395 protein-coding genes, 2 tRNA genes, 4 pseudogenes and 5 riboswitches (1 of these 406 running past the window's edge) are annotated in these 403,637 nt (G+C 74.7%); of the genes and pseudogenes, 214 read left to right on the top strand and 187 right to left on the bottom strand.

The genetic code is table 11. From position 1 onward, the window contains the following. The first annotated feature begins 508 nt into the window (after positions 1–508). From rpmH to MODMU_RS26485, 8 genes are all read left to right on the top strand, one after another. Positions 509–646: a 50S ribosomal protein L34 gene (gene rpmH / locus MODMU_RS26520; RefSeq protein WP_014743519.1), complete on the top strand. Its 138-nt coding sequence runs from the start codon at positions 509–511 to the stop codon at positions 644–646. A 1-nt stretch (position 647) separates the two neighbouring features. Then, positions 648–1,046, top strand: coding sequence for a ribonuclease P protein component (gene rnpA / locus MODMU_RS26515; protein WP_014743518.1), 399 nt, complete (start codon positions 648–650; stop codon positions 1,044–1,046). After that, the gene (gene yidD / locus MODMU_RS26510) at positions 1,043–1,414 is read left to right on the top strand and encodes a membrane protein insertion efficiency factor YidD (protein WP_014743517.1); all 372 of its coding nucleotides are present in this window, start codon (positions 1,043–1,045) and stop codon (positions 1,412–1,414) included. Before rnpA ends, yidD begins: the two co-directional genes overlap by 4 nt. Next, positions 1,407–2,540 carry a membrane protein insertase YidC gene (yidC, locus tag MODMU_RS26505; protein WP_166503613.1) on the top strand — a complete coding sequence of 378 codons (1,134 nt, stop codon included), beginning with the start codon at positions 1,407–1,409 and terminating at the stop codon, positions 2,538–2,540. Before yidD ends, yidC begins: the two co-directional genes overlap by 8 nt. 68 nt (positions 2,541–2,608) lie before the next feature. Then, positions 2,609–3,271, top strand: a complete 663-nt coding sequence (locus MODMU_RS26500; protein ID WP_014743515.1) for a Jag family protein — start codon at positions 2,609–2,611, stop codon at positions 3,269–3,271. Continuing rightward, complete coding sequence (gene rsmG / locus MODMU_RS26495; RefSeq protein WP_014743514.1) at positions 3,268–3,936, top strand: 16S rRNA (guanine(527)-N(7))-methyltransferase RsmG; 669 nt, start codon at positions 3,268–3,270, stop codon at positions 3,934–3,936. Before MODMU_RS26500 ends, rsmG begins: the two co-directional genes overlap by 4 nt. 72 nt (positions 3,937–4,008) lie before the next feature. Then, positions 4,009–5,070, top strand: a complete 1,062-nt coding sequence (locus MODMU_RS26490; protein ID WP_014743513.1) for a ParA family protein — start codon at positions 4,009–4,011, stop codon at positions 5,068–5,070. 67 nt (positions 5,071–5,137) lie between these two features. Beyond that, a complete protein-coding gene (locus MODMU_RS26485; protein WP_014743512.1) occupies positions 5,138–6,196 on the top strand; it encodes a ParB/RepB/Spo0J family partition protein in 1,059 nt (352 codons plus the stop codon). Between the two features lie 39 nt (positions 6,197–6,235). Here the strand turns inward: MODMU_RS26485 and MODMU_RS26480 are convergent, their stop codons facing one another. From MODMU_RS26480 to MODMU_RS26440, 9 genes are all read right to left on the bottom strand, one after another. Continuing rightward, positions 6,236–7,234 (bottom strand): D-alanine--D-alanine ligase family protein, encoded by a 999-nt coding sequence (locus MODMU_RS26480; protein ID WP_014743511.1) that lies wholly within the window; start codon positions 7,232–7,234, stop codon positions 6,236–6,238. Then, on the bottom strand, positions 7,231–8,637 hold the full coding sequence (locus tag MODMU_RS26475; RefSeq protein WP_014743510.1) for an aminotransferase-like domain-containing protein: 1,407 nt from the start codon (positions 8,635–8,637) through the stop codon (positions 7,231–7,233). Before MODMU_RS26475 ends, MODMU_RS26480 begins: the two co-directional genes overlap by 4 nt. A 57-nt stretch (positions 8,638–8,694) precedes the next feature. After that, positions 8,695–9,825, bottom strand: coding sequence for an N-acetylmuramoyl-L-alanine amidase (locus MODMU_RS26470; protein WP_014743509.1), 1,131 nt, complete (start codon positions 9,823–9,825; stop codon positions 8,695–8,697). A 155-nt stretch (positions 9,826–9,980) separates the two neighbouring features. Next, positions 9,981–10,310, bottom strand: coding sequence for a thioredoxin (gene trxA, locus MODMU_RS26465; protein ID WP_014743508.1), 330 nt, complete (start codon positions 10,308–10,310; stop codon positions 9,981–9,983). Between the two features lie 36 nt (positions 10,311–10,346). Beyond that, on the bottom strand, positions 10,347–11,363 hold the full coding sequence (gene trxB / locus MODMU_RS26460; RefSeq protein WP_014743507.1) for a thioredoxin-disulfide reductase: 1,017 nt from the start codon (positions 11,361–11,363) through the stop codon (positions 10,347–10,349). 35 nt (positions 11,364–11,398) lie between these two features. Beyond that, positions 11,399–13,021 carry a protein kinase family protein gene (locus MODMU_RS26455; protein ID WP_014743506.1) on the bottom strand — a complete coding sequence of 541 codons (1,623 nt, stop codon included), beginning with the start codon at positions 13,019–13,021 and terminating at the stop codon, positions 11,399–11,401. A gap of 70 nt (positions 13,022–13,091) precedes the next feature. Continuing rightward, positions 13,092–15,053, bottom strand: coding sequence for a murein biosynthesis integral membrane protein MurJ (gene murJ, locus MODMU_RS26450; RefSeq protein WP_014743505.1), 1,962 nt, complete (start codon positions 15,051–15,053; stop codon positions 13,092–13,094). Further along, positions 15,050–17,344: a DUF6049 family protein gene (locus MODMU_RS26445; protein WP_014743504.1), complete on the bottom strand. Its 2,295-nt coding sequence runs from the start codon at positions 17,342–17,344 to the stop codon at positions 15,050–15,052. The genes murJ and MODMU_RS26445 overlap by 4 nt, the downstream gene beginning before the upstream one ends. Next, on the bottom strand, positions 17,341–17,817 hold the full coding sequence (locus MODMU_RS26440) for an NUDIX hydrolase (protein WP_014743503.1): 477 nt from the start codon (positions 17,815–17,817) through the stop codon (positions 17,341–17,343). Before MODMU_RS26440 ends, MODMU_RS26445 begins: the two co-directional genes overlap by 4 nt. A 42-nt stretch (positions 17,818–17,859) precedes the next feature. On the opposite strand from MODMU_RS26440, the gene MODMU_RS26435 reads away from it, so the two are divergent. Both MODMU_RS26435 and MODMU_RS26430 read left to right on the top strand, forming a co-directional pair. Then, the gene (locus MODMU_RS26435) at positions 17,860–19,338 is read left to right on the top strand and encodes a CCA tRNA nucleotidyltransferase (protein ID WP_051144090.1); all 1,479 of its coding nucleotides are present in this window, start codon (positions 17,860–17,862) and stop codon (positions 19,336–19,338) included. A 105-nt stretch (positions 19,339–19,443) separates the two neighbouring features. After that, the gene (locus MODMU_RS26430; RefSeq protein ID WP_014743501.1) at positions 19,444–20,364 is read left to right on the top strand and encodes a hypothetical protein; all 921 of its coding nucleotides are present in this window, start codon (positions 19,444–19,446) and stop codon (positions 20,362–20,364) included. Between the two features lie 40 nt (positions 20,365–20,404). Here the strand turns inward: MODMU_RS26430 and MODMU_RS26425 are convergent, their stop codons facing one another. Continuing rightward, positions 20,405–21,721, bottom strand: a complete 1,317-nt coding sequence (locus MODMU_RS26425; RefSeq protein WP_014743500.1) for an MFS transporter — start codon at positions 21,719–21,721, stop codon at positions 20,405–20,407. A gap of 98 nt (positions 21,722–21,819) precedes the next feature. Here MODMU_RS26425 and MODMU_RS26420 point away from each other — a divergent pair, with 98 nt between their 5' ends. Then, positions 21,820–22,488 carry a YqgE/AlgH family protein gene (locus tag MODMU_RS26420; RefSeq protein WP_083869957.1) on the top strand — a complete coding sequence of 223 codons (669 nt, stop codon included), beginning with the start codon at positions 21,820–21,822 and terminating at the stop codon, positions 22,486–22,488. A 109-nt stretch (positions 22,489–22,597) separates the two neighbouring features. On the opposite strand, the gene MODMU_RS26415 is transcribed toward MODMU_RS26420, so the two are convergent. The 3 genes from MODMU_RS26415 to MODMU_RS26405 form a co-directional block, all read right to left on the bottom strand. Further along, positions 22,598–23,377 carry a hypothetical protein gene (locus MODMU_RS26415; RefSeq protein ID WP_014743498.1) on the bottom strand — a complete coding sequence of 260 codons (780 nt, stop codon included), beginning with the start codon at positions 23,375–23,377 and terminating at the stop codon, positions 22,598–22,600. A 68-nt stretch (positions 23,378–23,445) separates the two neighbouring features. After that, positions 23,446–24,525, bottom strand: coding sequence for an inositol-3-phosphate synthase (locus MODMU_RS26410; protein WP_014743497.1), 1,080 nt, complete (start codon positions 24,523–24,525; stop codon positions 23,446–23,448). 70 nt (positions 24,526–24,595) lie between these two features. After that, positions 24,596–25,204: a PadR family transcriptional regulator gene (locus MODMU_RS26405; RefSeq protein ID WP_014743496.1), complete on the bottom strand. Its 609-nt coding sequence runs from the start codon at positions 25,202–25,204 to the stop codon at positions 24,596–24,598. Positions 25,205–25,372: 168 nt separating this feature from the next. Between MODMU_RS26405 and MODMU_RS26400 the strand changes: the two genes are divergently transcribed. The 3 genes from MODMU_RS26400 (at position 25,373) to MODMU_RS26390 (ending at position 29,944) form a co-directional block, all read left to right on the top strand. Next, positions 25,373–25,786, top strand: coding sequence for a DUF5318 family protein (locus tag MODMU_RS26400; RefSeq protein ID WP_197537368.1), 414 nt, complete (start codon positions 25,373–25,375; stop codon positions 25,784–25,786). A gap of 120 nt (positions 25,787–25,906) precedes the next feature. Next, a complete protein-coding gene (locus MODMU_RS26395) occupies positions 25,907–28,375 on the top strand; it encodes a transglycosylase domain-containing protein (protein ID WP_014743494.1) in 2,469 nt (822 codons plus the stop codon). Between the two features lie 24 nt (positions 28,376–28,399). Beyond that, the gene (locus MODMU_RS26390; protein WP_051144089.1) at positions 28,400–29,944 is read left to right on the top strand and encodes a glycosyltransferase family 87 protein; all 1,545 of its coding nucleotides are present in this window, start codon (positions 28,400–28,402) and stop codon (positions 29,942–29,944) included. On the opposite strand, the gene MODMU_RS26385 is transcribed toward MODMU_RS26390, so the two are convergent. Further along, complete coding sequence (locus tag MODMU_RS26385; RefSeq protein WP_014743492.1) at positions 29,899–30,714, bottom strand: deoxyribonuclease IV; 816 nt, start codon at positions 30,712–30,714, stop codon at positions 29,899–29,901. The two genes, MODMU_RS26390 and MODMU_RS26385, sit on opposite strands and share 46 nt — an antisense overlap. A 155-nt stretch (positions 30,715–30,869) precedes the next feature. On the opposite strand from MODMU_RS26385, the gene rpsF reads away from it, so the two are divergent. The 7 genes from rpsF (at position 30,870) to MODMU_RS26350 (ending at position 37,311) form a co-directional block, all read left to right on the top strand. Continuing rightward, positions 30,870–31,157 carry a 30S ribosomal protein S6 gene (gene rpsF, locus MODMU_RS26380; RefSeq protein WP_014743491.1) on the top strand — a complete coding sequence of 96 codons (288 nt, stop codon included), beginning with the start codon at positions 30,870–30,872 and terminating at the stop codon, positions 31,155–31,157. Positions 31,158–31,159: 2 nt separating this feature from the next. Further along, entirely contained in the window at positions 31,160–31,657 is a 498-nt protein-coding gene (locus tag MODMU_RS26375) for a single-stranded DNA-binding protein (protein WP_014743490.1), read from the top strand. Between the two features lie 35 nt (positions 31,658–31,692). Continuing rightward, positions 31,693–31,929 carry a 30S ribosomal protein S18 gene (gene rpsR, locus MODMU_RS26370; protein WP_014743489.1) on the top strand — a complete coding sequence of 79 codons (237 nt, stop codon included), beginning with the start codon at positions 31,693–31,695 and terminating at the stop codon, positions 31,927–31,929. Between the two features lie 2 nt (positions 31,930–31,931). Then, positions 31,932–32,387, top strand: a complete 456-nt coding sequence (gene rplI / locus MODMU_RS26365; protein WP_014743488.1) for a 50S ribosomal protein L9 — start codon at positions 31,932–31,934, stop codon at positions 32,385–32,387. Between the two features lie 549 nt (positions 32,388–32,936). Then, on the top strand, positions 32,937–35,543 hold the full coding sequence (gene dnaB / locus MODMU_RS26360; RefSeq protein ID WP_014743487.1) for a replicative DNA helicase: 2,607 nt from the start codon (positions 32,937–32,939) through the stop codon (positions 35,541–35,543). A gap of 109 nt (positions 35,544–35,652) precedes the next feature. After that, positions 35,653–36,312: a hypothetical protein gene (locus MODMU_RS27420; RefSeq protein ID WP_014743486.1), complete on the top strand. Its 660-nt coding sequence runs from the start codon at positions 35,653–35,655 to the stop codon at positions 36,310–36,312. Positions 36,313–36,420: 108 nt separating this feature from the next. Next, on the top strand, positions 36,421–37,311 hold the full coding sequence (locus tag MODMU_RS26350) for a GmrSD restriction endonuclease domain-containing protein (protein WP_014743485.1): 891 nt from the start codon (positions 36,421–36,423) through the stop codon (positions 37,309–37,311). A 1-nt stretch (position 37,312) separates the two neighbouring features. On the opposite strand, the gene MODMU_RS26345 is transcribed toward MODMU_RS26350, so the two are convergent. Next, a complete protein-coding gene (locus MODMU_RS26345) occupies positions 37,313–37,771 on the bottom strand; it encodes a cupin domain-containing protein (protein WP_014743484.1) in 459 nt (152 codons plus the stop codon). 82 nt (positions 37,772–37,853) lie between these two features. Here MODMU_RS26345 and MODMU_RS26340 point away from each other — a divergent pair, with 82 nt between their 5' ends. Further along, positions 37,854–39,764 carry an Ig-like domain-containing protein gene (locus MODMU_RS26340; RefSeq protein ID WP_014743483.1) on the top strand — a complete coding sequence of 637 codons (1,911 nt, stop codon included), beginning with the start codon at positions 37,854–37,856 and terminating at the stop codon, positions 39,762–39,764. Between the two features lie 3 nt (positions 39,765–39,767). Here MODMU_RS26340 and MODMU_RS26335 read toward each other — a convergent pair whose 3' ends face one another. Next, entirely contained in the window at positions 39,768–40,358 is a 591-nt protein-coding gene (locus MODMU_RS26335) for a class I SAM-dependent methyltransferase (RefSeq protein WP_014743482.1), read from the bottom strand. Positions 40,359–40,389: 31 nt separating this feature from the next. On the opposite strand from MODMU_RS26335, the gene MODMU_RS26330 reads away from it, so the two are divergent. Together MODMU_RS26330 and MODMU_RS26325 are read left to right on the top strand one after the other, a co-directional pair. After that, positions 40,390–41,736 (top strand): DNA polymerase IV, encoded by a 1,347-nt coding sequence (locus tag MODMU_RS26330; RefSeq protein WP_041797767.1) that lies wholly within the window; start codon positions 40,390–40,392, stop codon positions 41,734–41,736. A 60-nt stretch (positions 41,737–41,796) separates the two neighbouring features. Then, entirely contained in the window at positions 41,797–42,735 is a 939-nt protein-coding gene (locus tag MODMU_RS26325; protein ID WP_014743480.1) for a tetratricopeptide repeat protein, read from the top strand. Positions 42,736–42,745: 10 nt separating this feature from the next. Here the strand turns inward: MODMU_RS26325 and thiD are convergent, their stop codons facing one another. The 3 genes from thiD to thiM all read right to left on the bottom strand — a co-directional run bounded on the left by thiD (position 42,746) and on the right by thiM (position 45,023). Continuing rightward, positions 42,746–43,576, bottom strand: a complete 831-nt coding sequence (gene thiD / locus MODMU_RS26320; protein WP_014743479.1) for a bifunctional hydroxymethylpyrimidine kinase/phosphomethylpyrimidine kinase — start codon at positions 43,574–43,576, stop codon at positions 42,746–42,748. Further along, entirely contained in the window at positions 43,573–44,235 is a 663-nt protein-coding gene (gene thiE, locus MODMU_RS26315; protein ID WP_014743478.1) for a thiamine phosphate synthase, read from the bottom strand. Before thiE ends, thiD begins: the two co-directional genes overlap by 4 nt. After that, the gene (gene thiM / locus MODMU_RS26310) at positions 44,235–45,023 is read right to left on the bottom strand and encodes a hydroxyethylthiazole kinase (protein ID WP_014743477.1); all 789 of its coding nucleotides are present in this window, start codon (positions 45,021–45,023) and stop codon (positions 44,235–44,237) included. The genes thiE and thiM overlap by 1 nt, the downstream gene beginning before the upstream one ends. Further along, positions 45,016–45,109, bottom strand: a riboswitch (TPP riboswitch). It overlaps the preceding gene by 8 nt. 114 nt (positions 45,110–45,223) lie before the next feature. Here thiM and MODMU_RS26305 point away from each other — a divergent pair. The 4 genes from MODMU_RS26305 to MODMU_RS26290 all read left to right on the top strand — a co-directional run bounded on the left by MODMU_RS26305 (position 45,224) and on the right by MODMU_RS26290 (position 49,225). Continuing rightward, positions 45,224–45,766, top strand: coding sequence for a hypothetical protein (locus tag MODMU_RS26305; protein ID WP_014743476.1), 543 nt, complete (start codon positions 45,224–45,226; stop codon positions 45,764–45,766). Continuing rightward, the gene (locus MODMU_RS26300; RefSeq protein WP_014743475.1) at positions 45,763–47,301 is read left to right on the top strand and encodes a flotillin family protein; all 1,539 of its coding nucleotides are present in this window, start codon (positions 45,763–45,765) and stop codon (positions 47,299–47,301) included. Before MODMU_RS26305 ends, MODMU_RS26300 begins: the two co-directional genes overlap by 4 nt. A gap of 38 nt (positions 47,302–47,339) precedes the next feature. Further along, a complete protein-coding gene (locus MODMU_RS26295; RefSeq protein ID WP_014743474.1) occupies positions 47,340–48,692 on the top strand; it encodes an HNH endonuclease signature motif containing protein in 1,353 nt (450 codons plus the stop codon). A gap of 86 nt (positions 48,693–48,778) precedes the next feature. Beyond that, positions 48,779–49,225 (top strand): GNAT family N-acetyltransferase, encoded by a 447-nt coding sequence (locus MODMU_RS26290; RefSeq protein ID WP_041795646.1) that lies wholly within the window; start codon positions 48,779–48,781, stop codon positions 49,223–49,225. Positions 49,226–49,294: 69 nt separating this feature from the next. Here the strand turns inward: MODMU_RS26290 and MODMU_RS26285 are convergent, their stop codons facing one another. Continuing rightward, complete coding sequence (locus MODMU_RS26285) at positions 49,295–51,103, bottom strand: DEAD/DEAH box helicase family protein (protein WP_041795644.1); 1,809 nt, start codon at positions 51,101–51,103, stop codon at positions 49,295–49,297. Positions 51,104–51,212: 109 nt separating this feature from the next. Here MODMU_RS26285 and MODMU_RS26280 point away from each other — a divergent pair, with 109 nt between their 5' ends. From MODMU_RS26280 to MODMU_RS26255, 6 genes are read left to right on the top strand one after another with little or no spacing between them, the layout of a single operon-like run. Then, positions 51,213–52,055 carry an alpha/beta fold hydrolase gene (locus tag MODMU_RS26280; RefSeq protein ID WP_041795642.1) on the top strand — a complete coding sequence of 281 codons (843 nt, stop codon included), beginning with the start codon at positions 51,213–51,215 and terminating at the stop codon, positions 52,053–52,055. A 60-nt stretch (positions 52,056–52,115) separates the two neighbouring features. Beyond that, on the top strand, positions 52,116–52,472 hold the full coding sequence (locus tag MODMU_RS26275; protein ID WP_014743470.1) for a DUF4190 domain-containing protein: 357 nt from the start codon (positions 52,116–52,118) through the stop codon (positions 52,470–52,472). Between the two features lie 46 nt (positions 52,473–52,518). Beyond that, positions 52,519–53,829 (top strand): PP2C family protein-serine/threonine phosphatase, encoded by a 1,311-nt coding sequence (locus MODMU_RS27415; protein WP_014743469.1) that lies wholly within the window; start codon positions 52,519–52,521, stop codon positions 53,827–53,829. Positions 53,830–53,833: 4 nt separating this feature from the next. Continuing rightward, positions 53,834–54,697: a helix-turn-helix domain-containing protein gene (locus tag MODMU_RS26265; RefSeq protein ID WP_014743468.1), complete on the top strand. Its 864-nt coding sequence runs from the start codon at positions 53,834–53,836 to the stop codon at positions 54,695–54,697. Next, positions 54,684–55,112 (top strand): VOC family protein, encoded by a 429-nt coding sequence (locus tag MODMU_RS26260; protein ID WP_014743467.1) that lies wholly within the window; start codon positions 54,684–54,686, stop codon positions 55,110–55,112. The genes MODMU_RS26265 and MODMU_RS26260 overlap by 14 nt, the downstream gene beginning before the upstream one ends. Positions 55,113–55,135: 23 nt before the next feature. Next, positions 55,136–55,579, top strand: coding sequence for a PH domain-containing protein (locus MODMU_RS26255; protein WP_014743466.1), 444 nt, complete (start codon positions 55,136–55,138; stop codon positions 55,577–55,579). 6 nt (positions 55,580–55,585) lie between these two features. Here the strand turns inward: MODMU_RS26255 and MODMU_RS26250 are convergent, their stop codons facing one another. After that, positions 55,586–58,852: a DEAD/DEAH box helicase gene (locus MODMU_RS26250; RefSeq protein ID WP_014743465.1), complete on the bottom strand. Its 3,267-nt coding sequence runs from the start codon at positions 58,850–58,852 to the stop codon at positions 55,586–55,588. A 136-nt stretch (positions 58,853–58,988) separates the two neighbouring features. Between MODMU_RS26250 and MODMU_RS27410 the strand changes: the two genes are divergently transcribed. After that, positions 58,989–59,801, top strand: a complete 813-nt coding sequence (locus MODMU_RS27410; RefSeq protein WP_014743464.1) for a DUF4253 domain-containing protein — start codon at positions 58,989–58,991, stop codon at positions 59,799–59,801. A gap of 56 nt (positions 59,802–59,857) precedes the next feature. Next, complete coding sequence (gene pgm, locus MODMU_RS26240; protein WP_014743463.1) at positions 59,858–61,492, top strand: phosphoglucomutase (alpha-D-glucose-1,6-bisphosphate-dependent); 1,635 nt, start codon at positions 59,858–59,860, stop codon at positions 61,490–61,492. A gap of 58 nt (positions 61,493–61,550) precedes the next feature. Here the strand turns inward: pgm and glpK (MODMU_RS26235) are convergent, their stop codons facing one another. The 4 genes from glpK (MODMU_RS26235) to MODMU_RS26220 form a co-directional block, all read right to left on the bottom strand. Then, positions 61,551–63,068, bottom strand: coding sequence for a glycerol kinase GlpK (glpK, locus tag MODMU_RS26235; RefSeq protein WP_014743462.1), 1,518 nt, complete (start codon positions 63,066–63,068; stop codon positions 61,551–61,553). A gap of 26 nt (positions 63,069–63,094) precedes the next feature. Next, the gene (locus tag MODMU_RS26230) at positions 63,095–63,832 is read right to left on the bottom strand and encodes an MIP/aquaporin family protein (RefSeq protein WP_041795640.1); all 738 of its coding nucleotides are present in this window, start codon (positions 63,830–63,832) and stop codon (positions 63,095–63,097) included. A 159-nt stretch (positions 63,833–63,991) separates the two neighbouring features. Further along, positions 63,992–65,494 (bottom strand): glycerol kinase GlpK, encoded by a 1,503-nt coding sequence (glpK, locus tag MODMU_RS26225; protein ID WP_014743460.1) that lies wholly within the window; start codon positions 65,492–65,494, stop codon positions 63,992–63,994. Beyond that, a complete protein-coding gene (locus tag MODMU_RS26220) occupies positions 65,487–66,218 on the bottom strand; it encodes an IclR family transcriptional regulator (protein WP_041797755.1) in 732 nt (243 codons plus the stop codon). The genes glpK (MODMU_RS26225) and MODMU_RS26220 overlap by 8 nt, the downstream gene beginning before the upstream one ends. A 153-nt stretch (positions 66,219–66,371) precedes the next feature. Here MODMU_RS26220 and MODMU_RS26215 point away from each other — a divergent pair, with 153 nt between their 5' ends. From MODMU_RS26215 to MODMU_RS26200, 4 genes are read left to right on the top strand one after another with little or no spacing between them, the layout of a single operon-like run. Beyond that, positions 66,372–68,102, top strand: coding sequence for a glycerol-3-phosphate dehydrogenase/oxidase (locus tag MODMU_RS26215; RefSeq protein WP_014743458.1), 1,731 nt, complete (start codon positions 66,372–66,374; stop codon positions 68,100–68,102). 13 nt (positions 68,103–68,115) lie between these two features. Further along, positions 68,116–69,189: a M20 family metallopeptidase gene (locus tag MODMU_RS26210; protein WP_014743457.1), complete on the top strand. Its 1,074-nt coding sequence runs from the start codon at positions 68,116–68,118 to the stop codon at positions 69,187–69,189. 36 nt (positions 69,190–69,225) lie between these two features. Continuing rightward, on the top strand, positions 69,226–70,170 hold the full coding sequence (locus MODMU_RS26205) for a hydroxymethylglutaryl-CoA lyase (protein ID WP_014743456.1): 945 nt from the start codon (positions 69,226–69,228) through the stop codon (positions 70,168–70,170). Beyond that, positions 70,167–70,688: a flavin reductase family protein gene (locus MODMU_RS26200; protein ID WP_231851731.1), complete on the top strand. Its 522-nt coding sequence runs from the start codon at positions 70,167–70,169 to the stop codon at positions 70,686–70,688. Before MODMU_RS26205 ends, MODMU_RS26200 begins: the two co-directional genes overlap by 4 nt. A gap of 3 nt (positions 70,689–70,691) precedes the next feature. Here MODMU_RS26200 and MODMU_RS26195 read toward each other — a convergent pair whose 3' ends face one another. Further along, positions 70,692–72,944, bottom strand: a complete 2,253-nt coding sequence (locus MODMU_RS26195) for a GAF domain-containing SpoIIE family protein phosphatase (RefSeq protein ID WP_166503612.1) — start codon at positions 72,942–72,944, stop codon at positions 70,692–70,694. 206 nt (positions 72,945–73,150) lie between these two features. Between MODMU_RS26195 and MODMU_RS26190 the strand changes: the two genes are divergently transcribed. Further along, entirely contained in the window at positions 73,151–73,924 is a 774-nt protein-coding gene (locus tag MODMU_RS26190; protein ID WP_014743453.1) for a hypothetical protein, read from the top strand. Position 73,925: 1 nt separating this feature from the next. On the opposite strand, the gene MODMU_RS26185 is transcribed toward MODMU_RS26190, so the two are convergent. From MODMU_RS26185 to MODMU_RS26175, 3 genes are read right to left on the bottom strand one after another with little or no spacing between them, the layout of a single operon-like run. Next, complete coding sequence (locus tag MODMU_RS26185) at positions 73,926–74,345, bottom strand: hypothetical protein (RefSeq protein ID WP_014743452.1); 420 nt, start codon at positions 74,343–74,345, stop codon at positions 73,926–73,928. Then, positions 74,338–74,703, bottom strand: a complete 366-nt coding sequence (locus tag MODMU_RS26180) for a hypothetical protein (protein WP_014743451.1) — start codon at positions 74,701–74,703, stop codon at positions 74,338–74,340. Before MODMU_RS26180 ends, MODMU_RS26185 begins: the two co-directional genes overlap by 8 nt. 22 nt (positions 74,704–74,725) lie before the next feature. Then, positions 74,726–75,718, bottom strand: coding sequence for an aldo/keto reductase (locus tag MODMU_RS26175; RefSeq protein ID WP_014743450.1), 993 nt, complete (start codon positions 75,716–75,718; stop codon positions 74,726–74,728). 132 nt (positions 75,719–75,850) lie between these two features. Here MODMU_RS26175 and MODMU_RS26170 point away from each other — a divergent pair, with 132 nt between their 5' ends. From MODMU_RS26170 to MODMU_RS26100, 15 genes are all read left to right on the top strand, one after another. After that, complete coding sequence (locus tag MODMU_RS26170; protein WP_041795639.1) at positions 75,851–77,242, top strand: alpha,alpha-trehalose-phosphate synthase (UDP-forming); 1,392 nt, start codon at positions 75,851–75,853, stop codon at positions 77,240–77,242. Between the two features lie 2 nt (positions 77,243–77,244). Then, a complete protein-coding gene (otsB, locus tag MODMU_RS26165; protein WP_014743448.1) occupies positions 77,245–78,003 on the top strand; it encodes a trehalose-phosphatase in 759 nt (252 codons plus the stop codon). Positions 78,004–78,297: 294 nt separating this feature from the next. Further along, positions 78,298–80,610, top strand: coding sequence for a chemotaxis protein CheA (locus MODMU_RS26160; RefSeq protein ID WP_014743447.1), 2,313 nt, complete (start codon positions 78,298–78,300; stop codon positions 80,608–80,610). A gap of 1 nt (position 80,611) precedes the next feature. Next, positions 80,612–81,076, top strand: coding sequence for a chemotaxis protein CheW (locus MODMU_RS26155; protein ID WP_014743446.1), 465 nt, complete (start codon positions 80,612–80,614; stop codon positions 81,074–81,076). Between the two features lie 20 nt (positions 81,077–81,096). Next, the gene (locus MODMU_RS26150; protein ID WP_014743445.1) at positions 81,097–82,704 is read left to right on the top strand and encodes a methyl-accepting chemotaxis protein; all 1,608 of its coding nucleotides are present in this window, start codon (positions 81,097–81,099) and stop codon (positions 82,702–82,704) included. Positions 82,705–83,011: 307 nt separating this feature from the next. After that, the gene (locus tag MODMU_RS26145; RefSeq protein WP_014743444.1) at positions 83,012–84,625 is read left to right on the top strand and encodes a methyl-accepting chemotaxis protein; all 1,614 of its coding nucleotides are present in this window, start codon (positions 83,012–83,014) and stop codon (positions 84,623–84,625) included. A gap of 153 nt (positions 84,626–84,778) precedes the next feature. Continuing rightward, positions 84,779–85,693 (top strand): hypothetical protein, encoded by a 915-nt coding sequence (locus MODMU_RS26140; protein WP_014743443.1) that lies wholly within the window; start codon positions 84,779–84,781, stop codon positions 85,691–85,693. Between the two features lie 99 nt (positions 85,694–85,792). Continuing rightward, a complete protein-coding gene (locus MODMU_RS26135) occupies positions 85,793–86,905 on the top strand; it encodes a protein-glutamate methylesterase/protein-glutamine glutaminase (protein WP_014743442.1) in 1,113 nt (370 codons plus the stop codon). Then, the gene (locus MODMU_RS26130; RefSeq protein ID WP_014743441.1) at positions 86,902–87,726 is read left to right on the top strand and encodes a CheR family methyltransferase; all 825 of its coding nucleotides are present in this window, start codon (positions 86,902–86,904) and stop codon (positions 87,724–87,726) included. The genes MODMU_RS26135 and MODMU_RS26130 overlap by 4 nt, the downstream gene beginning before the upstream one ends. Position 87,727: 1 nt before the next feature. Further along, the gene (locus MODMU_RS26125) at positions 87,728–88,111 is read left to right on the top strand and encodes a response regulator (protein WP_014743440.1); all 384 of its coding nucleotides are present in this window, start codon (positions 87,728–87,730) and stop codon (positions 88,109–88,111) included. Beyond that, entirely contained in the window at positions 88,108–88,608 is a 501-nt protein-coding gene (locus MODMU_RS26120; RefSeq protein ID WP_014743439.1) for a chemotaxis protein CheX, read from the top strand. The genes MODMU_RS26125 and MODMU_RS26120 overlap by 4 nt, the downstream gene beginning before the upstream one ends. Next, positions 88,605–88,967, top strand: a complete 363-nt coding sequence (locus MODMU_RS26115) for a response regulator (RefSeq protein WP_014743438.1) — start codon at positions 88,605–88,607, stop codon at positions 88,965–88,967. The genes MODMU_RS26120 and MODMU_RS26115 overlap by 4 nt, the downstream gene beginning before the upstream one ends. Next, entirely contained in the window at positions 88,964–89,449 is a 486-nt protein-coding gene (locus tag MODMU_RS26110; RefSeq protein ID WP_014743437.1) for a hypothetical protein, read from the top strand. Before MODMU_RS26115 ends, MODMU_RS26110 begins: the two co-directional genes overlap by 4 nt. 117 nt (positions 89,450–89,566) lie before the next feature. Continuing rightward, positions 89,567–90,952 carry a C4-dicarboxylate transporter DctA gene (locus tag MODMU_RS26105; protein ID WP_014743436.1) on the top strand — a complete coding sequence of 462 codons (1,386 nt, stop codon included), beginning with the start codon at positions 89,567–89,569 and terminating at the stop codon, positions 90,950–90,952. Between the two features lie 24 nt (positions 90,953–90,976). Beyond that, a complete protein-coding gene (locus MODMU_RS26100) occupies positions 90,977–92,701 on the top strand; it encodes a SpoIIE family protein phosphatase (protein ID WP_014743435.1) in 1,725 nt (574 codons plus the stop codon). Here the strand turns inward: MODMU_RS26100 and MODMU_RS26095 are convergent. The 4 genes from MODMU_RS26095 to MODMU_RS26080 form a co-directional block, all read right to left on the bottom strand. After that, positions 92,694–93,635 (bottom strand): alpha/beta fold hydrolase, encoded by a 942-nt coding sequence (locus tag MODMU_RS26095; RefSeq protein WP_014743434.1) that lies wholly within the window; start codon positions 93,633–93,635, stop codon positions 92,694–92,696. The two genes, MODMU_RS26100 and MODMU_RS26095, sit on opposite strands and share 8 nt — an antisense overlap. Before the next feature lie 15 nt (positions 93,636–93,650). Then, entirely contained in the window at positions 93,651–94,400 is a 750-nt protein-coding gene (locus tag MODMU_RS26090; RefSeq protein ID WP_014743433.1) for a ZIP family metal transporter, read from the bottom strand. 14 nt (positions 94,401–94,414) lie between these two features. After that, positions 94,415–95,605 (bottom strand): ATP-binding protein, encoded by a 1,191-nt coding sequence (locus MODMU_RS26085; protein WP_014743432.1) that lies wholly within the window; start codon positions 95,603–95,605, stop codon positions 94,415–94,417. A 182-nt stretch (positions 95,606–95,787) separates the two neighbouring features. Further along, a complete protein-coding gene (locus MODMU_RS26080; protein ID WP_014743431.1) occupies positions 95,788–96,507 on the bottom strand; it encodes a TVP38/TMEM64 family protein in 720 nt (239 codons plus the stop codon). A gap of 257 nt (positions 96,508–96,764) precedes the next feature. Between MODMU_RS26080 and MODMU_RS26075 the strand changes: the two genes are divergently transcribed. The 3 genes from MODMU_RS26075 to MODMU_RS26065 all read left to right on the top strand — a co-directional run bounded on the left by MODMU_RS26075 (position 96,765) and on the right by MODMU_RS26065 (position 102,667). Continuing rightward, complete coding sequence (locus MODMU_RS26075; protein ID WP_041797747.1) at positions 96,765–97,151, top strand: phage holin family protein; 387 nt, start codon at positions 96,765–96,767, stop codon at positions 97,149–97,151. Positions 97,152–97,227: 76 nt separating this feature from the next. Continuing rightward, positions 97,228–102,147: an NAD-glutamate dehydrogenase gene (locus MODMU_RS26070; RefSeq protein WP_014743429.1), complete on the top strand. Its 4,920-nt coding sequence runs from the start codon at positions 97,228–97,230 to the stop codon at positions 102,145–102,147. Positions 102,148–102,214: 67 nt separating this feature from the next. After that, a complete protein-coding gene (locus tag MODMU_RS26065) occupies positions 102,215–102,667 on the top strand; it encodes a PGPGW domain-containing protein (protein ID WP_014743428.1) in 453 nt (150 codons plus the stop codon). Positions 102,668–102,671: 4 nt separating this feature from the next. Here the strand turns inward: MODMU_RS26065 and MODMU_RS26060 are convergent, their stop codons facing one another. Genes MODMU_RS26060 through yaaA form a run of 3 tightly spaced genes read right to left on the bottom strand, consistent with a single transcriptional unit; the run spans position 102,672 to position 106,575 of the window. Continuing rightward, on the bottom strand, positions 102,672–104,363 hold the full coding sequence (locus tag MODMU_RS26060) for a glycoside hydrolase family 13 protein (protein WP_014743427.1): 1,692 nt from the start codon (positions 104,361–104,363) through the stop codon (positions 102,672–102,674). Between the two features lie 13 nt (positions 104,364–104,376). Then, positions 104,377–105,792 carry an amidase gene (locus MODMU_RS26055; RefSeq protein WP_014743426.1) on the bottom strand — a complete coding sequence of 472 codons (1,416 nt, stop codon included), beginning with the start codon at positions 105,790–105,792 and terminating at the stop codon, positions 104,377–104,379. Between the two features lie 21 nt (positions 105,793–105,813). After that, on the bottom strand, positions 105,814–106,575 hold the full coding sequence (gene yaaA / locus MODMU_RS26050) for a peroxide stress protein YaaA (protein ID WP_041795636.1): 762 nt from the start codon (positions 106,573–106,575) through the stop codon (positions 105,814–105,816). A gap of 139 nt (positions 106,576–106,714) precedes the next feature. Between yaaA and MODMU_RS26045 the strand changes: the two genes are divergently transcribed. Next, on the top strand, positions 106,715–107,563 hold the full coding sequence (locus MODMU_RS26045; protein ID WP_014743424.1) for a PP2C family protein-serine/threonine phosphatase: 849 nt from the start codon (positions 106,715–106,717) through the stop codon (positions 107,561–107,563). A 4-nt stretch (positions 107,564–107,567) separates the two neighbouring features. Here MODMU_RS26045 and MODMU_RS26040 read toward each other — a convergent pair whose 3' ends face one another. The 5 genes from MODMU_RS26040 to MODMU_RS26020 form a co-directional block, all read right to left on the bottom strand. Beyond that, positions 107,568–108,659 (bottom strand): SPL family radical SAM protein, encoded by a 1,092-nt coding sequence (locus MODMU_RS26040; protein WP_014743423.1) that lies wholly within the window; start codon positions 108,657–108,659, stop codon positions 107,568–107,570. A 39-nt stretch (positions 108,660–108,698) separates the two neighbouring features. Continuing rightward, positions 108,699–110,090 carry an HNH endonuclease signature motif containing protein gene (locus MODMU_RS26035; protein WP_014743422.1) on the bottom strand — a complete coding sequence of 464 codons (1,392 nt, stop codon included), beginning with the start codon at positions 110,088–110,090 and terminating at the stop codon, positions 108,699–108,701. A gap of 177 nt (positions 110,091–110,267) precedes the next feature. Then, positions 110,268–110,705, bottom strand: coding sequence for a VOC family protein (locus MODMU_RS26030; RefSeq protein ID WP_014743421.1), 438 nt, complete (start codon positions 110,703–110,705; stop codon positions 110,268–110,270). A 163-nt stretch (positions 110,706–110,868) separates the two neighbouring features. Next, positions 110,869–111,672, bottom strand: coding sequence for an exodeoxyribonuclease III (locus MODMU_RS26025; protein ID WP_014743420.1), 804 nt, complete (start codon positions 111,670–111,672; stop codon positions 110,869–110,871). 26 nt (positions 111,673–111,698) lie between these two features. After that, positions 111,699–112,655 (bottom strand): acyl-ACP desaturase, encoded by a 957-nt coding sequence (locus tag MODMU_RS26020; protein ID WP_014743419.1) that lies wholly within the window; start codon positions 112,653–112,655, stop codon positions 111,699–111,701. A gap of 276 nt (positions 112,656–112,931) precedes the next feature. Here MODMU_RS26020 and MODMU_RS26015 point away from each other — a divergent pair, with 276 nt between their 5' ends. Next, positions 112,932–114,488: an LCP family protein gene (locus MODMU_RS26015; protein ID WP_014743418.1), complete on the top strand. Its 1,557-nt coding sequence runs from the start codon at positions 112,932–112,934 to the stop codon at positions 114,486–114,488. On the opposite strand, the gene MODMU_RS26010 is transcribed toward MODMU_RS26015, so the two are convergent. The 4 genes from MODMU_RS26010 to MODMU_RS25995 are packed head-to-tail and all read right to left on the bottom strand — an operon-like array spanning position 114,464 to position 118,414. Continuing rightward, positions 114,464–115,114 carry a LutC/YkgG family protein gene (locus tag MODMU_RS26010; protein WP_014743417.1) on the bottom strand — a complete coding sequence of 217 codons (651 nt, stop codon included), beginning with the start codon at positions 115,112–115,114 and terminating at the stop codon, positions 114,464–114,466. The genes MODMU_RS26015 and MODMU_RS26010 overlap by 25 nt on opposite strands. Next, positions 115,111–116,592, bottom strand: coding sequence for a LutB/LldF family L-lactate oxidation iron-sulfur protein (locus MODMU_RS26005; protein ID WP_014743416.1), 1,482 nt, complete (start codon positions 116,590–116,592; stop codon positions 115,111–115,113). Before MODMU_RS26005 ends, MODMU_RS26010 begins: the two co-directional genes overlap by 4 nt. Further along, complete coding sequence (locus MODMU_RS26000; protein WP_014743415.1) at positions 116,589–117,386, bottom strand: (Fe-S)-binding protein; 798 nt, start codon at positions 117,384–117,386, stop codon at positions 116,589–116,591. Before MODMU_RS26000 ends, MODMU_RS26005 begins: the two co-directional genes overlap by 4 nt. Then, entirely contained in the window at positions 117,383–118,414 is a 1,032-nt protein-coding gene (locus MODMU_RS25995; RefSeq protein WP_041795634.1) for a LacI family DNA-binding transcriptional regulator, read from the bottom strand. The genes MODMU_RS26000 and MODMU_RS25995 overlap by 4 nt, the downstream gene beginning before the upstream one ends. A gap of 170 nt (positions 118,415–118,584) precedes the next feature. Between MODMU_RS25995 and MODMU_RS25990 the strand changes: the two genes are divergently transcribed. From MODMU_RS25990 to MODMU_RS25975, 4 genes are read left to right on the top strand one after another with little or no spacing between them, the layout of a single operon-like run. Continuing rightward, positions 118,585–118,947, top strand: coding sequence for an L-rhamnose mutarotase (locus MODMU_RS25990; protein WP_014743413.1), 363 nt, complete (start codon positions 118,585–118,587; stop codon positions 118,945–118,947). Continuing rightward, positions 118,944–120,113 (top strand): L-rhamnose isomerase, encoded by a 1,170-nt coding sequence (gene rhaI / locus MODMU_RS25985; RefSeq protein ID WP_014743412.1) that lies wholly within the window; start codon positions 118,944–118,946, stop codon positions 120,111–120,113. Before MODMU_RS25990 ends, rhaI begins: the two co-directional genes overlap by 4 nt. A gap of 1 nt (position 120,114) precedes the next feature. Next, positions 120,115–122,205, top strand: coding sequence for a bifunctional rhamnulose-1-phosphate aldolase/short-chain dehydrogenase (locus MODMU_RS25980; RefSeq protein ID WP_014743411.1), 2,091 nt, complete (start codon positions 120,115–120,117; stop codon positions 122,203–122,205). After that, positions 122,202–123,635: a rhamnulokinase gene (locus tag MODMU_RS25975; protein WP_014743410.1), complete on the top strand. Its 1,434-nt coding sequence runs from the start codon at positions 122,202–122,204 to the stop codon at positions 123,633–123,635. The genes MODMU_RS25980 and MODMU_RS25975 overlap by 4 nt, the downstream gene beginning before the upstream one ends. 13 nt (positions 123,636–123,648) lie before the next feature. On the opposite strand, the gene MODMU_RS25970 is transcribed toward MODMU_RS25975, so the two are convergent. The 15 genes and pseudogenes from MODMU_RS25970 to MODMU_RS29860 all read right to left on the bottom strand — a co-directional run. Beyond that, positions 123,649–124,614, bottom strand: a complete 966-nt coding sequence (locus MODMU_RS25970) for an IS481 family transposase (RefSeq protein WP_051144288.1) — start codon at positions 124,612–124,614, stop codon at positions 123,649–123,651. A gap of 104 nt (positions 124,615–124,718) precedes the next feature. Further along, positions 124,719–125,609, bottom strand: coding sequence for a sugar phosphate isomerase/epimerase family protein (locus MODMU_RS25965; protein ID WP_014743408.1), 891 nt, complete (start codon positions 125,607–125,609; stop codon positions 124,719–124,721). A gap of 19 nt (positions 125,610–125,628) precedes the next feature. Further along, on the bottom strand, positions 125,629–127,065 hold the full coding sequence (locus tag MODMU_RS25960; RefSeq protein WP_014743407.1) for an FGGY-family carbohydrate kinase: 1,437 nt from the start codon (positions 127,063–127,065) through the stop codon (positions 125,629–125,631). Next, positions 127,062–127,769 (bottom strand): HAD family hydrolase, encoded by a 708-nt coding sequence (locus MODMU_RS25955; protein ID WP_014743406.1) that lies wholly within the window; start codon positions 127,767–127,769, stop codon positions 127,062–127,064. Before MODMU_RS25955 ends, MODMU_RS25960 begins: the two co-directional genes overlap by 4 nt. A gap of 10 nt (positions 127,770–127,779) precedes the next feature. After that, positions 127,780–128,559 (bottom strand): class II aldolase/adducin family protein, encoded by a 780-nt coding sequence (locus tag MODMU_RS25950; RefSeq protein ID WP_014743405.1) that lies wholly within the window; start codon positions 128,557–128,559, stop codon positions 127,780–127,782. Beyond that, positions 128,556–129,665 carry an ABC transporter permease gene (locus MODMU_RS25945; protein WP_014743404.1) on the bottom strand — a complete coding sequence of 370 codons (1,110 nt, stop codon included), beginning with the start codon at positions 129,663–129,665 and terminating at the stop codon, positions 128,556–128,558. The genes MODMU_RS25950 and MODMU_RS25945 overlap by 4 nt, the downstream gene beginning before the upstream one ends. Beyond that, positions 129,662–130,699, bottom strand: a complete 1,038-nt coding sequence (locus tag MODMU_RS25940) for an ABC transporter permease (protein WP_014743403.1) — start codon at positions 130,697–130,699, stop codon at positions 129,662–129,664. Before MODMU_RS25940 ends, MODMU_RS25945 begins: the two co-directional genes overlap by 4 nt. Next, positions 130,696–132,267, bottom strand: coding sequence for a sugar ABC transporter ATP-binding protein (locus MODMU_RS25935; protein ID WP_014743402.1), 1,572 nt, complete (start codon positions 132,265–132,267; stop codon positions 130,696–130,698). The genes MODMU_RS25940 and MODMU_RS25935 overlap by 4 nt, the downstream gene beginning before the upstream one ends. Before the next feature lie 64 nt (positions 132,268–132,331). Beyond that, positions 132,332–133,387 carry an autoinducer 2 ABC transporter substrate-binding protein gene (locus MODMU_RS25930; protein WP_014743401.1) on the bottom strand — a complete coding sequence of 352 codons (1,056 nt, stop codon included), beginning with the start codon at positions 133,385–133,387 and terminating at the stop codon, positions 132,332–132,334. Positions 133,388–133,474: 87 nt separating this feature from the next. Beyond that, complete coding sequence (locus MODMU_RS25925) at positions 133,475–134,977, bottom strand: rhamnulokinase (RefSeq protein WP_014743400.1); 1,503 nt, start codon at positions 134,975–134,977, stop codon at positions 133,475–133,477. Next, positions 134,974–135,762, bottom strand: a complete 789-nt coding sequence (locus tag MODMU_RS25920) for a DeoR/GlpR family DNA-binding transcription regulator (protein ID WP_014743399.1) — start codon at positions 135,760–135,762, stop codon at positions 134,974–134,976. Before MODMU_RS25920 ends, MODMU_RS25925 begins: the two co-directional genes overlap by 4 nt. Before the next feature lie 178 nt (positions 135,763–135,940). Further along, positions 135,941–136,324 (bottom strand): VOC family protein, encoded by a 384-nt coding sequence (locus tag MODMU_RS25915; RefSeq protein WP_014743398.1) that lies wholly within the window; start codon positions 136,322–136,324, stop codon positions 135,941–135,943. Continuing rightward, the gene (locus MODMU_RS25910; protein WP_014743397.1) at positions 136,321–136,608 is read right to left on the bottom strand and encodes an ArsR/SmtB family transcription factor; all 288 of its coding nucleotides are present in this window, start codon (positions 136,606–136,608) and stop codon (positions 136,321–136,323) included. The genes MODMU_RS25915 and MODMU_RS25910 overlap by 4 nt, the downstream gene beginning before the upstream one ends. 41 nt (positions 136,609–136,649) lie before the next feature. Next, complete coding sequence (locus MODMU_RS29865) at positions 136,650–137,042, bottom strand: substrate-binding domain-containing protein (RefSeq protein WP_014743396.1); 393 nt, start codon at positions 137,040–137,042, stop codon at positions 136,650–136,652. A gap of 443 nt (positions 137,043–137,485) precedes the next feature. Beyond that, positions 137,486–137,632: pseudogene (locus MODMU_RS29860) on the bottom strand (LacI family DNA-binding transcriptional regulator); the annotation flags it as partial. Positions 137,633–137,720: 88 nt separating this feature from the next. On the opposite strand from MODMU_RS29860, the gene MODMU_RS25900 reads away from it, so the two are divergent. Beyond that, positions 137,721–137,927, top strand: a complete 207-nt coding sequence (locus tag MODMU_RS25900; RefSeq protein WP_014743394.1) for a hypothetical protein — start codon at positions 137,721–137,723, stop codon at positions 137,925–137,927. 70 nt (positions 137,928–137,997) lie between these two features. Continuing rightward, entirely contained in the window at positions 137,998–138,198 is a 201-nt protein-coding gene (locus MODMU_RS25895) for a hypothetical protein (protein ID WP_014743393.1), read from the top strand. 18 nt (positions 138,199–138,216) lie between these two features. On the opposite strand, the gene MODMU_RS25890 is transcribed toward MODMU_RS25895, so the two are convergent. From MODMU_RS25890 to MODMU_RS25880, 3 genes and pseudogenes are all read right to left on the bottom strand, one after another. Continuing rightward, complete coding sequence (locus MODMU_RS25890) at positions 138,217–139,428, bottom strand: acyl-CoA dehydrogenase family protein (protein WP_014743392.1); 1,212 nt, start codon at positions 139,426–139,428, stop codon at positions 138,217–138,219. 99 nt (positions 139,429–139,527) lie between these two features. Then, a pseudogene (locus MODMU_RS27995) lies at positions 139,528–139,811 on the bottom strand (DUF4383 domain-containing protein). Positions 139,812–140,012: 201 nt separating this feature from the next. Then, entirely contained in the window at positions 140,013–141,668 is a 1,656-nt protein-coding gene (locus tag MODMU_RS25880; RefSeq protein WP_014743390.1) for a carbamoyltransferase family protein, read from the bottom strand. A gap of 162 nt (positions 141,669–141,830) precedes the next feature. Here MODMU_RS25880 and MODMU_RS27405 point away from each other — a divergent pair, with 162 nt between their 5' ends. After that, the gene (locus MODMU_RS27405; protein WP_051144086.1) at positions 141,831–142,409 is read left to right on the top strand and encodes an ABC transporter permease; all 579 of its coding nucleotides are present in this window, start codon (positions 141,831–141,833) and stop codon (positions 142,407–142,409) included. Further along, on the top strand, positions 142,406–143,905 hold the full coding sequence (locus MODMU_RS27400) for an ATP-binding cassette domain-containing protein (protein WP_014743388.1): 1,500 nt from the start codon (positions 142,406–142,408) through the stop codon (positions 143,903–143,905). The genes MODMU_RS27405 and MODMU_RS27400 overlap by 4 nt, the downstream gene beginning before the upstream one ends. Positions 143,906–143,909: 4 nt before the next feature. On the opposite strand, the gene MODMU_RS25870 is transcribed toward MODMU_RS27400, so the two are convergent. Continuing rightward, the gene (locus MODMU_RS25870; RefSeq protein WP_014743387.1) at positions 143,910–145,577 is read right to left on the bottom strand and encodes a RecQ family ATP-dependent DNA helicase; all 1,668 of its coding nucleotides are present in this window, start codon (positions 145,575–145,577) and stop codon (positions 143,910–143,912) included. A gap of 157 nt (positions 145,578–145,734) precedes the next feature. Here MODMU_RS25870 and MODMU_RS25865 point away from each other — a divergent pair, with 157 nt between their 5' ends. The 8 genes from MODMU_RS25865 to MODMU_RS25830 all read left to right on the top strand — a co-directional run bounded on the left by MODMU_RS25865 (position 145,735) and on the right by MODMU_RS25830 (position 152,086). Next, entirely contained in the window at positions 145,735–146,127 is a 393-nt protein-coding gene (locus MODMU_RS25865) for a TOBE domain-containing protein (RefSeq protein WP_014743386.1), read from the top strand. Beyond that, on the top strand, positions 146,124–146,555 hold the full coding sequence (locus tag MODMU_RS25860) for an extracellular solute-binding protein (RefSeq protein ID WP_014743385.1): 432 nt from the start codon (positions 146,124–146,126) through the stop codon (positions 146,553–146,555). Before MODMU_RS25865 ends, MODMU_RS25860 begins: the two co-directional genes overlap by 4 nt. 114 nt (positions 146,556–146,669) lie before the next feature. Further along, positions 146,670–147,467: a molybdate ABC transporter substrate-binding protein gene (gene modA, locus MODMU_RS25855; RefSeq protein ID WP_014743384.1), complete on the top strand. Its 798-nt coding sequence runs from the start codon at positions 146,670–146,672 to the stop codon at positions 147,465–147,467. A 23-nt stretch (positions 147,468–147,490) separates the two neighbouring features. Next, entirely contained in the window at positions 147,491–148,270 is a 780-nt protein-coding gene (locus MODMU_RS25850; protein ID WP_014743383.1) for an ABC transporter permease, read from the top strand. After that, positions 148,267–149,313, top strand: a complete 1,047-nt coding sequence (locus tag MODMU_RS25845; protein ID WP_014743382.1) for an ABC transporter ATP-binding protein — start codon at positions 148,267–148,269, stop codon at positions 149,311–149,313. Before MODMU_RS25850 ends, MODMU_RS25845 begins: the two co-directional genes overlap by 4 nt. 52 nt (positions 149,314–149,365) lie before the next feature. Then, a complete protein-coding gene (locus MODMU_RS25840) occupies positions 149,366–149,938 on the top strand; it encodes a nucleotidyltransferase family protein (protein ID WP_014743381.1) in 573 nt (190 codons plus the stop codon). Between the two features lie 19 nt (positions 149,939–149,957). Further along, positions 149,958–150,377: a molybdenum cofactor biosynthesis protein MoaE gene (locus MODMU_RS25835; protein ID WP_014743380.1), complete on the top strand. Its 420-nt coding sequence runs from the start codon at positions 149,958–149,960 to the stop codon at positions 150,375–150,377. Positions 150,378–150,493: 116 nt separating this feature from the next. Then, positions 150,494–152,086 carry a SpoIIE family protein phosphatase gene (locus MODMU_RS25830; RefSeq protein ID WP_014743379.1) on the top strand — a complete coding sequence of 531 codons (1,593 nt, stop codon included), beginning with the start codon at positions 150,494–150,496 and terminating at the stop codon, positions 152,084–152,086. A gap of 24 nt (positions 152,087–152,110) precedes the next feature. Here MODMU_RS25830 and MODMU_RS25825 read toward each other — a convergent pair whose 3' ends face one another. Genes MODMU_RS25825 through moaA form a run of 3 tightly spaced genes read right to left on the bottom strand, consistent with a single transcriptional unit; the run spans position 152,111 to position 153,613 of the window. Then, positions 152,111–152,302, bottom strand: a complete 192-nt coding sequence (locus MODMU_RS25825) for a hypothetical protein (protein WP_014743378.1) — start codon at positions 152,300–152,302, stop codon at positions 152,111–152,113. A gap of 10 nt (positions 152,303–152,312) precedes the next feature. Next, positions 152,313–152,552, bottom strand: coding sequence for a MoaD/ThiS family protein (locus MODMU_RS25820; RefSeq protein WP_014743377.1), 240 nt, complete (start codon positions 152,550–152,552; stop codon positions 152,313–152,315). A gap of 2 nt (positions 152,553–152,554) precedes the next feature. Then, positions 152,555–153,613 carry a GTP 3',8-cyclase MoaA gene (gene moaA / locus MODMU_RS25815; RefSeq protein WP_014743376.1) on the bottom strand — a complete coding sequence of 353 codons (1,059 nt, stop codon included), beginning with the start codon at positions 153,611–153,613 and terminating at the stop codon, positions 152,555–152,557. A gap of 231 nt (positions 153,614–153,844) precedes the next feature. Here moaA and MODMU_RS25810 point away from each other — a divergent pair, with 231 nt between their 5' ends. The 3 genes from MODMU_RS25810 (at position 153,845) to MODMU_RS25800 (ending at position 157,930) form a co-directional block, all read left to right on the top strand. After that, positions 153,845–155,083 (top strand): MFS transporter, encoded by a 1,239-nt coding sequence (locus MODMU_RS25810; RefSeq protein ID WP_014743374.1) that lies wholly within the window; start codon positions 153,845–153,847, stop codon positions 155,081–155,083. After that, positions 155,080–156,264: a GNAT family N-acetyltransferase gene (locus MODMU_RS25805; protein ID WP_014743373.1), complete on the top strand. Its 1,185-nt coding sequence runs from the start codon at positions 155,080–155,082 to the stop codon at positions 156,262–156,264. Before MODMU_RS25810 ends, MODMU_RS25805 begins: the two co-directional genes overlap by 4 nt. 61 nt (positions 156,265–156,325) lie before the next feature. Next, on the top strand, positions 156,326–157,930 hold the full coding sequence (locus MODMU_RS25800; protein ID WP_014743372.1) for a peptide chain release factor 3: 1,605 nt from the start codon (positions 156,326–156,328) through the stop codon (positions 157,928–157,930). On the opposite strand, the gene MODMU_RS25795 is transcribed toward MODMU_RS25800, so the two are convergent. Then, positions 157,896–158,453 (bottom strand): DinB family protein, encoded by a 558-nt coding sequence (locus tag MODMU_RS25795; protein ID WP_014743371.1) that lies wholly within the window; start codon positions 158,451–158,453, stop codon positions 157,896–157,898. The two genes, MODMU_RS25800 and MODMU_RS25795, sit on opposite strands and share 35 nt — an antisense overlap. 27 nt (positions 158,454–158,480) lie before the next feature. On the opposite strand from MODMU_RS25795, the gene MODMU_RS25790 reads away from it, so the two are divergent. Next, positions 158,481–159,404 (top strand): tryptophan 2,3-dioxygenase, encoded by a 924-nt coding sequence (locus MODMU_RS25790; protein WP_014743370.1) that lies wholly within the window; start codon positions 158,481–158,483, stop codon positions 159,402–159,404. 2 nt (positions 159,405–159,406) lie between these two features. Here MODMU_RS25790 and MODMU_RS25785 read toward each other — a convergent pair whose 3' ends face one another. After that, complete coding sequence (locus MODMU_RS25785) at positions 159,407–160,402, bottom strand: LLM class flavin-dependent oxidoreductase (RefSeq protein WP_014743369.1); 996 nt, start codon at positions 160,400–160,402, stop codon at positions 159,407–159,409. After that, entirely contained in the window at positions 160,399–160,797 is a 399-nt protein-coding gene (locus MODMU_RS25780) for a Rid family hydrolase (RefSeq protein ID WP_014743368.1), read from the bottom strand. The genes MODMU_RS25785 and MODMU_RS25780 overlap by 4 nt, the downstream gene beginning before the upstream one ends. Positions 160,798–160,983: 186 nt before the next feature. Here MODMU_RS25780 and MODMU_RS25775 point away from each other — a divergent pair, with 186 nt between their 5' ends. Next, positions 160,984–161,823 (top strand): aldo/keto reductase, encoded by an 840-nt coding sequence (locus MODMU_RS25775; RefSeq protein WP_014743367.1) that lies wholly within the window; start codon positions 160,984–160,986, stop codon positions 161,821–161,823. 46 nt (positions 161,824–161,869) lie between these two features. Here MODMU_RS25775 and MODMU_RS25770 read toward each other — a convergent pair whose 3' ends face one another. Continuing rightward, the gene (locus MODMU_RS25770; RefSeq protein ID WP_014743366.1) at positions 161,870–162,679 is read right to left on the bottom strand and encodes a DUF3097 domain-containing protein; all 810 of its coding nucleotides are present in this window, start codon (positions 162,677–162,679) and stop codon (positions 161,870–161,872) included. A 280-nt stretch (positions 162,680–162,959) separates the two neighbouring features. On the opposite strand from MODMU_RS25770, the gene MODMU_RS25765 reads away from it, so the two are divergent. Next, positions 162,960–163,916, top strand: a complete 957-nt coding sequence (locus MODMU_RS25765) for a DUF2382 domain-containing protein (protein ID WP_014743365.1) — start codon at positions 162,960–162,962, stop codon at positions 163,914–163,916. Between the two features lie 108 nt (positions 163,917–164,024). Then, positions 164,025–165,152 (top strand): NAD(P)/FAD-dependent oxidoreductase, encoded by a 1,128-nt coding sequence (locus MODMU_RS25760; RefSeq protein WP_014743364.1) that lies wholly within the window; start codon positions 164,025–164,027, stop codon positions 165,150–165,152. A 13-nt stretch (positions 165,153–165,165) separates the two neighbouring features. On the opposite strand, the gene ppk2 is transcribed toward MODMU_RS25760, so the two are convergent. After that, entirely contained in the window at positions 165,166–166,149 is a 984-nt protein-coding gene (ppk2, locus tag MODMU_RS25755) for a polyphosphate kinase 2 (RefSeq protein WP_014743363.1), read from the bottom strand. A 176-nt stretch (positions 166,150–166,325) separates the two neighbouring features. Here ppk2 and MODMU_RS25750 point away from each other — a divergent pair, with 176 nt between their 5' ends. Beyond that, on the top strand, positions 166,326–168,266 hold the full coding sequence (locus MODMU_RS25750; RefSeq protein WP_231851730.1) for a non-ribosomal peptide synthetase: 1,941 nt from the start codon (positions 166,326–166,328) through the stop codon (positions 168,264–168,266). Positions 168,267–168,289: 23 nt separating this feature from the next. Here MODMU_RS25750 and MODMU_RS25745 read toward each other — a convergent pair whose 3' ends face one another. The 3 genes from MODMU_RS25745 to MODMU_RS25735 all read right to left on the bottom strand — a co-directional run bounded on the left by MODMU_RS25745 (position 168,290) and on the right by MODMU_RS25735 (position 171,081). Then, a complete protein-coding gene (locus MODMU_RS25745) occupies positions 168,290–169,423 on the bottom strand; it encodes a glycosyltransferase family 4 protein (protein WP_014743361.1) in 1,134 nt (377 codons plus the stop codon). Further along, entirely contained in the window at positions 169,413–170,327 is a 915-nt protein-coding gene (locus MODMU_RS25740) for a lysophospholipid acyltransferase family protein (protein ID WP_014743360.1), read from the bottom strand. The genes MODMU_RS25745 and MODMU_RS25740 overlap by 11 nt, the downstream gene beginning before the upstream one ends. Positions 170,328–170,433: 106 nt before the next feature. Beyond that, on the bottom strand, positions 170,434–171,081 hold the full coding sequence (locus MODMU_RS25735; RefSeq protein WP_014743359.1) for an FMN-dependent NADH-azoreductase: 648 nt from the start codon (positions 171,079–171,081) through the stop codon (positions 170,434–170,436). A gap of 98 nt (positions 171,082–171,179) precedes the next feature. Between MODMU_RS25735 and MODMU_RS25730 the strand changes: the two genes are divergently transcribed. Next, positions 171,180–172,121 carry a serine/threonine dehydratase gene (locus tag MODMU_RS25730; RefSeq protein WP_014743358.1) on the top strand — a complete coding sequence of 314 codons (942 nt, stop codon included), beginning with the start codon at positions 171,180–171,182 and terminating at the stop codon, positions 172,119–172,121. Positions 172,122–172,134: 13 nt separating this feature from the next. On the opposite strand, the gene MODMU_RS25725 is transcribed toward MODMU_RS25730, so the two are convergent. From MODMU_RS25725 to MODMU_RS25710, 4 genes are all read right to left on the bottom strand, one after another. Further along, positions 172,135–172,521: a YchJ family protein gene (locus tag MODMU_RS25725; RefSeq protein ID WP_231851729.1), complete on the bottom strand. Its 387-nt coding sequence runs from the start codon at positions 172,519–172,521 to the stop codon at positions 172,135–172,137. Positions 172,522–172,531: 10 nt separating this feature from the next. After that, a complete protein-coding gene (gene helR, locus MODMU_RS25720) occupies positions 172,532–174,682 on the bottom strand; it encodes an RNA polymerase recycling motor ATPase HelR (RefSeq protein ID WP_014743356.1) in 2,151 nt (716 codons plus the stop codon). Positions 174,683–174,784: 102 nt separating this feature from the next. After that, positions 174,785–175,156: an STAS domain-containing protein gene (locus MODMU_RS25715; RefSeq protein WP_014743355.1), complete on the bottom strand. Its 372-nt coding sequence runs from the start codon at positions 175,154–175,156 to the stop codon at positions 174,785–174,787. 83 nt (positions 175,157–175,239) lie between these two features. After that, the gene (locus tag MODMU_RS25710; RefSeq protein ID WP_014743354.1) at positions 175,240–176,049 is read right to left on the bottom strand and encodes an ArsR/SmtB family transcription factor; all 810 of its coding nucleotides are present in this window, start codon (positions 176,047–176,049) and stop codon (positions 175,240–175,242) included. A gap of 56 nt (positions 176,050–176,105) precedes the next feature. Here MODMU_RS25710 and MODMU_RS25705 point away from each other — a divergent pair, with 56 nt between their 5' ends. Both MODMU_RS25705 and MODMU_RS27395 read left to right on the top strand, forming a co-directional pair. Then, positions 176,106–176,996, top strand: a complete 891-nt coding sequence (locus MODMU_RS25705; protein ID WP_041795629.1) for a patatin-like phospholipase family protein — start codon at positions 176,106–176,108, stop codon at positions 176,994–176,996. 58 nt (positions 176,997–177,054) lie between these two features. Beyond that, positions 177,055–178,134 (top strand): GGDEF domain-containing protein, encoded by a 1,080-nt coding sequence (locus tag MODMU_RS27395; RefSeq protein WP_014743352.1) that lies wholly within the window; start codon positions 177,055–177,057, stop codon positions 178,132–178,134. An 11-nt stretch (positions 178,135–178,145) separates the two neighbouring features. Here the strand turns inward: MODMU_RS27395 and MODMU_RS25695 are convergent, their stop codons facing one another. Both MODMU_RS25695 and MODMU_RS25690 read right to left on the bottom strand, forming a co-directional pair. Further along, the gene (locus MODMU_RS25695) at positions 178,146–178,460 is read right to left on the bottom strand and encodes a DMT family transporter (RefSeq protein WP_041797705.1); all 315 of its coding nucleotides are present in this window, start codon (positions 178,458–178,460) and stop codon (positions 178,146–178,148) included. An 11-nt stretch (positions 178,461–178,471) separates the two neighbouring features. Next, positions 178,472–178,536: riboswitch (guanidine-III (ykkC-III) riboswitch) on the bottom strand. Between the two features lie 57 nt (positions 178,537–178,593). Next, entirely contained in the window at positions 178,594–179,889 is a 1,296-nt protein-coding gene (locus tag MODMU_RS25690; protein WP_014743350.1) for a M18 family aminopeptidase, read from the bottom strand. A 139-nt stretch (positions 179,890–180,028) separates the two neighbouring features. On the opposite strand from MODMU_RS25690, the gene MODMU_RS25685 reads away from it, so the two are divergent. The 5 genes from MODMU_RS25685 (at position 180,029) to MODMU_RS25665 (ending at position 184,643) form a co-directional block, all read left to right on the top strand. Continuing rightward, on the top strand, positions 180,029–181,075 hold the full coding sequence (locus tag MODMU_RS25685; protein ID WP_014743349.1) for an NAD(P)-dependent alcohol dehydrogenase: 1,047 nt from the start codon (positions 180,029–180,031) through the stop codon (positions 181,073–181,075). Positions 181,076–181,117: 42 nt separating this feature from the next. Next, a complete protein-coding gene (locus MODMU_RS25680; RefSeq protein WP_014743348.1) occupies positions 181,118–181,387 on the top strand; it encodes a hypothetical protein in 270 nt (89 codons plus the stop codon). A 27-nt stretch (positions 181,388–181,414) separates the two neighbouring features. Next, positions 181,415–182,317: an AAA family ATPase gene (locus MODMU_RS25675; protein ID WP_014743347.1), complete on the top strand. Its 903-nt coding sequence runs from the start codon at positions 181,415–181,417 to the stop codon at positions 182,315–182,317. Next, positions 182,307–183,449: a vWA domain-containing protein gene (locus tag MODMU_RS25670; RefSeq protein ID WP_014743346.1), complete on the top strand. Its 1,143-nt coding sequence runs from the start codon at positions 182,307–182,309 to the stop codon at positions 183,447–183,449. Before MODMU_RS25675 ends, MODMU_RS25670 begins: the two co-directional genes overlap by 11 nt. Positions 183,450–183,521: 72 nt before the next feature. After that, the gene (locus MODMU_RS25665) at positions 183,522–184,643 is read left to right on the top strand and encodes an XdhC family protein (RefSeq protein WP_014743345.1); all 1,122 of its coding nucleotides are present in this window, start codon (positions 183,522–183,524) and stop codon (positions 184,641–184,643) included. Positions 184,644–184,666: 23 nt separating this feature from the next. Here MODMU_RS25665 and MODMU_RS25660 read toward each other — a convergent pair whose 3' ends face one another. Next, positions 184,667–186,055, bottom strand: a complete 1,389-nt coding sequence (locus MODMU_RS25660; protein ID WP_014743344.1) for a M20 family metallopeptidase — start codon at positions 186,053–186,055, stop codon at positions 184,667–184,669. 56 nt (positions 186,056–186,111) lie between these two features. Here MODMU_RS25660 and MODMU_RS25655 point away from each other — a divergent pair, with 56 nt between their 5' ends. Continuing rightward, positions 186,112–186,672 (top strand): MOSC domain-containing protein, encoded by a 561-nt coding sequence (locus MODMU_RS25655; protein ID WP_014743343.1) that lies wholly within the window; start codon positions 186,112–186,114, stop codon positions 186,670–186,672. A gap of 7 nt (positions 186,673–186,679) precedes the next feature. On the opposite strand, the gene MODMU_RS25650 is transcribed toward MODMU_RS25655, so the two are convergent. The 5 genes from MODMU_RS25650 to MODMU_RS25630 form a co-directional block, all read right to left on the bottom strand. Then, positions 186,680–187,162, bottom strand: coding sequence for a RidA family protein (locus tag MODMU_RS25650; RefSeq protein ID WP_014743342.1), 483 nt, complete (start codon positions 187,160–187,162; stop codon positions 186,680–186,682). 35 nt (positions 187,163–187,197) lie between these two features. Then, the gene (locus tag MODMU_RS25645; RefSeq protein WP_014743341.1) at positions 187,198–187,527 is read right to left on the bottom strand and encodes a hypothetical protein; all 330 of its coding nucleotides are present in this window, start codon (positions 187,525–187,527) and stop codon (positions 187,198–187,200) included. Between the two features lie 11 nt (positions 187,528–187,538). Continuing rightward, on the bottom strand, positions 187,539–188,279 hold the full coding sequence (locus tag MODMU_RS25640) for a vWA domain-containing protein (protein WP_166503610.1): 741 nt from the start codon (positions 188,277–188,279) through the stop codon (positions 187,539–187,541). A 297-nt stretch (positions 188,280–188,576) separates the two neighbouring features. Further along, positions 188,577–189,428 carry an AAA family ATPase gene (locus MODMU_RS25635; RefSeq protein WP_014743338.1) on the bottom strand — a complete coding sequence of 284 codons (852 nt, stop codon included), beginning with the start codon at positions 189,426–189,428 and terminating at the stop codon, positions 188,577–188,579. A gap of 115 nt (positions 189,429–189,543) precedes the next feature. After that, a complete protein-coding gene (locus MODMU_RS25630) occupies positions 189,544–190,674 on the bottom strand; it encodes an NDMA-dependent alcohol dehydrogenase (RefSeq protein WP_083869949.1) in 1,131 nt (376 codons plus the stop codon). A 203-nt stretch (positions 190,675–190,877) separates the two neighbouring features. Here MODMU_RS25630 and MODMU_RS25625 point away from each other — a divergent pair, with 203 nt between their 5' ends. Continuing rightward, positions 190,878–191,240 (top strand): hypothetical protein, encoded by a 363-nt coding sequence (locus MODMU_RS25625; protein WP_014743336.1) that lies wholly within the window; start codon positions 190,878–190,880, stop codon positions 191,238–191,240. A gap of 8 nt (positions 191,241–191,248) precedes the next feature. Here MODMU_RS25625 and MODMU_RS25620 read toward each other — a convergent pair whose 3' ends face one another. Continuing rightward, on the bottom strand, positions 191,249–191,644 hold the full coding sequence (locus MODMU_RS25620) for a DUF3224 domain-containing protein (protein ID WP_014743335.1): 396 nt from the start codon (positions 191,642–191,644) through the stop codon (positions 191,249–191,251). Positions 191,645–191,709: 65 nt separating this feature from the next. Here MODMU_RS25620 and MODMU_RS25615 point away from each other — a divergent pair, with 65 nt between their 5' ends. The 3 genes from MODMU_RS25615 to MODMU_RS25605 all read left to right on the top strand — a co-directional run bounded on the left by MODMU_RS25615 (position 191,710) and on the right by MODMU_RS25605 (position 195,854). Continuing rightward, positions 191,710–193,113, top strand: coding sequence for a bifunctional 3-(3-hydroxy-phenyl)propionate/3-hydroxycinnamic acid hydroxylase (locus MODMU_RS25615; protein ID WP_014743334.1), 1,404 nt, complete (start codon positions 191,710–191,712; stop codon positions 193,111–193,113). 12 nt (positions 193,114–193,125) lie between these two features. Next, complete coding sequence (locus tag MODMU_RS25610; RefSeq protein WP_014743333.1) at positions 193,126–194,328, top strand: cysteine desulfurase-like protein; 1,203 nt, start codon at positions 193,126–193,128, stop codon at positions 194,326–194,328. A gap of 65 nt (positions 194,329–194,393) precedes the next feature. Next, the gene (locus MODMU_RS25605; protein WP_014743332.1) at positions 194,394–195,854 is read left to right on the top strand and encodes an HNH endonuclease signature motif containing protein; all 1,461 of its coding nucleotides are present in this window, start codon (positions 194,394–194,396) and stop codon (positions 195,852–195,854) included. A 57-nt stretch (positions 195,855–195,911) separates the two neighbouring features. Here MODMU_RS25605 and MODMU_RS25600 read toward each other — a convergent pair whose 3' ends face one another. Next, positions 195,912–196,520 carry a TetR/AcrR family transcriptional regulator gene (locus MODMU_RS25600; protein ID WP_014743331.1) on the bottom strand — a complete coding sequence of 203 codons (609 nt, stop codon included), beginning with the start codon at positions 196,518–196,520 and terminating at the stop codon, positions 195,912–195,914. On the opposite strand from MODMU_RS25600, the gene MODMU_RS25595 reads away from it, so the two are divergent. Continuing rightward, the gene (locus MODMU_RS25595) at positions 196,497–197,609 is read left to right on the top strand and encodes an ATP-binding cassette domain-containing protein (protein ID WP_231851727.1); all 1,113 of its coding nucleotides are present in this window, start codon (positions 196,497–196,499) and stop codon (positions 197,607–197,609) included. The two genes, MODMU_RS25600 and MODMU_RS25595, sit on opposite strands and share 24 nt — an antisense overlap. Then, the gene (locus MODMU_RS25590) at positions 197,609–198,424 is read left to right on the top strand and encodes an ABC transporter permease (protein ID WP_014743329.1); all 816 of its coding nucleotides are present in this window, start codon (positions 197,609–197,611) and stop codon (positions 198,422–198,424) included. The genes MODMU_RS25595 and MODMU_RS25590 overlap by 1 nt, the downstream gene beginning before the upstream one ends. Before the next feature lie 37 nt (positions 198,425–198,461). Here MODMU_RS25590 and MODMU_RS25585 read toward each other — a convergent pair whose 3' ends face one another. From MODMU_RS25585 to MODMU_RS25575, 3 genes are read right to left on the bottom strand one after another with little or no spacing between them, the layout of a single operon-like run. After that, positions 198,462–198,941: an SRPBCC family protein gene (locus tag MODMU_RS25585; protein ID WP_231851726.1), complete on the bottom strand. Its 480-nt coding sequence runs from the start codon at positions 198,939–198,941 to the stop codon at positions 198,462–198,464. Next, a complete protein-coding gene (locus tag MODMU_RS25580) occupies positions 198,938–199,654 on the bottom strand; it encodes a mycothiol-dependent nitroreductase Rv2466c family protein (RefSeq protein ID WP_197537365.1) in 717 nt (238 codons plus the stop codon). Before MODMU_RS25580 ends, MODMU_RS25585 begins: the two co-directional genes overlap by 4 nt. A gap of 10 nt (positions 199,655–199,664) precedes the next feature. Continuing rightward, positions 199,665–200,036: a nuclear transport factor 2 family protein gene (locus tag MODMU_RS25575; protein ID WP_014743326.1), complete on the bottom strand. Its 372-nt coding sequence runs from the start codon at positions 200,034–200,036 to the stop codon at positions 199,665–199,667. Between the two features lie 204 nt (positions 200,037–200,240). Here MODMU_RS25575 and MODMU_RS25570 point away from each other — a divergent pair, with 204 nt between their 5' ends. Continuing rightward, positions 200,241–200,795: a hypothetical protein gene (locus MODMU_RS25570; protein WP_014743325.1), complete on the top strand. Its 555-nt coding sequence runs from the start codon at positions 200,241–200,243 to the stop codon at positions 200,793–200,795. Positions 200,796–200,798: 3 nt separating this feature from the next. Here MODMU_RS25570 and mftR read toward each other — a convergent pair whose 3' ends face one another. After that, positions 200,799–201,437, bottom strand: a complete 639-nt coding sequence (gene mftR / locus MODMU_RS25565) for a mycofactocin system transcriptional regulator MftR (protein WP_014743324.1) — start codon at positions 201,435–201,437, stop codon at positions 200,799–200,801. A gap of 350 nt (positions 201,438–201,787) precedes the next feature. On the opposite strand from mftR, the gene mftA reads away from it, so the two are divergent. The 8 genes from mftA to MODMU_RS25535 all read left to right on the top strand — a co-directional run bounded on the left by mftA (position 201,788) and on the right by MODMU_RS25535 (position 207,581). Next, positions 201,788–201,907 carry a mycofactocin precursor MftA gene (gene mftA, locus MODMU_RS27990; protein WP_014743323.1) on the top strand — a complete coding sequence of 40 codons (120 nt, stop codon included), beginning with the start codon at positions 201,788–201,790 and terminating at the stop codon, positions 201,905–201,907. Between the two features lie 11 nt (positions 201,908–201,918). Next, on the top strand, positions 201,919–202,284 hold the full coding sequence (gene mftB / locus MODMU_RS25560) for a mycofactocin biosynthesis chaperone MftB (RefSeq protein ID WP_231851725.1): 366 nt from the start codon (positions 201,919–201,921) through the stop codon (positions 202,282–202,284). After that, positions 202,281–203,507, top strand: a complete 1,227-nt coding sequence (gene mftC / locus MODMU_RS25555) for a mycofactocin radical SAM maturase (RefSeq protein WP_014743321.1) — start codon at positions 202,281–202,283, stop codon at positions 203,505–203,507. Before mftB ends, mftC begins: the two co-directional genes overlap by 4 nt. Positions 203,508–203,557: 50 nt before the next feature. Beyond that, complete coding sequence (locus MODMU_RS28840) at positions 203,558–203,701, top strand: hypothetical protein (protein ID WP_166503609.1); 144 nt, start codon at positions 203,558–203,560, stop codon at positions 203,699–203,701. A 167-nt stretch (positions 203,702–203,868) separates the two neighbouring features. After that, complete coding sequence (locus tag MODMU_RS25550; protein WP_014743320.1) at positions 203,869–204,690, top strand: mycofactocin-coupled SDR family oxidoreductase; 822 nt, start codon at positions 203,869–203,871, stop codon at positions 204,688–204,690. Beyond that, complete coding sequence (locus MODMU_RS25545) at positions 204,687–205,523, top strand: mycofactocin-coupled SDR family oxidoreductase (protein ID WP_014743319.1); 837 nt, start codon at positions 204,687–204,689, stop codon at positions 205,521–205,523. Before MODMU_RS25550 ends, MODMU_RS25545 begins: the two co-directional genes overlap by 4 nt. Before the next feature lie 147 nt (positions 205,524–205,670). Next, positions 205,671–206,588, top strand: a complete 918-nt coding sequence (locus tag MODMU_RS25540; protein WP_014743318.1) for an AAA family ATPase — start codon at positions 205,671–205,673, stop codon at positions 206,586–206,588. Positions 206,589–206,648: 60 nt separating this feature from the next. Next, the gene (locus tag MODMU_RS25535) at positions 206,649–207,581 is read left to right on the top strand and encodes a vWA domain-containing protein (RefSeq protein ID WP_014743317.1); all 933 of its coding nucleotides are present in this window, start codon (positions 206,649–206,651) and stop codon (positions 207,579–207,581) included. 46 nt (positions 207,582–207,627) lie between these two features. Here the strand turns inward: MODMU_RS25535 and mftD are convergent, their stop codons facing one another. Together mftD and MODMU_RS25525 are read right to left on the bottom strand one after the other, a co-directional pair. Then, positions 207,628–208,929 (bottom strand): pre-mycofactocin synthase MftD, encoded by a 1,302-nt coding sequence (gene mftD / locus MODMU_RS25530; protein ID WP_014743316.1) that lies wholly within the window; start codon positions 208,927–208,929, stop codon positions 207,628–207,630. Positions 208,930–208,969: 40 nt separating this feature from the next. Further along, positions 208,970–209,452 carry a pyridoxamine 5'-phosphate oxidase family protein gene (locus MODMU_RS25525; RefSeq protein WP_041797693.1) on the bottom strand — a complete coding sequence of 161 codons (483 nt, stop codon included), beginning with the start codon at positions 209,450–209,452 and terminating at the stop codon, positions 208,970–208,972. Between the two features lie 60 nt (positions 209,453–209,512). On the opposite strand from MODMU_RS25525, the gene mftE reads away from it, so the two are divergent. After that, a complete protein-coding gene (gene mftE, locus MODMU_RS25520; RefSeq protein ID WP_014743314.1) occupies positions 209,513–210,205 on the top strand; it encodes a mycofactocin biosynthesis peptidyl-dipeptidase MftE in 693 nt (230 codons plus the stop codon). Between the two features lie 21 nt (positions 210,206–210,226). On the opposite strand, the gene MODMU_RS25515 is transcribed toward mftE, so the two are convergent. Both MODMU_RS25515 and MODMU_RS25510 read right to left on the bottom strand, forming a co-directional pair. Continuing rightward, positions 210,227–211,225, bottom strand: a complete 999-nt coding sequence (locus MODMU_RS25515; RefSeq protein WP_014743313.1) for an iron-siderophore ABC transporter substrate-binding protein — start codon at positions 211,223–211,225, stop codon at positions 210,227–210,229. A 26-nt stretch (positions 211,226–211,251) separates the two neighbouring features. After that, positions 211,252–212,256: an iron-siderophore ABC transporter substrate-binding protein gene (locus tag MODMU_RS25510; RefSeq protein ID WP_014743312.1), complete on the bottom strand. Its 1,005-nt coding sequence runs from the start codon at positions 212,254–212,256 to the stop codon at positions 211,252–211,254. A gap of 175 nt (positions 212,257–212,431) precedes the next feature. Between MODMU_RS25510 and MODMU_RS25505 the strand changes: the two genes are divergently transcribed. The 5 genes from MODMU_RS25505 to mftF all read left to right on the top strand — a co-directional run bounded on the left by MODMU_RS25505 (position 212,432) and on the right by mftF (position 217,860). Further along, positions 212,432–213,853 (top strand): FAD-dependent oxidoreductase, encoded by a 1,422-nt coding sequence (locus MODMU_RS25505; protein WP_014743310.1) that lies wholly within the window; start codon positions 212,432–212,434, stop codon positions 213,851–213,853. A 129-nt stretch (positions 213,854–213,982) separates the two neighbouring features. Continuing rightward, positions 213,983–214,240, top strand: coding sequence for a type B 50S ribosomal protein L31 (locus MODMU_RS25500; protein WP_014743309.1), 258 nt, complete (start codon positions 213,983–213,985; stop codon positions 214,238–214,240). 124 nt (positions 214,241–214,364) lie between these two features. Then, positions 214,365–215,867: a purine-cytosine permease family protein gene (locus MODMU_RS25495; protein ID WP_231851724.1), complete on the top strand. Its 1,503-nt coding sequence runs from the start codon at positions 214,365–214,367 to the stop codon at positions 215,865–215,867. Further along, positions 215,864–216,400, top strand: a complete 537-nt coding sequence (locus MODMU_RS25490) for a cysteine hydrolase family protein (RefSeq protein ID WP_014743307.1) — start codon at positions 215,864–215,866, stop codon at positions 216,398–216,400. The genes MODMU_RS25495 and MODMU_RS25490 overlap by 4 nt, the downstream gene beginning before the upstream one ends. Continuing rightward, positions 216,397–217,860, top strand: coding sequence for a mycofactocin biosynthesis glycosyltransferase MftF (gene mftF / locus MODMU_RS25485; RefSeq protein WP_014743306.1), 1,464 nt, complete (start codon positions 216,397–216,399; stop codon positions 217,858–217,860). Before MODMU_RS25490 ends, mftF begins: the two co-directional genes overlap by 4 nt. On the opposite strand, the gene MODMU_RS25480 is transcribed toward mftF, so the two are convergent. Continuing rightward, complete coding sequence (locus tag MODMU_RS25480) at positions 217,842–218,447, bottom strand: dihydrofolate reductase family protein (protein WP_014743305.1); 606 nt, start codon at positions 218,445–218,447, stop codon at positions 217,842–217,844. The genes mftF and MODMU_RS25480 overlap by 19 nt on opposite strands. 133 nt (positions 218,448–218,580) lie before the next feature. Here MODMU_RS25480 and MODMU_RS25475 point away from each other — a divergent pair, with 133 nt between their 5' ends. Next, the gene (locus tag MODMU_RS25475; protein WP_014743304.1) at positions 218,581–219,885 is read left to right on the top strand and encodes a multidrug effflux MFS transporter; all 1,305 of its coding nucleotides are present in this window, start codon (positions 218,581–218,583) and stop codon (positions 219,883–219,885) included. Between the two features lie 6 nt (positions 219,886–219,891). On the opposite strand, the gene MODMU_RS25470 is transcribed toward MODMU_RS25475, so the two are convergent. Continuing rightward, entirely contained in the window at positions 219,892–220,812 is a 921-nt protein-coding gene (locus MODMU_RS25470) for an EamA family transporter (protein ID WP_014743303.1), read from the bottom strand. Between the two features lie 71 nt (positions 220,813–220,883). Here MODMU_RS25470 and MODMU_RS25465 point away from each other — a divergent pair, with 71 nt between their 5' ends. After that, on the top strand, positions 220,884–221,777 hold the full coding sequence (locus MODMU_RS25465; protein WP_014743302.1) for a LysR family transcriptional regulator: 894 nt from the start codon (positions 220,884–220,886) through the stop codon (positions 221,775–221,777). 13 nt (positions 221,778–221,790) lie between these two features. Here the strand turns inward: MODMU_RS25465 and MODMU_RS25460 are convergent, their stop codons facing one another. Then, complete coding sequence (locus MODMU_RS25460; RefSeq protein ID WP_014743301.1) at positions 221,791–222,543, bottom strand: hypothetical protein; 753 nt, start codon at positions 222,541–222,543, stop codon at positions 221,791–221,793. A 106-nt stretch (positions 222,544–222,649) separates the two neighbouring features. Between MODMU_RS25460 and MODMU_RS25455 the strand changes: the two genes are divergently transcribed. Continuing rightward, positions 222,650–223,867, top strand: coding sequence for an MFS transporter (locus MODMU_RS25455; protein ID WP_014743300.1), 1,218 nt, complete (start codon positions 222,650–222,652; stop codon positions 223,865–223,867). A gap of 46 nt (positions 223,868–223,913) precedes the next feature. On the opposite strand, the gene MODMU_RS25450 is transcribed toward MODMU_RS25455, so the two are convergent. Then, entirely contained in the window at positions 223,914–224,381 is a 468-nt protein-coding gene (locus MODMU_RS25450) for a pyridoxamine 5'-phosphate oxidase family protein (protein ID WP_014743299.1), read from the bottom strand. A gap of 157 nt (positions 224,382–224,538) precedes the next feature. Here MODMU_RS25450 and MODMU_RS25445 point away from each other — a divergent pair, with 157 nt between their 5' ends. The 5 genes from MODMU_RS25445 (at position 224,539) to MODMU_RS25425 (ending at position 231,368) form a co-directional block, all read left to right on the top strand. Further along, a complete protein-coding gene (locus MODMU_RS25445; RefSeq protein WP_014743298.1) occupies positions 224,539–225,861 on the top strand; it encodes a GAF domain-containing protein in 1,323 nt (440 codons plus the stop codon). 232 nt (positions 225,862–226,093) lie between these two features. Beyond that, positions 226,094–226,645, top strand: a complete 552-nt coding sequence (locus tag MODMU_RS25440) for a (2Fe-2S)-binding protein (RefSeq protein ID WP_014743297.1) — start codon at positions 226,094–226,096, stop codon at positions 226,643–226,645. Positions 226,646–226,718: 73 nt separating this feature from the next. Continuing rightward, positions 226,719–229,217, top strand: coding sequence for a xanthine dehydrogenase family protein molybdopterin-binding subunit (locus MODMU_RS25435; RefSeq protein WP_014743296.1), 2,499 nt, complete (start codon positions 226,719–226,721; stop codon positions 229,215–229,217). Continuing rightward, a complete protein-coding gene (locus MODMU_RS25430) occupies positions 229,214–230,077 on the top strand; it encodes an FAD binding domain-containing protein (RefSeq protein WP_014743295.1) in 864 nt (287 codons plus the stop codon). The genes MODMU_RS25435 and MODMU_RS25430 overlap by 4 nt, the downstream gene beginning before the upstream one ends. A 229-nt stretch (positions 230,078–230,306) precedes the next feature. Then, a complete protein-coding gene (locus MODMU_RS25425) occupies positions 230,307–231,368 on the top strand; it encodes an SRPBCC family protein (RefSeq protein ID WP_014743294.1) in 1,062 nt (353 codons plus the stop codon). Here MODMU_RS25425 and MODMU_RS25420 read toward each other — a convergent pair. Genes MODMU_RS25420 through MODMU_RS25410 form a run of 3 tightly spaced genes read right to left on the bottom strand, consistent with a single transcriptional unit; the run spans position 231,346 to position 233,343 of the window. Beyond that, positions 231,346–231,993: an alpha/beta hydrolase family protein gene (locus MODMU_RS25420; RefSeq protein ID WP_014743293.1), complete on the bottom strand. Its 648-nt coding sequence runs from the start codon at positions 231,991–231,993 to the stop codon at positions 231,346–231,348. The genes MODMU_RS25425 and MODMU_RS25420 overlap by 23 nt on opposite strands. Continuing rightward, positions 231,990–232,661: an HAD-IA family hydrolase gene (locus tag MODMU_RS25415; protein ID WP_014743292.1), complete on the bottom strand. Its 672-nt coding sequence runs from the start codon at positions 232,659–232,661 to the stop codon at positions 231,990–231,992. Before MODMU_RS25415 ends, MODMU_RS25420 begins: the two co-directional genes overlap by 4 nt. A 4-nt stretch (positions 232,662–232,665) precedes the next feature. Further along, positions 232,666–233,343 (bottom strand): DedA family protein, encoded by a 678-nt coding sequence (locus MODMU_RS25410; protein WP_014743291.1) that lies wholly within the window; start codon positions 233,341–233,343, stop codon positions 232,666–232,668. Positions 233,344–233,414: 71 nt separating this feature from the next. On the opposite strand from MODMU_RS25410, the gene MODMU_RS25405 reads away from it, so the two are divergent. Next, entirely contained in the window at positions 233,415–234,710 is a 1,296-nt protein-coding gene (locus tag MODMU_RS25405; RefSeq protein ID WP_014743290.1) for an amidohydrolase family protein, read from the top strand. 42 nt (positions 234,711–234,752) lie between these two features. On the opposite strand, the gene MODMU_RS25400 is transcribed toward MODMU_RS25405, so the two are convergent. Beyond that, positions 234,753–235,556: an MBL fold metallo-hydrolase gene (locus tag MODMU_RS25400; RefSeq protein ID WP_014743289.1), complete on the bottom strand. Its 804-nt coding sequence runs from the start codon at positions 235,554–235,556 to the stop codon at positions 234,753–234,755. 17 nt (positions 235,557–235,573) lie between these two features. Further along, on the bottom strand, positions 235,574–236,107 hold the full coding sequence (locus MODMU_RS25395; RefSeq protein WP_014743288.1) for a MarR family winged helix-turn-helix transcriptional regulator: 534 nt from the start codon (positions 236,105–236,107) through the stop codon (positions 235,574–235,576). Between the two features lie 80 nt (positions 236,108–236,187). Between MODMU_RS25395 and MODMU_RS25390 the strand changes: the two genes are divergently transcribed. The 7 genes from MODMU_RS25390 to MODMU_RS25360 all read left to right on the top strand — a co-directional run bounded on the left by MODMU_RS25390 (position 236,188) and on the right by MODMU_RS25360 (position 243,717). Continuing rightward, positions 236,188–237,153, top strand: coding sequence for an alpha/beta hydrolase (locus tag MODMU_RS25390; protein ID WP_014743287.1), 966 nt, complete (start codon positions 236,188–236,190; stop codon positions 237,151–237,153). Continuing rightward, positions 237,153–237,404 carry a nuclear transport factor 2 family protein gene (locus MODMU_RS25385; RefSeq protein WP_014743286.1) on the top strand — a complete coding sequence of 84 codons (252 nt, stop codon included), beginning with the start codon at positions 237,153–237,155 and terminating at the stop codon, positions 237,402–237,404. The genes MODMU_RS25390 and MODMU_RS25385 overlap by 1 nt, the downstream gene beginning before the upstream one ends. 228 nt (positions 237,405–237,632) lie before the next feature. After that, positions 237,633–238,382 carry an SDR family NAD(P)-dependent oxidoreductase gene (locus MODMU_RS25380; RefSeq protein WP_014743285.1) on the top strand — a complete coding sequence of 250 codons (750 nt, stop codon included), beginning with the start codon at positions 237,633–237,635 and terminating at the stop codon, positions 238,380–238,382. Between the two features lie 68 nt (positions 238,383–238,450). Further along, entirely contained in the window at positions 238,451–238,789 is a 339-nt protein-coding gene (locus MODMU_RS25375) for a UBP-type zinc finger domain-containing protein (RefSeq protein ID WP_014743284.1), read from the top strand. Positions 238,790–238,820: 31 nt separating this feature from the next. After that, on the top strand, positions 238,821–240,689 hold the full coding sequence (locus MODMU_RS25370) for a Na+/H+ antiporter (RefSeq protein WP_014743283.1): 1,869 nt from the start codon (positions 238,821–238,823) through the stop codon (positions 240,687–240,689). A 119-nt stretch (positions 240,690–240,808) separates the two neighbouring features. Next, positions 240,809–242,332 carry a TldD/PmbA family protein gene (locus tag MODMU_RS25365; RefSeq protein ID WP_014743282.1) on the top strand — a complete coding sequence of 508 codons (1,524 nt, stop codon included), beginning with the start codon at positions 240,809–240,811 and terminating at the stop codon, positions 242,330–242,332. Next, positions 242,329–243,717, top strand: a complete 1,389-nt coding sequence (locus tag MODMU_RS25360) for a metallopeptidase TldD-related protein (RefSeq protein ID WP_014743281.1) — start codon at positions 242,329–242,331, stop codon at positions 243,715–243,717. Before MODMU_RS25365 ends, MODMU_RS25360 begins: the two co-directional genes overlap by 4 nt. Positions 243,718–243,812: 95 nt before the next feature. On the opposite strand, the gene MODMU_RS25355 is transcribed toward MODMU_RS25360, so the two are convergent. Further along, positions 243,813–244,100: a hypothetical protein gene (locus MODMU_RS25355; RefSeq protein ID WP_193375754.1), complete on the bottom strand. Its 288-nt coding sequence runs from the start codon at positions 244,098–244,100 to the stop codon at positions 243,813–243,815. A 77-nt stretch (positions 244,101–244,177) separates the two neighbouring features. After that, positions 244,178–244,259, top strand: a riboswitch (ZMP/ZTP riboswitch). A 17-nt stretch (positions 244,260–244,276) separates the two neighbouring features. On the opposite strand from MODMU_RS25355, the gene MODMU_RS25350 reads away from it, so the two are divergent. The 13 genes from MODMU_RS25350 to MODMU_RS25290 all read left to right on the top strand — a co-directional run bounded on the left by MODMU_RS25350 (position 244,277) and on the right by MODMU_RS25290 (position 256,531). Next, positions 244,277–245,710, top strand: a complete 1,434-nt coding sequence (locus MODMU_RS25350; RefSeq protein WP_014743279.1) for a glycine hydroxymethyltransferase — start codon at positions 244,277–244,279, stop codon at positions 245,708–245,710. A 92-nt stretch (positions 245,711–245,802) separates the two neighbouring features. Beyond that, positions 245,803–246,138 (top strand): hypothetical protein, encoded by a 336-nt coding sequence (locus MODMU_RS25345; RefSeq protein WP_014743278.1) that lies wholly within the window; start codon positions 245,803–245,805, stop codon positions 246,136–246,138. 87 nt (positions 246,139–246,225) lie between these two features. Next, positions 246,226–247,065, top strand: a complete 840-nt coding sequence (locus MODMU_RS25340; protein ID WP_014743277.1) for an amidohydrolase family protein — start codon at positions 246,226–246,228, stop codon at positions 247,063–247,065. Positions 247,066–247,090: 25 nt separating this feature from the next. After that, positions 247,091–247,648, top strand: a complete 558-nt coding sequence (locus tag MODMU_RS25335) for an MSMEG_0572/Sll0783 family nitrogen starvation response protein (protein WP_014743276.1) — start codon at positions 247,091–247,093, stop codon at positions 247,646–247,648. A gap of 10 nt (positions 247,649–247,658) precedes the next feature. Next, positions 247,659–248,732 (top strand): MSMEG_0568 family radical SAM protein, encoded by a 1,074-nt coding sequence (locus MODMU_RS25330; RefSeq protein WP_014743275.1) that lies wholly within the window; start codon positions 247,659–247,661, stop codon positions 248,730–248,732. An 8-nt stretch (positions 248,733–248,740) separates the two neighbouring features. Next, complete coding sequence (locus MODMU_RS25325) at positions 248,741–250,168, top strand: MSMEG_0567/sll0787 family protein (RefSeq protein ID WP_231851723.1); 1,428 nt, start codon at positions 248,741–248,743, stop codon at positions 250,166–250,168. Between the two features lie 13 nt (positions 250,169–250,181). Then, positions 250,182–251,042 (top strand): carbon-nitrogen hydrolase family protein, encoded by an 861-nt coding sequence (locus MODMU_RS25320; protein ID WP_014743273.1) that lies wholly within the window; start codon positions 250,182–250,184, stop codon positions 251,040–251,042. Then, positions 251,039–252,373 carry an MSMEG_0569 family flavin-dependent oxidoreductase gene (locus MODMU_RS25315; protein WP_014743272.1) on the top strand — a complete coding sequence of 445 codons (1,335 nt, stop codon included), beginning with the start codon at positions 251,039–251,041 and terminating at the stop codon, positions 252,371–252,373. The genes MODMU_RS25320 and MODMU_RS25315 overlap by 4 nt, the downstream gene beginning before the upstream one ends. 97 nt (positions 252,374–252,470) lie before the next feature. After that, on the top strand, positions 252,471–253,286 hold the full coding sequence (locus tag MODMU_RS25310; RefSeq protein ID WP_014743271.1) for a carbon-nitrogen hydrolase family protein: 816 nt from the start codon (positions 252,471–252,473) through the stop codon (positions 253,284–253,286). After that, positions 253,283–254,428: an MSMEG_0565 family glycosyltransferase gene (locus MODMU_RS25305; protein WP_014743270.1), complete on the top strand. Its 1,146-nt coding sequence runs from the start codon at positions 253,283–253,285 to the stop codon at positions 254,426–254,428. The genes MODMU_RS25310 and MODMU_RS25305 overlap by 4 nt, the downstream gene beginning before the upstream one ends. Positions 254,429–254,520: 92 nt before the next feature. Next, positions 254,521–254,826 carry a hypothetical protein gene (locus MODMU_RS25300; protein ID WP_014743269.1) on the top strand — a complete coding sequence of 102 codons (306 nt, stop codon included), beginning with the start codon at positions 254,521–254,523 and terminating at the stop codon, positions 254,824–254,826. Positions 254,827–254,916: 90 nt separating this feature from the next. Then, positions 254,917–255,396, top strand: a complete 480-nt coding sequence (locus tag MODMU_RS25295) for a hypothetical protein (RefSeq protein ID WP_041795625.1) — start codon at positions 254,917–254,919, stop codon at positions 255,394–255,396. A 133-nt stretch (positions 255,397–255,529) separates the two neighbouring features. Next, positions 255,530–256,531, top strand: coding sequence for a C40 family peptidase (locus tag MODMU_RS25290; protein ID WP_014743267.1), 1,002 nt, complete (start codon positions 255,530–255,532; stop codon positions 256,529–256,531). Between the two features lie 9 nt (positions 256,532–256,540). Here MODMU_RS25290 and MODMU_RS25285 read toward each other — a convergent pair whose 3' ends face one another. Together MODMU_RS25285 and MODMU_RS25280 are read right to left on the bottom strand one after the other, a co-directional pair. Beyond that, on the bottom strand, positions 256,541–257,881 hold the full coding sequence (locus MODMU_RS25285; RefSeq protein WP_014743266.1) for an FAD-binding oxidoreductase: 1,341 nt from the start codon (positions 257,879–257,881) through the stop codon (positions 256,541–256,543). Positions 257,882–257,978: 97 nt separating this feature from the next. Beyond that, complete coding sequence (locus tag MODMU_RS25280; protein WP_014743265.1) at positions 257,979–258,560, bottom strand: YdeI/OmpD-associated family protein; 582 nt, start codon at positions 258,558–258,560, stop codon at positions 257,979–257,981. A gap of 124 nt (positions 258,561–258,684) precedes the next feature. Here MODMU_RS25280 and MODMU_RS25275 point away from each other — a divergent pair, with 124 nt between their 5' ends. From MODMU_RS25275 to MODMU_RS25250, 6 genes are read left to right on the top strand one after another with little or no spacing between them, the layout of a single operon-like run. Then, entirely contained in the window at positions 258,685–259,434 is a 750-nt protein-coding gene (locus tag MODMU_RS25275) for a histidine phosphatase family protein (protein ID WP_014743264.1), read from the top strand. After that, positions 259,415–260,305: an NAD(P)H-hydrate dehydratase gene (locus MODMU_RS25270; protein ID WP_014743263.1), complete on the top strand. Its 891-nt coding sequence runs from the start codon at positions 259,415–259,417 to the stop codon at positions 260,303–260,305. Before MODMU_RS25275 ends, MODMU_RS25270 begins: the two co-directional genes overlap by 20 nt. A gap of 25 nt (positions 260,306–260,330) precedes the next feature. Then, on the top strand, positions 260,331–260,639 hold the full coding sequence (locus MODMU_RS25265; RefSeq protein WP_014743262.1) for a hypothetical protein: 309 nt from the start codon (positions 260,331–260,333) through the stop codon (positions 260,637–260,639). Positions 260,640–260,694: 55 nt separating this feature from the next. Further along, entirely contained in the window at positions 260,695–261,228 is a 534-nt protein-coding gene (locus tag MODMU_RS25260) for a gamma carbonic anhydrase family protein (protein WP_014743261.1), read from the top strand. A gap of 21 nt (positions 261,229–261,249) precedes the next feature. After that, positions 261,250–261,753, top strand: coding sequence for a hypothetical protein (locus tag MODMU_RS25255; protein WP_014743260.1), 504 nt, complete (start codon positions 261,250–261,252; stop codon positions 261,751–261,753). Continuing rightward, positions 261,750–262,409, top strand: a complete 660-nt coding sequence (locus MODMU_RS25250; protein WP_014743259.1) for a sigma factor-like helix-turn-helix DNA-binding protein — start codon at positions 261,750–261,752, stop codon at positions 262,407–262,409. The genes MODMU_RS25255 and MODMU_RS25250 overlap by 4 nt, the downstream gene beginning before the upstream one ends. A 15-nt stretch (positions 262,410–262,424) precedes the next feature. Here MODMU_RS25250 and MODMU_RS25245 read toward each other — a convergent pair whose 3' ends face one another. The 4 genes from MODMU_RS25245 to MODMU_RS25230 form a co-directional block, all read right to left on the bottom strand. Next, positions 262,425–263,531, bottom strand: coding sequence for a fatty acid desaturase family protein (locus tag MODMU_RS25245; protein WP_014743258.1), 1,107 nt, complete (start codon positions 263,529–263,531; stop codon positions 262,425–262,427). Between the two features lie 154 nt (positions 263,532–263,685). Further along, positions 263,686–264,804 carry a homoserine O-acetyltransferase MetX gene (gene metX, locus MODMU_RS25240; RefSeq protein ID WP_051144081.1) on the bottom strand — a complete coding sequence of 373 codons (1,119 nt, stop codon included), beginning with the start codon at positions 264,802–264,804 and terminating at the stop codon, positions 263,686–263,688. Position 264,805: 1 nt separating this feature from the next. Then, positions 264,806–266,098: a bifunctional o-acetylhomoserine/o-acetylserine sulfhydrylase gene (locus MODMU_RS25235; protein WP_014743256.1), complete on the bottom strand. Its 1,293-nt coding sequence runs from the start codon at positions 266,096–266,098 to the stop codon at positions 264,806–264,808. Positions 266,099–266,143: 45 nt separating this feature from the next. After that, positions 266,144–266,259: riboswitch (SAM riboswitch) on the bottom strand. Positions 266,260–266,298: 39 nt separating this feature from the next. After that, the gene (locus MODMU_RS25230; protein WP_014743255.1) at positions 266,299–267,366 is read right to left on the bottom strand and encodes a threonine aldolase family protein; all 1,068 of its coding nucleotides are present in this window, start codon (positions 267,364–267,366) and stop codon (positions 266,299–266,301) included. 51 nt (positions 267,367–267,417) lie between these two features. On the opposite strand from MODMU_RS25230, the gene MODMU_RS25225 reads away from it, so the two are divergent. Next, complete coding sequence (locus tag MODMU_RS25225) at positions 267,418–268,446, top strand: zinc-binding dehydrogenase (RefSeq protein ID WP_014743254.1); 1,029 nt, start codon at positions 267,418–267,420, stop codon at positions 268,444–268,446. A 7-nt stretch (positions 268,447–268,453) separates the two neighbouring features. On the opposite strand, the gene MODMU_RS28835 is transcribed toward MODMU_RS25225, so the two are convergent. Both MODMU_RS28835 and MODMU_RS25215 read right to left on the bottom strand, forming a co-directional pair. Then, the gene (locus MODMU_RS28835) at positions 268,454–269,053 is read right to left on the bottom strand and encodes a RodZ family helix-turn-helix domain-containing protein (RefSeq protein WP_041795622.1); all 600 of its coding nucleotides are present in this window, start codon (positions 269,051–269,053) and stop codon (positions 268,454–268,456) included. Beyond that, positions 269,050–269,949: a mechanosensitive ion channel family protein gene (locus MODMU_RS25215; RefSeq protein WP_014743252.1), complete on the bottom strand. Its 900-nt coding sequence runs from the start codon at positions 269,947–269,949 to the stop codon at positions 269,050–269,052. Before MODMU_RS25215 ends, MODMU_RS28835 begins: the two co-directional genes overlap by 4 nt. 165 nt (positions 269,950–270,114) lie before the next feature. Between MODMU_RS25215 and MODMU_RS25210 the strand changes: the two genes are divergently transcribed. Together MODMU_RS25210 and MODMU_RS25205 are read left to right on the top strand one after the other, a co-directional pair. Beyond that, positions 270,115–271,842, top strand: coding sequence for a methyl-accepting chemotaxis protein (locus MODMU_RS25210; protein WP_014743251.1), 1,728 nt, complete (start codon positions 270,115–270,117; stop codon positions 271,840–271,842). 37 nt (positions 271,843–271,879) lie between these two features. Next, complete coding sequence (locus tag MODMU_RS25205) at positions 271,880–272,866, top strand: acyl-CoA dehydrogenase family protein (protein WP_014743250.1); 987 nt, start codon at positions 271,880–271,882, stop codon at positions 272,864–272,866. 42 nt (positions 272,867–272,908) lie between these two features. Here the strand turns inward: MODMU_RS25205 and MODMU_RS25200 are convergent, their stop codons facing one another. From MODMU_RS25200 to MODMU_RS25185, 4 genes are read right to left on the bottom strand one after another with little or no spacing between them, the layout of a single operon-like run. Then, the gene (locus MODMU_RS25200) at positions 272,909–273,727 is read right to left on the bottom strand and encodes an ABC transporter ATP-binding protein (protein WP_014743249.1); all 819 of its coding nucleotides are present in this window, start codon (positions 273,725–273,727) and stop codon (positions 272,909–272,911) included. Further along, positions 273,724–274,806, bottom strand: coding sequence for a FecCD family ABC transporter permease (locus tag MODMU_RS25195; RefSeq protein ID WP_014743248.1), 1,083 nt, complete (start codon positions 274,804–274,806; stop codon positions 273,724–273,726). Before MODMU_RS25195 ends, MODMU_RS25200 begins: the two co-directional genes overlap by 4 nt. Before the next feature lie 5 nt (positions 274,807–274,811). Continuing rightward, a complete protein-coding gene (locus tag MODMU_RS25190; protein ID WP_014743247.1) occupies positions 274,812–275,876 on the bottom strand; it encodes a FecCD family ABC transporter permease in 1,065 nt (354 codons plus the stop codon). 38 nt (positions 275,877–275,914) lie between these two features. Next, positions 275,915–276,526 carry a TetR/AcrR family transcriptional regulator gene (locus MODMU_RS25185; RefSeq protein ID WP_014743246.1) on the bottom strand — a complete coding sequence of 204 codons (612 nt, stop codon included), beginning with the start codon at positions 276,524–276,526 and terminating at the stop codon, positions 275,915–275,917. A gap of 117 nt (positions 276,527–276,643) precedes the next feature. Here MODMU_RS25185 and MODMU_RS25180 point away from each other — a divergent pair, with 117 nt between their 5' ends. After that, positions 276,644–277,840, top strand: a complete 1,197-nt coding sequence (locus MODMU_RS25180; RefSeq protein WP_014743245.1) for an acyl-CoA dehydrogenase family protein — start codon at positions 276,644–276,646, stop codon at positions 277,838–277,840. Positions 277,841–277,883: 43 nt separating this feature from the next. Next, complete coding sequence (locus tag MODMU_RS25175; RefSeq protein ID WP_014743244.1) at positions 277,884–278,153, top strand: DUF2277 domain-containing protein; 270 nt, start codon at positions 277,884–277,886, stop codon at positions 278,151–278,153. Between the two features lie 73 nt (positions 278,154–278,226). Here the strand turns inward: MODMU_RS25175 and MODMU_RS25170 are convergent, their stop codons facing one another. Beyond that, positions 278,227–280,245 (bottom strand): PTS mannitol transporter subunit IICBA, encoded by a 2,019-nt coding sequence (locus tag MODMU_RS25170; RefSeq protein WP_014743243.1) that lies wholly within the window; start codon positions 280,243–280,245, stop codon positions 278,227–278,229. 284 nt (positions 280,246–280,529) lie between these two features. Between MODMU_RS25170 and MODMU_RS25165 the strand changes: the two genes are divergently transcribed. Further along, entirely contained in the window at positions 280,530–281,588 is a 1,059-nt protein-coding gene (locus MODMU_RS25165) for a zinc-dependent dehydrogenase (RefSeq protein WP_014743242.1), read from the top strand. A 27-nt stretch (positions 281,589–281,615) separates the two neighbouring features. Here the strand turns inward: MODMU_RS25165 and ilvA are convergent, their stop codons facing one another. Next, positions 281,616–282,875: a threonine ammonia-lyase IlvA gene (ilvA, locus tag MODMU_RS25160; RefSeq protein WP_014743241.1), complete on the bottom strand. Its 1,260-nt coding sequence runs from the start codon at positions 282,873–282,875 to the stop codon at positions 281,616–281,618. Positions 282,876–282,915: 40 nt separating this feature from the next. Further along, on the bottom strand, positions 282,916–284,376 hold the full coding sequence (locus MODMU_RS25155; protein WP_014743240.1) for an HNH endonuclease signature motif containing protein: 1,461 nt from the start codon (positions 284,374–284,376) through the stop codon (positions 282,916–282,918). A gap of 333 nt (positions 284,377–284,709) precedes the next feature. On the opposite strand from MODMU_RS25155, the gene MODMU_RS25150 reads away from it, so the two are divergent. Further along, complete coding sequence (locus MODMU_RS25150) at positions 284,710–285,126, top strand: HIRAN domain-containing protein (RefSeq protein ID WP_014743239.1); 417 nt, start codon at positions 284,710–284,712, stop codon at positions 285,124–285,126. Between the two features lie 573 nt (positions 285,127–285,699). Here MODMU_RS25150 and MODMU_RS25145 read toward each other — a convergent pair. Then, the gene (locus MODMU_RS25145) at positions 285,700–285,945 is read right to left on the bottom strand and encodes a hypothetical protein (RefSeq protein WP_014743236.1); all 246 of its coding nucleotides are present in this window, start codon (positions 285,943–285,945) and stop codon (positions 285,700–285,702) included. 529 nt (positions 285,946–286,474) lie between these two features. Here MODMU_RS25145 and MODMU_RS27390 point away from each other — a divergent pair. Both MODMU_RS27390 and MODMU_RS25130 read left to right on the top strand, forming a co-directional pair. Then, on the top strand, positions 286,475–286,717 hold the full coding sequence (locus MODMU_RS27390; RefSeq protein ID WP_051144080.1) for a hypothetical protein: 243 nt from the start codon (positions 286,475–286,477) through the stop codon (positions 286,715–286,717). Positions 286,718–287,332: 615 nt separating this feature from the next. Continuing rightward, positions 287,333–287,914, top strand: a complete 582-nt coding sequence (locus tag MODMU_RS25130) for a hypothetical protein (RefSeq protein ID WP_014743232.1) — start codon at positions 287,333–287,335, stop codon at positions 287,912–287,914. A gap of 399 nt (positions 287,915–288,313) precedes the next feature. Here MODMU_RS25130 and MODMU_RS25125 read toward each other — a convergent pair whose 3' ends face one another. After that, positions 288,314–289,222 (bottom strand): SDR family NAD(P)-dependent oxidoreductase, encoded by a 909-nt coding sequence (locus MODMU_RS25125; RefSeq protein WP_014743231.1) that lies wholly within the window; start codon positions 289,220–289,222, stop codon positions 288,314–288,316. On the opposite strand from MODMU_RS25125, the pseudogene MODMU_RS25120 reads away from it, so the two are divergent. The 3 genes and pseudogenes from MODMU_RS25120 to nhaA form a co-directional block, all read left to right on the top strand. Beyond that, a pseudogene (locus MODMU_RS25120) lies at positions 289,131–292,323 on the top strand (pyruvate carboxylase); the annotation flags it as partial. The gene MODMU_RS25125 and the pseudogene MODMU_RS25120 overlap by 92 nt on opposite strands. A gap of 96 nt (positions 292,324–292,419) precedes the next feature. Next, entirely contained in the window at positions 292,420–292,737 is a 318-nt protein-coding gene (locus MODMU_RS29850) for a biotin/lipoyl-containing protein (protein ID WP_331437116.1), read from the top strand. Between the two features lie 41 nt (positions 292,738–292,778). Beyond that, positions 292,779–295,421, top strand: a complete 2,643-nt coding sequence (nhaA, locus tag MODMU_RS25115; protein WP_014743228.1) for a Na+/H+ antiporter NhaA — start codon at positions 292,779–292,781, stop codon at positions 295,419–295,421. Positions 295,422–295,442: 21 nt separating this feature from the next. Here the strand turns inward: nhaA and MODMU_RS25110 are convergent, their stop codons facing one another. Further along, on the bottom strand, positions 295,443–296,708 hold the full coding sequence (locus MODMU_RS25110) for a glutathionylspermidine synthase family protein (RefSeq protein ID WP_014743227.1): 1,266 nt from the start codon (positions 296,706–296,708) through the stop codon (positions 295,443–295,445). Then, positions 296,705–297,130: a hypothetical protein gene (locus MODMU_RS29845; protein ID WP_014743226.1), complete on the bottom strand. Its 426-nt coding sequence runs from the start codon at positions 297,128–297,130 to the stop codon at positions 296,705–296,707. The genes MODMU_RS25110 and MODMU_RS29845 overlap by 4 nt, the downstream gene beginning before the upstream one ends. 250 nt (positions 297,131–297,380) lie before the next feature. Between MODMU_RS29845 and MODMU_RS25100 the strand changes: the two genes are divergently transcribed. Next, the gene (locus MODMU_RS25100) at positions 297,381–297,782 is read left to right on the top strand and encodes a VOC family protein (protein ID WP_014743225.1); all 402 of its coding nucleotides are present in this window, start codon (positions 297,381–297,383) and stop codon (positions 297,780–297,782) included. Positions 297,783–297,811: 29 nt separating this feature from the next. Here the strand turns inward: MODMU_RS25100 and MODMU_RS25095 are convergent, their stop codons facing one another. The 4 genes from MODMU_RS25095 to MODMU_RS25080 form a co-directional block, all read right to left on the bottom strand. Next, positions 297,812–298,264 carry a nuclear transport factor 2 family protein gene (locus tag MODMU_RS25095; RefSeq protein WP_014743224.1) on the bottom strand — a complete coding sequence of 151 codons (453 nt, stop codon included), beginning with the start codon at positions 298,262–298,264 and terminating at the stop codon, positions 297,812–297,814. Then, on the bottom strand, positions 298,261–298,644 hold the full coding sequence (locus MODMU_RS25090) for a DUF2510 domain-containing protein (RefSeq protein ID WP_014743223.1): 384 nt from the start codon (positions 298,642–298,644) through the stop codon (positions 298,261–298,263). Before MODMU_RS25090 ends, MODMU_RS25095 begins: the two co-directional genes overlap by 4 nt. A 107-nt stretch (positions 298,645–298,751) precedes the next feature. Continuing rightward, positions 298,752–299,246, bottom strand: a complete 495-nt coding sequence (locus MODMU_RS25085) for a glutathione peroxidase (protein WP_014743222.1) — start codon at positions 299,244–299,246, stop codon at positions 298,752–298,754. A gap of 36 nt (positions 299,247–299,282) precedes the next feature. Beyond that, positions 299,283–299,708 (bottom strand): DUF2237 family protein, encoded by a 426-nt coding sequence (locus MODMU_RS25080; protein ID WP_014743221.1) that lies wholly within the window; start codon positions 299,706–299,708, stop codon positions 299,283–299,285. A gap of 43 nt (positions 299,709–299,751) precedes the next feature. On the opposite strand from MODMU_RS25080, the gene MODMU_RS25075 reads away from it, so the two are divergent. From MODMU_RS25075 to MODMU_RS25060, 4 genes are read left to right on the top strand one after another with little or no spacing between them, the layout of a single operon-like run. Then, on the top strand, positions 299,752–300,735 hold the full coding sequence (locus MODMU_RS25075; protein WP_331437095.1) for an NAD(P)H-binding protein: 984 nt from the start codon (positions 299,752–299,754) through the stop codon (positions 300,733–300,735). Next, complete coding sequence (locus tag MODMU_RS25070) at positions 300,732–301,523, top strand: CPBP family intramembrane glutamic endopeptidase (RefSeq protein ID WP_014743219.1); 792 nt, start codon at positions 300,732–300,734, stop codon at positions 301,521–301,523. The genes MODMU_RS25075 and MODMU_RS25070 overlap by 4 nt, the downstream gene beginning before the upstream one ends. Positions 301,524–301,583: 60 nt before the next feature. Next, positions 301,584–303,572, top strand: a complete 1,989-nt coding sequence (locus MODMU_RS25065; protein ID WP_014743218.1) for an acetoacetate--CoA ligase — start codon at positions 301,584–301,586, stop codon at positions 303,570–303,572. Further along, on the top strand, positions 303,569–304,795 hold the full coding sequence (locus MODMU_RS25060) for an amidase (RefSeq protein ID WP_014743217.1): 1,227 nt from the start codon (positions 303,569–303,571) through the stop codon (positions 304,793–304,795). The genes MODMU_RS25065 and MODMU_RS25060 overlap by 4 nt, the downstream gene beginning before the upstream one ends. Positions 304,796–304,803: 8 nt before the next feature. Here the strand turns inward: MODMU_RS25060 and MODMU_RS25055 are convergent, their stop codons facing one another. After that, positions 304,804–305,925, bottom strand: coding sequence for an MFS transporter (locus MODMU_RS25055; RefSeq protein ID WP_041795615.1), 1,122 nt, complete (start codon positions 305,923–305,925; stop codon positions 304,804–304,806). Between the two features lie 124 nt (positions 305,926–306,049). Between MODMU_RS25055 and MODMU_RS25050 the strand changes: the two genes are divergently transcribed. Continuing rightward, on the top strand, positions 306,050–307,096 hold the full coding sequence (locus MODMU_RS25050) for a heparan-alpha-glucosaminide N-acetyltransferase domain-containing protein (protein ID WP_083869943.1): 1,047 nt from the start codon (positions 306,050–306,052) through the stop codon (positions 307,094–307,096). A 6-nt stretch (positions 307,097–307,102) separates the two neighbouring features. Here the strand turns inward: MODMU_RS25050 and MODMU_RS27385 are convergent, their stop codons facing one another. Further along, on the bottom strand, positions 307,103–307,996 hold the full coding sequence (locus tag MODMU_RS27385) for a polysaccharide deacetylase family protein (protein ID WP_014743214.1): 894 nt from the start codon (positions 307,994–307,996) through the stop codon (positions 307,103–307,105). A gap of 24 nt (positions 307,997–308,020) precedes the next feature. Then, complete coding sequence (locus MODMU_RS25040; RefSeq protein ID WP_014743213.1) at positions 308,021–310,735, bottom strand: ATP-binding protein; 2,715 nt, start codon at positions 310,733–310,735, stop codon at positions 308,021–308,023. 208 nt (positions 310,736–310,943) lie between these two features. Here MODMU_RS25040 and MODMU_RS25035 point away from each other — a divergent pair, with 208 nt between their 5' ends. After that, positions 310,944–311,321, top strand: coding sequence for an FKBP-type peptidyl-prolyl cis-trans isomerase (locus MODMU_RS25035; protein WP_014743211.1), 378 nt, complete (start codon positions 310,944–310,946; stop codon positions 311,319–311,321). Positions 311,322–311,361: 40 nt separating this feature from the next. On the opposite strand, the gene MODMU_RS25030 is transcribed toward MODMU_RS25035, so the two are convergent. Further along, positions 311,362–312,066 (bottom strand): SDR family oxidoreductase, encoded by a 705-nt coding sequence (locus MODMU_RS25030; protein WP_014743210.1) that lies wholly within the window; start codon positions 312,064–312,066, stop codon positions 311,362–311,364. Between the two features lie 95 nt (positions 312,067–312,161). On the opposite strand from MODMU_RS25030, the gene MODMU_RS25025 reads away from it, so the two are divergent. The 7 genes and pseudogenes from MODMU_RS25025 (at position 312,162) to MODMU_RS25000 (ending at position 317,175) form a co-directional block, all read left to right on the top strand. Continuing rightward, on the top strand, positions 312,162–312,530 hold the full coding sequence (locus MODMU_RS25025) for a MerR family transcriptional regulator (RefSeq protein ID WP_014743209.1): 369 nt from the start codon (positions 312,162–312,164) through the stop codon (positions 312,528–312,530). A gap of 39 nt (positions 312,531–312,569) precedes the next feature. Further along, a complete protein-coding gene (locus MODMU_RS25020; protein ID WP_014743208.1) occupies positions 312,570–312,863 on the top strand; it encodes a DUF1905 domain-containing protein in 294 nt (97 codons plus the stop codon). 31 nt (positions 312,864–312,894) lie between these two features. Next, positions 312,895–313,059: pseudogene (locus tag MODMU_RS30430) on the top strand (hypothetical protein); the annotation flags it as partial. 133 nt (positions 313,060–313,192) lie between these two features. Beyond that, entirely contained in the window at positions 313,193–313,753 is a 561-nt protein-coding gene (locus tag MODMU_RS25015; RefSeq protein WP_051144078.1) for an ATP-grasp domain-containing protein, read from the top strand. A gap of 408 nt (positions 313,754–314,161) precedes the next feature. Further along, entirely contained in the window at positions 314,162–315,367 is a 1,206-nt protein-coding gene (locus MODMU_RS25010; RefSeq protein WP_014743206.1) for an HNH endonuclease signature motif containing protein, read from the top strand. Positions 315,368–315,427: 60 nt separating this feature from the next. Beyond that, entirely contained in the window at positions 315,428–316,453 is a 1,026-nt protein-coding gene (locus MODMU_RS25005; RefSeq protein ID WP_014743205.1) for a cation diffusion facilitator family transporter, read from the top strand. A 29-nt stretch (positions 316,454–316,482) separates the two neighbouring features. Beyond that, a complete protein-coding gene (locus MODMU_RS25000; RefSeq protein WP_014743204.1) occupies positions 316,483–317,175 on the top strand; it encodes a DsbA family oxidoreductase in 693 nt (230 codons plus the stop codon). Between the two features lie 16 nt (positions 317,176–317,191). On the opposite strand, the gene MODMU_RS24995 is transcribed toward MODMU_RS25000, so the two are convergent. The 3 genes from MODMU_RS24995 to MODMU_RS24985 form a co-directional block, all read right to left on the bottom strand. Continuing rightward, positions 317,192–318,154 carry an NAD(P)H-dependent flavin oxidoreductase gene (locus tag MODMU_RS24995; protein ID WP_014743203.1) on the bottom strand — a complete coding sequence of 321 codons (963 nt, stop codon included), beginning with the start codon at positions 318,152–318,154 and terminating at the stop codon, positions 317,192–317,194. 65 nt (positions 318,155–318,219) lie between these two features. Next, entirely contained in the window at positions 318,220–318,462 is a 243-nt protein-coding gene (locus tag MODMU_RS24990) for a hypothetical protein (protein WP_041795611.1), read from the bottom strand. A 79-nt stretch (positions 318,463–318,541) separates the two neighbouring features. Further along, the gene (locus tag MODMU_RS24985) at positions 318,542–318,778 is read right to left on the bottom strand and encodes a hypothetical protein (RefSeq protein ID WP_014743201.1); all 237 of its coding nucleotides are present in this window, start codon (positions 318,776–318,778) and stop codon (positions 318,542–318,544) included. 84 nt (positions 318,779–318,862) lie between these two features. Between MODMU_RS24985 and MODMU_RS24980 the strand changes: the two genes are divergently transcribed. Both MODMU_RS24980 and MODMU_RS24975 read left to right on the top strand, forming a co-directional pair. Then, the gene (locus tag MODMU_RS24980; RefSeq protein WP_014743200.1) at positions 318,863–319,192 is read left to right on the top strand and encodes an ArsR/SmtB family transcription factor; all 330 of its coding nucleotides are present in this window, start codon (positions 318,863–318,865) and stop codon (positions 319,190–319,192) included. Then, the gene (locus tag MODMU_RS24975; protein WP_014743199.1) at positions 319,189–319,689 is read left to right on the top strand and encodes an SRPBCC family protein; all 501 of its coding nucleotides are present in this window, start codon (positions 319,189–319,191) and stop codon (positions 319,687–319,689) included. The genes MODMU_RS24980 and MODMU_RS24975 overlap by 4 nt, the downstream gene beginning before the upstream one ends. A gap of 64 nt (positions 319,690–319,753) precedes the next feature. On the opposite strand, the gene MODMU_RS24970 is transcribed toward MODMU_RS24975, so the two are convergent. Next, positions 319,754–320,935: an NADH:flavin oxidoreductase/NADH oxidase gene (locus tag MODMU_RS24970; RefSeq protein ID WP_014743198.1), complete on the bottom strand. Its 1,182-nt coding sequence runs from the start codon at positions 320,933–320,935 to the stop codon at positions 319,754–319,756. Between the two features lie 189 nt (positions 320,936–321,124). Here MODMU_RS24970 and MODMU_RS24965 point away from each other — a divergent pair, with 189 nt between their 5' ends. The 4 genes from MODMU_RS24965 to MODMU_RS24950 all read left to right on the top strand — a co-directional run bounded on the left by MODMU_RS24965 (position 321,125) and on the right by MODMU_RS24950 (position 326,263). Further along, positions 321,125–322,939: a phosphoenolpyruvate carboxykinase (GTP) gene (locus tag MODMU_RS24965; protein ID WP_014743197.1), complete on the top strand. Its 1,815-nt coding sequence runs from the start codon at positions 321,125–321,127 to the stop codon at positions 322,937–322,939. Positions 322,940–323,100: 161 nt separating this feature from the next. After that, complete coding sequence (locus tag MODMU_RS24960) at positions 323,101–324,315, top strand: MFS transporter (protein WP_014743196.1); 1,215 nt, start codon at positions 323,101–323,103, stop codon at positions 324,313–324,315. Then, the gene (locus MODMU_RS24955; protein WP_014743195.1) at positions 324,316–325,578 is read left to right on the top strand and encodes an alpha/beta fold hydrolase; all 1,263 of its coding nucleotides are present in this window, start codon (positions 324,316–324,318) and stop codon (positions 325,576–325,578) included. A gap of 19 nt (positions 325,579–325,597) precedes the next feature. Beyond that, on the top strand, positions 325,598–326,263 hold the full coding sequence (locus tag MODMU_RS24950) for an acVLRF1 family peptidyl-tRNA hydrolase (protein WP_041795610.1): 666 nt from the start codon (positions 325,598–325,600) through the stop codon (positions 326,261–326,263). 41 nt (positions 326,264–326,304) lie between these two features. Here the strand turns inward: MODMU_RS24950 and MODMU_RS24945 are convergent, their stop codons facing one another. The 5 genes from MODMU_RS24945 to icmF form a co-directional block, all read right to left on the bottom strand. Next, entirely contained in the window at positions 326,305–328,134 is a 1,830-nt protein-coding gene (locus MODMU_RS24945) for an NAD(P)/FAD-dependent oxidoreductase (RefSeq protein ID WP_014743193.1), read from the bottom strand. Positions 328,135–328,211: 77 nt separating this feature from the next. Beyond that, the gene (locus MODMU_RS24940; protein ID WP_014743192.1) at positions 328,212–329,351 is read right to left on the bottom strand and encodes a thiolase family protein; all 1,140 of its coding nucleotides are present in this window, start codon (positions 329,349–329,351) and stop codon (positions 328,212–328,214) included. 49 nt (positions 329,352–329,400) lie between these two features. After that, a complete protein-coding gene (locus MODMU_RS24935) occupies positions 329,401–330,180 on the bottom strand; it encodes a helical backbone metal receptor (RefSeq protein ID WP_014743191.1) in 780 nt (259 codons plus the stop codon). Between the two features lie 73 nt (positions 330,181–330,253). Beyond that, the gene (locus tag MODMU_RS24930) at positions 330,254–330,766 is read right to left on the bottom strand and encodes a MarR family winged helix-turn-helix transcriptional regulator (protein ID WP_014743190.1); all 513 of its coding nucleotides are present in this window, start codon (positions 330,764–330,766) and stop codon (positions 330,254–330,256) included. Then, on the bottom strand, positions 330,763–333,993 hold the full coding sequence (icmF, locus tag MODMU_RS24925) for a fused isobutyryl-CoA mutase/GTPase IcmF (RefSeq protein ID WP_014743189.1): 3,231 nt from the start codon (positions 333,991–333,993) through the stop codon (positions 330,763–330,765). The genes MODMU_RS24930 and icmF overlap by 4 nt, the downstream gene beginning before the upstream one ends. Before the next feature lie 98 nt (positions 333,994–334,091). Here icmF and MODMU_RS24920 point away from each other — a divergent pair, with 98 nt between their 5' ends. After that, a complete protein-coding gene (locus MODMU_RS24920) occupies positions 334,092–334,763 on the top strand; it encodes an alpha/beta hydrolase (protein WP_193375753.1) in 672 nt (223 codons plus the stop codon). 73 nt (positions 334,764–334,836) lie between these two features. On the opposite strand, the gene MODMU_RS24915 is transcribed toward MODMU_RS24920, so the two are convergent. Next, complete coding sequence (locus tag MODMU_RS24915; protein ID WP_083869940.1) at positions 334,837–335,667, bottom strand: YsnF/AvaK domain-containing protein; 831 nt, start codon at positions 335,665–335,667, stop codon at positions 334,837–334,839. Between the two features lie 145 nt (positions 335,668–335,812). On the opposite strand from MODMU_RS24915, the gene MODMU_RS24910 reads away from it, so the two are divergent. The 3 genes from MODMU_RS24910 to MODMU_RS24900 all read left to right on the top strand — a co-directional run bounded on the left by MODMU_RS24910 (position 335,813) and on the right by MODMU_RS24900 (position 339,251). Then, a complete protein-coding gene (locus MODMU_RS24910) occupies positions 335,813–337,882 on the top strand; it encodes a HelD family protein (RefSeq protein WP_014743186.1) in 2,070 nt (689 codons plus the stop codon). 138 nt (positions 337,883–338,020) lie between these two features. Then, a complete protein-coding gene (locus MODMU_RS24905; protein ID WP_041797642.1) occupies positions 338,021–338,377 on the top strand; it encodes a YrdB family protein in 357 nt (118 codons plus the stop codon). A gap of 22 nt (positions 338,378–338,399) precedes the next feature. Continuing rightward, the gene (locus tag MODMU_RS24900) at positions 338,400–339,251 is read left to right on the top strand and encodes a PPK2 family polyphosphate kinase (RefSeq protein ID WP_014743184.1); all 852 of its coding nucleotides are present in this window, start codon (positions 338,400–338,402) and stop codon (positions 339,249–339,251) included. Here the strand turns inward: MODMU_RS24900 and MODMU_RS24895 are convergent. The 5 genes from MODMU_RS24895 to MODMU_RS24880 all read right to left on the bottom strand — a co-directional run bounded on the left by MODMU_RS24895 (position 339,244) and on the right by MODMU_RS24880 (position 342,871). Continuing rightward, entirely contained in the window at positions 339,244–340,101 is an 858-nt protein-coding gene (locus tag MODMU_RS24895) for a YhjD/YihY/BrkB family envelope integrity protein (protein WP_014743183.1), read from the bottom strand. The genes MODMU_RS24900 and MODMU_RS24895 overlap by 8 nt on opposite strands. A 50-nt stretch (positions 340,102–340,151) precedes the next feature. Next, the gene (locus tag MODMU_RS28830) at positions 340,152–340,295 is read right to left on the bottom strand and encodes a hypothetical protein (RefSeq protein ID WP_014743182.1); all 144 of its coding nucleotides are present in this window, start codon (positions 340,293–340,295) and stop codon (positions 340,152–340,154) included. Positions 340,296–340,365: 70 nt separating this feature from the next. Further along, a complete protein-coding gene (locus MODMU_RS24890; protein WP_014743181.1) occupies positions 340,366–341,919 on the bottom strand; it encodes a phytoene desaturase family protein in 1,554 nt (517 codons plus the stop codon). After that, positions 341,916–342,386, bottom strand: a complete 471-nt coding sequence (locus tag MODMU_RS24885) for a GNAT family N-acetyltransferase (protein WP_014743180.1) — start codon at positions 342,384–342,386, stop codon at positions 341,916–341,918. Before MODMU_RS24885 ends, MODMU_RS24890 begins: the two co-directional genes overlap by 4 nt. Then, positions 342,383–342,871, bottom strand: coding sequence for a hypothetical protein (locus tag MODMU_RS24880; protein WP_083869938.1), 489 nt, complete (start codon positions 342,869–342,871; stop codon positions 342,383–342,385). The genes MODMU_RS24885 and MODMU_RS24880 overlap by 4 nt, the downstream gene beginning before the upstream one ends. Positions 342,872–343,071: 200 nt before the next feature. Further along, positions 343,072–343,245: riboswitch (cyclic di-AMP (ydaO/yuaA leader) on the top strand. 16 nt (positions 343,246–343,261) lie between these two features. On the opposite strand from MODMU_RS24880, the gene MODMU_RS24875 reads away from it, so the two are divergent. The 3 genes from MODMU_RS24875 to MODMU_RS24865 all read left to right on the top strand — a co-directional run bounded on the left by MODMU_RS24875 (position 343,262) and on the right by MODMU_RS24865 (position 346,215). Beyond that, positions 343,262–344,407 carry a C40 family peptidase gene (locus MODMU_RS24875; protein WP_014743177.1) on the top strand — a complete coding sequence of 382 codons (1,146 nt, stop codon included), beginning with the start codon at positions 343,262–343,264 and terminating at the stop codon, positions 344,405–344,407. 131 nt (positions 344,408–344,538) lie between these two features. Next, positions 344,539–344,883, top strand: a complete 345-nt coding sequence (locus MODMU_RS24870; protein ID WP_014743176.1) for a DUF3817 domain-containing protein — start codon at positions 344,539–344,541, stop codon at positions 344,881–344,883. Positions 344,884–344,892: 9 nt separating this feature from the next. Then, on the top strand, positions 344,893–346,215 hold the full coding sequence (locus MODMU_RS24865) for a serine hydrolase domain-containing protein (protein WP_014743175.1): 1,323 nt from the start codon (positions 344,893–344,895) through the stop codon (positions 346,213–346,215). Positions 346,216–346,257: 42 nt separating this feature from the next. Here the strand turns inward: MODMU_RS24865 and MODMU_RS24860 are convergent, their stop codons facing one another. Beyond that, entirely contained in the window at positions 346,258–346,752 is a 495-nt protein-coding gene (locus MODMU_RS24860; protein WP_014743174.1) for a hypothetical protein, read from the bottom strand. Positions 346,753–346,791: 39 nt separating this feature from the next. Then, positions 346,792–347,739, bottom strand: a complete 948-nt coding sequence (locus tag MODMU_RS24855; protein WP_014743173.1) for an aldo/keto reductase — start codon at positions 347,737–347,739, stop codon at positions 346,792–346,794. A gap of 66 nt (positions 347,740–347,805) precedes the next feature. On the opposite strand from MODMU_RS24855, the gene MODMU_RS24850 reads away from it, so the two are divergent. Beyond that, a complete protein-coding gene (locus MODMU_RS24850) occupies positions 347,806–348,057 on the top strand; it encodes a DUF3253 domain-containing protein (RefSeq protein ID WP_014743172.1) in 252 nt (83 codons plus the stop codon). Between the two features lie 3 nt (positions 348,058–348,060). On the opposite strand, the gene MODMU_RS24845 is transcribed toward MODMU_RS24850, so the two are convergent. Beyond that, complete coding sequence (locus MODMU_RS24845; RefSeq protein ID WP_014743171.1) at positions 348,061–348,561, bottom strand: Lrp/AsnC family transcriptional regulator; 501 nt, start codon at positions 348,559–348,561, stop codon at positions 348,061–348,063. A 211-nt stretch (positions 348,562–348,772) separates the two neighbouring features. Here MODMU_RS24845 and pdhA point away from each other — a divergent pair, with 211 nt between their 5' ends. Genes pdhA through MODMU_RS24825 form a run of 4 tightly spaced genes read left to right on the top strand, consistent with a single transcriptional unit; the run spans position 348,773 to position 353,592 of the window. Beyond that, entirely contained in the window at positions 348,773–349,909 is a 1,137-nt protein-coding gene (gene pdhA, locus MODMU_RS24840; protein WP_014743170.1) for a pyruvate dehydrogenase (acetyl-transferring) E1 component subunit alpha, read from the top strand. Then, a complete protein-coding gene (locus tag MODMU_RS24835) occupies positions 349,906–350,883 on the top strand; it encodes an alpha-ketoacid dehydrogenase subunit beta (protein WP_014743169.1) in 978 nt (325 codons plus the stop codon). Before pdhA ends, MODMU_RS24835 begins: the two co-directional genes overlap by 4 nt. After that, a complete protein-coding gene (locus tag MODMU_RS24830; RefSeq protein ID WP_014743168.1) occupies positions 350,883–352,382 on the top strand; it encodes a dihydrolipoamide acetyltransferase family protein in 1,500 nt (499 codons plus the stop codon). Before MODMU_RS24835 ends, MODMU_RS24830 begins: the two co-directional genes overlap by 1 nt. Before the next feature lie 28 nt (positions 352,383–352,410). Continuing rightward, positions 352,411–353,592, top strand: coding sequence for an AGE family epimerase/isomerase (locus tag MODMU_RS24825; RefSeq protein WP_014743167.1), 1,182 nt, complete (start codon positions 352,411–352,413; stop codon positions 353,590–353,592). A 9-nt stretch (positions 353,593–353,601) separates the two neighbouring features. On the opposite strand, the gene MODMU_RS24820 is transcribed toward MODMU_RS24825, so the two are convergent. Then, a complete protein-coding gene (locus MODMU_RS24820; RefSeq protein ID WP_014743166.1) occupies positions 353,602–354,384 on the bottom strand; it encodes an SDR family NAD(P)-dependent oxidoreductase in 783 nt (260 codons plus the stop codon). A gap of 134 nt (positions 354,385–354,518) precedes the next feature. Here MODMU_RS24820 and MODMU_RS24815 point away from each other — a divergent pair, with 134 nt between their 5' ends. After that, positions 354,519–354,980, top strand: a complete 462-nt coding sequence (locus MODMU_RS24815; protein ID WP_014743165.1) for an SRPBCC family protein — start codon at positions 354,519–354,521, stop codon at positions 354,978–354,980. Between the two features lie 141 nt (positions 354,981–355,121). Here MODMU_RS24815 and MODMU_RS24810 read toward each other — a convergent pair whose 3' ends face one another. From MODMU_RS24810 to MODMU_RS24795, 4 genes are read right to left on the bottom strand one after another with little or no spacing between them, the layout of a single operon-like run. Then, a complete protein-coding gene (locus tag MODMU_RS24810; protein ID WP_014743164.1) occupies positions 355,122–355,382 on the bottom strand; it encodes an HPr family phosphocarrier protein in 261 nt (86 codons plus the stop codon). A gap of 44 nt (positions 355,383–355,426) precedes the next feature. Next, positions 355,427–357,541 (bottom strand): PTS fructose transporter subunit IIABC, encoded by a 2,115-nt coding sequence (locus tag MODMU_RS24805; RefSeq protein ID WP_014743163.1) that lies wholly within the window; start codon positions 357,539–357,541, stop codon positions 355,427–355,429. Between the two features lie 20 nt (positions 357,542–357,561). Then, positions 357,562–358,593 (bottom strand): 1-phosphofructokinase family hexose kinase, encoded by a 1,032-nt coding sequence (locus tag MODMU_RS24800; RefSeq protein WP_014743162.1) that lies wholly within the window; start codon positions 358,591–358,593, stop codon positions 357,562–357,564. Continuing rightward, a complete protein-coding gene (locus MODMU_RS24795; RefSeq protein ID WP_014743161.1) occupies positions 358,590–359,357 on the bottom strand; it encodes a DeoR/GlpR family DNA-binding transcription regulator in 768 nt (255 codons plus the stop codon). Before MODMU_RS24795 ends, MODMU_RS24800 begins: the two co-directional genes overlap by 4 nt. 237 nt (positions 359,358–359,594) lie before the next feature. On the opposite strand from MODMU_RS24795, the gene MODMU_RS24790 reads away from it, so the two are divergent. Further along, positions 359,595–361,310 carry a phosphoenolpyruvate--protein phosphotransferase gene (locus MODMU_RS24790; protein WP_014743160.1) on the top strand — a complete coding sequence of 572 codons (1,716 nt, stop codon included), beginning with the start codon at positions 359,595–359,597 and terminating at the stop codon, positions 361,308–361,310. 248 nt (positions 361,311–361,558) lie between these two features. Continuing rightward, on the top strand, positions 361,559–361,714 hold the full coding sequence (locus MODMU_RS28825) for a hypothetical protein (protein WP_166503605.1): 156 nt from the start codon (positions 361,559–361,561) through the stop codon (positions 361,712–361,714). Positions 361,715–361,892: 178 nt separating this feature from the next. On the opposite strand, the gene MODMU_RS24785 is transcribed toward MODMU_RS28825, so the two are convergent. Further along, a complete protein-coding gene (locus MODMU_RS24785) occupies positions 361,893–362,732 on the bottom strand; it encodes a tyrosine-protein phosphatase (protein WP_014743159.1) in 840 nt (279 codons plus the stop codon). 94 nt (positions 362,733–362,826) lie between these two features. Here MODMU_RS24785 and MODMU_RS28820 point away from each other — a divergent pair, with 94 nt between their 5' ends. Next, positions 362,827–362,988, top strand: a complete 162-nt coding sequence (locus MODMU_RS28820; protein ID WP_166503604.1) for a hypothetical protein — start codon at positions 362,827–362,829, stop codon at positions 362,986–362,988. On the opposite strand, the gene MODMU_RS24780 is transcribed toward MODMU_RS28820, so the two are convergent. The 3 genes from MODMU_RS24780 to MODMU_RS24770 are packed head-to-tail and all read right to left on the bottom strand — an operon-like array spanning position 362,981 to position 366,629. Then, the gene (locus tag MODMU_RS24780; protein ID WP_014743158.1) at positions 362,981–363,886 is read right to left on the bottom strand and encodes a hypothetical protein; all 906 of its coding nucleotides are present in this window, start codon (positions 363,884–363,886) and stop codon (positions 362,981–362,983) included. The two genes, MODMU_RS28820 and MODMU_RS24780, sit on opposite strands and share 8 nt — an antisense overlap. A 17-nt stretch (positions 363,887–363,903) precedes the next feature. Continuing rightward, a complete protein-coding gene (locus MODMU_RS24775; protein ID WP_014743157.1) occupies positions 363,904–365,856 on the bottom strand; it encodes a helix-turn-helix domain-containing protein in 1,953 nt (650 codons plus the stop codon). Between the two features lie 17 nt (positions 365,857–365,873). Then, entirely contained in the window at positions 365,874–366,629 is a 756-nt protein-coding gene (locus tag MODMU_RS24770; RefSeq protein WP_014743156.1) for a 3-hydroxybutyrate dehydrogenase, read from the bottom strand. A gap of 475 nt (positions 366,630–367,104) precedes the next feature. On the opposite strand from MODMU_RS24770, the gene MODMU_RS24765 reads away from it, so the two are divergent. From MODMU_RS24765 to MODMU_RS24745, 5 genes are read left to right on the top strand one after another with little or no spacing between them, the layout of a single operon-like run. Next, positions 367,105–367,902 carry an ABC transporter ATP-binding protein gene (locus MODMU_RS24765; protein WP_014743155.1) on the top strand — a complete coding sequence of 266 codons (798 nt, stop codon included), beginning with the start codon at positions 367,105–367,107 and terminating at the stop codon, positions 367,900–367,902. Continuing rightward, the gene (locus tag MODMU_RS24760) at positions 367,890–368,771 is read left to right on the top strand and encodes an ABC transporter ATP-binding protein (RefSeq protein ID WP_231851719.1); all 882 of its coding nucleotides are present in this window, start codon (positions 367,890–367,892) and stop codon (positions 368,769–368,771) included. Before MODMU_RS24765 ends, MODMU_RS24760 begins: the two co-directional genes overlap by 13 nt. Continuing rightward, positions 368,768–369,658 (top strand): branched-chain amino acid ABC transporter permease, encoded by an 891-nt coding sequence (locus tag MODMU_RS24755; RefSeq protein ID WP_014743153.1) that lies wholly within the window; start codon positions 368,768–368,770, stop codon positions 369,656–369,658. The genes MODMU_RS24760 and MODMU_RS24755 overlap by 4 nt, the downstream gene beginning before the upstream one ends. Then, positions 369,651–370,877, top strand: coding sequence for a branched-chain amino acid ABC transporter permease (locus MODMU_RS24750; RefSeq protein ID WP_014743152.1), 1,227 nt, complete (start codon positions 369,651–369,653; stop codon positions 370,875–370,877). The genes MODMU_RS24755 and MODMU_RS24750 overlap by 8 nt, the downstream gene beginning before the upstream one ends. Then, positions 370,874–372,118, top strand: coding sequence for an ABC transporter substrate-binding protein (locus MODMU_RS24745; protein ID WP_014743151.1), 1,245 nt, complete (start codon positions 370,874–370,876; stop codon positions 372,116–372,118). Before MODMU_RS24750 ends, MODMU_RS24745 begins: the two co-directional genes overlap by 4 nt. Before the next feature lie 113 nt (positions 372,119–372,231). On the opposite strand, the gene MODMU_RS24740 is transcribed toward MODMU_RS24745, so the two are convergent. The 6 genes from MODMU_RS24740 to MODMU_RS24720 all read right to left on the bottom strand — a co-directional run bounded on the left by MODMU_RS24740 (position 372,232) and on the right by MODMU_RS24720 (position 375,221). Beyond that, positions 372,232–373,392, bottom strand: a complete 1,161-nt coding sequence (locus MODMU_RS24740; RefSeq protein WP_014743150.1) for an MFS transporter — start codon at positions 373,390–373,392, stop codon at positions 372,232–372,234. Positions 373,393–373,456: 64 nt separating this feature from the next. Continuing rightward, positions 373,457–373,636, bottom strand: a complete 180-nt coding sequence (locus MODMU_RS24735; protein WP_014743149.1) for a hypothetical protein — start codon at positions 373,634–373,636, stop codon at positions 373,457–373,459. 25 nt (positions 373,637–373,661) lie between these two features. After that, a complete protein-coding gene (locus tag MODMU_RS24730) occupies positions 373,662–373,862 on the bottom strand; it encodes a hypothetical protein (RefSeq protein WP_014743148.1) in 201 nt (66 codons plus the stop codon). An 85-nt stretch (positions 373,863–373,947) separates the two neighbouring features. Then, positions 373,948–374,094: a hypothetical protein gene (locus MODMU_RS28815; RefSeq protein ID WP_014743147.1), complete on the bottom strand. Its 147-nt coding sequence runs from the start codon at positions 374,092–374,094 to the stop codon at positions 373,948–373,950. A 37-nt stretch (positions 374,095–374,131) separates the two neighbouring features. Further along, positions 374,132–374,554 (bottom strand): hypothetical protein, encoded by a 423-nt coding sequence (locus MODMU_RS24725; RefSeq protein WP_014743146.1) that lies wholly within the window; start codon positions 374,552–374,554, stop codon positions 374,132–374,134. A gap of 37 nt (positions 374,555–374,591) precedes the next feature. Beyond that, complete coding sequence (locus tag MODMU_RS24720; RefSeq protein WP_166503603.1) at positions 374,592–375,221, bottom strand: TetR/AcrR family transcriptional regulator; 630 nt, start codon at positions 375,219–375,221, stop codon at positions 374,592–374,594. A 502-nt stretch (positions 375,222–375,723) separates the two neighbouring features. Here MODMU_RS24720 and MODMU_RS24715 point away from each other — a divergent pair. Together MODMU_RS24715 and MODMU_RS24710 are read left to right on the top strand one after the other, a co-directional pair. Beyond that, positions 375,724–376,554 (top strand): metal ABC transporter ATP-binding protein, encoded by an 831-nt coding sequence (locus tag MODMU_RS24715; RefSeq protein ID WP_014743143.1) that lies wholly within the window; start codon positions 375,724–375,726, stop codon positions 376,552–376,554. Further along, on the top strand, positions 376,554–377,438 hold the full coding sequence (locus tag MODMU_RS24710; RefSeq protein ID WP_014743142.1) for a metal ABC transporter permease: 885 nt from the start codon (positions 376,554–376,556) through the stop codon (positions 377,436–377,438). Before MODMU_RS24715 ends, MODMU_RS24710 begins: the two co-directional genes overlap by 1 nt. 147 nt (positions 377,439–377,585) lie before the next feature. Here the strand turns inward: MODMU_RS24710 and MODMU_RS28810 are convergent, their stop codons facing one another. The 3 genes from MODMU_RS28810 to MODMU_RS24700 are packed head-to-tail and all read right to left on the bottom strand — an operon-like array spanning position 377,586 to position 379,243. Further along, positions 377,586–377,747 carry a hypothetical protein gene (locus tag MODMU_RS28810; protein WP_014743141.1) on the bottom strand — a complete coding sequence of 54 codons (162 nt, stop codon included), beginning with the start codon at positions 377,745–377,747 and terminating at the stop codon, positions 377,586–377,588. A 36-nt stretch (positions 377,748–377,783) separates the two neighbouring features. Next, positions 377,784–378,707 (bottom strand): ribokinase, encoded by a 924-nt coding sequence (locus MODMU_RS24705; RefSeq protein ID WP_014743140.1) that lies wholly within the window; start codon positions 378,705–378,707, stop codon positions 377,784–377,786. A gap of 47 nt (positions 378,708–378,754) precedes the next feature. Beyond that, positions 378,755–379,243, bottom strand: a complete 489-nt coding sequence (locus MODMU_RS24700) for a DUF6328 family protein (protein ID WP_014743139.1) — start codon at positions 379,241–379,243, stop codon at positions 378,755–378,757. A gap of 48 nt (positions 379,244–379,291) precedes the next feature. Here MODMU_RS24700 and MODMU_RS24695 point away from each other — a divergent pair, with 48 nt between their 5' ends. The 3 genes from MODMU_RS24695 (at position 379,292) to MODMU_RS24685 (ending at position 381,453) form a co-directional block, all read left to right on the top strand. Then, complete coding sequence (locus MODMU_RS24695; protein WP_014743138.1) at positions 379,292–379,636, top strand: DUF3140 domain-containing protein; 345 nt, start codon at positions 379,292–379,294, stop codon at positions 379,634–379,636. Between the two features lie 10 nt (positions 379,637–379,646). Then, a complete protein-coding gene (locus MODMU_RS24690; RefSeq protein WP_014743137.1) occupies positions 379,647–380,339 on the top strand; it encodes a methyltransferase domain-containing protein in 693 nt (230 codons plus the stop codon). A gap of 85 nt (positions 380,340–380,424) precedes the next feature. Further along, positions 380,425–381,453 (top strand): type III polyketide synthase, encoded by a 1,029-nt coding sequence (locus MODMU_RS24685; protein WP_014743136.1) that lies wholly within the window; start codon positions 380,425–380,427, stop codon positions 381,451–381,453. 28 nt (positions 381,454–381,481) lie between these two features. On the opposite strand, the gene dhaM is transcribed toward MODMU_RS24685, so the two are convergent. The 4 genes from dhaM to MODMU_RS24665 are packed head-to-tail and all read right to left on the bottom strand — an operon-like array spanning position 381,482 to position 384,478. Then, on the bottom strand, positions 381,482–381,892 hold the full coding sequence (gene dhaM, locus MODMU_RS24680) for a dihydroxyacetone kinase phosphoryl donor subunit DhaM (protein WP_014743135.1): 411 nt from the start codon (positions 381,890–381,892) through the stop codon (positions 381,482–381,484). A 5-nt stretch (positions 381,893–381,897) separates the two neighbouring features. Further along, positions 381,898–382,542 (bottom strand): dihydroxyacetone kinase subunit DhaL, encoded by a 645-nt coding sequence (gene dhaL / locus MODMU_RS24675; protein WP_014743134.1) that lies wholly within the window; start codon positions 382,540–382,542, stop codon positions 381,898–381,900. Between the two features lie 2 nt (positions 382,543–382,544). Beyond that, positions 382,545–383,546 (bottom strand): dihydroxyacetone kinase subunit DhaK, encoded by a 1,002-nt coding sequence (gene dhaK / locus MODMU_RS24670; protein WP_014743133.1) that lies wholly within the window; start codon positions 383,544–383,546, stop codon positions 382,545–382,547. Between the two features lie 29 nt (positions 383,547–383,575). Next, positions 383,576–384,478 (bottom strand): MIP/aquaporin family protein, encoded by a 903-nt coding sequence (locus tag MODMU_RS24665; protein ID WP_014743132.1) that lies wholly within the window; start codon positions 384,476–384,478, stop codon positions 383,576–383,578. 258 nt (positions 384,479–384,736) lie between these two features. On the opposite strand from MODMU_RS24665, the gene fdhA reads away from it, so the two are divergent. Further along, on the top strand, positions 384,737–385,978 hold the full coding sequence (gene fdhA, locus MODMU_RS24660) for a formaldehyde dehydrogenase, glutathione-independent (protein WP_014743131.1): 1,242 nt from the start codon (positions 384,737–384,739) through the stop codon (positions 385,976–385,978). Here fdhA and MODMU_RS24655 read toward each other — a convergent pair. From MODMU_RS24655 to mobF, 7 genes are all read right to left on the bottom strand, one after another. Then, on the bottom strand, positions 385,944–386,564 hold the full coding sequence (locus MODMU_RS24655; protein ID WP_014743130.1) for a GNAT family N-acetyltransferase: 621 nt from the start codon (positions 386,562–386,564) through the stop codon (positions 385,944–385,946). The genes fdhA and MODMU_RS24655 overlap by 35 nt on opposite strands. A 38-nt stretch (positions 386,565–386,602) precedes the next feature. Continuing rightward, positions 386,603–386,691: transfer RNA gene (locus MODMU_RS28805), tRNA-Gly, on the bottom strand. Positions 386,692–386,780: 89 nt separating this feature from the next. Next, the gene (locus MODMU_RS24650) at positions 386,781–387,716 is read right to left on the bottom strand and encodes an Abi family protein (RefSeq protein WP_051144075.1); all 936 of its coding nucleotides are present in this window, start codon (positions 387,714–387,716) and stop codon (positions 386,781–386,783) included. Between the two features lie 182 nt (positions 387,717–387,898). Beyond that, complete coding sequence (locus MODMU_RS24645; RefSeq protein ID WP_014743127.1) at positions 387,899–389,020, bottom strand: tyrosine-type recombinase/integrase; 1,122 nt, start codon at positions 389,018–389,020, stop codon at positions 387,899–387,901. Between the two features lie 79 nt (positions 389,021–389,099). Then, positions 389,100–389,348, bottom strand: a complete 249-nt coding sequence (locus MODMU_RS24640) for a helix-turn-helix domain-containing protein (protein ID WP_014743126.1) — start codon at positions 389,346–389,348, stop codon at positions 389,100–389,102. 130 nt (positions 389,349–389,478) lie between these two features. Continuing rightward, positions 389,479–389,703, bottom strand: coding sequence for a helix-turn-helix transcriptional regulator (locus MODMU_RS24635; RefSeq protein ID WP_041795605.1), 225 nt, complete (start codon positions 389,701–389,703; stop codon positions 389,479–389,481). A 164-nt stretch (positions 389,704–389,867) separates the two neighbouring features. After that, positions 389,868–393,494: a MobF family relaxase gene (gene mobF / locus MODMU_RS24630; RefSeq protein ID WP_014743124.1), complete on the bottom strand. Its 3,627-nt coding sequence runs from the start codon at positions 393,492–393,494 to the stop codon at positions 389,868–389,870. Positions 393,495–393,869: 375 nt separating this feature from the next. On the opposite strand from mobF, the gene MODMU_RS30235 reads away from it, so the two are divergent. After that, the gene (locus MODMU_RS30235; RefSeq protein WP_331437094.1) at positions 393,870–394,514 is read left to right on the top strand and encodes an ArsR/SmtB family transcription factor; all 645 of its coding nucleotides are present in this window, start codon (positions 393,870–393,872) and stop codon (positions 394,512–394,514) included. Continuing rightward, the gene (locus tag MODMU_RS24620) at positions 394,511–395,695 is read left to right on the top strand and encodes a cation diffusion facilitator family transporter (protein ID WP_014743122.1); all 1,185 of its coding nucleotides are present in this window, start codon (positions 394,511–394,513) and stop codon (positions 395,693–395,695) included. The genes MODMU_RS30235 and MODMU_RS24620 overlap by 4 nt, the downstream gene beginning before the upstream one ends. An 829-nt stretch (positions 395,696–396,524) precedes the next feature. On the opposite strand, the gene MODMU_RS24615 is transcribed toward MODMU_RS24620, so the two are convergent. Further along, a complete protein-coding gene (locus MODMU_RS24615; RefSeq protein WP_014743120.1) occupies positions 396,525–397,505 on the bottom strand; it encodes an arsenic resistance protein in 981 nt (326 codons plus the stop codon). A 100-nt stretch (positions 397,506–397,605) separates the two neighbouring features. Here MODMU_RS24615 and MODMU_RS24610 point away from each other — a divergent pair, with 100 nt between their 5' ends. Then, positions 397,606–398,013 carry a MerR family transcriptional regulator gene (locus MODMU_RS24610; RefSeq protein ID WP_014743119.1) on the top strand — a complete coding sequence of 136 codons (408 nt, stop codon included), beginning with the start codon at positions 397,606–397,608 and terminating at the stop codon, positions 398,011–398,013. Positions 398,014–398,609: 596 nt separating this feature from the next. Here the strand turns inward: MODMU_RS24610 and MODMU_RS24605 are convergent. Then, positions 398,610–398,683 (bottom strand) — tRNA-Gly (locus tag MODMU_RS24605). A 138-nt stretch (positions 398,684–398,821) separates the two neighbouring features. Here MODMU_RS24605 and dcd point away from each other — a divergent pair. Together dcd and MODMU_RS24595 are read left to right on the top strand one after the other, a co-directional pair. Then, positions 398,822–399,430, top strand: coding sequence for a dCTP deaminase (gene dcd, locus MODMU_RS24600; RefSeq protein ID WP_014743118.1), 609 nt, complete (start codon positions 398,822–398,824; stop codon positions 399,428–399,430). Between the two features lie 74 nt (positions 399,431–399,504). Further along, positions 399,505–400,278, top strand: coding sequence for a class I SAM-dependent methyltransferase (locus MODMU_RS24595; protein WP_014743117.1), 774 nt, complete (start codon positions 399,505–399,507; stop codon positions 400,276–400,278). On the opposite strand, the gene MODMU_RS24590 is transcribed toward MODMU_RS24595, so the two are convergent. From MODMU_RS24590 to MODMU_RS24575, 4 genes are all read right to left on the bottom strand, one after another. Further along, positions 400,275–401,573, bottom strand: a complete 1,299-nt coding sequence (locus MODMU_RS24590; RefSeq protein ID WP_041795604.1) for a CynX/NimT family MFS transporter — start codon at positions 401,571–401,573, stop codon at positions 400,275–400,277. The two genes, MODMU_RS24595 and MODMU_RS24590, sit on opposite strands and share 4 nt — an antisense overlap. Positions 401,574–401,616: 43 nt before the next feature. Then, positions 401,617–402,582, bottom strand: a complete 966-nt coding sequence (locus MODMU_RS24585) for a DUF389 domain-containing protein (protein WP_014743115.1) — start codon at positions 402,580–402,582, stop codon at positions 401,617–401,619. Positions 402,583–402,644: 62 nt separating this feature from the next. Then, entirely contained in the window at positions 402,645–403,205 is a 561-nt protein-coding gene (locus MODMU_RS24580) for a hypothetical protein (RefSeq protein WP_014743114.1), read from the bottom strand. Between the two features lie 72 nt (positions 403,206–403,277). Next, positions 403,278–403,637, bottom strand: the 3' portion of a protein-coding gene (locus tag MODMU_RS24575; RefSeq protein WP_014743113.1) for a (Fe-S)-binding protein. The gene runs 1,932 nt beyond the window's last position; 360 of the gene's 2,292 nt are visible here — the last part of the coding sequence; its start codon lies off the right edge, out of view — the gene reads right to left on this strand; the stop codon is at positions 403,278–403,280.

Raw genomic sequence — 403,637 nt, 5'->3', positions numbered from 1 at the left:
CGGCGATACCTGGTCCCCGGACCGGGCCTCCAGGTGCTGGGTTCCGGCGTCGTCGCTGGTCGGCAGCCTGTTCGGACGTCGGGGGAAGAGGTGCGGGACCGGCGGGACGACGGGGTCGGCGTACGAACCGGCCACCATTCGTCCAACGCGGAGCGACCGGGACGCTAACAGCTCCATCCACAGCCCGGCAACGACGTCCCGGCGGCGACCTGGGCGGGTGCGGCGTGTCCGGTGCCGCTGCACCCCGGAGCTGGTCCACCATGAGCGGTCCGGCCAGTGCCGCAGCCCACCGCGGTCCGCGGCGGGTCTCGGCTATGCTGGTCGGAGTCTGTGCACCGGTCCCGTGCTGGTCCCCGTCCCGGGGGCCGTCCGGAGCCTGCGCACGGCAGACCAGCCCCGGGCACGGGGGCCGGTCGACGGCCCTGGGCCGACGACCACCCCGTTCCCGCGCGTGCGGGGCCCACCCGGGTCCGCGCCGCCCCGACGTCGTCAGCAGTGGGAGTCCCTCGTGAGCAAGCGCACGTTCCAGCCGAACAACCGTCGCCGGTCCAAGACCCACGGCTTCCGGCTGCGGATGCGCACCCGGGCCGGCCGCGCCATCCTCGCCGGTCGCCGGTCCAAGGGTCGCGCCAAGCTCTCCGCCTGAGGTGCTGCCTGCGCAGGCACGCCTGCGCCGGCGGCCGGAGTTCACCGCGGTGGTGCGGTCCGGTCGACGTGCCGGGCGCCCGACCCTGGTGCTGCACTACCTCCCCGAACGGCCCGTCGTCCGGTCCGGGGGTCCGCTGGACCCCCCGGCCGGGCCGCGGGCCGGTTTCGTGGTCGGCAAGGCCGTCGGCAACTCGGTCTGCCGGCACCGGGTGACCCGCCAGCTGCGGCACCTGCTCGCCCCCCAGCTGCACCGGCTGCCCCCCACGGCCGACCTGGTCGTCCGGGCCCGCCCGGAGGCGGCCGGAGCCGGCTTCGCGGTGCTCGGGCGCGACCTGGACGCCGGTCTGGACCGGCTGCTGGGCGACCGGCCGGCCTCGTCGCGGGCGCGCCGGCCGTGACCGCCGCCCGCGCGCTGCTGGCGGCCGTCCGCTTCTACCAGCGGGCGATCAGCCCGGCGTTCCCGCCGCGGTGCCGGTTCGAGCCCAGCTGCAGCGCCTACGCCGCCGAGGCGGTCGAGGTCCACGGCGCCGGTCGCGGCACCTGGCTCGCGGTCCGCCGGCTCGCCAAGTGCGCGCCGTGGCACCCCGGCGGGGTCGACCTCGTCCCGCCGCGGGCCGGAACTGCTGAGCCCACCCACTCGTCGTGCACAGCGGCGTCGGACCCGACCACTCCACCGGTGCCCCCGGCCGACGACCCCGCTCGTCGCCCCGGTGACACCCCGCCGGCCCCTGGCCGGTCAGCGCAGCAGGAGGCTGGCGTTGCTTGACTGGATGTACACCGCGATCTCCTGGGTGATGAAGCAGTGGCACGCACTGTTCAGCACCTTCCTGGACCCGGCGGGGGGCATCACCTGGGCCCTGTCGATCGTCTTCCTGGTCATCACCATCCGCGTGCTGCTGTTCCGGCTGTTCGTCAAGCAGGTCAAGAGCCAGCGGGCGATGCAGGAGATCCAGCCGGAGATCCAGAAGCTGCGCAAGCAGTACGGCAGCGACAAGCAGGGCTTCAGCACCGCGATGATGGCGCTGCAGAAGGAGCGCGGGGTCAACCCGCTGGCCGGCTGCCTGCCGCTGCTCCCGCAGATCCCGGTCTTCATCGCGCTGTTCCACGTCCTGCGCCGGCTGACGCCGGACTCGGTCGGCCTGTACAGCTGGTCCACCGAGCTCACCCAGCAGGCCGCGGTGGCCGACCTGTTCGGGGCACCGATCTCCAGCTCCTTCAACATGCAGGAGCCCAAGCAGAGCCAGATCCTGGCCCTGCCCGGTGTCGACTACACCAGCATCCGGGTCGTCTGCGCCGTCCTGATCGTGGTCATGTGCTGCACGACCTTCTTCACCCAGAAGCAGATCCAGAAGCGCTCCGGGCCGGTCGAGGGCCAGGCCGCCATGGTGCAGAAGCTGCTGCTCTACGGGATGCCGATCAGCCTGTTCGTCTCCGGCTTCTTCTTCCCGGTCGGCGTGCTCATCTACTGGTTCACCAACAACCTGTGGACCCTGGGCCAGCAGTTCTACATCCTCAAGGCGCTGCCGCCGCCCGGGTCGCCGGCCGCGCTGGCCAAGGCCGCCGCGGAGAAGCCGCAGATCGACCCCAAGACGCTGGCGCCCAAGCCCGGTGCCAAGCCGGTCCGGCCCAAGGCCGGCCGCCCCGTCACCGCTGCCCCCACCTCGACCGTGAGCGCCGACGGCGTCCCCGTCGACGTGCCGCCGACCGGGGTCGCCCCCGGGGACGACGGCCTCGACGACTCCCCCGACGAGCCGCTGGACGCCGCCCGGGAGGGCGCGACCGGCAGCACGGCGAACGGCCGCCCGGCCGGCGGCGGCAACCGGCCCCGCTCCGGGTCCACCGGCAGCCGCGCCGCCGGTCCGGCCAACCGCGGCAAGCGCAAGCGCCGCTGACCGGCGCGGGCAGCCGCCCCTCGACCACCGGGCTCGCCCGGCCGCCTGCACGACCTTGGAGGACCCCCGTGAGTGCACCCGACAACCAGACCGGAACCGACACCGTGGCCACGGCCGAGGCGACCTCGGACGCGGTGCTCCCCCAGGACGGCGGGACCGGTGACCCGGCCCTGCCCGACGCGGACCCGGCCTCCGTCGACGCGGTCGTCGAGCCCGTCGACGTCGAGGACGACGACGAGGACGAGGACACCGAGGACGACGAGCAGGGCGAGGGCCTGCTGGTGCGCGAGGGGGACGTCGCCGGTGACTACCTCGAGCGGCTGCTGGACATCCTGGACGTCGACGGGGACATCGACCTCGACGTCGAGGGCGACCGGGCCTCGGTCGCGGTCGTCGGCGGCCAGCTCAAGACGCTGATCGGTCCGGACGGCGCCACGCTGGAGGCGCTGCAGGAGCTCACCCGGCTCGCTGTGGCCCAGTCCACCGGCGTCCGCAGCCGGCTGATGCTCGACATCGGCGGGTTCCGCGCCAAGCGCCGGGCCGACCTGACCGGCCTGGCCTCGGCCGCGGCCGAGCGGGTCGCGCAGAGCGGCCAGCCGGAGCGGCTGGCCGCGATGAACCCGTTCGAGCGCAAGGTCGTGCACGACGTCATCGCCGCTGCGGCCGGTGTGCACAGCGAGTCGGAGGGCGAGGAGCCGAACCGTCGCGTCGTGGTCCTGCCCGACCGGTGAGCGACCCGTCCGACGAGATCCGGGACCAGCCGGTTCCGGAACCTCCGCCGTCGGCCTCCCGGGTCTTCGGTGCGGCCGTCGGTGCTGCGGAGCGGTACGTGGCCATGCTCGCCGGTGACGGCGTCGTCCGCGGGCTGATCGGACCCCGCGAGGTGCCGCGGCTGTGGGACCGGCACGTGCTCAACAGCGCCGCGCTGGCCGAGGCGGTGCCCGAGGGCGCTCGGGTGGTCGACGTCGGCAGCGGCGCCGGCCTGCCCGGCATCCCGCTGGGGCTCGCCCGACCGGACCTCTCCCTCACCCTGGTGGAGCCGATGGCCCGGCGGGTGGAGTTCCTGCAGGATGTCGTGACGGCGCTGGGCGCACCCTGGCGGATCGTCCGCGGACGGGCCGAGGAGCGCTCGGTGGTCCGGGCGGTCGGCCCGGTCGACGTGGTGACCGCCCGCGCGGTCGCCCCACTGCCCCGGCTCGTCGGCTGGTGCCGCGGGCTGCTCACCCCCGGCACGCAGCTGATCGCCCTCGTGGGCGCCCGCGCGGCCGCCGAGGTCCCCGGCCTGGTGCCGGAACTGGAGGCGGCCGGGATGCGCGACGTGCGGACACGGGCCGTCGGTGTGGAGCTCGGTGCCGCAGCCACTACCGTGGTCGTGATGACCCGGGCGGCCCGGTGACCCCGTGACCGTTCCACGTGGAACACGCCGACGCCGTTCCACGTGGAACACGGCGGTGAGGAGGATGCACCGATGACGGACCCCGGCGAGCGACTGCGCACCAGTCTCGCCGCCGACGTGGCGGTCACGCCCGAGTTCGACAGCCCCATCGCGATGGAGGCGATGCGGGCCACCCGGGTCCTGCACGCCGCCGACCAGGAGCCCTTCCCCGCTCCCGGGCGCATCCGGGTGGTCACCATCGCCAACCAGAAGGGCGGCGTCGGGAAGACCACCTCCACGGTCAACCTGGGCGTGGCGCTGGCCATGTACGGGCTCCGCACGCTGGTCATCGACCTGGACCCGCAGGGCAACGCCAGCACCGCCCTCGGGGTCGAGCACACGGTCGGGACGCTGTCGATCTACGACGCCCTGATCGGGGACAACACCCTGGCCGAGGTCGTGCACCCCACCACCGCCAGCCCGAACCTGCTGTGCGTGCCGGCGACGATCGACCTGGCCGGCGCCGAGATCGAGCTCGTCTCCGTCGTTGCCCGCGAGCACCGGCTGCGCCGCTCGATCGAGACGTACCTGCACGAGCTCCCCGCCGAGGAGCGGCCGCACTACGTCCTCATCGACTGCCCGCCGTCGCTGGGGCTGCTGACCCTCAACGCGCTCGTGGCGGGGGACGAGGTGCTCATCCCCATCCAGTGCGAGTACTACGCGCTCGAGGGGCTGGGGCAGCTCCTCGCCAACATCGACCTGGTCCGGGCGCACCTCAACCCGGGCATCTCGGTGGGCACCATCCTGCTCACCATGTACGACGGGCGGACCAAGCTCGCCGACCAGGTGGCCGACGAGGTGCGCAACCACTTCGGCGACCTGGTGCTCGGCACCGTCATCCCGCGCAACGTCCGGGTCAGCGAGGCGCCCGGCTACGGCCAGTCGGTGCTCACCTACGACCCGGGCTCCCGGGGCTCCACCAGCTACGTGGAGGCGGCGCGCGAGTTCGCCCAGCGCGGTGTGGCCCTGCCGCCGGCCCCCGCACCGCCGAAGGCCGCGCCGCCGCCCCCGGTCGCCGGTCCCCCGTCGGTCGCCGCGCTGGTGCTCGGCGAGCCGGTGGCCACCCCTTCCCCCCGCGGAGGGCACGCGACGTGACGACCGTGGGCACCCAGCTCACCGCCCGGCCGCTGCTGCGGACCCCGGGCACCTGCGAGGAGGACCAGTGACGAAGCGCGGCGGTCTCGGCCGGGGCCTGGCGGCTCTCATCCCCACCAGCGCGCCGGCACCGACCGCGACCCCGGCAGCCCGTGCGGCCGAGGCAGCAGAGGCGGCTGAGGCCGCCGAGGCGGCCGGGGCTGCTGCGGTCGAGCAGACCGGCGCCGCGCCCCCGGTCGACGACGACGGGCGCACCGCGTCGGTCCACGAGCTGCCGGCCCGGGTGCTGGAGCAGGTGGCCGGCGTTCCCGGGGCCTTCCTGCGCGAGCTGCCGGTCGACGACGTCGTCCCGAACCCCAAGCAGCCGCGGCAGGTCTTCGACGACGAGGCGCTGGAGGAGCTCACCCACTCGGTGCGCGAGTTCGGCCTGCTCCAGCCGATCGTCGTCCGCGAGGCCCGCGACGGCCGGTACGAGCTGATCATGGGCGAGCGCCGGCTGCGCGCCTCCCGGGCCGCCGGCCTGGAGACGGTGCCCGCCATCGTCCGGGACACCACCGACGACGCCATGCTCCGGGACGCGCTGCTGGAGAACATCCACCGCGTGCAGCTCAACCCGCTGGAGGAGGCCGCCGCCTACCAGCAGCTGCTGGAGGAGTTCGGCGCCACGCACGAGGAGCTGGCCAGCAAGATCGGCCGCAGCCGCTCCCAGGTGACCAACACGATCCGGCTGCTCAAGCTGCCGGTGAAGGTGCAGACCCGGGTCGCGGCCGGGGTCATCTCCGCCGGGCACGCCCGCGCGCTGCTGGGGCTGCCGGAGGCCGACGCGCAGGACGCGCTGGCCACCCGGATCGTCGCCGAGGGCATGTCGGTGCGCGCGACCGAGGAGGCGGTGGCGATGGCCGTCGCCGAGAGCCCCACCGCCGCCCGCCGGACCGCCCGCAAGCTCTCCGCCCCCGGTGTCGAGGACCTCGCCGGGCGGCTCTCCGACGTCTTCGAGACCAAGGTGAAGGTGCAGATCGGCCGGGCCAAGGGCCGGATCGTCGTCGAGTTCGGTTCGGTGGACGACCTGCAGCGCATTGTCGGCATGATGGCCCCCGACATCACCGGCAGGACCCAGCCCGACTAGCGCGACCCGATTACGTCACATCGACTATCGGGTAGTCCTTTACGGGCGGATCGGGCCCTCGGCCGCGGCGCGGGCGAGGAGCCGGCCGAGGACGTCGCCGAGCTGGTACCCGGCCGCCTCGACCGCCATCGGGAACATCGACGTCTCGGTCAGCCCGGGTGAGACGTTCACCTCGAGGAAGTGCACCTCGCCGTCCGGGGTGACGATGGCGTCGGTCCGGGACAACCCGGCCAGTCCGAGCTCCTCGTGCACCTGCAGCGCGACCTCGGCCGCGCGCGCCGCGACGGCTTCGGAGACCCGGGCCGGCGAGTGGTACTCCGTCATCCCCGGCGTGTACCGGGAGGTGTAGTCGAAGACGCCGGACTCGGGGGCGATCTCGACCGCCGGCAGCGCCTCGGGCCCCTCCCCCAGGTCGATGACCGACAGCGCCAGCTCGACCCCGTCGACGAAGCGCTCGACCATCACCGTGTCGCCGTAGGCGAAGCAGCTCACCATCGCCGCCGGCAGGTCCTCCACCCGGCTGACCTTCTGCACGCCGAGGGCGGAGCCACCGGAGGCGGGCTTGACCATCAGCGGCAGCCCGAGCCGGGCGACGATCAGGTCGAGCACCGCGCCGGCGCCCAGCTCGCGGAAGGTGCTGTGCGGGAGCGCCACCCAGTCCGGGGTCGAGACCCCGGCCGAGCGGACGACGGACTTGGCGGCCGGCTTGTCCCAGGCCAGCCGGCAGGCGGCGGCGGGCGAGCCCACGTAGGGCACGCCGGCCAGGTCCAGCACCGCGCGGAGCGCGCCGTCCTCGCCGGTGGCGCCGTGCAGCGCGATGAACACCGCGTCCACCGGGGTGCCGGTCAGCCCGGGGAGCAGCTCGGCGTCCGCGTCGTGCAGCTCGGCCTCGACGCCGGCGCGGCTGAGCGCCTCGACCACCTGGCCGCCGGAGTTGATGCTGACCTCCCGCTCGAAGGTCAGCCCGCCGGCGAGCACCAGCGCGCGCAGCGGGTCGGTGCGGGGTGCCTCCACCGGTGCGGCGGCCGGCTCGGTCATGGGTGGCTGTCCTCGTCTGCGTTGGCCGGTCCGATGACCGGCGGGGGCGGGGTGGAGACCGCGCGGAACGTCCCGGTGTCGACCGCGTCGAAGGTGGAGTGCAGGTCCAGCTCGGCCTCGATGACCCGGGCCAGCCGGCGCACGCCCTCGCGGATCCGGTCCGGCTCGGGGTAGCAGTAGGACAGCCGCATGTACTCCTGGCCCTGGCCGTCGGCGTAGAAGCCGATGCCCGGCACGTACGCGACGTGCGCGGCCACGGCGCGGGGCTGCATGAGCTTGGCGTCCAGCCCGTGCGGCAGCTTCAACCACACGTAGAAGCCGCCGTCCGGCCTGGTCCAGGTGGTGCCCGGCGGCATCAGGGCGGTCAGCGACTCCAGGGTCGCGTCCCGGCGCTCCCGGTACAGCTCGGTGAAGACCTTGATCTGCTCGCGCCACGGCTGGGTGTCCAGGTACCGGGCGACGGCGTACTGGGTCAGCGACGGCGGGCAGAGCACCTGCGCCTCGGTGGCCAGCACGAGCTTCTCCCGGACGGCGAGCGGGGCCAGCACCCAGCCGACCCGCAGCCCCGGGGAGAAGGTCTTGGAGAACGAGCCGAGGTAGATGACCCGCTCCTCGTTGCGGGCCCGCAGCGCGCGCATCGGCTCGTGATTGAAGCCCAGCAGCCCGTACGGGTTGTCCTCGATGACCAGCAGGTCGTACTGCTCGGCGATCGCGATGACCCGCTCGCGGCGGGGCTCGGAGAGGGTGATGCCGGCCGGGTTGTGGAAGTTCGGCACGGTGTAGAGGAACTTGACCCGCTCGCCGCGGGCCCGGCACTCCAGCAGCGCCTGCTCCAGCGCCTCCGGGATCAGCCCGTCGTCGTCCATGGCGACGTGCCGGACCTGCGCCTGCGCGGCCTGGAAGACGCCGAGGGCACCCACGTAGGACGGCGCCTCGGCGAGGATGACGTCGCCCGGGTCGACGAACACCCGGGTGACCAGGTCCAGCCCCTGCTGGGAGCCGACGGTGACGACGACCTCGCTGGGCCGCGCGTCGGTGATGCCCTCCAGGGCCATCACGTCGCAGATCCGCTCGCGCAACCGCGGGTCGCCCTGGCCGGAGCCGTACTGCAGCGTCTGCGCGCCCATCCCGGACACCAGCTCGCCGATCATCGAGCCGACCGCGTCCAGCGGCAGCGCGGTGACCGCCGGCATGCCGCCGGCCAGCGAGACGACCTCGGGCCGGCTGACCACGGAGAACAGCGCCCGGATCTCCGAGCTCTTCATCCCGTGGGTGCGTGCTGCGTACCGGTCTGCCAGGGGGTCCAGCCGCGGGTGCCGCGGGGAGACGTGCGGGGACGCACCGCTGGAGTACGCCCCGGCCTGACCGGTTCCGACCGCGGGGTCGGGCACAGGAGGGGTCACCCCCAGGAGTCTAAGCGGCGCAGCCGGACCGGTCCGTCCCCGGCGCGCCCCGGCGCGTCACGCGGTGGGCGAGCTCAACCGCGGCGGCAGCAGGAACGTGCCGGTCGCCGGGTCGGCGTCGGCGGGCAGGAACAGCCGCTGGACGGCGGCGACCACGGCCTGCGCCACCGTGCTCCGGGTGCGGGCGTCGAGCAGCAGCAGCCGGTCGACCGGGTGCGACAGGTAGCCGCAGTCGATCCGGACGGCGGGCATCCGGGTCATCCGCAGGATGTCCCAGGTCTTGGGGTGCGAGCCGCAGTCGAGCATCCCGGTGCGGGCGATGACCTCGCGCCGGACCAGGTTGGCGAACTCCTCGCCCACCGTGGAGCTCGCCCCGGACCCGGTGCCGTAGTAGTAGCTGGCCACGCCCCGGGCGTGCGCCGAGCCGTGCGCCTCCATGTGCAGGGAGAGGAACAGGTCGGCGCGGGTCTCGTTGGCGAACGCCGTCCGGTCGCCGACGACGGGGTCGCCGGTGCGGCCGCGGGTCAGGTAGACGGTGGCGCCCGCGGCGGCCAGTCGGCCCTCGATCCGGGAGGCCAGGTCGAAGACGAGGTCGGCCTCGGTGGTCTCCCCCGCGGTGTAGCCGGTGTCCCCGCCGCCGTGACCGGGGTCGATGACGATGACCCGGCCGATCAGGTGCGAGCCGGACTCCACCATCGAGGCGCTCTGCCGGAGCAGCTGCGGGCGACCGCCGGTGACCCGGCGGCCGAGCTGCTTGAGCGCGCGCAGGGTGGCCGGACCGCAGGTGCCGTCGGCGGTCAGGCCGTAGTCGCGCTGGAAGCTGCGCAGCCCGGACTCGGTCTCGGCGCCCAGGATGCCGTCGGCGCGGCCGGCGTCGTAGCCGAGCTCGAGGAGCAGCTCCTGCAGCCGGCGGACGTCGTCGCCGCGGGCCGGGTGCTCCGGGTCGTAGCGCAGCAGCCGGTCGCCCAGCGACCAGCGCGCCTCGTTCAGCGCCCGGTAGGTCTCGTCGCCCACCCGGCCGTCGACGGACAGCCCGCGGACCTGCTGGAAGTGCCGGACGGCGAGCTCGGTCGCCTGGTCGTACTCGGGGGCCGCGACGGGCTCGCCGTCGAGCAGCGCGAGCGACCGGAGGACCGCCTGCACCTCGGCCACGACGGGACCGGTGCTGCCGGGTCGCAGGACGTCCATGCGGCGGTCGTCGCTCCTGTCCTCTGGGATCGGGCCGGTGGGCTGGTGCTCACCGACGATTGTGGCATCCCCGCCGGGACCGGCGAGGCCCGCCGGTCCGGTCGGACGGGCGGGCCTCGGTGGTCACGCGGTGCCGGCGCGGGGCCGGCGGTGGCTCACAGGTAGTCGGAGAGGTCCGACAGGATGGCGCCCTTGGGCTTGGCACCGATGATGCTCTTGACCGGCTTGCCGCCCTGGAAGACGGTCATCGTCGGGATCGACATCACCTGGTAGTCCCGGGCGATCTGCGGGTTCTCGTCGATGTTCAGCTTGGCGATCGTGAGCTTGTCGGCGTGCTCGGCCGCGATCTCCTCGAGCACCGGGGCGACCATCTTGCACGGCCCGCACCACTCGGCCCAGAAGTCGACGAGGACGGGCTTGTCGCTGCCCAGGACGTCGCTGGCGAAGCTGGCGTCGGTGACGGTCACGGTGTTCTTGCCGGCCATGGGTGGTGCTCCTTCTTCTCGGGGGGAGGGAGTGGTTCAGCGCTCGTCGAAGGTCTCGGCGAGCCAGCGCTCGGCGTCGATCGCGGCGGCGGCACCGGTGCCCGCCGAGGTGATCGCCTGCCGGTAGATGTGGTCCACGACGTCACCGCAGGCGAACACGCCGTCGATGTTGGTCCGGGTCGTGGGGTGGTCCACCACGACGTAGCCCTCGTCGTCCAGCTTCAGCTGGCCGACGAACAGCTCGGTGCGCGGGTCGTGGCCGATCGCGACGAACAACCCCGACACCGGCAGGGACTCGGTGGCGCCGGTGGCGACGTCGGTCAGCTCGACGGCCTCCACGGTGGTGTCGCCGTGCACGTCGGTGACCTGCTTGCCCAGCGCCCAGCGGATCTTCTCGTTGTCCTGGGCGCGCTGCTGCATGATCTTCGAGGCGCGCAGCTCCGGGCGGCGGTGCACCAGGGTCACCGACTTGGCGAACCGGGTGAGGAAGGTGGCCTCCTCCATCGCGGAGTCCCCGCCGCCGACCACCACGATGTCCTGGTCGCGGAAGAAGAACCCGTCGCAGGTGGCACAGGCCGACACCCCGCGGCCCAGCAGCCGCTGCTCGTTGTCCAGCCCCAGGTACCGGTACTTCGAGCCGGTGGCCACGATCACCGCGTGCGCCAGGTGCACCTCGTCGCCGACCTTGACCACCTTGGGGGTCGCGGTGAGGTCGACCTCGGAGACGTCGCGGGCCACCAGCTCGGCGCCGAAACGCTCGGCCTGGGTGCGCATGTCGTCCATCAGCTGCGGGCCCTGGATGCCCTCGGGGAAGCCGGGGAAGTTCTCGACCTCGGTGGTGGTCATCAGCGCGCCACCGAACTGGGAGCCCTCGAACACCAGCGGGTGCAGGTTCGCCCGGGCGGCGTAGACCGCCGCGGTGTACCCCGCCGGACCGGACCCGATGATGATCAGGTCACGGACCCCGTCGTGCTCGGCCGGCGGGATGGCCGGCGCGGCGCTGGTCGGGACCGTCAGGCCGGGGGAGGTGTCATTGCTCGTCACGGGCGGCACAACGGACAGGGTAGGTGCGGCATTCCCCGCCCGCGTCAGCCCGCGGCGGTGACGGCGACCTCGGCCAGGTCGGCCTGGAAGCCGTCCGCGACCTGGGTCAGGCCGGTGACCCACACCAGCACGTAGCGGGCCGTCACCGGGGCGCTGAGGGCGATGTCGTCGGTGCCGGTGAGCGTGGCGGTCGCCGCGACCGGGAACGCCTCGAGGGCGCCGGTGGGGGCGCTGCCGGTGCGCACTTCGACCGTGGAGCCGGGGAGGGTGGTGGTGATCGTGACGCCGGCCAGGGCCTGCTCGCTGCCCAGGTCGTAGACGACGCCGACGCCGGGCTTGAGGTTGCCGAAGGCCGCCGAGCCGCGGTAGGTCACGGTCGACCACACGGTGCCGGGGTCGCCGTCGACGCTGCTCGCGACGTCGTCGTCGTTCTCCGGGTCGCCGTCGCCGAAGGGGTTGTAGATCGCCGCGGCGCTGACCGGGACGGGGGCGCCGGCCACCGGCGCGGCCGCGCTGCTCGGTGCGGGGGCCGACGCCGAGCCGGCGGAGGTGCCGGCGGAGGCGCTCGGGGTGGAGCCCTCCTGGTCGACGCTGCCGGCCACGGAGAGCACGTTGTTGCCGAACCACAGCGCGAAGGCGATCACCAGGGCGAGCGCGAGCAGCGGCAGCCCGACGACGGCCAGCCGGCGGCGCGCGCTGCTCGAGCTGCGGCGGTCGTCGGCGGGGGCGTCGTCGTCGGTGTCGAAGGTCTCGCCCCAGTCGAGGTCGTCCTCCTCGGCGGCGGGGGCGGCGGGGCGGGGCGGCAACGGCCGGCCGGGCGCCGCGCCGGGCACCGGGGGCAGGGAGCCCCGGTCCAGGCGCACCGGTCCGTCGTCGTCGGGGGTGTCCTCCCGGCGCTCGCGGAGCCGGCGCATCCAGCCGCTGTCGGTGTACCCGTCGGGCCGGACGGCCTCCTGCGGGCCGGTGCCGGGCCGCGGGGGCGCGGCGAGCAGCGCGACCATGGTGGCCGCGCTGGACAGCCCGGTGGCCGGGTCGTCGGAGCGCGCCCGGCGGACCAGGGCGGCCAGGTCGGGCGAGGCGATGCCGGCCCGGCCGGCGTCCTGCGGGCGGGAGCCGGTGAGGCAGAGCTCCAGCAGCGCGCCGAGGGCGGCGATGTCGCCCTTCTCGGTGCCGCTGGCCGCGGGCACCGACAGCAGGCCGACCAGCCCGCCGGGCCGGAGCACCACGTGCTCGGGGGTCAGCCCGCCGACCGCCAGGCCCACCCGGTGCGCCTCGGCGACGCCCTCGGCGAGCCGGCGCACCAGCGACCGGGCCTCGCGCTCGGGCAGCGGGCCGTCGGACGCCAGCCGGTCGGAGAGCCGGGTGCCCTCGATCCACTCGTTGACCACGTAGGCCGCGCCGCCGGGCTCGGTGCCCCCGGTGCCCTCCGCGGCGTCGTAGACCATCGCCAGGGCCGGGGTGGCCAGCCCCCCGGCGGTGAGCGCGCGGGTGATCCACTCGCGGGCGGCCGGGCCGCCGGGGGTGTGCACCCGCAGCGCCACGTCGCGGTTGAGCACCCGGTCGCGGGCGCGCCAGGAGCGGATGACCCCGGTGGCGGTCTCCTCGTCGGGGGCGACCTGGTCGAGCGGGCGGTAGCGGTCGGGCAGGCCCGTTGTCGTCGACGTCACGGACGCTGCCGACCCCCTGCTCGCTCGCTGCCGGGGACGGCGTCCCCGGGTCGGGCGCCGGACACCCGCGTCACCGTGAGCGCCCGAGCCGTGCCCGGACGCCGGCCACCGCGTCCCGGAGCTCCGGGACGCCGACCAGCACGGCACCCGCGACCACCGCGCTGCCGATGACCACGGTACCGAGGACCACGGTCGCGAGCGACCCCGGTACCGACTCGCCGAGCGACCGGCCGGCCAGCGACACCGCCGCCCAGCCCAGCACCGCGGCGACCGCCGAGACCAGCGCCATCCGGGCCACCACCTGGCCGGCCTCGCGGGTGACCCGCACGCCCAGCTTGCGCTGCAGCACGACGCTGCCGATCACCCACCCCGCGACGTAGGTGGTGCTCGTGGCGATCATCAGCCCGGCCACCACGTGCTCCGGGCCGACGAGCACCGGCACCAGCAGCAGCAGCGGCACCCGGACGGCGACCATGGCCACCTGGATGAGGGTGGGGGTGCGGGCGTCCTTCATGGCGTAGAAGACCCGCAGCTGCAGCAGGGTGACCGCCATCGGGAGCAGCCCGAACGCCCCGACGGCGAGCGCGACGCCCACACCGCGGGCGTCGGCCACGTCGGCGTTCCCCCGGCCGAAGGCCACGGTGCCCACGGCGGGGCCGAGGACCACCAGCAGCGCGGTCACCGGCAGCAGGCCGGTGGCCGACAGCCGGGTGCCCAGCGAGAGGTCGGCGACCACGCCGTCCATGTCCCCGCGGGCGGCGGCCCGGCTCATCCGGGGCAGCAGCGCGGTGAGCAGCGCGACGCCGATGATCCCGTAGGGCATCTGGAACAGCAGGCTCGCGTTGCTGAACGCCAGCGGCCCCAGCCCCCCCGCGTCGGCGGCCGCGTTGGCCACCACGCTGGCGACCACCACGCCCACCTGGCTGACCAGCACGTAGCCGATGACCCAGAGCCCGAGCGTCCCGGCCTCGCCCAGGCCGGTCCCGCGCAGCCCCCACCTCGGCCGCAGCGGCACGCCGTGCCGCCCCAGCAGCGGCAGCAGGACCAGCGCCTGCACCGCGATGCCGAGGGTGGTGCCCAGCCCGAGCAGCCAGACCTGGCCGCTGGTGATGGTCAGCGGGGTGAGCTCCCCCGGGCCCGCGGCGAGCAGGAAGACGACGCCGGTGGCGATCACCACCACGTTGTTCAGCACCGGGGCCCAGGCCGGCGGCCCGAAGACCTGCCGCGCGTTCAGCACCGCGGTGGCCAGCGCCCCCACGCCGTAGAACACGATCTCCACCAGCAGGATCCGGGCCAGCCAGTTCGCCAGGTCGACCTGGCCGGGGTTCTCCGCGCTCTCCCGGATGCCCATCAGCCAGGTCAGCGCGGGCGCGGCGAGCACCGCCAGCACGGTGAGCGCGGTGAGGCCGGCCAGCGCCAGGGTCATCAGCCGCTGCGTGTACCGGACCCCTCCGTCGGCGTCCTTCTCCTGGGCGTTGACCAGCAGCGGGACGACGACCGAGGTGAGCACGCCGCCGAGCAGGAGCTCGTAGACGATGTTGGGCAGCGTGTTGGCGACCGTGTACGCGTTGCCGATGGCGGCGAAGCCCAGCGCGGCGGTCAGCACGACGGTGCGCAGGAACCCGGTGAGCCGGGAGACCAGGCTGGCCACCGCCATCGTGCCGGCCGCCCGGAGGATGCCGCCGCTCGCGCCGGGGGCGCCCTCGCGGAGCTCGACCTGCTCCTCGTCCTCGTCCGGGACGTGGCGCACCGGGGGGAAGGCGGGGATGAGCTGGGTGTCGTCGGGCCCGGGCACGAACCGGCGCACCCGGGTCGGCGGCGGCACCGGGGGCAGCTCGGTGCGCCGGCGGGGTGCGTCGGCGGCGGGGGGTGCCGGCCGCGCCTGGCGGACCGCCGGGGGCGGGACGGGGGGCAGCGGCCGGGGCCGGGCCGGCCCCGGCGGCGGGGTGAGGTCCTTGTACGGCGGCGGGGGCAGCGGGGCCGCCGGCCGCGGCCGCTCCCCCGCGGGCACGTCGGTCCTCGGCTCGCTCACACCGGGCTCCGGGTGGGCGGCACCGCGGCGTCCAGCGGTGCCTGGTCCTCGGGCTCGCCGCGGCGGCGGGCCAGCACGAAGCGGACCGCCCGGCGCAGGAACAGCAGCGCCAGCAGGGCCGCGGCGCCGAAGGTGATGCCGAGGGTGATCCAGCCGTAGGCGGTGCTCTTCACCTGCATCGTCACGGTCTCCCCCAGCGGGCCCCCGCCGGGCGTGGTCAGCCGGGCGCTGACGGCGAACCCGCCGGACTGCCGCACGTGCGCCGGGACCTGCAGCGGCGTGCGGGAGGAGGGCTGCAGCGTGGTGACCCCGATGTCCTCGGTGGTCAGCCCCACGTTGTCCCGGGTGCGCAGCTCCAGCCGCACGTCGACGGCGAAGGGCAGGTCGTTCTGCACGGTGAGCACCAGCGGGGCGTCGCTGGAGGCCAGGCTGTAGGTGCCGTCGACCGGCGAGAGCAGGGTGACCTGGCCGCGCAGGTCGGCGACGGTGTCCTGCAGGTCCGCCGCGGCGGCGGCGAAGCCCTCGTCGTCCCCGCGCCACTCGGCGGAGGCCGCCCGGGCGATCGCGGCGTCGGTGCCGGCCAGGACGGTGGCCGGGTCGCCGACGACGGCGGCGGCGAAGTCGTCGCGGACCCGCGAGGTCTCGGCGATCTCGGTCATCCCCGCGGCCGGGAGGGCGGCGGTGCTGTCGACCAGGTCGCCGGTGGCCACCTCCGGGCCGGTGGTCAGCGCGTCCACCCCGACGGCGGCCAGCCACGGCTGGGTGGCGGTGTCGGTCATCATCGCGGTGAGCACGGCCGGGTCCGGGTCGACCGCGCGGGGCGGGGTGACCAGCACGGTCTGCTGGGTGCCGGCCTCCCGCGCGGCCAGCTGCCGGGTCAGCGCGCCCAGCTCGGCGAGGTAGCGCTGCTCGGTGAGCCGGCCCTGGCCGGAGTCGGGGGTGGCCTCGGCGACGACCTCGGAGAGCCGGCTGTCGGCGACCAGCGTGGTCACGTCCCCGGCGGCGGCGGGCTGGCTGCTGCGCGCGGCAGCGGGGGCACCGCCGACGCCCACGGCCCGGTCGCCGTCGGCGAGGCCCTGGTCGGACAGCACGACGGTGTCCACGCCCCCGGCCTGCAGCGTGTCCAGGGTGGGGCCGGACAGCGCGCCGCCGGCCGCCCAGGCCAGGTCGGTGCGCGGCGTGACGCCGAGCACCTCGCGGACGATCGCCGCCCCCGCGCCGGTCTCCGCCGCACCGTCGGTGCTGCCCGCGCCCGGGTCGGCGGGGGTCAGCGCACCGCCGTCGTCCGCGGGCTGCTGGGCGGTGCCCTCGGCGGTGCCGGGCAGGCTGCGGGTGACCACGGCCGACTGGCCGGTCGCGACCAGCGCGTCGGCGTCGACGTCGGCGTAGGGCAGCGCGACGACCGGGTGCTCCTCGGCGACGGTGCGCAGCCGGTCGAGCAGGTCGCCGGCGTCGGCGGTCCCGGTGCCCTCGTCGTCCCCGACGGTGTACGGGCCGACCGCCATCAGCGACAGCTCCTCCAGCAGCGCGGGGTCGACCGCGAGGGTCACCGGCACCGCCGGGTCGGTCTCGGCCGGGTCGGCGCCGGGGACGGTCGGCAGGTCCTCCAGCACCCGGACGGCGCGGTCCAGCCGGCCGCCGTCGGCGACCTCGCCGGCCAGGTCGTCGTCGGCGAAGCCGCCGGAGGCGTCGCGGTGCGGGCGGTCGGTGATCGGCCACAGCCAGGCGACCGAGGTGCGGGCCGCGGGCAGCGGCTGGCCGACCACGAGCTGGGTGGAGAGCTGCCCGACCCGCTCGGGGTCGCCGTCCTCGCGGGTGCCGTTGAGGTTCACCAGCAGCGGGTAGACGCCGTCCTCGGTGAGCTGCAGCTCCTCGGCGGTGGTCGCGTAGCTGAACTGCAGCGTGTCGCCGGGCTCCAGGTCGCCGTCGAGCTCGCGGAACGGCGCCGTGGCGGTCGTCGCCTCGTCGGGGTCGGCCAGCTCGTCGACCAGCGCGTCCCGGCTGGTCAGCACGTCACCGCGCTGCACCCGGACGGTCAGGTCCGACCAGGTCTCGGTGCTGTCGTTGACCAGCGTGCCGCTGACCTCGATCGGCGAGCCCGGGACGACGGTGCGCGGCTCGAGCCGGTCCACCGTGATCTGCACCGGTCGGCCGTCCGGTGCGCTCGCCAGCGCCGGGGCGGCCGCGGCGGGCGCGGCCGGCAGCCCGGCCAGCAGCGCGGCTCCGGCGACGAGCAGCAGGGAGGGGGTCGAGTGGCGGCCGTCGGCGCGGCCGGCGGCCCGCCGTCTCACGCGCTGTCGGCCAGCAGGCCCGGCGCGCGCTCCACCAGGGCGCGCTCGTCGGCGTAGGCCAGCCGCCCACCCAGTTCGGTCAGCGGCACCCAGGCGACCTCGGTGACCTCCACGTCGGCGTCGGAGAGCACGCCCCCGACGGCCCGGAGCAGGAAGTGGTGGACCGTCTTGTGCACCCGGCGGCCGTCGGCGACGAACCAGAAGTCGATGATCCCGAGCGGGGCGACCACCTCGCCGAGGATGCCGGTCTCCTCCGCGACCTCGCGGACGGCGGTGTCCTCCGGCGTCTCGCCCTCCTCGATGTGCCCCTTGGGCAGGGACCAGAGCAGGCGACCACGGCGGTCGGTGCGGCCGATCAGGGCCGCGCGGGGGCCGGTGACGTCGTCGTCGGCGACCACCAGACCTCCGGCCGAGGTCTCGTCGACCCGGCGCAGCCGGCGGCCGGGGCGCTGCCGCCCGCCCGTCCCAGCCATGCCAGGAGGGTAGCGCGCGCGGCCGCACTACCCTCGACGGTCGTGCCCGTAGACCCGCCGCGTCGTGCGTCGTCCGTTCCTCCTGCCGTCCAGCAGACGGTGCGCGACCTGGTCGAGGTCTCTCCCGTGCTGGTCGAGCTCGGCCGGCGGTTCACCGCCGCCGGTCACCAGGTCCACCTCGTCGGTGGCTCGGTGCGCGACGCGCTGCTCGCCGCGGAGTCCGCCGGCGCGCCGGTGGCCCCCGGCGACCTCGACCTGACCACCGACGCCCGGCCCGAGCAGACCCTCGCGGTGCTGCGCGGCTTCGCCAGTTCCACGTGGAACACCGGGATCGCGTTCGGCACCGTCGGCGCCGAGGTGCGCGGCGAGCGGGTGGAGATCACCACCTTCCGGGCCGACCGCTACGACCGCGAGTCGCGCAACCCCGAGGTCGCCTGGGGCACCTCCCTGGTCGACGACCTCGCCCGCCGGGACTTCACCGTCAACGCGATGGCCGTCTCGCTCGGCCCCGACCGCACCGTCACCGACCCCTTCGGTGGGCTCGGTGACCTGCTCGCCCGGCGGCTGCGCACCCCGGGCGCGGCGGTGGAGTCCTTCGCCGACGACCCGCTGCGGATGCTGCGCGCGGTCCGCTTCGTCGCCCAGCTCGGGCTCACCCCGGACGACGAGGTGGTCGCCGCGATGACCGAGCTGGCCCCGCAGCTGGGCCGGATCACCGCCGAGCGGGTGCAGCACGAGTTCTCCCGCACGCTGCTCAACCCGGCGCCGCGGGCGGCGCTGGAGCTGTTCGTGGGCACCGGGCTGGCCGACGTCGTGCTGCCCGAGCTGTCCGCGCTGCGGATGGAGATCGACGAGCACCACCAGCACAAGGACGTCTACACCCACTCGCTGACCGTGCTGGACCAGGCGATCGCGCTCGAGGTCGCGGACCCGGACGCCGAGTCGCCGGACCTCGTCCTGCGGCTGGCCGCGCTGCTGCACGACATCGGCAAGCCGGCCACCCGCCGGCACGAGGCCCGCGGCCGGGTGTCCTTCCACCACCACGAGGTGGTCGGCGCGAAGCTGGTGCGCAAGCGGCTGACCGCGTTGAAGTACCCCAAGGACGTCGTCGAGGCGGTCTCCCGGCTGACCTTCCTGCACCTGCGGTTCCACGGCTACGGCGACGGCCAGTGGACCGACTCCGCCGTCCGGCGCTACGTCACCGACGCCGGTGACCTGCTCCCCCGGCTGCACAAGCTGGTCCGTTCGGACTCGACCACCCGCAACCGGAAGCGGGCCGCGGCGCTGTCGGCGACCTACGACTCGCTGGTCGAGCGGATCGCCGAGCTGGCGGCGGCCGAGGACCTCGGCCGGATCCGCCCCGACCTCGACGGCAACCGGATCATGGAGCTGCTCGGCATCTCCCCCGGCCCCGACGTCGGCCAGGCCTGGCGGTTCCTCAAGGAGCTGCGGCTCGAGCGCGGCCCGCTGGACCCCGACGAGGCCGAGGCCGAGCTCCTCACCTGGTGGCGCTCGCGCTGAGTGGAGTGGAGTCCCAGCGCTCGGAAAGTGATGCGCTGGGACTCCATCAGCCGGGCCTGTGGACGACGGGAGCAGGGGCCCGGTCATCCCGGCCACGCTGCGTCGGTGCCCGGAGCCCTGCCCTGCGTCAGCCACCGCACCGCGCTCGCCGAGCGCGGTGTCGACCGGAACCGCATCCGCCGGGCGTTGCGGACCGGTCGATGGCTCGAGCCGGTGCCGGGCGTCGTGGTGCTGCACTCCGGCTCGCTGAGCCGGCGCGAACGTCACCTGGTCGCACTGACCTGGGCGGGTCCGGCCGGGCGGTTGTCGCACACGAGCGCTCTGTGGCTGCACCGCGCACGGGTCGACGAGCCGCGCGCCGCGCCGCGGGTGGCCGGGGTCCGCGGCTCGTACGAGGAGCCCGAGGACGCCGGTCTGGTCGAGGTGTCCGTGCCGCACGGGCGGCACCTGAAGTCCGCCGGGTTCGTGGTGGTCCACCAGAGCCGACGTCCTCTCGGTGACCTCACCATCGCTGGTCTGCCGGTGACCGGAGCGGCTCGTGCCGCCGTCGACGTCGCCGTCTCTGCGCGCCGGCGCCAGGACGTCGAGCACGTCGTCTCCGACGTCCTGCAGAAGGACCTCACCGACCTGTCCGAGCTGGCCGGCGAGACACGGGCACTCGGACGGCGAGCGACACCCTGGCTGCGGCAGACGCTCACCGACGCCCTGCGCGGCATGCGCTCGGTCGGCGAGGCGGACCTGCGGCGGGTGGTCGTGGCGGCGGGGCTCCCCGAGCCCGAGTGGAACGCCACGATCAGCACCGCGCTGGGCGACTTCCACCTGGACGCGTACTGGCGGGAGCAGCGGGTCGGTGCCGAGGCCGACGGCACGCAGTTCCACCTGTCCGCGCAGGACTGGCAGGCCGACCTGCGCCGGCAGAACGCCGTCCAGGGCACGGGTGTCCGGCTGATGCGCTTCCCGGTGCCGCGCCTGAGAACAGACGGTCTCAACTGCGGACGCGAGCTCTGCACGGCGCTGGGGCTCTAGTGGAGTGCCACGGCGCGGACAACGCGCCCGTGGACTCCACTCAGGCGCGGGTGAGGGCGAGCGGGGGGTGGTCGGCGTGCTGCGCCTGGCCGCGGGCCCACCGGGCGAAGACGACCGCGGTGACCAGGTACCCGACGCCGATGCCGACCAGCAGCGGCCAGCTGATCCCGGACGCCGGCAGCAGGAAGGCGCCGGCCAGCAGGGCGACCACGAAGAAGACGTTGAACAGCGTGTCGTAGACGGAGAAGACGCGGCCGCGGAAGTCGTCCTCGACGGCCTCCTGCAGCGTGGTGTCCACGCAGATCTTGATGCCCTGGGCCACGAAGCCCAGGGTCAGGACGGCGGCCACGACGGCCGGCGGCTCGAACAGCCCACCGAGCACCAGCTGGCCGGCCGCGGCGAGCACGAGCATGGCCACCACCCAGGCCGCCTTGCCCCACTTGCGCACCGCCGCGGGGGTGACCGCGGCGGCCAGCAGGGTCCCCGCGGCGCCGGCCGCGAGCACCTCGGCCAGCCCGGCCAGGCCGCCGGGGAACAGGTCCGAGCCCTCGGTGAAGGTGTTCCGGTACAGCAGCAGGGTCATCAGCGTCAGCAACCCGTAGAAGACCCGGTGCACGGCCATCACCGAGAGCACCGCGGTGGCCGGCGGGTGCGCCAGCACGTGCCGGGCGCCGGCGACCATGCCGTGCAGCACGTCCCGCGCGCTCACCGTGGCGGCCAGCGTCAGGTGGTCCGGGCCGAGGTAGGGCCGGCGGAAGCCCGAGACGATGGCCGAGGCGCCCAGGTACGGGACGGCGGAGAACAGCGCGAGCGCGGCGTAGCCCCCGGGGCCGCGGCCGATGAGCTGGGTCGCGGCGATCGCCGCACCACCGCCGAGGACCGAGGAGATCGCTCCCGCTGTCGTGGACAGCGCGTTCGCCGACACCAGCGAGGGCTCGTCGGTGGTGTGCGGCAGCGCGGCGGACAGCGCGGACAGCACGAACCGGTTGACCGAGAACACCAGCAGCCCGGCGACGTAGAACCCGGCGCCCTGGACCGAGGCCAGCACCAGCGCGGCCACCGCGAGCACCAGGACGGCGCGGACCACGTTGGCGACCAGCAGCACCTGGCGGCGGCTCCACCGGTCCAGCCACACGCCCGCGAACGGCCCGACCAGGGAGTAGGGCAGCAGCAGCACGGCGAAACCGGCCGCGACGTCGATCGGGTCGGCGGCCGACTGCGGGTTGAACAGCACCGTGCCGGCCAGCGCCGCCTGGAAGACGCCGTCGCCGAACTGGGAGGACAGCCGGGTCAGCAACAGCCTGCGGAAGTCCCCGCGGCGGAGCAGGTGGCGCACGGTGGTGGGCGCATGCTGCACCCTCGCCACACTACGTCGCCTCCCGGTGACCGCCAGCCGAGCCGGGGGCGTGCGCTGCGCCGCCCCTCCGGCCCGTCGCTGAGGCACACTGGGAGGCGATGAACCCGGTGCCCTCGTCACCCGACCCCGAGCGTCGTCCGGCCGGACAGGCCGCCGGACGCCGTCGGCGTGACGCCGTCCCCGTCCTCTCCGTGGGCTGCCTGGACGACGTCCGGCCCGGGTCGCTGCTGGTCGCGATGCCCGCGCTCACCGACCCGACGTTCGCCGGTGGCGTGGTCTACGTGCTCGACCACTCCGACACCGGCACGATCGGCGTCGTGCTCGGCCGGCCCAGCGAGGTCGGCATCGCCGACGTCCTGCCCGGCTGGTCGGAGCTGGCCGTCGAGCCGGGCGTCTTCCACGTCGGCGGGCCCTGCGAGACCGACACCGCGCTGTGCCTGGCCACCCGCAGCGGGGACGGTCCGCTGGACCCCGACAGCGGCCTGCGCCTGGTCGCCGGCCGGGTGCACCTGGTCGACCTCGACGGCGACCCCGACCTGCTGGACGGCGAGATCGCGGGCCTGCGGGTGTTCGCCGGGTACGCGGGGTGGTCCGCCGGGCAGCTGGCCGCCGAGCTGGCCGAGGGTGCCTGGGCCTGCGTGGACGGCGAGCCGGGCGACGTGCTGGCCGAGGTCTCCGGCCCGGAGCTGTGGCGGGCGGTGCTGCGCCGCCAGTCCGGCCGGCTGGCCGTGCTGTCGACCGCTCCGGCGGACCCCTCCGCGAACTGACCTGGCGGCCCGGCGGCTGCGTGTCGCTGGTCCCGAGCGCCCGGAGCTGGTAGGAAAGAGGCACAGGAGGGGGCGACCTGGGGAAGAGGCCGCCCCCTCCTGCTTCGTCTCAGATCCCCAGCGCCGCGGCGATGTCCGGGTGCTGCGTGGTGTCCACCGTGTCCGTGTCGGCCGGCAGCGTGATGTCCCGCGGCCCGTGGTCGGCGAGGGTGATCGTCACCTGGAAGTCCTGCACCTCGGTCACGTACTGGACCAGCAGCTCGCTGTCCGCGGCCACCGAGATCTCCGCGCCGGTGCCGCTGCGGAACACCGATGCCAGCTCCCCGTTCACCGACTGCGAGCCGGCCCAGGTGTAGGCCTCGAAGGACCGCGGGTCGTCGGCCGCGCGCGCCGACAGCCGGGTCACCATCTGCACCAGCACGTCCAGCAGCGAGGCGGTGCCGGTCGAGCCGCTGGTGACGAGCGGGCGGCGGGCGTAGGTGGCCGCGGGCAGGCCTGCGGCGGTGAGCGCGTCGGCCAGGCCGGGGACGTCGCCCTGCCACAGGTCGGTCTCGCTGAAGAACAGCGTCCGGGTCTCCTCGGGCTGCCCGTTCTCGTAGGTGGTGACCGCCTGCGCCCGGCCGGTGTCCCGGCTGAAGTCGACCTCGCCGGTCAGGGTGAGCACGGCACCCTCCGCGTAGGGCGCGCTGACCTCGAAGTCGGCGCCGCCGGCCTGGCGGTCGGCGTAGAGCACCTGGGCCAGCGTGTCGGCCTCGGCGGAGGTGATCGGGTCACCGGGCGCCCGGTCGGGTGCGTCGTCCTCGCTGCACCCGGCGAGCACCGCGACGAGCGCCGCGACGGCCGCCAGCACGACCAGCCGGACCGGACCGGGACGACGGGGTGAGCGCATGCCGGAGAGCCTAGGAGGAACGGCTGAGGGGCCCGGACCGACCAGGTCCGGGCCCCTCAGCGGGTGACTCAGCGCTCGATGTCGCCGCGGATGAACGCCTCGACGGCGTCACGCGCCTCGCTGTCGTCGTACTGCACCGGCGGGCTCTTCATGAAGTACGAGGACGCCGACAGGATCGGGCCGCCGATGCCGCGGTCCTTGGCGATCTTCGCGGCCCGGACGGCGTCGATGATGATGCCGGCCGAGTTCGGGGAGTCCCAGACCTCGAGCTTGTACTCCAGGCTCAGCGGGACGTCGCCGAACGCGCGGCCCTCGAGGCGGACGTAGGCCCACTTGCGGTCCGACAGCCACGGCACGTGGTCCGACGGGCCGATGTGCACGTTGTCCTTGCCCATGTCCCGGTCGACCTGGCTGGTGACCGACTGGGTCTTGGAGATCTTCTTGGACTCCAGGCGCTCGCGCTCGAGCATGTTCTTGAAGTCCATGTTGCCGCCGACGTTGAGCTGCATGGTGCGGTCCAGCTGCACGCCGCGGTCCTCGAACAGCTTGGCCAGGACGCGGTGGGTGATCGTGGCGCCGACCTGGCTCTTGATGTCGTCGCCGACGATCGGCACGCCGGCGGCGGTGAACTTGTCCGCCCACTCCTTGGTGCCGGCGATGAAGACCGGGAGGGCGTTGACGAAGGCGACCTGCGCGTCGATCGCGGCCTGGGCGTAGAACTCCGCCGCCTGCTGCGAGCCGACCGGGAGGTAGCAGACCAGCACATCGGCGCCGGACTCGCGGAGCGCGGTGACCATGTCGACCGGGGCGTCGTCGGACTCCTCGACGATCTCGCGGTAGTACTTGCCGAGCCCGTCGAGGGTGGTGCCGCGCTGGACGGTCACGCCCAGCGGCGGGACGTCGGAGATCTTGATGGTGTTGTTCTCGCTGGCGAAGATGGCCTCGGACAGGTCGCGGCCGACCTTCTTGGCGTCGACGTCGAACGCGGCGACGAACTCCACGTCGGACACGTGGTAGTCGCCGAACCGGACGTGCATGAGGCCGGGGACCGACGCGGACTCGTCCGCGTCGCGGTAGTACTCGACCCCCTGGACGAGCGAGGCGGCGCAGTTGCCGACGCCGACGATGGCGACCTTGACCGATGCCATGGACTGTCTCCCTCCGGCGGGCCCTCCCGGGCCCGGACTGTGTGTGCTGATCTCGTGCTGGTGGTGCAGCTCAGGTGGTGCGGGGTGGTGCGGTCTCGGGGGGCTGCTCGCGGGCGGCCTCGGCGCGGGCGTCGTCCTTCTCGTGGTCGATCAGCTCGGTGAGCCAGCGGACCTCGCGGTCGACGGAGTCCAGACCGTGGCGCTGCAGCTCGAGGGTGTAGCGGTCGAGCTTCTCCTGGGTGCGCCGCAGCGAGTCCATGAGCCGGTCGCGCTGCCGCTCGACGGTGCGCCGCCGGCCCTCGAGGATGCGCAGCCGGACGTCGGCGGCGGTGTGCCGGAAGAACGCCAGGTGGACGCCGAAGCGGCCCTCGTCGTCGTAGGCCTCCGGGCCGGTCGAGCTGACCAGCTCGGCGAACCGCTCCTTGCCCTCGGCGGTGATCGCGTACACGACCTTGCCGCGGCGCCCGGTCAGCGCCGGGGCGTCGGCCGGCAGCAGCGAGCGCGGGGTCGGGTCGTCGCTGGCGATCAGCCCGGCGGCCTGCATCCGCTTGAGCGCCGGGTAGAGCGACCCGTAGGAGATCGACCGGAGGCCGCCGAGCACGGCGGCGAGCTCCTTGCGCAGCTCGTAGCCGTGCATGGGCGACTGCTGCAGCAGCCCCAGGATGGCGAACTCCAGCACGGCGCCACCTCCTGGTCACTCGGCTGTCGCCGGATCGATGTATCGGTACGATACATCCGGGCGCAGCAGTGCGCACAGCAGGGGCGGGCAGCTCACGCCCGCCCCAGGAGCCCCGTGTCGACATCCGGAGAGGGTCACCAGCAGGGCTCCGTTGCGTACATTGGCGCCGTGCCCGGACGACGGTCGGTGGTGGACTACGCGCTGCAGAGGCGCGCGCTGCTGGCCGAGGTGCACGCCGGGCGGACCGGTCTGTTCGAGGTGTGCGACGCCAGCCCGTACCTCTCCCGGGCGGCGAAGTACCACGGTGAGCCGACCGACTCCCCGTGCCCGATCTGCCGCCGGGAGCGGCTGGCCCTGGTCAGCTACGTCTACGGTGACGGGCTCGGGCCGGTGTCGGGTCAGGCGAAGACCGGGCGCGAGCTGGCCCGGATGGACGCCGCGCAGGACGAGTTCGCCGTGTACACCGTCGAGGTGTGCCGCGGCTGCGGCTGGAACCACCTCGTCACCTCCTACGTCCTGGGCGCCGAACCGGTCCCGGGTCGCGCACCACGCAGGACCCGCCGCCGGGCGGCGACCGAGTAGTCGCTGCCGGCCGTGCGCCGCCGCCTGCCCGCTGCGCACACAGCTGAAGACGTCACCCCGGGGGCTGGCCTGCGACCACGTCGCGGTCCGCCCCCCACGACTGCAGGAAGGGGCCACCGCGTGCCTCCCCACGACCAGACCGCCCGGGTCGGCTCCGCCGGCTCGGGCCGCCGCCCACCGCAGGCCCGCAGCGCCGGGTCCGGGAGCAGCGGGGCCGGCGCCGCACGCCGGCCGGCGGCCGGCGGCCGGGCCCGCGCCTCCTCCCCGGCCCGCCCCGCCGGTGGCGGCGGCGGTGGCCGTCCCCCGGCGAAGCCGCCCACGGGCGGCAACCGGCCCGGTGGCAGCGGCAGCGGCCGCGGCAGGCCGCCGGGTGGCGGGAAGAAGAAGCGCACCGGCAAGCAGCGGCGGCGTCGCTGGCTGAAGGTCCTCGTCGGGTTGTTCGTGAGCTCGCTGGTGCTGCTCGGCGTCTTCGTCGGCGTGGTGTACGCCTCGACCGACGTCCCGACGCCGGAGTCGGTGACCAACCAGCAGACGACGATCGTCTACTACTCCGACGGCGTCACCGAGATGGCCCGGCTGGGCAGCGAGAACCGGATCGAGGTCGGCCTGGACCAGGTCTCGGAGCCCGCGCGGAACGCGATCCTGGCGGCGGAGAACCGGAACTTCTACAACGACCCGGGCATCTCCTTCACCGGCATCGTCCGGGCGGCGTGGAACAACCTGACCGGCGGCTCCACCCAGGGTGGCTCGACGATCACCCAGCAGTACGTGAAGAACGCGTTCCTGAGCTCGGACCAGACGTTCAGCCGCAAGTTCAAGGAGCTCTTCCTCTCCATCAAGCTGGACAACGAGTACTCCAAGGACGAGATCCTGGAGAACTACCTGAACACCATCTACTTCGGCCGCGGCGCGTACGGCATCGAGGCGGCGGCGGAGACCTACTTCGGCGTCAAGGCCGCCGACCTCACCGCCGAGCAGGGCGCCGTCCTGGCCGTGCTGGTGCGCAGCCCGAACTACTACGACCCGGAGTCCAACCCCGAGGAGGCGCAGGACCGCTGGGGCAGGGTCCTGGACGCCATGGTCGAGCAGGGCTGGTTCGACTCCGCCGCGCGGGCGGCCGCGCAGTACCCGGTCGCGCTCCCCGACGACGGTGCCGGCCTGGGCATCCCCTCGGGCCCCGAGGGGCTCATCGTCGACCAGGTGCTCGCCGAGCTCGAGGGCTCGTCCTACGGCTACACCGACGTGGAGACCCAGGGCCTGCGGGTCACGACCACGGTGGACAAGCGCTACCAGGACGCCGCGGTCGCCTCGGTCAACGACGTGATGGAGGGCGAGGACGTCGGGCTGCTGCGCGAAGCGCTCGTCTCGGTCGACCCCCGGACCGGCGGCGTGCTGGCCTACTACGGCAACGCGGCGCGCACCAGCGAGGACCCCAACGCCGACACGACCGACTACGCCCAGGCCTACAAGCAGCCGGGGTCGTCGTTCAAGCCGTACACGCTGGCCACCGCCCTCAGCGAGGGGATCAGCGTCGACGCGCGGCGGGACGGCAGCTCGCCGCAGACGTTCAAGGACCGCACCAAGCCGGTGGTCAACTCCGGCAACGCCCAGTGCGCGGCGTGCACCCTGCGGGAGGCGATCACCCGCTCGCTGAACACCACCTTCTACGGCCTGGCCTACGAGGTCGGACCGGCGAAGGTCGCCGAGACGGCCCGGGCGGCGATGGGCATCGGCGACCAGTGGCCCGACAGCCCGTCGGTGCCCGAGGCGCTGCGCGGCAAGACGTCGCTGGCCAGCCCGGAGAACGGGCAGACCGGCAGCGCGATCGGGATCGGTGAGTACGAGGTGCGGCCGATCGACCAGGCCGTCGGCTTCGCCACCCTCGCCGCCGGTGGCGTCTACCACCAGCGGCACTTCGTCGCCCAGGTCGCCGACGGCGAGGGCACGGTGCTCAAGTCGGTCGACGGCAGCGAGACCGCCCAGCAGGTCATCCCGGCCGACGTCGCCAGCGACACCACCTTCGCGCTCGAGGGGGTCGCCGCGTACTCCAAGCGCCCGCTCGACGGCAACCGGCCCGTGGCCAGCAAGACCGGCACCCAGGGGCTGAACGCCACCGACAACTCCGACGCCTGGATGGTCGGCTACACCCCGTCGATCTCCACCGCGGTGTGGATGGGCAGCCAGGGTCTCGCCCCCATCACCAACGTGCAGGGCAAGATCATCTACGGGTCCGGCCTGCCGGGGCAGATCTGGCAGGAGTTCATGGACACCGTGCTCGACGGCACCCCCGAGGAGCCGCTGCCGACCAAGGCGATCATCAAGGGCGACACCGGCAAGGGCGTCGCCGCGGAGACCACCCAGGCACCGGCGCCCACCACCACCGCCCAGGCGCCCGCGACGACCAGCCAGGCGCCGCGGCAGACGACGACCTCCACGCCGTCCTACAGCCGGCCGACACCGTCGTTCAACCGGCCGACCCCGCCGACGCAGAGCGAGGAGCCCCCGGTGACCGACACCTCGCCGTCACCGGTGGACCCGGTGCCGACCACGCCGGGGGGCGTGCCGATCCCGACGCAGTCCAACCGGTGAGCCGCCGGCAGGCAGACTGATGCAGTGAGCGCGACACCGACGGGCCCGTCCGTCCCGGCCGACCAGCCGGGGGGCGGGCCCGAGGTGTCCTCCCCGCCGCAGGTGGCCGCACCGCCCTGGCCCGACCGCGTCGTCCCGACCTGGACCGACCCGGTCGCCGTCCAGGCCAGCGAGGCGGTGGGCGGCCCGTGGGGCCGGCACGCGGTGACCGGGCGGGCGCTGTTCTGGACGCCGCTGCGGGTCTGCCTGCTGTTCACCGTGCTGGTGCTGAGCGTCGCCTGGGCCAAGCAGGCACCCTGCGCGGACGGCGACTGGAGCGGGTCCAAGCAGTACACGCACCTCTGCTACAACGACGCCGTCCCGCTGTTCGGCATCCACGGCCTGGCCGCCGGCGAGGTGCCCTACCTGGACTCCGCGGTCGAGTACCCGGTGCTCAGCGGCGGGCTGATGCAGCTGGCGGCGGTGGTCGCCCGGGGGTACGACGGGCTGGCCGCCGGCAGCGGGCTGCTGCCGGACTCGGTGCCGGTGCAGACCTACTACGTCGTCACCTGCCTGCTGCTGTCGGTGCTGGCGCTGGTCGTCACCCGCGGCGTGCTCGGGCTGACCGGTCGCCGGCCGTGGGACGCCGCCATGGTCGGCCTCTCCCCCGTGCTGCTCTTCTACGCCTTCACCAACTGGGACCTGCTCGCGGTCGCGCTGACCACGCTGGGCATGTGGGCCTGGGCCCGGCAGCGCCCGGTGGTCGCCGGGGTGCTCCTCGGGCTGGGGATCGCGGCGAAGCTCTACCCGGTGCTGGTCCTCGGCGTGCTGCTCGTGCTGTGCCTGCGGGCCGGCCGGCTCCGGCCGTGGTGGACGACGGCGGTCACCGCGGGGCTGGCCTGGCTGGTGGTCGACCTGCCCATCGCCGTCCTGGCGCCGGAGAACTGGGCCCGCTTCTTCGAGCTGAACGGCACCCGCCCGGCGAACCCGGAGAGCATCTGGGCGATCGCGCTGCACTGGTTCCCCGGCTTCCTCGACGGGCCGCTGGCCGAGGGCGAGAGCCCGACGGTGCTCAACGCGACCGTCGCCGTGCTGCTGGTGCTCTGCGCGGCCGGGGTCGCCTGGCTGGCGCTGGCGGCACCGCTGCGGCCGCGGCTGCCGCAGCTGGCGTTCCTGCTGGTCGCCGCGTTCCTGCTGGTGAACAAGGTGTACAGCCCGCAGTACGCGCTGTGGCTGCTCCCGCTGGCGGTGCTGGCCCGGCCGCGCTGGCGCTCGCTGCTGCTGTGGCAGGCGACCGAGGCGCTGGTCTGGACGATGACGATGCTGTACTACCTCGGCGCGGACAACCGGGGTGTGGACGTCGAGTGGTTCTACCTCGCCGTCGGCCTGCGGGACGCCGCCCTGCTGCTGCTCATGGCGCTGGTCGTGCACGAGATCTGGCACCCCGACACCGACCTGGTGCGCCGCAGCTGGCCCGGCACCGACGACCCCGCCGGTGGCTTCCTCGACGGCGCCCCGGATGTGGTGACGCTGCGCCGCCGGCGTCAGCCGGCCAGCGCCTCCCGCAGCAGCGAGATCTCCTCGGCGTGACCGGCGGCGTCGCCGGGCGTCTCCAGCACGACCGGCGCCCCGGCGGCGCGGGCGACGCCGACCAGCAGCTCCAGCGGGATCTCCCCCGCGCCCAGCGGCGCGTGCCGGTCCCGGCCGGAGCCGGCGGGGTCGCGGCTGTTGTTGAGGTGCACCAGGTCGATCCGCCCGGTGACGGCCCGGACGTCGTCCACCACCCGGGTCAGGTCCCAGCCGGCGGCCCAGGCGTGGCAGGTGTCGAGCACGAAGCCCGCCCCGAACTCGCCCACGGCCTCCCACAGCCGGGCGACGGCCTCGAGCTCGCGGGCCATCGCGTTGTCGCCGCCGGCGGTGTTCTCGATGAGCACCGGGATCCCGAAGCCGCCGTCCTCGGCCTGCCGGGCGAAGGTCTTGCGCCAGTTGTCCACGCCCGCGGCCGGGTCGTCCTTGGCCAGCACGTGGCCGCCGTGCACGACCATGCCGGCCGCCCCGATCGCGGCAGAGGCGGCCGCGTGCTGGCCGAGCAGCTTGCGGCTGGGGATGCGGATCCGGTTGTTCGTCGAGGCGACGTTGACGATGTACGGCGCGTGCACGAAGACGGCGACGTCGGAGCCGAGCAGCGCCTCGGCGTCCGGGCGGGGCAACGGCTTCTTCCAGCCCTGCGGGTCGGCCAGGAACACCTGGACGGCGTCGGCGTCCACCTCCGCCGCGCGGGCCAGCGGGCCGCCGGCGTCGAGCTCGTTGTCCTCGGTCAGGCCCGGTCCGACGTGCACGCCGATCAGCTGGTCAGCCACCCGGGCGACCCTACCGACCGCCGCTGGTAGCCTGATCGGTGCGCGTCCCGTCCGATCCCGCTCCCGCGGGCTCTCGCCGGGGCGTGCGACGCGTGTACGACCCTCCTGCTGCAGATGTACTGCGGCCGCTGAGACCAGAGGAGGTGGGGTTCTCCGTGCGTCACTACGAACTGATGATCATCCTCGATCCCGAGCTCGAGGAGCGGACCATCGCTCCCAGCCTGGACCGATTCCTGACCGTCGTCACCAACTCCGGTGGCACCGTCAAGACCGAGATCTGGGGCCGCCGTCGGCTGTCCTACGAGATCAAGAAGAACGTCGAGGGCATCTACGCCATCGTCGACATCAGCGCCGAGCCCGCCGCGGTCGCCGAGCTGGACCGCCAGCTCAACCTGAACGAGTCGGTCCTGCGCACCAAGCTGATGCGGCCCGAGGCGCACTGACCATGGCCGGCGAGACCGTCATCACCGTCATCGGCAACCTCACGGCCGACCCGGAACTGCGGTTCACGCCGTCCGGCGCAGCCGTCGCCAACTTCACCGTGGCCTCGACGCCCCGCACCTTCGACCGCCAGTCGCAGGAGTGGAAGGACGGCGAGGCGCTGTTCCTCCGCTGCAACGTGTGGCGCCAGGCGGCGGAGAACGTCGCCGAGTCGCTCACCCGCGGCTCGCGGGTCATCGTCTCCGGCCGGCTGAAGCAGCGTTCCTTCGACACGAAGGAAGGCGAGAAGCGCACCGTCATCGAGCTCGAGGTCGACGAGATCGGCCCCTCGCTCCGCTACGCCACGGCCAAGGTCACCCGCGCCGCCCGCAGTGAGGGCGGCGGCGGTGGTGGCGGCTTCGGCGGCGGCGGCAACGGCGGTGGCGGCGGCGGCTTCTCCGGCGGCGGGGCCAGCGACCCCTGGTCGACCCCGCCGGCGTCGTCCGACGAGCCCCCCTTCTGATCCTCTCTCCCTGAACTGATCTCTGGAGAACCCCAGTGCCCAAGCCCCCCATCCGCAAGGTCAAGAAGAAGGTCTGCCAGTTCTGCAAGGACAAGGCGACCTACATCGACTACAAGGACACGACCCTGCTGCGGAAGTTCATCTCCGACCGCGGCAAGATCCGTGCCCGCCGCGTCAGCGGCAACTGCAGCCAGCACCAGCGTGACGTCGCCGTGGCCGTGAAGAACAGCCGCGAGATGGCCCTGCTGCCCTACACCTCGACGGCGCGCTGATCATGAGTGCATCGAAGCTGATCCTGACCCAGGAGGTCACCGGCCTCGGTTCCGCCGGGGACACCGTCGAGGTGAAGGGCGGGTACGCCCGCAACTACCTCCTGCCCCGCGGGCTGGCCATCGTGTCCACCCGGGGTGCCGAGAAGCAGGTCACCAGCCTGCGCCGGGCCCGTGCGGCCCGCGACGTGCGCTCCCTCGAGGAGGCGCAGGCCGTGGCCGCCCGTCTGTCCGGTCTCACCGTGACGCTGCCCGCCCGCTCGGGTGACGGTGGCCGCCTGTTCGGGCGGATCACCACCGCCGACGTCGCCGCTGCGGTCACCGCGGCCGGCGGCCCGGAGCTCGACCGCCGCCGGATCGAGCTGCCCAGCAGCATCAAGAGCGTCGGCACCCACACCGTCACGGTGCGGGTGCACCCGGAGGTCTCCGTCCCGGTCACCCTGGACGTCGTCGCCGGCTGATCCACAGCGCAGTCCCCACGAGGGGCGTCGGACTCCGGTCCGGCGCCCCTCGTGGCGTTCCCGGGGCACGGTGACCGTCCCGCCGTGTCGACTCCGGCAGGCGGACGGCGGGTGAACGGACGTCCCGCCCGGGCGTGGCCGCCCGGCGCCGCCGTGGGCCGGGTGCGGCGCGTCACGTCCGACCCGGCCGACCCGGCGTGACGCGTGTGACCTGCGGGGACTCCGCGACACGCCCGGGCGTACGGATCGTCGACGACGGGCCGACTTTCTCCTGTCCACACCCCGGGAGAGGCCTGATCGCAGGTGACGGGCCGGTGGCGGGGACACGACGGGCGTGCGTCCCCCGCGGTCTCCACACGGTGACCGGCTCTGTCCACCGACTTGTCCACAAGTTGTGCAGATCGGCGTGCACAGCGGTGTTGGACGGACCCCCTCCGCGGTTCCTACCGTCATCCCCAGCCACCGCCGGGCGCGAAGTGTCAGCGCCCGGTGGTAGCTGTTGTGCGAACAGTTGTTCGAACTGGACGCGAAGAGCAAGGGGAACCCAGCGTGGCGGTCGTCGACGACATCAGCAGGCCGAGGGCCGCGGCTCCGGAGTACGACCGGCAGCCCCCTCAGGACGTCGCAGCCGAGCAGTCGGTCCTCGGCGGCATGCTGATGAGCAAGGACGCGATCGCCGACGTCGTGGAGGTCCTGCACGGCGCGGACTTCTACCGGCCGGCGCACCAGGTCGTCTTCGACGTCATCCTCGACCTGTACGGGCGGGGCGAGCCCGCCGACGCCATCACCGTCGCCGCCGAGCTGAACCGCACCGACCAGCTGTCGAAGATGGGCGGCGCGGTCTACCTGCACACGCTCATCGCCTCCACGCCCACCGCGGCGAACGCCGGGTACTACGCCGCGATCGTGTCCGAGCAGGCCGTGCTCCGCCGGCTGGTCGAGGCCGGCACCCGCGTCGTGCAGCTGGGCTACGGCGCTGCCGGCGGCAAGGGCGACGTCGACGACATCGTCGACCGCGCCCAGCAGGAGATCTACGACGTCACCGAGAAGCGGATGAGCGAGGACTACTCGCGCCTCGCCGACGTCCTGCAGCCCACCATGGACGAGCTGGACGCGATCGCCTCCCGCGGCGGCGTGAGCCGCGGCGTCCCGACCGGCATCCGCGACCTCGACGAGCTCACCAACGGCCTGCAGGCCGGCCAGATGATCGTCATCGCGGCGCGACCCGGTGTCGGGAAGGCGCTCGCGCTGGACACCCCGGTGGCCACGCCGCACGGCTGGACGACGATGGGCGAGGTCACGGTCGGCGACGAGGTCATCGGCGCCGACGGCCGGCCCACCACGGTCGTCGCCGCCACCGAGGTGATGACCGGGCGGCCCTGCTACGAGGTCCACTTCTCCGACGGCTCGGTGATCGTCGCCGACGCCCAGCACCAGTGGCTCACCGACACCCGGGCGAGCCGCCGGGCCGCGCAGGAGGCGCGGGTGCGCGGTGGTGCTCCCCGGGTGAGCGCCGCCGTGCGCACCACGGAGGAGCTGGCGCGCACGGTCCGCTGCGAGACCGCCGACGCCCGGCTCAACCACTCGGTCACCAACGCCGCCCCGCTCGAGCTGCCGGAGGCGGCGCTGCCGCTGCCGCCCTACGCGCTGGGTGTCTGGCTCGGCGACGGCACCTCGGCCAGCGCGCACTTCACCAGCGCCGACCCGGAGATCGCCGCCTACATCGAGGGCGACGGCCTGGTCGTCGAGCGCACGTCCGCCGAGCTCCGCTACGTGATGCGGCTGCCGAACCGGGGCGCGGTCGCCGCCCGCCCGTGCCCGATGTGCGGCGAGCTGTTCGTGCCGAGGACGTCGCAGGTGCAGACCTGCGGCAAGACGTGCGGGGGCAAGCTCCGCGCCGCCGGCGGGGTGGGCCTCAGCGCGACCTGCCCGGACTGCGGTGGGCCCTCCTCCGGGCTCGTGCAGTGCGCCTCCTGCCGGGCCGATCACGGCACCGTCACCGGCCTGCTGCGGTCGCTGGGGGTGCTCGATGACAAGCACGTCCCCACCAGCTACCTGCGCGCCTCCGTGGGCCAGCGGCGGGCGCTGCTCGCGGGTCTGCTCGACACCGACGGGACGGTGGCGGCCAGCGGCGTCGTCCAGTTCGCCGTCACCAACCAGCGGCTGGCCGAGGACGTCCGGGAGCTGATCGCCGGCCTCGGCCACCGGGTGCGGATGAGCCGCAAGCGGGTGGCCGGCCGCAGCGAGGCGTCCTCCACCTGCTTCACGCTGACCTTCAGCACCGACGACGAGGTCTTCCGGCTCGAGCGCAAGAAGCTGCTGCACAAGGAGCGCGGTGCCCGCACGTTCACCGCGCGCGGCGTCCGGTTCGTCACGGAGGTCCGGCCCATCGCGAGCGTGCCGGTGCGGTGCATCCAGGTCGACGCCGAGGACCACCTCTTCCTCGCCGGCCGCAGCTTCATCCCGACCCACAACTCGACCCTCGGCCTCGACATCGCCCGGTCGGCCACGGTGAAGCACCACCTGCCCGCGGCGATCTTCTCGCTCGAGATGAGCAAGCACGAGATCACCATGCGTCTGCTGTCGGCCGAGGCGAAGGTGCCGCTGCACCACATGCGCGCCGGTTCGCTGTCCGACGAGGACTGGTCGAAGCTGGCCCGCCGGATGGGCGAGATCGCCGACGCACCGCTCTACATCGACGACTCACCGAACATGACGATGATGGAGATCCGGGCCAAGGCGCGGCGGCTCAAGCAGCGCAACGACCTCAAGCTGATCGTCATCGACTACCTCCAGCTGATGACCTCGGGCAAGAAGGTCGAGAGCCGCCAGCAGGAGGTCTCGGAGTTCTCCCGTGCGCTGAAGCTGCTGGCCAAGGAGCTCGAGCTCCCGGTCATCGCGATGAGCCAGCTGAACCGCGGGTCCGAGCAGCGTCAGGACAAGAAGCCGATGCTGTCCGACCTCCGTGAGTCCGGCTCGATCGAGCAGGACGCCGACATGGTGATGATGATCCACCGCGAGGACATGTACGAGAAGGAGTCCCCGCGGGCCGGCGAGGCCGACATCATGCTGGTCAAGCACCGCAACGGCCCGACCGCGAACGTCACCGTCGCCTTCCAGGGCCACTACAGCCGGTTCGTCGACATGGCGAACTGACTCCTCCGTGGACCGGTCGTTCGCCTGATCGGGTGGACCGGCTCAAGCGCGGGCGGCGGGCCGCCGAGAACCACCGGGACGTTGTTCCCCTCCGAACCAGGAGCCCGCCGTGCCCGCACTGTTCACCACCTTCCCCGCCCTCCTCGCCAAGGTCGTCCCCGCCGGACTCGCCGGGAAGGTCGCTGTCGGCGCCGTCGCCCTGGCAGTCGTGGGTGGTGGCACCGCGGGCATCGCCCAGGCGGTCGAGCCGGCCTCGGACGGCACCACCATCACCAGCCCCGAGACCCCCGAGGTCGAGGCGCCGGTCGAGGAGGCCCCGGTGGACGAGGCGCCGGTGGACGAGACGCCGGTGGACGAGACGCCGGTCGAGGGGGCGCCGATCGATGAGGCCCCGGTGGAGGAGCCCCCGGCGGGCGAGATCCCGGTGGAGGAGCCCCCCGTCGAGGAGGCTCCCGTCGAGGAGGCCCCGGTGGTCGAGACCCCCGAGGCGCCCGAGGTCGAGACCCCCGAGGCGCCCGAGGCGCCCGAGGCGCCGGAGGTCGAGGAGCCCGCGGCCCCGGCCAACCACGGCCAGGCCGTCTCCGAGGTCGCCCACGACAAGTCTGTGGTCGGTCGGGACCACGGCAAGGCCGTCTCCGAGGTCGCCCGCAGCAACGCCGGCAAGGGCGGCGACAGCGCGGAGGACGCCACCGACGAGGACGCCTCGGTCGAGGACAGCGCCGCCGTCCCGGCCGCCGGTGGCAAGGGCAAGGGCCACGGCAAGGGCTGACCCCGCCCCGCACCACCGCCGCGCGAGCGGCGACACGTCCGGTGAGGTCCCCGGGGAAGAGCGGTCCCGCACCTAGCGTCGGGGTTCCGACTTCCCCGGGGGCTCCACGTGAAACACCGCTACGCCGCACTGGCCGTGCTGGCCGTGCTCGGCACCGCGGCCTGCGAGCCCGGGCAGCTGGGCAGCACCTCGCCCGCCGCTGACGCCCCGGCCGATGCCGTCTCCGAGGCCGCGCACCAGGCGCAGGCCAGCGCACCGGCCGACGGCCGGGCAGCAGCCGACGTCCTCGCCACCCTGGCGGTCAAGGGCAGGGCGCCGAAGACCGGCTACGACCGCGACCAGTTCGGCTCAGCATGGGCCGACGTCGACCGCAACGGCTGCGACACCCGCAACGACGTCCTGGCCCGGGACCTGACCGACGAGGCCGTCAAGCCCGGCACCCGGAACTGCGTCGTCGTCAGCGGCACCCTCGCCGACCCGTACACCGGCCGGACGATCGACTTCGTCAAGGGCGACGGCAGCAGCGTCGACATCGACCACGTGGTGGCCCTCGGTGACGCCTGGCAGACCGGGGCCGGCCGCTGGGACGTCGCCCGGCGCACCGCGCTGGCCAACGACCCGCTCAACCTGCTCGCCGTCGACTACTCCGCCAACCGGCAGAAGGGCGACGGCGACGCGGCCACCTGGCTGCCGCCCGAGCGCGGCTACCGCTGCGCCTACGTGGCCCGCCAGGTCGCCGTGAAGGCCGCCTACGGCCTCTGGGTCACCCAGGCCGAGCACGACGCGATCGCCGGCGTCCTGGCCGACTGCCCCGGTGAACCCGTCCCCACCCCCGCCCAGACCCCGGCCCCGGCCCCGGCCGACGTTCCCGCGGGAACGCCGGCGCCCTACGCCGACTGCGCCGCCGCCCGCGCCGCGGGCGCGGCGCCGCTGCACCGCGGCGACCCCGGCTGGTCCGACCGCATGGACGGCGACGGGGACGGCATCGCCTGCGAGTGAGTCAGTCGCGCAGGTTCAACTGGTCGTGCCGCAGCGCGAAGGCGTCGATCTCCGCCGTCGTCGGCGTGCGTCCGCCGGTCGTCAGCTCGTGCAGGCCGGTGAAGTAGTCCTCGCGCGGGATGCCCGGGGTGAACAGGATGAGGAAGCGCGCCCCGACGTCCGGACCGGCCGCGCGGAAGCCGTGCACGCCCGAGCGCGGCACGTACACCAGGTCACCGGCGTGCGCCGTCGTCCACTCCTCCCCCGCCAGCACGGCCAGCGAGCCCTCCAGTACGTGGAAGGACTCGCTGAACGTGCGGTGCAGGTGCGGCCCGGGTCCGCTGCCGCCCGGCGCCATGGTCATCTCGAACAGGCCGAAGTCGCCGCGGGTCTGCGTGCCGGTCGCGACGAACCGGGTGCGCCCGGCCGACGGCTGGCCGTCCCGCCGGGAGAACACGGCGGGGTCCGGGAGGTAGCTCATGCCGCACCCTCCCATCCCTGGGTGTGGGTTGTGAGCCGGGTCACCCGGGGCTAGACAGAGGTCCCCGATCAATGGAGATCCCGTGACGCCACTGTCCTGGCGACGGTCGACCGCTGCCCTCGTGGGCACGCTCGCCCTCACCACCGGCCTCGCCGCCGCCGCACCCGCCGCCCTCGCCCACCCGGGCCCGGGCAAGGCCGTGCCGCTGTCGCTCTTCCCCAGCGACGACCTCACCGTCGCCGACCCCGGCCAGCTGACCGGCCGCCGGGTCGCGCTGCCGACCACCGGCTGCGGGGCCCCGATCAGCTGCGGACTGGTGCAGGAGCTCGACCAGCTCGACGGCTTCGACCTGGACCCGCGCATCGCGGTGCAGTTCAGCCGGCCGGTGGACCCGGCCGAGGCCGCCGCGCGGATCTCGGTCAAGGAGGAGCACGGCGGCTGGCGCACCGGCGTGGACCGCGTCGTGTGGGACCCGGCCACGAACACCCTCTACGCCCACCCGGCCGAGCAGCTCGCCCCCGGCACCACCTACCGGTTGAAGGTGCAGGGCGGCCCGGGCAATGCGGCGGCCCAGGACCGGTTCACCACGATGAGCGCCACCGACGGCCTGCTCGACCTCCGGCGCCAGCTCGACAGCGGCAGCGCCTTCGCCGCCGCCGGCATCACCGCACCGGGGCTGCAGGTGGAGGGCACCTTCCCGGCCGCCGGCACGACCGTGACCTGGACGCAGGACCAGGGCGCCACCGAAGTGACGGCGCCCGTCGTGGTGCCCCAGGCCGCCACCGGCGGCACCCTGGTCTTCGGCTCCTACCTGGCCCCCAGCTGGCTGCAGCCCGACGTGACGATCGACCAGACGCCGACCGCGGACGCCGGCCCGGCGCCGGTGGGCCCGCAGCGGCTGCCCGTCGTCGCGGTGCTGCCCGCCGGCACCCCGCCGCCGGGCGGCTGGCCGGTGGCGGTGTTCGGGCACGGCTTCACGGCCAACGACACCAACGTCCTGCTCGCCGCGGTCGCCAACAGCCAGCAGGGCATCGCGACCATCGGCACCAACGTCGTCGGTCACGGGTACGGCCCCGGCAGCTCCTACACGATCACCAGCGGCGGCACGACGACCACGCTGCCCTCCTACGGCCGCGGGGTCGACCAGGACGGCAACGGCCAGATCACCAGCACCGAGGGTTCCTCGGCCACCGGTGCCGCGACGGCCCAGTCCTCCCGGGACGCCCTGCGGCAGACCGCGGCGGACGTCATGACGCTCATCCGCTCGGTCGGCGGCACGGACGTCGACGCCGACGGGACGCCGGACCTCTCCGGGGACGACGTCACCTACTTCGGCCAGAGCTTCGGCGGCATCTACGGCACCATGCTCACCGGCGCCGACCCGGCCGTCACCCGGTCGGTGCTCAACGTGGCCGGCGGCCCGATCTCCGAGATCTCCCGGTTGTCGCCGTCCTTCCGGCCGCTCCTGACCGCGGTCCTGCAGGCGGCCGGTCTGCTCAACAGCACCGACCCGACCCGCAACCTGTTCCAGGAACAGCTGCCGCTGCGCGGCGAGGGGCCGGTGACGGTCACCGTGCCGGGCGCCGTGGCCGTCCAGGAGTACCTGGCCCGCACGACCTGGCTGTCCCGGTCGGGCAGCCCGGAGACGTTCGCCCCGCTGATCGAGCCGGAGCGGGCGCTGTTCCAGGTCGCCTTCGGCGACCAGACGGTGGCCAACCCGACGGCCTACACGGTGATCGCGGCCGGGGACCTGTGGTCGCGGACCAGCCTCTACCGCAACGACAGGACGGCGAACGCGGCGAACAACCCGCACTCGTTCCTGCTCAACCTGCTGCTCCCGGCGGCGGCCCAGGGCCAGGCGCAGGTCGCGGCGTTCCTGGGCCGGGGCGAGGTCGTCGACCCCGACGGCGCGGGCGAGGTGTGGGAGGTGCCGATCAGCGACCCGGCGGTGCTGCTGCCGCTGAACTTCGCCCAGCCGGCGACCCGGCCCTGACGGTCAGCCCCGGCTGAGGACGGCGACCAGGAAGTCGGCGTCCGGGGTGTACGGGCGGAGGTCCCACGTCGAGAGCAGGACGTCGACCTCCAGCCCGGCGCCCCGGGCGTCGTCCAGGAACTCCTCGAACGGGTAGCCGCGGCCGGCGCCGAAGCCGATGGCCGCCCGGCCACCGGGGGCGAGGTGCCCGCGGAACCTGCGCAGCACCTCGCCCCGGGTGCTCGGGGCCAGGAACGTCATGACGTTGCCCGCGCAGACGACCGCGTCGAACTCCTCGCCGAGGTCGAGCTCGGCGAGGTCGCCGACGAGCCACCGCGGGCCGGGGTGGTCGGCCTCCGCGGCGGCGATCAGCACCGGGTCGCCGTCGACACCGACGACGGTGTGCCCGACGCCGGCCAGCCAGCCGCCGACCCGGCCGGGCCCGCAGCCGGCGTCCAGCACCCGGGAGCCGCGCGGCAGCATCGCGTCGACCAGCCGGGCCTCACCGGCCAGGTCGACGCCCTGCGCCGCGAGCCGGCGGAACCGGTCGACGTAGGCGGCCGAGTGGCCGGGGTCCTCGGTGCTCATCCGCGCCCAGGCGCTCTGCTCCACCACCCGCCCATCATCGCGCGGCATCATCGGGGGCGTGCGTCGGGAGCCCAGCATCATGCACCTCGACCTCGACGCCTTCTTCGCCGCCGTGGAGCAGCGCGACAAGCCCTCGCTGCGGGGCCGGCCGGTCGTCGTCGGCGGCACCGGCGGTCGGGGCGTCGTGGCCACCGCCTCCTACGAGGCCCGGGCGTACGGCGCACGCAGCGCGATGCCCACGGCGGAGGCGCGGCGGATCTGCCCGCCCGGCACCGCGTTCCTCGGCGGCCGGTTCGCCGCCTACCGGCGCACCTCGGACGTCGTCATGGCCCTGCTGCGGGAGCTCTCCCCGCTGGTCGAGCCGGTGTCCATCGACGAGGCCTACGTCGACCTGGCCGCCGGTGACCACGACCTCTCGGTGCCCGGCGTCACCGCGCTGGCCCTCGACCTCAAGGCCCGGATCGCGGTGGCCACCGGCGGCGTCACCGGCTCGGTCGGGATCGGCACGTCGAAGTCGCTGGCGAAGATCGGCTCGGAGCTGAACAAGCCGGACGGGCTGACCGTCGTCCCGGCCGGGAGCGAGCTCGACGTGCTGCACCCGCTGCCGGTGCGCAGCCTCGGCGGGGTGGGCCCGGCCACCGCGGAACGGCTGGCGCAGGTCAAGGTGAAGACGATCGGCGACCTGCACCGGCTCTCGCTGGTCGACCTCACCACCCTGGTCGGCCAGGCGCACGGCACCGGCCTGTACCGGCTGGCCCGGGCCGACGACGACCGCGCGGTCATCACCGACCGGGAGGCGAAGTCGGTGAGCGCGGAGGAGACCTTCGCCCGCGACCTCACCGACCCGTCCCGGCTCAGCGCCGAGCTCGACGCGCTGGCCGGCCGGGTGGGCAGCCGGCTGCAGCGCTCCGGGACGTCGGGCCGGACGGTGACCCTCAAGGTCCGCCGCTACGACTTCACCACCCTCACCCGCTCGCTGACCCTCCCTCAGCCCGTGGACGACGCCCGGCAGATCGCCGAGGTGGCCCGCCGGCTGCTGGGCGCGGTGGACCGCAGCGGCGGGCTGCGGCTGCTCGGCGTCGGCGTCTCCGGGCTCTCCCCCTACGCGCAGGGCGACCTCTTCGCCGAGGCCCTGCAGGAAACGGTCGACGGGCCCACCGAGGTGACCGAGGAGCCCGAGCCGGTGCCGGCCGACCCCGCGCCCGGCCCGGCGGTCGTCGCCTGGCACCCGGGTCAGGACGTCGTCCACGCCGAGCGGGGTGCGGGCTGGGTCTGGGGCAGCGGGTTGAACCGGGTCACGGTCCGGTTCGAGGGCCCGCGGACGGCGCCCGGCCCGGTGCGCACGCTGCGCGCCGACGACCCGGACCTGCAGCCGGCCGACCCGCCGGACTGGACCACCCCCTGACGGGGGGTGACCCCCCTCAGGACGTGGGCGGACGCCGCCGGGCACGGCAGACTCCCCGACGTGCCCGCACCCGACGACGACCTGGACGTCGACGCCCTCATCGACCGTGGGTGCGAGCTCGCCGACCTCGGTGACCACGAGCAGGCGCTCTGGTTCTTCCGCCGCGCCGCCGTGCACGGCGACCCCGTCGCCCTGTTCGACCTGGGCAACAGCCTCGACGCGCTCGGCCGCGAGGACGAGGCCGCCGACGCCTTCCGGCAGGCCGCCGCGGCCGGTGAGGACGACGCCTGGCTGAACCTCGCCTCCGTGCTGGCCCGGCTGGGGCGCTGGGCCGACGCTGAGCGCGCCGCCCGGTCCGCCCTGGACGCCGGGGACACCAAGGCCTGGACGGTGCTGGGCGACGCCCTGGAGGCCCAGGGCCGCTCGGTCGAGGCGCTGCGCACGCTGCGGACGGCCGCCGAGCGGGGCGACGCGCGGGCGGGTCTGGCGCTCGCCCACCGGCTGCTGGACTCCGGCCGCACGCTCGAGGCCTGGCACTGGGCGCAGGTGTCCGCGGACGCCGGCGACGCGGTGGCCGCGGCCACGCTGGCCGCCTGGCGCTGGGACGAGACCCGCGACCTGGCGCTGGAGCCGCAGCTGCGGGCCGGCGCCGAGCTCCACGAGGAGGCCCGGACCGGCCTGGCCGCCCTGCTGCGCGCCACCGGACGGGTCGAGGAGGCCCGCGCGGTGCTCGAGGAGGGCGCGCTGCGCGGCGAGGTGGGCAGCTGGCTGCCGCTGGGCAACCTCTACCGCGACGAGCTCGACGACGACGTCGCCGCGGCGGCCGCCTACCGCGCCGGCATCGAGGGCGGTGACCTGCACTCCCACCACAACCTCGGCGTGCTGCTGCTGGACGCCGGGGACGTCGACGGCGCCATCGAGCACTTCTCCGTCGCGGCGGCCGGGGGCGACGAGCTCGCCGCCCGGGTGCTGCGCGAGGTCCTCGCCGACGAGGACTGAGCGGTACCGGCTACGCCGGCCACCAGCCGGCGAAGTGGTGCACCGGGCCGTGCCCGGCACCGACCCGCAGCGACTCCCCCTCGACCAGCGCGGCCTGCAGGTAGTCGCGGGCGCCCTCGACCAGCGGCGCCCAGTCCACCGGCTCGTCGGGCGCGGCCAGCCGGGTGCGGGCGACCAGCGCCGCGACCGCCGAGGAGAGCGTGCAGCCGGTGCCGTGCGTGGCCGTCGTCGGCACCCGGGGCCGGCGGCTCTCGACCACCCCGGCCGCGGTCACCAGCACGTCGGTGCTCTCCGCGCCGCCGAGGTGCCCGCCCTTGAGCAGGACCGCGCCCGGGCCGAGCGCGAGCAGCGCCGCCGCCTGCGGGGCCAGCTCGTCGACCGTCGTCGCCGGGGCCACGTCGAGCAGCGCGGCCGCCTCCGGCACGTTGGGGGTGAGCAGGTCGGTCACCGGCAGCAGGACGCTGCGCACGGCGTCGACCGCGTCGTCGGAGATCAGCCGGTCACCGCTGGTGGCGACCATCACCGGGTCGCAGACCACCGGTCCCGCGGGCCGGTCGGCGAGCACCGCGGCGACCTCGTGGACCACGTCGGCGGTGCCGAGCATGCCGAGCTTGGTGGCGTGCACGGTCACGTCCGCGAGCAGCGTGCGCAGCTGCTCGCCGACGAACGCCGCCGGGACGGCGTGCACCCCGGTCACCCCGCGGGTGCTCTGCGCGGTCAGCGCGGTGAGCACCGCCGTCCCGTAGACGCCCAGCGCGCTGAAGGTCTTCAGGTCGGCCTGCACCCCCGCCCCGCCGCTGGGGTCGCTGCCGGCCACGGTCAGCGCGACGGCCGCGGTCACGCCGGCACCCGCCCGGCCAGCGCGCCCCGCAGGGTGCGCGCCGCGGCGGCGGGGTCGGCCGCCGCGCAGACGTCGGAGACCACGCAGACGCCGTCGACCCCGGTCGCGGCCACCGCGGCGGCGTTCGCCGCGTGCACCCCGCCGATCGCCACCGACGTCAGCCCGGCGGCGCGCGCCCGGGTGGCGAGCTCCCGGGTGCCCGCCAGCCCCAGCGCCGCCCCGGCGTCGGGCTTGGTCGGCGTCGCCCACACCGGGCTGAGCCCGACCAGGTCGACGGTGCCCGGCGGCAGGGCCAGGACGGCGTCCAGGTCGGCGGCCGACCCGACCGAGACCCCGACCAGCGCGTCCGGGCCGAGCAGGCCGCGCACCTCGTCGGCCGGGAGGTCGTCCTGGCCGACGTGCACCCCGTCGGCGCCGGTGAGCAGGGCGACGTCCACCGCGTCGTTGACGACCAGCCGCACCTGCGGGGTCGGCGCGAGGACCTCCTGCACCGCGCGGGTCAGCGCCAGCAGGTCCCGCCGGCTCGCCGTCTTGTCCCGCACCTGCACGGCGGTCACCCCACCGGCCACCGCGGCGGCGACGACCGCGGGCACCGACCGCGGCGCGCACAGCGCGGTGTCGGTGACCAGGTAGAGCGTTGGGTCGAACGCGCGGCGCATCAGCTCAGCTGGGCCCGCACCAGCGCGTCGCCGTCCACGGCGTCCAGGGCGTCGATCCACCGGACGGCGAACGTGCCCGGCCCGTCGGCGATCCGGGCCGCGGCCTCGGCCGCCAGCGCGACGTGGGCGTGCGCGGCGACCGTGCCGAGCATCACGTCACCGGCCGCGGCCACGTAGGCGGCGGTGACCGCCCCCAGCGCGCAGCCGGCACCGGTCGTGCGGGTCAGCAGCGGGGAGCCGCCACCGACCCGGACGACCCGTTCGCCGTCGGTGACCACGTCGACCGGGCCGCTGACCGCGACCACCCCGCCGGTCCGCCGGGCCAGCTCACCGGCGGCCTCCAGGGCGTCCTCGGGGGTGGCGGTGCTGTCCACGCCGCGGCCGCCCTTGCCGGCCCCGGCCAGCGCCAGCACCTCCGAGGCGTTGCCGCGGACGACGGCCGGCCGCAGCTGCACCAGGTCGGCGGCGAGCTCGGTGCGGAAGGTCAGCCCGCCGACGGCGACCGGGTCCAGCACCCACGGGGTCCCGACCTCGGACGCCGTCCGGGCCGCGATCCGCATCGCCTCGGCGGTGCGCTGCTGGACGGTGCCCACGTTGACCAGCACCGCGGACGCCACGGCGGCGAACTCCCCGGCCTCGGCCGGCTCGTCGACCATCGCGGGCGCCGCGCCGACGGCCAGCAGCGCGTTGGCCGTGATCGTCTGGACGACGGTGTTGGTGAGGCAGTGCACCAGGGGTGCGGAGTCGCGCAGCGCCGTGGTGGCAGCGCGCAGAGAGGTGGCGTCCATCGCCGGACATCCCTTCGCCAGTGTCAGCTGGAGCAGGTTCGACGGGTGTGATCTCAGTCCCGGGCGGGACACCCCGTGTCGTCCCTCGACGCTAGCACCGCCCGCCCGGACGGCCCCCGCCTCACCCGGCCGGGGCAGCCGCTTGATCAACACCGCCCTGACCTGCGACTCTGTGCCTCCGCCCGTCCTGGGGAGGTCATGTGGACCCGATCGCGGTGGCCTTCCTCGCGATCGGCGCGGTCGGCCTCCTGGTGCTCGTGCTCGCCCTCGTCGTGGGCGAGTTCGGCGAGCTCGGCCACGGTGACGCCGACGGGCCGTTCTCGCTGCCGGCGATCGCCGCCTTCGTCGGCGGCATCGGCTTCGGCGGGGCTGCGGTCACCGCCCTGGTGCCCGAGCTGCCGGGCGCGGTCACCGTGCTGCTCGCCGTCCTCGGTGGTCTGCTCGTCGCCCTGCCGCTCGCCGCCGGCGCCGTCCGGCTGTCCGCCGCGCTGCGGGACATGCCCACCGAACCGACGCTCACCAGCAGCCGGCTGATCGGCGCCCAGGGGGTCGTCGTCTCCGGCGTCCCCGCCGGGGGGCTGGGCGAGGTCCGGCTCAGCGTCGCCGGGCAGCAGCTGAAGTACCACGCCCGCAGCGAGGTCGCGCTGCCCGCCGGCACCCCGGTCTACGTGGTCGACACCCCGACCGACACCTCGGTGGAGGTCGTCTCCACCGCTCCCGATCCCGGAGGAACCACCCCGTGACGCTGCTCTACGCGATCGGCGGCATCGCCGTCCTGGTCGTCCTGCTGGTGCTCCTCGTCCTGTCCCGGATCAAGGTGGCCGGCCCCAACCAGGCGTTCCTGGTCACCGGCCGGCAGGGCCGCTCGGTGACCGGCACGGACGGCGCGGTGAGCCGGGACATGTCGGGCCAGAAGGTGGTCATGGGCGCCAGCGTGTTCGTGCTGCCCGTGGTGCAGAAGCTGCACTCGATCGACCTGTCCAGCCGGCGGATCCCGGTGGCCATCCGCGGCGCCGTCTCCAAGCAGGGCGTCAAGTGCGACCTCGAGGGCGTGGCCATCGTCAAGGTCGGCGGCAACGAGCAGTCGATCCGGGCGGCCGCGCAGCGCTTCCTGGCCCAGCAGCAGGGCATCGACACCTTCACCTCGGAGGTGCTGGCCGGCGCGCTCCGCTCGATCGTCGGCCGGCTGACCATCGAGGAGATCATCCGCGACCGGGCCGCGTTCGCCTCGGCTGTGGCGGAGGAGGCCGAGTCCTCGCTCACCGGGCAGGGGCTGGTGCTGGACACGTTCCAGCTGCAGGACATCCAGGCCGAGGGCACCTACCTGGCCGACCTCGGCCGGCCCGAGGCCGCCCGGGTGCTCAAGGAGGCCTCGATCGCCGAGGCGCGTGCCCGGCAGGCCGCGCAGCAGGAGCAGCTGCTGGCCGACGAGGCGATCGCGGTCTCCCAGCGCCAGCTGGCGCTGAAGAAGGCCGAGATCGCGGCCGAGACCGACGCCGCCACCGCCCGCGCCGCGGCGGCCGGGCCGCTGGCCCAGGCGGCGCAGGACCAGGAGGTCCTCGCCGCGCAGGAGAAGGTCGCGGCACGGACGGCGACGCTCACCCAGGCGCAGCTGGACACCAAGGTGCGCCGTCCGGCCGACGCCGAGCGGTACCGCGTCGAGCAGGAGGCGGAGGGTCGGAAGAACTCGGCGATCCTCACCGCGGAGGCCCAGCGCCAGGCGACCATCGCCGCCGCCCAGGCCGCCGCCGAGCAGGCGCGGCTGTCCGGTGAGGGCGAGCGGGCCCGGCGGTCGGCGCTGGCCGAGGCGGAGGCCATCGAGGGCGCCAAGCGCGGTGAGGCCGAGAAGCTCCGCCGGCAGGCGATCGCCGACGCCGTCGAGCGCGAGGGCGCGGCGGAGGGTGCGGCGATCCTCGCCCGCGGGCAGGCCGAGGCCGCCGCGATGGACGCCCGGTCCACCGCCTTCGCCACCTACGGCGAGGCGGCGATCCTGGAGATGCTGGTCAAGGTGCTGCCCGAGGTGGTCGCCGCCGCCTCGGCACCGCTCGCCGGCGTGGACAAGATGACCGTCATCTCCGCCGACGGGGCAGGCTCGCTGGGCCGCTCGGTGGCCGCCAACGTCGCGCAGGGGCTGCAGCTGTCCGGCGACCTCACCGGCCTGGACGTCGGCGCGCTGCTCAAGCGCCTCGGCAGCGGCGCCGCGGGGCTCGGCGACACCCCCGCCCCCGTCACCCGGGTGCCGCTGGACGGCAACGGCGCGGACTCCGCTCGCAGCTGACCTGCGGTTCTGTCGTACCCCTCCCCTAGCGTCGGCGCATGGCGGCGATGACGGTGGTGGCGGGGCAGGCGGAGCGGTCGATCGAGGTGCTGGCCGGGGAGATCCGGTCGGGGGCGGTGCGGTTGGCCGCCGCGACGGCTGCCTGGCTGCGGCTCGTGGCGGAGTTCGACGTCCGGGAGGGCTGGGGTGGGGTCGGGATCCAGTCGTGCGCGCACTGGCTGGCCTGGCAGTGCGGGATGAGCCCCGGTGCGGCGCGGGAGCACGTCCGGGTCGCGCGGGCGCTGGGCAGGCTGCCGCTCACGGCGGCGGCGTTCGAGCAGGGCCGGCTGTCCTACTCCAAGGTCCGGGAGATCACCCGGGTCGCCGACCCCGACACCGAGCCGGCCCTGGTCGAGCTGGCCGGGCACACCACCGCGTCACAGCTGGCCCGGGTGGTGCGCGGCTGGCGCCGCTCCGACGACGTGGACGCCGGCCGGGTCGCGGAGAAGCGGTCCTTCCAGTGGCACTGGGACGTCGACGGGATGCTGGTGCTGCAGGTGCGGATGGACGCCGAGGCCGGCGCGGCTCTGCTGGCGAACGTCGAGTCCCGGGCCGAACGGGACGCCCGCCGGGAACGGGCCGCGGCGAAGAAGGCGGCCACGGGTGAGGCGGGCGCCGCGGACGGGGACCGCTGCCCGGAGGACCCGGCGACGTTCCCGCGGGAACGGATGACCGTGCGGCGCTGCCGGGCGCTGGCCGAGCTCGCCGCCGAGGCGGTCGACGTCGGCCGGCGGGCCGGGGACCCGCCGCGCCGCGAGGTGGTCGTGCACGTCGACGCCGACGTGCTGGCGCAGGACGCGGCGGCGGGGCGGGCCCACCTGGAGGGCGGTCCGGCGCTGTCGCCGAGCCAGGTGCGGCGGATGGCGTGCGAGGCGTCCCTGACAGTGATCGTCGAGCGCGGTGGTCAGCCGCTGGCGCTGGGCCGGCGCCGCCGGCTGGCCACCAAGGCGCAGCGGCGGGCGCTGCTGGCCCGCGACGGCGGCTGCGCCCGGCCGGGGTGCGACGAGACCCGGATCGAGCGGCTGCACGCCCACCACCTCACGCCGTGGTCGCTGGGTGGCCGCACCGACGTGTCGGCGATGGTGCTGCTGTGCGACGTCGACCACGGGCTGGTGCACGACGAGGGGCTGGTGCTGGTCCGCCGCGGGCGGGAGCTGGTGGCCCACGACCGGGCCGGACGGCGGATCTGGGGCCCGGCCGATCCCGCCTTCCGCACCCCACCGCTGCTGACGCTGGTGCCCGACGCCGGCCTGCCCGACGCGTGGCCGGACACCGGTGAGCGGATGGACCTGCAGCACGTCGTCTGGGCGCTGCTCGCCCACCGCGACCACCTCCGCCGCCAGGCCGCCTGACCCGGGCCGCCTGACCCGGGCCGCCTGACCCGGGCCGCCGGAGCCCGGCCGGCGTTCCCGCGGGAACGGCTTGCGACGATCGACCGGTGACCGATGCACCTGTGCTGCGCGAGGCCCGCTTCGCCGAGCTGACCCCTACGGAGCTCTACGGCATCCTCCGGCTCCGCGTCGACGTCTTCGTCGTCGAGCAGACCTGCCCCTACCCCGAGCTCGACGGCCGGGACACCGAGCCGGGCACGGTGCACCTCTGGTACGCCGACGACGCCGGGACGACGCTGGCCACCATCCGGGTCCTGGAGAACGGCGACGACCGCGCCATCGGCCGGGTGGCCACCGCCGTGGGCGCGCGGGGCCGAGGGCTGTCCGCCCGGCTCATCCGCCGCGGCATCGAGCTGTGCGGGGGCCGCACCGTCGACATCGGCGCGCAGGCCTACCTCGAGAGCTGGTACGAGCGCTTCGGCTTCGTGCGCTCCGGCCCGGACTACCTGGAGGACGGCATCCCGCACCTGCCGATGCGGCTGCACAGGGTCTGAGTTCCGGTCTCGTCGGCCCCGTCCGGAGGCTCGCCGCGAGCTTGCGAGGGGTGAGGGGGACGGGGTCCTTCAGCAGTCCCCGGTCAGTGAGGTCGCCGGCAGCCAGTCGGCGTCGAGCAGCTCGGCGATCTCCTGCAGCGCCGCGGTGTCGCCACCGGCCGTCGAGCCGGTGACCGCCAGCCGCTCCACCATGACCCGGGCGACGTCCTCCTCCACGGTGTCCTCGGCGAATGCGACCCGCCACGGGGAGACCTGGTGGTCGCGGTGGGTGCGGCCGGTCACCTGACGGGCGGCGATGCCGGAGAACCGCGGCTGGTGGAACAGCCCCACCCGCGGCGTGGTGGACGCGGTGAGCCCGCCGGGCAGCAGCTCGCCGGCGTGCAGGCTGATCGAGGCGGTCACGGTGAAGACGCACACCGGCGCCGCACCGGTCTGGAACCGCAGCCGCTCGGCCTCCACGTCGAACCGGTCCCGGCCGTAGATCCCGGCGACCGTGATGCCGCCGTCCAGCAGCGCCTCGCGGATCGGGTCGGCGGCGGTCTCCACGAACTCCACCGACACCGCGACCTGGCGGTCCGCCTCGACCTGCGCCTTCACCCAGTCGACCGTCGCCGCCGCCCGGATCAGCCCGGCCTTCTGCCGGAACCGCAGCAGCGCCGCCCGGCCCCGGGCGGTCTCCCGCTTGCGCCGGGCCAGCTGCATCTCCGCGCGGAACTCCGACCACTCGGCCTCGTACTGCGCGCGCTCGGCCGGGGTCAGCGCGACCGGTGTCCCGGTGACGCTGACCGGGCCCCACGGCGCCGGCCGGTGCAGCGTCGCCGGCGGGTCGGTGTCGGCCAGCCAGCCGCGGAGCAGGGCCAGGTCGGCGCGGCGCTCGTCGGCGTCCTCGGTCCAGCTCCAGCCGTAGCGACCACGTTCCACGTGGAACCCGTGGACGGCGAGGCGGTGCGGCAGGTCCGCCCAGTCCTTGAGCGGCTCGCCGTGGACGGCGGCGAAGTGCGGCGCCAGGTAGGGCAGCTCCAGCGGGGTGTGCGCAGGGGTCGCCGTGGCCAGCAGCACGAACGGGACGTCCTTCACCCGCCCCGCGCCGGAGACCGCCTTCCAGTGCTTCCACCGCTGGGTCGTGGTGTGCCGGACCATGTGCGCCTCGTCGGCGACCACCACGTCGAAGCGCACCCCGGTCGCCTTCATCAGCGCGGCGACCTTGCCCAGCCGGTCCCAGGTGGTGACGCACCAGCGCAGGTCCTGCCCCTCGACAGCGGCGCCGCCGAACGCGGCGATCGACCGCGTCCAGTGCGGCACGGTGATCGCCGCCGGCCGGTCGGCCACCACCAGCACGGTGCGGACCGGCTTCGCGGAGCCGGCCCGGTGCGCGGCGATCTGCTGCACGGCCAGGACGGCGGTGCCGGTCTTCCCGACGCCCGGGTCGTCGCCGAGCAGGAACATCCGCCCACCGGCGGCCGCGTGCCGCGCGATCGCGGCCGCGCCGGTGACCTGCTCCGGCCGCGGGGTCATCGCGCGGGCCGGCGGCACCGGCCGCGGCTCGGCGTTCAGCTCGTCCTCGACGAACCGCTCGAAGGAGCACGGCGGCGGGTCGTACGGCGCCAGCGCCACCGGCAGCGAGGAGCCCACGTACACGTGCGCGGACAGTCCGGCGTGCCAGCTCGCGCCCGGCGCCGGGGCCCGGAACGGGACGGCGAGCACCCACACCCGCTCCCCCGGCCGTGCCGTGGGCAGGCCGGCCGGGGCCGCGGACGCCGCGGCGGCCGGGGTCGCGGCGGTCCGGGTCCGCGGGGCCTTCCGGGCAGCCGGCTTCCGGGTGGTCGTCGTGCCGGTCGAGCGGGACGAGCTGGTGGAGCGCCGACGGCGTCCGGGCACGGAGGTCTCCTGCGGGGTCGACGGCCTGACCCGCAGGACGCTAACCGCGACCACCGACCATCCCGGGGAGCGACATCACCGGGTCGCCACCGTCTGGTGGGATGGCGGCATGACCTCTCCCGTCCGGCTGGCGGCCCGCACGCTCGGCGACTCCGGGCCGCGGGTCGTCTTCGTGCACGGCCTGTTCGGCCAGGGCCGCAACTGGACGACGATCGCGCGCGCACTGGCCGAGGACGGGCACCGGGTCACGCTGCTCGACCTGCCCAACCACGGGCACTCGCCGTGGACCGACCGGGTCGACTACCGGGACATGGCCGAGGTCGTCGCCGAGGAGCTGGAGCTGCTGGGCGACCCGGTGACCCTGGTCGGGCACTCGATGGGCGGCAAGGTGGCGATGCAGCTGGCGCTGCGCCGGCCCGAGCTGCTGCGCGCCCTCGTCGTCGTCGACATCGCGCCCGCCGACTACCCGGAGACCGGCGGGCGCACCGACGACCCCGACGAGGAGGCCTCCCCCTTCGCCGCGTTCATCGCCGCCATGCAGGGGATGGACCTGGACCGGCTGGAGACCCGGGAGCAGGCCGACGCGGCGCTGCGCGACGCCGTCCCGAGCACGATGGTCCGGTCGTTCCTGCTGCAGAGCCTGGTCCGCGACGGGGTGGGGGCCGGGAACGGCTGGCGGTGGCGGCTGAACCTGGAGACCCTCGCCCGCGACCTGGGGGAGCTGCGGCTGTTCCCCGACCCCCCGCCCGGCGCCGCGTTCGAGGGCCCGGTGCTGTGGATCGCGGGGGCGAACTCGACCTACGTGCTCGACGAGGACCGGCCGCGGATGGACCAGCTGTTCCCGCACGTGCGCCTGGTGCGGGTCAAGAACGCCGGGCACTGGGTGCACTCGGAGCAGCCGGAGGTCTTCCTGGAGACCGTCCGGCGGTTCCTCGCGCGGGTCGAGCGCTGACTCACCCCTCCGAGGTGTCGCAGCTGGGCGGCGCGGCACCGCGCTCCTACAGTTCGCCGGGTGACGCAGGACGACAGCCACCCGTACCCCGGCCCGCAGGTCCCGCCGCCGTACGGCCAGCCCTACGGCCAGCAGCCGTACCCCCAGCAGCCGTATGCGCCGCAGCCGTACGGCTACGGCTACCCGCCGCCGCGGCGCACCAACGGGCTGGCCATCGCCTCCATGGTGCTCGGCATCGTCTGGCTCTACTGGATCGGCAGCGTCCTGGCGCTGGTGTTCGGCTACATCGCGCGCAAGCAGATCCGCGAGCGCGGTGAGTCCGGCGACGGCATGGCGATCGCCGGCATCGTGCTGGGCTGGGTCGGGGTGGGCATCATCGGCCTCGTCGCCGTGATCGCCATCGCCACCAGCGCGTGACCGAGACCCTGTCCCGGCAGGTCCGCGGCACCTAGCATCACTGGCGATGAGGACGGACCGGTCAGCTGCGTCGCCGGCGGCGGTCTCCCCGGCGCTCCGCCCCCTGCCTGCCAGCACGCCGCTGCTCGCCGTCTCGGACCCCTCCTTCGAGCGCTTCGTCCGGCTGGTCCGCCGCCAGCTCGGCGTCCCGGTCGCTCTGGTGAGCCTGGTGGACGCCGACGAGCAGGTCTTCCCGGGTGCGGCCGGCCTCCCCGAGCCCTGGCAGACCTCCCGCCGCACCCCGCTGACCCACTCGTTCTGCCAGCACGTGGTCCAGGCCGAGCAGCCGCTGGTCATCGAGGACGCCCGCGACCACCCGCTGGTCCGGGACAACCTCGCCGTCCGTGACCTCTCGGTCGTCGGCTACGCCGGCATGCCGCTGCGGGACGCCGACGGGCTGGTCGTGGGCTCGCTGTGCGCCATCACCCCGCGGCCGCGCCGGTGGTCCGACGACGACCTCGCCGTGCTCGCGGACCTGGCCGACGCCTGCTCCTCGGAGCTGCAGCTGCGCGCCGTGCGCGACCGGGCGAACCAGTCCGCCCGGGTCGCCGCCGAGCAGTGGCAGCGCACGCAGGAGCTGCTGGAGGAGCGCCAGGACGTCGCGGCGACCCTGCAGCGCGCGATGCTCACCCGGCTGCCGCAGCAGGCCCACCTGACCGTGGCCGCCCGCTACCTCCCGGCCGACGCCCGGGACCAGGTCGGCGGGGACTGGTACGACACCTTCGTCACGCCGGACGGCGCCACCGTCGTCGCGGTCGGCGACACCTCCGGCCACGACATCGCCGCCGCGGCGGACATGGGGCAGCTGCGCACCCTGCTGCGCGGGTACGCGGTCGACCGCGACGAGCCGCCGTCGCAGACCATGCGCCGACTGGACCGGGCGATGGAGACACTGTCGATCGACACCCTCGCCACCGTCGTCCTGGGCCGGGTCGACCGGGACGACGACGGCGTGCCGACGCTCCGCTGGACCAACGCCGGGCACCCGGCGCCGCTGCTGCTGCACCCGGACGGGCGGGTCGAGGTGCTGGAGACGCGGGCGGAGCTGCTGGTCGGCGTCCACCCCGGGGCGCCGCGGACCGACCACCACGTCGCCCTGCCGCCGGGGAGCACGCTGCTGCTGCACACCGACGGGCTGATCGAGCAGCGCGCGGGCGACCGGGACATCGACGCCGGCACCGCCCGGGTGGTGCAGTCGCTGACCGGGCAGGCCGACCTGCCGCTGGAGGCGCTGGTGGACCGGGTGCTGGAGGTCGCGCACGAGCCCCGTGAGGACGACATCGTCGTGCTCGCCGTCCGGGTGCACCCGCTGGGCTGACCCGGTGCGCAGCGAGTGGGTGGACCACCGCGTGCACCCGGCGCTCCGCCCGTACGTGGCCACCGCGACCGGCTACCGGCAGGAGGGGCTCGCGCCCGGGCTGCACCGCGGCCTGCCCTCGCCGTTCCTGACCTTCGTGGTCACCCTGGACGAGCCGCTGGTGCTGCTCGCCCACCCCGACCCGGCCCAGGCGCCCGGCCGCTACGACGGGCTGGTCGGCGGGCTGCACACCCGGCCGGCGCTGATCGAGCACCCGGGGCGGCAGGCCGGGCTGCAGCTGTCGCTCACCCCCGCCGGCGCCCGCGCGCTGCTCGGCGTCCCCGCCGGCGCGCTCGCGTCGCTCGACGCCGCGGTGGACGACGTGCTGGGGGTGGCCGGCCGCGAGCTCGTCGACCGGGTGCGGTCGGCGCCGGACTGGCCGGCCCGGTTCGCCGCCGTCGAGCGGGTGCTGCTGCGCGCCGGCCGGCACGGCAGCGGGCCCGCGCCCGAGGTGGCCGAGGCGTGGCGGCTGACCACCGCGTCCGGTGGCCCGCTGCGGGTGGCGGAGGTGGCCGCCCGGGTCGGCTGGTCGGACCGGCACCTGGAGAACCGGTTCCGCGCCGAGACCGGGCTCTCCCCCAAGGCGGCCGCCCGGGTGGTCCGCTTCGACCGGGCACGGCGCGTCCTCGCCGCCCGGGCCGGCCGGGGCGGCCCGACGGACCTGGCCGGGCTCGCCGCCGACCTGGGGTTCGCCGACCAGGCCCACCTGACCCGGGAGTGGCGGGCGCTCGCCGGGCTGCCGCCGACCGGCTGGCTCGCCGCCGAGTTCGGATTCGTCCAAGACGGCACGTCCGGGCGGGAGCAGGCTGCTGCCCATGACCTCAGCTGACGCCCCGGCCCCCACCGTCTGGCCGACCCTGCGCGCGCACGACGCCCGCGGCCTCATCCGCTTCCTCGTCGACGCCTTCGGGTTCGAGGAGACCGCCGTCTACGGCGACCAGCCCGACGGAAGCGGGGACGTCGTCGTCCACGCCCAGCTGTCCTGGCCGCTCGGCGGCGGGATCATGCTCGGCTCGGCGCGCGGCGGACCGGACGACCCCTGGGCGCTCACCCCGGGCACGGCGGGCTGCTACGTCGTCACCGACGACCCCGACGCGCTGCACGACCGGGCGGTGGCCGCCGGCGCGGAGGTGCTCCAGCCGCTGCACGACACCGACTACGGCTCCCGCGACTTCGCCGTCCGCGATCCCGAGGGCAACCGCTGGAACTTCGGCACCTACCGCGGCGAGCCCCGGCAGGGCTGATCCGCATCAGCCATGATCACCGCGTGGACGACGTCGCCGCTGAGCGCTCCCCCGCGCCGGACGCCGACCTCCTGGCCGGAGTCCGCAGCCGGCGATCGACCGGGCACCTGTTCCTCGCGGTGTTCTGGACAGCGGGCTGCGTCGTCCAGGTGGTCAGGGACAACACGGGGAACGCGGTGCTGTGGGGACTGGGGGCCGCGTGCTGGGCGTGGCTGTGGTGGTCAGGCTCCGCGCCCAGCCTCCGTGAGGTCGCGGACGACGGACTGCGGGTCCGCCGCGGCCTGCGCACCCGGCTCATCCCCCGCTCAGACGTGCAGGACGTCCAGGCGTCGTACGGCACGGGCTACGGCCTGGTGCTCACCCTGCGCGACGCGGACCCGGTGACGCTGGCCGGGACGGCGCCCCGGCACTCCGTCGCCGCTGCTCAGGCGGCTGCCCTCCGTCGCTGGGCGGGTCTGCCGGAGTGACCCGGCTCAGCCGAACAGACCGCGGACGTCGTCGGCGGTGAGGGAGCCGGAGGCGAGCGCGCCGTCGTCGACGACGCGGGAGAACAGGGCCTGCTTGCGGGCCTTGAGCTCCATCACCTTCTCCTCGATCGTGCCGACCGCGACCAGCCGGTAGACCATCACCGTCTTGTCCTGCCCGATCCGGTGCGCACGGTCGACCGCCTGGGCCTCGCTGGCCGGGTTCCACCACGGGTCGAGCACGAAGACGTAGTCGGCCTCGGTGAGCGTCAGCCCGAAGCCGCCGGCCTTCAGGCTGATCAGGAAGGCCGGCGCGGTGCCGGTGCGGAACTCCTCGATCCGGGCGTCCCGGTCGCGGGTCTGCCCGTCGAGGTACACCCAGCCGATGCCCTCGGCCTCCAGCCGGTCACGGATGCCGCGCAGGAACCGGGTGAACTGGCTGAACACGAGCACCCGGTGGCCCTCGGCGACGACCTCGCGCAGCTGGTCGAGGAACGCGTCGGCCTTGCTGGACCGGACGTCGGCGTAGGCCGGGTCGACCAGCGCCGGGTCCAGGCTCAGCTGCCGGAGCAGGGTCAGCGACCGGAAGATCGTCATCCGGTTCTTCTGCATGTCGTCGACCAGGCCGAGGACCTTGCTCCGCTCCCGCTGCAGGTGGGTCTGGTAGAGCTTCTCGTGCCGGGGGTTGAGCACCACCTCGAGCACCTGCTCCTGCTTCGGCGGCAGGTCGGCGGCGACCATCTCCTTGGTCCGCCGCCGCACGAGCGGGCGGATCCGCCGGCGCAGCACGGCCAGCCGCTCGGCGTCGCCGTCCCGCTCGATCGGCGTCCGGTACTGCTCGGTGAACCGCTGCGGGTCGGGGAAGAGCCCGGGCGCGACGATCGACATCAGCGCCCAGAGGTCCATCACGCTGTTCTCCAGCGGTGTCCCGGTCAGCGCCAGCTTCACCGGCGCCTCCAGCCGGCGCGCGCACTGGTAGGTGCGGGCCCGGTGGTTCTTCACGAACTGGGCCTCGTCGAGCACCAGCCCGCGCCACTGCAGCCCGGTCCAGGCCTCGGCGTCGATCCGGAACAGGGCGTAGGAGGTGACGACGACGTGCGCGCCGGCCACCCGGCGCGCCAGGGCGGTGCCCCGCTTGCGCTCGGTCTCCTCCACCGCCACCACCCGCAGCCCCGGCGCGAACCGGGCCGCCTCCCGGGACCAGGTCGACACGACACTGGTCGGCGCCACCACCAGCACCGGGGCGTCGTCCAGCTCCCCGGCTTCGTGCGCCCGGCACAGCAGGGCGAGGGTCTGCAGCGTCTTGCCCAGCCCCATGTCGTCGGCCAGCACCCCGCCCAGCCCGTGGTCCCAGAGGAACGACAGCCAGCCGTAGCCCTCGTGCTGGTAGGGCCGCAGCTGCGCGGCCAGCCCGGCCGGGGGCGGCGGGGGCTCGGCGTGCTCGGCGTCGATGAGGCCGCGCACCTCGCGGGTCCAGCGCTCGCTCTGCGCGTCGACGACCCCGAGGCCCATCAGCTGCTCCCACAGCCCGGCGGCGAAGCGGCTGACCCGCACCGCGTCGCCGTCGCCGGGCACGTCCTGCAGCGCCCGGGCCTCCTCGATGAGCAGCCGCAGCTGCTCGAACTCCGGCCGCTGCAGGGAGAACCAGGTGCCCGACAGCAGCACCAGCCGGGTGCGGCCGGCGGCGAGCGCGGAGAAGAGGGTGGCGAACGGCACGTGCTGGCCGTCCATGGTCACGGTGACCCCGAGGTCGAACCAGTCGGACTCCCGGCTGTCCCGGGCGGTGAAGCTGATCTGCGGCGCCGAGTGGGTCTGCCGGTAGGCGGTCGGGGTGCCCTCGACCGTGACGTCGACCCCACCGTCGGCACGCAGCGCCGGGAGCACCGCGGTGGTGAACTCCAGCGCCTCCATGCCGGTCAGCTCTGCGGTGTCGGCCAGCCGGCGCTCCGTCGTCCAGAGCTCGGGGAGCCCGCCGACCGGGCCGGGCAGCGCCTCGACCAGCTGCAGCTCGGCGGCCGGGTCGCGGCCCTGCGCCGGGAGCACCGGGGCCTCCACCGGGAAGGACCGGTCGGGTCCGTAGTCGACCGACCAGCCCACGCACACCGTGCCGTCGCCGGGGTAGCGGACGGCCACGGCCAGCCGGGGCGGGACGACGTCGGGCAGCTCCACCGAGCCGTCGCCGGAGATCACCGGCACGGCCTGGGCCAGCCCCGGGTACCAGTCGCGGCGGAACCGGTCGACGTCGTCGTCCGGGATGCCGATCGACCCGCCGCGCGCGACCAGGCCGGCCAGCGCCGGGGGCACCGGGGAGTCGAGGCGGGCGAGCACCAGCGCGGGGCCGGTGTCGGCGGGGCCCTCGACGGTGACCCCGTGCGGTGGCGTGCCGAGGAAGGACAGCCGTGCCGGGTCGACCGTGCGGCCGTCGACCCGGAGCACCGCGGACAGCTCGGTCCGGTCGCCCTCGCGGCGCAGGTCGACCGCCACGTCGGCGTCGGCGGCGGCGAGCACCACCGGCCGCGGTGGGCGGTCGGCCGTCACCAGCGGCACCCCGTCGGCGACCGCCTCGGCGAGCAGCCGCCACAGGCCCGGCCCGAACTCGTGCAGGTACACGTCGACCGGGGCGTAGGAGTAGTACTGGTTGCGGGCGGCCTGGTGGGTGGCGTGCAGCGCGCGCATGGCGGCCAGGTGCGCCGGGTCCCAGCCCGCGCGGGTGCTGTCGTACTGCAGCTGCCGCCAGGAGACCCCGCTGCGCACCCACTGGCCACGCCGGCCGGGGACCACCGGCCGCAGCCGGACCAGCCGCTGCTGCACCCCGGGCGCGCCGGCCGAGCTGCGCCCGCGGCCGGGCTCGGGCTCGACCAGCTCGAACTGCAGCCCGATCGGCACCGTGCTGCGCGGTGCGCGCTCGGCAGCGGCGGCGACCAGCTCCTCGAGCTCCTGCTCCCACCCGCGGACCTGCGGCGGGCCGCCCGGTGCGGACTGGATGGCGGGCCGCAGGGACAGCAGGATGGCCACGGCGTGCTTGCAGTCGTCGCCCACCGGGCAGGTGCACGCCCCCGCCCAGCCCACCCGGCCGCCGTCGGTGCGGACGACGGTGGTCCGGTAGGGGGCCTCGGCACCGCCCTGGACCAGCCCGGTGAGCCGGCGGTCGCCGTCGGCGAGCCGGACGTCGAGGACGCCGCGGGCGACGTAGGGCCGGGCCCGGTCGAGCACGTCGGGCCCGACGGCCGCGGTCAACGCCGTGTCGGTGACCATCTCCCGCCAGTCGCCGAGCACCCGCCCAGGCTACGGCCGCGCACCGACAGGGCCGTCCAGGCGCCGCGACGTTGTGGACAGCACCCCGGGCTGTGGACGGCGGAGCACGAGGTCGGCCGCTGCGCTGGTCTCCTCCGTCCCGGCGGGAGGAGCCGACATGCCCAGGTCCCTGGACGAGCACAGCAACGCAGTTCCTGTTCGAGCAGAGCGCGCAGCTCTGCTGACCGAGCCACCCGAGGTCCCGGGCATGCCCGAGCTGCTCGCCGTGCGGGCCGGGTACCCGGAGGGAGGGGACGAGACGGTCGCCTGGCTGACCAGCGGCCCGGTCGTCGGGGCGCGGGCCGGCTGGCGCGACCTCGCACGGGCCTTCGACGTCACGGGCCTGTGGCCGTTGGTCAGCGCCGGGTGGTGGGAGCGGCCCTTCCGCACCGGTGAGCTCGCCGGTCCCGCCCCGGTGCCCGATGCGTCGGACGTCCTGCGGGCGGGGTGGGCCGGCACGCGTCTCGTGCGGCCGGACGGCACGCTGCTGCCCCAGCGGGCGTGGCCGGGGCTGGCAGCGGCGTCCGGAGCTGCGACCGACCAGGTCGAGCTCGACGACCCGCCCGGGCACGACGGTGCCGGCGACCTGCTCCTGGTGCCGGCGACCCGGCCTGCGGACGCGGTCGCCCAGCTCGGCTGGTTCGGTGCCTGCAACTGGAGCCTCACCGGGGCGGACGTCGCTGCGGTCCTCCGGTCGTGGGAGGACCGGTTCGGCGCCTACCTGGTGCGGATCGGCTTCGCCGAGCTCGACCTCGTCGTCACCCGGCCACCGGTGACCGTGCAGCAGTGCCTGGGTGTGGCTGACGAGCACTACGCCTTCTGCCCGGACAACTTCGCGCCTCAGACCCTGGCCGAGCCGGTGCTCTACAGCAGGGACGAGTACGCGGCACTGATCCGGGGTGCGCGGGTCTGGCACTTCTGGTGGGACTGAGCCGACCGGGAGCACCCAGGTCGCGGGAGGAGGAGTCCACGGGCCAAGATCGGGGCATGAGCTCTGACCGCGCCGGACAGCTCGCCCGGCCCAGCGACCTGGTCGACGTCCCGCACCTGCTCACCGCCTACTACACGGTGCAGCCGGACCCGGCCGACGTCTCGCAGCAGGTCGTCTTCGGCACCTCGGGCCACCGCGGCTCGTCGCTGGACGGGGCCTTCAACGAGGCGCACATCCTCGCCACCACCCAGGCCATCTGCGAGTACCGCGCCGGGCAGGGGTACGACGGGCCGCTGTTCGTCGGCCGCGACACCCACGGGCTGTCCGAGCCGGCCTGGGCGAGCGCGCTGGAGGTGCTGGCGGCCAACGACGTCACGGTGCTGGTCGACTCCGCGGACGGCTACACCCCCACCCCGGCGGTCAGCCACGCCATCCTGAAGGCGAACCGGGGGAAGACCAGCGGGCTGGCCGACGGCATCGTCGTCACGCCCTCGCACAACCCGCCCCGCGACGGCGGCTTCAAGTACAACCCGCCCTCCGGCGGCCCCGCCGACACCGACGCCACCGGGTGGATCGCGCGGCGGGCCAACGAGCTGCTCGCCGCCGACCTGGACGGCGTCCGGCGGATCCCGTTCACCCGGGCCCGTGCCGCGGCGCAGGGCTACGACTTCCTCGGCAGCTACGTCGACGACCTGCCGGCCGTCCTGGACCTCGACGCCGTCCGGGACGCCGGCGTGCGGATCGGTGCCGACCCGCTCGGCGGCGCCAGCGTCGGCTACTGGGGCGAGATCGCCGACCGGCACCGGCTGGACCTCACCGTGGTGAATCCGCTGGTCGACCCGACCTGGCGGTTCATGACGCTGGACTGGGACGGCAAGATCCGGATGGACTGCTCCTCCCCCTCGGCGATGGCCTCGCTGATCGACAAGCGCGACCAGTTCACGATCGCCACCGGCAACGACGCGGACGCCGACCGGCACGGCATCGTCACCCCCGACGGCGGCCTGATGAACCCCAACCACTTCCTCGCCGTGGCGATCTCCTACCTGTTCAGCCACCGGCCGGGGTGGGGCGCGGGCACCGCGGTCGGCAAGACGCTGGTCTCCAGCTCGCTCATCGACCGGGTGGTCGCCGACCTGGGCCGGCAGCTGGTCGAGGTGCCGGTCGGCTTCAAGTGGTTCGTGCCCGGCCTGCTCGACGGGTCCGTCGGCTTCGGCGGCGAGGAGTCGGCCGGGGCGTCGTTCCTCCGCCGCGACGGCAGCGTCTGGACCACGGACAAGGACGGCCTCCTGCTCGCCCTTCTGGCCAGCGAGGTGCAGGCGGTCACCGGGTCCTCGCCGTCCGAGCTGCACCGGGAGATGACCGCCCGGTTCGGCGAGTCCGCCTACGCCCGCATCGACGCCGCAGCGACCCGCGAGGAGAAGGCGGCGCTGGGCAAGCTCTCGCCGGAGGCGGTCACCGCCACCGAGCTGGCCGGGGAGCCGATCACCGCCAAGCTGACCCGCGCGCCGGGCAACGACGCCGCGATCGGCGGGCTGAAGGTCACCACGGAGAACGCCTGGTTCGCCGCGCGGCCCTCCGGCACCGAGGACGTCTACAAGGTCTACGCGGAGTCCTTCCGCGGCCCCGAGCACCTCGCCCAGGTGCAGGAGGAGGCCAAGGCCGTGGTCAGCGCTGCGCTGAAGGGCTGAACGCCCACGGCCCGCTCTCGAGGGGAGAACGGGCCGTGGGGGTTCGATCGTGCTGCGATCAGCTGACGTCCTCGTCCACCCAGTCGAGGCTCTTGGTGACCGCCTTCTGCCAGTTGCGGTAGTACCGCTCCCGGTCCTCGGTGGCCATCTGCGGCTCCCAGCGCTTGTCCTCGGCCCACTTCGCGGTCAGCTCGTCGAGGTCGGACCAGAAGCCGACTGCCAGCCCGGCCGCGTAGGCCGCGCCCAGCGCCGTCGTCTCGGCGATCTTCGGCCGGATCACCGGGACGTCGAGGATGTCGGCCTGGAACTGCATGAGCAGCTCGTTGCCGACCATCCCGCCGTCCACCCGCAGCTCGGTGAGGTCGACGCCGGAGTCGGCGTTCATCGCGTCGAGCACCTCGCGGGTCTGGTAGGCCGTGGCCTCCAGGACGGCGCGGGCCAGGTGACCGCGGTTGACGAACCGGGTCAGCCCCACGACGGCGCCGCGGGCGTCGGACCGCCAGTGCGGCGCGAAAAGCCCGGAGAACGCCGGCACGAAGTAGGAACCGCCGTTGTCGTCGACCTCGCGGGCCAGGTCCTCGATCTCCGGCGCGCTGGAGATCATCTTGAGGTTGTCCCGGACCCACTGCACCAGCGAGCCGGTGACCGCGATCGAGCCCTCCAGCGCGTACACCGGCTTGGCGTCACCGAGCTGGTAGCACAGCGTCGTGAGCAGGCCGTTCTTGGACGGGACGGCCTCCTCGCCGGTGTTGAGCAGCATGAAGTTGCCGGTGCCGTAGGTGTTCTTGGCCATGCCCTTGGTGAAGCAGACCTGGCCGAAGGTGGCCGCCTGCTGGTCGCCCAGCGAGCCGGCGATCGGTACGCCGGCCAGGAAGCCGGACTTGCGGCCGACCCCGTACTCCTCGGAGTTGGACCGGATCTCCGGGAGCATGGACATCGGGATGCCCATCTCCTCGGCGATGGCCGCGTCCCAGGCCAGCGTGCGGTAGTCCATGAGCATCGTGCGGGAGGCGTTGGAGACGTCGGTGAGGTGCAGGCCGCCGTCCGTGCCGCCGGTCATGTTCCAGATCAGCCAGGAGTCGATGGTGCCCATGAGCAGGTCACCGCGCTCGGCGGCTTCGCGGGCGCCGTCGACGTTGTCCAGGATCCAGCGCACCTTGGGGCCGGCGAAGTAGGTCGCCAGCGGCAGGCCCACCTTGTCCTTGTACCGGTCCGCGCCGCCGCCGAGCGCCCCGAGCTGCTCGACGATGGCCGTGGTGCGGGTGTCCTGCCAGACGATCGCGTTGTAGACCGGCCGGCCGGTGGTCCTGTCCCAGACGACGGTGGTCTCGCGCTGGTTGGTGATGCCGACGGCGACGATGTCGGAGTTGCTGGCGTTGCCGCGGGCGAGGGCCTGCCCGACGACCTCCCGGGTGTTGGTCCAGATCTCCATCGGGTCGTGCTCGACCCAGCCGGCCCGCGGGAAGATCTGCTCGTGCTCCTTCTGGCCCACGGAGACGACCGCCCCGTCGTGGTCGAAGAGCATGCACCGGGTGCTCGTGGTGCCCTGGTCGATGGCTGCGACGTACTGCGACATTGCAGGTTCCTCTCGGTTCGGTGCGGTCAGAGCGAGACGTGCGACAGGAGGCCGGCGAGGACGGCCCCGATGATCGGGCCGACGATCGGCACCCAGGCGTAGCCCCAGTTGCTGCCGCCCTTGCCGCGGATCGGCAGGACGGCGTGGGCGATGCGCGGGCTCAGGTCGCGGGCCGGGTTGATGGCGTAGCCGGTGGGGCCACCGAGCGAGGCGCCGATGCCGACGACGAGCAGCGCCACGGCCAGCGGGCCGATCTCGCTGGGGGTGTCCCCGAAGCGCAGGATGATGTAGACCAGCACGAACGTGCCGATGGCCTCGGTGATCACGTTGTCGACGCTGCTCTTGATCGCCGGCCCGGTGGCGAAGGTGCCCAGCTGGGTGCCGGCGGCCTCCGGGTCGTTGTAGTGCTGGCGGTAGGCCAGGTAGGCGACCACCGCGCCGATGAAGGCGCCGACGAACTCGGCGGCGAAGTAGACCAGCGTGCTGCCGAAGGTGACGGCGACGCCGGGGGCGTACTCGTCGGCGCCGCTCACCAGCAGGCCGACGGTGACCGCGGGGTTCAGGTGCGCCCCCGAGGACGCGGCGGCGTAGACGCCGGCGAAGACCGCCAGCCCCCAGCCGAAGATGATGACGATCCAGCCGCCGGCGTTGCCGAAGGTCTTCGGCAACGCGACGTTGGCGACCACGCCGACGCCGAGCAGGATCAGGATCGCGGTACCGAGTACTTCGCTGCCGAAGACGGTCCAGAGACTCGTGGTGTCCACGTGTAGGCGCTCCTCCAGGTTGGTCCGCTGCGGTGCGGACCGGTCAGGGGGCCGCCCGGCCGCTGTGGCGGCGGTCACGAGCAGGCCCTTCGGAGCGGACCGTAGAGATCATCGTGTGACCGGGACAACAGTCCGTGTGCGACATCGTCGGACAGCCGGTCAGGGAGCTCCCCACGCGATGCTCAGCTGGACCGCCCGCTCCCACGTCGGGTACTCGGCGGTGAGCGCCGCGGCCCGCGCCGGCGACGGGCTCCACTGCGCGGCGCGGTGCCAGTTGCGCCGCAGCGCCTCGATGTCCGACCAGACCCCGACCGCGAGCCCGGCGGCGTAGGCGGCGCCCAGCGAGACGGTCTCCCCCACCATCGGCCGCACCACCGGGGTGTCCAGCGCGTCGGCGACGAACTGCATGAGCAGGTTGTTGGTGGTCATCCCGCCGTCGACCCGCAGGGCGGGCAGCGAGAGCCCGGAGTCGGCCGCCATCGCCTGGACGACGTCGCGGGTCTGCCAGCCGGTCGCCTCCAGCACCGCCCGGGCCAGGTGGCCCTTGGTGACGTAGGAGGTCAGCCCGGCGACCAGCCCGCGGGCCTCGCCCCGCCAGTGCGGCGCCAGCAGCCCGGAGAACGCCGGGACGACGTAGCACCCGCCGTTGTCGGACACCGTGCGGGCGAGGGTCTCCACCTCCGGCGCCGACCCGATCAGGCCCAGCCCGTCGCGCAGCCACTGCACCAGCGCCCCGGCGACGGCGACCGAGCCCTCCAGCGCGTAGTGCACCGGCTCCCCGGCCAGCTGGTAGGCGACCGTGCTGATCGACCCCGACCGGGTGTGCACCAGCTCGGTGCCGGTGTTCTGCAGCAGGAAGCTGCCGGTGCCGTAGGTGCACTTGGCCTCACCCGGCGCGAAGCAGGCCTGGCCGAACAGCGCCGCCTGCTGGTCCCCCAGCGCCCCGGCGATCGGCAGCGCGGGCGAGAGCGCCGTCGCGATCCCCAGCACGCCGACCGAGGGCCGGATCTCCGGGAGCATCGCGGCCGGGATGCCGAAGAAGGCCAGCAGCCCGTCGTCCCACCGGCAGGTCCGCACGTCCATCAGCAGGGTGCGGCTGGCGTTGGTGACGTCGGTGACGTGCACCCCGCCGTCGGGCCCGCCGGTGAGGTTCCAGATCAGCCAGGTCTCCATGGTGCCGAACAGCAGCTCGCCGCGTTCGGCGCGCTCCCGGGCGCCGCGCACGTGGTCGAGGAGCCAGCGCAGCCGCGGCCCGGAGAAGTAGCCGGCGATCGCCATGCCGCTGCGCTCGGCGACCAGCCCGGCGTCCGGGCGGGCGGCGAGCTCGGTGACCAGCTCGTCGGTGCGGGTGTCCTGCCAGACCAGCGCCCGGGTGACCGGGCGCCCGGTGGCCCGCTCCCAGACCACCGTCGTCTCCCGCTGGTTGGCGATGCCGATCGCCACCACCTCACCCCGGCCCGCGACGTCGGCCAGCACCTGGGCGCAGGTGCGCTGGGTGTTCGCCCAGATCTCCATCGGGTCGTGCTCGACCCAGCCCGGGCGCGGGAAGTGCTGGCGGTGCTCGCGCTGCCGGACGGCGACCATCCGGCCGCCCCGGTCGAAGACCAGCGCGCGGGTCGACGTGGTGCCCTGGTCGACGGCGAGGACGTAGCGGTCAGCCACTGCCCTGGCCCAGCTCGCGGGAGACGGCGTGCGCGGCCTCCGTGACCATGGTCAGCAGCGGGCCCCGCGGCAGACCGCGGGCGTCGAGGACCGCGCCGCGCGGCCCGGTCACCCCCAGCGCGGCGACGACCAGGCCGCCGGCGCCGCGGACCGGCGCGGCCAGCCCGCCCAGCCCGGCCTCGTACTCGCCCTGCTCGGTCGCCCAGCCGCGGGCACGCACCTCGGCCAGCTCGGCGGCCGGGACCGTGCCCGCGCCCACCGCCGGGCGGTGGCCGGTGTGCGGGTGGCTGTGCGCGCGCAGCACCTTGCCCAGCGCGGTGGTGGGCGGCAGGACGTGGCCGACCTCGAGGACCTGCGCGGAGTCGTCGGGCCGGAAGACGTGGTGCACGACGGTGACCTCCTCGCCGGTGAGGGTGGCCAGCCGCACCGCGTGACCGCTGCGGGCGGCCAGCGCGTCGGCCCAGTTCGACGCCCGGGCGCGCAGCTCGTTGACGTCGAGGTGGGTGCCCAGCCGCAGCAGCCCGGCGCCCAGCGCGTAGCGGCCGGTGGCCGGGTCCTGCTCGACGAAACCGACCAGCAGCAGGGTGCGCAGCAGGCTGTGCGTCGTCGTCTTCGCGAGGCCCACCGCCTCGGAGATGTCGGTGACCCCCAGCGTCCCGCCGGACCCGGCGACCACCTGCAGGATCGCCGCCGCACGCTCGATGGACTGCACGCTGCCCGGCACGCCGCCCGACGCTAGGGCATCGGACGGTCCGGTGGCGGTGTCCGGGCTGTGCGACATCGTCGGACAGCGCACCTCGTCGCCGGTGCGCCCACCGCCCTACCGTGGAGGCAGAGGCCACATCGACGTGCGCCGGCCGGCGCTAGGAGAGTCCGCATGACCGCAGTACGCCCGCTCGGACCCGACCAGCGCGCCCAGGCATGGGCCGACCTCGCGGCCGGTGAGTTCGAGGTCCTCGTCGTCGGCGGCGGGGTGACCGGTGCCGGGGTGGCGCTCGACGCGGCCACCCGCGGCCTGCGCACCGCCATGGTCGAGGCCCGCGACTTCGCCAGCGGCACCTCCTCCCGGTCCTCCAAGCTCTTCCACGGCGGCCTGCGCTACCTGGAGCAGTTCGACTTCGGGCTGGTCCGGGAGGCGCTGCACGAGCGCGACCTGTCGGTGAACCGGATCGCGCCGCACCTGGTCAAGCCGGTCCCCTTCCTCTACCCGCTGACCCACCACATCTGGGAGCGGCCCTACGTCACCGCCGGCCTCGCGCTCTACGACGGGCTGGCCCGGCTGGGTGCGCTGTCCGAGCCGATGCCGGGGCAGAAGCACCTCACCCGGTCGGGGGCCCGGCGGATGTTCCCGGCGCTCAAGCCCGACGCGCTGGTCGGCGCGGTGCGCTACTACGACGCCCAGGCCGACGACGCCCGGCACACCCTCACCGTGGCGCTCACCGCCGCGGCCTACGGCGCGACGGTGCTCAACTCCGCCGAGGTCGTCGCCTTCACCCACGCCGGCGGCCGGGTGGTGGGCGCCCGGGTGCGCAACGTGGAGACCGGCGAGGAGGTCGACGTCCGCAGCGAGGTCGTGGTCAACGCGACCGGCGTGTGGACCGACGACATCCAGAACCTCGTCGGCGGCCGCGGCCGGTTCCACGTGCGGGCCAGCAAGGGCGTGCACATCGTCGTCCCGCGCGACCGGATCAACGGCGAGGTCGGGCTGATCCTGCGCACCGAGAAGTCGGTGCTGTTCGTCATCCCGTGGGGCAGCCACTGGATCGTCGGGACGACCGACACCGACTGGACGCTGGACAAGGCGCACCCGGCGGCGTCGCGGGCCGACATCGACTACATCCTGGAGCACGTCAACCAGGTGCTGGCCACGCCGCTGACGCACGACGACATCACCGGGGTCTACGCCGGCCTGCGGCCGCTGCTGTCCGGGGACAGCGAGATGACCAGCCAGCTCTCCCGCGAGCACGCCGTCGCCCGGCCGATGCCCGGCCTGGTCGCCGTCGCCGGCGGCAAGTACACGACCTACCGGCCGATGGCCGCCGACGCGGTGGACGCCGTCGCCGACGACGTGTCCCGGACCGTGCCGCCGAGCGTCACCGAGAACATCCCGCTGGTCGGCGCCGAGGGCTACGCGGCGATGGTCAACTCCCTCGACGGGCTCTCCCAGCGCTGGGGCATCCCGCACTTCCGCGCCGAGCACCTGCTCAACCGGTTCGGCTCGCTCACCCCCGAGGTGCTCGCCCTGGCCGCGGACGCGCCGGAGCTGCTGCAGCCGGTGCCCGGCGCCGAGGAGTACCTGATGGTCGAGATGGTGTGGGGCGCCGCGCACGAGGGCGCGCTGCACCTCGACGACCTGCTCGCCCGCCGCACCCGCATCTCGATCGAGACCCCGCACCGCGGCGTCGACTCGGCCGAGCCGGTGGCCCGGGCGGTCGCCGGGGTGCTCGGCTGGGACGCCGAGCGGATCGCCAACGAGGTGGACAGCTACCGGGCCCGGGTGGAGGCCGAGCGGCGGTCGCAGGAGGCCGCCGACGACCTGGAGGCCGACGCCGCCCGGGTCGCCGCCCCCGACACCCGCGCCGTCGCCGTGGGCCGCGCCCTGCACTGAGGAAGGACCCGGCATGGACGTCGTCGGGCTGGTCCGGGAGCTGGTCGGGCGGCCGACGGTCTCCGGGGACGCCGCCGCGCAGCGCGGGCTGCTGGGCACGGTCACCGACGTGCTCACCGCGGCGGCGCCGCACCTGCGGGTGCAGGAGGGGGCCGACCGGGAGCAGCCCTGGACCCTGCTGACCTCGGCCACCGACCCGGCGCGGCCGCGGCTGCTGGTGGCCTGCCACGTCGACACGGTGCCCGCCGCCGACCCCGCCGGCTGGCAGCGGGACCCGTTCGGCGCCGAGCTGGACGGCGGCCGGGTCTGGGGCCGCGGCGGCTCGGACATGAAGGCCGGTCTGGTGGCCGCCGCGGCGGCGGTGGCCGGTGCCGACCCCGCCGTCCCGGTCGCGCTGCTGCTGACCAGCGACGAGGAGATCGGGTCCCGGGGCGCGGCGGCGGCCGCCGGGGAGGTGGCCGACCTGGCGGTCGGTGCGGTCGTCGTCCCGGAGGCGACCGGGAACCGGGTCGTGCTGGGCCACCGCGGCGCGCTGTGGCTGGCGGTCCGCACCGCGGGGGTCGCCGCGCACGGCAGCACGCCCGAGCGCGGGCACAACGCGCTGCTGGACCTGGTCGCCGTGCTGGGTCGGGCCGGGGGTGGGCTGCCGCTGGCCACCGAGCCCTTCCTGGGGTCCGAGACCTGGAACCCGGGCGTGCTGCGCAGCGGCACCGTGGCCAACGTCGTCCCGGACCGGGCCGAGGTGGTCGTCGACCAGCGGACCGTCGGGGACGGCAGCGCCCTGCTTGCCTGGTGGCGCGCGCAGCCGGAGGTCGCCGGGGTCGAGGTGCTGGTCGACCTGCCGCCGGTCCGCACCCCGGCCGACGACCCGTGGGTCGCCGGGCTGCCCGCGCCGGTCGAGCCCTCCCCCGCCACCTACTTCACCGACGCGTCGGTGCTCGGGCAGGTCACCGGCGCGGCGCCGGTCGTGGTCTGGGGCCCGGGGACGCCGGCGGTCATGCACGCCACCGACGAGTACGTCGAGGTGGCCGAGGTCGAGCAGGCCGTCACCGCGCTCTCCGCCGTCCTCGGCGCCTGGCCCAGCTGAGCACGTTCCACGTGGAACCGGGGGCATGATGCGGTCATGAACGAGTTCGATCTGGTGCTGCCGACGGCGGTCGACGTCCGCGAGGTGGGCATGCGGGACGGCCTGCAGCTGGAGGACCCGCTGCCGCTGGCCGCCAAGCTGCAGATGCTGGAGGCGCTGGTCGCGACCGGGGTGCGGCGGATCGAGGTGACCTCCTTCGTCTCCCCCAGGGCGGTGCCGGCGCTCGCCGACGCCGACCAGCTGGCCGCCGAGCTGCACCAGTTCGACGGGGTGCACTTCTCAGCGCTGGTCGCCAACCCGCGGGGCGCGGTCCGCGCGGTCGACGCCGGCCTGACCTCGCTGGAGTACGTCGTCTCGGCGTCGGACTCGCACAGCCGGGCCAACGCCGGCCGCCCCACCGCCGCCGCGGTCGCCGCGGTCGGCGAGATCGCCGAGCTGGCCCACGGCGCCGGCGGGTCGCTGGAGGTCATCGTCGCGACCGCCTGGGACTGCCCGTTCGAGGGCCGCACGCCGATCGCCCGCACCGTCGACGTCACCCGGGCCGCGGTCACCGCCGGCGCCGACCATCTCTGCCTCGGCGACACGATCGGCACCACCACCCCGGTGCGCGTCGTCCGGCTGCTGGACGCGGTCCGCCGGGCCTCCCCCGGCACCCCGCTCGGCGTGCACTTCCACGACACCCGCGGGACGGGGCAGGCCAACGCGCTCGCCGCCCTGCAGGCCGGGGTCACCCAGCTCGACGCCTCGGTCGGCGGGCTCGGTGGCTGCCCGTTCGCGCCGGGGGCCAGCGGCAACATCGCCACCGAGGAGCTCGTCTACTGGCTCGCCGACGCCGAGGTGGCCACCGGGATCGACCTGGACGCCCTGCTGGCCGCCGCGTCGGTCACCGAGCGCGCCGTCGGCCACGAGCTGCCCAGCTCGCTGCACCGCGCCGGTGGGCGCAACGCCCCCCGGGGCGTCGTGATGGGATCGGTGGTGTGAGCCCCGCAGCCGACGTGCCCCCTGCCGTGATCGACCCCCAGGTGATGCGGGACGTGCTGGGCCACTTCGTGTCCGGCGTGACCGTGGTGACCGCGATGGGCGCCGACGGCCCGGTCGGCTTCACCTGCCAGTCGTTCAGCTCGCTGTCGCTCGACCCGCCGCTGGTCGCCTTCGCCCCCGCCCGCACCTCGACCACCTGGCCCCGGCTGCGCGACGCCCGCCGGTTCTGCGTCAACGTGCTGGCCGAGGAGCAGCGCGACCTGTCCCGCCAGTTCGCCCGCAGCGGCACCGACAAGTACGCCGGCGTCAGCTGGGCGGAGAGCCCGTACGGCTCCCCCGTGCTGGACGGCGTGGTCGCCTGGATCGACAGCGAGCTGTGGGCCGAGTACGACGGCGGCGACCACACCATCGTCGTCGCCCGGGTGCTCGACCTCGGCGCGGACGCCTCCCGGACGCCGCTGCTGTTCCACCGCGGCGCCTACGGCCTGCAGGCAGCGCTGCTCGACCCCGAGGGCTGAGCCTCAGTCGAAGCGCAGGGCCAGCACCGCGACGTCGTCCCGGCGGTCGGGGTGCGGGCCGACCGCGTGCCGGCACAGGTCGGCCGGGGTGGCGTCGACCGGGGCACCGGCCAGCCGGGCCGCCAGCGAGGCGATGCCCTGGTCGAGGTCCTCGCCGGGGCGCTCGATCAGCCCGTCGGTGTAGGCGACGAGGGTCGCCCCGACCGGCACCTCGAGCAGCAGCGACGCCCGGCGGTGCGTGGCGTCGACCCCGATGAGCAGCCCGGTGACCCCGTCGACCACCTGCACCGACCCGTCGGCCGCGCGCAGGATCACCGGCGGGTGGCCGGCGTTGGCCAGCTCCACCCGCCACGGCTCGCCGTCGGCGGTGGGCCGCTCGGCGCGGGCGTAGACCATCGTGGCCATCGGCGCGACGTGCAGGCCCTGGACCAGCCGGTCGACCCGGCCGAGGACCTCCCCCGGGTCGGTGTCGGGCGCGTCCCAGGCGCAGGCCCGCAGCAGGCCGCGCAGGTGCCCCATCGCCGCGGCCGCGGTGACGTCGTGCCCGACGACGTCACCGACCGCGATGCCCACGGCCCCGTCGGGCAGGTGCAGCAGGTCGTAGAAGTCGCCGCCGACCTCGGCCGCGGTGGAGGCGCTCAGGTAGGCCGCTGCCGCGGTGACGCCGGGGATGGTCGGCAGGTCCGGGAGCAGCGAGCGCTGCAGCGTCTCGGCGACGGTGTGCTCCTGCTGGTAGAGCCGCACGTTGTCCATCGCCATCGCGGCCCGCCGGGACAGGTCGCGGGCCAGGTCGACGTCCTCGCTGCTGAAGGCGCGGTCGTCGGTGGTCGCCACCAGCACCAGCGCGCCGAGCATCCGGCGCCGGGCCACCAGCGGCACGCTCATCACCGACGTCCCGCCGAGCGAGCGGAACAGCGCCGCCGTCTCCGGCAGCGGGAAGACCCGGTCGACCCACTCCGGGGTGACGTGCTCGACCAGCACCGACTCGCTGGTGGTCAGCGACCGGCGGGTGGGCGAGGTCTCCGGCAGGTTGCCCAGGTGCAGGACGGCGAGCTCGGCCAGTGCGGCCTCGTGGCCGTCGCGGTGCCGGTGGGCGGTCTCCCGGACCGTGCCCTGCTCGTCGACCAGGGTGAGGAAGACCCAGTCGGCCAGCAGCGGCACGCAGAGCGAGGCCAGCCGGTCGACCAGGTCCGCCATGTCCAGCGTCGCGCTCAGCGTGCTGGTCGCCTCGGCCATCAGCGCGAGCCGGCTCTGCGCGCGCTCGGCCTCCACCCGGGCGGCGTCGGCGGCGGCGTGCGCCTGCTCGGCGTCCTGGCGGGCGGCCCGCTCGGCGGCGAAGGCGGCCCGGCGGTCGTCCTCCACCCGGACCCGCTCGGTGACGTCGGTCTGCACGCCCACGAAGCTGACCAGCTCGCCGCCGCCGTCGAAGACCGGCGTGATGGAGAGCTGGTTCCAGAAGGCGGTGCCGTCCTTGCGGTAGTTCAGCAGCGTGGTGGTGATCGGCTGCTGCTCCCGGAGTGCCCGGCGCAGGTCGTCGACGGCCGCGTCCTCGGTCGCCGGCCCCTGCAGGAAGCGGCAGTTGCGCCCGACGCTCTCCTCGTAGGAGTACCCGCTGATCCGGGTGAACGACGGGTTGACCCAGACCAGCGGGTCGTCCTCCTGGCGGGGGTCGGTGATGGTGAACGCGATGTCGGTGGCGACGACCGCCCGCTCGCGCAGCGCCTGCAGCACGGCCTCCGGGTCGTCCCGGCCCGCGGGCCCGTCGACCTGGAGGAAGACGACCAGGGACAGCCGCTGCTCGCTGTCGGTCTGGGACAGCGGGAAGCCGGTGACCCACAGCACCTGGTCCGAGCCCGGGTCGGCCGCGGCGGCGCGCAGCTCGTCGGAGCTGCGGCGCGGGGAGAGCCGGACCGCCTCGCCGACGACCGGGCGCCCGGCGGCCACCAGGGACAGCGGGCTCGACGTGCTGGCCAGCGGGGCGGAGTTCAGGTCGGTGAGCCCGGCCGACGCCCCCCAGGTGTCCACCGCCACCGGGAGCCCGACGTTGCCGGCCAGCTCGATCGCGGCCTTGTTGGCGTAGACGACGTCCCCGGCGGCCTGGTCGATGACCAGCACCGCGACCGGGACGTCGGACAGCACGCCGGGCAGCGCGGCCTGCGCCGCCTTCGTCGTGTCGCTGCCGGACACGGCGACCTCGGCGGCGCCGACGATGTTCGCCTGCCGCTGGACCGGCGAGGAGGTGTGGTCGACGGTCACGAGACCTTCGGCGAGCGCGGAGGTGGCCTCAGGCGGTACGGCGCCGGTGGGCGCACCTGGGTGTCGCTGCAACGGCACCCCATGATCTTACCGGCGCTCATCGATTGCGCACCATCGACCGGGGAGACGGGGCTGGGCCGGGCCGGGAGTCGCCGGCGGCGTGGTGGGGTAGGGACCGGACCGCAGACCACGAGAGAGGACGCGTCATGGGACTCCTGAGCCGGCTCTTCGGCCGTGACCGCGGGCAGGCGTCGCCCTACGGCCCGGGGTACACCGACCCCTACGCCGAGCAGGGGTACGGCTACGCCCCCCAGCCGCCCCGGCGCGCCCCGCAGGGGCAGAGCGAGGACGAGCGGGCGATCGAGCGGTACCGCTACCTGCTGCGCACCGCTCCCCCGGACCAGGTGGAGGCCGCGCACGCGGAGGCCTTCGGCAAGCTCACCCCCGAGCAGCGCCGCCAGGTGCTCGAGCAGCTGTCCGCGGCGGTGCCCGCCGGTGAGCGGCCGCGCGGCGACGACCCGCGGAGCCTGGCCCGGGCCGCCACCCGGGCGGAGTTCCGCCAGCCCGGCTTCCTCGAGCGCACCTTCAGCGGCGGCGGCGGTGGCTACGGGCCCGGGGGCTACGGCCGCGGCGGCTACGGCGGCGGCTACGGCGGTGGCATGGGCGGCGGCATGGGGATGGGCAGCATGATCGGCGGCAGCCTGCTCGGCACCGTCGCCGGCGTGGTCGTCGGCTCCGCGGTGGCCGATGCGCTGTTCGACACCGGCCTCGGCGACGGCGGCCTGTTCGGCGGTGGCGACGAGGAGGCCTACGCCGAGGGCTACCAGGACGGCGAGCAGGCCGACGACGGCGGCGGTGGCGGTGACGGGGGCGGCGACTACGACGCCAGCGGCGGCGACTACGACGCGGGCGGCTTCGACGGTGGTGGCTTCGACGGCGGCGGGTTCGACGGCGGCGGGGACTTCGGCGGGGAGTTCTGACTCAGCCCCGCTCGGCGGCCTCCTCGGCCTGGTGCCGCAGCCAGAGCAGGCCGAGGACCGGCAGCACCAGCGGGATGAACCCGTAGCCGCGGCCGTAGCCGGACCACACGGTGTCGTCGGGGAAGGCCGCCGGGTCCAGCAGCGACAGGGTGCCCACGGCCAGCACCCCGATCAGCTCCACCGAGCAGGCGACGACGGCCGTCCGCCGGCCGCCTCGGCCGCCCCGCGCCAGCCCGACCGTGGCGGCCACGTAGACGACCGCGGCCAGCGCGGACAGCAGGTAGGCCAGCGGCGCCTCGTCGAACTGGACGGCCAGCTGCACCGCGGCCCGGGCGCCGGCGGCGAGTGCGAACACCGCGTAGAGGGCGACCAGCACCCGCCCCGGCCCCTGCGCGGTGCCCGGTGCCGCCGGCTCAGCCACGGGTGACCTCCCACAGGTCGAGGAGCCGCCACACCATCACGGCGACGGCGAGCGCGGCCACCCCGAGCACCGTCCCCGCCCAGCGGGTCGGCTCGGTGCGCGCCCACAGCAGGCCCGCGACCGGCAGCAGCACCACGCTGACCAGGTAGGCCAGGAAGGTGGCCAGCTCGGCGGGGCGCTGCCCGCCGACCAGGGCCGCGGTGGCCACGACCGCCTGCACGAGGAGCAGCAGCTCCAACAGCGCGGTCGTGGCCAGGTGCGCCGTGCCGATCCGCCGGCGCAGCGCGGTGCTCAGCCCGCCCAGCGCGGCGAGGGCGACGGCGACGACGCTGATCGCGACGACCAGCGGGGTGCTCACCCTGGCGAGGGTAGTGAGCCGGTCAGCGGTGCACGGTGGACATGTCCGGGTAGCGGTCGCCGACGGCGGCACCGGCGGGCGCCGCCTCGTCCAGCGCGCGCAGGTCGTCGTCGGTCAGCTCGACGTCGGCGGCACCGGCGTTCTCCTCCAGGTAGCCGACCCGCTTGGTCCCCGGGATCGGCACGACCGCGGGGTTGCCCGCCCGGCCGGACCGGGCCATCACCCAGGCCAGCGCCAGCTGCGTGGCGGTGACGCCCTTGCCCTCGGCGAGCTCGCGCACCCGGTCGACCAGCTCGAGGTTCTTGCCGAACGCCTCGCCCTGGAAGCGCGGGTTGTGCCGGCGGAAGTCGTCGGCGGCGAGGTCGTCGACGCTGCGGATCTGGCCGGACAGGAAGCCGCGGCCGATCGGGGAGTAGGCGACGAAGCCGATGCCCAGCTCGGCGCAGGTGGCCAGCACCCCGTCGTCCTCGGGGTCCCGGGTCCACAGCGAGTACTCCGTCTGCACCGCGGTGACCGGCTGGACGGCGTCCGCCCGGCGGATGGTGTCGGGAGCGGCCTCCGAGATCCCGGCGTACCGGATCTTGCCGGCCTCCACCAGCTCCCGCAGGGCGCCCCAGGTGTCCTCGATCGGGACCGAGGTGTCCACCCGGTGCTGGTAGTAGAGGTCGATGACGTCGACGCCCAGCCGCTGCAGCGAGGCGTCGCAGGCGCGGTGCACGTACTCGGGGGTGCCGTTGATGCGCAGGAAGGAACCGTCCTCGCCGCGCTCGTTGCCGAACTTGGTGGCCAGGGTGACCTCGTCGCGGCGGCCGGCGATCGCCTGCCCGACCAGCCGCTCGTTGGTGAACGGGCCGTACATGTCGGCGGTGTCGAGGAACGTGACGCCCAGGTCGAGGGCGCGGCGGATGGTCCGCTCGGCCTCGGCCTGGTCGCCGGTGCCGTAGAACTCGCTCATCCCCATGCAGCCCAGGCCCTGGGCGGAGACGGTCAGGTCGCGGAGCTGTCGGATCTGCATGCCCCTCCCCTGCCCGTTCCTCTCCCGGGGCAACCAGCGGGGAGGCTCCGGCCGCGCGGGTGACCGGCGTCGTCCCCTAGGGTCGGGGCAGGAACGGGCAGCTCGAGGGCACGGAGAGACCGGAGGTCGCAGGTGGGGGCGGACAGCCCGGTGGTCGTGGTCGCCAACCGTCTCCCGGTGGACCAGGTGACCGAGCCCGACGGCACGACCCGGTACCAGCGCAGCCCCGGTGGCCTGGTCACCGCGCTCGAGCCCTTCGTGGCCGGCCGTGGCGGGGCCTGGGTCGGCTGGTCCGGCGCCGCGGGCGACGCCCCCGAGCCCTTCGAGTCCGGCGGGATGCACCTGGTGCCGGTGCCGCTGTCGGAGGAGGAGGTCGACCGCTACTACGAGGGCTTCTCCAACGCCTCGCTGTGGCCGCTCTACCACGACGTGGTGGAGAAGCCGGAGTACCACCGCACCTGGTGGGACACCTACGTGCAGGTCAACAAGCGGTTCGCCGACCGGGCGGCCGAGGTGGCCGCCGAGGGCGCGATCGTCTGGGTGCACGACTACCAGCTGCAGCTGGTGCCGGCGATGCTCCGGCAGCGCCGGCCCGACCTGACCATCGGCTTCTTCCTGCACATCCCGTTCCCGCCCTACGAGCTGTTCACCCAGCTCCCCTGGCGCTCGGCGATCATCGAGGGGCTGCTCGGCGCTGACCTCATCGGCTTCCAGCAGCCCGCCGGCGCGACCAACTTCGTCAACCTGGCGCGGCGGCTGCACGACCTCCCGACCAAGGGCAGCACGGTCAGCTACGACGGCCGCACGGTCACCGCCAAGGCCTTCCCGATCTCCATCGACGTCACCGCCTTCGACGAGCTCGCCAGCTCCCCCGAGGTGCTGGCCCGGGCCGCGGAGATCCGCGAGGAGCTGGGGCAGCCGGAGAAGATCGTGCTCGGCGTCGACCGGCTGGACTACACCAAGGGCATCGCCGTCCGGCTGGAGGCCTTCCAGGAGCTCCTGGAGGACGGCGTGATCGAGGCCCCCGCGACGACCTTCGTGCAGGTGGCCACGCCCAGCCGGGAGCGGGTGGAGCACTACGTCACGATGCGCGAGACGATCGAGCAGCAGGTGGGCCACATCAACGGCCTGTACGGCTCGATCGCCGGCTCAGCGGTGCGCTACTTCAACCAGTCGATGCCCCGCGAGGAGCTCGCCGCCATGTACCGGGCGGCCGACGTCATGCTGGTCACCCCCTACCGCGACGGCATGAACCTGGTCGCCAAGGAGTACGTCGCCGCCCGCGGCGACCTCGGCGGGGTGCTGGTGCTCAGCGAGTTCGCCGGGGCCGCGGCCGAGCTGAAGCAGGCGCTGCTGGTCAACCCGCACGACATCGACGGGGTGAAGAAGCAGCTGGTCCGCGCGCTGCGGATGGACCCGGCCGAGGGCGCCAAGCGGATGCGGGCGATGCGCCGGCACGTGGCCAAGCACGACCTCGACCACTGGGCCAGCTCGTTCTTCGAGTCCCTGCAGGCGCAGGTCTGACCGTGCCGGACGCAGCGCTAGACGCCGGGCTGGGTGCGGCGCTGGACGAGCTGGCCCGGCGGCGCCCGCTGCTGCTGGCCAGCGACTACGACGGCGTGCTGGCCCGGCTCCGCGACGACCCGGCGGCGGCGGTGCTGGAGCCCGGGATCGGCGCGCTGCTCGGCCGGCTGGCCGCGGTCGAGGGCGTCACCGTCGCGCTCGTCAGCGGCCGCGGGGTCGAGGACCTCCGGCGGACCAGCGGGCTGACCGGGCCCTTCCGCTGGGTCGGCAGCCACGGCGCCGAGTTCGACGGGCCGCTGTCGGGCGAGCTGGCCGGCCGCCGGGACGCGCTGGCCGCCGCGCTCGCCCCGCTGGTCGACGCCGTCCCGGGCGCCCGGCTCGAGGTCAAGCCGGCCAGCGCCGCGGTGCACGTGCGCACCGTCGCCGACCGCGCCGCCGCGCAGCGGCTGCTCGCCGACGCCGCCGCCGGCCCCGGCGCCGCCGCGGGGCTGACCGCGAAGCCCGGCAAGGACGTGCTCGAGCTCGCCGTCACCGACGCCGACAAGGGCTCGGCGCTGCTCCGGCTGCGCGACGAGCTGGGTGCGGCCGGGGTGCTCTACCTCGGCGACGACGTGACCGACGAGGACGCGTTCCGCGCACTCGGCGCCGGGGGCGAGAGCATCAAGGTCGGCTCGGGCGACACCGCCGCCGGGCACCGGGTCGAGGACCTGGCCGGGGTGCGCGCGGTGCTCGAGCGGCTCGTCGGCACGCTCTCCGCCTGACCTCCCGCGCATTCCGTAGCTGACGGAACGCCACGGCGCCAGGCGTCCCAGCCGGCGCAGCCGCCCCATCCGCGGTCACGGTCCCCTCCGGCGCTGCCGATGGGGTCGAGAACACCGCTGGGTGCGCGAAGAAGTCGACTTGACCATTCATGACCATTCTTCGCGCCTCATCGATGTATTCGACAAATGTCGGCGCGCGTCGTTCTCCCGGCTGGAATGGTGGGAGAGCGTGCCGAAGAACCAGTTGCTGAGCGGGGTGAGCCCGACAGCGCGCACCAAGGGGATGAGGCAGGCGTGGAAGGTCTGGACGACATCGTCGAGGAGTTCCTCGTGGAGAGCCACGAGAACCTCGACCAGCTGGACCAGGACCTGGTGGCCCTGGAGCAGGACCCCCGTTCCCGGGACCGGCTCTCGAGCATCTTCCGGACGATCCACACCATCAAGGGCACCAGCGGGTTCCTCGCCTTCAACCGGCTCGAGGAGGTCGCCCACGTCGGCGAGAACCTGCTCTCCCGGCTGCGGGACGGCGCGCTCGAGCTGAACCCGCGGCGCACCGACGCCCTGCTGCAGATGGTCGACACCATCCGCGCGCTGCTGGCCGCGATCGAGGCCTCGGGCGGTGAGGGGACCGTGGAGGTCGCCGGCACCGTCCTGCTGATCAGCGCCGCCCTGGAGGACGTGCCCGCCGAGGAGCCCGCCGAGGAGCCCGTCGAGGAGCCCGTGGCGGCGCCCGTCGAGGCACCCGTCGAGGCAGTGGTGGAAGCGGTCGTCGTCCCCTCCCCCGCACCGGTCCCCGCGATCGAGCAGCTCCCCGCACCCGTCGTCGAGGTCCCGGTCGCACCGGTGGCCGCCGCGCCCGAGCCGGTCGCCGAGCACGGTGAGCCGGGTGCCGGTGGTCAGCCGGGCCGCCGCGCCGTCGCCGACAGCACCATCCGGGTCGACGTCGACCTGCTCGACGCGCTCATGCTGCTCGTCGGCGAGCTGGTGCTGACCCGCAACCAGATCGTGCAGTACGTGGGCCGGCAGACCGACCAGGACCTGGTCCGCGCCTCGCAGCGGCTGAACCTGATCGCCAGCGAGCTGCAGGAGGGCGTCATGAAGACGCGCATGCAGCCCATCGACCACATCTGGTCCAAGCTCCCCCGCGTCGTCCGCGACCTCGGGCTGCAGTGCGGCAAGAACGTGCGGCTGGAGATGGTCGGCCGGGAGACCGAGCTGGACAAGACGCTGCTCGAGGCCGTCAAGGACCCGCTGACCCACCTGGTCCGCAACTCCGTGGACCACGGCGTCGAGCCCTCCGCCGCCCGGGTCGCCGCCGGCAAGCCCGCCGAGGGCGTGCTGACCCTGCGCGCCCGGCACGAGAGCGGGCAGGTCGTGGTGGAGGTGGCCGACGACGGCGGCGGCATCGACCCGGCCCGGGTCGGCGCCAAGGCCGTCGAGCGCGGGCTGGTCACCGCCGAGGCGCTGGCCCGGATGACCCCGGCCGACGTGCTGCAGCTGATCTTCCTGCCCGGCTTCTCGACCGCCGCCGCGGTCACCAACGTCTCCGGCCGCGGGGTCGGCATGGACGTGGTGAAGACCAACATCGAGTCGATCGGCGGCACCATCGAGGTCGAGTCGGTGCCCGGTCAGGGCACCTGCACCCGGCTGCGCATCCCGCTGACCCTGGCGATCGTCCCGGCGCTCACCATCGAGTGCGCCGGCGACCGGTACGCGATCCCGCAGATCAGCCTGCAGGAGCTCGTCGCCCTGGACGCCGAGAAGGCCGCGGCCGCGGTCGAGGACGTCGGCGGCGCCTCGGTGTACCGCCTGCGCGGCGAGCTGCTGCCGCTGGTGCACCTGGCCGACGTGCTGGGGCTGGCCTCCGACCGGCACGACGGGCACGTGGTCATCGCCGTGCTCAGCTCCGAGGGGCGCCGGTTCGGCCTCGTCGTCGACCGGGTCATCAACACCGAGGAGATCGTGGTCAAGGCCGTCGGCGGTCAGCTGAAGTCGATCGGCCTGTACTCCGGGGCGACCGTCCTCGGCGACGGCGCGGTCGCGCTCATCCTCGACGTCCAGGCGCTGGCCCGGCGTGCGCTGCGGGCGGAGAGCGCCGAACGCCAGGAGCACCGGCTCGCCGCCGCCGCGGCGACCGCCACCACCTCGGAGCGGCAGCGGATGCTGCTGGCCGCCATCGGGGGCGGGCGCCGGGTCGCCATCCCGCTGGACACGGTCACCCGGCTGGAGCAGGTGCGCAGCGAGACCGTCGAGCGGGTCGGCTCCCGCGAGGTCGTGCAGTACCGCGGCGCGATCCTGCCGATCGTCCGGCTGGACCGGCACCTGGGCGCCTTCGGCGACTCCGAGCGCGAGGTCCTGGAGGTCATCGTCTACGCCGACCACGGCCGCAGCGTCGCGATCGTCGTGGAGGAGATCCTCGACATCGTCGACGGCGAGGCCGCGGTGCAGAGCGACATCGACGACCTGGGCCTGCTCGGCTCGGCGGTCATCGGCGACCGGGTCACCGAGCTGCTCGACGTCCGCGCCGCGATCCTCGCCGCCGACCCGATGTTCTACGCGGCCCCGCCCGCCCTGGGCCTGGACACCGCCCACCTGATGGAGGTCTGACATGAGCACCGACACCGTGGCCCGCCCCACCACCCGTGCCATGCCGGCCACCAGCCAGCTCGCCACCTTCTGGCTCGACGGCGACCTGTTCGGCGTCGAGGTGGAGCACGTGCAGGAGGTGCTCCGCAGCCAGAGCATCACCCGGGTGCCGCTGGCCCCGCCCGCCGTGGCCGGCCTGATCAACCTGCGCGGCCAGGTGGTCACCGCCATCGAGCTGCGCGAGCGGCTGGGCCGCCCGGCCCGCCCGGCCGGCGAGGAGCCGGTCGTCATCGTCGTCCGCCTGCACGGTGAGGCGGTCAGCCTGCTCGTCGACAGCATCGCCGACGTCGTCGACGTCGACCTGCGCGACTTCGAGGCGCCCCCGGACACCATGGACGGCACCGCCCGCGAGCTGATCCGCGGCGCCTACAAGCTCTCCGGTCAGCTCCTGCTCGCGCTCGACGTCAACCGCGCCGTCGGCTCCTGAAGAAAATAGGTCCCCCGCACATGAGCAACGCAGCCCTCCCCACCCGGCGGTCGGGGTGGTTCGCCGACCGGTCGATCGGCGTCAAGATCGGCGCGGTCCTCACCCTGCTCGCCGTCGTCGTCCTCGGGACCAACGTCCTGTCGATCGCCCGCATGCACGACATGCGGGCGGTGCAGGAGGAGATCTACACCGAGAACCTGAAGCCGCTGAACTCGCTGGCGGCGGTGCAGCGGGCGGTCGCCGCCTACCGGTCGCGGGTCCTGCAGTACCCGGTCTACACCGTCGCGGACCGGCCGGAGATCACCAGCCAGGCGCAGGAGAAGCTGGCCGACCTGCAGACGGCGTCGGACGACTACTCCCCCTTCATCGTCGACCAGCAGGCCTGGGACACCTTCGAGTCCACGTTCCAGCAGCTGGTGCAGCTCAACCAGACGCAGATGGTGCCCGCCGCCGACGCCGGCGACCTGGCCACCTTCGGCTTCCTCTACAAGAACACCGCCGCCGAGATCATCAGCACCTTCTCCCAGGCGCTCGAGGACGAGGGCATCGCCCAGGCCGACGTCGCCGCGCAGCGCAACGACGACGCGGAAGCCGCGGTCAGCTCGGCCGTCCGGATCGTGGTGATCACCGCCGTGGTGGGGCTGCTCGTCGCCGCCGGCCTCGCGCTGCTGGTCATCCGCCGGATCCTGAGCACGGTGCGCTCGGTGCAGACCTCGGTCGAGGCCATGGCGGCCGGCGACCTGACCGTGCTCCCGACCGTCCGCGACCGCGACGAGATCGGCCGGATGGCCGCCTCGCTCGCCTCGGCCCAGGAGAACCTGCGCTCGGTGATGTCCGCGGTCGTCGCGTCCTCGGATGCCGTGGCCGCCGCGTCGGAGGAGCTGTCGGCGTCCTCGGCGCAGATCTCGGCCTCGGCGGAGGAGACCTCGGCGCAGTCCGGGGTGGTCTCGGCCGCGGCGGAGGAGGTGTCCCGCAACGTGGCCACGGTCGCCGCGGGTGCCGAGGAGATGGGGGCCTCGATCCGCGAGATCAGCCAGAACGCCAACGAGGCGGCCCGGGTCGCCGCCCAGGCGGTCGCCGAGGCGGAGACCACCAACGCCACCGTGGTCAAGCTCGGTGACTCCTCCCGCGAGATCGGCAACGTGGTCAAGGTGATCACCTCGATCGCGGAGCAGACCAACCTGCTGGCGCTGAACGCGACGATCGAGGCGGCGCGGGCCGGCGAGGCGGGCAAGGGCTTCGCTGTGGTCGCGAACGAGGTCAAGGAGCTGGCGCAGGAGACGGCGCGGGCGACGGAGGACATCGCGCGGCGGGTGGAGGCGATCCAGGGTGACACCTCGGGTGCGGTGTCGGCGATCGGGCGGATCTCGGAGATCATCGGGTCGATCAACGACTACCAGCTGACCATCGCCAGTGCGGTGGAGGAGCAGACGGCGACGACGAACGAGATGTCGCGGTCGGTGCAGGAGGCTGCGGGCGGGTCGACGGAGATCGCCACGAACATCACCGGGGTGTCGACGGCGGCGTCCTCGACCACGCAGGCGCTGGGGCAGACCCGGCAGGCCGTGGACGAGCTCTCCCGGATGGCCTCCGACCTGCGCACCACGGTGGCCCGCTTCACCTACTGAGAGGACCCCTGACGGGGTCCGCACTGACCACCGCGGCCGCTGCTCTGCCCCCTTCCCCGGGCGGAGTGGCGGCCGCGGCGCATTCCGGGACGACTCAGAATGGTTGCAGTGACCATTTCCCGGGGATGTCGACAAAGCGGTGGGAGCGCCCGCTCACCGATGCTTCTCGGTCGTCGGTGAACTTCTGGTGAACCAATCCGGAGAGCTGCCGAGAATGGCCTCGACGACCATTCCGAGACTCACTCGGAACGGTTGTGCGCCGTCCGGCCGCCTCGGTCCACCCCCGCTCCCGACCTGGAGACCACCCATGTCCTCGCCGTCGTCCCCCGCCCCCCGCCGCGCCTGGTGGGGCGACCGCCCCGTGCGGACCAAGGTCCTCACCGCGGTCGCCACCGCCGCCGCCGTCGCGACGACGATCGGTGTCGTGGGCACCGTGGCCCTCGGCTCGGCGTCGGACACCACCCAGGGCCTCTACGACGAGAACATCGCCGGCGTCGTGTCGATCGACGCGATGATCGACGACGTCCAGACCCTGCGGGTGAGCTCGCGCAACGCGGTGCTGGCGGTGGACCCGGCCGCGACGCAGAAGGCCGTCGAGGCGATCGCCACCTCGCTGGAGCAGTACCAGACCCACGAGGACGCCTTCGCCGGCACCAGCCTGACCCCGGACCAGCAGGACGGTGTCGACCAGGCCGCGGCGCTGGTCGACGAGTGGGCGGCCTTCTCCGCCGGCACCCTCGTCCCGCTCGCGACGGCCGACGACGTCAACGGCTGGGTGCAGGCCAACAACTCCAACCTGCTGCTGACCCAGGCCACCGAGGTCCTCGGCCAGGTGCGGGAGGCCGAGACGGCGGCCGCCGGTGCCGCCGCCACCGCGGCGGTCGACTCCGCGACGCGGTCGCGCACGCTGATGCTCACCGTGCTGGTGGTCGGCGTGCTGGCGGCGCTCGGCGTCGGGTACGTCGTGGCCGCGGGGATCGCGCGGGGTGTGGGCCGGGTGAAGGTCGTCACCGACGCGCTGGCCGCCGGTGACCTGACCGCCAGGAGCGGGCTGCGCACCCGGGACGAGCTGGGGGTCATGGGCGCCTCGCTCGACGACGCCGTCACCACGCTCCGCGAGCTCATGGCCACCATCGCCGCCTCCGCGGAGGCCGTGGCCGCCTCCTCGGAGGAGCTGTCGGCCTCCTCCAGCCAGATCGCCGCCTCGGCCGAGGAGACCTCGGTGCAGTCCGGGGTCGTGTCCGCGGCCGCCGAGGAGGTGTCCCGCAGTGTGGGCACCGTCGCCGCGGGTGCGGAGGAGATGGGCGCCTCGATCCGGGAGATCAGCCAGAACGCGAACGAGGCGGCCAGGGTCGCCGCCCAGGCGGTCACCGAGGCGGAGGCCACCACCCGGACCATCACCGCGCTGGGCACCTCCTCCCAGGAGATCGGCGCCGTGGTCAAGGTCATCACCAGCATCGCTGAGCAGACCAACCTGCTCGCGCTGAACGCCACGATCGAGGCCGCCCGGGCCGGCGAGGCGGGCAAGGGCTTCGCGGTCGTGGCCAACGAGGTCAAGGAGCTGGCGCAGGAGACCGCGCGGGCGACGGAGGACATCGCCCGGCGGGTGGAGGCCATCCAGGGCGACACGACCCGCGCGGTCGAGGCGATCACCGGGATCTCGACGGTCATCGGGTCGATCAACGACTACCAGCTGACCATCGCCAGCGCGGTGGAGGAGCAGACGGCCACCACCAACGAGATGTCCCGGTCGGTGCAGGAGGCCGCGGGTGGGTCGACCGAGATCGCGGCCAACATCACCGGGGTCTCCACGGCGGCCGACAGCACCACCCAGGCGCTGAGCCAGAGCCGGCAGGCCGTGGACGAGCTGTCCCGGATGGCCAGCGACCTGCGCGGGAGCGTCGCCCGCTTCACCTTCTGAGTGACGTGTTTCGACGCAGTGTGATCGGGCACTGACGCACCGACAGCGCCACGCGGTCGCCGTCCTCTCGCTGTCCAGCGAGCGGGTGACGGCCGCGTGGCGTTCCGCGCAGGCGCCCCGCACGATCGACCGACCACCCACCCTGGAGGCGACGTGCCCTACTCCCTGGTCAGCGCAGCGACGCTCGGCTTCGACCTGGTCCGCCTGCCCGCGGGGGAGCGGGTGGCCGACGTCCTGCTGACCGGCCTGGGCGCCGACGCCCGCACCCTGCACCGGCTGGCCGGCGGGCACGCCGCGGCCGGGCGGCCCGCCGCCGAGCGCGCCGAGCTGGCCGTCCGCGCCCGCCGGGCCCACGAGCTGGCCGCCACCGGTGTCCCGCAGCTGCGGGACGTGGGCGACCCGGGGAGCGGCGCACCCGACCGGACCGCGCGGCTGGTCACCCTGCTCGAGCAGGGCACCATCGGCAACACCCCGGCCCTGGAGCGGCTGGTCCGGGACGACGTCCTGGGACCCGAGCACGCGGTGGTGGCCGACCTGGACCCGGCGGTGGCCGCGCTCGCCGCCGACGTGCTGGCCGACGCCGCGACCGGCTGGTGGGCCGCTGACGCGCTGCCCGACCCGGTGCGGCAGCAGCTCACCGGCCCGTACGCCACCGTCGCCGCGTGGGAGCCCCTCCCCCGGCCCGAGCTCGGCCCGGCCGCCCCGGCCCTGGCCGACCTGCTGGGCGACCTGCGGGCGCTGGACGACGCCGGCCGGCGCCGCTGGCGGCTCGCCGTCGACGCCACCCGGCTGCAGCGCCGGCCGTGGGCCGCGGCGATGCACGGGGCCTCGTGGGCCGCGCACGTCTCGGGCCGGACCCGGACGCTCGCCGCGGCGCAGCTGGTCGCGGTGTCCGCGTTCCGGGCGGCGGGCTTCACCACCCGGGACGGTGCCGAGGGCGTGTGGAACGCCCTGGCCGGCTGCGTGCAGGGGCTGGCGATGGGCGACCTGCTCGACGAGGAGTCGCTGGCCGTCCTCGGCGCCCCCTGGCAGATGGTGACGGGCAGGTCGCTCCCGCCCGTGGGGTGACGCCCGAGCTCCCGCGCAGTCGGGCTCAAGACCCCGGCGGCCGGTGCCGATAGAGGTGGGGAGCGGCCACCGGCCGGACCATCGGCTGCGGGGGAACGCGTGAACGAGATCAGGGTGATGGTGGTCGACGACTCGGTCGTCGTCCGCAAGATCGTCACCGACGTCCTCTCCGAGGACCCGATGATCACCGTCGTCGGGACGGCGCCGAACGGCCGGCTGGCCGTGGCCAAGCTCGAGCAGCTGAAGCCCGACCTGATCACGATGGACATCGAGATGCCGGAGATGAACGGCATCGAGGCGGTCCGCGCCATCCGCGCGACCCGCAACCGGGTGCCGATCATCATGTTCAGCACGCTGACCGAGCGCGGCGCCTCGGCGACCCTCGACGCCCTGTCGGCCGGCGCGAACGACTACGTCACCAAGCCGGCGAACGTCGGCAGCGTCGCGCAGTCGATGGAGAGCGTGCGCCAGCAGCTCACCCCGAAGATCAAGGCGCTCACCGGCCGACCGCTGACGGGGGGCCCCACGGCCGCCCCGGCGGCGGCGCCGGTCGCCGTCCGGCCGCCGGCGCCGCGCGCCCGCGCGCCCAAGGAGCCCGCCGTCCTGGTGATCGGCTCCTCGACCGGCGGACCCGAGGCGCTGACCAAGGTGCTGCCGCTGCTGCCGGCCTCGCTGCCGGTGCCGGTGCTGCTGGTGCAGCACATGCCCCCCGTCTTCACCCGCCAGTTCGCCCAGCGGCTGGACCGGCTCTGCGCGCTGACCGTGGTGGAGGCCGCCGACGGCACCCCGCTGCTGCCCGGCACCGTGCACATCGCCCCCGGCGACTTCCACCTGACCATCGGCAGCAGCGGTGCGGCCCGCCGGACGGCGCTGAACCAGGCGCCGCCGGAGAACTTCTGCCGGCCCGCCGTCGACGTGCTCTTCCGCTCCGCGGTGGCCGCCTACGACGGCGCCGTGCTGGGCGTCGTCCTCACCGGGATGGGCTCCGACGGCCGGGTCGGCGCGGGCCAGATCCGCGAGGCCGGCGGCAGTGTCATCGCCCAGGACCAGGCCACCTCGGTGGTCTGGGGCATGCCCGGCGCCGTCACCCAGGCCGGCTTCGCCGACGAGGTCGTGCCGCTGGGCCGGGTGGCCGAGGCCGTCCTGCGCCTGCTCCCCACCCCCCGACCCGCGGCCGCCTTCGCGGCCGCCCGAGCCGGAGGACTCCGATGACCCTCACCGCCACGAGCTTCGACTGGGTGCGCCAGCTGGTGCACCGCGAGAGCGCGATCGTCCTGCAACCGGGCAAGGAGTACCTGGTCGAGGCCCGGCTGCTGCCGATGGCCCAGCAGCGCGGCCTGTCCGGGGTCAGCGAGCTGGTCGAGAGCGTCCGCAGCCGCCCCGACGCGGCCACCACCCGGCGGATCGTCGAGGCGCTGACCACCAACGAGACGTCGTGGTTCCGCGACGGCGACCCGTTCACCGCGCTCACCGGCACGGTGCTGCCCCAGCTGGTGGCGGCCCGGCGCCCGGACGAGCGGCTGCAGATCTGGTCGGCGGCCTGCTCCAGCGGGCAGGAGGCCTACACGGTCGCGATGCTGCTGTCCGACGCGCTGCCGAACGCCGCCACCCGGGTGTCGATCACCGCGACCGACCTGTCCCGGCAGATGGTGGAGCGCACCCGTGCCGGCCGGTTCAGCCAGCTCGAGGTCAACCGCGGGCTGCCGGCCTCGATGCTCGTGCGGCACTTCACCCGGGCGGGCAACGAGTGGGAGATCGCCCCCGCCCTGCGCCGGATGATCACCGCCAGCGAGTGCAACCTCGCCGCACCGCTGCCCCGGATGGGCCCGTTCGACGTGGTCTACCTGCGCAACGTGCTCATCTACTTCGACCTGCCCACCAAGCAGGCGATCCTCGGCCGCGTCCGCCAGCTCATGCGCCCCGACGGGTGGCTGTTCCTGGGGGCCGCGGAGACGACGCTCGGCGTCGACGAGAACTGGGAGCGGGTCGTCCTCGGCCGCGGCTCCGCGTACCGCCCACGGAAGGGAGCCTGAGATGAGAGCTCTGGTGATCGACGACTCCCGTGCCATGAGGCGCATCGTCGGCACGATCCTCAAGGACTTCGGATACGAGGTGCGTGAGGCCGGCGACGGCCGTCAGGCCCTCGACGTGCTGGAGGAGGGCTGGACGCCCGACCTCTGCTGCATCGACTGGAACATGCCGGTGATGGACGGGCTGCAGTTCGTCTTCGCCGTCCGGGCCAACCCGGCGCACCGCCAGGTCACGCTGATGATGGTGACCACGGAGAGCGAGACGGGTCAGATCGTCAAGGCGCTGGCCGCCGGCGCCCACGAGTACCTGATCAAGCCCTTCACGGCCGACGCGCTGCGGGACAAGCTCGCGCTGCTCGGCCTGCTCCCCGAGCAGGTGACCGCGTGACCACCGCGCAGACGCAGGCGCAGCCCGTCTCGACCCTGCTGGACCCGGCGACGGTGCAGAGCATCGCCGACGAGGTCTGGCCCTCGCTGGTCGGTGACGGCGAGGCGTTCGTGCCCGTCCCGGTCGCCCCGCCGGCGGAGGTGGTCAGCGCCTGGGTGGACATCGTCGGGCCGTGGACCGGCTCCGTCGTCCTCACCTGCTCCCCCGCCACCGCCCGGGCGCTCACCGAGAACGTCCTGATGTCCCGCCCGCCCGCGGTCGTGGATGACGAGGACGTCGCCGACGCGCTGGGCGAGCTGGCCAACGTGCTCGGCGGCAACATCAAGAGCGTCCTGCCGGGTGAGTCCCGGCTGGGTCTCCCCCGGATCGGCACGGCCCCGCCGCGCGGCCGGCTGGACGACGTCTGTGCCCTCGTCGGTCAGTGGCGAGGGGACTTCCTGACCATCACCGTGCAGGGCACCGCCCCGCACCCGAGCGGAACTGAGGTGCCGCAGTGAAGATCCTGGTGACCGACGACAGCCGTGTCATGCGGCAGATCGTGATCCGCACCCTCCGGCAGGCGGGCTACGACGACCACGACATCATCCAGGCCGAGAACGGCCGGGAGGCGTTCGAGATGGTCGGCGCCGAGTCGCCCGACCTGGTCCTGTCGGACTGGAACATGCCCGAGATGAGCGGCATCGAGTGCCTCGAGGCGCTGCGTGCGTCGGGCTCGCAGGTGCCCTTCGGCTTCGTGACCTCCGAGGGCTCCCCGGAGATGCGGGCCAAGGCGGCCAACGCCGGCGCCATGTTCCTCATCGCCAAGCCGTTCAACGAGGACACCTTCAAGGAAGCCCTGGACGGGGTGATCTCGTGACCGCCGTCCTGCCGGCCGTGCTGCCGACGCCCAAGGACGTCCGCGACCTGCTGGAGAGCCTGTTCGGCAAGGACGTCACGGTCTCCCCGGGTGACCCGGTGTCGCTGAACGCGAAGGCGGCCGTGGCCGTCTACGTCGACCCGACGATGGCGACCACCGCGCTCTGCCTGCTCGACATCCGGCTGGCCGCCTGGCTGGCCGGCGCGCTGGCCCTGCTCCCCAAGGGCGGGCTGGAGGACGCGATCGACGAGGGCGAGCTCTACCCGATGCACCTCGAGGCGGTCTACGAGGTGGTGAACATCGCCGCGTCGATGTTCAACGGCGAGGGCATCAACCACTCGAAGCTGTACAAGCTGTACGCGCCGGGGGAGTCCGTCCCGGGGGACATCGCCGGCCTGGCCGCGGCGTTCAACCGGATCGACCTGAAGGTGGACGTGGCCGGCTACGGCTCCGGCGCCCTGTCGATCGTGATGGCCCACTAGAACCACCCAGCACCCCGGACGGGGGAGCGGGACCGCCTCCGGGCGGCCCTGCTCCCCCGTCCGTCGTCTGTGGGGGTCCTGTGGCCGGGCCGTGGCCGCCGCGCGAGGATCACCCCCATGGCCACCAGCAGCTCACCCCGGGACGACGGCGGGACCGACACCGGCACGCCGAGCCGCCGCCGCGACCGGACGCACCTCCTCTACCTGTCGGTCATCGCCGCCGTCGCGCTCGGGATCGTGGTGGGCCTGGTCTTCCCGGACTTCGCGGTCGGCCTCAAGTGGCTCGGTGACGCGTTCGTCGCGCTGATCAAGATGCTGATCTCGCCGGTCATCTTCTGCACGATCGTGCTGGGCATCGGCTCGATCCGGAAGGCCGCCCAGGTCGGCCGGGTCGGTGGCCTGGCGCTGGGCTACTTCGTCCTGATGTCCACCTTCGCGCTGGCCATCGGGCTGGTCGTCGGCAACCTGCTGCACCCCGGCGACGGGCTGCAGCTCACCGACGAGCTGCGCAGCCGGGGTGCCGACCTCGCCACCGAGGGCGAGGGGGAGGGCGGCACCACCGGGTTCATCCTGGGGCTCATCCCGACCACGCTGGTCTCCGCGCTGACCGAGGGCTCGGTGCTGCAGGCGCTGCTGATCGCCCTGCTGGTCGGGTTCGCGATCCAGTCGATGGGCGCGGCGGGGGAGCCCATCCTGCGCGGCGTCGGCCACTTCCAGCGGCTGGTCTTCCGGATCCTGGCGATGATCATGTGGGTGGCGCCGATCGGTGCGTTCGGTGCCATCGCCGCCGTCGTCGGGGCCACCGGCGTCGACGCGCTGAAGAGCCTCGCCGTCCTGATGCTCGGCTTCTACGCGACCTGCGTCATCTTCGTCTTCGGCGTGCTCGGCACGGTCCTGTGGGTCTTCGCCCGGGTCAACGTGTGGAAGCTGCTGAAGTACCTGGGCCGGGAGTTCCTGCTCATCGTCTCGACGTCGTCGTCGGAGACCGCGCTGCCCCGGCTGATCGCGAAGATGGAGCACGTCGGGGTCTCCAAGCCGGTGGCCGGCATCGTGGTGCCGACCGGCTACTCGTTCAACCTGGACGGGACGGCGATCTACCTGACGATGGCCTCGTTGTTCATCGCCGAGGCGCTCGGCGACCCGCTGTCGCTGGGCGAGCAGATCGGGCTGCTGGTCTTCATGATCATCGCCTCGAAGGGCGCGGCCGGGGTCACCGGGGCCGGGCTGGCCACGCTCGCCGGCGGGCTGTCCTCGCACCGGCCGGAGCTGCTCGACGGCGTCGGCCTGATCGTGGGCATCGACCGGTTCATGTCCGAGGCCCGGGCGGTCACCAACTTCTCCGGCAACGCCATCGCCACCGTGCTGATCGCCCACTGGACCAAGGAGCTCGACCGGGAGCAGCTCGACCAGGTGCTCGCCGGCAACCGCCCGTTCGACGAGGCGACGATGCTCGACGACGAGCACGCCGCGAAGGCCCCTGAGCCCGAGGTCGACCCCCGGTAGCCGGGCATACGGCACAGTGGTGCCGTGACCGGGGTGGGCGGGGCCGTGGCGGCCGACGTCCTGATGTCGGCGGTCGAGGGGATGGCCCGCCCGCTGTTCGTGCTGGACCAGCAGTGGCGGTTCAGCTACATCAACCCCGCCGGCGCGCGCCTGCTCGACCGGACCGTCGCGGAGCTCACCGGCGCGGTCGTGTGGGAGGAGTTCCCCGAGGCCGTCGGCAGCCCCTTCGAGCACCACTACCGGCGGGTCGCCGAGACCGGCCGCGCGGCCGGGTTCGAGGCCTGGTTCGGCCCGCTCGGCATCTGGTTCCAGGTCGACGCCTTCCGCACCGAGGCCGGCCTCGTCGTCACCTACGACGACGTCACGGCGCGGCGCGAGGTCGAGCGGACCCGCGAGGAGGCCGTCACCGCCCGCGAGCTGGCGGCCGGGGAGGCCGAGGCGGCCGCGACCGCCGCCGAGCTCGCCGGCCGCCACCTGATGCTGCTCGGCGACATCAGCCAGGCGATGACCAGCACCTCCGACACCGATGAGGCGGTGCAGCGCTTCGCCGAGCTGGTGGTCCCGCTGCTGGCCGACTGGTGCCTGGTGAGCGTGGTGGAGAACGGCCGGCGGCGGGACCTCGGCCGGGCGCACGCCGACCCGGCGATGGCCGCGGCGATGCACCGCTACGCCGACCTCCGCGCGACGACCAACCGGGCCAGCGCGCCCGTGCCCACCGCGCTGCGCGAGGGCCGGCCGGTGGTCATCCAGGCGCTCACCGACGAGCAGGTGGTCGCGATGACCACCCCGGCGGCCCGCGACGCGCTGGCGCCGCTGCAGCCGACCGCGGTCGCCACCTTCCCGCTCACCGCCCGCGGCGAGCCGTTCGGCGCGTTCACCCTGGTCACCGGGCCCGAGCGGGGCGCGTTCACCGACGCCGAGCTGCGCACCGCCGAGATCGCCTCCCGCCGGGCCGCCCTCGCCCTGGACAACGCCCGGCTGACCACCGCGCAGAGCCGGGTGGCCGAGCGGCTGCAGCGCAGCCTGCTCTCCCCGCCGGTCCAGCCGGACGACCTGCAGCTGGCGGTGCGCTACCGGCCCGCGGTGCAGGACGTGTCGATCGGCGGCGACTGGTACGACGCGTTCCTGCAGCCCGACGGGGCCACCGTGCTGGTCATCGGTGACGTGATGGGCCACGACCTCGAGGCCGCCGCGGTCATGGGCCAGCTCAAGACGCTGGTCCGGGCGATCGCCTACGACCGGCAGGACGCCCCGGCCGACGTCATGAGCCGGGTCGACCTGGCGGTCGTCGGCCTGGGCGTCGACACCCTGGCGACCGCGCTGGTGGCCCGGGTCGAGCAGGACGACGACGACCGGGTGGCCGGTCTGCGCCGGGTGCGGTGGGCCTCGGCCGGGCACCCGCTGCCGCTGCTGCTGCTGGCCGACGGTGAGGTCGTGGACCTGACCGGGCCGGTGGGCCCGCCGCTGGGCATCGGCTGGTCGGGCGCGCGCGCCGACGGGCTCACCGTCGTCCCGCCCGGCAGCACCCTGCTGCTGTTCACCGACGGGCTGTTCGAGCGCCGCACCGGCGACCTGGACCAGGGCCGGGAGCGGCTGCGCGCCGCCGTGCGGGCCCTGGCGGCGGAGCCGCTGGAGGAGCTGTGCGACGGGCTGCTCGCCGTGCTGCTGGCCGACGGCGCGGAGGACGACGTCGCGCTGCTCGCCGTCCGGGCGCACCCGATGGACGGCGGGCGGCCCGCGGTCAGCTGAGCGGGGTGCGGGCCGCTGCCGCCCGCACCGCCGCGGTGACGGCCGCGACGCCCTGCTCGGTCCACAGGATCGACCAGTGGTCGGTGTCCGGCACCTCGCGGGCGGTGACGTGGGCGTCGTGCAGGCCCATCCCGGCCAACCGCACCTCGTCGTAGAGACCGGGCACCTCGCCGGCCATGCCGCGGGTCGCCCAGAGCAGGGTCGCGGGCACCGGCAGGTCGGTCGTCGCCTCCAGCACCGCCTCGTTGCGCAGCATGTCGGCGCCGTCGACCCGGACCGCCTCGTGCACCACCGCGCTGTGCAGGTCGGGCTCGCTGCCGGTGAGGTCGCGCATCAGGAACTCCGCCACCGCCGGGTCGCCGACCCACGGGCCGACCGCCGGGTGCTCGCTCCAGAACGCGCGCACCGCCGGGAGCTCGGGGAAGGAGCGGTCCAGCCGCTCCAGCGACGAGCCGAGGAAGGCGGCGAGCATGTCGTCGGTGTCGGCCGCCGGCGGGACGGCGAAGGGGAGGCCGCCGTCGACGAGCACCAGCCCGTGCACCAGGTCGCGGGCCGAGCCGGCGGTGGCCAGCGCCGCGACGAAGCCGCCCATCGAGTGGCCGACCAGCACCGTGGCGTCGGCCCCGGCCTCGCCGTCGGCCCCGAACCGCTCCAGCAGCGCGGTGAGGTCGGCCGCGTGCGCGGACAGGCCGTAGGGCCCGGGCAGCCCCGCGCTGCGGGCCCGGCCGCGGAGGTCCGGGGCGACGACCTCGCACCCGCCGGCCAGCTCCGCGGCGACCTTGCCCCACACCATGGCGTTGCCGGTGATGCCGTGCACCAGCACGACGAGCGGGGCGCCGGGGGCGTCCGCGGCCCAGTAGAGGGCGGCCAGGTCACCGCCCTGCACCGGGACGCTGATCTCCTCGGGCGTGCGGACGTCGGCTGGGGTGCTCACCAGGACACCTTGCACCTAGGCCCGGTCGATCGCGAAGGCGACCAGGAAGCCGACCGTGGTGATCAGCCCGGTCCACGTCCGGGTGCGCTCGAAGGCCTCGGGGATCATCGTGTCGGCGATCATGGTGAGGATCGCGCCGGCGGCGACCGCGGTGATGACCGCGACGACCTCCGGCGGTGCACCCCCGAGGGAGACGTAGCCCAGCAGCGCCGCCGCGCCGCTGAGCACCGCGATCGTCGTCCACACCCCGAAGACGTAGCCGGCCGACCGGCCGCTGCGCTTCATGCCGGCCGCGCTGGACAGGCCCTCGGGGACGTTGGAGATGAACACCGCAGCCAGCACCGACAGGCTCACCGAGCCGCCGCTGAGCAACCCCACCCCGAGGACGACGGACTCCGGGATGCCGTCGAGCAGCGCCCCGACCGCGATGGCCGTGCCGCTGCCGGCCTGCTCGCTCTCGGAGGGCTGCTGGCCCCCGGAGCGCTTGCGGTGCCGGGCGCCGCGCGCGGCGAGCAGCGCGTTGGCCGCCAGGTAGGCGCTCGCGCCGCCGAGGAAGCCCACCGCGGTGGGCAGCAGCCCGCCGGTGTCGGCGGCCTCCTCCATCAGGTCGAAGGCGACGGCGGAGATGAGCACCCCGGAGCCGAAGGCCATGACCGAGGCCACCACCGCCGGCGGCACCCGCACGAACCAGGCGACCGCGGCCCCGATGACCAGCGCCGCGCCGCCGAGCAGCCCCCACAGCCCCGCCTCCAGCCAGACCGGCATCGCAGCTCCCGTCCTCAGTCGGTGGCGTGGCTGAGCAGGTAGCGGCCGAAGTGCGGCACGGTGAAGGCGATCTGGCCCCGCTCGGCCGAGTAGACCAGGCCCTTCTTGATCAGCGAGTCCCGGGCGGGGGAGAGCGAGGCCGGTTTGCGGCCCAGCGCCACCGCCACGTCGGAGGTGCCGACCGCGGCCCCGGTCGGCCCGCCCAGCTCGGCCATGGCGTGCATGTACTCCCGCTCGGCGGGGGTGGCCCGGTCGTAGCGGGAGCCGAAGAAGCCCACCGCCAGCTCGGCCTCCGCCGCGGGGGCGGCCATCGCGACGTCGGCGGCGGTGATGGGGGAGGAGGCGGCGACGTCCCAGGTCACCTTGCCGTAGGCCTGGACGAAGTAGGGGTAGCCGTCGGCGGCCGCGTAGAGCGCGTCCAGGGCGGCGGTGTCGAACTCGACGTCCTCGCGCTCGGCGGGGGCGAGCAGCGCCCGGTCGGCGGCGGCCCGGTCCAGCCGGTCGATCCGCAGGTAGCGGAAGAGCCGCTCGGAGTAGCTCTTCGAGGCGCTGAGCACGGCCGGCAGGTGGGGGAGGCCCGCCCCGACGACGATCAGCGGGGAGCCCTGCTGGGAGAGCTCGTGGCAGGCGGCGCAGATGGCCGAGACGTCGTCGGGCTGGACGTCCTGCATCTCGTCGATGAACAGCGCGACGCCCTTGCCGACGTCGGCGGCGAGCCCGGCCACGTCGCTGAGCAGCTCGACCAGGTCGATCTCCATGTCGCCGGAGTCCGCCCGGCCGGCGCTGGCCGGGACGTCGATGCCCGGCTGCCAGCGGTCGCGCACCTTGGCGTCGGCCGGGGCCTGGCGCTGGGCGAAGGCCTTGAGCGTGCCGAGCACGGCGTCGGTGGACTCCTGGTCGGGGTGCCGCAGCTCGCGCAGCGCCATGTGCAGCGCGGCCGACAGCGGCCGGCGCAGCGACTGGTCCGGCCGTGCCTCGATCTTCCCGGTGCCCCAGCCCCGGCTGATCGCCGCGGAGCGCAGCTGGTTGAGCAGCACGGTCTTGCCCACCCCGCGCAGCCCGGTGAGCACCAGCGAACGCTCCGGCCGGCCGCGGGCGATGCGCTCGAGGACGACGTCGAAGGCGGAGAGCTCGGTGTCCCGGCCGGCCAGCTCGGGCGGCCGCTGCCCGGCACCGGGGGCGTACGGGTTCCGCACGGGGTCCATGTCGTGCAGGTTATGCGGTCTTCTAGCGCTGGCGATAGACAGGCTTAGACCACGGCATGGAGCGGACGGTCGAGCCTCGTCTGGCCCTCTCTAGCGCGGGCGCTAGAGAGCCGCAGACGACGTCAGACCCCGCTGCGTCCTCGTCGACGAGGCTAGCAGAGTTCTCGAACACGTGTTCGACGTCAGTCGACGGGAACCGGGTCCTGCGCGCGGCGGCGGGCGTGCCACCGGTGCACCAGGAGGAGCGCGACGAGCGCCAGCACCAGCGGGACCAGGCTGAGCAGCAGGACCGGTCCGTCACCGGCCGCGCCGACCGTGGCCCCGATGGTCACGTGCAGCACCGTGCCCGGCACCAGCCCGACCGCCGACCCCAGCAGGTAGGCGCGCAGCGGGATGCCGGAGAGCCCGCCGGCGTAGCTGACCAGGGTGAACGGCGTGATCGGGATGAGCCGGCCCATCAGCACGGCGACCGCACCCCGGTGGGCCAGCAGCTCGTCGGCGCGGGCCAGCCGCGGCCCGGCCAGCCGGGTGACCGTCTCGCGGCCCAGCGAGCGGGCCAGCGCGAACCCGACCAGCGCGCCGAGCACCCCGCTGGTCAGCGCCAGGGCGAGGCCGCCCCAGAACCCGGCGAGCACCCCGCAGAGCACCGAGAGCGCGGTGCGCGGCACCGGGGCGAGGGTGGCCAGTGCGAGCCCGAGCACCAGCGCCACCCAGCCCGCCGTACCGAGGGAGTCCAGCCAGCCGCGGAGCGCGGCCACGCTGGGGACGTCGACCAGCAGCGCCACCACTCCACCGGCGACCAGCAGGACGACGAACAGGGCGGTCCGGGCGAGGGCAGCCCGGGGGAGCCGGCGGAGCCCGCCGCGCAGGCCACGGCGTTCCGCGATCTCCGGGCTGGCCACCCGCCCAGTGTGCACAAGGCGGCGGCCGCACCCGGGCAGCGCAGCGCCCCGCCGGGCTGTGATCCCGACGGGGCGCGCGATGGCCGGTCCGTCAGCCGCCTCTCGGCGAGTGGTCGCTCGCAGCGACGAAGGGGTGGAGCCCGGGGGTCTGTCCGGACCGGCACCGAGTAGAAGCAGCGGGACGGGGGAGTTGTTCCCGTCAGCCGGTCCCGGACGACGTCCAGGTGATCGTGATCAACGGGCGCTACCGTGCCGTCATGGCCGCGATCGGGAAGTTCGTCGTACGCGTCGTCGTGCTGGCCGTGATCATCTACGCGGTCACCCGGCTGGTCGACGGCATCAGCGTCGACACCGCCGGGGGGCGCTACGGCGAGGCGGGCACCTACCTGTGGGTGGCGCTGCTGTTCGCGCTGGTGAACTCGATCATCGGCCCGGTGCTGCGGCTGCTGTCGCTGCCGTTCGTGGTGCTCACCCTCGGCCTGTTCCTGCTGGTGGTCAACGCGGCGCTGCTGGGCATCACCGCCGCGCTCTCCGACCGGTTCAGCGTCGACGGCATCGTCCCGGCGGTCCTCGGCGGCTTCCTCATCGCGGTGTTCAGCTGGATCGCGGAGCTGCTGCTGCCGCTGAGGGTCCGCGCCGGCTGAGCCGTCCCGCGGCGCGGCGCACGCCCGGGCCCGAAGTACGTGCGGGAGGGCCCGCCGGGAACTAGCGTCGGCGGGCATGGTGGGCAGCGACACACTCTCGGACCTCGCACCGGAACGCCCCGCCGACTCCCCCGTCGACATGGCCTCGCTGGAGGCCGCGCAGGACGAGAAGCGCCGGCTGCTGGACACCGCCGCGGGCGCCGCGGCCGGGCTGATCAGCGAGCAGGAGACGCTGCCGGCCGGCGTCGGCACCGAGGACGGCGCCGCGCTGATGCGCCGCTTCTACGCCGGTGAGCCCGCCGCCGAGGTCGTCGGTCACGCGCCGGAGGAGCTCGCCGCGCTCGCGCTGGACCACCTCCGGCTGGCCGGCCGCCGGCTGCCCGGCACCCCGGTCGTCGACGTGCACCGCGGCGAGCGCGGCCGGGCGGTGCTGCGCGTGGTCGTCGACGACATGCCGTTCCTGGTCGACTCGGTCACCGCCGAGGTCGTCCGGCAGGGCATCGTCGCCGAGCACGTCGTCCACCCGATCGTCGTCGTCCGCCGGAACCCGGCGGGGGAGCTGATCGCCTTCTGCGACAGCGCGGACGCCGCCGCCTGCGGCGCCGACGCGCTCGCCGAGTCCTGGATGGCCGTGGTGCTGGCCGGCACGGTCGACGACGAGGCCGCCGAGGACCTGGTCGCCGGGCTGGGCACCGTGCTGGCCGACGTCCGCCGCTCGCACGAGGACGCCGACGCGCTGGCCGCCCGCGCGCACGCCATCGCCGACGCGCTGGACCGGGCCCCGGCCGACGACGACCCGACCGGCAACGCCGCCGACGACCCGGCCGAGGCCGCCGCGCTGCTGCGCTGGCTGACCACGGGCAACTTCCTCTTCCTCGGCGCGCGCACCGTCGAGCTGGTCGGCGACGCCGGCGCCCCGCCGCTGGTGGTGGAGGGCTCCGAGCTCGGGCTGCTCCGCGACGCGCCGGGCCGGACCACCTCGGTCGCGCCGGCCGCGCTCGCCGCGCCGGGCGCCGTGGGCCGCCGCCGGGTGCTGGTCACCAAGGGCGACGCGCGCTCCACCGTGCAGCGCCCGGCCTGGGTGGACCTGGTCGTCGTCGAGATGCCCGGCGAGCTCCCCGGCAGCCGCGGCCGCCAGCACCTGCTGGTCGGGCTCTTCCCGAACGAGGCGTACACCAGCAGCGTCCGCGACGTCCCGCTGGTGCGGCGGGTGGTCGAGGCGGTGCTCGAGCGGTCCGGGGTGCCGGCCGACAGTCACTCGGGCAAGGAGCTGCTCGACGTCCTGGAGACCTACCCGCGCGACGAGCTGCTGCAGGTCGACGTCGACGAGCTGCTGCCGGTGGCGCTGGCCGTGCTGCACCTGCGGGAGCGCCGGCAGACCCGGCTGTTCCTGCGGCGCGACCCGTTCGGCCGGTTCTTCTCCGCGCTGGTCTACCTGCCCCGCGACCGCTACACGACCCAGGTGCGGCTGACCATGCAGCGGTTGCTGCTGGAGCAGCTCGGCGGCACCAACGTCGAGTTCACCGTCCGCTCCAGCGAGTCGGTGCTCTCCCGGCTGCACTTCGTGGTCCGGGTGCCGGTCAGCCGGCGCGGTTCCGCGACGCTCCCGGACGTCGACGTCCCGGCGCTGGAGGCGACACTGGCCGCCGCCGCCCGCAGCTGGACCGACGACCTCGCCGACGCCCTCGCCGCCCGGCACGGCGACGACGCCGCCCGGATGCTGGCCCGGGTCGCGGACGCCTTCCCGGCGGCCTACCAGGAGGACTTCCCGGCCCAGGTGGCCGTCGAGGACCTGGCCCGGCTGGACCAGCTGGCCCCCGGCGGGATGGACCTGCGGCTGTGGGCGACCTCGGCCGGCCCGGAGGGTGAGCGCCGGCTGACCGTCTACCGGGTGGGGGAGCGGCTGCTGCTGTCCGACGTGCTGCCGGTGTTGCAGCACATGGGCGTCGACGTCCTCGACGAGCGGCCCTACGAGATCGACCGGATCGGCGCCCCGATGGCGTGGGTCTACGACTTCGGGCTCGCCTCGCCGACCGGGGAGGTGCCCTTCGCCGGCAGCCTGCCCGAGCGGTTCACCGACACCATCGCGGCGGTCTGGGCCCGCCGGGCCGAGGACGACGCGCTGAACTCGCTGGTCCTGCTCGCCGGGCTGTCCTGGCGGCAGGTCGCGGTGCTGCGCGCCTACGTGCAGTGGCTGCGCCAGGGCGGGCTGCCGTTCGGGCAGGCCTACGTCGAGCAGACGCTCGCCGCCCACCCGGGCATCGTCGCCCGGCTGGTCGCGCTGTTCGAGACCCGGTTCCACCCCGACCGCTCGGCCGGCCGCGAGTCGCGCACCACGGCCCTGGTCGCGTCGCTGCTCGAGGCCATCGGCTCGGTGGAGTCGCTGGACGCCGACCGGGTGCTGACCTCGCTGCTGGCCGCGGTGCAGGCCACGCTGCGGACCACCGCCTACACCGCCGGGGTGTTCACCGGCGCGGCACCGCTGGCGCTCAAGCTGGACCCGCACGGCGTCCCCGACCTGCCCGAGCCCCGCCCGGCGCGCGAGGTGTGGGTGAGCTCGCCGCGGGTGATGGGCGTGCACCTGCGCTTCGGCGCCGTCGCCCGCGGCGGGCTGCGCTGGAGCGACCGGCGGGAGGACCTGCGCACCGAGGTGCTCGGGCTGGTCAAGGCGCAGACGGTGAAGAACACCGTCATCGTGCCCACCGGCGCCAAGGGCGGTTTCGTCGTGCTGGACCCCGCGGACGACGGCAGGGCCTGCTACAAGCTGTTCATCGGCGCGCTGCTCTCGCTCACCGACAACATGGTGGACGGCGCCGTCGTCCCGCCCGAGCGGGTCGTGCGGCACGACGGCGACGACACCTACCTGGTCGTGGCGGCGGACAAGGGGACGGCGACCTTCTCCGACCTGGCCAACTCGGTGGCGATCGAGCGCGGCTTCTGGCTGGGCGACGCGTTCGCCTCCGGCGGCTCGGTGGGCTACGACCACAAGGCGATGGGCATCACCGCCCGCGGCGCCTGGGAGTCGGTGACCCGGCACTTCCGCGAGCTGGGCGTGGACGTGCAGAGCCAGGAGATCACCGTCGTCGGCATCGGCGACATGTCCGGCGACGTCTTCGGCAACGGGATGCTGCTGTCGGAGCACCTGCAGCTGGTGGCGGCCTTCGACCACCGGCACGTCTTCATCGACCCGACGCCGGACGCCGCTGTCTCGTTCGCCGAGCGGCGCCGGCTGTTCGAGCTGCCCCGCTCGTCGTGGGCGGACTACGACCGCGCGCTGATCAGCGCCGGCGGCGGGGTGTGGCCGCGGACGGCGAAGTCGGTGCCGGTCTCCGAGCCGATGCGCACCGCGCTGGGCCTGCAGGACGACCTGGAGGCGCTCAGCCCGGCCGAGCTGGTGCGGGCGGTGCTGCTGGCCCCGGTCGACCTGCTGTTCAACGGCGGGATCGGCACCTACGTGAAGGCCGCGTCGGAGAGCGCCCTCGACGTCGGGGACAAGGCCAACGACGCGGTGCGGGTCGACGGCGAGCAGCTGCGCGTGCGGGTGGTCGGCGAGGGCGGCAACCTGGGCCTGACCCAGCGCGGCCGGGTCGAGTACGCGCTGGCCGGCGGCCGGGTGAACACCGACGCCATCGACAACTCGGCGGGCGTGGACACCTCCGACCACGAGGTCAACATCAAGATCGCGCTGAACCGGGTCGTCGACGAGGGGCGGCTGGACCCCACCGGGCGGGCCCGGCTGCTGGCCGAGATGGCCGACGAGGTCGCCGCCGACGTCCTCACCGACAACTACGCGCAGAACGCCACGCTGGCCACCGAGTCCACGGCCGCGCGCGGGCTGCTCGACGCCCACCAGCGGTACCTGCGCGCGCTGGAGCGGACCGGCCGGCTGGACCGCGCGGTGGAGGCGCTGCCCGACGACCGGGCGCTGGCCGAGCGGCGGCGGGACGGCCAGGCGCTGACCAACCCGGAGCTCGCCGTGCTGCTGGCCTACGCCAAGATCGAGGTCGGCGACGCGGTGCTGCACTCGGGCCTGCCCGACGACCCGGCGCTGGCCGAGCTGCTCTCGGACTACTTCCCCGGCCCGCTGCGCCGCCGGTTCCCCACCGCGCTGACCAGCCACCCGCTGAGCCGGGAGATCGTCGCGACCGCGCTGACCAACCGGACGGTGAACGTCGCCGGGGTGACCGGGGTGTTCCGGCTGGCCGAGGAGACCGGCGCGCCGGTGGCCGCGGTGGTCCGGGCGCACGCGGTGGCCCGCGCGGTGTTCGACGTCGACCGGCTGTGGGACGCCCCGCGGGAGCTGGACAACCGGGTGCCGGCGACCACCCAGGTGCACCTGCGCACCGAGGCGACCCGGCTGGCCGAGCGGGCCACCCGCTGGCTGCTGGGGGTGCCGGAGCTGACCGCGGAGCCCGCCGCCACGCTGGGGGCGGTGGCCGCGCGCTTCGCCGCACCGGTGGCTGCGGTCCGCGCGGGGCTGCCGGGCTGGCTGCTCGGGGCCGACGCCGAGGCCTACGCCGACCGGGCCGCGGCGCTGCGGGCCTCCGGGGTGCCGCCGGAGCTGGCCGCGGAGGTCGCCGCGGCGCCGCTGCTGCCGACCGCGCTGGACCTGGCCGTGGTCGCCGAGCGGACGGCGGCGCCGATCGCGCTGGCCGGGCAGGTCTCGCAGTGCCTGGCCGAGCGGCTGGACCTGGTGCCGCTGCGCGAGCTGGTGATCGGGCTGCCGCGGGACCGCCGGTGGCCGTCGATGGCCCGGGCCACCCTGCGCGACGACCTGGCGACCGAGCAGGCCCGGCTGACCGCCGACGTGCTCGGCCTGCGCGGCTCCGACGACGACCCGGCCGGTGCGCTGGTCGCCCGGTGGGTCGACGCCTGGGACGTGACCCAGCAGCGGTCGGCGGCCCAGCTGGCCGAGCTGGCCGGGGGTGACCGGCACGAGCTGGCCGAGCTGGTGGTCGCCGTCCGCACGCTCCGGGGGCTGCACAGCCGCTCCTGACGGGCGTGTGAGCGACCGGACCGCCCGGTCTCGCATGGTCCGGCGTCCGGCGGGGCACAACTGGTCCATGAAGACCGTCGTGATCGCCGTCCTCGGCGGCCTGCTCACCCTGGCCGGCATCGCAGCGCTGGTGCTGCCCGGGCCGGGTTTCGTGCTCGTCGCAGCGGGGCTCGCCGTGCTGGCCACCCGGTTCAGCTGGGCGAAGAAGCCGCTGGACTACGCCCGGGACAAGGCCGAGCAGGGCATCGAGGAGGTCGGCAAGAGCCCGATCCGGGCCCTCGGTGCCACGCTGGCGGCCCTGGCGCTCGTCGTCGTGGGCGTGCTGGCCCTCGCCGGGGTGGACCTGCCGTTCGTCAACGCGTTGAGCGCCGTCGTGCTGATCCTGTCCGGGCTGTTCCTGATCGGGACCATCGTGTTCGCCCGCAAGCAGGAGAAGACCGTGGCGGAGATCGCGCACCGCCCGGCCGGTGAGCCGCAGGGCGGCGGCGCCTACCGGGCCGCCACCCCGCGCAACGACTGAGCGGTCAGCGCAGCCGCAGCACCCGGGCGTCCCAGCCGGCCAGCGCGACCGGGTCGGGGTCAGCGAGGTTGCCCAGCACCAGCTCGGCGCCGACCGCTTGCGGGAGCAGCTCGTCCAGGCGGTACGGCGTCCCGCTGACGTTGCAGACCACCAGCAGCGTCTCGCCGTCCAGCGCGCGGGTGAAGGCGTACACGTCGTCGTGGTCGGGGAGTAGCATGGTGAAGTCGCCCAGCTGTACGGTCCAGGAGGCGTGCCGCAGCGCGATCAGCGCCCGGTGGTGCGCCAGGACCGACCGCGGGTCGTCCCGCTGCGCGGCGGCGTTCCACTCGACGTGGTCCGGGTTCACCGCGATCCACGGCGTCCCGGTGGTGAAGCCGGCGTGTTCGGTGGCGTCCCACTGCACCGGCGTGCGCGCGTTGTCCCGGCTGACCGGCCGGATCGCCGCCAGCACCGAGTCCGGGTCCGCGCCGGCCGCGACGGCCTGGGCGTGGTGGTTGAGCGACTCCACGTCGCGCAGGTCGGCCAGCGTCGCGAACGGGGCGTTGGCCATGCCCAGCTCCTCGCCCTGGTAGACGTAGGGCGTCCCGCGGTGCAGGTGCAGCAGGGTGGCCAGGCAGGTCGCGGAGTCCCGGCGGTGCGCCGGGCGGTCGTCGCCGAAGCGGGAGACCGCGCGCGGTTGGTCGTGGTTGTCCCAGTACAGGGAGTTCCAGCCGACGTCGGCCAGGCCGGCCTGCCACCGGCCGAAGGACGCCTTCAGGTCCCGCAGCCGCAGCGGCCGGGAGTGCCACTTGTCGCCGTCGAAGTCCAGCCCGACGTGCTCGAACTGGAACACCATGTCCACCTCGGCGCGGGCCGGGTCGGTGAACAGCCGGGCCTGCTCGACGGTGACGCCGGGCATCTCGCCCACGGTGAGCAGCCGGTCGGGGCGGCCGGCGAAGACCTCGCGGTGCATCTCCTGCAGGTACTCGTGGATGCGCGGCCCGCACAGGTAGGACGCCGAGCCGTCGCCGTACGGGCTGCCGGGCAGCGGCGGCCCGTCGGGCAGCCCGACGTCCTTGCTGATCATGTTGATGACGTCCATCCGGAAGCCGTCGACCCCGCGGTCGAGCCACCAGCGCATCATCGCGTGGACCGCCTGCCGGACCTCCGGGTTCTCCCAGTTGAGGTCCGGCTGCTCGCGGGCGAACAGGTGCAGGAAGTACTCGCCGCTGGGCTCGTCGAGCTCCCAGGTCGGGCCGGAGAAGAACGAGTGCCAGTTGGTCGGCTCGGCGCCGGGCTCGCCGGCCGTCATGCCCGCGCGCGGCGGGCGCCACCAGTACCAGTCCCGCTTCGGGTCGGTGGTGCTGGACCGGCTCTCGACGAACCACGGGTGCTGGTCGCTGGTGTGGTTGACCACCAGGTCCATCACCAGCTTGATCCCGCGGTCGTGCAGCTCCGCCAGCAGCGCGTCGAACTCCTCGAGCGTGCCGAACACCGGGTCGATCGCCTGGTAGTCGCTGATGTCGTAGCCGTTGTCGGCCTGCGGCGAGGCGTACACCGGCGAGAGCCAGACGACGTCGACGCCGAGGTCGGTCAGGTGGTCCAGTCGCTGCCGGATGCCGCCGAGGTCACCGACCCCGTCGCCGTCGGAGTCCATGAACGACCGCGGGTACACCTGGTAGACGACGGCGCTGGTCCACCACGGCGGTTCTCCCACGCCGCCGATCCTCTCAGTGCAGCTCGGGACGCCGCTCGCCGAACCGGGTGGCCTGCTCGAAGGCGTGGCCGACCTCCAGCACGGTGCGGTCCGCCCGCGGCGCGGCGACCACCTGCAGGCCGACCGGCAGCCCGTCGGGGGTGAACCCGCCGGGCACCGACAGCGCCGGGCAGCCGGTCGCCGAGACCAGCGTGCAGGAGCGCATCCAGCCCAGGTAGTCGTCGAACTCGACCCCGCCCGCCGACGTGGGGTACTCGACCTCCACCGGGAACGGCAGCACCTGGGTGGTCGGCGCGAGCAGCACGTCGTAGCGCTCGAAGAACGCGACCACCTGCTCGTACAGCCGGGTGTGGGCGGCCTCGGCCCGGCCGACGTCGGCGCCGGTGAGCTCGGCGCCCCGGGCGGCGTTCCACCGGATGGTCTCCTTGACCTGGTCGGGGTGCCGGCGGACCAGGTCGCCGTAGCTCGCCTCGAACAGCCAGGCGCGCAGCACGCCGAACGCCTCGTCGGCGCCGGTGAGGTCCGGGCAGTCCGCCTCCACGGTGGCGCCCAGGTCGGTGAACGCGCCCAGGGACGCCTCCAGGACGGCGGTGACGGCCGGGTCGACCGGCACCCGGCCGCCCAGGTCCGGCGCCCAGGCGACCCGCAGGCCGGTCAGCTCGGTGGGCAGCGGCGCGGCGAGGGACGTGCCGGGGGACTCCAGCGAGATCGGCACCCGCGGGTCGGGGCCGGCGAGGGCGGAGAGCGCGAGCGCCACGTCGCCGACGGTGCGCGCCATCGGGCCCTGCACCGACAGCTGGGACCAGCCGATCGTGGTCGGGTGGCTGGGCACCCGGCCCGGGGTCGGGCGCAGGCCCACGACGTTGCAGAACGCCGCCGGGTTGCGCAGCGAGCCGCCCATGTCGCTGCCCTCGGCGATCGGCACCAGCCCCGCGGCCAGCGCGGCGGCCGCACCGCCCGACGAGCCGCCGGCGGACAGCCCGTGCCGGTAGGGGTTGTGGGTGGCGCCGAACAGGGTGTTGAAGGTGTGCGAGCCGGCGGCGAACTCCGGCACGTTGGTCTTGCCTACCCGGATCGCCCCGGCGGCCCGCAACCGGGCCACGACCAGCTCGTCCTGCTCGGGCACGGTGTCCGCGTGCAGCGGCGAGCCCCACGTCGTCCGCATGCCGCCGGTGGCGTGGGTGTCCTTGTGCGCGACCGGCAGGCCGTGCAGCGGACCGATCGGCTCGCCGGCCGCGAGCCGCGCGTCGGCGGCGTCGGCGGCCGCCCGTGCGCCGTCGGCGTCCAGCGTGACGATCGCGTTGAGCGCCGGGTTGAGCCGCTCGATCCGGTCCAGGTGCGCGTCCACCAGCTCGCGCGCCGAGACCTCCCGGGCGCGCAGCAGCGCGGCCAGCTCGGTGGCCGGACGGGTGCACAGGTCGTCGTCCATGCCCGCACGGTAGCGGTTGTCTTAGCGCTGAGGAACCGCTGCGGCAGGGACGACGAGGGTCAGTTCCGTGCCGCCGGTGTGTTCCACGTGGAACCCGGCGCGGCGGAGCAGGGCCCGCAGCCGGACGACGGAGTCCGGCTCGCCGGTGGTGGTCACCAGCACCCGGGCCAGGCGTCCCTTGTGCGCCTTGTTGAAGTGGCTGACCACGGCCCGCGTCCCGTCCGGCCGCTCGCTGAGCACCTGCACGGTGACCGCGCCGGGCACCGGCGCGAGCTCCGCGTAGGCCCCGGACCGCAGGTCGACGACCAGGTCGTCGATGCCGGCCAGCACGTCGGTGAGCACCGGCTTCCACAGCGACCGCAGCGTCGGCAGCCCGGGCAGCGAGCTGCCCGCCGACAGCCGGTAGGCCGGGACGGCGTCGTCGGCGCGGAGCACGCCGAACAGGGCCGAGCCGACCGCCAGCCGCTGGTCGGCCCGGCGGCGCTGGGCCCGGGTGAGCGACCGCACGTCCAGGGCGTCGTAGAGGACGCCGGTGTAGCGCTCGATCGCCGGCATGGTCGGGCTCTGCCGCAGCGCGGCGTTGCGGGCGATCTCGTCGTCCTGCGCGGGGGAGAGGCCGAGCGCGGCGCGGGCCGCCGGCACGTCCTGGGCCAGCGTCACCACCGCGTCGACCAGCTGCTCCCTGAGCGGGGTCAGCTCCGGCGCGCGGAGGGCGGCCAGGTCGAGCGGGGCGCCGGCGCCGCCGGGGTGCTTGGTCTCCGAGGGGGGCAGCAGGACGAGCACGACAGGCCACGGTACGTGTTCCTCATCCGTCCCACCCGGCACGTCGAGGGACCGTTCGGACACACTGCGCAGCCGCGTCATCTACCGTCCCCTGGATCGGTGCGCACGGCGTCGACGGGCAGGCCGGGAGGTGGGAGCGGTGCTGGTGCTGGATGGGGCAGCCGTCTCCACCCGCGGGCCGCGCCCGGACAACCAGGACTCGGCGGTCACCGGACCGCTGCTGATCGCCATCGCCGACGGGGTCGGCGGCAACGTCGGCGGTGCCGTGGCGTCGTCCCTGGTGGTCAGCTGGATGGCCCCGCTGGCCTCCGGCAGCGCCGGCGAGGGCGCCGACGACCCGGTGCGGGTGGTGGCCAGCGCGAACGAGCGGATCCGGGCGGCCTACACCGAGCGGCCGCGGCTGCGCACGATGGCCACCACGCTCACCGCCATGCACGTCGACGCCGAGGGGATCGTGCTGCTGCACATCGGCGACTCCCGCGGGTTCGTGCTCGCCGGCGACGAGCTGACCCAGGTGAGCACCGACCACACGCTGGTCCAGGCGCTCATCGACGCCGGCTCGCTCACCCCCGCCGAGGCGCGGGTGCACCCGCAGCGCTCCGCGGTCTACGCGGCGATGCACGGTGCCGACGACGACGTGGCCGCCCTCGACGTGATCCGGCTCGACGCCCGCCCCGGCGACCGGCTGATGGTCTGCTCCGACGGGCTGTCCGACGTCGTCCCGCCCAGCACGATCCGCGACCTGCTGGCCTCCGGCAGCCCCGCGCAGGCGGCTGTCGCGCTGCGCGACGCCGCGCTGGCCGGACCGCCCACCGACAACATCACCGTGGTGGTCGCCGACGTCCGCGAACCGGTGGCCGGTGAGCCGGCGGCCCGGCTGCTGACCGTGGGCGCGGCCGGCGAGCTGCGCGAGGAGACGGCGGAGGCGCTGGAGGCCGTCTGGCCCGGGCCGGTGCCGGTCGGCCTGGTCCAGCACCGCCCGCGCTAGGGCCTCAGGTCCAGTACAGCAGCCGGGCCTCGGGCAGCCGCTCGGCGATGGCGGCGGTGAACCAGCCGCGCAGCTCGGACATCGTCTCCTTGGGGTAGACGTGCTTGACCGAGCCGAACTTGCCGCGCTTGGTGGTGCGCACCTCGGGGTCCATCTCCAGCTTGGTGCGCGGGTACCAGTCGGTCAGCGTCTCCTTGCTGCCCGGCGTGAACCGGTGGGTGATGCACTCGACGGTCAGGTCGGTGCCCGCGGGTAGAGCGGCGGCGACGGAGTCGAGCAGCTCGCCGTACTCCTCGCGCCAGCCCTCGCCCGGCATGATCGGGGCGATGGTCAGCCCGACCGGGTAGCCGGCGGCGGCCACCGCGGCCAGGGCGGCGACCCGCTGCGGGACCGGTGAGGTGGCGCCCTCCAACCGGCGGGCGACCGCGGCGGCGTTGACCGAGAAGCGCAGCCGGGTGCGGCCGGCGTGCGGCAGGTCGAGCAGCCCGGCGACGTCGTCGAACTTGGTGGTCGCCCGCAGCTGCACCGGGCCGGGCCACGCGTGCGTGCCGAAGAACTCGATCGCCCGCGCCAGGCCGCCGGTGAGGTGCTCGAGCGCCAGCGGGTCGGTGTAGCAGGAGGCCTCGAACGTCGTCCCCTCGTCGCCGCGGGCGGCGGTGCCGGAGGTGACGGCGCCGTGCCCGACGTAGCCGTCGAGGGCGGTCAGCTGCTCGTCGAGGTCGGCGAACACCCGGGTGATCGGCGGACCGCTGAGCGAGCCGGCCAGGTAGCAGTACTGGCAGTGCGCGGGGCAGCCCTCGGCCAGGTCGAACCGCCAGTCCGCCGACGGCGGGATCGGCTGCAGCCGGCGCTTGGACGCCGGCGGGACGACGACGGCGAGGGTCTGCTTGGCCGCCATGAACGCGGCCCGGTCACCGTTGCCGCGCAGGTTGGGCAGCCGGTCGCCGCCGAGCAGCTCGACGTCGGAGACGCCCGCCGCCTCCAGCCGGGCGAGGATGCGCTGCCCGTGCGGGCGCTCTGCGGCGGAGCGGGTGACGAGGACGCGGGACGGCATCCAGAGGCGGGTCGGAGCGGGGGCGGCGAGCGCGGTGGTCATCGCCTGGTGCAACGGTCCCGGGCGCCGGGTCCTTCCTGCTCAGGCGGCGCGTCGGCGCACCACGTCGCGGTGCGCCATCAGCGCCCAGACGACGTGCTGGAGGTCCATCCGCTCACCGTCGGAGGGCAGGGCCGCCGGCAGCTGGTCGGGGTCGGGCCCGAGGCCGTCGAGCGGGTCGGCGGCGGTTCCGCGGAACCGCTCGGACCCCAGCGTGGCGTCCGCCCACACTCGCCGACCGTTCGGGGCGACGGCGACCAATCGACCGCCGGGACGGCTGAGCCGGAGGTCCTCGTCGTGGACCACCCCGTGGTGGACGTCGCACAGCAGCACCATGTTCGACACGTCGGTGCGGCCGCCGGCCAGCCAGGACCGCAGGTGGTGGGCGTGCAGCCGCTCGACCCGGGTCTCCTCGCAGCCCGGCGCCGCGCAGCCACCGTCGCGCATCAGCAGCGCCCGCCGCTGCGCTCGGGTGGCGAACCGGCGGGCCCGGCCCTGGGCCAGCACCTGCGCCCCGTCGGTGACGATGGCCGTCACCGCGGCGTCGCAGGCCAGCCGCCGGGCCTGGGCCGGGGTCAGCGCCGGCCCGCCCTCCAGTGCGGCGCGGCCGGCGGCCTCGTCGTCGGCGAGCACGCCGGCGTCGACCACGACCACCACCTCCCGCCGGGGCGGGTCGCCGGCCCGGCGGTCGGCCTCGGCAGCCGCCGAGGCCAGCTGGGTCAGCGCCCGGCACCGGCGCTCGGTGCTCACCGGGAGCGGCTCGGCGTCGTCCTGAGCGGCGTCGTCCGCCGTTCCGACCTCGCCGACCGCCCGCTTCCGGGCCGCGCGGTCCCGGCGGGCGTCCCGTTCGGCGAGCGACTCGACGGCGGCGAGGAGCTCGGCACCCGCCTCAGGCTCCATCCGCAGCTGGAGGGAGATCATCCCGTCGTCCTCGGTCCACCAGGTGAACCGGCGCCGGTCGCGGACCCGGCCGGCGTCGACGTCGTCGGCCCGGCGCCAGGCCCGGACGGTGCGCTCGACCTGCGAAGCCGTCGCGTGCCGGGCGAACTCGACGAGCTCGGCCTCCGTGGCCGGTTCGGCGACCCGGGTCAGCGCGCGCACCTTGGAGTAGCTCAGCTCACCGGACGCGAACGCCGCCGCGATCACCGGCAGCTCCCCCAGCGCCCGCGCCACCCGCACGTGCTGCCGGGCCGTGCCCGGCGTCAGGGAGCACTTCCAGGCCAGCCAGTGCGCGCACGAGGTGATGCCGACGCCGTGCCAGCCCCCGCGCTCGTCGAACTCGGCCACCAGCCGCAGCCAGGCCGAGGTGGCCGCGGCCAGCCGGACGGCACCGGCGCAGATCCGGTCGGCGAGCTCGGTCAGCGGCTCGGTGGGCGCTCCCTCGGCGGGGACGGCGACGGGACGGGACAGGACGGACGCCGACGCATCGATCATGTGTTCGAACCTAGCGGGTGACACCGACAGAACCGGCTGGTCAGCGCGTGCTGTGGACGACCGACGGTTCCGCGGAACCGCCGGGCTGCGCAGGACCGTGGACACCGGCGGAGCCGGCGGACCCAAGCAATCCCGAGCCGGCCGGACCGGCAGACGCCCCGTGACGTCGCCGGACGATCAGCCCTCCTTCAGCTCCTGGGCGAGCATCACGATGATGCCGCTGGGTCCGCGGACGTAGGCGAGCCTGTAGACGTCCTGGTAGGTCGCCACACCGCGCAGGGGGTGGCAGCCGTGCCGCGCCGCGATCTCCAGGGAGTCGTCGAGGTCGTCGACCGAGAACGCGACGCGGTGCATCCCGATCTCGTTCGGCAGGGTGGGCTCCGTCTCGATCGCGTCGGGGTGGACGTACTCGAAGAGCTCGAGTCGACCGTTGCCGTCCGGCGTCTGCAGCATGGCGAGCTTGACGTGGTTGCCGTCGAGACCGACAGCGGTGTCGGCCCACTCACCGCTCACCTCGTCACGACCGAGGACGGTCAGCCCGAGGTCGGTGAAGAAGGCGATGGTGGCCTCGAGGTCGCGGACGGCGATGGCGACGTTCTCGAGCTTGATCGGCATGCGCGGCACGCTACCGAGGGAGTGCGCCGGCGTGGGACGGCCGAGCCGCGCGGAGACGGAGCCGGGAGCCGGGAGCCGGCCACCGAGCCGGCAAGGGAGAGCTGCGATGGCGGTAGGCCCGTTCGCCTGGGGCGCGGACCGCCGCAGACCGGGGACCGATCCGCTAGTCGGCCAGCTCGACGATGACCGGAGCGTGGTCGCTGGCGCCCTTGCCCTTGCGCTCCTCGCGGTCGATCCGGGCGTCGGTCACCCGGCGGGCCAGCGCGGGGGAGCAGAGCTGGAAGTCGATCCGCATGCCCTCGCGGCGGGGGAAGCGGAGCTGCGTGTAGTCCCAGTACGTGTAGACGCCCGGGCCGGGCGTGTGCGGCCGGACGACGTCGGTGAACCCGGCCTCGACCACGCCGCGGAAGGCCGCCCGCTCCGGCTCGCTGACGTGCGTGGAGTGCGAGAAGACCGAGATGTCCCAGACGTCGTCGTCCTGGGGGGCGATGTTCCAGTCCCCGACCAGCGCGACCTGCGCCTCGGCGTCCTCGGTCAGCCAGCCGGCGGCGTTGACCCGCAGCGCCTCGAGCCACTCCAGCTTGTACTGCAGGTGCGGGTCGGTCAGCGTGCGGCCGTTGGGCACGTACAGGCTCCACACCCGGACGCCGCCGCAGGTCGCACCGAGGGCCCGGGCCTCCGGGGCGGGCGCCACGCCCTCCTTCGACGACCAGGAGGGCATGCCCGGGAAGCCGACCTCGACGTCGGTCAGGCCCACCCGGGACAGCAGCGCGACGCCGTTCCACTGCGAGTGGCCGACGTGCGCGACGTCGTAGCCCAGCGCCCGGAACCGCTCCTCGGGGAACTGCTCGTCCTTGCACTTGGTCTCCTGCAGCGCCAGGACGTCGACGTCGCTGCGCTGCAGCCACGCCTCCACCCGGTCGGCCCGGCTGCGGATGGAGTTGACGTTCCAGGTGGCCAGTCGCACGTGCCCGAGCCTAGGCGGAGCGGTTCTCAGGGCAGCGGCGCCAGCTTCTCGTCGGAGCGGGCCTGCAGCCGGGCGCGCATCCGGTCGCGGCTCTCCACGAACTTCGTCGCCTGCGCGTCCAGCCCGGCGAGGAACTGGGCCAGCTCCTCGCGGGCGCGCTCGCCCTCGGCGCCCAGGTCGGTGCGCTCGAAGACCTTCCACGCCCGCAGCACCGGCTGGATCACCTCGTCGTGGTGCAGCCGCAGGTCGTAGATGCCGGCCTTGGCGATGATCACCGAGTTCTTCCGGAAGCCGGCCATCGTGGCGCCGGGCATCTCGAACCGCATGACCTCGTCGGCGACGGCGCGCATGGTGGCGTCCGGCTCGATCTCGAACGCCGCGGAGACGATGTTGCGGTAGAAGACCATGTGCAGGTTCTCGTCCTTGGCGATCCGGGCGAGCAGCCTGTCCGCGATCGGGTCGCCGGTGGCCTTGCCGGTGTTGCGGTGGCTGACCCGGGTGGCGAGCTCCTGGAAGGAGACGTAGGCGACCGCCTCGAGCGGGGTCTTGTCCCCGGAGTCGTAGCCGGAGGTCATGTAGTCCATCCGGGCCCGCTCCAGCTCGACCGGGTCGACCCCGCGCGTGACGACCAGGTAGTCACGCAGCGCGACGCCGTGTCGGTTCTCCTCCGCCGTCCAGCGGCCCACCCAGGTGCCCCAGGCGCCGTCGCGGCCGAACCGGGTGGCGATCTCCCGGTGGTAGCTGGGCAGGTTGTCCTCGGTGAGCAGGTTGGTGAACATCGCCGCCTTCGCGGTCTCGTCCAGCCGGGACTGCTCCGGGGACCAGTCCTCCCCGCCCAGGAAGGCGAAGTCCCGGCCCTGCGACCAGGGGACGTAGTCGTGCGGGTGCCACTCCTGCGCCAGCCCGATGTGCCGGTCCAGGTTCTCGGCGACGACCGGCTCGAGCTCGGTGAGCAGGGCTGCTTCTCGGGGAGTCCGGGACACGGGGTGCCTCCTCTGGTGGGTGGTCCGGCGGGGTGCCGACGGCGCCGGGCCCGCGGGACCGCGACCGCGGCTGCCCGCAGTCTGCCGCTCCGGCAGCGCGTTCTTCCTCTCCGGTACCCGCGACGCCCCGCGGCACGCCTGCTCGGTGCGCTGGGTCACAACCGGCCGGGAGGACCGCTCCGTGCGGGTGAGGGTGTGCGCAGAGCCGCAGGCCCGATGCCGGTTTCGGTGCGATCATGAGCGGATGACCGGGTCCGCCGAGCGAGTGACGGCTGCGTGAACGACGAAGCCACGACCGCAGCTCCCCACACCGGCTCCTCCGCGCAGGGGCCCACGCGCGGCCCGCACCCCGCCTCCGGGTTCGGCCGGGCCCTGGCGCTCACGGTGGCCGGCACGGTCGTCCCCGGCGTCGCGTTCCTGGCCAGTGGCCGTCGCCGGCTGGGCGCCGTCGTCCTCGTGCTCTTCCTGCTCCTCGTCGGCGGTGCGGTCTGGCTGGCCACCTCCGGGCAGCGCGACGCCCTGCACCTGGCGGTGGACTCGACCGCGCTGCTCTGGCTGATCGGCGGGGCGGTGGGGCTGGCGCTGCTGTGGCTGGTCGTCGTCCTCACCGGCTACCGCGCCCTGCTGCCGCGCGGCACCCGGGGCTGGCAGCGCGCGCTGGGCGGCCTCGTCGTCCTGCTGCTGTGCGCCGCGGTCGTCGCCCCGGCCGCCGCGGTGGTGCGCATCGCCAGCGCGCAGCGGTCCCTGGTCGACAACGTCTTCGACGACGGCGACAGCGCCACGGTGGCCGAGCCGACCGACACCTCCGTCCCGTTCGACGGCAAGGACGAGATCAACGTCCTGCTCCTCGGTGGTGACGGCGGCGCCGGCCGCGAGGGTGTCCGCACCGACACGGTCATCGTCGCCAACGTGCAGGTCGCAACCGGTGCGACGACGCTGTTCAGCCTGCCGCGGAACCTGGAGAACCTGCCGTTCCCGGCCGACAGCCCGCTGGCCGCGGTGTACCCGGACGGCTTCGAGGCGGGCAGCGAGAGCGAGAGCCTGCTCAACGCCGTCTACCGCAACGGCCCGGCCGCCCACCCCGACGTCCTGGGGCCGACCGACGACCCGGGCGCGGACTTCCTCAAGCTCGGCGTCGGCGAGGCCCTCGGGCTGGACATCGACTACTACCTGCTGGTCAACCTGGACGGCTTCAGCCGGCTGGTCGACGCCCTCGGCGGGATCACGCTCAACGTCAACTACTACGTGCCGGTCAACGGCGACACCGCCACCGGGGCCCTGCCCGACGCCTACATCTCGCCCGGCCCGGACCAGCACATGAGCGGCACCCGGGCGCTGGACTACGCCCGCGGTCGCTACGGCCTGTCGGACTACCTGCGGATGGACCGGCAGCGGTGCGTGCTGCAGGCCATCGTCGACGCCGCCGACCCGGTCACCCTGCTCTCCCAGTACCAGGACCTGGCGCGCACCACCCAGGACATCGTCAGCACCGACGTCCCGTCCGCCGTCCTCGGCGACGTCGTCGACCTGGCCTTCGACGTGAAGTCCGCGGGGATCCGCAGCGTCGTCTTCGACGACACGGTGATCAACCCGGCCTACCCGGACTACCCGAAGATCCGGGCGCTGGTCCAGCAGGCGCTGGACCCGGCCCCGGCGGCCACCCCGAGCTCGTCGGCCCCGGCGCCGGCCACCCCCAGCGCGCCGCTGTCCGCCGCGCCGTCACCGGGCGGCAACGGCGGGTCGGTGACCGAGGTGGCCGACGCCTGCGCCTACGACCCGGCGCAGGCCCAGGCCGCCCTGGCCGCCGGTCAGCCCCCCACGCGCGGCGGCTGAACCAGCACCACCATCAACGTCCGGGGCCCGTGCACGCCCTCGACGCGCTCCAGCTCGATGTCGCTGGTCGCCGACGGGCCGCTGACCATGGTCAGCGGCCGCAGGGGGTCCAGCCGGGCCAGGCCCTCCGGCACGCTGCCCACCACCTGGTCGGCGGTGACCACGCAGACCAGGCAGTCCGGCAGCAGCGACAGCGCCCGCCGGCCGCAGGCGGGCGAGCCGTCGAGCACCAGCGTGCCGGTCTCGGCGATCGCCACCGCGACGGCGGTCACCGACGCGGCCCGGTCGGCCAGCTGCACCGCCGGGCGGTCGTCGTCGACGTCGCAGCCCTCCGGTCGCCAGGCCGGGTCGAGGCCCGGGGCGACGACGACGTCGGCGGCGGCCCACCCGCCGGGCAGCCCCTGGTCCAGCGCGGCGCGCACGGTCGCGCCGACCTCGGTGGGGGAGCAGCGCAGCACCGTGGCCCGGTAGTCCTCCACCCGGTCGACGAGCAGGTCGAGCAGGGTCGCGTCCCCGGCCGGCCGGCCGTCGGTGACCCGGTAGTCCCGGGCGACCTCGGCCGGCGGCGTCCGGTCCGGGCCCAGCGCCTGCCGGATCCGCCCGAGCACGTCCTCCCGGGCCGTCACCGGCCGTGCTCCTCGGTCCACTGCTGCACGAACGTCTTCGCCGGCGGGGTGGGCAGGTCCCGGCTGCGGGTCCAGCCGGAGACCGGCGGCGGCAGCGCGTTGGGCAGCGTCGGCCGGCCGCGGGAGACCAGTCTGCCCAGCCCCGCCGCCCGCTGGGCCAGGTGCCACAGCCGCGGGTGCGACATCGCCCGGGCCAGCGCCTTGAACGCCACGCCCTCGGCGGTCGGCTTCTCCTGCGCCTCGACGTGCTCGGCCCGCAGGTGCACGAGGATCGAGGGGATGTCGATCGCCACCGGGCACACCTCGTAGCAGGCGCCGCAGAGCGAGGAGGCGTACGGCAGCGAGGCGTTGTCCTCCACCCCGGTGAGCTGCGGGGACAGGATCGCGCCGATCGGCCCGGGGTAGACCGACCCGTAGGAGTGCCCGCCGGTGCGCTCGTACACCGGGCAGACGTTGAGGCACGCCGAGCAGCGGATGCAGTGCAGCGCCTCCCGGCCCACCTCGTCGGCGAGCACCGCGGTGCGGCCGTTGTCCAGCAGCACCAGGTGGAACTCCTGCGGCCCGTCGCCGGGGGTCACCCCGGCCCAGGTGGAGGTGTAGGGGTTCATCCGCTCGCCGGTGGAGGAGCGGGGGAGCAGCTGCAGGAACACCTCCAGGTCGCGCCAGGTCGGCACCACCTTCTCGATGCCCATCACGGTGATCAGCGTCTCCGGGAGGGTGAGGCACATCCGGCCGTTGCCCTCGCTCTCCACCACCGTCAGCGTGCCGGTCTCGGCGACGGCGAAGTTGGCGCCGCTGACCGCCACCCGGGCCCGGAGGAACCGCTCGCGCAGGTGCTGCCGGGCGGCCATCGCCAGCCGGCGCGGGTCGTCGGTGAGGCCCGGGTCGACGCCCGGGATGGTGCGGGCGAAGATCTCCCGGATCTCGGCCCGGTTCTTGTGGATCGCCGGCACCAGGATGTGCGAGGGCTTGTCCTCGCCCAGCTGCACGATCAGCTCGGCCAGGTCGGTCTCGAAGACGTCGAGGCCGGCGGCCTCCAGCGCCTCGTTGAGCCCGATCTCCTGGGTGGCCATCGACTTGACCTTGACCACCTCGGGCGCGCCGGTGGCCAGCACCAGCCGGGTGACGATCTCGTTGGCCTCGTTCGCATCGCGGGCCCAGTGCACGACGCCGCCGCGGGCGGTGACCTGCCGCTCCAGCTCCTCGAGGTGGTCGTCGAGCCGGGCCATGGTGGCGGCCTTGAGGGCGCGGCCGGCCTCGCGGAGCTGCGCCCAGTCGGGGAGCTCGGCGACGACCCGGGCGCGTTTGTTGCGGATCGTCGTCGTCGCGTGGCCCAGGTTGGCGCGCAGCTGCCCGTCGCGCAGCGCACCGCGAGCGGCGTCCGGGAAGGACTGGTCACCGCGGAGGTGGCCGACGCCGCGGGGCGCGGTCGGCAAGCCGAGGAAGGTGGGCGCCTTCGGGGGGACGGTGGCGGTCATGCCGGCACCGTCGGGGTGGTGGGGTGGGGGACTGCTGGCTTCGTCGTCTGCTGGGGGGTCACGGCTTCCTCCGTCGAGGCGAGGATCTCGGCCAGGTGCACGGTGCGGGTGCCGGCGCGCAGCCGGGAGAGGCCGCCGCCGATGTGCAGCAGGCAGGAGGCGTCTCCGGCGGTGCACACCTCGGCGTGGGTGGACAGCACGTTGGCCATCTTGTCGGTGAGCATGGCCGTGGAGGTGTCGGCGTTCTTCACCGCGAAGGTGCCGCCGAACCCGCAGCACTGCTCGGCGCCGGGCAGCTCGACCAGCTCCAGGCCGCGGACCGCCCGGAGCAGCTGGTAGGGCCGGTCGCCGACCTGCAGCAGCCGCAGCGAGTGGCAGGTCGGGTGGTAGGTGACCCGGTGCGGGTAGTAGGCGCCGACGTCGGTGACGCCCAGGACGTCGACCAGGAACTGGGACAGCTCGTACGTGCGCCCGGCGAGCTCCTCGGCGGCCCGGGCCAGCCCCTCGTCGCCGGCCCGGCGGGCGACCGCGGCCTGCTGGTGGTGGATCGAGGCCACGCACGAGCCGGACGGCGCGACGACCGCCTCGGCGCCGGTGAAGGCCCGGACGTGGTTGGCGACGATGCCCACCGCCTCCCGGCGGTACCCGGTGTTGACGTGCATCTGCCCGCAGCAGGCCTGCCCGGTCGGGACGACGACCTCGTGCCCCAGCCGTTGCAGCAGGGACGCCGTGGCGCGGGCCACCGACGGGGTCAGGGTGTCCACCAGGCAGGTGGCGAAGAGCGCGACCTTCATCCGATACCTCCGCTCACGACGGCCGGGCTGGGCCGTCGGACCATGCTGGACTCGCGGACGACGAGCGTGGGCTCGAAGACCGGCTGGGCGTGCTGGTGGCCGGCGTCCGACGCCTCGTCCAGCAGCAGCTCGGCGGCCCGCCGGCCGAGCTCGACCCGGGGCTTGCGCACCGAGGTGAGCGGCACCGCGGCCGCCGCGGCGAAGTCGATGTCGTCGTAGCCGACGATGGCGAAGTCGTCGGGGACCCGCACCCCGTGCCGGACCATCTCCTGGAGCACGCCGAGGGCGACCAGGTCGTTGGCGCAGACCGCCGCGGTGGGCCGCCGGCCGGCCGGGAGCCCGATGATCTGCGCGGCCGCCTCCCGGCCGCCGGCGACGGTGAGGTGCGCGGGGGAGAAGACGGTGAGCGCGTCCTCGGACCCGGTGCCCTCCCGGACGGCGGCCGCCACGCCCGCGTGCCGCTCGTGCACCTGGGGCAGCCCGGAGGAGCCGATGAAGGCGATCCGCCGGTGCCCGCGCTCCAGCAGGTGGTCGGCGGCCAGCCGGCCCCCGAGGGCGTCGTCGACCGCGACGGCGCACTGGTCCGGCCCGGTCGCGCGGCGGTCCAGCAGGACGACGGGGGTGCCCCGGGAGCGCAGCGCCTCGACGTGCGGGGAGAGCTCCGCGGTGGGCGTGATCAGCACGCCCTGCACGCGCTGCTCGGTGAGGACGTCGAGGTGCGCGGCCTCGCGGTCGGCCCGGTCGTCGGAGTTGCAGAGCATCACGGCGAGCCCGGCGGCCGCGGCGACGTCCTCGACCCCGCGGGCGACGTCGGTGAAGAAGGGGTTGGCGATGTCGAGCACCACCAGCCCGATCGTTCGGCTGCGCCCGGCGCGCAGGTGCCGGGCCGACTCGTTGCGGACGAAGCCGAGCGCGGCGATCGCCGTCTGCACGCGCTCCCGGGTCGCCGGGCTCACCGCCTCCGGGCGGTTGAGGACGTTGCTGACCGTGCCCACCGAGACCCCGGCCCAGAGGGCGACGTCCCGGATGCTGGCGGTCAGCGGGGCCTCCCTCGGGGTGCGCGTTGAAACGTCTCAACCACGGGACGAACTCGTCTCCTTGCGGTGGTTGACACCTTCCTAGCAGGTTCCCTATGGTCTGCGCCACAGACACCCTGAAACGTTTCATGCGCCGCACAGCGCCGTGCGAGAGGAACCGTGTGCCCCGCGTCTGCTTCACCCTCCAGGTGCGCCCGGACCGGCTCGCCGAGTACCGCGAGCGGCACGCCGCGGTGTGGCCGGAGATGCTGCACGCCCTGCGCGACGCCGGGTGGCGGGACTACCAGCTCTTCCTGCGGGACGACGGCCTGCTGGTCGGCACCGTGGTGACCGACGACCTGGCCGCGGCGCAGGCCGCCGTGGACGCCGCTGCGGTGAGCGCCCGCTGGGAGGCCGAGATGGCCCCCTTCTTCCAGACCGGGGACGGCCGCGGCAAGTCCTCGCTCGACCTCGTCTTCGACCTCGACGCCCAGCTCCGGGCGGCCGCGGCCGAGCCCACCCCACCGATGGGAGACACCCCGTGACCGACCTCCGCGAGCAGGCGCTCGCCGCCCTCGCCACCCAGACCATCGAGCTGCCCTCGTGGGCGTTCGGCAACGCCGGCACCCGGTTCAAGGTCTTCAGCTCACCCGGCGTGCCGCGCACGCCGTTCGAGAAGATCAGCGACGCCGCCCAGGTGCACCGGTTCACCGGCATCGCGCCGCGGGTGTCGCTGCACGTCCCGTGGGACCTGGTCGACGACTTCGGCAAGCTGGCCCAGCACGCCGCCGACGAGGGCGTCTCGATCGGCGCGATCAACTCCAACCTGTTCCAGGACGACGACTACAAGCTCGGGTCGCTGACCAACGCCGACCCGGCCGTGCGGGCCAAGGCCGTGGCGCACCACGTGCAGTGCATCGACGTCATGCGCGCCACCGGCTCCACCGACCTGAAGATCTGGCTGCCGGACGGCACCAACTACCCCGGCCAGGACGACATCACCGACCGCCAGGAACGGCTCGCCGAGTCGCTGCAGCAGGTCTACGCCGAGCTGGACCCCGGGCACCGGCTGATCCTGGAGTACAAGTTCTACGAGCCGTACTTCTACACGATGGACATCCCGGACTGGGGCACGTCGCTGCTGCACTGCCTGGCCCTGGGCGAGCAGGCCAAGGTGGTGCTGGACACCGGCCACCACGCGCCGAACACCAACATCGAGTTCATCGTCGCCCAGCTGCTGCGGGTCGGCCGGCTCGGCGCCTTCGACTTCAACTCCCGCTTCTACGGCGACGACGACCTCATCGTCGGCGCCGCCGACCCGTTCCAGCTGTTCCGGATCATGAACGAGATCGTCCGCGCCGACGCGCTGCGGCCGGACTCCGGCGTCAACTTCATGCTCGACCAGTGCCACAACATCGAGCCGAAGATCCCCGGCCAGATCCGCTCGGTGATGAACGTGCAGGAGGCCACCGCCAAGGCGCTGCTGGTCGACCGCGAGGCGCTGCGCACCGCCCAGCGCAGCGGCGACGTGCTCGGCGCGAACGCCGCGCTGATGGACGCCTACAACACCGACGTCCGGCCGCTGCTGGCGCAGCTGCGGGAGTCGCAGGGCCTGCCCGCCGACCCCTACGCGGCCTACGCGGCCTCCGGCCACGCCGAGCGCATCGCCGCCGACCGCGTCGGTGGCCAGCAGGCCGGCTGGGGCGCCTGAGATGACGACCCCGACCGCCCCCTCCGAGGAGACGACGACCATGGACGACAGCGCCACCACCGTGCAGCAGCTGATCGAGCGCTCCCACGCGCTCGGCGCCGACCCGCGCAACACCAACTACGCCGGCGGCAACACCTCCGCCAAGGGCACCGGTACCGACCCGGCCACCGGGGGCGAGGTCGAGCTGCTCTGGGTCAAGGGCTCCGGCGGCGACCTGGGCACGCTGACCCCGGCCGGGCTGGCCGTGCTCCGGCTGGACCGGGTGCGCGCGCTGGTCGACGTCTACCCCGGGGTGGACCGCGAGGACGAGATGGTCGCCGCGTTCGACTACTGCCTGCACGGCCGCGGCGGGGCCGCGCCCTCGATCGACACCACCATGCACGCGCTGGTCGACGTCGCCCACGTCGACCACCTGCACCCCGACTCCGGGATCGCGCTGGCCACCGCCGCCGACGGCGAGGCGCTGACGGCGGAGGTGTTCGGCGACCGCGTGGTGTGGGTGCCCTGGCGCCGTCCGGGCTTCCAGCTCGGGCTGGACATCCGGGCGATCGCCGCGGAGAACCCGCAGGCCATCGGCTGCGTCCTGGGCGGCCACGGCATCACCGCGTGGGGCGCCACCAGCCAGGAGTGCCAGGACCGGTCGCTGGAGATCATCCGCACGGCGGAGGACTTCATCGCCAAGCGGACCAGCCAGCTCGGCCGGCACCCCTTCGGCGAGCAGCTCGACGGCTACGCCCCGCTGCCCGAGGCCGAGCGGCGGGCCAAGGCCGCCGCGCTGGCACCGGCGCTGCGCGGGCTGGCCAGCACCGACCGCCCGCAGGTCGGCCACTTCACCGACTCCGACGTGGTGCTGGACTTCCTGGCCCGCGCCGAGCACCCCCGGCTGACCGCGCTGGGCACCTCCTGCCCGGACCACTTCCTGCGCACCAAGGTCCGCCCGCTGGTCGTCGACCTGCCGGCCACCGCGAGCGTGCAGGAGGTGCTGGACCGGCTGCCGGCCCTGCACGAGGCCTACCGCGAGGAGTACGCGGCCTACTACGCCCGGCACGCCACCGCGGACTCCCCGGCGATGCGCGGGGCCGACCCGCTCGTCGTCCTGGTGCCCGGCGTCGGCATGTTCAGCTACGGCAAGGACAAGCAGACCGCCCGGGTGGCCGGCGAGTTCTACGTCAACGCCGTCAACGTGATGCGCGGCGCGGAGGCGATCAGCACCTACGCGCCGATCGACGAGGCGGAGAAGTTCCGCATCGAGTACTGGGCGCTGGAGGAGGCCAAGCTCCAGCGGATGCCGAAGCCGAAGCCGCTGGCCACCCGGATCGCGCTGGTCACCGGCGCCGCCTCGGGCATCGGCAGGGCGATCGCCCAGCGGCTGGCCGCCGAGGGCGCCTGCGTCGTCGTCGCCGACCTCGACGCGGCCAAGGCGGCGGACGCGGCTGCCGAGATCGGCAGCTCCGACGTGGCGATCGGCGTCGCGGCCGACGTCTCCGACGCCGCCGCCGTGGCCGCGGCCGTCGACGCCGCGGTGCTGGCCTTCGGCGGGCTGGACCTGGTGGTCAACAACGCCGGCCTGTCCATCTCGGCCTCGCTGCTGGAGACCACCGAGCAGCAGTGGGACCTCCTGCACGACGTGATGGCCAAGGGCTCGTTCCTGGTCTCCCAGGCCACCGCCCGGGTGCTCATCGCGCAGGGCATGGGCGGGGACCTCGTCTACATCTCCTCCAAGAACAGCGTCTTCGCCGGCCCGAGCAACATCGCCTACTCCGCGACCAAGGCCGACCAGGCGCACCAGGTCCGGCTGCTGGCCGCCGAGCTGGGCGAGTTCGGCATCCGGGTGAACGGGATCAACCCCGACGGCGTCGTCCGCGGGTCGGGCATCTTCGCCGGCGGCTGGGGCGCCCAGCGGGCCAAGACCTACGGCGTCCCGGAGGAGGAGCTGGGCAAGTTCTACGCCCAGCGGACCTTGCTGAAGCGGGAGGTGCTGCCCGAGCACGTCGCCGACGCGGTCTTCGCCCTCACCGGCGGTGAGCTGACCCGGACGACGGGGCTGCACGTGCCCGTCGACTCCGGCGTGGCAGCGGCCTTCCTGCGGTGAGCCTGCACGCCGCGGTCGACTTCGGGGCGTCCAGCGGCCGGGTGATGCTGGGGGCGGTCGGGCCGGGCCGCCTACGGCTCACCGAGGCGGCCCGCTTCCGCAACGGCGCCGTCGAGGTGCCGGGGGAGCGGGGCGCCGCGCTGCACTGGGACGTGCTCGGGCTGTGGCGCGAGTCGCTGGCCGGGCTGCGCCAGGTGGGCGCCCTGGCCCGCGCGGCGGGGGAGCCGGTCGCCAGCGTCGGGGTGGCCACCTGGGCGGTCGACTACGGCCTGCTGGCCGCCGACGGCACGCTGCTGGGCGCGCCGCGCTCCTACCGGGACGCGCGCACCGACGGCGTGGCCGAGCGAGTGCACCAGCGGCTGCCCGCCGTCGAGCTCTACCGGCGCAACGGGCTGCAGCACCTGCCGTTCACCACGCTCTACCAGCTCGTCGCCGAGCAGGACGGGCCGCTGCTGGCCGCGGCCCGGAACCTGCTGCTGGTGCCCGACCTGGTCGGGTACTGGCTGTCCGGGCACCTCGGGGCGGAGGCCACCAACGTCTCCACCACCGGGCTGGCCGACGTGCGCACCGGCCGGTGGGCCGAGGACCTGGTCGCCCTGGCCGGGATCGACGCCGGCCTGCTGCCGCCGGTGCACGACCCGGGCGCGGTCCTCGGCGGGCTCCGCCCGGCCGTGACGGCGTCCACCGGGCTCGACGACGCCCGGCTGGTCGCGGTGGGCAGCCACGACACCGCGTCGGCGGTGGTGGGTGTGCCGGCCACCGACGAGCGGTTCGCCTACGTCGCCTGCGGCACCTGGGCGCTGGTCGGGGTGGAGCTGGAGGCCCCGGTGCTCGGCGCGGAGAGCCTGGCCGCCGGGTTCACCAACGAGCGGGGCGTCGACGACCGGATCCGGTACCTGCACAACGTCATGGGCCTGTGGGTGCTGCAGGGCTGCCTGGCCGACTGGGGGCTGGACAGCGCCGACCTGACCGCCCTGCTCGCCGCGGCCGCGGAGCTGCCCGCCGGTGGCGCCGTGGTCGACGTCGACGACCCGGCGTTCCTGCCGCCGGGCCCGATGGTGACCCGCGTGCAGCAGGCCTGCGAGGCGGCCGGGCAGCCGGTGCCGGTCGCCCGGCCGGCCGTCGTCCGGTGCGTGCTCGACAGCCTGGCCACCGCCTTCGCCCGGGTCGTGGAGGACGCCGTCCGGCTCTCCGGGCGGGACGTCGACGTGGTGCACGTCGTGGGCGGCGGGGCGCAGAACGCGCTGCTCTGCCAGCTAACCGCCGACGCGTGCGGCCGGCCGGTGCTGGCCGGCCCGGTGGAGGCGACCGCGCTGGGCAACGTGCTGGTGCAGGCCCGGGCCGCCGGGGCGGTCACCGGCGCGCTGGAGGACCTCCGCGCGCTGGTGGCCGCCACCAGCGACCTGGTGCGGTACGTCCCGGGCGGCTAGGTGTACCCGGCCATCAGGTTGGTGCCAGTCGGCTGATCGGGGGCAGGCCGCCGAGTGCTGAGTGGCGGCGTCGAGTGTTGTAGTGCTCGATCCAGGGAGCAAGGGCAGCGGCGCGTTGGTCGTTGCTGGTGAAGACCTGCCGGTAGGCCCACTCGGTAGCCAGGGTGCGGTTGAGTCGCTCGACCTTCCCGTTCTGCCACGGGCAGTGCGGGCGGATGAACTTCTGTCGGGCCCCGAGCTGGGCGCAGACGCCTGTGAGTGAGTACTTGTAGGCCCAGGCGTTGTCGGTCATCACCCGTTCGATCCGGTTGATGCCATGAGCGGCGAAGTAGCCCGCGGCCCGGGTCAGGAAGCCGGCGCAGGTGCTGCCCTTCTCGTCGGGGAGCACCTCGGAGTAGGCCAGCCGGGAGTAGTCATCGACGAGTGAGTGCACGTAGTCATAACCGAGCTTGCTGGTGCGGTCCCGGGTGGTCTCCCGCGCGGCCCGGCCCAGCGAACGCCAGCCCCCGCCGTCGGGGATGCGTCCGAGCTTCTTGACGTCCATGTGCACCAGCTCGCCGGGCCGGGATCGCTCATAGCGGACCGCGGTCTGCTTGGAGGAGCGGATCATCTGCCCGGTGAGCGGGTCCAGGGCGCACAGCCGGGGTTGCCCGCGGCGGACCAAGACCCGGGACACGGTGCGGGCTGGCACGCCCAGCTCGGCGCCGAGCCAGTCAGGTCCCCGGCGCTCACGGCCGCGTAGTTCGATGATGCGGTCCTCGACCTGCACCGGAGTGCGGGTTGGGGTGGTGTGCGGGCGGCTGGACCGGTCGGCCAGCCCGGCCTCGCCCTCGGCGTCGTAGCGGGTGATCCACGTCTTCACGCACTTGCGTGAGATACCCATCGCCGCGGCGATGTGCGCCTGCTTCCAGCCGGCGGCATGCCGGTCGACGATCAACTTGCGGCCGTGGACGGTCAGGCGGGCATTACCGTGAGACATGAGAACCTCCGGGTGGATGTGGGCCTTCGACAAGCCACACCCCACTCGGAGGTTCTCCTGCGTTCAAGCCCGACCGCTGTCACCAACGTCCTGGCCAGGTACAGCTAGGCCGGGGCCTGGCCGCGCCGGGCGGCCGCCTCGGCCAGGCCGGCCTTCGTGAAGGCCAGCGCGTCCCGGGCCAGGGTCCGGTTGTCGGTCCACAGGTTGCGCCAGATCGCCAGGTCGTTGGAGAGCGTGCGGTGCACGACCTCGGAGGAGAACGACTCGAACGTGACGATCCCGGAGTAGTCGACCTCGTCGAGGGCGGTGAAGAACTCCGTCCAGGGGATCGACCCGGTGCCCAGGGCGCCGCGGTGCGACTCCCCGACGTGCACGTACCCGAGCCGCCCGGCCGCTGCGGCGGCGCGGACCGCCTCGGTGAACGAGTGCTCCTCGATGTTCATGTGGTACGTGTCCAGGTGGGCCATCACGTTGGGCCGGTCCACCGCCGCGATGAAGTCCAGCGTCTCCTGCGTGGTGTTGATGACGTTGGTCTCGTACCGGTTGCAGAACTCCAGCGCCAGCGTGATGCCGGACTCGGCGGCCTTGTCGGCCAGCCAGGCGATCGTCTCCTGCGAGTTGGCCCGGCCCCGCTCGGTGGCCGGCGCGGAGTACTTGCCGAGCTTCGAGTACAGGACGCCGCACAGGGTCGTGCCGCCGCTGTCGCGCAGCACGCCGAGGGCGGTCGCCAGCCGCTCCCGGCCGCGGGCCACGACGTCCGGGTCCTCGCTGGAGACGTCGGTGTCGTCGCTGAGCCCCAGCGAGGCGCTCACCTGCAGCCCGTACTGCTGCAGCAGCTGCGCGGTCATGTCCCCGTCGAACCCGGTCGGGTCGATCGGGGCGATCTCGATCAGGTCGTAGCCGGCCTCCGCGCTGGACGCGATGGCCCGCTCGGCCTCGTCCCGGGACCAGCCCCCGGTCCAGACCAGGGCGTGGACGCCGTGGGTGACAGCCATGGACAGCTCCTCTTCTCTCTCAGTGGCCGGCCGGACGGTCGTCCAGCCAGCCCCGTCGGCGCAGCTCGGCCAGCAGCCGCTGGTAGCCCTCCTCGAGGGCGTCGACCTGCGCGGGATCGGGGTCGACGACCTCGGCCGGGCGCACCGCGCGGCCGGTCGTCACGGCGAGGGTGCTGCCGGTCCAGGCGGCGGCGGCCAGCAGCGCGGCGCCGAAGGCGCTCGCGGGCTGCGCGGGGCGGGTGACCGGGCGGCCGAGCACGCTGGCCCGGATCGTGGTCCACACCCGCGACCGGGTGCCGCCGCCCACCACCCGGTGGTCGGCCGAGGCCACCCCGAGGGCGGCGAGACGCTCCAGCCCGAGCCGCTCGACGTACGCGACGCCGTCGAGCAGGGCCCGGTGCCGGTCCAGCGGGTCCACCTCGGCGGCGGCGCCGAGCAGGAAGCCGGTGGCGTCGGGCCGGGCGAACGGGAACCGCTCCCCGGTGCCGGGCAGCGGGTAGGCCGTCAGCGGCGAGGGGCCGCGCCCGGCCGCGGCCGCGTCGGCTGCCGCGAGGTCGGCCGCGGGGTCGAGGACGCCGGCGCCGCAGTTGGAGGCGCCGCCGGGCCACCAGAGCCCGTCGGGGCCCAGGTGGGAGTAGACCGCGCCGTCGAACCCGGTGACCTCGGTGGCCGACACGCCCTTGAGCACCAGCGTGGTGCCCAGCACGCCGGTGCTCTGCCCGGGCGCGACGGCGCCGGCGGCGACCTGCGCGGTGCACCCGTCGGTCATGCCGGCGACCACCTGGACCTGCGGCGGCAGGCCGAGGTCGGCCGCGACGTCCGGGCGCAGCGACCCGACGACCGTGCCGGGGTGCACCAGCGGCGGCAGCGCCCCGGCGGGGACCCCGGCCGCGGCCAGCAGCTCCGCGGGCCACCGGGCCGCCGCGGGCGCGATGCCGGCCTTGAGGGCGTGCGAGGTGTCGGTGACCAGCCGCCCGGTCAGGTCGGCCACGACGACGTCCGGGACGTGCAGCAGCCGGAGCCCGGCGGCGGGGTGCTGCTCGGCCAGCCAGGCCAGCCGGGCGAGGGTGCCGGCCGCGCCGACCGGCTGCCCGGTGGCCGCGCTGACCCGGGCGGCCTGCGCGGCGCCCCGCTGGTCGGCGTAGAGCAGCACCGGGCCGGTGGGTGCGCCTTCGGCATCGGCGGCGAGCACGCTGCCCGAGGTGGCGGTGACCGACAGCGCCCGGACGGCGGCGGCGCGGGGGCCGAGGTCGGCGGCCAGCCGCCGGACGGCGGTGCGCACCGCGGCGGCGTGCGCCGGCGGCTGCTCCAGCTCCCCGGGCCGGGGGGAGGTCGGGGCGGGCAGCGGCAGCTCGGCGCAGGCGGCGACCGCCCCGGTGGCGACGTCCACGGCGAGCACCCGGACGGCCGCGGTGGCGAGGTCGACGCCCAGCACCAGCTCGCCGTCGGCGGTCACGCCCCGGTACCGCCGGCGACCCGGGGGAGCAGCACCTCGGCCAGCCCGGTGAGGTCGGGCACGGCCAGGTCGGGCTCGGCGAGCTGCTCGGGCGTGGGGGAGTCCGGCGCCTCGCCGCGCAGCACCCACACGGTGCCCAGGCCCAGCGCCGCGGCCGGGCGCACGTCGGTGTCCAGCCGGTTGCCGACGTGCACGGCCTGCCCGGCCGCGCAGCCGGCCCGGTCCAGGCACCAGGTGAACAGCTCGGGGCTGGGCTTCTCGTGGCCGACCAGCGCCGAGATGCCCCACACGTCGACGAACGGGGCGACGCCGTCCCGGGTCAGCGCGTCGACGACGGGCGCCTCCTGGTTGGCGAGCACCCCGACGACCACCCGACCGGACAGCGCACGGAGCAGCGGCAGCACGTCGGGGTACAGCGTGCCCGGCGGGTGGGTCCAGTAGCGGCGGGTCCGCTCGTGCAGCGGCCCCCGGAGCCCGGCGTCCCCGAGCAGCTCGGTGGCCAGCGCGGTGCGCAGCGAGCCGCCCTGCCGGGCGCGGACGGCGTCGTACACCCGGGAGACCGCGGCCCGGTCGACCGGGCCGCGGCCCTGCTCGGCGCGCAGGTCGTCCAGCGCCCGCACGACGGCGGCGACGAAGTTGCCGTCGTCGTAGACGGGCCCGCCGACGTCGAGGAACACCGCCCGCAGGTCGGCGGGCAGCGTCATGAGGGCACCGTCACGCCGGGCTGCCCCCGCCCAGGCGGGCCCGGCGCTCGATGACGTCCTCCCGGGCGAAGAACTTCTCCACCGACGCGGTCTCCAGCGGCACGACGCCGCCCACCGAGTACGCGGCCACGCGAACCTGGGCGCCCTTGACCGCCATCTCCGAGGCCGCGTGCACCCCCGCGGGGCCGGGGGCGTTGACCACGATGCCGTGGTTGCCCAGCAGCACCAGGGTGGGCAGCTCGCCGTGCCGGGCCACGTGCTCCTCCAGCGCCCGCAGGTAGACCCGGCCCAGGTCGATCCCCGGGGTCGCGTACGGCACGTACAGCGGCCGGCCGATGACCACCGCCTCGTCCGAGTACACGTGCCGCTCCCACGCCGTCGGCCCGTGCACGCTGGCCAGCAGCCCCACCACCGCCGTGGGGTGCGTGTGGCCGACGAAGGCGGTGGGTGCCAGCGCCTGCGCGGCCACGTGCACCAGGGTCTCGATGGAGGCCCGCCGGCGCCGGCCGTCGTGCTCGCCGGCGTCCAGCGCCGCGGTCAGGTCGGCCTGGCTGGCGGAGGCCGACCGCATCAGCTCCACCAGCGGGTCGACGTCGACGACGACGAAGTCCTCCGCGGTCGCCGTCCGCATGTTCGACCCGGAGGCCTTGACCACCACCCGGCCGTCGGGCAGCCGTTGCGAGGTGTTGCCCTCGGCCAGGATGACCAGCCCCCGCTCCTGCTCGCCCAGCGAGCGGGTGAGGGCGAGCAGCTCGGCGCTGACCAGCGACGGGTCCCAGACCGCGGTCACCCGGTCCGCCCGTACTTCCGGTTGGTCAGCCCGTTGAGCAGCGCGGCGAAGACCAGGACGACGCCGAGGGCGAGCAGCTGGTACTGCGAGCCGGCGTTGCCCGGCACGGCCAGCAGGATGCCGGCGTTCAGCCACACGATCAGCAGCGTGGCGAGCACCACGCCGGCGACCCGGCCGATGCCGCCGGTGATGGCGACGCCGCCGAGCACCGCGATGGTGATCGCCGGCAGCGCCATGCCGGTGCCGGTGACCCCGGCGTCCGGGCGGGCCGAGGCGAACTGCGCGACGGTGACCACCGCGACCAGGCCGGAGATGACCCCGGCGAGGACGTAGGCGGAGAACCGGGTGCGCCGCACGTCGATGCCGGCCCACTGGGCGGCCACGTCGTTGGTGCCGATGCCGTAGAGCCGGCGGCCGAAGGTGGTGCGGTTGAGCAGCACCCAGACCACGACCGCGACCGGGATGAGGAAGGTCAGCGTGCCGAGGGGGACCGGCAGGCCGTCGCCCACCGGCACGTCGATCGACCGCGCGGTGGAGAAGAACTCCTGGATCGGCGCGGTGCTGATCGGCTGCTGGTCGTTGATGACGATGGCGACCGAGGAGAACGCGTAGTAGGTCGCCAGCGTGGTGATCAGCGCCGGGTAGCCGACGTAGGCGATGAGGAAGCCGTTGACCGCGCCGCACAGCCCGCCGAAGCCGGCGGCCAGCAGGATCGCCAGCCACAGCGGCCAGCCCCACTCCCCGTAGGCGAAGCCGAACACCATGCTGGTCAGCGAGACGATGGCGCCGACCGACAGGTCGATGCCGCCCCGGCCGGAGGTGATCACCAGCAGCTCGGCCAGGCCGAGCATGACCAGCGGGACGGCGCTGATCAGCGCCGAGGACATGTAGGACAGGTCGTAGGGCGCCGTCAGGTAGTTGTTGCTGCTCAGCGTGGTCATCGTCACCACGACGACGAGCAGCAGCACCAGCAGCAGCACGATCCGCTGGGTCAGCAGCGCCCGCAGCAGCGCGGCGGGCAGCTGGGCCAGCCGCGACCGGGGCGGCGTGCCGCCGTCCTCGGGGTGGGGGGCCTGCGCAGGGGCAGGGGAGACCGCGGTGCTCATGCCGTCCTCCTCGCGCGCTGCCGGAGCAGGTCGGCTCCGACGGCGATCAGGATGAAGATGCCGATGAAGAGGCTGGCCAGCTGGGAGCGCCAGCCGAGCTGGGTCACCCCCGAGGCGACCGTCTGGACCAGGAGGGCGCCGAGCACGGTCCCGAGGACCGACCCGCGCCCGCCCATGATGGAGGTGCCGCCGATGACCACCGCCGCGATCGCGGACAGCTCCATCCCGGCGCCCACGTTGGGCGCCAGGGTCGAGGTGCCCTGGGCGATCACGAAGCAGGCGGCCAGCCCGGTGAGCAGGCCGGTGAGCACGTAGGCCGACAGCACCCGGCGCTGCACCTTGACCCCGGCCAGCCGCGCCGCGTCGGCGTCGCCGCCGATGGCGTACAGGTGCCGGCCGTTCGGGGTGTGCCGCAGGTAGTACCAGGCCAGCGCCGCGATCACCAGCATCAGCAGGAAGCTGTGCGGGACGCCCAGCGTGCGCCCGTCCGCCCCGCGGCCGAACACGTCGAGGGTGTCCGGGATGCCGTTGACCGTCGAGCCGCCGAACACCTGCAGCCCGACGAACTTGAACAGGTTCGCGGTGCCGAAGGTGATGATGATCGCGTGCACCCGCCCGTAGGCGATGAGCACGCCGTTGACCAGCCCGAGGACGCCGCCCAGGGCCATCGACAGCAGCACTGCCACCGGCAGCGAGGCGCCGGAGTCGACCATCGCCTTGGCGACGACGACCGCGCAGACCATCACCATGCTGGCCACGGAGACGTCGATCCCGCCGGTGATGATGATGACGGTCATGCCGATGCCGATGAGCGCGACCGGCGCCATCGCGACCAGCAGCGGCACGATCGAGCCGCTGGTCAGGAACGCCGGGGTGCCGAGCCAGAGGGCGATCCAGAGCGCCACGATGACCACGATCAGGACGATCTCCTGGCCGGTGATCGGGAACGGCAGCACGCGGCCGCGCGCCTGCGCGGTGTGCTCGCCCTCGCCGGCGGGTGCGCCGCCGGTGGGGGTCAGGGTCGGGGTGCTCATGCCGCCTCCTCCTGGTCGACCGCGCCGGCGGCTGCGGCGAGGACATCGGACTGGGTCGCGCCGGGGCCGAACTCGACCGTCGTGGTGCCGGCCCGGACCACCTGCAGCCGGTCGGAGACGCGGATCGCCTCGGGCAGGTCGGAGGTGACGATCAGGACGGCGGTGCCCTCGTCGGCGAGCGAGCGGATGATCTTGTGGATCTCCTCCTTGGCGCCGACGTCGACCCCCTGGGTCGGCTCGGCGAGGACCAGCACCTGGGGCCGCTCGACCAGCTGGCGGGCGAGCACGACCTTCTGCGCGTTGCCGCCGGACATGGCCGAGACCGGCTGCCGCTCGTGCGGGGTCTTGACCGACAGCCGCTGGATGAAGTCCCGGGCCACCTGCCGCTCGCGGCCGCGGTCCACCCAGGTGCCCAGCCGGGACAGCAGCGGCAGGTGCCCGGCGGAGATGTTGAACGCGATGGACTGGAAGCTGAACAGGCCCTGCAGCTTGCGGTTGGCCGGCAGCAGGGCGATGCCCAGCTTCTTGGCCTCGCGGGGCGAGCCGGGGGAGATCGGCTTCCCGTCGAGCAGCATCCGGCCGGAGGTGGCCCGGCGCATGCCGTAGACGGTCTCGGCGATCTCCGCGGCCCCGGAGCCGATCAGGCCGTAGAGGGTGACGATCTCGCCGGGCCGGATGGCGACGTCGACGTCGGTGTACTCCCCGGCGCAGGCCAGCCCCTCGAGCACCAGCCGGGGCGGACCGTCGGGGATGGTCCGCTCGACCGGGTTGTCCTCGAGGATGCCGCCGACCATCAGCTCGACGACGCGGCGCACGGACAGCTCCCCGATGGGCCAGGTGCCCAGCGTCTGGCCGTCGCGCATGACGGTGACCTCGTTGGCGATGACGAACAGCTCGTCGAGCCGGTGCGAGATGTAGATGATCGAGACACCGGAGGCGGCCAGCCGGCGGACGACGCCGAACAGCACCTCGATCTCGGTGTCGGTGAGGATGGCGGAGGGCTCGTCGAGGATCAGCACCCGGGCGTTGCCGACCAGCGCCTTGGCGATGGACACCTGCTGCTGCTCGGCGATGGACAGCTCGCTGACCGGGACGGTGGCGTAGCGGGCCGGCAGGCCGATGAGCTCGAGCAGCTCGACGACCCGGGCGTTCTGCGCCATCCAGTCGACCCGGCCGTGGCGCTTGATCTCGCGCCCGGTGAAGACGTTCTCGGCGACGGTCAGGTCGGGGAAGAGCTGCGGCTCCTGGTAGACGGTGGCGATGCCGAGCGCGATGGCGTCGGCGGTGCTGTGGATGGTCACCGGCCGGCCGTCGAAGGTGATCGCGCCGGTGTCGGCGGTCGCCGCCCCGGAGAGGATCTTGATCAGCGTGGACTTGCCGGCGCCGTTCTCGCCGACCAGGGCGTGCACCGTCCCGGCGCGGACGGTCATGTCGGCGTTGCGGATGGCCCGCACGGCGCCGTAGCGCTTGGACACCCCGGTCACCGACAGGCGTTCCTCGCCGGCTCCGGAGGTGCTGGACGGGACCGGTGCGGCGTCGGCCGACCCGGTCGTACTGGTGTCGCTCATCGTCTCCTCGCTCCGGACGGTCCCGGGGAGGGCCGGTGGGCCGGCCCTCCCCGGGAGGTGGGGATCAGTAGTCGTAGTCCCCGGCGTTGTCCTTGGTGATGGTCAGCGGCGGACCGAGCAGGAGGACCTTGCTGCTGGGGTCGAAGGTCACCCCGGTGATGTCGCTGCTGACGTCGTTGGTGGCCTGCAGCTCCTTGCCGTCGGCGAGCTGGACGCCGGTCCACGCGGTCAGGTAGCCCAGGTTCTCGACGTCCCAGAGGATGCTGGCGCTGGAGGAGCCGTCGGTCAGGTAGGGCGCCATCGACTGCGGGGTGCCCAGGCCGACCGAGAAGACCTTGCCGATCTTGCCGGCGTCACGGATGGCCTGCGCCACACCGGGAGCCGACGAGGTGCACTCGCCGACCAGGCCGGTGAGGTCCGGGTTGGCGTTCATCAGGTCCGTCGCCATCTGGGTGGCCGCCGCCTGGTCCTCACCGGCGTAGACGATGTCGACGATCTCGGCGTCCGGGTACTTCTCGGCGGTGTACGCCTTCTGGACGTCGATCCACGCGTTGAGGTTCTGCGCGGTCTGGCCGCAGGAGACGATCGCGTACTTGCCCTTGCCGCCCATGGCCGACAGCAGCCCGTCGGTCAGCGCCTGGCCGATGCCCTCGGTGGAGGCCTGGCTGACGAAGACCTCGCGCACCGAGTTCGGCGCGTCGGTGTCGGCGGTGGCGACCTTGATCCCGGCGTCGGCGGCCTGCTTGAGCAGCGGGGCCATCGAGTCGGGGTCGTTCGGGGCCACGATCAGCGCGTCGACGCCCTGCTGGATGTAGGAGCGGACGATGTCGGCCTGCGCGGCCGGGTCGGCCTCGACCGGGCCCTGGTACAGCCAGGTGCAGCCGATCTCCGCGCAGGCGGCCTCGCCACCGCTGTTCATCGCCTCGAAGTACGGGATGCCCTGCAGCTTCGGGACGAACGCGACGGTGTAGTCGCCGCCACCCCCGCCCTCGCTGGAGCCGCTGCCCCCGCTGTCACCGCTGGAGGCCGATCCGCCGCTGCCCTCACCGCAGGCGGTGACGGTCAGGGCCAGGGCGAGGCCGAGTCCAGCAGCGATCTTCGTCGTTCGTGTCTTCCTCATCGGGCCACCTCATCGGAGTGGGGATGTGCTCCCCGCGGTGTCACCAGCTCGGCGAGCCGGTGGAGTGCTCGGGACGTCGGTCGTGTCTCAGCTCGGGAGGAGCCCCCGTCGCCGGTCGTCGTCCAGAGTCATCTGCCGCAGCCGGGCTGCGGCCTCCTCCCAGCGCGCCTGCGGGCGCGGGGAGCAAGTGCGGATCTCGGCGGTCCGGGCCACGACGGCGCGCACCTCGGCCACGTCGGCCAGCTCGCCCAGGGCGACCAGCTGGACGGCGGCGTTGCCCAGGGCGGTCGCCTCGACCGGACCGCAGTGCACCGGCAGCCCGGTCGCGTCCGCGGTGGCCTGGGCCAGCAGCCGGTTGCGGGCGCCGCCGCCGGTGATGTGCACGGCCGGCGGTGGCGTGCCGGTGACCGCCGCGATGTCCTCCACGGTGGTCCGGTAGGACAGCGCCAGGCTGTCGACGACGCAGCGCGCGACCGCGCCCGGCGTCTGCGGCACCGGCGAGCCGGTGCGCTCGCAGTAGGCCTGCACCCGGGCGGGCATGTCGCCGGGGGCGAGGAACTCCGGGGCGTTGGGGTTGACCACGCTGCGCAGCTCCGGCTCCTGCGCGGCCAGCTCGACCAGCTCGGCGTAGCTGAGCTGCAGCCCCTGCCGGGCCCAGGCCCGCCGGCACTCCTGCAGCAGCCACAGGCCCATCACGTTGCGGAGCAGCCGGGTGGTGCCGGCGACGCCGCCCTCGTTGGTGAGGTTGGCCGCCTCGGACTCCGGCGTGACGACGGCGTGCGGGGTCTCGACGCCCACCAGGGACCAGGTGCCCGAGGAGACGAACAGCGCCCCCGGTGCGGTGAAGGGCGTGGCGACGACGGCGCTCGCGGTGTCGTGACCGGCCGGCGCGACCACCCGGGCGCCGGCCAGCGGCCCCTCGCCGAGGGCGCCGACGACCGGGCCCAGGTCGGTGCCCGCCGGCACGACCTCCGGCAGCACGCGGGCCGGGATGCCCAGCTCCTCGGCGAGCTCGACCGCCCAGCGCCGGCCGACCATGTCGTAGAGCCCGGAGGTGGAGGCGGCGGTGAACTCGGTGACCCGGGAGCCGGACAGCAGGTGGTGGAAGACGTCCGGGAGCATCAGCAGGGTCGCCGCGTCGTCCAGCCGGCGGGTGGTGCGCGCGTCGGAGAGCAGCGCGAACACGGTGTTGATCTCGTTGATCTGGGTCCCGGTGGCCCGGTACAGGCGGTCCCGGCCGACCGTGGCCAGGGCCTCGTCGAGCGCGACCAGCTGCCGCGGGTCGCGGTAGCAGGTGGGGGCGTCCAGCAGCGTGCCGTCGGCCCGGAGCAGGCCGTAGTCCACGCCCCAGGAGTCGACCCCGACCGACGCGACCGGGGCGTCCGTGCCGAGCGCGCCGAGCCCGGCGGTGATGTCCCGGGTCAGGCCGGCCAGGTCCCAGCGGAGGATCCCGTCGACCGGCCGGGGCAGGTGGGCGAACCGGCTGACCTCGGCGGCGTCCAGGCGCTCGCCGTCGAAGGTGGCGCGCACGACCCGGCCGCTCTCGGCGCCCAGGTCGACCGCGGCGACGGTGCGCACGGCCCGGGTCACCGGTCCTCCTCGGGCACGGGCACCCGGTGCACCGGCAGGCCGTCGGCCTCCAGCTTCGCGACCAGCTCGGGGTCGGCTCCGGCGTCGGTGTAGACCGCCGTGATGTCGGCGGTGGGCGCCGCGGTGTGCAGCGAGAAGCTGCCGAACTTGCTGGCGTCGGCGAGCCCGTAGAGCTGGCGGCAGTGCGCGGCGAGGTACTGCTTGGCCTGCGCCTCCTCCAGGGCCATCTCCAGCAGCCCGCGTTCGACGGAGACCGCGTGCGCGCCGATGAAGAGCTTGTCGATGGAGCCGCGCCCGGCGAGCACGTCGCCGAACACCCCGACCACGGACCGGGCCGACCGGCGGACGACGCCGCCCGGGACGAGCACCGTCGCGTCCGACCGCTCGGAGAACAGCGTCGCGGTCGGCATGCCGTTGGTGATCACCACGAGCGAGCGGCGGTCCACCAGCTCCCGGGCCAGGTAGTGGCAGGTGCTCGAGGAGTCCAGCGCGATGACGTCGCCGTCCCGGACCAGCGGCGCGACCGCCCGGGCGATCGCCTGCTTCTCCGCGCGGTGGGCCTGCAGCCGGGTCTCGAAGGAGCCCTCGTCCAGCATCGGCGCGGTCACGGCGCCGCCGCGGACCCGGCGGAGCGCGGACCGCTGCTCGAGGGCGTCGAGGTCCTTGCGGATGGTGACGGCGGAGACCTCGAGCCGCTCGGCGAGCTCGTTGACCTGCACCCGGCCGTTCGCACCGAGCGCCGAGAGGATCAGCTCGGAGCGGGCGTGCTCGTCGTAGGACGGCATGACGACCCCCTCGCGCTCCTCGTCGGCGGTGACGAGACCGGGCCCCTCGGTGGACCTGGTGGCGGGGAACGTAAACCCCGCGAAAGCAGCGCGTCAACGGTGCACAGGCGTACGAAAGTCGAGCGCTTTCGTAACGCGGGTCACAGCTTTCAGAGGGGCGCTGTGAGCCCCCCCGAGGTCACATGCTGGCGAGCTGGATGAGGTTGCCGCAGGTGTCGTCGAGGACGGCGGTGGTGACCGGGCCCATGGTCAGCGGCGCCTGGGTGAAGGTGACCCCGGCCGCGACCAGCCGGGCGTGCTCGGCGTGCACGTCCTCGACCGCGAAGGCGGTGAACGGGATGCCGTCGGCGACCAGCGCCGCCTTGAACGGCCGCACCGCCGGGTGGGCGTCGGGCTCCAGCACCAGCTCCACGCCGTCGGGGGCCTCGGGGGAGACGACGGTGAGCCAGCGGTGCTCGCCCATCGGGACGTCGTGCTTGGTCACGAAGCCCAGCACGTCGGTGTAGAACCGCAGCGCCTTCTCCTGGTCGTCGACGAGGACGCTGGTCATGGCGATCTTCACGGGGTCTCCTCCGGGGGGCGGGCGGGCCAGCGGTCGGTGATGGCCCGCAGCGGTGCGGTGTCCAGGTGCAGGAACGTGTAGCGGCCCTCGCGCCGGCGGACCACCAGGCCGGCCGCCTCCAGCACGTCCAGGTGCTGGGACACGGCCTGCCGGCTCGAGCCGACCCCGTGCCGGGTGACCAGCCGGGTGCACAGCTCGAACAGCGTCTGCCCGTCCCGTTCCTGCAGCTCGTCGAGCACCAGCCGCCGGGTCGGGTCGGCGAGGGCCTTGAACACGTCGCCCACCCCGGAGACGATAGGCAAGTGGGCACTTGCCTGACAAGGGCTCAGGCGCTCTGCCGGACCACCAGGTCGGAACCGAAGTACGTCGGCCCGCCGGTGCCCCCGACCAGGAGGCTGCGGGCCGCGGCGCCGGCGATGCGCTCGACCGGGTGGGTCGCGGTGGTCAGCCCGGTCGGCTCCGCGGCCGGGATGTCGTCGAAGCCGGCCACGGCGACGTCGCCGGGCACCTGCCGGCCCGCGGCCCGCAGCACCTGCAGGGCGCCGAGCGCCACCTCGTCGCAGATGCCGTAGACGGCGTCGGTGTCCGGCCAGCGGCGCAGTGCCTCGGCCGCCCCGCCCGGCCGCTGGCGGTGTCGAAGCCGCCGCCGACGACGCGCACCGGCAGCCCGGCGGCGGCGACCGCCGCCCGGTAGGCGGCCACCGGCCGCTCGGAGCACGGCAGCCAGGCCGGGCCGGCCAGCAGCGCGATCCGCCGGCGCCCCGCGGTCACCAGGTGGCCGACGATCGCCGTCGCGGCCGCCTCGGTGTCGATGTCGACCAACGGGACCTCGCCGCTGCCGGCGCCGATGGAGACGACCCGGCCGTGCAGCTCCCGGGGCACCGAGCCCAGCACCCGCCGGGTGGTGTTGACCAGCACGACCCCGGCCACCGAGCGGTCCCGGGCCAGCCCGTCGAGCACGGACTCCGGCCCGTCCAGCGGCAGCCACTCCAGCGCCACCCCGAGCCCCTGCCCGGCGCAGACCGCGGCGGCGGTGGTGACCACCCGGGACAGGTACGCGCACGCCAGCGCGTCCGGCGCGGTGGCGGTGGCCGCGACCACCAGCCGGGTGCCCCGGCCGTGCACCAGCGCCCGGGCGACCGGGTCGGCGGCGTAGCCCAGCTGCTCGGCCACCGCCTGCACCCGGCGCCGGGCCTCCGCCGACGACGGTCCGGAGCCGGTCAGCACCCGGGACGCGGTGGCCCGGGAGACCCCGGCGACCCGGGCGACGTGCTCGAGCGTCACGGGGGGCCGGCGCCGGTCGTCCATGCCCCTCGTCCTACCACCGGGGACACGCCGCCGGGGGCCGCCGAGGACTGGGACCGCTTCCAGCGGGCGGTCGTTAGGGTCTCCGGTCGTGACCTCACCCGAGCCCGGCAGCCCACCCGCGCGCCGCGAGCGGCTGGTCGGCCTGCTCGTGCTGGGCGTCGCCGTCGTCCTGCTGCTGTCCTCGGTCACCTGGTTCAGCAGCGACCGCAGCGGGGTGGGCATCGGCCAGCTCGTGCTGGCCCTGGTGCTCGCCGGCGTCGGCGGCTTCCTGGTCCGGCGGTCGCAGCCGCGCTGACCCGCAGGGCTGGCGCGGCCGCGGCGGACGCGGCAGTGTGACCGCCAGCACACCGAGGTCAGGAGGAGCCGTGCACATCGACCGCGCCAAGCTGGTGCAGCTGCTGCACACCGAGGGTGACAACGAGCAGGCCGAGAAGGTGGCCGCGCAGCTGCCCGAGCAGATCGACACCGACCGGGACGCCGACGCGCTGGCCGCGGTGGGGCTGGACCGGACGCAGCTGATGGCCAAGCTGGCCGGTGGCTCGTTCGGGAGCACGCTCACCCCCTGACGGCCACCGGCCCGCCGGTCAACCGCTGTAGGGGCGCTCCCGGGCCAGCTCCTCCTTGGCGACGCCGCGAATGTGCACCGCGTCCGGGCCGTCGACGATCCGCAGCGTGCGGGCGCTGGCGTAGAAGCGCGCCAGGATCGTGTCGTTGCTGACGCCGGCACCGCCGTGCAGCTGGATGGCGCGGTCGATGACGTCGAGCGCCACCCGCGGTGCGGCCACCTTGATCGCCGAGATCTCGGTACGGGCGCCCTTGGCCCCGTACCGGTCGATCAGGTCGGCGGTCTTGAGCACGTAGAGCCGCGCCTGGTCGATCTCGATCCGGGAGAGGGCGATCGACTCCCGCACGGTGCCCTGCTCGGCCAGCGGCCGGCCGAACGCCACGCGTGCCTGGGACCGCTCCACCATCAGCGCCAGCGCCCGCTCGGCCATGCCGATCGCGCGCATGCAGTGGTGGATGCGCCCGGGCCCGAGCCGGGCCTGGGCGATCATGAAGCCGTCGCCCTCGCCGGAGAGGATGTTGGTCACCGGCACCCGGACGTCGGTGAACCGCAGCTCCGAGTGCCCGTGCTGGTCCTGGTACCCGAACACCGGCAGGTGCCGGACGATCTCCAGGCCGGGGGTGTCCCGCGGCACGAGCACCATCGACTGCTGCCGGTGCGGCGCGCCCTCGGGGTCGGTCTTGCCCATGACGATGAAGATCTGGCAGCGCTCGTCGGCGGCACCCGAGGTCCACCACTTGCGGCCGTTGATCACGTACTCGTCGCCGTCGCGGACGATCGAGGTCTGGATGTTGCGCGCGTCCGACGACGCGACGTCCGGCTCGGTCATGGCGAACCCGGAGCGGATCTCGCCCTCGAGCAGCGGGGCGAGCCAGCGGTCCTTCTGCTCCTGGGTGCCGAAGAGCATCAGGGTCTCCATGTTGCCGGTGTCCGGCGCCCCGCAGTTGGTCACCTCCGGCGCGATCGTCGGCGACCAGCCCATGATCTCGGCGATCGAGGCGTACTCGAGGTTGGTCATCCCGCCGAGCTCGTGGTGGAAGAGGTTCCACAGGCCGCGCTTGCGGGCCTCGGTCTTGAGCTCTTCCAGCACGGGTGGGTGGGCGTGGTCGTCGTGGCCGCGCGCGGCGCGCCACTCCTCGTAGACGGGCTCAGCGGGGAACACCTGGTCCCGCATGAAGTCCCACATCCGGCCACTGACGTCCTCGGCCTTGGCGGAGAGGGTGAAGTCCATGCCGGGACGTTAGCGCCGGAGCTGTGTCGCAGCCCACCGGGGTGCGCACGCGCGACCGCCCCGGACACCGGCGGCGTCCGGGGCGGTCGGGGGTGGGGACTAGCGGTTCGTGCGCAGCGAGTGGTCGGCGCCGCGCTCGGTCCGGACCGTCCGCACCATGCCCAGGGCGATGACCAGGCCGACCAGAGCCGTTCCCAGGTGCAGGAGGTTGTCCGCCCAGTTCAGGTTCAGGAAGTCCCAGTCCTCGTCGATGGCGATCAGCCCGTAGACGAAGGCCGCGCCGTAGCCGACGGCGAGCAGCCAGCCGTAGGTGCGGGCACCCCGAGCGTGCCCGACAGCGCGATGCCGGCCACGCCGACCAGGATGTGCACCACGTTGTGCATCGGGTTGATGTAGACCACGCCGAAGGCCAGGGCCAGCTGCTCGGGCCAGGTCATCCCCCGGGAGCCGACGCCGGGAGGTCTGCGGTGGACATGGGGGGTCGTCCCCTGTGTGTCGCGCCCGCCGGTGTCTCGACAGGCGGCCCTCAGGTACCCCGCGCCCCGACCCGGGAACGCGGGGTCACCCGAACGGAGAGGAAACCGTCACCTGGCGGCCGGCCGCGGGGTCGCCCGCGGCCGGCGGACGACGAACGGGCCGATGGCGAGCAGGTCGACCGGGGCCGAGCCGAAGCACTCCAGCGCGTCCCGCGGGTCGTCGACCATCGGCCGGCCGGCGGTGTTGAGGCTGGTGTTGACCACCACGGGCAGCCCGGTGCGCCGCTCGAAGGCGGAGATCATCCGGTGGACCAGGGGGGAGACCTCCGGGTCGATCGTCTGGATCCGCGCCGTCCCGTCGACGTGGGTGACGGTGGGGATGCGGTCCCGCCACTCCGGGGCCACGTCGTGCACGAAGAGCATGTACGGCGAGGGGATCGGGCCGCGGCTGAAGATCTCCGCCGCCTTCTCCAGCAGCACCATGGGCGCGACCGGCCGGAACTGCTCGCGGCCCTTCACGTCGTTCATCCGCTCGAGGTTGGCCTCGAAGCCGGGGTGGGCCAGCAGCGAGCGGTGGCCCAGCGCGCGCGGGCCGTACTCGCTGCGGCCCTGGAACCAGGCGACGATGCCGTTGTCGGCCAGCACCTCGGCGACGGCCTCGGCGACGTCGTCGGGGCGCTCGTAGTCGATGGCCGCGGTGGTGAGGACCTGCTCGATCTCCGCGTCGCTCCACCCGCGGCCCAGCGCCGCGCCGGGCATGGGCTGGGTGTCCTCGCCGAGCTCGCGGGCCACGTGCAGGGCGGCGCCGAGCGCCGTCCCGGAGTCGCCGGCGGCCGGCTGCACCCAGACCTGCTCGAACGGGCTCTCGGCGAGGATGCGGGTGTTGGCCACGCAGTTCAGCGCCGTGCCGCCGGCGAGGGTGAGGACCCGGTCGCCGGTCTGCTCGTGCACCCAGCGGGCCAGGTCGACCAGCACCTCCTCGAGGCGCTGCTGCACGCTGGCGGCCAGGTCGGCGTGGTCCTCGGTCCAGGCGTCGCCCTTGCCCAGCCGGGGGGCGAACTCGGTGTAGTCGATCTTCTCCGTCCGGAAGCCGCCGTCGCCGGTGGCGCGGATCAGCTCCGACAGCTCGCCGGCGAAGCGCGGCTTGCCGTAGGAGGCCATCGCCATGACCTTGAACTCGTCGGAGCTGCGCAGGAAGCCCAGGTGGTCGGTGAGGTCCTCGTACATCAGCCCCAGCGAGTGCGGCAGCGCCTGGCCGGCGAGCACCTCCAGCTGCCCGTCGACGTACCGGCCGGCCAGGTGGCTGTGCGCCTCGCCGCGGCCGTCGAGCACCAGCACCGAGTTGTCCCGCTGCGGCGCGGCCAGCCCGGCCGAGGCGGCGTGGGCCACGTGGTGCTTGACGAAGCGGACCTTCGCCGGGTCGAGGCCGGGCAGCGCGTGGGCCAGGAAGTCCGGCGCCATCTCGGCGTACCGCTTGCGCATGACGTCGCCGTCGTCGAAGAGGCCGGAGTCCTCCGGGGTGCCCATCAGCGCCGGGTCGAAGGAGTAGGCGACCGCGTCGAGCTCCTCGGGCCGGATCCCGGCCTCCGCCAGGCACCAGGCCGCGGACAGCTCGGGCAGCTCCCAGGCGCTCCACGGCAGCGGGCGCTTGCCGTGCTTGCGCCGGCTGAACCGCTCCTCCTCGGCGGCGGCCACGACCCTGCCGTCGACGACCAGGGCGGCCGACGGGTCGTGGTAGATGGCGTTGATGCCCAGCACCTTCACGTGCGCGCTCCAATCAGCCGGGCGCTGGCCGCCCGGTCAGACCTAGATCATCACCTGGGATCAGGGACGGCGCAGGACGAACCCCGTTCGGACGGAACTGTGGCTATCTTGATCATCCGTAGTTGATCATCCCGTCCGGCCCGACCCTGGAGTGCTGCGCGCATGACCCGTTCCCCCCGGCCCGCCCGCTCCGGGCCGTGGCGACTCGTCTCCGGGCTGTCGGTGGCCATGGGCGTCGCCTTCGCCGTCCTGCTGATGTCGATCTCCTACGGCGTCTCCGACCGGATCCAGGCCGACCTGGACGTGCCGCAGCTGCAGGACGTGGGCTTCCTCGACGTCGGCCTGATCGAGGCCATCCTCGGCGCGCTGACCGTGGCGGTGACCTCGGCCATGATCATCCAGACGGCCGCCGCCACGGCGACCGTCGGCTGGGTGCTCATGCAGTCGCGCAAGCGCGAGATCGGCATCCGCCGGCAGAGCGGGGTGTTCCGCGGCCGGCTGGTGACCGACTTCATGAAGGAGATGACGCCGCCGGTGGTGGGCGGCGCGCTGGTCGGCGAGGCGCTCGGCGTCCTGGGCGGGTTCGCCATCCGGGACCTCACGGTGCTGCCGGTCACCTTCAACGCCGTCTCGCTGTTCGCCTCGTTCCCGATCACGATCCTGCTGGCCGGGGTCGCGACGGCGATCCCCGCCTGGCTGGCCGCCGGCAAGTCGCCCAAGACCATGCAGGCCGTGCAGTGACCGCCCCGGTGGTCGAGGTCGTCGGGCTCCGCTTCCGCTACCCGGGCGGCCCGCTGCTGCTCGCCGTCGACGAGTTCTCCGTGTCCGAGCCCGGCCTGGTGGCCGTGATGGGCGAGTCCGGCGCAGGCAAGTCCACCTTCGGCGCCCTCCTCGGCGGTCAGGAGCAGTCGCCCTACGAGGGGTCGCTGCGGGTGTTCGGGCAGGAGTGGTCCGCGGTCGTGGAGGAGGGGCGGGACGCCGACCGGCAGCTGCACCGCCGGCGGATCGGCTACATCCCGCAGGGCTACGGCCTGCTCCCGGACTACACCCCCTGGGACATGCTGCTGCTGGACATGGGCGACGCCGAGATCCCGCAGGCGGAGCGGGCCGGCCGGGCGGAGCGGGCGCTGGAGGCGATGGGGCTGGCCGGCATGGCCGACCGGCTCATCGCCGAGCTGTCCGGCGGCCAGCAGCAGCGGGTGGCCATCGCCCGGATGCTGGCCCGCGACGTCGGGCTGGTGGTCGCCGACGAGCCGACGGCCAACCTCGACGTGGCGACGACGCGCGACGTCCTCGACGCGCTGCGCCAGGCCGCCCGGCAGATCCCGGTCATCGTGATCACCCACGACCAGTGGGTCGCCGACCAGTGCCGGTGGCGGCTGGACCTCCCCTCGCTGGCCACCGACGGCGAGGACGCCCGGCCCGAGACGCACGGCGTCCGCCGGGTCGTGGACCTGTGGTCGCCGGCCCCGGGGCAGCTGCAGACCTGGTCCGTCGACCGCGACGGCGGCCTCCTGTCGGACGGCGAGCCGAGCGAGCTGCCCGAGGGTGCGCTGGCCGCCTCGGTCAGCGCCGGCTCCCCGGCCGAGGGCGACGGCCGGCTGCTGGTCGCCGACCTCGACGGCCGGCTGTGGGCCCGGCAGGGGCAGGGGCGGGCGTGGGGCGCGTGGGAGCGGCTGCCCTTCGACGGCACCGCCCGCAGCGTCGCGACCTCCGCCGGCGCCGGCCGGCTGGCGCGCTGGGTCGTGCAGGACGACGGGCAGCTGTGGCACCAGCAGGTCGGCCCGCAGGGCGCGTCGGAGTGGGCCCGGATGGAGGCCCCCGGGAGGGTCACCTCCGTGGCCGCCGCCCCGCGCGGCGACGGCGGCACCGAGCTCGTCGTCTCCGACACCGCCGGCTGCGCCTGGTCCCGGCACGACGGGTCCGGCGGGTGGTCCGGGTGGGAGGGGCTGCCGGTCGACCGGGTCCGGGCCGTCGCCCTGTCCACCGTCGGGCCGACCTCGCTGGAGCGGTGGGTGGTCCGGTCCGACGGCGGCCTGCAGCACAGCAGGTCCGGCCCGGACGGCGGGTGGTCGGACTGGCAGCCGATGAGCGCCCCCGACGGCCTCCGCGTCGTCTCGGTCGCCGCCGGGCCCGGACCCGACCGCGGCCAGGTCCTGCTCGCGGTGACCGCGGACGGGGCGCTGCTGCAGCGCCGCGAGGAGGGCGAGGGCTGGAGCGACTGGGTCCGCTGCTGAGGCCTCAGGCCCCGGCGCGCTCGCTGAGCAGGTGGTGGTCCAGCACGGCCTGCAGCCCCAGCGTCTTGTAGCCGACCTGCTCGAACAGGACGACGACGCGGTCCTCCTCGTGCCGCATGACCACGCCGGGGCCCCACTCGGTGTGCTCGACGGCGGTGTCCACCGGGAACGGGTGGTCGCCGTCGACGACCGCGTCGGCGTGCTCGTAGGCGGAGCCCGAGCTGCAGGTGTCGCAGTTGCCGCAGGGCTCGTCGAGCTGCTCGCCGAAGTAGCCGAGCAGGTACTGGCGGCGGCAGCGGGTGGTGTCGGCGTAGCCGCGCATCATCTCGATCCGGCTCTCGTCGACCTTGGTGTGCTGCTCGGCGAGCTCGCGGGCGGCCGCGGCGGCCTCCCCGGGCGCGGGTCCGCCCGGTGCCGGGGACGCCGCCCCCTCGTCGTCGAGGACGACGGCCCCGGCCTGCTCGAGCAGGTTGAGGTCGCGCACCAGCGGGGTGGCGGGCCGGCCGGTCTCCTCGCGGAGCTCGGTGACGTCGACGCCGTCCAGGCCGGCCGCGACACCGGCCTGCACCAGGCCGGCGACCTCCTGCAGCTCCTCCTCGGCGGGTGCGCCGGCGGCGAAGAACTTCCGGATGCCCAGGTCCTCCTGCCGGTAGACCAGGACGGCGACCGCCGGCTCACCGTCCCGCCCGGCCCGGCCGATCTCCTGGTAGTAGCTGTCGACCGAGTCGGCGGGCTCGGCGTGCACGACGAAGCGGGTCTCCGGCTTGTCGATGCCCATGCCGAACGCGGTGGTGGCCACGACGACGTCCAGCTCGTCGTCCATGAACTGCCGCTGCACCTCCTCGCGGTCGCTCTTCTTCAGCCCCGCGTGGTACGCCGCCGCGCGCAGCCCCCGGCCGGTGAGCGCCGCGGCGAACTCCTCGGTGCCCTTGCGGGTGGCGCTGTAGAGGATGCCGATGCCCTGCCGGCTCAGGTCGGAGACCTTGTCCAGGACAGCGTGGTGCTTGTGCTGGGCGTCGGCGTGGTGCTCCACCTCCAGCCGGATCTCCGGGCGGTCGAACCCGGCGACGACGACCGCCGGGTCCACCATCTCCAGCCGCTCGAGGATCTCGGCCCGCACCGGCGGGGCCGCGGTGGCGGTCAGGGCGAGCACCGTCGGGTGCCCGAGCTGCTGCACCACGCCGCCGAGCCGCAGGTAGTCCGGGCGGAAGTCGTGGCCCCAGGCGGAGACGCAGTGCGCCTCGTCGACGACGAACAGCGCCGGCGCCGCCGTCCGGATGGCCTCGACGACCTCGGCCTTGGCCAGCTGCTCAGGGGCGAGGAAGACGAAGCGGACCGTTCCGTCACGCATGCCGTCGAGCACCGCCTGGTGCTCCAGCACGGACAGCCCGGAGTTGAGCACCGCGGCCCGGCCGACCGCGTCCTCGCCGAGCTCCTCCAGGCGCTGCACCTGGTCCCGCTGCAGGGCGATGAGCGGCGAGACGATGACGACCGGGCCGTCGAGCAGCAGGCCGGCGACCGTGTAGACGGCGGACTTGCCCGCGCCCGACGGCAGCACGGCCAGGGTGTCCCGCCCCGCGGCCACCGCCTGCATGGCGGCCTCCTGGCCCGGGCGGAACTCGGTGAACCCCAGGACGTCGCGGGCGGTCTCCCGGATCCGGCGGGTGCGCACGGACGCCGAGCCACCCGCCCTGGTCGCTGGGTCGGCGGGACGCTGGGCGGTCGCGGTCACCGTCGCCGACTGCCCGCGAGGTCTGATCGACAAACCAGATCGTGCACCACCGAGTCGGCCGGGCAGACCGCACGTCCCGGCGGACTACCGTGCGCCCGTGCCCACCTCCTACCGGATCGCCGAGGCCGCCGCGCTGCTCGGCGTCAGCGACGACACCGTCCGCCGCTGGATCGACAGCGACCGGTTGTCGGCCACCCGCGAGTCCGGCCCGGCGCAGGTCGACGGCGCCGACCTGGCCCGGGTCGCCACCGAGCTGCACCCGGCCCCGCAGCCGGGCACCACCCGGTCGTCGTCGGCGCGCAACCGGCTGACCGGCATCGTCACCCGCGTCGTCCGGGACACCGTGATGGCCCAGGTCGAGATCCAGGCCGGCCCGTTCCGGCTGGTCTCGCTGATGTCCCGCGAGGCCGCCGACGAGCTCGGGCTGGAGGTCGGCGTCCGGGCGGTCGCGACCGTGAAGGCCACCCAGGTCAGCGTCGACGTGCCGTGAGGTGGGCGGCCTTCCTCGCTGTCCTGGCCCTGGCCGGCTGCGGGGCGGACGACGCACCGGCCGAGGAGCTCACGGGCACGGTGACCGTGCTCGCGGACACCTCGCTCACCGGCGTCTTCACCGAGCTCGGGCAGCAACTGGAGGACGACCACCCCGGGCTGGACGTGCAGTTCGAGTTCGGTGCGAGCGCCGACCTGGCGCAGCGGCTGACCGACGGCACCCCGGCCGACGTCTTCGCCTCCGCCGGCACCGACCCGATGGACGTGGTCACGAACAACGGCATCGTCTCCACGGCGCCGACCCTGTTCGCCACCGACGACCGGACCGGGGACCTCGTCGGCTACCCGATCTGCCTGCTCACCGACGCGGACAACCCGGACGGCGCGCTGGCCTTCGTCGAGCTGGTGGTGTCCGACACCGGCCAGTAGGCGCTCACCGCCGCCGGCTTCAGCCTCCCTTGAGCTCCGCACCTGCGGAGGTTCGTGGGCTAGGGTGCCGCAGGCGCGGTCCACTGCGAGTGGGTCGCCGGAGCGGAGGACGCGATGAGGACCCGGGCACTGCTCGCGCTGCCGGCGGTCGCCGTGCTCGCGCTCACCGGGTGCGGGGGGTCCGCGTCGGACACCGCCGTCGGGACGACGTCGTCGGGCCCGGGCGGTGGGTTGAGCGGCACGCTGACCGTGTTCGCCGCCGCCTCGCTGACCGACGTCTTCGGTGACCTCGGCGACCAGCTGATGGCCGAGAACCCCGGACTGCAGGTCCAGTTCAACTTCGCCGGCAGCTCCGCGCTGGCCACCCAGCTGACCCAGGGCGCCCCGGCCGACGTCTTCGCCTCGGCCAACGACGAGCAGATGACCGTGGTCACCGACGCCGGTCTGCAGGCCGCCGACCCGGCGGTCTTCACCGGGAACGTGCTGGAGATCGCGGTGCCCGAGGGCAACCCCGGCAACGTCACCGGCCTGGCCGACTTCGGCGACGCCGACCTCACCCTCGCCGTCTGCGCCGCCGACGTCCCGTGCGGTGCCGCGGCTGCCGCCGTCTTCGCCGACGCCGGGATCACCCCGCAGCCCGACACCGAGGAGGAGGACGTCAAGGCGGCGCTCACCAAGGTGCAGCTCGGTGAGGTGGACGCGGCGCTCGTGTACGCCACCGACGTGCAGGCGGCCGGCCCCGACGTCGAGGGGATCCCGTTCCCGGAGGCCGAGCAGGAGGTCAACGACTACCCGATCTGCACGATGGCGGCCGCACCGAACCCCGAGGCCGCGCAGGCGTTCGTGGACCTGGTGGAGTCCGACGCCGGGCAGCAGGCGCTCACCGACGCGGGCTTCCGCGCGCCGGCGTGAGGCGACGACCCCGGGGTAGCGGGGTGCCGCTGCCGCTGCTCGTCCCGGCGCTGCTGGCGGTCGCCTTCCTGGTGCTGCCCCTGCTCGGGCTGGTGGTCCGGGCGCCGTGGTCGTCGATCGGGCCGCAGCTGGCGCAGCCGGAGGTCGGCCAGGCGCTGAGGCTCTCGCTGCTCTCGGCCACGCTGGCCACCCTGGTGTCGCTGGTGCTCGGCGTCCCGCTGGCCTGGGTGCTGGCCCGCTCGCGGATCCGCGGCCGGGCGGTGCTCCGCGCGCTGGTGACGGTGCCGCTGGTGCTGCCACCGGTGGTCGGCGGGGTCGCGCTGTTCCTCGTCCTCGGCCGCACCGGCATCCTCGGCCGGCCGCTGTACGAGCACCTCGGGGTGACCATCCCGTTCACCACCGCGGCCGTGGTCATCGCCGAGACGTTCGTGGCGATGCCGTTCCTGGTGATCAGCGTGGAGGGCGCGCTGCGGGCGGCCGACGCCCGGTTCGAGGACGCCGCGGCCACCCTCGGCGCCGACCGGTGGACGGCGTTCCGCCGGGTCACGCTGCCGCTGGTCGCGCCGGGGATCGGCGCGGGTGCCGTGCTGTGCTGGGCCCGCGCGCTCGGCGAGTTCGGCGCGACGATCACCTTCGCCGGCAACTTCCCGGGCACCACGCAGACCATGCCGCTCGCGGTCTACCTCGCCCTGCAGCGCGACCCCGAGGCGGCGATCGTCCTGTCGCTGGTGCTGCTGGCCGTCTCGCTCGGCACGCTGCTGCTGCTGCGCGACCGGTGGCTCGGGCGCGGAGCGGCGGCATGAGCCTGCACGCGCACGTCGTCGTCCAGCGCGGGTCGCTGGAGGTCGACGTCGACCTGTCGGTGGCCGACGGGGAGGTCCTCGCCCTGCTCGGGCCCAACGGTGCCGGCAAGTCCACGGTGCTGCGGGTGCTGGCCGGGCTGCTCTCCCCGGACGCCGGCCGGGTGGTGGTCGGCGAGGAGGTCTGGGACGCCGCCGACCGGCACCTGCCGGCGCACCAGCGGTCGCTGGGCATGGTGTTCCAGGACCACCTGCTGTTCCCGCACCTGTCGATCACCGAGAACGTCGCCTTCGGGCTCCGGTCGCGGGGGATGCGCAGGGCGCCGGCCCGGGCCGCGGCCGCGCCGTGGCTGGACCGGGTCGGGCTGGGCGAGCTGGGCGACCGCCGTCCCGGCGAGCTCTCCGGCGGGCAGGCGCAGCGCGCGGCCCTGGCCCGGGCGCTGGTCGGTGACCCGCGGGTCTTGCTGCTGGACGAGCCGCTGTCCGCGCTCGACGCCCGCACCCGGCTCACCGTGCGCGCCGAGCTGCACCGGCACCTCGCGGACTACGCCGGCAGCGCGGTGCTGGTCACCCACGACCCGGTCGACGCGATGGCGCTGGCCGACCGGGTGGTGGTGGTCGAGGACGGCCGCATCGTCCAGGCCGGCACGCCCGCCGAGGTCGCCCGGCGGCCGCGCACCGACTACGTGGCCCGGCTGGTCGGGCTGGTGCTGCTGCCCGGCACCGGGACCGGCCAGCAGGTCGCTCTCGACGGTGGCGGCCTCGTCACGGTCGCGGAGGAGGCCGCCGGACCGGTGTTCGTGGCGATCCGGCCCGAGTCGGTGGCGCTGTACCTGCAGCGCCCGGCGGGCAGCCCGCGCAACGTCTGGCAGCTCCGCCTGGTGGCGGCCACCCCGCACGGCTCGGTGGTGCGCTGCGACCTGGCCGGCGAGGTGCCGCTCACCGCCGACGTCACCGCGACGTCCTTCGCCGAGCTCGGCCTGGCGCCCGGAGCCGAGGTCTGGGCCTCGGTCAAGGCCTCCGAGGTCGCCGTCTACACCCGCTGAGGACCCGGTTTCGGCGCCGAAACCTGCGGAGGGGTCTGGCAGGGTGGGCGGCGTGACGTCGGACGTGCCGGTGGCGGGGCTGGTGCTGGCCGCCGGCGGGGGACGGCGGTACGGCATGCCCAAGGCGCTGGTCGAGTACGAGGGCAGCCTGCTGGTCGAGCGGGCGGTCCGGACGGCGGCCGCGGTCTGCGACCCGGTGCTGGTCGTCCTCGGCGCGCAGGCGGCCGACGTCTGGCGCACCGCCGACCTGGCCGGCGCGACCGTGCTGGTCAACCCCGACTGGGCGAGCGGGATGGCGTCGAGCCTGCGCACCGGGCTGGACGGGCTGCGCGGGTGGCCGGGGCGGGTCGACGCGGCGCTGGTGCAGCTGGTGGACATGCCGGGGATGACCCCGGGGGCGCTGGCCCGGATGGCCGGGCACGCGGCGCCCGACGCGCTGGCCGTGGCGAGCTACGACGGCGTCCGCGGGCACCCGGTGCTGCTCGGCCGCGAGCACTGGGCCGGGGTGGCAGGGACGGCGACCGGCGACGAGGGCGCCCGCCGCTACCTGGCCGCGCACGACGTCCTCGAGGTCGACTGCACCGGTCTGGCCGACCCGACCGACCTCGACGTGCCGCCGGGCTGAGCGCGGGTACCGTCGCGCCGTGGACACGCTGCTGGCCCGGGTCACCGAGGAGCCGCTGTCGGTCGCCGAGCACGAGGCCGCCGTCGCCGACAAGGCGGCGGGCGCCGTCGTCTCCTTCGCCGGGGTGGTCCGGGACCACGACGGCGGCCGGTCGGTCACCGAGCTGGAGTACGTCGGGCACCCCACCGCGCCGGAGCTGATCGCCGAGATCGCCGCCGAGTTCGCCGCCCGCCCCGAGGTCACCTCGGTCGCGGTCTCTCACCGGGTGGGCCTGCTCGCCATCGGCGACGTCGCCCTGGCCTGCGCGGTCAGCGCGGCCCACCGCGGGCAGGCGTTCGCCGCCTGCGCCGAGCTGGTCGACGAGGTGAAGGCCCGGCTGCCGATCTGGAAGCGCCAGGTGTTCACCGACGGCCAGGAGGAGTGGGTGGCCTGCCCGTGACCGCCGTCCTCGCCGAGGCGCACGTCCCCCTCCCGTAGACTGCACGAGCTCGACTCCAGACCCCGGGGAGGGCGCTCCTCCGGTACGCCGCAGGCAGCGGACCCCGAGGGAGCGCCATGACCGGGTCCACCCCGTCCCCGCTCGACAGCGTGCCCATCGGGGTGCTGAAGGTCGACGCCGACTGGCGGGTCAGCTACCTCAACCCGGCCGGGGCCGCGGTCGTCGGGTACACCGTCGAGCAGCTCGTCGGCGCCGACTACTGGACGGCGTTCCCGGCCAACGTCGACAACGAGTTCGGCCGCGCCTACCGCGAGGCGGTGGCCACCGGCCGGCCGTGCACCGTCGAGGGTTTCTACCCGCACCCGCTGGACGCGTGGTTCGAGGTGCGCGCCGTGCCCGAGGACGGCGGGCTGGCGATGTTCTTCACCGACGTGACCGACCGCCGGGCTGCGGTGGAGCGGCTGGCGATGCTCGCCCGGGTCACCGCCGAGCTGGCCGGCACGCTGGACGTCGAGACCGCGGCCGCCCGGATCCCGCGGCTGATCGTCCCGCTGATGGCCGACTGGTGCGTCCTCACCGTGCTCGACGACGAGGGCCGGCCGGCCGACGTCGGCTGGTGGCACGGCACCCCCGCCCGCCGGGCCCTCCTCGAGCGCTACGCCGCCGTCCGGCTCGAGGCGATGCCGGTGACGTCACCGGTGGTGCGGGCCCTGCTGGGCGAGACGGTCGCCGCGGACGCCTCCGAGGTCCTCGCCGGGATGGTGGAGGGCGAGGCCCGGGAGCTGCTCCGGCTGCTCGACCCGACGTCCGCGGTCACCCTGCCGGTGCGCGGCCGCGGCCGGACGCTGGGCGCGCTCACCCTGTACCTGGACGGCGACCGCCGGCTGACCGGCGCCGACCAGGCCACCGCGCAGGAGATCGCCGACCGGGCCGGGCTGGCGCTGGACAACGCCCGGCTGTTCAGCCAGCAGGTGCAGCTGGCCGAGGAGCTGCAGCGCAGCCTGCTGACCGACGCGTTCGTGCACGACCACGCCGAGGTCGTGGTGCGGTACCTGCCCGCGGCGGAGGCGGCCCGCGTCGGCGGTGACTGGTACGACGCGTTCAACCAGCCCTCGGGCGCGACGATGCTGGTGATCGGCGACGTCGTCGGTCACGACACCGCCGCGGCCGCGGCGATGGGGCAGCTGCGGTCGCTGCTGCGGGGCATCGCCAGCTACAGCGACGGCGGGCCGGCCGAGGTGCTCCGCGGGCTGGACGCCGCGATGGCCCAGCTCCGGGTGGGCACCTACGCCACCGCGGCGGTCGCCCGGCTCGAGCAGACCGCCGAGGAGCGCAGCCGGGGCGTCACCCGGATGCGCTGGAGCAACGCCGGGCACCTGCCACCGCTGGTCATCCACCCCGACGGGTCGCTGGCCGCGCTCGCCGAGTGGCGGGGCGAGCTGATGCTCGGGGTCGACCCGGCCACGCCGCGCGGCGAGTCGGTGGTCGTGCTCGACCGCGGGACGACGGTGCTGCTCTTCACCGACGGGCTCATCGAGCGGCGCGGCGGCGACCTCGACGAGGGCATGGCGAGGCTGCGGGAGGCAGCGGCCGCGCTGGGCGCGCGGCCGCTGCCCGAGCTGTGCGACGAGCTCGTGGACCGGCTGGTGCACGGCCGCCCCGAGGACGACGTCGCCCTCGTCGCGATCCGGCTGCTGCCGCAGGGCTGAGCGCCGGCGCGTCAGCCGGTGCGCTCAGCGGGCGCCGGCCAGCCCGTCGTCGCGGCGGTCGGTGCCCTCGCCCTGCTCCTCCTCGGCCTCGCCCTCCAGCCGGCGGGCCTCGCCGTCCAGCGTCGCCGCGGCGTCGCCGTGCGACTGGCCGTAGACCTCCTCGGCGTGACCGAGCAGCTCCTCCGCCTTGGCCTTGGCCTTCCCGAACAGGCTCATCTCGCCCTCCTCATCCGCCGGCAAAGGGCGGTAGTACGTCGACGACCGCGCCGGGCGCCAGCACCAACGCGCGGTCGCGGGTGCTGGTTCCGTCGACCAGGAACGAGCAGGCGGTGAGCACCCGCTCCAGCCGCTCGCCGTGCGCGTCGACGATCTGGCCGACCAGCTCGTCGAGGCTGCCGGCCTCCCGGGTCTCGGTGTCGACGCCCACCGCGGCCCGCGCCCCCGCGAAGTAGCGGACGGTGACCACGCTCAGCCGCCGATCGCGGACATCGGACGCGACGGCTGCAGGAAGCTGGGGTCGTCGATCCCGTGCCCGGGGAGCTTGGACAGCGTGGCGATCCGCCAGCGGTCGGCGATCTCCTGGTCGTCGGCGCCCTCGCGCAGGGCGGTGCGCAGGTCGGACTCCTCGCGGGCGAACAGGCAGTTGCGGATCTGGCCGTCGGCGGTCAGCCGGGTCCGGTCGCAGGCGCCGCAGAACGAGCGGGTCACCGAGGCGATCACCCCGACGGTCAGCCCGGTGCCGTCGACCAGCCAGCGCTCGGCGGGGGCGGCGCCGCGCTCCTCGACGTCGGGCACCAGGGTGTGCGCGGCGGTCAGCTTCGCCAGGATGTCCTCGGCGGTGACCATCTCGCCGCGGGTCCAGGCGTGGTGGGCGTCCAGCGGCATCTGCTCGATGAAGCGCAGCTCGTAGCCGTGCTCGAGGCAGTACTCCAGCAGCGGGACGGCGTCGTCCTCGTTGATGCCGCGCAGCAGCACCGTGTTGATCTTCACCGGGGTCAGCCCGGCGTCCTTGGCGGCCTTGAGCCCGGCGAGCACGTCGGGCAGCCGGTCCCGGTAGGTGAGCTGCTTGAACCGCTCGCGGTCCAGGGTGTCCAGGCTGACGTTGATCCGGTCCAGCCCGGCCGCGGCGAGCGCGGGCGCCATCCGGGAGAGCCCGACGGCGTTGGTGGTCAGCGACACCTCCGGCCGGGGCCGCAGCGCGGTGGTGGCGGCCACGATGCCGGGCAGGCCGGGGCGCAGCAGCGGCTCGCCGCCGGTGAACCGGACCTCGCGGATGCCGAGGTGCTCGACGCCGATCCGGACCAGCCGGACGACCTCCTCGTCGGTGAGCTGCTCGACCTTCGGCAGCCACTGCAGCCCCTCGGGCGGCATGCAGTAGGTGCAGCGGAGGTTGCAGCGGTCGGTCAGCGACACCCGGAGGTCGGTCGCGACGCGGCCGTGCCGGTCGACCAGGCCACCGGAACCGGGGTTGCCCGCGACCACCTGCGGGCGGACCCGCGGGTCGGGCAGGGGGCTGGGGGTCGTCACCGCTCCGAATCTAGTCGTCCGGACCGGCCGTGCCGCTGGTCGAGGCAACGGCTCCCGACGCCGCTCCGCAGATGCGGCCGGGAGCGGTGCAGGGTTCCGCGCCGGCGGAGGCGCGTCCAGCACCGGAAAGCCCGTGGCGCGGTCGCACCTGGCTGTTACGGTCGCCGTGCCACCCGAGGGTCCGGCGGGCACCCCCGCACTCGCCTGTGGCCAGGAAGCGCGAGAGCAGCTGTGTCACCCCGCACCGTCCTCACCCCGTACCTCGACCTGTTCGCCGTCCCCGGCACCCGGGCGTTCTCCCTCACCGGGCTGGTCGCCCGCGTGCCGATGGCCACCGTCGGCCTCGGCTCGGTGCTGCTCGTGGAGGGCGAGACCGGCAGCTACGCGCTGGCCGGCGCCGTCGCCGGGACCCTCTCCCTCTCCTTCGCGGTCGGCAGCCCGCAGTGGGCCCGGGCGATGGACCGGGTGGGCCAGAGCCGGGTGCTGCGCGGCACCGCGCTGCTCTACCTGGTGTTCGGGCTGGCGTTCGTCACCGTCGTCCTCGCCGACGCCCCGCACTGGACCTGGTTCGCCCTCGCCGCGCTCAGCGGGGTCAGCGGCGCCAACGTGGGCTCGGTGGTCCGCAGCCGGTGGGCGCACGCGCTGCCCGACGCGGGGCAGCGGCAGACGGCGTTCGCGTTCGAGTCGGTCGCCGACGAGGTGGTGTTCGTCATGGCGCCGCCGCTGGTCACCTTCCTGGCCGCCCTGATCGCGCCGCCGGTCGGCTTCCTCACCGGGCTGCTGCTCGGCGTGGCCGGCGCGCTGGCGCTCTCCCGGCTGGAGGAGACCGCGCCGCCGGTGACCCCCCGGGTGGCCGGTGAGCCGCGGACCCGGGTCCGGGTGCTCACCCCCGGGCTGATCGGGATCGCGGTCACCTACCTGGCGGTCGGCACGGTGTTCGGCGCGATGGACGTCGTGGTCGTCGGCTTCGCCGAGGCGGAGGGCCACGGCGTCGCCGCCGGGGTCGCGCTGTCGGCCTACGCCGGCGGCAGCCTGGTGGCCGGCCTGGTCTACGGCATCGCCCGGGTACCGGGCACGCTCGTCGGCCGCTTCGTGGGCACCGCGCTGCTGTTCGCCGTCGCCGCGCAGTCGCTGCACCTGGTCGGCTCGCTGCCGGCCCTGGTCGCCCTCGCGTTCCTGGCCGGGCTGACCATCGCCCCGGTGCTGGTCGCGGGGATGAGCCTGGTGGAGGCGCGGGTGCCGCGCGCCGGCCTGACCGAGGGGCTGACCTGGACCTCGACCGGGCTCACCGTCGGGGTCACCGCCGGCTCCGCGCTGGCCGGGACGGCGGTCGACGCGTGGGGCGCCGAGTCCGCGTTCGCGGTGCCCGCGCTGGGCGCCGCCGTCGCCGGGCTGTTCGCCGTCGCGGCCTGGCTGGTGCTCCGCCGGACCGACGTCCGGACCGAGGTCGCCGCGGGGGTGACGCCGTGAGCTCCACCGTGCGCCCGCTGACCACCGAGGAGCTGCCGGCCGCCTGGTCGCTGGGCCGGCTGGCCTTCGGCGGGCCCGACGAGCCGCCGCCCTCGGCGCTGCGGGAGGTCGACGGCGTCGTCCGGTTCGGCGCCTTCGACGACGCCGGCCGGCTCGTCGGCAAGATCACCGAGCTGCCGCACGAGCACTGGTGGGGCGGCCGGCGGGTGGTCTCCGCCGGGGTCAGCGGCGTCGCGGTCCGCCCGGAGAGCCGGGGCGGCGGCGTGGCCCGGGCGATGCTGGGCACGCTGCTCGCGCACGCCCGCGAGCGCGGTGCGGCGGTCAGCGCGCTGTACCCGACGGTCTCCGACGTCTACCGGTCCGCCGGCTGGGAGGTGGCCGGGGTGCTCGGCGCCGTCTCGCTGGACGTCGCCGGGCTGCCCCGGCCGCGGGACACCGGCGCGGTGGCGCTGCGCCCGGGGGACGCCGCGGACCTGCCGCTGGTCACCGACCTGTACGAGCAGGTCGCCCGCACCCGCGACGGGCTGCTGACCCGCCGCGGCGGCTTCTTCGACCTGCAGCCGCCGGACACCCCGCTGCCCCGCGGCGTCGACGCCGTCACGCTGGCCGAGGTCGACGGCGAGCTCACCGGTGCGCTGCTGTTCGGCCGGGGCCGCGGCTACGGCCCGGACGCCCGGCTGGACGTGACCACGCTGCTGGCCCGCGACGCACCGACCGCGCGGGCGCTGGTCGGCGTGCTCGCCGGCTGGCGGACGGTCACCCGCACCGTGCGGGTGCCGCTGCTGGCCGGGGACCCGTTCTCGGTGGTCCTGCCGCTGGAGCGGGCCGAGCACTCGGGCCAGGTCTGGATGCTCCGCCCGGTCGACGTCGTCCGGGCGGTGGAGACCCGCGGCTGGCCGGCGCACGTGCGCGGGCGGGTGGCGTTCCGGCTCGACGACGCCCTGGCACTGTGGAACGCCGGCGCCTGGGAGCTCACCGTGGCCGACGGCGCCGGGACGCTCACCCGGGCGGCGCGGGAGCCTGACCTGGCGCTCGACGTCCGCGGCTTCGGTGTCCTCTACGGCGGGGCGGGCACCGGCCGGTCGGTGGCCCAGGCCGGGTTGGTGGGCGGGACCGGCGACCCGGCAGCGCTGGACCTGCTGGCCAGCGGTCCCCAGGCGCAGCTGCTCGACTACTTCTGACCGCCGACCGCCGTACAGTCGGGGGTACACCCCGTTCCACCCGAGGAGACCTCGCACGTCCATGAGCAGCCCGTCGATCGCCGCCGCCGCGGCCGAGGTGCTCCCCCAGGCAGCGCGTCGGCGCACCTTCGCCGTCATCAGCCACCCCGACGCGGGCAAGTCCACGCTCACCGAGGCCCTCGCGCTGCACGCCCGGGTGATCGGCTCGGCCGGCGCGGTGCACGGCAAGGCCGGCCGGCGCGGCACGGTGTCGGACTGGATGGACATGGAGAAGGCCCGCGGCATCTCCATCACCTCCGCGGCGCTGCAGTTCGAGTACCGCGACGCGGTGGTGAACCTGCTGGACACCCCGGGGCACGCGGACTTCTCCGAGGACACCTACCGGGTGCTCACCGCCGTCGACGCCGCGGTGATGCTGATCGACGCCGCCAAGGGCCTCGAGGCGCAGACCATGAAGCTGTTCGCGGTCTGCCGGCACCGCGGCATCCCGGTGATCACCGTGGTCAACAAGTGGGACCGGCCGGGCAAGGACGCCCTCGAGCTGATGGACGAGGTGAGCGAGCGCACCGGCCTGGTGCCCACCCCGCTCACCTGGCCGGTCGGCATCGCCGGTGACTTCCGCGGCGTGCTCGACCGCCGCGACGGCAGCTACCACCGGTTCACCCGCACCGCGGGCGGCGCGACGATCGCCCCCGAGGAGGTGCTCACCGCCGCGGCGGCCGAGGCCCGCGAGGGCGTCGACTGGACCCGCGCGGTGGAGGAGGGCGAGCTGCTCGACGCCACCGAGGCCGACCACGACCAGGAGCGCTTCCTGGCCGGGGAGACGACGCCGGTCATCTTCGCCTCGGCGGTGTCCAACTTCGGCGTCGGTGCGCTGCTCGACGTGCTGGTGGACCTCGCGCCCCCGCCGTCCGGCCGGCCGGACGCCGACGGCGCGGTGCGCAAGCTCGACGACCCGTTCAGCGCGTTCGTCTTCAAGGTCCAGTCCGGCATGGACGCCGCGCACCGCGACCGGCTGGCCTACATCCGGATCTGCTCCGGGGTGTTCGAGCGCGGCATGGTCGTCACGCACGCCACCACCGGCCGCCCGTTCGCCACCAAGTACGCCCAGCACGTGTTCGGCCGCGAGCGGGAGAGCGTCGACGTCGCCTACCCCGGTGACGTCGTCGGCCTGGTCAACGCCAACGCGCTGTCGGTCGGCGACACCCTCTACGTCGACGCCAAGGTGCAGTTCCCGCCGCTGACCACCTTCGCCCCGGAGTACTTCGCGGTGATGCGCGGCAAGGACACCGCCAAGTTCAAGCAGTTCCGCCGCGGCATCGGCCAGTTGGACTCCGAGGGCGTGGCCCAGGTGCTGCGCTCGGACCGCCGCGGCGACCAGGCGCCGGTGCTCGCCGTCGTCGGCCCGATGCAGTTCGAGGTCGCCCAGCACCGGATGGAGTCCGAGTTCGGCGCGCCGGTGGAGCTGGACCGGTTGTCGTACACGATCGCCGTCCGCACCGACGCGGCGTCGGCCCCGGCGGTGGCCGCGGCCCGCGGGGTCGAGGTGCTCGAGCGCGAGGACGGCGAGCTGCTGGCGCTGTTCATGGACAAGTGGGACCTGCGCTCGCTGCAGCAGCGCAGCCCCGAGCTCACCCTCGAGCCGCTGGTGGCCGCGCAGCTCTGAGCCCGCGCTCGACGTCGGCCAGGTGGTGCCGGCCCTCGTGCGCGGCGTTGCGGAGCAGCCAGCGGACGGTGCGCTCCTCGCCGGGCAGCCGGGTGACCTGACGCTCCCAGCCGTCCGGGCCGACCCGGCGCAGCTCGTCGGCGACGCCGGCGACCGCCGCGGCCAGCTCGCCGAGCACCGCCGGGACGTCGCAGTCGGCGTAGCGGAACCGCCGGGCCCGCAGGTCGTTGAGCATCGGCTCGACCACCGGCAGCTCCTCGGTGCGCGCCCGGTGCAGCCGGATGGTCGTGGTGACGTGCACGTCGCGCAGGTGGCAGAGGTACTCCGCGGCCGACCAGGTGCCCGGGTCGGGGCGGCGGCGCAGGTCGGCGTCCGGCCGGCCCTCGACCACGGCCCGGGCCCGCTGCGGGACGGCGGCGACCAGCGCGGCCGCGTCCTCGACGGACAGCGCCGCGAAGTCCAGCCCGCAGGTGCGGCAGACGTGGTCCTCGGCCGGCAGCGGTGGGACGGCGGCGGTGGGCACGCCCCCATGCTGCTGTAGAGAGTCCCCATGACCACCCGCCGTCTGCCGGGCGCCCGGCCCGAGGCGCCCGCCGCGATCCGTCCCGCCGCCCCGCCCCCGGTGGACGCCCAGCTCCGCGCCGAGCGGGCCGCCGCCAACGCCGGTCTGCCGACCGTCGAGTTCGCCGAGGCCACGCCGTACGAGACCTACGTCGGGGTGCGCCAGCTGCAGGCGCTGGTGCGCCCGGTCACCGACCACCCGGCCGAGCCGGCGTTCCTCGTCGTCACCCAGGTGATGGAGCTGTGGTTCACGCTGCTGCGCCGCGAGTGGGAGCTCGCGCAGCGGCAGCTGCGGGCCGACGACCTGGACGGCGCGGTGGCCTCGGTCCGCCGCTCGGTGCACCACCTGCGGTCGCTGGACGCCAGCTGGGGGTCGCTGCTGTGGCTGACCCCGGCTGAGTTCAACGGCTTCCGGGACTCCCTCGGCGAGGCGTCGGGCTTCCAGTCCTACGAGTACCGGCACGTGGAGTTCCTGCTCGGGCTCAAGGCGGAGTCCGTCGTCCGGCCGCACCGCGGGCTGCCCGTCGTCCACGCCGACCTGCAGCGGGCGCTGGCCGCGCCGTCGCTGGAGGACGACGTGCTGGCGTTCCTGGCCCGGCGCGGCCTGCCGGTGCCGGCCGCCGTCCTGGCGCGGGACCGGACCGTCACCCACGAGCCGGACCCGGCGGTGACCGGGCTGTGGGCCGAGGTCTACCGCGACCCGCGCCCGTCGAACGAGCTGTTCGCGCTGGGGGAGGCGCTCACCGACGTCGCCGAGGTGTTCACCACCTGGCGGCAGCGGCACGTCACCGCCGTCCGCCGGGCGATGGGGGCCAAGCCGGGCAGCGGCGGCTCCGCCGGCCTGGTCTGGCTGGAGCGCAGCGCCGCCCGCGTCGTCTTCCCCGACCTCTGGGCCGCCCGCACCACCGTGTGAGCTCAGAGGCGGGGGAGGACCTGCTCGCCGAGGACGGTGACCGCGGCGACCGGGTCCGGGCCGAGCGGTGGGCCGAAGGACAGGTGCGTGGCGCCCTGCTCCTGCAGCCAGCGGCAGCGGCGCACGACCTCGTCGGCGTCCCCGGCGATGCCCAGCCGCAGCATCTCCGGGGTGACCAGGTCGGTGGCCCGCTCCGGCTCGCCGGCCGACAGCGCCGCCTGGATGTCGGCGAAGTCCTCGACCGCCAGGCCGGCCCGGGACAGCAGGTAGGGGGAGAACGAGGCGCCGTAGTAGGCGATCTTCTCCGCCAGGGCCCGCTCCGCCCGGGCGCCGTCGTCGTCGACCGACACCCAGAACGCGGCGGCGACGTCGACCTCGGCCGGGTCGCGGCCGGCGGCGCGGGCACCGTCGTGCACCAGGTCGCGGGCGACCGGGAAGTGCTCGGGCGGGTAGAGCAGCGGCAGCACGCCCTCGGCCTCGGCGCCGGACATCTGCAGCATCTTGGGGCTCATCGCGCCGACGTAGACCGGGGCCGGGGCGCCCAGCGGGAAGCGCAGGTACGCCTCGGACGTCCAGTCCTCGCCGGCCCCGGGGACGTCGGAGGGCCGGTCGCCGCGGGTCAGCGCGCGCACCGCCCGGACGGCCTCGCGGGTGCGGGTCAGCGGCAGCGGCCGCGGGATGCCGGCCCAGCCGAGGAACTCCTCGGCGCCGGCCGCCAGCCCGAGCAGGAACCGGCCGCCGGAGACCTCCTGCAGGGTGGCGGCGAGCATCGCCAGCTCGGCGGGGTGCACCGAGTACGGGTTCATGATCCCGATGCCCAGGCCGATCCGGGACGTCCGCGCCGCCGCGGCGGTCACCATCACCGGTGCCGAGCGCAGGAAGAGGTCGTCGGACACCCACACCTGGTCGAAGCCCAGGGCCTCGGCGGCGACGACGAGGTCGACGTACTCCGCCACCGGCAGGTCGTTGTTCAGCCGCAGGCTGGTCCGCCCGGTCACGAGGCCGGCCCGGTGCACGCGTCGAGCTCGACCTCGACCAGGAAGCCCTCGCCGATCAGCCCCGCCACGAACAGCGTGGTGTTGGCCGGGGCGACCGCACCGAGCACCTCGGCGTGCGCCCGCGCGGCGCCCTCCCAGTCGGCGCCCGGGGCGAGCAGCAGCCGGGTGCGCAGCACCTGGTCGGGGCCGGCCCCGAGGGCCTCGGCCGCGGCGACGGCCCGGCGCAGCGCCGCACCGGCCTGGGCGTGGGTGTCGCCGGGGTGCGCCGCCGTCCCGTCCGGGCCGGTGTCGGTGGTGCCGCTGACGGCGATGCAGCAGCCGGCGCGCGCCGCCCGGCTGTAACCGGCCGACGCCTCCCACCCGGTGCCGTCGGTGACTCGCTGCGGCTGTGTCACGTGCCCTCTTCCTGCCCGACGACGGAGCCGTCACCGTACTGAGCTGCCGCGGCGCGCATTCCCGCGGGCGCGGTGAGATGCCTCGCGGGTAGGACGGCGACGGGCCGGGTAGGTCGGGGAGCAGGCCGGTCGCGCCCGCAGGTCCGCGCGCCGCCTCCCATCCGTCCCACCCCTGGAGGACCCCGCATGGCCACCGTGCCCACGATCACCCTGAACAACGGCGTCGAGATCCCCCAGCTCGGCTTCGGCGTCTACCAGGTCAAGCCGGACGAGACCGCGCAGGCGGTGCAGACCGCCCTCGAGGTCGGCTACCGGCACATCGACACCGCCGAGATGTACGGCAACGAGGCCGGCGTCGGCGAGGGGATCCGGAACTCCGGCATCCCGCGCGAGGAGGTCTTCGTGACCTCCAAGCTCAACAACGGCTTCCACGCCCACGACGACGCGCTCAAGGCCTTCGACGGCACCCTCGAGGCGCTGGGCTCGGACTACGTCGACCTGTTCCTCATCCACTGGCCGCTGCCGGGCATCGACGTCGACTTCGTCGAGACCTGGAAGGCGCTGGAGGAGATCTACGCGTCCGGCCGGGCGAAGTCGATCGGGGTCTCGAACTTCAGCGCCCACCACCTGCGCAAGCTGCACGGCGAGACCGAGGTCATCCCGGCGGTGAACCAGATCGAGGTGCACCCCTACCTGGCCCAGGACGAGCTGCGCGCGTTCAACGCCCAGCACCAGATCGCCACCGAGGCGTGGTCCCCGATCGCCCAGGGCAAGGTGCTCGACGACCCGGCGATCCTGCGGGTGGCCGAGCGCTACGGCAAGACCGCCTCGCAGGTCACCCTGCGCTGGCACGTGCAGCGGGGCGACATCGTGTTCCCGAAGTCGGTCACCCGCAGCCGGGTCGAGGAGAACTTCGCCATCTTCGACTTCGAGCTCTCCGAGGACGACCTGCGCGAGATCACCGCGCTGGACCGCAACGAGCGCACCGGCCCCGACCCGGACACGTTCAACTACATCCCGAGCTGAGCCTGGTGGAGTGCCACGGACGCGTTTTCCGCGCCGTGGCACTCCACTACTCGGTGGTGACGAAGTCGATGAGCTCCTCGACCCGGCCGATCAGCGTGGGCTCCAGGTCGGTCCAGGTGCTGACCCGGGCGAGGATCCGCTGCGCCCAGACGTACCCGGTGTCGTCCTCCCAGCCCAGCCGGCGGCAGACACCGGTCTTCCAGTCCTCGCCCCTCGGCACCGTCGGCCACGCCGTGATGCCGACGACGGAGGGCTTGACCGCCTGCCAGATGTCGATGAACGGGTGCCCGACGACGAGCGCGTGGGCGCCGGTCACCTGAGCGGCGATCCGGGTCTCCTTGGAGCCGGTGACCAGGTGGTCGACGAGGACGCCGAGCCGGCGGCCGGCCGAGGGCCGGAACTCCCGCACGATCCCCGGCAGGTCGTCCACGCCGTGCAGCGGCTCGACCACGACGCCCTCGATCCGCAGGTCGTGGCCCCAGACCTTCTCCACCAGCTCGGCGTCGTGCTTGCCCTCGACGTAGATGCGGCCCTCGCGGGCGACCCGGGCCCGGGCGCCGACGACGTAGGTCGAGCCCGACGCGCTGCGCTGCGGGCCCGACGGTGCGTTCTGCTTCGGCCGGACCAGCACGACCGGCCGCCCGTCGACCCAGAAACCGGGGCCGAGCGGGTAGGCCCGCACCTTGCCGAAGCGGTCCTCCAGGTGGACGACGTCCTTCTCGCAGCGCACCACCGCGCCGACGAACCCGCTGCTGGGGTCCTCCACGACGACGTCCTTGAGCGCCTCGACCTCGGGTGAGGGCTTCTTCTGGGTGCGCGGGTGGACCAGGTCGTCGTACGGCGAACGAGGAGGCACGCCTCCATGCTCAGGTCGAACGGCGCCCGCAGCGGCCGCGACACGCCCGGGACGAACAGGGCACCTCGGTTCCCGGCGAGTCGGACCGTTCCGTCCGGACGGCGTGTCCAGCTCAGATTCACGGTCTGACCTGCGGGTTCCGGTACGACGTGGACGACCTTGCCGCGCACGGCCATCACACACGGTCAGATCGATCATGAACACGCCGTTTCCGGAAGTACCCCAGGGGCATGACTCTGAGCGAGCCACGTCAGATCCCCCGAGCCAAGGAGCGGAACCCATGATCGGCACCGACACCCTCGACCGCGTGATCGGCGCAGACGTCTACGACGCCGACGGCAGCAAGATCGGCACGGCGTCCGAGGTCTTCCTCGACGACCAGTCCGGCAACCCCGAGTGGGTGACCGTGAAGACCGGCCTGTTCGGCACGAAGGAGACCTTTGTGCCCATCCGTGAGGCCGACCTGACCAGCGACGGTCTGCGCGTACCCGTGAGCAAGGCCCAGGTCAAGGACGCACCGAAGATCGACACGGACGGCCACCTCTCCCCGCAGGAGGAGGAGGAGCTGTACCGCTACTACGGCGTGGGCGGCACCGGACGGCACACCGACGTCCAGTCCACCACCACCGACACCTCGCGGACGACCACCAACACCGGCATGGGCGCGGGCGTCACCGACCGGGTCGGCGACACCACGGCGAACACCACCACCGGCTACACCGACACCGACGTGAACCGTCACGGCACCAAGGGCCACGACACCTCCGGCCCCACGACGGACGACGCCATGACGCTCTCCGAGGAGCGCGTCAACGTCGGCACCCAGCAGGTCGAGGCCGGCCGCGCCCGGCTGCGCAAGTACGTCGTGACCGAGAACGTCACCCAGACCGTCCCCGTCTCGCACGAGGAGGTCCGCGTCCAGCGCGAGCCCATCACCGACGCCAACGTCGGCAACGCCCTGGACGGGCCGGCCATCTCCGAGGAGGAGCACGAGGTGACGCTGCACGCCGAGCGTCCCGTCGTGGAGAAGGAGGCCGTGCCGGTCGAGCGCGTGCGCCTGGACACCGAGACCGTCACCGAGCAGGTGCAGGTCAACGAGCAGGTGCGCAAGGAGCGGGTCGACACCGACGACGTCACCACGGGCCGCGACACCACCCGCGGCACCACCACGGGCGACAACCGTAGCCTGAAGGACAAGGCCAAGGACGCGATCAGCCGGGACGACGACCGGCGTTGATCCACCGCACCACCTGATCCACCGCAGGGCCCGCCAGCGCCCGCCCCGGCCGTTCGGGGCGGGCGCTGTGCTGTCCGGGGCCGGGATCCGCCGTGGCAGATTGACGGCATGGCCGCACCGGAGAGCGTCGTCGTGGTCGGGGCCGGCATCGTCGGGGCGACGGCGGCCTGGCAGCTCGCCCGCCGCGGCGTGCACGTCGACCTGGTCGAGTCCGGGGAGACCGGCCCCGCGACGGCGGCCGGCGCCGGCATCGTGCAGCCCTGGCGGCCGGCCGCCGCCGGGCCCTGGGCGGCCTACAGCGACCTGGCCGGCGCACGCTGGCCGCAGCTGGCGGCCGAGCTGGCCGCCGAGTCCGGGCAGGACCCGAGCTACGCCGCCGTCGGCGGGCTGACCGTCAGCCGGGACGTCACCGGGTTGCGGACGGCGGCCGGGGCGCTGGAGCAGGCCCGGAGCGATCGCGGCTGGACCGGTCTGGGCGAGGTGCAGCTCCTGGCGCCCGGGCAGGCCGCCGAGCGCTTCCCGGTGCTGGACCCGGGGTTCGCGGCCGTCTGGACCGGCGGCGTGTGCCGGGTCGACGGCCGGGCGTTCCGGGACGCCGCGCTGGTCGCGGCGCAGCGCGCCGGCGCGGTCCGCCGTCCCGGCCGCGCGGAGCTGGTGGCCGATGGGCGCCGGGTGCGGGTGCAGGTCGACGGTGAGGAGCTGCCGGGGGACGCCGTCGTGCTCGCGGCCGGCGCCTGGACGACGCAGCTGTGCGCGCCGCTGGGCCTGCACCTGGGGCTGGGGCCGATGCGCGGGCAGATCGTGCACGTCGAGCTGCCCGGGCAGGACACCGCGCCATGGCCGACGGTGATGACGCTGGGCGAGGAGCACGGCCACCACTACGCGCTGGCCTTCCCCGGGGGCCGCGTCGTGGTGGGCGCCACCCGCGAGGCCGGGGCGGGGTTCGACTCCCGGGTGACGGTCGCCGGTCAGCGCCAGGTGCTCGACGCCGCGCTCACCCTCGCGCCGGGGCTGGCCGAGGCGACGGTGCTGGAGACCCGGGTGGGCTTCCGGCCGGTCACGCCCGACGGGTACCCGCTGCTGGGCGCCGTCCCGGGGCTCGGCGGCCTGGTGCTCGCGACCGGGCTGGGTGCCAACGGCCTCACCTACGGGCCGCTCACCGGCGTCCTCGCCGCCGACCTCGCCCTCGGCGGCCGGCCGCCGTTCGACCTGACCCCCTTCCGCCCGGACCGCTGAGGGACGCCCCTCGTCACGCCTCCAGCGGCAGGGAATCGCCGGGCTCTGGCATGGCCGGCTCGCTGAAGTCCTCGACGACGTCGGCGGCCGAGGTGACGATCAGCGGGTCGGGGTCGCCGACCGTCGCCGCGTCCTTGTCGGTGTAGTCGAACCGCGCCAGCACGTGCCGGATGGCCTCCAGCCGGGCCCGCTTCTTGTCGTTGCTCTTGATCACCGTCCACGGGGCGTGCTCGGTGTCGGTGTGCAGGAACATCGCCTCCTTGGCCTCGGTGTAGGCCTCCCACTTGTCCAGCGAGGCGAGGTCGGTCGGCGAGAGCTTCCACTGCCGCACCGGGTCGATCTGCCGGACGATGAACCGGCTGCGCTGCTCACCCCGGGTGACCGAGAACCAGAACTTGACCAGCTGGATCCCGCTGCGCACGAACATCCGCTCGATCTCCGGCGCCTGGGCCATGAACTCCAGGTACTCGTCGGCGGTGCAGTAGCCCATGACCCGCTCGACGCCGGCCCGGTTGTACCAGGAGCGGTCGAACATCACGATCTCGCCGGCGGCCGGCAGGTGGGAGACGTAGCGCTGGAAGTACCACTGGGTCTTCTCCCGCTCCGAGGGCTTGTCCAGCGCCACCACCCGGGAGCCGCGCGGGTTCAGGTGCTCGGTGAACCGCTTGATGGTGCCGCCCTTGCCGGCGGCGTCCCGGCCCTCGAAGACGAGCACCAGCTTCTGGCCGGTGTCCTTCACCCAGCCCTGCAGCTTCAGCAGCTCGATCTGCAGCTTCCGCTTCTCGATCTCGTACTCGCGGCGCTCCATCCGGTGGTCGTACGGGTAGCCCTCCCGCCAGGTGTCGACCCGCCGGCCCGAGGGGTCGAAGAGCTCGCGGTCGTCGTCCCAGTCCTCGTCGGAGCTCTCGTCGGGCAGCGCGTTGAGCCGCCACCGGCTGAGGTCCGCCACGGGCGACGGGGTGCCGTCGGGGACGTGGTCGCGGAAGGACTGGGTCATGACGCCTCCAGGGGTGCGGGGAACGGCGACGAGAGGTCTGATCCTGCCGCAGGTCGCCGATCCCGGTGGGATCGGCGGAACGGGCCGGGTTGTGCGTGCGTTGTGCAGGGATCATCGTGTCCAGACGCGTGTCCGCCGGGGGCGGACCGTCCGACCTGCGTGGAGGAACGACCGGTATGACGGAAGACATGTCGCCCGACCAGGCGGCCGTGCGCCGCACCGCGGCGACATCCGACGGTCCCGAGCTGCTGGTCATGCCCCCGCGCCAGACCTCCGCGGCCGAGCGGCTCCGCGAGGTCGCCGCCGCCCTGCCGGACCAGGTGGCGATCACCACCGGTGACCTCGACGTCAGCTACGCCGACCTGCAGCACCGCGTCCAGGCGCTGACCGCCGAGCTCGTCCCGCTGCTGGCCGGCGACGCCGGGGTGACCCCGGCCGACGCCCGCCAGCCGGTGGGCATCTACGCCGAGCAGGGCGTGGACAGCGTCGCCGCCATGTTCGCCGTGATGGCGACCGGCCACGCCTGCGTCGTCCTGGACGTGCTGCTGCCGCCGGCCCGGGCCGCGGTGATCGTCGAGCGCGCCGGGGTCGGCGTGGTGCTCGCCGACGCCGAGCGCCGGGACGCCGCCGCGGCGATGCCCGGGGTGCACACCGTGCGCGACCTGGCCATGCCGGACGGTGCCCAGGGCGGGGCGCAGGTCGAGGTGCCCGTCGCCCCGGCCCTCGACGACCCGGCGACGCTGGTCTTCACCTCCGGGACGACGGGGCTGCCCAAGGGCGTCGTCTGGACCCAGCGCACCGTCCTCGCCTGCGGCCAGACCAGCCGGGAGACGCTGCGGATCACCCCGGCCGACCGGGTCTCCCTCGCCCTGCCGCAGGGCTTCGCGGTGGGCCAGCTGTCGGTCGTCGCGGCGCTGCTCAACGGTGCGACGCTGTGCGTCCGCGACCCGCGGGTGCACGGCATCCACGACCTCGCCGCGTGGGTCGAGGCGACCGGCGTCACGGTGCTCAACTGCACCCCCTCGCTGCTGCGCTCGCTGCACGGCGCGCTCCCGGAGGGCCACGTGCTGCCCGCGCTCCGGCTGGTCACCACCGCCGGGGAGAAGGTCTACGGCACCGACGTCAGCGACTTCCGCCAGCACCTGCCGGCCGGCGCGAGCTTCATGAACTGGATGGGCTCCTCGGAGACCGAGGCGCTGACCAGCTTCGAGATCCGGCCCGGCGACCCGGTCCCCAGCGGGGCGGTGCCCATCGGGACGGCGATCCCGCTGCGCACGCTGTCGGTCCTCGGCCCCACCGACGAGCCGGTGCAGCCCGGTGAGGTCGGGGTGCTGCACGCCACCTCGGAGTACTTCTCCGCCGGCTACTGGCGCGACCCGGCGGCGACGGCCACCCGGTTCCGCGTCGAGCCCGACGGCCGGACCCGGTACTGCACCGGGGACCGCGCCCGGATGGACGCCGACGGCGTGGTGGAGATCCTCGGCCGGGGCGACGACTCGGTGAAGATCCGGGGCTACCTGGTGGAGCCGGCGGAGGTCGAGTCGGCGTTGCGCGCGCTGCCGGACGTCGTCGACGCCGTCGTCCGCGGCACGGGCACCGACGAGCACGTGCGCCTGGTGGCCTGGGTGGTGCCCGACCCGCACCGCCCCGAGCCCACCGCGCAGGGGCTGCGCCGCGACGTCGGGCAGCAGCTGCCCGAGTGGATGGTGCCCCGGGACGTCGTGCTGCTCCCCGAGCTGCCGCGCAACGAGCGCGGCAAGGTCGACGTCGGCGCGCTGCCCGCCCCCGCGGAGCGGCACGAGGGCGCCGCGCCGGCCACCGACACCGAACGGGCGGTCGAGCAGGTGTGGGCGCCGATCCTCGGGGTCGAGCACGTCGGCCGGGAGGAGAGCTTCACCGCCCTGGGCGGGGAGTCCCTGGACGTCGAGGAGATGTTCACCGCCCTGTCCCGGGAGTTCGGGGTGTCCCTGGTCATCGACGACCTGGCGGCGCACCCGACCCTGGCGGAGTTCGCCGCGCTGCTGACCGAGAAGCAGGCCGAGGCCGCCCAGCAGGGCAGCGGCGGCACGGTGGGCCGGCTGCTGCGCCGGCTGGGCCGGGGCGGCGCCCGCCGCTGAGCAGCTCGCTCCAGGCCGGCCCATCAGGCGGCGACGGGGGTGCGCAGCCGCTGGAGGTGACCGAGGAGCTCGTCGCCGACCCGGCCCCAGGTCCGCCCGTCCACCGACGGCCGGGCCCGGGCCGCGGCGGCGGCCAGCACGGCGGGGTCGTCGCGCAGCCCGGCGACCATCGCGGCCAGCAGGTGCGGGTCGTCCCCGGCCCACAGCCAGCCGTTCTCCCGGTGCCGCACCAGGTCCAGCGGCCCGCCCGAGGCGGCCACCAGGGCCGGCACCCCGGCGGCGAGCGCCTCCTGGACCGCCTGGCAGAAGGTCTCGTCGGCGCCCGGGTGCACGAACAGGTCCAGCGAGGCGACGACGGCGCCCAGCTCCGCCCCGCCGAGCCGGCCGAGGAACCGGGCTCGCGGCATCGCCCGCTCCAGCGCCCGCCGCTGCGGGCCGTCGCCGACGACGACCAGCTGGACCCCCGGCAGCGCGCTCAGCGGGGCGAGCAGCTCCAGCCGCTTCTCCACCGCCAACCGCGCCACCACGCCCACGACCAGCCCGCCGCGCGGCGCCAGCACGGCGCGCACCGCGGGGTCCCGGTGGCCGGGCGCGAACTGCTCGAGGTCCACCCCGCGCGGCCAGAGCGCGACCGGGCCGATGCCCTGCCGGGCCAGCTGGGCCACGGCCGCGGACGACGGCGCCAGCGTGAGGTCCGCCGTCCCGTGCACGGTGCGCAGGTACCGCCACGCCGCGGCCGGCCCGCCGGGCAGCCGGTAGCGCTGGGCGTAGGCGGCGAGGTCGGTCTGGAAGACGGCGACCGACGGCACGCCCAGCGTCCGGGCGGCCCGCGCGGCGGCCAGCCCGAGCACCGCGGGGGAGGCCAGGTGCACGACGTCGGGCCGCAGCCGCCGGAGCAGGTCGGTCAGGTCGCCGGCGGGCCGGGCCAGCGGCAGCTGCCGGTAGCGGGGCAGCCGCATCGCCGGGACGGTGACCACCTCGACCCGGGCGCCGCAGCGGGACTCGTAGCTGCTCCCCGAGGGGGCGATCACCACCGGGTCGTGGCCGCGCAGGGCGAGGTGGTCGACCACCCGCAGCACCGAGCCGACCACCCCGTTCACCGCCGGCAGGAACGTCTCGGCGACGACCGCGACCCGCATGCCGACCTCAGGCAGCACGGGCCACCCCGGACCGGCGGGCCGGGCGGCGCACCGGCGCCGGGGTCGGCACCCGGGGCAGCCGCGGGTGGGCGGTGACCACCGGCGGCCGCGCCTCGGTGACCTCGGCGATCGCGTACTCGGCGAGCGCGGCGAGCTCGCGGCGGTCGGCGCCGGCCGGGTCGAGGGCCGGCAGCAGGTGCACCTCGACGACCAGCCCGCGGGTGGCGAGCACCCGGGCGAGGCTGCGCCGCAGCGACTCACCGCCCAGGTAGGCCGCGACCGCGGTCCCCGCCCCGCCGTCGACCCGGTAGCGGACGGCGACCGGGCAGACCGGGGCGGCGGCGTCCACCGCGGCCTGGAAGAACGCCGGCCGGAACCGGCCCAGCTGCACGCCGCAGGACGTCGTCCCCTCGGGGTGCACGGTCACCGACGTCCCGGCCCGCAGCAGCCCGGCCGCCGCCGCGACCGCGCCGGGCAGCGCGCGGACCCGGGCCCGGTCCAGCAGCACGACGCCGGTGCGGCGGAGCAGCCCGCCGACCAGCGGCCACCCGCCGATCTCGGCCTTGGCCACCGGGACGCCGGGGACGACGGTGAGCAGCGCCAGCCCGTCGAGCCAGGAGACGTGGTTGGCGACCACCAGGTGCCCGGTGCCCGACCGCGGCCAGCCGACCGGCGAGGCGTGCACCTCGACCCGCACCCCGGCCGCGGTGAGCACCCGGGCCGCGGCGCAGACCACCAGCCGCCGCCGGCCGCGGGCACCGGTCAGCCGGGCGCGCGCGGAGGCGACCGCGGTGCCGGCGAGCGCGCCGGCCAGCCGGCGGCGGCGCTGCCGCTGCAGCGCGGGGTCGGCCGCGGGCGCCGGGTCGGCGGCGCAGCGGGGCGTGCAGGGGGAGCGGGGGACCCAGGGGAGGACTGCGGTCACGACGACACCTCGGCTGCCGGCGGGCCCCCGGACGGGACCCGGACGCCGCCAGGGTCACCGGCCCAGGTGTCCGGCCGGTGGCCGCGGCCCGGCGCGTCGCCGTCGGTCAGGCGGCGATGCCGGCGGCGAGCTCCTCGGCGTAGCTGCGGGCGGCGTCGGCCTCGGCCGCGGCCTGGCCGCGCAGGTCGGCCATCGCCGGCACGCGGTCGGCCAGGGTCAGCTGCAGGGTGATCACCGAGACCTGCATGCCGAAGGACTGCCCGAGCACCAGCTCCAGCGGCGGCACGGTGTGGTCCCAGCTGGCCTGCTCGCCGCCGGAGTCGTAGCTCGCGCCCCGGCTGGAGACGACGACCGCGGTGCGCCCGGCCAGCGGCCGCGCCTCGTACTCGCCGAACGGCACGGTGGTGCCCAGGACGTGCACGTGGTCCAGCCACGCCTTCAGCGTCGAGGGCAGCGACCAGTTGTACATCGGCGCCCCCACCAGCAGGACGTCGGCGGCCAGCAGCTCGTCGAGGTAGCCCTGCTGGCGGAGCTCGTCGGCCGGGTCGACGGTCTCGTCGGCGGTGCGCAGCCGCGGTGCCCAGTGCAGCGCGGCGTCGGGCAGGTGCGGCGGCGGGTCGGCCTGCAGGTCGCGGGAGGTGACCGTGAAGGCCTCGCCCCGCTCCTGCCAGCCGCGGACGAAGGCCGCGGTCACCGCCCGCGACGAGGAGCTGCGGGGGTCGGCGGACGAGTCGAGGTGCAGCAGGTGCGGCATGGGGGGCCTCCCGGGGCTGGGGCGGGCGCGGGGTCACCGCGGACCCCCACCCAAGCAGGGACCCCGGCGCGGACCGCCACCGGCCGTATCGTGCGGCCGTGCTCACCCGCGATGACGTCCTCGCCGCCCGGGAGCGGACCGCCGGCCGCGTCCGCCGCACCCCGCTGCTCCAGGTGGGCGGGTCCGGCTGGCTGAAGCTGGAGTTCCTGCAGCACACCGGGTCGTTCAAGGCCCGCGGGGCGTTCAACCGGCAGCTGGCCGCGGCCGAGCGCGGCGAGCTCGACCCGGCGGTCGGGGTCGTCACGGCGTCGGGGGGCAACGCGGGGATGGCGCACGCGTTCGCGGCCCGCTCGATCGGCGTCCCGGCCACCGTGTTCGTGCCGGAGACGACCCCGGCGGTGAAGGTGGACCGGCTGCACGCCTACGGCGCCGACGTCCGGCTGGGCGGCAGCGAGTACGCGGAGGCGTACGCGGCGGCGGTCGCGTTCGCCGAGGCCGCCGGCGCGGTCTTCTGCCACGCCTACGACCAGCCGGAGATCGCCGCCGGCGCCGGGGTGCTGGCCGAGGAGCTGCTCGACGACCTGCCGGCCACCGACACCGTCATCGTCGCGGTGGGCGGCGGTGGGCTGCTGGCCGGCGTGCTCGCCGCGGTCGACGGCCGGGCCCGGGTGGTGGCGGTCGAGCCGGTGACCGCGCCGACGCTGGCCGCCGCGCTCGCCGCTGGGGAGCCGGTGGACGTCGAGGTGTCCGGCGTCGCCAAGGACTCCCTCGGCGCCCGGCGGCTGGGGTCGATCGCCTGGGACGTCGCCCGGCGGTCCCCCGGCCTGGTCAGCGTGCTGGTCGAGGACGCCGCCGTCGTCGCGGCCCGCGCGGAGCTGTGGAGCGAGGCCCGGGTCGCCAGCGAGCACGGCGCCGCGACGGCGTACGCGGCGCTGACCTCCGGTGCCTACGTCCCGGCGCCGGGCGAGCGGGTGGTCACCGTGGTGTGCGGCGCGAACACCGACCCGGTCACCCTGGCCGCCGAGCCGGCCGAGCGCTGATGTTCCACGTGGATCAGTCCAGCGGGTCGCCGTCCAGGTAGCGCCACTGGCCGTCCTCGCGGACGAACCGGCTCTCCTCGTGCTGGGTGCCGGCGGCCCGGTCGACGACCGAGTGCGCGCGGAACTCCACGGTGCCCACGGTGGCCAGCAGCCCGCCGCCGGTGGTGCGCAGGACCTCCAGGCCGATCCAGCGGATCCGCGGGTCGAGGTCGATCGCGCCGGGCCGGGTCGAGGAGTGCCAGGTGCGCAGCAGGTACGCCGGGTCGCCGACGGCGAAGGCGCTGTACCGGCTGCGCATCAGCTGCTCGGCCGTCGCCGCGGTCGCCGTCCCGTCGTGCAGCCGCCCGCAGCAGTCGGCGTAGGGCAGCCCGGAGCCGCACGGGCAGAGGGTGGTCGGCACGCGCCCAGTCTCAGGCACGGGTGAGGACGACGAGCCGCTGGGTCGCCCGGGTCATCGCGACGTAGCGGTCGACCGCGCCCTCGGTGCCCGCGCCGAACGACTCCGGGTCGACCAGCACGACCAGGTCGAACTCCAGGCCCTTGGCCAGCTCCGGGGTCAGCGACCGGACCCGCGGGGTCGCCGCGAACGTCGGGTCGCCGATGACGCAGGCGACCCCCTCGTGCTGCTCGGCCAGCCAGCCGTCGAGCACCGCACCCAGCTCGGTGGTCCGCCCGTGCTGGACGGGGACACCGGTGCTGCGGATCGAGGTGGGCACGTTGGCGTCGGGCAGGGCGGCCCGGATCACCGGCTCCGCCTCGGCCATGACCTCCTCCGGCGTCCGGTAGTTGACGGTCAGCGAGGCCAGCTGGACCCGGTCGAGCCCGATCCGGGCCAGCCGCTCCGCCCACGACTCCGGGAAGCCGCGTCGGGCCTGGGCCCGGTCGCCGACGACGGTGAGGCTGCGCGACGGGCAGCGGAGCAGCAGCATCTGCCACTCCGCGTCGGTCAGCTCCTGCGCCTCGTCCACGACGACGTGCGCGAACGGTCCGGCCAGCCGGTCCGGGTCGGGGCGGGGCAGCACGTCGTCGTCGACCAGGGCGTCGCGCAGGTCCTGGTGGCGCAGCGTCGTCATCAGCAGCAGGTCGGAGTCGTCGGTCGCGATCAGCTCATCGACGACGCCGGCCATCCGGTCGCGCTCGGCGGCCACGGCGGCGGCGTGCCGGCGCCTGCGCCGGGACGCACCCGGGTCGCCGAGCCGCTGCCGGGCGGCGTCCAGCAGCGGCAGGTCGGGCACCGTCCAGGCGTGCGGGTCGCGGCGCTGCAGCGCCCGCACCTCCGCGGCGGTGAGCCAGGGCGCGCAGTGCCGCAGGAACGCCGGCACCGACCACAGGTCGCCGACCAGGTCGGTCGCCTCGAGCAGCGGCCACGTGCGGTCGACGGCCGCGACGAGCTCACCGCTGCGCGCCAGCGACGCGCGGAGCCGGTCGGGCGGGACGTCGTCGTCCGCCAGCCGGTCGACGAGGACGGCGACGAGCGCGTCCTCCACCTGGTCCCGGGCCTCGTTGTGCGGGGTGCCCGGGTCGGCCGCCCCGAACGCCTCGGCCCAGTCCTCGGCGGTCACCCGGAGCTCGGCGCCGTCGGTCTCGATCGTCGTCCCGAGGCGGGGCGGCTCCTCGTAGAACCGGACGCCCGCCTCGACCGCCTGCACCAGCCGCGCGGAGGACTTCAGCCGGGCCACCGCCGGGTCGGTCTCGACCGCCGCCGTGGCGCCCTCGGGCACCAGGTCGCGCAGCGTGCAGGTCAGCACCCCCTCCTCGCCGAGGCTGGGCAGGACGTCGGAGACGTAGGCCAGGTAGGGCTGGTGCGGGCCGACGAACAGCACCCCGCCCCGGCCCGGTCCCAGCCGGGGGTCGGCGTGGAGCAGGTAGGCGGTGCGGTGCAGGGCGACGACGGTCTTCCCGGTCCCCGGGCCACCGTCGACGACGAGCGCGCCGGCCGACCCGGCGCGGACCACCGCGTCCTGGTCGGCGGCGATGGTGCTGAGCACGTCGCGCATCCGGGCCGAGCGGCTGGCACCGAGGCTGGCGATGAAGGCGGACTCGTCGTCGAGCGCGACCTGCTGCCGGAGCCCGTCGGCGGTGAACACCTCGTCCCAGTAGTCGGTGACCCGGCCCCGGGTCCAGCGGTACCGGCGGCGGCTGGCCAGCCCCATCGGGTCGGCGTGCGTCGCGCCGAAGAACGGCTCGGCCGCGGGGGAGCGCCAGTCGACCAGCAGCCGGTGGCCGGTGGGGTCGGTCAGGCCCAGCCGGCCGACGTACACCGGCTCGGCGTCGTCGGCGCCGACCATGCGCCCGAGGCACAGGTCCAGCCCGGAGCGCCGCAGCGCGCGCAGCCGGGCGGCGAGCCGGTGGACCTCCAGGTCCCGGTCCAGCGCGGCCTGCCCGGTGCCGCCGGGCGCCCTCCGCTCGGCGGCCAGCCGGGCGGACAGGTCGGCGACCGCTGCCGCGAGGCTCTCCGCGACGACCGCGAAGTGCCGCTCGTCGGCGCCGGTGAGCGCCGGGTCGGCCTTGGCGGTGAGGTGGGCGGGCAGGTCGAAGGCACTGGGGGTCAGGGTGTTCACGTCCGCGTCTCCCGCATCTCGTGACCTGCGTCTGCGCAGGTCATGGACCAGGTGCGCGAGTGTGCGGCCGGACCGGGGTCTTGCCGCAAGCCCCGGGGTCGGCTATACGTTGAGGTGGCGGGAGAGACCGTCGGGCGCGTCGGCCAGGGTCAGCACGTCGACCAGCCCGGTGAGCTGCAGCGGCCGCAGGACGGCCCGGCCGGTGCCGCAGCGCAGCCGCAGCACCCGACCGCTGCCCTCCGCCGTCCGGTGCGCCCGGACGAGGACGGTCAGGCCGGCCGAGTCCAGGAACGTGACGCCGGACAGGTCCAGCTCGACCGCACGGACGTCCGGGCAGGCGAGCAGCTCGTCCAGGCAGCCCCCGAGCACGGGGGCACCCAGGGTGTCGACCTCGCCGACGACGGTGACGGTGCAGCCACCGTCGATCATGCCCACCCGGACGTCGAGGTCCCGGGTGCCGGACGGTGCCGACATGGCGACCTCCGTCCGTTCCGAGCCGGTGGTTGGTCGGTTTACGTCGTAAACCCTACCGCCTGCGGCCCCGGGACGGCGGTCGATCAGTCGTGGTCTGCCAACTGCCCGGTCCGCGGTTCGGCAGCGAACTCCCAGGGCGCCTGCGGGAGCACCCGGCCGGTCTCCAACAGCGACTTGAGGTTGGCGAGCACGGCCGGCCAGCCGGTGGACACCGCGGCGGTGTCGGCGGCGGTGGGCAGGTCCCGGTGCTGCACGGTGAGCCGGACGAGCTCCCGGTCCCGCTCGATGGTGAAGGTGACGGTCGACGGCGTGCCCGACCGCTGCTCGTCCGACCCCGGGAAGGTGAGGACCAGGCGCTCCGGCGGGACGGACTCGACGACCGTGCCGACGACGTCGGCGGTGCCCGACCCGTCGGTGCGCACGTGCTGCCACGTCGAGCCGGGCTGCCAGTCCGACTCGTTGCGGTGGCCCCAGTACGTGGCGGTCAGGTCGGCGTCGGTGAGCGCCTGCCACACCCGCTCGGGCGTGGCGGCGATGTAGGTGACGTAGACGAAGGTGGGCTGGTCGGTCATCTCGGGCTCCTCTGCTGCACGGCGGACAGCGCTCAGGACGCGCAGCCGCGGGGTCTCGAACCTGTCGATCCAGCGCTCCTGGACCTCGTGCAGGGGCACCACGTTCAGGTGGTGCACCTTCTCCCGGCCGCGCCAGGCGGTGCTGACCAGGTTCGCGGCCTCCAGCACGGCCAGGTGCTGGGAGACCGACTGCCGGGCCATGGCCAGCTCACCGCAGAGCTCGCCGAGGGTCTGGCCGTTGCGCTCGCGCAGCCGGTCGAGCAGTGCGCGGCGGGTCGGGTCGGCGAGCGCCTTGAACACCAGGGTCAGGTCGCCGTCCACGGGTCGATCATGCAGGCATTCACCTGCATGTCACGCTGCCCTACGGTGCGGGCGTGATGTACCCCGCCCCTCCGCCCGTTCCTGCCGGCACCGCGCTGGTCCTCGCCGGCGGTGGGGTGGCCGGCATCGCCTGGGAGCTCGGCGTGCTGCGCGGCATCGCCGACGCCGACCCCGCGCTGGCCGACCGGCTGCTGGCGGCCGACCTGGTGGTCGGCACGTCGGCCGGGTCGTCGGTCGCCGCGCAGGTGACCAGCGGGGTGGACCTCGACGCGCTGTACCAGGCCCAGCTGCGCCCGGAGACCGCGGAGATCGAGGTCGACGTCGACCTGCCGGCGCTCTTCGCCGACATGGGCGCGGTGATGGCCGGCGCCGCGGACGCTGCGGACGCCGGGCGGCGGATGGGTGCGCTCGCGCTGGCCGCCCCGGCCGGGGACCCGGCGCGCCGGCGGGCGGCGATCGCCGCCCGGGTGCCGGTGCCCGACTGGCCGGAGCGGCGGGTGCTGCTGCCGGCGGTCGACACCGGGTCCGGCGAGGTCGCCGTCTTCACCCGCGCGTCGGGGGTGCCGCTGGTCGACGCGGTCGCGGCCAGCTGCGCGGTGCCCGGCGTGTGGCCGCCGGTCGCGATCGGCGGGCGGCGGTACATGGACGGCGGCACGCGCTCGATGACCAACGCCGACCTCGCCGCCGGGGCGCAGCGGGTGCTCGTCGTGGTGCCGGCCCTCGAGGACGCGCCGCAGCTGTGGGGTCGCAGCCTGGCCGAGGAGATCGCGGACCTGGCGCCGGCGGCGGTCGCCGTCGTCCACGCCGACCAGGCCTCGGTCGAGGCCTTCGGCAGCAACGCGCTGTCGCCGTCGACCCGGGCGGCCGCCGCGCAGGCCGGCCGGGTGGTCGGTGCCGCCGCGGCCGCCCGGGTCGCGGCCGCGCTGGGCTGGGCACCTCACCCGTAGGCGGGACCCCGCCGGTGGTGCGCTGCAGGGCCGGCGGGCCGGTGCCGATGACCTGCTCGTGCTCCTCGACCACGACGACGACGCCCAGACGGCGCCCCGGCTGCTGCCCGGCTGGTGGTGGCGCGGCGGTGACGCGGTCGGCTACGGCCGGCTGCTCGGGCTCGGCTCGCTGCTGATCTCCGGCCTGGCCCTGCTGCTGCTGCACCCCGCGCAGGTGCACTGGGACCAGCTGGGCGTGCTGGCCGGGTTCCACCTGGTCGCGGTCTGGCTGAGCTTCGCGCTGCCCTGGCGCCGCTGGTCACCGTGGGCGCTGGTGGCCTTCCCGGTCACCTCGATGGCAGCCCTGGTGCTGGTCACCGACGCCGCGCCCGGGCTGGCCGGCGTCACGGTCGCCTACTTCGTGCTCTGCTTCGCCTACACCGGGCTGTTCCTGCCGGCGCACGGCAGCTGGGTGCTGCTGGTGCCCGCGGTCGCCACCTACTTCGGCACCCTGCGCGCGGTCACCCCCGAGCTCGCCGTTCGGACGGTCTTCGTCGCGGCCGCCTGGGTCGTGCTGGCCGGCCTGCTGAACCGGCTGCAGACCCGGCAGCTGGCCCTCATCGGGCAGCTGCGCGCCGACAACCTCACCGACCCGCTCACCGGGCTGGCCAACCGCCGCGGCATGGAGGTCTTCCTGGCCGAGGCCGAGCCCGGCGACGTCCTCATCGTGTTCGACCTGGACAACTTCAAGCGGCTCAACGACGAGCACGGCCACGCGGCCGGCGACGTCGTCCTGCAGACCTTCGGCCGGGTGCTGACGCAGCAGCTGCGCACCCGCGACCGGGCGGCCCGCTCGGGAGGCGAGGAGGTCGTCGTCCTGCTGCGCTGCGGCGAGAGCCGCTGCGGGCAGACGGTGACCCACCGCTTCCGCGAGGCGCTGGCCCTCGCCTGCCCGGGCGTCACGTTCTCCGCGGGCATGGCGCTGGTGACCGCCGACCGTCCGGTGCAGGAGGTCCTCGAGGCCGCCGACCGGGCGATGTACTCGGCCAAGCACGCCGGCCGCGACCAGGTGTGGGTCTCCACCGGCGACGACCGGCCCGACTACTGCGTCCACCGCCACGCCGAGTACACCCCGGAGGCGACGCCGGTCGGGGTCTGACGCGCGAGCCGTCAGTGGGTGAGCTTGAGCCCGACGACGCAGCCCACGATGCCGAGCAGCAGCAGCACCCGGACGGCGCTCAGCGGCTCCTGCCCGGTCGCCATGGCGTAGCCGGCGGTCAGCGCGGCGCCGATGCCGACCCACACGGCGTAGGCCGTGCCGACCGGCAGGCTGCGCATGGCCAGGGCCAGACCGGCCATGCTCGCGGCGAGCGCGACGCCGAACACGACGGTCGGCCCGAGGCGGGTGAACCCCTCGGAGCGGCCGAGGGCGGTGGCCCAGACGGCCTCGAGGACGCCGGACAGGACGAGGACGAGCCAGTACACGGGGATCTCCTGGGACACCGTCTTGTCGCTGTCCGGGTACGGCGTGCTCGTCCGGGAGACCCGTCGCGGTCCCACCTCCACCCTCCCACGTCCCGCGCCCGCCGGGTGGTGACTCCGGGCACCGGCGCCGCGGTCAGTCGGCGAAGCAGGCGGTGAGCGCGCCGACCATCAGCGGGACGTCGAGGGCCGAGGCCAGCTCCCGGCAGGAGTGCATCGCCAGCATCGGCGCGCCGACGTCGACCGTCGGGACGCCCAGCCGGGTCGCGGTCAGCGGGCCGATGGTGCTGCCCGAGGGCAGGTCGGCGCGGGTGACGAACCACTGCACCGGCACGTCCGCCGCGGCGCACCGCTCGGCGAACCACCCGCTGGACGCCGCGTCGGTCGCGTAGGCCTGGTTGCCGTTCACCTTCAGCACCGGGCCGCCGCCGAGCTGCGGCCGGTGCGCCGGCTCGTGCCGGTCGTACCGGGTCGGGTGGACGGCGTGCGCCATGTCCGCCGACACCAGCCGCGACTGCGCGAGCGCCCGGGGGAGCGCCTGCGGGTCACCGGCGTCGGTGAGCGCCACCAACCGGCGGACGACGTCCTCCAGGAAGCTGCCGCGCGCCCCGGACATCGACCCGCTGCCCACCTCCTCGTGGTCGTTGCAGACCAGCACCTGGGTGCGCGCGCCGGCCGGCGCCCCGATCAGCGCGGTCAGCCCGGAGTGGCAGCAGGCCTGGTCGTCCAGCCGGGGGGCGGCCACCCAGGTGCCGTCGGCCCCGGCGGTGCCGGCGGGCTGGGTGTCGGCGAGCACCAGGTCGTGTCCGACGACCTCCCCGGCCGCGACCCCGGCCGCCTCCGCCAGCGCCTCGACCAGGCCGGGCTCGGTGCCCAGGTCGCGGGACCACACCGGTACGAGGTCGCGCTGCGGGTCGAGCTTCAGCCCGTCCCGCACGCCGCGGTCGAGGTGGATGGCGAGCGAGGGGAGCCGCAGCGGGGCACCGGGCAGCCGCACCAGCGCCACCTCGCCGCCGCGCAGCGCCACCCGGCCGGCCACGGTCAGCTCCCGGTCCAGCCAGGTGTGCCAGAGGCCGCCGCCGTAGGGCTCGACCCCGACCAGCCGGTAGCCGGCCTGCCGGACGTCGGAGTGCGGGCGCACCTTGAACGTGGGGGAGTCGGTGTGCGCGCCGACCAGCCGCATCCCGGCCTCGGCCAGCGGTGCGCTGCCCACCCGGAACGCGATGAGGCTGCCGTGCCGGACGACGAAGTGCGCCCCGCCCGGCGTCAGCGACCAGGCGTCCGGCTCGGCCAGCTCGGTGAACCCGGCCGGCCGCAACCGCCGCGACAGCTCGGCCACCGCGTGGAACGGCGACGGCGAGGCGTCGACGAACGCGCGCAGGTCGTCGCCCAGGGCGAGCTCGTCGGTCGGCGTGCGGTCCGGCGTCGGCATGCCGCCATCCTGCCCAATCGCCGAGGTGCCCCCAGCCTGCGGTCTCGCCGGGGGCGGCTCCCGCTGCGGACCGTAGGTTGTGGGGGCCGAACGGGCCGCCGGCAGGGAGCGGGCCCGAGGACCCCGGGAGACCCCCCACGTGCTGACCGTCAACGCCCGCTCCACCTCCGGCACCGGCGCGCCCTTCGTGGCGACGACCATCGAGCGCCGCGACCTGGGCCCGCACGACGTGCTCATCGACATCGCCTACGCCGGCATCTGCCACTCCGACATCCACACCGCCCGCGGGGAGTGGGGCGACACCCTCTTCCCGCTCGTCCCCGGCCACGAGATCGCCGGCGTCGTCTCGGCCGTGGGCTCCGAGGTCACCCGGTTCGCGGTCGGCGACCGGGCCGGCGTCGGCTGCATGGTCGACTCCTGCCGCGAGTGCGATCCCTGCCTGGCCGGCGAGGAGCAGTACTGCCAGCAGGGCAACATCGGCACCTACGACGCGATCGGCCGCGACGGCCGGCCCACCGACGGCGGCTACAGCGAGAAGATCGTCGTCGACGAGGCGTACACGCTGCACATCCCGGAGGGCATCGCCCTCGACGTCGCCGCGCCGCTGCTGTGCGCCGGCATCACGCTCTACTCGCCGCTGCGGCACTGGGGCGCCGGCCCGGGCAAGCACGTGGCCGTCGTCGGTCTCGGCGGGCTCGGCCACATGGGCGTCCGGCTCGCCAAGGCGATGGGCGCCGAGGTCACCGTGCTCAGCCAGTCGCTGAAGAAGCAGGAGGACGGGCTGCGCCTGGGCGCCGACCACTACCACGCCACCGGCGACCCGGAGACCTTCCAGGCGCTGGCCGGCCGCTTCGACCTGATCGTGTCCACCATCTCCGCCTCCGTCGACATGGGCGCCTACCTGGGCCTGCTGAAGCTGGACGGCGCGCTGGTCAACGTGGGCCTGCCGGAGGAGCCGCTGCAGGTGCCGGCGTTCCCGCTGCTCGAGGGCCGGCGCAGCCTGGCCGGTTCGATGATCGGCGGCATCCGGGAGACCCAGGAGATGCTCGACTTCTGCGCCGAGCACGGGCTGGGCGCCGAGGTCGAGGTCATCTCCGCCGACCAGATCGACGAGGCCTACGACCGGGTGGTCGCCAGCGACGTCCGCTACCGGTTCGTCATCGACATCGCCACGATGGCCGGCTGACCGGCCGCGTTTCAGCTGGCTGGTCCGGGTAGGGCGGAGGACATGGCCGACGACGACATCGAGATCGACGCGCAGGGCGAGAACTCCTACCTGGTGGTGCAGCCCAGCGAGCTGGAGGACGTCCGCACCTACGTCACGGTGACGCCCGAGGTGATGGACCGGCTGGGCAGCGACGACGAGGAGGACGTCGTCCGGCGGACGGTGCTGTTCCTGCGCAAGCACCAGGAGGTGGCCGACTTCCCCGAGGTCCTGGACCTGGAGGACGTGATCGCCGGCTACGACGACTACCTCGAGGCGATGGCCACCGACTGACGGCGCACGACCCACCGCCGGGGTGGGATGCTGCTGGGCGTGAGCCAGCCCACCCTCCCCGCTGACCCCGTCGCACTCGGCACCGCGCTGGAGGCCACCGGCTACCTGCCCGACGAGGGGCTGGCCACCGCGGCCTACCTGGCGCTGGTGATGCACCGCCCGCTGTTCCTGGAGGGCGAGGCCGGGGTCGGCAAGACGGCGCTGGCCCGGGCGCTGGCCGAGGTCACCGGCCGGCCCCTCTACCGGCTGCAGTGCTACGAGGGGCTGGAGGCCAGCCACGCCCTCTACGACTGGGACTTCGGCCGCCAGCTGCTGCACCTGCGCGCCGCCGAGGCCGCCAACGCCGCCGGCGACCCGGCGGAGCTGGAGGCCGGGCTCTACGACCGGCGGTTCCTGCTGGCCCGCCCGCTGCTGCAGGCGCTGGAGGACTCGCCGTCGGTGCTGCTCGTCGACGAGGTGGACCGGGCCGACGACGAGTTCGAGGCGTTCCTGCTCGAGGTGCTCAGCGACTTCACCATCTCCATCCCGGAGCTGGGCACGGTGCGGGCCGAGACGCCGCCGCTGGTCGTGCTGACCTCCAACCGGACCCGCGAGGTGCACGACGCGCTCAAGCGGCGGTGCCTCTACCACTGGCTGGAGCACCCCGACTTCGAGCGCGAGGTGGCGATCCTGCGGCGCCGGCTCCCCGACGTCACCGACTCGCTGGCCCGCCAGGTGGCCCGGGCGACCGCCAAGCTGCGGAGCCTCGACCTGCTGAAGCCGCCCGGCGTGGCCGAGGCGATGGACTGGGCGAGCGCGCTGCACGCCCTCGGCGCCCGCGAGCTCGACCCCGACACCGCGGCCCGCACGCTGGGCGCGGTGCTCAAGTACCGCGAGGACACCGACCGCGTGCACGCCCTGACCCGGGGGGCGCTGTTCGGTGGCGGCTGACACGGTCGCCGGCGCGGCGGCGGGCAACGGCACCCGGGACGTCGTCACGGTCGTCCTCGGGTTCGCCCGCACGCTCCGGCACGCCGGCGTGGCGGCCTCGCCCGACCGGGTGGAGGCGATGCTGGCCGCGGCGGCGCACCTCGACGTCCTGGACCCGACCGCCGTCTACTGGGCCGGGCGGCTGACGCTGTGCGGCAGCCCGGACGACCTGGACCGCTACGACGCGGCCTTCGCCGCCTACTTCGGCGGGGAGGCGCCGCGGCCGCGGCGGTCGACCGGCGCCGAGCAGCCCCGGGTGGCGCAGACCGCGCCGATGGTCCCCGGTGAGGGCAGCGAGGACGGCGGCGAGCCCAGCGACCTCGCCACCCGGGCCAGCGGCGAGGAGGTGCTCCGGCACCGAGACGTCGCCGAGCTGACCGCCGCCGAGCGCGACCAGCTGCGCCGGCTGTTCGCGCTGCTGGTCCCGGCCGCCCCGATGCGCGCCTCCCGGCGGCGCAGCGCGTCGCCGCACGGCTCGGTGCACCGGGCGCGTACCGTGCGGCGGGCGCTGCGCGACGGCGGCGAGGTGACCCGGCTGCAGCACCACCGCGCCCGGCCCCGCCCGCGCCGGGTGGTGCTGCTGATCGACGTCTCCGGCTCGATGAGCCCCTACGCCGACGCGCTGCTGCGGTTCGCGCACGCCGCCGTCCGGGCCCGTCCGGCGAGCACCGAGGTCTTCACCATCGGCACCCGGCTGACCCGGGTCACCCGCGAGCTGCGGCTGCGCGACCCCGACCGGGCGCTGGCGGCCAGCGGCTCGGCCATCCCCGACTGGTCCGGCGGGACCCGGATCGGCGAGGTGCTCAAGGCCTTCCTGGACCGCTGGGGCCAGCGCGGCACCGCCCGCGGTGCCGTCGTCGTGGTCTGCAGCGACGGCTGGGAGCGGGGCGGCGCCGAGCTGCTCGCCGAGCAGATGGGTCGGCTGCAACGGCTCGCGCACGCCGTCGTCTGGGTGAACCCGCACAAGGGCCGGTCCGGCTACGAGCCGCTGACCGCGGGCATGGTGGCGGCGCTGCCGTCCGTGGACCACTTCGTCGCCGGGCACAGCCTGGCCGCGTTCGAGCAACTGGCAGGAGTGATCACCCATGCATGAAGGACCTCGTCCTCCTCATCCCTCGCACGCTCGGGACGAGCCTCTGGACGACGCCGCTGAAGGAGCAATCGGATGAGAGATGTCCTGGACGACCTGGTCGGCTGGTGGCAGGCGGGGGAGACGGTGGGGGTCGGCACCGTCGTGGGCACCTGGCGCTCGGCGCCGCGCCCACCGGGTGCCTCGATGCTCGTCGGCCCCGACGGGACGGCGGTCGGCAGCGTGTCCGGCGGCTGCGTCGAGGGCGCGGTCTACGAGGAGGCCAAGGACGTCGTCGCCTCCGGTGAACCGACGCTGGAGCGCTACGGCGTCAGCGACGACGACGCCTTCGCCGTCGGCCTGACCTGCGGCGGCATCCTCGACGTCTACGTGGAGGCGATCTCCCGGGAGTCCTTCCCCGAGCTGGGCGAGGTGGCCACGTCGGTCGCCGAGCACGAGCCGGTCGCCGTGGTCACCTGCGTCAAGGGCCCGCCCGACCGGCTGGGCCGGCGGATGGTGCTGTGGCCCGACCGGGCGTCGGGCTCGTTCGGCGAGGAGCACCTCGACGGCGCCGTGGCCGACGACGCCCGCGGCATGCTGGCCGCCGGCCGGACGGCGACGCTCACCTACGGCCACGACGGCGAGCGGCGCGGCGACGACATCACCGTGTTCGTCTCCTCCTTCGCCCCGCCGGCCCGGATGGTCGTCTTCGGCGCCATCGACTTCGCCGCGGCGGTCGCCCGGGTCGGCTCGTTCCTCGGCTACCGCGTCACCGTCTGCGACGCCCGCCCGGTGTTCGCCACCGCGCGCCGCTTCCCCGACGCCGACGAGGTGGTCGTCGAGTGGCCGCACCGCTACCTGCAGGCCGAGGCCGACGCCGGGCGGATCGACGAGCGCACCGTGCTCTGCGTGCTCACCCACGACCCGAAGTTCGACGTCCCGCTGCTGGAGGTCGCGCTGCGGCTGCCGGTGGCCTACGTCGGCGCGATGGGATCGCGGCGCACCCACGACGAGCGGCTGGACCGGCTGCGCGAGGCGGGCATCAAGGACGACGAGCTCGAGCGCCTCTCCTCGCCGATCGGGCTGGACCTCGGCGCCCGGACGCCGGAGGAGACCGCGGTGTCGATCGCCGCGGAGATCATCGCCGGCCGCTGGGGCGGTTCCGGCGAACGGCTCACCGGCGCCGAGGGCCCCATCCACCGCACCGCCGACCGCTAGGGCCATGTTGGCCGACATGGCCCCTAGGACGGCCACGGGACGCCGGGTTCGCCGAGGTCCCACCACAGGCCGGCCATGAGCGCCAGCGACTCGCGGACCAGCGCGGTCGGCAGGTGCTCGTCCGGCGCGTGCTGGGCACAGCCGGGGTAGGAGTGCGGTACCCACACCGTCGGCAGCCCGAGCACGTGCGCGAACGGCTCGTTGGGCAGCGACCCGCCGAGGTTGGGCAGCAGCGCCGGCACCACGCCGGTGCTGCGCTCGATCGAGGCCAGCGTCCAGGTCACCCAGGGGTCCTCGGGGTCGGTCCGGGTCGCGGCCATCGCGTGCTCGACCTCGACCTGCACGGCGCCGAACCCGGCGGCGTCCAGGTGCGCGCGGAGCACCTCGCCGACCCGGGCGGGGTCGGTGCCGACGACGAAGCGCAGCTGGCAGTGCGCGCGGGCGGTCGGCGGGATGGCGTTCACCGGGGCGTCCGGGTCGCCGGCGGTCATCGCCAGCACCTCGAGGGTGTTCCAGGCGTACAGCCGCTCGGCCGGCGTGAGGCCGGGTTCGCCCCACCCCGGGTCCAGCTGCGGGCTGTCCGGGCCCTGGTCGACGGCGATGTCGCGCAGCGCCGCGCGCACCGGCGCCGGGACGCCGTCCGGCCGGAGCCCGGCGACCAGCAGCCGGCCGCGGGCGTCGACGAGCGAGGCCAGCGCGCCGGCCAGGACGGCGGCCGGGTTGACCAGCACGCCGCCCCAGTTGCCCGAGTGGTGCGCGGTCTCCCGGGCGGTCACCCGGAAGGTCACGTTGACCGAGCCGCGGGTGCCGAGGAAGACGGTGGGCCGGTCGGCGGCGACCCGCGGGCCGTCGGAGCCGATCAGCAGGTCGGCGGCGAGCTCGTCGCGGTGCTGCGCGCACAGCTCGGCCAGGCCGGGGGAGCCGGACTCCTCGCCCATGTCGAGCAGCAGCGTCACGTCGTAGCCCAGCCGCCCGCCGCGGGCGGCGATCACCTGCTCCAGGGCCACCAGGTTGACCGTGTGCTGGCCCTTGTTGTCGGCGACGCCGCGGCCGTACCAGCGGTCGCCCTCGACGACGACCCGCCACGGGTCCAGCCCCGCGCGCCACTGCTCGGGGTGGGCCGGCTGGACGTCGCCGTGCCCGTAGGTCAGCACCCGCCGCCCCGCCCCCTCCGACCGGTGCGCGACCAGGAACGGGTGCCCCGGCGAGACGGGGTTGGCCACCACCTGCGCGGTGAAGCCCAGCCGCTCGACGTCGGGCACCAGCTCGTCGGTCAGGTAGGCCCGCAGGTCACCGGCGCGCCCGGGGTCGGCGCTCTCGGTGCGGAAGGCGACCCGGCGCTCCAGGGTGGCGAGGAAGGCGCCGGAGTCGAACTGCCTGGTCGCACGGTCGAGAGCGGTCTGCCGGTCCACGCCGTCCACCGTGTGGGGTCCGGGGCCGGCGGGCAACCGGGCGGGATGATGGCCGGGTGACCGACGACCTGCCGTACCGGTACGACGTCGAGGTGGTCGGCCTGCTCGCGGCACCGGAGCACCGCTGGGAGGGCCGCCCCGACGCGGCCCTCGCCGACGGCGGCGTCGACCGGCGCGACCTGCTGGAGGTGCGCGCCGGGCACGGGATCGAGGGCGACCGCTACGCCGGCCGGCCCGCGCACCGGGACGCGCAGGTCACGGTGATCGCCGTCGAGGCCCTCGAGGCGCTGGCCGGCGAGCTGGGGAGCGGCCCGCTGGACCCGCTGGCCACCCGGCGCAACGTCGTCCTGCGCGGCGCCGAGGTCGAGGCGCTGCGCGGCCGGCCGTTCCGGCTGGACGACGTCCTGCTCGCCGGTGGCCGCCCGGCGAACCCGTGCGCGTGGCTGGACCTCGCGCTGACCCCGGGCGCGCACCGCGGCCTGCGGGGCCGCGCGGGGATCCGCTGCGCGGCCCGTACGGACGGCGTCCTGCGCCTCGGCCCGGCGGTGCTGCGCTCCGCCGTCCCGCTGGACCCTGCGCGTGCCGGCGAGGCGGTCCGCCGGACCGCGCGGACCTGAGCGCCGGTCAGCTCCGCAGCTCGAGCTCGGCCGCCACGACCACCGGCACGCCGAGCGGCAGGGTCGCCGCGCCGATCGCCGTCCGCGCGTGCGCGCCCACCTCCCGGCCGAAGACGTCGTGCACCAGCGCGGAGAAGGCGTTGAGCACCGCGGTGGTGTGCCGGTAGCCGGGCTCGGCGAACACGAACCCGCTGACGGTCACCCATGCGGCGATCCGGTCCAGGTCGCCGACGGCCCGCTGCACCGTGCCGATCACGCCGAGGGCGGCCAACCGGGCCGACTGCTGGGCGGACTCCAGCGGCACCTCGTCGGGGACCCGGCCGAACGGCCCGGCCGGCCGGCCGTCGGGGAGCAGCGGCCCGTGACCGGAGACGAGGACCCGGCGGCCCACGACCCGCACCCAGTCTGGTGGCAGCGATCCCGTGGCCGGTGGGGCCGGGGCCGCCGGCAGGGTGAGGCCGAGCTCGGCCAGTCGCTCCTCGATGCGCACGGACCGGATCCTGCCCTGCTCAGCCGGACGACGGGTCAGCCCGAGAGCGAGGGTCCGTTGAGGTCGATGGCCCGGTCGTAGGCGACCTGCCGGGCCGCGCTGAACCGCTCGTGCCAGTCCGGCGCGCCGTCCGGGATCTCCTCGATGACCGACTCGCCGAGCACCCGGGTCTCCCCGGTGGGCAGCCGGGCGACCTTCCGGACGACGACCCGGGTCACGCCCCCGACGGCCTCGTGGGCGTCCTCCCAGCGGGCGGCCGCCTCGGCGGCCGGCCACTGCCGGGCCGGCCGGCCGAGCCAGGTCTGCGCCGCCACCACCAGCAGCGCGACCAGCAGCGCCAGGACGATCAGGTCGAGCAGGAGCACGGTTGCCTCCCTCAGTCGAGCAGGGTCCGCACGGCGGCCGGTGCCTGCGAGGGGCGGTGCAGCGGCGCCGTCCGGCCGCCGCCGGCCGCGGCCAGCGCCGCGCAGGCCTCCGCCGAGCCCGGCTCACCGGACAGCGCGAGCACGTGCAGCCGCGCGCCCGCGCGGGCCAGAGCCGCCGCCGCCGGGACCGGGTCGGGGCTGTCGGTGGGCATGCCGTCGGACAGCAGCAGCACGTCGCGCGCCGCGGTGCGGGTCCGGGCGAGCTGCTGGCCGGCCGTCCGGAGCGCCAGGTCCAGGTTCGTCGTCCCGCCGCCGCGCAGGTCGAACAGCCGGTCGATGACGACCTCCGGGCGCGCGCCGGCCGTCAGCGGCTGCAGCACCACCGCGGTGGACCAGAACGCCACCACCGCCAGCTCGTCGCCCGGCCGCATCCGCTGGGCCAGCGCCGACGCCGTCAGCACGGCGGCCGCCAGCTCGTCCCCGGCGACCGAGCCCGACGCGTCGACGACGAGCACGCACGCCCGGCCGGCGGCCCGCCAGCTGCGGGTGTGCAGGTGCTCGGCCCGCCAGTGCGGCTCGGCGCCCCGCGCGGCGAGGGTGGCGTCCAGGTCGATGTCGGCGCCGGTCGGGTCGCGGCGGGTGACCACCCGCCGGCTGCCGGTCCGGTCGGGGACGCCGGTGCGCGGCACGGTCACCCGGCAGCCGGGCGGCCAGCGTGCGGGCGGCGGCGCGCAGCCGGGGGTCGAAGGCACGCCCCAGCGCGGCCACCAGCCGGGCCGCCGCGTCGGGGTCCCGGCCGGCCAGGTCGGCCAGCGCCTCCTCGTCCAGCTGGCCGGCCTCCGGGCTGACCTGGGTGAACTCGGCGTGCGTGCGGGCGAGCTCGTCGCGGCTGGCGCCCCGCGCGCCCTGGCGGCGGAGCAGGTCGGCGACCTGGTCGGGGTCCTCCACCACCGACGGCGGGCCCTGGAGCGCGCCCGGCGGGGCGGCGCTCGGCGGGGGCGGCGACCCGGGCCCCGGTTGGTCTCCCCGGGGCTCGTCCGCCTCGGGGGTCAGGGTTTTCCCAGCTCCTCACCGGCCCGTCGCCAGATGTCGGAGACGACGTCCTCGACCGGCCGGGTCAGCCCGTCGGCGACGGTGACCTTGCCGGTGAGCGCGGCCAGCGCGGCGTCCGCGCCGGTGCGCTCGTCGACCTCGGTGCTGCCGCGGACGACGGCGAGCTCGGTGGCGATCAGCACGGTGTCGATCGCGCCGCGCACCGAGGACCCGATCCGCAGCTCGGGGTGGTCGCGGGTGATCCGGACCGCCCGCACGGCGCGGTGCACCAGCGGGTCGGGGCTGCCGGTGGCCGCGGTGACGACGGCGCGCTCGGCGTCCTCGTCCTGGTAGCCCATGGCCACCCGGCAGGACCGGTCGTACAGCGCCGGGGTGATCCGGGCGGTGCCGACGGCGTCGAACGGGTTCATCGCCGCGACCAGCCGGAACGTCGGGCGCGCCGGCACCCGGCCGTACCGCGGGATGTGCATCTCGCGCTCGGACAGCACGCCGAGCAGCACGTTCATCGTCTCCTCGGGCACCCGGTTGAACTCCTCGACGTAGAGGAGCGCCCCCTCGGTCATCGCCCGGGTGAGCGGGCCCGGCACGAAGTTCTCCGGGCGGTAGTCCTCGCTGAGCACCCGGGAGGCGTCGTGGTGGCCGACCAGCCGGGTCGGGGTCAGCTCGGCGTTGCCCTCGACCAGCACGAGCGGCACGCCGGTGCCGTCGGCCAGCGCGCGGAGCAGCGTCGTCTTGCCGGTGCCCGGCGGGCCCTCGAGGACGACGTTCCGCCCGGCCGACAGCGCCGCGGCGACCACCTCGGCCTCCCGCACCCGGGCGACGACCCGCTCCTGGGCGGTGCGGACCATCCCCACCGCGTCCAGCCGGGCAGCGTCGTGTCGGGCAGGCGCGGTGATGACGGGCTCCTCGGTGGGCGGGACGGGAGTGTGCCCGGGGGCCGGCCGACCGGCCCCCGGGCGCGCCTCAGGAGTCGTAGACGATGACGCCGCGGATGTTCTTGCCGTCGTGCAGGTCCGCGTAGCCCTGGTTGATGTCGTCCAGCGAGTAGCGCGTGGTGATCAGCTCGTCGAGCTTGATGTTGCCCTCCTGGTAGAGGCGCAGCATCTTCTGCATGTCCGAGCTCGGGTTCTGGTCACCGAACAGGGCGCCCCGGATCTCCTTGGTGAAGAGCGCCAGCATGCTGGGGTTGATCGGGATGCCGACGTCGGTGAGGTCGCCGAGGCCGGTGACGACCACCCGCCCGCCCTTGCCGATCGCGTCGAACGCCTGGGCGATGTGCTCGCCCTTGAGCACGCCGACGGTCACCAGCGCCTTGTCCGCGCCCTGCCCGTTGGTGACGCTGCGGGCGAAGTCGGCGGCCTCCTCGATGCTCGCGAAGGTCTCGGTGGCGCCGAGCTCGCGGGCCTTCTCCAGCTTGAAGGGCACCGGGTCGACGGCGATGACGTGGCTGGCCCCGGCGTGGGCCGCACCCTGGACGGCGTTGATGCCGATCCCGCCGATGCCCATCACGATGACCGTGTCACCGGCCCGGACCTCGCCGGCCTGGACGGCGGTGCCCCAGCCGGTGCCGACGCCGCAGCCGACGAGGCAGGCGACCTCGAGTGGGATGCTCTTGTCGATCTTGACGGTCGAGCGGATGTCCACCGTGGTGATCTCGGCGAAGGTGCCCAGCCCGCACATCTGCCCGACGTCCTCGCCGTCGGCGGTCTTGACCCGGAAGCTCGACGCGTCGTCCCACCGCGAGCCGACCAGCAGGTTGGCGCCCGAGTCGCAGATGTACTGCTGGCCGTTGGCGCAGTAGCGGCACCGGCCGCAGCCGGGCAGGAACGAGAAGACGACGTGGTCGCCCTCCTCGAACCCCTTCACGCCCGGGCCGACCTTGGTGACCACACCGGCACCCTCGTGGCCGCCGAGGAAGGGGTACTTGCCCACCTGCATGTCGCCGGTGGCGATGTGGTCGTCGGAGTGGCAGAGCCCGGAGGCGGCCAGCTTGACCTGGAGCTCGCCGGCCTGGGGGTCGTCGACGACCAGGTCGGTGACCTCCCACTGGCCGGGGGCCGAACGCATGATCGCGCCGCGGGTGTTGACAGGCACAGGGTCCTCCTCGTCGCCCTCCACGATGAGGGCCTCGGTGGCGTGCGCAGCTGCGCAGTCCCGTCGCACGTTATGGCACAGGTCACAGCCGGAGGAAGGGCTGTGCAACGTTGTGGACAGGCGGTGCAACGGTCCCCGGTGGCGGGCGCGGGCGCGCGCTGCTCCGATGGACACCGCCTCCCCCTGGTGCGCAAGGAGCTGCCGTGCCCTCCCTGACCTCGCTCGTCGGTGCCGCGACGGCCGGCTACGGGGCGGTCCTGGTCGCCACGCCGGCGGTCCTGCTCCGACCCGCCGGCGTGCCGGAGACCCCGGACACCCGGCTGCTCACCCGCTCCCTCGGCGTCCGAGACGTCGTGATGGGGCTGGCGCTGCTCGCCGCCCCGCCCGGCCGGCCCCGCCGGCTGGCCACCGCCGGCCGGGTGGTCGCCGACCTCGGGGACGCCGCGGCCTTCGGCGCCGGGCTGGCCGGCCGGACGGCGCGCGCCCCGGTGGTCGCCCTCGCGGCCGCGACCTGGGGGGCGGTGGCGCTGCTGGCCGACGTGCTCGACGAGCGCGCCGGCCGCTGACCGCGGCGTCAGTCCGGCAGGACGACGTCCAGGGTGAGCAGCTGGTGGGCGACGACGCCGGTGCCCTGCAGGCCGGTGAGCTCGCCGGTGCCGGAGCCGGCGACCACCCGCGCCCACTGGGCGGTCGGCGCGCCCTCGCCCATCGAGGCGCCGTGCTCGAGCACGAAGCTCCCGGTGCGCCCGGCCAGCGTGCCGGTGATCCGCTCCTGCGCCACGTAGGAGGCGCCGCGCGGGCCGTTCGTGGTGAGCGCGTGACCGGTGGCGGAGCCGGTGAGCTGGTCGCCGGTGTAGGTCTTGGCCAGCACCACCCGCGCGGTCGGTGGCGCGTCGGGGTCGGCCGGGGCGGGGTCGGCGACGCCGTCCCAGGTGTCGAGGGAGAACGGGGTGTCCAGGTGCAGGTCCACGCGGGGAGACTGCCCGGTCGACCGCCCTCCTGTCGTGCAGGAACCCGACAGGCAGACTCGGCGCCGTGACGGTGGTGGTGGTCGGCGCCGGGCCGGTCGGCGTGACCGCCGCGCTGCTGCTGGCCCGCCGCGGTCTCGACGTCCTGGTGCTCGACCGGCACGCCGGGGCCCACCCGCTGCCGCGGGCGGTGCACCTGGACGACGAGTCGCTGCGGGTGCTGCAGGCGGCCGGGGTCGCCGACGCCTTCGCCGCGGTCAGCCGGCCGATGGCGGGCCTGCGGCTGCTGGACGGCGGCGGCCGCACGCTGGCCGAGTTCCCCCGCGGCGCCGGCGAGCACGGCTGGCCGCAGGGCTCGATGTTCAGCCAGCCCGACCTGGAGCGGGTGCTGCGCGAGGCGCTCGCGGCCGAGCCGCGCGCCCGGCTGCGGGGCGGGGTGGAGGTGTTGCACGTGGAACACCCGGCCGGACCCGTCCGTCTCACCGTCCGCGACCGGGTCACCGGGGTCGAGGCACAGCTGGTCGCCGACGCCGTGCTCGGCTGCGACGGGGCGCACAGCACGGTGCGCCGGCAGATCGGCGCCCGGATGCGCGACCTGGGGCCGGGGGAGCGGTGGCTGGTGGTCGACCTGGTGGCCGATGCCCCGCTGCCGGTGTGGGCGGGCGTGCAGCAGGTCTGCGACGCCGTCCGGCCGGCCACCTTCATGCCGGTCGCCGGCGCCCGGTACCGCGCCGAGTTCCGGCTGCACGACGGCGAGGCGGTGGCCGACCTGGACCTCGCCGGGCTGCTGGGCCGTTTCGGTGCCGCCGGGTGCACCGTCGTCCGGTCGGCCGAGTACCGCTACGCCGCGCAGGTCGCCGACCGCTGGCGGCAGGGCCGGGTGCTGCTCTGCGGGGACGCCGCGCACCTCACCCCGCCGTTCATCGGCCAGGGGCTGGGGCTCGGGCTGCGCGACGTGCACCAGCTGGCCTGGAAGCTCGCCGCCGTCCTCGACGGGGCCGACGAGGCGCTGCTGGACACCCACCAGGCCGAGCGGGCGCCGCACGCCCGCTCGCTGGTCCGGCTGGCGGTGCTGCTGGGTCGGCTGATGACCGGCGGTGGCGAGCGGGCCGCGCTGGTGCGCCGGGCGGTGCTCACCGGGGTGCGCCGGGTGCCGCGGCTGGCCGCCTTCGCGGCGTCCAGCCGCACCCCGCCGCTGCGGCCCGGCCCGCTGGTCCGCCGTCCCCGGTTGGCGCCGTCCCCGGTCGGTGGGCTGCTGCCGCAGCCGCCCGTCGACGGGCCGGGCCGGCTGGACGACGTCCTCGGGTCCGGCTGGGCGGCGCTGACCTGCGGTGGGCCGGTCCCGGCGGACTGGCCCGGGCCGGTGGTGCGGGCCGACGGGCTGGGCTCGCCGGAGCTGGTGCGCTGGCTGCGCGGCCGGTCGGTGCTGGTGCGCCCGGACCGGATCGTGGCCGCCGCGGTGCGGCGCTAACGTGCGCAGTCGATGACTCTCGACGTCGCGGCCGTCCGCGCCTCCTTCCCCGCCCTGACCGCCGGCTACGCCCACTTCGACGGCCCGGGCGGCTCGCAGACCCCCGACGTCGTCGCGCAGGCGGTCGCCGCGACCCTCACCGCGCCGATCGCCAACCGCGGCTCGGTCACCGAGGCCGAGCGCAACGCCGACGCCGTCGTCCGCGGGGCCCGGCAGGCGGTCGCCGACCTCACCGGGGGCGATCCCGGCGGGGTGGTGTTCGGGCGCAGCGCCACGACGCTGACCTACGAGCTGTCCCGGGTGCTGTCGGCCGGCTGGGGGCCGGACGACGAGGTGGTGGTGACCCGGCTGGACCACGACGCCAACATCCGGCCCTGGGTGCAGGCCGCGGCCGCCCACGGTGCGACCGTGCGCTGGGCCGACTTCGACCCCGCGACCGGTGAGCTGGACCCGGCGACCGTCGGTGCGCTGCTGTCCGAGCGCACCCGGCTGGTCGCCGTCACCGGCGCCTCCAACCTGATCGGCACGCGCCCCGACGTCGCCGCGATCACCGCGCTCGCGCACCGGGTCGGCGCCCTGACCTGGGTGGACGGCGTGCACCTCACCGCGCACGCGCCGGTGGACGTGGCGGCGCTCGGCGCGGACTTCTACGTCTGCTCCCCGTACAAGTTCCTCGGCCCGCACTGCGGCTGCCTGGTGGCGGCGCCGGCGCTGCTGGAGACGCTGCACCCGGACAAGCTGCTGCCCTCGACCGACGCCGTCCCGGAGCGGTTCGAGCTGGGCACGCTGCCCTATGAGCAGCTGGCCGGCACCACCGCGGCGATCGACTTCCTCGCCGGCCTGGCCGGCCCCGAGGGTGAGCGGCGGGCCCGGTTGACGGCGTCGATGGCGGCGTTGGAGGAGCACGAGGACCGGCTGCGCGAGCGGATCGAGGAGGGCGTGCGCGAGCTCCCGGGCGTGACGGTGTGGTCCCGCGCCGCCCACCGGACGCCGACCCTGCTGCTCACCTTCGCCGGCCGGGACGCCGCCGACGCCTACCGGTTCCTCGCCGGGCGCGGGGTCAACGCCCCCGCGGGGTCGTTCTACGCGCTGGAGGCCTCCCGGCACCTGGGCCTGGGCGACACCGGCGGCCTGCGGGTCGGGCTCGCGCCCTACAACGACGACGCCGACGTCGACCGGCTGCTCGCCGGCCTCCGAGAGTTCATCGGGAACTGACGCCCGTCCCGGCGCTGGGGTCTGGGCCTGCGGAAACTGTCGTACCCCGTACGTATGTTCGATCCGTGGCGGGACATCCGAGCAGCTTCGTGGTCGACCTGGTGTGGGGGCCGCACCTGCCCCCGCCTCGGTTGCCGGTGTCCTGCCTGACGGCTGAGGAGCAGGCGGTCGAGCTGCAGCGGGTGCAGCAGCGCCGGGCCGCGGACACCGCTTACGAGGCGGAGCTGATCCTGGGGATGGCGGGTGAGCGCCCGGCGAAGGACGACCCGGCGCCGGGCACGCCGGGTGCCCGTCGGTCCGGCTGGGCGGTGGACGAGGGCTACGCCGGGGTGAGTGAGTTCTTCACCGCCGAGCTGTCGATGGTGCTCAACCTGGGTCGGCGGACCGCCGGGCACCGTTACGCCCGCGCCTCCACCTGGGCGAGGAAGCTGCCGCGGACCTTGGCGGCGCTGGCGGCCGGGGAGCTGGACGAGCGGCGGGCCAGCGAGCTGGCTGACGTCCTGCAGCACACCAACGCCGACGTCGCCGGGCAGGTCGAGGACGCGCTGCTCCCGGAAGCCACCGAGCTGTCGGTCCACAGACTCCGCAACCGGGCGACCGAGCTGATGGTCGAGTTGGACGCCGCCGCGGCTGATGAGCGCCGCAAGGACGCGGAGAAGACCGCCGACGTGCACGTCCACCCCTCAGCGGTCGACGGCCGGTCGACGCTGGCTGCGGACCTGCCCACCGATGAGGCGGTGGAGTGCGCCGACATCGTCGACCAGCTGGCGAAGATCCTGAAGGCCGACGGTGACCCGCGGCGGATCGGGGCGCTGCGGGCGCACGTGCTGTCCCTGCTCATCCGCCGACCCGCGGACAACGGCCTGCCGTCCGTCTCCGCCGACGTGCGAGTGACCGCGGACCTGGACTCCCTGGGCGGGACCAGCGGCGCGGCCGGTGAGGTGAACGGGCTGCCGATCACCGCGACCCACGTCCGTGAACTCCTCGCCCGGGTCGGCGCGCTCGGCCTCACCACCCCTGAGGGTGGGACGCTGAGCTTCGCGGTCACCGGCCCGGACGGGGAGCTGCTGGCCACCCTCACCCCGGCCGACCTCGACCGGCTGGCCCGCCGCGGCTGCACCACCCATCCCGACAGCGAGTGCAGCTGCCCAGTGACCGGGCCGCCGCCGGAGACCGAGGCCTACGAGCCCACCGATCGCCAACGGGCTTTCGTGACGACCCGGGACCGGCGGTGCCGGTTCCCCAACTGCGGGCAACGCGTCGGCTGGGCCGACCTCGACCACGTCATTCCCGCCGCCTGCGGCGGAGCCACCGACTGCGCCAACCTCTGCTGCCTGTGCCGCTCCCACCACCGCCTGAAGACCTTCGCCCCGGGTTGGCGGTTCGCGATGACCGACGACGGGGTGCTCACCGTGACCACGCCGTCGGGCGTCACCCGCACCACCCGACCACCGGGCATGCGACCACCACCAGCGGAGACAGCACCCCAACCACCGCCACCAGCGGACGACCCGCCGCCCTTCTAGGCCGTGCTGCCCTGACCTGCTGTGCGGCAGGCTGTCCGCCGTTGAGGCGGAGGCAGGTCATCGGGGCGGCGGGCCGAGGGTGATGTCGAGCTGTGCGTCGAGTGCCGCGATGGCGGCGTCGGTGGACAGGCCGGCGCTCAGCACCTGGAGACCGAGGCCCTCGGCCATGGCGAACAGGCCCGTGGCGGCGTGCAGGGGATCGACGCCGCCGGGTGCAGCACCGGTGGACTGTGCGGACCGGATCTGGTCGGCGAGGAACGAGCGCAGTTCGGCGTTGCCCCCTCCGAGGTCCTCGGCCGCGGACAGCTTGGTCGCCGCGTAGGACTGGAAGGCCAGGGCGACGCGCGCGTCCGCCTGCTGCGTCTCGTCCAGCGGCAGCAGGACCATGAGCAGGGCGCCGACCAGCTCCCGGGCCGACGGCCGTTCGCCGAGACCGGCGATCGCGTCGTTCATCCGGGCCTCGTAGCGCGCGCCGGCCGACCGCATCGCGAAGTCCATCATCGAGTCCTTGGTCGGGAAGTAGTGCTGGACCATCCCCGACGTGACGCCGGCCTCGGCCGCCACATGGCGCAGGCTCACCGCGGCGAGCCCCTGGGTCGCTGCCACGCGCATGAGGGCCGCCGCGATCTGCTCACGACGCTCGTGGTGGTCGACCTGCTTCGGCACCCCGCCAGGATTTCACATTGCGACTGCATTGCCGAGGAACGCTTCCCGCTGTTACGTTGCACTCGTAATGTGAAACAGGAGGAGGCGTCAGTGGATGTACATGGCGGGCCCGCCGTCGAGGTCGCCGGCCTCGTCAAGCGGTTCGGCGACACAGCCGCAGTCGACGGGATCGACCTGGTGGTCGGTCGTGGCTCGGTGCTGGGGCTGCTGGGACCGAACGGCGCGGGCAAGACCACCGTGATCCGGATCCTGGCCACCCTGCTCCGGCAGGACGGAGGCTCGGCCCAGGTGTGCGGCTACGACGTCGGCCGCGACGCCCACCAGGTCCGGCAGCTGATCGGCCTGACCGGGCAGCAGGCCTCGGTGGACGAGGACCTGACCGGCACGCAGAACCTGATCATGATCGGACGCCTGCTCGGGCTGTCCAGGGCGCAGGCCCGGGTGCGTGCAGCGGAGCTCATCGACGACGCGGGACTGCGGGAGGCCGCTGACCGACCCGCTACGACCTACTCCGGCGGCATGCGGCGCCGGCTCGACCTCGCGGCGAGCCTGGTGCACCGCCCTGCTGTCGTGTTCCTCGACGAGCCCACCACGGGTCTGGACCCCGCCCGACGTGGCGAGACCTGGGCCGTGGTCCGCACGCTCGTGGCCCAGGGCTCCACGGTCGTGCTGACGACGCAGTACCTGGACGAGGCCGACCACCTCGCCGACGACATCGTCGTGATGAACGCGGGTCGGGTGGCCGCCCGCGGCACACCCGATGAGCTGAAACGACGGCTGGGCCGCCAGACCCTGGACGTGCAGGTCACCGACCCCGGCCGGCTCCGGGAAGCTGTCAGCCGCGTCGCGCACGTCGTCGGGACCGATCCGGTCGTCGACGTCCCGACGAGCCGGCTGAGTGCTGCGGTGGCCGATGGGCAGGCCATGCCCGCCATCGTGCGCAGCCTGGACCAGGCCGGCGTCGAGGTCAGCGAGCTGGCGCTGCGACTGCCCAGCCTGGACGACGTCTTCCTGGCCCTCACCGGCCATCGGGCCACCCCGGCCCCCGCTCCTGGCGTGTCGCCGGGCGCGAGCACGGAGGAGGCGTGATGACCGCCCGGAGCCTCGACCTGACGACTCCCGAGGTGCTGAGCCGGCACCCCAGCCCGGCACAGGTCCTGACCCAGAGCGCGACGCTGGCCTGGCGCGGGATCGTCAAGATCCGGCGCAACCCGATGAGCCTGGCCGATGTGGTCATCGGGCCTGCGATCTTCCTCGTGCTGTTCGGTCTCGTGTTCGGCGGAGCGATCGCGGGGGACGCGCAGAGTTATCTCCAGTACGTCTTCCCCGGGATCCTGGCGATGGTGACCCTGTTCGCGACCATGGGCGTCGGGGTGTCGCTGAGCAGCGACCTGTCCGCGGGCGTGTTCGACCGCTTCCGGAGCCTGCCGATCGCCCGCATCGCACCCCTGGTCGGCTACATCGGGTCCGACGTCCTCCGCCAGGTGGTCTCCCTGACCGCACTCATCGGTGTCGGCCTCGTGCTCGGGGTCCGCTTGGACGCGGGTGTCGGGTCGGTCCTCGCCGGGTGTGCACTGGCCCTGGGCTTCGCCCTCGCACTGTCGTGGGCGTGGGTGCTGCTCGCGCTCGCGGTCGAGGAGACCCAGGCCGTCCAGGGCCTCGCGGCGGTGACGATCTTCCCGCTGGCCTTCGTCAGCAACCTCTTCGTGCCGATCGAGACCATGCCGAGCTGGGTGCAGGGCGTCGCGGCTGCCAACCCCGTCAGCCATCTCGTCGACGCCGAGCGGGGTCTCCTGACCGGGGGGCCGGTGGCCGAACCCGTCCTGGACACCGTCCTGTGGATGGCCGCCGTCGTCGTGCTCCTCGCCCCGCTGTCGTTGCGGGCGTACAACCGCCGCGCGTAGACCTCGGCCGCTGGAGGCCCCGCGAGAGCCGGGCTGCTCAGCCGGCCTCGGCGATGCGCTTGACGGCCGCGAGCGTGACCGGGATGCCGGCGTGCGCGGCGCGGGTGCGCTCCTCGACCTGGCGGGGGGCGTCCTCGCCGTAGCGCTCGACGAACATCTCCTGCCCCGCCGGCAGGAACTCCCAGGTCTCGGTCAGCCGGGTGCCGCCGTCCACGGGCTCCAGGACGAACCCCCAGCGCGCCAGCTTCCCGCCGACCAGCCAGGCGAACTCGCGGCCGCGCTCGGCGGCGGCGACCTGGCTGCGGGTCTCCCAGGTGCGGTCAGGGGTCTCGTTGTGCCCGGTGAACCAGTCGCCCACCTGCCCGGTCGCGCCCTCGTCCCACCAGCAGGCGGTGCAGACCGGGCTCCACTCGCCGGTGCGGGTCACGTCGGACACCAGGTCGTAGAGCTCCTCCGGGGTGGTCGCGACGACGATCGACCCGGCGTGGGTGCGGGACTCCATGGCCGCAGTCTTCACGTGCGCTGCCGGCGGCTCCCGCCGTGCCAGTCCTCCTGCACGCCCACCTCGTCCGGTTCGACGCCCAGGCCGCGCAGCTGCGGCAGCTCCCGCAGGCTCCGCTTGAGCTCGGCGAAGCCTGGGAACGAGGCCAGGCCGACGACGTGGTCCCACAACCGGACGGCGTCGGCCTCGCTGGGCAGCCGGCTGATCACCGGCCCGAAGAACGCCACCCCGGCGGGCGGCTGGACGTGGATGATCGGGGTCCCCACGTCCCGGCCGGTGAGCGCGAGCGCCTCGTCGGTCTCGGCCTGCACGACGGTGTCCAGCGAGGCGTCGTCCAGCGCGTCGGCCAGGGTCACGGGCAGCCCGACCGCGGCCAGCACCGGCGCCACGAACGCCCGGGTGCCGCGGCGCGCGGCGCTGTCGTCGGGGTCGGGCGGGGAGTCGAAGATGCGCTGCCCCAGCGCCTCGTACAGCCTGCCCACCGCCTCCCGGCCGTGCTCCTCGCGGGTCCGGGCGGCCACCCGGAGCAGCCGCAGCCCGGCGGTGTGCCCGGCCTCGTAGTCCGGCGGGAACTGCGCGTCGTAGTCCACGGCGGCGTTGACCAGCCGCAGCGAGATGAACCGCCAGTCCACCGCGTAGTCCCGCTGCGCCTGCACCAGCCGCACCCACCTGCTGGTCATCCAGGCGAAGGGGCACACCGGGTCGAAGTAGAAGTGGAGGTCGGCCACGCCGTTCACGCTAGGTCCGGTCCGCGCCCGCCGCCGGGTCCAGCTCCACGGTGTAGCTGGTGATCGTGGTCAGCAGCCCGCCGGTGAACTCGTAGACGTCGCAGGAGGACACCACCGAGACCGCCCCGTCGGCGCCCACGTACCGGCCCACGGCGTCCACCGCGGCAACGTCGCCGTCGGCGACGACGACGAGACGGGTGAACTCCGTCGTCGTGGTCGCCAGCTCGGCCAGCGTGGCCTCGCACGCGTCGACCACGGACTGCCGGCCGGTGAGCGTCCCCTGCCCGACGTTCGTCCACCGCACGTCGGGCGCCAGCGCGGGGTAGGCGTCGGCGAAGCGGTGGCCGGAGAAGGCCTCGGCGGTCTCGCGGGGTGTGGTCATCGCACGGTCCTCCTGCGTAGCGGTCGGGTCACCAGAGAGACCGGGCGCGCGCGGCCGGCTCATCGGTGACCCGCGGTCTGGCAGACAGCAGGAGATCGGACGGGTGCAACGGAAACGGGCGGGTAACGGAACCCCATGCGAGCGGAGGCCCCACGGCCTCTGCGATCGCCGGTTCCACACACCCCCCGACACGAGGAGCCCGCAATGGCCACCAACACCCTGTCCCGCTCCCTGCACGACGTCGGCCTCGCCGCCTGGTTCGGCGGCACGCTCGCCAACGCCGTCGCGCTCAACGCGGCGGCCGGCGAGGCCGGCAGCGCCAAGTCCACCGGCGCCGTCGCCAACGCCGGCTGGAACCGGTGGACCCCGGTCAACGCCGCCGCCATCGGCGCGCACCTGGTCGGCAGCATCGGCCAGCTCGGCGCCAACAAGGACCGGGTCGCCCAGCAGAAGGGCGTCGGCGGCATGTCGGCCGCCAAGACCCTGCTCACCGCCGCCGCGCTCGGCGTGACGGCCTACAGCCGGGTCCTGGGCAACGTCGTGAAGCAGGGCGGCGCGACGCCCTCGAGGCGGGGCACCAAGCCCTCGCGGCGGGCCCGCGCCGACATCGCCGCCGCGCAGAACAAGCTCGACCAGCTGCAGTGGGTCATCCCGGCCCTCACCGGGACCCTCGTGGTCATCAGCTCCTACGCCGGTGAGCAGCAGCGCCCCTCCGAGGTGCTGCGCGGCATCTCGGAGAAGAGCAGCACGACCGTCTGACCCTCAGCCCGGGGGCGCGGCCGGGAGACCGGTCGCGCCCCCGGGCTGCCCCCGCAGCGACGGGAACCCGGCGGCCAGCTCGTCGAAGGCCTGGTGCAGCACCGTGCCCAGCGAGCTCTGCCCGTCGGCCAGCCAGACCTCGAAGGCCGTCGTCGCCGCCGCGCGGGTGCTGGTGGCCACCAGCCGCGGGACGAGCGCGTCCGGGGTGACCCCGGTGCGGCGGGCGACGTGCGCGGCGACGACCCGGTCGACGGCGGCGTACCGGACCTGGGAGTGCGCCTGCAGCGCCGGCTCGGTGAGGATCAGCCGCATCCGCTGCCGCAGCATCGGCAGGTCCTCGAGCGCGTAGTCGTTCACCTCGACGTACGCCGCGCAGATCGAGGCCAGCACCGACTGGTCGTTGGCCGTGGCGGCGAGCATCCCCTCCAGCCGGACGACGTGGGCGTCGAAGTCTCCCCACACGGCGTCGGCCTTGGCGCTCACGTAGCGGAAGAACGTCCGGCGGCTGATGCCGGCGGCCTCGGCGATCTCGTCGATGGTCACCTGCTCGAAGCCCTGGTCGGTGAAGAGGTCGAGGGCGGCCTGCTCGATCCGGGCGCGGGTCTCCTCGCGCGCGTCGGGGGCGACCACTGTCTGGGTCATGACCCCAGTCTGCCCTGCGCCCGGCCGCCGGAGCCGCGGTCGGACGACGACACGGGGCGCGGGGCGGGCGGGCTCAGCGGACCGGCGCCACCAGCCCCGGTGCGCCGGCCTGGCCGGGGAGCACGTCGGCGACGGTGAGCAGGGCGAAGAAGACGACGAGCACGGCGACGGTGAGCACGGGGACCTCCGGGTCTGGTGGGTGCCCGACCGAGCATCGGCTGCCGGTCTGGGAGCGGCCGGGGTGCTCGCTGTGCAGGTCCTGGACGTCCGGAACTCCCTCTTGCCGGTGGCACTCGGTGTCACTAGCGTCGGCCTCGTCCGTTCGTGAACCAGATCACTCCGGAGGCACCGTGCCCGAGACGACGCAGGACGAGACCCGCACCGAGACCCCGGCCGCCACCGAGGAGGTGCTCGTCGAGGACTCGCTGGTCGAGGAGGTCTCCATCGACGGCATGTGCGGCGTCTACTGAGCGACGCTCCGTTGACCGACCCCGCTCCCGCTCCCGCGGCCGGGCAGCCGGCCGCGGGAGCGGTGACCGTCCCGGCCGACATCCCCGCTGACGAGGTGCCCTTCGACCCGTCGCTGCCCTGGCGGAAGTCCCCGTCGGTGGCGCTGCGCCCGGAGCCGTTCGGCGCGCTCGTCTACCACTTCGGCAACCGGAAGCTGTCGTTCCTGAAGTCCAAGCCGCTGGTCGCGGTCGTGACGGCCCTCGAGGCCCACCCCGACGTGCCGAGCACCCTGGTCGCCTGCGCGGTGCCCGAGGCGCAGCACCCGGCGTACGTCACCGCACTGGCCACGCTCGCCCGCTCGCAGATGATCCAACGCCGCACCGAGGAGTCAGCGTGACCGCCGTCCTGCCCTCCCGCCCCACCGAGCGCCCCACCGGCGGGAAGCTCATCGACCAGTTCGAGTACGGCCTGGACGCACCCATCTGCCTGACCTGGGAGCTCACCTACGCCTGCAACCTCGCCTGCGTGCACTGCCTGTCCTCCTCCGGACGGCGGGACCCGCGCGAGCTGAGCACCGCCGAGGCCGAGGCGGTCATCGACGAGCTGCAGCGGATGCAGGTCTTCTACGTCAACGTCGGTGGCGGTGAGCCGACCGTCCGGCCGGACTTCTGGCACCTGCTGGACTACGCGATCGGCCACGACGTCGGGGTCAAGTTCTCCACCAACGGGATCAAGCTGGACCGGGCCCGCGCCCAGCAGCTGGCCCGCACCGACTACGTCGACGTGCAGATCTCCCTGGACGGCGCCACCGCCGAGGTGAACGACGCCGTCCGCGGCACCGGGTCGTTCGCCACCGCCACCCGCGCATTGGAGAACCTGGCCGAGGCCGGGATGAAGGACTTCAAGGTCTCCGTCGTCGTCACCCGGGAGAACGCCGGGCAGCTCGACGAGTTCAAGGCGCTCACCGACCGCTACGGCGCCCAGCTGCGGATCACCCGGTTCCGCCCGTCCGGCCGCGGCGCCGACGTCTGGGACCGGCTGCACCCGACCCAGGCGCAGCAGCGCGACCTCTACCAGTGGCTGCTGGCCAACGGCGACCAGGTGCTCACCGGCGACTCGTTCTTCCACCTGTCCGCCCTCGGCGAGGCCCTGCCCGGGCTGAACCTGTGCGGCGCCGGCCGGGTGGTGTGCCTGATCGACCCGGTCGGCGACGTCTACGCCTGCCCGTTCGCCATCCACGAGCAGTTCCTCGCCGGCAACGTGCGCTCGCCCGGCGGCTTCCAGCAGGTGTGGCAGCACAGCGAGCTGTTCGCCGACCTGCGCAACCCGCAGACCGGTGGCGCCTGCACGAAGTGCCAGCACTTCGACTCCTGCCGCGGTGGCTGCATGGCGGCCAAGTTCTTCACCGGCCTGCCGCTGGACGGACCGGACCCGGAGTGCGTGCAGGGCTACGGGGAGACCGCCCTGGCCGCCCGCGACCTGGAGCTGGTCACCCCGAAGAGCCACATCGACCACTCGCACAAGGGCCCGGTCCGCGGCCAGCCGACGCTGCTGGGCATGCCGGCCATCCCGGCCAAGATCTGCGACGAGTCGCCGCTGGCCGGCCTGCAGCTGAGCTGAGCCCACCGACCCGCCGACCCACCGACCGACCGGACCAGGGAGGGGAGCACGTGACCGTCGTCGACTGCATCGTGCTCCCCGCCCTGGTCTCCCTCCAGCTGTCCCGCCCCTGGTACCTGCGCGGCCCGGCGGCCTGGCACCCGCCAGCCGGGCGGCCGGCGGCCGCCGCCCCGGAAGGGGCCCCGACGGTCTGACCCCGGGTGGTCCGGCCGCGTCCAGGCACGTCCGCAGCGGGACCGCAGGAACAGCACGCGCGCTCCCGGTCCGCTGACCCGTCCCCATCAGCCCTGCCCGGCGCCAGGGCTGCTGGGGCGCACCACCCCTGTGCGCCATCACGTGATGTCCCAGCGAGGAGAAGGTCATGGGCAAGCTCGAGGGCAAGGTCGCCTTCATCACCGGTGCGGCCCGCGGTCAGGGCCGCAGCCACGCCGTCCGGTTGGCGCAGGAGGGCGCCGACATCATCGCGCTGGACCTGTGTGCGCAGCTGGAGACGGTCGCCTACCCGATGGCGACACCGGAGGACCTGGCGGAGACGGCGCGGCAGGTCGAGGCGCTCGACCGGCGGATCGTGACCAGCCAGGCCGACGTCCGGGACGCCGCCGCGATGCAGGCCGCGCTCGACGCGGGCGTCGCCGAGCTCGGTCGGGTGGACATCGTGCTGGCCAACGCCGGCATCGCCCAGCAGGGCGGCCCGGAGCCGGACACCTACAAGACCTGGGACGAGGTCATCGGGGTCAACCTCACCGGCGTCTACAACACCGTGCACGTCGCCGCGCCGCGCATGATCGAGCAGGGGGACGGCGGCGCGATCGTGCTGACCAGCTCGACCCAGGGCCTGACCGGCCGTGGTGGTGACGGCAGCGGGGCCACCTCGGGGTACGCGGCGGCCAAGCACGGCGTCGTCGGGCTGATGCGCAGCTTCGCCCACTGGCTGGCGCCGCACAACATCCGGGTCAACACCGTCCATCCCACGGGGGTCTCGACGCCGATGGTCCTGAACGAGGTGATCGGGACGTGGATCGAGGCCAACCCGGACGCCGCGTCGATGCTGGCGAACCTGATGCCGGTCGAGATCATCGAGGCGGTCGACATCTCCAACGCGATCGCCTTCCTGGTCAGCGACGAGGGCCGGTACGTCACCGGCGTGACACTGCCGGTCGACGCCGGCTTCACCGTCCGATGACCGGGCGGGTCGAGGGCAAGGTCGCCCTCATCACCGGTGCCGCCCGGAGCCAGGGCCGCAGCCACGCGCTGCGGCTGGCGCAGGAGGGCGCCGACATCATCGCCGTCGACATCGCCGGACCGGTCGAGTCGATCGAGATGTACCCGCCGGCCACCGAGGACGACCTGGCCGAGACGGTGCGCCAGGTCGAGGCGCTGGACCGGCGGATCGTCGCCACCAAGGCCGACGTCCGGGACACCGCCGCGCTCCAGGCCGCCGTCGACGAGGGGGTCGCCCAGCTCGGCCGGCTGGACATCGTGCTGGGCAACGCCGGGGTCTTCGAGATCCAGCCGGCGCTGGAGGTCACCGACGACGCCTGGCGGGAGATGATCGACATCAACCTCACCGGCGTCTGGAACACCTGCAAGGTCGCGCTGCCGCACCTGATCGAGGGCGGCCGGGGTGGGGCGATCGTGCTCACCAGCTCCACGGCGGGGCTCAAGGGGACGCCGAACACCATCCACTACACGGCGGCCAAGCACGGCGTCGTGGGGATCATGCGCACCCTGGCCAACGAGTTCGCCGGGCACTCGATCCGGGTCAACTCCGTGCACCCGACCGGGGTCGACACGGTGATGATCCAGAACCAGAAGACCTGGGGGCTGTTCGCGCCCGACGACCCGGCACCCAGCCGGGAGAAGGCCGAGCCGATCTTCCAGTCGACCAACGCGCTGCCGGTGCCGTGGGTGGAGCCGGTCGACATCTCCAACGCGATCCTGTTCCTCGTCTCCGACGAGGCGCGCTACATCACCGGCGTGACGCTCCCCGTCGACGCCGGGTACACCGTCAAGTAGCCGACCCCCGGGCTCTCGGTACCGGGAGCACGGTGCACTCGGTACCGAGAGCCCGAGGAGGGCGTCCTGAACGAGCACATCTCGCACTCCACCGGCGACGACCCGCTGGTCACCGGCAGCCGGGTCACCGGCGACGACGGCGACTCGGTGCGCGCCGTCCGCGCCCGGGTCGCCCGCCACCTGGTGGGCCGCGCCCGGGAGCTGGACCTGCTGCTGGCCGCGGTCGCCGCCGGCCGCGACGTCCTGCTCGAGGGGCCGCCGGGCACCTCCAAGTCCACGCTGCTGCGCTCGATCACCGCGGAGTGGGGCATCCCGCTGGTCTTCGTCGAGGGCAACGCCGACCTCACGCCCACCCGGCTGGTCGGGCACCACGACCCGGCGCGGGTGCTCCGCGAGGACTACTCCCCGGACAACTTCGTCCCCGGCCCGCTGGTCGAGGCGATGCGCGCGGGCGGGTTCCTCTACGTCGAGGAGTTCAACCGGGCGCCCGAGGACACCCTGAACACGCTGCTCACCGCCATGGCCGAGCGCCGGATCGCGGTGCCCCGGGTCGGTGTCGTCGAGGCGCTGCCCAGCTTCCGGGTGATCGCCTCGATGAACCCCTACGACAACGTCGGGACGACGCGGCTGTCGACCTCGGTGCACGACCGGCTGTGCCGGCTGGCGATCGGCTACCAGGACGCCGAGGCCGAGCGCGGCATCGTCGGCCGGCGCACCGGCGTGGAGTCGCCGCGGCTGGTCGCCGACGCCGTCGCGCTGACCCGGGCGACCCGCGAGCGCGACGACGTCCGGCAGGGCAGCAGCGTCCGCGGCGCCATCGACACCGCGCTGGTCGCCGCCCAGCTGGCCGCGATGCGGGGGGTGCCGCTGCCCGACGAGCCGTCGGTCGCCCCGCCGCGCGGGCTGCCGGAGGAGTACACCGACGTGGTGCTGGACGCCGTCCTGCTGGCGCTGTCCGGGCGGATCTTCCTCGACGAGACGCTCGAGTCCAGCCCGGAGGCGGTGCTCCGGGAGATCTGGGAGGACCACTTCCTGCTCCAGCCGGCCGCGGCCGAGCCCGGTTGAAGAGCCGTCGAGGCCGACTCCCCGCTCACCCGGCGCGACCGCACCGGGGCGCCCCGGGGGATGCGCCCGCTCCGGCGCCGGCCCAAGCAGCTCACCGAGCAGCCCTCGCTCTACGAGCCGGCGCGGGGCGGGGGCGGCCTGGCGCTGTCCTCGGGTGACCGCCGGCGGGACCGGACCGGTCCGTCCCGGCCCGGGGGCACGGCGTCGGGGACGACGGACGAGCCGGCCGACCTGATCCCGCTGGCCGACCTGCAGACCGAGAGCTCGGTCGACCAGCTCACCCGTGCCCGCGCCCGGCAGATCGCCCGCCGGCTCGCGGTCCCCCGGCCGCCACGGGACCGGCGGTCGCGGCGCGGGGTCGGCGAGCTGGCCACCCTGCCGTGGGCCGGCGGATCGGACGAGCTGGACCTGGAACGCACGCTCGAGGCGCTGGCCGGCAACCCCTACCCGGAGGAGACCGAGATCCTCGTCCGGGAACGGGTCCGCCAGCGGCGCTCCGTCGTCCTGGTGGTCGACGTGTCCGGGTCGATGAAGGGGGAGCGGGTCCGGACGGCGGCGGCCACGGTGGGCGCGCTGGCCGGCGAGCTCGCCCGGGACTCCCTCGCCGTCGTCGCCTTCTGGTCCGACGCCGCGGTGCTGGTGCGGCGCGGGGAGCAGATCGCCCCGCTGGCCGTGCTCGACCTGCTGCTGCGGGTGCCGACGCAGGGGCTGACCAACGTGACCTTCGCGCTGGAGACGGCCGCCCGGCAGCTGGCCGGAGTGCCGGCCCGGGACGCGCGGGTGCTGCTGCTCAGCGACTGCGTGCACAACGCCGGGCCCGACCCGCGGCTCACCGCGGCCCGGCTGCCCCGGCTGGACGTGCTGCTGGACACCTCGGGCGAGGACGACGTCGAGCTGGGCCGCGACCTGGCCCGCGCCGGTCGGGGCCGGCTGCGGCTGGTCCGCGACCACCGCGACGTCGCCGCCGCCCTCACCGCCGTCTTCGCGGAGTAGCCCTCTTCCGGCAAGAGCGCGCTCTCGGCGGAAGAGGGCTGCTCGGTCAGGCGCTGGAGGCGGGGTTGCCGAGGGGGGCGTCGGCGCCGGCGGTGCCCAGGTGGCGCTCGAAGCCCGGCGGGATGACCAGGTCGCCGGGGCCGAACTGGTCGATGGAGGTGTGGCCGAGGCCGATCAGCGCCGAGCCCAGGCCGTCGCGCAGCAGGTCGAGCACGTTCTCCACCCCGGCCTGGCCGTTGGCGGCGAGGCCCCACAGGTAGGCGCGGCCGATCATGACCGCCTTGGCGCCCAGCGCCAGGGCCTTCGCGACGTCGCTGCCGCGGCGGATGCCGCCGTCCAGCAGCACCTCGACCTGGTCGCCGACGGCCGCGGCCACCGCCGGCAGGGCCCGGATCGAGGCCGGGGTCCCGTCGAGGTTGTTGCCGCCGTGGTTGGACACCGAGATCGCGGTGACCCCGGCGTCGACGGCGCGGTGCGCGTCGTCGACCCGCATGACGCCCTTGAGCATGAACGGCCGGTCGGCGCCCCACAGCTCGCGCAGCCAGGCGACGTCGTCCCAGCTCGGCATCGGGGACTGCATCCACTGGCCGTAGGCCTCGAAGAAGGTGGGGGCCTTGTCGCCGGGGGTGGCGACCATGTTCGGCACGGTGAGGTCGGGCAGCTTCTTGGTCTTGGCGAAGTCCCACAGCCAGCTGGGCTTGAGGGCCACCTGGGGGGCGTACCGGCGCACCGCCTCCAGGTTGATCCGCTCCGGGATGAACGGGCTGCCCCAGTCGCGGCCGTAGGAGAACGACCAGTCCAGGGTGGCGATCAGCCCGGCGGCGCCGGCGTTGCGGGCGCGCTCGACCTTGGCGGCCATGACGTCGCGGTCGCCGACCCAGTACAGCTGGAAGAACGTCTTCGGGTTGGCCGCGATGACCTCCTCCATCGGCTTGCTCGCCATCGACGACAGGCCCATCGCGGTGCCGCGGGCGGCGGCGGCGCGGGCGACGGCCACCTCGCCGTCGGGGTGCACGGCCTGCACGCCGGTGGGGCTGATCAGCACCGGGAGCGCGATGTCCTGGCCCATGACCCGGGTCGCCATCTGCTTGTCGTTGGCCAGCCCGGCGGTGTGCGGGGCGAAGCCGAGCTCACCGAAGGCGGCGGTGTTGTCGTCGACGGTCAGCCCGCGCTCGGAGCCGGCCACCAGTGCGCCGTACACGCCCTTGGGCAGCCGCTTCTTCGCCCGGCGCTGCGCTTCTGCCACGGACTCGAACCACGGGTTGGCCACTGGGTGCTCCTGCTCCTCGACGACGTCGGCCGGCCGCCACCGGACGCTCGCGCGGCCGACGCTGGCACTGAGTGCCACGTTACCGCGTCGTGGCGTGGATCACGATCCTCGCTCGAGGTCAGAGGTCGACGGTCTCGTTCTCCCCGCCGGAGTACGGCTTCCCGGTCACCTTGGCCTTGGCGAAGCTGAGCGCGGTGGCGATCTTCCCGCCGGGGTTGTCCCAGTACTCCGCCGAGGCGGCGTCGACGCGGAGCAGCACGATGCCGGCGTCGTCCGGGCCGTCGGGGAACCAGGCCGCGACGCCGGAGTTCCACAGCTCCCGCTTCTTCGCGAGGTCGTCGACCACCACGGCGTGCCCGGTCAGCGACACCCAGCTGTCGCTCCCGGCGGTGGCCACGTTCACCTGCGGGTTCGCGGTGACGTGGGTGACCTTGCGCGAGTCGCGGGAGGCGAAGAACCACAGGTCGCCGTCGAACTCGACCTCCTGCAGGGCCATCGGCCGGCTCATCAGCGTGCCGTCGGGTGCGGTGGTGGTGAACACGGCGATCCGCTCGTCCTTCAGCAGGTCGGCCACCTTGCGGGTCTCGTCGGTCGTCGTCATGGGGTCGGTGGTGCCCCAGCGGGTGGGGGGCCACACACCGGGTCTGGCAGGGTCGCGGTCGTGAGGCTGACCCACGCCACCTGGCCCGAGGTCGCCGGCGCACCGCTGGTCGTCGTCCCGCTGGGGTCGGTGGAGCAGCACGGCCGGCACCTGCCGATGGCCACCGACACCGTCGTGGCGCAGGCCGTCGCGGAGGCCGTCGTCCCCCGGCTGGACGACGCGGTGCTGGCCCCGGCCCTCGCCTACGGCGCCAGCGGCGAGCACGAGGGCTTCCCCGGCACGATCTCGATCGGGACCGAGGCGCTGAGCGCGCTGCTGGTCGAGTACGGCCGCTCGGCCGGGCGCTGGGCCGGCCGGCTGCTGGTGGTCAACGGGCACGGCGGCAACCTCGACGCGCTGCGCACCGCGGTGCCGCTGCTGCGGGCCGAGGGCCGGGACGTCGCCTGGTTCCCGTGCGGCGTGCCCGGCGGGGACGCGCACGCCGGGCGGACCGAGACGTCCCTGCTGTTGCACGTGGAACCGGGAGCGGTGCGCGAGGCGCTGGCCGCGGCGGGGGAGACGGCGCCGATCAGCGAGCTGCTGCCCCGGCTGCGGGCCGAGGGGGTGCGGGCGGTGAGCCCGGACGGCGTCCTCGGGGACCCGACCGGCGCGTCGGCGGCGGAGGGGGCGGAGCTGCTGGCGGCCCTCGGCGACCGGATGACCGCCGCGGTGGCGGGCTGGACGGTGGACGAGACCGGGCGGCTCCGGGGCTGACCCCGGGAGCCGCCCGGCGGCTCAGCTCAGCGCGTCGGCGAACAGCGGGACGGCGTTGTCCAGGGCGTACTGGATGCCCTGCGGCGTGCCGATCGAGAAGGCGCTGGTCAGCGTCTCGTCCTCCAGCACCACCGCGTGCCCGGCCTGCACCGACGGGATCGCCTGCCACAGCGGGTTGCCGGTGATCTGCGCGGCGTCGACGAAGATCGGGAACGCCACGGTCAGGCCGGCGTCGAGCAGCGGCAGCTGCTCCTCGCTGACCGACACGAAGAAGCTGTCGGTGGCCAGCGCCTGGATCTCCGGCTTGAGCGTGAAGCCGAGCTGCTCCATGAAGTCGACCCGGGCGTCGCCCTCCACGTAGGCGCCGAAGCCCTCGGAGCTGTAGGCGGCCACCGCCACCGAGGTGCCGGCGAACTCCGGGTGCGCCGCCGCCGCGTCGGTGAAGGCCTGGTCGACCTGCTCCTGCAGCGCGGTCGCCTCGTCGGTCTTCCCCAGCGCCTCGCCGATCATCGCCAGCTGGTCGGCCGAGGAGGTCAGGTACGGGTCGGCCCCCTCCGGCTGGCTGATGGTCGGCGCGATCGCGCTGAGCTTGTCGAAGCGGTCCTGGGTGGCCGGGGACTTGGTGTCCAGGATCAGGTCCGGCTGCAGCGCCGCGATCGCCTCGTAGCTCGGCTCGAGGGTGTCGATGAGCTCCGGCGCCTCGTCGTACTCCCCGGCGGCCCACGGGCCGACGCCCTCGCCGCCGAAGGCCAGCCAGTCGCTGGCCCCGACCGGCTGCACGCCGAGCGCGAGCGCCGTCTCGGCGTCCCCCCAGCCCAGGGCGACCACGCGGGTGGGCTCCTCGTCGACGGTGACGTCGCCGAAGGCGGTGCCGACGGTCACCGGGAAGGCGCCGGAGGAGCTGCTGCCGGCGCTGCTGCCCGCGTCGGGGGTGTCCCCGCCCGAGTCGGAGCTGCAGCTGGTGACGGCGAGGGCGACGGCCAGCAGGGTGGCGCCGCGGAGGGCGAGGCGGGAGGGCATGCGGGGCTCCAGGTCAGGGGTGGGGGTCAGGCGGCGGCGGAGAGCGCGGTCAGGTAGTCGTCCAGGTCCCAGGTCATCGACAGCACCGTGGGCGGGGAGACGGCGGCGATGAGCTCGTCGCCGACGAGGGTGGCGTGGTGCCCGGCGGCGACCGCCGGGATGGTCGCGGTGTACGGCTGCGCCGCGAAGGCGTCGGCCTCGGCCTGGCTGGAGGCGTAGCTGAGCAGGATGTCGCTGTCCAGCTCTGCCGCCCGCTCGTAGCTCAGCGTGGAGTAGAAGGTCGAGTCCCCGGTCGACAGCGCGGTCACGCTCGGGGCCACGGTCAGGCCCAGGTCGGTGAGGAACTCGACCCGGGGGTCGGCGGCCGCGTAGACGTAGAGGGTCGGCGGCACGTCCCACACCGCGGCGACGCTCCGGCCCTGCAGCTCGGGGTGCTCGGCGGCCGCCTCGGCGACCGCCTGCTCGGTGTCGGCGACGAGCTGCTCGGCGTCCTCGGCCCGGCCCAGCGCCCGGCCCACCGTGGTGACGACCTCGCGCCACGGCGTCGTCCAGGCCTCGCCCGGGTAGGCGACCGTCGGGGCCAGCGCCGACAGCTTCTCGTAGTCCTCCTGCGTGATGCCGGAGTAGTTGGCCAGGACGACGTCGGGGTCGGCGGCCGCGATCGCCTCGAAGGGCACCTCCTCGGTGTCGGGGAGGACGGTCGGCGTCTCGGCGCCCAGCGCGTCGAGCTCCTCGGCGATCCACGGCAGCACGCCCTCGGCGTCCCCGCCGTAGGCCTGGAACGGGATGGCGACCGGGACGACGCCCAGCGCGAGGGCGGCGTCGGTGCTGCCGAAGCCCCAGGTCACCACCCGCTGCGGCTCCTCGGCGATCGTCGTCTCCCCGAACGCGTGCTCCAGCGTGACCGGGAAGGCCGCCGAGGAGCTGCTCGGCGCGGCTGCGGTGGCCTCCTCCGCCCCGGAGCTGCAGCCGGTCAGGACGAGTGCGGCCGCGAGCAGGGCGGTGCCGGCCAGGGTGGTGCGGTGGTGCACGGAGGACTCCTCGGGTCGGTCAGGTGAGGCTCACCTAACCAGCCGGGGATCACGAACGGGTCACCGGGCGTCGTCCGGCCGGCGTGCGTGGCGCTGGTGCGACCCGATCGTTGGTTGTAGCTTCCACCGACCAGGCACGGGGCCACCCGGTCGAGACGGGGAACGGACGACGTCGATGCAGGTCGTGATCGCAGGGGGCGGCGTGGCCGGGCTGACCGCAGCCCTGGCCCTGGCCCGCCAGGGGCACCGGGTGCAGGTCGTCGACCGGGACGACTCACCCCGGCCGGCGGACGTGGCCGGCGCGGCCGCGTGGCCGCGGCGCGGGGTGGCGCAGTTCCAGCAGCCGCACGCCTTCCTGGCCCGGCTGTTCCACGAGCTGGAGCGCGGGCTCCCCGACGTGCTGGACAGCCTGCGGGCGATCGGCGTGCCGCAGGTCGAGCTGGTCGACGGCCTGCGGGCGATGTGGTGCCGGCGCAGCACGCTGGAGTGGGTGCTGCGCGGCACGGCCGAGGCCGAGCCGGGCGTGGCGATGGTCTACGCCGCGGTCCGCGAGGTGCGGGTCGACGGCGGTGCGGTCACCGGGGTGGAGCTGGCCGACGGGCGGGTGCTGCCCGCCGACCTGGTGGTCGACGCCACCGGGCGCCGCGGACGGGTGTCCCGCCCCTGGCTGCAGGAGGTCGTCGACTCCCCGGCCGACGAGGTCTACACCTCGCGCCGCTACCGCCTCCGGCCCGGCGCCTCCTTCGGGCCGGTGAACCGCGGGGTCATCTCCGTGGCCGAGGGCGACGGCTACACGCTGCTGGTGTTCCCGCACGACGCGGACGTGTTCACCGTCTGCTTCACCCGGCTGCCCGACGACCCCGGGCTGACCGGGCTGCGCGAGACCGCGGCGTTCGAGGCGGCCACCCGGCTGGTCCCGCTGGCCGCCACCTGGACCGACGCCGACCGGGCCGAACCGGTCTCGGACGTGGTGGTCATGGGCGGGCTGCGCAACACCTTCCGGGAGCTGGCCGGGTCGGCCCCGCTCGGGTTGCAGCCGCTCGCCGACGCCGTGTGCACGACCAACCCGCACTTCGGCCGGGGCACCTCGCTCGCCGTCTCCCACGCGCTCCGCCTCGCCGGCGCGGTCGCCGCCGCGCCGGCCGACGCCCGCTCCTGGCGCGCGGAGCTGGACGCCTGGAGCCGGGGGGAGCTGCGGGCCTGGTTCGACGACGCGCGGCGCACCGACGAGGCGCGCGCCGCGATGTGGCGCGCGGTGCGCGACGGCGGGGGCCCGGCGGTCGGCAGGCCGCCCGCCGGTCCGGAGGTCCCGCACCTGCTGGTGCTGGCGGCCGCCGGTGCCGACCGCACGGTCGGCCGGGCGGTGCTGCGGCACATGCACCTGGTGGACCCGCCCGAGGCACTGGCGGAGGTGCGCCCCCGGGTGGCCGACCTGCTGGCCGCGGGGTGGCTGCCGGGACGGCCGGTGCCCGGGGCGGCGGCGAGCGCCCCGCCCGGGACGCCGAGCGGTGCCCCGGGCGCGCCGGCCGCACCACCGCGCCGCGAGCTCGTCGAGGCGCTGCGGCCCGAGCTGGGGTCGGTGGCCAGCACCGCGTAGCGGGAGGCCGTGACGGCGGCGACGAGCCGCGGGCCGGGAACAACCGCGGCGTCGGTTTGTTGTCCGTACCGACGCGATCAGCCCGCCCCAACGGGGGCGGACGTCCCGCGCAGACCGAGAGGACCAGCCATGCGCAACGGCATCCACCCCGAGTACCGCACCGTCGTCTTCCAGGACACCTCGACGGGTGCGACGTTCCGGACCCGTTCGACGGTGCAGACGAGCCGGACGATCGAGCTCGACGGCGAGACCCTGCCGGTGGTCCCGGTCGAGATCAGCGCGTCGTCCCACCCGTTCTGGACCGGCAACCAGCGCGTGCTGGACACCGCCGGCCGGGTCGAGAAGTTCAACCAGCGCTACGGCGCGCGGAACCGCACCCGCAGCTGACCCCGCGGCACTCCCCGACGACGCCGCCGGCAGGTCCTCCCCGGACCGGCCGGCGGCGTCGTCGTGCGTCCGGGGCCGACCGCGCGGTTAGGGTCTCGGCCCGGGAGCGGGGACGGACCCGCCGGTGAGGACGGAGCACGCGATGGCGCACCAGGTGACCGGGGAGCCGGCTGCCTCCACGGCACGCGTGGCGGTGGAGACCAACGGCATCAACGTGATCTCCGAGTCCGAGCGCAAGGGCACGCCCCGCCAGCTGTTCTGGCCCTGGTTCGGCGCGAACGTCAGCGTGCTCGGCCTGGCCTACGGCGCCTTCACGCTCGGCTTCGGCATCTCCTTCTGGCAGGCGGTCGTGGCCGGCGTCGTCGGCATCGTGGTCAGCTTCCTGCTCTGCGGGTTCATCGCCATCGCCGGCAAGCGCGGCTCGGCCCCCACCCTGGTGCTCAGCCGGGCGGCCTTCGGCGTCACCGGCGGCAAGGTCCCCGCCGTCCTGGCCTGGGTGCTCACGGTCGGCTGGGAGACCGTGCTCACCTCGTTGGCCACGCTGGCCACCGCGACCGTCTTCACCGAGCTGGGCTGGGGCGGCGGCACGGCCACCCAGGTCGTCGCGCTGCTGGTGGTCGCCGGGCTGGTCGTCGTCGGCGGGGTGCTCGGCTTCGACCTGATCATGCGCATGCAGGCGGTCATCACCGTGGTCACCGGCGTGCTGACCGTCGTCTACCTGGTCCTGGTGGCCGACGAGATCGACTGGGGCACCGTCAGCGGGCTGCCGTCGGGCTCCACCCAGGCGTTCATCGGTGCGCTCGTCTTCGTGATGACCGGCTACGGCTTCGGCTGGGTGAACGCCGCCGCGGACTACTCCCGCTACCTGCCGCGCTCGGCCTCGACCCGCGGCGTCGTCGGCTGGACGACGTTCGGCTCGGCGCTGGCGCCGGTCGTGCTGCTGGTGGTCGGTCTGCTGCTGGCGGGCTCCTCGGCCGACCTGGCCACCGCCATCGGCGCGGACCCGATCGGTGCGCTGGCCACCCTGCTGCCCACCTGGTTCCTCGTCCCGTTCGCGCTGGTCGCCGTCCTGGGCCTGGTCGGCGGGGCGCTGCTGGACATCTACTCCTCCGGCCTGGCGCTGCTGGCGGCGGGCGTGCGGATCCCCCGGCCGGTCGCCGCCTCGATCGACGGCGTGCTGATGGTGCTCGGCGCCATCTGGGTCGTCTTCCTCGCCGAGGGCGACTTCTTCGTGCAGTTCCAGGGCTTCCTGATCACCCTCGGCGTCCCGGTCGCCGCCTGGTGCGGGATCGTGCTGGCCGACCTGCTGCTGCGCCACCGCGACTACGCCGAGGCCGACCTCTACGACCCCCGCGGCCGGTACGGCGCCGTCCCGCCGGTGCCGCTGGCGCTGCTCGTGCTCGGCACGGTGCTCGGCTGGGGCCTGGTCACCAACGGCTACGCCAGCTGGCTGACCTGGCAGGGCTACCTGCTCGAGCCCCTCGGCCTGGGCGGCAAGGACGGGACCTGGGCCTTCGCCAACCTGGGCGTGCTGGTCGCCCTCGTCGTCGGGTTCGCCGGCACGCTGCTGCTCCGCCGCGGCGCGGTGCGCCGGCAGGAGGCGCTGGCACCGCAGGAGGCGAGGTGACCGACGGCGTGCTCGTCGTGGTCGACGTGCAGCACGTCTTCGCCGACGCCGGCTCCCCGTGGGGTGCGCCCCGGTTCGCGGAGGTGCACCCGGCCATCCGCCGGCTGACCGCCGCCTTCCCCGGCCGCGTGGTGCACACCCGGTTCGTCGCCCCGGCCGAGCCCACCGGCGCGTGGGTGCCCTACTACGAGCAGTTCCCCTTCGCGCTGCAGCCCCCCGACGCAGCGCTGTACGCCCTGGTCGACGACCCCGGCGGCGCCCCGGTGCTGGACGCGCCCACCTTCGGCAAGTGGGGCCCCGAGCTCGCCGCGCTCGTCGGCGACGGGCCGGTGCTGCTGGCCGGCGTGTCGACCGACTGCTGCGTGCTCTCCACCGCGCTGCCGGCCGCGGACGCCGGGGTGCCGGTGCAGGTGGTCACCGACGCCTGCGCCGGGGCCAGCGACGCCGACCACGGCCGGGCGCTCGCGGCGATGGCCCTCTACGCCCCGCTGATCACCCTCACCACGACCGACGCGGTGCTCGCCGGGCGATGACGGTCCCCGCGCCGCCCCCGGACCGGCTGCCCGACGGGTTCGCCGTCCGGCTGGCACCGGGGACCCAGCGCCGGGACGGCGGGACGACGCTGCTCGGCGGGTCCCCGTTCCGGATGCTGCGGCTCGCGCCCGCCGCCCGGACCCTGCTGGACGGCGACCGGCTCGAGGTGACCGACGCCCGCACCGCGGCGCTGGCCGCGCGGCTGCTGGACACCGGCGTCGCCGACCCCGACCTGCCGCCGGCGCCGCTCCCCGCGGTGACCGTCGTCGTCCCGGTCCGGGACCGCACCGACGGGCTGGCCCGGCTGCTGGCCGCCCTCCGCGCCGACCCGGGGACGGCGGGTTGCCCCGTGGTCGTGGTCGACGACGGTTCCGCGGAACCGTCCGAGGTCGCCGCGGTGGCGGCCGGCGCCCGGCTGCTCCGCCACGAGGAGGCCCGCGGCCCGGCCGCCGCCCGCAACGCCGGCCTGCGTGCCGCCGGCACCCCGCTGGTCGCCTTCGTCGACTCCGACTGCGTGCCGGAGCCCGGCTGGCTGGAGCAGCTGGCCCGGCACCTGGCCGACCCCCGGCTGGCCCTGGTCGCCCCCCGGATCACCGCCCTCGGCGGTGCGAGGGCCTCCGCGTGGGTGGCGCGGTACGAGGGGGTGAGCAGTGCGCTGGACATGGGGACGGCGGCGGCGCGGGTCGCGCCGCTGACGGTGGTCTCCTACGTGCCCAGCGCCGCGCTGCTGGCCCGGCGGGCGGCGCTGGGCGCCGGGTTCGACGAGACGATGCGGGTCGCCGAGGACGTCGACCTGGTCTGGCGGCTGGCCGGGGCCGGCTGGCGGGTGCGCTACGAGCCGGCGGCCCGGGTGGCGCACGACCACCGGGTGGCGCCGGCCGACTGGCTGCGCCGCCGCGCGTTCTACGGCACCGGGGCGGCGCTGCTGGCCCAGCGGCACGGCGCGGCGGTCGCCCCGGTGGTGATCTCGCCGTGGTCGGCCGCGGCCTGGGCCCTGGCGCTCACCGGGTCGCCGCTGGGCGTGCTGGCCGCCGCCGGGGTGCTCGGCCGGGCGTCGGAGCAGCTGGCCCGCCGGCTCGCCGCGCCCGGCGACCCGCTGCCGCTGCGGCTGGCGGCCGGGCTGGTGCTGCGCGGGACGGCAGCGTCCGGCCGGACCCTGGCCCGCGCGGTCACCCGGCACCACTGGCCGCTCGCGGTCGCGGCCGCGCTGGTCAGCCGCCGCGCCCGGTGGCTGGTCGCCGGGGTCGCGGTGGCCGACGCCGTCGACGGCTGGTGGCCGCACCGGCACGAGGTCGACCTGCCCACCGCCGCCGCGGGACGCCGCCTCGAGGACCTCGCCTACGGCGCCGGGCTCTGGCTCGGCGCGCTGCGCGCAAAGGACGTCCGGGCGCTGCTGCCCGCCGCGCCGCCCCCGGTCGGTCCGCCCCCGGCGAGGACGGGTCAGGGCCCGACGCGGTAGCGGACGTGGGTCACCCGCGGCGAGGACGTGACCTCCAGCTGGGTGAGCCCGGGGTCGGCGACGCCGTCGAACAGGCGCTCGCCGCCGCCCAGCAGGACCGGTGCGACGTCGAGCACCAGCTCGTCGACCACCCCCGCCGCCAGGGCCTGGCGCACCGTGGACGCGCCGCCGGCCACGGTCACCTCGGCGTCGCCGGCCGCGGCGCGGGCCTGCGCGAACGCGGCGTCGAAGCCCTCGGTCACGAACACGAACGTCGTCCCGCCGGCCATCTCCACCGGGTCGCGCGCGTGGTGGGTGAGCACGAACACCGGTGCGTGGTACGGCGGCTCGTCGCCCCACCAGCCGCGCCAGTCCTCGTCCCACCCGCCGCGGACCGGGCCGAACATGTTGCGGCCCATCACAAACGCGCCGCGGGGCCGCAGCAGGTCCGCGCGGGCGGCTGCGTCGGCCTCCGGCAGCGGCTCGGCGGCGAACATCCACTCGTGCAGCCGTTCCCCGCCCCGGCCGAGCGGGTCCTCCCGGGTCTGGTGCGGGCCGGCCAGGAAGCCGTCGAGGGAGAGGGTCACGTGGCAGGTCGTGCGGCTCATGCCCGTCCAGACCGCCGCGGCACGCGCTGTTCATCGGTCGCGCGGAATGTGCCGGAGCTGTGCGGTGCTGTCGCCGGAGTACCCGCGTTCCGGCCAACGGAGGCCCCGCGACACCGCACCACCAGGGGGACCCATGACCGCCACGCAGGACCGCACCACCGCACACCGGAGCACCGGCCCGTCGCCGACCGGGGTCGCGCTGCCCGACCCGCGCCCCGCGAAGCCGAGGACCGCGCGCACCGCGCTGACCCTGGGCGCCTTCGTCGCGCTCGGCCCGCTCACCATCGACATGTACCTGCCGGCCCTGCCGACCATCACCGACGAGCTGGGGACCACCTCCTCGGCGGTGCAGCTCACGCTCACCGGCACCCTGGTCGGTCTCGCGCTCGGCCAGCTGGTGCTCGGCCCGCTGTCGGACGCCCTCGGCCGCCGCCGCCCGCTGCTGGTCGGGACGGCGGTGCACGTGCTGGCGTCGCTGCTGGTGCTGCTCGCGCCGAACGTCGCCGTGCTCGGCGCGCTCCGGGTGCTGCAGGGCGTCGGGGCGGCGGCCGGGGCGGTCATCGCCATCGCCGTCGTCCGCGACCTGTTCGACGGCCGCGCCGCCGCGACCATGCTCTCCCGGCTCTTCCTGGTGCTCGGCGTCGCGCCGGTGCTCGCCCCGACCATCGGCGGCGAGCTGCTCCGGTTCACCTCCTGGCGCGGTGTCTTCGCGCTGCTGGCCCTCTACGGCGTCCTGCTGGTCGTGATGGGCTTCTTCGCCGTCCGCGAGACGCTGCCGCCCGAGCGCCGCAGCAGCAGCGGTGTCGCCGGCACGCTGCGCAGCTACGGCTCGCTGTTCCGCGACCGCGCCTACGTCGGCCTCGTCCTCGTCGCCGGGCTGACCATGGCCGGGCTGTTCGCCTACGTCTCCGGGTCCTCGTTCGTCTACCAGGACGAGTTCGGCCTCGACGAGCAGCAGTTCGGGCTGCTCTTCGGCGCCGGCGCGGTCTGGCTGATCGCCGCGACCCAGCTCAACCCGGTGCTGCTGCGCTGGTTCTCCCCGGCCCAGGTGCTGGTCGCCGGCACCGTCGCGGGCGCCGTCGCCGGGGTCGTGCTGCTGGTGCTGGCCGCCACCGCGACCGGCGGGCTGTTCGCCGTCGTCCTCCCGCTGTGGGCGGTGCTGTTCTCCTGCGGCCTGGCGCTGCCCAACGCCCCGGCGCTGGCGCTGTCCCGGCACGGCGACGCCGCCGGCACCGCCGCCGCGCTGCTGGGCGCCGTCCAGTTCGGCGTCGGTGCCGCGGTCTCGCCGCTGGTCGGCCTGCTCGGCAACGACGCCGTCGCGATGGGCACGGTCGTCGTCGCCTCGCTGGTGCTGGCGATCGTGGTGCTGGTGGTCGTCGTCCGCCCCTGGCAGCTGGCGGACCCCGACCCGGAGGCCGCGCCGGTCGCCGTCCACTGACGGCCGTCAGGTCGCGGCGGGCACCAGCGGGGGTGCGGCGGGGGTGCTCGCGGTCCGCCGGCCGGAGCTGCTGAGCAGCACCCCGGCGACCACGACGGCGCCGCAGGCGAGCTCGACCAGGTAGACCCGCTCGCCGAAGGCCAGCCAGGACGCCCCCACCCCGACCACCGGCACCAGCATGGAGAACGGTGCCACCGTGCTCGACGGGTGCCGGCTCAGCAGCGTCGTCCAGATGCCCGAGCCGAGCACGGTGGCGACCAGCACGGTGAAGGCCAGCCCGGCGAGGGCCAGCGCCCCGCGGGTGGAGTCGAGCGTGCTGAGCGAGGTGCCGATCCGCTGCGGGCCCTCCGTCAGCAGCGACACCACCAGCATCGGCAGCGGCGGCACGACGGTCATCCACAGCGTGAGGCGCAGCGGCTGCGGCGCCCGCGCCTGCCGGCTGGCCAGGTTGCCCAGCGCCCAGCCCAGCCCGCCGCAGAGGGTGAGGACGACGGGCAGCAGGTACGCGCCCCCGGCCAGGCCGGCCCGGTGCACGGCGATCCCCGCCAGCCCGCCCACCGCCAGCGCGACGCCGAGGGCCTGCCGGCCGCCGAGCCGCTCGCGCAGCAGCGCCGCCGCCAGCACCACGGTGAACGGGGCGGAGGACTGCAGCACCAGCGAGGCCAGGCCCGAGGGCATCCCGTTGACCATGGCCAGGTACAGGAAGAGGAACTGGAGCACCCCGAAGCCGGTGCCGTAGCCGAGCACCCAGCGCCAGGGCACCCCCGGCCGCGGCACGAACAGCAGGGTCGGCACCGCCAGCACGGCGAACCGGAGGGCCACCAGGAAGAACGGCGGGAACTGCTCCAGGGACAGGTGGATCGCCGGGAAGTTCAGGCCCCAGACGAGGGCGACGAGCCCGGCGAGCAGCCGGTCGCGGGGTGGCATGGACCCACTCTGCGGTCGCTGACGGTCCAGCACCATCGATCGTTCGCACCGCGACCTTGTAGCGTCGCTTCATGGACGTCCGCGCACTGGAGACCCTGCGGGCGGTGGGCCGCCAGGGCGGGGTCACCGCGGCCGCCGCGGTGCTGCACCTCACGCCGTCGGCGGTCTCCCAGCAGCTGGCCGCGCTCTCCCGGGAGATGGGCGTCCCGCTGACCGAGCGGGTCGGCCGGGGGCTGCGGCTCACCCTCGCCGGTCAGGCGCTGGCGGAGGCGGCCGTCGACGTCGCGGTGGCGGTGGAACGGGCCCGGGCCGCCTGCGCGGCCTTCGCCGACCGGCCGGTCGGCACGGTGCGGGTCTCGGCCTTCCAGAGCGCCGCGCACCTGCTGCTGCCCGGCCTGCTGGACCGCGTCGCCGGCCTGGCCGGCGTGACCGTCGAGTGCTCCGACGAGGACGTGGCGCAGGCGGACTTCCCGGCGCTGACCGACCGGGTCGACGTCGTCATCGCCCACCGGCCCGACGACGACGCCGGCTGGCGGGACACCGGCCTGCGGGTGGTCCCGCTGCTCCGCGAGCCGCTGGACGTCGCCGTCCCCGCCGGGCACCGGCTGGCCGGCCGGGCCGAGGTGCGCCCGGCCGACCTGGTCGACGAGGACTGGATCGCGGTCAAGGTCGGGTTCCCGGTCGCCGAGCTGCTCGACGCCGTGGCGGCCGGCTCCGGCGCCCAGCCGCACGTCGCCCACCGGATCAACGACTTCGGCGTCGTCGAGGCGCTGGTCGCCGGCGGGCACGGCATCGCCCTGCTGCCGCGCCACACCGCCGGGCGGCGGCCGGGCGTGCGGCTGGTGCCGCTGGCCGGGGTGCGGGCCGGCCGCCGGATCGACGCCCTGGTCCGCCCGGACCACGCCGAACGGCTGGTCGTGCGGCGGGTGCTCGACGAGCTGGTCGACCTCGCCGCCGGGCTCTGACCCGGCGGGCGGCTCAGCCGACCAGCACCGGGGCCGAGCTGCCGACCTGGTCCAGCCGGGTCCGCCCGGTGGTCGCGCTGACGACCTGCTCCTCCAGCCAGAACACGTAGTACTCGCCGGACACCAGCCCGGTGACCGTCGCCGAGACCTGCTGGCACCCCTCGGGCTGCGCCGCGGCGGCGGTCAGCGGTGCGGGCTGGACCCCGCTCACCGGCCGCTGGGCGACCGCGGAGACCCGGTAGGACTGCACCTCGCCGCGGGCGTCGGACATCCAGGTGACGGTGGCCGAGCCGGTGCCGGCGACCACGCCCGGGGTGATCCGCTTCGGTGTGCTGTACCCGCCGCAGGCGGGCTCCAGCGGGGTCAGCGTGGGGGCGACGCCCCGGGCGGCCCAGGGCTGCAGCGTGATGCCGTTCGGCCGGGGCGGCTGGGGGACCACGAGCCCGCCGACCGCGTCGCCGTCGGTCACCGTCGCGCCGTTCGAGTCGCCGGCCGGGGTGCCGGTGGACCAGGAGAGCAGGCCGTCCCCGAGCGCGGGGGCGGAGCTGCCGCCCACGGTGACCCCCTCGTCGGTGATGGTGCTGGACGCCGTGAGGTCGACCAGCACCGGGGTCAGCTGGGACGCGGCGAACAGCCCGCCGGCGGCCAGCGCCAGCACCGGGGTCAGCCAGCGCGTCAGCCCGCCGCTCCTGGGCGCGCGGCGGACGCGCCTCCGCGGCGCGCGGCGCACGGCCTTCCTCGGTGTGCGGCGTCTCTGCTCGGCCATCGCAGCCCCCTCCCGGTCCTCGGTCGGTCATCGGCATCCGCGGGGGGCTCCTTGAGACCAACGGGGTGCGGGAATGCCGGCCGGGGCGGTGGTCTTGGCTGGACCTGTGAGCGCCGCCCCCGCCGTCGAGACGACGCCGGCCCCGACCGTCCCCGCCCCCCGCACCGCCGTCCTCGCCATCGGCGCGCTGGCCGTCGGCGCCTTCGCCATCGGCACCACCGAGTTCGTGACGATGGGCCTGCTGCCCGACATCGCCGCCGGCGTCGACGCGAGCATCCCCTCGGCCGGCCACCTCATCTCCGCCTACGCCCTCGGCGTGGTCGTCGGCGCGCCGGTGATCGCCGCCCTCGGCGCCCGGCTGCCCCGGCGCGGGCTGGCCGTCGGCCTGATGGCGGCGTTCGTCGCCGGCAACGCGCTGAGCGCGCTGGCCCCCGGCTACGGGACCCTGCTGCTCGCCCGGTTCGTCGCCGGGCTGCCGCACGGCGCCTTCTTCGGGGTCGCCTCGCTCATCGCCGCCTCGCTGGTGCCCGACCGGCTGCGCGGCCGGGCGGTCAGCTCGGTGATGCTCGGGCTGGCGGTCGCCAACGTGGCCGGCGTCCCCGCGGCGACCTGGCTCGGCCAGGCGATGGGCTGGCGCTCGGCCTACTGGGCGGTCGTGCTGCTCGGGGCGCTGACCGTGCTCGCCGTCCTGCTGGTCGTCCCCGCCGTCCCCGGCCGGGCCGAGGCGACGATCCGGTCCGAGCTGGGCGCGCTGCGCCGGCCGCAGGTGGTGCTGACCCTGCTGTTCGGGGTCGTCGGCTTCGGCGGCATGTTCGCCCTGTACAGCTACATCGCGCCGCTGCTCACCGACGTCGCCGGGGCCTCGGCGGGCTTCGTCCCGGTCGCGCTGCTGGTCTTCGGCGTCGGCATGATCGTCGGCACCGCGCTCGGCGGCCGGCTGGCCGACCGCGCGCTGTTCCCCTCGCTGCTGGGCGCGGTGGTCGCCCTCGGCGTCTTCCTGCTCGCCGTGGCGCTGCTCGCCGGGAGCGCCGGCGCCCTGCTGGTCGCGGTGTTCCTCACCGCCGCGGCCAGCTCGGTCCTCGCCGTCTGCCTGCAGCTGCGGCTGATGGAGGTCGCCGGGGACGCCCAGATGCTCGGCGCGGCGCTCAACCACTCCGCGCTCAACCTGGCCAACGCGCTGGGCGCGTGGCTGGGCGGCCTGGTCATCGCCGCCGGCTTCGGCTACCGGGCGCCGAGCCTGGTCGGCACCGGGCTGGCCGTGCTCGGGCTCGGTTTCCTCGCCGCCTCGGCCGTGCTGCGCCGCCGGGAGCTCGCCGCGATCTGATCTGCGGCGGCGATCGGAGGCCGTCCCCGAGCGGACCGCCGGCCGGTCAGCGGCGTTCCACCCGGCTCGTCCCGCGGCCGGCGTGCCACGACTCGATGACCAGCGAGTCGCCGCTCTCCGCGAGCCGCACCACGCTCAGCTCGGTGACGTCGGCCCGGAACAGGTGCGAGGGCCCCGGTGGCGCGCCCCCGGTCATCCGCGCCATGACGGCGGGGTCGGTGACCTCCTCCGCCCGGCCGGCGAGCTTCGCGTCGCCGCGCCACTCCGGTGGGCTGACCGACGGGCCGTGCAGCGCGAAGCGTGGATCGCGCAGCAGGTCCAGGGCCTTGACCGACTGCCACATGCCGCCGAACCAGAGATCGCCGTCGCGGATCTCGATCTCGGTGCCGCTGATCCGGGGCGACCCGTCCCGCCGCAGCGTCGCCAGGGTCTTGTGCGCCCCGGCGTCCAGGAACTGCCGCGCCGTCGCCGCGAGCTCAGGCGCCTCCTGCTCGATCTCCGACCACCGCGCCACGGGACCTCCTCGGCCGCTCCGCCCCCACCGGGACGATGGTGGACCCGCGGTGGCGCAGGGCGGTCGGTCCGCACCGCCCGTCCGCGTCCCTGGCGCGATCGGGGAGCAGCGGTCACGATGGGGCGACCATGACCCTCAGCCCCGGGGACCCCGCGCCGTGACGACCGTGAACCCGTGGCTGGCCCTCCCCGACGGGGACCCCGGCCCGGTGCTCACCCGGCGGCTCCGGGCCGCGCACGAGGCCCTCGTCACGCAGGTCGGCACACCCGCGCGGGACCAGGTGCGCGCGGTCGTGTGGGACTCCTGGCGGCGGTCGCTGCGCAGCGGCGTCGACCCCGACGGGGCGCCGCCCCCGGTGGACCTGCTCGACGACGACCTGGCCGCCTACCGGGCGGCGCACCCGCTGGCCGCGGTCATGCCGGTGATCCGCCGGCTGCTCGTCGCCGACGCCGAGGTGGACCAGATGATCGTCGCGGTGACCGACGCGGCCGGCCGGATGCTCTGGGTGGAGGGCGACTCGCGGCTGCGGGACCGGGCGGCCGGGGTGCACTTCGTCGAGGGCGCCTCGTGGGGCGAGAGCAGCGCCGGGACCAACGCGCCGGGCACCGCCCTCGCCCTCGACCACGCCGTCCAGATCTACGGCAGCGAGCACTACCGCCGTCCGGTCCAGCCGTGGAGCTGCTCGGCGGCCCCGGTGCACGACCCGCTCACCGGTGCCCTGCTCGGCGCCATCGACGTCACCGGCGGCGACCACGTGGCCAGCCCGCACGTGCTGACGCTGGTGCGGGCCACCGCGGCCGCCGCGGAGTCCGAGCTCCGCTGGCTCGGCCGGGACCGCGGGCTGCGCGCTGACCGGCTGGCCGCCGGCCAGCGGCCCGCCGTCCCGACCCTCGAGGTGCTGGGCCGCGACCGCGCCCGGCTGCGCACCGCCGCCGGGGTGCAGGAGCTCTCGCTGCGGCACTCCGAGCTGGTGGTGCTGCTCGCCGAGGCCGCCGCAGCGGGCACCGGGCGGACGGCGGAGCAGCTGGCCGCCGAGTGCCACGCCGGCGAGGCGGCCGCGGTCACCGTGCGCGCCGAGCTGTCCCGGCTCCGCCGGCTGGTGGGCGACCACCTGGTCGGCTCGCGGCCCTACCGGCTGCTCGGGTCGGTGCGCACCGACGCCGAGGAGGTGCGCGGCCTCATCGCGCAGGGGGCGGTGGGCTCGGCGCTGGACCGCTACCGGGGGCCGCTGCTGCCGGGGTCGACGGCACCGGGCGTGCGGGCCGCCCGCGCCCGCCTCGCCGACGAGGTCCGGACGGCGGTGCTCGGCAGCGGGCGCCCGGACCTGCTGGTCCGCTACAGCGAGCTGGCCGAGGCGGCCGACGACCTGGGCACCTGGCAGGCGTGCCTGGCCGTGCTCCCGCCCGGGGCGCGGCGCACCGCGGCGGCCGGGCACGTGCAGCGGCTGCGCGGCGGGCCGCGCGGTCCGCTCCGCCGCTGACGGTCGGTCGACTGCAACCCGGTGCAACGTTGCCCGGGGGGCGTCCTGCGGGGCAGCGCGCGAGGTGTCTCCCGCAGTTGAGCCGCCTCGGCCGTTGAGCAGCCGCATCCGCGGAACCGGGGTCCCGGCCGGCGGCCGCGGGTGTGGACTCGTGCACGTGTCGGTTGTCACACTGCCGCAGGACCCGCGGGACGACCGCGGTGCAGAGCCGATGCAACGAAGCGGAGGACACGTGACGCAGATCAACGTGCGGGTCGACGGGGAGTCCTACACGGACGACGTCGAGCCGCGGACCCTGCTGGTGCACTACCTCAGGGAACAGATCGGCAAGGTCGGCACGGTCGTGGGCTGTGACACCAGCAACTGCGGCGCGTGCACCGTCCACCTGGACGGGCAGGCCGTGAAGTCGTGCACCGTGCTGGCCGTGCAGGCCGACGGCAGCCAGGTCACCACCATCGAGGGGATCGCCGGGGAGGGCATCGGCGGCACCCTGCACCCGGTCCAGCGGGCCTTCCACGAGATGCACGGGCTGCAGTGCGGCTTCTGCACGCCGGGGATGATCATGGCCTCGATCGACCTGCTCAAGGAGAACCCGGACCCGAGCGAGACCGAGGTGCGCGAGGGCATCGAGGGCAACCTCTGCCGCTGCACCGGCTACCAGAACATCGTCAAGGCCGTGCAGCACGCGGCGCAGGAGATGCGGGGCGAGGCACCCGGTGACCCGGGCTCCTCGCCGGCCGCGGTGGACACCGCCGCCTCGGAGCACGTGGTGGCGCAGTCATGACCGAGCTTGCGAGGTCATCATCCAGCACAGCACCTTCGGGCACGGCCCCGACGAGCGCCAGCGAGGAGGCGTCGTGACCGCCGTCGAGGACCCGGCCGCCCCGGAGACCCCCGTCGAGCTGGCCCCGGCCAAGGAGATCGGGCAGGCGCGGCTGCGCAAGGAGGACGCCCGCCTCATCACCGGCGAGACGCAGTGGACCGACAACATCGTGCTGCCGGGCATGCTGCACATGGCGATGCTGCGCAGCCCGGTCGCCCACGGGCGGATCACCCACCTCGACGTCAGCGCGGCCAAGGACCGGCCGAACGTCGTCGCCGTCTACACCGGGGCCGACCTCGCCGAGGAGCAGGGCTCGATCCCCTGCGCCTGGCCGGTGACCCCGGACATGGTCAACCCCGGGCACCCCTCGATCGCCGTCGACCAGGTCAACCACGTCGGTGAGGCGGTCGCGATCGTCGTCGCCCGCACCCGCACCGCGGCCGCGGACGCCCTCGAGGCGATCGACGTCGACTACGAGCCGCTGCCCGTCGTGCTGGACATGGAGACGGCCGTCCAGGACGGCTCGCCGCTGGTCCACGACTCGACCTCGTCGAACACCAGCTACCACTTCGTCTTCGACGCCGGCGAGGCCGGCACCGGCTCGGACACCGAGCAGGCCTTCGCCGATGCCGAGGTCACCGTCAGCCGCCGGTTCGTCCAGCAGCGGCTGATCCCGGCGTTCATGGAGCCCCGGTCGGTCGTCGTCCAGCCCACCCGGGACAGCTACACGATGTGGTCGGCGACCCAGATCCCGCACATCCTGCGGGTGATGGCGGCCAGCGTCACCGGCATCCCGGAGCACAAGCTGCGGGTCATCGCCCCCGACGTCGGCGGCGGTTTCGGCGGCAAGCTGCAGGTCAACCCGGAGGAGATCCTGGCCCTGCTGGTCGCCCGCCGGCTGGGCAAGCCGATCAAGTGGACCGAGACCCGGGGCGAGTCGCTGATGACCGCCCACCACGGCCGCGACCAGGTCCAGTTCGTCGACGTCGCCGCCGACCGCGACGGCACCGTCAAGGCGCTGCGGGTCCGGCTGCTCGCCGACATGGGCGCCTACCTGCGGCTGATCACCCCGGGCGTGCCGGCGCTGGGCGCGTTCATGTTCCCGGGCATCTACAAGTTCCCGGCCTACCGCTTCGAGTGCGACGGGGTGTTCACCAACAAGGTGCCCACCGACGCCTACCGCGGCGCCGGCCGGCCCGAGGCGACGTTCGCGATCGAGCGGATCATGGACGAGCTCGCCGTCGAGCTGGGCATGGACCCGCTGGAGCTGCGCCGCAAGAACTGGATCAACGCCGACGAGTTCCCGTTCACCACGGTCGCCGGCCTGCAGTACGACAGCGGCGACTACGCGCAGGCCACCCAGCAGGCGCTGGAGCTGCTGGGCTACGACGAGCTGCGGGCCGAGCAGAAGCGGCGCCGGGAGTCGAACGACCCGGTCCAGCTGGGCATCGGCTTCTCCACCTTCACCGAGATGTGCGGGCTGGCGCCCTCCCGGGTGCTCGGGTCGCTCTCCTTCGGCGCGGGTGGCTGGGAGTCGGCCTCGATCCGGATGCTGCCCACCGGCAAGGTCGAGGTCGTCACCGGCTCGACGCCGCACGGGCAGGGCCACGAGACGGCCTGGAGCCAGATCGTCGCCGACCAGCTCGGTGTGCCCTTCGAGGACGTCGAGGTGCTGCACGGCGACACCGCGATCTCCTCCCGCGGCCTGGACACCTACGGCTCCCGCTCCCTGGTGGTCGGTGGCACCGCGGTGGTCAAGGCGGCGGAGAAGGTCGTGCAGAAGGCGCGGGCGATCGCCGCGCACCTGCTGGAGGCCAGCGAGGACGACCTGGAGTTCACCGGCGGGAAGTTCTCCGTCAAGGGGACACCGGGCGCCTCCATCGGCATCCAGGAGGTGGCCCTGGCCATCTTCGCCGCGCACGACTACCCGGAGGGGATCGAGCCCTCGATCGACTCCGAGGCGACCTTCGACCCGGAGAACTTCTCCTTCCCGCACGGCACGCACATCTGCGCGATGGAGATCGACACCGAGACCGGGTTCGCCAAGATCCGCAAGTACGCCTGCGTGGACGACGTCGGGACGATCGTGAACCCGCTGATCGTCGAGGGGCAGGTGCACGGCGGCCTGGCCCAGGGCATCGCCCAGGCCATGTTCGAGGAGGCGATCTACGACGCCGAGGGCAACCTGACCACCGGCAGCTTCGTGGACTACCTGATCCCCTCGGCCGCCGACCTGCCGCACTTCGACACCGGCAACACCGTGCACGAGGCGACCAGCAACCCGCTGGGTGCCAAGGGCGTCGGGGAGGCCGGCTGCATCGCCAGCACCCCGGCGGTGGTCAACGCCGCCATCGACGCCGTCCGGCACCTGGGCGTCAGCGAGCTGCGGATGCCGCTGACCCCGGAACGGGTCTGGCGGGCTCTCCACGAGGGCGGGGACGGCGGCGACCGGGCCACCGCGGGCACCAACGCGCACAGCGTCTCCTCCAGCGAGGCGGCCACCGCTTCTGCCACCGAAGGAGACCTGCAGTGATCCCCGCAGCGTTCGCGTACGCCCGGCCCACCACCGTCGAGGAGGCGCTGCGGGTCATCGCCGAGGGCGGGGACGACGTCAAGGTCCTCGCCGGCGGGCAGTCGCTCATCCCGGTGATGCGGCTGCGGCTGGCCGCGCCGGAGCTCGTCGTCGACCTCACCCGGGTCGAGGAGCTGCGCGGGGTGCGGGAGGAGGGCGACCAGCTGGTCGTCGGCGCGATGACCACGCACGCCGACGTGCTCAGCGACCCGCTGCTGGCGCAGTACGCCCAGCTGGTGGTCCAGGCCACCGAGACGGTGGCCGACCGGCAGGTGCGCCGGCGGGGCACCTTCGGCGGCGCCCTGGCGCACGCCGACCCGGCCGGTGACCTGCCGGCGGTGGCGCTGGCGCTGGACGCCGAGTTCGTCGTCGCCGGCCCGGCCGGACGCCGGACGGTCCCCGCGTCGGAGTTCTTCGTCGACTACCTGACCACCGCGCTGGAGGAGGGGGAGCTGCTCGTCGAGATCCGGCTCCCCAAGCTCTCCGCGGCCGACGGCTGGGGCACCCGCTACGAGAAGTTCAACCGGGTCGCCCAGGCCTGGTCGATCGTGGCGGTCGCGGCGGCGGTCCGGCGGGAGGGCGGCCGGATCACCGAGGCGCGCATCGGGCTGACCAACATGGGGCCGACCCCGTTGCGGGCCGGCGCCACCGAGGCCGCCCTGGTCGGGGTCGACGTGAGCCTGGAGACGGTCACCGCTGCCGCCGCCCAGGCCGCCGAGGGCACCAGCCCGAGCAACGACCTCAACGCCCAGGCCGACTACCGGCAGCACCTCGCGCAGGTGCTCACCCGGCGCGCCCTGGCCGCGGCCGCAGGCCTGTAGCACGCAGCGCGTCGGACCGGTCCGTCCTCCCCGGGCGGGCCGGTCCGGCGCGCCGCCGCCGTTCCCGCCTGCGCCGTCGTCCCGCCCGTGGTCGGATGTGCGGGAGGGACGTGCGGAGCGCGGTAGCGTCGCCGTCTCGTCCCTGACCCTGCACGTCCCGGCTCGGCTCGCCGCCGGTGTCGCCGTCTCCCCCGACGGCGCCGGGCCGCACATCCTCGGAGGTCCTGCAGTGCAGCTGGAGAACTCGTTCACCGTGCCCCTGCCCGTCGACGAGGCGTGGCGGGTGCTGTTGGACATCGACCGGATCGCCCCGTGCATGCCCGGGGCGGCGCTCGACTCGGTCACCGGGGACGACTTCACCGGCCGGGTGAAGGTCAAGCTGGGGCCGATCAACCTGACCTACCAGGGCAAGGGGTCCTTCATCGAGAAGGACGAGACCACGCACAAGGCCGTGATCGACGCCCGCGGCAAGGACCAGCGCGGCAACGGCACCGCTGCGGCGATCGTCACCGCCACCCTGGCCGCCGAGGGCAGCGTCACCCGGGTCGACGTGCTGACCGACCTGAACATCACCGGCCGCCCCGCGCAGTTCGGCCGCGGCGTGATGACCGACGTGGGCAACAAGCTGCTCGGCCAGTTCGCCGACAAGCTGTCCGCCCAGCTGGCCAGCGGCGACGCCGGCCTGGTCGACCAGGCCGCGGCCGAGCAGTCGCAGGAGCCGACCGTCGCCAAGACGGTCACCACCGCCGCGGCCACGGCCGCCGCGACCACCGCCGGGGTCGTCGAGGAGGTCGCCGCCTCCGCCGAGGGCGCCGGTGGGCCGGCGAAGAAGGCCGCCGCCGCCGCCAAGAAGACCGCGGCCGCCGCCGCGGACAGCACCGCTCCCGCGGCCACCGCGCCGGCGAAGGCCACCCCGGCGAAGGCGACCCCGGCGAAGGCCACCTCCGCCGCGGTGCCGGACACCGCCCCCGCCGCGGAGGACACGGCGCCCGCCGCCGTCATCGACGCGCCGGCCGACGCGGCCGCGCCGACCCCGATCGGCGCGGCGCGGAAGGCACCCAGCAAGCCGCCGACCGGCACCACCGCGCCGCCGAACCGGCCCGCGGGCGGTGGCCCGGCCAAGAGCACCCCGAGCTCCGCACCGCGGCAGCTCACCCCGACCGAGCCCGAGCCGATCGACCTGCTCGAGGTGGCCGGCGGCGCCGCGTTCACCCGCTACGCGGCCCCCGCGGCCGGCGGCGCGGCGGTCCTGGTGCTCCTGCTGCTGGTCATCCGGCGCCTGCGCCGCTGACCTGACGCCGCGGGTACGCCGCCGCCAGCCAGTCGGTGACGGCGGCGGCGACCGCGGCGGGGTCCCTGCCCAGCGCGTGGTCGCCGGGGACGGGGCGGACGGTGCCGGCGTGCCCGGCCAGCGCCGCCTCGACCTCGGCCGGGCGTCCGAAGGCGTCGGTCTCGCCCTGCACGACGACCAGCGGGACGCCGACGCCGCGCAGCTCCGCGGCGCGGCTCTTCTCCGGCCGGCCGGGCGGGTGCAGCGGGAAGGCCAGGGCGAGCACGCCCGCCGCACCCTGCGCGGGCGCCGTCCGGCAGGCCACCCGCGCCCCGGCGCTGCGGCCACCGAGCACCAGGGGGCCGTCGACCAGGTCGCGCACCTGCGCCAGCACCGCCGTCCAGGCCTCGTCCAGCCGCGGCGGTGCCGGCGCGATCCGCTTCCCGGCGACCCGCCAGGGCTGCTCGACCAGCAGCACCCGCCACCCGGCCTGCGCGCCGGCCCCGGCGACGGCGCGCAGGTCGGCGGAGTCCACGCCGCCGCCGGCACCGTGGCCGAGCACGAGGGTGCCGGCGACGTCCCCCGCCGGCTCGGTGCGGTGCACCCGCGCCGGGCCCAGCGGGGTGGGCACCTCGCGGGCGCTCACGCGCGGGGGAGGGCGAGCAGCGCCTCGACCGCCTCGACGAGCGAGCCGCCCTGCACGTGCGGCGGCTCGAGGACGCCGGCGTACACCCGCTCGGCCCGGTTGGTGGTGAAGGCCGCCGTCAGCCCCGCCCGGCGGGCCCCGGCGACGTCCCAGGAGTGGGCGGCCACCAGGGCCATCCGGTCCGGGGCGACGCCGCAGGTCCCCGCCGCCCACAGGTAGGCCTCGCGGGCGGGCTTCCAGGCGCGGATCGACTCCGAGGTCAGGGTCTGCTCGACCAGCGCGGCGACCCCGCCGCGGGACAGGCCCGCCTCGGCCACCCCCGGCGACCCGTGGCTGAGCGTCACCGCCCGGACGCCGGCCTCGGTGAGCAGCCGCAGCGCGGGCTCGACGTCCGGGTGGGGGGACAGCTCACCGAACGCGTCGGCGACCGCCGCGCAGGCGGCCGGCGGCAACCCGGTCAGCTGGGCCACGGAGGTCTCGAAGGCGGCCCGGAACGGGAACCAGGTGCCCAGGGCCGCGCCGGCGAACCCGGTGAGCAGGGTCCGGGAGAAGACGCTGGGCAGCAGCTGCTCGGACTGGCCGTGCTCGACCAGCGCGGCGCCGACGGGCGCGAGGTCCAGCAGGGTCTCGTTGACGTCGAAGGCGACGACGTCCGGGCGGGTGCGCACCGGATCAGGCCTCGTCCCGCTCGTCGACCGGCAGGTCGGCGCCGGCGTCCGCGGGACGGCTGAACCCGCCGGTCACCTTCTTGTAGACGAACCAGCCCACGCCCAGGACCACTGCGGCGACGACGGCGTAGTCCAGGTAGTGCAGGTTGGCCTCGACGAAGTCGCCGGCGGCGACGCCGAGCCCGATCAGCACGCTGTTCCAGATCAGGCTGCCGGCGGTGGTGAACGCCAGGAACTGCGGCAGCGGCATCTTCACCACACCGGCCGGCACGGACACGAAGCTGCGCACGATCGGGACCATGCGGCCGAAGAAGACCGCGGACCGCCCGTGGCGCTCGAACCAGTCGAAGGTCCGGTCGACGTCGTCGGTGGCGACCAGCGGGAGCCGGTCGAGGAACGCGTGCGAGCGGCGTGGGCCCAGGGCCCGGCCGACCCAGTAGAGCACCAGCGCCCCGACCACCGAGCCGAGGGTGGCGAACAGGACGACCGGGACGACGGAGAGTCGGCCGTCGTTGATCAGCACCCCGGCGGCGCCGAGCACCGCCTCGCTGGGGATCGGCGGGATGACGGTCTCGATCAGGATCGTGAGGCCGACACCGACCGCGCCCAGCTTGTCGACGAGATCGAGCAGGAACCCGGTGATCCCCCCTTGGTCGGACGAGGCGGCGGCGAGGATCGGCATGGGCCCACGGTATCGGCGGTCCCCGTGCGTCGCCGGGCCCCGCCGTGGCTGCGCCAGTAGGTTCAGCGTCCATGCTGCAGCGCTTCGCCGCCCGCGCCGTCGTCGTCGGTGACCGTGCCGGCACCGTCGTCCCCGATGCCGTGCTCGACGTCGTCGACGGTGTGATCGGCTGGGTCGGCCCGGCCGCCGACGCCCCGCCGCTGACCGAGGACGCCGAGGTCAGGAGCCTTCCGGGGGTGCTCGTGCCGGGCATGGTGAACACCCACTCGCACGCCCCGATGGTGCTCTTCCGGGGGCAGGGCGAGGGGCTGCCGCTGGACCGCTGGCTGCGCGAGGTCATGTGGCCGCGTGAGGCGAGGCTCACTCCCGAGGACGTCGAGGTGGCGATGACCGCGGCGTCGGCGGAGATGCTCCGGCACGGGGTGACCACCAGCGTGGAGATGTACTTCCAGCCCGAGCGGATCGCCGCGGCGGTGCGGGCGACCGGTGCCCGGGCGGTGGTGGCCAACCCGCTCATCGGGCTGCCCGGGTTCGGCACCTTCGACGAGCAGCTGGCCACCGCGGTCGGGTTGGCCGGGCGCAGCGACGCCCAGGTCGAGTTCGGCATCGGCCCGCACTCGGCGTACACGGTGCCGCTGCCGGTGCTGCGCGACGCCGCCGTCGCCGCGCGGGAGCACGGCATGCTCCTCACCGTCCACGTCGCGGAGACCGCCACGGAGGGCGACGAGCTGCTCGCCCAGCACGGGTCGAGCGTGCCGGCGCTGCTCGCCGCGCACGACGTGCTCGGCGGCCGGGTGCTCGGCGCGCACTGCGTGCACATGGACGACGGCGACCTGGAGCTGTGGCGCGAGTACGACGTCGCGGTGGCCCACTGCCCGGGCAGCAACACAAAGCTGGCCAGCGGTACGGCGCGGCTGCGGGACATGCTCGACCTGGGCATCCGGGTCGGCATGGGCACCGACGGGCCGGCGTCCAACGACAACCTGGACCTGTTCGAGGACCTCCGGCTGGCCGCGCAGCTGGCCCGGCTGCGTGAGCGGGACGCGACCGCGCTCACCGCGCCGGAGGCGTTCTGGCTGGCCACCGGGGCGGCGGCCGCGGCGGTCGGGCGCGACGACCTGGGTCAGCTGACCGCCGGCCGGCGGGCGGACCTGGTGCACGTGGACACCGAGGACATCGCGTTCACCCCGGTCGGCGACGTCACCGACCTGCTCACCCACCTGGTCTGGTCGGTGGGCTCCCGGCACGTCCGCGACACCTGGGTCGCCGGCCGGCAGCTGGTGCGCGACGGCGTCAGCACGACGGTCGACGAGGCCGCGCTGCGCGCCGACGTGCAGACCCGCGCGATGCGCCTCGCCGGCCGCTGAGCGGAGTGCCACGGCGCGGTTTCCGCGCCCGTGGCACTCCACTCAGGCTCTCAGCGAGATGGTCTGGCCGCGGCCCACGGTGCGGATCTCGCCCGGGGCGCGGCGGGCGGCGACCTCGGCGACGAAGTCGCCGAGCGGGCTGCGGAAGACCGTGTAGTCGTCGTAGTGCACCGGGACGACGACGGACGGCGAGAGCAGCTCGACCAGGTCGGCGCCCTGCCGGCCGTCCATCGTCACGGTGAACCCGAACGCCTGGGTGCCGCCCAGGTGCGGGACCAGCACGTCCAGCGGGCCGCAGCGCTGCAGCACCTCGCCGATGTCCCGGCGGAAGAGCGTGTCGCCGCTGATGTAGCCCCGCCAGGTGACCGCGCCGTCCTGCACCAGCTCGAGCACGCTGCCCATCACCGGCGGCAGCAGCCTGCCGAGCAGGCCCGGGCCGTGCACCCCGGGCACCGAGGTGATCCGCAACGTCGTCGTCCCGGAGACCAGCTCGTGGGTCTGCCAGTCGGTGAGGTCGCTGGTCGCGTGGAAGCCCTTCTGCGCCAGCTCGCGCGCGGCCGCCGGCGTGGTCACCACCGGCGTCTCCTTGGGCAGCGAGCGGGTGGCGATCGCGTCCCAGTGGTCGCCGTGCAGGTGGGACAGCAGGACGGCGTCGAGCGCCGGCAGCTGGGTGGGCTGCAGCGCGGGTTCGGTGAGCCGCTTGGTGAACAGCCCGTAGCCCAGGTAGGCGCGCTGGCCCCGGTGCAGGAAGTTGGGGTCGGTCAGCAGCGTGAACGGCCCCAGCCGCAGCAGGGTCGTCGCGTTGCCACCGAAGGTGAGCGTGACGTCGTGCTCGTCGCCGGCCATGCCGCGGCGGGTACCCCTCAGTCCGCGGCCGCCAACCCCGGCAGCCGCCGCTGCGGCTGACCGGGGCGCGGCAGCGTGCCGTGGGTGAGCACCTGCTCGTGCACCTGCTCCAGCGCGGCCCGCAGCGGGGGGAGCAGGGCCGGGTCCAGGCCGTCGAAGAACATCCGCCGGACCAGGTCCGCGTGGCCGGGGGTGGCCTCGGCCAGCGCCGCCCGGCCCGCGGCGGTGAGGACGGCGTCGGTGGCCCGCCGGTCGGTGGCCGACGGGCTGCGCTCGACCAGTCCGCGGGCGCTCATCCGCTGCAGGTGGTGGGACAGCCGGCTGCGCTCCCAGGCCAGCCGGGTGGCCAGCGCGGTGAGCTGCAGCCGGCCGTCCGGGGAGTCGGCCAGCGCGTTGAGCACGTCGTAGTCCGGCAGGGACAGCTCGCTGTCGGTCTGCAGCTGCCGGTTCATCTCGTAGCCCAGCCGCAGCATCACCCGCATGTACGCGAACCAGGTCTCCTGCTGCTCGGGGCTGAGCGGGGCGGGAGGGCGGTCCGGAGTGCGTGACATGTCATGTAGCTTCCTCTGCGACGGTCCCGTCAGTGTCGACCGCGGCCGCCGTCCAGTCGAAACCGAGCCGGGAGGCACCCGTGTCCGAACCCGTCCGCCCCGTGCTGGAGGAGGCCGCGCAGGCCTTCGCCGACGCGAACTCCACCCCGCCGTTCCTGTACCAGCTCACCCCCGAGAAGGGCCGCGAGGTCGCGATCGGGGTGCAGACCGACCCGCCGCCGGTGCTGCTGGCCGCCGACGTCGAGGACCTCGTCGTCCCCGGTGGCCCGACCGGTGAGGTGCGGGTGCGCATCGTCCGGCCGAAGGGCGCCACCGGCCCGCTGCCGGTCGTGCTCTACGTCCACGGCCTGGGCTGGGTGTTCGGCGGCCCGGTCACCCACGACCGGCTGGTCCGCGAGATCGCCGTCGGCACGCAGGCCGCCGTGGTCTTCCCCGACTACGACCTCGCCCCGGAGCACCAGTACCCGACCCAGGTCGAGCAGGTCTGGGCGGTCGCCGACTGGATCGCGATGAACGGCCCCGAGAACGGCCTGGACCCGGCGCGGCTGGCCGTGGCCGGCGACTCGGTCGGCGGCAACATGGCCACCGTCACCACGATCCTGGCCAAGCAGCGCGGCGGTGTGGAGTTCCAGGGCCAGCTGCTCTACTACCCGGTCACGAACGCCGCGTTCGACACCGGCTCCTACGAGCAGTTCGCCACCGGCTACTTCCTCGCCCGCGAGGGCATGCAGTGGTTCTGGGACCAGTACACGACCGACGAGGCCCAGCGGGCCGAGATCACCGCCTCCCCGCTGCGGGCCACCACCGACGAGCTCGCCGGGCTGCCGCAGGCGCTGGTCGTCGTGGGCGAGGCCGACGTGCTGCGCGACGAGGGTGAGGCCTACGCCGCCAAGCTGCGCGCCGCCGGCGTGCCGGTGACGGCGGTCCGCTACGGCGGGATCATCCACGACTTCGTCGGCCTCCAGCCGCTGCGGCACACCTTCGCCGCCGAGGCCGCGATCAACCAGGGCATCGCGTTCCTGCGCGGCGTGCTCGGGACCGACTGATGGCCGGCCCCGAGGAGCTGCTGGCCCGGATGGTCGCCGAGGTCTTCAACGAGCCGGACGCCGGCCGGCGGGCCGCCGCGATCGACGAGGTGTTCGCCCCCGACGTCGTGTTCGTCGACGCCGAGCACGAGGTGCACGGCCGGGAGGAGCTGGCGGCCACGGTGACCGGGCTGCTGGCGCAGGGGCCGGGGCTGGTCTTCACGCCGGTCGGTTCCTTCCGCGGGGTGGGCGACCTGGGCATGCGGTCCTAGCGGCTTGGGCCGCCCGGCGGCGAGCCGGTGCTCGGCGGCCTGGACGTCGCCCAGGTCGTCGACGGCCGGATCGCCCGGCTCTGGACCGCGCTCGACGCGTGACGCCGCGGCGGGGGCGCTGACCTGCGTCCCCGCCGCCGTCGTCCCGACCTGGAATACGTGACATGTCATTCTGTTGTAGCCACCGAGCGGTGTGACCGAGCACCGCCGGAGGCTGAGGAGCCCACGATGGGACAGCTCGACGGCAAGACGGCACTGGTGACCGGCGCGACCTCCGGGATCGGGCTGGCCGCGGCGCAGCGGTTCGCCGCGGAGGGCGCGCACGTGTTCGTGACCGGGCGCCGCAAGGACGCCCTCGACGAGGCGGTCGCCGCGATCGGCTCCGGCGCGGTGGGCGTGCAGAGCGACGTCAGCGACCTGGCCGACCTCGACCGGTTGTTCGCGGAGATCGCGGCGGCCGGCCGCGGCCTGGACGTCGTCTTCGCCAACGCCGGCGGCGGCGAGTTCGCCGCGCTCGGCGAGATCACCCCGGAGCACTACGCCGACACCTTCGACACCAACGTCCGCGGCACCCTGTTCACCGTGCAGGGGGCGCTGCCGCTGCTCAACGACGGCGCCTCGATCGTGCTCGCCGGGTCCACCGCCACCCTGCACGGGACGCCGTCCTTCAGCGTCTACGGGGCCTCCAAGGCCGCCCTGCACTCGTTCACCAAGACCTGGGCGGTGGAGCTCGCCGGCCGCGGCATCCGGGTCAACACCCTGGTCCCCGGCCCGACCGAGACGCCGGGGCTGGTCGCGCTCGCCCCCGACTCGGCCGCGGCCCAGCAGATGCTGCAGGGGATGGCCGCCGGCATCCCGCTGAAGCGGGTCGCGCACACGTCGGAGATCGCGGCCGGCGCGTTGTTCCTCGCCTCGGACCAGAGCAGCTTCATGACCGGCAACGAGCTGGTGCTCGACGGCGGCGAGGACCAGGCCTGACCGCTTCCGCCAGGAGCCGCCGCTGGGTGAGACTCACGGCGGCGCGCATCGACCCAGGAGGAGCACCCATGGACCAGATCGACCCGACCGTCCCACCCAGCGGGACCGGGTGCGTCGAGTGCGAGGCCAGCGGCGCGTGGTGGCTGCACCTGCGCCGGTGCGCGGCCTGCGGGCACGTCGGCTGCTGCGACTCCTCGCCCAACCAGCACGCGACCGCGCACGCGCACGCCTCCGGGCACCGGGTCGTGCAGAGCTTCGAGCCCGGGGAGGGTTGGTTCTGGGACTACGTGGCCGGCGAGTTCGCCGACGGGCCGGAGCTCGCCGCCCCGACCGCACACCCGGCGGCGCAGCCGGTGCCGGGCCCCGCCGGCCGGGTGCCTGCCGACTGGGCGAGGCACCTGCACTGACAGGATCGGCGTCCGTGGGGACGACGCAGCCGTGGAGCTGACCGCCGAGCTGGTCGCGCTGGTGATCGCCGTCGGCGTGGTCGCCGGCCTGTGCAACCGGTTCGGCTGGCCGACCCCGCTGGTGCTCGTGGTGGCCGGCGCCGCGGCGTCGTACCTGCCGCACGTGCCGGACGTGCAGCTGGACCCGGACGTGGTGCTCTTCGCGCTGCTCCCGCCGCTGCTGTACGCCACGACGGCCCGGACGTCGCTGTTCGACTTCAAGCACAACAAGGCCAGCATCTTCTCGATGTCGGTGGTGCTCGTCGTCGTCACCACGCTGTTCGTCGGCTGGGTCACCTGGTTGCTGCTGCCCGGCGTGGCCCTCGCGGCCGCCCTGGCGCTGGGCGCGGTCGTCGCGCCACCGGACGCGATCGCGGCCTCGGCGATCGGCCGCCGGCTGGGTCTGCCCCGGCGGGTGGCGACCCTGCTGGAGCACGAGAGCCTGGTCAACGACGCCGCGGCGCTGATCGCGCTGAGCGTCGCGGTCTCCGCGCTGACCTCGGAGCCCTCGCCGCTGGAGGTCGCCGGCGAGTTCGTCTGGGCGGTCGTGGGCGCGGTGCTCGTCGGCGGCGTGGTCGCCGCGGTGCTCGCCGTCGTCCGGGCCCGGGTGCAGGACCCGGTGCTGGACACCCTGGTCTCCTTCGTCGCCCCCTACCTGGCGTTCCTGGCCGCGGAAGAGGTGCACGCGTCGGGGGTGCTGGCCACGGTCGTCACCGGCCTGGCGCTGGCGCACGTCTCCCCGAAGGTGCAGACGGCGACCGCGCGGGTCACCGAGGCGGTCACCTGGCGCACCGTCGCCTTCGTGCTGGAGAACAGCGTGTTCCTGCTCATCGGCCTGCAGCTGCCCGGCCTGCTCTCCGGCGCCTCGGACAGCGGCCTGGGCGCGGGCCGGATCGCCCTGGTCTGCGCCGGGGTGCTGGTGGCCACCGTGGTGGTGCGCTTCGCGTTCGTCTTCGGGCTGGCCGGCGCCCTCTCCGTCGGGACGCCCGCGATGCGCCGCCAGGCGTGGAGCCCCGCGGTCGCCGGGCTGGTCTCCTGGGCGGGCATGCGCGGCGTGGTCACCCTCGCCGCGGCCCAGGTGCTGCCCGAGGACCTGCCGAACCGGGAGGTGCTGCTGCTCGCGGCGTTCACCGTCGTCGTCGGCAGCCTGCTGGTGCAGGGCTCGACGCTGCCCTGGCTGGTCCGCCGGGTCGGCCTGCCGCCGCCGGACCCGGCCGAGGACGCGCTGCAGGCTGCGGTGATCGGCGACGCCGCCAACGCCGCCGGGCTGCAGCGGCTGGGCGAGCTGACCACCGGCGAGGAGCCCGAGGGCGTCGTCGACCGGCTGCGCGACCGGTCCATCGCGCGCTCGCACGCCACCTGGGAGCGGCTGGGCCGGCCGCTGGCCGACCAGCAGACGCCGTCGAGCATCTACGCGCGGCTGCGGATGGCGATGCTCGCCGCCGAGCGGGACGTCGTGGTGCGCGCCCGCGACGCCGGCACCGCCCCGGCGGAGGTGCTGGAGGCCGCGCTCAACGCCATCGACGTCGAGGAGTCGCTGCTCGACCGGCACGAGGAGCTGGAGTCGCTGGACCGCGAGCGCCCGCTGGCCCCCCGGCCCAGCGACGAGCGCTGCGCGCACCTGCGGCTGGCGCCGGTGGGGGTCGCGCACCCCGAGCAGGCCTGCGAGGACTGCCTGCGTGAGGGGACGACCTGGGTGCACTTGCGCACCTGCCTGACCTGCGGCCACGTCGGCTGCTGCGACTCCTCGCCGCGCCGGCACTCCCGCGCGCACTTCGGCGCGGAGGGGCACCCGGTCGTCGTCAGCGCCGAGCCGGACGAGGCTTGGCGCTGGTGCTGGATCGACAGCGAGCTCGGCTAGCCCGAGCGCCTGCCTGACCCGCGCCCGGCTCCGCCGCCCGTCGGCGTCCGGTCGTCGGTCTGTAGCCGGGCTCAGCAACGGCGTCGCCGTCATCGGGGGGTGCCTGGTAGACATGGGGCGTGGCACAGACCCGTTCCGTCGACGAGTCCTTCCTCGCCCTCCCGCTCTCCGCGCTCGCCGACGCGGCGCTGACCCGGGCGGTCGACCTGGGGTGCGAGCACGCCGACCTGCGGGTCGAGCGGATCCGCACGCAGAGCGTCCGGCTGCGCGACGCGCGGCTGGAGGCGCTGGGCGACGGGGAGGACCTCGGGCTCGCCGTCCGCGTCGTCCACGAGGGCACCTGGGGGTTCGCCGCCGGCGTCGTGCTCACCGCGGCGGAGGCGGTCCGGCTCGCCGAGGAGGCGGTCGCCGTCGCGCAGGTGTCGGCCGCGATGAACACCGACCGCGTCGAGCTGGCCCCCGAGCCGGTGCACGACGGGCAGTGGGTGTCTGCCTACGACGTCGACCCGTTCGCCGTCCCGGACGCGGAGAAGACCGGCCTGCTCACCGAGCTGTCCGAGCAGCTGCTGGCCGCCGACGGCGTGGAGCACGTGCAGACCAGCTTCATGGCGGTCAAGGAGCAGAAGTTCTACGCCGACACGGCCGGCACCCGGACCCGCCAGCAGCGGGTGCGGGTGCACCCGGAGTTCACCGCGCTCACCGTCGACCGGGCCACCGGCACCTTCGAGTCGATGCGCACGCTCGCCCCACCGGTCGGCCGGGGCTGGGAGTTCCTGACCGGGTCCGCGGCCGACGGCGGCTGGGACTGGCGCGGCGAGCTCGCCGAGATCCCGGAGCTGCTGCGGGAGAAGGTCGCCGCCCCCTCGGTCGAGGCCGGCCGGTACGACCTGGTCGTCGACCCCTCGAACCTGTGGCTGACCATCCACGAGTCCATCGGCCACGCCACCGAGCTGGACCGGGCGCTGGGCTACGAGGCGGCCTACGCCGGCACCTCCTTCGCCACCCCCGACAAGCTGGGCACCCTGCAGTACGGCTCGCCGCTGATGCACGTCACCGGTGACCGCACCGCCGAGCACGGCCTGTCCACCGTCGGCTGGGACGACGAGGGCGTCGAGGCCCAGCAGTGGGACCTGGTCCGCGACGGCGTGCTGGTCGGCTACCAGGTCGACCGGAACACGGCCTCGAAGTCGGGGTCGGCCCGGTCCAACGGCTGCTCCTTCGCCGACTCGGCCGCGCACGTGCCGGTGCAGCGGATGGCCAACGTGTCGCTGCAGCCGACGCCCGACGGCCCCTCGACCGAGGAGGTCATCGCCGGGGTCGAGCGCGGCATCTACGTCGTCGGGGACAACAGCTGGTCGATCGACATGCAGCGGTACAACTTCCAGTTCACCGGGCAGCGGTTCCACCGAATCGAGGGCGGCCGGCTGACCGGTCAGCTCCGGGACGTCGCCTACCAGGCGACCACGACGGACTTCTGGGGCTCGATGACCGCGGTCGGCGGCCCGCAGACCTACGTGCTCGGCGGGGCGTTCAACTGCGGCAAGGCCCAGCCCGGCCAGGTCGCACCGGTCAGTCACGGCTGCCCGACCGCGCTGTTCGAGGGCATCAGCATCCTCAACACCAAGCAGGAGGGTGGGCGATGACCCAGCTGCGACCCCAGGAGATCGTCGAGCGGGCGCTGGCCGCGTCGACCGTCGACGGGCAGGTCACCTACGTCACCGAGAGCTCGGAGGCCAACCTCCGCTGGGCCGGCAACAGCCTGACCACCAACGGTGCGATGCGGTCCCGGCAGGTCGTCGTCATCTCCTTCGTCGACGGCGGCGCCGGGATGGCCACCGGCACCGTGGCCCGCACCGGCACCCCGGACGTCGCGGAGCTGGTGGCGGCCAGCGAGCAGGCCGCCCGCGACGCCGGGCCGGCCGAGGACGCCGTGGCGCTGGTCAGCGAGGTGCCGCCGGGCGCCGGTGACTGGGACGCCGACGCGGCGGAGACCTCGATCGACGTCTTCGCCGAGTTCGCCCCCGCCCTCGGCCAGGCCTTTGGCGAGGCCCGCGGCCGGGAGGAGCTGCTGTTCGGGTTCGCCGAGCACCAGCTGGCGACCACCTACCTGGGCACCTCGACCGGCCTGCGGCTGCGGCACGACCAGCCCACCGGCCGGGTGGAGCTCAACGGCAAGAGCACCGACTTCGGCCGGTCGGTCTGGGCCGGGGTGGGCACCCGCGACTTCACCGACGTCTCGGTCGCCGACCTGGCCGCCGAGGTGCAGCAGAAGATGGCCTGGTCGCAGCGGCGGGTCGACCTGCCGGCCGGCCGCTACGAGACGCTGCTGCCGCCCTCGACGGTCAGCGACCTGATGGTCGTCGCCTACTGGTCGATGGGGGCCCGCGACGCCGACGAGGGGCGCAGCGTCTTCGCCCGGCCCGGCGGCGGCAACCGGATCGGCGACCGGCTGGCCCGGCTGCCGCTGACCCTGCGCAGCGACCCGGCGGCGCCCGGCCTGGAGACCGCGCCGTTCCAGGCGGTCGGCGGCTCCTCGGGCAGCGCCTCGGTGTTCGACAACGGCATGGCCACCCCGGCGGTCGAGTGGATCTCCGAGGGCGTGCTCACCAACCTGGTCCGGCCGCGGGCCTGGGCGCAGCGGACGGGTGCTCCGGCGACCGCGGCGGTGGACAACCTCGTCCTCGAGGACCGGACGGCGACCGCGTCGCCGGCCGAGATGATCGCCCGCACCGAGCGCGGGCTGCTGCTGACCACGCTCTGGTACATCCGCGAGGTCGACCCGCAGACGCTGCTGGTCACCGGGCTCACCCGGGACGGCGTCTTCCTGGTGGAGGGCGGCGAGGTGACCGGGGCGGTGAACAACTTCCGGTTCAACGAGTCGCCGGTCGACCTGCTCGGCCGGGCGTCGGAGGCCAGCCGCACCGAGCGGACGCTGCCCCGGGAGTGGAACGACTGGTTCACCCGGGCGGCGATGCCGATGCTGCGGGTCCCGGACTTCAACATGAGCTCGGTCAGCCCGGCGAGCTGACCGCCCCCGGTGTACTTCCGCGCCCACTAGAGCTCTGCCCCCCCATGGGGGGCAGAGCTCTACTGCGCACCGGACGACCCGCTGCGCCGGACCGGTCAGCGCTGGTCGCGGCCCGTCTGGCCTGGGTCGGGCGTGGCGGTAGAGACGGCCGGGTCGACCGGGTTGCCGGTCGGCTCCGGCCCGACCTCGGCGGGGTCCGGCGTGTGGAACGGGGTCTCGCTCTGCGTCGCGGCCGGGCCGTCCGCGTCGGTCTGCTCGGGGCGGTCGGGCTCCTCGCCGCCGACGCCGAAGCCCTCGGCCGGCGGCGGGGCGCCGGTGCCGGCGTCCGCGGCGGGGACCCCCTCGTCGGGGGTGGGCTGGACCGGGTCGAACGGTGCGCTCATGGACATGCGCCGTCCGTACCCACCCGGATGGCCGGCGCACCACCGGCCGGTGACCGTCCGGTGCCGCCGCTATCCTCACCGCGGGCCGTGACTGGCGCTGACAGGTGGGCCACCACCGGGGAGCGGCTCCGTCGACCGCCGCGCGCCTGGGCTCCCGTCGACCGCAGGAGTGCCCCGTGACCACCACCGTGAGCCGTGAGACCGCCGCGTTCGCCGGCGCGCTGGACGTCATCGCCCAGGTCGAGCCCCGGGTGGCGGCCGCCATCGGGCAGGAGCTCACCGACCAGCGGGAGAGCCTCAAGCTCATCGCCAGCGAGAACTACGCCTCGCCCGCCGTCCTGCTGGCGATGGGCAACTGGTTCAGCGACAAGTACGCCGAGGGCACGCCCGGCCGCCGGTTCTACGCCGCCTGCCAGAACGTCGACACGGTGGAGCGGCTGGCCGCCGAGCACGCCCGGGAGCTGTTCGGCGCCGACCACGCCTACGTCCAGCCGCACTCGGGCATCGACGCGAACCTGGTCGCCTTCTGGTCGATCCTGGCCCACCGGGTGGAGAGCCCGGTGCTGGCCGAGGCCGGCGTGAAGAACGTCGACGCGCTCAGCGAGGCCGACTGGGCCCGGCTGCGGCGGGCGCTCGGCGACCAGCGGATGCTCGGCATGAGCCTGGACGCCGGCGGTCACCTCACCCACGGCTTCCGGCCGAACATCTCCGGCAAGATGTTCGAGCAGGCCAGCTACGGCACCGACCCGGAGACCGGGCTGATCGACTACGCGGCGGTGCGCGCGCAGGCCCGCGAGTTCCGGCCGCTGGTCCTGGTCGCCGGCTTCTCCGCCTACCCGCGGCGGGTCGACTTCGCCGCGATGCGGGAGATCGCCGACGAGGTGGGCGCCACGCTGCTGGTCGACATGGCGCACTTCGCCGGGCTGGTGGCGGGCAAGGTGCTCACCGGCGACTTCGACCCGGTGCCGCACGCCGACGTCGTCACCACCACCACGCACAAGTCGCTGCGCGGGCCGCGCGGCGGGATGGTGCTGTGCACCGAGGAGTACGCCCCGGAGGTCGACCGCGGCTGCCCGATGGTGCTCGGCGGCCCGCTGCCGCACGTGATGGCGGCCAAGGCGGTCGCGCTGGCCGAGGCCCGCCGTCCGGAGTTCGCCGGCTACGCCCAGCAGATCGTGGCCAACGCCCGGGCGCTCGCCGACGGCCTGCTGCGCCGCGGTGCCCGGCTGGTCACCGGCGGCACCGACAACCACCTCGTGCTGGCCGACGTCAGCAGCTTCGGGCTGACCGGCCGCCAGGCGGAGGCCGCGCTGCTGGACGCGGGCCTGGTGACCAACCGCAACTCCGTGCCGGCCGACCCGAACGGCCCCTGGTACACCTCCGGCATCCGGCTCGGCACCCCGGCGCTGACCACCCGCGGCCTGGGCGAGGCCGAGCTCGCCGAGGTGGGCGAGCTGTTCGTCGACGTGCTGACCGCCACCCAGCCCGACGGCGACTCGAAGATGCGGTACCGGCTGGACCCGGCCGTGGCCGAGCGCGTGCGCGCCCGGGCCGCCGAGCTGGTCGGCGCCCACCCGCTGTACCCGGAGATCGACCTCTCCGGCCGCTGACCCGCCTCGGCCGCGACACCGCGGCGACCCCCGACGTCGTCGCCGCGATCACAGCAGCCAACGGCCCGGAGGACCGGCTCGACGGGCCCGGGGTGGACGCCGACGCCGCGCTGCACCGGCGCACCTACCGGCAGGTCCTCGCCGACGCCGGGCTGGACGACGAGCTGGCCGCCACGCTGTACGCGGTGGAGTCCGACCTCTCGCTCAACGCCTTCGCCGACGACGTGGCGGGGACGCTGGCGGCGCTGCGCCGGCGCGGCGTGCGGGTCGGCGTGCTGAGCGACCTGCACGTCGACGTCCGGCCGGCGTTCCGGGCGGTCGGGCTGGGCATGACGGTCCTGCTGGTCCCGCCGCTGAGGTCGGTGGCCGAGCGGCGGCTGCACCGGGTGCTGGCGCTGTGCGGTGCGGAGTACGGTACGCGGCGGTAACCGCAGGCCGCGGCGGTGCGGTCTTCGTAACGACATCTCGTTCCGACCGTCACCACGGGGACACGTCCGCCGACCACCGTTCTCCCCATGACCCCGAGCGCCCCGCGGCTGGTGCACGACGCGCACCGGCACCTCGGCGTGCTCCCCGCCCACCCGTTCTACGGCGGCCCGCCGGTCAACCCGGACACCACCGCGCGCGCCACGATCGACGAGCTGATCGCCGACCTGGACGCCGAGGGCACCGAGCGCGCGCTGGTCATCCCGAACTACGGCGTCCCGGACCCGACGGCGTCCTTCGCGCTCAACGAGCTGGTCGTCGAGGCAGCAGGGCGCGACGACCGCATCGTGGCGGGGCTGTGGACCAGCCCGCGCCCGCAGGACGCCGTCGCGACCGACAAGGCACTCGCGCTCGCCGGTGAGGACGGCGTCGCCGCGCTCAAGCTCTCGTTCCTGCTCGGCGGCGGGGTCGACGACCCGGCGTGCCGGCCGCAGCTGGACGCGGTGTTCGCCGCCGCCCGGGAGCACGACCTGGTGGTCCACGTGCACACCAGCCCCGGCGCGGCCAGCGACCTGGACCAGGTGGGGCAGCTCGTCGAGCGCTACGCCGACGACGTCGCCGTCCACCTGGTGCACATGGGCGGCGGGATGAGCGGCCACATCAAGCTCATCGGGCAGCTGTTCTTCGCCTGGGTCGCCGCCGGCAAGCGCGTTTACACCGACACCAGCTGGGCGATCGGCTTCGCCCCGCGCTGGTTCGCCACCGAGATCGAGCGGCACGGCATCGGGCACGACCGGGTGCTGTTCGCCTCCGACCAACCCTGGGGCGACTTCGCCGGCGAGCACGCCCGGCTGCTGGCCGCCACCGGTGGTGGCGAGCTCACCGACCTCGTCTTCCGCCGCAACTTCGAAGCCCTCCACGGGCTCTGAACACCCCGAGAAGAAGGAGCACACCGTGACCACCACCCTGCCCGCCACCACCGGCACCCCGCTGATCAGCGACGCGGACCTCAAGGCCGCCCAGGACACCAGCAAGAGCGAGATCGCCCACCCCTCGCTGCCCAAGGGCAGCAACATCTACGGCTCGACCAAGATCTTCCCGGACTACCAGGCCGGGGAGGGCGAGTCCTACTTCACCCTGGTGCACGGCATCGCGCACGAGTCCTCGGTCGCCTTCGTCGCCTGCCTGCAGGCGCTGCGCGCGCTGCGCAAGGGTTACGAGTCGGTCCTGTACTTCTACGGCCCCGGCGCGATGAACGCGATGGCCACCCGCGGCTTCCCGACCACCGGCGACAGCGGCTTCCCGGGCGAGCAGAACATCAACAGCCAGATCGAGCGGTTCATCGAGGAGGGCGGCACCGTCTACGTCTGCCGCTTCGGGCTCTCGCTGCACGGCCTGCGCGAGGAGGACCTGATCGCCGGCACCATCCCCTGCCACCCGCTCGACGTGCAGGACGCGCTCATCCACTACGCCCGCAAGGGCGCGATCATCAACTCGACCTACAACCTCTGAGGTCAGGGCCGTGACCCAGGCACCGGCGCGGGCCTCCACCCGGGTCGACGTCGCGATCATCGGCGTCCGGGTCGACGCGCCCGTCTCCCGGCGGGCCGGCGCCGGCCCCAGCGACGACGGGCACGTGCTGCTCGGCGGGCACGGCGCCGCCCTGCCGCTGAACCCCGACTCGCCGTACTCGATCAGCGGCGGCCGGCTGCTGCTCGACGGCGCCGACCTCGGGCTGGAGGCGGAGGCGATCGCCCGCCCCCGCTTCTACGACCTGACCACCGCCGACGGCGTGCCCTACGAGAAGCTCGCCCGACTGCACGGGAAGGACGTGCTGGCCACCACCGTCGTGCAGACCTGCATCCGCTACGCGGAGGCCGACCGCTGCCGGTTCTGCGCCATCGAGGCCTCGCTGGCGGCGGGGGCCACCACCGCGGTCAAGACCCCGGCGCAGCTCGCCGAGGTCGCCGAGGCCGCCGTCCGGCTGGACGGCGTCCGGCAGATGGTGCTGACCACCGGGACGACGAACGGCCGGGACCGCGGCGCCCGGCACCTGGCCCGCTGCGTGCGGGCGGTCACCGCCGCGGTGCCGGGGCTGCCGGTCCAGGTGCAGTGCGAGCCGCCGGCGCCGGAGGACCTCGACGCGATCACGGAGCTCAAGGACGCCGGGGCCACCGCGATCGGCATCCACGTCGAGTCGCTGGACGACGCCGTCCGGGCGCGCTGGATGCCCGGCAAGGCCACCGTCCCGATGAGCCAGTACGACGCCGCCTGGGACGAGGCGGTGCGGGTCTTCGGCCGCAACCGGGTCTCCACCTACCTGCTCGTCGGGCTGGGCGAGGACCCCGACGAGCTGGTCGCCGGCGCCCTCCGGCTCGCCGGGCGCGGGGTCTACCCGTTCGTCGTCCCCTACCGGCCGCTGGCCGGCACCCTGGCCGTGGCCGACGGCGTCAGGGCGCCGGACCCGGCGGTGCTGCACGACATCACGGAGCGGGTCGCCGCCGGGCTGCGCCGGCTGGACATGCGCGGCGCCGACCAAGGCGCCGGCTGCGCGGCCTGCGGTGCGTGCAGCGCCCTGCAGGCGGCGGGCGCATGAGGGCGGACGTGGCCACTTCTGCCCTGGAGGACCGGGCGGCGCTGGAGCGCAGCGTGCTGCTCGTCGACTTCCGGACGCCGCCGGCCGCGCGGGGCTGGCAGGTGGCGGAGGCCGACGCCGCCGGGGTCGCCGCGCACCGGGAGCTGCGGCAGCGCGCCTTCGTGGAGGAGCAGGGCCTGTTCGCCGGCACCGACCTCGACGGCACGGACGACGACCCGCGCGCGGTGACCCTGGTTGCACGTGGAACACGCGGTGCCGTGCTGGGCGGGGTCCGGCTGGCGCCGGTGGACCCGGCCGGTCCGGACGTCGGCTGGTGGGCCGGCTCGCGGCTGGTCGTCGCCCCCGACGCCCCGCGCGGGCTGGGTGCCGCGCTGGTCATCGCCGCCTGCGCCCGCGCCGAGCAGGCCGGCGTCCTCCGCTTCGACGCCACCGTGCAGGACCGGTACGCGGCGCTGTTCACCCGGCTCGGCTGGCGGGCCACCGGGACGGCGACGCTCGGCGACCGCCCGCACACGGCGATGACCTGGCCGATCGGCCGGATCGCGGCCCTCGCCGCGGCCACCAAGGCCCCGCTGGGCGGCCTGCTGGGCGGTTTCTCCCTCGGCGGCCCGGGCTGGGTCGGCGACGACGGCGCCCCGGTGCCCGGCACCGACGTGATCGCCGCCTGCGACGCGATCCTGCCGGCGATGGTCGAGCGCGACCCGGAGTGGGCCGGCTGGTGCGGCGTGCTGGTCAACGTCAACGACCTCTCCGCGATGGGCGCGGCCCCGCTGGGCCTGCTGGACGCCGTCGGCGCCCGGGACGCCTCGTTCGCCGCCCGGGTGCTGGCCGGCCTGCGCGACGCCAGCCGCTCCTGGGGCGTGCCGGTGCTCGGCGGGCACACCCAGCTCGGCGTGCCGGCGTCGTTGAGCGTCACCGCGCTGGGCCGTACCCACCGGCCGGTGCCGGCCGGCGGCGGCCGCCCCGGCCACGAGGTGCGGCTCACCGCCGACCTGGGCGGCGGCTGGCGGCGCGGCCACACCGGCCGGCAGTGGGACTCCACCAGCACCCGGACGACGGCCGAGCTCCAGCTGATGGGCTCGGTGGTCGCCCGCACCGCTCCGGCGGCCGCCAAGGACGTGAGCATGGCCGGGCTCGTCGGCACCCTCGGCATGCTCGCCGAGGCCAGCGGCTGCGGCGCGGTGCTCGACGTCGCGGCCGTCCCGCGACCGCCCGCGGCCAGCGTCGGCGACTGGTTCAGCTGCTTCCCCGGCACCGCGTTCCTCACCACCGACGACCCCGGCCGGCCGGTCGCCCCGGCCGGGCCGGCCAGCAGCGCCGTCTGCGGCGAGCTCGTGCCCGGCGCCGGCGTGCAGCTGCGCTGGCCGGACGGCTCGCTCACCCCCGCCGTCCCCGGGCCGGTCACCGGCCTGGGCCCGGCCACCGTGCTCGACTGACCCAGGAGGACCCATGACCGACGCCACGACGGTCGCCGCCGTCGCCGCCCCCTTCGGACGCGACCTCGGCGCGACCTTCGCCCGGGTCGAGCAGCTGATCGCCGACGCCCGCGCCCGCGGCGTCCAGCTGCTGGCCCTGCCCGAGGCCACCCTCGGCGGCTACCTCGCCGATCTCGGCGAGCACGGCGTCGACCAGGTGCTCCCCGAGCACGCCCTCCCCCCGGCGCTGGACGTCGACGGCCCCGAGGTCGCCCGGCTGGCGCGGCTCGCCGGGGACATGGTGGTGACCGCCGGGCTGTGCGAGGCCGACGGCGGCGTCCGGTACAACACCGCGGTCGCGGTGACCGGCGACGGCGTGCTCGGCGTGCACCGCAAGGTGCACCAGCCGCTGGGGGAGGGCAACAGCTACGCCGCCGGCGACGGGTTCCGCGCCTTCGACTCCCCGGTCGGCCGGATCGGCATGATGATCTGCTACGACAAGGCCTTCCCCGAGGCGGCCCGCACGCTGGCCATGGACGGCGCGGAGATCGTGGTCTGCATGTCGGCCTGGCCCGGCTCCCGCACCGGCGCCGCGGCCGACCTCGCCGAGGACCGGTGGACCCGCCGGTTCGACCTGTTCGACCAGGCCCGCGCGCTGGAGAACCAGATCGTCTGGGTGTCGGCGAACCAGTCGGGCCGGTTCGGCGAGCTGCGGTTCGTCTGCAGCGCCAAGGTCGTCGGCCCGGGCGGCGACGTGCTGGCCACCACCGGCGTGCAGCCGGGCACGGCGGTGGCCACCGTGCACGTGCGGGACGCCCTGGACGGGGCGCGCCGGGCGATGGGCCACCTGCGCGACCGCCGTCCCGACGCCTACGGCGCGCTGGTGGGGGCATGACCCTCACCGCGGAGCAGCCCACCCGCGCCGGGCTGCCGAACCGGGTGCCGGTCGCCGTCGTCGGCGGCGGCCAGGCCGGGCTGTCGATCTCCTGGCACCTGACCCGGCGCGGGATCGAGCACGTCGTCCTGGAGCGGGAGACGGTCGCGCACGAGTGGTCCGACGCCCGCTGGGACACCTTCTGCCTGGTCACGCCGAACTGGCAGTGCCAGCTGCCGGGCTGGCCCTACGCCGGCGACGACCCGGACGGGTTCATGGTCAAGGACGAGATCGTCGCCTACGTGCGGGGCTACGCGGCCTCTTTCGGCCCGCCGGTGCACGAGGGCGTCGCCGTCACCCGGCTGGCCCCCGCCCCCGACGGGGGGTACCTGCTCACCACCAGCGCCGGGGAGCTCGCCGCGGAGCAGGTCGTGCTCGCCGTCGGCGGCTACCACCTGCCCGTCGTCCCGCCGTACGCCGCGGCGCTGCCCGGGTCGATCACCCAGCTGCACTCCCAGCAGTACAAGAACCCCGACCAGCTGCCCGCCGGCGAGGTGCTCGTGGTCGGCACCGGCCAGTCGGGCGCGCAGATCGCCGAGGACCTGCACCTGGCCGGCCGCCGGGTGCACCTGGCCGTGGGGAGCGCGCCGCGGATCGCCCGCCGCTACCGCGGCCGGGACGTCGTCGCCTGGCTCGACGACCTCGGGCACTACGACATGCCGGTCGAGCAGCACCGGGACGGCGAGGCCGCCCGGGTGGGCACCAACCACTACGTCACCGGGCGGGACGGCGGCCGGGACATCGACCTGCGCACGTTCGCCACCGAGGGCATGCAGCTGTACGGCACGCTGACCGGGCTCTCCGGGACGACGCTGACCTTCGCGCCGAACCTCACCGAGAACCTGGACCGGGCCGACCGGGTCGACGACTCGGCCAAGGACGTGATCGACCGGCACATCGCCGCCGCCGGCATCGACGCCCCCGTCGAGCCGCGGTACACCCCGGTGTGGGCGCCCGAGCAGGACCCGACCGAGCTGCCGCTGGACGGGTCGGGCATCACCAGCGTGGTCTGGTGCATCGGCTTCCGCGCCGACTGGAGCTGGGTCAGGGTGCCGGTGTTCGACGGCGCCGGGTACCCGACCCACTCCCGCGGGGTCACCTCGGCGCCCGGGCTGTTCGTGCTCGGCCTGCCGTGGCTGCACACCTGGGGCTCGGGCCGGTTCTCCGGCATCGCCCGCGACGCCGAGCACGTCGCCGACCGGATCGGCGAGCTGGTGGCCAGCGGCGCCCCGACCGGCCTGGACCGCACCCTCGCCGTGGCCGCCGCCTCGTCCGCGGCCCGCATGGCGTGACGCCCACGCCCACTCGAGGTCCCGGCGCCGAACCCCGCACCGGTTTCGGCGCCGAACCCCTCGCAGGTTTCGGCGCCGAAACCGTCAAGGGGCAGCCGTGAGGGTGGCGGCGGTGTCGGCGCACTTCGGGCGGGACGTCGGGCAGTGCGTGGCCAAGATCGAGGGGATCGTCGCCGACGCGCGCAGCCAGGACGTCGGGCTGCTGGTGTTCCCGGACGCCACGCTCGGCGGGTACCTGGGCGGCCTCGGTCCCGGGGACGACACCGGGCTGCCGCCGGCGCTGGACGCCGGGTCGCCCGAGCTGGCCCGGGTCGCCGCCGCCGCGGGGGACATGGTGGTCTGCGTCGGCTACCGGGAGAGCGCCGGTGACCGGTGCTTCAACAGCGCCGTCTGCGTCACCGGGGACGGCGTGCTGGGCCGGCACCGCAAGGTGCACCAGCCGGCCGGCGAGCTCCCCGCCTACGCCGCCGGCGACGGGTTCGCCGCCTTCGACACCCCGCTGGGCCGGATGGGCATGCTCATCGACTACGACAAGACCTTCCCGGAGGCCGCCCGCACCCTCGCCGGCCGCGGTGCGCAGCTGGTGGCCTGCCTGTCGGCCTGGCCGGCGAGCCTGACCAACCGGGCGCCCCGGCTGGTGCAGGACCGCCAGTCCCGGCTGTTCGACCTCTACGACTGCGCCCGCGCCGCGGAGAACCAGGTGGTGTGGGTGTCGGCCAACCAGACCGGCGCGATGGGCCGGCTGCGCTTCCTCGGCCAGTCGAAGGTGGTCGGCCCGGGCGGTGACGTGCTCGCCCGCACCTGGGCCAAGGCGGGGCTGGCGGTGGCCGACCTCGACGTCGCCGCCGAGGTCGGCCGGGCGCGGCTGGTGCTGGACCACCTGCGCGAGCTGAAGCCGGAGGCGTACGGGTGAGGATCGCGCTGCTCACCTACTCCACGAAGCCGCGGGGCGGGGTGGTGCACACCCTGGCCCTGGCCGAGGCGATGGCCCGGGCCGGGCACGACGTCAGCGTGTGGTCGCTGGGCCGCGGCGGGGACACCGCGTTCTTCCGGCCGGTGGACCCGGCGGTCACGCTGCGCCTGGTGCCCTTCCCCGACGTGCCGGACGAGGACGTCGGCACCCGGATCCTGCGGTCGATCGAGGTGCTCGGGGCGGCGTTCACCGGCGGCTACGACGTCGTCCACGCCCAGGACTGCATCAGCGCCAACGCCGTCCCCGGGTGCGTGCGCACGGTCCACCACCTGGACACCTTCACCACGCCGGCGCTGGCCGCCTGCCACGAGCGGGCCATCGTGCAGCCGCGCGCGCTGGTCTGCGTCTCGGCGGCCGTCGCCGCCGAGGTGGCCACCGGCTGGGGCCGGGTGGCGACCGTGATCGGCAACGGCGTGGAGGCCGACCGCTTCGCCGCCGCGGCGGGCCCCGCGGGGGAGCCCGGCCGGCGCGCGTGGCGGGACCGGCTGGGCCGGTACGTGCTGGCGGTCGGGGGTATCGAGCCGCGCAAGGGGACGCTGGACCTGGTCGAGGCCTTCGCGCTGGTCCGCCAGCAGCGGCCCGAGCTCTCCCTCGTGGTGGCCGGTGGGGAGACGCTGTTCGACTACCGCGACTACCGGGCCCGGGTGCTGGACCGGGCCGCGGAGCTCGGGGTGGCGCCGGTGGTCCTCGGACCGGTCGACCACGACCGGCTGCCGGCCCTGGTCGCCGCCGCCGACGTGTTCGCCTTCCCGTCGGTCAAGGAGGGCTTCGGGCTGGCCGCGATGGAGGCGCTCGCGGCCGGCGTGCCGGTGGTGACCCGGGACCTGCCGGTGCTGCGCGAGGTGTTCGGCGACGCCGCCGCGTTCGCCGCCGACCCGGCGGGGATGGCGAGGGCGCTGCTCGCCCCGGTCGACGAGGAGCGCCGGTCGGCGGGGCGGGCGCTGGCCCGGGGTGCCAGCTGGGACGCCGCCGCGGCGGCGCACCTCCGGCTGTACGGGACGCTGGTGGCGGGAGCGTCCCCGGGGGCCGGTGTGACGGATGAGCAGGACGAATCGACCGAACCGCGTTTCGTGCCCCGCTGACGCGGACATGAAACGCGGTTCGTGTCTACTTCCCCTCGAACGCCGATGACGACCCCCTGCCCGCCGTGGCAGGACGGCGAGGGGAGCCCGACATGACGTACTGCCAGAAGCCTTCCATCTTCCAGCTGGGCAAGGTGCACGAGAACGGCCCGTCGGTGATCGTCTCGGGCTGGGGGCTGGGCATGTGCGTCTCGTCCTGCCGGTGCCACCGCAACCCCGACGACGGCCAGCTCGCCCTCGCCGAGGACCAGGCCGGCGGCAGCCTCGGGCTGCGCAGCTTCACCGACACCGGTGACTGCGACTGCTGCGAGTCCTGGAGCTCCGCCGAGCTGTCCGCCATCCTCCGCGACGTCGCCGCCCTCGAGGCGCTCGAGGCCAGGGAGCCCGCCGCGGGCTGACCACCCGACCGCACCACGAGCCGCCCGCCGGGGGAACCCGCGGGCGGCTCGTCGCGTGTCCGGCCCCGGTCGCGGGGTAGTCCCCCGGCCATGTGGGCGCGAGCAGCAGCACGTGGAGCACTGGCCGGCCTCGCCGGCGTCGCCGTGATGACCGCGGGGGAGAAGCTCGAGCAGCAGGTCACCCACCGGCCCGACTCCTACGTGCCGGCCCGCACGTTGACCGCGCTGGTCACCGGCCGCCGGCTGCCGGGGTCGGCGCGCCCGCCGGTGCGCAACCACCTCATGCACTGGGGCACCGGTGCCGCCGTCGGCGCGCTGCGGGGCGTCTGGTCGGCCGCCGGGCTGCGCGGCCCGCGCGCCTCGGCCTGGCACACCGTCGTCCGGCTGGCCGTGGACCAGACGCTGGAGAACGTCACCGGCGTCGGCGCGCCGCCGTGGACCTGGTCCCGGCGCGACCAGGTCGTCGACGTGGCGCACAAGGCCGTCTACTCCTTCACCACCGGTGCCGTCGCGGACCGCCTGGTCCCGTACGCCCGGGGCGGGAGTGGCGCACGGGGCCTGTGGGACTGAGGTCGCCTGCGGACCGATCGGTCCCGGCGCGCCGGAGCTCTTGACAAGGTCGCGATCTCCCTACCTTCCGTCCTGACGCACGCGGTCCCCGTCGCCCCTCCCCGGGCGGGACGCGCGCAGACGGAGGCCTCTCGTGACCCGATCGACCACGCGACGGTGGACGCGTGCCGCCGCCCTCGCGCTGACCGCCGGAGTCGCCGTCGTCCTCACCCCGACAACCAGCTCCGCCGCCCCGGCCACCGCCGCCGACGCCCGGCAGGCCGTCACCACCGCCGCTCAGCAGCTCAGCGTCCTGGACGAGCAGGTGCACCAGGCCACGGTTGCGGCCGACCAGCAACGAGCCGCCGCAGACGTGGCGGCAGCCGCTGCCACAGCAGCTCAGGCGCGGCTGGACGTGCTCGCGCCGCAGTTGCGGGCCATCGCGCAGACGGGCTACGTGGGGACCACCCGCGGCCGGCTCGCTGCCTTCCTCACCAGCGGCTCGGCCGACGAGCTCGTCCAGCAGATGAACACCTTGGACCAGCTCGCGTCGCACGCTGACGCCGTCGTCGCTGCTGCAGTCGACGCCCGGGCGACGGCAGACCGGGCCCGGGCCGATGCACTGGCCGCCGCCGACACCGCCGACGCGGCGGTGTCCGACCTGCAGGCGCGGAAGGCCCAGCTCAACGGCGAGCTGGCCGGCTACGAGGCGGACCTCGACCGGCTCAGCGCCGCCGACCGCGCGCGCGTGCAGACGGCCGTCGCAGGGCCGGACGTGACCGCCCGGCCGGCACCCGCGCCGACGGAGGCCGCGGACGTCGCCGTGCAGACCGCGCTCGCCCAGGTCGGCGACGCCTACGTGTTCGGCGCGAGCGGGCCGGACGCCTTCGACTGCTCCGGCCTGACCTCCTACGCCTACGCCGCCGCCGGGGTCACCCTCCCGCACTCCAGCCGGGCCCAGTCCACGATGGGCGCGGCGGTGTCCCGAGCCGAGCTGCAGCCCGGCGACCTGGTGTTCTTCTTCTCGCCGGTCAGCCACGTCGGCCTCTACATCGGCAACGGTCAGATGGTGCACGCGCGGACACCGGGCAAGCCGGTCTCGGTGACGAGCGTGGACATGAGCGGCTACGTCGGCGCCCGTCGCGTCACCGGCTGACGCCGGGCGTCAGGCGGGCAGCGGCTGGGCGGGGCGCAGCAGGCCGTGCGGGTCGCGGTCCCGGGCGACCTGCTGCAGCCGCGCCAGCACGTCCGGGCTCCACGCGTCGGTGAGGTCCTGACCGCACGCGAAGGCGTACTGCACGCCCGACCGCCACGGTGCCACCGCCGCGACCGCCGCCCGGACGGCGTCGGGCACCTGCGCGGCGACCGGCGGGGCGAGCACCCCGACCGCGAACAGCGAGAACGCGGCGTCCCGGCCGCTCACCGCGTCCGGCACCGCCGGGTGCACCGCGAGCGCCCCGCCGAGCTGGCGCAGCTCCACCGCCAGCAGCGAGGTCTCCACCCCCGGCCCGGCCAGGGCGAGCAGCGCGTCGACCGCCTCGGCGGGCAGCCCGCCGAGCAGGCAGCCGGAATCCGCGGCGGGCGCCGGCTCCTCGGGGTCGAGGTGGACGGCGCCGATCTCGGTGTAGGGCCGCGGGCCGACGGTGTCGACCACCACCGGGGCCACCGCCCGCATCGGCGCCAGCAGCGCCTCGCCGTCGGCCGGCGAGCCGGTCGAGGCGATCCGCAGGTGCACCAGGAACTGCCCGCGCAGCGGAGGGGGGAGCTGCGGCAGGGGCGGCAGCCGGAGCAGCGCGATCGAGGTGGTCACCTCGGGAGGCAGCGTGGGCGCCCAGGTGCGCCAGGCGTGCAGGACGGCGGCCGCCTCCGCGCCGGGGAAGAACACCGCGCCGCCCCAGAAGCCGGGCAGCTCCACCAGGTCCGCGGTCAGCGCGGTGACCACGGCGAACCCGCCACCGCCGCCGCGCAGCGCGAAGAACAGGTCGGGCTCGCTGCCGGCGGACACGTGCCGCTGCTCGCCGTCGGCGGTCACCACCTCGAAGCTGCGCACCCGGTCGGCGGCGAAGCCCAGCGCGCGGGCCAGCGGGCCCATCCCGCCGCCGACGGTCATCCCGACCACGCCGACCGACGGGGCCGAGCCGGCGACCATCGCCAACCCGTGCGGTGCGGTGGCGGCCGCCACCTGGCCGCTGGTGACGCCGGCGCCGACGGTCACCGTGCGGCCGACCGGGTCCACGGCGACGTCGTCCAGCGCGCCGGTGCGCAGCAGCAGCGTGTCGGCCCCGACCGGGTGGCGGGCGCCGTGCCCGGTGTTCTGCACCGTCACCGCGAGCCCCTCCGCGGCCGCGTACCGGACGGCGGCGGCGACGTCCCCGGCCGTCCGCGCCTCGACGACGAGGGCAGGCGCGTGCACCACGGCGAGGTTGTAGCCGGTCACCGCGGCGGGGTAGCCCGGGTCGCCGGGGCGGTGCACGGTGCCGGTGAGCTGGTCCAGCGTGCTGGTCACGAAGGGGCCTCCTGGGTCACCCCGCCGGGTGCTGGGTCGCCGGACTTCCTAGCGGCTCGGGAGGCCCGCCGTGACCCCTCTCGGCGGCGGTGCCCGATCACCCGTGGAAGCGGCGACCCTCCGCGAGCATCTGGACGCAGGCAGCGATGCGGTTGGCCCGGGTCCGCGGGGTGGCGGCGGTGTGCACCCGCCACAGGACGGCGTACCGGTTCGTGCTGTCCAGCCCGGCGAAGAACTGCTCCGCGGCGGGCTCGGCGGCCAGCGCGGCGGCCAGGTCGTCGGGCACGGTGATCGTCGCCGACCCGGCGTAGGCGCGGTCCCACCGGCCGTCGGCCCGGGCCGCCTCCACCTGCGCGAGCCCGGCCGGCCGCATCCGGCCGTCGGCGACCAGCCGGGCCACGGTGTCCACGTTCTTCTGGGACCACACGCTCCTCGCCCGCCGCGGGGTGTAGCGGACGCTGAACCAGTCGTCGTCCACGCGGTTGCCGCGGCCGTCGATCCAGCCGTGGCACAGCGCCACCTCGACCGCCTCCGCCGCGGTCAGCGACGGGATGCCCGAGGACTTCTTCGCGATCAGGAGGAACAGCCCGGGCGCCCGGTCGTGCTCGGCGGCCAGCCAGGCGTCGAAGTCGGCAGCGGTCGGGAAGGCCCGCCGCTCGAAGGTGTCGTCGTCGGCCACGGGCCCATCGTGCTGAGCGCGCCCTCCGCCGTCCAGCGGCCGGCGGTTTGGTCAGCGGCCCCCTCGGCTACGGCTCAGCGGACGGCCCGGTCAGCGGCGCCGCGACGACGGACGGGGACCCTCCATGGCGCAGTCACCGGGCCCCAGCGCGCTGTGGCTGGTGCGCCACGGCGAGAGCATGGGCAACCTGGCCGATGCCCAGGCGCACGAGCAGGGCTCGGGGCGGCTCGAGCTCGACGTCCGCGACCCCGACGTCCCGCTGTCGTCCACCGGGGAGTCCCAGGCCGACGCGCTCGGCAGCTGGCTGGCGGGGCTGCCCGCCGGCGAGCGGCCGACCACCGTGCTCAGCTCCCCGTTCACCCGGGCGGCGGCCACTGCGCAGCGGGCGGTCGCGGCCAGCGGTGCGGACCTGACCATCCGGTACGACGAGCGGCTGCGGGAGCGGGACTTCGGCGCCTTCGACGGGATGACCCGGGACGGGATCCGCGAGGCGTACCCCGACGAGGCGCGCCGCCGCGACCTGCTGGGCAAGTTCTACTACCGCCCCCCGGGCGGCGAGAGCTGGGCCGACGTCGCGCTGCGGGTGCGCAGCCTGCTGGCCACCGAGGCGCTGCGGCACGACGGCGAGCGGCTGCTCTGCGTCTCGCACCAGGCCGTGGTCATGGTGTTCCGGTACGTGCTGGAGGAGCTCACCGAGCCCCAGCTGCTGGAGATCGACCGGGGCGACCAGATCGCCAACACCTCGGTGACCCGGTACGAGCTGTCCGACGGACGCTTCCGGCTCGTCACCTTCAACGGTGTCGAGCACCTCGACGACCACCCGGACGACGAGGCCCCCGTGACCGAGGAGAACGATGTCCCGTCCCCAGCCTGATGCCACCCTGGTCACCCCGCAGGTGCTGCGCGGCTGGCGGTTGCCCGAGCCGACCGGGGGCAAGGAGTCCCGCGGCTCGATCCTGGTGGTCGGCGGCAGCACCGAGACCCTCGGCGCGGTGACCCTGGCGGCCGAGGCGGCGCTGCGCTCCGGCGCGGGCAAGCTGCAGGTCGTCGTCCCGTCGAAGGTCGCCCCGCACGTGTCCATCGCGCTGCCGGAGGCGCTGGTCCGCGGCGTGCCGTCGACCGAGGCCGGCGCCATCGAGGGCTCGTCGGTCGAGCTGTTCCTGGACCTGGTGCAGAAGGCGTCCGCGGTGCTCGTCGGCCCGGGGATGGCCGACCGGGAGCAGACGCAGGCCCTGGTGGAGGCGCTGCTGCCGGAGCTGAAGTCCCCGGTGGTGCTGGACGCGCTCGGGCTGGCCGCGGTCACCGCCGACCCGGGCTGCCTGCACCACCTGGGAGGCCGGGTGGTGCTGACGCCCAACCCGACCGAGCTGGCGATCTCGCTGCACGTCGACGCCGACGAGGTCGAGGACGACCCGGCCGGCTGCGCGCGCCGGCTGGCCGAGCAGGCGCACGCGACCGTGGGCCTGGGCGGCGCGACCAGCTGGGTGGCCGGGCCGGACGGGCGGCTGTGGGAGGACGAGAGCGGCGGTGCGGGGCTCGGCGTCTCCGGCTCCGGTGACGTGCGGGCCGGGGTGGTCGCGGGGCTGCTGGCCCGCGGGGCCGAGCCGGACCAGGCCGCGGTGTGGGCCTCCTACCTGCACGGCCGGGCGGGCGAGCGGCTGGCCGCGACGGTCGGCCGGCTCGGCTTCCTGGCCCGCGAGCTGCCCCCCGAGGTCCCCCGGGTGCTCGCCGAGGTGGACCTCTGACCTCCGCGTCGGCCACCCTGGCCCGGTGACCGCAGCCGAGGAGCGCGCCGCCGACGTCTACACCGCCACGCTCCAGCCGCGGCCGGGTGGCCGCGTGGTGCGCAGCGCGCGGTTGCTCGCCGCGTTCGCAGCCGAGCTCGCCTGGGGCCTGCTCCCGCAGCCCTCGCTCAGCGACGTGGTGGTCACCCGCCGCGCCGACGGCGCCGAGGTGGTGCGGGTGTCCGCCGGGGACCCCAACGTGCCGGGCGAGATGCTCGGCCTGGTGCAGCGCCACCTGGCCGAGCTCAGCCCGGCCGCCTTCCTCGCCGAGTGGGGTGCCGACGGCGGGGTGTGATCTGCTGCCCCGAGCAGCGGGACCGGCCCGCGCCTTGGGCGAGGAGTGCAGCAGCGTGGCTGACAGCTACATCGGGGAGCTCGACTTCGGTGTCCCGGAGATCGACGAGCAGGCGTTCGTGGCTCCGACGGCGGTCGTCGTCGGCAAGGTGACGATGGGCCCGCGGTCCAGCATCTGGTACGGCGCGATCGCCCGCGCCGACACCGAGGTCATCGAGATCGGCGCGGACTCCAACGTGCAGGACGGCTCGACGCTGCACAGCGACCCCGGCGCCCCGCTGGTCATCGGCCGCGGGGTCACCGTGGGCCACAACGTGGTGCTGCACGGCGCCCGGGTCGACGACGACGTGCTCATCGGGATGGGCAGCACGGTGCTCAACGGCGCGCACATCGGCTCCGGGTCGATCGTCGCCGCCGGGGCCGTCGTGATGCAGGGCGCGGAGATCCCGCCGAACTCGCTGGTCGCCGGGGTGCCGGCCAAGGTCCGCCGGGAGACCACCGAGGACGACCGGGCGGCGATCCGGCTCAACGCGACCAGCTACACCGACCGCCTCGACGCCCACCGCGCCGTCCGCCGCGTGCAGCCGTAGCGGGTGCGGCAGGCTGGCCGGGTGAGCGACGAGGAGCTGCGCCGGCTGGTCGGCTGGACCGTGGAGGACGCGCCCCCGGAGGTCCGGGCCGGCCAGGCGTTCGGTGCGCTGCTGAAGGGCGTGTCGGCCGTGGTGACCCTCGGCGCGGACGCGGCCACCGGTGCGCGCCGCCCGACCTGGGCGGTGCCCGCCGACCCGGCGGCCTACCTCGACCTGGGTGTCGTCCGGCTGCACTGGCCGGCCGGCGCGGCGGGGGAGCAGGTGCAGGCCAGCCGGGAGACCGTGTGGGCGACGTCCGGGCGGGCCGAGCGGCCGCCCCGGCGGCTGCCGGTCGAGACGTGGCAGGTGCGGGCCGCCGTGCCGGGCAGCGGGTCGCGCCGGCCGCGGCACGCGGCGGCGCCGTGGCGGCTGGACGTCACCGACGGGGCGGGCACCGGGCAGCTGACCGGCGCCTGGTTGGCGCTGGCCTGGATCGGCCGGCTGGCCGGCTGGCCCGAGCCGACGGGCACCGGGCCGGGCGCGTGAGCGTGGGCTCGTTCGAGGAGTTCGTGGCGGCCCGGTCGGCCGGGCTGCTGCGGACGGCGTACCTGCTGACCGGCGACCGGGTGGAGGCGCGCGACCTGCTGCAGGGCGCGCTGATCGCCACCGAGCGGTCCTGGGCCGGCTTCGCCGACCAGGACGAGGCCACCGCCTCCGCCCGGCGGGAGCTGGTGGCGGCGCACACCAGCTGGCGGCGGGTGCTCCGGGCGGGCGACCTGCTCGCCGGCAGCCCGGCGCTGGCGAACGCCGCCGGCTTCCCCGGCTTCGCCCGGCGGCCCAGCGACCCCGGCCCGCAGGACGAGGTGTCGACCGCGCTGGCCCGGCTCACCCCGCAGCTGCGGGCCACCCTGGTGCTCCGGTACGGGGCGGGGCTGTCGGTGACCGACACCGCCGCGGCGCTCGGCGTCCCGGCCGACACGGTCACCGGCTCGACCGCCCGCGGCCTGGACGCCCTCGGCACCGACGGCACCCGGCTGACCCGCTGGCTGGCCCGCCGGGGGGAGCAGGTCAGCACCGCGCCGGACGACGCCCTCCGCTCCGTGCGGGAGGGCGCCCGCGACCGGCACAGCCACCGGCTGGGCCTGCTGCTGCTGGCGGCGGTGCTGGTCGCGATCGTCGTGCTGGTCGCCGTCAGCCTCTGACGGCGCGGTCCGCCGTCAGTTGCGGGCGGACTGGACCAGCGGGCAGACGAACGGGTCGCGCTCGCCGAGACCGACCCGGTTCAGGTACCGAACGACCATCCGGTAGGACCCGACCAGCGACGTCTCGGTGTAGCTGATCCCGTGCTTCTCGCAGTGCGCGCGCACCATCGGCTGGACCTTGCGCAGGTTCGGCCGCGGCATGCTCGGGAAGAGGTGGTGCTCGATCTGGTAGTTCAGCCCGCCCATCATGAAGTCGGTCAGCAGACCGCCCCGGATGTTGCGGGACATGAGCACCTGGCGGCGCAGGAAGTCGACCTTGGCGTTCTTCGGCACGACCGGCATGCCCTTGTGGTTGGGCGCGAACGACCCGCCCAGCAGCAGGCCGAAGACCGCCTGCTGGACCAGGATGAAGCCCACCGCCAGCAGCGGCGGCATGATCAGGAAGACGGCGGCGACGAACAGTCCGAGCCGCAGCGCGATGATCGCGACCTCGAGCCGGCGGTGCGGCATCGACCTGTCCTTGATCAGCGTGGCCAGGCTGTTGGCGTGCAGCGCGGCACCCTCGAAGCACAGCAGCGGGAAGAACGCCCAGCCCTGGCGGCGGGTGAACCAGCCGCGCAGGCCGGTGGTCCGCTCGGCGGCGTCGTCCGGGGTGAAGGCGAGCACCTCCGAGACGATGTCGGGGTCCTTGCCCATCTGGTTGGGGGCGTTGTGGTGCCGGTTGTGCTTCTGCATCCACCAGCCGTAGCCGATGCCGGCGAACCCGCAGGACAGCACGCGCGCCGACCACTCGTTGACCCGGTGCGAGCCGAACGCCTGGCGGTGCGCGGTGTCGTGGCCGAGGAAGCCGAACTGGGTGCACACCAGGGAGAGCAGGACGGCCAGCGCCAGCTGCCACCACGAGTCCCCGACGGCGACGACCGCAGCCCAGACGCCGGCGAACGCGGCGACGGTCAGCGCGATCGAGACGACGTAGTACGGACGGCGGCGGTTGAGCAGCCCGGCGTCCTTGACCTGCTGCGACAGCTCGGCGTAGACGCTGACCGACCGGTCACGAGCTCGCTCGGGACGAGGTCCGCGGGCGGGGGGAGGCGTGGAGCCCTCCAGGGTGGATGCGGTCATCTGTTCTCTCTGCTGGTCCCGGGCTGCTCCGGGGTTGGCCGGCACGACCGGCGACGACGGGGGACCGCGCTACGTCAGACTGAGCACCGCGTGCGGCCGACGGTATGCGACGGGGCACCGGGCTGCCACGCGGGGCCCACCAGCCGGGACCCTCTCAGGACGGGAGCAGTTCCCGGACCAGCGCGCCGACCTCTGCGGTCTCCAGCAGGAAGCCGTCGTGGCCGTAGGGCGAGAAGATGAGCCGCAGCGGGACGCCGAGACCCTCGGCCACCTGCTGCTGCTGCACCGGCGGGTAGAGCCGGTCGGAGTCGATGCCGGCCACCACCGACCGGGCGGTGACCCGGGCCAGCGCCGCCGCCACGCCACCCCGGCCGCGGCCGACGTCCCAGCTGTTCATCGCCTCGGTCAGCACCACGTAGCTGCCGGCGTCGAACCGCGCGGCCAGCTTGGCGGCGTGGTGGTCCAGGTAGGAGGCCACGGCGAACCGGCCGTCGTCCTGCACCGTCGTCCCGAACCGCGCGTCGAGCTCCAGGCCGCTGCGGTAGGTCAGGTGGGCGATCCGCCGGGCGATGCCGAGGCCGGTCACCGGCCCGGGCCCGGGGGCGTAGTCGCCACCGGCCCAGGCCGGGTCGCTGCGCACGGCGGTCTGCTGGGTGGTCTGGGTGCCGATCTGGTCGGCGCTGGCCACCGCCCCCGAGGCGAGGAAGAACAGCCCGGCGACCCGCTCGGGCCGGGAGACCGCCCACTCCAGCGCGCGCATCCCGCCCATCGAGCCGCCGAGCACCGCCTGCCACCGGCCGATGCCCAGGGCGTCGGACAGCGCCGCCTCGACCGCCACCTGGTCGGCGATGGTGACCTCGGGGAACCGGGAGCCCCACGGGCCCCCGTCCGGCGCGGCCGACGAGGGCCCGGTCGTGCCCTGGCAGCCGCCGAGCACGTTGGCGCAGACGACGAACAGCCGGTCGGTGTCCAGCGGGGCGCCCGGGCCGATCAGCGACGGCCACCAGCCGGCCGTGGCGTGCCCGGGCCCGGCGGGGCCGACGACGTGGCTGTCGCCGGTGAGCGCGTGCTCCACCAGCACCGCGTTGCCCGCGTCGGGCGCGAGGGTCCCCCACGTCTCGTAGGCGACCCGCACCGACGGCAGGGAGCCGCCGCGCTCCAGCGCCAGGGGCCCCAGCTCCACGAACTGCCGGTCGCCCACCGGGTCGCCGGGGAGCCAGCCGCCGGTCCGGGCCCCGGGGGCAGCCGGAGCCGCCCCCCGGGGCCCGGGCACCTCAGGACCCCTTGGCGGCCCGGAAGCCGGACTCCAGGTCGGCCAGGATGTCCTCGATGCCCTCCAGGCCCACCGCCAGCCGCACCAGCCCCGGGGTGACGCCGGTGGTCAGCTGCTCGTCGGCGGTCAGCTGCGAGTGCGTCGTGGACGCCGGGTGGATGACCAGGCTGCGCACGTCGCCGATGTTGGCCACGTGGCTGTGCAGCTCCAGCCCCTCGACGAAGCGCTTGCCGGCCTCGATGCCGCCGCGGATGTCGAACGCGAGCACCGCACCGGCGCCCTTCGGCGCGTACTTCTGCTGGGCGGCGTGCCAGGGCGAGGACGCCAGGCCGGCGTAGTGCACCGACTCGACCTCGTCGTGGGACTCCAGCCACTCGGCCACCCGCTGGGCGTTGGCGACGTGCCGCTCCATCCGCAGCGACAGCGTCTCGATGCCCTGGACGACCAGCCAGGCGTTGAACGGGGAGATCGCCGGGCCGAGGTCGCGCAGCAGCTGCACCCGGGCCTTGAGCGCGTACGCCGGCGCACCGAGGTCGGCGTAGACGACGCCGTGGTACGTCGGGTCCGGGGTGGTGAAGCCGGGGAACTTCCCGCCGGTCCAGGCGAAGTTGCCGGAGTCGACGATGATCCCGGCGATCGCCGTGCCGTGCCCGCCCAGGTACTTGGTGGCGGAGTGGACCACGATGTCGGCGCCGTGCTCGATCGGCCGGATCAGGAACGGCGTGGCGATCGTGTTGTCGACGATCAGCGGGACGCCGTTGCGGTGCGCGACCTCCGACACCGCCGAGATGTCCAGGACGTCGCCCTTCGGGTTGCCGATGGTCTCGGCGTAGAAGGCCTTGGTGTTCTCCTGCACCAGCGACTGCCAGTTCTCCGGGTCGTCGGGGTCCTCGACGAAGGAGACCTGGACGCCCAGCTTGGGCAGCGAGTGGTGCAGCAGGTTGTACGTGCCGCCGTACAGCGAGGCGGAGGCGACGACGTGGCTGCCGGCCTCGGCGATGTTCAGGATCGCCAGCGTCTCGGCGGCCTGGCCGCTGGCCACCGCCAGCGCCGCGACGCCGCCCTCGAGCGAGGCCACGCGCTGCTCCAGCGCGTCCTGCGTCGGGTTCATGATCCGGGTGTAGATGTTGCCCATCTCGGCCAGCGCGAAGAGGTCCGCGGCGTGCTGGCTGTCGCGGAACTGGTAGCTGGTCGTGGCGTAGATGGGCAGCGCCCGGGCGCCGGTGGTCGGGTCGGGGGCGGCGCCGGCGTGGATCTGCCGGGTCTCGAAGCTCCAGCCGCTGGGCTCGGTCATGCGCTGAGTACCTCCTGGGTCGCCGGAGCACCCACAGCGCGGAGGGCTCCGTCCTTGCCGGACGGCGGGCGCCGTCCAGCCAGCTCTTCCCCTGGAGCACCTCAGACGGAGTTGAGGTTGCCGGGCAGCCAGCCAGGTGCTTGTCGCTGCCTCTCGTGAGCCAGGACGATCTTAGGACGACGGCCGGGCTGCTGCGCAAGTCACCCCTGGCCGCCCGCCAGCAGCCCGATGGCCGTCCGGACCTCCTCGATCGGCAGGGCCGTGGTGGCGTCGCCGACCGGCAGCTCGACCCGGACCACCCCCGGGTCGGCGGTCGGCGCCGCCCGCTCCCAGGTCCACAGCCCGCCCTCGGCCAGCGTGCGGGCCGCCGCGGCGAACCGGTCGGCGTCGGTGCGGAGCAGCAGGTGCAGCATCGGCGTCTGCGGCGGGTCCGGGACGACGGTGACGCCGGGCAGGTCCCGCACCGCGGTGGCGACCTCCCGGGCCCGCTCCAGGTAGCCGGGGAACAGCGGCAGCCGCCGGCGCAGGCAGCTCAGCGCGGAGGCCGCGCCCGGCCAGAGCCCGAACAGCGTGCCGCCCAGCCGGCGCCGCCACTCGCGGGCCTCGGCGACCACCTCGGCCGGCCCGGCCAGCGCGCTGCCGGCCAGCGCGCCGATGCCCTTGTAGAAGCTCACGTAGGTGGTGTCGAACAGCGCGGCGACCTCGGCCGGCGGGCGGCCGTACCCGGCGGCGGCCTCCCACAGCCGGGCGCCGTCCAGGTGGGCGGCGGCGCCGCGCTCGCGCGCCCAGGTCGCCTGGGCGACCAGGTCGTCCCACGGCGGGAGCTGCCCGCCCAGGTCGCGCTGCGGCAGCTCGACCAGCAGCGCCGCCGGGTGCTCGGCGACGGCGTCCAGGTCCTCGCGCAGCAGCAGCCGGTCCCGCTCGCCGGCCGGGCGGCCGACCAGCCCCTGCAGCCGCTCCAACGCCCGCCCCTCGTGCACCTCCAGGTGGCACTGCGGGTGGTAGACCACCGCCCGGCGCCCCCGGTGCTCGGCGTGCACCCGCAGCGCGGCCTGCTGCGCCATGATCCCGCTGGGCAGGTAGACCGCCGCCGGCTGGCCGAGGACGTCGGCGACCTCCTCCTCCAGCTCGGCGACCACGCCGCCGTCGCCGTAGCGGTCCACCGCGGTGTCCGGCGGGATCGTCGCGAGCAGGTCGGCAGCGGTCTGCGGGCCGTGCCCGGTCAGCGCCCGGTCGCAGGACCGGCGCAGCGCAGCGAGGTCGTCCACGCCGCCAGCCTGCCTGCCGCCCCCGCGGCGGCACCAGGCAGGCTCTGCCCCGTGCGCGCGCTGGTGTTCGAGGAGTTCGGTGGTCCCCTCACGGTCCGCTCGGTGCCGGAACCGCGGCCGGCCCCGGACGGCGTGGTCGTGCAGGTGGGCGCCAGCGGCATCTGCCGCAGCGACTGGCACGGCTGGTCCGGCCACGACCCGGACGTCGTCCTGCCGCACGTCCCCGGTCACGAGCTGGCCGGCACCGTCGCCGCGGTCGGGGAGCGGGTGCGCAGCTGGTCGGTCGGCGACCGGGTGACCGTGCCGTTCGTCTGCGCCTGCGGGCACTGCCCGCCGTGCCGCGAGGGCGCCGGTCAGGTGTGCCTCGACCAGACCCAGCCCGGCTTCACCCACTGGGGCTCGCTGGCCGAGCTGGTCGCGCTGGACGCCGCCGACGTCAACCTGGTCGCCCTGCCCGAGGGCATGCCGTTCGCCACCGCCGCCGGCCTGGGCTGCCGGTTCGCGACCGCGTTCCGCGCGGTCACCGGCGTCGGCCGGGTGGTCCCCGGCGAGTGGGTCGCCGTGCACGGCTGCGGCGGGGTGGGGCTGTCCGCCGTCCAGGTGGCGGTCGCGGCCGGCGCGCGGGTGGTCGCCGTCGACGTCTCGCCGGGCGCGCTGGAGCTGGCCGCGGCGTGCGGCGCGGAGCACCTCGTCGACGGGGCGGGCGACGTCCCGGCCGCGGTCGCCGAGCTCACCGGCGGCGGCGCGCACGTCTCCCTGGACGCCCTCGGCGCGGCCGTGACCTGCCTGAACTCCATCCGCAGCCTCCGCCGGCGCGGCCGGCACGTGCAGGTCGGGCTGCTGCCGCCGGCGGTGGGCCGACCGGAGGTGCCGATGGAGCTGGTGATCGCCGGCGAGCTGGCGGTGCTCGGCAGCCACGGCATGGCCGCCGCCGACTACCCGGCGATGCTGTCGCTGATCGAGGCCGGGCGGCTGCACCCCGAGCTGCTGGTGACCCGCCGGCTGGGGCTGGACGACGCGGGCGCGGCGCTGGCCGCGGTCGGCCGGGAGCCGGGGATCGCCGTCGTCACCTCGTTCTGAGCCGCGGTCAGCCGGTCGGCTCGGCCGACGTCGGGGCGGCCGTCGTCGCCGGTGCGCGGGTGGACGCGGGGGCGCGGCTGGTCGACGAGGGCGCCCGGCTCGTCGGCGTGCTCGTGGCGCTCGGGGTGCTCGAGCTGCGGGGGGCCTCCTCGCCCGGCTCGTCGGGGGTGGTCGACGGCGCGGTCGTCGCCTCGTCCTCGTCCGGCTCGGTCGGGGTGGCGCTGGTGCGGGGAGGCCGGGTCATCGTCGCCGTCGGTGCCGAGCTGGCCGGCGCGGAGGTGGTCGCCGGGGCGGTCGGGGCGGGGGTGGGGGCCGGCGCCGGGTCGCTGGGCACGTAGGACCGGGGCACCTGGATGGTCCGGCCGTCCGAGGTGGTCACCGGCACGGTGCTGCCCTCGTCCCGCGGCAGCGCGGTGTTGAGGCCCAGCAGCAGCACGAACAGGCAGCCGATCACCACCGTCGAGGTGCGGGCGCGGCCGACCCGGGAGGGGACGTGGTGCCACAGCCGCGCGCGGCGGGTGGCCGGCGCGGTGGTGACCGACGGCTGCTCGAGGGTGGCCTGCGGCAGCACCGTGGTGGGCTGCTCGTCCGGCGAGGGCCGGGTCATGCGCGACCCCCGCTCCGGGCCCGGTCCTCGGCCAGCGCCTCGTCCTGCACGTCGTCCTGGGCGGCGGTGGCCCGCAGCGACACGCCCTCTCGGGACAGCGCCAGCGCCACCCGGGCCCGCAGGTCGCGGCCGACCTCGAACTGCTTGCCCGGCAGCGTCCGGGCGACGATCCGCAGGTTGACCTCGTCCAGCGCCAGGCTCTCCACGCCCATCACGCTGGGCTCGTCGAGCAGCAGCCGGTGCAGCCGCTCGTCGTCGAAGGCCCGCTTGCCGACCTCGCGGAGCACCTCCTGGACCCGGTTGACGTCGGTCGTGGCCGGCACCGGGACGTCGACGACGGCGCGGGCCCAGTCGCGGGACAGGTTGACGACCTTGACGATCTGCCCGTTGGGCACGATCACGACCTCGCCGTTGACCGAGCGCAGCCGGGTGATCCGCAGGTTCACGTCCTCGACGGTGCCCTCGGCGGGGTCGCCACCGCCCACCACCTGGATGGCCACGACGTCACCGAAGCCGTACTGCCGCTCGGTGATGAGGAAGAAGCCGGCGAGCACGTCGCCGACGACCCGCTGCGCGCCGAAGCCGAGCCCCACGCCCAGGACGGTGGCGGGCGCTACCAGGCCGGTGACCGGGACGCCGAGGCGCTCGAGCACGAAGAAGATGGTGACCGACCAGATCATCACGATGGCCGCCCAGGTCAGCACCTGGGTCAGCGAGTGCCGGTGCTTGGCCGCCTCGGAGCGCACCAGCGCGTCCGAGCCGGTCGCGTGGGCGTCGATCCGGTCGGTGATCCGCCCGCCGAGCCAGCTCACGAACCGGGCGAGCAGCACCGCCCCGAGGATGATCAGGAGCGCGTCGAGGCCCGGCCCGCGGAGCCAGTCGAGGATGTCGTCCATCGCCGTCCAGTGTGCCCGGCGGACCGCGGGCGCCCGCGCCGGGCTCGTCGTGGTGCGCGTGGGGCGGGAGGTGCCGGCCGCGCGGCCCCGGCTCCACATCGTCCGCGGGCTGCCGATGGGGGATCCGAGAACCGCCAGTTCTCGCCCACCCTGAGGAGCCCGACGATGACCCGTGACCAGTCCTCCCCTGCGACGGGCGACGCCGAGCGCACCGGCTCCGGGCTCCGCTGGGCCGCCGACCGCCCGGTCGCGGTGAAGATCGGTGCCACGGTCGGGGTGCTCGGACTGGTCGCCGTCGGGCTCACCTCGCTGGCGACCGAGCGGATGGGCGACCTCAGTGACCAGCAGGAGACCCTGTACGCCGAGAGCGTCGAACCGCTGACCGAGCTGAGCGGCATCCAGCGCTCCTTCCAGGGCGACCGGGCCCGCTACATCACCTACCCGCAGGTCGACGCCGCCGGCCGGCAGGCCCTCCTCACCGAGCTGGCCGAGCGGAAGGACGAGCTGCAGCAGAAGCTGGACGTCTACGAGCCGCTGGCCACCTCGCCGGCCGCCTTCGCGACCCTGACCGGTGACCTGGACGCCTGGTACGCCGTGGCCACCACGCAGCTGGTCCCCGCCGCCGACGCGGCGAGCGCCGCCGACGCCGCGGCCGCCGCGGCGATGGCCGGCACGGCGCGGAACGCGCTGGCCACCGCCGCCGGCGCGAGCGCCACCGCTGCCCAGGCCGATGCCGTCGTCGGCGGGGTCCTCACCGGGGCGCTGCAGGACGCGACCGACGTGCTGATGGACGGCCTGCAGGTCGAGCTCGACGGGCAGACCGCCGACGCCGCCGAGGTCAACGCCGCCGGCGCTGCCGACGCCGCCGGCGCGACCCGGCTGCTGTGGATCGTGCTCGCGCTGAGCCTGCTGGTGGCCGGCGGGCTCGCGGTCTGGGTGATCCGGCAGATCACCGGGACGGTCGCGAGCGTCGGCCGCACCGTCGAGGCCATGGCCCGCGGCGACCTCACCGTCGCCCCCGAGGTGCGCTCCGCCGACGAGCTCGGCCGGATGGCCGCCTCGCTGGGCCGGGCCCAGGCGCACCTGCGCACCGTGCTGGCCGGCGTCGCCGCCTCCTCGGACGCCGTGGCCGCCGCGTCGGAGGAGCTGTCGGCGTCCTCGGCGCAGATCTCGGCCTCGGCGGAGGAGACCTCGGCGCAGTCCGGGGTGGTCTCGGCGGCCGCGGAGGAGGTGTCCCGCAACGTGGCCACGGTCGCTGCGGGCGCGGAGCAGATGGGGGCCTCGATCCGGGAGATCTCGCAGAACGCGAACGAGGCGGCCCGGGTGGCGGCGCAGGCCGTGGGTGAGGCGGAGGCGACCACCGCGACGATCACGCAGCTGGGCACGTCGTCGCAGGAGATCGGCGCGGTGGTCAAGACCATCACCTCGATCGCGGAGCAGACCAACCTGCTGGCGCTCAACGCGACCATCGAGGCCGCGCGGGCCGGCGAGGCGGGCAAGGGCTTCGCGGTCGTGGCCAACGAGGTCAAGGAGCTGGCGCAGGAGACGGCGCGGGCGACGGAGGACATCGCGCGGCGGGTGGAGGCGATCCAGGGTGACACCTCGGGTGCGGTGTCGGCGATCGGGCGGATCTCGGAGATCATCGGGTCGATCAACGACTACCAGCTGACCATCGCCAGTGCGGTGGAGGAGCAGACCGCGACGACGAACGAGATGTCGCGGTCGGTGCAGGAGGCTGCGGGCGGGTCGACCGAGATCGCCACGAACATCACCGGGGTGTCGACGGCGGCGTCCTCGACCACGCAGGCGCTGGGGCAGACCCGGCAGGCCGTGGACGAGCTCTCCCGGATGGCCTCCGACCTCCGCTCCGCCGTCGGCGCCTTCACGTACTGAGCGGACCCCGCTGCGATCCCCCGGGCACCATGAGGGCGTGACCGACGCCGTCGCCGTTGCCCGGGGCCTCGCCGAGGAGCTGCTGTTCCCCGCCGCGGCTGCGGTGGACGCGGCGGGGGCGGTGCCGCGGGCGCACCTGGACGCGCTCGCGGACGCCGGTCTCTACGGCCTGACCGGTCCACGGGACGCCGGGGGGCTGGCCGCCGACCCGGCGACCGTGGCCGCGGTCATCGAGGAGCTTGCCTCCGGCGACCTGTCCACGGCGTTCGTCTGGCTGCAGCACCTCGGTCTGGTCGGCGCGCTCACCGACGGTCCGGCAGAGCTGCGGGCCGGGTACCTGGCCGACCTGTGCGCCGGCCGGGTCCGCGCCGGGATCGCGCTGCAGGCCGCGCTGCGCCCCGGCCCGCCCGCGGTCACCGTGCGGCGGACCGGGGACGAGCTGGTGCTGGACGGCGCCGTCCCGTGGGTGACCGGCTGGGGGCACGTCGACGTGCTGCTGGTCGCCGCCCGGGACGACGCCGACGACGTCCGGTTCGTGCTGGTCGACGCGGCGCCGTCCCGGACGCTGACCGCGGTGCCGCAGCGGATGGTCGCGGTGTCCGCCAGCGCGACCGTCGAGCTGCGGCTGTCCGCGCACCGGGTGCCGGTCGCCCGGCTGGTCGGCACGGTGCCGCTGGCCGCCATCCGGGCCGGCGACGCGGCCGGGCTGCGGCCCAACGGCTCGCTGGCGCTCGGGCTGGTCACCCGCTGCGCGCGGCTGCTGGGGCCCTCGCCGCTCGACGAGGAGCTGGCCCGGGCGCGCACCCGGCTCGACGAGGCGGGTCCCGAGCAGCTGCCCGCGGCCCGCGCGGCCGCGTCGGCGCTGGCCCACCGGGCCTCGGGCCTGCTCGTCGCGGCGACCGGCAGCAGCGCCGTGCTGGTCGGCGCGCACGCCGAGCGGCTGGCCCGCGAGGCGCTGTTCCTGCTGGTCTTCGGCACCCGACCGGCGATCAAGGCCGCGCTCGTCGCCGAGCTGGGCGGCTGAGCGGAGTCCCAGCGCATCACCTCCCGAGCGCTGGGACTCCGCTCAGCGCAGCCGGCGGACCGGGACGACCATCGGGGTGCCGGTGACCGGGTCGGGCACCACCCGTGCCTCCAGCTCGAACACCTCGGCGAGCAGCTGCTCGGTGAGCACCTCCTCGGGCGTGCCGGAGGCGACCAGCACGCCGTCCTTCATCGCCACCAACCGCTCGGCGTAGCGGGCGGCCAGGTTGAGGTCGTGCAGGACGACGACGACGGTCCGGCCGCGCTCGGCGTGCAGCCGGCCGACCAGCTCCAGCACGTCGACCTGGTGGGCGAGGTCGAGGTAGGTGGTCGGCTCGTCGAGCAGCAGCAGGTCGGTGCCCTGGGCGAGGGCCATCGAGATCCAGGCGCGCTGCCGCTGCCCGCCGGAGAGCGCGTCGACCGGGGAGTCGGCGAGGTCGGCCATGTCGGTCCAGCTCAGCGCCTCGGTGACGACGGCCTCGTCGTCGGAGGACCACTGCCGCAGCCAGCTCTGGTGCGGGTGCCGGCCGCGCGCGACCAGGTCGGCGACGGTGAGCCCCTCGGGTGCCAGCGGCGTCTGCGGCAGCAGGCCCAGGACCTTGGCGACCTCCTTGGTCGGCGTCGAGGTGATCGCCCGGCCGTCCAGCAGCACCGAGCCGGCGGTGGGGCGCAGCAGCCGGCCGAGCGCGCGGAGCAGGGTGGACTTGCCGCAGCCGTTGGGGCCGACGATCGCGGTGAACGACCCGTCGGTGAGCTGCAGGTCCAGGTCGGCGACCACGACCTTGTCGCCGTAGGCCAGCCGGACGCCGTCGGCGGCCAGCCGTACCGCGGTCGTCGTCGAGGTGCTGTCGAGAGCGGTCACAGGGTGGATCGCCGCCTTCCGCGGACCAGGAGCCAGAGCAGGTAGGGGGCGCCGACGACGGACGTGACCACGCCGACCGGGAACGAGTCGGGCAGCACCGTGCGGGCCACCAGGTCGCTGCCCACGACCAGCAGCGCGCCCAGCAGCCCGGCGGCCAGCAGCGGCGGCCGGGAGCCACCGGTCAGCCGGACGGCGATCTGCGGGACGACGAGCGCGACGAACTGGATCGGCCCGGCCGCGGACACCGCGAAGGCGGCCAGCGCGACCGCGACCACCACGGTGACCGCCTGCGCCAGCGGCACCCGCACGCCCAGCCCGCGGGCGGTGTCGTCGCCGAACTGCAGCGCGCCGAGCACCCGGCTCAGCGCCAGCGAGACCGGCAGCAGGACCAGCAGCGCGACGGCCAGCGGCAGCGCCTGGTCCCACCCGCGGCCGTTGAGCGAGCCGGTGATCCAGACGTTGGCGACCGCGGCGTCCTGGATCGTGCTGCGGGTGAGCAGGTAGCGGACCACCGCCAGCGCCATCGCGGACAGCCCGATGCCGACCAGCACCAGCCGGTAGCCGTCGAGTCCCTGGTTCCAGGCCAGGCCGAACACCAGCAGCGCCATCAGCAGGCCACCGGCCAGGGCGGCGGCGGGCAGGCCGAGCCCGCCGAGCAGCCGGCTGGCCGTCGTCGTCCCGCCCAGCACGATCACCGCGACCGCGCCCACCGCGGCACCGCCGGTGACGCCCAGGATGTCCGGGCTGGCCAGCGGGTTGCGGGCGAAGGTCTGGATGAGCGCGCCGGAGATGCCCAGCGCGACCCCGACCAGCACGGCGACGGCGATCCGGGGCGCCCGCAGCTCGAGCACGATGAAATGCTGGGTGTCGTCGCCCGCGCCGACGAGCACCCGCAGCACGTCGACCACGCTGATCGGGTAGTCGCCGCGGCCGAGGCTGACGGCGGCGGCCAGCACGAGCACCACGAGGACGAGCAGCGGGACGGCGAGCTGGCGGCGCCGGTAGACCGTCGAGAATCGGCCGACCCGGAGCGTGCGCCGCGGGTCCGGCCGGGCCGCGGGAGCGCGCGTGGGCGCCACCGCGGTCACAGCGCGGCCAGCTTGCGGCGGCGGACCAGGGCGATGAAGAAGGGTGCACCCACGACGGCGAGCACGATGCCGACCTGCAGCTCGCCGGGGCGGGCGACCACCCGGCCGAGCACGTCGGCGAGCAGCAGGAACACCACTCCGAGCAGGGCGGAGTACGGGACCAGCCAGCGGTGGTCGGGCCCGGTGACGGCCCGCGCCACGTGCGGCACGACCAGCCCGACGAAGGCGATCGGGCCGCAGCCGGCGGTGGCCGCGCCGGTGAGCAGGGTGATGGCCAGCAGACCGGTCCCGCGGGCGAGCCAGATCCGGGTGCCCAGCCCGCGGGCGACGTCCTCACCGAGGCCGAGCAGGTTCAGGGCGGGGGCGTTGACCATGGCCAGCACCAGGCCGAGGACGACGAACGGCGCGATCTGGGCGACGACGTCGGCGTCCCGGCCGGCGAGCGCGCCCACGACCCAGAACCGGAAGGCGTCCAGCGCGGTCGTCTCGCGGATGGTGATCGCCTGGACCAGGGCGTAGAGCAGGAAGCTCAGCGACGACCCGGCCAGGGCCAGGCTGACCGGCGTCGCGCCGCCGCGGCCGGAGGAGCCGATCAGGTACACCGCGACGCTGCCGAGCAGCGCGCCGGCGAAGGCGAACCAGATGTAGCCCGACGCGGTGGAGACGCCGAACAGCCAGATGGAGAGCACCACGGCGAACGAGGCGCCGGCGGTCACGCCGAGCAGGCCCGGGTCGCCGAGCGGGTTGCGGGTGTGGCCCTGCATGAGGGCGCCGGCGACGCCCAGGCTCAGCCCGGCGAGCAGGCCGAGGAGGGTGCGGGGCACCCGGAGCTGGCGGACGATGACCGTCTCGTCGCCCGGCGTGCTGCCGTCGAGGAGGGCGTGCCAGACCGTGCCGAGGCCGATCGAGCGGGTGCCGACGGCGATGCTCAGCGCGCAGACCGCGACGGTGAGGGCCAGCAGCAGCCAGAGCCCGAGCGTGCGGGACGCGGCGCCGCGCAGCAGCCCGCCGCGGGGGGCGCGGGCCTCCGCCGGGGGCCGGGTGGCCGTGCTCTGCGCCACGTGCGGCTCCTGGGGACGGCGGGCAGGTGAGGCTCACCTTACCCAGCCGGCGCGCGGTCTCCCCGTGGGGCGGTGCCGGCGACGACGAGGTCGGCGAGCTCCCGGTAGGCGGCGGCGTCGTCCAGGCCGGTGACCGCGGTGATCTCGCCGCGGTGGATGGCGGCCATCACGGCGGCGACCGCAGCGCCGACGAACGAGGCGTGCACCGGGCGGATGGTCCCCGCGGCGACGCCGTCGGTGACCATCCGCTGCACCCGCGCCGCGGCCGAGCGGGTGTTGCGCTCGTAGATCTCCCGGGCCGGCGCGAACGCGGCGACGTCGGCGAAGAACGCGGGGGAGGCCGGCTGCAGCCGCTCGGCGACGGCCAGCAGGTAGGCGCTGAGCTGCTCGCGGTGGTCGACCGGGACGGCGGCCCGCTCCTCCACGGCGACGGTCGCCCGCTGGAAGAAGCGCTTGACCACGGCGACGACCAGCTGCTCCTTGCTCGCCGCCAGGCCGTAGAGGGTGCTCTTCGAGCAGTGCAGCCGCCGGGCGAGGTCGTCGAGGGTGAACGCGCCGAACCCCTCGGCCAGCACCAGCGCGACCAGCTCGTCGAGGAGCTCCTCGCGGCGCGCCTGGGTGCGGGTGGACCGCGTGTCCAGCGACGTCATCCGGCCTCCTCGTGGGTACCGGACAGTAACAAGGCACGCGGTCGGAGTACTGCGTACAGTCCCTGAGTACTGACACGAGTCCGGGACGGCGTCGTCCCGGAGCCCCGGAGGTGCGTTGTGCCCGTCTCTCGCCTGGTCCCCTCGCAGGAGGCGGCCGACCTGCTCGACCTCACCCGGCAGCTGGCCCGCGACGAGCTCGCGCCACGCGTCGTGCAGGCCGAGGCCGACGAGGCCTTCCCGCGCGACGTGTTCCGCACGCTGGGGCGGGCCGGGCTGCTCGGCCTGCCGTACGGCGAGGACGTCGGCGGCGGCGGGCAACCCTACGAGGTCTACCTGCAGGTGCTGGAGGAGCTCGCCGCGGTGTGGGCCAGCGTCGGGGTGGGCGTGAGCGTGCACGGGCTGTCCTGCTTCGGGCTGGCCACCCGCGGCACGCCCGAGCAGCAGCAGCGCTGGCTGCCGGACATGCTCGGCGGCGAGCTGCTCGGCGCCTACTGCCTCTCCGAGCCGCACGCCGGCTCCGACCCGGCGGCGATGCGCGCCCGCGCGGTCCGCGACGGCGACTCCTACGTGCTCACCGGCGACAAGGCCTGGACGACGCACGGCGGGCAGGCCGACTTCTACAAGGTCATGGCGCGCACCTCCGACGACCGGTCGCGCGGCATCTCCTGCTTCCTGGTGCCGGCCGACGCCGCCGGGCTCTCCGCGGACCCGGCCGAGCGGAAGATGGGGCTGACCGGCTCGACCACGGCGACCATGCGCTTCGAGGGCGTGCGCATCGACGCCGACCGGCTGCTGGGTGCCGAGGGCGAGGGGCTGCCGATCGCGCTGTCCGGGCTGGACGCCGGGCGGCTGGGCATCGCCGCGGTCGCCACCGGGCTGGCCCAGGGCGCGCTGGACGACGCGGTGGCCTACGCCCGGGAGCGGGAGACCTTCGGCGTCCCGATCATCGAGCACCAGGGGCTGGGCTTCCTGCTCGCCGACATGGCGGCCGCGGTGGAGACCTCCCGGGCAATGTACCTGGCCGCCGCCCGGCTGCGCGACGCCGGTCAGCCCTACGGCCGGCAGGCGTCCATCGCCAAGCTGGTGGCGACCGACAACGCGATGAAGGTGACCACCGACGCCGTCCAGGTCTTCGGCGGGTACGGCTACACCCGCGACTTCCCGGTGGAGCGGTACATGCGCGAGGCGAAGGTCATGCAGATCTTCGAAGGCACCAACCAGATCCAGCGGATGGTGATCAGCCGGGCGCTGGCCAAGGGCGGCACCGACCGGACGACGGTCGCCGGCGGCTCCGGCTTCGCCCTCGCCCGCTGACGACGGGGTCCCCTGGTGGCGCCGAGCGCCTAAGGTGCCCGCCATGTGTCGGAACATCCACGTCCTGCACAACCTGGAGCCGGCGACCACCTCCGACGAGGTGCGGGCCGCCGCGCTGCAGTACGTGCGCAAGGTGAGCGGGGCGGCGAAGCCGTCCCAGGCCAACCAGGCCGCGTTCGACCGGGCCGTCGAGGAGATCGCGCACGCGACCGAGCACCTGCTCGCCGACCTGGTCACCACCGCGCCGCCCAAGGATCGCGAGGTGCTGGCCGCGCAGGCCCGTGCCCGCGCCGCCGTCCGCTACGCCCGCTGACGGCCAGGCCCGCTGACGGCGACGGCCCGACCCCCGTGGGGGCCGGGCCGTCGCCGTCGAGCGCGGGGGTCGGTCAGGCGGGCTGCATGGCGCGGAGCACGGCCAGGACGTCGGCCGGGGTCCGGGCGGCCTCGAGCCGGGCGACCTGCTCGCGGTCCACGAAGACCTCCGCGATCTTGCCGAGCAGCTTCAGGTGGTCGTCGCCGGCACCGGCGACGGCGATGACGAACTTGACCTCCTTGCCCTTCCAGTCGATCCCCTGCGGGTAGCGGACGAACGAGATCGCGGTGTGCCGGATCGCCGGCTTGGCCTCGTTCGTGCCGTGCGGGATGGCCAGCAGGTTGCCCATGTAGGTCGACACCGACTGCTCGCGGTCGTGCATGGCCTGGACGTAGCCCGGGTCGACGGCTCCTGCCGCGACCAGCAGCTCGCCGGCCTCGGTGATCGCCGCGTCCCGGGTCGAGCCGGTCCCGTCGAGCACGATGCTGTCCGGCGACAGCAGCTCGCCGCCCTGGTCGCCGGTCGCCGGCCGGTCGGTCCCGGCGGCGGTGGCCGCCGTGCCGGCGCCGGACCCGGCCCCGCCGTTGGTCTCCCGGAGCAGCTCGACGATCTCGTCGTACCGCGGGCTGTCCATGAAGTTCGCGACCGACACGTGACGGGCCGACCCCGTCCGCTGCTCGGCGCGCTCGGTGAGGTCCTCGTGGGTGACCACGAGGTCGTAGCTGTCGGTCAGGTTGGAGATGGCCTTGTTGACCACGGTGACGTCGGTGAACCCGGCCCCGTGCACCTTCTTCCGGAGCACCGAGGCGCCCATGGCGGAGGAGCCCATCCCGGCGTCGCAGGCGAAGACGATCGAGCGGATCGGGCCGTTGCCGGTGGCCGCGCCCGTGCCGACCAGCGCCGAGGCGATCGACGACTTCTTGCCCTTGCGGGCCTCCATGTCCGCTGTCGCGGTGGCGAGGTCGCCGTCGTCGGACTTGTCCAGCTTGAGCAGGAAGGCGGCGACGATGAAGGACACGGCGGCGGCGAGGAGCACCGAGGCGGTGACGCCGACCAGGCTGCTCGGCGGCGCCGCGGCCCAGACGGCGATGATCGAGCCGGGGGACGCCGGCGACCGGAGGCCGGAGTTGAAGACGACGTTGGTCGCAACGCCGGTCATGCCGCCGAGGATGACCGCCACGACCAGCTTGGGCTTCATCAGCACGTAGGGGAAGTAGATCTCGTGGATCCCGCCCAGGAACTGGATGATGATCGCGCCGGGCGCCGAGGCCTTGGCGACACCCTTGCCGAAGAGGGCGAAGGCCAGCAGCAGGCCCAGGCCCGGGCCCGGGTTCGCCTCGAGCAGGAAGAGGATCGACTTGCCCGCCTCCTGGGCCTCGGTCGTGCCGAGCGGCGTCAGGATGCCCTGGTTGATCGCGTTGTTGAGGAACAGGATCTTCGCCGGCTCGATGAAGATCGAGGTCAGCGGCAGCAGCCCGTTGTCGACGAGCGTGTCGACCAGGTTCGACGCGAGCGTGCTGAACGCCTCGACGAACGGCCCGGCGATGACGAACCCGACGATCGCGAGGAAACCGCCCCAGATGCCGGCGGAGAAGTTGTTGACCAGCATCTCGAAGCCGGGGCGGATCTTGTGCGACCACAGGGCGTCGAGCTTCTTCATCGACCAGCCCGCCAGCGGGCCCATCACCATCGCGCCGAGGAACATCGGGACGCTGGCGCCGGTGATGGCGCCCATGGTCGCGATCGCGCCCACCACGCCGCCGCGGATGTTGTCGTCGTACATCATCCGGCCGCCGGTGTAGCCGATGAGCAGCGGCAGCAGGTAGGTGATCATCGGGCCGACGATCCCGGCGCCGTCGACGCCGGAGCCCCAGGCGCCGAGGTCCTCGACGAAGCCGTAGCCGCCGGTGTAGCCGAGCTTGTCACCGATCAGGGTGATCCAGCCGGTCTCGATGAACAGCGCGGTGATGAGCCCCCACGCGATGAACGCGCCGATGTTGGGCAGCACCATGTTCGACAGGAACGTCCCGAACCGCTGGACGTGGAGGCGCATCCCTCCCGAGCGGGCGGCCGAGTGGGCAGTCGTGGCCATGGAAGACCTCTCTGAGCAGGGATCTGTGACCGGTCGACGTGGGTCGCTCAGGCCGGAGGACGGGAGGATCGTCGCGGTGTGACTCCAGTCACGACGATCTGTGGTTGTCTGTATATCTGGCGTCTGAGGTGTGGTCAAGGGGGAGAAACCCACACAATCGCAAGGAGTACCACTCAACCGGGCGGCCCGACCCGGCTCTACAGTGACCAGCGACACCGGCAGCGGTCGCAGCTGCACCGGGCGCCCGAGGGGCGCCACCACCCACGCACCACCCGGAGGACGACATGAAGGCCCTGCGGTTCCACGCCCCGGAGGACGTACGGCTCGAGGACGTCCCCGAGCCCGAGTGCGGCCCCGGCGAGATCAAGATCAAGGTGAAGAACTGCTCGACCTGCGGCACCGACGTCAAGATCTTCCACAACGGGCACCAGAACCTCACCCCGCCGCGGACCATCGGGCACGAGATCGCCGGTGAGGTGGTGGAGGTCGGCTCCGACGTCAACGCCACGTACGGCTCGCAGTGGGCGCCGGGTGACCGGGTGCAGGTGATCGCGGCGGTGCCCTGCGGGCACTGCCACGAGTGCCGCAAGGGCTGGATGGCCGTGTGCCAGAACCAGACCTCGATCGGTTACCAGTACGACGGCGGGTTCGCCGAGTACATGATCGTGCCGCAGCAGGTGCTGGCGGTGGACGGGCTCAACCGGATCCCGGACAACGTCGGCTACGACGAGGCCTCGGCCGCCGAGCCCTTCGCGTGCGCCATCAACGCGCAGGAGTTGCTGGGCATCGAGGAGGGCGACACGCTCGTCGTCTTCGGGGCCGGCCCGATCGGCTGCATGCACATCCGCATCGCGCGCGGTGTCCACAAGGTCGGCACGGTCGTCCTGGTCGACGTCAACGCCGAGCGGCTGAAGATGTCGGCCGACGCCGTGCAGCCCGACGAGGTCATCAACGGTGCCGAGGTCGACGTGGTCGCGCGGGTCATGGAGCTCACCGGAGGCCGCGGCGCGGACGTCGTCATCACCGCCACCGCGGCGAACGTCACCCAGGAGCAGGCGATCGCGATGGCCGCCCGCAACGGGCGCATCTCCTTCTTCGGCGGGCTGCCGAAGACGAACCCGACGATCACCTGCGACTCGAACCTGGTGCACTACCGCCAGTTGCACATCCACGGTGCGAACGGGTCGGCCCCGGAGCACAACAAGCGGGCGCTGGAGTACATCTCCAGCGGGCAGGTCCCGGTCAAGGACCTGATCACCGAGCGGCTGCCGCTGGAGCGCGTGCTCGACGCCTTCTCCATCGTGCAGAACGGCGAGGCCATCAAGGTGACCGTCGAGCCCTAGCGGCGCCGGCCCGCCCCCGGCACGCCGTCAGACCAGGAAGCGGTAGGCGGTCGTGCCGGGGGCGAGGTGCTGGATCTTGAGCGGGCCGGCCTCGATCCGGGCCATGAGCGGGGCGAGGCCGGCGGCGCTGCCGAGCTCGATCCCGGTCAGCGCCGCCCCGGTCTCCCGGTTGTCGCGCTTGACGTACTCGAACAGCACGATGTCGTCGTCGGGGCCGAGCACCTCGTCGAGGAACCGGCGCAACGCGCCGGGTTCCTGCGGGAACTCGACGAGGAAGTAGTGCTTCAGCCCGCGGTGCACCAGGGATCGCTCTACGACCTCGGCGTACCGGCTGACGTCGTTGTTGCCGCCCGACAGCAGGCTCACCACCGTCTGCCCGGGCTCGACGGTGACGCGGCCGCCGGTCAGCGCGGCGCTGGCCAGGGCGCCCGCCGGCTCGGCGATGACCCCGTCGACCTGGTAGAGGTCGAGCATCTCGGTGCAGATCTGCCCTTCGGGCACGGTCACCAGCTCGCAGCCGGCGTCGCGGACGAGCGGGAAGGTGACGTCGCCGACCCGGCGCACGGCGGCGCCGTCGACGAAGGTGTCGATCTCGGCGAGCTCCACCGGGTGCCCGGCGGCCAGGGCGGCGGCCATCCCGGCGGCTCCGGCCGGTTCCACGCCGACCACCCGGACGCCGGGTGCGGTCTCCCGCAGCCAGGTGGCGCAGCCGGCGAGCAGGCCGCCTCCGCCGACGGGGAGGACGACGACGTCGGGCACGCTGCCCAGCTGCTCGAGCACCTCGACCGCGACGGTGGCCTGCCCGGCGACGGTGGACGGCGCGTCGAAGGCGGGCACCAGCGTGGCGCCGGTCGCGAGGGCGTGCGCGGCCGCGGCCGCCGCCGCGTCGTCGTAGGTGTCGCCGAGGACGACGAGCTCGACCATGTCCCCGCCGAGGGCGGCGATCCGCTGCCGCTTCTGCCGCGGCGTGGTGCCGGGCACGAAGACCTTGCCACGGACGCCGAGCACCCGGCAGGCGTAGGCCACGCCCTGCCCGTGGTTGCCGGCGCTGGCGGTCACGGCGCCGACCGCGCGGCTGGCGGCGTCGAGCTGGCTGATCGTGTTGTAGGCCCCGCGGACCTTGTACGAGCGGCCCACCTGCAGGTCCTCGCGCTTGACCCAGACGGCGGCGCCGGTGAGCTCGGACAGCCGGGCGTTGCGCTGCAGCGGCGTCCGTTCGGCGACGCCGGCCAACCGGCGGGCGGCCTGGGAGACCTCGGCGGAGAACCCGGTGCGCACGTCGGTCACGGCGCCATCCTCCCCTGGCGTCTGATCGGGGCTGCGTGCACTAGAACGGCGGCGGGTCGTCGGCGGACTGCGGTGGTTCGGGTCCAGCGGGTGCTGGTGGTGGTCGCATGCCCGGTGGTCGGGTCGTCCGGGTGACGCCGGAGGGGGTGGTCACGGTGAGCACCCCGTCGTCGGTCATGGCGAAGTGCCAGCCCGGCGCGAAGGTCTTGAGCCGGTGGTGGGAGCGGCACAGGCAGCAGAGGTTGGCGCAGTCGGTGGCGCCGCCGCAGGCGGCGGGAATGACGTGGTCGAGGTCGGCCCAGCCGACGCGTTGCCCGCAGTTGGGGAACCGGCACCGCCGGTCCCGGGTGGTGACGAAGGCCCGCTGGCGATCGGTGGGTTCGTAGGCGTCGGTCGCCGGCGGCGGGCCGGTCACCGGGCAAGCGCACTGGCTGTCGGGGTGGGTGGTGCAGCCGCGGCGGGCCAGCCTGGTGAGTTCGGCGGGGGTGAGGGTGGCCAGCAGCTCCCCATTCGGGCCGGTGATGGCGAAGCTGAGCGTCCCGCCGTCGGGGGCGGTGAGCCCGAGCGAGCTCACGCGGGCGAGGAGCTCGCGGACGTGGGCGGCGGTGATCGGCAGCCCGTTCACCTCACCGGCGCTGCTGCCAGTCCCGCCAAGGGAGTCCACGTCGGCGGTCACGGTCACATTCGCGCTCACCGGCGGCAGGCCGTTGTCGGCCGGCCGGCGGATCAGCAGCGACAGCACATGCGCCCGCAGCGCCCCGATCCGGCGCGGGTCACCGTCGGCCTTCAGCATCTTCGCCAGCTGGTCGACGATGTCGTAACACTCGACAGCCTCCTCGGCCGGCAGATCCGCGGCCAGCGTCGCCCGCCCGTCACTCGCCGAGGGGTACAGGTGCACGTCAGCGGCCTTGTCAGCTTCTTTCCGGCGCTGGTCGGCGGCGGCGGCGTCCAGCTGCACCATCAACTCGGTGGCCTTGGCCTTCAGCCGGGTCACCGCCAGGTCCGTGGCCTCCGGCAGCAGCGCCGCCTCCACCTGCCCGGCCACCTCGGCGCTGGTGTGCTGCAGCACCTCGGCCAGCTGCGCAGCCCGCCGCTCGTCCAGCTCCCCGGCCGCCAGCGCAGCGAACGTGGCCGGCAGCTTCGTCAGCCAGGTGTGCGCCCGGGCATACCGGTGCGCGGCGGTACCCCGGCCCACGTTGAGCACCGCCGACAACTCCGCGGTGAAGAACTCACTGGGCCCGTCGTAACCCTCGTCCACCGCCCAGCCCGGCCGGCGGGCACCCGGTGTGCCCGGCGCGGGGTCATCGGTGGCCGGGCGGGCCGCGGCCATGGACATGATCAGCTCGGCCTCGTAGGCGGCGATCCGGGCCTGCTGCTGCTGCGCCCGCTGCAGCTCGACAGCCCGCTCCTCATCCGACAACCAGGACACCGGCGGCCGCGGCCGGATGACCGGGTGCTCCCACACCAGGTCCACCAGCACCTGCACCCCCGCCCCCGTCATGCACCCAACCTACGGACGGGGTACGACAGTTTCTGGACGTCCGAGGGCGACCAATTGAATTGCAGCGAGGGATCGATGCCGCTTCTCACATACCCGCTCAGAAGGCGGCCTATGGGACAGCCGTTCCCACGTGGCCGGCTCGACGCTCACTCCTCTGCGGTCGCGCTGGGTTCAGGCGTCGACCTGTGCCCAAAGGGGGTGCTCGCCTGCTGAGGCGGCTGCGGCTGGGGTCACGATCCGAAGTCCCTCTGCCGATGGTCGTTTCGTCGCGTCTGTTTCGCGGCGATGGCCACGTTCGATGCGACCGCTGGCGAGTGATCCGAGGAGGCACCCGTGGGGAAGTTGCTGGATTTGCTGAAAGCCAAGTCGGCCGGTAGCCCTCAGCGACGCGTCGAGGGTGAGTCGATCAGTATCGATATCGTTGGCGAGTTGGCGTACCAGGAACACATTCGGCGTGTGAGCCGCGCGGCCGACAGCGGCGAGTTCGAGATCGTGTTGCATCCAGAGCCGCGCAATCCGCACGATCGGAACGCTGTTGCCGTCCTCGCCGAGGGACAGCCGGTGGGATACCTGCCGCGGGAAATGGCCGCCATCTGGCAGCCCGCGCTCTTGAAGGCTGCATCGAAGGGATACGCCGTAATCGGCACTGCCGAGGCTTTTGGCGGAACGGCAAAGAAGAAGAATCTTGGAGTCTTCGGCCAGGCGCCGTGGCCCGGTCCTGGCATTCCGCCTCGCGGGGCCATGCGCTAGGCAGCAGGGCGACCCCGGAAGTCGGCTCATCCCCCACCTTCGGAGCCGCTTAGTATCGCGACCGTCCTGAAGGGCGGCTCTGTGGAGACTTCCGGCCGCATGTCTACGCACCGCGTGCGCATCGCTGGCGGCGAGTTGATCGCCTTCGCGCCTAACGAGCGGCTGACCCGCCTAGAGCCCGGATCCGGACCGCGGGACTGCCGAATCTGGGCCGTAGCCGTGAGCAACAACGAAGGCCGCGATCGACCCGTAGTTTTGGCGAATCACCGCCGTTTCGGCGACACGGTCGTGCGTCTGCACGAAGAAGCGGCCCGGCTTCGTAGCTCCACCGCATCCACAGAAGCACGAACCGGTGGGCGTCAGGTCAGTCATCGCACGACGCTCTCACGCAAGCGGACAGTCCCGACGGCCATGGTCTAAAGACATGGCCGTGGTTCCCTCGTAGGGGTGATCGGGCGGCCGCAATCACGGCAAGCCTCCCTATGGGAGCGCAGAAGGGACTCATCCACGCCGCTTTGGCCAGATGGGTCATCCCGTGAGGCCATGCAGGGCCCGTTGACTCAGGGTGGGCCGCTAAGGCGCGAGCAGCCGAGCAGCCTGTTCATCTGCAGCTGCGGGTGACCAGGTGCCACCAAGGTCGTCGAGGAGCCTCATCTCGAAGTGCGTCCACTCGAGGACATTTATGATCGCCTCGCCCGCTTCGTCCTCGACTCGCACCGGGGTGGATGCCTCAGTCGAGAACTGCCCGGTGGGCGTTTCGATCACCGCGATCCACCGGTCCGGCGCGACAGGGAAGACCTCGACGTCGACACGTTGCACAGCCGCATACTGCCTGCCGGGTCGCCGGGCGACATATGTCTCGTAGTGGGCCGGTCAAGGACAGTGCTTGGAGACTGTGCGGGTTGAGGGCTTGTGTCGGCCTCTCCAACGGGTGATGCGCTGGGCCCATGATCGTTGTCCCGTGGGACGATCTTGAGAGGCCGCCAAACAAGGCTCAGATCGCGATCGTTCTAGGCCTCGCGGTCCTGTTGGCCCTCTTAGACTGGGTCATCAATGACAGTTTTCGGATGGCGATTGTGCTCGCCGTGGGGGCGGTGGTGGGTCTCGTCCTCCGGTTCTTGCGCAACACCCGGCGAGGATCCGACCGCTCCTGAACGACGCCGACGCTCAGCTCACAAGTACCCATAGTGGGCCGCTCAGAGACAGTCGGCCTGCCCCTCCCGCATGGCGGCCTACGGGACACCTCGCGACGACGCGCTCCTCATTCGGCCCTCTCGGCGCAGCGTCCCGGCCAGGTCGGGCTCCGAGCTCTCACCGGGGGCAGTCCAGCTCCTTAGTCCATCGCTCAGTGGCGACGGCATTTGTAGAGATCGGGCAGGCTGGCTCCATGCAGCTTTTTCCCGAGCCACCTGCTCTCGAGCGCGACGTCGTCGACGCCCTGGTCGCCTACGCCGAGCAGTGCGCCACCTGGCTAGAAAAGGACATGCGCGAGGCCGAAGCGCGGGGTCACCGCCCATCCGCAGAGCAGCAGGACAACCTGCGCGGCTACCGTTTTACCGCCCTGTTCCTGCAGGAAAGTTACGACGACTGAGAACCCCTATGAGCGCAGCGAGGCACCTCAAACAAATCACCCTGGCGCCCGGCGGCGGTGTCCCATGGTGGGCCGCTCCGGGACAGCCTTCGTCAAGCTTTGGCTCTATAGAGCGGATGAAAACGGCGGCGGTGGAGCCGGCTCATTCTCGCTTGCAGGGCCAGCGGTCATGGCCTGTCGTAGTCGATCGAGGTCCGCAGGCTTCGACAGGCTTAGGTCCAGGACTCGATCAGCCGGCGCGCCCGCTCGCTGGAAGCCCCGGGGTTGTAGGTGCGTCCGCCAAAGCCAGTCGAGCCACGCAGCAGCCCAGGCGCCCTCGTCGCCACGACCTGAAATTTGCCGCCAGTGGCCGGGGGACGACCGCTCGCAAGGGCAGGCGCTGTGCCACCAGTACGCATCGCTTGCGGTCAGGGCGTATGCGCCACCAGGCCGCTTGTTGAACCAGCCAGGCGTAGCCACATGCCGACGTTAACGCTCTGCCGGGCGACCCCGGAGGCAGTCGCCCGTAGTGGGCCGCTTTGTGCGACTTCCGTCCGAGGCGCTCGACGAGGCCCCCCCCGCTGATCGGAGCAGCACGACGTAGTCCGGTCCCGCTTCTGCAGGCAGCATGACGACGTGCAGACACCCCGGCAGCAGACAGCGCGGCTCCTGCGGCGGCGAAGTGAGGAAGGCGCGCAGGACAGCGCTGCAATCGCGCAAAAGCTTGCGGAGCTACCTCCCTACCAGCGTGTCTGGTTCGCTCAGTTGATCCTGGGCGCGGCTCTGCTCGCAGGGTCATCGCCGGTAGAGATCGCCGTGCTTGCCCTCCGTGCCCTGTTGCGCCAGCGGGGAGTGCAGACCGGCGCGGCCGCCGGGACGCTGCTCACCTTCTTGGCGAGCCACGCGTACACCACAGCGCTCAGGCGGCAGCTCACAACTGAGGCCTCAGCGGACGATGAGGATCAAGACGAACCTTGGTTCGACCGCTGGGTAACGCGGGCGATCTTCAGCGGCGCAGTCGTCTTGCCGGCCGTTGGGGGTGTGCTGCCTGGCGCGGTCGTGCTGCGCCGGCGGTCACCGTTGTGGGGCTTGGCTCTCTGGGCGTTCGTCCGCCTCGTGGCCGTCATGGTGTTGGCGGTAGACGCCTCTCGACTGAGCAAGCGTCGGAAGGCAGAGGAGGCGGGAAGCGCCTCGGCGGCCTCTGCCGACGAACTCTGACCCGCTGGCTCCAACCACGGCGCCCACACAATTGTCCCTGCGGGGGCCGCTCTGGGACAGATTCCGAGTCTGCCGCTCAGTTCGACCGGCGACGTCGGGAAAAGGCGAAGTACAGCAGTGAAGCGATGCCAGCCACGAGGACGGCGCAACCGACGAAGGTCACGCCCGAGCGGAAGCTCAGCAAGCCGGTCACGGCAAAGGACACTCCAGCGGCGAGCGAAAGTCGCTGTCGCCACCCATACGGCCGTTCGCTCGCACCTCGCGCATGGGTGGAACCTAGCCACACGAGAGTCCACGGCTCTGCGCTGTCCCATAGTGGCCGGCCGCTCTGGGACGCGCGTGCCGGCTCGCCCGTGGAGCGGCCGGGCTCCGCGGCGCCCCGGCACCGGGTGACGGCGCTCAGATGCCGAAGTAGTCGCCCCGGGTCGCTTCCTTCTCCGGGACCGGTGCGAACACGTTCCCGGTCGTCGGCGCCACGGAGTCCCGAGACATCCCGAAGACCTTCAGCAGCGGCCCGACCAGCGCGTCGAACACCGGCGGGAACAGTCGGAACCCCGCGATGATCACCGGGTTGGCGAACCCGGACTGCTTGAGCCGCCGCGGTGTGTCGATCCGGGCGACGACCGCCCGGGCGACCCGCTCCGGGGTGTAGACCGGCGGCGGCGGGTGGCCGGTGTTGCCCAGCACGGTCGCGGCCTGGTCGTAGATCGGCGTCGTCGTGCCGCCGGGGGCCACCGCGGAGACGTGCACGTCGGGCAGCTCGCGCAGCTCCTGCTGGATCGTGCGGACCAGGCCGAGCTGACCCCACTTCGCGGTGACGTAGGCGCCCATCGTCGGCGCGGTGATCGAGGCGAGCAGCGAGCTGATGACGACGACGTGGCCGCGCTGCTGCGCCCGGAGCACCGGCAGCGCCGACCGGAAGACGTGGAAGGTGCCCTGGACGGCGGTGTCGACGACCCGCTCGAAGACGTCGGGCTGGATGTCCTCCACCCGGCCGTAGGCCATCACGGTGGCCGCGTGCACGACGACGTCGAGCCGGCCGAACGTGCCGGTGGCGCGGTCGACGGCCGCCTGCACCGCGTCCGGGTCCAGGACGTCGGCCGGGACGCACTCGACCGCGGTGGCCCCCGCGGCCCGGCAGTCGGCGGCCGCGTCGACCAGCGTCGTCGCGCTGCGCGACACCAGCACCAGCGAGGCACCCCGCTTGGCGAACTCGATGGCGCTGGCCCGACCGATGCCGGAGGAGGCGCCGGTGACCAGCACGACCTCCTTCAACGCACGTGCAGAGGAGAGGTCGTCGGCAGTCACCTCCCCCCGCTACCCGGGATCCCGGCGCGCACGCATCGTGCACAACGGATCTCGCCCCGGGGCCGCACCACCGGACCCGCCGCTAGCGTCTGCCCCCACGAGGGCGGCTCCCGCGGCCACCCCGGCACGAGAGGGGACCCCCGTGTTCGAGAAGGTGCTGGTCGCCAACCGCGGCGAGATCGCCGTCCGCGCGTTCCGTGCCGCCTACGAGCTGGGCGCCGGGACGGTCGCGGTCTTCCCGCACGAGGACCGCAACTCCGTGCACCGGCTCAAGGCGGACGAGAGCTACGAGATCGGCGAGCCCGGGCACCCGGTGCGGGCCTACCTGGACGTCGGCGAGATCGTCCGCGCCGCCCAGCGGGCCGGCGCCGACGCCGTCTACCCCGGTTACGGCTTCCTCTCGGAGAACCCGGAGCTCGCCGAGGCGTGCGCGGCGGCGGGGATCACCTTCGTCGGCCCGTCGGCGGCGGTGCTGGAGCTGACCGGGGACAAGTCCCGGGCGATCGCCGCGGCCCGGGCCGCGGGCCTGCCGGTGCTGGCCGGCACCGAGCCCAGCGACGACGTCGACACGCTGCTGGCGGCCGCCGACGCGATCGACGGCCCGGTGTTCGTCAAGGCCGTGGCCGGCGGTGGCGGGCGCGGCATGCGCCGGGTCACCGACCCGGCGGAGCTGCGCGGCGCGATCGAGGCGGCCATGCGGGAGGCGGAGTCCGCGTTCGGCGACGCCACCGTGTTCCTGGAGCAGGCGGTCCTCGACCCGCGGCACATCGAGGTGCAGGTCCTCGCCGACGGCGAGGGGAACGTCATCCACCTCTACGAGCGGGACTGCTCGGTGCAGCGGCGGCACCAGAAGGTCATCGAGATCGCCCCGGCCCCGAACCTGGACCCGGAGCTGCGGGAGCGGATGTGCGCCGACGCCGTCCGGTTCGCCCGGGAGATCGGCTACAGCTGCGCCGGCACGGTGGAGTTCCTCGTCGACCGCGAGGGCCGGCACGTGTTCATCGAGATGAACCCGCGGATCCAGGTCGAGCACACGGTGACTGAGGAGGTCACCGACGTCGACCTGGTGCAGAGCCAGCTGCGGATCGCGGCGGGGGAGACGCTGGCCGACCTGGGGCTGAGCCAGGACGCGATCGTGCTGCGCGGCGCGGCGCTGCAGACCCGGATCACCACCGAGGACCCGGCCAACGGCTTCCGCCCGGACACCGGCCGGATCACCGCCTACCGCTCGCCCGGCGGCGCCGGCGTCCGGCTGGACGGCGCGGCCACCCTGGGCGCGGAGGTGGGCGCCTACTTCGACTCGATGCTGGTCAAGCTCACCTGCCGCGGCCGCACCTGGGACCTCGCGGTCGCCCGCGCCCGGCGGGCGGTCGCCGAGTTCCGCATCCGCGGGGTGAGCACCAACATCCCGTTCCTGCAGGCCGTGCTGGACGACCCGGACTTCCGGGCCGGCCGGGTGACGACGTCGTTCATCGAGGAGCGCCCGGAGCTGCTCACCGCCCGGTCCTCGGCCGACCGGGGCACCAAGATGCTCAGCTACCTGGCCGACGTGACGGTGAACCGGCCGCACGGCGAGCGGCCGCACCTGGTCGACCCGACCGAGAAGCTGCCGCGGCTGGACCTGAGGCAGCCGCCGGCCGAGGGCTCCCGCGACCGGCTGCGCGCGCTCGGCCCGGAGCGGTTCGCCGCCGACCTGCGCGCGCAGACCGCGCTCGCGGTCACCGACACGACGTTCCGGGACGCCCACCAGTCGCTGCTGGCCACCCGGGTGCGCACCAAGGACCTGGTCGCCGTCGCCGGCCACGTGGCGCGGGCGACGCCCGAGCTGCTGAGCATCGAGGCCTGGGGCGGGGCGACCTACGACGTCGCGCTGCGCTTCCTGCACGAGGACCCCTGGGACCGGCTGGCCGCACTCCGCGAGGCCGTGCCGAACGTCTGCCTGCAGATGCTGCTGCGCGGGCGCAACACGGTCGGCTACACGCCGTACCCCGAGCAGGTCACGAGCGCGTTCGTGGCCGAGGCGGCCCGCACCGGCATCGACGTCTTCCGGGTGTTCGACGCGCTCAACGACGTCAGCCAGATGCGCCCGGCGATCGACGCCGTCCGGGAGACCGGGACGGCGGTCGCCGAGGTCGCGCTCTGCTACACCGCCGACCTGTCCGACCCGGCCGAGCAGCTGTACACCCTGGACTACTACCTCCGGCTGGCCGAGCAGATCGTCGAGGCCGGTGCGCACGTGCTGGCGATCAAGGACATGGCCGGCCTGCTCCGCCCGCCGGCGGCGGCCACGCTGGTGACGGCGCTGCGCGAGCGCTTCGACCTGCCGGTGCACCTGCACACGCACGACACCCCCGGCGGGCAGTTGGCCACGCTGATGGCGGCCTGGCAGGCCGGGGTCGACGCGGTGGACGGCGCCAGCGCGGCCCTGGCCGGGACGACGTCGCAGCCGGCGCTGTCGTCGATCGTGGCGGCGACCGACCACACCGACCGGGCCACCGGGCTGGACCTGCGCGCGGTCAACGACCTGGAGCCCTACTGGGAGGCCGTCCGCCGGGTCTACGCACCCTTCGAGTCCGGGCTGCCCGCGCCGACCGGGCGGGTGTACACCCACGAGATCCCCGGCGGGCAGCTGTCCAACCTGCGCCAGCAGGCCATCGCCCTGGGCCTGGGCCAGCGGTTCGAGGAGGTCGAGGCGATGTACGCGGCGCCGACGGCTGCTCGGCCGGCTGGTCAAGGTCACCCCGTCGTCGAAGGTCGTCGGGGACCTGGCGCTGCAGCTGGTCGGCGCCGGGGTCGCGGTCGCCGACTTCGCGGCCGACCCCGGCGCGCACGACCTGCCCGACTCCGTCGTCGGCTTCCTACGCGGCGAGCTGGGTGACCCGCCCGGCGGCTGGCCCGAGCCGTTCCGCAGCCGGGCCCTGGAGGGGCGGCGTCCCGCCGAACCGCCCGCCGAGCTCACCGACGACGACCTCGCCGGGTTGGCCGAGGAACCGCGCCCGACGCTCAACCGGCTGCTGTTCCCCGGGCCGACGAAGGAGTTCCGCGCCCACCGGGAGGCCTACGGCGACACGTCGGTGCTGCCGAGCAAGGAGTTCCTGTACGGGCTGCGGACCAACACCGAGCACTCGGTCGACCTCGAGCCCGGCGTCCGGCTGCTCATCGGCATCGAGGCGGTCTCCGACGCCGACGAGCGCGGCATGCGCACGGTGATGTGCACGATGAACGGCCAGCTGCGGCCGGTGTCGGTGCGGGACCGGTCCGTCTCGGCCGACGTCCAGCCGGCGGAGAAGGCCGACCGCAGCGACCCCGGTCAGGTGGCCGCGCCGTTCGCCGGCGTCGTCACCCTGGCGGTGTCCGAGGGCGACCAGGTGGAGGCCGGGGCGCAGGTCGGCACGATCGAGGCGATGAAGATGGAGGCCTCGATCACCGCGCCGCGGGCGGGCTCGGTGACCCGGGTGGCGATCGGCGCCGTCCAGCAGGTCGAGGGCGGTGACCTGCTCGTCGTCCTGGGCTGAGCGGTTTCCCAGCCGTCACACGGGGACGGTAGGAAGTGCCGGTGACCTCCGCACGGACGACGACCCGGTCGAGCTCGCGGCACCTGATCGCGCAGATGTCCGCCCCGGTGCGCCGGTTCATCGCCACCGAGGCGGCCAGCGCCGCGCTGCTCGTCATCGCGACGGTGATCGCGCTGCTGTGGGCGAACTCCCCCTGGCGCGACTCCTACGACCGGCTGTGGCACACCGACTTCTCCGTGCAGTTCGGCTCGGCGGGGGTCACCGAGTCCCTGCAGCACTGGGTGAACGAGGGCCTGATGGTCTTCTTCTTCTTCCTGGTCGGGATGGAGGTCCGCCGGGAGCTGCAGATGGGCGAGCTCACCCAGCGCAACCGGCTGTCGGTGCCCACCCTCGCCGCGCTCGCCGGGCTCGTCGTCCCGGCGCTGGTCTACGCCGCGTTCAACGCCGGCGGCCCGGGCGCCCACGGGTGGGGCATCGCGATGGCCACCGACACCGCCTTCCTGCTCGGCGTCCTGGCACTGGTCGGCCCGCGCTGCCCCACCCAGCTGCGGGTCTTCCTGCTCTCGCTGTCGGTGGTCGACGACATCGGCGCGCTGAGCGCCATCGCGGTCTTCTACTCCGACGACATCGACCTGGTGGCCCTGGGGATCGCCGCCCTCTGCGTCCTCGCCTTCTACCTGCTCACCCGGTGGCAGGTCTGGCGCGGCCCGTTCTACTTCGCCGTCGGGGTGGTGATGTGGCTGTCGATGGAGGCCTCCGGGGTCAGCCCGACGATCGGCGGCGTGGTGCTGGGGCTGCTGGTCAGCGCCTACCCGCCGCGCCGCAGCGAGGTCGAGTCCGCGGGGCTGCTGACCCGGGCCTTCCGCCAGTCACCGGACCCGGCGCTGGCCCGGCAGGCGAAGCTCTCGGTGGAGCGGGCCATCTCGCCGAACGAGCGGATCGGCGCGCTGCTGGTGCCCTGGAGCGGCTACGTCGTCGTCCCGGTGTTCGCGCTGGCCAACGCAGGGGTGCACCTGAGCACCGAGCTGATGGCCCAGGCGGTGACCTCGCCGATCACCATCGGCGTCTTCGTCGCCCTGGTGGTCGGCAAGTTCCTCGGCGTCGGGGTGGCGGCCACCGCGGCGGTGCGGCTCCGGCTCGGCCAGCTGCCGCCTGGGGTCGACCTGCGCAGCGTCTGGGGCGGCGCGGTGCTGTCCGGCCTGGGGTTCACCGTCTCCCTCTTCGTCACCGACCTCGCCTTCGACGACCCCGAGCTGCAGGACGAGGCGCGGGTCGGCATCCTCGCGGCCGCGGTCACCGCCGCCGTCCTCGGGGCGGTGTGGTTCCGGCTGCTCGGCCGGCGCGACCACGCCGAGGAGACCCCGGCGGCCCGCCGGCTGGACCCGCCGGTCGACCCGGCGCGCGACCACGTGCGGGGCTCGGTCGGCGCGCCGCTGGAGCTGGTCGAGTTCGGCGACGTCGAGTGCCCGTTCTGCGGGCGGGCCACCGGCGTGCTCAGCGAGCTGCGCCGCCGGTTCGGCGACGACCTGCGCTACGTCTTCCGGCACCTGCCGCTGCCCGACGTCCACCCGCACGCGGAGCTGGCCGCCGAGGCCGTCGAGGCCGCCGGCGCGCAGGGCGCCTTCTGGGCGATGCACGACCGGCTCTTCGCCCACCAGGACCAGCTGGAGGCCGGCGAGCTGCTCGACCACGCCGCCGCCCTGGGGCTGGACCTCGGCCGGTTCGCCCGGGAGCTCGGCGACGGGACGTTCGCCCCGCGGGTGCGCGAGGACGTCGCCTCGGCGGAGGCCAGCGGGGTGTCCGGGACGCCGACCTTCTTCGTCAACGGCGTGCGGCACGAGGGGCCGACCACCACCGAGGCGCTCGCCGCCGCGCTGCTGGCCAGCGACCCGCGTGGGCCCGGCCGCCAGCCGCTGCCGGCCGCGCCGGGCACCCCGGCGGCCGCCCGCGGGTTGGTGCTGTCCCCCTCGGCCGAGCTGCCCGGCATCACCCGGCTGCCCGACGGCCGGTTCGAGGAGACCCCGGACGACGGGTCGACCCCGCGGCTGACCGCGGCGCAGCTCGCCGCGCTGACCCGGGCCGGCCGGCGGGTGCGCACCGAGCACGGCCAGGTGCTGCTGCGCTCCGGTGCCGCCGAGTACGACTTCTTCGTGATCCTGTCCGGGTCGGTGGCGATCGTCGAGGGCCCGCTGGACGGGCCGGGCAAGCGCGTGGTCGCCGTCAACGGCCCCGGGCGGTTCCTCGGCGGGCTCAACCAGCTCGCCGGTCAGCGGCCGGTGCGCTCGCTGGTCGCGGCCGAGGCCGGGGAGGTCGTGCTGATCACCCTGGAGCAGCTCCGCGCGCTGCTGGCCCGCGACCGCGAGCTGGGCGACCTGATCACCCGGTCGTTCCTGCTCCGCCGGGCGATGCTGATCGGGCAGGCCAGCGGGCTGCGGGTGGTGGGCGACCGCCGCTGGCCGGCCAGCCAGCGGCTGCAGGCCGAGCTGGCCGAGGACGGCATCGCGCACCAGTGGCTCGACCCGGCCGAGGACGCGGCCGCCCGCACGCTGTTCGCCGAGGCCGGGGGCGACGGCGGCACCCGACCGATCGTGATCCGACCCGACGGCCGGGTGCTGGTCGAGCCCACCCGCGACGACCTGCTGGCCGCGGCCGGCTCGGCCACCCGGGACCTGACCACCACCTGACCCGCCGGACCGGCGAGCCGGTCAGGCCGACCAGGTGGTGTTCGGCGGCCGGACGAAGTCGATGGTGTGCGGGACGAAGAAGGACAGGTCGTCGGTGATGAGGCCGTCGGACTCGCGGATGCCCAGCCCGGCGGCCTCGCCGTCGACCACCCACGCGCCCAGCACCGGGTGGTGCGGGCCGTCGGGTCCGGCGAAGTCCGGCAGCGCGCACAGCTGCTGCACCACCCAGCCCTCGGCGCCGTAGCGGCCGCCCATCGAGGCGAGCACCTCACCGCCCGGCGCGACCAGCTCGACGTTGTTGCCCTCCCGGCCGAACAGCGGCTTGCGGGCGAACCCGGTCTCGCGCAGCTCGCCGGCCCGCGGGTCGTCGGCGAAGAACGCCGGCAGCAGGTGCCGGGAGATCACCGGGTCGTGCTCGTAGCGCTGCCAGAGCACCGGCAGCAGCCCCTTGTTCGACCAGAGCATCTTCCAGATGGGCTCGACCCACGTCGTCCCGCCCGGGCGGCGGATGTCGGCGATCACCGACGGGCCGTACTCGTCCTCGAGCAGCCACTCCCAGGGGTAGAGCTTGAAGACGACGTCGAGCCGGTGGCCCTGCGGGTCGTAGAACCGGGCGTCGCCGGTGTCCAGGCCCAGCTCCTCGGTGGTCAGCACCACCGGCTCGTAGCCCGCGCGGCGCACGCAGTCGGCCATGTAGGCGACCGTCATCCAGTCCTCGCCGCTGCGGTCGCCCTCGGTCCAGGCCAGGTGCACCCGCTCGGGACGGCGCCGGTAGTGCGCCTCCCAGCGCGACAGGTTCCGCCGCCAGGCGTCCACCAGCCGGTCGTCGAGCTGGTTCCACTGGTCCTTGCCCTGCCCGGTCTCCAGGTGCCACGCCCACTGGACCACCGCGGCCTCGACCAGGGAGGTCGGGGTGTCGGCGTTGAACTCCAGCAGTCGGGGGGCGGCCTTGCCGTCCCACCACAGGTCGAACCGGCCGTAGATGCTCGGCGGCTCGTACTCCCAGGTGGCCCGGATGACGTCGCGGGCGTCCCGCGGGATGCGCATCCGGTCCAGCAGCCGCTCGTCGGACAGCGCCAGCTCACCCGCCTCCACGCAGGCGGCGAACAGCTGGTCGGTGGTCTCGGCCAGCCGGTCGACCTCGGCCGCGGTGAAGTCGTAGAACACGTCCTCCCGCCAGTAGGAGCGGGTGTCGCCGCCGGGCACGGTCGTCTTGTTGTAGACCAGGCCCTGGGACTCGATCTCGGCCTCCCAGCCCAGCCGGGCCTTGCCGTACAGCCGCCTCACGAGCCGCTGCTCCCCCCGCCGGAGCCCTTGCCGATGCCGCCGGAGATGCGCGTGCCCGAGGCGACCTTGCCGGCGCCTGCCAGGCCCGCCGCGCGCCGGGCGGTGCTGTCGGACGGGTTCACCCGGGTGGCCGTGCCGGTGTACTGGCGGGGGATGGTCTGCCCGACCGAGTAGCGGTTGCCGCCGAACCCACCGAGGAGGAAGAAGAAGGGGAGCCCGCCGACGAACCCGCCGTTGCGCTCGGCCTCCTCGCACTGGTCGTCGTCGACCACCTGGTCCTGCTCGTCGACGCAGTAGACCTCGCGGGCCTCGTTCTCGTTCTCGCCCCCGGCCCCGCAGGCGGTCAGCCAGCCCATGGCCGCGCCGCTGAGGGTCACCGTGCTGATCACGGCCTTGACCCGGTTGCTCCTCGACGTGCTCACGGTCCGCGCTCCTCACCTGCCGGCGGCCACCAGAGCCACCGGACCCGCCCATGCTGTCGGACGTCGCCGCCCCGCGGCCACCCGGCCCTGCCCCACTCTCCCAGGCCGCGCCTCGTGGCGGGCGGCGTCGTGCACAGCCGCGCGGCCGGACCGGCGATGACTTCCGGCGGCGCGGCCCGTCTGTCCTGGTGAGCGGACCCGGTGGTGGTCCCGCACCGCCGGCCCGGCCGGCCCGACCCGAGGAGCCCCTGTGCGCTACATCTTCGTGAACCTGCCCGTCACCGACCTCGCCCGCGCCCGCGCCTTCTACGGGGGGCTGGGCTTCAGCTTCAACGAGCAGTTCTCCGACGAGCGCACCGCCTCGGTGGTGATCGAGGAGAACATCGTGGTGATGCTGCTGACCCGCGACCGCTTCGCCGACTTCGTGCCCGGCGCGGTGGGCGACCCGGCGCAGGCGACGAGCGTGCTCAACGGGCTCTCGGCGAGCAGCCGCGAGGAGGTCGACGAGCTGCTGGCCCGGGCGCTGGCGTCCGGTGGCAAGCCCTGGCAGCCCGCCCAGGACCACGGGTTCATGTACGGCACGAGCTTCACCGACCCTGACGGCAACGTCTGGGAGGCGATCTGGATGGACCCGGCCGCGGTCGCCGGCTGAGCAGCTCGAGCGTCGCGGGGAGCAGGTGGTCAGCGGAGCGGGAGCTCCGGTTCACCGGGTGCGCGCGGGCCGGTGATCCGGCGTTCCGCGGCGGTGATCGGGACGTCGTCGATGCTGGCCTCCCGGCGGCGCATCAGCCCGTGCGCGTCGAACTCCCAGTTCTCGTTGCCGTGGCTGCGCCACCACTGCCCGGTCGTGTCGTGCCACTCGTACTGGAACCGCACGGCGATCCGGTCGCCGGTCCAGGCCCACAGCGACTTGCGCAGCGCGTAGTCCAGCTCGCGCTCCCACTTGGCGGTCAGGAAGGCGACGATCTCGGCCCGTCCGGTGAGGAAGGTGTCGCGGTTCCGCCAGACCGAGTCCTCGGTGTAGGCCAGCGACACCCGGTGCGGGTCCCGGCTGTTCCAGGCGTCCTCGGCCGCCTGGACCTTCTGCGCGGCGGTCTCGGCGGTGAACGGCGGCAGCGGCGGCCGGTCGCTCATGCGACGAACCGCCAGATGACCAGGGCCACCGCGACGCCCAGCGCCGGCCACGCCAACGGCTCCTTCTTCTGCACCGCAGTGATCGCCACGAACGCCGGGATGAGGGCGAAGACGACGTAGCCCGTGGTCACCGCGATGAGCACGCAGACGACGGCGAGGGCGAGGGCGGTCAGGCTGGCGGCGTTGCGCTTGGCGTAGGTGTCCGGAGCGGCCTGGAGGGACGTGGCGCCCCCCTGCTGCGGTCCCGGGGCTGCGCCCCACGGCGCGGCCACCGGCTGGGGAGCCGCCTGCAGCTGGTCGCCCCAGGCGGTGCCGTCCCACCACCGCGCCCCACCGCTGCCGCCGGGGTCGGGGTACCAGCCGGCCGGGGTGGTGGTCATCGGAGCTCCTCCTGGTCGTGCAGCCGGCAGGACGCGGCCGTCAGGAGGGAAGGTAGGTCAGGGCAACCGGGTGGCCGGTCACCCGGACGCGTGTCCGGGCGAGGGGCTCACCCGGCGAGCGCGGCCTCGACGGCGGCACGGACCTCGGGGGCGGTGGGCTCGGTGCGCGGCCGGAAGCGGCCGACGACCTGCCCCTGTGCGTCGATCACGAACTTCTCGAAGTTCCACTGCACCGGCCCGGCCTCGCCCGCGGCGTCGGGCACCTCGGTGAGCCGGCGGTAGAGCGGCGCGGCGTCGTCCCCGTTGACCTCCAGCTTCTCGGTCATCGGGAAGGTGATCCCGTAGGTGGCCGAGCAGAAGGTGCTGATCTCCTCGGCCGTGCCCGGCTCCTGGCCGGCGAACTGGTTGCACGGCACGCCGAGCACGGTGAACCCGCGGGCGGCGTACTCCTCGTGCAGCTCCTCCAGCTGGGCGTACTGCGGGGTGAGCCCGCAGCGGCTGGCCACGTTGACCACCAGGGCGGCCCGCCCGGCGGTCAGCGCGCCGAGGGTCGTCGGCTCCCCGGCGAGGGTGGTCACGGGCAGGTCCAGCAGGTCGCTCACGGGTGCTCCTCGGCGCAGCGGGTGCGGTCGAGCGGCTCAACCCTCGCCGTCGGAGGGCTGTTCCCCCAGCGAGGAGAGGTCGTCGGGGACGTCGACGGCCTGCGAGCGCAGGGCGGCCAGCGGGACCACCTCGAGGGCCTTGGCGTTCGTCGCCGCCAGCACCACCCCGGCCGGCGCGCCCGCCTGCAGGGCCTGCAGCCAGCGCACCGCGACGACGCACCACCGGTCGCCGGGCCGCAGCCCCGGGAAGTCGTACTCCGGGCGCGGGGTGCCCAGGTCGTTGCCCAGCTGCCGCTGCATCTCCAGGAACTCCGCGGAGACGACGGCGCAGACGGTGTGGCTGCCCAGGTCGTCGGGGCCGCTGCGGCACGAGCCGTCGCGGGTGTACCCGGTCATCGGGTCGGTGCCGCAGGGCTCGAGCGGGCCACCCAGGACGTTGCGCTCCTCGCCGGGGAACCCCATGCCCCGATCATGGTGCCCGGCGACCGACCGCGCCCGGTGGGTCGTGCGCCGTGGAGTCGCGCCACACCCAACGGAGCGGGAGGGTGGAGGGGTGCGAGTACTGGTCACCGGAGCGTCGGGGTTCGTGGGCGGTCGGCTGGCGCCGGCCCTGGAGGAGGCCGGGCACGAGGTGCGGGCGATGACCCGGCATCCCGACCGGTACGACGGCGCGGGCAAACCGGTCGCCGGTGACGTCTCCGACGAGGCGTCGCTGCGGGCCGCTCTCGACGGCTGCGACGCCGCGTACTACCTGGTCCACTCGCTGGACTCGCCGGACTTCGAGGACCGCGACGCCGCCGCCGCGCGGTCGTTCGGCCGGGCCGCCGCCGATGCCGGCGTCCGCCGGATCATCTACCTGGGCGGCCTCGGCGACGACTCCGACCAGCTGTCGGCGCACCTGCGCAGCCGGCGGCAGGTCGAGCGGCTGCTGGCCGAGGGCGGGGTGCCGGTCACCTCGCTGCGGGCCGGCATCGTCATCGGCCACGGCGGCGTCTCCTGGGAGATGACCCGCCAGCTCGTCGCCCACCTGCCGGCGATGATCACCCCGCGCTGGGTGCACACCCGGACCCAGCCGATCGCGGTGGCCGACGTCGTCCGGTACCTGGTCGGCGTGCTGGAGGCGCCGGAGGCCGAGGGCCGCGCCCTGGACGTCGGCGGGCCGGAGGTGCTCGAGTACCTGGAGATGCTCACCCGGGTCGCGGAGATCCAGGGCCGGCGGCTGCTGATCGTCCCGGTGCCGCTGCTGACGCCGCAGCTGTCCTCGCGCTGGCTGGCGCTGGTCACCGACGTCGACCTGCAGACCGGCCGCTCGCTGATCGACTCGATGACCAACGAGGTGGTGGTCAAGGACGACTCGATCCGGCGCATCGTGCCCTTCGAGCCGATGTCCTACGACGACGCCGTCCTCACCGCGCTGAAGGAACGGGCGGAGGCCCGGCGGGCGGCCCGCCAGGAGAAGACCCCCGCGGGGCTCGGGCGGATCCGGTGACCCGGGACCGGCGGCGCATCGGGGAGTCGCTGATCTCCGACGACGGGCTGACCCGGCTGCTGTCCCGGGCGCCGTCCTGGCTGGTGGACAAGGTGCCGCGCGACCACCACGAGTCCGACGCTGCCTTCCGCCGCCGCCGCCGGGTGACCGCCGCGGTGTCGGTGGCCGGCGCCGGGCTGCTCGGGGTGTCGCTGTCCCGCAAGCCGGACTCGCCGTCGTTCTACGGGCTCACGCTGGGGGTGGCGGCCACCTGGGTCGCCGGCGGGCTGGCCTCCGGGCCGCTGCACCTGGGCTGGGTGCAGACGCCGCGGGCGACGCTGCGCCGGCCGCTGCTCACCCCGGTGGTCGGCGGCACGGCCGCGTTCGGCCTCTTCTACGCCGCCGCGCTGGTGGCCAAGCGGGTCCCGCCGCTGGAGGCCGCGGTGACCCGGGTGCTGCGGTACGCCCAGCAGGGCAACCCCGCGCTGGTCACCACGACCACGCTGGCCAACGGCCTCGCCGAGGAGGTCTTCTTCCGCGGCGCGCTGTACGCCGCGGTCGGCGTCGACCATCCGGTGCTGAAGTCCTCCGCGGTCTACACGCTGGCGACGGTGGCCACCCGGAACCCGGCGCTGGTGCTCGCCTCGGTGCCGATGGGCCTGCTGTTCGCCTTCCAGCGGCGGGTCACCGGGGGCATCCAGGCACCCGCGCTCACCCACCTGACCTGGTCGGTGCTGATGCTCCGGTACCTGCCCCCGCTGTTCGCCGACCACCCCTCGATCGACGTGGCGCAGCCCGCCGAGCCCTGATCCTCGGACGGCGGCCCGGGTCCTGCTGACGGACGTGGTCGCGGGTGGCAGGCTCCGCCCGTGAGCGCTGACGCGGGGGGCGGACCGGAGGTCCTCTGGACCCCGACACCGGAGTCGATCGCGGCCAGCCGGCTGGGGCAGTTCGCCGCCTGGGTGGCCGACCGGCGCGGCCTCGACCTCGGCGGCCCGGCGGACTACGACGCGATCTGGCGCTGGTCGGTCGACCACCTCGACCAGTTCTGGGCCGACGTCGCCGCCTTCACCGACGTGCTGCCCGGCGTCCCGGACGACCGGGTGCTCACCCGGCGCGCGATGCCCGGCGCCGAGTGGTTCCCCGACGTCACCCTCAACTACGCCGAGCAGGCGCTGCGGCACGCCACGGACGAGCACCCGGCGCTGATCGCCGCGGCCGAGGACGTCGAGGACGTCGAGATCCCGTGGGCCACCCTGCGCGGCCAGGTGGGCGCCTTCGCCGCGACCCTGCGCCGGCTGGGCGTCCGGCGCGGTGACCGGGTGGCCGGGTACCTGCCGAACGTGCCCGAGGCGGTCGTCGCCTTCCTCGGCGCGGCCTCGATCGGTGCGGTCTGGTCCTCCTGCGCACCGGACTTCGGCACCCGCAGCGTGCTCGACCGGTTCGCCCAGATCGAGCCCGTGGTGCTGGTCGCCGTCGACGGCTACCGCTTCGGCGGCCGGACCTTCGACCGGCGGGAGGTCGTCGCCGAGCTGCGGGAGGCCCTGCCCAGCGTGCGGACGACGATCTCGGTGCCCCGCCTGCACCCCGGCGAGCTGCCCGAGGGGGCGCTGGCCTGGGCCGAGGCGGTCGCCGAGCCGCAGGACCCGGTGTTCGAGCCGCTGCCCTTCGCCGCCCCGCTGTGGATCGTGTTCTCCTCCGGCACGACCGGCCTGCCGAAGGGGATCGTGCACGGGCACGGCGGCGTGGTCCTCGAGCAGCGCAAGCAGATGGGGCTGCACATCGACGTCGGGCCGGGCGACCGGCTGTTCTGGTACGCCTCCACCGCCTGGATCATGTGGAACATCGCCACCTCGGCGCTGCTGGCCGGTGCCACGGTGGTCGTCTACGACGGCGCCCCCACCCACCCGTCGGTCGACGTCCAGTTCGCGCTCGCCGCCCGCACCCGGCTGACGTTCCTGGGCACCAGCCCCGGGTACCTCGGCGCCTGCGAGAAGGCCGGCCTGCGGCCGGGGGAGGACCACGACCTCTCCGCGCTGCGCACCATCGGCGTCACCGGGTCACCGCTGCCGGCCAGCACCTTCCGCTGGGTGTACGACGCGGTGAGCCCGGACGTCTTCCTCGGCTCGCTGTCGGGCGGCACCGACGTCGCGACCGGGTTCATCGGCAGCTCGCCGCTGCTGCCGGTCACCGCCGGGGAGCTGCAGCGCCCGATGCTGGGCGTGGCCGCCGCCTCCTGGGACGAGGACGGGCACCCGGTCGTCGGCGAGCTGGGGGAGCTGGTCGTCACCGAGCCGATGCCGTCGATGCCGCTGTACTTCTGGGACGACCCGGACGGCGTCCGCTACCGGGAGGCCTACTTCGAGCCCTGGCCCGGGGTGTGGCGGCACGGCGACTGGCTGGAGGTCACCGAGCGCGGGACCTGCCTGATCACCGGGCGGTCGGACTCCACGCTCAACCGCGGCGGTGTCCGGATGGGGACGGCGGACATCTACGCCGCGGTCGAGGCGGTCCCGGCCGTCGTGGACTGCGTCGTGCTCGGCGTGGAGCAGCGCGACGGCGGCTACTGGATGCCGCTGTTCGTCCAGCTCGCCCCCGGCGCGGAGCTCACCCCGGAGCTCGAGGCGGAGATCCGGGCCGCGATCCGGACCAACGCCAGCCCGCGGCACGTGCCGGACGAGATCACCGTCGTCCCCGCGGTGCCGCACACCCGCACCGGCAAGCGGCTGGAGGTCCCGCTCAAGAGGCTGTTCCAGGGCGTGGAGCCGGCCCGGGCGCTCAACGTCGGCGCGGTCGACGACGCCGGCGCCGTGGAGCACTTCGTCGAGCTGGCCCGGGCCCGCCAGGCCGGCCGATGAGCTCGGTGCCCGAGGTGCAGGCCGCGACCAACGCCGTGGTCACCACCATCGACCCGCCGCTGCCGCACGCGCCCGGGGGCCCGCTGGCCGGCGTCCGGGTCGGGCTCAAGGACAGCATCGACACCGCCGGTGTGCGCACCACCTGCGGGTCGGCGTACTTCGCCGACCGGGTGCCCGACAGCGACGCCGAGGTCGTCTCGCGGCTCGCCGCGGCCGGCGCGCTGATGGTCGCCAAGCTCAACCTCAGCGAGTTCGCCATCGGCCTGACCAGCCAGAACTCCGCGTCCGGGCCGGTCCGCAACCCCTGGGACCTCTCCCGCGTCCCCGGCGGGTCGAGCGGGGGGAGCGCCGCCGCGGTCGCCGCCGGGCTGGTCGAGGTGGCCCTGGGCACCGACACCGGCGGCTCGGTGCGGGTGCCGGCCGCGGCGTGCGGGGTCACCGGGCTGCGGCCGGGGATCTCCGTCGTCCCGGACGCGGGCACCTTCCCGGTCTGCGAGCTGGTCGACACGGTCGGCCCGATCGCCCGCGACGTCGAGCTGGTCGCCCGGGTCTTCGCCGTGCTGGCCGGGCGGGACGCGCGCGAGCTGGAGCCGGCGCCGCCGCGCCGGATCGGGGTGCCCGAGCTCTGGTTCGACGACCTGGACCCCGGGGTCGCCGACCTGGTCGCCGCCGCCGGCCGGGTGTTCGCCGAGGGGGGCACCGAGCTCGTGCCGGTGCAGGTGCCGGGGATCGCCTCGGCGCAGGACGTGCTGTACACGATCATCTACTCCGGGATCGCCGACCTGCACTCCGAGCGGCTGGCCTGCCCGGAGCTGTTCCAGCCCGACACCCTCACCCGGGTGCAGGTCGGGACCGGTGTGTCCGAGTACGAGCGGGCCGAGGCGCTGGGCGCGCAGCGGGAGTTCCAGCGCGGGCTGGACGAGCTGTTCGAGCAGGTCGACGTGCTGCTCACCCCGGCGCTGCCGGTCGACGTCCCGCCGGCCCGCACGGACGACGACGTGCTCACCACCACCCGGCGGCTGGCCCAGCTCAGCGCGCCCTGGTCGCTGCACGCCGGCCCGACGCTGGCGCTCCCCGCCGGCCGGCACGCCGTCTCGGGCATGCCGGTGGGGCTGCAGCTCACCGCCCCGGTCGGCGGGGAGGACCTGCTGCTGGACGCCGGCGCGTGGTTCCAGCAGCGGACGGCGTGGCACACCCTGCGGCCGCCCTGTGCGGTCGACTGACGCAGCGGTCAGGTCCGGGCGAGCCGGGGGAGCGCCGCGGCCAGCAGCAGGACGGCGGCGGCCAGCAGCACCAGCCCGCCCACGGCGTAGGTGGCGAACACCGCCAGCGCCGCCAGCTCCACCCCGACGCCGGCCACCGAGGTCACCGTCGCGCGGGCCGGCCCGGTGATCGCCTGCTGCAGCCGGGTCTCGGCGACCACCAGCACCAGCCGGTAGAGCGCGTAGCCCGCGGCGACGACGGCCAGCCCGGCCGGCACCGCGACCAGCGCGGCGGCGGCCAGTGCGGCACCGGCCGCGGCCAGGGCGGCGGCGACCGCGCGCGGGGGCCAGGACGTCGCCCGACCGCCCAGCGCGGCGCCGGCCGCACCGGCGACCGGGACGCCCAGCACGGCGAGCGGGTTGACCGCGTCCGGCACGCCCCAGTCCCGGGCCAGCAGCGGGAGGTACTCGTCCACCGCGTCCACCCCGCCCAGCAGGACGACGAGGACGACGGCGGCCCGCACCGCGGGGCGTCCGGCGGCCTCACCGACCCCGGCGCGCAGCGTCCCCCACCAGCCGTCGTCCGTGTCGTCGTCGTGCCCGCCCCGGCGGGGGGCCTCCGGGAACGTGGCCGCCAGCACCGAGCCGGCCAGGCAGGTGCCGACGCTCACCCAGCCGACCGCCGCGTACCCGCCGGAGGCGAACAGCGCGGCGGCCACCAGCGCCGTGGGGACCTGCACCAGCAGGTCGACGGCGGTCACCCAGCCGTACACCCGGCCGTACCGGTCGCCCGCGCCGGCCGCGGCCAGCCCGTCGTGCAGCAGCGCCTCGAACGCCCCGGACACCAGTGCGCCGCCCACCCCCCAGACGACCAGCCCGCCGGCGAAGCCGGGGAGACCGGGAGCCACCAGCCACAGCGCGTAGGCCACCGCCTGGAGCACGCCGGCGAGGACCAGCGCGCCGCGCCGCGACCAGCGGTCGGCCAGCGCCCCGGAGGGGACCTCGGCCAGCACGGCGGTGGCCGACCACAGCGCGAGCAGCGCCGAGATGTCGCCGTCGTCCAGGCCGCTGTCGGCGAACAGCAGCGCGTAGAAGGGGTAGAGCGGGACGAACTCGGCGACGGCCGACCAGGCGAGGACCCGGCGGACCAGGGTGCGGGCGGGCGGCGGGGGAGGGGATCAGTCGGGGGGCATGGGCGGACGGTAGCCCGGTCGGGTCGCCGTGTCCGCCGGTTTTCCCAGGGCGGGCGGCGGCACCCGGTCCTACCGTGGAGGGATGGCGGGCCGAGCGGTGACCGGCCGGCCCGGTCCACCGGCAGCCGTCGTCCCGGACGGTCGCGTGCGCCGGCTGCACGGGGTCGACGTCCTCCGCGGCCTGGCCGTCGTGGGCATGCTCGTCGTCGACAACCGGGGCAACGCGTCGATCGCCACCCAGTGGCACCACGCCGCCTGGGACGGGCTGCACGTGGCCGACGTCGTCTTCCCGGCGTTCCTGCTGGTGGCCGGTGTCTCGATGCCCTTCTCGCGGCGCGCCGACCGGCCGCGCGCGGTGCTCCTGCGGGTGCTGCGGCTGACCGTGCTCGGCTGGCTGGTGGTGACGGCCAAGTACGGACCGGGCACGGTGGGGGCCGGCGTGCTCGGGCACATCGCCGGTGCCTACCTGCTGTGCTGGGCCCTGCTCCGGCTGCCGCGTTCCGTGCAGCCGCTGGTCGCCGGCGGCGTGCTGGCCGGGCTCACCGTGCTGACCGGTGCGGGCGGGGCCGACCCGGAGCACTCCTGGGCGCGGTCGCTCGACGAGGCGATCGGCCTGCCGTTCTCCGCGGAGGCGCCGCACGCCTTCCTGGGCAGCGCGGTCACCGTCTACCTCGGCGTGCTCGCCGGCCGCGCGCTGCAGTCGGGCACCGGCCGGGCCGTGCTGCGGCAGCTCGCGGCCGGCGGCGTGCTGCTGCTGGCCGCGGGTCTCGCGCTCGCCCCGCTGGCGCCGGTCAACAAGCGGCTGTGGTCGCCGTCCTTCGTCCTGGTGACCGGTGGTCTGGCCGTGCTCGCCCTCGCCGCCCTGCACTGGCTGGTCGACCAGCGCGCGCTCCGCCGTCCGCTGCAGCCGGTCGAGGCGCTCGGCCGCAACGCGATCGTGGCCTTCGTCCTCTCCGAGGTGCTCTTCCGGGCGGTGCTGTCCACCACCGTCCAGCCGGTGGTCGACCGGTGGGTCAGCTCGGTCGCCGGCGTCACCGTCTCGGCGTGGGCGTACCCGGCCGTGTCGGTCGCGGTGATCGGGGCGGTGTGCGCGGGGCTCGCCCGGCGGGGCGTGGTCGTGCGGGTCTGAGCGAGGTCAGGGCGGGGGCGGCCCGGTGCCCCCGACCGGGGGCGGCACGCTGCGGGACAGCAGGTCGTCGGCCGACAGCAGCGTGATGCCCCGGTCAGCGATCCGGGCCAGGGCCGCGGGCAGGGCACGCACCTCCAGCTCGCGCCGGTCGGCGAGGGCGCGTGCGAAGGACGCGGTGGGGTCGAAGGTGCCCCGCCCGATCCCGTCGTGCAGGCCGAGCACGTCGCCGGCGCTCACCGTCCGCCCCATGTAGTCGCCGATCTCGGTCACCGACGTGCTGTCGCCCGGCCCGCGGGTGACCGACCAGATGTAGGTGTCGTAGCCGAGCTCCGCCGCCACCCGCAGCGCGTACCCCGTCAGCTCGCCGCGGGGCGGGCGGAAGCTGGTGAACGGCCGGCCGATGACCGCCTCCACCTCCTCCTTGCAGCGCACCAGCTCCTCGCGGGTCTCGTCGACGTCCAGGGTGGTGAGGTCGCGGTGGTCCCAGGTGTGGTTGCCGATCCCGTGGCCGGCCGCCACCACCTCGCGCAGCAGGTCGGGGTGGTGGACGCCGTTCCAGCCCATGACGTTGAAGGTGGCCGTGACCCCGGCGGTGGCCAGCGCGTCGAGGATCCGCGGGGTGTACTCCGGCGTCGGCCCGTCGTCGAAGGTGATGGCCGCGATCGGCTCGGTCACCGTGGCGCTCCAGACGACCCGCCGGGTGCCCAGCCGGGCCACCCGCTCACCGGCGTCGGCGGCACCGCCGGCCTCCAGGAACCTCTGCTGGGCGGCCGCGGCCGCGGTCGCCTCGGCGCGGGCGGTGTCGTCGTCCCCGACCAGCAGGGCGCCGGCGGCGGCGCCCACGGCCAGCCCGGCAGCGCCGCCGCCGGCTCCGAGCAGGAACTGCCGTCGCGTCGCCACCCCGCTGTCCTACCGCACCGCGCTCTAGGCGGGTGCCCCGGCCTCGGGCGGACCGTCGGTGCGCGGCACGCGGATGGTGACGGTCGTCCCCTCCGGGCTCGGGACGGCGCTGATGTCGGCGAACGCGCTCATCAACGTCGAACCCCGGCCGCGGTCCATGCTCGGCACCCGCTCGCGCCACTGGCCGTGGTCGCGCACCGTGATCAGGACCCGCCCCCCGCCCACCTCGGCGGCGACGTCCACGAACGGCTCGGTGGGGTCCTGGGCGTGCTCCACGGCGTTGGTCACCGCCTCGCAGGCGGCCAGCAGCAGGTCGTAGGCCTGGTCCTCGTCCAGCTCGGCGGTGGCGAACAGCCGGCGCAGGGCTCGGCGCAGCGCGGAGACCGACTGCGGGGTGGCCGGGAAGCGCCAGCGCTCGTAGTGCACCTGCGCCGGTTCCGGCGGTGGCGCGACCGCCGGGGGGCGGCTGGCGGGTACCAGGTCCCGCACGCCCGGGGAGGGCGCGGGCCGCTCCGGGGCGGGGGTGGCCGGCAGGTTGAGCGGCCGGGTCGGCAGCTCGTCGGTGGGCTCCTCCCGACCGCCGCGCGCCCGCTCGACGGCCACCCGCACCCGGGCGACGAGCTCGGCGGCCTGGAAGGGCTTGGCGAGGTAGTCGTCCACGCCGGCCGCGAAGCCCTCCACGGCCGCCTCCTGGCCGGCCCGGGCGGTGAGCATGACGACCGGGATCCCCCGGGTCGCCGGGTCGGCGCGCAGCCGGCGGAGCAGCTCGAACCCGTCGACGCGCGGCATCATCACGTCGGTCAGGACGACGTCGGGCAGCTCCTCGGCGACGGCCGCCAGCGCCTCCTCGCCGTTGGTGCAGGTGCGCACCCGCCAGATCGGGGAGAGCAGCCGGGTCAGGTAGGTGCGCATGTCGGCGTTGTCGTCGACGACCAGCACGGTGGCGGTCGCGCCGGCCGGGACCGCCGGCTGCTCGCGCGGGGTGACCTCCTGCTCCCAGGCCTCGGCCGTGCCGCGCGCCATCTCGGAGGGACCGACCGGGTGGTCGGCGTCGCCCTCGGCGTCCGGGCTGCCGTAGGGGATTGTGGCGGTGAAGGTGCTGCCCCGCCCGGGCTCGCTGGTCACGGTCACCGACCCGCCGTGCAGCGCGACCAGCTCGCGCACCAGGGCCAGCCCGATGCCGGTGCCCTCGCGGTGCCGTCCCAGCGACCCCGGGACCCGGTGGAACCGGTCGAAGACCCGCGGCAGCTCCTCGACCGGGATGCCGATGCCGGTGTCGGTGACGGTGAGGGCCACGCCGTCCCCGGTGTCCCGCAGGGCCACCGAGATGCCCCCGACGAAGGTGTACTTCACCGCGTTGGACAGCAGGTTGAGGACGACCTTCTCCCACATCCGCGGGTCGACGAACACCGGTCGGGGCAGCGGCGGGCAGTCGACGGTCAGCCGCAGCCCGGCCCGCTCGGCCGCCGCGCGCAGCACGCCGGCGAGCTCGGTGGTGAAGTCGGCGAGGTCGGTCCCGACCCGGACGGCGGTGGCGCGGCCGGCCTCGATGCTCGCGACGTCCATCAGGTCGTTGACCAGCCGCTGCAGGCGCTGGCCGTTGCGCAGCGCGAGGGCGAGCTGGTCCCGGGCGCCGGGCGGCAGCGGACCGGCGTCCTCCAGCACGTCGGCGATCGGGCCGAGCAGCAGCGTCAGCGGGGTGCGCAGCTCGTGGCTGACGTCGGAGAAGAACGCGGTCTTGGCGCGGTCGAGCTCGGCGAGGGACTCCGCCCGCCGTCGCTCGGCCTCGAAGGCACGGGCGTTGCCCAGCGCGCTGACGAACTGACCGGCGACCAGCTCCAGGAAGGTCCGGTACTCCGCGTCGAACGCCCGGTTGGGGCTGGTACCGGCGACCAGCACGCCCAGCCGGTCGCCCCCGGCCGTGGCGGTGAGCGGGAGGACGACGGCCTCGGTCACCGGGTCCTGCCAGAAGCCGCCGACCAGGGCGAGGTCGGTGAGCCGGCCCGGGAGCTCGGCGGGGTCGTCGACGGTGGCCGGCAGCCGGTCGGCCGGGCAGCCGACGACGGCCGCCCGGGAGAGCCGGCCACCCTCGTCGTGGAGGTAGACCGCCGCGGCGGGCACGTCCAGCGGGTCGGTGGCCAGCGCCCCGCACAGCCCGGCGAGCAGGGTCTCGTCGTCGCCGAGCTGGTTGCCAGAGGCCGAGAGGTCGTGCAGCAGCCGCTGGCGGCGCTCACCGAGGACCTCGGCGGTCACCTCGGTGCAGACCGCGTGCATGCCGGCGACCCGGCCGTCGTCGCCGAACGCGGGGGCGTGGGAGACGGTGAAGTAGGTCTCCTCGCGGTACCCCGCCCGTTCCAGCAGCAGCGGCAGGCGGGGCAGCCAGGAGGCCTCGCGGGTGGCCATCGCGTGCTCGACCGGCCCCTCGAGCGCCGCCCACCCCTCGGCCAGGGTGACCCGGATGTCCTCGCCGATGGCCGGGTGCTTCGCGCCGATGAAGGGGGCGTACCCGTCGTTGTAGAACTGCAGGTACTGCGGCCCCCAGGTCAGCACCATCGGGAAGCGCGAGGCCAGCACGGTGCGGACGGCGTAGCGCAGGCTGGCCGGCCAGGTCTCCACCGGGCCGAGCGGGGTCGCGGACCAGTCGTGGCTGGCCATCAGCCGGCCGGCCTCCCCGCCCCCGCTGAACAGGTCGGTGACCGCGACGCTGCCCTCGGGGTCCGACGGGACATCGGGGGCCATCCGCACCTCCTGCCGACGCGGGCCCACCCGCGTCGCTGCGGTGCCGGACCGGGCGGGTCGACGTGACCGCCCGACGAGGGAACCTACCCGTGCGGAACCGGTTGTGGGCGATCGAGGGCCGGTCTGCGGTCGGGTGGCGCGCCGGGTGCGTGTTGGATGGACCCCAGCCCCGCCGGGAGAGCCCCGGTGGCAACCCGAGGAGATCCCCGTGGCAGAGCTCACCCGCCCCGACGTCGAGCCGCCCACCGGCCCCGCGCCCGACGACCTGGTGATCGAGGACCTGGTGGTCGGGGACGGCCCCGAGGCCACCGCCGGCAGCCTGGTGAGCGCGCACTACGTCGGGGTCACCCACGACGGCGGGGAGCAGTTCGACGCCTCCTGGGACCGCGGCGACCCGCTGGAGTTCCGGCTCGGCGTGGGCATGGTCATCCAGGGCTGGGACGAGGGGATCGCCGGCATGAAGGTGGGCGGCCGCCGCCGGCTGATCATCCCGGCGCACAAGGCCTACGGCGAGCGCGGCGCCGGCGGCGTCATCAAGCCCGGCGCCACCCTCGTCTTCGTCGTCGACCTGGTCGGCGTCCGCTGACGGCCGGTCCCGCTGCCCCGCCGGGCAGCGGGACCTCCGCTCAGACCGCGGGCTGGCTGTAGAACGCGCGCGGGTCGGCTGCCAGCGCGGCCTTGACGTGCCGGCTCCAGTCGTCGACGAGGACCTCCCAGTCGCCGGCCTGGACGCCGTCGAGGGCCGCCCGGACGACGTCGGCCGGAGCGGTCATCGGCCCGGTGTAGCCGGCCATCATGTCGGTGTCGGCCGCCCCCAGCACCACCCCGGTCACCTGGGTGCCCTGGCCGGTGAGCTCGAGCCGGATGCCGTTGGTGAGGCTCCACTCCGCCGCCTTGCCTGCGGCGTAGGCGTTCGCGCCGTCGACGGAGAACCAGGACAGCGCCGAGAGCACGTTCACGATGCCGCCGCCGCCGTTGCGGGCCAGCACCGGCGCGAAGGCCCGGACGACGCCCAGCGTGCCGTAGAAGTGGGTGTCCATCTCCCGCCGGACGTCGGCCAGGTCGCCGGTGACCAGGTTCGCGCCGGTGGTGATGCCGGCGTTGTTGACCAGCAGGCTCACGTCGCCGGCGGCCGCGGCCGCCGCGGCGACCGACTCGGGGTCGGTGACGTCGACCCGGAGCACCTCGACGCCGGGGACGTCGACGAGCTCGGGACGGCGGGAGGTGGCGTAGACCTTCGCGGCGCCGCGCGCGAGCAGTTGCTCGGCGAACTGGCGGCCGAGGCCGCGGTTCGCGCTGGTGACGAGCGCGACCGATCCGGTGATGTCCATGGTGTTCTCCTTGCGCTCGGGGTGTGCTGTCCGGGACGCTAGGACCTGACGCTGACGTCAGGGTCAAGTGTGACGTCGACCACCGAGGAGGTCCGGTGCTGCGCATCGGTGAGGTCGCCGCCCGTGCCGGCGTGAGCGTGCGGGCGCTGCGCTACTACGAGGAGCAGGGCCTTCTCGAGGCCGAGCGCAGCCCCAGCGGGCAGCGGCGGTACGCCGACAGCGCGGTCGACCGGGTGCGCCTGGTCCAGCAGCTCTACGCCGCCGGGCTGACCAGCAAGGACGTCCTCGAGGTGCTGCCGTGCGTGCACACCGGCATCGCCACCCCGGCGATGCTGGCCCGGCTCGTCGAGCAGCGGGACGGCATCGACCGGCAGATCGCCGAGCTGACCCGGGCCCGCGAGCGGCTGGACGAGGTCATCCGCGTCGGCCGCGCCCACGTGCCGGCGGAGACCGCGGTCGCCTGACCACCGATGACTCCGCGCGGTCACGGCAGTCCTCACGCCATGACCGCCGCACCGCAGACCGGCCAGCCGATCGACGTCACCTTCACGAGCGTCATCGAGAAGGACGGCGCCTTCCCCACCTACCTGGAGCTGCCCGGCTCCGCCCAACTCCTCGGCACCCGGCGGGCGGTGAAGGTCGCCGGGACCCTCGACGGCCACCCCTTCGCCGCCACGTTGATGCCCTCGGGCACCGGGCCGCACTGGCTGCCGCTGAAGAAGGCGCTGTGCGCGACGATCGGCAAGCACGAGGCCGGCACCGCGGTCGCCGTCCACCTGCAGCAGCGGTTCAGCTGAGACCGTCGGCGCCCTCGGGCAGGGTGGCGGCGTGATCGACATCGGCATCGCCACCTGCGCGGCCGTGCCCGACCTGGACGAGGACGGTCCGCTGCTGCTGGCCGCGCTGGCGGAGGCCGGCGTGCGGGCCCGGCCCGTGGTCTGGGACGACCCCGGGGTCGACTGGGCGGCGTTCGACGCCGTGCTGGTCCGCAGCACCTGGGACTACCCGCTGCGCCGCGCGGAGTTCCTCGCCTGGACCGCCCGCTGCCCGCGCCTGGTGAAACCCGCGAGACGTCCTGGCGTGGAACACCGACAAGCGCTACCTCGACGACCTGGCCGGCGCCGGCGTGCCGACCATCCCGACCGTCTTCGTGCCGCCGGGCTCGCCCGTGGTGCTGCCCGAGGGGGACTGCGTGGTCAAGCCCACGGTCAGCGGGAGCGCCGCGGACACCGGCCGGTTCCGCGGGCCGGACGACCCGCGCGCCGCCGCCCTGGTCGCCCGGCTGCACGCGCAGGGGCGCACGGCCATGGTCCAGCCGTACCTGCCGGGCATCGACCGGGACGGCGAGACGAGCGTCGTCTTCCTCGGCGGGGTCCTCTCCCACGCCCTGCGGCGCGAGCCCCTGCTCACCGTCGACGGCGTCCGGCCAGCGGTCGTGGTGGCCGACGTCCTGGAGACCGTCCGCGAGGTGGCGGTGACCCCTGCGCAGCGTCAGGTGGCCGAGGCGGCGCTGGACGCGGTGCCGGGCGGGCGGCACCGGCTCAGCTACGTGCGCGTCGACCTGGTCCCCGGCCCGGCCGGACCGGTGGTCCTGGAGCTGGAGGCCACCGACTGCTTCTTGTTCCTCTCCTGTGCCTCCGCCGAGTCCCGGCGACGCTTCGCCGAGCACGTCGCCGCCCAGATCTGACCCGACGGTCGCCCACAAGGTCCCTCCAACTCGGGTGACCCGAGCCGGGCCGACCGCCGAAAGCGCGCTTTCGGTGGTCCCTGTGGTCGTGCAGCGACTCGGCGACGATGAGCTCCCTCGCCGAGCGGTCCACCGAAGGCGCGCTTCCGGTGGTCCTCTGACGGTGCGCCGCCCAAAGCGCGCTTTCGGTGGTCCCTGCTGTTGCGCAGCGACTCGGCGTCGATGAGGTCCCTCGCTGAGCGTTCCACCAAAGGCGCGCTTTCGGTGGTCCGGCCTCCTTCTCGGCACCTTGTCAAGGGCCTCGATGGATCTGTGGACAGGCGTCTGACCTGGGGATTCAGGTCGTGAGACGGTGCCTTTTCCGCTAGACTTCGTACAGGTGTTCGAAGACGTGGCGGGAGGTGTCCGGTGGGCGAATTGCAGTCCGCGCTCGACGCCTTGGCCGCTGAGGACCTTTTCGCCCTGCCGTCGGGTGCGGTGCTGGACCGGACGGCGACGCTGCTCACGCTGGTGAACCGGGCCACCGCTGAGTTGACCCGCACCGTCCGGCACGCCGATTCCACCGGCGCGGCTGAGCATGACGGTAAGAAGACGATGGCCTCCTGGCTGCGCGGGCACGGCCATCTCACCCCCGGCGAAGCCGGCCGGATGGTGCGCTCGGGTAGGGCCTTGGAGCATCTGCCGGCCACCGCGGCGGCGTTCGCCGAGGGCACGGTGACCGCGTCTCAGGTGGCGGCGATCGCGCCGATCGCGGACGACGCGGCGCGGGTCGCCGCCGAGGCGCAGGGCGTGGACCTGGGCGTCATCGACCAGGCGATCGTGACGGTTGCGCGCGGCGAGTCGCATGCGCGGTTGCAGCAGGTGGTGCACCACTACCGGGAGGCGCTCGACCCCGACGGGGCCGAGCCCGACCCCACCGAGGGACGTCGGTTCACCGTCACCCGGCACGCCGATGGCAGCGGTACCGGCCGCTTCGACCTGGACGCGGTGGGCATCGAGAAGGTGCTGGCCGCCATCGAGTCGATCGTGCAGGCCTCCCGCCCCAAGGGCGATGACCGGACACGGGCTCAGCAGCAGGCCGACGCCCTGGTGCAGCTGGTCGACAACCAGTTGGCCGCCGGGAACCTGCCCACGCTGCGCACGGTGAAGCCGCACGTCGTGCTCGGGCTGGACATGGATGACTTCGTCGACCCCGCCACCGGGCCCGGTGCGGCCCGCACCGGGTTCGGGTCGCAGATCTCGGCCGCGCGGGCCCGCTGGCTGGCCTGCGACGCCAGCATCTCCCGCATCGTGATGGGCCCCGACGGGGTCCCGCTGGACCTGGGCCGCGACCACCGGGTGGTCACCCCCGGCCTGCGCAAGGCCGTCGAACTACGGGACCGGCACTGCGTGTTCGCCGGATGTGACGCCCCGACCCACTGGTGCGATGTCCACCACCTCCTCCACTGGATCAACGGTGGGGAGACCAGCCTGGCGAACTCCGGGCTGTTGTGCGAGCGGCACCACACCAAGGTCCACCACGGGTTCCGGGTCGAACGGGACCCCGGCGGGCGATGGCACACCTGGCGCCCCGACGGCACCGAGATCCTCATCGGACCACCGCTCCTGGTGTGACCCGTCCCGGTGCTGCTGCGCGGGGATTGCCGATCAGCGGACCGGGGCATCGACCGGTGCATGACGCAACCGGCGCCGACGACCCAGCACGCCCTCGTCGAGGAGGCGGAGGCCGGCGCGGCCACCAAGACCTCGGGGGGCTCCGACGGCGAGTCGACCGGCACCGTCATCGTCGCCGGCCTGGCGAACCTCGCGATCGCCGTCGCCAAGCTCGTCGGCGGCCTGATCAGCCACTCCTCGGCGATGATGTCCGAGGCGGCGCACTCGCTGGCCGACACGGTCACCGAGGTGCTGCTCTTCATCGCGCTCAAGCGCGGCAACCGGGCCCCCGACGCCCGGCACCCCTTCGGCTACGGCCGGGAGACCTACTTCTGGGCGTTCCTGGCCGCGCTCTGCACCTTCGGGGTCGGCGCCGGGTTCTCCGTCTGGCAGGGCGTCACGACGATCATCGAGCGCGAGCCCGAGGGCTCCCCGACCATCTCGTACGTCATCCTGGCCGTCTCCTTCGTGCTCGAGGGCAGCTCCCTGCTCAAGGCCGTCCGCCAGGTCCGCGGCGCCGCCGCGGAACGGGGCATCAGCGCCCGCCAGTACCTGCGGCACACCACCGACACGACGGTCAAGGCGGTCACCTTCGAGGACAGCGCCGCGCTGGTCGGCCTGGTGCTCGCCGCCCTCGGCCTGTTCCTCGAGCAGATCACCGGCGACCCGCTGTGGGACGGCATCGCCGCCATCCTGATCGGCGTCCTGCTGGTGCTGGTCGCCGGTTCGCTGGCGCGGGCCAACATCTCGCTGCTCATCGGCCAGTCGGTCCCCGGCGCCACCCAGCAGGAGCTCAAGGACGAGCTGTCCGGCCTCGACCAGGTCGACGACGTGCCGTTCCTGCTGACCACGGTGATCGGCCCGGGCCAGCTGCTGGTCGCCGCCAAGGTCGACTTCGCCGACACCGCCACCGTCGCCGACATCGAGCGGGCCTCCGACGAGGCCGAGCGCCGGCTCGTCGCCCGGCACCCCGGCGTCCGCTACGTGTTCCTCGACCCCACCCCGGGCAACGGGCGGGCCCAGGTGGCCGCGCCCGCCGCGGAATGAGCTGACCCCGCCGGCGGTTCGGACGGTTCATGCAGGTAGAGGTCTGGTCCGACGTCGTCTGTCCGTGGTGCTACATCGGCAAGCGCAAGCTGGAGACGGCGCTCTCCCGCTTCGCACACGCCGACCAGGTGGAGGTCGTCTGGCGGTCGTTCCAGCTCGACCCGAGCATCCCCGAGGGGCACACCGAGGCGACGCTCCCCGCGCTGGCCGCCAAGTACGGCCGCAGCGTCGAGGAGATGGCGCAGATGCAGCGCCGGGTCGAGGAGGTCGCCGCCGGGGAGGGCCTCGAGTACCACCTCGCCGAGGGCACCAGCGGCAACACCCTGCTCGCCCACCAGCTCCTCCACCTGGCCGCCGAGCGCGGTCTCGGCGGGGAGATGAAGGAGCGGCTGCTGCACGCGCACTTCACCGAGCAGCGGTCGGTGTTCGACGTCGACGCGCTGGTGGCGCTGGGCGTCGAGGTCGGGCTGGACGCCGACGAGGCCCGCGCGGCGCTCACCGACAAGCGCTACCTGCCCGCCGTCCACGAGGACATCGCGACCGCCCGCGCGCTCGGCGCGACCGGCGTCCCGTTCTTCGTCGTCGACCGCGCGTACGGGGCCGCCGGTGCGCAGCCCGCCGAGCAGCTGCTCCAGTTGCTGGAGCGGGCCTGGGCCGACAGCCACCCGCTGGTCACCGTCCCCGCCGCCGAGGGCTGCGAGGACGGCAGCTGCGCCGTCTGACGGGCTCTGCCCGCAGCTAGCGCAGCAGTCGGGCGGCGCGCTCCAGCGCCTTCTCGGCATCGGCGGTCAGCCGGCGGACGACGTCGGTCGCCGACTCCTCCGTGGTGACCAGCCCGACCGACTCCCCGGCGTAGACCGGGGCGTTGTCGAGGTCGCCGTCGGTACGCGCCCGGCGGACCAGCTCGGCCGCCCGGGTGTCGCCGCGGAGCTCGTCCTCGCGGCCGTGCCAGGTCTCGGTGAAGTCGTTGACCAGGGCGCGCCCGGGCCACCGGGCCGGCCAGGCCAGCCCCTGGGCGATGTCGAAGGCGCTGGTGAGCACTGTCCGGTCGCCGCTCGCCGCCCGCACGCGTTCCCGCGCCGCGGGGGTGTTGGTCGCCTCGGTGCAGGACAGGAACGGCGTCCCGATCCAGGCGCCGGCGGCGCCCGCGACCAGGACGGCGGCCAGCCCGGCGCCGGTCGCGATCCCCCCGGCGGCGAGCACCGGCCGGTCGGTCAGGGTCAGCGCCTCCTGCAGCAGCGGTAGCGTGGCGCGCTGCCCGGTGTGGCCGCCGGCCTCGGTGCCCTGCGCGACGATGACGTCCGCACCCGCCGCCACCGCCCGCTCCAGGTCGCTGCGCGTGTTGACCGCGGTGGCGACGGCGATCCCGGCGTCGTGCAGCGGGCCGACGAAGGGCGCCGGGTCGCCGAACGAGACCGAGACCAGCGCCGGCTCGGCCGCGATCGCCGCAGCCAGCAGCTCGGGCCGCCGCTCCAGGGCCCAGGCCATCAGCCCGATGCCGAACGAGACGTCGGCCTCGGTGGGCACCCGGGCCTGGGCGGCGATCCAGTCGGCGGGGGTCTCCGACCCCACGCCGATCATGCCCAGGCCGCCGCCCACCGAGATGGCGCGGGCCAGCTCGCCGCCGGCCACCCCGGCCATCGGGGCGCCGAAGACGGGTGCGTCGAGGTCGAACCACCGGGTGAGCGCCGTCGTGATCACGGCCCCATCGTGGTCCTCGCGGTCCGGCGGCGCAGCAGCACCCGCGCCGGGCAGGCCGGGAGCCCTCAGCTGGTCGCCGGACCGCCGTGCTCGGTGCCGGAGAGTCGGCCCAGCAGGTTGTGGCAGTGCTTGGCGCGCTGGGAGTCCTGCTCCATCACCTCGCGGAAGAACGACGCGACGTCGTCCAGGCCGGCGTTCTCGGCGTCCCGGACGTACTGGCCGTAGTCGTGGCCGGCCTTGAGCGAGTGGTACTGGAGGGAGATGAGGTCGAAGGTGACGTCGGCGAAGCCGGTCTCACCGGTGGCCATCGGGATCACTCCTCGGGTCGCGTGGACGTGACCCACGTCTCATTCCCCGGCTCGCCGGGGTGAAACGGACCGGTCCCGCTCAGGTCCGGTCGGTGGTCGGCGCCTCCCCGACGGCGCCGCCGAAGCCGCCGGTCACGTCGCCGCCGCCGGCCTCGTCGGCCTCGGTCTGCGCGGTGGCGAGCTCGTCCGCGCCGGTGGCGACGGCGTCGTCCTCGGCGGAGGCGAGGTCCTCGCCCTCGCCGAGCGCGCCGGGGTCGGCCTGCAGCGTGCGGGGGTCGTTCAGCGGGTCGGGGACGTCGGGGTCGGTGACGGTCATGCGCTCGACCGTGCCCGCCGGTGTTCGACCTGAACCGTCGTGCGTAACTGGACGTTTACGTAAGTCATCTGTTACACATCAGGGGTGGAGGCGCTCGCGGCACTCGCCGACCCGACGCGGCGGCAGATCATCGCGCTGCTGGCGGCCGGTGAGCAGGGCGCCGGGGAGCTCGCCGGGCACTTCCCGGTGACCCGCCCGGCGATCAGCCGGCACCTGCGGGTCCTCCGCGAGGCGGGGCTGGTGCAGGTCCGGGCCGAGGGGCAACGTCGCGTGTACGCGCTGGACCCGCGGCCGCTGTCCGAGCTGGACGCCTGGCTGGCCCCCTACCGACGGCTGTGGGCGCAGCGCCTGGACGCCCTGGACACCGAGATCGCCCGCGGACGGCGGGCCCGCACCCACGAGGACGGTCGATGACGACGCAGGACGAACGGCTGGGCGAGGTCACCGAGGTGGCCGACGGGGTGCAGGTCCGGTTCCGGCGCAGCTGGCCGGACCCGATCGGGGACGTGTGGTCGGCGCTCACCGACCCCGACCGGACGGCGCGGTGGTTCGGCAGCTACGACGGCGAGCGGCGGGTCGGCGGCGCGGGGACCCTGACGATGACCCACGAGGAGGGGGCGACCGGCGAGCCGATGCAGATCGTCGAGTGCGACCCGCCGCACCGCCTCGTCGTCCGGTGGGAGTCCGAGCAGGCGTGGCGGATCGAGCTGGACCTGGCCGAGGAGCAGGGCCGCACGGTCCTGGTGTTCACGCAGGTCTTCCCCGCGGGCACCGACGCCGGCGACTACGTCCTGGGCTGGCACTGGTACCTCGACAAGCTCGGCGCCGAGGTCACCGGAGCGCCCGGGCCGGGGGGCTGGGAGACCTTCCTCGCCGCCACCGCCCCCGCCTACGGACGCCCCACCCCCTGACCAACAAGAGCGCGCCTTTGGTGGTCGCCCTGACCACCGAAGGCGCGCCTTTGGCGGTCCTGCCTCAGGAGGCGGGCCGCTCGACCAGGACGGGGTCGGGGCCGGTCCAGGGGCCGAGGCGGTGCAGCAGGCGGTCGCGGGCGGCCAGCCGGGGGCCGGCCTGCACCGGGTAGGTGTCGTAGGAGCCGCCGGTCAGCGCCCGGGCGGCGTGCAGGGCGAAGTTCGGGTCGTCCTGCGCCTCGCGCGCGACGGCGACCAGGTCGGCCTGGCCGGTCGCGACGACGGCCTCGGCCTGCGCCGGGTCCACCACCAGCCCGACGGCCATGGTCGGGATGCCGGCCTGCTCCCTGATCGCCGCGGCGAACGGCACCTGGTAGCCGTAGCCGATCGGGTGCTGCCAGCCGGCGCCGATGCCACCGCCGGAGACGTCGATCGCGTCCACGCCCAGCGCCTTCAGCTCGCGGGCGAAGGCGATGGTGTCCTCCAGCGTCGTCCCGTCGCGCTGGGCGTCGACGGCGGAGACCCGGACCACCAGCGGCAGGTCGGCGGGCCAGACCGCGCGCACGGCCGCCACCACCTCGAGCGGGAAGCGCATCCGCTTCTCCAGCGAGCCGCCGTACTCGTCCTCCCGCAGGTTGGTCAGCGGGGAGAGGAACTGGTTGAGCAGGTAGCCGTGCGCCGCGTGCACCTCGGCGACGGCGAACCCGGCGGTGAGCGCCCGCTGCGCGGCGGCCACGAACGCCTTGCGCACGCCGGCCAGCTCCGCCGTCGTCAGCGGGTGCGGTGCCGGCCAGCCCTCGCCCATCGGGACGCCGCTGGGGGAGACCGCCGTCCACGGCCGGTCGCCGGGCCGGGCGTTCTCCGCCGTCACCGGGCCGTGGCCGTCCCACGGGCGGAGCGTGCTGGCCTTGCCGCCGGCGTGGGCCAGCTGGATCGCCGGGACGCTCCCGTGCTCGCGGAGGAAGGCGGCGACCCGGGCGAGACCGGGGACCTGGCCGTCGTCCCACAGCCCGACGTCCCCGGGGCTGATCCGCCCCTCCGCCGTCACCCCGGTCGCCTCGACCATGACCAGCCCGAAGCCGCCGAGGGCGAAGCGCCCCAGGTGGACGAGGTGGTAGTCGCCCACGACGCCGTCGGTGACGTTGTACTGGCACATCGGCGCGACGACCAGCCGGTTGGGGAGCGTGACCCCGCGCAGGGTCAGCGGCTGCAGCAGGACGGGCTGGGCGGGGGTCGGCTCGGTCACGCGGGGATCAACCCGGCCGCCGGCGTCCGGCATCCCGGGGCGACGCAGGTCACACTGCAGGTAGACGTCCTATACGAGTAGCCTGACCCGATCCCCCCGGCCTCAACGGAGCGGCCGGGGCGGGCCCACCTGTCAGCGCCGACGCCTGCCCCGCGCCCCGCGCAGGCGGACCCACATGGAGGAGACGCCGTGACTTCCGTGGCCACCCCCGGTCTCGAGAACGCCCCGACCACCCACGCCCGCCTCCTCGCCTGGGTGCAGGAGATGGCCGACCTCACCCAGCCCGACCAGGTGGTCTGGGTCGACGGGACCGACGAGGAGTGGGAGCGGCTCACCGGGAAGCTGGTCGACGCCGGCACCTTCACCCGGCTGACCGCCAAGCCCAACTCCTTCCACTGCGCCTCGGACCCCAGCGACGTCGCCCGGGTCGAGGACCGCACTTTCATCTGCTCGGTCGACGAGGCCGACGCCGGACCCACCAACAACTGGATGGACCCGGCCGAGATGAAGGCGGTCATGACCGAGCTGTACCGGGGGTGCATGCGCGGCCGGACGATGTACGTCATCCCGTTCTGCATGGGCCCGGTCGAGGCCGAGGACCCGATGTTCGGCGTCGAGCTGACCGACTCCGAGTACGTCGTGGTCTCGATGCGCGTGATGGCCCGGATCGGCAGCGCGATCCTCGAGGCGATGGGCACCGACCGCCCGTTCGTACCGGCGATGCACTCCCTCGGCGCGCCGCTGGAGCAGGGGCAGAACGACGTCCCGTGGCCGTGCAGCGACACCAAGTACATCGTCCACTTCCCCGAGGAGCGGGCCATCTGGTCCTACGGCTCCGGGTACGGCGGCAACGCGCTGCTGGGCAAGAAGTGCTACTCGCTGCGGATCGCCTCGGTGATGGCCCGCGACGAGGGCTGGCTCGCCGAGCACATGCTGATCCTCAAGCTGACCAGCCCGCAGCAGAAGACCTACTACGTGGCCGCCGCCTTCCCGAGCGCCTGTGGCAAGACGAACCTGGCGATGCTCGAGCCGACCATCCCGGGCTGGAAGGTCGAGACCCTCGGCGACGACATCGCCTGGATGCGCTTCGGCGACGACGGCCGGCTCTACGCGCTCAACCCCGAGTTCGGCCTCTTCGGCGTCGCGCCGGGCACCGGCTGGGACACCAACCCCAACGCGATGCGCACCATCGACCAGGGCAACTCGGTGTTCACCAACGTCGCGCTCACCGACGACGGCGACATCTGGTGGGAGGGCATGACCGATGAGCCGCCGGCCCACCTCACCGACTGGAAGGGCCGGGACTGGACGCCGGCGTCCGACGAGCCCTCCAGCCACCCGAACAGCCGGTTCTGCACGCCGATCACCCAGTGCCCGATCCTGGCGCCGGAGTACACCGACCCGAAGGGCGTGCCGATCTCGGCGATCCTCTTCGGCGGACGCCGGAAGACGACGATCCCGCTGGTCAGCGAGGCGCGGGACTGGAACCACGGCGTCTTCATGGGCGCGACGTTGTCCTCGGAGACCACCGCGGCCGCCACCGGCGCCGTCGGCGTCGTCCGCCGCGACCCGTTCGCCATGCTGCCGTTCATCGGCTACAACGCCGGTGACTACTTCCAGCACTGGGTGGAGACCGGCAAGGCGCACGACTCGACCAAGCTGCCGCGGATCTTCTACGTGAACTGGTTCCGCCGGGACGCCGACGGCGGCTTCCTGTGGCCGGGCTTCGGGGAGAACAGCCGGGTGCTCAAGTGGGTCGTCGAGCGCCTCGAGGGCACCGCCGCGGCCGTGGAGACCCCGGTCGGGCACGTGCCCACGCCGGACTCGCTCGACGTGTCGGGCCTGGGCATGACCCGCGAGCAGGTCGAGCAGGCGCTGCGGGTGGACAAGGACGAGTGGCAGGCCGAGGTCCCGCAGATCACCGAGTGGTTCGAGAAGTTCGGCGACAAGCTGCCGAGCACCATGTGGGACGAGCTGGAGATCCTCAAGAGCCGGCTCGCGTAGCGGAGCACTCCCCGCCCAGTACCCGAGGTCCCGCCACCCGACAGCGTCGTCGGGGGCGGGACCTCGTGCCTGCCGGGGGTCGGCCCTCCAGGCCGCGGGGCACAGGCTCCTCGGTTAGCGTGACGACGCCCCCCCTTTCCGTGACGGAGGCCAGTCCGCTCGTGCCCAATCCCTACCTGCACGTGCTGCGCACCCCGCACGCGCTGCCCATGGTGCTGGCGGCCTTCATCGGCCGGCTGCCGCTGTCGATGGTCGGGCTGGGCAGCGTGCTGCTCGTGCAGAGCGAGACCGGCTCCTACGGGCTGGGCGGTGCCGTCGCCGCGGTCGGCGCGATCACCACCGCCGTCTCCGGGCCGGTGATCGGGCGGCTGGCCGACGCCCACGCCCAGCGCCGGGTGCTGCTCGCCGTCCTGGCGGTGTTCATCGTCTCCGGGGCCTTCTTCCTGACCTCGGTCCGCGACCACTGGCCGCTGTGGACGGTGTTCGTCGCCGCCGGCGCCGCCGGGGCCAGCCTCCCGCCGGTCGCCTCGATGATCCGGGTGCGCTGGACCCACCTGCTGCGCGGCACCCCGCGGCTGCCCACCGCGCTGGCGATGGAGTCGGTGGTCGACGAGTTCGTCTTCATCATCGGGCCGGTGCTGGTCACCTTCCTGTCCACCACCGGGCACACCACCTCCGGCGTGGTCACCGCGTTCGCCCTGGCCGCGATCGGCAGCCTGCTCTTCGCCGCCCAGCGCCGCACGGAGCCGCCGCCGGCACCGCACGAGCACCGGCGCGGCCCGTCGGCGATGCGGGTCCCCGGGCTGCGGGTGCTGTTCGTGGTCGGCACCGCGATCGGCTCGATCCTCGGCACCCTGGAGATCGGGCTGGTCGCCTTCGCCGACGAGGTCGGCGCCAGATCGCTGTCCGGCCTGCTGATCGCCGCGCTGGCCGCGGGGTCGATGGCGGCCGGCATCGGGTGGGGGACGGTGCACTGGCGGATCCGGCTGCGGCACCGGCTGGTCGGCGTGCTGGCGGTGCTCACCCTGCTGACCGTGCCGCTGGTGCTGGTCAGCAGCTACTGGTTGATGCTGCCGCTGGTGGTGCTCGCCGGGGTCGCCGTGTCGCCGTCGCTGATCAGCGCCTTCACCCTGGCGGAGGTGTTGGTGCCGCGGGCGCAGGTCACCGAGGCGTTCACCTGGATCGGGACGGCGCTCGCCCTCGGCGTGGCCGTCGGCACGTCCGTGGCGGGCAAGATCGTGGACACGGTCGGGGCCAACGCGAGCTTCCTGGTCGCCACCGTGTCGGCCGGCGCCGCGGCGCTCGCGGTCGGCCTGGGGCAGCGCTGCCTGCACGTGCCCGCCGAGCACGCGCCCACCCCGGCCCTGGCGCACTGAGTGGCGACCTACGAGATCCCCGGCATGGTGGTGCGCGAGCACACCGTGCCGGTGCCGCTGCACTGGGGCGCCGACGGCAGCCCGACGATCTCGGTGTTCGCCCGGGAGCTCGTGCACCCGGACAAGCGGGACGACGACCTACCGCTGCTGTGCTTCCTGCAGGGCGGCCCGGGCGGGAAGTCGCCGCGGCCGGTGGGCGGCGGGGACTGGATCGCCCGCGCCCTGCAGGACTTCCGCGTGGTGCTGCTCGACCAGCGGGGCACCGGCCGCAGCACCCGGGTCACCGCCCGGCGGATCAGCGCCTTCGCCGACCCGCAGGCCGCCGCCGCGCACCTGCTCGCCCACCGCGCCGACTCGATCGTCGCCGACGCCGAGCACGTGCGCACCACCGTCTACGGCGGCCGCCCGTGGACGACGCTGGGCCAGAGCTACGGCGGCTTCCTCACCCTCACCTACCTGTCCCGGGCCCCGCAGGGCCTCGAGCGCTGCCTGGTCACCGGCGGGCTGGCCAGCATCCGGCCCGACGCCCGGGAGCTGTACCGGCGCACCTACCCGCGGGTGGCGGCCAAGACCCGCCGGTTCTACGACCGCCACCCCGGCGACGTCGCCCGGGTCGCCGCGGTCGCCGACCTGGTCGAGGCCACCGACGTCCGGCTGCCCGACGGCGACCGGCTCTCGGTGCGCCGGCTGCAGACCCTCGGCCACGGGCTGGGCACCAAGACCGGCCCCGACCAGCTGCACTGGCTGTTCGAGGAGGCGCTCGAGGACGGCGACGACGAGCTCGCGGACGGTTTCCTCGACGCCGTCGCCCAGCGCACCAGCTACTGGGACAACCCGCTGTACGCGGTGCTGCACGAGAGCATCTACGCCAGCGGGGAGGGGGCGACCGGCTGGGCGGCCGAGGCCGAGCGCGGCCCCGCCTTCGACCCGGCCCGGCGCCCGCTGCCCTTCACCGGCGAGATGGTCTACCCCTGGATGTTCGACGAGATCCGGTCGCTGCGGCCCTTCGCGGCCGCGGCGCAGGCGCTGGCGGAGACGCCGTCGTACGGCCCGCTCTACGACCCCGCCGTCCTGGCCCGCAACGAGGTCCCGGTGGACGCCGCCGTCTACTTCGACGACATGTACGTCGATGCCGCGCTGTCGCTGGACACGGCCGAGGCGGTCGGGAACGTGCGGGTCTGGGTGACCAACGAGTACGAGCACGACGGCCTGCGGACCGGCGACGTGCTCGACCGGCTGTTGACCCTGCGCACCCACGGCTGAGGGCTGCGGTGCTCGCGCGGTGACCCCACCCCGCCCCGCGGCCGGCGGTGGCCGGGTGCTCGGCGTCGTGCCCGAGCGGCTGGACCGCTGGCTGGACGGCGTCGCGGAGCGGCACGGCCGGTTCACCGACGTCCGGGTGGACGACGACGGTGCCGTGCGGGTCGACTGCGCGGACACCACCACCCTCACCCTGACCGCGCCCTACGAGTGGGCGCCCGGCCCGGCGCCGCTGACCGCGTTCACCGCCGCGGCCCGCACCCCGCACCGCACCGCCGTCCTGCTGGTCCGCCGCGGCCGCTGGGCGGTCGGGGTCTTCGACGGCCCGCAGCTCGTCGTCTCCAAGGTCGACGCCCGGCAGGTGCAGGGCCGCACCGCCGCGGGCGGGTGGTCCCAGCAGCGGTTCGCCCGGCGCCGCGGCCACCAGACCGACGCCGTCGTCTCGCACGCCGCCGACACCGCCGCGCGGGTGCTGGTGCCGCACGCCGGCAGCACCGAGGCGCTGGCCACCGGCGGCGACAAGGGGCTGGTCGCCGAGGTGCTGGCCGACCCGCGGCTGCGGGCGCTGGCGCAGCTGCCCCGGCTGGCGCCCCTGGACGTCGGCGAGCCGACCAAGGCGCTGCTGCTGGAGACCCCCGGGCAGTTCCGCGCGGTGCGGGTGCACATCGTGGAGCCCGCCGACCGCTAGTGGAGTGCCACGGGCGCGGGATCCGCGCCGTGGCACTCCGCTCAGCTGGTGTGGTGCACCTCCTGGAGCCGGTACACCGGCGTCGGGATGCCGACCTGCCGGGCCTTGAGCTGCAGCGCCAGGTACAGCGAGTAGTGCCGGGACTGGTGCAGGTTGCCGCCGTGGAACCACAGCGCCTCCTGCTGGGTGGGCTTCCACATGTTGCGCTGCTCGCCCTCCCACGGGCCGGGGTCCTTGGTGGTGCCCGACCCGTGCCCCCACACCTTGCCGACCCGGTCGGCGACCTCCTGGGAGATGAGGTCGGCGGCCCAGCCGTTCATCGAGCCGTAGCCGGTGGCGTAGACGACGAGGTCGGCGGGCAGCTCGGTGCCGTCGGCCAGCACCACCGAGTCCTCGGTGAGGTGGTCGACCTGACCCTTCACCAGGGCCACGTCGCCGTCGGCCACCAGGTCGGCGGCGCCCACGTCGATGTAGTAGCCGGAGCCGCGACGCAGGTACTTCATGAACAGGCCCGAGCCGTCCTCGCCCCAGTCGTGGTCGAACCCGGAGGCCTCCAGCCGCTGATAGAAGTCGGCGTCGCGCTCGCGCATCTGGTCGTACAGCGGGATCTGGAACTCGTGCATGATCCGGTACGGCAGCGAGGCGAAGGTCAGGTCCGCCTTCTCGGTGGTCATCCCGCCGGCCACCGCCTCCTCGGAGTACAGCGCCCCGAGGCCGACCTCCATCAGCGAGTCCGACCGCACGATGTGCGTCGACGAGCGCTGCACCATGGTGACGTCGGCGCCGTTCTCCCAGAGCGCGCCGCAGATGTCGAAGGCGGAGTTGTTCGAGCCGATGACGACGCACTTCTTGCCGCGGTAGGCGTCCGGGCCGGGGTGGGCCGAGGAGTGGTGCTGGTCGCCGCGGAACACGTCCTGCCCCGGCAGCACGGGCACGTTCGGCTTGCCGGAGACGCCGGTGGCCAGCACGAGCTGCTTCGGCCGCAGCACCACCGGCTTGCCGTCGCGCTCCACGGTGACGGTCCACTCCGCGGTCGCCTCGTCGTAGGTCGCGCTGAGCGCCCGGGTGTTCCCCCAGTAGTTCAGCTCCATCACCCGGGTGTAGGACTCGAGCCAGTCGCCGATCTTGTCCTTGGGGGCGAACACCGGCCAGTTCTCCGGGAACGGGATGTAGGGCAGGTGGTCGTACCAGACCGGGTCGTGCAGGCACAGCGACTTGTAGCGGCTGCGCCACTGGTCGCCGGGTCGTGGGTGCTTGTCGATGACGATCGTCGGGATGTCGAGCTGGCGCAGCCGCGCGCCGAGGGCGATGCCGCCCTGGCCGCCGCCGATCACCAGCACGTACGGCTGGGTCGCGTAGCCCAGCTCGCGGGCCTCCTGCTCGCGGCGGTCCAGCCAGGTCTGCCGGTCCCGCTGCGCGCCGTGCTCGGCGCCCTTCGGCCGGCGGTCGCGGGCCGGCTCCTCGTGGCCGGTGAGCTCGTACAGCGTGGTCAGCAGCGTCCAGGCCCGGCCGTCCTGCAGCCGGAGGTGGCCCTTGCCGCGGCCGACCGCCGTCTCGAACTCGATCCACGCCTCGTCGACGCCGTCGGCCCCGGTGGGAGGTTCGGCGGCCCGGAAGCCCTGCGGGTCGGTGGTGTCCAGCGTCGACCGGAGCAGGTCGCGGACGCCGTCCTGCCCCTCGACGGTGGTGATGTTCCAGCTGAACGCCACCAGGTCCCGCCAGAAGCAGGTGGGGGCGAACAGCTCGGCCGCGCGGTCGACGTCGCGCGCGGTGAGCGCGGACTGGAAGGCCTCGAGCCAGGCGGTGACCCGGCCGGCCGGGTCGTCGGGAGTGGTGGACCGGGTGTCGGCCGGGTCGAGCGTCTGGGTCACCGAGCATCTCCCGTGGTCTGGGGCACCTGCCGGACAGCAGTGTGCCCCAGATCACACCCGGGGAGCCAGGGGCGGGGTCAGAGCAGCTCGAGGACGGTCGCGTTGGCCTGGCCGCCGCCCTCGCACATCGTCTGCAGCCCGTAGCGGATCCCGTTGGCCCGCATGTGGTGCAGCATCGTCGTCATGATCCGGGCGCCGGAGCCGCCGAGCGGGTGACCGAGCGCGATCGCGCCGCCCACCGGGTTGAGCGCCTTCTCGTCCGCGCCGATCTCGGCCAGCCAGGCCAGCGGCACCGGGGCGAAGGCCTCGTTGACCTCGAACACGCCGATCTCGTCGAGCCGCAGGCCGCTGCGCTGCAGCACCTTCTTCGTCGCCGGGATAGGCGCGGTCAGCATGATCACCGGGTCGTCGCCGGCCAGCGCGACGCTGTGCACCCGGGCCATCGGGGTGAGGCCGAGCTCGGCGGCCTTCTCCCCGGTCGTCATGAGCAGGGCGGCGGAGCCGTCGGAGATCTGGCTGGCGTTGCCGGCGCTGATCACGCCGTCGGGCTTGAACGGGGTCTTCAGCCCGGCCAGCGCCTCGACCGTGCCGCCGCGCCGGATGCCCTCGTCGTGCTCGACCAGCCCGCCGGGGGTCGGCACCGGGGCGATCTGGCCGGCGAACAGTCCGTCGTCCTGGGCCTGCGCGGCGCGCTCGTGCGAGCGGAGCGCGAACTCGTCCAGCTGGGTGCGCGACAGCCCCCAGCGCTCGGCGATCATCTCCGCGCCGACGCCCTGGTTGGGGTGCACGCCGTAGCGCTCGGCGAACCGCTCGCCGAGCGGGTCCTGGCCGGCGGTGGAGGAGCCCATCGGCACCCGGCTCATCGACTCGACGCCACCGGCGACGACGACGTCGTAGTGCCCGGCGACCAGCCCGGCGGCGGCGAAGTGCACCGCCTGCTGCGAGGAGCCGCACTGCCGGTCGATGGTCGTGCCGGGCACCGACTCCGGCCAGCCCGCGGCCAGGACGGCGTTGCGGGCGATGTCGAAGGTCTGCTCGCCGACCTGGGAGACGCAGCCCCAGATGACGTCGTCGACCAGCGCCGGGTCCAGGCCGGCGCGGCCGACCAGCGACTCCAGCACGTGGGCGGACAGGTCGGTCGGGTGCACCCCGGCCAGGCCGCCGTTGCGCTTGCCGACGGGCGTGCGCACGGCCTCGACGATGACTGCGTCGCGCATCCCGCGACTCCTCTCGCTCGGCGCCGGCACCGTTGCCTGGAGCGCTGCCTCAGGCTACGGGGCGCCCTCCCACCGCGGCGAGCAGCTCCGCCCGTGCGGTGGCCAGCGAGGGCCCGTACCAGGTCAGCTGCCGGCCGCTGACCAGCACCGAGCGGACGCCGGGGAACGCCTCGGGGCCGTCGTCGGCGGTGAACAGGTAGGGCTCGTCGGGGAGCAGCACCAGCTCGGGGCCGGCGGCGCGCAGCTGCTCCAGCTCCACGTGCGGGTACCGGTCGGCGGAGCCGGCGAACACGTTGACCAGGCCCAGGCGGGCCAGCACGTCGCCGGTGAAGGTCCGCGCGCCGATCACCATCCACGGGTCCCGCCACACCGGGACGGCGACCCGGGTGCCCGGCAGCTCCGCCGGCCGGGCCCACTCGGTGGTCGCGCGGTCCAGCCACCCGGGCGTGCCGACCGCGAGCACCTCGGTGAACAGCCGGCGCATCGAGGCCAGCGCCTGGTCGACCGACTCGATCACGGTCACCCACACCGGGACGCCGGCCGCCCGCAGCCGCTCGACGTCCAGCCGGCGGTTCTCCTCCTGGTTGGCCACCACGAGGTCCGGCTGCAGCGCCTCGATCGCGGCCCGGTCCGGGTTCTTGGTGCCGCGCACCCGGGTGACGTCCAGACCCGCCGGGTGGGTGCACCAGTCGGTGGCGCCGACCAGCCGGTCGGGCACGGTCACCGCCAGCGCCTCGGTCAGCGAGGGCACCAGCGACACGACCCGCCGCGGCGGTGCGGGCAGCGGCACCGCCGTCCCCAGGTCGTCGGCGACGAACCGGTCCGTCACGTTGCCTCCTCGCTGGCGCTCGTCGGCACCGTGCCGGGCCGTGCTGCGCCTTCTCGTGACCTCGCGAGCTCGGTCACGCGAAGTCGCCGGCGTCCCGGCGCAGCTCGCGGACGACGTCGACCAGCGTCCGCACCGCCTCCGGGGAGAGTCCGGGCCGGCGGAAGACCCCCGCGTTCAGCTCGTCGGTGGCCTTCGCGGCCAGGGCCCGGCCCTCCTCGGTGAGCTCCACCAGCACCGCCCGGCCGTCCTGCGGGTGCGGTCGGCGGACCACCAGCCCGGCCGCCTCCAGCCGGGTCGCGGCGTTGGTCACGCTGGCCGGGTGCACCTGCAGCAGGGCGCCGGCGCGCGCCATCGGCAGCGCGCTGCGGCGGGTGAAGGACAGCAGCACGAGCAGCTCGTAGCGGGCGAAGGACAGCCCGAGCGGGCGCAGCACCTCCTCCACCCGGGCCAGCACGATCGCCTGCGCCCGCATCAGCGAGGTGACCGCCGCCATCCCGTCGGCGGCGTCCTCCCAGCCGTGCGCCCGCCACTGCCGCGCCGCCTCCTCGATGGGGTCGACCGGCAGTGCGGGCTGGTCGGCCTTCACACGTTGCGGCGGTACTGACCGCCGACCTCGAAGAACGCCTCGCTGATCTGCCCGAGGGAGCAGTGCCGGACGGCGTCCATCAGCGCGTCGAAGACGTTGCCGCCGCCGGTGGCCGCCTCCTGCAGCCGGCGCAGCGCCACCGGCGCCTCGGCGGCGTGCCGCGCCTGGAAGTCGGCCAGCCGGTCGAGCTGGGACTGCTTCTCCGCCTCGGTGGCCCGGGCCAGCTCGACGGTGCGCGGCGGCTCGTCGGCCGCGTTCGGGTCCAGGAAGGTGTTGACACCGACGATCGGCAGCGACCCGTCGTGCTTGCGGTGCTCGTAGAGCATCGACTCGTCCTGGATCCGGCCGCGCTGGTAGCCGGTCTCCATCGCGCCGAGCACCCCGCCGCGCTCGGCGATCCGGTCGAACTCCTCGAGCACCGCGGCCTCGACCAGGTCGGTGAGCTCGTCGATGACGAAGGAGCCCTGCAGCGGGTTCTCGTTGCCGGCCAGCCCCCACTCCCGGTCGATGATCATCTGGATGGCCAGCGCCCGGCGCACCGAGTGCGCGCTGGGGGTGGTGACGGCCTCGTCGTAGGCGTTGGTGTGCAGGCTGTTGGCGTTGTCGTAGATCGCGCAGAGCGCCTGCAGCGTCGTCCGGATGTCGTTGAAGTCCATCTCCTGCGCGTGCAGCGACCGGCCCGAGGTCTGCACGTGGTACTTCAGCTGCTGGGAGCGGGGGTTGGCCCCGTACCGCTCCCGCATCGCGACCGCCCAGATCCGGCGGGCGACCCGGCCGATCACCGTGTACTCGGCGTCCATCCCGTTGGGGAAGAAGAAGGACAGGTTGGGCGCGAAGTCGTCGATCGACATGCCGCGGGCCAGGTAGGCCTCGACGTAGGTGAAGCCGTTGGCCAGCGTGAAGGCCAGCTGGCTGATCGGGTTCGCCCCGGCCTCGGCGATGTGGTAGCCGGAGATCGACACCGAGTAGAAGTTGCGCACCGAGTGGTCGATGAACCACTGCTGGATGTCGGCCATGCAGCGCAGCGCGAACTCGGTGGAGAAGATGCAGGTGTTCTGGCCCTGGTCCTCCTTGAGGATGTCGGCCTGCACGGTGCCGCGGACGTTGGCCAGCACCCACGCCCGGATCTCCTCGGCCTCGGCCTCGTCGGGCTCCCGGCCCTCCTCGGCGCGGAAGGCGTCCAGCCGCTGGTCGATCGCGGTGTTCAGGAACATCGCCAGGACGGCGGGGGCCGGCCCGTTGATCGTCATCGACACCGAGGTGGTCGGCGAGCAGAGGTCGAACCCGCCGTAGAGCACCTCCATGTCCTCGACCGTGGCGATGGAGACGCCGGACGTGCCGACCTTGCCGTAGACGTCGGGGCGCGGGTCGGGGTCGCGGCCGTAGAGGGTGACGGAGTCGAACGCCGTCGACAGCCGGGTCGCCTCGCCGCCGGCCGACAGCAGCTGGAACCGCCGGTTGGTGCGGAAGGCGTCGCCCTCGCCGGCGAACATCCGGGCCGGCGCCTCGCCCTGGCGCTTGAACGGGAAGACGCCGGCGGTGTACGGGAACGCGCCCGGCAGGTTCTCCCGGCGCAGCCAGCCGAGCAGCTCGGCCCGGTCCCGGGTCCGGGGGAGCGCCACCCGGCGCACCGGGTTGCCCGACAGCGTGGTGCGGGTCAGCGGCGTGCGGATCTCCTTGCCGCGGACGGTGTAGACCAGCTCGTCGCCGGAGTACTCCTCGACCCGGGCCGGCCACTCGTCGAGGGCCGTGCGGACCGCGGGGAGCAGCTCGCCCTCGACCGCCGACGCCAGCTCGCGGGCCTGCTCGGCCGCCTCGCCGGTGAGCAGCTCGGCCGCCGTGCCCAGGTGCTGGCTGCGCCGCACCAGCTCCGCTTGCTCGGCGGTGACCCGGTGGTAGCCGCGGACGGCGTCGGCCACGTCGGCGAGGTACCGGGCCTTCGACGCCGGGACGACGCTGGTCAGCCCGGTGGAGGCCCGGACGTCGACCCGCGGCAGGACGCCGCTGCCCACCGGCAGGCCGCGGTCGGCGAGCAGGCCCTTGAGGTGCTGGTAGAGCGCGGTGACGCCGTCGTCGTTGAACCGCGCCGCCGAGGTGCCGAAGACCGGCATCTCCTGCCACGGGGTGCCGAAGGCCTCGCGGTTGCGCACCATCTGCCGCGCGACGTCGCGCCGGGCGTCCTCGGCGCCGCGGCGCTCGAACTTGTTGACCGCCACGACGTCGGCGAAGTCGAGCATGTCGATCTTCTCCAGCTGCGAGGCGGCGCCGAACTCCGGCGTCATCACGTACAGCGAGACGTCGCTGAACGGCAGGATCGCCGCGTCGCCCTGGCCGATGCCGGGCGTCTCCACGACCACCAGGTCGTACCCGGCGACCTTGACCGCGGCGATGACGTCGGCGAGGTGCTCGGGCACCTGCGCGCCGGCGGTGCGGGTGGCCAGCGAGCGGAAGAACGTGCGGTTGCGGTCGCCCGTCTCCAGGGCGTTCATCCGGATCCGGTCGCCCAGCAGGGCGCCGCCGCCGCGCCGGCGGGAGGGGTCGACCGCGATGACCGCGATCCGCAGCTTGTCCTCGTTGTCCAGCCGCAGCCGGCGCAGCAGCTCGTCGGTGAGCGAGGACTTGCCCGACCCGCCGGTGCCGGTGATGCCGAGCACGGGCACGGTGCGCCCGGCGGCGTCCCGGGTGACCCGCTCGGCCAGCTCGGGGGAGCGGCCGGCCTCCAGCACGGTGATCGCCCGGGCCAGGGCGGCGGGGTCGCCGGCGCCGAGCGCGTCGAGGTCGGGGCCGCTGGCGGCCAGGTCGACGTCGCAGGCCTCGACCAGGGTGTTGATCATGCCGGGGAGGCCGAGCCGCTGGCCGTCCTCCGGGGCGAAGATGCGCACGCCGCGGGAGCGGAGCAGGGCGATCTCCTCGGGCACGATCACGCCGCCCCCGCCGCCGAACACCTGGACGTGGCCGGCGCCGTGGGCGGCCAGCTCCTCGACCAGGTAGCTGAAGTACTCGACGTGCCCGCCCTGGTAGGAGGAGATGGCGACGCCCTGCACGTCCTCCTCCAGCGCCGCCCGGACGACGGTCTGCACGCTCCGGTCGTGGCCCAGGTGCACGACCTCGGCCCCCTGGCTCTGCAGCAGCCGCCGCATCACGTTGATCGCCGCGTCGTGGCCGTCGAACAGGCTGGCTGCGGTGACGAAGCGGACCGGGTGGGTGGGGACGTGCAGCTGGGCCATGGAGGCTCCTGACGGCGACGGTGCCGGAGATGCGTGGACGTCCAAGCACCCTACGCGGGCGGTACTTGGACGTCCACGTATCCGGGTAGGGCGCGGTGGTGACCACCTCCCGCGCTGCCGACGGCCGCCTCGACGCCCGCCCCGCGACGGCCCCGGCCGGCCCGCCCCTGGAGCCGGGCGTCTCGGCGCTGGACCTCGGGCCGGGCGCGGAGGTGCTGCTCGCCGTCCCGCCGGGGGAGGTGGCAGCGCTGCTGGTGTGCTTCCACGGGGCCGGGGGTTCGGGCGCCGACGCGCTGCGGGCGGTCGGCGACGCCGCCGCGGCCCGCGGGGTGGTGGTGCTCGCGCCCACGTCGGCCGCGGCCACCTGGGACCTCATCGCCGGCGGGCTGGGCCGGGACGTCGCCGTCCTGGACGCCGCGCTGGGCGCGGTGTTCGCCCGGCTGCCGATCACCCGGGTCGCGCTGGGCGGGTTCTCCGACGGCGGGTCCTACGCGCTGTCCCTCGGGGTGGCCAACGGCGACCTCGTCGAGGCGGTGACCGCCTTCTCGCCCGGCTTCCTCGCCGCACCCGGCCGGTACGGCCGCTCGCGGTTCTGGATCGCCCACGGCACGGACGACCGGGTGCTCCCGGTGCAGCGCTGCGGCCGCCGGGTGGCCGCGGACCTGACCGCCGACGGCTACCCGGTGGAGTACCGCGAGTTCGCCGGCGGCCACGTGATGACCCCGGACCTGGTCGACGACGCCCTCACCTGGTGGCTGGACCCGAGCTGATCCCGGTCTCGGCGCCGAAACTTACCGCGGGTTCGGCGCCGAAACCTGTGCCGGTTTCGGCGCCGAAGCCGGGTCAGGCGAGGGGGGTCTCGGTGGTGGTCAGCTCGATCTGCTCCTTGCGGAGCTCCTCGGTCACGGTGGTCTCCTCGGTGGCCCAGGCGGTGCGCAGCCGGACCCGCTCGACCGGCACCCGCTCCAGCGTGACCGCGGGCTGCTCGGCGTAGAGCGTCACCCACTCGCTGGTGCTGGTGGACCGCTCGTCACCGGGGGTGCCGGTCGTGTCCGTCCGGTCGCCCGGCGCCAACGGGAGGTACTCGATGCGGGCCTGCTGCCGGGTGATCGTCACCGGCACCATGACCTCCTCGGTGACCTCCTCGATCCGCAGCACCGCGCGCGTCCACGGCTCCCGGACCGTGCTGACCTGCAGCTGCTCCTCCGAGCGGGTCATGGCCGTGTCGGACGTCGTCCCGGCCGCGCCGCGGGTCGCGGCGGTCGTGTCGGTGGCGTCGGTCGTGTCGGTCGTCGTCCCGGGGTGCACGACGGGGATCGCGATGGTGTCGGTCGTGCCGTGCCGGCCGGTGGCCGCGACCGCGCGGTAGTGCTCGCGCAGCGTCGTCTCCTCCTCCGGGCTCAGCCGGTCCGGCTGCGACACCCGCGGGGCCGTCCGGACGGCGTCCGCCGGGACGGTGAGCCGCAGCCGGCCGTCGGCGTACTCGGCGTCGGAGATCGGTGCGATCACCGGGACGTCGCCGGACGTGCCGCCCGGCCCGTCGGTCAGACCCACCCAGGTGGGTCGCTGGGTCACGTCGTCGAGGAAGACCGTCGTGATCGTGCCCAGGGCGTTCCCGTCCCGGTCGTCGGCGATCGCCCCGATCACTGGGGGCAGAGCAGAGTCACTGGCCATGCCCTGGTGGGTGATCCGGAACTGCCCGGTCTAACCATCAGGAGGCGGCTCGCTGACCATCGGGAGGCGGCTCGCTGACCATCGGGAGGCGGCTCGCGGGAAGTCGGTTGAGCCGAGGGGCGGGCCCGCGTAGCGTCCTCCGACCGTGTCTCGTCCTCCCGCCGCCCCGGAGACCACCGCCGCCGATCCCGTCCTCACCGCCGAGCGCGCGCACCTCGCGCTCGCCGCCGCCTGCCTCGGCCAGATGCGCACGGCCGCCGGTGCCGTCACCGACGCCGGCGTGGACGCGTGGGCGTCCGAACGGCTCGGCGCCGCCCGGGCCGAACGGCTCGCCGCGCTGGCCCACGACCCCGGCGTGCCGCCGTTCTTCGGGCGCACCGACGCCGAGGCCGAGAGCTTCCACGTCGGCCGCCGGCACGTCCGGGACGCGGCCGGCGACGCGGTCGTCATCGACTGGCGGGCCCCGATGAGCCGGCCTTTCTACCAGGCCAGCGCCGCCGACCCGCAGGGCCTCGTGCGCCGCCGCCGGTTCGGCTTCGCCGGTGGCGAGCTGACCGGCTACGAGGACGAGGTGCTGGCCGCGGGGGAGGACTCCCTCGGCGACAGCGCGCTGCTCCGGGCGGAGATCGAGCGCCCGCGCAGCGGCCCGATGCGCGACATCGTCGCCACCATCCAGCCCGACCAGGACGACATCGTGCGGGCGCCGCTGACCGAGTCGATCTGCGTGCAGGGCGCCCCCGGCACCGGCAAGACGGCGGTCGGGCTGCACCGGGCCGCCTACCTGCTGTACACCCACGGCGAGCAGCTGGCCCGCACCGGCGTGCTGGTGGTCGGCCCGAACCGGGCCTTCCTCCGCTACATCGAGCAGGTGCTCCCGGCGCTCGGCGAGGTGGAGGTCGACCAGGCGACGGTCGCCGACCTCACCGCGCGGGTGACCGTGCGCGCCGACGACGACCCCGCCGTCGCCGTCCTCAAGGGCGACCCGCGGATGGCCGAGGTGCTGCGCCGGGCGCTGTGGGGCGGGATCAGCAAGCCGGTGGACGGCGTGCAGGTGACGCTGGCCGGGCGCCGCTACCGGATCAGCCCGGAGCGGCTCAAGCGGTTCGTCGACGACCTGCGCCGGGCCGGCACCAGCAGCGTCGACGACCAGCAGGTCCTGCACTACGCGGCCGGGCGGGAGCGGCTGGCGATGAGCCTGGCCGAGTACGCCCGCCGGCTGAAGGAGGCCGGCGGCGGCAGCCCCAGCGACGCCGAGACCCGGCGCGCCGCCCGCAGCGCCGAGGTGCGCGCGTTCTGCGACGCGGTGTGGCCGGCGGTCGACGCGGCCGGGCTGGTGTGCGGGCTGCTCTCCGACGGCGAGCGGCTGGCCCGGGCCGCCCGCGGGGTGCTCACCGAGGAGGAGCAGGCGCTGCTGCGCTGGTCCGCGCCCCCGCGTTCGGTGCGCGCCGCCCGGTGGACGCCCGCGGACGCCGTCCTGGTCGACGAGGTCGCCGGGATGCTGGAGCGCACGGCGGGCTACGGGCACGTGGTCGTCGACGAGGCGCAGGACCTCTCGCCCATGCAGTGCCGGGCGGTCGCCCGGCGGCTGGCGGCCGGCTCGCTCACCGTGCTCGGTGACCTCGCCCAGGCGACCAGCCCGTGGTCGGCGGCCGACTGGTCGCAGACACTGACCGGGCTGGGCCGCCCGGACACCACCGTGCGCCCGCTGACCCGCGGCTACCGGGTGCCCGGCGAGGTGCTGGACTTCGCCAACCGGCTGCTGCCCCGGATCGCCCCGGGGCTGCCGGCCGCGACGGCGGTGCGCCGCGAGCCGGGGTCGCTGCAGCTGCGGCCGGTGGCGCTGCTCGCCGGGCCGCTGGCCGAGGTGGTCGGCGAGCTGGCCGCGACCGAGGGGTCGACCGGGGTCGTGTGCGCCGACGCCGCGGTGGCCGACGTGGTCGGGCTGCTCCGGACGGCCGGCCTGGACGTCGCGGCGCTCAGCGACGACGGGTCGGAGCCCACGCGGGTGTCGGTCGTGCCGGCCACCCTGGTCAAGGGGCTGGAGTTCGACCACGTGGTGGTGGTGGAGCCCGCCGCGATCGTGGCCGCCGAACCGCGCGGGCTGCACCGGCTCTACGTCGTCCTGACCCGCGCCGTGAGCAGCCTGGTGGTGCTCCACGCCGGCGACCTCCCCGACCTGCTCCAGCCCCCGGCCCCGAGCCAGGCGCAGGCATAGGAACCAATGCACCCGGTCCGCGGCCGGAAACCGGGTGCATAGGTTCCTTTGCCTGTGGGAGAGCGGTGCTCTCGACACGGAACGCCGTGGTGAGTACGGTGCTCGCAGACGAGAGCACTGCTCACAGTGGAGGCGGCGATGGGCACCGGACTGGCCTGGCTGAACGCGACGGTGGCCTTCGCGCTGGAGCTGGCGGCGCTCGCCGTCCTGGGGTGGGGCGGCTGGCAGCTGGGTGGCCCGGTCGCGGTCCGGGCGGCGCTGGCGGTGGGCCTGCCGGTGGCGGCTGCGGTGCTGTGGGGGCTGTTCGCCGCACCCCGGGCCGCGCACCCCTCGACCGCCGGCCGGCTCGTCGTCCAGGCGCTGGTCTTCGGGGCGGCGGCCGTGCTGCTGGCCTGGGGTGCCTCCCCCCGCTGGGGTGCGGCGTTCGCGGCCGTGGTGGCGGTCGACCTCCTCGCTGCCGCCGTCCTCCCGTCGGTCGAGTCCCCCACGGCCTGACCTGCGTCTCTAGGCTGCGCGCATGGCCGACTCCCTGCGCGACCTGCTGCGCGCCCCGGCGCCGCCCGTCCAGCTCTCCTCGCTGGACCCCCGCGCCACCCCGCTGTCGCCCGGGTCCAAGGAGCGCACCCGCGACGTGATGCTCGCCGAGGGCGACAAGCTGGCCGAGCTGCAGGAGCGGCTCTACGCCGAGGGCTCCACCGGGGGCCGGCGGCGGGTGCTGCTCCTGCTGCAGGGCATGGACACCAGCGGCAAGGGCGGCGTGGTGTCGCACGTCGTGGGCGCCGTCCAGCCGCAGGGAGTGCGGGTCACCGCGTTCAAGAAGCCCACCCCCGAGGAGCTGCGGCACTCCTTCCTGTGGCGGGTGCGCCGCGCGGTGCCGGAGCCGGGGATCATCGGCGTCTTCGACCGCTCGCACTACGAGGACGTGCTGATCGGCCGGGTCCGCGAGCTGGCCGCTCCCGACGTCATCGAGCGCCGCTACACCGAGATCGTGCGCTTCGAGCGCCAGCTGGCCGACGACGGCGTCACGCTGGTGAAGTGCTTCCTGCACATCTCGCCGTGGGAGCAGAAGGAGCGGCTGCTGGCCCGGCTCGACGACTCGGCGAAGCGGTGGAAGTTCAACCCCGGCGACCTCGACGAGCGTGCGCTCTGGCCGGCCTACCAGCGCGCCTACGAGATCGCGCTGGACCGCACCAGCACCCCGACCAACCCCTGGTACGTCGTCCCCAGCGACCGCAAGTGGTACCGGAACTGGGCCGTGGGCCGGCTGCTGCTCGAGACGCTGACCGAGCTGGACCCGCGGCTGCCCGAGCCCACCTACGACGTGGCCGAGCAGCGGGACCGGCTGATCGAGGAGCACCCGATCAGCTGACCGGCGGCGCCTCCCGGGCGGCCCGGCCCCGGCGCACCCGCGCGTCCAGCGCCTCGGTGAACAGCCAGCCGGCGATCAGCACGAAGTGCAGCAGGAACAGCCAGAAGGACACCGCGGCGACCCCGCCGACCACGGTGAGCCCGCCGAAGGGGGCGCCGAGGTCCAGCGGCAGGGACAGGAACAGCACGAACCCCTGCAGGAAGCCCGACAGCGAGGCCGCGGTGAACAGCGCACCGACGACGACGGGGCCCCACCGCAGCCGCCCGGCCGCGACCACCCGGAACACCCAGATCAGCGGCACCGTCAGCGCCCCGAGCACCGAGTAGTAGCCCAGCGCGAAGCCGGCGAGGGTGGCGCCGAAGCCGGGCCGGTCGGCGAGCTCGGCCAGCGCCCGGCCCACCAGCAGCAGCGGGTAGAGCAGCAGCGGGGCGACCAGCAGCAGCGGCAGCGAGAGGAGCCGCCCGCGCCAGGCGGTGAACCGGTCGGTCGCCGGGCTGAACCGCAGCAGCGCCCGGCGGATGCCCTCGCCGTAGAGCGAGATGGGCAGCAGGGTGAGCACCGCCTGCAGCAGGGTCAGCGAGGTGCCCGCCTCGGCCAGCCGGGCCAGCGCGTCCGGGGCGCCGAGCTGGTCGGGGAGCACCTCGCCCAGCCGGTCGGTGAGCTCGCGGACGGTCGCTGGGCTGGTGAGCCAGCTGGTCAGCGCCAGGGAGAGCACCAGCACGGGGACGACGGCGATCCCGGCGTAGAAGGTCAGGCCGGCGGCGATCAGCGCGGTGTCCCGGCCGGCGAGCCGGCCGCGGATCGTCACCAGCAGGCCGCGCGCCTCCTCCACCACGTGCACCAGCGCCATCTGACCAGCTGCCGGTCGGTCGCGCCCGTCGGACCGGTGCGAGGAGGCGCTCAGGCGTTCAGGCCGACCAGCAGCATGTAGCCGAAGGCCACAACGATGACCAGGGCCACGACGCTGATGACGATGAGCCGGAACCGGTTCCGCGGCACCTGCCGCTGCGCGCGGTCGTCGTCGTCTCGGTGCGGGGTGCTCATCTGTTCTCCTGGGGTCTGCGCTGCGGCCGTTCCGGCTCACCTGGTCCTGCGGTGCCCACTTCTGCGGCGCTCACCCGTCGGTACCGAGCAGGTGCTGGGCCGCGGCGAAGCCCCCCAGCCCGCTGACCGCCCCGCCGCGCACCGTCCCGCCGGAGGAGGCGGCCACCACCCGCGGGTGCGGCGTCGCGACGCCCCAGGTGCCCACCTGCTCCGGCTCGTCCGCGACCGGCCAGGACAGGTCGCCGTGGAAGATGTGCCCGCCCGGCATCGCCAGCGCCGCCTCGACGTCCAGCGGGGACGACGCCTGCAGGCAGGGCCGGCCGTCGGCGTCCAGCGCCAGGCAGTCGGCCAGCGGCTCGGTGAGGTGCTCGTCCAGCTGGGCGACCACCCGGCGCACAGCCTCCTCCCGGGTGCCCACCGGGTCGGCGGCGTAGAGCTCGGCGGGGGTGTGCAGCCCGAACAGGGTCAGCGTCGACAGGCCCGTGCCGCCGACGATCGAGGGATCGGTCAGCGAGTGGCAGTACACCTCGAACGGGACGACGTCGGGCAGCTGCCCGCCGGCGGCCTGGGCGTACGCGGCGTCGATCTGCGAGGCGGCCTCGTCGACGTGCAGCGTGCCGCTGAGGGCACGCCGCGGGTCGGCGCCCGAGCGCAGGCCGGGCAGCCGCCGCAGCACCATGTTGACCTTCAGCTGCGAGCCCGAGGGCCGGACCGCCGGCGGCCTGCCGAGCAGGTCGTCGACCACCGCCGGGGCGGCCCCGCCCACCGCGTACCCGGCGTCCGCGGCGTGCGCCGCGCCCTCGTCGTCGGTCCAGTGCACCGTGACGCCGTCCGGGCGGGTCTCCAGCGCGGTCACGGTGGCCCGGGTGACGAGCTCGGCCCCGGCCGCCCGGGCCGCGGCCGCCAGCGCACCGCTGACCGCGCCCATTCCGCCCACCGGCACCCGCCAGCGGCCGGTCCCGTTGCCCACCAGGTGGTAGAGGAAGCAGCGGCCAGCGAGCCCGTCGGCGGCGTGCACGTCGGCGAAGGTGCCGATCAGGCCGTCGGTGAGCGCCACCCCGCGGACGTCGTCGTCGGCGAGGTGGTCGGCGACGACGTCGGCCAGCGGGCGCTCGCGCAGGTCGTGCCAGATGCCGGGGTCGCGCAACCGGCCGGCGAGCTCCGCCGGGGAGGGCAGCGGTCGGGTCAGCGTGGGCGCGAGGTCCTCGGCCAGGGTGCTCAGCCGGCCGTAGAAACGCTGCCAGCCGGTCAGCTCGTCGTCGGAGCCGGTCAGCGCGCGGAAGGACGCGGCGGTCCCCGGCCCCTCGTCCCGCTCGACGAGCAGCCCGCGGTGCGCGCCCTCCCGGCGGAGAGGCGTGTAGGAGGCGACCGGCCGGTCCAGCAGAGTCAGCGGCAGCGCCAGGTCGGTGACGATCCGGTCCGGCAGCAGGCTGACCAGGTAGGAGTACGCCGACAGCCGGACGTCGACGCCGGGGAAGACCTGCTGGCTGATCGCCGCGCCACCGAGCACCTCGCGCCGCTCCAGGACCAGCACCGACCAGCCGGCCCGGGCCAGGTAGGCGGCGGCGGTCAGGCCGTTGTGCCCGCCGCCGACGACCACCGCGTCGTACCGGGCGGCGGTCACGCGAGCACCCGGGCGAAGTAGAGCGAGTCGTCGGTGTCGTCGGTGACGTAGTGCCCGAAGGCCTCGACCGGCCGGTAGCCCGCCGCGGTGTAGAGGCCGACGGCCGCGGGCTGCCGGGTGCCGGTCTCCAGGCGCAGCGTCGTCCAGCCCCGGGCGGCCGCCTCGGCCTCCAGGGCGACCAGCAGCAGCCGGGAGATGCCGCGGCCGCGCGCGGCCGGGACGACGTACATCCGCTTCAGCTCCGCCGCGCCGGGTCCCAGCGGGCGCAGCGCCCCGCAGCCGACCGGCGTCCCGTCGTCGTCCCGGGCCACGAGCACGACCGCGATGTCCTCGGCCGAGGGCTTGACGCCCGGCTCGATGTCGCCGTCGTAGAGGACGCGCATCTCGGTCTGCTGGGCGGAGGTCAGCTCCTGGACGACCGGGTCGTCCCACACGGCGGGGGTGAGGTGCGGCACGCGCCCGATCATGCCGGGGGGTCCACCTGCTGCAGCAACCCCCAGACGAACCGCGCCCGGGTGCCGTCGGGCAGGTGCACCTCCCAGCGGGGTGGCACGCCGGGGTCGGCGGCCGCCGCACCGGGGAGCGCGGCGACGTCGGCGACCACGTGCTCCCAGACCAGCAGCCCGGCCGACGCCGGCGGGACCGGTGAGCCCGCCGCGCGGACCAGCTGCTGGGCCAGCACCTCCCCGCCCGGGTCGGCCAGCACCTCCCACCGCAGGTGCGGCCACAGCGGCAGCGGCCAGCGGTGCGCGACCAGCAGCAGGTCGCCGGTGCGAACCTCGTCACGTTCCGCCGGCGGGCCGAGGACGGCGAGCTGCGCCGCCAGGCCGCGCGGGCCCCGCGGCGCGTGCCCGAGGGCCTGCCAGCGGCGGTGCGCCGCCCGGGCCTGGGCGCGGTCGGCACCCAGCCGGGGGAGCGCGTCGGCGACCAGGTCAGGTCGCGTGTCGGCCATCCGCCGCAGCAGGACGAGACAGAACTCTCGCCGTCCCAGGCCCCGCACTCGGCGAGCCTGTCACGCGCTGTGAGCGTGTCGGAGCACACGCCAGGAGTTTCTCCACAAATCTGGACGAGGCGTTTGTCATCAGTCCACTCCGCACGTACGGTCGGCGACGGTCCGAACGGGCAGCTCAGCCACCGCCGCGGTGGCGACCGCCAGGACCGCCGCCGAACCACAGCGGCTCGCAGCGACACCCGCGAGCCCGTGGACCGGGGACCCACCGCAGCACTGGGGTGAAGCACCTCGCTGCCCGCGCACGGGCACGAGGTACCGGGTGTCTTCCCGCCCGAACCCGTCAGCTAACTCGGTAGGCGGCAGGTGGAAGAAAGGACACACCCGCCGAACATGGCGAGTACGCACCGCTCTGCCCGTCGTGGCCTCACCGGCCGTCGGGTCCTCCTCACCCTGGTCGCCGCCGGCGGCGTCGTCCTCGCTCCGCTGCCGGCGTTCGCCGCCCCGGAGCAGCCGACCACCTCCCAGGAGGCCGCGGCCCTCGTCGCGGCCCGCGGTCACGACCTCGAGGTCGTCACGGAGCGGTTCAACGACGCCCGCGAGGCGCTGACCACCAAGCAGGCGGAGGCCGAGCAGGCCCGCCAGCAGGTGCAGGCCGCCGAGGCCGCTGTGGGCACCGCCCGGGACCAGGTCCGCCAGGTGGCGCGCAGCGCCTACACCGGCGACCAGTTGAGCACCCTGCAGGCGATGCTGAGCAGCACCTCCGCCGACGACATGCTCGACCGGGTCGGCACCCTCGGCACGATCGCCGACCACAACAACGAGGTGCTCGCCGCGGCGCAGGCCGCGACCGAGCAGGCCGACGCCGCCGAGGCCGCCGCCGAGAAGGCGACCGCCGACGCGCAGACGCTGGTCGACCAGGTCGCCGCCCAGCAGGCCGACCTCGACACCCAGATCGCCGAGTACAAGGCGGCCTACGACCGGCTCTCCGCGGAGGAGAAGGCCCGGGCCGAGGCCGAGGCGGCTGCCGCCGCACGGGCCGCCGCCGCCGACGCCGTTGCGCGGGCCAGCCAGGCCGCCTCCCGGGCGGAGCGGGCCCAGTCCAGCTCGGCCGGCAGCAGCTCGGCCGGTTCGTCCAGCTCCTCGAGCGCGGCGGCTGCACCGGCCGCTGCAGCCCCGGCTGCCAGCGGTGCCGCGGCGACCGCGGTCAGCACCGCGCTGGCCCAGAAGGGCAAGCCCTACGTCTGGGCGGCCGCCGGCCCGGACTCGTTCGACTGCTCCGGGCTGACCCAGTTCGCCTACGCCGCCGCCGGGATCTCGCTGCCGCACTCCAGCAGCACGCAGGCCCGGATGGGCACCGCGGTGACCCGCGCCCAGCTCCAGCCGGGTGACCTCGTCGCCTTCTACAGCCCGGTCAGCCACATCGGCATCTACATCGGCAACGGCCAGATGGTGCACGCGCCGACGTCCGGTGACGTGGTCAAGATCTCCAGCATCGACGCCATGGGCAGCATCACCGCCATGCGCCGCCTCGGGTAGCAGAGCGACCGCACACCGGTGCCCCGGCCGCCTCACGGTGGCCGGGGCACCGTCGGTCCAGGGGCGTGCGCGGGGCCACACGGGCCCGGGCGGCACGATGACCTGGCCGCCCCACCGACCGGAGGAACGCCGTGCCCGCAGCCCTGACCGACCCCCGCACCGTGTCGCGGGTGTTCCGCGCCGTCGCCGTCGCCGAGGCGGTGTCCTGGGTGCTCCTGCTCGCCGGGATGTTCGTCAAGTGGGTGCTGCGCACCTCCGAGCTCGGCGTCCAGCTGGCCGGCCCGGTGCACGGCGCGGTCTTCGTCGGCTACGTCCTGGTCAGCCTGCTGGCCTGGCGGGTGCTGCGCTGGACGCCGCGCACCGCGCTGCTCGCGCTGGTCGCCTCCGTCCCGCCGCTGTGCACGGTCGTGTTCGAGCGCTGGGCCCGGCGCACCGGCCGGCTGCCGCTCGACACGCCCGCCGCGGTCGCTGGCTAGCCTCCGCGCATGGTCGAACCGGTCCTGCCCTCCACCGCGCGCACGCTGCTGGCCCGCACCGCCCGGGTCCAGCGCGACGGCCGGGCGCCCAGCCTGGTGGCCGGCGTCGTCCGGGACGGCGGCCTGGCCTGGTCGACCGGCCGGGGTGCCGTCGCCGAGCCGCACACCGACGTCCAGTACCGGATCGGCTCGATCAGCAAGACGGTCACCGCCGTCGCGGTGATGCGGCTGCGCGACGAGGGCCGGCTGGGGCTGGACGACCCGCTCGAGCGGCACGTGCCGGGCACCCCGCTGGGTGAGCGCACCGTCGGCCAGCTGCTGTCGCACCTGGCCGGCGCCACCTCGGAGAGCCCCGGCGGCTGGTGGGAGCGGGTGCCCGGCGGGTCGCTGGAGGAGCTGCGGCTGACCGACCAGGACGTCGTGCTCGGCGCGGCCCGCCGGTTCCACTACTCCAACCTCGGCTTCGGGCTGCTCGGGGAGCTGGTGGCGCGGCACCGCGGCCGCCCGTGGGCCGACGTCGTCCGCGAGGAGGTCCTCGCACCGCTGGGCATGACCCGCACCAGCCCGCGCCCCACCGGCCGCGCGGCGCAGGGGGCGGCCGTGCACCCGTGGGCAGGGGTCGTCCTGCCCGAGCCCGAGCACGACGCGGGCGTGATGGCGGCCGCCGGTCAGCTGTGGGCGACGCTGGCGGACCTCGGCCGGTTCGCCGCCTTCCTGCTCGGCGACACCGCGGAGGTGCTGTCGCCGGCCACGCTGGAGGAGATGGCCGTGCCGGCCGGCGTCGACCCCTCCGTCCCGGGCTGGTCGGCCTACGGGCTCGGGCTGCAGGTGGTGCGGGTCGACGGCGCGGTGCTGGTCGGGCACGGCGGCTCGATGCCCGGCTTCCTCGCCGGGGTGTTCGTCGACCGGGCCGAGCAGGCCGGCGGGGTCTCGCTGGCCAACACCACCAGCGGGCTCGAGCCGCTGGTGCCCGGGCTGCTGGCCGACCTGCGCGCCGCCGAGCCGCGGGTCGTGGAGGCCTGGGCGCCGTCCCCGCCGCCGGTGGCCCTGGACCTGCTCGGCACCTGGTTCTGGGGTCCGACGCCGCACGTGCTCCGCGCGCAGGCCGGGGGGCTGCTGCACCTGGGGCCGCTGCCCGGGCGCAGCGGCCGGGCCAGCCGGTTCGCCGCCCGGGAGGACGGCACCTTCGTGGGCCTGGACGGCTACTACGCCGGGGAGACGCTGCGGATCGCGCCGGACCACCTGGAGCTGGCGACGTTCGTCTTCACCCGCACGCCCTACGACCCCGACGCCCCGGTGCCCGGCGGCGTCGACGACGGCGGCTGGCGCTGACGTGGAGTGCCACGGCGCGGAGAACGCGCCCCTGGCACTCCATCAGCGGTCGAAGGCGTCCATCGTCGTCCGCACGACCGCGGCGTAGGCCAGGTGCGGGACGACGTCGCTGACCCAGTCGGTCGTCGACCAGGTGCGCGGGTCGGTGATGCCCAGCACCGTCATCGGGCCGTTGGCGGCGACCAGCACGCCGGCGGTGGTCAGCGCCGTCCCGACCAGCGGCGGGGTGCGGAACCCGGCCGCGCGGGCCAGCCCGGCCAGCACCCCCACGCCGATCCCGGCGACCAGCCCGGTGAGCGGCCCCAACCCCTGCACCCGGTTCGACCGCGTCTCCTCGTCGCCGGGGATCTGCACGTGCGCCTTCTCGGCCAGCGCCTCGACGGTCTGCTCCGGGGTGGAGCTGGTGCCGCGCCCGCGGCCGACCATGTCCAGGTAGGTGACGGCGTTCAGTGCGCTGGTGCCCGCGGCGCCGGCGGCCGCGCCGCGCAGCACCCAGCCGAGGGTGCCGATGCCGGTCCGGGAGGTGTGCGTCGCCATGATCGCGCCCTACCCGGCGTCCCTGAGGCGTGAAACCGGTCAACCCCAGCCCATCCGGCTGCGCGCCGACCAGTACGCCGCCGGTTCCTCCGGCTGCAGCCACTCCTCCGGCCCCACGCCGGCGACCAGGTCGCGGGCCGCGGCGTTGCTCTCCAGCTGGGCGACGGTGACCGCGCCGGACAGGACGACGGAGCACCAGGGCTGGGCCAGCGCGCAGGCCAGGGCCAGGGCGTCCACCCCCACGCCGCGCTCGCGGGCCGCCCGGGCGAGCCCGCTGCCCGGGTCGGCGCCGCGGTCGGTCAGCCGGCCGTTGGCCACGCCCTCCTTGACCACGACCCGCGCCCCGGCCGCGGCGGCCTCGGCCAGCGCCGGCCCGGCGGAGGGCTCCAGCAGGTTCCAGGTCGACTGGACGCTGGTGAACAACGGTGCGCCGTCGACGGTGAGCGCCAGCCCCCGGCGGACCGCGTCGGCCTGGGCCGGCCCCGAGGTCGAGAAGCCCAGCTCGACGCCGTCGGCGCGCAGCCGGGCCATCCGCTGCTGCAGCGGCCGGTCGTCCCACAGCGGGCTGTCGGCGGTGAGCGAGTGCACCTGGTACAGCCGCAGCCACGGCCCCAGCAGCGCGGTGGTCTCGGCCAGCTGGGCCTCGTAGGCGGCCGCCCCGTGGTCCTTGACCTCGTGCACGTCGACGTCCCGGCGCCAGTCGCCGACGTACCGGTAGCCCCACTTGCTGGCCACGAAGGGCGTCTGGCCCGTCTCCCGCACCCAGGAGCCCAGGAACTCCTCGGCCCGGCCGTAGGACCGGGCGGTGTCGACGTACTCGACGCCCAGCGCGGTCGCGGCGTCGAGCAGCGCGTGCGTCCGGGCCTGCAGGGCGGCCGGCGAGCGGTCGCCCGGCAGGTCGACGTCCCGGCCGAGGGTCAGGTAGGCGGGCCGGCCAGCGGCGGCGAGACCGAGCCCGAGGCGGGCCGGCGGAGGCGGGGTGGGCACCGGGCCATCCCAGCACGCGCGGCGCCCGGCCGGGCGCGCCCGGCGCGGCCGGCGCATCCTGGGCCGGTGGAGGACGTCGACCGGGCGCTGGAGCGGACCATCGACGCGCTGCTGGACGAGCGCCGGGCGGGGACGACGATCTGCCCGTCGGAGGCGGCCCGGGCGGTCGACCCCGAGGGCTGGCGGGAGCTGATGCCGGCGGCCCGGGCCGCGGCGGGGCGGCTGGCCGCGGCCGGCGAGGTCGAGGTGACCCAGCGGGGCGAGGTGGTCGACGTGGCCACCGCCCGTGGGCCGGTGCGGGTCCGCCGGCGGCGCTGAGGGTCAGCCGCCGTCGACGGGGGCGGTGCCGGCGGCCCGCTCCAGCAGCGGGGTCATCCGGTGGTCGACGAAGCGGCGCAGCGCCAGGTTGGTGTCGGTGCGCTGCACGCCGGGGATGGCCAGCACCTGCTCGGTGATCCGCCACAGGTCGTCGGCGTCGACCGCGACCACCTGCACCAGCAGGTCGGCGACCCCGGACAGCCCGATGACCTCGAGCACCTCGGGGATCGCGGCCAGCGCCTCGCCGACGTCGGCGAGGCTGCGCTGCACGACCTGCACCGTCACGTAGGCGCCGAGCCGGTAGCCGAGCGCCTCCGGGCGGACCCGGCGCTCGAAGGGGTCCAGCACGCCGCCGGACTCCAGCCGGGCCAGCCGGGACTGGACGGTGTTGCGGGCCAGGCCGAGGGTCTGGGCGAGGGAGAGCACCGTGGCCCGAGGGTCCGCGGACAGCGCCAGCAGCAGCCGCGCGTCGGTGGCGTCCAGACGGTCCGGGACGGCGGGCACGTTGCTCAGTCTGACACGTGCCAACCGCCCTGCGGTGGTCATCGTGCGCACCGCCGGGTGAGGGTGTTGCGCAGAAAGGCCCCGTGGTGGTGTGCTCCCTGCGCGGTCCCGCGTGCCACGATGTGTGAGTGGTGCCACACCCCGGCGCCGCGGAGACGTCCGACGACGGGCGGTCGGTGACCCCGGCCCCGCGAGACGGCAGGAGATGGGCATGAGCACGCTGTCGCAGACCACCGAGGTGGTCGACCCCGTACCCGGGGCCGGCGCCCCCCACCTGCCCGGTCAACCCGACCTGGTGCAGCTGCTCACCCCGGAGGGCGAGCGCGTCGAGCACCCCGACTACTCCCTCGACGTCAGCGACGAGGAGCTGCGCGGGCTGTACCGCGACCTCGCCCTGGTCCGCCGCTGGGACGTCGAGGCCACCGCGCTGCAGCGGCAGGGCGAGCTCGGCATCTGGGCCTCGCTGCTGGGCCAGGAGGCCGCGCAGGTGGGCGCCGGACGCGCGCTGGCCGCCGACGACATGGCCTTCCCGACCTACCGCGAGCACGGCGTCGCCTGGACCCGGGGCGTCGACCCGCTCCACGTGATGAGCCTGTTCCGCGGCGTCGACCAGGGCGGCTGGGACCCGGTCGCGACCAACTTCAACCTCTACACCGTGGTCATCGGCGCGCAGACGCTGCACGCCACCGGCTACGCGATGGGTCTGCAGCGCGACAGCGCGGAGAGCGCGGCGCTGGCCTTCCTCGGCGACGGCGCCACCAGCCAGGGCGAGGTCAACGAGGCGATGATCTGGGCGGCGACGTTCTCCGCACCGGTCGTCTTCTTCTGCCAGAACAACCAGTACGCGATCAGCGTGCCGATCGAGCGGCAGTCCCGGGTGCCGCTGTACCAGCGCGCCGCCGGGTTCGGCTTCCCCGGCGTCCGAGTCGACGGCAACGACGTCCTCGCCGTCCTCGCGGTCACCCGGGCGGCGCTCGCCGCGGCCCGGGAGGGCCAGGGTCCGACCTTCATCGAGGCCTTCACCTACCGGATGGGCGCGCACACCACCTCCGACGACCCGACCCGCTACCGGCTGGCCAGCGAGCTGGAGGAGTGGAAGCTGCGCGACCCGATCGCCCGGCTCAAGGCCCACCTGTCCCGCTCCGGCACGGCCGACGCGGAGTTCTTCGCCTCCGTCGACGCCGAGGGCGACGAGCTGGCGGCCCGGATCCGCCGGGGCACGCTGGAGATGGCCGACCCGGCCGGCACCGAGATCTTCGACCACGTCTACGCCGAGCAGACCCCCGAGCTGGCCCGCCAGCGCGAGGAGTTCGTGGCCTACCACGCCAGCTTCGAGGGGGAGAAGTGACCGAGACGCTCACCATCGGCAAGGCGCTCAACCTCGGCCTGCGCAAGGCGATGGAGAACGACGCCAAGGTCCTGCTCATGGGCGAGGACATCGGCAAGCTCGGCGGGGTCTTCCGGATCACCGACGGCCTGCAGAAGGACTTCGGCGACGACCGCGTCGTGGACACCCCGCTGGCCGAGGCCGGCATCCTGGGCACCGCGGTCGGGCTGGCCATGCGCGGCTACCGGCCGGTCTGCGAGATCCAGTTCGACGGGTTCGTCTTCCCCGCCTACAACCAGATCGTCACCCAGGTCGCCAAGATCCACGCCCGCTCCAAGGGCCGGCTGCCGATGCCGATCGTCATCCGCATCCCCTTCGGCGGCGGCATCGGCGCGGTCGAGCACCACAGCGAGAGCCCGGAGGCGTACTTCGCGCACACCGCGGGCCTCAAGGTGGTCGCCGTCAGCACCCCCTCGGACGCGTACTGGGGCATCCAGCAGGCGATCGCGCACCCGGACCCGATCGTGTTCCTCGAGCCGAAGCGCCGGTACTGGGAGAAGGGGCAGGTCGACGTCGACGGCACCCCCGACCCGCTGTTCGCCTCCCGGGTGGTCCGCGGCGGCGACGACGTGACCGTCCTGGCCTACGGCCCGATGGTGAAGACGGCGCTGCAGGCGGCCCAGGCCGCCGCCGAGGAGGGCCGGTCGCTCGAGGTGATCGACCTGCGCACCGTCTCCCCGCTGGACCTCGGCCCGGTGTTCGACTCGGTCCGCCGGACCGGCCGCTGCGTCGTCGTGCACGAGGCGCCGGTGACCCTGGGGCTGGGGTCGGAGATCGCCGCCCGGGTCACCGAGGAGTGCTTCCACTCCCTGGAGGCGCCGGTGCTCCGGGTGGGCGGGTACGACACCCCCTACCCGCCGTCCAAGCTGGAGGAGGAGTACCTCCCCGACCTCGACCGCGTGCTCGACGCCGTCGACCGATCGCTGGGGTTCTGATGCCGGACCTGCGCCAGTTCAAGCTGCCCGACGTCGGTGAGGGGCTCACCGAGGGGGAGATCCTGTCGTGGCTGGTCGCCGTCGGTGACACCGTCACCGTCAACCAGCCGCTCTGCGAGGTGGAGACGGCGAAGGCCGCCGTGGAGCTGCCCAGCCCGTTCGCCGGGACGGTGACCGAGCTGCTCTACGAGCCGGGGACGACGGTCGACGTCGGTGCCCCGATCATCACCATCGACCTCGGCGGGGACGGCCCGGCCGCACCCGCCGCACCCGCCGCGGCCGAGCCGGCCGGTTCGGGCCTGATCGGGGAGACCGGCGCCAACGGGCGCACCGCCGTCCTGGTCGGCTACGGACCCCGGAGCACCGAGGCGACCCGCCGTCCCCGGCGGAACGGAGCCGGCGCGGCCGCCCGGGCGACGGCGCCGCAGGTGCTGCCGGAGGCCGACTACGGCTCGGGCGGCGAGCGCCCGCCGCTGCTGGCCACCGCCCCGGACGCGACGGTCAAGCCGGTCCGGCACGGTGGTCTGGAGACCGGCCGCGCCGCCGAGGCGCACGTGACCGCGGCGGACACGCAGCCGGCGCCGACGTCCTCACCGGTGTCCGGCCGGGGCGCGCTGCGGCCGCTGGCCAAGCCCCCGGTGCGCAAGTACGCCAAGGACCTCGGCGTCGACCTGGCGACGGTCACCGGCAGCGGCCCGGGCGGCGTCATCACCCGCGCCGACGTCGACGCCGCCCTCGCCACCCCGGCCCCCGCCGGTTTCGGCGCCGAAACCCCCGCAGGTTTCGGCGCCGAAACCGGGAGGGGTGACCAGCGGATCCCGATCAAGGGGGTGCGCAAGCACACCGCCGCGGCGATGGTGGCCAGCGCGTTCACCGCGCCGCACGTCACCGAGTTCCTCACCGTCGACGTGACCCGGGTGATGAAGCTGCGCGAGCGGCTCGCCGCCCGGCCGGAGTTCGCCGGGGTGAAGGTCAGCCCGCTGCTGTTCGTGGCCAAGGCGCTGCTGCTGGCCGCGCAGCGGCACCCGATGGTGAACAGCTCCTGGGACGACGCCGCGCAGGAGATCGTCGTCCACGGCGCGGTCAACCTGGGCATCGCGGCGGCCACGCCGCGCGGCCTGGTGGTGCCCAACATCAAGGACGCCGGCCGGCTGTCGCTGGTCGAGCTGGCCGGAGCGCTGACCGAGCTGACCGCCACCGCGCGGGCGGGGCGGACGTCGCCGGCGGACATGTCCGGCGGGACGATCACCATCACCAACGTCGGGGTGTTCGGCGTCGACACCGGGACGCCGATCCTCAACCCCGGCGAGTCGGCGATCCTGGCGTTCGGTGCGGTCCGCGAGATGCCGTGGGTGCACAAGGGCCGGATCCGGGTGCGGCAGGTGACCCAGCTGGCACTCTCCTTCGACCACCGGATCATCGACGGGGAGCTCGGCTCGCGCTTCCTCGCCGACGTCGGCGCGCTGCTGCACGACCCCGGCACGGCGCTCGCCTTCTGATGCGTCCCGACGGCGCTACCGTCGCCGGGTGACCGACCTCGACCGCGTGCTCGGGTTCGCCGCCCGCTCCCGGGTGCCCGGTGGGTTCGGGTACCAGGGAGCGGACGGCGCGGTGCTGCCCGACCGGCCGGTGGAGACCTGGATCAGCGCCCGGATGACGCACGTCTTCGGCCTGGCCGCCCTGCTCGACCACCCGGGTGCACTCGAGCTCGCCGGGCACGGGGTGACCGCGCTGCGCGAGGGCCCGCTGCACGACGCCGAGCACGGCGGCTGGCGGGCGGCGACCGACGACGACACCAAGGCCGCCTACGTGCACGCCTTCGTCGTCCTGGCCGGGGCGACCGCCACCGCGGCGGGTGTGCCCGGCGGCCGCCCGCTGCTCGACGAGGCGCTGGGGGTCTGGGAGCAGCGGTTCTGGGACGACGACGAGGGCCTGGCCGCCGAGTCCTTCGACCGCACCTGGGCCACGGGCGAGGACTACCGCGGCGCCAACGCCAACATGCACGGCGTCGAGGCCACGCTCGCCGCAGCCGACGCGCTCGCCCCCACCGACCCGGGCACCGCCGCGCGGTTGCGCACCCACGCGCTGCGGGCCACCGAGCGGGTCGTGCACGGGTGGGCCCGGGAGCGGGACTGGCGGCTGCCCGAGCACTTCACCGCGCGGTGGGAGCCGCTGCCCGACTTCAACCGGGAGCACCCCGCCGACCCGTTCCGCCCGTTCGGCGTCACGGTCGGCCACCAGTTCGAGTGGTCCCGGCTGTGCCTGCACCTGGCCGCCGCGCTCGGCGAGCACGCCCCCGGCTGGCTGGCCGCGGACGCCGACCGGCTGTTCCTCGCCGCCGCCGAGCGGGGCTGGGCGGCCGACGGCCACGAGGGGTTCCCGTACACGCTGGACTGGTCGGACCGGCCGGTCGTCGTCGCCCGGATGCACTGGGTCCTGTGCGAGGCGGTGGCCGCCGCGGCGGTGCGCTACGCGACGACCGGGGACCCCCGCGCCGCGACCCAGCAGCGCCGGTGGGCGGAGCTGGGGGAACGGCTGTTCCTGGACCCGGCCGTGGGCAGCTGGCACCACGAGCTGACCCCGGAGGGCGCTGTGGGCACCGGGACGTGGGTCGGCAAGCCCGACGCCTACCACCTGGTGCAGATGCTGCTGCTGCCCGGCCGTCCGGTCCGCGGCAGCCTCGCCGCCGCCCTGCCCGCCGCGGCCTGAGCTGCGGGGTCAGCGTTCCTCGGGGTCGGCGCCGCGGGCGGCCCGGCCGCCGTCGACCGGGAGCACCACACCGGTGACCCAGGCGGCGTCGTCGGAGAGCAGGAAGCGGACGACCCCGGCGACGTCGCCGACCTGACCGATCCGGCCGAGCGGGTGCAGCGCGCTGAGCTGGGCCTGCACGTGGTCGGCCGTCCCGGCGTCCTGCCCGGCCAGGAAGGAGCGGTGCCGCTCGGTCTCCACCGACCCCAGGGCGACGGCGTTGACCCGGACGCCGGCGGGACCGTGGTCGACCGCAGCGGCGCGGGTCAGCCCCTCGACGGCGGCCTTGGCCGTCGCGTAGGGCAGGGCACCGCGCACCGCCCGCTGCGCCTGGTGGCTGGAGACGTTCACGATGCTGCCGCCACCCCGGGCCGCCATCCGCCGGACGGCGGTCGCGCAGCCGACCACGGCCGGGGCCAGGTTCCCGGTGATCAGGTCCAGCACCTGGGCGGCGGAGGAGGTGTGCAGGGCGGCGTCCCGGAAGACGGCGGCGTTGTTCACCCAGCCGGTCAGCGCACCCAGCCCCTCGGCGAGGTCGGCGGCCTGCTCGGCGACCTCCGGCTCGGCGGCGCTGCCGGTCGCGACCCGCAGCCGGTCGGCCGCAGGGTGGTCGGTGCACCAGGCAGCGGCGTCGGGGTCCCGCTCGACCACGACGACCGCCTCGCCGTCGGCGAGCAACCGCTCCACGATGCCCCGTCCGACGCCGCGACCCCCGCCGGTCACCACCGTGCACCGCTGCGCTGCGCCCGCCACGGGGGCAGCCTCCTGCCCGCGGTGCCCGGGCGCCAGGCCGGCGGGCGCGCTGACGTGCGGCGATGTGTCGGTGGTGCACGACCGGGTAGGGAGGCAGCGGACGCACGAGATCCCCGAGCAGAGGAGGACCCCCCGTGGCGAACGTGGAGAAGTCGATCGACGTGGACGTGCCGATCCGGCAGGTCTACGACCAGTGGACGCAGTTCGAGAGCTTCCCCGAGTTCATGAACGGCGTCGAGCGCATCACGCAGCTCGACGACCGGCACACCCACTGGGTGACGAAGATCGGCGGGGTCGAGCGCGAGTTCGACGCCGAGATCACCGAGCAGCACCCCGACGAGCGGGTGGCCTGGAAGAGCACCGACGGCGACACCCCGCACGCCGGCGTGGTCACCTTCCACAAGATCAGCGACACCACGACCCGGGTCATGGTGCAGATCGACTGGGCGCCGCAGGGCGTGGTGGAGAAGGTCGGCGCCGCGGTCGGCGTCGACGACCGGCAGGTCACCGCCGACGTGAAGCGCTTCAAGGAGTTCATCGAGAGCCGCGGCACCGAGACCGGCGACTGGCGAGGGGACGTCCCCCGCGAAGGCTGATCGAGGAACCCGCTGAGCCGACGGCGCCCGTCCCTTCCGCAGGGGACGGGCGCCGTCCTGCGTCCGGCCCGGGTCGGCACCGCGACGACAGACGCCCGCCCCCCGAGGGGGACGGGCGTCTGTGCGGGTGAACCGGGTCGGCTACTCCGCGTCGAGGTCGGTGGCGACCATGTCGGCGATGCGGTCGAGGACGCCCGCGTCGTCGCTGCTGACGGTCACCTCGGTGCCCTGCTTGGCGCCGAGGGTCATGATCATCAGCGGCGAGCCGGCGTCGATCGCGTTCCCGCCGGGCGTGGCCAGCGTGACCGGCACCCCGGACTTCGACACCGCCTCGGCGATCAGGGCGGCGGGGCGGGCGTGCAGACCGACGGCGGAGCCGACGGTCACGGTCTTCGAGGGCATCGGTGCCTGCTTTCTGGTGTGGGGTGCTGGGGTCAGTCTGCCGGTCAGACGGCGGCCGGTCGCGCCGGGACGGCGGCCGGGCTGTGCGCGTGGGCCAGGTCGACGGCGTCCTCGGGGACGTCCTCGCCCTTCTTCCGGCCGATGCTCTTGGCGACGACCACCGCGAGCGCGCCGACGACGGTGCCGATGGCGATCGCCAGCAGCCACATCAGGACACCGTTGATCGCGAAGAACACCACGATGCCGCCGTGCGGGGCCTGGGCCTGCACCCCGGCCGCCGCCACGATCGCGCCGGTGGTCGCCGAGCCGATCATGATCGGTGGGATGACGCGCAGCGGGTCGGCCGCGGCGAACGGGATCGCCCCCTCGGTGATGAACGCCAGGCCCAGCAGCCAGGCGGCCTTGCCCTGCTCCTGCTCCGCGGGGGTGAAGACCCTCGGCCGGATGAGGGTGGCCACCGACAGTGCGATCGGCGGCACCATGCCGGCGCCCATCACCGTGGCCATGATCACCAGCGGGCCGGTGTTCTCGGTCGGGTCGGAGATGTAGCTCGCCAGGCCGGCGGTGGCGAAGGCGTACGCGGCCTTGTTGACCGGGCCGCCCATGTCGAAGGCCATCATCAGGCCGAGCAGGATGCCCAGGAGCACCGCGGAGGTGCCGGACAGGCCGTTGAGCCAGTTGGTCAGGCCGGTGATCGCCGCCGCGAGCGGCCGCCCGAGGACCATCACCATGAGGCCGCTGGCGATCAGCGTCGCGATCAGCGGGATGACCACGACCGGCATCAGCCCGCGCACCACCCGGCCGACCTTCAGCCGGCTCAGCCACAGCGCCGCGAACCCGGCGATGACGCCGCCGACCAGTGCGCCGAGGAACCCGGCGTTGACCTGGACGGCCACCAGCCCGGTGATGAAGCCCGGGGCGAGCCCCGGCCGGTCGGCGATCGCGTAGGCGATGTAGCCGGCCATCGCCGGGATGAACAGGGAGAAGGCGAGCGAGCCGATGAAGAACAGCACCGCGCCCAGGTAGCCGGGCAGGCCGCCGTTCAGGTCGGCGACAGTGCTGGTGGGCAGGTCGAACAGGGAGTTGTTGAGCACCCAGTCCTTGGCCCACGTGTTGCCCGAGTCAGGGTCGGTCAGCGCGACCGGGTAGCCGGCGAGCAGGAAGCCCAGCGCGATCAGCAGGCCACCGGCGGCGACGAACGGGATCATGTAGCTGACGCCGGTGAGCAGCCAGCGGCGGATCTCTGACCCGGTGCTGGGCTTGCCTCCACCGCCGGCCGCGGCCCCGGAGGTGCCGCCACCGGCGCCGCCCTCGACGCGGCGGGCGTCCGGGTCGTCCGCGGCGGCGAGCGCCTCGCGGATCATCACCTCCGGCTCGTTCATCGCCCGCTTGGTGCCCGACTGCACCACCGGCTTGCCGGCGAACCGGTCGCGGTCCTTGACCCCGACGTCCACGGCGAAGATGACGGCGGCGGCCTCGCGGATCACCGCCGGGTCCAGCGGCGTCGAGCCCGACGACCCCTGGGTCTCCACGTGCAGCTCGACGCCCATCTCCTTCGCCGCGGCGGTGAGCTTGTCGGCGGCCATGTAGGTGTGCGCGATGCCGGTCGGGCAGGCGCTGACCGCGACGAGGCTGCGGCCCGGGGACGACGGCGTCGCGGGGGCCGGCGTTGCCGCAGCGGTGGCGCCGGTGGTCGCGGCGACGGGGGCGGGGGAGACGACGTCCTGGACCAGGTCGACGACCTCCTCGGCGGAGCCGGCGGCGCGCAGCGACGCGACGAACTCCGGGCGCACCAGTGCGCGGGCCAGCGCGGTCAGCAGCGTCAGGTGGTCGGCGTCCCCGTGCTCCGGCGCGGCGATGAGGAACACCAGGTCCGCGGGGCCGTCGGGTGCGCCGAAGTCGACCCGGGGGTCGAGCCGGCCGAAGGCCAGCGACGCCTCGGTGACCGCGCCGGACCGGCAGTGCGGGATGGCGATGCCGCCCGGCAGACCGGTGGCCACCTTGGCCTCGCGGGCCATCGCGTCGTCGTGCAGCGCCTCGGTGCCGGTGGCCCGGCCGGCGCCGGCCACCAGACCGGCCAGCCGTCGGATGACGGAGTCCTTGTCGGGACCGAGGTCGGCGTCGAGCGCCACCAGCTCGGTCGTGATCAGTGCGGACATGGTGGATCTCCCGGGGGTTCTCAGCGGGCGTCGGCACCGGCGGCCGGGACGGCCTCGGCGGGAGCGGTGGAGGGCGGCGGGCCGGCGGTGACGGCGACACCCGCCAGGTCGGCCTGGGCCGGGGTGGGGACGGCGGAGCCCGGCAGCGCGGCGCTGGCCGAGCCGTAGGCGACGGCGTTCCGCAGCCGCTCGGCCGGGTCGTGACCGGCGAGGTCGGCGAGCAGGTAACCGGCCAGGCTGGAGTCGCCCGCGCCGACCGTGCTGCGGACCGTGGTGCGCGGCGGGCGCGCCGACCACAGCCCGCCGTCGGCGGTGGACAGCAGCGCGCCGTCGGCGCCGAGGGTCAGCAGCACCTCGGCGACGCCGCGCTCGTGCAGTGCGGCCACCGCGGCGAGCGCGGCGGCGGGGTCGGCGGCGACCGTCTCCTCGGGCACGCCGGCCAGCTGGGCGAGCTCGTCGGTGTTGGGCTTGAGCAGGTCCGGAGCGGCGTCCGGCCCGGCGGCCAGCAGGGCCAGCAGCGGCGCCTCGGAGGTGTCCACGGCGATCCGGGCGCCGGTGCCGCGCAGCGACCGCACGAGCGAGGCGTACCAGTCCAGCGGGGCGCCGGGCGGCAGCGAGCCGGACAGCACGACCCACCGCGCACCGAGGGCGTGCGCCCGCACGGCGGCCTCCAGCGCGGTGAGGGTGGCCGGGTCGAGCCGGGCGCCGGGCTCGTTGAGCTTCGTGGTAGTGCCGTCGGGCTCGGTGAGCGTGTAGTTGGTCCGCACCGGGGTGCGCACGGGCACGGTCGCCAACTGCAGGCCGAGGGCGTGCAGCGCCCGGACGACGGGGTCGTCGTCGGCGGCGGGGAGCACCGAGACCACGTCGGCGCCGGCCGCCGCGACCGCCCGGGCCACGTTGACGCCCTTGCCGCCGGGCTCGCCGGAGCTGCCGCCCAGGCGGGCGACGGCGCCGCGCTCCAGCGGCCCGGGCAGGGCCAGCGTCCGGTCCAGGCTGGGGTTGGCGGTCAGCGTGACCACCCGCCCCCCGGTCGCGGTCGGTTCGGTCGTCATGCGACGAGCACCTCGATCCCCGAAGACTCGAGCTCGGCGACGACGGCCGGGTCGGCTTCGTCGTCGGTCACCAGGACGTCGACGTCCTCGACGGTCGCGAAGCGCACCAGGTGCTCGCGGCCCAGCTTGCTGCTGTCGCTCAGCACGACCACCCGCTGCCCGGCCCGGGCCATGGCCCGCTTGACCGCGGCCTCGGCCTCGTCGGGGGTGGAGAACCCGTGCCCGGCGCTGATCCCGTTGGTGCCCAGGAAGACGACGTCGGCCCGCAGGTCGGCCAGCGCCGCCAGGGTGGACTCGCCGACCGCGGACTGGGTGATGCCGCGGACCCGGCCGCCGAGCACGTGCAGCGTGATGCCGGGCGAGGCGGCCAGCCGCGCGGCGATCGGGACGGAGTTGGTCGCGGCGACCAGCGCGCGGTCGCCGGGGAGCACCTCGGCCAGCGCCGCGGTGGTGCTGCCGCCGTCGAGGATGAGGCTGCCGGTGCTGCCCGGCAGCAGGGTCAGCGCCGCGGCCGCGATCCGGCGCTTGGCCTCGGTGCGGGTGTTGCGCCGCTCGCCCAGGCCGGGCTCGACGACGGTGAACACGCCGGCGGGGACGGCGCCGCCGTGGACCCGGCGGAGCATCCCGGCCCGCTCCAGCAGCGCGAGGTCGCGTCGTACGGTCTCGGTGGTGACCCCGAAGTGCTCGGCGACGGCGGTCACGGCGACCCGCCCGCGCTGGGTGACCAGGCCGGCGATGGCCTGCTGACGCTCCTCTGCGTACACGGCACCTCCGTGGGCTGCGTCGCGCGGGGACCGGCGTGCTGCGATGCCCGATTGTGTGGGAATGCTTGTGTTTCGATGTTGTTATACGTGGGATCAGTTGACAAGTCAAGGCTAGTTGGTGACCCTGGTCACCGCACCCACCGACGTCCCAGCCCCCTCCCACCACCCCTGCAGATCCACGCGAACCGTTCCGACGGCCGGGCCCGCACCGGGTCCGAGCAGACAGTGAGGCCATCCATGACCAGCACCCCGACCGGCACCCGGCCCGCCGCGGAGGCCCCGTCCGGCCCGACCGTGCTGTCCGGCACGCCGGTGGTCCCCGGGGTGGCGCTCGGGCCCGTCGTCCGCCCGGTCGGCGCCGTCGAGCTGCCCACGACCCCCGGGCTGAGCGTCCCGGAGGCGGAGCGCGCCGCCGAGAAGGACCGGTTCACCGCAGCGGCCGACGCCGTGGCGGAGCGGCTGGCCGGCCGCGCCGCCGCGGCGACCGGGGTGAGCGCTGAGGTCCTCAACACCACCGCGCAGCTGGCCCGGGACCGGGGGCTGCTGTCGACGGTCGAGCAGCGGATCGGCGAGGGCGCCTCCGCCGAGGTCGCCACGGTCGGGGCGGCGGAGCAGTTCGTCGAGCTGTTCACCAGCCTGGGCGGGGTCATGGCGGAGCGGGCGACCGACGTGCGCGACGTCCGAGACCGGATCGTCGCCGAGCTGACCGGGCAGGGGGAGCCCGGCGTCCCGATGCCCGAGACGCCCTCGGTGCTGCTCGCCGACGACCTGGCACCGGCCGACACGGCGGGTCTCGACCCGACCCGGGTCGTCGCGCTGGCCACCCGGCTCGGCGGCGCGACCAGCCACACCGCGATCATCGCCCGCCAGCTCGGCCTGCCCTGCGTGGTCGGCGTGGGCGGGCTCTCCGACGTCCCGGAGGGGACGGTCGTCCTGGTCGACGGCGAGCGCGGCACCGTCACCGTCGACCCGGACCCGCAGGAGGCGGCGGCCCGGGTCGCTGCCTCGGCCGAGGCGGCCGCCGCGCTGGCCGGCTACCGCGGTCCGGGCGCCACCCGCGACGGCCACCCCGTGCAGGTGCTGGCCAACGTGCAGGACGGCCCGGGGGCCCAGGCCGCCGTCGCGGCGCACGCCGAGGGCGTCGGGCTGCTGCGCACCGAGCTGGCCTTCTTCGGCCGCACCGAGGAGCCGTCGGTGGAGGAGCAGGCCGGGATCTACGCCGCGGTCTTCGCCGCCTTCCCGGGCGGGAAGGTCGTGCTGCGCACGCTGGACGCCGGGTCGGACAAGCCGCTGCCCTTCGCCACCCCGCCCGACGAGGCCAACCCGGCGCTCGGCGTCCGCGGGCTGCGCACCGCCCGGCGGGACCCGGGGCTGCTCACCCACCAGCTCGACGCCGTCGCGCAGGCCGCGCAGGCCACCGGGTCCGCGCCGTGGGTGATGGCGCCGATGGTGGCCACCGTCGCGGAGGCGGCGGACTTCGCCGCGCAGGTGCGCGCACGGGGCCTGACGCCCGGCGTGATGGTCGAGGTGCCCTCGGTCGCCGTCCTGGCCGACCGGTTCCTCGAGCACCTGGACTTCCTGTCCATCGGCACCAACGACCTGTCGCAGTACACGCTGGCCGCCGACCGGCTGTCGGCCGACCTGGCCGACCTGACCGACCCCTGGCAGCCGGCCCTGCTGGAGCTGGTCCGGGCCACCGCGGCGGCCGGTCAGCGGGTCGGCAAGCCCGTGGGCGTGTGCGGCGAGGCGGCCGCCGACCCGATGCTGGCCTGCGTGCTGGTCGGCATGGGGATCTCCTCGCTGTCCTGCGCCGCGTCCTCCGTGGCCGGCGTGGGCGCCCGGCTGGCGACGGTGGACCTGGCCACCTGCCGGCGGGCCGCCGAGGTGGCGCTGGCCGCCGCCGACCCGCAGTCGGCGCGGGCCGCGGTCCGCGAGGTGCTCGCCGCCGGCTGAGCGAGGCGGCGCCCGCTGCACCACGAGGCCCCGTCGGTCGAGGAGACCGGCGGGGCCTCGTCGTGTCCGGGAGGCGTCCAGGGGGTGGATGTCGTCTGACGGTTCGTCGGCCACTCACCCCTTCGGGTGGATGAACCTTCGGTGACTCGTGCGACACACCCTTGATTCCGATGGAATACGCAGCGCCTTGCCTGCTTTAATACAGGCGTAACACACCCACCTGGGACCCACCGGAAGAAGGCAGTGACATGAGCAGCGTGACCTCCAGCTGGCGTCAGCGTCGGCAGGCGTCGCGTACGCGGCGCGCCCTCGCGGCCGCCGTCGCCCGCACCAGCAGCCCCGCGATGCGCGACGAGCTGCTGACCCTGGCCAACAGCAGCCAGTTCACCAACGTCCTGCGCTGACGCAGGTCCCTCAGGGGGCTGAGCGCAGGAACACACACGACCCCGGTCTCCCTGGTGGGAGAGCCGGGGTCTGCTGTGTCCGGGGGCCTGTCCGGTCCAGGTGAAGGAAGCTCTGCACCCGGTTACGCGGCTCAGACCGGGTGCAGAGCTTCCTGTGCCTGGTGGGGACGCGGCCTGCTCAGTCGCGGAGGCGGGCGCGGAGGGCGGCCCGCTCGTCGGCGTCGAAGCCGTGCTGCTCGAGCCAGCCGATGGGCCCGCCCCAGCGCTCGTCCAGCAGCTCGAGCACCCGGCGCATCGACCCGGCCTGCGGGGTGTGGCTGGCGACGTCCCGGCGGGTCATGTCCTCGGCGTAGGTCGGGTGCGTCCGCAGCTTGGCGACGAGCGCGTCGATGACCTCGGCGGTCTGCGCGTAGTCGGCGATGATCGCCTCGGGCTCGACGCCGGCCACCGCCAGCGCCAGCGCGCAGACGACGCCGGTCCGGTCCTTGCCCGCGGCGCAGTGCACCACCGCGGCCCCCGGGCCGCCGGCCGCCAGCGTGCGGAGCGCGGCCAGCACGTTGTCCGTCCCGTCGGTCAGGTAGCCCAGGTAGGAGCGGACCGCCGGCGGCTCGCCCTCGTCCCCGGCGGCCACCTGGCGGGGCAGCAGCGACTCCACCCAGTCGGCGGGCAGCTCCGCGAGCAGCTCCTCGTCGTCCTCCTCGGCGGCGAAGACGTCGGTGCGCCGGCCCCGCTCGGGCAGCAGGGTGAAGTGCCGGTGGGTCACCGAGTCGACGTCCCGCAGCGGGCTGCGGCCCTCCATGAGCACCTCTGCGGTCGTCCGCAGGTCGATGACCTCGGTCAGCCCGACCTCGTCGACCAGGGTCGCGACGTCGGCTTCGCTGAGGGTCTGCAGGTTGTCGCTGCGCAGGACGCGGCCGAACACGGTCTCGCCGCCGTCGACCGTGGGCAGGCCGCCCAGGTCGCGGGTGTTCGTCGTCCCGTCCAGGTGCAGCCAGCGGTCGGTGCGGGTGGAGGTCACGCCCTCGACCGTACGACGTCCGCTGTCGGCGGGCAGGTCGCGACCGGCGCCGGGATCCCTGGACCGCGCAGGTGCCCGGTCGCACACTGGTCGCATGTCCGGCAAGCCCCTGTGGTGCCGACTCGGGCGCCACGCCTACGTGTCCGCGCACCCCGCCGACGAGCAGCTGCGGGGTCCCGCCCCGAAGGTCTGCCGGCGGTGCGGCAAGGGTCGCGGGACGGCGGTCGACGACCTGCCGCCCGCCGTCCTCAGCTGAGCACGGCCCCCGGGGGTCGGTCGTCGAGCAGCGCCCGGCAGACCTCCAGCAGGCGCGCCCGCAGCACGGTGCCGCGGGCGGCGAACCGGCGCTGGGCGGCCACGTACTCCGCCTTGCCCTCCGGCGTCTCGATCGCGACGGGCGCCCAGCCCAGCGCGCTGAGGTCGTAGGGCGAGGCGCGCATGTCCAGCTCCCGGACGTCGGCCGCGAGCTCGAAGCAGTCGGCGAGCAGCTCGCCGGGGACGGCGGGGCTGAGCTTGTAGGCCCACTTGTAGAGGTCCATCGTGGCGTGCAGGCAGCCGGGCTGCTCCAGCTGCTGCTGGGTCTCCCGGGTGGGCGTGAGGGTGTTCCGCGGGACGCCGGCGCGGGTGAAGAACCGGAACGCGTCGACGTGGCTGCACTGCACCCGGTGGCTGTCCACCACCGCGTCGGTGCCGGCCTGGCCGAGCCGCAACGGCAGCTGCTCGTGCCGCACCTCGCCGGCTCCCGGCCGGTAGAGCATCGCCCACTCGTGCAGCCCGAAGCAGCCGAACTGGGCGCTCCGGCCGGCCGTCGCCGACAGCAGGCCGTGCACCCAGCCGACCGCGGTGCTGCGCCGGGCCAGGAACGCCTCGACGTCGACGGCCACACCCGGGCCGACCCGGGTGTGGAACGGCCAGTCCAGCCGGGCCTCGGCGGCGGGGCCGGTGAGCACCACGCCCAGCCCGGGGTGCCAGCGGCGCAGCCGGCCGGGGGTCTGGGAGTAGTAGGTGAACAGGAAGTCCCACACCGGGTGCGCCTGGCCGGCGCGGCGGCGCTGCTGGTGCGGCTCCACCCACGCGTCGACCCGGCGCTCGTGGGCCGCCTGGCGCGCCGTCCACTCAGCCTCGGTCAGCACCGGGGGGTCGAGGAGGCGCACCCGCCCAGGCTAGGACCTCAGCCGGCGCCGTCGGAGAGGCGGTGCAGGCGCAGCGCGAGCTGCACCTCCAGGGCACGGTCCGGGGTCGACCAGTCGCGGCCGAGCAGCCGGGCCACCCGGTCCAGCCGCTGGGTGACCGTGTTGACGTGCACCCGGAGCTGCTCGGCCGCCCGGGCCGGGCTGCCGCCCGCGTCGAACCAGGCGCGCAGCGTGGCGAGCAGGTCGGTGCCGCGCTTGGCGTCGTAGTCGAGCACCGGGGCCAGGGTGGCCCGGACGAACGCGCCGACGTCCCGCCGCTCGCCGACCAGCAGGCCGAAGAAGCCGAGCTCCTCGGCGCTGGCGGACTGGCCGGTGCGGCCCAGCGCCACCAGCGTGCCCAGGCACCGGGCGGCCTCGGCGGCCGCCGCGGCCAGCGCCTCCGGGCCGGTGGCCGGGCCGGCGCCCCCGGCGGTCACCGCGCCCGCCGAGGACCGCAGCTCCGCCCGCACGGCCTCCGCCGCCACGCCCGGGGCGACGTCGGGCAGGCACACCACCAGCCGGCCCTCGTGCACGCCGGCCAGCCCGCCCCGGACGGCGGCCAGGTGCCCGGCGGCCGCCGCGGCCCGGGTGCCGACCTCGTTGCTCGTCCCCTCACCGACCTCGCCGACCTGCGCGACCACCACCGCGTGCGGCCGGTCGAGGTCGGCGCCGAGCCGCCGGGCGCGCTCCCGCAGCCCGTCCGGGTCGCGGTCGGGCGTGCTCAGCAGCTCGCCGAGCAGCTCGCCGCGGACCCGGTGCTCGGCCTCGCCGGCCGAGCGGCGGATGAGCAGCAGCAGGGCGGTGACCAGCGCGGCGCGCTCGAGGATGCGCTGGTCGGAGTCCGACAGCTCCTCCTCGCGGCCCAGCACCAGCCCGCCGATCAGCTCGTCGTTGACGGTGACCGCGGCGGTCCACCAGTCGCCGTCCCGGACGGTGCGGCCGGTGGTCCGGGCCAGCCCGAGCGCGCCGGCCGGGTCGGGTGGGCCGGCATCGCCCCCGCTGGGCGTCGGCCGGCCGTCCTGGTCCAGCACCGTCAGCCGGCCGCCGAGCACCTCGGTCACCGCGACTGCGACGTCCTCGACGCCGCCGCCGCGCAGCACCAGGTCGATGAACCGGTCGTGGGCGCCGGCGGCCCGCTCGACCGAGGCGCTGTGCGCGCGCAGCTCCCGGCTGGTGGCGGACAGCTCCTCGAGGGCCGCCCGGGTCTCCTCCAGCAGCCGGGCGTTGTCCAGCGCGATGGCCGCGTGGGCCGCCAGCGACCCCAGCAGCGCGACCTCCGAGCGCTCGAACGTCCGCCCGGTGCGGTCGGCGGCGTACAGGACGCCGATCACCTGGGACCCGCGCAGCAGCGGCACCCCGAGGATCGCCACCAGCCCCTCCTCGCGGACGCCGCCGTTGATGTCCTCGGTGTGCCGGAAGCGGGTGTCGGTGAAGTAGCTGTCGGTCGCGTACGGGGCGGCGGTCTGCGCGACCAGCCCGCCGAGGCCGGCGCCCATCGGCAGCCGCAGCGACTGGAACCAGGCCGACACCGTGCCGTCGGTCACCCGCATGTAGGTGTCCCCGCGGGCGTCGTCGTTGAGCGTCAGGTAGGCGGTGTCGGAGCCCAGCAGCTGCCGGGCGCGCCGCACGATCGCGGTGAGCACCGAGTCGACGCTGCGCAGCCGGGCGAGGTCGCTGGCGGTGTCGAACAGCGCCGACAGCTCCGACTCGCGGCGCCGGCGGGCCTGGAAGGCCTCCCGGACCTGCAGGGCCAGCACCTTGGCCCGCTCGAGCTCGGCGATCTCCGCGGGGTCCGCCCCGGCCGCCCGCGCCTGGACCAGCGGCCGCTCGTACTCGATCGCCGCCGCGTCGCCGAGGAGCAGCTCCAGGAACTCGGTCGTGCCGCCCGGTCCGGCGGCGGGCGGGCGGGCAGGGCCCGGCGGGGACTCCGACGACGTCGTCACGACCGGCATCCTCGCCGGTCGGACGGTCAGTGGGCGGTCCACCCGCCGTCCATCACCAGCGAGCTGCCGGTCACCGAGGTCGCGGCCGGGGAGCACAGCCACGCGACGGCGTCGGCGACCTCCTCGGGCTCGATCAGCCGCTTGAGCGCGGCCGGCGCCAGCATCACCTGCTCGACGACCTCGTCCTCGGTCAGCCCGTGGGCGCGCGCCTGGTCGGCGATCTGGCCCTCCACCAGCGGCGTCCGGACGTAGGCGGGGTTGACGCAGTTGGACGTGACGCCGTGCTCCGCGCCCTCCAGCGCGACGACCTTGGACAGGCCCTCCAGGCCGTGCTTGGCGGTGACGTAGGCGACCTTGTAGGGCGACGCGCGCAGGCCGTGCACCGAGCTCACGTTGACCACCCGGCCCCAGCCGCGCTCGTACATCCCCGGCAGCACGCCCCGGACCAGCCGGAACGGGGCCTCCAGCATCAGCCGCAGCATGGCGCTGAACCGGTCGACCGGGAACTCGTGCAGCGGTGCGACGTGCTGCAGCCCCGCGTTGTTGACCAGCACGTCGACGTCGAGGTCCAGCCGGTCGATCGCGTCCAGGTCGGTCAGGTCGACCGTGACGGCGGTGCCGCCCACCTGGTCGGCGACCGCCTGCGCGGCCGCCGCGTCCCGGTCGAGGACGACGACCGCCGCACCCGCGGCGGCCAGCCGGACCGCGCAGGCCCGCCCGATCCCGGACGCACCGCCGGTCACCATCGCGCGTCGCCCGGACAGGGGCTCGGAGGAGGCCATGGCGGGAGGTTAGGACGCTCGCGACCGTGCGCCCATGGGCGGCCCGCACACAGCACGACGGGTGGCCGTGGGCGGGTCTCACATGCACTCGACCGGGTGTCGTCGGCCGCAGAGCGTGGCTCTTCATGTGTCCGGGCCACATGACGCCGCTCACAATCCCCGTACGCCAGCACATGGTGGCCCGCTCAGCCCGCCCCTAGCGTCTGCAGCGCCCGTCCGCCGCCGCCTCGCTGAGGAGACCACATGACCGCAGCTCCGCAGCCCGGAGCAGCACCTGCTCCGCCCCCGTCGAAGCCGGCCTGCGCGTGTGGTCCCCGCACGGGGTGCTGCGGTCACGGTCCTGTCTCAGTCGTGGCACAGGCCGTGACGTGCGTCACCTCATGACGTTGACTGCGCACGCCTCGGCGGCTCTGGTGAGCGCTGCCCCCACCGTCCGTGACCCCCGGCGGACGTCCTGTCCCGAGAGGAGCTGCCCGTGCTGAGCGTCGACGCGCTGCACGTGACCTACGGCGGTGCCGTGCAGGCCCTCCGCGGGGTGTCCCTGGAGATCCCCGACGGCAAGGTCGTCGCCGTCCTGGGCAGCAACGGTGCCGGCAAGAGCACCCTGCTGCGCACCATCTCCGGCACGCTGCGGCTGCACCGCGGCCGGATCGACTCCGGGTCGGTCCGCTTCGGTGACACCGACCTCGGCAGCCGCGACCCGGCGCAGACGGTGCGGATGGGCCTGGTGCAGGTGCCCGAGGGGCGCCGCATCTTCGGCCGGCTGAGCGTCGAGGAGAACCTGCGGGCCGGGGGCATGGGCAGCAAGGACAAGGCCGCCAAGGCCAGGGCCCGCGACCGCGTCTACGAGATGTTCCCGGTGCTCAAGGAGCGCAGCACCCAGCGCGGCGCCCTCCTCTCCGGCGGTGAGCAGCAGATGCTGGCCATCGGCCGCGCGCTGATGGCCAGCCCGAAGCTGCTGCTCCTCGACGAGCCCTCGCTGGGTCTCGCGCCGCGCATCATCGGGCAGATCGGCGAGGTCATCGCCGAGATCAACCGGCAGGGCACCTCGGTGCTGCTGGTCGAGCAGAACGCCACGATGGCCCTCGGCGTCGCCGACCTGGCCTACGTGCTGGACGTCGGCGAGGTCTCGCTGTCCGGCTCGGCCGCGGAGCTGGCCCGCACCGACGAGGTGCAGCGGCTCTACCTCGGGCACGACAGCGACGAACCGGCGCCGGCCGCGGCCGCGGCTGCCCCGGGGACCCGCAAGACGCTGTCCCGGTGGACGGCGTGAGCGCCCCGGTCGAGGCCGGTCGGGAGACCCGCAGCGACATCCCGGCGGTCGAGGTGGACTCCGTCAGCGTCCGCTTCGGGGCCATCAAGGCGTTGTCGGAGGTCTCCTTCACCGTGGCCCCCGGCGCCATCCACGCCATCATCGGCCCCAACGGCGCCGGCAAGTCGACGATGTTCAACGTGCTGTCCGGGGTCTACGAGGCCGCCGAGGGGCAGGTGCGCTTCGGTGAGCACCGGCTGGACCGGATGCGCCCGTTCGAGATCGCCGGCATCGGCGTCGCCCGGGCCTTCCAGAACATCGCGCTGTCGGCCACCCAGTCGGTGGCCGAGAACCTGATGCTGGGCCGGCACCACCTCACCAAGGCCGGGTTCCTCGCGGCCGGGCTGCGGCTGCCGCGGGCCACCCGGGAGGGCAAGCGGCACGGCGAGCGGGTTGCCGAGATCGCCGAGTTCCTCGAGCTCGGGGACAAGCTGCACACCCCTGTGGGGGTGCTCTCCTACGGCGACCAGAAGCGGGTCGAGGTGGCCCGGGCGCTGTGCACCGAGCCGCGGCTGCTGCTGCTGGACGAGCCGGTGGCCGGGATGAACGCCGAGGAGACGACCCGGATGGCCCAGGCGATCCGGGAGATCCGCTCCGCGCTGGGCATCTCGGTGGTCCTCGTCGAGCACGACATGGGGATGGTCATGTCCCTCGCCGACCGGGTCACCGTCCTGGACTTCGGCCGGCGGATCGCCGACGGCACGCCGGCCGAGGTGCAGGCCGACCCCGAGGTCATCCGCGCCTACCTCGGCTCCGGTGACGACTCCAGCCCGTCGGACGCCGCCGGTGCCGACGGCCCCTCCTCTGAGACCACCGGGACGCGCTCGTGACCCAGTTCCTGTCGCTGCTGCTCAACGGCATCTCGTTGGGTGCCATGTACGCCCTCATCGCCCTGGGCTTCGTGATCATCTTCAAGGCGAGCGAGGTGGTCAGCTTCACCCAGGGCTCGCTGCTGCTGCTCGGCGCCTACTCGATCGCCCGGTTGTCCGAGCCGCTGGGCTTCCTGCCGGCGGTGCTCATCGGCATCGCCATCACCGCGCTGGCGGCGTTCCTGATCGAACGGCTGGTGATCAACCGGCTGCGCGGGGCGCCGGTGATCAGCCTGGCCATCGTCACCATCGGCGTCGACATCATCCTGCTGACCGAGCTGATCCGGCGGATCGGCTCGGACATCCTCAACGTCCCGCACCCGTGGGGCAGCGAGTCGGTGCGGATCGGCGAGGTCGGGATCAGCCAGAACCGGCTGATCGCCACCGTGGTCGCCGGTGTGCTGATCGTCGCCTTCTTCGCGGCCTTCAAGTACTCCAGCTGGGGCGTGGCGATGCGCGCCTCGGCCGAGGACGGCGAGACGGCGGCGCTGATGGGCATCCGGCTGGGCCGGGTCTCCGCGCTGGCCTGGATCGTCGCCGGCGCCCTGGCCGCGGTCGCGGCGCTGTTCCTCGTCGGCGCACCGACGCCGGGGGTCAGCGCGGCCGCGTACACGGTGGCGCTGCGGGCCTTCCCCGCCGCGATCCTCGGCGGGCTGGACTCCACCGGCGGCGCGCTGGTGGGCGGCCTGCTGATCGGGCTGGCGGAGTCCTTCGCCGCCGGCTACCAGGACCAGCTGCTGTTCCTGGGTCGCGGCTTCGGCGACGTCGTCCCGTACGTGGTGATGATCGCCGTCCTGCTCGTCCGCCCGTCGGGGCTGTTCGGCACGAAGGAGCTGACCCGTGTCTGAGACGACCGCCCCCGCCGCGCAGGGGGCCACCCGGGCCAGCACGCCGGCGGCGGCCGGCCGCGCGGCCGCCGCACCGCGCCGGTCGCCGCTCAGGCCGGTGCTGTTCGCCGCCGTCGTGGTGCTGCTGCTGATCGCCCCGTACTTCGTCGAGGAGTTCTGGCTCCGCACCGGGTTCGCCGTCTTCGGCGCGATCGTCGGCGCGATCGGGCTGAACCTGCTGGTCGGCACCACCGGTCAGCTGTCGCTGGCGCACGCCTTCTTCCTCGCGGTGGGCGCGATCAGCTACGTGTTCGTCTCCGGGGAGTCCGGCGGCATCGGCGTCGCCCAGCTCAGCGGGCTGGGGCTCCCGCCGCTGGTCGGGATGGTGGTGGGGGTGCTGCTGGCCGGCCTGGCCGGGCTGCTCTTCAGCCCGATCGCGGCCCGGCTGCGCGGCATCTACCTCGGCGTCGCCTCGCTCAGCCTGGTCTTCATCGGCCAGCACGTGCTCAACTCGTGGACGTCGGTGACCGGCGGCTTCAACGGCCGGTCGGCGCCGGACTTCGAGCTCTTCGGCTTCACCTTCGCCAACCGCGATCCGCTGCTGTTCATCGCCGGCGTCGAGTTCCGCGAGGCCGAGCGGCTCTGGTACCTGGGGCTGGTCCTCGCCCTGGCCGCCTACGTCTTCGCCCGCAACCTGCTGCGCAGCCGGCCCGGGCGGGCGCTGCAGACCCTGCGGGACAGCGAGGTCGCCGCCTCGGTCATGGGCGTCAACGTGCAGCGCTACAAGGGCCGGGTGTTCCTGGTCAGCTCGATGTACGCCGGGCTGTCCGGGGTGATGTACGCGCTGTCGATCGGCAGCGTGGCGCCGGAGTCCTTCGGCCTCGAGGTGTCCATCCAGTACCTGGCCATGATCGTCCTCGGCGGGCTGGGCTCGGTCGGCGGCGCGGCGATCGGCGCGGTGTTCGTCAGCGCGCTGCCGCTGGTCTTCCAGCGCTACGCCGACGTGGTGCCGTTCGTGAGCAGCGTCGGGCAGGGCGGGCTGGCCGCCGGTGAGGCGGCGCGCTTCCTCTACGGCGCGGCGATCGTCCTGGTCATCCTCTTCCAGCCCGCCGGCCTGGCCGGCCTCGGCCAACGGTTCCGACGCCGGGGCCGGGACCCCGGCGGGGGCCGGGCGACCCGCACCTCCAGCCCCGAGACCACCGACGTCCCGTCCGACCGACCCGCAGGGAGCACCTCATGAAGCTCGGCAAGCGTTCCGGCAGCGCCGTCGTCCTGGCGGCCGTGCTGGCCACGGCCGCCACCGGCTGCAGCAACAAGGCCCAGGACTCCGGCGGTGGCGCCGCGGCCGGCGGAGACGCCGGCGAGGTCACCACCGACGTGGGGGTCGAGGGCACCACCATCAACCTCGGCGTGCTCACCGACCTGACCGGCGTGTTCGCCGCGCTGGGCAACGACATCACCAACGCCAACACGATGTTCTGGGAGGACAACCAGGTCTGCGACACCTACGACGTCGAGCTGGACGTCCAGGACACCGGCTACGTCCCGCAGCAGGGCGTGCAGCTCTACAGCGGCATGAAGGACGGCATCCTGGCGATGCAGCAGACGATCGGGTCGCCGATCAACACCGCGCTGGCCCCCGAGTACGAGGCCGACCAGATCGTCAACTTCCCCTCGGCCTGGGCGCAGACCCTGACCGAGATCCCCGGCACCGGCGTCGTCGGCGCGACCTACGCGGTCGAGATCGCCAACGGCTACGACTACATGTTCAAGCAGGGGCTGCTCAAGGAGGGCGACACCGTCGGCCACATCTACTTCGAGGGCGAGTACGGCGCCAACGGCCTGGCCGGCACCCAGGCGGTGGCCCAGGAGCGCGGCCTGGAGGTGGTCGAGGCGCAGATCAAGTCCACCGACCAGGACATGAGCTCGCAGATCACCCAGTTCAAGGCGGCCGGTGTCAACCTGGTGGCGCTGACCGTGGCCCCGACCCAGCTGGCGTCGGCGGCCGTGGCGATGGAGGCCCAGGGCCTCGACGTGCCGATCCTGGGCAGCAACCCGGTCTTCGCGCCTGGCCTGCTCGCAGGTCCCTCCGCGAACAAGATCAAGCAGGACCTGTACGTGGCCTCGCCGGTGTCGGCCTTCGACCAGCACCAGGACCTGCTCGACCAGTACCAGACCGCCTACCCCGACGCCACGCCCAGCCTGGGTGTGCTGGTCGGCGTCGGCATGAGCGAGATCATGAAGCAGGTGCTCGACTCCGCCTGCGAGAACGGTGACCTGACCCGGCAGGGCGTGCTCGACGCCTTCAACGGCCTCGAGGACGTCGACACCAACGACGTCGTCGTGCCGATCCGCGGCTTCGAGGCGGGCAAGTCCCCGAGCCTGGAGAGCTTCATCCTCCAGCCGGCCGACGTGCCCGGCGGCGCCACGGTCGTCCAGGACGCCTTCGAGGGCGAGTTCGCGGCCGCGATCGCCGGCTGAACAAGGACCCCCTCGCCCCCCACCGCTCGCACGCTCGCGGCGGGCCCCTGCGAGGGGGCCGGCGCGGCGCCCCCTCCCGCTCGGGAGGGGGCGCCGTCGTGCGTCCGGGGGCGCTACAGCTGGTGCCGTCGGACCGCCGGGAGCAGGCGGAGGGCGAGGAGCCCGCAGAGCACCGCCGCCACCGTCAACGGCAGCGTGGGTCCGGTCGCCTCGGCCACCGTGGCGATGACGAAGGGCGCGGCGAACCCGACGTAAGCGAACGCCAGGAACAGCGAGGTCAGCGCGCCCAGCCGGGCCGGGGCCGCCAGCCGGGCGGTGAGCGTCAGGCCGGCGGCCAGGCACAGCCCGCTCCCGGCGCCCAGCACCGGCGCGGCGACGACGAGCCAGGGGAGCGCGGCGGTCGCGGTGAACGCCGTGGCGGCGGCGAACCCGACGGTGCCCAGCGCGACGCCGATGACGGCGGTCCACCGGCCGAACCGGCGCTGCAGCCCGGCGACCAGGGTGCCCGCGCCGAGGGTCACCCCGGCCAGCACACCGGTGACCGCGACACCGGCCGCGGGCAGCTCGACCAGCAGCGGCACCGCCGAGATGACGGCGGACGGGAAGGCGTAGACGCAGACGGCGACCGGCGCGAGCACGGTGAGCACGGTGAGCCCGTCGCCGGGCCGGACCAGCGGCACCGGTGCCGCGACGGGGAGCCCGGCCGCCGCCGGCACCGGGAGCAGGTCGACGGTCTCCGGCAGCCGCAGGGCCAGGACCAGCCCGGCGGTGGCCAGCACGGCGTGCACCAGGTAGGGCAGGACGGTCGGAGCCGGGCCGTACTGGCCGAGCACACCGCTCACCAGCGGCCCGAGCGAGAAGCCCGCGGTCATCGCGAACGCCGCCCGCCGCCCGCCGGCGCCGTCCCCCGAGGCCAGGGAGAGCTCGCCGATCCAGGCGCTGGCCACGCTGAACACCACCCCGCTGACCACCCCCTGCAGGAACCGCGCCCCGAAGAGCAGCCCGAGGGACTCACCGGCCGCGGCGAAGGCCAGCGACGCGACCGCCGACAGCAGGATCCCGGGGACGGCGACGCGGCGGCGGCCCAGCCGGTCCGACAGCGGGCCGGCGACGAACAGCGCGGGCACCAGTCCGGCGGCGTAGCTGCCGAACAGTGCGGTGAGCACCTGCGGTGAGAGGTCCAGCCGCTCCTGGTAGACCAGCAGCAGCGGCGTGGGGACGTTCGTGCCGGCAGCGACGGCGAACAGCGCGAAGACGCCCCGCCGCCAGGTCACCGGCAGGACCCTAGTGCCCGGGGCGGCCGCCCCGGCCCCGCGACGAGCGCCGCGGGGCGGGTGGTCAGACGTTGCCGGGGCGGGTCACCGAGTCGTCGCGCTGGGCCTCGTCGTCGGTCAGCAGCACGGTGTCCTTCTCGGCGCCGTCGCCGCGGTCGTGGCCGGAGGTCCCGTCGACCAGGTCACCGTCGGGGTCGGCGGTGGCCGGGGAGTCGTGGTAGCCGCTGTCGGTGGGCTCGGTCATGGGGTCCTCCTGTGGTGGGGGTGGCTCAGGACGGGTCGTCGGCGATCTCGGGCCGGGTGGGGGTCCGGGCCGGCTGGTCGTCGGTGGCGTCGTCCCGGGCGATGGCCTCCTCGGCGGTGAGGGGCACGTCGTCGAACCCGTCGGCCCCGGTGCTGCTGTTGTCGCCGGTGCCGGACGCGGTGGGCACGTCCTGCTGGATGCGGTCGCTGCCGCCGGGATCGGTCATCGCTGCTCCTCCTCGGGCCGACGTCGTCCCCCGGCCATGCCCGCCAGCGGACCCGGGAAACGGCCGCGGCGGCGCGGTGGGGTGCTCAGTGCGCGTCGGGCTCGGTCTCCGGCGGCGGGTAGACCGGGCCGGCCATCCCGTCAGCGCCGTCGTCGTCCCGGTCGGGCTCGGAGACGGCGCCGCCCAGCGGGGCGACGTCCTGGTCGTGCTGGGGGTCCTCCGGAGATGTCATCCGCCGAGTCTGCGACCGACGGCGGGAACCAGCGAGCTCAGTCGGCGAGCGCCGGCCCGGCCTCGTGCCGGGGGTGGCCGGCGGTGCGCTCGCGCTGCTTCATCCGCGCCTCGAGCACGTGCTGGTCGCCGTCGGCGAGGGTGGTGCGGGCGCGCTCGTCGAAGGCCCGGAACGTCGTCCAGTAGTGCGCGTCGAAGTCCTCGACGACCTGGAAGGTCCACCGGTCGGCGATGACGTTGCGGCCGACGAGGTCCCGCTCCAGGTCGTCGGCGAGCTCGTCGTGCCCGGCGTCGCGGAACTGCCCGACGGCCTCCTGCAGCAGCAGGTCGGCCTTGCCGGTCAGCTGGTGGAAGCCGTACAGCAGGCCACGCGCCTGCTCGACGGTCTCCAGGGACTCCGACAGCTTGCCGAGCGCGGCGACGGTGTCGTCGTCGAGGTCGGGGCGGGAACGATCGGTCACGGCACCATCCTCGGGCGGACGGCGCCGGTCCGCAGGGTCAGGCGGGGACGATCGCGGCGTCGATCAGCTTCTCGGCGAGCTGGCGGCCGTGCGCGGCGGGGCCGTCGGGCCCGAGGAGCCCGCCGGAGAGGTACATGCCGTCGATGATCAGGTGGACCTGGGCGGCGAGGTCCTCACCGTGGCCCGGCACCAGCTGGCCGGCCAGGGTCAGCAGCCGCATGTGCAGCTCGTACTTGTAGTCGGCGGCGGCGCTGCGGGCCGGGTGCTGCGGGTCGTCGTACTCGCTGCTGACGTTGGTGAACGGGCAGCCGCGGAAGCCGGTGCGGGTGACGTCCTTCTCGACGGCGTCCACCACGGAGAGCAGGGCCGCCCGCGGGTCGCCCTGCAGGCGGTGCAGGTCGGCGTCGATGAACCCCAGGACGGTGGCCGCCTTGCGGGCGAGGTAGGCGCCGACCAGGTCGTCCTTGCTCTTGAAGAGCCGGTAGACGGTCATCTTGCCCAGCCCGGTCTCGCGGACCAGCTCGTCCATGCCCACGCTGCGCGAGCTGCGCGTCGCGAAGAGGCGCTCGGCGGTGTCCAGGACGATCTCCTGCCGTTCCGCGCGGGAGCGACGGGCCGGCACGGAGCCGTCCACGGTCGAGTGCAGGGGGAGGGCTGCGGCAGTCACGAGCCCGATGGTGCAGCACTCCGTGACGGAGCGGTCCACGGCACGCCGGGTCGCGGCGCCAGGCCGTTACGCAGGGCGAATGCCGGGACGGTGGGTGTTGCTGGTGCCCCTGTGACGTCCCGCGGAGCACTGCTCGGGGGCTGCGGGACGGGTGGGTCAGGCCCGGCGGGTCCGGCGCGGGTTGGCCAGCATCCGGAGCACCGGCGCCGGCACGTCGGCCTGCTCGGTGCGCGGGGTCGGGTCGTCCATCGGGTGCTCGCGGCGGGTCTCGTGCATGCCACCAGCGTGCCCTGCGTGACCGCCGGCCCGACCGCCGCGGCGCAGGACCACCTCATCGGGTGGGTGAACGGCCGGCGGGGGCGGCGCCGGCCACGCTCCGTGCAACCCGGCAGGGCCAGGTCGTCAGCCGTCCGGGGGAACGGGTACGCTCATGACAACCATTCCCACTCTCGTCCCCGGAGGACCCATGCGCACGGCGCCCCGGCGTGGGACCCTCCCTGCGGTGACGACCTCCGCGCTCAGCCTCCGCGACGCCGGGGTGCGCTTCGGCGACCGGGTGCTGTTGAGCGGGCTGGACCTGGAGCTGCAGCCCGGGGAGTTCCTCGCGGTGCTGGGGCCCAACGGCGCCGGCAAGTCGACCCTGCTCAAGGCGGTGCTCGGCCAGCAGCCGCTGTCGACCGGTGAGCTGCTCATCGACGGGCAGGCGCCGGGGCGGGGCAGCGACCGGGTCGGCTACGTGCCGCAGCAGAAGTCGATGGACGCCGCCACCCCGCTGCGCGCCCGCGACCTGGTGGCCCTGGGCATCGACGGCCACCGCTGGGGCCTGCGCCGGCGGACCGCGGAGGAGCGCCGGCGGGTCACCGAGGCCCTCGCGGCGGTCGGCGCGACCGGCTACGCCGACGCCCCGCTCGGGCTGCTCTCCGGCGGGGAGCAGCAGCGGGTGCGGATCGCCCAGGCGCTGGCCACCGACCCGTCGCTGCTGCTCTGCGACGAGCCGCTGCTCTCGCTGGACCTGCGGCACCAGCGGGCGGTCGCGGACATGATCGACCGGCGCCGCCACGAGCACGACACCGCCGTCGTCTTCGTCACCCACGAGATCAACCCGGTGCTCGACCTGGTCGACCGGGTGCTCTACATCGCCGCCGGCGGCCACCGGATCGGCCCGCCCGCCGAGGTGCTCACCTCGGAGACCCTCAGCGAGCTGTACCGCACCCCGGTCGACGTGCTGAACGTGCGCGGCCGCGTGGTCGTCGTCGGGACGCCGGACGAGCCCGGGGGCTGCACCCACCACGAGCTCACCCCGGAGGCGCAGCCTGCCGGAGGTGCCGCCTGATGGACCGGCTGTTCGACTTCTCCGACTACGGCGCGCTGCTCGGCCTGGTGCACAACTCGCTCATCGCCGCGGCCCTGCTCGGCGTGGTGGGCGGCCTGGTCGGGGTGTTCGTGCAGGTCCGGGACATGCAGTTCGCGGTGCACGGGATCAGCGAGCTCTCCTTCGCCGGCGCCGCCGCGGCGCTGCTGCTCGGCGGGAGCGTGGCGCTGGGGTCGGTGCTCGGGTCGGTGCTGGCCGCGGCCCTGATCGGTTGGCTCGGCGTCCGCGCCCGGGACCGCAACTCGGTGATCGGCGTGCTGATGCCCTTCGGCCTCGGCCTGGGCGTGCTCTTCCTGTCCCTCTACGAGGGCCGGGCGGCGAACAAGTTCGGCCTGCTCACCGGCCAGATCGTGGCGGTCGACACGGTGCGGCTGGGCTGGCTGGTCGGGGTGTCGGTCGTGGTGCTGGCCGGCCTCGCGGTGGTCTGGCGGCCGCTGATGTTCGTCAGCGTCGACCCCGAGGTGGCCGCCGCCCGCGGCCTGCCGGCCGGGGTGCTGTCGGTCGCGTTCACCCTGCTGCTCGGGCTCGCGGTGTCGCTGGCCGTGCAGGTGGTGGGGGCGCTGCTGGTGCTCTCGCTGCTGGTCACGCCCGCGGCCGCGGCCTTCCGGGTGACGGCGTCCCCGGTGCTCGCGCCGTTGCTGAGCACGGTCTTCGCGGTCGTCTCGGCGGTCGGCGGCATCCTGCTGGCGCTGGGCGGGTCGATCCCGATCAGCCCGTTCGTGACCACGATCAGCTTCGCCATCTACCTGGTCTGCCGGGTGGTGTCGGCTCGGCGCCGGCGGGCCGGCTGGGGTGCCCGCGTGCCGGACGCCGAGCTCGCCGCGGCCCCGGCAGCGGTGCGGTAGGAGGCCGACGTGCCGGTCGAGCCCGGGAGGACCTCCGTGCGGCCGCCGACGGCGCCGCCGCGGCGTCCCCGGCCGCAGCCGGCCGCGCCGGCCCCGCCGCCCGCGGGACCGCCCGGCGACCCGGTGGGTCCCGCGGAGGGCTGAGGGTCAGGCGCCGGAGATGCGGTTGCCCGGGTCGACGCCCTCGGCGGCGTTCTCCTCGGCCCCCTCGGCGGGCTCCTCGGTGTGCGGCGTGCGGCCGCTCTCCTCCTCGCCGGGGGTCACGGCGCCCTCTGCGGGCTCGTCGGTGTGCGGGGTGCTCTCGGTCATGGGGGTCCCGTGCCCCCGCCCGGCGGCGGCCAACCCTCAGTCGACCGGGGTCGGCGCCGGGGTGCGCCGGAGCAGCGCCTGCACCGCGTCGTCGTCCGGGAGGGCGCCGCGCGCGCCGGCACCGGTGGTCGACAGGGCCGCCGCGGCCACGGCGTAGCGGACGGCGTCGGCCAGCGGCGCGCCGCGGTCCAGGGCGCTGCTCAGCGCCCCGCAGAAGCAGTCGCCGGCCCCGGTGGTGTCCACCGGCTCGACCGGCGGCGGCGCCTGGAGCAGCACCGGGCCCTCGGTCGGGACGACCAGCGCGCCGCGCTCGCCCAGCGTCACCACCACCGACCGCGCGGCCAGCCCCCGGGCCAGCTCCGCCAGGGCGGCCGGCGCCGCGTCGCCGTCGGCCGCCCCGGCCAGCCGGCGCAGCTCGTGCTCGTTGGGCACCAGCACGTCGACCCGGGCGAGCAGCTCGGCCGGCAGCGGCTGCGGCGGCGCCGGGTTGAGGACGACGGTGCCGCGGGTCGCCGCAGCGGCGGCCCGGACCGTGTCCAGCGGGGTCTCCAGCTGCAGCAGCAGCACGCCGGCGCGGTGCACCGACTCGACGTCGACGTCGACCGGGGTGAGCTCGGCGTTGGCGCCCGGCACGACCACGATCAGGTTCTCCCCGCCGACGGCCTCGACCGGGATGGTCGCCGTCCCGGTCGGCACGCCGGCGGTGCGGTGCACCCGGCCGACGTTGACCCGCGACTCGGCGAGCGCGGCCAGCTGGCGGCCGGCAGCCGGGTCGTCGCCCACCCGGCCGACCATGTGCACGCCGGTACCGAGCCGGCCCGCGGCGGCGGCCTGGTTGGCGCCCTTGCCGCCGGGCAGCACGGCGATCGCCGAGCCGATGACCGTCTCGCCCCGGCCGGGCAGCCGGTCGACGGTCACCACCACGTCCTCGTTGAGGCTCCCGACGACGGTCACGGACACGAGGGGCTCCCGGAGGTGGTCACGGACGCCGAGCCTAGGAGAACGGCTCAGCGGGCCCGGCGCGCCGCCGGCAGGGCGAACCACAGACCGAGGCCCAGCGCCGTGACCAGCGCGCACCCGGCCACCGCCCAGCCCCGGCCGAGGACGACGTCCAGGACGAGCAGCACCGCGCTGGCGATCCCGACCAGCAGCAGCACCAGGCCGACCAGCAGGGCGTGGTCCGAGAAGGCGACCACGGCCTCCTTCTCGTGCTGGCGGAACAGCACGCGGTGGAAGGCGACCGGGGAGATCAGCACGATCGCCGCGCAGCTCGTGCTGAGCAGGGTCAGCACGTAGAGGTCCCGCTGGAAGTCGGTGAGCTGACCGAAGCGCTGCGTGAAGGGCAGCGTCAGCAGGAAGGCGAACAGGAACTGGACCCCGGCGGTCGCGACCCGGGTCTCCTGCAGCAGCTCGTCGACGTTGCGGTCGAGCACCTCCTTCGGGTCCTCCCCGCGGTTGCGCGCCGACCTCTCCACGTCCGTCCGTTTCCGGGCCATGGCGGTGCGGTACCGCAGCGGAGGACCGCTGACACCCGGGAGGACCCCATGGCCGACACGGACGCCGACACGACCCGCCGCGAGTTCGGCGAGGCGGTCAACATGACCGCCGGTGAGCTCGAGAAGTGGCTGGGCACCGAGGAGTCCCAGGCGGTCGGGCAGAAGAGCGGCGGGTCGGGGGAGTCGACCGGGCACGAGTCGGGCCGGCGCATCGTCGAGCTGCTGCACACCAAGAAGGCCGACCTCACCGACGACGACCTGGCGCACATGCGCAAGGTGCACGGCTACGTGCAGCGGCACCTCGCCCAGGAACCGGAGCACGAGCACGTCGAGACCTCGAAGTGGCGGTACTCGCTGATGAACTGGGGCCACGACCCGCTGAAGAAGAAGTAGCGTCTGCCGGGTGCTGCGCAACGACCCCGCCCAGTACGACGGCCTGGCCGACGACTGGTGGCAGCCCTCGGGCGGCTTCGCGATGCTGCACTGGCTGGCCGCCTCGCGGGCCGAGCACCTGCCGCCGGCTGCCCGCCCCGGCGCCGTCCTGGTCGACCTGGCCTGCGGCGGCGGGTTGATGGCGCCGCACGTCGCCTCCCTGGGGTACCGGCACGTCGGGGTCGACATCGGCCACGCCGGGCTGCGGGTGGCCGGCGAGCACGGGGTGCTGCCGGTGCGGGGGTCGGTGCTGGCGGTCCCGCTGGCCGACCGCTGCGCGGACGTCGTCCTCGCCGGTGAGGTGCTCGAGCACGTCGCGGACACCGACCAGGTGATCGCCGAGTGCGCCCGGTTGCTCCGGCCCGGGGGCACGCTGGTCATCGACGCGATCGCCCGGACCCGGTTGGCCCACCTCGTGGCCGTGAAGATCATGGAGCGGGTGCCCGGCGGCCCGCCTCCCGGCATCCACGACCCCGCCCTGTTCGTCGACCGGGCGCAGCTGCTGGCGGCTGCCGACCGGGCCGGGCTGGACCTGCGGCTCGTGGGCATCCGCCCGTCGGTGCGCGACGTCATCGCCTGGCGGCGCGGCCGCCGGCACGTCGTCCGGATGCGGCCGCTGCGGCTCACCACCGTGCTGTTCGCGGGTTACGGCACCCGCCGGTGAGATCGGCAGGGCGCCACCGGAGGGCACACGTCCGGGTCCGCACGTACGGTCGGGGCATGATCGCGACTCCGCTGGTGGGCCGCCGGTGACGGCCGCCGTCGTGACCGGGGCCGGGCACGCGCTGCCGGCGACCTACGAGCAGGGGCAGGTCTGGGACGGGTTCTTCGCCGCCCAGTACGCCGGGGTGCGCGCGGCGGAGCGGGTGTTCCGCGCCGCCGGGGCGCAGCGGCGGCACGCCGTGGTGAACCCGGTCGACGAGGACGTCTCGCGCTGGGGCACCGGCGCGCGGATGGAACGGTTCATCGTCGAGGCGCTGCCGCTGGGCAAGCAGGCGGTCGCCGGTGCGCTGGACACGGCCCGGCTCGCGCCGGGCGACGTCGGGCTGTTCGCCGTCGCCTCCTGCACCGGCTACGCCACCCCGGGGCTGGACATCCGGCTGGCCAGCGACCTCGGCATGCCGCTGGGGCTGCAGCGGCTGCTGATCGGGCACATGGGCTGCTACGCGGCGCTGCCCGGCATCGCCGCGGTCAGCGACTTCGTCACCGCGCGGTCCCGGCCCGCGGTGCTGCTCTGCCTGGAGCTGACCAGCCTGCACGTGCAGCCGGCCGTCGCCGACCTGGAGCAGGTCGTCACCCACGCCCTGTTCAGCGACGCCGCGGCAGCCGTCGTGCTGGAGCCCGGTGCCGGCCGCGGTCGCCGGGTCGCCGGCATGGTCGCCCGCACCGACCACTCCACCGCCGACCACATGACCTGGGACGTCACCGACCTCGGGTTCCGGATGGGCCTGTCGCCGCGCGTCCCCGACGTGCTCGGCCGGCACGTCGGCGGGGTGGTGCAGGAGCTGCTGGACGAGGCGGGCCTGCGCAGCGAGGACGTCGCGGGCTGGGCGGTGCACCCCGGCGGCCCGCGCATCCTGGACGTCGTCCGGGACACCCTCGGGCTCACCGAGGAGCAGATGGGCGCCTCGCGCCGGGTGCTGACCGAGCACGGCAACTGCTCCTCGGCGACGGTGCTGCTCGTGCTCGAGGAGCTCGGCGACGTCGACGGCCCGGTGGTCGCGATGGCCTTCGGCCCCGGCCTCACCCTCTACGCGACGCTGCTGCTCCCGGCCTAGCGCCGGCCGTGGCAGCAGCTCGAGCGTCTCAGCCGAGGTGGGCCTGCTTGGGGGCCAGGCCGCGGAGGGCCTCGGCGGCGACACGGTCGCGGTCGGCGCCCCCGGCGGCGACCACCACGGCACCCACCAGGCCCTCCACCAGCGGCGCGGAGCTGAGCACCACCCGCTCCCGGACGTCGTCGTCCAGCAGCTCCAGCGCCGTCTCCGCCGACATCACCGCGCTGCCCAGGTCCATGAGCACCACGACGCCGTCGCCGGAGTCGGCGGCGGTGATCGCCGCGGAGACGGCGACCGCGTCGGTGCCCAGCCCGCCGTCGTCGGTGCCGGCCGCCACCTCGACGGCCACCTCGGCGCTCGGCAGCATCTGCCGGGCCAGCGTGACGGCGGCCTCGGCGAGCGGACGGCTGTGCGAGACGACGACCAGGCCGACCCGGGCCACCGGCGTCAGCCCTCGCCGCGGGACAGCGCGGTGACCGCGGCGTCCAGCAGCAGTGCGGTCGAGGTCGCCCCCGGGTCCTGGTGGCCGGCGCTGCGCTCGCCCAGGTAGCTCGCCCGGCCCTTGCGGGCGACGAGCGGCACCGTGGCGTCCCGGCCCGCGCCGGCGGCCGCGGCGGCGGCGGTCAGCGCGGCGCCGAGCGGTCGGCCCTCGGCGAGCGCGGCGTCCAGGGCGTCGCAGGCCGGTGCCAGCGCGTCCAGCATGGTCTTGTCCCCGGGTTCGGCCTTGCCCCGGGCGACGACGCCGTCCAGCCCGGCTCGCAGCGCCCGGGCGAACGTCTCGTCGTCGGCCGGGTCGGGGCCCAGCGCGCCGGCCATCCGCAGGAAGAAGGTGCCGTAGAGCGGTCCGCTCGCCCCGCCCACCTTGCTGACCAGCGTCATCCCGACCTGCTTGAGCAGCGCGGCGGGGTCGGCGGGCGGCGAGGCCTCGATCGCCGCGACGGCCGCGGACATGCCGCGGTCCATGTTGGCGCCGTGGTCGGCGTCGCCGATCGCCGAGTCCAGCTCGGTGAGCTCGTCCTTGTGCTCGGCGACCGACCGCGCGAACTCGCGGACCCAGGCCTCCAGCGCCGCGACGTCGAGGGAGTCCGCCACCCTCAGACCCCCCACCGCAGGCCGGGGGTGCGCACCGGGGCGTCCCAGAGCCTGACCAGGTCGTCGTCCACCTTGAGCAGCGTGACCGAGCAGCCGGCCATGTCCAGGCTGGTCATGTAGTTGCCGACCAGCGACCGCGCGATGGTCACCCCGGACTTCTCCAGCACCCGCGCGACCTCCGCGTACATCAGGTACAGCTCGATCAGCGGGGTCCCGCCGAGGCCGTTGACGAAGGCGATGACGCCGTCCCCGCCGGAGAACTCCAGGTCGCTGAGCACCGGCTCGACCAGCATCTCGGCGATCTCCCGGGCCGGGGCGAGCTTGACCCGGCGCCGGCCGGGCTCGCCGTGGATGCCCACGCCGATCTCCATCTCGTCCTCGGGCAGGTCGAAGGTCGGCTTGCCGGCCGCCGGGACGGTGCAGGAGGTCAGCGCCATGCCCATGCTGCGGCCCTGGGCGTTGACCGTGCGGGCGACGTCGGCGACCTCGGCCAGCGGCCGGCCCTGCTCGGCGGCCGCGCCGACCAGCTTCTCCAGCAGCACGGTGACGCCGACGCCGCGGCGGCCGGCGGTGTAGAGGCTGTCCTGCACGGCGACGTCGTCGTCGGTGACGACGGCGACCACCTCGGTGCCGGACTCGGCGGCCACCAGCTCGGCGGCCATCTCGAAGTTCATCACGTCACCGGTGTAGTTCTTCACGATGTGCAGCACCCCGGCGCCGCCGTCGACCCCGGTCGTGGCGGCGACCATCTGGTCGGGCACCGGGGAGGTGAACACCTCCCCGGCGCAGGCGGCGTCCAGCATCCCGGGGCCCACGAAACCGCCGTGCATCGGCTCGTGACCCGAGCCGCCGCCGGAGACCAGCCCGACCTTGCCCCGGACCGGGGCGTCACCGCGGAAGACCACCCGGTTCTCGTGGTCGACGCGCAGTTCCGGGTGTGCGGCCGCCATGCCCCGCAGGGCGTCGGCGACCACGTCGGCCGGGTCGTTGATCAGCTTCTTCATCGATGCTCCTGGGTCGGGGGAGTGCGCCGTCAACCGCGGGACTCGGTGCGCCGCTCGGTGGCGGTGGCCTCGCGGGGGGTGGGGGTGTCGGTCCGCCCGGCGGCCCGGTCGCCGGGCTCCGGGGTGCTGGCGGTGCGGCCGGGCTCCTCGTCCTCGTCGGAGACCGGGAGGTTCCGGCCGACGAGCAGGTCGTAGAGCAGCGCGCCGATGAGCGCACCGATGATCGGACCCACGATGGGCACCCAGAAGTAGATGTCCCCGTTCTGATCTCGCCAGGCGCCACCGTAGCCGGTGACGAACGACAGCAGCCGCGGGCCGAGGTCGCGGGCCGGGTTGATCGCGTACCCCGCGTTGGTGCCCCACGCCATCCCGATCGCGACCACGATCAGCCCGATGATGAACGGCGCCAGGTTGGCGCCCGGGGACGTGTTGCGCAGGTCGGTGATGGCCAGGATGAGGAACAGCAGGATGGCGGTGCCGATGATCTGGTCCCGGAAGGCGCCCCAGGTGCCCACCGGCAGGGTGCCGTTGCCCGGCAGCGTGGAGAAGATGCCCTGGGTGTCGATCGTGTGGTCCGGGTCGATCGCGGCGATGACCTCGCTGTAGTTCCAGCGCACCAGCAGGGCGGCCACGAACGCGCCGGCCGTCTGCGCGAGCGCGTAGGGCAGCACCTTGCGCCAGGAGAAGCCGCGGAAGGCGGCCAGGGCGACGGTGACCGCGGGGTTGAGGTGCGCCCCGCTGACCCGGGCGGCGACGTACACACCCAGGACGACGCCGAGGCCCCAGGCCCAGGCGATGCTGTCGTGGTCGCCGATGCCGCCGGCCACGACCTGGGCCACGACTCCCACGCCGAAGAGGATCAGGATGAAGGTGCCGGCGAACTCGGCGGCGAGTTCGGCGGCGAGCGTGCGCTGCTTCGGGGTCTCGACCACGGTGTCCTCCGCTGGAGGGTGGTGGGGGCGCGGGATGCGTCCGGCGGGGGGAAGGCTAGGAGTGATCCAGGTCTCCCGGCAATGACCTGCCGTCCCGCATCGTCGGACAGCGCACGACGCACCGCAGGGGGCTGCCGAGGAAGCCGTCGGCAGGGCACACTCGGCGGCCTCAGGCCCCCTGATGGAGGGACGAGAGGAGGTGCTCCGGGGGGCCGGCAGACCCAGCAGCGGTCCCACCCAGCACTGAGGAGCTCCCAGATGGCAGGCAACAGAGGCGTTGCGTACATCGAGCCCGGCAAGGTCGAGGTCCAGCAGACCGACTACCCGAAGTTGGAACTCCAGGACGGTCCGGGGGTGAACCCGGCCAACATCGGGCGGAAGCTGAACCACGGCGTGATCCTCAAGGTGGTCACCACCAACATCTGCGGCAGCGACCAGCACATGGTCCGCGGCCGCACCACGGCACCGCCGAACCTGGTGCTCGGGCACGAGATCACCGGCGAGGTGGTCGAGAAGGGCTCGGACGTCGAGTTCATCCAGGTCGGCGACGTGTGCTCGGTGCCGTTCAACATCGCCTGCGGGCGCTGTCGGAACTGCAAGGAGGGCAAGACGGGGATCTGCCTGAACGTCAACCCGGCCCGTCCCGGTGCTGCCTACGGCTACGTCGACATGGGCGGCTGGGTCGGCGGGCAGGCCGAGTACGTCACGGTCCCCTACGCGGACTGGAACCTGCTCAAGTTCCCCGACCGGGACCAGGCGCTGGCCAAGATCCTGGACCTGACGATGCTCTCGGACATCTTCCCGACCGGGTACCACGGCTGCTACACGGCCGGGGTGACCACCGGGTCGACGGTGTACATCGCCGGCGCGGGGCCGGTCGGCCTGGCAGCGGCGGCATCGGCGCAGCTGCTCGGCGCCGCCGTGGTGATCGTCGGTGACCTGAACAAGGAGCGGCTGGAGCAGGCGCGCAGCTTCGGCTGCGAGACGGTCGACGTCTCCGCGGGCACCCCGCAGGAGCAGGTCGAGCAGATCCTCGGCGTACCCGAGGTGGACGCCGCAGTCGACGCGGTCGGCTTCGAGGCCCGCGGACACGGGCACGACTCGACCCACGAGGCCCCGGCGACGGTGCTCAACTCGCTCATGGAGCTCACCGCGGCCGGCGGTCAGATCGGCATCCCGGGGCTCTACGTCACCGGTGACCCGGGTGGGATCGACGACGCCGCGAAGGTCGGGGCGCTGTCGCTCTCGCTGGGCACCGGCTGGGCGAAGTCGCTCTCGTTCACCACCGGCCAGTGCCCGGTCATGAAGTACAACCGCAAGCTGATGATGGCGATCCTGCACGACCGGGTGCAGATCGCGAAGGCGGTCAACGCCACGGTCATCACGCTGGACGACGCCCCGCGGGGGTACCAGGAGTTCGACTCCGGGGCGGCGAAGAAGTACGTCATCGACCCGCACGGGATGGTCAAGGGCAGCGCGGGCAACGGACGCGCCGCCTAGCGGGACGGCCGGCCCGGGCACCTGCCCGGGCCGGCCTCACCACAGGTCGCCGGGCCGCCAGTCGCAGACCAGCCGGGCGGAGGTGTCCAGCCCGGCGGGGGTGTGCGGCGTCGGCAGCACGAACACCGCCTCGCCGGGGCTGTCGACGACGCCCTGCGGGGTGGCGCGCGGCGACGGCGCCGGTCCACCGCTGCCAGCCGCGGGCGGCGTAGAACCGCACTCCCTGCCGGCTGGAGGACAGCGCGCCCAGCTCGAAGCCCCCGGCGACCAGCCGCTCGACCTCGGCCATGACCGCCGAGCCCACACCGCGCCGTCGCCAGGAGGCAGCGGTGGCGACCGCCTCGACGTAGCCGGTGCGCAGCGTGCGCTCGCCGGCGACGAGCTGCCGGAGGACGACCGAGCCGTGCCCGACGATGTCGCCGTCCACCGCCGCGAGCACGTGCACACCGCCCAGCGCGTGCGACCAGTCGTCGTCGCCGAACCGCCCGGCGAAGGCGTCGTCCAGGAGGGCGCGCACGCAGCTGAGCTCGGCGGGGGAGAGGTCCGCGGTGGGCGCGGTCCGGAGCCGGGCGCCGGAGGTGGTCACGGCACCAGCCTGGCCGCAGGACGGCGGGCGGGCGAGAGAGCGGGTGACGAGAATCGAACTCGCACTGTCAGCTTGGGAAGCTGATTAGACTGGGGACGAAATCGCTGTTCGGAGCCCTGTTCACCGCGACGAGGCGACGGTCCATGACCTCCCCGTGACCTAGCGGCTCCGGTCGCCAACGGATGCGTGCCGGCTGCTCGGGGTTGACGGCATCGCTCAGCGCCACAAGGACGAGGTCCGCCACCCCTGGGGGAAGCCCATCTCGGCCAGGGTCCGTCCGGTGGGCGGCAGAGCTGTTGTCAGCAGGGCCACAAGATCGTCACGCCAGCCCTCCCAGGCGTCGTCGTCGACGACCTCCGCGAGGAGGAAGAGCATGAGACACAGGGGACCGAAGACCCGGGAGACCTGGGCCGTCGGCCCGGTGCGCAGGTGCGCGAGAGGGCCGATCGAGCGCAGGTGAGCTGTGGCGAGTTGGACGTCCATGTTCCGGTTCCACAGCCGCGAGTGGTGGGCGCAAGTGTTGCGCAGGTAGTTGATCACTCGCAGCCAGTTGGTGAGGACTGCGCCGTTACCTCGCCCCCTGACGTCGAGCGCACCGAAGCCGGCGGCGATCTCATCGCGGTCGCGGCTCTTGAGGCCGCTGTAGAGCGTGGAGACTCCGCCGAAGTCCAGAATCTCGGTCACCACCCAAGCTGGCAGCCGGCCGTCGTACTTGGAGCGGAAGTGCTCGACGAAGTCCTCACGGGAGCGCTGCTGCGCGTCATGCATGCGGCGGAGCCACTCTTGGTAACGGCTGGGCTTCCCCGAGGTGAGTGGTTGGTCGAAGCGAGCGTCCAGGTTCACCGGATCCAGGTGGGCGTAGGCGCCGCGACGGCCGAGGACGTGGCCGACCTGAACGCGGGCCGCGATCTCGATGCGCTCCAAGGCATCGAGCAGGTGCAGCTTCAGGCGCCGGTCGAAGTCGTACAGGCCGATGATCTGGTCGAGGCTGGCGCCCGAAACGAACTCGTCGGCTCGTCCGACGCCGGTCGGGCTGGGCTGGCGGTAGGGATACCAGTAGCCACTGAGCCGGTAGTAGCCGACGGCTCGCAGGACGCGTTCCGCGTGCTGTGGGTCGGGAACGACGAGTCCGCGCGAGGCCAGCAGCCTCACCTGGGCCGGTAGGTCCAGGTGAGGCTTGGTGTACGGCGCAGGCAAGAACGTCCTCTCCTGGCGTCGGAGCAAAAGAAAACCAGCCCGTGATCACGAGGGATCAGAGGGGCTGGCCGTGTTGGATCGACTCTAACTCAGGATGTTGTCGACGTCATCCCTGCCGCCGCGGCGGTGCGTCGCGCTCACTCGGACGAGGGGACCATCGAAGCGGCACCGATCATCGCGTCGAGTGCCCTGGCGATCTCGCTGTCGCGTTCATCGGCCGCGTGCTGGTACATCAACGCTGCGGCCGAGGAGGAGTGCCCCAGACGCCGCATGAGCTCCTTGGTCGTGGCGCCGGTCGCCGCGGCCAGGGTGGCTCCGGTGTGCCGTAGCTCGTGCGGTCGGACCGGTGGCAGGCCGACCGCCTCGACGGCTCGGCGGAAGGTCTGGCCGAAGTTGGCCGAGTGCAAGAAGGTTCCCGCGCAGGTGCCGAAGACCAGTGCATCCGGGGAGTCGGACACGAAGCGCTCCAGATGGGTCGCGAGGGCACTTGCCACGCTGGCCGGCAGGGACACTGTGCGGCGCCCGGCCTCGGTCTTCGGGTCACCGACCAGCCAGCGTCCACCCACGTAGCGAACCGAGCGATGCACGTGCAGCTTGCCGCCGTCGACGACGTCCGACCTGCGGAGGGCGGTGGCCTCGCCGAATCGGAGCCCACCGAAGGCAAGTACGAGCACCAAAGCCCGATAACGCTCCGTTCGCCGGTCCCGGCCGACGTGGTCGGCCAGGGTCTGCGCCTCAGCCGCGGTCAGCGCTCGGGAGGGCCGGGTGGCCCTCGGCGTGCTGGCGCCACGGAGCCGACACGGGTTGGCCGCGATGACCTCGTCGGCCACGGCGACGCCCAGGATGCCGCGAAGGAGCCGATAGGCCTGGGCCAGCGCCGTGGGGCCGGTTCGCTTTGCCGCCGCGGTGTGCCAAGTGCGGACCTTGGCGGGGGTGACGTCGCCGACCGGCACGTCCTCCCACTGGGGCGCCAGGTGGAGCCGCCAGAGGCCGGCATAGAGGCTCCTGGTGCTCTCCCGTAATTCGTCGCGGGCCAGGTAATCCGCCGCGAAGGCACCAACGGTGCGCTGGCCGGATTCGGGAGCCCGCCAGGCCTTTCGGACGAGGTCAGCCTGTGCGGTTGCCAGCCATGCCCAGGCGTCGGCTTTCGCCGTCCCGAAGACCTTCGACCGGCGGCGCCCATCCGGACCGACGTAGCGGGCGCGGTACCGGCCGCTGGGCAGACGGTCGACGGTCCCGAAAGCGGCTCTCTTCGCCATTCGGTTACCATGTCATGACCTGCGAAAGCTGCCAATGTCGCCTGTGGACAGCGCGTGCTGCGTTCTGGCCCGACTCTTCCTATTGCCGCGGTATGCGCCCGTCGTTGATGAAGCCGTCCAGGGCCGAGCGTTCGAGGCGCACGTGCTTGCCGAGTTTCACGTAGGGGATCCGCCGTTCGCTGATGAGGCGGCGGACGAAGCGCTGTCCTGTGCTCAGGTACTCGGCGGCCTGGTCGATGGTGAGCAGCTGACCGGGGTCACCGAGGGGCGTGGGCTCGTAGGCGGAGGCCTGGGGTATCGCCTTCCTCCGTCGGTTGTCCCGAACCATGTTCAGCGACCGCCTGCCGGGAGGGGGCCCGAGCCCCGCAGATAGCACCCGAGCGTGCCGCTGAGGGGTGCGCTCGCTCCGCGGGTGTCGCCTCCTGCATCCCGGTGAGTGCGCCGATTGCGGCGTGGGTTCACCGCCGGCTCCCCCGGTCGTTGGCAACCCGGCCGTGATGAACGTTGATCCAGCTGCGGAGCTCGTCGGCGCGGTAGAGGACGCGGCCGCCGAGACGGAAGCTGCGTGGGCCGGTGCCGAGGTGGCGCCAGTACCGCAGCGTGGCGACGGGCGCGCGCAGGAGTTCAGCGGCTTCGACGATGGTGAGCAATTCGGGCTCATGGCCGGCGGGGCGGTCGGGCATGGCGGCGGACTCCGGATCCGATCGACTGGTGTGGCCTGATGCTTGTAGAAGGCGCCATTTCGAGCCGTTTGGTGACAGCTCACAACGAGCTTCTTCCGAGGCCTCCAGTTTTCCTCCTGTACCTCTCCTGCCGAGCCCGCAGCGGGCGTCGGCGGAGGCCGCCGTCATCGGCCGATGCCTGGGGCGGTATCACGCCGGGGAAGGAACGGACCGAGGCGCTCCTCCTCGGGCCGGGGAACGCCCGGGACGGGCGCGGTTAGGCCCAGGCGCACCGATCCGCGCTGCTCGGGGCCCGCCGTGCGCCGTGTGCGCCAGGCCTCGCGTTCGCGGGTGAGCCGATCAGCGGGCTGGGCGAGGAGAGCCGGTTCGGCGGTGAGGGTCGCGATGCGCGCGCGTGTGTCGGTGAGCTCCTGGCGGGTGGTGGCGATGTCGCGCTGGAGGTCCGTGAGCCGGCCGGCCGGATCGGGGGTCCAGGCCGCGGGCCCGAAGGGGTCGAGCCGCTCGTCGCGCCGCTGGCCCGCCTCGGCCAGTGCGCGTATGGCCTGCTCTGCCGCGTGCCGGGCGGTGTCGGCTGCGGCGCGGAGCTGGGCGTGTTCTGGGTGGGCCTGTTCGGCCGCCTGGCGGGCGGAGGCGGCGAACGCCCCCCACAGGGCGGAGCGGTCGTCGAACCAGCCGGCGACCGGGGCGAGCTCACCGGTTTCGGTGGGCAGGGACGGCACGTGTGGGCGCCACCGGTCGGCCCAGTCGGCGAGCTGCTCGCCGGCTCGAGCCACCGCGCCGCGCCGGAGGCCGAACCGACCGGAGCCGTCGAGCACCACCCGCGCGGCTTGACGGGCGGCGTCGCGTTCGCCGTCCCAACGCGCGAGCAGGGTGTCGCGGACCTGCTCCGTGTGGGCGGCGACGGCCGCGCCGCTGTCCCCGGCCCGGCCTCTGGCCTGTTCCGCAGCGAGCGCCGTCTGATCTCGGGCGGCTTCGAGGTGCGCGAGTTCGCCGGCATGGGGGGCTTCGAGCGCGACGACCTCGCGCAGCGTCTCGCGCTGCGGCTCCCAGTAGGCAAGTCGCTGAAGGCAGCGCTGCTCGGCCGTCCACGCCGCGCGCAGCTCGACCAGAACCTCCTCCAGCGGGCGGGATGGGGCGTAGCGGGCCGCCTCGGCGGCGGCGAGCTGGGCGGCGTGCGCGGGGCCGAGGTCAGCCCGGTCGCGGGCGAACACGGCGACCCACTGCACCCGGGCGTCGTCTGCATCGGCGGCGACGAGGTGGGCGGTGTTGGTCTCCCGGCCGCGGGTCATGCCGACGTAGGCCGACGCCGCGCCGGTGTGCTGGCCGATCACCACGTGTGCGGCGGTGACGGTCTCGCCTTGGACGCCGTGGGCGGTGCTGGCGTAGGCGAGCTCGACGCGCGCGGTGACGTAGTCGGCGGGCAGCACCCGCGCCCCTTGTGGGTCTGGGGTGACACCGCCGGGAACGTCATCGGTGTCAGGGCCGGTCGGGGTGACAACCAGCGCGCCGTTTCGGGTGACGGCGGTGACGGTCCAGGTGTCGCGGTTGGCGACGTCGAGGTGGCGGTCGTTGCGCCGGGTGGCGATCCGGTCCCCAACGCCGATCCGCTCCCCGGCGCCGGTGACGGCCACCGTCCGGTCATCGACCCGGCCGGCGGTGACCAGCCGTTCGCGGATGGCGTTGTTGAGTTCGGCGGCTTGTTCGCGGGTGTCCACCACCACGGCCACTCGGCGGCCGTCGGCATATGAGGAGGCGGCGGTGGTGGCCAGCATGTCCTGTAGCGCGGCGGCGCCGGGGAACAGCCGGATCTGGCCGCGGGCGAGGAGGGCGTCGAAGATCGCGCCGGGGTCCTTGCCGGTGCGCATGGCCAGGGTCAGCGCGGCGTAGCCGGTGTCGGGTGCTGTGCGGCCGTCCTGGTCGGTGCGGGTGAAGCGGTGCACCGCGTCGAGTGTCAGGTGCGCCCCCGGGTCGGCCTGTCCGATGGCCACGTCCAAGACGCCGCCGCGGCCGACCGCGGACAGCTGGTGCCGGTCACCGAGCAGCGCCACCCGGGCCTGGCACTCGTCGGCGACAGTCAGCAGAGCGCGGGCGGTGTCCTGGTCGAGCATCCCGGCCTCATCCACCAGCAGAAGATCCCCGGGATGTATCTGCGCGGCCTCGCTCGGCCCGGCGTAGACCCGGCCGGTCGCCGGGTCGACCTCGCCGACGGCGAGCCTGGTCCAACGCCCCTCGTCGTCCCAGCGCCAGCCGTGCTGGAAGGCGAGGGACGCCGCGGACCCGGCGGCCGTCCCCACCTCGCCGGCGGCCACCTTGGCCGCCTTCCGCGTAGGGGTGACCACCACGAGCCGGCGGCCCCGCGCCTCGAGCAGGTCGCGGGTAGCGGCGAGGGTGGTGGTCTTGCCCGCCCCCGCGGCGCCCTCGACCACCACCAGGGGCCGGTCGCCGGCCAGCGCGGCGACCGCCGCGGCCTGCCGGGCATCCAGCCGGCCGGCGGCGGCCGCGCGGTCGACCGGGAATGCCGGGCCGGTGTCAGGCACGCAGTGCGCGGCGCGGGCGGCGAGCCGGGTGGTCAGATCGGCTTCGACGTCGAGGACCGGCTGGGAGGTCCAGGCGCGGATGTGCTCGGGCACCCCGTCCCGCTGCAGGAGGGGTAGGCACTGGTCCAGGGCGCGGGCGGTGAGGTCTTCGGCCAGCTCGATGCGCACCGGTGCGTCGGCGACGACGCCTGCGGCGGCGATCAGCCGCTCGGCCTCGCCCCGGATGTCGGCGGCGTTCCACGCCGACCGCCCGGCCGCGAGTCGGGTCAGTGCGCGCTGCACCAGCTCGTCGCGATCGAGGGCCCCGATCGGGGTGGGCGCCAGGGCGACCGGCCTGCCCGGGTCGCGGTAGCCGAGAGCGGACAGGTCGGCCCGCCAGCGTTCCTCCAGCCTGACCCCGGGCTGGGCGGTGACCTTGTCCGGGCGGCCGTCGACCCACGCTCGGGCGTCCCACGCTCGGCGCAGCGCCGGGCCGGGGTGGTCACCGGGGTGCGCGGTCGCCCATTCCCGTTCGTAGCGGTCCACATTCCGGGTGATCTGCGCGTGCCGGGCGCTGAACGGGCCGACATAGTCGGCCAGCTCCAGTATTTCTCCAGTCGCGTCCTTCGTGTAGCAGTGCGCGGCGAATGCGGCGTTCAACTCCGGGTCACACGCCATCGCCGCGTGCCCGATGCCGTTGATCGCCCCGAGCGAGTCGCGGATGCCGACGGTGTGCAGCCCGCGCCATTTCCCGGCGGCGAACACCCGGGACAGGAGCTGCAGGTGCAGGTGCCAGTGCGGGTCTTCCGCCCGGGAGGTGTAGTGCCGCACCGTCGCCGCCTCCAGCACCTCCAGTGGCACCTGCACCTGCCCGCCGCGCGGGCCGACCCGGGTGGTGGCGTGCTGCGAGAGCCAGGCGACGATCTGCCCGGCAGCCCGGTCCTGGGCCGCCTCGTACGCCTCGGCGATGTCCGGGTGCAGCGCGGCGGCCAGCGACCAGGTCTTCGGACCGTTGACCACCACCTCCACGAACCGCACCGCATGCTCGTCGTCACGCAGCCACCCACGCGACTCTCCACTGCTGGGGTCACGGCCGGCGACCCACGTCTCGTAGGCATCGCCGGTCAGCGGGACCAGCTCGGCCACGCGCCCGTCGGTGACGGTGAAGCGGCGGGCGAACCCGGAGCCCTCGGTGAGGTAGTAGTCATCGGCCCGACCCCGGTCGGCCTCCACATAGGCGCGGGCGGCGGCCGGGTCGCCGACGTACACCTTCATTCCCCCATGCAATCTCAACGCCACCCAATAATGGCCAACACGTCACCCCTATAAACGCCACTGGGCCCCGCGAAGCGGGGCCCGAGCTACCTCTATTGGTAGCATGCGTGCCGTATTGCTGCAAGCGTATGCGGGGTTATTCGAAAGGCTTCGCTATGGTTGATAGTCAACGTATGCGGGGGCAGTCTCGGGTCGTGACTAAGGAAACGTGTAGTCGTTGATTGTTCGAGGCGCCGCGGATCCTTTCTCGCATTCGGCGCGCCGTGACCTTCCGGCCCGAGGTGGGTGCCCGGCCTGGATCCGCAACTCTGGCGTCCCTGTGGCGGCCCTGTGGCGGCGTGCTCCGTGGGGTCGTTGGGTCCGTTCACCCCGGGGATGGGCCGCCGCGAGGGTCGGCGGTGGCCCTGTCGGGTCCAACTTCTCTGGCCGAGGGTCACACCGCACCGAGCAGTCGCCTCAGCGCAGGTGGGGGAAGGCCCGGGTCGCCCCGCTTGTCAGCCGGCGCGGGTATCGATGCCACCGAGACCCGGGCCGGGGGCCGCGCGAGCGAGTCGTCGCCCTCGTCCCTACCCCGCCCGAGATAGGGCGACGAGGGTCACGGTCTATTATCCGCGTATGAACGCAGATAGCTCGGGCGCTCGACGTCCACTCCCGGGCGACCAGGTGAGTCTGGCCGTCGAGGTCTTCCGCATGCTCGCCGACAGCACCCGCATCCAGCTGTTGTGGGCGCTGATCGACCGGGAACTGTCGGTCAACGAGCTCGCCGGCGAGGTGGGCAAACTGCCGGCCTCGGTGTCCCAGCACCTCGCGAAGCTGCGGATGAGTCGGCTGGTGCATACCCGGCGGGAAGGCACCCAGATCTACTACCGCCTGGAGAACGAGCACATCGCCCGACTGGTCACCGACGCACTCGACAACGCCGACCATGCCAGCGCCGGCATCCCCGAGCACCACCGCGCCGACGCCGGCGTCCGCCGCCTGACCCAGCCCACCTCCACGACCGCAACGGATCGGCCATGACCGCCGCCGGCCACCCCAACCAACCCGACAACGTCTCCAGCGGTCGTGCTTCCGGCCACGATCCTGGCGATGCGGACGGCCACAACCGATCCCACGGACACGACCACGCCGACGGCCGCACCCATGACCACGGGTCCGACCACGGCCACGGGAACGGGCATGACCATCCGCGGGGACTCACGGGGTTGCTCGCCTCGGTCTTCCGGCGGCACAGCCACGACTCCGCCGACTCGATCGACTCCGCGCTGGAGACCAGCAGGGAGGGCGTACGGGCCCTGAAGATCAGCCTGGTCGCGTTGATGATCACCGCCTTCGCGCAAGCGGTGGTCGTCTACTTCACCGGGTCGGTCGCCCTGCTCGCCGACACGATCCACAACTTTTCCGACGCGCTGACCGCCGTTCCGCTGTGGATCGCGTTCGTTCTCGGCCGGCGTGCCGCCTCCCGCCGCTACACCTACGGCTACGACCGCGCCGAGGACCTCGCCGGGGTCTTCATCGTCTTCATGATCGCCCTTTCGGCGGTCGTGGCCGGCTACGAGTCCATCCGCCGGCTGATCGACCCCCAGCCGCTCACCAATGTCGGCGTCGTCATCGCCGCCGGCCTCATCGGCGCCGCTGGCAACGAGCTCGTCGCCCTGTACCGCATCCGCGTCGGCCGCAAGATCGGCTCCGCGGCGCTGGTCGCCGACGGCCTGCACGCCCGCACCGACGGATTCACCTCTCTCGCCGTCGTCTTCGGCGCCCTCGGCGTCCTGGCCGGCTTCCCGCTCGCCGACCCCCTGGTCGGCCTCGGCATCACCGTGGCGATCCTGTTCGTACTCAAGGGTGCGGCGACCGACATCTTCCGCCGCCTGATGGATTCGGTGGAGCCGGAGCTGGTCGACGCCGCCGAAACCAGCATCAGCACCGCTCCCGGGGTGCTCGGTGTGGAGCGACTGCGGGTGCGCTGGACCGGGCACCGCCTCCGCGCCGAGGCGGCAGTTCTCGTCGATCCCGACATCGGCGTCATCCAGGGCCACGCCATCGCCGTCGACGTCCACCACCGGCTGCTGCACGACGTTCCGCGCCTGATCGACGCCACGGTGCACGTCAGCCCGTTGGATCGCGGTGGCCACGATCACCATGCGGCGCTGGCCCACCATCGGGCAGTGGAACCGGGGGCCGGCACGACCCGCGACTGACTGCCACGGCGAAGCCCGAGCCGCATCCGTCCGGAGCGACGAGGCGTAGGTGCTCGGCCTGGTAGACGGCCTCGTGGAGCTGGGCGACGTGATGGTCGTATAGGGCGCAGGCACCCGTCAGCCGCTGAGAGGGAGCCCGTCGCTCACCTCGGCGTCCATGGTGGCGGCCGTCGGCGGTGCACCGTTTCCTTGACCGCGGCCCCGACCTGCCCTCCGGCGACTGATCATCCCCCGCGCTGGTTCTGCTGCTCGGGCTGCCGATGACCCTCGCGGTCGGCACCTCGCTGGTCATCATCAAGGATCAACTCCGTCGCTGGGTTCGCCGCCCACGCCGGGGACGTCGCGCTGGACTACCGGATCGCGCTGGCCTTCACCGCGGTCGCGCAGCCACGGGCAAGACGCACGTCTGGAACCTGAACGGCGGAGACGGGCCTCGTGCTGCCCGGCCAGGCGGCCGGCTGCCGGCTTCCTCGCACTACCGAATCGTCCCTAGGCGGAACCGACCGCGGGCAGGCGCTCGCGGCTGCGCGGCGGCCTGGTCGGCGCCGGAGCGGAGGCCTGCGCGGTCTGCTGCGCCGCACCGCTGATGGCTGGTGGGGCATCGGCGTCACCGGCGCGGGCCGCGACCGCGCTGACGGGTCCCTTCGCCGGGGATCCTGTTCGCCGTCACGGTCGCCGCGGCCACCGTCGCGGTGGTCGTCGTCCGCCGTCGGGGGGGCGCGCTGGGCAGCGGCATGCGCCACCGCGGCGCCCGGTCCCGTGCCCGTGGAAATCGGCCGGCGCCCCGCCCGGCCCGAGCCAGCCGCGCCTTGACCGGTGGCGGCGCCGGCTACGGCAACGTCCGCGGCATGCGGCGCTGCGGCACGAGGGTGGGCACCAGGCGCACGTAGATGACCATGCCGATCAGTTCGACGAGGGTCTGGGTGACCACGACCACCGGCGCCAGCGCAAGCGACGCCGGCAGCGCCAGCGCCAGCGGCAGGACCACCAGCGAGTTGCGGGTGGCACCGCTGAAGACCAGCGCGCGCCGGGACGGGACATCGAGCCCGAACAGCCGGCCGGCACCTACACCGAGCACCGCCATGACGACCAGGAACCCGGCGTAGATCGGCACCAGAATCAGCAGCTGGGACGCCTGCATCCGCACCGTCCCGGCCTGGGAGGCGACCACGACGAGCAAGGTCGCCATCATCAGCGGCACCATCGCCGCCAGCATCGCCGACTCGAGGTTGCGGCCGGCGCGGCTGCGCGCGGCCAGCGCCTGGGTCGCCGCGGCCGCGGCCAGGGGCACCACGATCAGCACCAGGAAGGCTTCGGCGAACGGGCCGACGTCGACGACGGCGACGCCCTCGGGGCCGATGAACAGCAGCAGGTACACCGGCAGCAGCAGGACCTGGGCGAGCATCAGCAGCGGCGCGGCGGCCAGCAACCGCTCCGACGCGCCGCCGGCCAGGCCGCTGAAGACGATGACGTAGTCGATGCACGGCGTCAGCAGCACCAGCAGCACCCCGAACAGCAGCGCGGGGCGGTCGGCGACGAACCGGGACAGCCCGTAGGCGACCAGCGGGACCACCGCGAAGTTCAGGACGAGCACCGCTGCCAGGAACCGCCCGTCGCGCAGCGCCGCACCGATCGAGGCGAACGGCACCCCGAGGAACGTCGCGTACAGCAGCAGCCCGAGGACGGGGTAGATGGCCACTTCGACACGCTCGGCCGCCGGCAGGAAGACCCCGATCGCCCCACCGGCGGCGATCGCGACGAGGTAGAGCCCGATCTGGTGGCGCTCCAGCCACGCGACGGGGGACGTCATCCGCGGCGGCTGCCGGACAGCGAGGTGAGCACGGCAGCAGACGGTAGAGCTTCGAGCCGCTCGAAGGTCAAACCGGCAGCCGGCGCCTAGCCTGGCCGGTGTGCGCATCTCCGAGGTCAGCCGGCGCAGCGGCGTGCCGGCGACAACGCTGCGGTACTACGAGACGATCGGCCTGATCGCCGCCCGGCGGGCGAGCAACGGCTACCGCGACTACGACGAGAACGTGCTCGGCCGGCTCGACCTCATCGAGGCGAGCAAGGAGCTCGGCCTGCCGCTGGAGGAGATCGCCCGCCACCTCGACGCGCTCCAGACCCGCTCCTGCACCGAGGTCCGCGACAGCCTCCTACCCCTGCTCGCCCGGCAACTGCGCCGAATCGAGGAGAAGCGAACCCGGCTCGACCGCCTGAGCCGACGTCTGCGCGCGGCCAGCGCCGGCCTGGCCAGCTGCCCCGACCGCGACGAGCTGTGCTCATCGGAATGCGCGCTACGCCTCACCGCAACCACCTGAGCCGCCTGAACCGAACCGGGCTTGGACGCCATGCCCTCCCGGTTCGGACATCGGGTGGGAACGGGACGCGGCGCGACCTATCTGTCCCTAGAGCCGCGTTCGGGGACCAACGCTGCCGGACGGTCAACCGAGGGTCCACCCCGCTTCCCCATAACCCGCTTCCCTCCGACTGCGCAGCGCCGGGGGAAGGGTGGGCCGAAGGCCCATCCCGGAGGGACGCGCAAGCGCCCTTCCGGCGGCCGGCGCGGTCGGAGAGACTGCCGCGGTGATGGGGCGGGTGCCGCCTCCCAGCGCAGCGTCCGACGCAGCGGCGGCCGCGTCCCCGCAGTCCCATGCTTCGACGCTGTCGCCTCGCTGTGGACCGGGAGGCGGAGCCCGAGAGGATCTGCCGGCGGGTGGTGTGACCGATGTTGGTCACGGCTCGGGTCATGCCGCCAAACGAGGGTCTCACCTGCGCGGTCAGTCCCTCGGCGTGACCTGTACATGACCTACGGGGCGGAAAACCAAGGGTTATAGGGGGCTGATACGGGCCATCTAGACGGGTGTCCAGTAATCCATTGGAAGACTAAACATGCGGCTTGACCTGCTGCTTTACGTGGAGCGGGTGACGAGAATCGAACTCGCACTGTCAGCTTGGGAAGCTGATGTTCTACCATTGAACTACACCCGCGACGGCCTGAGCTGCGCGTTCCCACGCTGCTCGCGGCCTCGGCAGACAGCGTAGCAACTCCGCCGCGCGGCCACGGAGCCGGTGCCGTCCGCCCGGGAGGTGGCCGCACCGGGAGCGGCACTCCCTAGACTCCGCGCCATGCTGCTGTCCGACCGCGACATCCGGGCCGCCCTGGCCGACGGCCGGCTGGGCCTGGCGCCCTACGACGCCGCGATGGTGCAGCCCTCGAGCATCGACGTCCGGCTCGACCGGTTCTTCCGGGTGTTCAACAACGCCCGGTACACCCACATCGACCCGGCGCAGCAGCAGGACGACCTGACCACGCTGGTGGAGCCCAACGGCGACGAGCCCTTCGTGCTGCACCCCGGGGAGTTCGTGCTCGGTTCGACGCTCGAGGTGGTGAGCATCCCCGACGACCTCGCCGCGAGGCTCGAGGGGAAGAGCTCGCTGGGGCGTCTCGGGCTGCTGACGCACTCGACCGCCGGCTTCGTCGACCCGGGGTTCTCCGGCCACATCACCCTCGAGCTGTCCAACGTGGCCAACCTGCCGATCACGCTCTGGCCGGGCATGAAGATCGGCCAGCTCTGCCTGTTCCAGCTGAGCTCGGCGGCCGAGCACCCCTACGGCTCGGCGGTCTACGGCTCCCGGTACCAGGACCAGCGCGGCCCCACGCCGTCCCGGTCGTTCCGGAACTTCAGCCGGGCCGAGACCCGGCCCGCCGCCGCGGGGGACGCGCTCCCCTCCTGACGGGCGTCCTACGGCCGGATGAACTGTCGTGCGACGCCGGATGACGGGCCGCCGAGTGGGGTAGAGAGGTCCGCATGGACCCCCGGGACACCGCTGTTCTGCTGCCCCAGCCCTCGGGCGACCAGGGCGGGAACGGCTCCTTCGACTGCGCGGAGGAGTCGGCGCACTACGCGTTCTCCGTCCAGCTGCTGCTCACCCAGTACGCCGCCCTTGTTCCCTGGCAGACCGAGGGCGTGGCCGAGCTGGGCAGCGGTGACGCCCGGGCCATCGCGCACGTCGTCCGCGCCGTCCCCGGGCTGACCGTGCACGGCACCGACATCAGCGCCGCCTCGGTCGAGCGCGCCCGCCGGACCATCGACGACCTGGGGGTCGGCGACCGGTACACCGTCGAGCTCGGTGACTTCTTCGCCTGGGCCGACTCCCCGGAGGGCGCGCGGACCTCCACGGTCATCGCCAACCCGCCCTACATCCCGGCCCCGGACGGCGACATCCTGATGCCGGAGCTGTGGGGCGGCTGGTACGGCAACGACCTGGTGCTCCGGCTGCTCAAGGCCGGCTTCGACCACCTGCTGGTCGCGCTGCCCAGCTACTCCGACCCGGCGGCGACGCTGGCCGCGGCCGGCGAGCTGGGCTACCGGGTGGCGAACTTCCTGGCGATGGGGCTGGAGTTCGGCGCGTACAGCAGCGAGCCCAAGGTCGCCGAGCACATCGCCCGGCTCACCGCCGAGGGCCACGGCTGGGCCGGCGAGGGCTCCTACGTCGTAGCGGTCGCGCTGCTCACCCGCTCGCCCGAGGCGCCGCGCGACCGGTCCACCGAGCTCCTGCGGGCGCTGCAGCTGAGTGTCTAGCGCTCCCGGACGACCACCGCGGGCTCGGTGCCGGCCACCTCGACGGCGGGGTCGCCGTCCGCGGGTGACCGGTCGCCGAACAGCCCGGGCACCTCGTCGTCGACGTAGCGCTCGCGGCAGACCATCCAGCCGCTGACCAGCAGCCCTGCGGTCGACGCGTAGGCGATGACGAACATGCCGCCGTAGCCGCCGGTCACCCCGCGGAGCAGGCCGACGAGCAGCGGTCCGGCGCCGGCCAGCGCGTACCCCCAGCCCTGCGAGACGGTGGACAGCGCAGCCACCGACTCGGGGGTGCGCCCGCGCAGGCCGATCAGGGTCAGCACCATCGAGAAGGTGCCCATGCCCACGCCGAGCAGCGACACCCACAGCCAGGTCACCGCCAGCGGCGCCAGCAGCAGCCCGGTCCAGCCGGCCAGGTAGCAGCAGACGAAGCCGACCAGCATCGGTCGCTGCAGCCGCTGCCGGACGGCGGCGGTCGGGACGACGGCGTTGAGCGGGATGACGATGAGCGCGTTGACCCCGACCAGCACGCCGGCGCTGCTGGCCGACATCCCCTCGTCGCGCAGGTACTGCGCCGTCCAGCCGACGACGACGTAGGCCTCCACCGCCTGCAGGCCGAAGAACGCCGCCATCACCCACGCCAGCCGGCTGCGGGTCAGCGCCCGCAGCCGCACGGGGCGCCGCGCGCTGCTCCCGGCACCCGGGTGCCGCGGGACGAGGAGCCACGGCAGGGCCGCGAGGAACGCGAAGACCGCCCAGATGCCCAGCGCCCAGCGCCAGCCGTCGGCGCCGACGGCCTCGGCGATCGGTGCGGTGGAGACGGCGGCGACCGCACCACCGACGGCCAGGGAGGTGCTGTAGGCGCCGACCAGCAGCCCGGTGCGGTCGGGGAACCACTTCTTCACCAGGCTCGGCAGCAGCACGTTGCCCAGCGCACCGCCGACCATGGTCAGCACGGTGCCGACCAGGAAGAACGCCACGGCGGGGACGGCGACCCGGACCAGCAGGCCGGCGGTCATCACGATCAGCGCTGCCGCCAGCACGTGCCCGTCGCGGTAGCGGGCGGCCAGCGGGGGCCCGGCGAAGCCGATCACCGCGAAGCACAGCAGCGGCATGCTGGTGATCAGCCCGGCGAGGCCGGAGGAGATGCCCAGCCCCTGCTCGATCTCCTCGAGGACCGGGCCGATGCTGTTCACCGCGGTGCGCAGGTTGAACCCGGTCAGCACGATCGCGGCCGCGACCAGCACCAGCCCCCGGCGCTGCACGGGCGGTCTCGGCGGCGCGGCGGCGGTCACGTCCGGCCATCTTCCTCCGGAGGCCCGGGCCCGGTGCAGCGGGTCAGTTGCGCGCGTGGCCCACCCGCTGCACCCGCGGTACCACCTGGGGCACCCGGTGCCAGACGGCCTTCTGCAGCAGCAGGGTGGCGGTGGCGGCCAGCAGGATGCCGACGAGGTTGACGCCCAGCTGGGTGGCCGCCTCGCGGAGGTCCGTGCCGCTGCCCAGCGCGATCGCCAGCGCGATCTCGCCGGCCGCCGGGACCGTGGTCACCGAGATGAACACCCCGACCAGCGCACCGGACCGGGCGGACGTTAGGGAGAGGACACCCGCGATCCCGGCCAGCACCGCCACCACCAGGGACCACCGGTCCGGCTGGGTGATGAACCCGGTCGCCGGCCGGTCGGCTGCCAGCAGGTCGGTGCCGAACCACCCCAGCCAGCGGCCGGCGAGGGCCGCGACCACGGTGACGGCGATCGCCACGGCGAAGCCGACGACGAGGGAGACGACCGCCTGCACGCCCATGGCCCTGCGCCGGTGCACCAGCGCGACGGCGAGCGCGGCCAGCGGGCCGAACTCGGGCCCGAGCACCATCGCGCCGATCACCAGCGGGGCCGAGTCGTTGACGATCGCGACGGCCGCCAGCAGCGTGGCGATGGTCAGGAACGTCAGGTAGGAGACCGAGAGCGCTGCGTCGGCCGCCGTCGAGCGGACGACCTGCTCCCAGACGACGGCGTCCGACCCGTCACCCGGCGCCCGCCGCTCGGCCTCCTCAGCGGGGCGGGACACGGCGGCGTCCACCGCCTCCATGGCGATGCCGCCGTCCCGGTCCACGTGCAGCTGCCGCAGCGCCTCGATCAGCTGGTCCGCCGACTCCCGCGCGACGTCGACGAGGAAGAGGTCACCGGGCGGGCGCACCGAGCCGCCGGTCACGACCGCCAGGTGGGCGACCCCCGGGTCGGAGTCGAGCAGGGCGCGGACGTCGTCGCTCCGGTCCGGCGGGGCGGTGATGCGCAGGTGGAGGAGCACCAGGCCACTCTGCCGGGCCCCCGTCGCGCTCCTGCGAGGGTTGAGGGAGACCGGCTCTCCCGCTATCGCGTGCCGCTCACCGTGAGGGTGGTGGCGGCGACCTCGCTGGTCGTGCCGTCCGCGGCCAGCCGGAGCACGGCCAGCTGGTGCGGGCCGTCCCCGGCCGGCGTGGCCAGCAGCAGCGTCGGGCTCAGGCACTGCTGCAGCCGCAGCGCCGGCCCGGCCGCCGTCTGGGTGTAGGAGACCCTGCTGCCGGCGTCCCCGCGGACCGGTGCGCCGTCCAGGGTGACCACGTAGTCGGTGTCGTCCGGCCCGGTCAGCCGGAAGCGCAGCGCCTCGCCGGCGGTCACCGCGCTGCTGGCCACGGCGATCGCCGGGGTGTCGCAGTCGGCGGTGATCGGCACCTCCTCGGCCCCCCGGCTGCCGGCGAAGCCGAGCACCGCCATGACGACGGCGGCGACGACGAACCAGGTCCAGTTCCGGCCGCGCCGGATGGGTGGCGTGTCGTCGGCCAGCGCCCGCTGGTCGTTGACGTCGCGGGCGTAGTGCAGCCGGGTGCGGCGGTTGCCCGCCGCCAGCTCCGGGTCCTCCCGCCCCCGCACACCACCGAAGAAGGAGCTCACGGTGCCCAGTGTCCCTTCGGCCCCGTCCAGAGGCTCGCCCCGAGCCTGCGAGGGGTGAGGAGGACGGGGTCCTTACTCGTGCTGCGTGGCGGGTGAGCCCGTGCCCGCCGGGTCGTCGGGCTCGGTGCCCACGCCCGGCCCGGACTCCGCGCCGGGTGCGCCGACCGGTGCCAGCGAGCGGAGCAGGATCTGGCTGACGTCGAGCACCTCGACGTGCTCCTTGGCCTCCCCTGCCTGCTTCTTGCTGGTCACCGCGTCGCTGAGCATGGTGATGCAGAACGGGCAGGCGGTGGAGATGACGTCGGGGTCGAGGTCGAGCGCCTCCTCGGTGCGCTCGACGTTGATCCGCTTGCCGATCTTCTCCTCCATCCACATCCGCGCGCCGCCGGCGCCGCAGCAGAAGCCGCGGTCCTTGCAGCGGTGCATCTCCTG

It is taken from the genome of Modestobacter italicus (assembly GCF_000306785.1).
Classification (GTDB): Bacteria; Actinomycetota; Actinomycetes; order Mycobacteriales; family Geodermatophilaceae; genus Modestobacter; species Modestobacter italicus.
The sequence above is the reverse complement of the archived record's forward strand: the minus strand, read 5'-3'. Positions and strand labels throughout refer to the sequence as shown.

Coding starts and splice junctions, on each gene's coding strand:
- MODMU_RS25610 (WP_014743333.1), top strand. CDS start 193,126: ATGACTCTCGACGTCGCGGCCGTCCGCGCCTCCTTCCCCGCCCTGACC.
- MODMU_RS25235 (WP_014743256.1), bottom strand. CDS start 266,098: ATGACCGAGCCCAGCGGCTGGAGCTTCGAGACCCGGCAGATCCACGCC.
- MODMU_RS26205 (WP_014743456.1), top strand. CDS start 69,226: ATGAACGAGTTCGATCTGGTGCTGCCGACGGCGGTCGACGTCCGCGAG.
- MODMU_RS25970 (WP_051144288.1), bottom strand. CDS start 124,614: ATGTCTCACGGTAATGCCCGCCTGACCGTCCACGGCCGCAAGTTGATC.
- rplI (WP_014743488.1), top strand. CDS start 31,932: ATGAGTGCATCGAAGCTGATCCTGACCCAGGAGGTCACCGGCCTCGGT.
- MODMU_RS25930 (WP_014743401.1), bottom strand. CDS start 133,387: ATGAGGAAGACACGAACGACGAAGATCGCTGCTGGACTCGGCCTCGCC.
- MODMU_RS28820 (WP_166503604.1), top strand. CDS start 362,827: ATGTCCGGCAAGCCCCTGTGGTGCCGACTCGGGCGCCACGCCTACGTG.
- MODMU_RS25295 (WP_041795625.1), top strand. CDS start 254,917: ATGTGGGCGCGAGCAGCAGCACGTGGAGCACTGGCCGGCCTCGCCGGC.
- MODMU_RS24990 (WP_041795611.1), bottom strand. CDS start 318,462: ATGGCCACCGGTGAGACCGGCTTCGCCGACGTCACCTTCGACCTCATC.
- MODMU_RS27410 (WP_014743464.1), top strand. CDS start 58,989: ATGCCCAGGTCCCTGGACGAGCACAGCAACGCAGTTCCTGTTCGAGCA.
- MODMU_RS25545 (WP_014743319.1), top strand. CDS start 204,687: ATGACCGGGCGGGTCGAGGGCAAGGTCGCCCTCATCACCGGTGCCGCC.
- MODMU_RS24875 (WP_014743177.1), top strand. CDS start 343,262: ATGGCGAGTACGCACCGCTCTGCCCGTCGTGGCCTCACCGGCCGTCGG.
- MODMU_RS24635 (WP_041795605.1), bottom strand. CDS start 389,703: ATGCCCGACCGCCCCGCCGGCCATGAGCCCGAATTGCTCACCATCGTC.
- MODMU_RS25380 (WP_014743285.1), top strand. CDS start 237,633: ATGGGACAGCTCGACGGCAAGACGGCACTGGTGACCGGCGCGACCTCC.
- MODMU_RS25980 (WP_014743411.1), top strand. CDS start 120,115: ATGACGACCCCGACCGCCCCCTCCGAGGAGACGACGACCATGGACGAC.
- MODMU_RS24640 (WP_014743126.1), bottom strand. CDS start 389,348: ATGGTTCGGGACAACCGACGGAGGAAGGCGATACCCCAGGCCTCCGCC.
- MODMU_RS25315 (WP_014743272.1), top strand. CDS start 251,039: ATGACCCTCACCGCGGAGCAGCCCACCCGCGCCGGGCTGCCGAACCGG.
- pdhA (WP_014743170.1), top strand. CDS start 348,773: ATGAGCACGCTGTCGCAGACCACCGAGGTGGTCGACCCCGTACCCGGG.
- MODMU_RS25500 (WP_014743309.1), top strand. CDS start 213,983: ATGCGCAACGGCATCCACCCCGAGTACCGCACCGTCGTCTTCCAGGAC.
- MODMU_RS25410 (WP_014743291.1), bottom strand. CDS start 233,343: ATGCCGATCCTCGCCGCCGCCTCGTCCGACCAAGGGGGGATCACCGGG.
- MODMU_RS25800 (WP_014743372.1), top strand. CDS start 156,326: ATGAGCAGCCCGTCGATCGCCGCCGCCGCGGCCGAGGTGCTCCCCCAG.
- MODMU_RS27415 (WP_014743469.1), top strand. CDS start 52,519: ATGAGGACGGACCGGTCAGCTGCGTCGCCGGCGGCGGTCTCCCCGGCG.
- MODMU_RS25005 (WP_014743205.1), top strand. CDS start 315,428: ATGACGCAACCGGCGCCGACGACCCAGCACGCCCTCGTCGAGGAGGCG.
- MODMU_RS25360 (WP_014743281.1), top strand. CDS start 242,329: ATGACCCAGCTGCGACCCCAGGAGATCGTCGAGCGGGCGCTGGCCGCG.
- MODMU_RS26420 (WP_083869957.1), top strand. CDS start 21,820: ATGAACCCGGTGCCCTCGTCACCCGACCCCGAGCGTCGTCCGGCCGGA.
- icmF (WP_014743189.1), bottom strand. CDS start 333,993: ATGGCCCAGCTGCACGTCCCCACCCACCCGGTCCGCTTCGTCACCGCA.
- MODMU_RS24940 (WP_014743192.1), bottom strand. CDS start 329,351: ATGCGCGACGCAGTCATCGTCGAGGCCGTGCGCACGCCCGTCGGCAAG.
- MODMU_RS26215 (WP_014743458.1), top strand. CDS start 66,372: ATGACCGCAGTACGCCCGCTCGGACCCGACCAGCGCGCCCAGGCATGG.
- MODMU_RS25385 (WP_014743286.1), top strand. CDS start 237,153: ATGGCCGGCCCCGAGGAGCTGCTGGCCCGGATGGTCGCCGAGGTCTTC.
- glpK (WP_014743462.1), bottom strand. CDS start 63,068: ATGTCGCAGTACGTCGCAGCCATCGACCAGGGCACCACGAGCACCCGG.
- MODMU_RS24915 (WP_083869940.1), bottom strand. CDS start 335,667: ATGGCCAGTGACTCTGCTCTGCCCCCAGTGATCGGGGCGATCGCCGAC.
- MODMU_RS27405 (WP_051144086.1), top strand. CDS start 141,831: ATGACCCGTTCCCCCCGGCCCGCCCGCTCCGGGCCGTGGCGACTCGTC.
- MODMU_RS25920 (WP_014743399.1), bottom strand. CDS start 135,762: ATGCCGTCCTACGACGAGCACGCCCGCTCCGAGCTGATCCTCTCGGCG.
- MODMU_RS25830 (WP_014743379.1), top strand. CDS start 150,494: ATGACCGGGTCCACCCCGTCCCCGCTCGACAGCGTGCCCATCGGGGTG.
- MODMU_RS25095 (WP_014743224.1), bottom strand. CDS start 298,264: ATGAGCGACCGGCCGCCGCTGCCGCCGTTCACCGCCGAGACCGCCGCG.
- dhaK (WP_014743133.1), bottom strand. CDS start 383,546: ATGAAGAAGCTGATCAACGACCCGGCCGACGTGGTCGCCGACGCCCTG.
- thiE (WP_014743478.1), bottom strand. CDS start 44,235: ATGCGCCGCGCGTTCGACCCAACGCTCTACCTGGTCACCGACACCGCG.
- MODMU_RS25020 (WP_014743208.1), top strand. CDS start 312,570: ATGACCGCCGCACCGCAGACCGGCCAGCCGATCGACGTCACCTTCACG.
- MODMU_RS25680 (WP_014743348.1), top strand. CDS start 181,118: ATGGCCGACGACGACATCGAGATCGACGCGCAGGGCGAGAACTCCTAC.
- MODMU_RS26065 (WP_014743428.1), top strand. CDS start 102,215: ATGAAGACCGTCGTGATCGCCGTCCTCGGCGGCCTGCTCACCCTGGCC.
- MODMU_RS25790 (WP_014743370.1), top strand. CDS start 158,481: ATGACCACCCGCCGTCTGCCGGGCGCCCGGCCCGAGGCGCCCGCCGCG.
- MODMU_RS24710 (WP_014743142.1), top strand. CDS start 376,554: ATGGACCGGCTGTTCGACTTCTCCGACTACGGCGCGCTGCTCGGCCTG.
- MODMU_RS28825 (WP_166503605.1), top strand. CDS start 361,559: ATGAGCAGCGTGACCTCCAGCTGGCGTCAGCGTCGGCAGGCGTCGCGT.
- MODMU_RS26410 (WP_014743497.1), bottom strand. CDS start 24,525: ATGGCATCGGTCAAGGTCGCCATCGTCGGCGTCGGCAACTGCGCCGCC.
- MODMU_RS25400 (WP_014743289.1), bottom strand. CDS start 235,556: ATGGCCGGCGACGAGCACGACGTCACGCTCACCTTCGGTGGCAACGCG.
- MODMU_RS24830 (WP_014743168.1), top strand. CDS start 350,883: ATGCCGGACCTGCGCCAGTTCAAGCTGCCCGACGTCGGTGAGGGGCTC.
- MODMU_RS25570 (WP_014743325.1), top strand. CDS start 200,241: ATGGCCACCAACACCCTGTCCCGCTCCCTGCACGACGTCGGCCTCGCC.
- MODMU_RS25890 (WP_014743392.1), bottom strand. CDS start 139,428: ATGGACTTCACCCTCTCCGCCAAGGCCGAGGACGTCAGTGGCCGGATG.
- MODMU_RS25945 (WP_014743404.1), bottom strand. CDS start 129,665: ATGAGCACCGCGGTCTCCCCTGCCCCTGCGCAGGCCCCCCACCCCGAG.
- MODMU_RS24735 (WP_014743149.1), bottom strand. CDS start 373,636: ATGACCGAGCCCACCGACAGCGGCTACCACGACTCCCCGGCCACCGCC.
- MODMU_RS25735 (WP_014743359.1), bottom strand. CDS start 171,081: ATGCCGCACCTGCTGCACCTCGACTCGTCCGCCGACCCCCGCAGCTCC.
- MODMU_RS25505 (WP_014743310.1), top strand. CDS start 212,432: ATGCAGGTCGTGATCGCAGGGGGCGGCGTGGCCGGGCTGACCGCAGCC.
- MODMU_RS24905 (WP_041797642.1), top strand. CDS start 338,021: ATGGGCACCGGACTGGCCTGGCTGAACGCGACGGTGGCCTTCGCGCTG.
- MODMU_RS26130 (WP_014743441.1), top strand. CDS start 86,902: ATGACCCTCACCGCCACGAGCTTCGACTGGGTGCGCCAGCTGGTGCAC.
- MODMU_RS24620 (WP_014743122.1), top strand. CDS start 394,511: ATGACCGCCGCCGGCCACCCCAACCAACCCGACAACGTCTCCAGCGGT.
- MODMU_RS25165 (WP_014743242.1), top strand. CDS start 280,530: ATGAAGGCCCTGCGGTTCCACGCCCCGGAGGACGTACGGCTCGAGGAC.
- MODMU_RS26090 (WP_014743433.1), bottom strand. CDS start 94,400: ATGCCGGTCTGGCTGGAGGCGGGGCTGTGGGGGCTGCTCGGCGGCGCG.
- MODMU_RS24880 (WP_083869938.1), bottom strand. CDS start 342,871: ATGGCCGACACGCGACCTGACCTGGTCGCCGACGCGCTCCCCCGGCTG.
- MODMU_RS26035 (WP_014743422.1), bottom strand. CDS start 110,090: ATGATCGATGCGTCGGCGTCCGTCCTGTCCCGTCCCGTCGCCGTCCCC.
- MODMU_RS25765 (WP_014743365.1), top strand. CDS start 162,960: ATGATCGGCACCGACACCCTCGACCGCGTGATCGGCGCAGACGTCTAC.
- MODMU_RS25550 (WP_014743320.1), top strand. CDS start 203,869: ATGGGCAAGCTCGAGGGCAAGGTCGCCTTCATCACCGGTGCGGCCCGC.
- MODMU_RS25275 (WP_014743264.1), top strand. CDS start 258,685: ATGGCGCAGTCACCGGGCCCCAGCGCGCTGTGGCTGGTGCGCCACGGC.
- MODMU_RS24900 (WP_014743184.1), top strand. CDS start 338,400: ATGGCCGACTCCCTGCGCGACCTGCTGCGCGCCCCGGCGCCGCCCGTC.
- MODMU_RS24695 (WP_014743138.1), top strand. CDS start 379,292: ATGGCCGACACGGACGCCGACACGACCCGCCGCGAGTTCGGCGAGGCG.
- MODMU_RS25515 (WP_014743313.1), bottom strand. CDS start 211,225: ATGCCCTCCCGCCTCGCCCTCCGCGGCGCCACCCTGCTGGCCGTCGCC.
- MODMU_RS25480 (WP_014743305.1), bottom strand. CDS start 218,447: ATGAGCCGCACGACCTGCCACGTGACCCTCTCCCTCGACGGCTTCCTG.
- MODMU_RS25845 (WP_014743382.1), top strand. CDS start 148,267: ATGAGCCTGCACGCGCACGTCGTCGTCCAGCGCGGGTCGCTGGAGGTC.
- MODMU_RS25395 (WP_014743288.1), bottom strand. CDS start 236,107: ATGTCACGCACTCCGGACCGCCCTCCCGCCCCGCTCAGCCCCGAGCAG.
- MODMU_RS26000 (WP_014743415.1), bottom strand. CDS start 117,386: ATGAAGGTCGCGCTCTTCGCCACCTGCCTGGTGGACACCCTGACCCCG.
- MODMU_RS24975 (WP_014743199.1), top strand. CDS start 319,189: ATGACGACGCAGGACGAACGGCTGGGCGAGGTCACCGAGGTGGCCGAC.
- MODMU_RS25000 (WP_014743204.1), top strand. CDS start 316,483: ATGCAGGTAGAGGTCTGGTCCGACGTCGTCTGTCCGTGGTGCTACATC.
- MODMU_RS25405 (WP_014743290.1), top strand. CDS start 233,415: ATGCTGCAGCGCTTCGCCGCCCGCGCCGTCGTCGTCGGTGACCGTGCC.
- mftR (WP_014743324.1), bottom strand. CDS start 201,437: ATGACCCAGACAGTGGTCGCCCCCGACGCGCGCGAGGAGACCCGCGCC.
- MODMU_RS28815 (WP_014743147.1), bottom strand. CDS start 374,094: ATGACATCTCCGGAGGACCCCCAGCACGACCAGGACGTCGCCCCGCTG.
- MODMU_RS25040 (WP_014743213.1), bottom strand. CDS start 310,735: ATGGCCCCCGATGTCCCGTCGGACCCCGAGGGCAGCGTCGCGGTCACC.
- MODMU_RS24895 (WP_014743183.1), bottom strand. CDS start 340,101: ATGGCGCTGGTGCACGTGGTGGAGGAGGCGCGCGGCCTGCTGGTGACG.
- MODMU_RS25965 (WP_014743408.1), bottom strand. CDS start 125,609: ATGGCTGTCACCCACGGCGTCCACGCCCTGGTCTGGACCGGGGGCTGG.
- MODMU_RS26030 (WP_014743421.1), bottom strand. CDS start 110,705: ATGCCGATCAAGCTCGAGAACGTCGCCATCGCCGTCCGCGACCTCGAG.
- MODMU_RS26490 (WP_014743513.1), top strand. CDS start 4,009: ATGACGGACCCCGGCGAGCGACTGCGCACCAGTCTCGCCGCCGACGTG.
- modA (WP_014743384.1), top strand. CDS start 146,670: ATGAGGACCCGGGCACTGCTCGCGCTGCCGGCGGTCGCCGTGCTCGCG.
- MODMU_RS30235 (WP_331437094.1), top strand. CDS start 393,870: ATGGGCCGCCGCGAGGGTCGGCGGTGGCCCTGTCGGGTCCAACTTCTC.
- MODMU_RS25090 (WP_014743223.1), bottom strand. CDS start 298,644: ATGACCACCACCCCGGCCGGCTGGTACCCCGACCCCGGCGGCAGCGGT.
- pgm (WP_014743463.1), top strand. CDS start 59,858: ATGAGCTCTGACCGCGCCGGACAGCTCGCCCGGCCCAGCGACCTGGTC.
- MODMU_RS25175 (WP_014743244.1), top strand. CDS start 277,884: ATGTGTCGGAACATCCACGTCCTGCACAACCTGGAGCCGGCGACCACC.
- MODMU_RS25665 (WP_014743345.1), top strand. CDS start 183,522: ATGAGAGATGTCCTGGACGACCTGGTCGGCTGGTGGCAGGCGGGGGAG.
- MODMU_RS26440 (WP_014743503.1), bottom strand. CDS start 17,817: ATGGCTGGGACGGGCGGGCGGCAGCGCCCCGGCCGCCGGCTGCGCCGG.
- MODMU_RS25940 (WP_014743403.1), bottom strand. CDS start 130,699: ATGAGCACCCCGACCCTGACCCCCACCGGCGGCGCACCCGCCGGCGAG.
- MODMU_RS25690 (WP_014743350.1), bottom strand. CDS start 179,889: ATGCCGACGCCGGACCGCACGCCGACCGACGAGCTCGCCCTGGGCGAC.
- MODMU_RS26125 (WP_014743440.1), top strand. CDS start 87,728: ATGAGAGCTCTGGTGATCGACGACTCCCGTGCCATGAGGCGCATCGTC.
- MODMU_RS25355 (WP_193375754.1), bottom strand. CDS start 244,100: ATGAGCGCACCGTTCGACCCGGTCCAGCCCACCCCCGACGAGGGGGTC.
- MODMU_RS26075 (WP_041797747.1), top strand. CDS start 96,765: ATGGCCGCGATCGGGAAGTTCGTCGTACGCGTCGTCGTGCTGGCCGTG.
- MODMU_RS24985 (WP_014743201.1), bottom strand. CDS start 318,778: ATGACCGTCACCGACCCCGACGTCCCCGACCCGCTGAACGACCCCCGC.
- MODMU_RS26145 (WP_014743444.1), top strand. CDS start 83,012: ATGTCCTCGCCGTCGTCCCCCGCCCCCCGCCGCGCCTGGTGGGGCGAC.
- MODMU_RS24615 (WP_014743120.1), bottom strand. CDS start 397,505: ATGACGTCCCCCGTCGCGTGGCTGGAGCGCCACCAGATCGGGCTCTAC.
- MODMU_RS25245 (WP_014743258.1), bottom strand. CDS start 263,531: ATGACCGCATCCACCCTGGAGGGCTCCACGCCTCCCCCCGCCCGCGGA.
- MODMU_RS24800 (WP_014743162.1), bottom strand. CDS start 358,593: ATGACGACCGAACCGACCGCGACCGGGGGGCGGGTGGTCACGCTGACC.
- MODMU_RS24805 (WP_014743163.1), bottom strand. CDS start 357,541: ATGTCCGCACTGATCACGACCGAGCTGGTGGCGCTCGACGCCGACCTC.
- MODMU_RS25935 (WP_014743402.1), bottom strand. CDS start 132,267: ATGAGCGACACCAGTACGACCGGGTCGGCCGACGCCGCACCGGTCCCG.
- MODMU_RS25675 (WP_014743347.1), top strand. CDS start 181,415: ATGCTGCTGGGCGTGAGCCAGCCCACCCTCCCCGCTGACCCCGTCGCA.
- MODMU_RS25635 (WP_014743338.1), bottom strand. CDS start 189,428: ATGGTCCGCACCGCCCAGGAGCGGGTCGTCGCCCGGGTGCGGGAGGCC.
- MODMU_RS24810 (WP_014743164.1), bottom strand. CDS start 355,382: ATGCCCTCGAAGACCGTGACCGTCGGCTCCGCCGTCGGTCTGCACGCC.
- MODMU_RS25300 (WP_014743269.1), top strand. CDS start 254,521: ATGACGTACTGCCAGAAGCCTTCCATCTTCCAGCTGGGCAAGGTGCAC.
- MODMU_RS25060 (WP_014743217.1), top strand. CDS start 303,569: ATGAGCTCGGTGCCCGAGGTGCAGGCCGCGACCAACGCCGTGGTCACC.
- MODMU_RS26260 (WP_014743467.1), top strand. CDS start 54,684: ATGACCTCAGCTGACGCCCCGGCCCCCACCGTCTGGCCGACCCTGCGC.
- MODMU_RS28830 (WP_014743182.1), bottom strand. CDS start 340,295: ATGAGCACCCCGCACCGAGACGACGACGACCGCGCGCAGCGGCAGGTG.
- MODMU_RS24730 (WP_014743148.1), bottom strand. CDS start 373,862: ATGACCGATCCCGGCGGCAGCGACCGCATCCAGCAGGACGTGCCCACC.
- MODMU_RS25050 (WP_083869943.1), top strand. CDS start 306,050: ATGGCGGGCCGAGCGGTGACCGGCCGGCCCGGTCCACCGGCAGCCGTC.
- MODMU_RS24770 (WP_014743156.1), bottom strand. CDS start 366,629: ATGGCCTCCTCCGAGCCCCTGTCCGGGCGACGCGCGATGGTGACCGGC.
- MODMU_RS24745 (WP_014743151.1), top strand. CDS start 370,874: ATGAAGCTCGGCAAGCGTTCCGGCAGCGCCGTCGTCCTGGCGGCCGTG.
- MODMU_RS26175 (WP_014743450.1), bottom strand. CDS start 75,718: ATGCAGATCCGACAGCTCCGCGACCTGACCGTCTCCGCCCAGGGCCTG.
- thiM (WP_014743477.1), bottom strand. CDS start 45,023: ATGGACGCCACCTCTCTGCGCGCTGCCACCACGGCGCTGCGCGACTCC.
- MODMU_RS25320 (WP_014743273.1), top strand. CDS start 250,182: ATGACCGACGCCACGACGGTCGCCGCCGTCGCCGCCCCCTTCGGACGC.
- MODMU_RS25775 (WP_014743367.1), top strand. CDS start 160,984: ATGGCCACCGTGCCCACGATCACCCTGAACAACGGCGTCGAGATCCCC.
- MODMU_RS25375 (WP_014743284.1), top strand. CDS start 238,451: ATGGACCAGATCGACCCGACCGTCCCACCCAGCGGGACCGGGTGCGTC.
- MODMU_RS26155 (WP_014743446.1), top strand. CDS start 80,612: ATGAGCACCGACACCGTGGCCCGCCCCACCACCCGTGCCATGCCGGCC.
- MODMU_RS26005 (WP_014743416.1), bottom strand. CDS start 116,592: ATGACCGCCACCGTCCCCCCGAAGGCGCCCACCTTCCTCGGCTTGCCG.
- MODMU_RS25080 (WP_014743221.1), bottom strand. CDS start 299,708: ATGGGGTTCCCCGGCGAGGAGCGCAACGTCCTGGGTGGCCCGCTCGAG.
- MODMU_RS24790 (WP_014743160.1), top strand. CDS start 359,595: ATGACCAGCACCCCGACCGGCACCCGGCCCGCCGCGGAGGCCCCGTCC.
- MODMU_RS25955 (WP_014743406.1), bottom strand. CDS start 127,769: ATGACGCTGCCCGCCGACCTGCGGGCGGTGTTCCTCGACGTCGGCGGG.
- MODMU_RS28835 (WP_041795622.1), bottom strand. CDS start 269,053: ATGACCCGGCCCTCGCCGGACGAGCAGCCCACCACGGTGCTGCCGCAG.
- MODMU_RS25465 (WP_014743302.1), top strand. CDS start 220,884: ATGGACGTCCGCGCACTGGAGACCCTGCGGGCGGTGGGCCGCCAGGGC.
- MODMU_RS29850 (WP_331437116.1), top strand. CDS start 292,420: ATGCGCACGGTGATGTGCACGATGAACGGCCAGCTGCGGCCGGTGTCG.
- MODMU_RS25470 (WP_014743303.1), bottom strand. CDS start 220,812: ATGCCACCCCGCGACCGGCTGCTCGCCGGGCTCGTCGCCCTCGTCTGG.
- MODMU_RS25750 (WP_231851730.1), top strand. CDS start 166,326: ATGACGGAAGACATGTCGCCCGACCAGGCGGCCGTGCGCCGCACCGCG.
- MODMU_RS26210 (WP_014743457.1), top strand. CDS start 68,116: ATGGACGTCGTCGGGCTGGTCCGGGAGCTGGTCGGGCGGCCGACGGTC.
- MODMU_RS26345 (WP_014743484.1), bottom strand. CDS start 37,771: ATGAGCTACCTCCCGGACCCCGCCGTGTTCTCCCGGCGGGACGGCCAG.
- MODMU_RS25760 (WP_014743364.1), top strand. CDS start 164,025: ATGGCCGCACCGGAGAGCGTCGTCGTGGTCGGGGCCGGCATCGTCGGG.
- fdhA (WP_014743131.1), top strand. CDS start 384,737: ATGGCAGGCAACAGAGGCGTTGCGTACATCGAGCCCGGCAAGGTCGAG.
- MODMU_RS26055 (WP_014743426.1), bottom strand. CDS start 105,792: ATGGACGACGACCTGTGCACCCGTCCGGCCACCGAGCTGGCCGCGCTG.
- MODMU_RS24885 (WP_014743180.1), bottom strand. CDS start 342,386: ATGATCGGGCGCGTGCCGCACCTCACCCCCGCCGTGTGGGACGACCCG.
- MODMU_RS24700 (WP_014743139.1), bottom strand. CDS start 379,243: ATGGCCCGGAAACGGACGGACGTGGAGAGGTCGGCGCGCAACCGCGGG.
- MODMU_RS26040 (WP_014743423.1), bottom strand. CDS start 108,659: ATGACCACCGCGCTCGCCGCCCCCGCTCCGACCCGCCTCTGGATGCCG.
- MODMU_RS24775 (WP_014743157.1), bottom strand. CDS start 365,856: ATGCCGGTCGTGACGACGTCGTCGGAGTCCCCGCCGGGCCCTGCCCGC.
- MODMU_RS26415 (WP_014743498.1), bottom strand. CDS start 23,377: ATGCGCTCACCCCGTCGTCCCGGTCCGGTCCGGCTGGTCGTGCTGGCG.
- MODMU_RS25525 (WP_041797693.1), bottom strand. CDS start 209,452: ATGACGACGACCGACGAGACCCGCAAGGTGGCCGACCTGCTGAAGGAC.
- MODMU_RS25170 (WP_014743243.1), bottom strand. CDS start 280,245: ATGGCCACGACTGCCCACTCGGCCGCCCGCTCGGGAGGGATGCGCCTC.
- MODMU_RS24645 (WP_014743127.1), bottom strand. CDS start 389,020: ATGGCGAAGAGAGCCGCTTTCGGGACCGTCGACCGTCTGCCCAGCGGC.
- MODMU_RS25475 (WP_014743304.1), top strand. CDS start 218,581: ATGACCGCCACGCAGGACCGCACCACCGCACACCGGAGCACCGGCCCG.
- MODMU_RS25185 (WP_014743246.1), bottom strand. CDS start 276,526: ATGACGTCGCTGGACACGCGGTCCACCCGCACCCAGGCGCGCCGCGAG.
- MODMU_RS25590 (WP_014743329.1), top strand. CDS start 197,609: ATGACCGCCCGGAGCCTCGACCTGACGACTCCCGAGGTGCTGAGCCGG.
- MODMU_RS25535 (WP_014743317.1), top strand. CDS start 206,649: ATGCGCCCGCTCCGGCGCCGGCCCAAGCAGCTCACCGAGCAGCCCTCG.
- MODMU_RS25825 (WP_014743378.1), bottom strand. CDS start 152,302: ATGAGCCTGTTCGGGAAGGCCAAGGCCAAGGCGGAGGAGCTGCTCGGT.
- MODMU_RS26105 (WP_014743436.1), top strand. CDS start 89,567: ATGGCCACCAGCAGCTCACCCCGGGACGACGGCGGGACCGACACCGGC.
- MODMU_RS25715 (WP_014743355.1), bottom strand. CDS start 175,156: ATGTCGGCACCGTCCGGCACCCGGGACCTCGACGTCCGGGTGGGCATG.
- MODMU_RS25215 (WP_014743252.1), bottom strand. CDS start 269,949: ATGGACGACATCCTCGACTGGCTCCGCGGGCCGGGCCTCGACGCGCTC.
- dcd (WP_014743118.1), top strand. CDS start 398,822: ATGCTGCTGTCCGACCGCGACATCCGGGCCGCCCTGGCCGACGGCCGG.
- ppk2 (WP_014743363.1), bottom strand. CDS start 166,149: ATGACCCAGTCCTTCCGCGACCACGTCCCCGACGGCACCCCGTCGCCC.
- mobF (WP_014743124.1), bottom strand. CDS start 393,494: ATGAAGGTGTACGTCGGCGACCCGGCCGCCGCCCGCGCCTATGTGGAG.
- trxA (WP_014743508.1), bottom strand. CDS start 10,310: ATGGCCGGCAAGAACACCGTGACCGTCACCGACGCCAGCTTCGCCAGC.
- mftF (WP_014743306.1), top strand. CDS start 216,397: ATGACGGTCCCCGCGCCGCCCCCGGACCGGCTGCCCGACGGGTTCGCC.
- MODMU_RS25030 (WP_014743210.1), bottom strand. CDS start 312,066: ATGGACATCACCGGATCGGTCGCGCTCGTCACCAGCGCGAACCGCGGC.
- MODMU_RS25210 (WP_014743251.1), top strand. CDS start 270,115: ATGACCCGTGACCAGTCCTCCCCTGCGACGGGCGACGCCGAGCGCACC.
- MODMU_RS25705 (WP_041795629.1), top strand. CDS start 176,106: ATGTACCCCGCCCCTCCGCCCGTTCCTGCCGGCACCGCGCTGGTCCTC.
- MODMU_RS25460 (WP_014743301.1), bottom strand. CDS start 222,543: ATGGCCGAGCAGAGACGCCGCACACCGAGGAAGGCCGTGCGCCGCGCG.
- MODMU_RS25575 (WP_014743326.1), bottom strand. CDS start 200,036: ATGACCACACCCCGCGAGACCGCCGAGGCCTTCTCCGGCCACCGCTTC.
- MODMU_RS28810 (WP_014743141.1), bottom strand. CDS start 377,747: ATGACCGAGAGCACCCCGCACACCGACGAGCCCGCAGAGGGCGCCGTG.
- MODMU_RS26190 (WP_014743453.1), top strand. CDS start 73,151: ATGGGACTCCTGAGCCGGCTCTTCGGCCGTGACCGCGGGCAGGCGTCG.
- MODMU_RS25155 (WP_014743240.1), bottom strand. CDS start 284,376: ATGACGGGGGCGGGGGTGCAGGTGCTGGTGGACCTGGTGTGGGAGCAC.
- MODMU_RS26085 (WP_014743432.1), bottom strand. CDS start 95,605: ATGGACCCCGTGCGGAACCCGTACGCCCCCGGTGCCGGGCAGCGGCCG.
- MODMU_RS26070 (WP_014743429.1), top strand. CDS start 97,228: ATGGTGGGCAGCGACACACTCTCGGACCTCGCACCGGAACGCCCCGCC.
- MODMU_RS24595 (WP_014743117.1), top strand. CDS start 399,505: ATGGACCCCCGGGACACCGCTGTTCTGCTGCCCCAGCCCTCGGGCGAC.
- MODMU_RS26470 (WP_014743509.1), bottom strand. CDS start 9,825: ATGGACGTCCTGCGACCCGGCAGCACCGGTCCCGTCGTGGCCGAGGTG.
- MODMU_RS25340 (WP_014743277.1), top strand. CDS start 246,226: ATGACCCCGAGCGCCCCGCGGCTGGTGCACGACGCGCACCGGCACCTC.
- MODMU_RS26280 (WP_041795642.1), top strand. CDS start 51,213: ATGACCTCTCCCGTCCGGCTGGCGGCCCGCACGCTCGGCGACTCCGGG.
- MODMU_RS26295 (WP_014743474.1), top strand. CDS start 47,340: ATGGCGGCGATGACGGTGGTGGCGGGGCAGGCGGAGCGGTCGATCGAG.
- MODMU_RS25270 (WP_014743263.1), top strand. CDS start 259,415: ATGTCCCGTCCCCAGCCTGATGCCACCCTGGTCACCCCGCAGGTGCTG.
- MODMU_RS26150 (WP_014743445.1), top strand. CDS start 81,097: ATGAGCAACGCAGCCCTCCCCACCCGGCGGTCGGGGTGGTTCGCCGAC.
- MODMU_RS24860 (WP_014743174.1), bottom strand. CDS start 346,752: ATGGCGACGCACACCTCCCGGACCGGCATCGGCACCCTCGGCTGGGTG.
- MODMU_RS26480 (WP_014743511.1), bottom strand. CDS start 7,234: ATGACCGAGCCGGCCGCCGCACCGGTGGAGGCACCCCGCACCGACCCG.
- MODMU_RS24865 (WP_014743175.1), top strand. CDS start 344,893: ATGGTCGAACCGGTCCTGCCCTCCACCGCGCGCACGCTGCTGGCCCGC.
- MODMU_RS26375 (WP_014743490.1), top strand. CDS start 31,160: ATGGCCGGCGAGACCGTCATCACCGTCATCGGCAACCTCACGGCCGAC.